The organism is Erythrobacter sp. S43 (assembly GCF_057364955.1).
The window spans coordinates 2404192-2856365 of record NZ_CP200285.1 but is presented as its reverse complement, the minus strand read 5'-3'; the positions used below and the strand labels follow the sequence as shown (position 1 = coordinate 2856365).

The following is a 452174-nucleotide window of genomic DNA, read 5'->3' as shown; positions in this document are numbered from 1 at the left end:
CAGACGGTTCATCCCGGTATCGACCATCAAATGGCACCGGCCGCCGCCGGATGACTGCCATATCTCGGCCTGATGCAGCGAATTAATGACCGGCACACTACCGCTTGAACGAGCGTAAGCCGCCTCGTCAGCGTTCAGCGGGCCGTGCAGAACCGAGACTTGCTCAGGGTTCACATGCCTCGCAACACCGGATACTTCGCTCCAATGCGCCACAAAGAACTCGCTGCACCCTGCATCGCGCAAGGCCGGCACGCATGTATCGACACCAAGCCCATAGCAATTCGCTTTGACCGCCGCGCCCGCAGCAGCTGGACCTGATAACGCATCAAGCGCGCGCCAATTCGCTGCAAGCGCAGCGCTATCGACCTTCAGGCGCAGAGTGGAATGTGGCGGATCAGCCGGTTGTGTCATCGACAAAGTCTTGCGGGGGTCCGCCCGGCAATCCCCACCAAGCGACGACAACGCCGAAGGCTACGACAACCCAAGTGTACCAAAGGCCGGAGTAGATATTGCCGGTGCTGGCGACGATCACGCCCGCGATCAACGGCAGGAATCCGCCAAGATAGCCAGCGCCGATATGATACGGGATCGACATGGAGGAGTAGCGAATCCTCGGCGGGAACATCTCCGAAAGAAGTGCCGCGACCGAACCGTATGTTAGTGCCGAGAGGAACCCGAGGCCCAGCAGGATCGCAATAATCCCAACGATGTTCGCAAGTGATGGGCTCTGCTGCGAGAAGTCGAACCCATACAGACTGAGCGCTTCGCGAATGCCAGCAGTGCGGATCGCGCCTTGCTTTTCAGACGGTGCAAACCACGCCTGATCGATTGCGACGCTTTCGCCGCCCACACTCATCGCCAGCTCGTCTCCGTCGACCAGAGTGTAGCTGACACCTGATGCAGTGAGCGTCTCCAGCACCTTACCGCAATCGGTCTGTTCGCGATCAAACAGCTGCGCGAACGGATCGGTGACGCATTCCGGTCCGCTGACTGTGATCGGGTTCTTCTCCGCCGCATCCTGCAGGCCCGGGTTGGCAAGGCTGCCCAGCCCCCAGAACGCAGGGAACAGGAGGAATAGTGTCGCAATCGCACCAATGATGATCGGCTTCTTGCGCCCCACCCTGTCGGACCAATGGCCAATCACGACGTAAAAACTCATCGAAATTGCGCCGGCGATTAGCAGTATCCAGTTCACCGTATCAGGCTCGACATGCATCGGCCCGCGCAGGAAGCTGAGACCGGAGAAGAACGCTGTGTACCAGATCGTGGTCAAGATACCGGTGATACCGAACAGCGCGACGAAGATGCGCTTCTTGTTACCTGGGTAGGTGAAGCTCTCGATAAACGGATTGCCAGAGGTTTCGCCCGCTTCCTTCATCGCCTGGAACACAGGGCTTTCGGAAAGCATCAGGCGCATCCAGAGCGAGATAACCAGAAGCAGAATCGAAAGCAGGAACGGAATACGCCAGCCCCATGCTTCAAAGCTCTCCTTGTCCATCAGCGCACTGCTGGCGAGCACAACAATGATGGATAGGACAAAGCCGCCTGCAACACTGGCCTGAATAAAGCTGGTGTAGAGACCGCGCTTTTCCGGGGGAGCGTGCTCGGCGACATAGATTGCCGCTCCGCCATATTCTCCGCCAAGCGCCAAGCCCTGTATCACCCTCAGCAGGATCACGATGATCGGCGCGGCGATGCCAATCTGGTCAACCGTCGGGATGAAGCCCACCCCGGCCGTCGCGATGCCCATCAATGTGACGGTGACAAGGAAGGTGTATTTGCGCCCCAGTTGGTCACCAAGAAAGCCAAACAGGATCGCGCCGATCGGGCGGAAAGCAAAGCCCACGGCGAAAGTCGACCAGACCAACAACAGGCCCAGCGTGTCATTATCGACGTCGTAAAAGGCGTCCTTCAGGATGTAGGCGAGAGTGCCGTAGATGAAGAAATCGTACCACTCGAAGATCGTGCCGGCGCTGCTGGCCCCGATGACGAGACGGATTTCCTTCTCGGTTGGTTCGCGCGCTGCCAATGCCTGTGCTTCAGCCATGTATCCCAAATACCCCTGCGTCATTCGCCCGCTAGTTACGGTGCATGCTGTAAGGGTCTAGCCCGTGCTTGCAGAGGATGAAAGCGCCTCGATTGCAGCAGTCCACGGCAGCAATAATGCACCATGGCGACCGGGATGGTCTTTGACAGGTAAGAGCGCATCAAATTCAGGCCAATCGGGTTCGCCCCCGTCATCCTCCAGCCACCGCTCAATCTGCGCTTTGGCAGCGATGATCGCCTCCTGACTAGTGCCCGAAGCCGCGTCGGCCAAGATGGCAGCTGAGCTTTGCCCAACCGCGCAAGCCGTGACCTGCATGCCGATCCCTTGGACATGCCCTGCCGGGTCCACATCCATTCCTATCGTGATGGTGCTGCCACAGGTTTTCGAGCGAGCCGAAGCATTATGTGAAAAACTGGCCGACAGAGGAAAGTCTGCGAGCCGAGCAGACAGCATCAGCATTCGAGGCGAGTAGAGCTTGGAGGAGCTCTGCGCGTCAACGCTCATTCCTCGACCGTTTCGTCGTCAGGTGCGTCCTGCTCTTCGCCCAAGACCTGTTCGCGCCGTTCGGCAATCATCCGCACCAACTGGCGCGAAAACGCGTCCGCAGCCGGATAAGTGCGCGCCGTGGTGATCCAACCCGGGCGCCCTTTGTATCCCCAAACACTGTCGAAACCGAGCACGATGACAGAAAAAGCGAACACGACGACGAGCGTCCCCTTAATGGTGCCGAACCCAAAGCCCAGCACTCTATCAATCGGGCCAAGGATGGAATTGCGAGAGGCCTCGCCTGCATTACTCGAGATAACGCGCATGGCGGCGTAGGGAATCAACAACAGCAGAGCAAAGGCGAGAATGGGGGTCGCTGGCTCCGCGTCATACCACCCGCGCAACGCGTCCGTCAGGGGGCCGTGGAGATAGTAGACCGAGAATGCTGCAAGGATCCAAGCGGCGAGCGACAAGACTTCCTGCACCAAACCGCGCATGAAGCCGCCTACAGCCGCGACCCCGACAACCAACAAAACAAGAATGTCGAACAACATAGTCCGATTGAATTATGCGCTGCCCATCACATGGTCAACGAGATTGGCGAGTTGTCCCAATCCCCGGTAATCAAGCTTCGACGAACCGGTCTTAGCACCGGATGGTCCGTAGCCCTTCTGGAAACCTAGCTTAGCCGCCTCACGAAGGCGCAGATCTGAATGCGCCACGGGACGGATTTCACCAGCCAGTGAAACCTCGCCAAACAGAACCGATTTGTCTGGCAGTGGTCGATCCGCAAGCGCGGAAACGAGCGCGCCTGCAACAGCCAAATCAGCCGCCGGGTCTGAAAGGCGGTATCCGCCAGCGATGTTGAGATACACTTCGGCTGAGCTAAAATTCAGGCCGCAGCGGGACTCCAGCACGGCCAAGAGCATGGCCAAACGTCCGTTGTCCCATCCGACCACAGCACGGCGCGGAGTAGCACCGGATTGCAGGCGAACGATCAAAGCTTGAATTTCTACAAGGACGGGCCGTGTTCCTTCGAGCGCAGGGAAGACCGCGCTGCCCGCCAATGGCTGATCACGTCCCGAAAGGAACAGAGAGGACGGGTTACCAACCTCCTCGAGACCCTCGGTCGCCATCGCAAACACGCCGATCTCATCGACCGCACCGAACCGGTTCTTAAGCGCGCGCAGAATGCGATATTGATGGCTGCGCTCGCCTTCGAAGCTCATCACGACATCCACCATATGCTCAAGCACACGTGGGCCGGCGATATTGCCGTCCTTGGTCACATGCCCGACCAGAACGAGCGATGTGCCGTGCTCCTTGGCGAAGCGGATAAGCTCCAGCGCGCAGCCTCGCACCTGACTGACTGTGCCAGGCGCGCCTTCGATTGTGTCGGAGTGCATCGTCTGGATCGAATCGATCACCAGCAAAGCCGGTGGTTCACCCTGCCCCAGCGTCGTCAGAATATCGCGCACCGAGGTTTCCGAGGCGAGCCGGATGGGCGCATCCGCAATGCCGAGACGCGAGGCCCGCAAACGAACCTGTCCCGCAGCCTCTTCTCCGCTGACATAGACCACGTCATTCCCACCACGCGCGATGGTCGCCGCTGTTTGCAGAAGGAGTGTCGATTTACCGATGCCCGGATCACCCCCCATCAGCACCGCAGAGCCGGGAACAAGGCCACCGCCCAACGCACGGTCAAACTCCGCCAAGCCCGTCGATTTGCGCACCGGCAACTCGGTCGGCTTGTTCAGTGGGACAAATTCGATCCCTCTCCCGCCCTTAGACAAATCATGTTTCTGCGAGAATACGGTTGCCGGTGCATCTTCGACGATGGTGTTCCACTCACCGCAATCGGCACACTGCCCCTGCCAACGGGTCGAAACCGCGCCACAGGACTGGCAAACATAGCGTTTTTTGGGCTTGGCCATGACCGCGCAATAACCAGAACATTTGAAGAACGCAATTGCCTTCGCGCGATATCCACGCCATCAGCCAGAATCATGAGGCAGAAGGAACTGCGCATTGCTTTGGTTTGCTACGGCGGGGTTAGCCTTGCCGTATATATGCATGGCGTCACTAAAGAGCTTTGGCACCTTGCCCGCGCGAGCCGTGCCTATCACGAAGCGGATAAATCCGGCGTCGATGGCGTCGCCAAAGTCTATTTCGATCTGATCGCTGAAATCGAGGAAACGCACAGTCTCCGCCTGAGGGTTCTGCCCGACATTCTGACCGGGGCCAGTGCAGGCGGGATCAATGCGATCTTCTTGGCTCAAGCTCTTCACTCCGGCCACTCGCTCGACACCCTAACCGATCTCTGGCTGCACAATGCGGACGTCAGCGAACTGACCGATCCCGATGCAGAGCCTGTGTGGCGCTACGCCAAAATCTGGGCACAGCCGCTTGCGGACTGGGTGTTGAAGCGGCCGGGAAGCGGGGTTGGTGAAAGCGTAGCGCCCGAAACGCGTGCCGAAGTCCGACGAAAGGTCTCGCGGCTTGTTCGTGGTAGATGGTTCAAGCCACCGTTTTCCGGTGATCGTTTCTCAGGAATGCTCTACGAAGCACTGGAGAATATGGCCGCCGAAGCAGAGGGTCAGCCGCTACTGCCCGATGGCCATCCGATAGACCTGTTCGTCAGCGCAACCGACTATCGCGGTCACGTTGAGGTCCTTCGTTTGCATTCGCCCTCTATCGTGCATGAGACAGAACACCGGCTGCCAATCAGCTTCTCCGATCACATCGGTGCGTCTGGCAAAGGGAAGCTCGGTGACCCGCTCGAACTGGTATTGGCGGCACGCGCCACGGCCAGCTTTCCGGGCGCTTTCCCGCCGCTTGCGATTGATGAGATTGACCGGCTCTCAGAAACCAAGAAACACCCATGGCGATCGCGCGGCAGTTTCCTTTCACGCATCATGCCTGGTCATGTGCGCGACGGCACGCTTGCCGATGTTGCTCTGATCGATGGAGCTGTTCTCGTGAATGCACCGTTTGGTGCCGCACTTAAAGCGTTGCGAGGACGCCCCGCCCAACGCGAAGTTGATCGCCGTTTCGTGTACATTGATCCGCGGCCAGACAGCCGAAACGCCCCTATCGCGAATCCAGATGAACCCATCGGCTTTTTTGGCACAATCCTGGGCTCGCTCTCGTCCATTCCTCGCCGCCAGCCAATCCGCGACAATCTGGAACGAATTGAAGAGCAATCGCGCAATTCACAAAAGCTGCGCAGCATCATTATGGGCATGCGCCCCGATATCGACCGCACGGTTGAGAAGCTGTTCGGGATGACGTTCTTCCTCAACCGTCCCACTCAAAAGCGGTTGACCAGTTGGCGTGCAAAGTCTCAGCAGGCAGCGATCGACCAATCGGGCTACGCCTTCAATGCCTACGCGCAGACCAAATTGAGCGCCATTATCGAGCGGCTCTCTGTCATCACGAAGGCTGCCGCACCTGAACGATCAAGTGCCGACGCGACGATGATAGCCCATGCGTTGCGGCAGGAGCTGGATCGCAGAGATCTCGGCGAACTTGTCGGTCCCGATGGGGTCACAAAACCGGAAACCATCGCGTTTTTCCGTGCCCACGATGTGGGCTACCGCATTCGCCGCCTGCAGTTGCTTGCGCAGCGCCTTTCGCGCGATTGGGAGGTCGATGCGGAGATACCGGATGATGCGCTCGATCTGGCACGAGAGCGGATCTATGACATTTTGGCGGTGTATTTCGGCGCAGATGATGCCGCCACGCTTGGCAGCGAATTCAAGTCCATTGCTGCCAATGCGATGAAGGACCCCGGGGCAGTGCTGGACTATCTTTCCATCCACCGATTGCTGCCAGAAACCGATGCGAGGGCAGAAGAAATGCTGACAGAAGCTCTTGAGGCAATGCCCAAGAATCTCAAGCGGCGTATGCTCCTGACTTATCTGGGCTTTCCATTTTTCGACGTGGCGACGCTGCCCTTGTTGCAGCGCGATGGGCTCGGCGAATACAACCCTGTCAAAGTGGACCGCATTTCACCCGAAGACGCCCGTTCAATCCGAGAGGGCGGCACAAGTGCGACGCTGAGAGGCACCGAGTTCTACAACTTCGGCGCATTCTTCAGCCGAGCCTATCGCGAAAATGACTACATTTGGGGCCGCTTGCACGGCGCCGAAAGGATGGTCGATTTTGTGACTTCGACAGTCGAAAGTGGCGTCGCGAAGGAGGATATCCGCAACGCAAAGCGCGCAGCATTCTTCGCGATCATCGAAGACGAGATGAAGGCTGGGCGATGCCAAAAAGAGCTTCTGGAACAATTGAAGTCAGAGATTCAGGACCGCTTCAACTGAGGCCAGAGATCACTTTTCCATACTGCCCCAGATCGCCTTCACAAAGGAATCCCCGCTGATAAACCCGCCTTCCCGGTTGAAGTCTGCAAGCGGTTTGGCGGCAACAGCTTCGTCCAGTGTCTTGCCTTCTTTGTGGAGCGCCTCAACCCGCCCAACCGCCTGACCAATCACTGCGCGAAAGGCGGCCAGCTCAGCCTTATCGGACATCGCGCCATGGCCCGGGATCACCTTCGTCTCGTCGTCGATCTGCGTCAGCACTAGATCAAGCGTCCGCATCAGGTTGTAGACGTCCCCCCCGAATCAAGATCGACGAAGGGGAAGCTTTTGATCGTGATGTAGAGATCGCCCATGTGGACGACATTGGCCTTCTCCCACATCACCACGCTGTCACCATCTGTGTGGCCACCGCCAACATACATCAAGTTGATTGTGTCGCCATTGACGTGAAAGCGCATGCCCTGATCGTAGGTGACAACTGGCAATGCCGCTTTCGATGCAGGCGGAATGGGGTTGCCAAGAATGGATCCGCCCTTCGCCATCCTCACACGCACATTGTGATGCGCGAATATGGTCGCGCCGGACTTGCCGAAATTCTCGTTCCCGCCGGTGTGATCGAAATGCCAGTGAGTGTTCACGACATACTTGATCGGGTTGGCATTTAGAGCATCGACTGCAGCCTCAATCTGCGGAGTCATGGGCGCAAACTGGTCATCGATGATGATCGTGGCGTCTTCGCCATAGCTGACACCGATATTGCCTCCGCGTCCGAACAGAACCGCGACCCCATCTGCGACCTTCTCTGTCCGGATTTCACCACCCTGCGCTTGAGCAGGTGTGATGGCCGTAGGTAGTACGCCGATGGCTCCCAAAGCGATACCAAGCGCGAGAAGTCTATTCATGGGGGTCTCTCCTGTTCCTGCGCGAAGGATTAGGAGAGGAAGGCATGTCTGTCGAGCCTATGCTCCGAACGCTTCTTTCAGTTTTGAAAAGAAGCTGCGGCTCTCCGGGCACTCTTCACCCGTTTCGGTCTCGCGGAACTGCTTGAGCAGCTCCTTCTGTTCCTTGGACAGCTTTGTCGGTGTTTCGACCGCGATTTCCACGACCAGATCGCCGCGCCCGCGCCCCTGTAGAACGGGCATACCCGCCCCGCGTACGCGCAGTTGCTTGCCTGACTGGATACCGACCGGAATATCGACAGTGTTGGTGCTGCCATCGAGATCGGGAATGTCGATGCTGCCGCCAAGGGCAGCAGTCGTGAAGCTGACTGGAACGCGGGTGGCCAATGTGGTGCCTTCACGCTCGAATACGTTGTGCGGTTTCACGTGAACAAAGATGTAGAGGTCGCCTGACGGAGCCCCACGCATCCCCGCTTCACCTTTACCGGACAGGCGGATGCGAGTGCCGGTATCGACGCCGGGAGGGACATCCACTTCAAGGACTTGTGCACGATCTTCGCGGCCCTCGCCGCGGCAATTGGTGCATGGATCTTCGATCACCACACCGCGGCCGCTGCAGGTCGGGCATGGACGTTCGACCACGAATAGGCCCTGCTTTGCACGAACAGCGCCCCGTCCATGACACAGGTTGCACTGACGCTCACCCGTACCCGGTGTTGCACCAGTTCCGTCACACGTTTCGCAGCTTTGCGAAACTTCGATCTCGATCTCGGTCGTTTTGCCGTGAAACGCTTCTTCCAGCGTGATCTGCATGTCGTAACGCAGGTCTGCGCCGCGACGGTTCTGTTGCTGGCCGCCACGACCGCCTCCACCAAAGGCGCTGCCGAAGATCGTCTCAAAGATGTCGCCAATGTCAGCGAAGTCGCCCTGACCACCGCCAAAGCCGCCGCCACCGCTGCCGCTCATGCCTTGAGTGAAGGCTTCGTGGCCATAGCGGTCATATGCCGCGCGCTTCTGCGGGTCCTTGAGGACCTCGTAGGCCTCATTGCAGGCCTTGAAGTTCGCTTCAGCTTCAGCGTCACCCGGATTGCGGTCCGGGTGATACTTCATCGCGAGCTTGCGATATGCGCTCTTGATCGCCGCGCCATCGGCATCGCGCGTTACGCTGAGCGTTTCGTAATAGGATTGGGTGGTGGCCATTATCGCTACCTCTCAATCATCGCCGTCACCCTCACAAAGCAGCAAGGGTGACGGGGTGATTGCACGGACCGATTACTCAGCCTTGTTGTCTTCGTCGACTTCGGAGAATTCGGCGTCGACAACGTCTTCCTCTGGTGCAGCTTCTTCAGCCGGACCATCGCTCGCGGCACCTTCGGCACCGGCAGCTTGCTCTTGTTCGTAGATCTGCTGACCCATTTTCATGGCCGCTTCGGTCAAAGCCTGAGCCTTTGCACCGATTTCCTCGGCGTCGTCACCTTCAAGCGCGGTCTTGGTCGCGGCAAGCGCTTCCTCAACGGCAGTCTTGGTGTCGGCGTCGATCTTATCACCATGCTCTTCAAGCTGCTTCTCGGTTGCGTGGACAAGGCTGTCGGCCTGGTTGCGCGCTTCGGCAGCGGCACGCCGCTTCTTGTCTTCTTCAGCGAACTTTTCGGCATCCTGAACCATCTGATCGATGTCGCCATCGGACAGACCGCCCGATGCCTGAATCTTGATCGTCTGCTCTTTGCCAGTGCCCTTATCCTTGGCGCTGACCGAGACGATGCCGTTGGCGTCGATGTCGAAAGTCACTTCAACTTGCGGCACACCGCGCGGTGCGGGTGGAATGCCGACAAGGTCGAAATTACCCAGCAGTTTGTTATCTGCTGCCATCTCGCGTTCGCCCTGGAAAACCTTGATCGTCACAGCGTTCTGGTTGTCTTCGGCGGTTGAGTAAGTCTGCGTCTTTTTGGTCGGGATCGTCGTGTTGCGATCGATCATGCGGGTGAAGACACCGCCAAGTGTCTCGATACCCAGCGACAGCGGGGTTACGTCCAGCAGCAGAACGTCTTTCACGTCGCCCTGAAGGACGCCGGCCTGAATGGCGGCGCCCATGGCAACCACTTCATCCGGGTTAACACCGGTGTGCGGCTTGGCCTCGAAGAACTTCTCAACCACTTCGCGAACCTTGGGCATGCGGGTCATACCGCCGACCAGGATCACCTCGTCGATGTCGTCCTTTGAAACACCCGCGTCAGCCAAGGCCTTCTTACAAGGATCAAGCGTGCGATCGACAAGCTTGCCCACGAGTTTTTCAAGGTCAGCACGCGTGATCGTCTCGACGAGGTGCAACGGCGTGGTCGAACCGTCTTCCATGCGAGCAGTGATAAACGGCAGGTTGATTTCGGTCGTGGCCGAGCTCGAAAGCTCGATCTTCGCCTTTTCAGCCGATTCTTTGAGACGCTGGAGCGCAAGTTTGTCCTTGCGCAGATCCATGTTCTCTTTCTTTTTGAACTGGTCAGCGAGCCATTCAACGATCGCGTTGTCGAAGTCTTCACCGCCAAGGAACGTGTCGCCGTTGGTCGACTTCACTTCAAAGACACCGTCACCGATCTCAAGGATCGAAACGTCAAACGTACCGCCGCCAAGGTCATAGACTGCGATGGTCTTACCGTCGTCTTTGTCCATGCCATAGGCAAGCGCAGCCGCTGTCGGCTCGTTGATGATGCGCAGCACCTCAAGACCAGCGATCTGGCCGGCGTCTTTCGTGGCCTGACGCTGAGCATCGTTGAAGTATGCGGGGACGGTAATCACGGCCTGCGTGACGGTTTCACCAAGATAGCTCTCGGCGGTTTCTTTCATCTTCTGCAGGATGAAAGCGGAAATCTGTGAGGGCGAATATTGCTCGCCACCTGCTTCGACCCACGCATCGCCGTTTTTGCCATTGACGATGTTGTAAGGGACGATGTCCATGTCTTTCTTGGTGGTCGGATCATCAAACCGGCGACCGATCAGACGTTTGATAGCAAACAGGGTGTTGTCCGGGTTGGTCACAGCCTGACGTTTGGCCGGCTGACCGATAAGACGTTCGCTCTCTTTCGTGAAAGCAACGATAGACGGCGTGGTGCGCGCGCCTTCTGAGTTTTCGATAACCTTGGGCTTGCCGCCATCCATGACAGCAACGCACGAGTTGGTCGTGCCGAGGTCGATACCGATTACTTTACCCATTGTATTCCCATCCATTGGCGTTTGTTGGACACCGCGCTGTGGCACTCCCCTTCCCCGGAACCATCCCGAGGTTCTGGCAGGCAAAGCACTTTGGCGGCTCTGTTACACGGCGGATATAGGTGCGGTTTTGCTTGGCACAAGAGATTGTCCTTACTAGTTTGCAAACCATCCAAACTCCGGGCAAATTTCCCGGATCGGGACGCATAAGGGGATATCAATTGCGTAAACTGACCATGATCGCGGCGCTGGCCGCAACCACCGCTCTGGCTGCTTGCGGTGAAGAACCCGTTGAAACGACTTACGGACAGCAAAATGAGGCAGGCGTTATTCCGGGCCTTGAAGTAACCAATGCCAAACTGGTTCTCGCCGCTGTCGAAGGAAATCCGGCGGCGATCTATCTCGACGTTGCCTATTCAGCCGACAAACCCATCGCATTGAGCGGCGCAGAGGTCGAAGGAGCGAAAGAAGCCGAGATCCATGCAACTATGGAATGGGCCGGCAAGATGGAAATGAACAAGGCCAACCCGATCGCGATGAAAAATGGCGACAAGCTCTCATTCGTTCCGGGTGAAAACCACATCATGGTGTTTGAGCCGTCTGCCGACTGGAAAGCCGGAGACACGGTTAAAGCGTCGCTCCGACTGGCAGGCGCGCGCACGCACGACTTCGAAGCAACGGTTCAAGAAGCCGGTGAAGAACGCTGAGTAACATCTCCGGCGCGTCAGATGCCGCAAAATCCGTCCCGGCCTGTCCCGTGGGCGGTGAGCGGCATTTAACGCCGGGAGAAATTGCCGTCGCGCGCGGCGTGTTCGGTGATGCGATTGATTACGAGAAGGTTCTGATCAAGCGACGGAAGTGGTTCCCGTTTCAACCGCGCAACATCACGATGGCACCGCGTGGCAATATCCACTTCCACCCGCATGGCGCATCCTATTGCGATGATTTCTCGCAAGAGAACGTGCTCAAGCAAGGGCATTTGATTCATGAGCTGGCCCATGTCTGGCAAACACAGACCCGCGGCAGCTGGTACCTTGTGCTCAACCGGCATCCATTCTGCCGCTATGATTATGCTCTGAAACCGGGCCAACCGTTCAGCGCCTATGGCATCGAACAGCAGGCAGAGATCATCAAACATGCCTTTTGGATGCGCCACGGATATCTGGTCGCTGGCGTGGCCGACAAGAGTGCCTACGACATGCTTGTGCGGTTTCCCGGAGCCACTCTCTAATCAAATGCACGAGTTGCCGCAGCGCGCCGTAGCGGCAGGCAAACTTTGTGATTGATGCGCTGCCAAATCCTCGGATAGACGCCTCGGTGAGAGCGGATTCGAGAGGACAATTTCATCATGATCACCCACACCCAGGAAGACGGCGTCCACATCATTGCGATGGATGATGGCAAGGTGAACGCGCTGAACAAGCCATTCCTCGATGCGATGATGGCCGCGCTGGCCGAGGCAAAAAAGGATCAAGCGCCGGTTATCATCAAAGGTAAGCCGGGCATCTTCTCCGCCGGTTTCGACTTCAAGGGTTTCTCAGCGGGAGCTGAATCCGCCACCGCGCAATTGCAGGCAGGCAAAGACAACCTCATCGCGATCCTTAGTCACCCGGCTCCAATCGTTACTGTGTGCGAAGGCCATGCCTATCCCGGCGGCGCATTTCTGATGCTCGCCGCAGATCATGCGATCGGCATTGAAGGTGACTTTGTTACCGGAATGAATGAAAGCGCCATTGGCATGGTGCTGCCGCTCTATGCCACCATTCTTGGTATGGCGAAGCTTGCTCCAGCAGGTCGCAAAGCCATCGCGACCGGCGAATTGTTCGACCCGGTCCGTGCCAAGGAAGTCGGTTACTTCGATCGAGTGGTTGCACCTGAAGCGCTGGATGAAACCGTAAAAGGCGTCATCACGCATATGAAATCGCTCAACATGGGCGCTTTCGCGGGCAACAAAGCGATCATCAATGCTCAATTGATCAAGGACTTGAAGGAAAGTCCACTCCCCGAATTTGGGTGATCTTGAGTAAACTGGTTTCACTTGATACCGTCTTGACTGTCCAAGCGGCCAAACCCGCGCTTGGCACAGAGTCATTACAATGGAGATCAAGGACTACGGCCTGACGCGTGAGCGCGGCTATCTATCGCAATACGAAATCGACGAAATCACGCTTCCAAGCCAGTTTGATGAAGTGGTTGAAGCCGCCCGGAACCTCTCGGGCCTGCTGACTTCAGGACAGGTAAGGCGTTGGCTGGACCAATTGCCCGATCCGCAGATCGAAGACTGGGTCAAAGACGCACCCGAAGAGCAAGTCCGCACCGCCATGGTGCATTACAGCTTTCTGGTTCAGGCCTATGTCTGGGGCGAAGACACCCCTCCCCCGCACCTTCCGAGGAACCTCGCCCGACCGATTGCAGCACTAGGCGAGCGACTCGATCAGGCGCCGCTGCTTCCCTATTCTGGTTATGTGCTCGATAACTGGGCGCGCATAGACAAGTCGCAGCCAGTGTCGCTCGACAACATCTACATGGTCCAAAACTTCGCAGGCGGCGATGACGAGAACTGGTTTGTGCTGGTCCACGTCGCAATCGAAGCGGAAGCGGGCGTGCTGCTCGATAACGCAGCAAAGCTGGTCACGATCTCGAACGAGAATGGCGATCCAGCGGATGCCGAGCATCTGCTTTTGGAAATGCACGCTGCGTGGGAACGGATCTACGCGCATTTCGACCGAATGCCGGAACGTTGCGATCCGTACGTCTATTTCCACCGGGTGCGTCCGTACATCCATGGCTGGGCGAACAACCCAGCCCTCGATGGTGGACTGATCTACCAAGGGGTCGAGAAGTTTGACGGCAAACCGCAGGCTTTCCGAGGTCAGACCGGTTCGCAATCAAGCATCGTTCCGGCGATGGATGCGCTGTTCCAGGTTCACCATTCAGACGACCCGCTCAAGAACTTCCTCGATGAGTTGCACGCATACCGTCCGGTGATGCATCGGAGATTCATCGAAGATGTTGCGGTTCAATCGCGCCTGCGCAGCTATGTGGCGGCGAGTGATAGCAAAGACCTGAAAGCTGCGTTCAACGCATGCCTCGAGCAGACCACTCGCTTTCGCACGCGTCATCTCGAATATGCGGCGAGCTATATCAACAAACAGGCAGGATCGATTGCGGGCAATGATCCCGATGTCGGCACTGGCGGCACACCTTTCATGCGGTACCTGAAGAAGCACCGCGACGAAAACCGCGATCAAGCAATCTCGTAAAAACAAGAAAGGCCGGGGCGCTCACAAGCACCCCGGCCTTTTCTTCGATTTGTAGTCCGATTAATCGGGCTTCTTCGCCACACCCACCATAGCAGGACGCAGCAAGCGATCTTTGATCATCCAGCCTGACTGCATTTCCTGCATGATTGTGCCGGGTTCTTCGTCAGCTGATGGAATTTCAATCATCGCCTGATGTTGGTTCGGGTCGAGCGGCATGCCTTTGGCTGCAACACGCTCGATGCCGTTCTGCTTGAAGACCTTTTCCAGCTCACGCTGGGTCGCTTCGATGCCGACCACGAGGCCTTTCATCTTCTCGTCTTCGCGCAAGCTATCGGGGATAGCCTCAACCGCGCGCGAGAGGTTGTCCCAAACGCTTAGGATATCGCGTGCGAAGCCCGTCGCGGCATAATTGCGCGCGTCCTGAATGTCCTTTTCCAAGCGGCGGCGGACGTTTTGCGTCTCGGCCTGTGCGTAGAGCACATCCTGTTTCGCGGTTTCCAGATCGTTCTTGAGAATTTCCAATGCCTCATTCACGTCATCCGCAGCCTCCGCGTCATCCCCTTTGTCCAGGAATTCCTCCGGCACGCCATCCAGTTCTTTTTCAACCGCTTCATCGCGCGGTTTGTCGTTCTCATTCATCTTTAAAGTTTCCAGCTTGGAATGTTGTTCAAGCGATCAATTTGCCCAGTGAACGGGCCGTTAGATCAACCATGGGAACAACGCGAGCATAATTCAACCGCGTGGGGCCGATTACGCCGAGCACGCCGATAACTCTGCCCTCGCGATCGCGATATGGCGAGGCAATGACGCTTGATCCCGAGAGACCGAACAGCCGGTTCTCGCTCCCGATAAAGATGCGTGTTGCATCCGCCTCCCGCGCACTTTCAAGCAATGAGGCAACGGATTGCTTGTCCTCAAGGTCTTCAAGCAGCGAACGCACCCGCTCGATATCGCCCACTGCAGTCTCGTCGAGGAGATTGGCCGCACCCCGGACAATCAAGACGGGGCGTGCATCCGCGTCCTCGCTCCAAACCGCAAGGCCCCGTTCGACAAGATCGCGGCTCGCGTCATCGAGCTGCGTCTTCCCGGTTTTAATCTCTTTCTCGACCGCAAGCACCGCCTCCGCCAGAGTGCGACCTGACAATCGGGCTGTGATGTAATTGCTCGCCTGATCGAAGGCGGTGGTCGCTGCGCTTGGTCCCAACTCGATCACGCGGTTTTCGACACCGCCATCCTCGCCAACCAGAACGGCCAGCGCCCTACCCTGACCCAGATCGACAAGATTGAACTGCGCCAGACGTTGCTCGCGCGTGGGCACCATTACCATGCCCGCCGCGCCTGAGAGATCTGACAGAATCGAACTCGCGCGTTGCAAAGCCTGCTCAACCGGCCCGCTCTCGCCAAGCCTCGCCTCGATCTGCGCGCGCTCGTCATCAGTCGGCTCGGCCACCTGCATCATCCCGTCGACAAAGATGCGGAGCCCCGCATCGGTGGGCAAACGGCCGGCGCTGGTGTGCGGTGCTGCGAGAAGGCCCAAGCCTTCGAGGTCTGCCAGCACCGAACGGATCGAAGCCGGCGAAAGGTTGAGCGCTCCGTCACCAGCCAGAGTCTTCGACCCTACCGGCTGCCCGCTGTCGATATATCCTTCAACCACCCGACGGAAAATCTCGCGGGCGCGGTCTGTCAACTCGGATATAGGTGGCGACGTCATGGGTGGTAATTTAGCCTTTGCTCTTGCCGCCTCAAGCCCGCAGTGCCAATTGCCCGCAATCAATTGGAGACAAATATGCGCCCTTCAGGACGCGCGCCCGATGAAATGCGCGCTATCACCATCGAAACCGGATACACAAAACACGCCGAAGGGTCGTGCCTGATCAGCTTTGGGGATACCAAAGTTCTTTGCACGGCCAGCGTTGAAGAGCGCATTCCACCATGGCTTCGCGGCAAAGGTGAAGGTTGGGTAACCGGCGAGTATTCCATGCTCCCCCGCGCAACGCACACACGCGGTTCACGAGAGGCAGCGCGTGGCAAGCAGTCGGGTCGCACTCAGGAAATTCAGCGCCTGATTGGCCGTTCACTGCGCGCCGTGGTCGATCTGGAAAAGCTCGGCGAACGTCAGATCACGCTCGATTGCGACGTAATTCAGGCCGATGGCGGCACACGCACCGCGTCGATTTCCGGCGCTTGGGTAGCGCTTCGTCTGGCTGTGAACAGTCTCATCGAAGCTGGCGAGATCAAACAGGATCCGATCACCGCCCAAGTCGCGGCTATTTCATGCGGCATCTACAAGGGCACGCCCGTTCTCGACCTCGACTATCCCGAGGATAGCGATGCGGATGCGGATGCCAATTTCGTGCTGATTTCCGGCGGGCAAATTGCCGAGGTTCAAGCCACGGCTGAAGGCGCGACCTATGACGAGGAAGGTCTGCTGCGCCTTCTGCGCCTTGCGAACATCGGCTGCGTGGGCATCTTCAAAGCGCAATTGGACGCGGTGAAGTGACACGCAAGCTCGGCGGAGGCTCACTCGTCATTGCGACGCACAATGCGGGAAAGCTGAAAGAGATTTCGGCCCTGCTTGAGCCCTTTGGCATGAAGTGTCTTTCCGCCGGTTCGCTTGGCTTGCCCGAACCCGCTGAAACGGGCACGACCTTTGTTGAGAACGCCCTGATCAAGGCGCGCGCTTCGGCTGAGGCCTCGGGTCTTGTCGCCTTAGCTGATGACAGCGGTCTGTCGGTAGAGGCGCTGGGCGGTCGCCCCGGCGTTTACACCGCGGATTGGGCCGAACGGCAATGGTTCGAAGGCGAGCCGGGGCGCGACTGGTACATGGCGATGGGCAAGGTCGAGGGGATGCTGCAGCAGCTTGGCCCTGACACGCCCCGTAATGCCGCGTTCCACTGCGTCTTGGCCATCGCGTGGCCCGACGGTGAGCACGCCGTCTATGAGGGAACTTGCCCGGGCGAACTGACATGGCCGCCGCGGGGCGAATTGGGCTTTGGCTATGACCCGGTGTTCGTCCCTTCATCGCGCGAAGGCGACGAGACCTTCGCCGAGATCGACCCAGAAGAGAAGCACGCCATCAGCCATCGCGCTGATGCTTTTGCCAAGCTGGTCGCGGATCAGTTCGGCGCAAGATAAGTCCCAATTACATTCCCTGCCGGATAGTATCGACACACGAGAAAATCGAACTGTCGCCCCTCTGCCTTGGCGCAACCAACCTCACCCGTCGTGCGCCAGACGATCTGCGTGTAATGGCCCACATCGGCCCACTTGCCGGTCTTTGAAACCTCAGGGAATTGGCCGGGCATGAAGAATTGCCTTTCATCGACAAGTGACTGAATCATCTCTGCAAAGGTGAAGCGCCGCTTGGTTCCCATCCAAAGGTTCTCACCTTGCCCGGGACGTTCGCTCCTCGGCGAATGTTTCATACGCGCCGTTCGTGCCAACTCCTTGGCATAGGCCTGTGCCTGTTGTTCCAGCTCGGAATTCCACACAAGGGGCGCACTGCCAAAGTCGGCGCGCGCATCGTTGTGCACCTTAAGCCAGATCTCTTGCCGTGATCCCGTTTCGGCGTGAGCAGGCATCGCCCCAAGGGTAATGTGGGCCAACGCCAAGCCGATGATACGACGAAAAAACATGCCCCAAGCTTGACTTGGCTGCCTTAAGGAAGCCTGAAAGAAGCTATGGCACGCGCGCTTTATATCCACTGGCCCTTTTGCGAGAAAAAGTGCCCTTACTGCGATTTCAATTCGCATGTGCGCGCTGATGTGGATCAGCAAGTGTGGGCCGAAGCACTGGTGGCCGACATGGAAGCCGAAGCGCAGGCAGCAGGCGGAGATCCTCTGACTTCGATCTTCTTCGGTGGGGGCACGCCCTCGCTGATGCCTCCCGTGACGGTCAGCGCACTCCTCGAAAAAGCTCAGGAATTATGGGGCTTTGCCAGCGATATCGAGATTACACTTGAAGCCAATCCTTCCTCCGTTGAAGCGGCGAACTTCGATGCGTTAGCTAGCGCCGGAGTCAACCGTGTATCGCTCGGGGTGCAGTCTCTGGATGACGAAACGCTGCAATGGCTCGGACGGCTCCATGGATCACAAGAGGCATTCAAGGCATTAGAAACGGCGCTCAAGGCGTTCAATCGGGTCAGTTTTGACCTGATCTATGCCCTCCCCAATCAGAAGCCCGAGCAATGGGCGGCACAGTTGGAAACAGCGCTCGGTTTCGGCACTTCACACCTCTCGTTATACCAGCTCACTATCGAGCCCGGCACACGCTTCGCCACCGATGTTCGGCGCGGGGTGTTCGAGCCGCTTGATGATGATGAAGCAGCCGAACTCTTCACGCTTACCCAAGAGATGACAGCAGCAGCGGGCCTGCCCGCCTACGAGATAAGCAACCACGCGCGGCCCGGCGAGGAGAGCCTGCACAACCTCACCTATTGGCGGTATCAGGACTATGCGGGGATCGGTCCCGGCGCGCATGGACGCCGTGGCGGCTTCGCAACCACGCGGCACAAAAAGCCGGAGAACTTTCTCAAAGCGATAAACGAACGTGGGCATGGCATTGCAGAGCAGCGAATGCTGTCGACCAGCGAACAGGCGACCGAAGCTCTTCTGATGGGATTACGACTGGCCGAAGGGCTTGATCTTGCTGATCTCACCCGCCGTTTTGGTTTTGAGCGCGGCGCTTTGATAGACCCAAAGCAACTGGCTCGTTATCGCGACCTGAGCATGGTGTGGTCCGAAGGAAACCGTATCGGTGTAACCTCCAAGGGCTTCCCCCTCCTCGATGGGCTGCTGGCCGAGCTCGTCTCCGATGACTTGGTGTCGGCATGAGTGCGGGCGACATCCTCGAAATTTGGCGCGCGCATCTAACTGACAACCGCCGCCGTTCTCCCCACACCGTCCGCGCCTATTGCTCGGCGGCGCAGCGGTTGCTGGCTGCAAATGGTCTGACATCCTTGGAAGGCGTTGCTGCGATCGAAGCGCATGACCTGCGCCGCCATCTCGCCGCTCGGCGCGCTGAAGGCTTGGCAAACACAAGCGCCGCGCGCGAACTTTCGGCCCTGAAAGCCTTTGTCGCCTTTGCTCGCGCAGAAACAGGCGATCCCGATCCCGCTGCCCCGAGGCTGCGTGGACCGCGCATTAAGAAGGGCCTGCCCCGCCCCGTCACACCAGATGAAGCGAGCAACATCGCCGAGCTCGTGGACGGTACTGCTGCCGATGACTGGGTCGGCGCGCGTGATCGGGCGGTCTTGTTGCTGATGTATGGCAGCGGCCTACGCATTGCCGAAGCTCTGTCGCTCAAAGGTTCGGACGCGCCGCTCGGCGACGTTCTGCAGGTCACCGGAAAAGGCGGCAAGCAACGCATCGTCCCTATCCTGCCCATCACCCGCGACGCGGTGGCCGAATATGCGAGTTCCTGTCCTTGGCCGTTGGAGGCAGACGAACCCTTGTTTCGCGGCGTCAAAGGCGGGCCGCTGTCACCCGGTATGGTGCAAAAGGCGATGGCAAATGCGCGCAAAGCGCTCGGCTTGCCCGACACCGCGACGCCGCACGCATTGCGGCATTCGTTCGCAACGCATTTGCTGGGAGCGGGAGCGGATTTGCGCAGTTTGCAGGAACTGCTTGGGCACGCCTCGCTGGGATCAACCCAGATTTATACCAAGGTCGATGCTGCGAGCCTGCTGGAGAGTTATCGCAATGCGCATCCGCGGGCGAGGAAGGGATAGCATCCTTTTGCACACCTGTCAGACGTTACATAGCGATGGTTCAGCTATCTAATTATCGGCAGTGGCGCAGGTGAGATGCTGACATTGCGCAATGGGGCCATCGACAATATTCCGTTTGACTCCGATAGGAGAAACACCTGAGCAGGGGTCACGTAGCGACACTCGCCATTCTCGAGAGTAAGTCGGACTTTTCTCACCTTATCTGCCCAAGGAGAATACATATCGATGACGACTTTACCATCCTCCGCGCAGAGCTTCATTGGCATGATATGTCCCTCAAAAACTACATTTATTCCCTTGCCAGACGGAATAAAAGTACCATCAGAACTCTTGGGCTGTTTGGCAGGATCGTATTCAAATCGAATTTGCTCTTCCGCGAGAACTGGCGACGCGGCGAAGGTAATTGCGCCAAGCGCCAACACAAACCAACTCAAAGCCTTCAACATTTTTCTCCCAATTTCTCGTAACCTCGGACTAGTGGTTTCCGTTTGATTTTCTAGTCCCCAACCGTCCCTCAATCGCATCCCAGATCATCCCGGTTAGGTCAGTCCCGTCGAACTCAGAAATCGCCACGATCCCAGTCGGCGAAGTCACATTGATCTCGGTCAGATACTTCCCGCCGATCACATCGATACCAACAAAAGTCAGGCCAAGCCGCTTCAACTCCGGTCCCATTGCTTCGCAAATCTCGACTTCGCGCTCAGTCAGGCCAGTCTTCTCCGCGCTGCCGCCCATGGCGAGGTTTGAGCGGAACTCACCCTCGCCCGGAATGCGGTTGATCGCGCCGGCCACTTCACCGTCGATCAAGACGATGCGCTTATCGCCCTCGGAGACCTCGGGGAGGAAGGGCTGAACCATATGCGGTTCGGGCCATGTCTGATTGAACACCTCGAACAGGGCCGTGAGGTTCTCACCATTCTCGGGAATACGGAAGATCGCCTTGCCGCCATTGCCGTGGATCGGCTTGACCACCACCGCGCCGTGCTCGGCCATAAAGCGCTTCACTTCGTCGGGTGAGCGGGTGACCAGCGTTGGCGGCATGAAACGGCGGTAATCCAGCACCATCACCTTTTCAGGCGCGTTGCGGACATTGGCGGGATCGTTGACCACCAGCGTCTCGTCTTTGATCCGCTCAAGAAGATGCGTCGCGGTGATATAGCCCATATGGAACGGCGGATCCTGCCGCATCAGGACGACATCGATATCCTTGCCCAGATCAAGCCGCTGCATCGCGCCTTTGGTGAAGTGGTCACCCTCCACCCGCTGCACCGTAACCGGATAGCATTCGGCATACAGGCGACCATCGGCGTCGAGCGTCAGGCTTTCGACATGATATTCGAAGACTTCATAGCCGCGCTCCTGCGCTGCAAGCATCAGGGCGAAAGAGCTGTCGCCCTTGATATTGATGCTTTCGATGGGGTCCATCTGGACTGCGACTTTAAGCGTCACGCAAATTCTCCGACTGGGTTTGACGCCTCAAGGCATCCAAGCGTTCTCGATGTGGCGTGGCCGTGCGCCGGGTGCAAGCAGCAATACGTCGATGCGGATATCGTCGGCGGGTCCGGCATATTCGTGCGCTACGACTTCGACCGCCGCCGCAACGCGCGCGAGCCGCCTTTCATCGATCGCCAGATCGAGATCTGCGGCTTTCTTACGCCACTTCACCTCAACAAAGACAACCAAACCCGGTTTGCGCGCAATCAGGTCGATTTCCCCGACCTTTGTCTTCACCCTTTCGGCGATAGGCTCAAAGCCTCGCTGCATCAGCCACTGCGCAGCCTCAGCCTCCGCCTCGCGGCCCTTTCGGTCAGCGATGACGCGTTTCTCGCTCATCCGTTTTTCAGCTCGACAGCGCGATCGTAAAGCGTTTGACGATCGAGGCCCGTTGCCTTCGCGACTTTGCCGGCAGCCTTACCAGTGCTCATTTCCTGCAAAGCTTCGCGCAGCATCGCGTCAGTGTCGAAGGATTGTTCCTGCGCCACGGGAGGGCCGACCATCAGGACTATTTCCCCTTTGGGAGTATGCGCTTCGAAATGGGAAATGAGGTCAGCGGCCTGCCCGGTGCGGCATTCTTCGTGTAGTTTGGTGATCTCACGAGCCACGGCGATTTCTCGCTCAGGCCAAAGCTCTGCCATGGTGGAAAGGCTCTTAAGCAGCCGCGGGCCGCTTTCATAGAAGATAAGGGTGGTTTCGATCCTGGCCAATTCTTCCAACACGTCGCGCCGCGCCTTGTCTTTGGGCGGCAGAAAACCGGCGAACATAAATCGGTCATTGGGCAGACCTGACAGCGTGAGCCCTGCAATCGCCGCGCTAGCACCGGGAATGGTTGTAACCGATACACCCGCCTCGCGCGCTGCCTGAACGAGACGATAGCCAGGATCCGAGATCAAAGGCGTCCCCGCATCGCTAACCAACGCGACCGCCTCGGTCTGCGCGCGCTCCGCCAATCGCTCGGCGGCCTCGAGCGAAGCATGGTCGTCATACCGCTGCATCCGCGTGTCGATATCGAAGTGTTTGAGCAGCTTGCCCGTCACCCTTGTGTCTTCACAAGCGATCACAGCACACCGCTTGAGAGTGTCGATTGCCCGCAGAGTCATATCACCCAGATTGCCAATCGGCGTTGCCACGATATAAATACCGGAGCTAAGGGATTGAGACAGGGCTGATTCAGGGGCTTGCGTGTTCACGTAACCTCTTTGAACCAGCGATCAGGGGTCGGCAAGAATGAAGCTTTTGGATGCAGCCATTCGTGGCACGTCGCTTTTTGGAAAAACTCGTGCGGCGTTGAACCGGCGCTCGTTGAGCATTGCGGGCGCTGCCGCGCTTTTGGGAGGCTGTGCGGTCATCCCGGATTCGGGTGTGCCAGAGGCCTCCGCGCCACCACCAGAACCCACTCCGACGGTTGCAGTGCCTGCGCCTACAGCTTTGCCGACAGATGAAACGCGGCATCGTGTGGCACTACTGGTCCCTACCACCGGCAACACCGCTGCGGTTGGTCAGTCATTGGCGAACTCGACCATGATGGCGTTGATTGACGCCAATGCCAGCAACCTGCGCATCACCACCTATGACACCTCCAAAGGCGCTGACGCGGCGGCGCGTCAGGCAATTGCCGACGGCAACCGTCTGATCCTTGGCCCGCTTCTGGCCGAGAACGTGCCCGCTGTTCGCTCGGTCGCGCAGCCTGCGGGTATCCCGGCGATTTCGTTCTCGAACGATACCAATGTCGCCAGCAGCAGCGTGCTGGTGATGGGACACATTCCCGAGCAGTCGATCAATCGCTCGGTCGAATATGCTCGCAGCAAAGGCCTCAGCAAATTTGCCGCGCTTCTGCCCGATGGCGATTATGGCCAGCGGTCGTACAGCGCATTGACCAGCGCGGTGCGAGCTCAGGGTGGCGAGTTGACCGCATTCGAGCGCTACACTCGCAGCAACACTTCGATCATCAGCGCGGCGCAGCGCCTGCGCACACGCGGCGGCTATGACACTGTTTTGATCGCAGACGGCGCGCGTCTCGCTGTCCGCGCGGCAGGTGAACTCAAACGCGGGAGCGACAACCCGCAATTGCTCGGCACCGAGCTGTGGAGCGGCGAGTCCGCCCTCACCCGTTCTGGCGTAGTCAACGGCGCGATCTTCTCCGCCGTGTCCGACGGCCGTTTCAAGCGCTTCTCAGACAGCTACGAAACACGTTTCGGCACCAAGCCCTATCGCATCGCGACCTTGGGGTATGACTCCGTGCTTCTGACCTTGCGTATCGCTCAAAACTGGCGCGTCGGCGACGCATTCCCATCGGCACGCCTGTTTGATGCAGGTGGCTTCTTGGGCGTGGACGGTCCATTCCGTTTCTCCAGCATTGGCGTGGTCGAACGCGCGCTGGAGGTGCGCAAGGTAGAGGGCAACCGGGTCGTGGCTGTGGATGCAGCACCAACCGGCTTCGGGAACTGAGCAAAAATCGATCTGCCTGACTTGTGAGGGCACACCTCTGCGCCCTATATCAAATACATGTCCGACGATCTGTTTGAGAACGCCCCCGCCTCCAGCGGAAACTACGATTCATCCTCGATTGAGGTGCTTGAGGGTCTGGAGCCGGTTCGTCGGCGTCCCGGCATGTATATCGGTGGCACCGATGATCGCGCGCTGCACCACCTCGCTGCCGAAGTTCTCGACAACTCGATGGACGAAGCGGTGGCTGGCCATGCCAACCGCATCGAAATGCGCCTTGACGAAGGCAACCGGCTGAGCATTTCGGACAATGGCCGCGGTATTCCGGTCGATGAGCACCCGAAGTTTCCGGGTAAGTCGACGCTGGAAGTGATCCTTTCCACCCTGCACTCAGGCGGCAAGTTCTCGGGCAAGGCCTATGCCACATCGGGAGGTCTGCACGGTGTGGGCGTTAGCGTGGTCAATGCGCTCTCCTCACACACACGCGTCGAAGTCGCGCGTGACAAGAAGCTGTTCGCGCAAGAGTTTGGCAAAGGACAAACGCTGGGCAAGCTTGAGACCGTGGGCGCAGCGCCCAATCGGCGCGGAACCACTGTAAGCTTCGTTCCCGACACCGAGATCTTTGGCGACCGCAAGTTCAAACCGCATCGTCTGTTCAAGCTTGCGCGCTCCAAGGCCTATCTCTTCGCAGGCGTCGAAATCCGCTGGAAATGCGCACCGTCTCTCGCGAGCGAGGATGTGCCGGAAGAAGCGACATTCAAATTCCCCGGCGGCCTTGCCGATCACCTTTCTGAACAAATCGGTCAGCGCGAATGCGTGACCGCGCAGCCCTTCACCGGCACTCAGGAGTTTCCCGAGAACGAGGCGGGCCAGTCGCAGGGTAAGGTGGAATGGGCGGTCGCTTGGCCGCTATACTCCGATGGGTCGACCAGCTGGTACTGTAACACCGTCCCCACCCCCGATGGTGGCACGCACGAGCAGGGTGTTCGTGCGGCGCTGACCAAAGGGCTGCGCGCGTTTGGCGAATTGACCGGAGCCAAGAAGGCAAAGGACATCACTGCCGATGATGTGATGACCGGCGCGGAGATCATGCTCAGCGTCTTCATTCGCGATCCGCAGTTCCAGTCGCAGACCAAAGACCGGCTGACTTCTCCCGAGGCTTCGCGCCTTGTCGAGAATGCAGTTCGCGACCACTTCGACCACTTCCTCACCGACAATATGGAGCGCGGCAAAGCGCTTCTGGGCGAGGTGATGGACCGCATGGAAGAGCGCATGCGCCGCAAGCAGGAACGCGAAATCAAGCGGAAGACTGCGACCAATGCGAAGAAGCTGCGCCTGCCCGGAAAACTCACCGATTGTTCTGGGGAAGGAGACCGCGAAACCGAGCTTTTCATCGTCGAAGGGGACTCGGCGGGTGGCAGTGCCAAACAGGCTCGAGACCGCAAGACACAAGCGATCCTTCCCATTCGAGGCAAGATCCTCAATGTGGCCAGCGCAACGGCTGACAAGATCCGCGCAAACTCCGAGATTGCCGACCTCTCGCTCGCGCTCGGCTGCGGAACGCGCAAAGACTGTGATGCGGAAAACCTGCGTTACGACCGGATAATCATTATGACTGACGCGGACGTTGACGGCGCGCACATCGCGACGCTCCTGATGACGTTCTTCTTCCAAGAAATGCCCGACGTGGTTCGCAAGGGTCACCTCTTCCTCGCCCAGCCTCCGCTCTATCGCCTAACCGCTGGGAAAGAGAGCCGCTACGCGCGAGACGATGCTCACCGAGCCGAGCTGGAAGCCACGGTCTTCAAAGGGAAAAAGGTCGAAGTCGGCCGCTTTAAGGGTCTGGGCGAAATGAACCCGCAGCAGCTGCGCGAAACGACCATGAACCCAGATACTCGTTCGCTGGTTCGCATCACCCTCCCCCAGGAATTCGAGGACCGCGCAGGCGTTGCGCGGCTGGTCGACGAACTGATGGGCCGCAACCCGGAACACCGATTCAATTTCATACAAAACCGCGCGGGCGAAATGGACCGCGATATGATTGATGCCTGATCCGGACGATCCAAAATACCCCGACCCGCGCGAAGAGGATATCATGGCGGGTGATCGGCGGATTTCTCGACCTGATAGCGCCCTGCCCGATTGGTACATCCCGGACACGCAATATCGCCCGATACCAATCGCGTGGTTTGCCGCTGCGATCATAATCCAGACTGTCGTCATCTCGACGATCTTCTTCGTTCTGATCAACAAGAGCGGCTGGTTCACAATCGGCCTTGCCGCACTTTCAAGCGGAATAATCTACGCCTGGTCATGGGACCGCGGGATCCGTTCGGCGGGTACGGGATGGCAGACCGCTACAGCTGTCGCGATGCTGATTCAGTTTGCGCTCATATGTATTGGGACAAGCGCTCGCTTGTAGCTCCTTACTCCAATTAGGATCCAGAGAGGCAAAGCAATGATTTCTCGTATTCTCCTTGCCGTAAGCCTGTCTGTGGCCCTTCCCCTGCATGCCCAAACACCCAATGAGACGGAACCGAACGCTTCCGACTCGCAGGCCGAACCTGCGCTTGAGGCACGCGCTTCTCAAGTGGTTGATCTCTTGAACCAAGAGCTTGAGGGAGAATACGATGAGGTATTTTCCGAACGCTTTCTTCAAGCGGTTTCGCCCACGCAACTGGACGCATTGTCAGCTCAAATCACAGACAATTTTGGTGCTGCTCTAGCGGTTGAAGAGCTGTCCAATCCTTCGGCGAACCAGTCATCGCTGATTATCCGCCTCGAACGCGGCATTGCGCGAGGGCAAATCGCGATTGACCCGGAACAGGAAAACAAAATCGTCGGGCTGAGATTTACTTCGCTCGAGCCAATCAATGACACGATTGAAAAGATCGAATCCGATCTGGCCGAACTCCCTGGTGAAGTGAGCGCTTACTTCACCCGTCTGGATGACAGCGATCCTGTTCTATCAATCAATGCCGACAAACAATTGGCCATCGGATCCACGTTCAAGCTCTATGTGCTCGCCGCCCTATCTCAAGACATCGAGCGGGGTCATCGCAAGTGGGATGATGTGGTTGCCCTTGATGTTAAGAGCTTTCCCAGCGGGCAGATGCAGGATTGGCCGGATGGTGCGCCAGTGACCCTTCATACGCTGGCGAGCATGATGATCTCGATCAGCGACAACACCGCTACCGATCAATTGATGAAGGTTGTCGGCCATGACCGATTGAAGGCTATGCTGCTGGCGAGCGGCCATTCCCAGATCAGTCTGAATTCACCATTCTTGACGACCCGTCAGTTGTTCCAATTGAAAGGTGGCCCAAAGGAACGTGTCGAGGCTTATCGCAATGGAGACAAGATCGAACGCTCGGACATTCTGGCCGAAATTGAAAACACCCGCGTTGACCAAGAAGCGATCAATGCAGCGTTTGCCGATGGCCCGTTCGCTCTCGATATTGAGTGGTTCGCAAGTGGGGCTGACCTCGCAAACCTCTTCAAGCACTTGGGCACATTCGCAGATGAAACGACGTGGGATATTCTCTCGATCAACAAGAGTATTACGCCAAGTGCCCGGAAAGGGTGGTCGTATGTCGGCTATAAAGGCGGATCCGAACCCGGTGTTCTAAATCTCACATGGATGCTCGAAGATGTGAGCGGCAAACACTACGTCCTCTCGCTCGGTTGGAACAACCCGGAAGCCACATTGGACAACAGCAAGCTGGAGCTGATTGCTCAGCGGATTCTGTCTTTGCCGCGCTAACCCGACAAACCCTGCACAACTTCATGCGTGTGGATGTGCAGGTGCCCTTCCAGCGTGCGGTGAACTGGGCATTTGTCCGCAATCTCGATGAGCCTTTTGCGCTGATCGTCTGAAAGCTCGCTGCCCAAAATCTCTATATCGCGATGCAATGCCTGAGCAGGCATGCCCTCCTCCTCGGCCGACAATGTGTGCCCGCAGTCCTCGGCGTGGTTGCGCTGATGAGTGAGATGAATCCGCGTACCCTCGAACGGCCATTTCTTCCGATCGGCATACATCTTCATCGTCATTGCGGTGCATGTGCCCAGCGCGGAAAGCAGCAGGTCATAAGGCGTCGGCCCCGTGTCATCGCCGCCGAAGCTCAAAGGTTCGTCCGCAACGAAGTTATGCGACGTGGTGTGTACCTCAGTTCCAAATTTGCCATTGCCGGTTTGGACTACGACACCTTCGTCCGGCATCGGCCAGCCCTCGCGCATAGGCAAATATCGCGTCGCCCAGTTGGCGATTACTCCAGCAGCGAATGATGCATCTTCGGATTGTGTCAGCAAATGATCAGCACCGGCTAAGCTCACAAAACTCTTTGGATGGAATGCCGCGTCAAAGAGAGCGCTGGCGTGTTCGATCCCCACAATCGTGTCGGTTGGCGAGTGCATGGCAAGGAATGGCACGCGCAGGCCCTTCACCAATTCCAGCAGGTCAACCGACCGGGTGTTTTCAAGAAACGTCTTTCCAAGAAGGAATGGCCGACCACCAATGGTAACTTCGCCCTGCCCGTCCCGTTCAATCTGCTCAATATCGCCCTCAATATTGTGCAGCACATGAGGAACATCAGACGGTGCACCAATCGTAGCCACCGACGCGACGGTCTCCGCGCCAAGTTCACTTGCCGCAGCGAGCACCGCCGCGCCGCCCAAACTGTGACCGACCAGCAGCAACTTTTGCCCAAACCGGTCTTGCATCGCGCGGCTGATCGCAACCAAGTCTCCGATATCAGCGGTAAAGCCAGCCTCTCCGAATTCTCCATCGCTACCGCCCAAACCCGTGAAGTCGAAACGCACAGTTGCGATGCCCTGGGCGGCCAGAGCGCGCGAAACACTGATCGCGGCCCTGCTCTGCTTGGTGCAGGTAAAGCAGTGCGCGAAGACGGCGGCACCACGAACCAACCCGGTTGGCAGCTCGAGTGAACCCGATAGCGCATGCGCGCCGTTATCTATGGTGATCGTTTCGCTTGGCATCGCTGTCCTCCTTCTGCCTGCCTAACACGGCTGGTTCGCAGCACCGAAGCAAAGGTTACGAGCAGCTCGGGGAATGTCCTCTTGCACGATGCGGTTCGCCGCCCTAACGCTGCGCACCGATAAATCAGTTTCTATTCCAGACCAATCAGGAGCCCCCATGGCGCAGCCCACCCGTTTTGAAGGCACCAGCAACTACATCGCAACCGAAGATCTGAAGGTTGCGGTCAACGCCGCGGCTACTCTTCGCCGCCCACTGCTGGTCAAAGGTGAGCCGGGAACGGGCAAGACCGTGCTCGCCCATGAAGTCGCCAAGGCGATGGGTGCGCCATTGATCGAATGGAACATCAAGTCTTCGACCAAGGCACAACAGGGCCTTTATGAATATGATGCTGTGGCTCGCCTTCGCGACGGTCAGCTGGGTGAAGAGCGGGTTCACGACATCCGCAACTACATCAAGAAGGGTAAGCTTTGGGAAGCTTTCACTTCGCCCGAGCTCCCAGTTCTTCTGATCGACGAGATCGACAAGGCGGACATCGAGTTCCCGAACGACCTTCTGCAAGAGCTCGATCGTATGAGCTTCGATGTGTACGAAACCCAGGAGCGCGTGGAAGCCAAAGAGCGCCCCATCGTTGTCATCACCTCGAACAACGAAAAGGAACTGCCTGATGCGTTCCTGCGCCGGTGCTTCTTCCACTACATCAAGTTCCCGGACCGCGACACGATGCAGGAAATCATCGATGTCCACTTCCCCGACATTCAGAAGACGCTGGTCAAAAAGGCGATGGATATCTTCTATGAGCTGCGTGAAGTGCCCGGCCTGAAGAAGAAGCCAAGCACCAGCGAGCTGCTCGATTGGCTCAAGCTGTTGATGAATGAAGACATGCCGCTCGAGACCCTGCAAGACAGCAACCCGAACAACGCCATCCCGCCATTGCACGGCGCGCTGCTCAAGAACGAGCAGGATGTGATGATGTTCGAACGCCTCGCCTTTATGGCTCGCCGCAACCCAACTTAAATCACACCATTGCTCCGCATTTCAGCCATTCTCGCTGTCCTGACAGGCGTTCTACTCGCCTTGGGAGAGGTTCAGGCAAACTGGGGCGATTGGCAGTGGTGGCCGTGGTGGCTCGTCGACTTCGTGGCTGCGGCGATGTTGGTGCTTGGCGGAGCGTGGTCGATTTCCGGAAGGCGCTTCGGTAACGTAACGCTTATTGCCGGTTGGGCATTCACCGCAGGCATGGTCTGGATGTCGCTTGCTGGTAACATCGCTGACGGCGTCGATGCCGGTCGCGATGCTAGAATGATGGGCGGCTACGTTATGTCGCTCGCAATGCTCCTGGCGACATCGGCGATCGGGCTATTGCTTGCGGCCTTCGGCACGGCAACCCGCATCACGTCAGCAGACTAGCGCCACTCAATACCGCCTCAGCACACTTGGATGAATGGGCACCGTAGTCTCATTGTTCCGTGCAAGCGCAAGTGCGCTGAACGCAGTGGGCAATGGCTGGTCAGAGATTATCACTGCCGTGTTGCCGTAAGAGGTGACCGCGAACAGGTCGCTCGCGAAGTCTTTCGGGATGCGGACACAGCCATTTGATGCGGGATAGCCCGGAAGAGCGCCAGCATGCAGCGCAATCCCATCCCACGTAAGCCGCTGCATGAATGGCATCGGGGCTCCATCATAAAGGTTTGAATAGTGCTCTTCGCGCTTTTGCAGGATCGCGTACAAACCCGACGGCGTTTCCTTCCCCCGTTTGCCCTTGGATACCGGTGAGGTTCGCCACAAATTGCCGCGACTGAAAACATGCATCGTCTGGGATGGTTTGCTGACAACGATCACGATGCCGTTGTGAAAGACCTCGGCCAGCGTTTTGGTCGGAGGTGGGGGAATGACCGTTTCTGGAGAAGTCAGAAAGAATGGCTTGTGGGTCGCGAGGCTGTTTCCCGCTTCGTTCTGAGCGCTGTCAGTGGCGGGCACGCACCCGGCCATGAGCAAGGCCGCTCCCGCTCCTACGATTACGAGTGTCCCATTAGCCCGCACAACGCCCCCCGTTTACCAGCTATGGCGGGCAGGATATGCAGAAAAGCAGCTTACAGCAAGTTGAGTGCCCAATAGGTGCTGAGAAGCAGGCCGAAACTAGATGCTGTATGCAAGTTCAAAGTCGCCCCAGCGCTTGCCATTGATGTACATCGGTACAAAAATGTTGCGAACGACCACATAGTTCTTGCCGTCGCCCTCCTGACGATAGACTGCCATCATGTAGGGTGCGGTGCTCGACTTGGCCTTTTTGTCCTGAGGATCGAACAAGATACGCCCATTACGGCAGTATTTCGTGTCATGCGCCAAATCACCGGTGGGCGCGCGCGACATCTCGCTGATGTGGGTTGGCAGGAAGCCATTGATATCGGTGCAGGCAGCAGCGCTAATGCCCTGCCCGTCGGCCTTGGCCTGATCCAGCAATGGCTGCCAATGCTTGTCAGCCCAATCCGACAGTCCTGTTGAAAAACGTTGCGGATTGCTGCCAGCAATTGGACGGTAATCGTGATCGAACAGCCAATCTTCGCGCAGATCGCCGGCTTCAACGGCCTTTTCAGCAAACTCGCAGATTTGCTTTGCGAACTTCTGAGCATGCTCGACCATCAGGCTGTCTTGCGGGCTCAGGCCTGCGTGGACGATGCGATCAAACATCTCGCTGGCGGTGAGTTCTAGCTCTTCCATTTTGACCTGCGCACCTTGGAGGTGACCTTCGTTGCGGATCGCAGCTTCGTCAAAACTGGAAAGAACTTCTTGGACAGCGCCCACATGGTCGCTGATCGTGCCTGTTGATCGTGCAATCACATCGTTCTGACGGTCCACTTCTTCAACCAGACCACCAACGCTGCTGATCGTATTTTCAATGCTGGCAACAGAAGCTTTTGCTTCGCCGCTGGCATGGGCGCCCTCTTCGATCCGCCCGATCATGACGCCAGCTTCTTCGCCGAGATTGTCGATGGTTTGCGCAATCTCAACGGTGGCCTTGCGCGTATCGTTCGCGAGCCCTTTCACTTCGCTTGCGACCACGGCAAACGTGCGGCCTGCTTCCCCAGCGCGCATCGCTTCAATCGTGGCGTTTAAGGCGAGGATATTTGTCGTCTCTGCGATGTCCTCAATGTCTTTGGCGCTGCGTCGCACTTGCTCCATGGCAGCCGAGAAGCTGGTGACATGCTGGCCAAGTGTATCCACCAATTCGAGCAAAGAGTTGATCTGCGCCAGTGACGACTGGATCATCGACGTGCCTTCACCCAATCGCTCGATCGCACGTTCAGAAAGCAGGCGCGCTTCGTCACTTGCTTCGGAAACTTTGGATTGATCCGCCTCAAGAGCGGTCACCGTGCCTTGAAGCGCTTCATGCTCTTCGCGCAGGCGCTCAGACGATTGGATAACGGCTTGAACCACACCGGCTACATCGCTGCAGCCGACAGTCACAGAGCCGCAGCTCTCCGGAATTTGGCTCAATGCGGTCGATGTTTCAGTGTTTATCTTTATAGATTCCATGCGAACCCCCGATGTGTGCAAGGCGTCTAAACAGCGATGGTTAGCGAAGGGTTAAGTGATACCCACTGGTCAGGATTTTTCCGAAGGAGGCTAGCGCGCTTGCGATCCGCGGGGTATTGGCCCGACATGTTCTTCAACTTCACCGATGAATTGCGCGCCGCGGGAATTGGCGCGAGCTTTAAGGAACACCTCACCCTGCTGGAGGCGCTCGACAAGGACGTGATCGAGCAGACGCCAGAGGCGTTCTATTATCTCTCCCGCGCCACTTTCGTGAAAGACGAAGGGTTGATCGACAAGTTCGATCAGGTTTTTCACAAAGTCTTCAAAGGCATTCTCACTGACTACGGCCAGAATCCGGTCGAAATCCCAGAGGACTGGCTGAAAGCCGTCGCTGAAAAGATGCTCAGCCCTGAGGAAATGGCCGAGATCGAGAAACTCGGCGATTGGGACGAGATCATGAAGACGCTCAAGGAGCACCTCGAAGAGCAGGAAAAGCGCCATGAGGGCGGCAATAAGTGGGTCGGCACAGGCGGCACCTCACCATTTGGCAATTCAGGCTACAATCCAGAAGGCGTGCGTATCGGCGGTGAGAGCCGGCACAAGAAAGCGATCAAGGTCTGGGAAAAGCGCGAGTTCAAAAATCTCGACAACACGAAAGAACTTGGCACGCGCAACATCAAGATGGCGCTGCGTCGCCTCCGCCGCTTTGCTCGTGAAGGTAATCCTGACCAGCTCGATCTGGATGCGACGATTGATGGCACCGCCAAACAAGGCTGGCTCGATATCCATATGCGCCCGGAGCGCCGCAATGCGGTGAAGCTGCTGCTGTTCCTCGACGTTGGCGGGTCAATGGATCCCTTCATCAAACTGGTCGAAGAATTGTTCAGCGCAGCAACGGCCGAGTTCAAGAACCTCGAGTTTTTCTACTTCCACAACTGCCTCTATGAAGGCGTGTGGAAGGACAACAAACGTCGTTGGCAAGAGCGGACCAAGACCTGGGACGTGCTCCACAAATACGGGCATGACTACAAGGTGATCTTCGTCGGTGATGCTGCGATGAGCCCTTACGAGATCTCGCACGCAGGCGGCAGCGTCGAACATATGAACGAAGAAGCGGGCGTCACGTGGATGCAGCGCGTGACCAACACCTATCCAGCGACCGTTTGGCTGAACCCCGTGCCGGAAAAGCAGTGGGGCTACTCTCAATCGACCAAGATGTTGAAGGAACTGGTCAACGACCGCATGTTTCCTCTAACACTCGATGGGTTGGATGATGCCATGCGAGAATTGAGCCGCAAACAAGGGCATTGAATGAGGCCCAGTCTCCGGCCTGCCGCAATCACTCACCCTTGTATGCAACCAAGCGCAGTTCTGCGTGACCGGCTATTGGCCCAATTCAAAACGCAGTTTTGACTGAAAGCGCACGCCGCGGGCGTCGGTCCCGTCTTTCAGCCGCGGCTCTGGCTTAGCGCGACGGAAAATTCGACGCTCTGCGTTGCGAAACGCCGAGGCGTTTTCGGCAGGCTCGAATGACAATTGCCGACAAATAACTGAGAGATCGATCTGAATTTGACACTCGATGGTCATTAGACCCTCAAGCTCTTTTCGCAGCGCGCGGGCAGGATAGTGACTTCCGGCATAGGTGTTGAGCGGCATATCGATGAGCGACGTCTCCACCAAGGGCCCCGAATTCAGATCAACCTTTGGTGCCGGAATTTCAGGAACGTCCAATACCATATCAACCCGTCGGCTAAGTGGTTGCTCATCGGCAAGGCGCGCGTTGTATCGTGGAAAATCAATCCCTTTGCTCCAAGCCCTCACAAGACGCATAGTCAAATACTGATCATCGCTTAGATCATCTTTGGCGATGCATGACGAGACGGGGATACGCCCGGATTGTCCAATATGGCAGGTTACCGGAAGGGATGTCGCAGGCAGGCTCTCGGTGCGGCCAGAAAATGCGTAGTAGTGATTGGAGATCGGCGCATCAACGGGCGTAACAGAGTGGATTCCAGCATTCGGGAACTTCTGGGAGTAAAACTTCCGATCAGTGTCGTAGCGACCGCTTGTCACCGTAACAGGCGGCTCACCTTCATAAGCGACCGGGACCGGCCGATCATCGACCCACAATAGCTTGGTTTGGGTGGCACGAGGGCTCACGCAGCCTGCCAACGCAAGCATGACCAAGATTGGAACGAATGCGCCTCGCATGAACAGTGCCTAATACAACAACAATTGCCGCACACTGGCGACCCACGCCGCCTCATCATGCGCGGCCAGCTGATCCAAATCATGCGGCGTGGCATTCGGATTATCAACCCATTCGCGCAACGACGGCCCGCCATTGATCACATCAATGGCGAGCACGTTGTCGGTGTATTCGTATTTGAAATCAGTCCCGCGCCAGATTTCGTAATCTGGGTAGAGATTGCGGATCGCTTTAAACGCAAGCGCCTGCATCCGCCATGGTTTGAAAGCATGGTGATCATAATGCGGACCCTCTGCGTGAATCATCAAGGCGTTGCAGAGCTTTCCTGTGTGCTTATGGAAGGTTGGCTCGAACCAGCAATCCCGCAAAGCAGCGCCTTGGCGCCACTCGGGTGCGAGCTTTTGCATCTCCGCGAGCACCGCCTTCGCGTCGATGTCTGGCGCGCCGAATAGCACCTCCAACGGACGCGTGGTGCCTCTGCCCTCGCTAACCGTGGCTCCCTCAATCATAACTGTTCCGGCGTAGGCACGGGCCATGTTCACGCTAGCGGCGTTGGGCGACGGATTGATCCAGATGCGATCGGTGGGCCAGCCATTGCCCTCTCCGTCGGGATCCCAGCCCTCCATGGGGATCACCCGGTAGTCCACGTCGAGCCCAAAATGCTCGATAAACCAGTCCCCCATTTCGCCCATCGTCAAGCCGTGGCGCATCGGCATCGGTGCCGCGCCAACAAAGCTCTCATGCCCCGGCACTAAGAGCGTTCCTTCCACCGGGCGCCCGGCAGGATTTGGACGGTCCAGGACCCACACTGTCTTGCCGTGCTTGGCAGCCTCTTCCAACAGGTAGAGCAACGTTGTGACAAAGGTGTAGATACGGCAGCCAAGATCTTGAAGATCGTAAAGAAAGACATCCGCACCCGACATCATTTGCCCTGTCGGACGGCGCACCTCACCGTACAAAGAGAAGACAGGAATATTGTACGTCGGATCGAGCTCGTCCTGCGTCTCGACCATGTTGTCTTGCTTGTCGCCCTTAAGCCCATGCTGCGGGCCAAACGCGCTGCTGACATTCACGCCCGCCGCAATGAGTGCATCGAGGCTATGCGTCAGATCCGCTGTTACGCTGGCAGGATGCGCAACGAGCGCCACGCGTTTGCCTTTGAGTTCACCCAGCAGATCAGGATCCGCGAGAAGTCGATCAATTCCAAATTGCATGCGCCGGAGTTGGAACAGGCTTCGCTCAAACGCAATGGTATTTGGGGCTTTCGCCCCTTATAAAGCGGTTATGGATTGGACGATTGCTGGAATTGCGGCCGCGTGGGCTATCATTCTTGGTGGTGCCGGAGGCGCACTGACTGAGATCGGCCAGTGGTATCGCGAGTTGAAGAAACCCAGTTGGCAACCGCCTGATTGGCTTTTTGGTCCCGCATGGACTGTCATTCTCGGGCTCTCTGCGTGGAGCTTCTATCGCGCTTGGATAGCTGCACCGACTGCCGCCGATCAATTGATCGTTGGCGGCCTGTTTTCAGTGAACTTCGTTCTGCACCTGCTGTGGTCCCCACTGTTCTTCAAAATCAAGCGCCCCGATTGGGCGTTGTTCGAGAACATCTTCCTGTGGCTCTCGGTGCTGTCGCTATGCCTCGTGCTGCCACGATACGACAGTCTCGCCGCTTGGCTGAACGTGCCCTATATTTGCTGGGTCAGTTTTGCGTTTCTGCTGAACCGGGAGATTGTGAAGCTCAATGGGCCGTTTGGTGACAAAGAGGTAGAGGCTTAGCGCTCAATTATGAGCTGGCGACATGCTTCCGAATGAAACTCGGGCTTGCCCGGCGGAAACGCGAGCGCCCAGAACTGAATTCCGCCATCGGCATGTTCGACAACGGCATTAAGCGCGACCTGCGCAGGGTCGGGTAACTCGGCGGCAATGCTCGCTTTCAGGATCAATTCCCGCTCGTTATGAGAGCACGACACTGAAATCGCGTCGACAGGCGCATCGCGCATCCCTTCACGAAATGAGTCGAAATCGTAAGCTGCCCAGCGCCCCGATGGCGACAAGTTGAATTCGCGATACCAACTCCCTCCGATAGGTTGCCAGAAGACCTCGAAGCAACTGGTCTGCCACAGATTGTCGGTCCGGGCCGAAGGTGCCGGTTGAGGAACCTTGATGCGGGTGATTTCGCCTTCAAAGCGAAATTCGGCCTCACACCCCAATTCAGTAGCGTTCAGAGCAGCGGTAACAGCGCGGATCGGTCCCAGATCACAGGTCCGGTGAAGCATAAGCGGTTGCATGCCATCCCTATTGCCAATGCAATCAGGCTCCGCAAGTCACTTCCCCTCACCCAAAGCGCTGTTAAGCGCAGCGCGTTATGAGTGAAGCATACGAATCCGATCTGCTGCGACTGCTTGAAGAACGCGGCTACATCCACCAGGTGACAGACCCCGGCGCGCTCGATCAGCTTGCCGCAAAATCGGTCGTGCCCGGGTATATTGGCTTCGATGCGACCGCGCCGAGCCTGCATGTCGGCAGCCTTGTGCAAATCATGATGCTGCGGCGGCTTCAACAGGCCGGGCATAAGCCCATCGTGGTCATGGGCGGCGGCACCACAAAGATCGGCGACCCTTCCGGAAAGGATGAAAGCCGTAAACTTCTGACGCCTGAACTGATCGACGAGAACATCGCGACTATTCGTACCGTGTTCGAGCGGCTGCTGACTTTCGGTGATGGTCCGACCGATGCGGTGATGGTCAACAACGATGAGTGGCTTTCGCAGCTGGGTTACATCGACATGCTGCGCGATGTTGGCCCGCACTTCACGATCAACCGGATGCTGACATTTGACTCGGTTCGATTGCGTCTTGATCGCGAACAGCCGCTCACATTCCTCGAATTCAATTACATGATCCTGCAGGCCTTCGACTTCCTCGAGCTTGCGCGCCGTTATGATTGCCGGCTTCAGATGGGCGGGTCCGATCAGTGGGGCAATATCGTCAATGGCATGGAGCTGGGCCGCCGAATGGAAGGCCGCGACCTGTTCGGCCTAACCACCCCGCTGCTTACCACAGCCGACGGTGCGAAAATGGGCAAAACCGCTGCAGGAGCCGTGTGGCTGAACGAAGATCAGCTGCCCGCGTATGATTTCTGGCAATATTGGCGCAACACGGATGACCGCGACGTTGGACGGTTCCTCAAACTGTTCACCGATCTTCCGCTTGATGAAATTGCCCGGCTTGAAGCGCTCGAAGGCGCGGACATTAACGCGGCAAAAGAGGTCCTTGCCAACGAGGTCACAATACTGGTGCGCGGTGAAGAAGCCGCTCATGCGGCAGCGGCCACAGCGCTCGAGACGTTCGCTGGCGGTGGTGCCGGTGATGATCTACCGACTCTTTCCGTCGGCGCCGAGGGCATGCGCATTGGTCAGGTGCTTACCGAGCTCGGTTTCACTGCATCCAATGGCGAAGCCAAACGCAAGCTTGCTGAAGGCGCCGTCAAGCTGGACGGTGAACCGGTCAAAGACCCCGGCCATGTCGTGACTGTTGGCGGTGAGAGCATCAAGCTTAGCCTCGGCAAAAAGAAGCATGCGCTCATCACAAGCTGACCCTTACAATAACCGTCTGGTCGACGGCCTTTACCAAATGTCAGCCTTTTCGTTCCATTAGGCATAGGTCCCGTCAAAGCCAAGGAGGGTTACGGACTGTGTCAGCTGGAGCAAACCTAAGCGTCACCGATCTGCGTCGTGCAGCGCGCCACCCGGTCGATTTTCCGGTGATCGTTGAGCACTTTCAGCATGGAGACTTGAACCTCCATGTTTGCAATCTCTCTGCCCATGGCTTCATGGTTGACGATGCTGAGAAGCTGAACCGCGGTGATCGAGTCATTATCCGACTGCCGGTGGTGGGCCGCATCGAAGCTTATGTGATCTGGACGCGTGACGAACGCGCTGGCTTCCAATTCGAGCGTATCATTCGTCTCGACGATTTCATGACCATGATCGATGCAATCCAGCCCAATCCGCGTCTTCGCCGCAACCGCTGAAGCGAAAGCCACAGCTTACAACTGAATAGAAGCACTGTCTTGGCATAGGCCATTGGGCCTGCCATGGCGCGCGGGTGAATACCGTTGTTGCCCCTACCCATCCCCTTCAGGTTCATAACTTCCGGGTCTATCTGACGTCGCGCTTCGCGATGACTTTGGGCCAATACGCCATGACCCTGATCATTGGCTGGCAGGCTTACAATCTCGCGCGGGATGGCGGGATGAGCATTGCCGAAGCCTCGGGACAATTGGCTCTTATCGGCCTCCTGCAATTCTTGCCGCTGTTCATCCTGACCCCATTCACCGGACTAGCAGCAGACCGATTTGATCGTCGCACAATCGGTCTGCTGACTATCCTGCTCCAACTTTTCTGTGCGGGCATACTCGGTTGGTTCACCTATGCGGGCACGATCTCGCTTCCAATCCTGTTCGCTGTCGCCGTGCTTATAGGGATCGCACGAGGCTTCGCCGGCCCTGCTCTATCGGCTTTGTCGCCGAATCTTGTGCCGAAGGTGCTGCTGCCGACCACCATCGCAATCTCTACAGTGGCGTGGCAGATGGGCTCAATCCTCGGTGCCGCGATGGGTGGATACCTTTATTCGCTAACGCCTGCACTGCCCTACATCACAGCGGGAGGCCTCTTTACCCTCGGCTTCATGTGTCTCGCCTTAGTTGGCAAAGTGCCGCAGCCTGCCATGCGCAAGGATCAGCGTCCCATTGGCGCCATTGTCGATGGGCTGCGCTACGTGGGACAGAACAAGATGGTTCTGGGGGCGATCACGCTCGACCTGTTCGCTGTCTTCCTTGCGGGTGCCAATGCACTCTTGCCAGTTTTCGCGCGGGATATCCTGGACGTCGGCGCTGATGGGTTGGCGCAGCTTGCCATGGCGCCGGGAATTGGTGCTGCCCTTACGGGCGCCTATTTTTCATTCCGACCAATCAGAACCAATGTTGGGCCGAAGATGCTGTGGGCTGTGGCCGTCTTTGGCGTCGCCACGATTGCCTTCGGTCTGTCGACCAACTTCTTGCTCAGCCTCGCCATGCTGTTTGTCATCGGATCGGCCGATATGTTCAGCGTCTATGTCCGTCAGTCGCTAATCCAGCTCCACACTCCAGATGACAAACGCGGGCGGGTATCCTCTGTCAGCATGATGACAATCAGTGCGTCAAATGAAGGCGGTGATGCCTTTTCTGGAGCCTTCGCGTTTCTGGTCGGTCCGGTTGCCGCGATTGTCGCTGGCGGTGCAGGCGCGATTGTAACCGTATTGCTCTGGAGCCGAATATTCCCCGTATTGCGGACAACGAAAACCTTCGATCCGCCCGAAAATTTGCTAGAAGATGAGCCAACAAGACAAGGCCAAGCGCCGCAGGAGGCATGACATGAAAGCTGCAAACATTCTCGAAACCATCGGTAACACGCCGCATATCCGGCTTTCCCGCCTGTTCCCCGATCATGAGGTTTGGCTGAAATCAGAGCGCTCCAATCCTGGCGGCTCGATCAAAGACCGCATCGCCCTTGCTATGGTCGAGGCTGCGGAAGAAGCTGGCAAGCTCGCTCCGGGTGGCACCATCGTTGAACCAACCAGCGGCAACACGGGAATCGGTCTTGCCATGGTCGCCGCGGTCAAGGGCTACAAGCTGGTGCTGGTCATGCCCGAAAGCATGTCCATCGAGCGCCGCCGTCTGATGCTCGCCTATGGCGCGACGTTTGATCTGACCCCGAAGGAAAAGGGCATGAAGGGTGCAATTGCACGCGCGACCGAGATTGTCGAAACCACCGACGGCGCGTGGATGCCAAGCCAGTTTGAGAACCCCTCAAACCCTGCGGTTCACGCAAGAACTACAGCGCAGGAAATTCTCTCCGACTTTGCCGACAATCCAGTCGACGTAATGATCACCGGCGTTGGCACGGGTGGTCACCTCACCGGCTGCGCGGAAGAGCTCAAAAAGCACTGGTCGGGCTTCAAGGCCTACGCGGTGGAGCCGGAGCTTTCGCCCGTCATCAATGGCGGTCAGCCCGGCCCACACCCCATCCAGGGCATCGGTGCCGGTTTTATTCCGGACAACCTCCACACCAACGCCATCGATGGCGCGGTACAGGTCAATGCGGATGACGCCAAGGAAATGGCGCGCCGTGCCGCCACTGAAGAAGGGATGCTGATCGGAATTTCGTCGGGCGCCACTCTCGCGGCAATCGCGAAAAAACTACCTGATCTGGACACCGGAAGCCGGGTTCTGGGCTTTAACTACGATACTGGCGAGCGCTACCTTTCGGTGCCAGAATTCCTGCCCGTCGAATAACCAAGTCCAGCCAAGCGGTTAGTCCGCCTCACAATACCACCTGTCGATGGTTGCTGGCGCTTAGCTGGACAGCCGGTCAGTCCGCATCCTATTAGGCCCCAAAACCAAAAGGGTCGTTCATTACTGTTTTTCTCGGCGGAGGCGAGAATGGGTTGGTCCAATGGTTTCGGTTTGCTGTCCAATGATCCCGGACGGCCTCTGCATTATCGCTTTCTCAAGCGACAGCGGCACCGCGTTAATAACTCCATCGCAAAATCATCGCTGATCTCGAATGCTCCCGTGCTCGACGCGGGTGACTTTCATTGGACGGCCGAATTGGCGAGCAATTGGGAGGCGATCCGGGACGAAGCGCTCGCCATTTACCAGCATCGTGACGCCATCCCTCCCCTGCGCGAAATCTCTCCTGACCATGCTGGCATCGTCAAAGACAATGCATGGCGCAGTTTCTTCTTGATCGGTTATGGTCACCGTCAGGAAGAGAACATCGCGCGTGCCCCGCGGACAGCGGAGCTGGTCAGTAAGATTCCCGGACTGAACTCGGCATTTTTCTCAATCCTCGCGCCCGGCTCGGCAATCACGCCGCACCGCGGAGTGACCAAGGCCTTCATCACCGCGCATCTTGGTCTTGTCGTGCCCAAAAATCGCAGCGGGCTTTGGATGCGGGTCGAGGATCAGAGGCTTCACTGGGAAGAAGGTAAGTGGCTCATGTTCGATGACACTTACGAGCATGAGGTGAAGAACGAGACGGATGAGACACGGATCGTTCTGCTGTGTCAGGTCGAGCGACCGCTGAAGCAGCCCGGCAAAACAATGGCGGCTGCACTGATGGGTTATGTCCGTCGCAGCCACTTTGTGCAGGAAGCCAAAGACAACCTCACCGATTGGGAAACCGCGTACGCAAAAGCCGAGAACGAGGTTCTGTAACAGAAAAGGGCCCGAACCATTGGTCCGAGCCCTTTCAATCTCTGTCTTCGCTTCGCTTAGGCGGCGGTAGCAAATGCTTCTTCCGGCAGAGCCATCATATTCTCGCTGCCAGCTTCCAGCTTGCGACGCAGTGCGCCTGCGTCTGGGAGGAAACGCTCGGCATAGTAAGCCGCCGAAGTCATTTTGGCTTCGTAGAAAGCCTTGTCTTCGGTGCCGGCGGCCAAAGCAGCGTCGGCAACCTTCGCCATCTTCAACCAAAACAGACCCAGCGTCACGATGCCCATGATGTGCATGTAGTGGTGAGCGCCCGCGCCGAGGTGGTTCGGGTTCGCCATCGCGTTCTGCATGAACCACATGGTCGCCTGCTTCTGCTCAGCCAGAGCCTTCTCAAGCTTGGTGGCGAAATCAGCGAGTGCCTCGTTTTCCTTTGCTGCTGCGATCTCTTCGTCAATCATTGCGAAAAATGCTTGAACGGCGCGGCCGCCCTTCGATGCGAGCTTACGACCACAAAGGTCCATTGCTTGCACACCGTTGGTGCCTTCGTAGATCATGGCGATACGGCTATCGCGCACGAACTGTTCCATGCCCCACTCGCTGACATAGCCGTGGCCGCCATAAACCTGCTGCATGTTGTTGGCGATGTCATAGCCCTTGTCGGTGCCGTAGCCTTTGATGACCGGGGTCATCAGGCCAATCAGATCGTCAGCCAGCTGACGTTCTTCTTCGGTCTGCGCCTTGTGAGTCAGGTCGACTTGCAAAGCACCCCACATGCACAGCGCGCGCATGCCCTCGTTGAAGACCTTGGCGTCCATCAGCATGCGGCGGACATCAGGGTGGACAAAGATCGGATCGGCCTTCGCTTCGGGCTCGGCCGGTCCAGAAAGTGCACGACCCTGACGACGATCCAGAGCATAGGTGACAGCGTTTTGATAGCTGACCTCAGCCTGTGCCAAACCCTGAAGACCTACACCCAGACGCGCTGCGTTCATCATCACGAACATTGCGGCGAGACCTTTGTTCTCTTCGCCGATCATGTAGCCGGTGGCTTCGTCATAGTTCAGCACGCAAGTGGCGTTGCCATGGATGCCCATCTTCTTCTCGATCGAACCGCATGACACGCCGTTGCGCTCACCTGGTTCACCATTTTCGTCGAGGATGAACTTGGGAACGATGAAGAGCGAGATGCCCTTTGAGCTGTCTGGAGCGCCCGGCGTCTTCGCCAGAACCAAGTGGATGATGTTACTGGTGAGGTCGTGCTCGCCAGCAGAGATGAAGATCTTGGTGCCGGTGATCTTGTACGAGCCATCAGCCTGCGGTTCAGCCTTGGTACGGATCATGCCCAGATCGGTGCCACAGTGCGGCTCGGTCAGGTTCATGGTGCCCGACCACTCGCCCGAAATCATCTTCGGCGCGTAGGTCTCTTTCTGCTCCTGCGTGCCTGCGTTCAGAATCGCGGCGATCGCACCGTTGGTGAGGCCAGGATACATACCGAAGGCCTGGTTCGCCGAAGCAGTGTACTCTTCAAGCACCATGCCCAGTGTGTGCGGGAGGCCCTGACCGCCAAACTCTTCCGGTTGAGAAAGGGTACCCCAACCCGCTTCGGTGTAAGCCTGATACGCTTCTTTGAAACCGTCCGGCGTGGTCACCGACGCATCATCGTGACGCGTGCAGCCCTGCTCATCACCGATCTGGTTGATCGGGGCCAGAACTTCCGATGTGAACTTGCCTGCCTCATTGACGATCGTATCGATCATGTCCTGCGTTGCATTCTCGAAGCCCGGCAGATTGCCGTAGCTGGCGAGATCCAGCATTTCGTTGAGAAGGAAGCGGGTGTCACGAGTAGGAGCGGTATAAGTTGGCATCACTTGATCCCTTTGGTGTGCGTTGATTGCGTAAGGTATTCTTACGGGCCTTAGCCCAGGTCGAGTTTCTCGATTTCAGCAACAAACTCGGTGAGTTCCTGAATGGATGAGTCGATGTCGTCGCGTTGGCGCTTAAGCTTCGCGATATGGGCACGACATCTCTCGATGGTAACGCGGCGCTGTTCCACGCGGCCATCATCGAGATCGTACAGGTCGATCATCTCACGGATTTCAGTCAGGCTAAACCCGACATTCTTGGCACGCATGATCCATGCGAGCCGTGCGCGATCGCGTTTCGAGTAGACGCGGGTCAGACCAACCCGCGACGGGCTGATTAGTCCCTCATCCTCGTAGAAGCGTAACGCGCGTGCGGTGCATTCAAATTCCGATGTGAGGTCAGAGATTGAAAACTGCTCGCGCTCCTGCTCGTCTGGCCGGTCAAGATGCGCGCCGTTGTGACGCTGATCCTGCGGCGGATTGGAAGAATCGGACGAAGCTGCTTGTGCGGTAGCCATGCTCTTTGACTACCTTACCTTTACGTGAGCGTCAACCCTTGACCTTAACGGGAGATGAGCGCGAGCGACGGCTTTCCGCCCTCGCCATTCTCGACCCGTCGGTAAAAACAACTTCTCGCACCAGTGTGACAGGTCGGGCCGTGGGGTTTGGCATAAACAACCAAGGCATCTTGGTCGCAATCGATCAGCACATCTTCGACCTCGAGAACATTGCCTGACGTTTCGCCTTTCATCCAAAGCGATTGCCGGGAGCGTGACCAGAAATGCACGCGCCCCGTGTTAAGGGTATTCGCCAAGGCTTCTTCATTCATGAAAGCAACGACCAGGACTTCCTTGCTCGCCGAATCAAGCACGACGGCCGAGATGAGCCCATTGGCATCATATTTCGGCGCAAGCTCCGTTCCGTGCTCGTGTTCGCGTTTGGACAGTGCGTCCATTGTCATTTCCTTCCAACTGGCGTTCCAGAATGGCGCATTTTCCGACGAACGGGTGCTGAGCAGCGACCATTTGTTGCACGATAACCACAGACGCTTTCTAAAATCCAATCTCGATCTTGATTCGACTTCCCGAGAGCGACTTCGTTTGGAAGAACGCTGTCACGCGTTGGTAACAACTCGTCAACCGAACTTCGGTGCGCAAGCGCCAGCGTTCAGGGGGTAACTGGTTTCAAGCTGACAGCGGGGTGTTGGCGAAGCCGGTTTAAGATGAGGGATTAGATCCTGATGGCGAAGTTAGGGGGTCGCTGTCTGAGCTCTTAAGAGCGGATCACAATCGTTTCGTCACGTGGCGCCCGGGGTCTTTATGACCTCGGGCGTTTCGTTTTGCAGTGTAAACTTCTCGCTTACCGCTGCTGTTTGTTTACCCGCCCCATTCACCACTGTTGCAAAGCAAGCGATGCGCACTGACGAGGCACCAGCACTAATCAATGCGGAAACGCAGGCATCGCTGGTCGCTCCGCTGGTCAGCACATCATCCACCAAGATCACCTCCTGCCCTTTGATCGACAAAATTCGGCTTCGCCGTGCTTCGATCGCACCACGCAAGACCTTCTTGCGTGCCTCGCGGCCCAAGCCGCCAAGGCTCGGCGTTTGCTTTGTGCGAACCAGGCCGTCGACCAATAATCGACCCTTTCCGTTCCGCTCCAGCTCTCGCGCGAGGAGAGCCGATTGATTGTAGCCCCTTCCCCACAAGCGCCACCGATGAAGGGGGACGGGGATGAGGAGAGGTTCATTGTCCTGCGGCTCAATCCGCGCGGCCAACAATCGCCCGAGCAGCTTCGATAGCGCAATCTTTCCACCATGCTTGAATGACAAGATAAGCTTGCGGGAGGCATCGTTGTAGATCGTCGCGGCAACCACGCCAGCGTGCTGTGGTGGATCAAGTTCGCATGCGATGCATTGTCCCTCCCCTCGCTCTTTTCCCGCCGCCATCGGCATGAAGCATGTGGAGCAAGAAGGCTCGCCCGGAGCTTCCAGTTCACCGAAACAGTCGACGCACAGACCGCTCTGCTCAGCCACGGCATCGCCGCAAAGGGGGCAACGTGGTGGGTAGACCAAGTCAACGACCGGTCTGAGCCCTTCGGCAAGATACGCTCCCCAATTCATGTCCAAACGTGTCTCATAGCTTGCACCGTGTAGGCAAGCGCGGCAGGGGACCTTGATGGACAGAAAGCCACCCACGATCTTCTCCAAACAACGCAAACGGCTGCGGCATCAGCGTGCCTCGCACCTTCTGAATTCGCAGAATGGCGCGATCTTTCTGCTCGAGGAGATGGCCAATGACATTCACGACCGCTTGGCTTTTGTCAGACAAAGCGGCGGTGATGTTCTAATCGAAGGGTTCGGAGATTTTCTAGTCGCCGAAGGACCTTGGGAGAATTCCGCTGAGTTCTCCTATGTTGAGGGTCGGGACTTTGATGATCCCGTGCCATTCACCGAAGCCAGTTTTGATCTCGTCATCAGCATCAACAGCCTCGACACTGTGAACGACCTGCCTGGCGCGCTGATCCAGATGCGCGCATTGCTCAAGCCGGGTGGCCTCGCAGTCGCAACCTTCATCGGCGGTCTGAGCCTCCTGAAACTGCGCCAAGCCATGATCGCCGCCGAACCCGATAGACCCGCTGCTCGCATGCACCCGCTGGTCGATCCACGATCCTGCCCGCAGCTCTTGCAACGTGCCGGTTGGAAAGACCCCGTGGTGGACAGCCACGCTTTAACTGTGCGCTACTCCGCGATGGACAGGCTGGTCGCTGATCTTCGCGAGCAAGCTATGGGCGGTGCACTTGCGAACGCCGCCCCGCCTCTCGGAAAAGCCGCACGTGAACGCGCTCGCACCGCTTTTCTCGAACAAGCCGACGAAGACGGCAAAGTCTCCGAGACGTTCGAGATCGTTACGCTTACCGGCAGGCGGTAGGAAACCGCTTACTTCAGCGCCGATTGCGCCGCTGCGAGCCGTGCGATCGGCACGCGGTATGGTGAGGCGCTAACGTAATCGAGGCCGACTTCCTGACAGAATGCGATACTGGCGGGATCACCACCGTGCTCTCCGCAGATGCCGAGCTTGATCTCGGGCCGCGTAGTGCGCCCGCCCTCGGCTGCCATTTCGACCAATTGTCCGACGCCATCGACATCGAGGCTGACGAATGGGTCGCGCGGGAAGATGCCCTTGTCGACATAAGGTGCAAGAAAGCGCGCGGAGTCGTCGCGGCTCACGCCCAGCGTTGTTTGCGTCAGGTCGTTGGTGCCGAAGCTGAAGAACTCGCCCTCTTCCGCAATTTCACCCGCCATCAGCGCGGCGCGCGGCAGCTCAATCATCGTACCGACGAGATAGGCGACTTCAGTGCCCTTCTCGGCGAAGACTTCCTTCGCCACCTTATCGACCAGCGCGCGAAGGATCTGCAATTCGCGCTTGGTTGCCACCAGCGGGATCATGATCTCGGGCAGCGGGGCCTCACCAGATTCGGTCTGCACATCACACGCCGCTTCAAAGATCGCGCGCGCTTGCATCTCATAAATCTCGGGGAATGTTATCCCCAATCGACAACCACGGTGACCAAGCATCGGGTTGAACTCGTGCAGCTCGCCCGCGCGGCGCTTGAGGTAGTCTACACCCAGCCCCGTTGCGTCTGCCAATTCTGCAAACTCGGCTTCACCGTGCGGCAAGAACTCGTGCAGCGGCGGATCAAGTAGGCGGATCGTGCACGGAAGACCTGCCATCACCTCGAAGATTGCAGCAAAGTCGCTGCGTTGCTCGGGCAGCAATTGATCGAGTGCGATGCGACGACCGCGCTCGTCCTCGGCCAGAATCATCTGGCGCACCGCGCTGATGCGGTTTGCGTCAAAAAACATATGTTCAGTGCGGCACAGGCCGATGCCTTCCGCGCCAAACTGGCGCGCCATCGCGCAGTCGGCGGGCGTTTCGGCATTGGTGCGCACTTTCATGCGGCGCAGGGCATCTGCCCACTCCATCAGCGTGGCGAAGTCACCGACCAGCTCCGGCTCAATAGTCGGTACAATGCCAAGCATCACCTGACCATTCGCGCCATCGAGTGTGATCTCGTCGCCTTCTTTGAGAGCCTGCGAGCCGATCATCAGCGTGCGGCCTTCTCGGTCAATGCTGACCGCACTCGCGCCCGAAACGCAGGGGCGGCCCATGCCACGAGCAACAACCGCGGCGTGCGACGTCATGCCGCCACGTGCGGTCAGGATGCCTTGCGCGGCATGCATGCCGTGGATGTCCTCCGGCGAGGTCTCAACGCGAACTAGAATGACCTTGTCACCACGGTTTGACCATTGCTCTGCGGTATCGGCATCAAGCACAATCTTGCCTGCTGCCGCACCCGGTGAAGCTGGCAGACCGGTGGTCAGCACATTGCGCTCCGCATCCGGGTCGAGCGTCGGGTGAAGCAGCTGGTCCAATGCCATCGGATCCACGCGGCGCACCGCTTCTTTTTTGTCGATCAGCCCCTCGCTAACCATCTCGACCGCCATCTTGAGCGCAGCCTTTGCCGTGCGCTTGCCTGAGCGGGTTTGCAGCATCCAGAGCTTCCCGCGTTCCACGGTGAACTCGATGTCCTGCATGTCCTTGTAGTGGCCTTCGAGCAGGTCGAACACGCGCGCCAGCTCGGTGTAAGCCTCGGGCATCGCTTCTTCCATGCTCAGCGGCTTGGCATTGGCTGCCTCCCGCGCGGCCTTGGTCAGGTATTGCGGCGTCCGAATACCGGCGACCACGTCCTCGCCCTGCGCGTTGATCAGGTACTCACCATAATAGGCGCGCTCGCCGGTCGCAGGATCGCGGGTGAAGGCGACGCCGGTGGCGCTGGTTTCGCCCATATTGCCAAAGACCATGGCCTGGACATTGACCGCGGTGCCCCAGTCGGCGGGAATGTCATTGAGGCGACGATAGACCTTCGCGCGGTCGCTATCCCAGCTGTCAAACACCGCGCGGATCGCGCCCCACAGCTGCTCGTTCACATCCTGCGGGAATGGCTTGCCCAACTCGCCTTCGGCAATGCTCTTGAACTCGCCGACCAGCGCCTGCCAGTCCTCGGCGCTCAGCTCGGTGTCGTTGAAGTAGCCGTAATCCTCTTTGCGGATCTCCAGCGCTTCTTCGAACAGGCCGTGGTCGAGCCCCAGCACCACATCGGAATACATCTGGATGAAGCGGCGGTAGCTGTCCCATGCAAAGCGTTCATCGCCGCTGGTCTTCGCCAACCCTTCAACCGTGGCATCGTTGAGGCCGAGGTTGAGCACCGTGTCCATCATGCCAGGCATTGAGACCCGAGCACCAGAGCGGACCGAGACGAGCAGCGGATCCGCCGCATCGCCAAAGCTCTTGCCGACGGCTTCCTCGATATGTGCCAGCGCCTTTGCCACATCGGCCCGAAGCGCATCACCAAAGTCGCCGCCTTCTTGCAGGTAGCGGACGCATTCCTCGGTGGTGATGGTGAAGCCCGGAGGCACCGGCAGTCCGATGCTCGCCATTTCCGCAAGGTTCGCACCCTTCCCCCCGGTGACGACCTTGTCCCCCTGACGCGGGTCGGAGTGGTCTGCGTTTCCGCCGAAGGGATAGACTGTTTTGGTCATAACGGGTTCCTTGGGGATGGAACGCCAACTGGCGTTTTGGAAACTGTGACTTTCCGCTCAAAACCGCAGAATTGAGCCAAAAACGAAGGTGTGCCGCATATCGAAGTGTGACTTTCCAAACTAACCCTCGATGCGGCTGAAATCGGCGACCTGATGCACCGAACGCACGAACCGCGAAAGCAGGTCCAAACGCGCCGTGCGCTTCTCCTCTTCCGGAGCGTTTACAATGACATCTTCAAAGAACCGGTCGATCGGCATACGCAATGTTGCGAGGGCGGACATGGCCGCTTCGAAATCCTCGGCTTCAATGGCCACAGACGCCTTGGGAGCCGCCGCATCGAGCGCGTCGATCAAGTCCTTCTCTGCGGGATCGGGTCTGTAGGAAAGCTCTTTGGTTTCCGAGCCGTCCCAATCCTCTTTCTTGAGGATGTTCGCCGCGCGCTTGTAACCGGCGAGGAGGTTGCTTCCATCTTCACTAGTCAAGAATCCGGTGAGCGCGCGAGCACGTGCTTCTACGCGATCGATGCGCATATCCGTTTGGTCTGACCAGTCACGAGACGCCTGAATGTAATCGTGCCGCACCCCATCATCACGTAACTGAACTGCGAGACGATCAAGAAGGAAGGACCCGAGCTTTTCAGCCAAGGCGGCGTTGGGCTGGCTATCCCAAGCGTGGACGACAGTGTCCAAAGCAAGCTTCAGCCCATTGGCCTGCACAAGTCGAATATAACCAAGCGCTGCGCGACGAAGAGCGAAGGGGTCCTTCGATCCGGTTGGCAAAATGTCGATTTTGAAAAAGCTCAGAAGATTGTCGAGCTTATCCGCCAAACTGACTGCGACAGTGGTAGGCGACGTGGGCACTTCGTCAGACTGACCCACGGGCTTGTAGTGATCGCGGATCGCGTCGGAGACTTCTCGCGGCAAACCCTCTTTCTCGGCATAGTACCCGCCCATCAGGCCCTGCAGTTCGGGGAATTCGCCGACCATTTCGGTCACCAGATCAGCTTTGCACAGCTCTGCGGCAGCTCGCGTCAGTTGATGATCGCCATTGGGTTCCTTGGCATCAAAGACAAGCCAAGAAGCCAGTTTGGCCACGCGCTCAACCTTGTCGGCGACGGTGCCGAGCTTTTCGTGGAACGTGATCCGCTCCAAACCTTTGGCGTGATCGGCAAGCGTCGTCTTTTGATCCAGCTCCCAGAAGAAGCGCGCATCGCTCAAACGCGCGGCGAGGACCTTGCGGTTGCCATCGACCACGACGGCCGGATCATCCGCAGCGATATTGGCGGTGCAGATAAAGGCGTTGGCGAGCTTAGCCGAGCCATCAGGCTGGCGCTCTTCACAAACAAAGTATTTCTGGTTCACTCGCGCCGTCAGCTGAATAACTTCAGGCGGAACGGTCAGGTATTCCTCGTCAAACCGACCCAGCAGCGGAACCGGCCATTCGGTCAGGCCAGCGTTCTCGATCACAAGACCTTCGTCTTCGATCACGCTCAATCCGACCGCGCGTGCTGCCTTGCGTGCGCCTTCGCGGATGATGCCAGCGCGAACCTCCTGATCCACGATCACATGCGCATCGTTGAGCTTCGTGGCGTAGTCCTCGACTCCTTCGATCTCGATCAATCCAGTCGAGTGGAAACGATGCCCGCGTGTGTAGCGGCCACTCACAACGCCATCGACTTCACACGACACGACTACGCCATCGAGCAGAGCGACCATGCTGGTAAGCGGACGCACCCAACGAAGGCTCTCTGACGAGATTGACGCTTCGCCCCAGCGCATCGACTTGGGCCAGCTGAAACTGCGGATGATTGCGGGGATCGCGGTCCCAAGCAGGTCGGATACGGCCTGCCCCGGCTTCTCGATCACCGCGAAATAAGTCTCGCGTCCTTTGATCTCGCGCACTTCAAGCTGATCGCGCGACACGCCGTTCTTGCGGCAGAAACCATCGACCGCCTGATCGGGCGCCCCCACCGGCGGGCCTTTAGCTTCGTCGCGAACGGCCTCGGTCTCGGTGGGCAAGCCCTTGGCGATCAGAGCGAGGCGGCGTGGAGTGGACCACACGGTCACTTCGCCCACGTCTACGCCCGCATCGCCCACCTGCGCACGGAACAGCTTTTCAAGCTCACTGCGCGCACCAGCCTGCATGCGAGCAGGGATTTCTTCAGTCAGAAGCTCGAGGAGGAAATCAGCCATCAGACAAGACTCCATCCGGGAAACTTCGCTTCCCATTCAGGGGTCATCTTCTCGGCGTATTTCTCGCAAGACGAGCGCGCCAGATCGCGCACGCGGCCCATGTAAGATGCGCGTTCCTGAACGCTGATCACGCCGCGCGCTTGCAGCAGGTTGAACAAGTGGCTTGCTTCGACCGCCTGTTCGTAAGCCGCAATTGGAACGTCAGCGGCGAGCGCGTTTTGGCACTCAGCCTCTGCCTTGTTGAACAGATCAAACAGTGCGTCGGTGTCCGCGACCTCGAAGTTCCATTTCGACATCTGCTTCTCGTTTTCGAGAAACACGTCACCATAAGAAACGCCCTGCGTGTTGAAAGCGAGATCGTAAACGCTGTCGACGCCCTGAATATACATGGCGAGGCGCTCAAGCCCGTAGGTCAGCTCGCCCGCGACCGGCTTACAGTCGAAACCGCCCATCTGCTGAAAATAAGTGAACTGGGTGACTTCCATACCGTCACACCACACTTCCCAGCCAAGGCCCCATGCACCCAGCGTGGGGCTTTCCCAGTCATCCTCAACAAAGCGGATATCGTGTTTGAGCGGATCGATCCCGATGGCCTTGAGGCTGTCGAGATAAAGATCCTGAATATCGCCAGGGCTTGGCTTCAGGATGACCTGATACTGGTAATAATGCTGTAGCCGGTTCGGGTTCTCGCCATAGCGCCCATCTGTCGGGCGGCGGCATGGCTGGACGAAAGCGGCGTTCCAAGGCTCCGGCCCAAGTGCGCGCAATGTCGTCGCGGTGTGGAACGTGCCCGCGCCCATACGCATGTCATACGGTTGCAGGATCACACAGCCATTCGCGCTCCAGAAATCGTGGAGCGTCAGGATCATGTCTTGGAACGACTTTGACGGGTCGCGCGTGGGGGCCATAGAATTCATAGCGCAGCAGCCTTTGACCGATGGGTATGGCAGCGTCAATGCCGCAGTGCAGCAAGCACACGGTTTGTGCGATCGATGTGCTTCAACCTTGACTTGGCTGCAGAGATCATCAGCATGAACAACTCTCTGATTTCCCGTGTTCTTGGAGCCAATTTATTGATGCGTATTCTTGCCTATCTCGCATGTATCGGTCTTGCTCTTGGACAGCCCGTATGGGCGCAGACGGCAGAGGTTGATGCGGCACAGGAAGAGCTGCCAGTCGTACCATTGCTGGGCGACGGGCAAAACGCCGAGCCCGTTGTCTGTCCAGTTGATGAGGAAACAGCACCCGCAACGCCGGAGCCGCCGGTTCAGGACTACGAGCCCTCGCCCGCCATGTGGAAGATCTCGGATGACGACACCACGATTTATCTATTCGGCACATATCACGTACTGCCTCAAGGCTTTCGTTGGCGAACCCCGCTGCTCGACAAAGTGATCGCCGAGACAGACGAGGTGGTGTTTGAATCGCGCGAGGATGAGGAGGAGGAAGAGACCGTCGAACTCAAGATCGACGGTGAAACACTCACCCTTCCCAAAATGAGCGAAGAGGAAAGACGATTCTCGGAGCTCGTGCTAGCCTACAGAGCGCAAACGCCTTTGACCCAACGGCTTGACCAAAAGAATGTGGCAAAGTTCGTACGCCTTCTCGAACAGGCGCGCATTCCGATCTGGAGGGCGGAGCGTGCACCGCCCATGATGACCATGCTTGCGATTTCGGTCAGGCTGAGCGAACTTAAGGGTTCGGAAAGAACACTCGGCGTTGAGTCCATTATCGAGGCCGAGTTCCAGGATACCAACCGCCCTATCTCTGCCATCGAAGACCCGATTGAGGTCCTCGAAAACTTGTTCAAGATCGATGAGGCAGCGCTAATCGAGGCAATCGACACTTCGCTGGAGGAATGGGATGGCTGTCGTTTCTTTGAAGCCGAAAAGGTCGATTGGGCCAGCGAACATAGCTGGGCGAAGGGCGAGCTTGAAGAGATCAACCTGAAGGAAATGTTCGACGGCCCCTTCGGCAAGGCCTTCTACAAGGTGCTGCTGCTCGATCGAAACCGTGCCTGGAACGAATGGGTGAAGGCGCGGATGGCTTCGCCCGGCAACTTACTTTTGGCGGTCGGTGCGGGCCACATGGAAGGCCCAGATTCGCTTGTTCTGATGCTTCAAGCGGACGGTATTGAGGTCGAGCGCATTCAATAGCGCGACGCCACTTTCAAATATTTTTCAAGGGACTAGCGCCTGACATTGCGCACCAATAGTCATGCGCGCCTTACTGAAAGTCAGGTTATCTTGACATAGTCAGCGAATCACGACATATAGTCAGGCATACCTGACATAACGTCAGGATGACCTGATGGAGAAGATTATGTCCCTGCTGTCCAAACCAGTCACCATGAAGCTTTGGCAAACATACGTTCTTCTGGCGCTAAGCGGCTTTGCTGCCGGCAATATCGCGGCAAAGACAATGGCTGCGCTGGGTCTTTAAGCACAACGAGGATTTAGATCATGTCCACCCAGTCCAAAGGCCTATACGCACCCCGTCTTGTAGATGGAGCATTTGCATTCATGGCTGCAGGCCCTGCGGTCATTATCGCCAACGCCCCCGCACTGCCTGTGCCTCAGGCCTCCTCCACCGCAGGAATGACGAGCGGCCTTATCCTTCTGGCAACAGTCGGATTGGTGGGTCTGGCGTCGTGTCTGGTCCATGCGATCGATCGCAAAGGCTGGGATGACTATATGAAGCAGATAGTCACCCAGTCAGCCCTGATCGGCATGATCACGGTGTTCCTCACCGGCGCCGCGTGGGACATCTTTATCAGCCCCAACCTCGGTTATGCGCGACCCGGAAACTTCATCCTTGGCATGATCCCGATCGCCGCACTTTCATGGTCGATCGGGTACTTCTGGCTCCGCATCCGTGGGACCAACACATGAAGAACCGACTGAAAGTCCTGCGCGCCGAACGCGATTGGTCTCAGGCTGAGTTAGCCGCCCAATTGGACGTCTCCCGCCAGGCTGTGAACGCCATAGAAACTGGCAAGCATGACCCTTCCCTGCCGCTGGCCTTCCGCATCGCTCGCCTGTTTGAAGCGAGTATCGAGGAAATTTTTGACGATGGAGAAACCGCGTGAACAACGATAACGAAACTGGCCTGAACGATGGCCTCAAGCGGGTTCTAATCATTGGCATTGGCGGATTGCTGATCCTGTTCCTTGCCGGAGTTCTTGCGGGTTACACAGTCAAAGCTCTCGAATATGATCAGCTGATACTGCGCGATTACGCATATATCGGCGGCTTTGCGGCGCTCATCATTCTGACGGGCCTGCTATGCCGCAAGCTATGGCCCGACGGTAAAGATGAAATCGTTGCGACAAGTACACGCAAGTCGAACCAGTTGATTCTTGTGGGCTTAGGTGTGGGTCTCGCACTCAGCGTCTTGTTCATCTTCCTTGATCCATCGGAACCTGTGGCGCTCTTTTCCAACGGGCCTGCAAACCCAGTAATTGCCGGGATCGGAATTCTTGTTTGGCTTGTCGTTATGCCGATTGGAACTTGGATGTGGTGGCGCACGGTCGATGAACATGAAGCCTCGGCTTACACTGATGGTGCACTCGTATCAGCTCACCTCTACATCATGATTGCACCGACATGGTGGCTTGCATCCAGGGCAGGCTGGGTTCCGGCACAAGATCCCATGATCGTATTGCTTATCATTTGCGTCATCTGGAGCGTTATCTGGCTCTATCGCCGCTACGCCTAAGCATGATTGCTCCAACTAAGATGATCTCGTTCACACAACCCTCATTCAATCACCTCTAATTCCCCATATCCCGAAAGGAACAATCCCGATGAAACTTGCCAAGATGTTCGCCGCTTCGACTGCTGCAGTCGCCTTTATGTTGTCGCAGCCGGCATTTGCTGATGATCATGCCGAGGCACCAGTTGCAGAGGCCGCGTCCGAAAGCGGTGCGCCGGCCATGTGGAAGATTACCGACGAAGACACGACCATCTACATGTTCGGGACCGTGCACATGCTTCCTGCGGACGTGAACTGGAAAACCGAATTGGTGACGACCGCTCTCGAAAGTGCCGATACGCTTGTTACCGAGCTTGATATGACGCCTGAGACCGAGGCAGCCATCGGTCTGGAATTTCAAAATCGCGGAACACTGCCGCAAGGCAAAACGCTTCGGAGCATGATGAACGAAGAACAGCTTGCTAGCTTTGAAGCAGGAATGGCCAAGCTTCAGATCCCACCCGAAGCCTTCGACCCGCTAAAGCCATGGCTAGCATCAATTGCTCTCTTGCAAGGCGTGTCTGCCGGAATTGGCATCACTGCCGAAAACGGTGTCGAAACCGTACTGGAAGGCATCGTAGGCCCCAAAGTAGAGCGGGAGGCATTGGAGACAGTTTCAGCGCAGATCGATGTTTTTGACGGACTCCCAGATGACCAGCAACTGACGTACTTCCTTGAATTCGCTGCCGATCCGGTTGAGGGTATTAAGGGCCTGAATGCGATGGTCGATCTCTGGGCGAAAGGTGATGCTGATGGATTGGGTGCGATGATGAACGAAGCACTCAGTGCTGATCCCGTGCTCGCCGACCGTCTTCTTTATAACCGCAACAAGAACTGGGCTGAGTGGATCGATGCCCGCATGGAAAAGCCGGGGACGGTCTTCATGGCTGTCGGTGCCGGACATTTGGCTGGCGAAAAGAGCGTTCAGGACTATCTGAAGGAAAAGGGTATTCAGACTGCACGTGTTCAATAAGCTTTCCACTTCAACTGAAACGAACGCTGCGCGGAGGGTCTCAAACACCCTCCGCGTAGCTTTTGGTGCCTTCCTAGCAGCGGCTCTGGTGTCCTGCTCATCTGAACCGGAAGCGCCAGCAAATACAACCAACCCACTTCTCTTTGAGATCGCCAATTCCTCCGGCGAGATCGAAGGCTGGATGCTTGGCACGATCCACCTTCTACCTGATGATACACCTTGGCGAACAGACGCGATAAACGATGCCGTGAGCAAGGCGGATATGGTCATCGTCGAGGTTGCCGATCTGGGAAACCAGCAAAGGGCAGGTCAGGTTTTCGCAGAGTTGGGCACGACCCATGGCCTCCCTTCCCTCGCCCAGCGTGTTCCCCCAAGCAAACGCGACACGTTGGATGATCTGATCGAACGCTCTGGTTTCTCGCCAGACGCCTTTACCGCAATCGAGACTTGGGCCGCCGCCCTGATGCTGGCGCAAAGTGATGCCTTGGGTGAGGCCGAGAACGGCGTTGACCGCGCCATCATCGCAGATTTCAAGGACCGTGAAGTGCGCGAATTTGAGGGCACATTTGCCCAGCTTAGCATCTTTGACGCGCTGGCTGAGGAAGATCAGCGGGTCCTGCTGACCAGCACGGTCGTTACTCCTGGTCGAGCCGAAGCCGAAGCGAAGGAGCTGTTGGCCGCGTGGCTCTCAGGCGATGAAAGCGCTTTAGAAGAAGCCACGCTAACCGGTGCCCTTAAGGACCAGCAGGTGCGCGATGCATTGTTGGTGGACCGAAACCGGGCGTGGATGAAGAAGTTGCTGCCGGTTTTGGACACGGAGGCCAAGCCCCTCGTTGCAGTGGGTGCCGCGCATCTTGTCGGCGATCAGGGCCTGCCCGCCCTGCTCGAAGCGGATGGATACACCGTTCGACGCGTGAATCGCTGATCCGGTCGCGGGCGAAAACAGTTGCCAATCGCCCCAGCGTGCTCTAACGGCGCGCCCTTCGGTGCCATGGTCATCCCTGGAGGCGTGGTTGAACCGAAGCGACAATTCAAACAACGCAATCGAAAGGTAGCATTATGAGCGACGCTCTTACTCTGCCGGCTGAGGCGCGCGAACGGGCAGGCAAGGGAGCCTCCCGTGCACTTCGCCGCGAAGGCCGTGTTCCCGCCGTGATTTACGGCGGTAAGGAAGAACCAACCACCATCCACGTGGAAGAGAAGGTACTGGTCAAGCAACTCGGGACCGGACACTTCATGAACTCCATCGTGAAGATCGAAATCGGCGGTGATACGGTTCGTACACTCCCTAAAGACGTTGCTCTGCACCCGGTTACAGACCGTCCGACGCACGTTGACTTCCTGCGCCTTGCGCGCGACGCGAAAGTCGACGTCTCGATCCCGGTTGTGTTCACCAACGAAGACGACTCGCCAGGCCTGAAAAAGGGCGGCGTTCTCAACGTTGTTCGCCACGAACTCGACCTCGTCTGCGCTGCAGACAAGATCCCGAGCGAGATCGAAATCGACGTCACCGGCAAAGAAGTTGGCGACTCGATCCACATCAGTGAAATCAACCTGCCTGAAGGCAGCGAGAGCGCGATCACCGATCGTGACTTCACCATCGCTACCCTCGTCGCACCATCCGCGCTCAAGCGCAGCGAAAGCGATGATGAAACCGAAGGCGAAGAAGTTGCAGCCGACGAAGTCGAAGCAACCGCTCAGAAGGGCGACGAAGAAGAAGGCGGCGAATAGGCCTCCCCTCTCCTTCGCGTTTCACGCAATCACCAATACACCGGGTCCCGCAAGGGGCTCGGTGTTTTGTTTTAGGCAAGAGGTGTTTAGAGAGCGCTCATGCAGATATGGGTTGGCCTTGGAAATCCTGGACCGAAATACGCTTTGCACCGACACAATGTCGGCTTCATGGCGTGTGACGTTATCGCGGACATGCACAATTTCGGCCCTGTCCAGAAGAAATTCCAAGGGTGGGTTCAGGAAGGCCGTGTCGGCTTCGAAAAGGTCCTGCTGCTGAAGCCCGCAACCTTCATGAACGAAAGCGGGCGAAGCGTGGGCGAAGCAATGCGCTTCTATAAGCTCGAGCTCGACGCGCTAACTGTGTTCCATGACGAACTCGACCTAGCTCCATTCAAGGTGAAGGTTAAGCAAGGTGGCGGCACGGCGGGCCACAATGGCTTGCGGTCCATCGACAAACATCTCGGTGCAGATTTTCGCCGGGTACGAGTGGGCATCGGGCATCCCGGACACAAAGACCGCGTGAGCGGGTATGTGCTTGGCAATTATGCGAAAAGTGAGCAAGACGACCTTGCCAACATGCTCGGTGCGATCGGCGCAGAGGCGGAGTGGCTGGCCAAGGGGGACAACCCCCGTTTCATGAGCGACGTAGCGCTAAGGATGCAATGAGCAGACACCCAAGCGAAGATATGGCCGATATGCCGGTTCCGACACTCGTCGGCATGACCTGTCTGCAAGCGGCCGTATTCACGGCAATTGGCGTTGGACTATGGTGGTTGTCTGGGAGACCGCTCTCCGAATTCGTAACCGTCGACGCCCAGCAAATTTTCTATGGTGTCGTCCTCGCCGGCACTCTCATCGCGGGCGGCTATCTGTTGTTCAAACTACTGCCAAAGCTCGGCGAACAATTGATCCGCGATCAGGCGCACAGCCTCGCTTTCCTCAGAAATAAGCTGGGCTGGGGCCCCATTATCATTCTCTCTTTGTGCGCGGGCATTTGGGAGGAGGCGCTGTTCCGTGGTGGCCTGTTGGTTATTGCCAGTGATTACATACCTTTTTGGGCCGCGCTGATTGTTACCTCCGCATTGTTCTCCTTGATGCATCTCGCCAAGCTGCGCGTGGCAACATTCATCTTCATCATCGGTATCGTGTTTGGCCTGCTCTACTTCGCACTCGAAAGCCTGCTAGCGGTTATAATCGGGCATGCGCTCTACGATATCTGGGCGATCTGGTATGTGCAGAACGAAATGCACCGGCTCGGAGTTTTCGATAAAGCACCGGAAGAGCCGACTAAGGTCATCGACGGCACCAGCTCTAACGCTTAGAATGCTCGCGACCCGACAAAAAGGATTACAGTCATGCTCAGTTTCGATCGCCGCACCCTCCTCGCCAGCGCCGCTGCCACTGGCGCACTAGCTGCCACTGCAGCTGTCGCGCAGAGCGATAAGCTGCAATCCGAGCCTGACCTGACGGGCAAGAGCATTCTGATCACCGGTTGCTCCACCGGCTTTGGCCGTCTGTCTGCAGAGATGTTCGCGAAAGCAGGCGCAACGGTGTTCGCAACAATGCGCAATGTACCGCGCAAGGAAGCCGAAGAGCTTCGCGCCTTCGCCAAAGACCAGAAGGTAAAGCTTCACGTTATCGAGATCGACGTGACATCCGACGAGCAGGTCGAGGCTGGCGTCAACGAAGCGCTGACCATCAATGGCGGCCCGATTGATGTGCTGATCAACAATGCCGGCATCTCCTATGGCGGTCCGATTGAAATTCAGGACTTGAAAGCGACCAAACACATCTTCGACACCAACGTCTTTGGCCCGCAGCGCATGATCCGCGCTGTGCTTCCATCCATGCGTGCAGCCAAGAGTGGGCTGATCATCAATGTCTCCTCGCAGCTAGGCCGTGTGATTGTGCCCGCGTTTGGGCAATATTCGCCGACCAAGTTCGCACTCGAAGCGCTCAGCGAAAGCCTCGCGTACGAGCTTGTCCCGCACGGTATCGACGTCAATGTCATCGAACCGGGCGGGTATCCGACCATGATCTGGAAGAACGCCAACGAAAACGCTCTCGCCTTGCTGTCGCGCGCCGACAAGAAGCACACCGATGGATATCAGGCGCTGATTGCCGGACTGGGTCAGCGCACCGGCGGCGGCTCAACCGATCCGATGGACGTACCGCGCGCGATGGCGGAGATCATCGCCATGCCTGCGGGCACCCGTCCCCTGCGCCGCCCGGTCCATCCAGGGCTGAAACCGCAGATCGCAGTCAACGAGGCAAGTGCAAAAGCGCAGATCGATTGGCTTGGCGCATCGCCTTATGGTCCGTGGATCAAGGCAGTGCACAACGCGTAACTCTGCGCGGCTGGGCTAGCCATTGCTGCTAAGCGGCGCTAAGGGCCGCGGCCTGACTTTTTTCCGGAGTTTCCCATGGGTTTCCGTTGCGGGATTGTCGGCTTGCCCAATGTCGGCAAGTCCACCCTTTTTAATGCATTGACCGAAACGCAGGCCGCGCAGGCTGCAAACTATCCGTTCTGCACGATCGAGCCGAATGTCGGCCAAGTTGCAGTTCCTGATGAGCGGCTCGAGAAAATCGCTGCTATCGCCAGCAGCGCGAAGGTTGTCGCAACGCAGCTGGCATTTGTCGACATTGCGGGCCTTGTGAAGGGCGCGAGCCAAGGCGAAGGCCTAGGCAACCAGTTCCTTGGCAATATCCGCGAAGTCGATGCGATTGTGCATGTTCTGCGGTGTTTCGAAGATGACGACATCCAGCACGTCGCCAACAAGGTTGATCCGTTGACCGACGCCGAAGTGGTCGAAACCGAGTTGATGCTCGCGGACCTCGAAAGCCTTGAAAAACGTGTACCCGCTGCAGCCAAACGCGCCACCGGCGGCGACAAAGAAGCCAAGATCCTCGCTAGCGTTCTTGGTCAGGCGCTTGAGTTGCTGAAAGACGGCAAACCGGCGCGCTTGACTGAGCCGAAGGATGATGAGGAAGCGCGGCTGTTCGAACAAGCGCAGCTGCTGACCGCTAAGCCGGTACTCTATGTCTGCAATGTTGCCGAGGACGAGGCATCAACCGGCAACGCACTTTCAGAACAGGTGTTTGCCAAGGCCGAAGCCGAAGGCGCGCAAGCGGTCGTCGTTTCAGCCGCCATCGAAGCCGAACTGATTTCCATGCCCATGGAAGACCGGGCCGAATATCTCGAAGCGCTAGGCCTCGAGGAAAGCGGCCTCGCCCGCGTGATCCGCGCCGGATACAAGCTGCTCGGCCTCAACACCTTCTTCACAGCAGGCCCCAAAGAAGCACGCGCATGGACCTTCCCCGAAGGCGCCAAAGCCCCACAAGCGGCGGGCGAAATCCACACTGACTTCGAGAAAGGCTTCATCCGCGCAGAGACGATTGCGTATGAAGACTACATCGCTCTGAACGGTGAAGCGGGTGCGAAAGAAGCAGGCAAGATGCGTCAGGAGGGCAAGGACTACGACGTACAGGACGGCGATGTGATGCTGTTCAAGTTCAACGTTTAATTGCACTTAGGCAAGAAAAAGGGCTTGAGCCGCATCGCGAAGGCAAACAGTTCACTGGCTATCGCTTTTGATGTATCCCGCGAACGATCTTCTTACCCTAGCGCTACACCGATTAGTTCGACAGTAAGCCAGCAAGACAAATTCTAAACCTATCGTGGCTATTGTGCTCACCAAAGATGATTTATCTTTGGGGAGCAGAAACATGAATCCGATCTATATTGGCGTAGGCGCACTTACGCTTTTCGCAGGTGCATACGCAACATTTTCCGGCGCACTGGGTGGTTCGCACACCAGCGATGGTTATGAGCGCAGCGACATCTATGACCAATGCGACCGCGATTATCTGCAAAGCGCCCGACACTTGTCATTCAGCGCTTCTTCCAGCGACTGCGAATGCTTTGATGACAAGTTGCAGCGGCTTACCCCGAGCCAGAGATCCGCCGCTTACAAGTCACTCGAAGACAGGCTAACGCTGGCGTTCATGGGGAAAGCCGGAGCGAAAGTGGACGGCGCAAAGGTGTCTTACAATGACAGCGATTTGGGCCGCGTCGATGCGACGGTTAAAATCGAAACGAGCGGAAGAGCCATCATGGAACAGTGCTCCATGTTTTAAGTGTAGTTGCGAGTTCTAACCGCCACTCAATGCCGTCCGAACAGTTTCTCGACATCTTCCATATCAAGCTTCACCCAAGTGGGCCTGCCGTGGTTGCACTGGCCTGAGCGCGGGGTGGCTTCCATTTCGCGCAGCAGGGCGTTCATTTCAGCCACGCTGAGCACGCGCCCTGCCCTCACTGATCCGTGGCACGCCATGGTGGCTAGGACATAGTCTAACCGCTCGGCGAGCAACAACGCGCCGCTGTCATCTTGTTTGCCGTGTTTGGCGATATCGTCGGCGAGGTCTTGCAGCAGCTTGGTCGTGTCGGCCTTGGCAATCGCAGCAGGCACTGCCCGGACAAGCATGGCCGAGGGGCCGAAGCGCTCCACTGTCAGCCCGAACCGCCCCAACCCTTCGGCCGCTTCTTCAAGCCGGTCGCAATCGGCCTCGTCCATCTCGACCACATCGGGCACCAGCAGCGCTTGCGACCGTTTGACTGCGTCTTCCGCCCCTGCGCGTTTGATGCGTTCGAGCACTAGCCGTTCATGCGCTGCGTGTTGATCGACCAGCACCAGCCCGTCAGCACTCTCTGCAACGATATAGGTGTTGGCGACCTGACCACGGGCTATGCCCAGCGGGTATTGCTCCGCATCTTCCGGCACCTGCGCGGCCTCTTCGGCGCGGCCTTGAGGGAGAGCGTGATCCTCGCGGGGCGGCGACCAATCGGGTCGCGCTTCCGAAACGCGTGATTGCGGCGCCGCCCAGTCACGGCCTTCGAAGATTGAGCGTAGAGCAGCTGGCTCTTCACGCACGGGCTCTGCCTGCCACCGCTCCATAGCCCCGCGATCCGGCCCTTGCGCGCTGCGCCGGTCACCGCTCGCTAGCGCCTGACGCAAGCCAGACACGATGAACCCACGCACACCATTGGCGTCGCGAAAGCGCACCTCGGTCTTGGCCGGATGGACGTTCACATCCACATCCTGCGGCGGGATTTCAAGGAACAGCGCCAGCACCGCATGACGATCGCGCGCGAGCATGTCGGAATAGGCCCCGCGGACCGCTCCGGTCAGCAGTTTGTCCTTCACCGGACGGCCATTGACGAACAGATACTGGTGATCGGCAACGCCGCGATTGTAGGTCGGTAGACCGGCGAGACCCGTCAGCCGCATCTCGCCATGCTCGGTATCACGGCCAAGATCGATGGCGACGGCATTGTCTTTCAACTCCCGCGCGACGATCTGCGCAACGCGGGTGGCGAGCTCTTCATCCGGCTGCGTTGCAAAGGCGCGCCGCGTCTTGCCTTCCGCTCCGTTCTCCAAAGTGAACGCGATATCAGGGCGCGCCATGGCCAGACGGCGGACGATATCGAGGCACGCGATATACTCGCTCCGCGGTGTGCGCAGGAATTTGCGTCGTGCGGGCACCTTGGCAAACAGCTGCTCCACCCGCACGCGCGTCCCGGGAGGCAACGCCGCGGGGCCCTCCTCGATCACCTCGCCGTGATCGACTACACGTCGCCAACCATCTTCGGCACCGCGCACGCGGCTCTCCAATGTCAGGCGAGCGACACTTGCAATAGAGGGGAGCGCCTCACCCCGAAATCCCAGCGTCTGAACCATTTCTATTGCATCATCAGGCAGCTTGGACGTGGCATGCCGCTCCAGCGCCAGCGCCATGTCTTCTGCGCTCATCCCGCAGCCATCATCGGTAACCTCAAGCCGGGTGAGCCCGCCATCGGTCAAAGCCACATCGATCTCGCCGTGCACCAGCGTCCACTGCGTTCTCAACCAGCTCTTTGAGCGCAGCCGCAGGCCGTTCAACCACTTCGCCAGCAGCAATACGGTTCACAAGGCCCGATGGAAGACGTCGAATTTGAGGCATTTGCCGCATGCTAGCGCCTGCGCGTCGCAAATTCGAGTGGAGCAGTGTAAAAACAGCGCTTCGGTCAACAAAAATTTGGCCTTTTTCCCAGCTTTTCGCTAGGCGCAGCAAATCACCCTAATTCTCGGGTTTTTCGCCTTGCAGGGGGTCTGCGAGAAGAAGCCCGAACCCTATGGAAATTTCACGTAATGAGCTTCTTTGCCAATCTGTTTAAATTCGGGTCGCAGAACATGGCCATCGACCTGGGTACCGCTAACACGCTGGTCTATGTTCAGGACCAAGGCATCATCCTTAATGAACCATCTGTGGTCGCCATTGAAACCATCAACGGTATCAAGCGCGTCAAGGCGGTGGGCGACGATGCAAAGATGATGATGGGCAAGACGCCGGACACGATTGAAGCCATTCGTCCACTGCGCGATGGCGTGATCGCCGACATCGAAATTGCCGAGGAAATGATCAAGCACTTCATCCGCAAGGTGCATGGCAAGCGAAACCTGTTCCGCTACCCCGAAATCGTGATCTGCGTTCCGTCAGGGTCGACCTCGGTTGAAAAGCGCGCGATCCGCGATGCCGCGTCGAACGCTGGCGCTTCTGAAGTTTACCTTATCCTTGAGCCGATGGCGGCTGCCATCGGTGCTGACATGCCGGTAACCGAGCCGGTTGGCTCCATGGTCGTCGACATTGGTGGCGGCACCACCGAGGTGGCTGTCCTGTCGCTTCGTGGCCTGGCTTACACCACTTCGGTTCGCACCGGTGGCGACAAGATGGACGAAGCGATCGTCTCCTATGTGCGACGACACCACAACCTCCTGATCGGTGATGCCACGGCTGAGCGTATCAAAAAGGATTATGGCGTTGCGATGGCGCCTGATGATGGCATTGGCGAGACCTTCACTTTGAAGGGGCGTGACCTTGTGAACGGCGTGCCGAAAGAGATCACGATCAACCAGTCGCATGTGGCAGAGGCTCTCTCCGAGCCAATTGGTGCCATCGTCGAAGGCGTTCGTATCGCGCTGGAAAACACCGCCCCGGAACTGGCGGCGGACATCGTGGATCAGGGTATTGTTCTGACTGGTGGCGGCGCATTGATCCGTCGTCTGGATGAGCATCTGCGCGAAGAGACCGGTCTGCCGGTGTCCATCGCCGAAGACCCCCTGACCTGCGTTGCGGTCGGCACTGGCCGCGCGATGGAGGATCCGATCTATCGCGGCGTCTTGATGACCGCGTAATCCCGCAAGGGGGAACCAAGAAGGGACACATAGCGCATGGCGCCGCCCAAATCGCGTCGTTCGAGCTTTTCGAAGAAAGCCCAGTATTCGGTCTTCGCCGGGTACCTCTTGGCTGTGCTCGGCGCGCTCTTGGGTGTGGTGCTGCTGATCCTGTCATTCTGGCAACCATCGGCATTTGCTCCGGTTCGTGGGGCCGCCAATGACGTTGTATCTCCGGCAGGCGAAGGCGCGGCAGCGGTCCGCGGCAGCAGCAACAGCATTTGGGATACGGTCCAAGGCTTCTGGTACGCGGGCAGCCAAAATGCTGAACTTCGCGAAGAGATGGAGATCGCCCGTATCCGCCTGGCCGAAGCGGAAGCCATCCAACAGGAGAACACCCGCCTGAAAGGCCTGCTCGGCCTTGCTGAAGCAGACGTGGAGCCCGTAGCGGTTGCCCGTCTGATCGGGTCCAGCTCCACCAGTAGCCGCCGTTTTGCGCACATTGGCGTTGGCCGAAGTGATGGCGTCCGGCCCGGTATGGCCGTGCGGTCGCCCAGAGGTATCGTCGGACGCACACTAGAGGTGGCTGGCAATTCCACGCGCATATTGCTTCTCACCGACAGCGAGAGCCGTCTGCCTGTTCGCCGTGCGACGGACTCCACCCCGGCATTTGCCGAAGGACGCGGTGATGGGCTTATCCGCATTCGCCTGATCAATCTCGGCATCAACCCGCTCGAAGAAGGCGATGTGTTCGTCACCAGCGGAGCAGGCGGATTCTATCGACCCGATGTCGCCGTCGCGATTGTAAGCGAAGTTACTGCAGATGGCGCTTTGGCTCGCCTGATTGCAGACCCATCCGCGACTGATTTTGTGGCTGTTGATCCGATATTTGCACCGGTTGCCGTCGAGGCTGCAAGCGCGCGCGAGGATCGCCCGCTTGAGGATCAGGAAGGCGCCGAAGGGGAATGAGCCGGCTATCTTCTTCAATGGCACAGCCTCGGCGGAAGGACCGGATCAACCGCGTCGCGTCGCCGTGGCGCGCAGGCATTGTCCCTTACGCTTCGATCATGCTCGGTTCGCTTCTCCCCGTGTTCTTGTTGGCAGATGCAATGCCCGCCCTGCCCTCGATGGGATATGTGATGCTGATCTGTTGGCGCGTAATGCGTCCCGGTCTGATGCCGATGTGGATTGGCGTTCCGCTCGGCATCTTCGATGACCTCTTCAGTGGTCAGCCTTTTGGCAGCGCTGTGCTTCTCTGGTCTCTCACGATGATCGCGCTGGAAGTGATAGAGGCGCGTTTCCCTTGGCGTGGTTTCTGGCAGGATTGGTTCACCGCCAGTCTAGGCATCGCGCTCTACACAATCGCCGCAATGATGATTTCCGGCGCTCCCATTACCGAGCATAAGGCCTTGGCAGCCGCGCCGCAGATCGCCGTCTCGATCCTTCTTTATCCGGTGTTCGCCCGCATCGTCGCATCCCTAGATGCCTTCCGCCTCGTGCGCACGCGGAGGATCAATTGAGCAAGTGGCTTGGCCGAATCATGGGCCGAAGAAAGGGCGGATTGTCAGGGGCGACGACGACCATGACCGCCTCCAAACTGCGGGACACATTCAAGCGCCGCAGTGTGCTGATCGGAACGATCCAGGGCGGTGTTGCCGTGCTACTCGCCGGGCGCATGGGTTACATCGCCATTGCCGAGAACGAAAAGTACCGGCTCGAATCCGAAAGCAACCGGGTCAATCTATCGCTCATTCCTCCTCGGCGCGGATGGCTGCTGGACCGTAATGGCGCCCCCTCGCCTCAAATCGCGCTGACTTCCGCGTCGACGTTATACCGGAGCGACTGGGCGAAGATGCAGACAAAACCATTGACCAGATTGGCGCGCTCTTAAGCCTTGAGCCGACGCGCATCGCCGACATCAAGGCCAAGGTCGAGGAAAGCAGCGGCTATCAGCCTGTCGAAGTCGCGAGCGGCTTGGAATACGGCCAATTCGCTGCGCTGAGTGTCCGCCTGCCAGACATGCAGGGTGTCATCCCACAGCGCGGTTTCTCACGCTACTATCCGACCGCGTCCAGCGTCGGTCACCTCATCGGCTATGTCGGCCCCGCTAATGCCGAGGAATATGACGAGGAAGAACGTAATCCGCTGCTGATCACACCGGGCTACAAAATCGGCAAAGACGGTCTCGAGAAGCAGTTTGAGCAGGACTTGCGCGGCACACCGGGCGCTCGGCGGGTCGAGGTCACGGCATCAGGTCGCATTGTACGCGATCTTGAAACGCGCGAAGATGTTCAGGGCAATGCGGTCAAGCTGACGATTGATGGTCCGCTCCAAGACTACGCGGCGCGTCGGATTGGCCTCGAAAGCGGCTCGGTTGTTGTCATGGATTGCGAGACGGGCGATCTGCTTTGCATGGCGTCGATGCCGAGCTTTGACCCCAACAGCTTTTCCGATGGCATAGGCAGCGTCGAATACGCGATGCTGCGCGAGGACGAACGGGTTCCCTTGCGCAACAAGGTGCTCAAAGGCCTCTATCCGCCGGGCTCCACTATTAAGCCGATGCACTGTCTTGCGTTCATGGAAGCCGGTGTAAGCCCAGACGAAACGATCACGTGCGGTGGTGGCCGTCGGATCGGAAACCGTTTCTTTAACTGTTGGGGCAATCACGGCACGGTTGATATGGCGAAGGCCATTTATCAGAGCTGTGATAGCTATTTCTATCACTTCGCGCAGAAGATCGGCTTCGACAAAGTCGCTGAAATGGCGCGTAATTTTGGCATGGGCCAGGATTACCCTCTGCCCGTCATCAGCCAGTTCTACGGCACGGTTCCGAACGCCGAGTGGAAGCAGCAGAAGTTTGATCGCGCATGGGAGCCGTTCGACACCGTCAACGCTTCAATCGGCCAAGGTTATTATCTCGCCAGCCCACTACAACTCGCGGTGCAGGCCGCGCGTCTTGCTACCGGCAAGGTAATCAAACCGCGGCTCGTGATCGATGACAAGAAGCCGTCGCATGACAGCTACAATTTCGAGAGCGACCAAATCACTTACATCCGCCAAGCGATGAGCGATGTGGTCAACGGTCCGGGCACTGCGGGTCGTGGGCGTCTGCCCTTCCCCGACATCCAAATGGCTGGCAAGACCGGCACCGCACAGGTCGTTTCGTTGAGCGTCTCTGACGGTCGCAGCGGTCCATGGGAGTACCGTGACCATGGCCTGTTCATTTTCTTCGCACCGACTGACAAGCCGCGATATGCCGGCGTTGTCGTCATTGAGCATGGCGGCGGGTCCGGATCTGCCTACCCCATTGCACGCGATGTCATGACCTTCATGTTCGACCCCGCGAAGGGCATGGACGCGCTGCGCGCCCTGGAAAGCCAGTGGGGAGGCACTGCGCAGCAAAGGCTTGAAAAGCGATATGCAGCCTATGCCGCCGAGCGCGGAGAAGACATTGTGGCCCAGCCCCGCCGCGACGAGGATATCTTCGCGCGCGTCGAGGCAGAGGCCCGCGTGGCCGCGCAAGCACCCGAAGAGATTGCAGACGATTTCGTCGCGCCTCGACCGATTGCGAACCCATCAGGCACACCGCCGCCAGATGCCTCCATTCCCGAAGCGGGAGCTGGCGAATGAACTCGATCATTCCCGAGCCGATAGCGCGGCAGCCATGGCAGATGCTGATCCCGCTATTCCTGCTAGTCGCGTTCGGAGCCGCAGTCCTGTTCTCGGCAGCTGGCGGGTCGATGCAACCTTTCGCATCGTCACACCTCATCCGCTTCAGTGTGTTTCTAGTGATGGCATCCATCATCACACTGTTCTCGCGCGATTTCGTGAGACTGATGATCTATCCGGTCTACCTAGTCGTTCTCGCCTTGCTGGTTGCGGTGGAGGCTATGGGCGCGCTGCGCGGGGGCAGCCAAAGATGGCTCGACCTCGGATTTATGGTGCTTCAGCCGTCTGAGATCATGAAGCCAGTCGTCGTGGTGACACTGGCGCAGTTTTACTCGACTTTGCCCGTGGGCCTTATCGGATCTTGGAGAGCAATTGTATTGCCAGGCGCGCTGGTGATGACACCCGTTGCTCTAGTCTTGCTGCAACCAGACCTTGGTACATCGCTGGCGATTGTATTTGGTGGGGGCGTAGTGATGCTACTGGCCGGCCTGCCGATGAAGTGGTTTGTAGGTGGTGGTATCGCGGCCGTCGCGGCGGCGCCTGTCCTCTTCTACGTCGGCCTTCAGGAATATCAGCAGCAGCGCATCCTGACGATGTTCAACCCCGAGTCCGATCCTCTGGGGGACGGATACCATATCACCCAATCAAAGATTGCCATCGGGTCAGGCGGCATCTTTGGCAAGGGGTTCAATGAAGGTTCGCAAAGCCACCTCCAATATCTGCCGGAACCTCACACTGACTTTGTCTTTGCCACAATGGCGGAGGAATGGGGTCTGATCGGAGGCATGTTTGTCATCGGCGTTTTCGCACTCATTTTGCGTTGGGGTTGGAATGTTGCACGTGCATCCCGGGACCGTTTTTCAAATCTGCTGGCGGGCGGAATGGTTGCTACGATCTTTTTCTACATCGCGGTCAATCTGCTGATGGTCATGGGGATGGCTCCAGTGGTGGGCATTCCACTGCCATTTATGAGCCACGGCGGATCATCCATGCTCACCAATATGATCTGTATCGGCGCGTTGATGATGGTGAACCGTTGGAACCGACACGCCCCGCGAGGTGGGCTCCGAAACTAGGCCGTTACCAGACCAAGCTTCAACGCTTTTACAACTGCGCCGATGCGGTCGGATGTTCCCAGCTTGTCATAAATCCGCTTGGCATAGGTCTTCACCGTATCGTGAGAAATCTCCAAGATATCGGCAATGACCGACAGAGATTTTCCCTGCACGATCCAGTGCAGGACTTCACTCTCGCGATCCGATAACTCGGGCAACGTCCTTGTGGAATCGAGCAGGATACAAACACGTTGATGCGCCGCTTGGGGAACGCTTCGTACGATGCCAATCCGGTCATCCGAGACCTGACTGACCGGACGCCCAAAATCGAAAGAGGCATACGCGTCGCGCCCACGCGGCCCAAAAAGCGGTAAGCCGAAACCGTGGATGAGCCCGTATTTCTCGAGCGCGGCAAAGAACTCCTCGTTCTCTGGCGTATTCTCTTCAATTGATCGCGCCTCGCTCCATGTCAGCATTTGTCCATGCCGCATGACACGATCCGGAATGGGATCTTTCGAACGAAAGTCAGCAGTATCGTAGAGCTCTAACCACTCAGGATCATAGCCGATCGCGTGCACAACAGTTCGGTGTGACGTGGGCGAGTCAAAGAGCGGCGTGAAATGATAGCTTTGGCGCAGAACCCCCTGCTCCTTGCACACTTCAACCGCGTACCAGAGCACTTCGCTGATGTCTGTCAGCGCTTCAATATGAGCAAAATGACGCTGCATGTTACATTTGTTTACCACAGGTCCCCCAACAAGGGGACTGTCTGGGAACGTTATCATCTGGCAAATGTAACCCACTCATTGAGAGTTTGAGTGTTCGGGTCGCATGCACCGGTTAAACGGCAGCTTGTTGAGCGCTCAAGTCCTGGCGGTAGCGGTGCACCCCCATAATGCGCTCGTCTGCCGCCAGGCATCAGTTTTCAAATGGTGGAGACACAGATGTTGGGCCTGGGCGCCTCGGCAAAAAAGTTGCGTGAACGCTTTGAGGCACGCCGTGACGATCGCGAAGCGCCTGACGCCATTGGCGGCGAGAGTGCAGCGCTGCTCGCCCACTCATTGTATCGCCGTGAAATGAACGGCGTCACCACCACTCTTCGCCAAGTCCATCATCTCGTCGATATCAAGCAGCCCGAAGCGCTGAGGATTATCAAGGACCTCGAATGCCGCGGGTTGGTCCTGATCGAGCAAAACATCAGTGATGAGCTCGAGTCCAAAGTCGCCCTATCGGAAGCCATGCGGCAGCGCCTCGCACAAATTCTGCAACACGACAAAGGCTAAAACCCCTTGTCATCAACGCGCGGATAGCTATTTGCAGCGCTCCCCTGAAGAGGGGCGATTCGAAACACCGTCGAAGTCGACGCGTAGGATCACATCCCGATCAAGATCGGCACGGACGCATAGCTCAGTTGGTAGAGCAGCTGACTCTTAATCAGCGGGTCCTAGGTTCGAACCCTAGTGCGTCCACCAATCTTCTTGATCCCTCACTTTTCGACGAACCGCACCGCGATGCCGCCTGAAGAGGCAAGTATGGCTTTGAGGCTGTCCGCGCTAGTCACAGTGACTTCCTCGATGACGATATCGTACGGATTGGTATCCCAATGCGCATTGGCACCATCACGGTAGATTTGCGCGGTGTAGGTTTTCCCTTCCTCGAGGAAATCCAGAGCAATGGCCATTTCCCGAGGCTCGCCATCGGTTACCGCGCCGAGGAACCATTCGCCCCCTGCCCGGCCTTTCCGTGCAATAGCGACATACTCGCCGACTTCGCCGTCAAGCGCGATGGTCTCTTCCCAATCGGCCTCGACATCCTTGATGAACTGGAAGGCGTCCATGCGCTCTTCATAGTGCTCGGGCAGGTCTGCTGCCATCTGCAAAGGTGAGTACAGCACAACATACAGCGCCAGTTGTTTGGCCAACGTCGTCTGCGGACGGTTGGACGCATCCCCACGTTGCATGTCTTCACGAACGGGGGGCTTTTCGTTCGGCTTCAGGTTGAAGATGCCAGGCGTGAAATCCATCGGACCAGACAGCATCCGCGTGTAAGCGAGGACTGAGATATGCTCGGTTGGATTAGGCGGCGTGCCCCAAGCGTTGAACTCCATCCCGCGCGCGCCCTCGCGGGTCATCCAGTTGGGATAGGTGCGACGCAGGCCAGTGTCTTTCACCGGTTCGTGCGCATTGATCGAGATCTTGCGTTTGGCCGCAGCCTCAACAGCACGCAGGTGGTGGTCAACCATGAACTGGCTGTCATGCCACTCATATTGCTTCACACCGTTTTCGTCATACCGCACAATGTCACCGGCATCGGCGACATAGCCGGTCTTGACCTCGCGAACGCCGTTTTTTTCGTAGAGGTCGAAGGCGGCTTCCATCTGTTTTTCGTAGTTGGCGACATTGCCACTGGTTTCGTGGTGACCGATGATCCGGACGCCTTTCTTGGCGCCGTATTCGGCCAACATCGGCAGGTCGAAATCGTCATAGCTTTTCGTGAAGTCGAACAGCTCGCCATTGTTGAACCAGTCGCCGTCCCAGCCAATGTTCCAGCCTTCAACCAACACACCTTTGAAGCCGTGCTCGGCGGCAAAATCGATGTAGCGTTTCACATCTTCATTGTTCGCGCCGTGGATGCCGTCATTGCCCCAAGTGCGCTCTCGGATATGCATCGCCCACCAGATGCCGACATACTTGCCAGGCTCAACCCAAGATACGTCGCCCAGCTTGTTGGGTTCGTTGAGGTTCAGAATTATGTCCGAATTGATCAGGCCGGTTGCCTTGGGCGCGATCTGGATTGTCCGCCATGGCGATTTGAATGGCGCCTTGGTGTGGACCTTCACTCCGTCTGAGCCAGCACGAAGCTGCGCCTCAAAACCGCCGGGACGCAGCGCGAGCAATGACATCCCAGAGTAGTCGACCAGTGCCGCTTCATGGATGCTGATGTGAAGCCCGTTGGGCTGACGGAAAGTGACCGGCGTGTGCGCGTCGTTGACCTTGCCGGCCTTGTCCTTGCGATAGATGTATTCGTAGCGATTGAACTGGCGGCTCGGCGTCCACCAAGCATCCGCCTCACTGCCGATTGAGAACTGTGTCAGTTCGTCGGTTATCTTAAGATCGCCCTGCAAGGCATCCTGTTGAGGCAAGTGATAGCGAAAACCCACGCCGGTATCGAACACGCGAAACTCCACCCGCATCCGACGTTCTGGGCCGGTGGTCGAGGTGAAGGTTGCTAGAAGCTGGTTGTGATTATCGCGTACAAGGCGACGCTCGCCCCACGGCTGTTCCCAAGTGGTGTCCTTCTTCGAGCCAAGCCCAACGCTTCCAAGCTTCAGATCGTCTTCAAATCCGTGATGCTCAGCAAACAGAAGACCAAGGCGGGATGAGGGGATCGCCTCTTCACCGTCATAGGTGACCGAATAGCTGGCGTGGCCACCCTCATCAGAAACAGTGACAACGATTTTCCCGTCAGGAGACTTTACTTGCAGCGTACCCGCATAGGCAGGCGCAACAGCCACCATCGCCAAAGCTAGAACAGACAGAAGTTTGGCCAGAAAACGCGGCATTGATCCCTCCTCAAGCAGAATGTGCGAGCGCCTCAAGCCGCGTTTGCAAATTTCTGCAAAAAATATCTCCCGATAATCGGCATAATATCGAATACCCCCTTTTCTCCAAGCGATTTTTCTGCAAGTTTTTGCATTGAGCGTGGATAACACGCTTGGGAGAGGGATCGAAATGACATCGAAACGCATGATGGCGCTTGCCACAAGTTTGGCCTTGGCCGCTACATTGGTTGCGTGTGGTTCGGATAGCCCCGCACCTCCCACAGGTGGTGGCCCCATCGGCGGCTCCCCTACCCCTTCACCCACGCCCTCCAGCGCAGCATTGCCTGCCGGAGCCAACACAAGTTTCGCGGACCGTACGGCAGCTGCAGGGTTCGGTCACAATTTCGGATTCTCGACCGGCCTCAACATCATGGTCGCGCAGTTCGCAGGCGGCGCGGCATCGGGTGACATCGACGATGATGGCGATATCGATGTCTTCATCGCGCGCGGTGATACCGGCCCGAACCTGCTTTACATCAACCAAGGTGGCACTTTCGTCGAAAGCGCAGCGGCAGCCGGCCTTGCCAACACGCTCGGCACTGCCAACGGGCGCCATAGCGGACCGACCTTTGGTGATCTGGATGGCGATGGCGATCTGGACTTGCTGCTCGGCGGGTTAGAGAGTGGTCCGACCATGCTCTACCTCAACGATGGGTCAGGCAACTTCACTGACGCGACCGTCGGCTCGGGCTTCGACAACGCTTCGACCAACCAGACGATTTCGATGGCACTGGGCGACTATGACGCCGACGGTGATCTTGATGTGCTGATGGCGCATTGGGGCACACCACGCGATCCGGCCAATCCGGGCGAGACCGAGACGCTCTGGCGCAATGACAGTGTTGCAGGCGCGCCCTCATTCACTCCAGTAAGCGCCGCAAGTGGCATATCTGGCCTACTTGCCTTCGATCTACCGCAAGGTGTTCTTGGCCCGAATTTCGATTACACCTTCGCTCCGGGATCTCGCCGATATTGATGGCGACCGCGATCTCGATATCTTGATGGTCTCGGACTTCCGTGGCTCCAAGATCTTGCTCAACAACGGCAACGGCACATTCAGCGCCGCCCCGTTCACGCCGGACGACGAAAACGGAATGGGCACCGCGATCGGTGATTTCGACAATGATGGCGATTTCGATTGGTTCGTTTCCTCCATCAACGGCAACCGTCTTTTCGAAAACACAGGCAGCGGCAACTTCTTGCGCAACGCCGCATCTGGCGTCGAACCCGGTGGCTGGGGCTGGGGATCATGCTTTGCCGATTTCAACGGTGATGGATGGCTCGACATTTATCAGACCAATGGCTGGGAGGCGGGCAAAGACCCGTCTGCATCCAACTACGTCAATGATGTCACGCGCCTCTGGATGAATGCCGGAGACAAGACCTTCGCCGACGCTGCGCAGGCGTCTTCGGTTGCGGACACCGATCAGGGGCGCGGTGTCATCTGCGATGATTTCGACAATGACGGCGATGTCGACGCGCTTTTGCTGACGGCTGAGCCAACGGGTGCGGTCTATTTTTGGGAAAACCTGCTGAGCGGCGCGAACACGCTCAAAGTGCGGCTGCGCGGCAAAGCACCGAACACCTACGCTGTTGGCGCGATTGTGGAATTGACCATTGGTGACACCACGCAAACCCGCATGGTTTCGGTGAACAGCAACTTCATCTCGCACAATTCCACCGATCAGATCTTCGGCATGGGTGCCAACACGGCCGGCGGACTGCGCATTACATGGCCGGACGGTTCCGAAACGATCCAGCCCAATGTCGGCGCTGGACAAACGCTTACGATTACTCAGCCGTAGTCGAGATCAGTCTTTCGCGCGGTAGATGCGATAACCCCAAGCTGGGAGCGCCAGCTCGTTCTCTGCGTTGAAGGTGACCTCTTCACCCGAGCCGAAGCTGACGTAGTCTCCATGATGACGGGCAAGCTCAAACGTCAGAGTTTGGGCACGCGGTGATAGGTTGAACACACCGAAAACTCGTGCTCCGCCCTCGCCCCTTATAAAGCTCAGAACGTCGTCACTGGCGCTGTTCGGCACGTCAACCATCGGCGCACCATAGGCACCGTTCCACAACGCGCGCTCTTCGGTCTTCAGGGCGATCAGGTTGCGGAACAGGTCATCATACTGCCCCTCCTTCCACTCGATCTCGTCTTTCTCGAAGAACTCAAGCTGTTTGGCCAGATCAGCCTCTTGCCCGTTATATATCAGCGGAATTCCAGATCCGGTGAAGCTTAGCGCAATCGCCGTTTCATAGGCTGGACCGTAGATCTCAGACGCGACACCATCCCATGAATTCTGATCGTGGTTGTCGGTGTAAACCATGCGATAGGCAGCATGCGGCCATGTGGTTGCCTGCCCTGCATAGTATCCGCGCATGGCCCCTGCGCCGCCTCCATCGGAAACAAGCTTCTGCATCGCCTCTTTCCAGCCCCAGGCGTACGTTGCGTTGAAGCTGCGCGCATGAAGATCGCGCGTTTCCCACTCGGCCAGCATAAAGACCGGCTTGATCGCCTCCAGCTCTGCCCGCGCCGTCTCCCAGAAATCGAGCGGGACATAGCCAGCAACATCAGCGCGGTATCCGTCGATGTCGAATTCGCGGACCCAATAGGTCAGGCTCCCCGTCATGTAGTCGCGCAAGCCAGCCTGCGAGTAATCGAAATCGGCGACATCAGACCAGTCGGTGCCCTCAGGCGCGATCATCTCGCCCTCTGGGTTCTTCGTGTACCAATCGGGGCTCTCTGTGATGAGGGCATTGTCCCACGCAGAGTGATTAGCCACCCAGTCGAGAATGACCTTCAAGCCAAGCTCATGCGCCTTGTCCACAAAAGCACGAAAGTCGTCTTCGGTGCCAAGGTCAGGATTGACCGCGCGATAGTCCTTCACGGCATAGGGGCTGCCCATGGTCCCCTTACGCTTCTCCTCACCAATCGGGTGGATCGGCATCAGCCAGACAATATCGACACCCATCTCAGCTAAGCGCGGCAATTGCTCTTGTGCGGCCCCAAAGGTGCCTGCTTTCGTGAATTGCCGCGTGTTCATCTGATAGATGACCGCATCGGCGGACCATTCAGGCGGATCGACCTTCACATAGTTTCGAGGCTCAAAGGTGCCCGTCGCCTCGTCCGATGAATTGCAGCCCGCAAGCGCGAGCAAAGCAAACAGCGGAAGCATTGCGATGCGCAAATTTGAGATAGTCAATTGCTCTCTCCGGGGACCGTCACCCGCAGCATCGCCAACGCAGCGATCGTCCAACTCGCTGCAGCAAACAGCATTGTCCAGATCGGGTCAGCAGGGAAAAACGCGACCATGATGCTGCCCATAAGAGTGGCGACCAAGAGTTGTGGCACCACGATAAAAACGTTGAAGAGGCCCATATAGATACCGAGCTTGCGTTGAGGCAGGCTGCTCGCGAGGATTGCATAAGGCATGGCTAGGATGGATGCCCAAGCGATGCCTTTGAGAACCTCGCAGATTATGAGGAGATTGGGATCGCGAAGCACGAAATAGCCAAAGAACCCAAGCGCACCGAGAAGTAGGCAGGTCATGTGTGTTCTGACCTTGCCGAGCCTTTTTGAAAGTGCCGGCAAGATAATCAGTGCGGCTATCGCGGCCACACCATTTTGAACGGTATAGATCAGGTTCCACCAGTTCGCGCCTTCGTTGTATGCCGCGGTCGTCGGATCTGCGCTGCCAAAGAAGTATTGCGAGACGATTGGTCCCGAATAAATCCACATGATGAAGAGCGCGGACCAGCTGAAAAACTGGACCAAAGCCAAGCGTTTCATGGTTTCGGGCATGCCGGAAAAGTCGCCAACGATGCTGGAGAGCATGTTCGCAGCGTTGCCTTTCTTGGCCATCGAAATTCCGATGGCGGAAAGCACGCCGTAAGTGGCAAGCAACCCACCAAGAAGGAATATCTCTTTTTCCAACCCGAGCGGATTGACAGAAAGTGCGACCACAGCCCCCGCAGCAATCCAAATAACGGGCCCAAAAAAGCTCTTCGCTGCCAACGCCTCGACGCCAGCGCTCTCTTCTACTTCCCGGTCTGCCTCGAATGCAGCCATCTCATCAGGCGAGTATTCTTGCGTAGTCACAACCGTCCATGCAATCGCGCTGAATAGCGCAACAGCACCTGCCCAGAAGCTCCACTTCACAGTCTCTGGTATCTGACCATCGGGCGCGACGTTGCTGACCCCCAACTGCTCAAGCAACCAAGGAAAGATCGCAGCGACAACTGCACCTGCTCCGATAAAGGCGGTTTGCACCGCATAGCCGGTGGCGTGCTGCGACTTATCGAGCATATCGCCGACAAAGGCGCGGAACGGCTCCATCGAAACGTTGAGGCTTGCGTCGAGAATCCAAAGAAGCGCCGCTGCAAAAACCAATGGCGCTGCAAATGTCGGCGCAAGCGGCATGAGGAATAGCGAAATCGCTGCAAGGATCGCTCCAGCAATAAAGTATGGGCGCCGCCGGCCGAGCCGATTCCAGGTTCTATCCGAAAGGTGCCCGATAATCGGTTGAACGATGAGTCCCGTCAGGGGCGCCGCAACCCAAAGGACGGGCAAGTCGTCCATACTTGCGCCAAGGGTTTGGAAGATGCGGCTCATATTGCCGTTCTGAAGAACAAAGCCGATCTGGATGCCAAAAAAGCCAAAGCTCATATTAGCGAGACTGGTCCAACCAAGCTGTGGCTTCTGCTGAATCGCATTCGCTGTGACCGTGTTCATGATGATGTCCCTCTCCCCGCCCCGAGCTGTCATCGAGGCGCCCTCAAATGCCCTTAGGACATCTAACGGCATATCCCATTAAGCGCCTTATACGGCATCACAGTCTGATAGTGTGCCCTGAATGCAAAGATTTGCAAGAAACTTTGTATTTTCACTGGGGAAATGAACTCAAAATTTCTACGATTGGAGCTCAGGCCTCTATATTTGCTGCTCTTTTATTCAAACTGGCGTACTGAAATGGGTTAGCACAAAGATTTGCAAATTTTGCGTATCGGTGCCAATCAGGACGTGGGAGGTCTTCATTATGAAACGAATCCGGCTTTTGCCGCTTGTCGCTCTTCTTGCTGCTGCGGGCACCGCTTGCACCGATACGCTTGCGTCTGAAACGGACATGCCACTGCGAGAGCGCCAGGCGGAAGACGAGGTTGTTTACTTCGTGCTGCCAGATCGATTCGAAAATGGAGACGTCTCCAACGATACGGGCGGTATCGACGGCGACCGCCTGACCCATGGCTTTGACCCCACTCATAAGGGTTTCTACCATGGCGGTGACCTGAAAGGCCTAACCGCAAAACTCGACTACATCGAAGGTCTGGGAGTCACCGCGATCTGGTTCGCTCCAATCTTCAAAAACAAGCCAGTTCAAGGCCCCTCTGGTGACGAAAGCTCGGGTTATCACGGATATTGGGTCACCGATTTCACAAGCATCGACCCGCACTTTGGCACCAATGAAGAGTTCAAGGCTTTCGTCGATGCCGCGCATGAGCGCGGTATGAAAGTCTACATGGACATCATCACCAACCACACGGCCGATGTGATCCAATATGCTGATGGTGACTATTCGTATCGCAGTCTGGCCGATTATCCCTATTCGAAGCGCGGTGGGCCTGATGGCGAACCCATCAATGATGGTTTCATGGGAGATGACGTCCAGACCGAAGAGAATTTTGCCAAACTAACCTCTTTCGACTTCGCCTATAAACCGGTTGTCCCCGACGCGGAAAAGAACGTGAAGGTCCCCGCATGGCTGAACAACCCCCTTTATTATCACAACCGTGGCAGCACGACCTTTAGCGGCGAGAGCAGTCGCTACGGCGACTTCGCGGGATTGGACGATCTTTACACCGAGCATCCACGTGTGCTCGATGGCATGATCGACATCTACAAAAGCTGGATCACCCGCTTCGGCATTGATGGTTTCCGGATCGACACCGCTAAGCACGTGAACCCGGAATTTTGGCAGACGTTTGTGCCCGCTATGCTCGACACCGCGAAAGAGGAGGGCATTCCGAATTTCCTGATCTTTGGCGAGGTCTACTCGGACAGTCCCAACAGCGGGTTCCTTGCCCAATTTACCCGTCGCGACGGTTTTCCCGCAACGCTCGACTTCGCATTCCAGTCTGCTGTGCGTGAGGCGCTGGGCCGCAACAAACCGCCATCTGTTATCATCGACATGTTCGATGGAGACGTGAACTACGAAGGCGGTGAGGAAGCGGCGCGCAAGATGCCGACTTTCCTTGGCAACCACGATATGGGCCGTTTTTCGACCCAGGTGCGGGAAGACAATCCAGGTATTTCATGGGAAGAGCTGCTTCAACGCGTCAAACTGGGCCATGCCATGATGATGACCCTGCGTGGCTCACCGGTGATTTATTACGGCGATGAGCAAGGTTTTGTCGGGGACGGCAATGATCAGGCAGCGCGCGAGGACATGTTTCCGAGCAAGACCGACAATTACAACGACAACAATCTGATCGGCACCGATGCGACGACAGCCGAAGACAACTTCAATGCAGCGCATCCGCTCTACAAGCTGATTGCCGACCTCGCGAAAATGCGCGCGGCCCACCCTGCCCTTCGCTCGGGCAAGCAGGTCAATCGCAGCTACAACGACGAGGCTCCTGGCCTTGTCAGCTTCTCGCGCTTCGATCCTGAAACCGGTCAGGAGTATCTGCTCGCGTTCAATACCTCGGCACAGCCCATCAAAGTGAATGCCACCATGGGCTACGACACGAGCGCACTGGAGAGCCTGAGCGGGAATTGCCAAGCGGCTGTTTCCGCGCCGGGTAGCGTTGCGTTGTCGTTGCCCGCCTTTGGCTGGTGCGTCGCTCGTGCTAGCGAGGGCAGCAAGTGAACCGCACAGTCGACATGGAAGTCCTGAAATCGGCCAAGGCAGCTGACGACTGGTGGCGCGGTGCGGTGATCTACCAGATTTATCCGCGCAGTTTCCGCGACACTAACGGCGATGGCATCGGCGACCTTAAGGGGATTGCCGAAGGGCTCGAATACATCGCCTCGCTGGGCGTGGATGGGATCTGGATCTCCCCCTTCTTCACCTCGCCAATGAAGGACTTCGGGTATGATGTCGCCGACTATTGCGACATCGATCCGATCTTCGGTGACTTCAAGGATTTCGACACAATCATCCGGCGCTCTCGCGAGCTTGGGCTGAAGGTGATCATTGACCAGGTGTATTCGCACACTTCAGACGAACACGCCTGGTTCAAGGAAAGCCGTACAGACCGGACAAACCCTAAAGCGGACTGGTATGTCTGGGCAGATGCCAAGCCTGATGGCTCGCCGCCATCGAACTGGCAATCGGTCTTCGGCGGCTCTGCATGGCAGTGGGATGGACCACGTCGTCAATATTACCTGCACAATTTCCTGACGAGCCAACCAGATCTCAATGTGCACAACCCGGAAGTTCAGGATGCGGTTCTGAATGCCGCACGGTTCTGGCTGGATCGCGGGGTCGATGGCTTCCGCCTCGATGCGCTTAACTTCTCGATGCATGATCCACAGCTGCGCGATAACCCGCCGTCGGGTGTACCAATCGAACGGGTCACACGGCCGTTCGATATGCAGATTAAGCAGTACAACCAGTCACACACTGACATTCCTGCATTCCTTGAGCGAATTCGCGGGGTGATGAATGAATACGACGCTCGGTTTACCGTGGCGGAGGTCGGTGGCCCTGATCCGCTTGCCGAAATGAAGGCATTCACGGCTAACGGCATACGGCTCGACAGCGCCTACAACTTTGATTTTCTCTATGCGCCAGAACTTACGGCGCAGTTAGTCAAGCAGTCGCTCAGAAATTGGGACGGCACGCCAGATGAAGGCTGGCCGTCTTGGGCATTCTCGAACCACGACGCGCCCCGTTCGACCACCCGTTGGTCCGAGCACACTGATTTCGAACAAACCGCGCGGCTCAATATGCTGCTGCTGCTGTCGTTGCGCGGTAATCCGATTATCTACCAAGGCGAGGAATTGGGCTTGCCCCAAGGGTTCGTGGCTTTCGAAGACCTCCAGGACCCTGAAGCCATCGCTAACTGGCCGCACACGCTGGGTCGCGATGGTGCTCGCACGCCGATGCCATGGGCCAAAGCTGCGCCGCAAGCCGGCTTTTCAAGCGCGAACCGAACATGGCTGAAAGTGGACGAGGCGCAAGCGGAACGCGCAGTGGAACAACAAAGCGGCGATGGCGCATCGACGATGCGTTACACACAGGATCTGCTCTCACTTCGCAGTACGCTGGATGCCATCGTCAAGGGCGACTGCAAATTGCTGGATGCGCCTGCGGATATTGTCGCTTTCGTGCGCACCTACGAAAGCCACTCAGTGCTGTGCGCTTTCAACCTTGGTTACGAAGCGATTGACTGGGCTGCGCCGGAAGAGTTTGAGTCTGGCGCGATTGTCGCTAACACCACGGCTGCCAATGTGAACGATCCCACTGTAACGCGGATTGAGCCACGTTCGGGATATTGGGCGATCCAAGGGACCAGTTAATCAATGCAAGCAGCCGATGTGAAATCGAAGAAGAACGCCCGGCTTGAGGATATTGCCCGCGAAGCCGGTGTTTCGATTTCAACCGTATCGCGCGCGCTCAATGACAGCCCCGCTGTAAAGCGCCGTACCAAGCAGGAAATCTGGAAGATTGCCCGCGCGCATGACTACGATTTCCGCAGCCATATGCCCAATGGGCCGATTGGGGCCGAGGCCACAATTGCTGTTATCGTCCCTGCCCCGCAAGCCCGCGAGACTCGGGTGGCCGACCCGTTCTTTCTCGAGCTCCTGGCAGGCATTGCAGAGGCAGCACGGGAACGCGGAGCTGATCTGATTATCAGCCACGTCTTTCCCCGCTCTGCCGAAGACCTCGAATTCGCAATGACGACAAGTCGCGCGACGGGAATGATATTCATCGGCCAAAGCTCACTGCACACCGCGTTCAACTCACTGGCCGATGGTGATGATCGGTTTGTTGTGTGGGGTGCGGATTTCGCTGACGCGCAGTACTGCACCGTCGGCTCTGACAATGTGGCGGGCGGACGCCGTGCGGCCTCGCACCTCCTTCGCCTTGGTCGAAAGAACGTGCTTTTCCTCGGCGACACGGAAGCACCAGAAGCGGAACAGCGCCATCGCGGCTATCGTCAGGCGCTGGACGCTGCCGGTGTGGCAATTGATGACCGCCTCACGGTCCCAGCTCACTTTGATGTCCATTCGGGTGAATCCGCCGCTCGCTCGGCGATTGAACGCGGGATCGAGTTCGACGCCATTTTCGCCGCAAGTGACCTTATCGCAATTGGCGCCATGCGCGCTTTGACCAAGAGCGGTCGCAAGGTGCCCGAAGATGTTTCAGTCGTGGGATATGACAACATTCCTGCCGCGCGGTTGGTGACCCCTCGCCTAACCACGATTGATCAGGACACCAACCTTGCAGGGCGTATGCTCGTATCGAAGTTGATCGACACACAGGGCGGGCAAGCGATTTCAGAGCGACTTGAGACAAGCCTGCTGATCCGGGACAGCTGCGGCGGCTGACCATGTCCCAGGAATACGCACCGCTTGAAAGCATAGTCATTGTCGGCGGAGGAAGCGCGGGATGGATGACCGCTGCTGCGTTGGCGGATGCCGTTGGTCAGACTTGCTCCATCACTCTAATCGAATCCGAAGCCATCGGAACAGTCGGCGTCGGTGAAGCCACTATCCCTCCGATCCGCACCTTCAATCAGCGGCTCGGGATCGACGAAGCAACCTTCGTGCGCGAGACTTCCGGATCGTACAAGCTGGGCATCGAGTTCGTGGACTGGTCACGTAAGGGCCACTCCTACTTCCACCCATTCGGACAATACGGCGCCGAGTTCGATAAGGTCCCGTTTTATCATTACTGGATGCGCGAAAGCCTGGCTGGTCGCCAAAGCGGGCCGATTGATGACTTTTCGATGTGCTGGGCGATGGCCAAAGCTGGCAAGTTTGCCCGCCCTGAATTGGATCGCCGCAAGATTCAGTCGACGTTCGATTATGCTTACCACTTCGACGCCGGGCTTTATGCCGCCTACCTACGCGAATTCGCCGAGGCGCGAGGCGTAACACGCATTGAAGGCCGTGTTGTCGACGTCGCACAGCGAGCTGACGACGGCTTCATCGAAAGCGTCACGCTTGACAGTGGTGAGGCAGTTGCCGGGCAGCTGTTCGTGGATTGCAGCGGCTTCCGCGGCCTCCTGATCGAAGGCGCACTCGAGGCTGGCTATGACAATTGGCAGCACTGGCTACCTTGCGACCGGGCAATCGCGGTGCCCTGCTCCAAGGGTGAAGAGATCACGCCATACACACGCTCCACCGCCAAGGATGCAGGGTGGCAATGGCGGATCCCGCTGCAGCACCGCACCGGCAATGGCTATGTCCATTGCAGCGACTTCATCAGCGAGGAGGACGCGACCGAGACCTTGATGTCCTCGCTGGATGGCGAACCCTTGGCTGACCCGCGCACGCTTCGCTTCGTTACGGGCAAGCGAAAGAAGTTCTGGGACAAGAACTGTGTTGCAATTGGTCTTTCTGCCGGTTTTATGGAGCCGCTGGAATCCACCAGTCTGCACCTTATCCAGTACGGCATCCTTCGCCTGATTGCTTTGCTGCCGGATCAGGAAATATCGCCCCTGCTCGCACGCGAATACAACGCGCAGACGACAACAGAATATGAGCGAATTCGCGACTTTTTGATCCTGCATTACAAGGCCACATCACGCGATGATGCAGAGCTGTGGCGATATACCTCCGCGATGGAGATACCTGAAAGTCTGCAATACAAGATCGACCACTTCCGCAATCACGGTATGATCGTGGCGGACGAGCGCGAGCTGTTCGCCAATCCTAGCTGGATCGCAGTCTACCTTGGGCAAGACATCATCCCGCGCCGCGCGCCTGCCATTGCCGATATGCGAGGATCAGTGCCGGTCGCCGATCGCATGCAAATGATCGCGCAAGCTATCGAAGCGGCGGTCGCAGAAATGCCGAGCCACGCCGCGTTTCTCAATCAGCACTGCCGCTCGCCGCTCGCAGCCTAAACAGCCGCGCGACTTTTTCAAAACCACAAGCCGTAAACAGAAAGGGCCCGCTGTTGCCAGCGAGCCCTTCCGTGGAGAGTTGCGACCCTCGAAACTAGAAGTTTTTGCGGATCGTGAAGTTGAACGTCCGGCCATAAACCTCGTGGCGGCTCGGGAAGGTCCCGATCACGTCACCGCTTGTACCAAGCAGATCGTTTTGCGTCACGAACGGCTCGTTGCCCAAGTTGAACACTTCAAACAGAAGCCCGAGGCCTTCAAGCGGACCGCTTTCGTTCTGGAAAGTGTAACCAATCTGCGCGTCGATGATGGTTTCGCTCTGTGCGTCTGCACCGCTGAGCGAACCGTCAAAGTTCTGCACTTCGGATAGGAAGCCATCGCGATAACGCGCAGCCAACTTCGCACGGAAGCCATTCTTCTCGTAGAAGATGTCACCCGACCAAGTGAATTCCGAATAGCCCGGGATAGGCAGTGGAACCTGGTTCTGATCTTCAACCTCAGCATCAGCGTAGGTGAAGCTGACAAAGCCACCGAAGCCTTCAAGGGCGTTCGACAGGTCGCCAAAGTCGACACGAACGGTGCCTTCAACGCCGGTGATCGAACCGTCGGCGAAGTTGACCGGACCGCTGAAATTACCCGTCGCGAGCTCCGGAGCGCTCGTAAGGATGGAACCGAAACCAGCGTTATTGATCGACTGAGTAAGGTCGATTGTTTCCGTGAAGTCGATGATCCAGTCCGACAGGTCCTTATGGAACGCCGCGATCACAATCGCAGAACCAGGTGAGAAATACTTCTCGAAGGAAACGTCGAACGAAGTCGATTCATAAGGCTGCAAGAACGGGTTGCCCCCGCCCAGATTGAAGCAGACCAGCGTCGGCGGATTGAAGCCGATGACTGTGTCTGGAATCTGGTCGTTGTCGGTGTCCGTACAAGCCAGCGGGTTGAAGTTGATGTTCTGGTTCGCCGCCATCTGATCGAGGCGTGAACGCGTCACAGTCTTCGCGGCAGCCAAACGAATGAATGTGTCATCCGCAACCTCAAAGCTGAGGTTCAAGCTTGGCAGCCAGTCATCGTAGCTCGTCTCGATGCTGTTGGTCAGGCCACCGCCGATTGTGCCGACCGAACCTTGCGTGGTGTCAGCATAACGGATGCCAACGTTGCCGCGCACAGGGATCGAACCCAACATGCCGTCGATGTTGGCTTGCAGGTAGAAGTTGTGAATCTCTTCATCCACGGTCCATTCGGTATCGAACGTCGCCTTCTCCACGGTGTAAGTACCGTTGGTCAGGAAGCTCGAAGGATCGTAGGCTAGAATGTTCTGGCCCAGATTCCCCGTATCGGTTGAACCGACAATTGCCGACGTCGGAACTGCAAGGCTGCCATTGGTAAAGTTGGCAGAGGCACGCAGGAACGCTTCATTCGAGTCAAATGACTTCGAACGGTCCGTGTAGAGATAGCCGAGACGAATATCCGCAAGGAAACCGCCGTCAAACTCGTAGCGCGTTTCCGCACGGAGCTGTTGCAGCTCATCTTCAATGATCGGCTGTTTGATGAAGCCAACCTGGCCCCAACCACCTGGATCGGTGAGCAGAACGTTAGCCGGATCAGTGTAATCGAGCTGACCATCGATCGAGTATTCGCCGTTCTGCGGGAACGTGAAGTTCAACACGTCCTGAGCGCCCGAACGACCCGGACCGGTACCCGCATAGGATTCATAGTCGATGTCGTTGCGGTCGAGTTCCGAGTAACCGTAATCGAGCACGAAGCCGATATTATCGTTCACTTTGAAATCGGCGTTCGCACCAATGGCGAAGATCTGCGCTTCGTTGCCTTCGGTGTCCGTACGAAGGATCGGAACAACAGCCGAATACTGCGCACTGTCAGCGAAAGGACCCGAGCCCTGTGCACCGTCAAACTGCGCACCACTCCATGATGCGATCGGCGTTTCCGTACCACGGAAAATGCCGTTGTCGGTCGTGTCGGTGAAGAAGGTGTCGATCAACAGAGTGAAATCGTCACTTGGTTCGAACTGAAGCGTACCCGCGATAGAGGTACGTTCAAACTCGCGGCTGACAGCACCCTGACGCGGGTTGTCCGACGGATAGAGCACGCCATTCGCATCGCGAGAAACCTGGAACTGGTTGGTTTTCAACTCGCGCGAGATGAAGTGGGTCGGGTTCGATTGAACCGTTGCACCAAGCGACCAACCGATCGTGCCATCTGCATTCTGATCGATATACGATGCGAAGAAGCGATAGCCATCATCCGGGAAGTCCGGGTTGCGAGAACCGCTGTCATTCAAGACATAGGTTGCTTGCGCGCTGACTTTCATTTCGTTGAAGTCGAGCGGGCGAACCGTGCGGAGGTCGACTGCGCCAGCAATACCGATTGCAGCAAGGCTGGCATCGCCAGTCTTATAGACAATACCCTGCCCGATCAGCTCGGACGGAAACTGGTCAAATTCGATGCCGCGGTTGTTACCGGCCGAAACGACCTCGCGACCGTTGAGCAGCGCAAGCGAAAAGTCCGGACCGAGACCACGGATCGAAATCTGCTGGGAACGGCCACGCACACGTTGTGCGGTCACACCGGGCAGACGTGCGAGCGAGTCAGCAATCGACAGATCAGGCAGCTGACCAAGGTCTTCCGCCGAGATAACTTCAATGATCGAATTCGCTTCACGCTTCGCATCAAGCGATGTTTCGATCGAACGACGAATGCCAGTTACGACGATGCCTTCGTCTTCCTGTGCGACCTCTTCTTGGCCGTTACCATTGTCTTGAGCTGCAGCCGGCATCGCGGTTGCGACCATAGCCAATCCCGTCGCTGCACCACACAGCAAGCGAGTGTTGGCAGAAAAACGCTTAAATCCCATTCTAAACCTCCCCAGAGCGGACACGGTCATTGCGTGTTTGCAGTTTTTTTCATAACGAATGAAATCCGATCCGTAAATCTCCAATTCACATTTTGAATTGCCTCTGCCCATTTGGCATTTTTCCATTTATTTTCCGTTTCTTATGAGAAGCGATACGCTGAGATTTCGAGATTTTTGCCGAACTATCAACAAGATGTTGCCCTAGCGTCACACTTACGCGCTCAGAATTCAGCCGGAGCCCCAAAAATAGCCTCGATGCTAAGCCCAATCAGCAACTGGCTGAGAGTTTTCTTTGTATATATTTTAGATAGTTATAGATATCTCGTTGGCACAGCGACGGAGACCCGTTAGCTTCATCGTCGAGTTTTTCTGGGACAAAGGCGTCGCAAAGAGCAATGACTGACTGGTCAGTTTCCCTGGCAAATAGAGTTGCCCGTCGGTTTTCGTCAGAAAATCATCAACTTGTCCAGATTGATGAGTTCTTACAATATCCAAAAAGTGTCATCGAGCATGCCTCTTTGCAAAAATTTGCAAAGATCACTCCGCAATATCCCGGCATCCGCTCACCTATCCCTCCTCACGCTGCTGGAAGCTGGCTTGAAGGCCTCTCGCCGATGCTTGACGAGAATTTCGGTGTTGCAGGGAATGGATGGGAGATTCAGGCGTGGTACTCTTTGGTCACAACACGGCCTGCGGACCTCATTCCCATGCAGCGCCTCCCTCATGTCGATGGCACTGATCCGGGCCAGTTGGCGATGATGCTTTATCTTCATGAAACAGATCACGGCGGCACTGCCTTCTTCCGCCACCGCTCGACCGGTCTAGAAGAACTGACTGATGAGAGTTTCCCCACATATCGCAAAGCACTGGAGGCCGATGTCGCTGCGGCCGGACTTCCCCCGGCGGCCTATGTCACCGATGGTGCGCCTCACTTTGAACGAACCTACGCGAGCGAAGGCGCGTACAATCAAGCTATCTTCTACCGCGGAAACTTGCTTCATTCCGGTATCATCAGCAACAACGCCGAACTATCCAGTGATCCGCGAAAGGGTCGCCTCACAATAAACGCATTCTTCCGCCCCGCTGGGGCAAACGGTTAAAGGCATGGAACAGCCAAAAGTACAAAAGCTGGTCATCGTCGGGGGTGGCACCGCCGGTTGGATTACTGCCGCCGCGTTCGCGAGGCTTCTGGGCAAATCGCTGACAATTGAGTTGGTGGAGTCCGAAGCGATCGGAACCGTCGGCGTTGGTGAGGCCACGATCCCGCAGATCATCCGCCTCAATACCATCCTTGGTCTCGACGAGTTTGATTTCGTCAAAAAGACCAACGGCACATTCAAGTTGGGCATCGAGTTTGTCGACTGGGGCAAAGTCGGCACCAGCTACCTGCACACTTTCGGCGATGCCGGGATGACCCTCGCCAGCGTGCCATTTCACCAATATTGGAAGCGTGCAGCTGCCTCCGGAAACAGCAAAGACCTTTGGCATTACTCCCTGCACAAAGTCGCTGCCGACCAGGCAAAGTTTGGAAAGCTCGACCGTGTTGGCAATACGTCCATGACGGGCCTTGCCTACGCCTACCACTTTGATGCGAGCCTTTACGCCGCCTATCTCCGTGCATTCTCCGAGCAGCTCGGGGTCACTCGCACCGAAGGGATCGTGAAGGCGGTCTCGCGCGATGCAGAAAGCGGCGACATTTCGTCGATTGCACTGGATGACGAGCGCGAAGTTTCAGGCGACTTCTTTATCGATTGCACCGGATTTCGCTCTTTGCTTCTCGGCCAGGAATTGGGGGTCGAATATCAAGACTGGAGCAAATGGCTTCCCTGCAACCGGGCGCAGGCAGTGCCCAGCGAACGTCTAGAGACTATCGTTCCTTATACGCGGGCGACGGCCAAGAAGGTGGGATGGCAATGGCGCATCCCGCTGCAACACCGCACGGGCAACGGTCACGTCTATTCGAGCGAGTTCTGCTCGGATGACGAAGCAGCAGAAACTCTGCTCGCTGGCCTCGATACCAAACCGTTGGCCGATCTGCGCCCAATCCGCTTCACCACGGGGCGCCGCGAAACGTTCTGGTCGCACAATTGCGCCGCCATTGGGCTGTCGAGTGGTTTCCTCGAACCGCTTGAATCCACCAGCATCCATCTGATCCAATCACATGTAAGCCGCCTGATTCAGCTGTTCCCGAGGACAGGTGACGCCTCTGTTGAAAGAGCGGAATACAATCGACGCTGCGTCGCGGAGTTCGAACAGATCCGTGACTTCCTTATCCTTCACTACCACCAGACGACCCGCGATGACTCCGAGTTCTGGCGATATTGCCGCAATATGAATGTGCCAGACACGCTTACGCATAAGCAGGAGCTGTTTGCCTCATCTGGCCGGATCGGGCGCGATGTCGATGACTTGTTCCGTGAAGCCAGCTGGGCGCAAGTCATGCTGGGTCAGGGTGTGACGCCTGAAAGCTATGATCCGATGGCCGACGGTCTATCAGACGCGCAACTGGGCGAGTTCATGGGCAATGTGCGGGTGCTTATCGAGCGCGCAGTGCAAGGCCTTCCGACGCATGAGCAGTTCCTCGCGCGTCATTGCTCGGCGCAGTGATCCTCGACTTCCAAATGGCAACCTAGGTTCGAAATGTGATCCGATAGCCTTGCAATCACATTGTAGTGTGATAAATGGTCCACATGAGCACATCTACTATCACACGAGTCCGCGATCTCGTCACATCCGGCGAAATGACCAAGGCTGGTCTCGCCCGCGCAGCGGGGCTTCATGCCAACACTTTGCGCGATGCGACCGAGGCTGATTGGAACCCCACCGCCGACACCCTCGCCAAGCTTGAGGCCTTCCTTGATTCCAACGATGACCGCCCCGTTCTGGTCGGCATCGAAGAGATCATCGACGAGGCGCGCAACGGGCGCATGTATATTCTTGTCGATGACGAGGACCGCGAGAATGAAGGCGATCTGATCATCCCTGCGCAGATGGCAACGCCTGCCGCGATCAACTTCATGGCAACCCACGGACGCGGATTGATCTGTCTTGCACTCGACAAGGCACGCGTGGACGAACTTGGCCTTGAGCCGATGAGCCGCAACAATAAAGAGTCGATGCAAACCGCCTTCACGATCTCGATCGAAGCGAAAGAAGGTGTCACCACCGGTATTTCCGCCGCAGACCGCGCGCGCACTGTGTCGGTCGCCATCGACAACACCAAGGGCCCCGACGACATCGTCACGCCGGGCCATGTCTTTCCCCTCACCGCCCGTGACGGTGGCACGCTCGTGCGCGCCGGCCATACCGAAGCAGCTGTCGACATCTCTCGGCTCGCAGGTCTCAATCCCAGCGGCGTGATCTGCGAGATTATGAATGAGGACGGCACAATGGCCCGCCTCGACGATCTGATCACATTTGCGCGCAAGCATGATCTGAAGATCGGCACGATCCGCGACCTCATCGCTTATCGTATGCGGAACGAGCATCTGGTCGAGCGCTTAGATGAACGCAGCTTTGAAAGCGATTACGGAGGTCAATGGCGCCAGATCACCTATCGCAACCGCGTCTCGGGCAATGAAGCCTACGTCCTGCAAAAGGGGCATGTGGTGCCCGGTGAACCCACCCTCGCCCGCGTTCATCCTATTTCCGTGTTTGACGATGTTCTGGGACAACCCGGTCCGCGCAAGCGCACTTTGCAACGCGCCATGCAGGCGGTCGGCGACCACGGTTCAGGTGTCATCGTGATCCTGACTAACCGTATCGGCGGCGATGCATGGAGTCAGGAAGAACAGATCCGCAATATCGGTATCGGATCCCAGATTCTCGCCGACCTAGACATTCACGACATGATCTTGCTGTCCAATTCGCGCCCCGATCTGGTCGCGCTTGAAGGCTATGGCATCACCATTGTCGGCCACAAACCCATTCCGGAGTAACCAGTCATGGCAAAAGTTCTTATCGTCGAAGCGCGGTTTTACGCCCATCTGAATGATATGCTGATCGCAGGGGCGAAGGCTGCGATTGAAGCCGCCGGACACGAAGCTCAAGTGCTGACAGTTCCGGGTGCGCTCGAAATCCCCGGCGCTATCGCACTGGCAGCGGAGAGCGGTGAATATGACGCCTTCGTCGCCATCGGCGTGGTAATCCGGGGTGAAACCTATCACTTCGAAATCGTTGCTGGTGAGAGCGCACGCGCGCTCATGGCGCTGACTATGGATGGCATCGCCATCGGCAATGGCATCCTGACCACCGAGGACGAAGCGCAATCCATCGTTCGGGCTGATCCGGCTCAAAAGGACAAGGGCGGCGAAGCAGCCAAAGCGGCGTTGTCATTGCTGGCGCTTTCGGAGCGTTTCGATCCGCGCTGATCGCCCCACAGTCGGTAGTTTGTAACACTCAACATACGTAGTTTCACGGTGTAGATTTCCATAAGGGATTAAGGTGAAACCGGCCCCGCTTTCGCTGATCAAATTGGGGTGGCGGTGGCAATCGGCGGGTCGCGCAAACTATAAGTTGAGGAACTTCTCTTGGTTGAAAGCACACCGCCCCTTTCGGGCGATGACGCGATTGCGTCTATCGTCTCGACTCTCGAATTGCAGCTCACGAGCCTTGATCAGTTGAATCTCAACATTGCGGCTGCACATCTTGATGCCGCAATCCAGCAATTGCGAACGGATCAGATCACCCGGAATAATTTCATGGTGCTTTAACCTGCGCTGGCTTGTGAGCCGACTGTTGAACATCCGTATTTGCCCGTAAAGCCATCGCTTTGCCTTGCCCCTATCTAACTAATTGCGGGGCGCCTCAAACCTTCGATCAAATCCCGGGGCGCTTGCGATCTATTCTGGTTGGAGGCCGCACCGAAGTGGGCAGCAGTCAAAGCAAACATGCGTGCGATAACATTACGGTAGGCCACGGCGGAGAGCGCGTGCTGTGACGGCTGACGATCCCAATCAGGCGCATTTCAAAACTGAGGACGCGCAAAAAGACGCCGTCGAAAAGAACAGTGACCCGCACGACTTAAGACCGTTTGCTGATCAACTGATGCTGATCGCTAAGCACCTGCGCGATGGTGAGCTGTCCGGGTCGGCAACGACGTCGGAGGACGAAGGCGGCACATTGGAAAAGCCGCCCTCCCCTTTAACTCGGCAAGATTTCGCCGCGATGGCCCGCAACGCCTACGCAATGCGGCGCAGGCGAACAGCGATTTTCGGGAACCCCGAGCTGTTCGGGGAGCCAGCGTGGGATATCTTGCTCGATCTCTACATCGCACTGATCGACAAAAAACCGGTCTCGGTCTCGAGCGCCTGCATCGGATCAGCCTCTCCCCCACCACAGGGCTGCGGTGGCTGGGGATCCTTGCCGATCACGGACTGGTTCAACGCGAGCAAGACCCTGACGATCAAAGGCGCGTGCTCGTCCGCCTAACGGACAAGGGTGCAAAAGCCATGGAGCGATACTTTGCGAGCATCGCCCAGCGCTAGCAAGTTTATCGCCGTCAGAGCTTTCCGAAGCAAGCGCGCCCGGCATAAGCGGCGCTCTCGCCCAGCTCTTCCTCGATGCGGATCAGCTGGTTGTACTTCGCCAGCCTGTCAGACCGCGCAAGCGAGCCGGTTTTGATCTGCCCACAATTCGTCGCAACCGCGAGGTCAGCGATAGTTGCGTCCTCGGTTTCGCCCGAACGGTGGCTCATCACGCTGGTGTAGCTGGCACGGTGCGCCATATCGACGGCAGAGAGCGTTTCGGTCAGAGTGCCGATCTGGTTGACCTTCACGAGCAGCGAATTGGCGAGGCCCTTCTCGATCCCGTCGGACAGGCGATCCGGATTGGTCACGAACAGGTCGTCACCGACCAGCTGTACTTTGTCGCCAATCATGTCGGTGACTGCCTTCCAGCCTTCAAAGTCATCCTCGTCCATGCCGTCTTCAATCGACTTGATCGGATAATCATCGCACAGCTTGGCGAGATAATCCGCCATGCCAGCGCCATCGAGGCTTAGGCCCTCGCCCGAAATCTCGTATTTGCCGTCTTTGTAGAACTCGGTCGCGGCGCAATCGAGCGCGAGGACAATGTCATCGCCCGGCTTGAAACCGGCCTGCTCAATCGAAGCCATAATGAAATCGAGCGCAGCGCGAGTGCTGGCAAGATCGGGGGCAAACCCGCCTTCATCGCCCACCGATGTGGCAAGGCCCTTATCGTGAAGCCCCTTCTTCAGCGTGTGGAAGACCTCAGAGCCCCAACGCACCGCTTCTGCGATGCTGTCCGCACCCACCGGCATGATCATGAATTCCTGAATATCGATCGGGTTGTCGGCATGCTCACCGCCATTGATGATGTTCATCATCGGCACAGGCAGCATGTGGGCCGAAACTCCACCGAGGTAAGAATAAAGTGGTAGGCCTCGCGCATTAGCAGCTGCCTTCGCCACGGCCAGACTGGTGCCAAGAATGGCGTTGGCGCCCAAGCGGCCTTTGTTCGGCGTGCCATCCAGAGCGATCATGCCCAGATCGATGTCACGCTGATCCTCGGCATCGAACGCTCCGATCAGGAAATCGCGGATTTCAGTGTTGACCGCCTCGACAGCCTTTAGAACGCCTTTGCCCTTGTAGCGGTCCTTATCCCCGTCACGCAGTTCTACCGCCTCATGCGCACCGGTTGATGCGCCGGAGGGTACCGCAGCGCGACCAAAACTGCCGTCGTCGAGCAGGACATCCACTTCAACGGTGGGGTTACCCCGGCTGTCGAGAATTTCGCGTCCATGCAGGTCGATGATCGCAGTCATGTTTGGCTCCGCTGGCAAAGTGTTGTATAGAAGTAAGACACCTAGATCGAACTTGATTCTGGGCGCTGGTCTTGGCGCAACCCCTATGCGCCCGAACATGGCTGTGCAAGCAAGCGTGTTCTGTATACGTAACCGGATAAGCGTCCTCTCGCGCTTACCCACTGGAAAACCTGTCAGATAGAGGGCAAAAGAACCATCATGGCTGAAGCAAAAGCAACGAAAACCACCAAGACTCCGGCAAAACGGAGCACGGCAAAGAAAACAACCGCTCGTAAGGCTGCGCCCAAGAAGACCGGCGCGACTGCGAAGAAGGCGGCAGAAAAGCCCACGGAAGAAGCGAAGAGCCGCTTCAACAGCGCTCTGGCAGAGGCGAAAGCTGGCGCGGCGAAGCTGCGCACAGAGGCAGGCAGCCGCAGCGAAGATCTGGTGGGTGAAGCCAAGGTTTACGGCGAGAAGGCAAAGGAAGGCGCAATGGGCCTCGCAACACAGGGTAAAACGGCAGCAAGCGACGCGATCTCTTCGCTCGGAAAAGTGGTGGGTGACACCGCTGGCGAAATCGACGATCGCTTTGGCGAACAGTATGGCGATTACGCCCGCAAGGCATCGCGCACGCTGGCGGAAACCTCGGCCAGCCTCGAAGCCAAGAGCGTGGAAGATCTGGGCGAAGACGCGCGTGAGTTCGTGCGGAAAAGCCCGGGCGTCGCCATTGGTATCGCGGCGGTTGCAGGCTTTGTCCTTGCCCGCATGATCGGCGGCTCTCGCGACTGATCCTGCGATTGCACTTTGGTTGCCCATCACGCTAGGGAACGTGCATGCTAGACAATGAACCAGCAGCGGCTTCGCGGGATGACCCTGTGAAGCCCGCTGTTGACACCGAACAGAGCGAAACAACGGAAGAGGCAGGCACCGATCAGGCGCCTGCCTTTGATGAATCGTTGGTGGGAGAGCTTGCTGCGCTGATCGATGATGGCAAAACCTATGCCGAGGCGGAGCTGGCCTTCCAAAAGACCCGCGCTGGTCTGGCTGGCAAGAATATTGGTCTCGCTGTAGGTTTTGTTCTGCTGGCGATCATTCTGCTGCATATTGCTTTTCTTGCGCTCGCAGTCGGCCTTGTCATGGCGCTCGAGCCCTTGGTCACGATCTGGGGCGCCATTGCGATTGTGGTGGGTGCGTTGCTGCTTGCAGTCAGCCTGCTGGGTTACGGCGCATTCAAACGCGGCAAGCTTGTCGGAGCGATGTTCGCAGGCGACGGCAAGAAGGGAGACGAAGCATGACGAAGCTCCCCGCCCAGTTCATCGAGGACAAAGCGCTGCGTGACGCGGCCAAAGACGTATTCACCGCCGATATCGCGCACGCCAAAGTCAATCTCTCGGGCAAAGGCATCGCGACGCGTATAGGTGGCCGGATAGGGGATGGGGCCAAGGACGTGGTCGAGGTTGCCAAAGTCCATGCCGATGACAATCGCGGCATCCTGGCGATCATCATTGGTGCATTGGCCCTTTGGCTAGCTCGCAGCCCGATCAAAGAGATACTTGGGCACGGCGAGGCCGAGGCTGAAGAGCTTGAAGACAATATTGACGCCTCTGAGACTATGGCCGATTCAGATGCAGAACTAGCTGGCGCGGTGCACCCTGCCGCTGCGAGCACTGGAGACAATGATGAGTGACCGTTCCGCCGTTAAGCGCGATGCGCTGCGTGCCAAGATCGAAGCCAGCGAACGTCGACTGGCCAACCGGACATTGGCCGATGATGCCAAGGAAGCTGCGGGTGCGGCAACCAAATACGTCAAAGACAACCCCATGACCGTGCTTGGCGGTGCGATTGTGATTGGGGTTGTCATTGGGCTGATGACGACACCAGGTCGCCGTGCCGCCGCATCGGCTGCCAAAGGCGGAGCGAACGCGGTCGGAGGAGCCGCAAGCGGTGCCGCACACAAAGTTGGCACTGCGGCGAAATCGCAAACCTCGAAGTTCGGCTCACTGCTTGCGGATGCTATGGTCGCATACGGCATCAAGCTGATCGACAACGCGCTGGATTCAGCGAAGATCGGCAAGGAAAAGGCTGAAAGTGGCGAGGACAGCAAGTCGTAATCTTGCTCCGCTCGCAAAGTGCGCTTAGGGGGCGCCGCGAGACCAACAACCTCCCCAGGGATCATAGAAATGTCAGAAACCACAACCACACAGCGTTTGCACCTTGTCATGGGCGGGCGTGTTACCGACCCGCGCGGCCACGAATTTGCAGACCCGGAAAGCGTTCACGTTGTCGGCGTTTACAGCTCATATGACGCAGCGGTCGACGCATGGCGCGCACAAGCACAGCGCACCGTTGACGATGCTGAGATGAAGTACGTGGTGGTGCACATCCACAAACTGTTGACGCCGGAAGAATAGACGGGTGATGGCCTATGCCATCCGCACATTTCGCGACGCCGACGCCCCCGCTATCGCCGATCTTACACTTGCGGCGATAAAAGCTGTTGGTGCGCGAGCCTATTCTCCTGATCAGGTCACGGCTTGGGCGGCCCGCCATCCAGGGCCGCAGCGTTTCCTCGATCGCGCGACTGCGGGCGAACACATCTTTGTTGCGGTGGACCCACAAGATGAGCCAATTGCTTACTCGCTGCTAGAAGATGCGGGCGAAGACGGCGGGCACCTCGATATGCTGTACTGCCATCCTGAACATACACGGAAAGGGCTGGCAGAGCGCTTGCTCGCAGCTGCTGAAAAGTGCGCGCGGGAAAGAGAATTACCCCGCCTGTTTACCGAGGCGAGCGAACTAGCCCGCCCCGCTTTCGAGCGGGCTGGTTACGTCGTGACGCACAGACGCGATTTCACCATCGAACACGACAGTAAAGATGTTCCAATTCACAACTACGCGATGGAAAAACACCTCACTTGAGGCACTTTACCGCGTAACTTCAGATGAATTCGATCTTTTCGACGAGGTAGAATTTGTCGCCCGATGGAACGGTGACTTCGATCTCTTCTTCCACCTGTTTGCCGATCATCGCACGGGCAAGCGGTGAGGAATAAGAGATGCGCCCCTTGGATGCATCCGCCTCGGTCTGACCGACGATCTGATACTTGACCGGCTTGTCATCCTCATCAAGCAGAGTGACCGTCGCGCCAAAGATCACTTTGTCGCCTGAAAGCGTCGCAGGATCAATGATCTGCGCGCGGCTGACCTTGTCCTCCAGATCAGAGATCTGAGCCTCAACCTGGCCCTGACGCTCCTTCGCAGCGTGATACTCGGCGTTCTCCGAAAGATCGCCATGCGCACGAGCTTCCTCGATCGCGTCGACAATCTTCGGGCGTTCCTCGCGCAGCACCTTAAGGTCGGCCATCAACAGCTCGTACCCTTCAGCCAGCATCGGAACTTTTTCCATCGTCGCCATCCTGTATCTTTCTCAAAAATGGTCGGTTTCCCGCCCTGCCGAAACTTGCGTCATCAAGACTGTGACCGCCCTCTTCAAGCGGCCTGATGAAACAAAATGTCGGGAGGACGTCGTATTCGTTTAGCTATAATAGTCTTGTAACGACCGGACTTCAAGCTGATCTGGCGCAATCGCCGCGATAGCCGCCGCCGCAGCCCCCGAAGCGGTGGCCGTGGTGTAATACGGAACCTTCTTTTCAAGCGCCGTTGCGCGGATGGATTTCGAGTCCCGCAGAGACTGCCAACCTTCGGTCGTGTTAAAGATAAGCGCGACCTCACCATCGATGATCTTATCGACGATATGCGGCTGTCCTTCGGCGACCTTATTGACGTGCTCTACAGCCAGCCCCTGCTCAGCCAGATAGGTCTGCGTGCCGCCAGTCGCGATAACTTTGAAGCCGCTCTCGATCAGCGTCTTAACCGCAGGGATGATTACCGCTTTATCGGTGTTCTTAACCGATACGAACACAGTGCCTTCGCGCGGCAGCGTCATCCCAGCCCCCAGCTGCGACTTCAGGAACGCAGCGTTGAAGGTGGTGTCTATGCCCATGACTTCACCGGTCGAGCGCATCTCAGGCGTCAGAACAGGGTCGGCGCCTGGGAAACGGCCCCACGGGAACACAGCCTCTTTGATCGCAATGTAAGGCAGATCGCGCTTGAACGACTCAAAATCAGCGAGCTTTTCACCTGCCATCACGCGCGAAGCGATCTTGGCTACGGGCTGTCCAATCGCCTTGGCGACGAAGGGCACGGTGCGCGAGGCACGCGGATTCACCTCGATTAGGTAGACCTCCCCGTCTTTCACGGCGAATTGCACATTCATCAAACCGCGCACGCCGAGCGCCATGGCGAGTGCTTCGGCCTGCCGTTCCATTTCCTGCACGATCTCTGCTGGAAGTGAGTATGGCGGCAAGGTGCATGCGCTGTCGCCCGAGTGGACGCCGGCTTCCTCGATGTGCTGCATCACGCCTGCGATGCGGACTTCGTCGCCATCGCACAGCGCATCGACATCGCATTCGGTCGCATCGCGCAGATACTGGTCGACCAGTACGGGGCTGTCCCCGGACACGTTCACTGCCGTTTTGATGTAATCATCCAGTTGCGCCTCTGAATCGACAATTTCCATTGCGCGTCCACCGAGCACATAGGACGGGCGCAGTAGGACAGGATAACCGATGCGTGCGGCGACGGCGGCGGCTTCATCACGGCTGTATGCTATGCCGTTGTCGGGCTGTTTCAGGTTCAGCTTGTTGACCAGTTTGGCAAAACGCTCACGGTCTTCGGCAAGGTCAATCGCGTCGGGACTCGTGCCAAGGATCGGGATCCCCTCATCCTCCAGCGCCTGTGCGAGTTTCAGCGGGGTTTGCCCGCCAAACTGCACAATAACCCCCATCAGATCGCCCTTCGCCTGCTCTGTGCGCAGAATTTCGAGCACGTCCTCGTCGGTCAACGGCTCGAAATAGAGACGGTCAGACGTGTCATAGTCAGTCGAAACGGTCTCCGGATTGCAGTTGACCATGATCGTTTCATAGCCCTGCTCCGCCAGCGCGAAGCAGGCATGGACGCAGCAATAATCGAACTCGATGCCCTGCCCGATCCGGTTCGGACCACCGCCGAGGATGACAACCTTTTTGCGATCCGAAACATCGGCCTCACATTCCGGCTCGCCAAAGCTCGGCGCTTCATAGGTCGAGTACATGTAAGGCGTAATCGCCTCGAACTCGGCGGCGCAGCTGTCGATGCGCTTGAATACCGGGTGCACACCCAGCTTGTCGCGGAGTTGGCGAACCTCTGCCGCGCTGGTCGCGCCGGCCATTGCCTGAAGCGCATCATGCAGAAGTCCCGAACGGCGCGCCTGTGTCTCGGCCAATCCGTCTTTCACACCAACGGAGCGCACGGCGAGGCGCGCGAGGCGACGGTCGGAGAAGCCCATAGCTTTGAGGCTGCGAAGATCGGCAGCATTGTTGGGCAAGCCATCGGCCTGAACCTGCTTCTCCGCTTCAACGATCGCTTCGATCTGGCGCAGGAACCACGGGTCGAAATGGGTGATCGTGTTGATCTCTTCGACCGTGAAGCCCTCGCGGAAGGCCTGTGCGATTTTAAGGATGCGATCCGGTGTGCGCTGCGACAAAGCGGCGGTGATTGTATCGCGCCCCACCCCTTCCAATTCTCGCACACGGTTGAAGCCATCGAGGTCGGTTTCGAGGCCGCGCAGGGCCTTTTGCATCGATTCCTGGAAGTTGCGGCCGATGGCCATGACCTCGCCGACTGACTTCATCGCCGTCGAGAGCTTGGCTTCGGTACCCTTGAACTTCTCGAACGCGAAGCGCGGGATCTTGGTAACGACATAGTCGATTGTTGGCTCGAACGAAGCCGGGGTCGCGCCAGTGATCTCGTTGGTGATCTCATCAAGGGTGTACCCGACGGCCAGCTTCGCCGCGACGCGGGCGATGGGGAAGCCGGTGGCCTTGGATGCGAGCGCCGACGAACGCGAGACACGCGGGTTCATCTCGATCACGATCAGGCGGCCGTCTTTCGGGTTCACCGCGAACTGCACGTTCGAGCCGCCCGTCTCCACGCCGATCTCCCGCAGCACCTCAATGCTGGCGGTGCGCATGATCTGATACTCTTTGTCGGTCAGAGTCAGCGCGGGGGCGACCGTGATCGAATCCCCCGTGTGCACGCCCATCGGATCGACGTTTTCGATCGAGCAGATAATGATCGCGTTGTCCGCTTTATCGCGCACGACCTCCATCTCGTATTCCTTCCAGCCGAGCAGCGACTCCTCGATCAGAACCTCGGTGGTGGGGGACGCATCAAGGCCTTCGCGCACGATGCGGTCGAATTCCTGCGTGTTGTAGGCGATACCGCCGCCCGTTCCGCCAAGCGTGAAGGACGGGCGAATGATCGAGGGCAGACCAGTGCGCTCGAGCACTTCACGCGCTTCTTCAATGGTGTTCGCCACCCCGCTGCGCGCGCTTTCAAGGCCGATCTTGTCCATCGCATCGCGGAACCGCTGGCGGTTCTCTGCTTTGTCGATGGCATCGGCTTTGGCCCCGATCATCTCGACGCCGTGCTCTTTCAGAACGCCCGCATCCTCCAACGCCAGCGCACAGTTTAGCGCGGTCTGCCCGCCCATCGTGGGCAGCAGTGCGTCGGGCTTTTCCTTGGCGATGATCTTGGCGACGATTTCCGGCGTAATCGGCTCCACGTAGGTCGCGTCGGCAAACTCCGGATCGGTCATAATCGTGGCCGGATTGGAGTTGACGAGGATGACGCGGTAGCCGTCTTCCTTGAGCGCCTTGATCGCCTGAGTGCCGGAATAATCGAACTCGCATGCTTGCCCGATAATGATCGGACCAGCGCCAATGACGAGGATGGAAGAGATATCACTTCTTTTTGGCATTATATGTTCTTTGCTGCTTCTTTGACGGCATCACTTATAAGGGAGAGCAGTTGGCCAGCGGCGGCACCGATTGCGTGATCTTTGTACTTTTCAATCAACAACTTGAGGCCAACTACAAGAGTCAGTTCAATGCTCTTTAGGGTTGCAACACCCGCTCTAATTAGTTCACGCCCAGCCCTAAGCTGTCCTATGACCAATTCTCTTAGACCGTCCTCGCCGTCGATTGAGTTTTCCTTCTCAACCTTCTCAACTAGCGCTTTAATTGGCTCGTCGATCTTGGATCGTTGATTGTCATCAAATGCAATTATCCGGTCTGATGCGGGAGCATCTGGCGCTCTTTCGAGGGGTAACCTTTCAGTTGGTTCTCTGTCACTCGACTCGGAGTTCTTTAAGGCCGCTTCCAAAAAATCTGGACCGATGTGACGATATTTGTTGACGAGACTGCCCGCTACCCTTTGCTCATCGGAGACGATTTGAGTCGCCTGTTTTGGCCTCACAGCGAAAAAGTCACCTGCAAGTTCGTCTTGAATTCGCTCGAAGACTCCATCCGAACATAATCTATCGAAAACTGCCTCCAGTACCTCACGAGGAATGTTCTCAATAAGCACGCTTTCAAGTTGTGCGACTGCCTCATCTCTCAAGAGAAATGTCTGATTGAGAGAGCTATGACCCCTTTGGATTTCTGATATTGCAGCAGCTCGAACATATGGCTCAATATTAGCCATCAACTCAGCCCTCCGACTAACTTCTCGAACAGATGGAAACTGTGCTGGCGCCCCGGCGAAACTGCCCGGCAGTACAGACCACCAACCACAAAAAGGCCCTCCCCGCGCCGGACGCGGGAAGGGCCCCGTTTCACTCTAATGGGGTAAGAGTGATCCGTGACTATTCGCCGGTCGGCTTCGCCTCCGATGTTGGCGCGGCCATTTCGTCCATCATGTTGGAGATTTGCTCGGAAATGCAGGTTGATCCTTCGGCCATCAGAATATCCTCGGCTTCGGAAATGCTCGCATCGTCCGGAATTTTCGCCGTGAGGCATTCGCAGAATTGCTCGCCATTTACGTTGGAAGGCAGAGCTTTCGCTTGCTCGGCGCATTGCTGTGCGGCCTGTTCTTTGGCTGGCGTGCAAGCAGCCAAGGCGAGAATAGTTGTCGCAAGAAGAATTGGAAGACGCATGGGTACCCCTGAACCGTTTGTTGATGTTCAGCGGTTCTCGCGTGGCACTCGCGCAAAAACTATCCCATGAATGTGGTGTTCTGGGGCTCACGAAAGCCCTCCGACAAACTTCTCGAACAAATAAAAGCTATCTTGCGGCCCCGGCGATGCCTCTGGGTGATACTGCACGCCGAACGCTTGCTTGCCCTTTACCGCGATCCCGCAATTGGAGCCATCGAACAGACTGACATGCGTCTGCTCGAGCGTCTCAGGCAGCGTGTCAGCATCCACTGCGAAGCCATGGTTCATGCTGGTGATCTCAACCAGACCGGTTGTCTCGCCCCAGCCGTCACCCACACGCTGAACCGGATGGTTTGCGCCTCGGTGGCCCTGATGCATTTTTACCGTCTTTGCGCCCGCTGCCAGCGCAAGCATCTGGTGGCCAAGACAGATGCCGAACAGCGGCATGTCTGCATCTAGCAGCGCCTTGATCACGGGCACGGCATATTCACCGGTTGCCGCTGGGTCGCCGGGGCCATTGGAGAGAAACACGCCGTCAGGTTGCAATGCCATGATGTCATCGAAGGACGTCTTGGCCGGAACCACCGTCACCTTCGCCCCGGCTTTCACCAGATTGCGGAAGATGTTGTCCTTCGCTCCATAATCAATCGCGACAACATGGGGCTTGTTCGACCAGTCCGCGCGGCCATAGCCGTGGCCCAGCCGCCAATATCCGCCAGCCCAATCTTCTCGCGCGTCGCGGGTGACCTTCACGGCAAGGTCCATGCCTTCCAGCCCCGCCCACCCTTGAGCGCGGGCAACCAAGGCAGGAATATCAAAGGAGCCATCGGGTGAATGCGCAATCACCGCATTGGGCGCGCCCGACAGCCTGATCTTGCGGGTCAGCGCGCGCGTGTCGACGCCCGAAAGCCCGACTTTGCCGTTCTTCGCCATCCATTCGGTGAAGCGTTCGAGGCTGCGGAAGTTGCTCGGCTCGGTCACGTCTTCGCGCACCACGCAGCCAACCGCGCCCTCCACCTTGCTTTCGACATCTTCGCCATTGGCGCCGACATTGCCGATATGCGGGAAAGTGAAGGTGACGATCTGCGCGGCATAAGAGGGATCGGTCATTACCTCCTGATAGCCGGTCATCGCGGTGTTGAAGCACACTTCACCAACCGCATCACCGGTCGCCCCGAAACCACGCCCCCAAATCACGCTCCCATCGGCCAGAACGAGGACTCCCGTCGCACCTTTTGGTTGCGCAGGATTGGAGGCAGCAGAAGCCATTTCGAGGCCCTTCCGAGTCAGGTGTTTCCAGCAATGTCGCTAAGTCTTAGCGGCTAGGGTTGCATGGGGTTCCCGTCAACCTATCTCAGGCGCAATATGTCCGCTAAGACGCTGACAAGCACAAACCATCCACAGAAAGAACGAAACGATGATCCGGGACGACATCAAAGCCGCCACCATCACCGCCATGAAGGCAAAGGAAAAAGAGCGCACCGCAACGCTCCGTCAGATCGGCGCGAAGATCAAGGATCGCGACATCGAAGAGCGCACCAGTGGCAAGGACATTCCTGACGATGAGCTGGTAACTTCTGTTTTGCAGAAAATGGCCAAGCAGCGCCGCGAGTCGATTGAGATGTACGAAAGCGGCGGCCGTCAGGAACTGGCTGATAATGAAAAGGCCGAGCTTGCCGTGATCGAAGAATTCCTCCCGCAAATGATGAGCGAGGAAGAGACCAAGGCCGCGATTGAAGCGATCAAGGCCGAAACCGGCGCATCGAGCATGAAGGACATGGGTCAGGTCATGGGCGCTCTGAAAGCCAAGCATGGCGCGGTGCTTGATGGAAAGCTCGCCAGCGGCCTTGTGAAAGCGGCGCTGAGCTAACCACAAATATACCCACAGAGTGCGCTTGAACCTTATCCGGTTCGGGCGCACTGTCCTACTATGACCATCACCCCGCAATGGAAAGACGAACTGCGGGCGCGGATCACCCTATCAACGGTGATCATGCGCACCGAAAAGCTCGTCAAGAAAGGGCGGGAATGGACGGCGTGTTGCCCTTTTCATGACGAGAAGACGCCAAGCTTCTATGTCAATGATCAGAAGCAGTTCTATCACTGCTTTGGGTGCGGGGCGCATGGCGATGTCATCAGCTGGATGACGGAGCAGCGCGGTCTGTCCTTCATGGATGCTATCAAGGAACTGGCTGCCGAAGCCGGGATGGAGGTTCCTGCCCCTGATCCGCGTGCGGCCAAAAAGGCGGAGAAACGCGCCGAGTTGGTTGACGTCACAACTGGCGCACAAGATTGGTTTGTCGAACGCCTTCGATCGAGCGATGGACGCGAAGCGCTAGACTATCTCAACCGGCGCGGATTGAAGCCGGAGACCTTGCGCGAATTCGGCTTTGGTTGGGCGCCTGAAGACAAACAAGCCCTGCCCAAGGCCCTACCCAATTTTGACCCGCGCATGCTGATCGAAAGCGGCATGCGCATCACCACCGACGATGGCTCCACCTATGACCGGTTCCGCGGCCGCGTCATGCTGCCCATTCAGGATGCACGCGGGCGTGTGATCGCGTTCGGCGGACGTATTCTGGGCAAGCGCGATGGAGTGGCGAAATATCTCAACTCGCCCGACACACCGCTCTTCGACAAAAGCCGTACGCTCTATAACCTTCATCGAGCCGCACCGGCCTCGCGGCAGTCAGGCCGGATAGTCGTTGTCGAAGGCTATATGGATGTCGTCGCGCTTGCGCAGGCGGGCATCACCGATGCGGTCGCGCCACTCGGAACCGCACTGACCGAACTGCAACTCGAAATGTTGTGGCGCATGGTAGAGGTGCCGGTGCTGTGCTTTGACGGGGATGCAGCCGGACAAAAGGCAGCGATGCGCGCGATTGCCCGCGCTCTGCCTCTGCTGGCTCCCATGCGTTCGCTTTCTATTGTGCGGTTGCCGACCGGCTTGGACCCAGACGATCTGATCGCGCAGCAAGGCGTGGGCGCAATGGAGCGATTGCTGGCAAACCCGAAAACGATCCTCGACATGCTGTGGGAGTATGAGCGCGATGCGCAGCCGCTGGCGACCCCCGAAGCGAAAGCCGGATTGAAAGCGCGGCTTATGGCGCATGTCGACACGATTGAAGACCGCGATATCCAGTCGCTTTATCGCCGCGAATTGCTCGACCGGTATTCCGCCTTCGCCTACCCGCCAAGGCAACCGCGCACCAATCAACCACGACAGCAATGGCAGCGCGGCAAGCCCCTGCGCACCGGACTTTCGAGCGAGGCAAAAGCTGTCCTTCAACGGACTATGGCGGGCGGTCAGCGCGGCAATCTGCTTAGCGCTGTTCTGCGCGGTCTTGTTCGCCATCCTGATCAAATCAGCGAGCATGCCGAAGCACTAATCAGGCTGTCCAAGGTCGACCAACAAGCCGCACCGGCAATTGAATCGTTGATCGAACTGTCAGAAACGCTTGATTCGCGCGCCGAACCCGCCATATCAGACTGGCAAGGCAGTCCTGCCCCACCGGATGAACATCGATACGCCTTCCTCAGAGAAGGCACAGACCCCGGTGAAGCGCGCGAGGAACTGGCCGAAGCTGTGTCGTTGCTGGCCCAAAAACCAGCGCTCGAAGCCGCTATGGCGGCAACGGTCGCCCGGTTTGATGAAGACCCGGAAGGGGCTTTCGCGGAACAAGCAAGGCTGCGGCAACAGCTCACGACAGTTGACGAGCGTTTGAAGAATTTCGGGCGCAAGAAGGCCGCTTCGGCGGCGGGATCAGAATTAACAGCGGCGTCTGCGGAGACTTCCCCGGACGACCCCGAAACGGATTGACGAGTTTACATGGCTTCGACCGCGAAATCGAAAGATAATGAAGACGCTCCCCTGATCGACCTCAATGAGGCCGCGATCAAGAAGCTGATGGCTAAGGGCAAGAAGAAGGGCTACCTCACATACGATGAGCTCAATGAAGCCCTGCCTTCGGGCGAGATGAGCCCCGACCAGATCGAAGACATTCAGACCGCGCTGTCCGAAATGGGCGTGCAGATCGTCGAGAATGACGAAGAGGCTGAGGCTGAGGCTGAGCAAGAAGCCGAAGTCGAGGAAATGTCTGTCGGTGACGACAAGAAAAAAGACGAGAAAGCTGTCGCCAAACCAGCGGCTAAAAAGACCGCCGCCGATGGTCGCACGGATGATCCTGTGCGCATGTACCTGCGCGAGATGGGCGCAGTCGAGTTGCTCAGCCGCGAAGGCGAAATCGCAATCGCGAAGCGCATCGAGTCCGGCCGCGACATGATGATCATCGGCCTGTGCCAAAGCCCGATCACCTTCCATGCCATTATCCAGTGGTCAGAAGCGCTCAATGCTGAGGACATGCAGCTGCGCGAAATCCTTGATCTTGATGCGATGCTTTCAAAAGAGCCCCCGCCAGACAAGATGGAAGAGGAGAACGAAGAGGACAGCGGCGAGATCTCGGAAGAGACCGCTGGCCCAACTATCGTTGATGACGATGACAGCGACAGCGACGACGAGTCCGAAGAGGGTGAAGACGGCGAAGAAGACGGCTCCAAGAAGGAAGAAGAAGAGGAAGAGGACAACACCCTTTCCCTCGCCCAGATGGAAGCCGCTCTGAAACCGGATGCCATCGATCGTTTCGCGCGGATCACCAAGCTGTTCAAGACCTTCGAAAAGCTTCAGGCTGAGCGGGTCGAAACGCTTGCCGCAGGTGGTGAATTCCCGAAGGCAAAAGAAAACAAGTACGAGAAGCTTGGCGACGAGCTGACCGCTGAAGTGGAATCGATGCAGTTCCACGCGACCAAGATCGAATTCCTGGTCGACAACCTCTACGCCTTTAACCGTCGTCTGACCGCTTTGGGTGGCCAGATGCTTCGCCTAGCCGAGCGTCACAAGATCAAGCGGATCGACTTCCTCAATGGCTATGTCGGCAATGAAATGGACGACGCCTGGATCAAGGAAAAGGCCAAGAAGGACAAGAAATGGACTGCCTTCCTTGAGAAGGAAGGAGCCGCGATTGAGCGCATCCGCACCGAAATCGCTGACATTGCCGCGCAAACCGGCATGGCTTTACCTGAATTCCGCCGCATCGTGAACATGGTGCAAAAAGGCGAGCGTGAAGCGCGTATCGCAAAGAAGGAAATGGTTGAGGCGAACCTGCGTCTCGTGATTTCCATCGCCAAGAAATACACCAACCGTGGCCTGCAATTCCTTGATCTCATTCAGGAAGGCAACATCGGCCTGATGAAAGCGGTCGACAAATTCGAGTACCGCCGCGGTTACAAATTCAGCACCTATGCGACCTGGTGGATCCGTCAGGCGATCACCCGCTCGATCGCAGACCAAGCTCGTACGATCCGTATTCCGGTCCACATGATCGAGACGATCAACAAGCTGGTCCGCACAAGTCGTCAGTTCCTTCACGAAGAAGGCCGTGAACCGACGCCGGAAGAAATGGCCGCGCGTCTTTCGATGCCGCTGGAGAAGGTTCGCAAGGTGATGAAAATCGCCAAGGAACCGATCAGCCTCGAAACGCCTATCGGCGACGAAGAAGATTCCCATCTGGGCGATTTCATCGAGGACAAGAACGCGATTATTCCGGTGGACGCCGCCATTCAGGCAAACCTGAAAGAGACGGTCACCCGCGTCCTCGCCTCGCTGACCCCGCGCGAAGAACGCGTGCTCCGCATGCGTTTTGGTATCGGCATGAATACTGACCACACTCTGGAAGAGGTCGGCCAACAGTTCAGCGTGACCCGCGAACGTATCCGTCAGATCGAAGCCAAGGCGCTGCGCAAGCTCAAGCACCCAAGCCGTTCGCGCAAAATGCGGTCGTTCCTAGATCAGTAGTCGCTGTTCTTCCCCTGTGGAAACTGGCATCTCGCAATAGGTCCTCAAATGCTGTAGCTATTGTGCAGTGCAGCATTTATGGGACGTCGCAGCATGCCAACAACCATCGCCATCGTCAGTCAAAAGGGTGGATCTGGTAAGACCACCCTCGCCGTTCACCTCGGCACGCGCGCCGCGCAGGCGGGGCTGGAAAGCTGTGTGATCGACACCGATCCTCAGGCAACCGCTGCCGCATGGTCCGATTGGCGCGGGGATTTTCTGCCCGTGGTCATTACCGCGCCCCCTGCCCGTCTTGGCCGCACCATCGAAAGCGCGAAGAAGAACGGCGTCGAGTTTGTCGTGATTGACACTCCGCCCCATGCCGATGCCGCCGCGCGCGAGGCGATCAAGGCTGCGGATATAGTCTTGATCCCGACTAAGCCGCGCGCGTTCGACCTCCACGCGCTTGAGCCCATCGCTGACCTTGTCGCGTTCGCGAAAAAGCCAGCCTACGTCGTGCTCAATGGCGTCCCAGCTGGCGCGACTGTACTGACGAAAGATGCCAAGAAGGCAGCAAAGAAGATGGGCCTGAAAATGTGCTCCGTCGAATTGGGTGACCGCGCGGCCTTTCACCGCTCAAGTGCCAAGGGCGAAACCGCATCCGAAGTCGATCCCAGCGGCAAGGCGGCCAAGGAAGTTGAGAAACTCTGGAAGTGGCTCAACAAAAAGTTGAGCTAAGAAACGGATGGTCGAAAAGCACCTTTGACGGGGTGGCACGACTGCTCTCACACGACTATATCGCCTGCATGCGTATTGCTATTGCCTCAGACCACGCCGCGACCGACCTGAAGGCCGATCTTGCCGAATGGTTGATCGATGTGGGTCACGAAGTTGCAGACCTTGGCCCCGATGCGGGTGAGAGCGTCGATTATCCGGATTACGGATACAAGCTGGCCGATGTGATCGCCGATGGCACCGTCGATTTCGGCGTTGCCCTCTGCGGCAGCGGCATTGGTATCTCGATGAGCGTTAATCGCCACCCACAGGTGCGCTGCGCTCTGGTTTCTGAGCCGCTCTCGGCTGCTCTGGCACGGGAACACAACAATGCAAACTGTATTGCCATGGGTGCACGCCTGACAGGCATCGAAATGGCGAAGTCTTGCGTAGCTACTTTTCTGGAGACTGAATTTGCGGATGCGGATGATCCCAACGGTCGCCATCAACGCCGGGTTGCAAAGCTTGGCACACCGCCCATTCAAACCGATCACATCGAGACCCATCAATGAGCACCCTTCCCTCTGACATCGCATCGCCTATGGACGGCTTCTGGAAAGACACTCTGGCTCAAGCCGATCCTGAAATTGCGGAAGCGGTTGGCAAGGAACTTGGCCGTCAGCGCGACAAGATCGAGCTGATCGCCAGCGAGAACATCGCCTCGCGCGCTGTGCTTGAAGCGACTGGCAGCGTATTCACCAACAAGTATGCAGAGGGCTATCCGGGCAAGCGTTACTATGGCGGCTGCGACTACGCAGATGTGGTCGAAACGCTCGCAATTGAGCGCGCCAAGCAGCTTTTTGGGTGCAATTTCGCCAATGTTCAGCCGAACAGCGGCTCGCAAATGAACCAGGCGGTGTTCCTCGCTCTGCTGGAGCCGGGCGACACCTTTATGGGGCTCGACCTGAATTCGGGTGGCCACCTCACGCACGGTTCCCCTGTCAACATGTCGGGCAAATGGTTCAACCCGGTCAGCTATGGCGTGACCGAGGGTGAAGAGCTGATCGATATGGAAGCGGTCGCGGCGACCGCGCGCGAGCACAAGCCGAAGCTGATCATCTGCGGCGGCACTGCATATTCACGCACATGGGACTTCGGCGCTTTCCGCAAGATCGCTGACGAAGTGGGCGCATACCTGCTGTGCGACATGAGCCACATTTCTGGCCTCGTGGCCGGCGGTGCGCACCCCTCGCCCTTCCCGCATTGCGATATCGTCACTTCGACGACGCACAAAAGCCTGCGCGGTCCGCGTTCGGGCATCATCCTGTGGAACGACGAGAAGCTGACAAAGCCGCTCAATATGGCGGTGTTCCCCGGCCTTCAGGGCGGTCCGCTTATGCATGTGGTCGCGGCCAAGGCCGTGGCCTTCCGTGAAGCGCTTCAGCCTGAATTCAAGACCTACGCCCACCGCATTGTTGAAAACGCGCGTGCGCTGGCGGCAAGCCTTGAGGAGAACGGCCTGCGGATTGTTTCTGGCGGTACGGACAACCACTCGATGCTGGTTGATCTCACTGCGAAGGACGTGACCGGCAAGGATGCTGAGAAGGGTCTCGATCGCGCTTGGTTGACCTGCAACAAGAACGGCATCCCGTTCGACACGCGGTCGCCCTTCGTCACCAGCGGCATTCGTCTCGGCACGCCTGCTGGTACCACGCGCGGCTTTGGCCCCGTTGAATTCCGCAAGGTGGGTGAATTGATCGCCCGCGTTATTGATGGCTTGGCGAAAAACGGCGCCGAAGGCGATGCGCAGGTCGAAGAACAGGTTCGTGGCGAAGTTGCGAAGCTTTGCGCGGACTTCCCTGTTTATCCGGACCCGGCAGCATGAGTCAGGATGATTACAACAATGGCTATGACCTAGGTGAGCGTGCGCGCAAGGAATTGAAGGGCATGGCCAAACAGGGCGTAAAGCATCCTTCGACCCCACCGGTGCTGACTGGCGCGGCGATTGGGGCGGTCGCAGGCGCTTTGCTGCCGATCGTCAGCGTGCCCGCTGGCCTGCTGGTGGGTGCAGGGATTGCTTTCTACACCCGCATAAAGAAGTAAGTCCTTTCAATGCGCTGCCCCTTTTGCGCCCATGATGACACGCAGGTGAAAGACAGCCGCCCGACCGAGGACAACACCTCGATCCGGCGTAGGCGTCAGTGTTCTTCCTGCGGAGCTCGGTTTACTACGTTTGAGCGCGTTCAATTGCGCGAGGTGACCATCGTCAAAGCAGGTCTTGATGGTGGCGAGCCTCGCCGGGAACCATTCGACCGAGAGAAGCTTGAAAAGTCCGTCGCGCTGGCATGCCGCAAACGCGATGTGTCGCAGGAGCGGATCGATCAGTTGGTTTCCGGCATCCAGCGTCAGGTTGAAACGGCGGGCGAGGCTGAAGTCCCCTCCTCTCGCATCGGCGAGCTGGTTATGGACGGTCTGAAACAGATCGATTCCGTCGCATATATCCGCTTCGCCAGCGTCTACCGCGACTTCTCAGAAGCGCGCGATTTCGAGGAATTCGCCAGCACGGTAGCCGACGCGGCTAAGGACTAGGTGAGATGAGCGACAATCAGCCCATCATCGTTCTCGTCCGGCCGCAGCTGGGAGAGAACATCGGCAAAGCCGCGCGCGCGATGCTCAATTTTGGGCTCACTGAGATGCGCATAGTCAATCCTCGCGATGGCTGGCCCAACCCTTCGTCAGGTCCTGCTGCTGCGGGCGCCGACATGGTTCTGGATCAGGCCAAGATCTACGACACTGCTGCCGAAGCCGTCGCCGATTGCGAGCATGTTTATGCCACAACCGTGCGCAAACGCGGCGTGACCAAGCCGGTTGTCGGGCCAGACGGAGCGGCGAAGCTGATGCACTCACAGTCTGGGCGCCACGCCATTCTGTTCGGGCGCGAGGCTTCGGGGCTGGCAACCGAAGATGTGGCTCTCGCCCGGCATATTCTGACGGTTCCGATCAATCCGGAGTTCGGTTCGCTCAATCTCGCTCAGGCGGTGATCCTGTGCGCCTATGAATGGTCCCGGATTGGCCGCGAACAGGGTACATCGGGAGACTTGGTGCAGCCTACGGCAGAGGATGAACTGCTTCCCCCTGCCCCACAGGAATATCTCGACGGTCTTATCGAGCACTTCGATAAGTTATTGGCCCCGCGTGGATACTTCTTGCCAGAACCGCGCGCAGATGCCACGCGCCGCACCCTGCGCAGTGTATTGACCAAGCCGGGCTGGAACCACCTTGAGGTGCGCACCTTGCGCGGCATTCTGAGCACGCTAGAGCGCGATCCGCGCTGAATGAGAAGGCAGAGATGAATCGCGTCGAAAAGGCCAGCGCTTTCCGGCCCCAATGGCCCGCACCCAATGCGGGAGCGATGGCGCGCGACTTCATGTTGTGGCGCCATCTGCGCGTGGTTCGTGCACGGGCAATGCGACACTTCCATAATGCGTTGAGCTCTGATGATCAGCCCGTGCAGAGCGTTTACGGCGTGAAGATGTGGTCGAACTGGTCGGACAAGACTTTCGCTTACTGTCACTATGGCACTTACGGCAATTACCTCGCCAATCTGATCGGGGCTGTCGATCAGCCTTTCGTGTTCCTCGATATCGGAGCGAACCAGGGTTTGTTCTCGCTGATTGCGGGCAAGAATCCAGCCTGTCAGAAGATCGTCGCGCTTGATCCGGTGCCGGATACCTATGCGCGCCTGGCCCGCAATCTAGAGCTGAATGGCCTATCGGACCGCAGCGTGGCTTTCAATTTCGGGTTGTCTGACAAAGCCGAGACCCATGCCATTACGCTCAGCAAAGCACACAGTGGCATGGCCACGTTGGGCGACCACGCGGAGCAGATGAGCGGCGAACACAGCCAAATCATGGTCAAGCTGGCAACAATGGACGAAGTTGCTAAGCATCTACCAGACGATCTTCCGATCTTCGTGAAGATCGATGTGGAGGGCCATGAGGAGGTCGTGATCCGCCAACTGCTTGGCTCCGACCACGCGGACAGGATCATCGCCTTGTTTTATGAACAGGACGACCGCTGGAGCGACGATTCCTCAATAACCGACGCGCTCCGTTCTCATGGGTTCGAGCAACGGCAGATCTACGGACGAGGTAAGCACTATGACGTGCTCGCTGTGCCTATGTCCGACATCTAAATCACTCGGAACCAATCTTTACTCGAATACGTAGTGCAGAGGATGGCCTCTTGACCGTAGACAGGTCATAAAGTCGCCGTTACGAATACCTCTCCCCTAATCAAACTCCTGAGGAAATTGATGAAAACTGGTTTTGCTCTTGCGGCAGCCTTGCTCGCTGCACCTCTGCTTTCTGTGTCTGCTATGGCTGATGAACCCGAAGCCAAAGCTGGCGCCAAGGACAATACCGAGCAGGTTGATCTGGAGCCCACAGAAACAACTGCCGACAAACCGGCCGAAGCCGCAGCGCCAGCAGTGGAGATCAAGGAACGCAAGGTCGAAGAAAAGCGCATTTGTCGCCGCGTGAGGCTTGATGCCGGCAGCCGCCGGGCAACCAAAGTTTGCAAGACCAAAGAGGAATGGCGTCAGTTCAATCAGCGTCGTTGAGCGACATTCATCCTGCGGCAATGTCACAAGCGTATGATTTTACTTCGATAAAAGGAGGTCGATCATGTTCTTGACACTTGCCGCCGCGATGTTGCCGCTTGTTCCTATTGCCGCAGACGATGCGAGGCTTTCCAAAAAGAAGACCTTTGTATCCGTCGCGGCGCAAGCCGAGCTTGAAGCGCCTTCGGATGAGCGTGTCCTCTGCCTCGATCGTCAACGGGCCAAGAGTATTTGCCTGACCGAAGCCGAGTGGACGGAAGCAATCAAACTGGCTGAGAATGCTCCAAAGAAAGGTCCGCGCCCTTTCATCCCCCAGGATCTCGGTAACTATCAGCAGAGAAGTTCGTTTGACGGCATACCCGCTGCACTGACTACTCGTCGCTTCTAGAGGCGATTCATCCGTCGAACGACTTGACGCGCAGTGGATTCCTGCTATCCGCGCGCCTTCGCAAATGGGCTCCGCACCCCGGTGAAGCGGAAGCCGCGCATGGATTAACACCATGCGGAGCGATGCCGGGTTCAATGTCCACCACTGGGGTGGGCCAGCAAATTTGAAGGATGACTTATGTCTAAGCGCAAGAGCGCCAAGTACAAACTCGACCGCCGGATGGGCGAAAACATCTGGGGTCGTCCCAATTCTCCGGTGAACAAGCGTTCCTACGGCCCGGGCCAGCACGGTCAGCGTCGTAAGAGCAAGATGAGCGACTTCGGTCTGCAGCTGCGCGCCAAGCAGAAGCTCAAAGGCTACTACGGTGACGTCACCGAGAAGCAGTTCCGCCGCACCTACAAAGACGCCGACAAGATGAAGGGCGATACCGGTCAGAACTTGATCGGCCTGCTCGAGCGTCGTCTGGACATGATCGTGTACCGCGCAAAGTTCGCTCCGACGATCTTTGCCGCGCGTCAGATCGTTTCGCACGGTCACATTTATGTGAACGGCGTGAAGTGCAACATTGCGAGCCGTCGCATCAATGTTGGCGACGAAATCAGCCTCGGTAAGAAAGCCAAGGAAATGGCTCTCGTGATCGAAGCACAGAGCCTGCCAGAGCGTGAAATTCCAGACTACGTCGTTCCAGAAGGCAACGACAAGGTCGCTTTCAGCCGCGTACCGAAGCTTGACGAAGTGCCCTATCCGGTCACCATGGAACCGAACCTCGTGGTCGAGTTTTACTCGCGTTAAGCCAGTCTGGCTTTTCGAAGCGAAGAATTTCGGGCGGTCCTTCGGGGCCGCCCTTTTCTTTTGGGATCAGGAGTGCAAACCTCGGCCGCTCTTAAGGGGGAACCATGGCGCTCAATATTCTGCTGATCGACGGTCATCCGGACGAGGGCCGCTTCGCCTCGCATCTTCTGGATCTCTATCAGGAGGCATTGCCTCCGGACTACACGGTCACTCGTGTAAATGTCCGCGATATGAAGTTCACCCCAATCTTGCGGCACGGATATCTCAAGCGGACGGATTGGGAGCCGGACATATCCTCTTTGGCCGAAGCCTTCGACGCGTGTGACCACGCTGTGTTCGCCTTTCCCATGTGGTGGGGCGCCGAACCGGCAGAGCTAAAAGGTCTGATCGACCGGTTGTTCCTGCCCGGCTTCATGTACCAGTTCCGTGAAGGCAGTGCCACCTGGGACAAGTATCTGGAAGGCCGCTCGGCCGATGTGATCGCCACTATGGATACGCCAGCGTTCTTTCTACGCCTGCTTTACGGCAATTCCATTATCCGGCGTTGGAAGGGCCAGGTTCTGGGTTTTGTCGGCTTCAACCCAGTCCGGTTTATGGTCGCAGCCCCTATCAAGGATGGTGGCGTCGAAAAGAACGCGGAAAAATGGAAGAAGAAGGTCGCCTCAATGGCCAATTCGATCAATCCAAAGAACCGCGAGCGGAAGAAAGCCCGGCTCCCGGCGTTTCTTGGAAAGAGTTAGGTCCGGGTCTTATCCCAGACATCGAATTCGTAGGCGATCGAGCCTTCGACGAGCGTTTCCCAAATCTGGCCGACGACGTCCCCAGGAATACCTCGCCCTTCAGCATCAGCGACCGCCTCTCAGAACGACGAGAACTCCCTTTCTGCGTTTCTCTAACAGCGTCAGCCGATCAAGAGCCGCAATTGTAGATTTTCCCGTTTCCGTTTTGGATCAGGCAAACCTTTTCGCCATTACCGATGAAATTGCGAAATGTGCCCTCCCCGCCAACGACATTGCCATTTTTCGTCATTTGGCCCGTCTCTGAGGAGATGATAGCAAGGCGTCCCGACGATTCTGAGAAGTCGCGAACATTGGTGGCGAGTTGCTTGGGTTCGCCGTCGCCCATTCTCCCTAGATCATAGAGCGTTCCATCAGGCGCCAGCCCGATGACCTTGAAATCACCATTCAGGCGCAGAGCTTTGACTTTGGCCAAGTCCACATTCGGTTTGTTCGAAGTTCTCACCCAACGCTGATTCTGAATATGGATCCGATCGATCACTCCATTGTGGTCAAGCAAGAAGAACTCTCCCTCGCTGACTTTGCTTAGGCTGGTGTAGCCATGGGAACTAATACTCAGATTCGCCACCTCAGCGAAAGTCGAATACGAAATTCTGGTTATCTTTCCGTTTTGCACATCAAATGCAGCCGAAAAAAGTTGGCCAGTTCTAGTCAGCATGAACAGAAAAGGCCTCGCACCATTGTTAAAGGCAAAAGAGGATTCGATTGCGGTGAAGTCTGGCGAAATATTGAGGGACGTTCCGTTTTGAGCGGCGTATATCATCACATCATTATTTGCAGGTGCGTATAGCAGCGTGCCACCATAGCGCAGGGCAAAATCAATACGCTGAGCGCGTTGCGCTTCAATACTGTTTGCGAGCGCGCGTCCCGCCGCCGCATTGGCCGGACGGATAGTGCTCATTGAAAGCCCGCTCACATCTGTCATCGCGAGGTCAATCAGCGGTGCATTCGAACGAAACACATATGAAGATGGCGTATCAAAGATGCCGCCACCGAGCTTAGGCGCTACAATAGGTTCGTAAGTGATGTCAGCGACGCCGCCGCCCTGCCCATTGGCAGCCAACTGAGTGGCTTTCGATTCCGCCTCCGCAGCTTTTACCCTTGCTTCGGCTGCCCTGGCCTCTGCCTCGGCAGCCAGACGCCTGCGCTCTACCGCGGCTTCCTCTTCCGCCTTCACTCTGGCGGCCTCACGCTCGGCATCTTCGCGCGCATACCGTTCGCGAGTGGATTCCTTGCGGGCCAACGGCGCTTCGCCATTGGCCAGGACAGCGTATGACTTAAACGGGATCACTTCACCGGTGAAATTTTGATCGATAATGACCGATTCGCCCGTAAAGTTTGAAGCCCGGAAAATCTGAATCCTTGCGCCCGCTCCCACTCTTGCGATGGTATAGGTAACCCGCTGGTCTGGGGACACGTCACCGCGCGCTCCGATCCGATGCCGTTGGCAACGCCCGGTTGTGTTAAAGCAGATATCAGCATCGTCCGCGGCAAGGGGCGCACGCTGGCGCACAGGGCGACCGTCGCAATCCAGCAAAGCACCGCGATCACTTCCCGGTGCTATCCGCGTCGGACAATCGCGTTTGACGACGCGAGTCATTTTGTACGACCGCCCGCTGAAATCCCTTAAGTTCGCGGCTTTGAAATCCGGTATTTGAGAACCCGGCTCGAATGTGTGACATTTGCCAGCGAACCGCTTTTTCTCGCAAATTTCCAATCGAACATTCGAGCCGACCTTTACCGATCGCACTCTTGGACTATTATTGCGACCGGATAGCACGGGCTTTGTGTCATCTTGCGCGGCGCGATCGTAATTGTCTCCGATCTTCCGCTTGTAGCAATCCACTTGGGAAACAGCGGGGTCGAAATTATAATTTTTCTCTGTGTAGAAAATGGCTTCATTGGGGCCCGGTTCTGCCCCAGGGGGCAAGCTGCACCAGTTGGTGACATTTATCTGAGCTTCCTCTGCGCTACCATTGCTCTGTGCGCGAAGCTCACTCGGAGCAGACCAGGACAGCGCCGCAGCACCGATCCCTATGAATGCGACCGCTCCCGCAGCCTTGAATTTTGAAAAAGAGCTTCCCCAAGCACCCATGATTTTCCCCCAACTTTCAGCACCTACCGCAAAGCGTCTGGGCAGTTACTAATGAACCCAGAATGACCATAAAGTTGTAAAAAGCAACCCGGTCGTTCTTTCAATACCGATGGTCTTTTTCAATGCACGGCCAGCTTCAGGCGCGGGTCCGGTCCCACTCGCCAAATTCGTAGGCGATCGAGCCTTCGACGAGCCGTTCCCAGATATCCGCGATCACATCGGCGGGAACTCCTCGCGCCTCTGCATCGGCCACCGCGGCCTCGATCACAGCAGCTTTGCGGGCTTCATCGCGCACGCTCTCGCGCGTTTCCTTGATCCGTGCGGCCGCACGCATGTAGCCGAACCTGCGCTCTAACAGCGCAACCAGCTCACGATCAGTCGCGTCGACGCCTTCGCGCACATCACGCATATCCAAGCAATCATCGGGCAGTTTGGGCATGGGGTTAATTGCTTCCAAGATAGTTGCGCCTGAAATCGGCGGCGAATTGATCGAATGTCCCTTGCGCAATGGCACCACGCATCGCGCGCATCAAGGCTTGGTAGAACGCCAAATTATGTTCGGTCACCAGCATGGCGCCCAAAATCTCGTTCGACTTGATCAAATGGTGCAAATAGGCGCGCGAATAGCTGTTCGACGCTGCACAATCCGAGTCCGCATCAAGTGGCTCCAGATCCTCGGCAAATCGCGCATTGCGCAGGTTGATCGGCCCATTCCATGTAAACGCTTGCCCGTTGCGGCCAGACCGTGTTGGCAGCACGCAATCGAACATATCAATCCCACGCTCGACCGCGCCGACCAGATCGTCTGGCTTGCCAACGCCCATCAGGTATCGCGGTTTATCTGACGGGAGCATCTCCGGCGCATAATCGAGCACACCGAACATGGCTTCTTGGCCCTCACCAACGGCAAGTCCGCCTACAGCATATCCGTCAAACCCGATATCGATCAGCTTGTCAGCGCTGACCTTTCGCAAATCTTCATGAAGCGCGCCTTGCTGGATACCGAACAAGGCCGAGCGGGCGGCGTGTTCCTCGCCCGCATCGAGATCCAGCGCGAGACCGCTTTGCCCAGCGCATGGAAAGCTCCATGCTCTCGGCAATTTCGTCCCGCGGACGATCCGCGCGCGGGCATTCATCGAAAGCCATTACAATGTCCGAGCCAAGGAGCCGCTGGATCTCCATCGATCGCTCGGGCGAGATCATGTGCTTTGAGCCGTCAATATGGCTGCGGAATTCGACGCCTTGTTCCGTCAGCTTGCGCAGCTCAGACAGGCTCATGACCTGATAACCGCCGCTATCGGTCAGGATCGGGCGCTGCCAATTCATAAAGGAATGCAGACCGCCTAGGCGCGCCATGCGTTCCGCACCGGGGCGCAGCATCAGGTGATAGGTGTTGCCAAGAATGATATCAGCGCCAACTGCTCGCACGCTTTCGGGCTTCATTGCCTTAACCGTCGCGGCGGTGCCGACCGGCATGAACGCCGGCGTAGCGATCGATCCGCGCAGCATATCGATCCGCCCGGTACGCGCGCGCCCATCGGTCGCTTCAAGGGTAAACTTAAATCGTTCGGTCATCGCCACAGCGCCTAGACAGGTTCTGTCAAGGATGCGAGTGTCAGTGTATCAAAACGCGTTACAGAACGCGGAAATCGAACTCACGATGGAAGGAAATGGGGGCCATCAATGATCATTCGTAATGCCATGCTACTCGCTGTCTCAGGATTGGCGCTCGCATCATGCGCCGCCAATCCCGGCCCGGTCATCGACACATCAACGAAGAAACTGATCAGTTACTTCGATGCCAAGAAAGAATTGGCCAGCACGCTTCAACGACAATTGGGCGGGCCGACCGGCCAAACCGCTGGCGAAAATGTCAGTTATCGCTTGGTGGCGTTGAATGGCCCTGCCTATCAACTCGGATCAGTGCTTTCGGCCAGCAATGCGCTGGACCTGATGACGCGTCGTTGCTCGCTCGATGACAACGAATTGCCGGTTGAGCCGTGGTCCACGATGCCACGATGGAGCTCAACCTCCAATCTCAACACCGATCTTGGTATCCCTGCACCATTTCAAGGTGTCTTCAATCAAACATCCGTTGATGCCGGGCTGAACTTCCAGTCTGCCAGCGTCTACGCAATTGAAGACATTTCGCAGCGCTTTCTTGCGCGCGATGAGTTGCAAATACTCACACGCAATGGCGAGTGCGGCGCTTTCTTCTCCGATCTCCAGGAGCCCGTGCTGTTCGTGCGCGGCATTGTTTACGGGCGTGAGACGCTCAAGTCGACCAAGGGATTTGCGGCCGGTCTGGATGTCAGGGTCGTTGAAGAAGAAAGCGGCCAGTTCACATTCAAGTATGACCGCAATGGCGCCTATGAGCTGACCGATGCCGATGTGTTGCCGAAGTTTGCAATCATTGCCAAATTCGTTCCGCGTCCACAGATTGCTGCTGTTACGCGGCAGCCTGAACCACCACGCACCACGGACCGAGTGCGCGTAGAGGGCAATCGGCAATCGGGTACTGTCCGGCCCACTGGGCCTGCAATGTCCCAGCCTGAACGCGACGTTGAAATGGCTGCGTCAGTTGAGGACTTCGACCCCAGTTCACTGCCGCCTACGGCGGCCGGCTCCGTTGCCGCTGCGCCACTGATCTCGCAGCCTCTTACCGATGAAGAAGTCGCCGAGATTGAAAAGATGTTGGCTGGCGGCGGGAACTAGTCCGGCTTCGCCTGCGCGGGAACCTACTCGCGCAGGCGCCATCCCGTTTTGAAGATGTAGGCAATGATCGCGGTGCAAACTGCCAGGAAGCCCAGCGTCAGGCCCAGTGACACCCATATCGACACGTCCGACGTGCCATAAAATGTCCAGCGCAGCCCGCTCACTAAAAACGCGATCGGGTTGGCCAGCGCAACGGCGCTCCAAGGCTCTGGCAGATCGCTGATTGCATAGAAAGTGCCACCAAGGAAGGTCAGCGGCGTCAGGATCAACAGAGGGATAATCCCAAGCTTCTCGAAACTGTCAGCCCAAATGCCAAGAATGAACCCGAACAAGGAGAAGCTGGCCGCGACCAGCATGATGTAGCCGACCGCCAACAACGGGTGTTTGATCGTGTAATCGACAAAGAATGTCGCGGTGCCAAGGATGATCGCCGCGAGGATCAGCCCCTTGGTCGCAGCCGCACCGACAAAGCCGATCAGCGTTTCCGCCACACCAACGGGGGCCGAGAGCAATTCGTAGATTGTGCCGGTAAAGCGCGGCATATAAATGCCAAAACTGGAATTGCTGGTCGTCTCACCAAGCAATGTCAGCATCAACAGGCCGGGAATGATAAACGCGCCATATTCAACCCCATTAATTGGCTCCATCCGCGCACCGATCACCGTGCCGAACACAATGAAATAGAGCGACGTCGTGAGCACTGGCGAAAGGATTGACTGGAACGCCGTACGCATCGCGCGCATCAACTCGCGTTGATAAATCGACCAGGCACCGCGGGCGTTAAAAGACATCAGGCGGCCTCCTCTTCGGACAGCAGTCCAACGAAGATGTCCTCAAGGGAGCTGTCGTGGATGTCGATGCCGCGATAATCGATGCCGGCCCGGGTAAGCGCCTTGGTCAGGTCCGCGATTTCCTCACGCCCCTTCCCTGATCCGTCACCGCCGCGATAGCAAAGCTCAGTGCCGCCCTCGCGCAACTCGACAGGAAAGGCCGAGATGGTTTCAGGCAGTTCAGCAAGCGGCTGCGAAAGCGCAATCACCGCTTCGGTGCGGCCCAACCGCTCCATCATCGCCGACTTCTCATCCACCATCAGGATTTTGCCCCCGCGAATGATGCCCACACGGTCGGCCATCTCTTCGGCCTCTTCGATATAGTGCGTGGTGAGGATAACTGTCGTGCCGCGCTCGCGAAGGGCACTGATCTGCTCCCACATGCCTTTGCGCAACTCCACGTCCACACCAGCGGTTGGTTCATCGAGAAACAGCAGTTCGGGTTCGTGCGCCAGCGCCTTGGCAATCAGCACGCGCCGCTTCATCCCGCCGGAAAGCTCGCGGATCTGACTGTCTTTCTTCTCCCAGAGACTGAGCGACCGCAGAATTTCCTCGATCCGTCCTTTATCGGGTGCGAATCCGAAGAGGCCTCTCGAGTAAGCTACCGTACGGAAAACAGTTTCGAACATGTCGGTGCTCAGTTCTTGAGGAACCAACCCAATCCGTGCCCGCGCCTTGCGCCAGTCACGGGAAAGGTCATGACCGAATGCAGTCATCGCGCCTGCTGTCGGCCTGACAATACCGCACACCGATCCGATCAGCGTCGTCTTCCCCGCACCATTGGGGCCAAGCAGTGCGAAAATCTCGCCCTTGCGAATATCGAGATCAACGCCATCGAGCGCTTTCACGCCGCCCGCGTAAACCTTTGTCAGTCCGGAAATGGAGAGAATGGGATCAGACATCCCTTGCCGCTTAGGGCAGCAGCAGGGATGAGTCACCATAGGAATAGAAGCGATACTCGCTGGCGATTGCGTGTTCATACGCCGCCATCATCCGCTCACGCCCCATTAGCGCGCTGACCAACATGACCAAAGTCGATTTCGGCAGATGGAAATTGGTCATCAATCCGTCGACGCCGTTGAAGGTGTAGCCCGGGGTGATGAAGATGGCGGTGTCGCCTTCAAACGGGGCGATGGTGCGGTCGGGCCGCGCGGCACTTTCAAGCAGGCGCAGTGCAGTTGTGCCGACCGCGATGATGCGTCCACCCGCAGCGCGCGCCGAGTTCAGTCGATCTGCAGTTTCTTCGCTTATCCGACCAAACTCGGAGTGCATCTGGTGGTCGTCTGTGTCGTCGGCTTTGACCGGCAGGAACGTACCCGCGCCGACATGCAGCGTCAGCATCTCGCGCTTGATCCCGCGCGCATCAAGAGCGGCGACCAGCTCATCGGTAAAGTGCAGCGACGCGGTTGGCGCAGCGACCGCGCCATCCTCTTTCGCGAACATCGTCTGATAGTCGGACAGGTCTTGCTCATCGACGCCGCGCTTGCCCGCGATGTATGGGGGCAATGGCATGGTTCCAGCGCGGTCCAGCAGCACTTCAACAGGCTCGTCGCCTTCGAATGACAAGGTCAGGCTGCCATCGGCGAAACGCGCTTCAGCTATCGCGGTGACACCGCCACCGAAGATCAGTTGGTCGCCTTCCTTCACCTTCTTCGCGTTCTTTACGAAGGCCTGCCAACGGCGCAGATCGAGCCGCTTGTGCAATGTCGCGCCAATGCGCGCCTCGCCGCCCGCACGTCGCCCCTGCAACTGCGCCGGGATTACCCTTGTATCGTTGAAGACCAGCACATCGCCCGGCTCCAATAGGTCTGGCAGGTCGCGAACACCCTTATCCTGAAAGGCCGCATCCTGCCCCTGGACAAACAGCATGCGCGCTGCATCACGGGGGCGCACCGGGCGCAAGGCTATGCGCTCCTGCGGCAGTTCAAAATCGAAGAGGTCGACCTTCATGGCCAGCGCGCCTAGCGCGAGTGCGCGCTATTGGAAACGGCTTACTCGTTTTCCAGCGGTGCATTGAGCAAATCGGCCGTGATTTCCGGCTCAATTTGCGGCGGTGCGCTCGTCGCCTGCGGCTTGTTGTCGCTGGCAAGCGAAGCCTGAAGGATGCGCGTCGGGTTCGCAGGTGGTTCCCCGCGATTGATCGCATCGACAGCGCCCATATTCTCGATCACGCGGCCAAAGTTGGTGTAGCGCTTATCGAGGCTGAAACGCGGATAGAATACGATGAAGAACTGGCTGTTTGCGCTGTCTTCTTCGTTCGAACGCGCCATAGACAGCGACCCGCGAACATGCGGCATCGCGTTGAATTCTGCTTTCAGATCGGGAAGCTGGGAACCGCCCGTCCCGGTGCCGGTCGGGTCGCCGCCCTGAGCCATGAACCCATCGATCACGCGGTGAAAGATGATGCCATCATAAAAGCCCTGACGGGTTAGTGTTTTGATGCGCTCAACATGGCTTGGCGCCCATTCAGGCATCAGACGGATGGTCACCCGTTCACCATTGGACAGATCGAGTAACCAGACGTTCTCCCGGTCCTCTGTCTTGTCATAGTTGATTTTTGAAAACGTTCTGTTGGCCAGAATGGTATCTTCACCGTCTTCGCTATCCTGCGCCAAAACAGCTGTAGGAGATGTGAGAATGGTGAGCGCAGCAATCGCGCAAAGCGTTGATTTGATCATGTGGTGCATCACAAAGTTGTCCAAGTTGATCGCGGTTTAACGGCGCGCGCCTGACACTGCAATGAATGATCAGACCTCAATCGACAGCACTGTCTTCAGGCCGACATCGCCTCAATAATCGCCCTTAGGCCCAACCGATTCTACGCGGGCCACTACCTCATCCCTGACATCAGGGCTGACAAACGGCGTGATATCGCCGCCATAAAGAGCGATTTCCTTCACCAGCTTCGATGCGATCGGTTGAAGCGACACGTCTGCCATCAGGAAGACCGTCTCAATCGCGTCGTCCAGCTGCTGGTTCATGCCAGCCATCTGGTACTCGTATTCGAAATCAGCGACGGCGCGCAGCCCCCGAATAATCACGCTCGCACCCTGTTTCTGGGCAAACTTGACCAGCAGCGCATTGAAGCCGACCACTTCGACATTGGTGAGACCAAGGTTCTTCACCTCGCGCTCCACCATTGCGAAACGCTCTTCTGTGGAGAACATCGGGTTTTTGGACGGGTTGGTAGTCACACCGATAATCAGGCGGTCAACCAGCTTGGCCCCGCGCCGGATAATGTCGGCATGGCCCAAAGTGATGGGGTCGAACGTGCCGGGATAGATGCCAATCCGCTCGCTCATTTTGTGATCGCTTGCCATTCGACGGTCGCGGCAGCGTCGTCACCTTCACCGATCATTTTGATTTTGATCTCCTCGGCTGCGCCATCGGCAGATGTTCCGGTGAATACACCGGCCTCGCCCTCTTCAAAACCAGTCTTCTTTATCGCAGCGATGGTTTCTTCGGCGCAGGCGACCGGCGCTTTGTACGCGCGCATCATCGTTTCGCCTTCTTCCGGACTGGTCCGGCGCAACGAGCCGACCAAATCGGCATCACCGCAAGCCTCAACACCGAAGCGCGCAACCAGCATTTCTGCGGCTTCTTTTTTGTCCTTCACCGCTTTGTCTGACAGCGGGCCGTTCATCATGTGCTCGCTGTGATCCATTGTTTCGGCTCCATGGCCCATCGCGCCGTGATCAACCTCGTCAGCTTCCGCCGAACAGGCCGCCAGGACCAAAGCGAGGCCCAGTGCACACAGTCCGCTGTTCTTCATCGATCGCGCTCCACAATAAACCGCGCAACGGCGCGCAGCATTTCGGCCTCTTCGCCGTGGTTGCTCAAATGCGCGACCGCCTGATCGACCAGAGCGCGCGCCTGTTCGCGGGCTTTGTCTATACCCATGAGAGTAACAAAGGTCTGCTTGCCTTGTTCCTCGTCTTTGCGCAGCGCTTTGCCTGCCTTTTCGGCATCACCTGTCACATCAAGAAGATCGTCTGCGATCTGAAACGCCAAACCAATATCGCGCGAGTAGGCACGCAGATGCGCCCTGCCCTCTGGAGGAACCTTGCCAAGGATCGCGCCCATCTCGACGCTTGCTGCCAACAAGGCACCGGTTTTGAGCTGCTGCAGTCGAGTGATGGTCGGCAGGTCGTAGTCGACGCCCTCTTCGTCGGCGACCATATCCATGATCTGGCCACCAGCCATGCCGTCCATGCCGCTGGCCTTGCCGAGCGTGGCGATCAGTTCGCTGCGTGTGAAGGGATCGCTGCTGGTGCCAGAATCTGCGAGAATCTCGAACGCCAGTGCGTGGAGAGAGTCGCCCGCAAGCACTGCGGTCGCCTCATCGAATTTGTGGTGCAAAGTCGGCTTGCCATGACGCAGATCATCATCGTCCATGCACGGCAGATCATCATGGATCAACGAATAGACGTGGATAGCCTCCACAGCCGCACCAGCGCGCAAGGCTGCCGTGCGATCAACGCCAAACATAGAAGCCGTGCTGACCAGCAAGAGCGGCCGCACACGCTTGCCGCCGCCGATCGCTGCATATCGCATGGCATCAACCAGCCGGGCGCGCGTATCTCCGGGCACTGGCAGAAACGCATCGAACACAGAGTCGATTTCATCCTGGACCTTTTTCAGGCCAGATTTGAGCAGGTCACCGCCTATCTCGACAACACTCATATCAGTTGTCCGGATCGAGTGGCGTTGTGCCGCTTGGCGTGCCGTCCGCGCCTGCCACGATCTTCTCGATCTTGGCTTGCGCCGCATCCAGCCGTTTCTGGCAGGCCGCGCGCAGTTTCTCGCCTCGCTCATAGAGAGCAATCGAATCGTCCAGTGGCACGTCGCCCCGTTCCAACTGCTGCACAATCGTCTCGAGCGCGCTCAGCGCCTGCTCAAAACTCATATTCGCGATGTCATCCGCTGCGCCAGCGGAACCTTTGCCCTCGTCCATGCGTCAGACCATTGGCCGCGCGGTGCAGCCCGGTCAAGGCACAGCAATCACTGGGACGACACAAAATGAGATGGATCACCGCATACTTGGCCGCCGCGATAGTCTTCGGGGTTTTGGATGCAATGTGGCTGAACTGGGCGGGGCCCAACCTTTATCGACCGATCATTGGTGAAATCATGGCCGATGAATTCAACATAGGCGCGGCTGCGGCTTTCTACTTCATCTATCTCGCCGGCATGGTCTGGTTTGCTGTCCGCCCAGGCCTTGAAAGCGGCAACGTGAAGGTGGCGCTGTTGAATGGCATTCTGCTCGGCGCGCTTTGCTACGCTACATTTGATCTGACCAGTCAGGCGGTTTTCAAAGTCTGGGCCACAAAAGTGAGCATCTTGGACATTATCTGGGGAGCATTCGCGACCGGAACGACAAGCGCCGTTGCGACGATGATAACCCTGCGACTAACGAAACAAACAAATCAGACTCGGGGGTAATCGATCGTATGTTCATTGGGCATCTCGCGCCAGCTTTCGTTGCCGCGGCAGTCACAACCAGAGGACCCAAACTTGCGACCTTCTTCGTTGCTGGCCAGCTGGTTGACTGGGCATTCTTCACCTTCTGCATTCTTGGTATCGAAAAGATGCGGATGGACCCGGGCGCGACGGTGATGATCCCCTATGATCTTTACTACATCCCTTACACGCACAGCTTGCTTGGCTCGAGCTTATGGGCGCTCGGGTTCGCGCTCCTTATCCTGATTTGGCAGCGTAGCTTGCTTGGCGCATTCTTGGCCGGATTGGTGGTTTTGGGCCACTGGTTCTTTGATTGGCTGGCCCATCGCCCTGACCTCACAATGATGGGTGGCGATGAGAAGTATGGTCTCGGTCTTTGGAACCACCCGATGATCGAGATACCGCTTGAAATCGGCCTGACGCTCGCAGCGTTTGCTTTTTATCTCAGCCGCACGCGTGGACCGGTAGGGCCACCGGTAATCCTGTTGGTCGCAATGTTAGTGCTTCAAGCGGTCAACTGGTTCGGACCGGAACCCAAGGAAGCGGGCCTGTTCTTCTATTCTCAGGCACTCGCAGCCTATGCACTTTTGACTGCAATTGCCTATTGGGTCGGGAATAACCGCCAATTCGTTATGCGTGGCGGGTTGGCTGCGCCGAGCGTCTGACTTATGGGGGCGCGCATGAGTGAAATCACCCCTGAAATCGTTGAACAACACGGTCTTTCGCCAGAGGAATATGAGCGCGTGCTCAGCGGCCTTGGTCGCGAACCCAATCTGGTCGAACTCGGCATCTTCTCGGTGATGTGGTCAGAGCACTGCTCTTACAAATCATCGCGCTTGCATCTGAAGAAACTGCCGACCGAGGCGCCATGGGTCATCTGTGGCCCCGGTGAGAATGCGGGCGTGATCGACATCGGTGATGGGCCAGATGGGCAGAAGCTCGCCGCCATATTCAAGATGGAGAGCCACAACCACCCGTCTTACATCGAACCCTATCAGGGCGCGGCGACGGGCGTTGGCGGCATCCTGCGCGATGTTTTCACCATGGGCGCGCGCCCGGTGGCGAATATGAACGCGCTGCGTTTTGGCCGCCCTGACCATCCGAAGATGAAGCATCTGGTGCAGGGCGTGGTTGCGGGCATCGGCGGATATGGCAATTGCGTGGGCGTGCCGACCATTGGCGGAGAGACAAACTTCCATCCGGCCTATGACGGCAACATCCTCGTCAACGCGATGAATGTCGGCGTCGCGGATCAGGACAAAATCTTCTATTCGGCAGCCACCGGCGTCGGGAATCCGATTGTCTATGTCGGCTCCAAGACCGGTCGTGACGGTATCCACGGCGCAACCATGGCGTCCGCGGACTTCGAGGAAGACGCAGAAGCCAAGCGTCCCACAGTGCAAGTGGGCGACCCGTTCACAGAGAAACTGCTGATCGAGGCATGCCTTGAATTGATGGCGACCGATGCGATCGTCGCAATTCAAGATATGGGCGCGGCGGGTCTGACTTCCTCCAGTGTCGAAATGGCGACCAATGGCAAAGCGGGCATCCGGCTCGACATGAACAAAGTGCCGTGCCGCGAAGAAGGCATGACGCCATACGAAATGATGCTGAGCGAGAGCCAGGAGCGCATGCTCATGGTCTTGAAACCCGGCAAAGAGGACATGGCCGCAGCGATCTTCGAGAAGTGGGAACTCGATTTTGCGGTTATTGGTGAAGTGACCGATACGCGCCACATGGTGCTCGAATTTGATGGCGAGGTCGTGTGTGACATTCCGCTCGGCCCGCTCGCTGCCGATGCCCCCGAATATGACCGCCCTTACCTCTCGAAAGAGGAATATGCGGATTGGGCAGGCATTGCGCCGATGAAGGATGTGCCTGACAGCGATGATCCGGGCGCAAACCTCGTCAAAATGCTCGCCAGCCCGAACCTTGCCTCGCGCCGCTGGATTGCCGAGCAATATGATAGCCAGGTGATGGCCGACACTCTGCAAACCGGTGGCGATGCATCGGTGGTGCGCATTCACGGCACCAACCGCGCTTTGGCGATGAGCACCGATTGCACCCCGCGCTATGTCTATGCCGACCCATATGAAGGCGGGAAACAAGCGATTGCCGAGGCGTACCGCAACCTGTGCGCCGTAGGTGCGAAGCCATTGGCCGTGACCAACTGCCTCAACTTCGCCAACCCGCAGCGGCCCGAGATCATGGCGCAATTCGTCCATGCGCTTGAAGGCATGGGTGATGCCTGCCGCGCGCTTGAGTTCCCGATCGTTTCGGGCAACGTCTCACTCTACAATGAAAGCAAGGCAACCGGCGGCGGCTCCGCGATCCTGCCCACCCCTGCGATTGGCGGCGTCGGTGTGATCGACGATGCCTCGAAGATGGTAACGCCCGCTTTCAAGGCACAAGGCGATGCGATCTACCTGCTCGCTCCGGAATTCTGGGCCAAGCCTGATCCAACCCGGTCGCACCTCGGCAAGTCAATGTGGCTCGATGTGGTCAAAGGCCGCGACGAAGGTCGCGCACCGCCGGTCAACCTCGCCGCAGAAATTGGCGCAGGACAGATTGTGCGCAAGCTGATCGGAGAAGGCCTTCTTTCGGCAGTCCATGACCTGTCCGATGGTGGTCTCGCTGTTGCGTTAGCCGAGATGGCGATGTCGGGTGGCATCGGCGCGGAGCTGGTCGATGGCTATGAAGGCTACACCGCCGCACAATGGTGGTTCGGTGAAGATCAGGCGCGCTATGTCATCACGGTCTCGCCCAATAACGCTGAAGCTTTCAACCGCATCGTTGCAGAAGGACCCGACATCGACGAAGCCGAAATGGTCGGCTTCCATCGTATCGGCACAGTCGGGGGAGACAGTCTTCTCGGCCAGCCACTCAGCGCGCTGAGCGCGGCGCATGAGAGCTTCTTCCGCGACTGGATGGAGCAGTGACGGCCGGCTTGATTGGCTGACCTGCTCCAACACGTTCTCCATTACGGCGGGCATTGGTTCGTCCCGTTTGTCATTGGTTGGCTTATTTGGCGGGGACGCTGGTGGCAGGCGGGTTTGGTGATCGCGGGCGCCAATCTCATCGACCTCGACCACCTGCTCGCCGATCCGATCTTTGACCCCAACCGGTGCAGCATCGGCTTTCACCTGCTGCACGACTGGGAAGCGGCTCTGATCTACCTAGCGATGCTCGCTATTCCGCGCTGGTGGGCGCGCGCATTTGCAGTTGGGGCTTTGTGGCATTTGGCAGTCGACTATGGCGATTGCGTGATGCAAACACTGTGAAATGACAGGAGAATCTGGCCAAGGGATCAACAAGTCCACGTTCGGATTTGTCGCCTTCATCGTGTTTGTCGACATGATGGGGATCGGCTTGATCGTGCCAGTAATGCCCGCGCTGCTCGAAAGCATGACAGGGCTTGCCGAAGACCAAACAGCGGGCATCGGCGGGTGGCTGCTCTTTGCATATGCGTTGATGCAATTCCTGTTTGCGCCGGTGATTGGAGGACTTTCTGATCAGTATGGGCGCAGACCGATCCTGCTAATCACTCTGTTCCTGCTAGGGATCGACTATATCATCATGGCGCTCGCGCCCGATCTCTGGTGGCTGTTTGTGGGCCGTATCATCTCGGGGATTATGGGCGCCAGCTGGGCCGCAGCCAATTCCTGCGTCGCAGACGTCGCCGGGCCGGAAGATCGTGGCAAATTATTCGGCATTCTGGGCGGAGCGGGCGCGTTCGGTTTCGTAGTAGGACCAGCAATAGGCGGAGTTCTGGGCGAATACTCGGTGCGCGCCCCGTTTTTCGCAGCAGCGGCACTGGCGATCGTCGGGACCGTGTTTGGCTTCTTTATGCTACGCGAAACCCTCCCCCAAGACCGCCGTCGGCCGTTCTCGATAGAACGGGCCAATCCACTCGGGACCATTATCCAGATGGCAAAGACCCCCATTGTGCTCGGCTTTCTCGGCGTGATCTTCCTGCTCCAGATGGCGGCGCAAGCGACAATGGCCGTGTGGTCGTACTACGTGCGTTTCCGGTTCGAGTGGAGCGAGCTCGATATCGGGCTTGGCGCGACGTTGTATGGCGTGTTGCTTGTCGTCAGTCAGGCCGGGCTGACCGGCGTGATGATCAAACGCATCGGCGCCAAACGCACAGCGACTTTCGGTCTTCTGCTTGGATTACCGTCTTATCTGATTTCGGCCTTTGCAGTCGGCAGCTGGATGATCGTGCTTGCCATTGTCGTGGGAACAGTCGCTGGCATTACCTTCCCCGCAATCCAGCAGATGATGAGCGAACGGATTTCAGAGGACGCACAGGGCGAGTTGCAAGGTGCAGTCGCCTCCACAATGAGCATCACCAGCATCATCGGGCCGGTCATTATGACCGCGACGTTCGGATATTTCGCTGACGCCGAAGGACTCTATTTCCCCGGCGCGCCGTTCCTGCTGGCTGCGATCCTGGGCTACGCTTCGCTTGCAATGTTGTGGCGGGTAACCGCACGGATTGGTGATCAGGCAGCCTGAACGTTGTCGAGACCGAGGTTTTCCTCGGCCCAGCCCTCGGCTTCGAGGATTTTGAGACACTCGCGATAGACCACCGGCACGCCGATGTTCATATTCGCGCGCACTTCACCGATGTCGCTGCGCATCACTTTTTCGACATCCATATGCGCGAGCTTTACGGCAGCCTTGCCCAGCTTGCGGCCCTCGCGGATCGCATCATAGAGCGGCGCCTTGGTTTCGGTTGTCTTCTTGATCTGGCGCGCCCCGGCATAGGCGATGAACTTCACACCGAGATTGTGGTTTTGTTCAAAGCTGAAGCCAAGCAGTGCCGCCTCACCCAAGGCATCACGGCCATAGGTAGTGAGAACGTGGAACAGATCATGCGTGTCGCGCAGGCGATTGAAGTACCACTCCAGCTGATCGGCCGGGCGGCTTTCACGCGGGCTCCAGTCGTAACTCTCATCAACCAGACCGTTCGCGGTCAGCCCTTCGCGCTTCATAAAGCGCATGTAATGCTGAGCCACACTGTTTGGCGCGCAATCGGCCCAACGCGTGTGATCGTCGAGCATGTCGGCGATGGGAAGCGCTTCCTCTTTCGCGATGAAATCCCGTGCAGTCTGACTGGTGATGAAGCTTTTGGCCTGATCGAAGATCTTGCGGCCTTTCAGCGCCTCGATAATGAAGAACACCTCTTTGGTGTCTTCTTTGTCAGCGACCAGATTGCGGAAGTGACGCAGCGCCTTGATCGGGCGAAAGCTCGACAGATCGCGATCATTTGCGACCAGCGGAAGATCAATAACTGCCATCGTGCCCTCCCAGAGCGACTCAAATTAGGTTCGTTATTTGCAACCTACATTTGTGTCAGTTCATTGTCTAGTCGATATTCCCTTACGTAACCCTTCCCTTATTCCGCCGTCCTCGCCAAAGGGTATTCATGCGAGATCACGAAACCGTACCCTATTCGTTTGAGGCCCTGCCCGATCACGAGGCCATCGCGCGCGCGACTGCCATGCGCGACAAGCTGCGCGAAAGACGCACGTGCCGTTACTTTTCGGACGAGCCCGTCCCGCGAGAGGTTATCGAAGCGGCGGTCGAAGCGGCTGGCACAGCCCCCAACGGCGCCAACCATCAACCATGGCATTTCGCCATCGTGGAATCGGCAGAGAAGAAGCGCGCGATCCGTGAAGCAGCCGAAGCGGAGGAACGCCGGTTCTACGGCGAAGATGGAGACAAGGCGAAGGCGAGCGAGGAATGGCTCGACGCTCTAAACGATCTGGGTACCGATGCCGACAAGCCATTTCTGGAAACCGCCCCGTACCTGATCGTCGTGTTTGCGCAGCGTAAGGGCGGGATCGAGGAAGATGGCAAGACGCAGAATTACTACGTCAATGAGAGCGTAGGCATTGCCTGCGGGATGCTGATTGCAACACTGCACGAAGCGGGTTTGGCCACGCTGACGCACACGCCCTCACCCATGGGTTTCCTGCGCGAGGCATGCGAACGGCCCGAGTGGGAAAAGCCGCTGATGATTGTAGTGGTCGGCCGCCCCACAAAAGACGCAACCGTCCCCGCCCATGCCCTAAAGAAAAAGCCGCTGAGCCAGATCACGAGCTGGCTCTAGCCTTTCGGATCAGGCCGCAGCCATGCCTTCATCGCTAGCCTTCTCACTGGCGAGCATATCATAGGGGTCGATCCCTTCTTCGCGCCAGATGCGGTGGCAGTCATTGTACTTGGACGGCTCAGGAATGCGCAGCTTGGCGCGCACTTCGTCAAAAGGTTGAGCGAGCAATTCACGGATTGGCTGTTCGATCAGACGCGGTGCGCCCTTACCCGTGCGACGCGCCTGATTGACCGCGCCCATGATCGGCGCCTTGCTCCCCCAAGCCATCTTCTTGATGTTCGCCGCACCGGCATAACCGATCAGCAAGTGCCCCTGACTGGGCGACTGACCATGAGTGAAGAGCAGCACGCACTGCTCACCCAGAGCATCGCGGCCGTAGCCGGTCAGCACGTGGAACAGATCATGTGTGTCGCGCGAACGGTCGGCGAACCACTGCACCAGGTCGTCATGTTTCGGGCGGCCAAGGCTTTCAGCCTCAGCGACCAGACCTGCTGCGGTCAGCCCTTCGCTTTCCATAAAGTCGCAATAGGCGTGCGCGAGGCTGCCCTTGGGCGTTCTGCGAAGCGACGCGTGATCATCGAGGATCTCAGGAAGGCTTGGTTCACTCGAGCGCAGGAATTCGCCTTGCTTGGAGAACATAAGACCCTCGACACGCGGCATGAAGCTCTTGTTAGGGAGCGATTCGAAGATCTTGAACACCAGGCTGGTGTCTTCTTTGTCCTTCATAAGCAGCTGAAAATTCTTGATCGCGCGCAGCGGGTTGTAGCGCGGCGTAGGGCGATCGGGATGGCGCAGGACGGTTCCGTCGGCGGCAAACATCTGCGAATAATCAGCGGCTTGGGTCATAATGCGAGCTTCTCTTCGAGGGATATGGCGCTGCTCTAGCGCCCGTTACTTACATTTGTGTAAATAACGTATTCCGGTAGCAAATCAAGACCTATTTTCTCTCAACCTGTAACCCAATCATGGCGTGGGATGCCTAGAAGCGAGAGAATGCCGGTCAGATCGCCGTGGTCGATGCGACCGTTCGCCGCGTCGCGTGCCTTCGGCTTGGCCCGGTATGCAAAGCCGTAAGTCGCCGCCTCAAGGATCGGGATGTCGTTCGCGCCGTCACCGCTTGAAAGGACATGCGCGCCCTCGCCTAACTTGGCAGCTTCCTCTTGCAGCACCGAAAGCTTGGTGCCTGCGTCTGAGATAGGCCCGTCTAGCCCACCGGTCAGTTTGCCGTCCGACACCGAAAGGCGATTACCGACCACCCGGTCGAACCCAAGCCACTCAGCCACTCGGTCTCCGAAATGATGGAAGCCCCCTGTTACCAAGACACACCGGGTGCCCTTTGCCTTGAGCGTGCGAACCAAGGCTTCTGCACCCGGCGTCGGCCTGATCCGCTCTGCCAAGCAACGATCAATCGCGTTCTCATCCAGCCCAGCGAGCAGCCCGACCCGCTCACGCAGCGCGCTTTCGAAGTCGAGCTCGCCCTGCATGGCGCGCTCAGTGATGTCTGCGATCTTGTCTTTAAGGCCCGCATAGTCGGCCAGTTCGTCGATGCATTCCTGTCCGATCATGGTGGAATCCATGTCGGATACGAACAGCTGCGGCACCGCAAAGCCATGGTTGCTCGCCACCGCGTCACAGGCTCCAAAGTGCGCTTCAATTGCGTTCAGAGCTATCCGCGGCTCGTCATCCGCGAAACCCAGCTCCAGCACGCCAGCATCCGCATCGATCAGCTCCGCCGAAACATCACTGCTCAAGACCTCTGAATGGCTAAGCTGGGAGCTCATGGCATCAAGCCGTGTTTCCCAATCGGGCTGGTCTGCTATCAAGCGCGCTATGAGCACCGATTTATCTCCATCGTCAAAACAGGTCGCGCTCATCGCAGGGCCAACCGCCAGCGGCAAGAGCAAGGTTGCGCTCGATCTCGCCGCAGCGCGCGCCGACCGTGGAAAAGCAACCTGGATCATCAACGCCGACAGCATGCAGGTCTATAGCGACATTCCGGTTTTGTCGGCGGCACCCAGCGTGGAAGAGACCGCCGCAGTGCCTCACGTTCTGTATGGTGAGTGGGATGGCGCCCATGCGTGTTCAGCGGCAGATTGGGCCAAGCGCGCGAAGTCCGAGATTGAAGTCGCGCAGGAATCCGGAGCCCTGCCCGTGCTAGTCGGCGGCACCGGCATGTATATGAAGGTGCTGCTCGAAGGCATTGCCCCCATCCCAGAAATCGACCCCGAGATCCGCGCGGTGGTGCGCGCCCTTCCCACCGAAGCGGCTTACGCGGCGTTAATGGTCGAAGACCCTGAGCGCGCCGCCGAGCTTGAACCGGGCGACACACAGCGCATCGCCCGCGCGTTGGAAGTCAAGCGCTCCACCGGGACCAAGCTCGCCGAATGGCAATTGGCCAAGACGGGCGGCATCGAAGAAGACATTGACCTTACTGCAGTGGTCATGCTGCCCGATCGTGAATGGCTTTATGAGCGTTGTGATCGCCGGTTCGAAATCATGCTGGACAGCGGAGCCATCGAGGAAGTCGAAGCATTGCTGGCGCGCGGCCTTGATCCTGCCCTTCCCGTCATGCGCGCCATCGGTGTACCTGAAGTCGCAACCTTCCTGCGCAAAGAGATCACCCGCGAGGAAATGATCGAGCGCGGCGCACAGGCCACGCGCAACTACGCCAAACGGCAATTCACTTGGTTCCGCCGGCAGACACCGCCCAGTTGGACGCGAGTTGAATCTCAAAATGTCGATATTGAGAGTAATTTTGCATCTTTATTACAAAATTAAGCGTTGACACGATAGATAGTGGCCTTAAACGGACGGTCAACGAAGTGACAAAAGGACACGGTTTCATGCCTATCGTACTAGTAGTAAGAGGTGCAGGTTGATCTAGGACGTTTCCTGATAAGTGTCCCGGTCGGCCTGATGCGAATGTCCCGCGTCAGGCTTTTTTATTAGCGGCCACCCCTTGGCCCGAATTGAGTTTTTGGAGAGTTCCCTTGGCCCAGAAATCTGGTGCTGCCATTCTGACCCAGTGCCTTGTCGATCAGGGTGTCGAATTCGTGTTCGGTTATCCGGGCGGCGCGGTTCTGCCGATCTATGACGAGCTGTTTGGCGATGAGCGTATTCGCCACATCCTCGTGCGGCACGAAGCAGGTGCGGCGCATGCGGCGGAAGGTTATGCCCGCGCAACAGGGAAGCCGGGCGTGGTTCTCGTCACCTCTGGCCCGGGTGCAACCAACGCAGTCACCGGCATCGCGGATGCGTGGATGGATTCGATCCCGATGGTCGTCATCACCGGTCAGGTTCCGACCGCGCTGATCGGCACCGATGCGTTTCAGGAAGCCGACACAATCGGCATCACCCGCCACTGCACCAAGCATAACTATCTAGTGAAAGATCCGGCGGACCTCGCCGCGACCATAGAAGAGGCGTTTCGCATTGCCACGACGGGTCGCCCCGGTCCGGTCGTGATCGACATCCCAAAGGATGTGCAGATTGCTGTCCCTTCCAAGCGCAACGCGGCCAAGCTAACGGCGGCGCACCGCTATGCCCCGCAAATGGCGGCACCGGCAGAGCAGATCATTGAAGCCATTGAGATGATCGAGGCCGCCGAGTGCCCGATCCTCTACACGGGTGGCGGGGTGATCAATGCGGGTCCAGAAGCGAGCGAGATGCTGCGTCAGTTGCAGGATATCACCGGCGCGCCCGTTACCTCGACGTTGATGGGCCTTGGCGCCTTCCCCAGCACGCATCCCGATTGGCTAGGTATGCTGGGCATGCACGGCACCTACGAAGCCAATATGGCGATGAACCGCTGCGACGTGATGGTCTGCATCGGCGCGCGATTTGATGACCGTGTGACCGGTCGCCTCGATGCGTTCTCGCCCGACAGCAAGAAGATCCACATCGATATCGACCGCAGCTCGATCAACAAGAACGTGCCCGTTGACCTTGGCATCATCGGCGATTGCCGTGTCGTGCTCGAACAGCTCGTTGCGGCATGGGGTGATCGCAAGGCACAGGATCTGGGCGAATGGAAGGCTCGCATCGCCGGTTGGCGCGCGCGCGAATGCCTCGCCTATCCCGAGAAATCGAAGAAGAACCCCGGCATGATCATGCCGCAAAAGGCGGTCGAGCGGCTCCACGCCCTCACCCATGAGCGCAAGCCGATCATCTCCACCGAAGTTGGCCAGCACCAGATGTGGGCGGCGCAATATTTCGGGTTCGATGATCCGAATAAGTGGCTTACCTCAGGCGGACTCGGCACTATGGGTTACGGTATGCCCGCAGCCATCGGCGCGCAGCTTGGTAATCCCGATGCGCTGGTGATCGATATTGCCGGTGAGGCAAGTATCCAGATGAACATTCAGGAGCTTGGCACTGCGAGCCAGTATCGCCTGCCGGTCAAGATCTTCATCCTCAACAACGAGTATATGGGCATGGTCCGCCAGTGGCAGGAACTGACCTATGAGAGCCGCTACTCGAACTCCTATTCGGACAGTCTGCCAGACTTTGTGAAGCTGGCCGAGGCCTATGGCTGGAAGGGTATTCGCATCCACGAGGAAAGCGAGCTCGACGATGGCATCATGCGCATGCTCGACCATGATGGTCCGGTGATCGTCGATTGTCTGGTAGCGCAGGACGCCAATTGCCTGCCGATGATCCCATCCGGCGCTGCACATACCGAAATGCTGCTGTATGGTGATCATCACGACGGTACGATGGACGACGAAGCGAAGGCGCTAGTTTAATGAAAATCAAAAGCGCCGCGACCGAGCGGCATGTTCTTACCATCACCGTTGATAACGAGCCGGGCATTCTCGCCAAGATCACCGGCCTGTTCACCGCGCGCGGCTATAACATCGACAGCCTGACCGTGGCCGATATTTCGGATGACCATGCCGTCAGCCGCATCACCATTGTCACCAACGGCCCGCCGCAGGTGATCGACCAAATCGAAGCGCAGCTGGACCGTCTGGTGCCGGTTCACAAAGTGATCGACCTCACGCAGGCTGGCCCACATGTCGAACGCGAGCTTGCTCTGATCAAGGTCGCTGGCACGGGCGACAAGCGGGTAGAAGCCTTGCGTATCGCCGAAGTCTTCCGCGCCAATGTGGTTGACACCACCACCGAGAGTTTTGTGTTCGAACTCACCGGAGCGCCGGACAAAATTGACAGTTTCATCGCACTCATGCGTGACCTCGGCCTCAAAAGCGTGGGCCGTTCGGGCGTGGTGGGCATGATGCGCGGCGCAGACGGCGCCTGAACCCAATCACACGATATTACAGAGCAATAGGGAAACCCCATGAAAGTCTATTACGACGCCGACGCTGACCTCGGCCTCATCAAATCGAAGAAGATCGCCGTGCTTGGCTATGGCTCGCAAGGCCATGCCCATGCGCAGAACCTGCGCGACAGCGGCGTTGGTGAAGTGGCCATTGCTCTGCGCGAAGGCTCATCCAGCGCCAAAAAAGCCGAAGATGCGGGCTTTAAGGTCATGTCGAATTCGGATGCGGCCGCTTGGGCCGACGTGCTGATGATCCTCGCCCCGGACGAGCATCAGGCGGCGATCTATGCGGACGATGTTCACGGCAAGATGAAGCCGGGCAGCGCGCTCGCTTTCGCCCACGGGCTCAACATCCACTTCGGCCTGATCGAAGCGCAAGCCGATATTGACGTCATCATGATCGCTCCCAAGGGCCCCGGCCACACGGTGCGCAGCGAGTATCAGCGTGGCGGCGGCGTTCCCTGCCTGATCGCGGTGCATCAGGATGCCAGCGGCAGCGCCAAAGAAACCGCCCTTGCCTATGCAAGCGGTGTCGGCGGCGGCCGCAGTGGCATCATCGAAACCAACTTCCGCGAAGAATGCGAGACCGATCTGTTCGGTGAGCAGGCGGTTCTGTGTGGCGGGATCACCCACTTGATCCAGGCAGGCTTTGAAACCCTGACCGAAGCCGGATACGCGCCTGAAATGGCATATTTCGAGTGTCTGCATGAGACCAAACTGATCGTCGATCTGCTGTATGAAGGCGGCATCGCGAACATGCGCTATTCGATCTCGAACACCGCCGAATATGGCGACATCACCACCGGCCCGCGTATCATCACCGATGAGACCAAGGCTGAAATGAAGCGCGTGCTGGACGACATCCAGTCGGGCCGTTTCGTGAAGAACTTCGTTCTCGATAACCGCGCCGGTCAGCCCGAGTTGAAAGCTGCCCGCAAACGTGCCGAAGCTCATCCGATCGAGAAGACCGGATCAGAGCTGCGTGCCATGATGCCATGGATCGGCGCCAACAAGTTGGTGGACAAGGAAAAGAACTAAGGCGATTGCTCGCGCAGCAATGGTTGAAAATCCCACCACACTACGAGTGATATACGGCCTTTGCGCTGTAGCGTTTGTGGTGATCGTTGCGCGGGCATTCCTCAATGTGAAGGGGCCGGAGGACTTTGTGTTCACCGTGCCCCAAGAGGAAGTGCAAGCTTACGCCAAGCAGCAGCTGGGCGCATTACAGCAGCGCTCCTTTGCCAGCGATAAAGAGCTGTGCGCGATTATCTTCGAAGACAGCGATGGCAATCTGGGCACCACGCCTATTCGGGAAGGCGATGTTGCGAGCTGTGACATCACATTTTTCGATGAGCCCGGCATGGGGCCAATAGCCAGCTTTCACACGCATGGGTCTTTCGACCGCAACTATGACAGCGAAGTCCCATCGGACATTGATATCGAGAGCGATATTGCGTCGGGCAGCGATGGCTATGTCTCGACTCCCGGCGGACGCTTCTGGCGCATTGACGCCGCCGCGCAGAAGGCGATCCAGATTTGCGGCGAAGGGTGTCTGGAACAAGACCCAGACTTTAAGCCGTGCCCGCCCGGTGCAATTGCCGAAGAATACAGCCGCGCTGAATTGAACGCGCGGGCGCGCCAGACAGTGAGTGCCTGCTGACGCATTTGGTTCAAGGAAGGTGTGACCGAAGCAGGTCGGAGGACAACCACTCCAGCCACACCCCCAAGAAGCGCGCCATCAGGCACTCGGCGCGCAAGCTCCAGCTTCACATGATACCGCTTCGCAGCCTTCCGCTGCACAACCCGCGGCATCGCAAGCGGTTCCTTCACAAGCAGGCTCGCAACCTGCAGCGGCACACGCGTTTGCTTCGCATGCGCTGGCATCACAGGCGGCTTCGCATGCCGACGCGTAGCAAGCCGCTGCACATGCTGATGCCGCACAAGCTGCGGCCGCGCATGCTGCTGCCGCACAGGCCGCTTCGCGTTTTTGTTTGCGTGCCTTGCGTTCAGCCCGGGCTTCTGCGCGCTTTTTAGCCCAGCTGCTCGAACTGCCGGAATAACCACTTGGCCCGCACGGTTCGTCCGCCATCGCCGGAACGCCAGCCGTGGCCACGGCAAGACCGCCTGCGACCATCATCATCTTGGCAAACGATGTTTTCTTTGGGGTGAGGTTCGACATCAAAGAGTTCCTCTCGAATTTCTATCTTGATTAGGATTGGTGCCCCGGCGGGTGTCAGGGGTCAGGTATGTTGCCGGGGCACCAAACAGTGACGCGAAGAGCGAATGTCAGCTCAGTCGCCGAATTTCTTGCCGTCCGGGATTTTCGCCCAGGCCGGATCAGATTTTGCGATGAAACCCGGAATGTCTTTCAGCCAGGTCTGCTGAACGCCTTCATTGAAGTTCAGGTACAGTTTGCCATCAACGATTTTGTAAAGCGTGGCATCACCCGGTGCGAGTGAACCACGGCTCATCGCCCATGCGCAGTGGCCGCCATATTGCGGGGCATAGGCATCCGGATCCGCTTTGAACAAATCGGCGTTGGCTTGGCTCGAAAAACGGAACTCTGCGCCGTCATGCATCACGGCGTATTTCGCACTGCCCAGGACGGGCACGCCATTGCCTTGGAAATAGCTAACGGTGTCGTATCCGCTGACAGCGATGTTCCCGCCTTGGACGCCAACAAACACACCGCCATCGGCGACGGCTGGCGAGGTCACCGCCAGCGGCGCGGCGAGCGCTGCTGCGGCAAGGATAAGAGTCTTGAATTGCATTAGGGGGTCTCCTGCTTTCATCCCTTCACGGGATTTGTGCGGCGGCCATTCGTCAGCAATCCGGGCGGGGTCGTCAGGGGTTTGCCAGCAGGGGACTGGCGGGGGAAGCCCGGAATACTGCGAATGGCCGCGCACATCAGGGGGTTCGCAAGGAAATCGTATTTGGTGACACCTGGTGCGAAAAAAGTTTCACATTTTTCGTGAGCGCCGTTCCAAACCGTGCGCACTCGACAGGTTTGGCGCAATCGGCCAGAGCCGTTCTCGCGATGAAACTCAGCGACTGTCACAACATCGACGACTTCCGAAAGCTGGCGAAAGCACGGCTCCCCTTCCCCGTGTTCGACTACATCGATGGCGCTGCGGATGACGAGCTGACCAAGGCGCGTAACACCGCAGCCTATGACATGGTTGATCTGGTGCCTGATGTCCTCGCCAGTGTGGAGACGATTGATACCAGTTTCACCATACTAGGGCGTGAGAGCGCGCTGCCTCTGATGCTCTCTCCCACCGCCGTTCAACGCGCGTTCCATTGGCAGGGCGAAACGGCGGTGGCAAAAGCGGCGGAGAAGTTCGGCCTGTGGTTCGGCATCTCCAGCCTCGCTACGCGCAGCATCGAAGAGATCGCCGCGCTCACCAGTGGGCCGAAACTGTTCCAGCTCTACGTCCACAAAGACAAAGCGCTGAACACAAACATGATCGAGCGGTGCCAGGCGGCGGGCTTCGATGCCTTGGCGCTTACCGTTGACACGATTGTTTCGGGAAAGCGCGAACGGTGCCTGAGATCCGGCTTCACCACCCCGCCCCGCTTCACCCCCTCCAGCGTATGGTCCTATGCCACCCGCCCGCGCTGGACGCTGGATTACCTGTTCCGCGAGAGATTCCGCCTCCCCAATCTCGATACGCATGTGACCGAGGGGTCAAGCAAGGCGGTTAGCATCGCCGAGTATTTCAACACGATGCTTGATACCTCGATGGACTGGTCCACCGCCGCCGCAATCCGTGAGCAATGGGGCGGCACCTTCGTGCTGAAAGGCGTGATGAGTGCCAACGACGCGCGGCGCGCGGTCGAGATTGGTGCGGATGCGATCATGATCTCGAGATCACGGTGGTCGGCAGCTCGATGGCTCACGCAGCCCGTTCGATCAATTGGCCGAAATCGTCGATGCGGTGGGCGGTGAGATCGAGATCATTTGCGATGGCGGCGTCCGGCGCGGAACCCATGTTCTCAAAGCCCTCGCCAGCGGTGCAACCGCTGCATCTGGCGGAAGGCTGTACCTCTATGCCCTCGCCGCCGCAGGTCAGGACGGTGTGGAACGCGCGCTGGGTATCCTCAAGGACGAAATCGAGCGCGGGATGCGCTTGATGGGGGTGACCGATGTCAAACAGCTCACGAAAGAGCGCATCCGCCCTCGCACATTGTCATGAAACGGAAACCCAAGTAGCGCTTTTGCGCGACTGATATTTGCGCGTTTCGAGGACCGCTATGAAGACCTATGCCATCGCGACTGTTGCCGCGCTCGTACTCTCCGCCTGCGGAACTCCCGCTTCGGAAGAAAGCGCTGATGACTTCGCGTCGCGAATAGGCTCCGGAACGAAGCAACCTGCGGCACAAGGAACAGTTTCGCCGACAGTCGCCACGCCGTTACCCGGCGCCGCGCCCGGCCCGATGACGCCTGGCACTCAAACCGATCCGAACACTGCTTGCAGCGCGCATCTGGTTGGCAACTTCATCGGAAAACTCGCCGATGCGGCGACCCAGACCGAAGTCGCCAATGCTGCCGAGAACGCAAGCGAAGTGCGTTTCGTGCCGTTTGGCGGGAACGAGTTCATCAACCCGGACCCCACCAATCCGCGCCTCAACATGATGCTCGACAGCCAGAACATCATCCGCGACGCGCGTTGCGGTTGAGATAATCCTAAAAGCCAAACCCCGCCGCCAGCAACAAGGCCAGCGACGGGGCTTCGGGGTTAGCTTCTCAGACGTTAGCTGCCGGTGTAGTGCTCGTCCGGCGAGTGGGTCGGGTAGTTGGTGTCACCCTTGGCGATGAAGCCCGGGATATCCTTTTCCCAACGCTCCTGAACGCTCTTGTTGAAGTTCAGGTACAGTTTGCCGTCGACGATTTCGTAGACTTCCGGATCGCCTTCAGCGAGCGCGTCATTGGCGCCGATCGCCCATGCGCAATATCCACCATAGGCAGGAGCATATTTGGCGGGGTCTTCGATAAACGCTTTGGCGTTGTCTTCGTTGGCGAAGCGGTAATCAAAACCTTCGTAGCGGACGGTGAATTCTTCGGTGCCTTCAACCGGAACACCTTCGCCGATCTGATAGCTGACCACGTCAAAGCCGCGCACCGCCAGCGTGTCACCGCGGGTCTTGGTGTAGATCGGGCCTGAGGCTTCGCCGCCAAGATCTTTGTAGAGCGCGACTTCGGTGGCTTCAGCCATTGCGTCGGTGCCGGCGGTTTCTTCAGCCGGAGCGCCACAAGCTGCGACAGTGGCCATTAGGGCGATTGCAAATAGAGACTTCTTCATAGGGGTATCCTCCAAATTGAACTGTTGAACCGGCTGCCTGATTGCCGGTCACATCAGCCATTTCGCGCTGGCTGATGCAAAGGTTACAGCAATTGGTGACACACCCGATATTTTTCGCCCATTGCGAGTAAACCGCCCCTTGCGTCCGGTTGGATAATCGGCGAAGACTTGCCCCACGATGCAACGGTACACCGGCCTTCTTCTACGACTTACGCGCCCTTGGGCGTGATTGGCTGCGTGCGGATAGACGCGGCCTGACGCTCAAGGGATCAGCCGCCAAGACTTTCCAAAGCCTTCCGTAAGAAAGCTTCCTTCGATGCCAATGCTCACCGACCCTTCCCGCAAATATCGCGCTTTTCCGCAGGTCCCCATCACGGACCGCCAATGGCCTTCGCGCACTATCACCGCCCCGCCCCGCTGGCTCTCCACAGATCTACGCGATGGCAACCAATCGATCATCGATCCGATGGACAGCGTGAAGAAGAAGCGCTTCTTCGACATGTTGGTCGAAGTGGGCGTGAAAGAGATTGAGGTCGGCTTCCCTAGCGCGGGCGCTACAGAGTTCGACTTCATTTCCGGCCTCGTTAAATCCGATGCCATCCCTGACGATGTGATCGTTCAGGTGCTGACGCAAAGCCGCGAAGACCTGATCCGGACAAGCTTCGACAGCCTCGAAGGCGCGCGGGCGGCGATTGTTCACCTCTACAACGCGGTCAGCCCGGCATGGCGCGACATCGTGTTCCGGATGACGAAGGATGAAGTGCGCGAAATCGCAGTCGCCGGTGCCAAGGTCTTGCGCGATGAGGCGGCGAAGCGTCCCGACACCGACTGGCATTTCCAGTACTCGCCCGAGACATTCTCAACCGCCGAATTGGATTTCAGCATAGAGGTTTGTGAAGCGGTGATGGAGGTGCTTGCTCCTACCCCTGAACGCCCGATCATCCTCAACCTGCCCGCTACTGTCGAGGCGGCGACGCCCAATATCTACGCCGACCAGATCGAATATTTCTGCCGCAACCTGCCCAACCGCGATGCGGCGGTGATCTCGCTCCACACCCACAACGATCGCGGCACGGGTGTCGCGGCGGCAGAGCTGGGCATGATGGCGGGCGCCGACCGGGTGGAAGGCTGTCTGTTCGGCAATGGCGAGCGCACCGGCAATTGCTGCCTCGTGACAGTCGCGCTCAACATGTACACGCAAGGCATCGACTCGGGCCTCGACTTCAGCGACATCGACCGCGTGATCGAGACCGTCGAATACTGCAACGATCTGCCGGTGCATGAACGCCATCCTTATGGCGGCGAGCTGGTTTTCACTGCATTCTCCGGAAGCCACCAAGACGCGATCAAGAAAGGCTTTGAATCGCGCGAGAGCCAGAATGACGAAGGCTGGCGCATCCCCTACTTGCCCATCGACCCGGCAGACCTTGGCCGCGACTATGAAGCCGTCATCCGAGTCAATTCGCAATCGGGCAAAGGCGGCTTCGCATGGGTTCTGGAGCAGGATCAGGGCCTCAAACTGCCCAAAAAGATGCAAGCCGATTTCTCTAAAGCCGTGCAACGCATGGCAGACGAGCTGGGCCGTGAGTTAAACGCTGCCGACATCTGGGATGCATTCAAAGCGACTTACCATGTGCAGACTGAGGACAAGCATTTCCAACTGGTCGATTACGAGGAAAGCCGCGCCGCCGATGGCACGCGCATCTTTGCTGGCAAAATCGCAGTCGAAGGCGGAGAACAGAGCGTTTCAGGGCGAGGCAACGGTCTGATTTCAAGCGTCGTCAGCACCCTAGAAGGGGCGTTCGACCTCGACATCAAAGTGCTCGATTATTCCGAACACGCGATGGGCACAGGCCGTGATGCGCGTGCCGCAGCATATCTGATGTGCCAATCGGGCGACCGGATCATCTGGGGATGCGGGATCGACGTAGATGTCGCCACCGCCAGCGTGCGAGCGGTGTTGAGTGCGGCGAATTCAGAGGTCATATCCAAAAAATAGGGGTTGAAAGACTGTTCTGAGTTTTGAATACCCCCTTAGTCAGAGCGAATAATTCGTTACGGGGGCAAACATGGGACGAGAAGAACTTCGAGCTTGGTGCGCTTTATATGCTCCTATTCTTTGGATCGGAGTGATCTGTGCTGCGACCCTTCTTGTGATCATTACACTTCATTCTGAACCGTTAATAGCGCAAGACAACTCTGCGTTGGAACAGCAAGACATCGTTGCAACAAAGGCGACAGCAGATCCGGCTACCCAAACGGCAGCGGTGCCGATTGATGAAAAGTCATTGCAGTTGCTTCTTTCATCTTTCCGTGAAGAGCAAAGCCAAGCCGCCAGTGAAATGGCGCTAACCCATTTAGGGATTGCGATGGGCTTCTTTGGAGCTCTGATGACAGTGATTGTTATCTTCTTTGCTCTAAGAACCAAAGAGGCCGCCGTTGCTGAAGCCTCAGCCGAATTGATGCGGATGCGCCGTGAATTGCAGCAGCTCAAAAGTGAACTGCGAGGAGATATCTCCAGAGAGTTATCCGGAGCTGTCTCAAGAATTACGGACGTTTCAAAGCCCGGTCCAAAAGACGAATTCTTAGATCGAATGATGGAACTGGTCGCAACGCAGCGAGCGCTCTCTCCAGATGAGCAGCTGAAGCTATCAATGCTTTCAGCGGATATCGGTGCGAAAGATGCTCGCGATTTATCCTATTCGGATTTCTTAACGCTCCAGACAAAGCGCCTAGCAGAAAAGAGATACGAAAGCGTCCGTGATCTCGCAAATGATATGGTCAGTCACAAAAGCGATGCACGCATTCAAGCTGCTGGATACTTCTACCAAGGCACCGCCCTCTATTATCTTGGTAAACACGAAGCTGCTACAAAGGTATTCGAAACGGGGCGAGACACATTCGAGAAATCTGATGATCGTAATGTGCGATATCAGCTCGCAAAGATTTTCAACAATCTTGTAATCACCTACAACCGGCTCAAGGAATACAACGATAGCCTGTCAGTGACAGAAGATGGCCTTAAACTGATAGAGTCCTTGCCGGAAGAGGATGCCAAACGCATTCGCGTAAAGTTGATGACTAACAAGGGTGATGCACTTTCACACCTTGGCAAACAACAGGAAGCAAGAACGGCTTATAATGCTCTTTTGAAGCTGTTCGATGATGGGTTGAATTTTGCTGGTGCCCCCGAAACCAGAGCTCGTATCGAGTATAACATCGCCTGCACGTACGGATTAGAAGGCAAAGTCACACTGGCTTTGAAACACCTGCGACTAAGTCATTCGATCGCGTTGATTCCACATACAGGCCCAGATGCAATTGATGCAGATACAGATTTTGACGATGTTCGAGGAAAAGCCAGCTTTAAGAAGTATTTAGATAGCCTTCGCAAAGCTGGAGACGAGCCTCCGTTGTGAGGCCCGTATTTGATTCAGCGCAAAGAGGCGCGCTGATCGGCGTGGTACAAGGCGTGTATCCTTGGGAGGGGAGACGCGCCGATGGCCACGGGCAAACAGCAGGACCTGAGAGCAAAACCGCCGCGCCCGATTGTGGCGGATGATCTGACGCTTCGTGATCTCGGTTCGGCGCTCGCTGACGGGTGGCGCGATTTTCTGGCCATGCCGCAATACGGCCTGTTCTTTGGCGGGGTCTATGTGCTCACTGGCATTGCACTGGGCTATTTCGCGCTGGTCGCCGGCTACACCAGCCTTCTCATTCCCGCGACCGCTGGCTTCCCACTGATCGCTCCGTTTGTTGCGGTTGGTCTGTACGAAGCGAGCCGACGGAGAGAGTCCGGTGAGCAACGCACTTGGGCCGCCATTCTCGGCGCGCTGCGCGGTCGCGGTGACGAGCAAATAATGAGCATGGGCGTGATCGTGTTTGTCGCATTCGGCTTCTGGATGATCGTCGCGCATGCCGTGGTTGCGATCTTTATGGCGGAAGGCGGATCGGGCTCCGAGACGTGGGAATTCCTCACCACGCAAACCGGCCTCACCATGCTGGGAGTGGGCTCCGCGATTGGCGCGGTGATGGCCTTTGCATTCTATGCGATGACGGTCATTAGCCTGCCGATGCTGGTTGACCGCGAAGTGAGCTTTCCACGCGCGATCATCTCGAGCCTTCTCACCGTGCGCGCCAACACCTTCGTGATGCTCGCATGGGCTTTTGTTATCGCTGCGGTTTTGTTCGTTGCGCTCATCCCGGCTTTCCTGGGACTGCTGGTGGCATTGCCGGTCCTGGGCCACGCGACATGGCATTTGTATCGCCGTGCGGTGAGCTGACGCGATACGTTTCCTACTCTATGCGCTGCCGCTAACGCAGCTATGTGACACCTAATTTCTCGCCCTCCCCAACCGATCCGACGGCCGCAATGCAAGCCTGCGCTTTTTTGCTCCTGAACAGTGTGTCAACTGTTTCAAGCGTGCTAGGCCAGCGATGAGTTGAGGAGAGAGCACCGCATGACCGAAGCGATTCTGGAACCCGATCTACCCATCATTGACCCGCATCATCACCTTTGGGACTTGCGGCCAATGCTGCCGATGTTCCCAGAGCCCCGGCACCGCTTCATCGAAACACTGGTTCCGGTTGCGCACTACACGTTCGACCAGTTTAACGCCGAGGTAAGCGAGAGCGGCCACAACGTCATCGGCACTGTCTTCATGGAATGCGGTGCGTTCTACAATGCGGGCTATGGCGAGGCGTTGAAGGTCGTGGGCGAGGTCGAGTTCGTAGATGGCGTTGCCGCACAGTCGGCCAGCGGCCTCTATGGCAATGCGCGGCTCTGCGCCGGGATCGTGGGACACGCAGACCTGCTCCAAGGTGCAGCTGCAGGTGAAGTGCTCGACGCTTTGCAAGCCGCCTCTGCACGGTTCCGTGGCATCCGCCATCAGGGTGCCTGGGACGCCGATCCTGAGGTTCTCGGCCCTCCGTTCCATGCTCCGCCAGAGCTCTACAAAGACGCGACCTTCCGCGAAGGTTTCGCCGAACTGGGCAAACGCGGGATGAGCTTCGATGCGTGGGTATTGGAACCGCAGATTGGCGATGTGATCGACCTCGCCCGCGCCTTCCCTGACACGCCCATCTGCGTTGACCACTGCGGCACTCCACTGGGCAATGCGAGCTATGCTGGCAGGTTGGAAGAACGCTTCGACACATGGCGCGCCAGCATCATCGAACTTGGCAAGTGCGAGAATGTGGTGGTGAAGCTGGGCGGTCTAGCCATGCACAATTGCGACATGCCTACCGAAGGGCCAGCTGCGGGCATCGGCTCGGAAGACCTCGCACGTATGTGGAAGCCATATATCGTGACATGCATCGAAGCCTTCGGCACCGATCGCGCGATGTTTGAGAGCAACTACCCCGTCGATCGGTGGGGCGCGACCTATCCGGTTCTGTGGAATGCGTTCAAGCGGATAACGGCGGATGCAAGCGCAGATGAGAAGGCTGCGCTCTATGCCGGGAACGCGGCACGGTTCTACCGCGTTGAGGACCTGCTTGCCTGACGCAAGTTAGGTCTTTAACAGCAACCGAAATCACAAATACTCACCGGAGAGATGCATGACCCTTCCCGCCCCGTTTGACCGTATGCGCCTGCCGCTGATCGGTTCGCCACTGTTCATCGTTTCCGGACCAGAGCTGGTAATTGCGCAGTGTAAAGCCGGGATTGTGGGAAGCTTCCCCGCACTGAATGCACGTCCGCAATCGTTGCTGGACGAGTGGCTGCACCAGATCACCGAGGAGCTGGCCAAGCACAACCGCGAGAACCCGGATCGTCCGGCGGCGCCGTTCGCGGTGAACCAGATCGTCCACAAATCAAACGATCGCGTGATGCAGGACATGGCGACTTGCGAGAAGTGGCAAGTGCCGCTGATCATCACCTCACTTGGTGCTCGCACCGAGATCTTCGATGCCGTACGCAATTGGGGCGGCGTGACGATGCATGATGTCATCAACAACCGCTTCGCCAACAAGGCGATCGAGAAAGGTGCCGACGGCCTGATCCCGGTTGCTGCCGGTGCTGGCGGTCATGCGGGAACACAGTCGCCTTTCGCGCTGATGCAGGAGATCCGCGAGTGGTTTGACGGTCTAGTGGCGCTTTCCGGCTCTATCGCCAACGGTGCCTCGATCCTGGCAGCGCAAGCGATGGGCGCGGACTTCGGTTATGCGGGCAGTGCCTTCATCGCGACCGAGGAAGCCAATGCTGATCAAGGCTATAAGCAAGGTATTGTCGAAGGCTCAGCGGAAGGCATCGTGTATTCGAACCTCTTCACTGGCGTGCACGGTAACTATCTACGGTCATCGATCGAAAACGCAGGACTTGACCCAGAGAACCTTCCGGAAAGTGATCCATCTAAGATGAATTTCGGCAGCGGCGGCAACACCAAAGCCAAAGCGTGGAAAGACATCTGGGGCTCGGGTCAAGGGATTGGCGCAGTCAAGAGTGTCGGCACGGTCGAGGACATGGTCGGGCGGTTTGAACGCGAATACCATTCGGCAAAGGCTGCGCTTCTGGCGAAGTCTAACTACGCCAGCTGGGTTGACTGACTAAGCGGAGCGCGCGCTTAGGTCGCGTTCCAAAGTTTCTCTGCCATTGCGTCAAGCTCGGTAAAATCGAAGCCTGTCCCAAACGGGTCTTTGCGGTTCAGCAATAGTCGACGGCGCGCGCTGAGGAGCCTCCGTCTAAGGGCTGACTGAAGCAACCGAAGCCTCAGCAATGCCTCGACAAAGGCACGCTCTGGATCGGTTAGACGAGTCTGAGACCAGTGATCTTCAACGCGCCCAACACGCTCGATTACAAGCTCGTTATACTGCCGGTGTGGCCCGCGATGCAGTGGCATCCCGGTGCGATAGGTTGCTTCCGTGGTCGCAGGCAGCAATAGGCCGTTGGCACGAAAGTCATCAAACCCGACCGAGCTTCGGCCGATCTGCTCGAACATGGAACCAAAGCATCTGCGCCCTAAGATCTGACGCGGCAGAATATGGTGCCGTTGCAAGCCTGGATCGTGGTCAGGAGAACCCCGCCGATTAACCTGACGAAATGGTATGGCGGCGCGCGACCGCTGCGTTACGGGCATGCGGGATGGGCCGATACTTTGCTGATCCCCCCGCGCCATTCTTACTCGTGCGAAACGCGAATGAACTTGCGATTGGCAGAGGGCCGCATGATCAACCGCGTCCCTTCTGGCGCTATCATACGCTCGCTTTCCTCAAGACCTCCGATCAGCACCAATTGATTGATAATCCGGCTAGCAAGGCGGGTAGCGACCACCTTGTCGGCAGAAAGAGGCGGCTCAATCCGCAATTCCTGTCCGATCCAGAAGTCGAGACCAATGCTTTCCAATGCGCCATCGACAGCCGAGTGAAATGCCATGAGGCCGATCGCCGGAAACGGCCCGCCTTCGAGCCACGCCGTGACAATCGACTCAAAGTACCGTCGCCCAATTGCACTTTTGGCCGGGGGCCAAGCCACGGCCTGAAGCTCATCGAAATGATGTATAAGATCGCGGGCCAAGGCCAAGAGCCCCTTAGTCACCGGAAATGTCGCCTCTCCACCGGTCAAATGCGAGCCCGGTGTCAAATACAGAGCTTCGCCGGTAGTCTCGCCGGGCGCATCCTCCAAATCGAACAGATCCTCCGCCTTCGGTGGATTACATGGAATTCCTTCAGCCAGCCCGATCAAGTCGAACGTAAGGCCGTCACGAAGGAGTTCGAACCACGATTGTTCCACCTGCCGTGCTTGCAGGGCAGGTTGATGACTAGCGCCGGGCTTTTGGTCTGCTGATACTGAGAGAGGGGCCGGATAAAGAGGATCGTGAACGATACTCACTCTGTCTTGCTCGCTGACAAACTTCTTTATCGCAGCACGATCAGGCCGTTTGCCACTTGCAAACAGCAGATACACCCCGCCGGTGCCAAGATGCGGCGCGTCTTCGATCCTCAAAGACCCCCTCTGAAAGCCTTTCTCAGCGCGACCCGAGCGGCATAGACTGTGACGCGATTGTAGGTCCCCGTCGAGTCCTCTTCCCAGGCTTCGGCTCAATAGACCCGAGAGTCACTAGAAGACTCCCATAGCAATGCCTTCGGCAAAGCCATTTCCTAAATCCCGGCAATCTTTCAGGACGTTATCCGGAATAACCTTGTCTGCCAATATGCGCTCTGGGCTTTGCGCATTAAAGTTGAAGATTACGGGGTCAGCGACTCTTCGCAAACGCCATCCGGTCGCGATACGGTCGAGCTGCCTCTGCGCGCCCTGCCCATCCGATCCTGCCGCGATGATTGACGCGTAAGGCCGCCCCTCAATTTGCCCCAGCAATGGGTAATAGAGACGATCAAACATCTCTTTCATCATACCGCTCATGCTGGCCAGGTTTTCCGGGCAAACGAAGAGATAGCCACCGGCAGAAAGAGCCTGCTTTTCGGTCAAATCCTCCGCCGGCAGCAGAACGGCGTTTGACGCTTCCGCAGCCGCTCGGGCCATGCCTTCACTGGCTCCGGTGCGGCTGTGCCAGATAACCAGAAGATTGTTCGATGAAATTGCGGGCGCCATGAATTGCGGACAAGCCCTGCGGCCTGTCGATTGTCAATGGCGCGGGCCTGTTCTGTGAAGCGGTGGCAGCGTATAGGCAGGGCATGGCCACCAAATCGATTTCCCACGTTCTCGGTGTCTCACAGTCTTTGTCGGGCAAGGCATGGACATGGCGTGGCGGCAATATGGAGCTGGAGGGCGGTCAGAATTCGCTCGACAATTCCGTACTAAAGCAGCTGCTGATGACGCGCGGTGTCGCCGAAGACGATATCGAACGGCACGAAAAGCCAACGATGCGCGGATTCCTGCCCGACCCTTCCGAGTTCCGCGACATGGATCAGGCGGCGCGGCGCATTGCATCGGCCATCCTGAGCGGCGAGAAGATCACCGTTTATGGCGATTATGACGTCGATGGCGCAACAAGCGCGGCGCTGATGATCGAACTGCTCCGCTCACTTGGCAGCGACGCCGAGTATTACATCCCCGATCGCCTTCTTGAGGGATATGGCCCGAGCGGAGAGGCCTTGGTCAAATTGGCCGAAACAGGATCAAAGCTGATTGTAACGGTGGATTGTGGTGCGATGGCATTTGATGCCTTGTCCATGGCACGCGAAGTGGGCGTGGATGTGATTGTGGTTGACCATCACAAATGCGCTGCAGAGCTTCCGCCGACGGCAGCGCTTGTGAACCCCAACCGACTTGATGAGAGCGATCTGGCTGCTTCATTCGGACATTTGGCCGCGGTTGGTGTCGCGTTTCTATTGGCCATCGCCTTGGTGCGTACGCTGCGCAACCAGGGCTATTTCGAGAGTCGCGACGAACCCGATTTGATGGCCCTACTTGATCTGGTGGCGCTCGGCACTGTGGCCGATGTCGCCGCTCTTCACGGACTTAACCGTGCTTTCGTGTCGCAAGGCCTCAAAATCCTCGCAAGGCGCGAGCGGATCGGCATGGCGGCCTTAATTGATGCCAGCAGATTGAAGCGCAGCCCGCAGGCAAGCGATCTCGGCTTTGCGCTAGGGCCGAGGATCAACGCAGGCGGTCGCGTGGGCGAATCGACACTAGGCGTGCGCCTGTTGACCACACGCGATCCCGAAGAGGCCCGGGAAATCGCGACGCAGCTATCTCAACTCAACGAAGAGCGCCGCGCTATCGAGGCAGAGGTGCAGGAAGCAGCCGAAGCGCAGATAGCAGGTCAGCACAATCACGCGGTGCACGTCCTCGCCGGATCAGGCTGGCACCCGGGCGTGATCGGAATCGTCGCCGGGCGCATCAAGGAAAAGACCGGCAAGCCCTCCATTGTCATTGCAAAAGATGAAAGCGACGGCACGGGCAAAGGCTCGGGTCGTTCGATCAGCGGTGTCGATCTGGGCGCGGCGATCATAGCAGCGCGCGAAGCCGGATTGCTGGTCGCTGGTGGAGGCCATGCGATGGCTGCTGGACTGACAATCGAAACGTCCAAACTGAACGAGTTTGCCGAATTCCTCGATCAACGCCTCGCCCGTGATATAGAGCGCGCCATGATCAGCGCGAGCATGAAGCTCGATCTGGCGGTCGCACCAGGTGGCCTTACGCCGCAGTTGGTCGAAACACTTGATGCGGCAGGGCCTTATGGCGTCGGCTGGCCCGCGCCGCGTGTGGCCGTGGGCCCAGTCCGGATTATCAAGGCGGATATCGTTGGCAAAGACCATTTGCGTGTCATTGCTAGTGGCCCCGATGGGCGCTCTTTCAAGAGCATCGCATTCCGAGCGGCAGAAACGGAGATGGCGCAGACGCTGCTGCACCGAAGCGCTGGTCGCACGTTCCATTTTGCAGGTCGCGTGAAGATCGATGATTGGGGTTCAAGACCGGCGGCGGAATTGCACTTGGAAGACGCCGCATTCGCTGATTGAGACGCACTAAACGGATAATTCGCAAAAGATGCGCAGATGGGGCTTGACCGCTTATGATCGCACCCCTAGATGCGCGCTCTCGCAAGCGAGCGTGGCCCGTTCGTCTAGCGGTTAGGACGCGGCCCTTTCACGGCTGAAACACGGGTTCGATTCCCGTACGGGTCACCACCACTTTCCACGCTTCGCTTCGAGTTTTCAAAAAAGAGAGTAACCCTCGGGGCCCCACCCCTTCCCTCCCGCCATGCTTGGCGATAGAGGCGGGCCATGGGTCAACCGCTTCCTCTGGCCAGCATCTTCCTCGCTGCCGTAACGTTTGTTGCGTTGCTGCTGCTCGATATTGATCCGATCATCGGACTTGCTGTTCTCGGAGTGTGGGTTGGTTCATTGTTCGTTGCTGCCGGCAAGCCGCCTGAACCCGAAAAGCACGTGGTCGAGCAGCCATTCAGCCGGGAATCGATGCGCAAGATGATCGAGAATTCGGCCACGCCGCTGCTGGTGACGGACCGAAACACTATCGACATCGCCAATCGCGCCGCACGGCGGATGCTAGGCCAGCATATTATCGGGCAAGATGCACGGGTCGCGTTTCGCCAACCTGAAGCGATCTCTCTGCTCAATGCGAACCGCGACGGGCAGGCGATCGTTCGTGGGCTTGTCCGGCGGCAGGATATCTGGCGCTTCAACCGCCATTCGATTGATCGAAACACAGCGGTTATCGAACTGATCAACCAAACCGCTGAAGCCGATATCAGCCGCGCACACACAGACTTCGTCGCGAACGCCTCGCACGAGCTACGCACGCCGTTGGCCTCGATCATCGGTTATGTCGAAACGCTCACCGAGACGCCCGAAACGGTGGACACACCGACCGCGAGGAAGTTTTTGGGCATTATCGAGCGCGAGGCACACCGATTGCAGAGCCTGATTAGCGATCTGATGAGCCTTTCGCGGGTGGAAGCGGAAAAGCACGACCTGCCGACCGACATTCTCGAATTCGGTCCTTTGATCGAGCGCGCAACGCAAGATGCAGCGGGCTCTAATCGCTCTGATCGCGTGCAGTTCGAGGAGAAAATTCCCGCTCTCGTGCAAGGTGATCAGCAACAGCTTGAGCAAGTTGTCCGAAACCTGGTCGACAATGCTCTCAAGTATGGTTCGGAAGATGCAGATGTGCGCATCGTGCTTGATCGCTCACGCGATGATCAGGCAAGGCTTTCAGTTATTGACCAAGGCGAAGGTATCGCACCCGAGCAGATCCCGCATCTCACCCGCCGCTTCTATCGCACCGATCCGGGGCGAAGTCGCGCTTCGGGCGGTACGGGCCTCGGCCTCGCCATTGTGAAACACATAGTTGAGCGACATCGTGGAAGGCTCGAAATCACAAGTGACCTTGGAAAAGGCACGACGGTTGTCATGCGCCTCCCGGCTGCCCAGGATCGCAGATCGACGCCTGAGACGTCGCAACAGCTCGCGGAAACCGAAAAAGAGACGCCCAGCTTGTCATAGCCATGTCTTATTTCGCGAACATCGGGCCTGTGTCGGGGACTTCTCGCCCACGCGAGTATCTTGAAGCTGCGCTTGCGGCTATCGCCCTCCCATAAATTTTGAGCCGAACACTTTAGAGCTTACTACGGAACCTGCTGGTAATGTCGCCCATCACCCTCATTCTGATTGCAATCGGCCTTGGTGTTGCTGGCTGGCTGGCTGGGCGTGCAAAAGCGTGGAGCTTCCAAAGCTCCGATCCAGCAAACCGTCCTGTGGCGCGCCCGATCTACCACGCATGGTATGTGGCGCTCGCGGTTATTCTGCCGGTCATAGGATTTGTAGCGATTTGGTCATTCCTGTCGCCACAGCTTGTGACTCAAAGCGTGCTGTCGTCGTCAGCCGCGGACATATTGCCAGAATTTGGATTTGAGCGGCAGGCTTGGCTTTCCGAAGCACGCGCCGTCGCCACTGGAAGCGCGCCGGGCGTCTTCAACGAAGAAGCCAATGCATTGGTCGAGCCCTTTCGAAACGCGATCAGCCGGTACAACCTGATCGGCATAGCTCTGACGGTTCTCATCGGCTTCGTTGGTGGCGCGTTCTCATTCCTGCGAGTTCGCCCCGATTTCCGCGCACGCACGAAGGTTGAGCGAACGGTTATGGGCATTCTGCTCGTCGCGTCACTCGTCGCGATCCTGACCACGCTCGGCATCTTTGCCAGCCTGGTGTTCGAAACGATCCGCTTCTTCGGCATTATCTCGCCGATAGACTTCCTGTTTGGTACCTTCTGGGCACCAGACCCGATGGTCGCCGCAGACAGTCCCGATGCGGACAAGTATGGCGCGATCCCGCTGTTCTGGGGCACGATCTTTATCGGTGCGATCATCGCTATGATCGTGGCGGTGCCTATCGGATTGATGAGCGCCATTTATCTGACGCAATACGCCAACCCGAATCTTCGCACATGGGTGAAGCCCGCGCTCGAAATTCTCGCCGGTGTGCCAACGGTTGTTTACGGCTACTTCGCCGCACTCACCATCGCGCCAGCTATCCGTGACGCAGCTGTGGCGATTGGCTTCAGCAATGCATCCACGGAAAGCGCTTTGGCCGCTGGTGTCGTCATGGGGATTATGATTATCCCCTTCGTCTCTTCCATGGCCGACGACTCCATTGCCGCCGTCCCCAACGCGATGCGCGATGGCAGCTATGCGATGGGCGCGACCAAGTCGGAGACCATTCGCAAGGTCCTGTTCCCCGCCGCCCTGCCCGGCATTGTTGCTGGCATCATGCTCGCCGTCAGCCGCGCCATTGGTGAAACTATGATCGTGGTGATGGCCGCCTCCACCGCCGCGAACATGACAGCCAACCCGCTCGAACGCATGACCACGGTGACGGTCCAGATCGTGAAGAACCTGACCGGCGAACCGAGCACCGATCACCCCGTCTATCTCAGCGCCTTCGCGCTTGGCCTGACGCTGTTCCTCGTCACGCTGGTCCTCAACATCATCGCGCTGCGCGTAGTCAAACGGTTCCGTGAAGCTTATGAGTGATATGACAAACTCTCAGGATCTGGGCCCGACCCGCTCACCGGAATTCGCTGCTCGGCTCAAGAAGCGTTACCGCGCGGAACGCAACTTCAAGCTGCTTGGCCTGAGCGCAGTAGTTTTCTCGGTTGCCGTGCTACTCTTGCTGCTGGGCAACATGTTCATGAACGGCATTGCCGGATTCCAGCGCGCTGAACTGGCCGTTCCGGTTGATTTCACTCAGCAAGAGCTGCGCATTGACGATGCCACCCTGAAATCGGTCGGCGCGATGCAAGAGTTTCAGGCGCAAGGTCTCGACCGCACGGTCGAGCAAATTGCCGCTGCAACTTTCGGCGAAGAAGGCGCGGAACAGCTCAACGAGCAAGCATGGCGCGAAGTTGCCCGCGGAGTGATGGAGGACCCATCGCTTCTGTCGGCCAGCCGCACATTCTATCTCCCCGCTTCCTCCGACCTTGCTCAGGGCCTTGCTGGTGAAGGCTCAGAGGAGATGCAGGCTCTTGCAGAAAAACTCTCAGATGAAGGACATCTTGCCAAGAACTGGGACCCGGGTTTCTTCAGCCGTTCTGACGCAACCAGCCCGCAACAGGTTGGCATCTGGGGCGCGCTTAAGGGCTCCATCCTGACCATGCTGGTCACCCTCGCCCTCGCCTTCCCGATTGGCGTGCTCGCAGCGCTTTATCTTGAGGAGTACGCTCCAAAAAACCGCTGGACCGACCTGATCGAGGTTTCAATCAACAACCTCGCCGCCGTCCCATCGATCATCTTCGGTTTGCTTGGTCTGGCGGTCTTCTTGACCCTGTTCCCGAACTTCCGCTCGGCTCCGGTTATTGGTGGTATGACACTCGCGTTGATGACAATGCCGGTTATCGTCATCTCAGGCCGCAACGCGATCAAGGCTGTGCCACCCTCGATCCGCGATGGCGCGTTGGCTGTGGGGGCCTCTCCGGTTCAAGTGGTCTTCCACCATGTTCTGCCGCTCGCCCTGCCCGGTATGTTGACGGGCACGATTATCGGCATGGCCCGCGCCCTGGGTGAGACCGCGCCACTGCTGCTTATCGGCATGCGCGCCTTCGTCGCGACGCCGCCTGACGGGTTCACTTCGCCCGCTACCGTGCTGCCGATGCAGATTTTCCTGTGGTCCGATGAAATCGACCGCGGATTCGTCGAGCGCACCAGCGCCGCGATTATTGTGCTATTGCTGTTCCTCCTGCTGATGAATGGTCTCGCCATTTATCTGCGCAACAAATTCGAGAAGACCTGGTGACTGTCATTCACGAAAGCATCAAATCCGACACGAACGCCAAGATGAAGGCGCGCGACGTTTCGGTGTATTATGGCGACAAGAAAGCCATTGATGAGGTATCGATTGATATCTCACCCGATTACGTCACGGCGTTTATCGGCCCGTCGGGTTGCGGCAAATCTACCTATCTGCGCTGCTTCAATCGCATGAACGACACGATCCCGGTGGCCAAAGTGACCGGGTCGATCGAGCTCGAGGGCGAGGACATTTACTCCAGCGGCATGGACGTCGTGCAACTGCGCGCACGCGTGGGCATGGTGTTCCAAAAGCCCAACCCGTTCCCGAAGTCGATTTACGACAACATTGCTTATGGTCCCAAAATCCACGGTCTTGCGGAGAAGAAAGCTGACCTCGATGTGATCGTTGAGCGGTCGCTGACCCGCGCAGGCCTTTGGGATGAAGTTAAGGATCGTCTCGAAGACTCGGGCACCGCGTTGTCGGGTGGTCAGCAACAACGCCTGTGTATCGCCCGTGCGATTGCCGTCGACCCCGAGGTTATCCTGATGGACGAGCCGGCTTCCGCGCTTGACCCGATTGCGACGGCGAAGATCGAGGAACTGATCGACGAGCTGTCCGGCCGCTACGCCATCGTCATCGTCACTCACTCGATGCAGCAGGCCGCACGCGTGAGCCAGCGGACCGCCTTCTTCCACCTTGGCAAGATGGTTGAGTACGGCCCGACCGACGCGATCTTCACCAATCCGATTGAAGAGCGCACGCAGGATTACATTACGGGACGCTACGGCTGATGACAGAACATACAGTCAAAGCCTTTGATGAGGACATCACCCGGCTACGCGGCCTGATCGCGGAGATGGGCGGCCTCGCCGAAGTCGCCATCCAAGAAGCGCTTGAGGCGATGGTGCGGGGCGATGTCGAGCTGGGCGACCGCGTGGTTGCCCGCGACAAACGCATCGATGAGCTGGAAACCGAAGTCGATAAGCTTGCCGTCCGCGTGATTGCTCTGCGCGCACCGATGGCAGATGACCTTCGCGAAGTCATTGCTGCGCTGAAGATTGCCGGTGTGGTCGAGCGTATCGGGGACTACTCCAAGAACATAGCGCGCCGCGTGGGTGAAATCGAAGGGCGCGACCGGTTCGAGCCACTCACCTTGCTTCCTACCATGGGCGAGCTTGCCAGCGAGATGGTGCACGATGTGCTCACTGCTTACGCATCGCGCGATCCTGATCTAGCCCTCGAAGTCATCGCCGCCGATGCCAAAGTGGACGCGTTCTACAACAGTATTTTCCGCAATCTCGTCAGTCATATGGTCGAGAATCCGAAGACCATTTCAAGCGCCGCACAGCTGCTATTTGTGGCGCGAAATCTTGAGCGGATCGGTGACCATGCGACCAACGTGGCGGAGATGGTCCATTTTGCAGCGACGGGCAGCTATCCTCCCGAAGGCGACTGAGGCGCGCATTGTGGAAAACTCCCCGAGGGCTTTTTCACAAAAGGGTCGCAAAGCTGAAACATATCGTACAAGCGTTGGCGACGCTCGGAGGGCTTAGGAAATGTCAGCAGCGAAACTTTTGCTCGTTGAAGATGACCCGGCACTGTCCGAGCTGCTCGAATATCGCTTCCAAAATGAAGGCTATGACGTTCGCTGCACCAGCGATGGTGACGAAGCCATGGTTCTTGCCAGCGAGGATGTGCCTGACCTCATTATCTTGGATTGGATGATCGAAGGCACCAGCGGCATCGAGGTTTGCCGCCGCCTTCGCCGCGACAAAGAAACCGCGCATGTTCCGATTATCATGCTCACAGCCCGTGAGGCTGAAGATGACCGTGTGCGCGGGCTCGAGACCGGCGCGGATGACTATCTGACCAAGCCGTTTTCGCCGCGCGAGCTGCTTGCCCGTGTTGCGGCAGTGATGCGCCGTATTCGCCCTGCTTTGGCTGGTGAGACCATCGAAGTGGGCGATATCAAGCTCGATCCGGTGGCGCACAAAGTCCAACGCCGCGGCCAATCGCTGCAGCTCGGTCCAACCGAATATCGACTACTTAAATTCTTTATGGAGAGCCCAGGCCGCGTGTTCAGTCGTGGCCAGCTTCTAGACGGCGTCTGGGGCACCGGTAGCGATATCGAACTTCGCACGGTGGATGTGCACATCCGGCGCCTGCGCAAAGCGATCGCGGTTGATGGATCGAAAGACCCGATCCGCACCGTTCGCTCCGCAGGTTACGCTCTCGAAGCAACCTGAGTTTCCGCCACTAGCTCAATGAAAATCGCGTGATTTCGGGATGATCCGATGGTTACGTGGGTGGCCTGTAACATTGGGCAGCTCATCAATGAGATCGCGCGGCCTCACCGCTTTCTTTACATCCTCTTCCCTCGCTTCGCCCGCAACAATGCTTGCGCGGCTGCCGGGCATCTTGTGGTTGATCAGCGGCGAATTCACATGATCAGCCCGCGCAATCGGCGCATTCAGTATATCGTCTGAAAGGCCATAGAGCCGGTCTGTCGCATCAGTCAGATGCTGTGCGATGACGTGGATCACCTCGTCATCATATTCCACGCGTCCGCGCACCTCGATCAGGCGCGCACCCATAATCACGCGGCGCTGTTTCGCCATCAGATCGGGCCAGATGACGAGGTTCACTACGCCGGTTTCATCCTCCAGCGTGATGAAGCACACCCCTTTGGCGCTTCCCGGTCGCTGACGGATCAGCACGACACCCGCGACCTGCACCATGCTACGGAATTTGCGGTCGCGCAGCTCGCTCGCTTTTACAAAACCGCGCTCGCCCAGTTCGGGTCGCAGGAACGACATCGGATGCGCCTTGAGGCTTAGACGCAGGGTCTGGTAATCATTCACCACCTCTTCGGAGAGTGGCATAACGGGCAGGCGGCTTTGCACACGCTCTGCTCCTTCATCGCGTTCGGCCGCGGCTCTGAACAACGGCAGATCCGGCCCCGCAATCAGGCTGCGCGCATCCCACAGGGCGGTGCGGCGCGACAGACCGATTGAACCGAAGCAGTCCGCGCTCGCAAGCCTCTCGATATGCGCCGGCGAGAGCCCCGCCCGGTCGCGCAATTCAGCGACATCCTTGAACGAGCCGTTGGCGGCGCGCTCGCCGATCAATTGCGCAGTAATGTGTTCAGGTAGGCCATCCAGCTGTCGAAAGCCGAGACGCAGGGCAATGTTGCGGTCAAATCGTCCGTTCTTTGCGTCACCCGCCGCACCAGTTTCCTCAAGCGTGCAATCCCACATCGAGTGGTTCACATCGACCGGAAGCACCTCGACCCCATGTTCGCGCGCATCGCGCACGATTTGGGCAGGAGCGTAGAATCCCATCGGCTGTGAGTTCAGCAGACCGCAGGCAAAGGCTGCGGGAAAATGACATTTGAGCCAGCTTGATACGTAGACCAGATGCGCAAAGGACGCCGCGTGGCTTTCGGGAAAGCCGTATTCACCAAAGCCTCTGATCTGGTTGAAGCATCTTTGTGCGAAGTCGCGCTCATATCCGCGCTCCACCATGCGCTCGACCATCATGTCTTGCAGCTCGTCCACCATTCCACGGCTGCGGAATGTCGCCATCGCCTTACGCAAGCGGTTGGCTTCGAGCGAAGTGAATTGCGCCGCGTCGAGCGCGATCTTCATCGCCTGTTCCTGAAAGATCGGCACGCCCAATGTTCGCTCAAGGATGCTGGAAAGCTCATCAGGCGGACCATGCGTGGGTGAAGGCTTGGGGATCACAACCGGCTCAGCCCCGCGTCGCCGTTTGAGATAGGGGTGGACCATATCCCCCTGAATCGGCCCCGGCCGCACAATCGCTACTTGAATGACGAGATCGTAAAACTCGCGCGGGCGCAGGCGCGGGAGCATGTTCATCTGTGCGCGGCTTTCAACCTGGAACACACCCAGCGAGTCTCCCTTGCGCAGCATTGCGTATGTCTCGGGGTCCTCGCGCGGCACCGTCGCCAGTGTCAGCGTGCGGTCATGATGATCTTCGAGCAGGTCGAGGCATTTCTTGATGCAGGTGAGCATGCCCAGCGCCAGCACATCGACCTTCAGGATGCCCAGCGCCTCGATATCGTCCTTGTCCCACTCGATAAAACTGCGGTCGGGCATGGCGCCATTGCCGATCGGCACTGTCTCCGTCAGCGCGCTTTCGGTCAGGATGAAGCCGCCAACATGCTGTGAGAGGTGGCGCGGCATGCCGATCATCTGCTCGGTCAATGTGAGCACTCGCCGCAGATGCGGGTCGGAAAGCTTGAGACCGATCTCCTCGACATGTGCCTCACCGATCTCACGCCCATATCCGCCCCATACGGTGCGCGCGAGGCTGCTGGTGACATCTTCGGAGAGGCCCATTGCCTTGCCCACTTCGCGGATCGCCATGCGCGGGCGGTAGTGGATCACCGTCGCAGTCAGACCAGCGCGGTGGCGGCCATATTTGCGATAGATATACTGAATCACCTCTTCGCGCCGCTCGTGCTCGAAATCGACGTCGATATCGGGCGGTTCTTTGCGCTCTTCGGAGATGAAGCGGTCAAACAACAGCTGGTGCTTGGCCGGATCGACGCTGGTGATTTCTAGGCAGTAACACACCGCCGAGTTGGCCGCCGAGCCACGCCCCTGACACAGGATCGGCGGTTCGACGCTGCGTGCAAAATCGACGATATCCTTGATAGTCAGAAAGTAACGCGCAAGATCGAGCTTCGCGATCAGCGCCAGCTCGCGCTCGAGCGTTTGCTGCACGCTGTCGGGCACACCGCTGGGGTATCGCCGTTCGGCCCCGCGCCATGTCTCGACCTCAAGATACTCCTGCGGCGCCATGCCATCGGGGTAGATTTCCTCGGGGTATTCGTAGCGCAACTCTTCGAGCGAGAATTCGCAGGCATCGGCCACCTCGCGCGCCGCGCTGATCGCATGAGGCCAGCGGGCAAACAGGCGCTGCATTTCCTGCGGGCTTTTCAGATGCCGCTCGCCATTGGGATTGAGCAGGTGCCCGGCCTCGGCGACGGTGGTCTTGTTCGCGATGGCTGTCATCACGTCCTGAAGCGGGCGACGCTCGGGCGCGTGATAATGCACGTCGTTGGTGGCGAGCAGTGACAGTCCATTATCCTGTACCAGCGCATCAAGCCGATCGATCCGCGCGATATCGTCTCCGCGATAGAGATAGGATGCAGCGAGGTGGCGCAGCGTGGGCAAGCCTTCCACAAGATGCGGCAACAGATCGGAGAGCGTGCCCGAGACATCCCTGCCAAGTTCACTGCCATCAAGCGCGATCACATTGTTCGCCCATGCGGGGATCGTAAACCGCGCCTCCAGATCATCGGGAGGGAGCAGAATTAGCTGCACATCCTCCGCATGCTTTGCCAGCATCGCGAGATCGATCTCGCATACGCCCTTCTCCTGCCACTCGCCCGAAAGCGTCTGCATCCGGCCTGCGCTGATAAGGCTGCACAAACGCCCATAGGCGGCGCGGTCGCGGGGATAGGCGAGGAAAGCCACCCCCTCAACCGTCTCGATCCGAGTTCCAATCACCGGGCGAAGCTTTAGTGTCGTGGCCTCGGTGTGCACCCTCACCACACCCGCCATGGAATTGGCATCGGCTATTCCAATCGCGTCGTAGCCATGGGCACGCGCGGTCATCACCAGATCAACCGCATCGGAAGCTCCGCGCAAGAAGCTGAAGCAGCTGACCAAGCCTAACTCGACAAAGGGTGCGTGCGACGGGGCCTCGATCAGATCGGGATCGATCTCCAGCGTGCGTTTGTCGGGTGTGAGCGGAGCATCGGGCATATCATCCCTCAAGCTCCAAAAGCCGCGCACGCACCGCCGCCAGATCAGCTTCAAACATGCCCGCCTGTGTTGCGCGCGCTTCGCCCTCGAGGCGCAGCAGATAAGACGGGTGCGCCGTCACCCACAGCTCCCCGCCATCTTCAAGCGGGATGGCCTGCCCGCGAACCTTGGAAATGCTCACCGTCTTACCCAGCAGACCGCGCGCAGCGCTCGCCCCCAGTGCAAGGATCACACGCGGTTTGACGATGTCACGCTCGGCTTCCAGCCACCAACGGCAGGTGTCGATCTCTTTTGCCTGTGGGCTCTGGTGAATGCGTCGTTTCCCACGCTGGACATATTTGAAGTGCTTCACCGCATTGGTGACGTAAGCTGCACTGCGATCAATGCCGGTGCGTTCGAGATACTCGTCGAGCAATTGCCCCGCCGGACCGACAAACGGACGCCCGCTCTGATCCTCCTGATCACCCGGCTGCTCACCCACGATCATCAGCGCGGCATTCTCCGCCCCCTCGCCCATCACAGCACGCGTGCCGCAATCGGCGATCGGGCAATCGCGGCAGGCGGAAATGCCCGATGCGACAGCGGTCAGATTGCCAGGCCGCACGCGCACCTCGCACTCTCCAGCGGCGATCATGCTCGCTTCCCTCGCCTGCGCCCCGGCGATGAGGCCCGGGATCAGTTCGGCCTCAGGCATGTTCTTCCAATACTTCTTCGGCATCTCGGAAAGCATCGCTCCGACCTTCAAACGCGCGGGATTGAAGATGGATGCGTAATAGGACTTCCATAGATCCTCGACTGGATCGCCCTGTGGTGCGTCGCTGCGCTGCGCCGGACCGCTTTCGCGCATGATCTCGCCATCCCAGTGCAAGCAGCCGCGCGGGGTCAGGATCGACCACTTCATATTGGCGAAGCGACGCATGAAAAAGCCCGCATTGGCGCGCACGATGTGATGATCAGGCTCAAACCACGCGACGAAGTGTTCGCCACCATCCTCAGTCTCGACTTCGCGGAAGCGGACGAAGGCATGCATCTTGTGGCTGTCACGCCGCACCGATTTATCCAGCTCCTCGATCCGGCGGACATCGGGATCGGCCTTGTCTTCCATGATGCGCGGGTTCGACTGGAGCCGCCACAGTGTGCGGTAAAGCAAACCAGAGCGCTGGGGATCGGAATGCAGCGCCGCGTTGCGCGCCAACCTCATAAATCGTTTGGAGGCCCGTACAGGTCGCGCGCCCTTTTCCGGCACCGGCAGACGCTTGTCCCGCCGAGACGGACCTTCAACTGCGAACAGATCACCCGTTCCACCCGCTTCGATCCAGCTGACCCGATCGGGCGGCACATCGCACTGGATCAGTCCCCGCGCGCGCTCCCGCCAGAAAGCAAAATCATCGGGTTCTGGCAGATGGACGACATAGTGCGACCCGAGCGAGACATTCTGCATAACGGTCATCAAAACAGCTCCAACTGCACTTGCTTGGGAGCCAGCAGCGCGCGCAGATCGGCGCGGTCGGTCAGGAATGTAGGGCGCCAATCGGTGGTGACGAGGAACGGGCGCACCTTCGCAATCGACTGCGTAAGGAGACTTACATCATCGAGCCGCAACGTGCGGTGCCGCCGCGCGGCGAGGATTTTACCCACCGCCGTCGTCCCCAACCCCGGCACGCGCAGCAACTGCTCTTTCGACGCGCGGTTCACATCGACCGGGAATTGCTCGCGGAATTTCAGCGCCCATGCGAGCTTCGGATCGATATCAAGCGGCAGGTTGCCATCGGCTTCCGTCGCCTGCGCGACCTCTTGCGGGGCATAGCCATAAAACCGCATCAGCCAGTCTGACTGATACAGCCGGTGTTCGCGCATCAGCGGCGGACGCTTCAAAGGCAGCACCGCGCTCGCATCGGGGATCGGTGAGAACGCACTGTAATAGACGCGGCGTAGGCCAAAACTGCCGTAAAGCTTGCTCGCCTTGGTCACGATGTCGGCATCGCTCGCATTGTCCGCGCCGACGATCATCTGCGTCGACTGTCCCGCAGGCGCAAAGCGTGGCGCGTGTTTGAAGCGCTTGCGCTCGTCCTTAGCTTGAATGATGCGCGATTTGGTCTTGGCCAGCGCACCCTCAATCTGCCCCTCATCCTTATCCGGTGCGAGCTTGGTCAGCCCGGCACGCGTCGGCAGCTCAACATTGATCGACACGCGGTCGGCATACAGACCGGCCTGATGGATCAGCTCGGGGTCAGCCTCGGGAATAGTCTTAAGGTGGATGTAGCCGCGAAAGTCATGCTCTTCGCGCAGGATACGCGCGCATTCGACCAGCTGCTCCATCGTGTGGTTCGAGCTTTTGATGATGCCCGAGGAAAGGAACAGTCCCTCGATATAATTGCGCTTGTAGAAACTGAGCGTGAGGTCGGCGACCTCCTGCGGGGTGAAACGCGCGCGGCGCACATTCGAGCTTTTGCGGTTGATGCAGTAGTGGCAATCGAAAATGCAGTGGTTGGTCAGCAGAATTTTGAGCAACGAGATGCAACGGCCATCGGGCGCATAGGCGTGGCAAATACCCATACCTTCGGTCGAGCCGATGCCCTTTCCGCCCAACGAGTTCTTCTTCGCAGTGCCGGAAGACGCGCAGGACGCATCGTATTTCGCCGCATCGGCGAGGATTTCGAGCTTATCTTTGATCGTGTGCTGCGGCATTGGAACATCCTGTGTGTTCCTTATATGTTCCGCGCTTCATGCTTTCAAATGCAAAGGTTGCAAGTCGAATAAGCAGGTTGTGGGAGAACGTCAGACTCTGCGGTTGGAAGATGTGCCGTGCTTTTCGCTAAACGATGTGCCGAGCTTGCTGCCATTCTGTTCGCACAGATAATCGACAACCGCAGGATGCATCTCGCCTTCGAATGAAACGCCAGCATATTCGCCACTGACCCAGGCGATTACTCCCAAAGGCGCATTCACGCAGCCCAGTTTCATAACCACGCGGTCACCGATTGTTCCGAAGCCAGCGCGTGCTTTGATTTTGCATCCGCCTTCGGAAATATCGAGCAGATCAACAAACACCACGCGCGACTGAACGCGGCTCTTAACCAACAGGCTAAGCGGCCGACGCTGAGACGAACGGTTGATGGTCTGCATGTTCATACGGCTGGCATAGCTCGAAGGGGTAAACGAATGATAAGCGCGAGGGCATTTTGTGAAACAAATTGGTTTCTTTCACGCCCAAAGGCCCTCCAGATACCAATCCGGATTGCCGCCGCGGCCATCGCCCGCAATCCCATGACGATAAATCCAGTATCGCCCGCCCTTTTGATCTTCGATCCGATAGTAATCGCGAAGGCGCACCGTTGATCGTGCGCGCCACCATTCCGGCGCAATGCGTTCAGGCCCCTCCACACGCACCACTTCGCGCACATCACCGCGCCACCGGAACCTTTGTGGCAATCCATCAGGCGTAGCGTAAAGCACCGCAATCTTCTCGGGATAATCCATAATTTTCAGAGGCCTGCCGGGCGTTTTCAAGTATCGCCGAGACGATGGCAGCGGCTCAAGCGGCGGCTGCCAACGCTGAGCCCGTTCGGGAAGGTGACTTCCCACAGGAACCGGGCGACGCACCGCGTACGGGCCCAGTCTCACAGTAAGCCGATCAATGCAGGCATTTAACGAAGTCCCATGCTGCTCGGCCGCTTCCTCAATATCGTTCTGGGAAACAGCCAGTGGCTCGGCCCAACTGGCGCGCAGGCGCACCGTTTCAATCCCGAACCCTGCATCAACATCGTCAAGTTTTTGGGTAAACAGACGGGTCATATGTTCCGCCTCGCGCGTCGCCGATGCCAGTTCGAGCCGCCGGACAACGACCTCACCATCCACCCGCCACAGACCCAGTTCAAGCCGCCTTGCGCCCTGCCCTTTGGCTTCAAGCGCGCGCACCATATCGTCCGCCAGATCGGCCAACACCTGATCGAGCAAATCGCGGTGGCGGATCGGTTCAAGCAGGCGCCGCTGCACCATCGGCATTTGCTGCGGGATCACCGGCAGCAACGGCTCCGGCACTTTGCCCAGCAACTGGTCAAGCCGGACAAGCGGATTGGCCGAAGGGGACTTACGGTTGCGGAACCGGCGGTGCAGCGCGTCACGAGCTGCCGCTTCGGTGTGGTCAACGGGACCAGTCGCAATGCCTGCCAGATCACCCAGACGCTTGAGACCAAGGCGGCGGAGGACGGTGAGCACATCCTGGTCCAAACGCAGCGCTGCAACAGGAAGATCAGCGAGCCGTTGCAAGGCGTCGTCCTGCGCCCCCAGAATGGTTCGTGGCGGACCGAAATGCGCCAATGCCCATGCCGCACCTGCGGTAGGAGCGATAGCGGCACGTACCGTCAGCTTACGTGACGCAAAAGCGGTCTCAACGTCCGCAAGCATCCGCTCTTCGCCTCCAAACAGATGCGCAACGGCGGTGACATCGACGAGAATGCCATCAGGCGGATCAAGCGCGCTCCACGGCCCCCAACGCTGTGCCCAAATGCTCAGTTTCTCCAGATAATCGAGATCACCCGCCGGATCGGACGGGGCGACGGCAATGTCAGGACAGATCGTGCGCGCATCGGTCAACATCGTGCCCGGCTGCGCGCCCGCTTCGCGCGCAGCATCGTTGACCGCATCAATGCGCGGCCCATGTGCCGTTTCTGTAATCAGCGCGGTGGGCTCGGCGTCAGCGTCCTCTCCTGCCGCACCCGTTTGATCAGGCCCTAGCGACAGCCGCCAGCGATCGACCGACAGTCGCGCGAGCCAGATGGACATAATCCGCCGTGTTGGCTGCGGCTGGGATTGGGGTCGATACGCCGGGCCGCTCGGCGTGCAAGCGTCCTTTGTCATCACTCAAAATCCATTTTCCAGGAGCATGGCTGCGCGCGCGGAACAGCTCGGCTTTCCATGCGGGCGCTCCGGGGGCATCAATGTTCCAGCGCGGATAGGCAGAAGGCGAAGGCTCCACCCGCCAGCGCATGCGCGCAGAGGACAGATCCGCCTCCGCCTCAAGCCGCACCAGCCACAGCGCTACACCATGCTTCTCCGCCGTCAGGCTTAACCGCCGCGAGGCGGTGAAATCTAGCGCGCGCGGATTGCCGACAATCTCTCCGATCACGCAGGCAAGGTCGCGGCACTTGAGCCCCTCTTCCAAGGCGAATAGCGCATCTTCAGGGGTCTTCGCCTCAACATGGATCAGACGGTCGCGCAGCTCCTGCGGCAGGCCATAGAGATAAGGACGTCCGCCCTGTCTGATCGCTCGCGCATCCTGCACCCACAGCACCTGACGGCGATCCTCCGCCTCGACGAGAGGGTCTTCGTTGAGCAAGTACATACGCAGGGCGTCCATCGCCAAATTCAAGGCAAGTCCTACACCCGCGGCATTGTTGGATTCGGCGAAGATCTCGCTGTGCAGCGGTTGATCCTCCAACCCCGGTCGCCAGCGCGCCTCACGCGCTTTGGACAGAGTCGTCATATCGCCCGCAGACAGGCACGAAGCGGAGATCGCGGATTGCAGCGCCGATGCGCAGGAAGAGGAAGCCGATTTCGTCATAGGAACAATTCCAGAGACTCATGCGAGTCTCGTTTGTTCCTATTATGTTCCACACCTGAAAAGCGATTGCAATCCCTACATGGACAGCAATCGCAATTTCAGGAAATCAGCCGAACAGGCCGAAATACAAAATGACGGTTAGAACCACCGGACAGACATAACGCACCAGAGCGCGCCAAGTCTGGTGCAACACACCATCAAGCCCGTTCTCATCATCAATCAACTTCGCATCCGCGATCCAGCCCACGAAAATGCAGGTCAGGATCGCACCAATGGGCATAAACAGCTTCGCAGTTACGCCATCAAGCGTGTCGAAGAAGTTCGTCTCGGCAAAGATCGGAATGAAGCTGAGCGGATAGAACTCTGCCATATCATTGAACGAGAGCGACGATAGAACGCCCAGAACCGCAGCACCAACACCGACGATGAGGGTCGCTACGGCGCGCTTCATCTTGAACTTCTCAAACATCCAAGCAGTCGGGGCTTCAAGCAACGAAACCGAGCTGGTGAGCGCGGCAAAGAAAACCATCGTGAAGAACGCGAGGCCAATCAGCGATCCAAACGGCATCTGCTGGAACGCCAAAGGAAGCGATTCAAACATCAGCCCAGGGCCTGCATTGGTGGCAAGGCCAGCCGCAAACACGATCGGGAAGATCGCTAGACCCGCAAGCAGCGCCACAGCCGTATCGGCACTGGCAATGATACCCGATGTCTCGCCCAGATTGGTGTTGCGGTTGGCATAGGCGCCGTAGGTCATCATCCCCGCAACGCCCAAAGAGAGCGAGAAGAAGGCCTGTCCGACAGCTGCCAACATCACCTCACCTGTAAGCTTCGAGAAATCGAAGGTGAAGAGATAGGCAACGGCATCGCCGAAGTTACCAGTGAAAGCGCCGTAAATCGTGATCCCGAGGAACAGCAAGAAGAACAAAGGCATCAGGTACACGGCAACCCATTCAATCCCACTCGACACACCGCGTGAGACGAAGAACATGGTGACTGCAAGGAAGCCAAGGTTAAGCCCGATCATCAACTGACCATTGCCAAACAGACCCGGCATGAGAGCCTTAATCTCCTCGGTATCGCGCCCTTCGAACGCGCCGCCCGCAAGGCCGGATTGGAACAAGTCGTTCAGGAAAACACCGATATAATAAACGACCCAGCCGCCTACGACGCAGTAGAAGCTGAGGATCAGGAACGCGGCAAAAACGCCCATAGAAGCGAGCACGCTCCAGCCTTCGGACGCCTTGGAGTCGCGCGCTACGCGGCGCACACTCTCGGGCGCGTTCGCTTGGCCATGGCGACCGATCAGGACTTCGGACAGAAGAACCGGAAGACCGATCAAGAGAACGCAGAAGATGTAGAACAGCACGAACGCGCCGCCGCCATTCTCACCCGCTTCCGCAGGAAAGCGCCACATATTCCCGAGCCCTACGGCTGAGCCTACGGCGGCCAAAATGAATGCAGTGCGTGAAGACCAATTCTCGTGGCCCGAACCAGAAGCTGCCATGAAGTGAAATTTCCCTTGTGTCGCGCAGTCCCCCCGCGCATCCCAATAACGCCTTACTGCAATGAATTTGCCCCCGCGCCAAGGGGCAATGCTTGGCCTTTACCCGGACTGGCGCTAAACGCGCTGGCATGTCGACTACATTCCAGCTTGATACGAGCACTAGCCGTGCGACCCCTACCCCAAAGCCGCGCAAGCGTCTGACCGTTCCGCGTATCCGTGCGCGCAAGAAAGGCGGCGTGACGGAAGAGCCGCTGGTGATGCTCACCGCTTACACCGCACGCCAAGCGCAACTGCTTGATGCGCATTGCGATATCCTGCTGGTCGGGGACTCGCTGGGCCAGGTGATCTACGGGCTGGATTCCACTATCCCTGTCAGCTTGGAGATGATGGCCAATCACGGCGCCGCTGTGGTGCGCGGCTCGTATCACTCGGTCGTGGTGGTCGATATGCCGTTTGGCTCTTACGAAAGTTCACCCGAACAGGCGTTCGAAAGCGCGGCCTATTTGCTCAAGCAAACCGGCGCGGCTGCGGTAAAGCTGGAAGGCGGCGAGGCGATGGCGCCGACCATCGACTTCCTCAATTCACGCGGCATTCCGGTGATGGGCCATATCGGCCTGACGCCGCAAGCGGTCAACGTGCTGGGCGGCTATATGGCGCGCGGCCGCTCGGATGCCGAAGCGGACAAGATCCTCAGCGATGCGGTTGCGCTCGACAAAGCAGGCGCGTTCTCCATCGTGATCGAAGGGGTGGTCGAACCCATCGCCATCGAAGCAACCAAAGCAGTCACCTGCCCAACAATCGGCATTGGTGCGTCAGCACATTGTGATGGTCAGGTACTGGTGACCGAAGACATGCTCGGCATGTTCGAGCGTGTGCCGCGCTTTGTGAAGCGATATGAAGACATCGCCAGCGTGATCGACAAGACGGTCGAGAAATACGCGCAGGAAGTGCGCGATCGCAGCTTCCCCGGCGAAGAACAGACGTATCAGCCCAAAGACTGACCCCGTGCCAAAACGTTGGCAATTGGCGCGGCGATCATGAGCTGGATCAGGTGATACAGCAGCAGCGGCGCAATCACGAAACCGGCGACGGCAGGCTCGAACAATAAGGCGGCCAACGGCGCGCCTATGGCAACGCTCTTCTGTGCTCCTGCAAAAAGGAACGCGATCCGGTCTTCGCGCGGCAGATCGAGCGCTCCGCCCGCTGCCCATGATCCGCCTGAACCAAAGATCAGGAAGACGATCACCAGTCCAATCAGTGCCGCCCACTCGCCAGCGCCGAACATCGTCAGCAAGCCCTGCTCCACGGCGCCTGAGAAAGCGACGTAGACGGCGATGCCGATGACAATCCGGTCGAGCCATGCGACCTGCGCCTTGCGGTCTTTCAGCCAGTCAATCGTCCAACCCTGAACCGCCTGACCAATCACAAAGGGCAGGATCAGGATCAGCCCGATCCGCACAATCGTGTCCGTTCCGATATCCGCGCCTCCCCCGCCGCCTAGCAGCGCGAAAAGCGGCGCGGTGATAAAGACACCGGCAATATTGATCAGAGCCGCGCCGACGACCGAAAGCGCGACATTGCCACCGGCCAACGTGGTGTAAGACGTTGCGGACTGAATCGTTGAAGGCAGCGTGCCGAGGTAAAGAAAGCCGAGCGCGACCATCGGCGTGAGGATGGTCAGGCCCACTTGGTAGAAACCAAAGCCAGCCAACGGCATGGCACCGAACACCCACAGAAACAGCGGCAGGAAGAAACGCCAATTGGTGAAGCCCCGCGCGATCTCCCCGCGCGCAATGCGCATTCCGTTCACCAGAAACAGCAAGAAGATTGCGCTATTCGAGACGAGTTGCGCGGTTTCGCGCGCTTCACCCGTCGCAGGCACAATCATCGCCAGCATCGTCGCGAGCAGAAGCACCGCAATCATGGGGTCGCTTAGGACAGCAGAACGAGACGCTTTGGACATGGCGCGTGCCCTGCCCTTGCCTTCCGCAATTGTCGAGTGCCGCGTTAGTTTGCGCGCACGAACCGGCCGGGACGCACCGCTTCAGCGGTCAGATCCCATTGCGCCGCTTGATCTTCTCGGCCCAGCGCCTCGGCTGCCTTGGCCTGAAGGTCCAGAACACGTGGATCGTTACCTGCGCCCAGCACAAATACGAGATTTGAGAGGGTGGCCACACGCTCCCAATCCTCTTCCTCAGCGCGGCGCTGCGCGAGCATCAACAGCGCTTCGGTGTTGCGCGGTTCGCCCAAAACGGCGCGGACGAGCAGTGTGTCGGCCGCTTTGTCATCTCCCGAAGCGCGGGTCGCCATGATGATCTTACGAGCCAGAGGCCACGGGCGGCGAACACTCGCGGACTGCGTATAACGCGCCAGCGCGGTTGCCGGTTGCAGCTGCGCCAAAGCCGTATCGCCGGCCAAGGCCAGCACGTCCGAAGACCCCGGGTACTGCCGCATCAGAGCCACGGCCGATTGCTCGGCTCCCGTCGTATCACGATTGCCAATCTGCGCCCGGATATTGGCCGTTGCTTCGGGCAGTCCGTCCACCGTTTGAAGCAGGGAAAGCCGCACCTCACGTGTCGTAAGTGCCTGTTCGATCAAGGGCGCCGCGATATCGCGCTCTCCGCGTCGTTCATGCGCTCGGCCCACCAGCATTGTGAGATATGGCGAGGTATCGACATCATTCGCTACACCGCCAAAGCGGTTGATCAACTCGTCGCCGCGTCCGCCTAGCCACAATGCGCGCGCAAGAAGCTCCTTTGCACGTGTATTGCCCGGTTGCCGCTGGAGAAGACGCGTTAGCGTGGTCTCCGCCGTGTCATAGGTTTGCTGCTGGATATCTATGACAGCATCCAGAAGCAGTGCAGAGGGAACCTCTCGCTGGAACAGGCCGCTCTTGGCGAGCAGACTGCGCGCCAAGACTGGCTTTCCACCGCGTGCTGCGAGCACGGCTTGAAGATAGAAGACCTGCGGGTACCCATTGGCGACGTCTTGAAGCTCGCGCACCACCTGCAGCATGTCTTTATGGCGCCCCAGATCTCCTAGTGTGGCCGCATAGTCGGCCAGAATTTCGGGGTTCTTCGGATCCGCCTGAACAGCAGATTCGTACCACGGCAGCGCCTCGGCAAGGCCATTGGAGTCGCGCACCAGCTGCGCGCGCATGAACAAAGCTGGCGCGTATTGCGGGCCGTATTCTAGTGCCAGATTAGCCGCCTCGACCGCCTGCAAGTGTTCACCACCACGGAACCGCAACCGCGCGATCTGCACCCACAGCTCCGGGTTTTCGGGTTCGAGAGCTCTTGCCTCGTCCAGCAATCGCGCTGCATCCGTGAGATTGCCATCACGCATTTCGCCGCGCGCATCCGCGACGATCTCGCTGAACTCGACGCTCTGCCCTTCGATCTGCCCGCCATTTGGCTGCTCACCAGCTGAACAGCTGGCAAGGGCAATTGCAGCAGCAGCACAAAGCGCCCGCTTCAAAATGAGACCCTTACGCATGGAGATCATACTGCTTCAACAGATCGTAAAGGGTCGGGCGGCTGATACCCAGCAGCTTGGCCGTGCTCGAGATATTGCCTTCAGAACGGGCCAACGCATGACGGATAACCTTGCGGTCCGATTGTTCGCGAGCGGCCTTGAGGTTCAAGACCTCCGCCTGCTCCTCTTCCACGGCTTCGAAATCGAGATCTTCGGCGGCGACCAGCTTACCATCAGCCATGATGACCGCGCGCTTCACACGGTTTTCCAGCTCGCGCACATTGCCCGGCCATTCATGCCCATCAAGTGCTGACAGTGCGTCGGGTGCAAAGCCTGTCACGGTCGGGTTCATCTCTTTGGCAAAGCGCTTCAGAAACGCCTTGGCCAACAGCACCGCATCGCCATGACGTTCCGCCAGAGCAGGAATGCGAACAACGATCTCCGCAAGGCGATAGAAAAGGTCTTCGCGGAAAGTTCCTTCACCAATCATCTCTTCAAGGTTCTGGTGGGTCGCACACACGATGCGCGTATCGACCGCGATTGGCTTGCGTCCACCGATCCGCTCAATCGTGCGTTCCTGCAGGAAGCGCAGCAGCTTGACCTGAAGAGGAAGCGGAATGTCGCCGACTTCATCAAGGAACAGCGTGCCGCCATTCGCGCTTTCAATCTTACCCTCAGTGGTTTTTACAGCGCCGGTGAAGGCCCCCTTCTCGTGCCCAAAAAGCTCGCTTTCGAGCAGGTTTTCAGGGATTGCAGCGCAGTTAATCGCGATAAACGGACCATCAGCCACATCGCTGGCATCGTGCAGGCCGCGTGCAAGCAGTTCCTTGCCCGTACCGCTCGCGCCCAAAAGCATCACCGAGACGCTGGTTTTGGCCACACGCTCAATCGTCCGGGCAACCTTCACCATTTCCGGTGCGCCAGTGATCAAGCGGCCGAGAACAACCTTGTCCTCGCTCGCATTCTCCACCAGCCGACGGTTCTCGTCTTCGATATTGTGCAGGTTGAATGCGCGGCGAACGATCAGGCCCAGCGTCTCGATATCAACTGGCTTCTGGTAAAAGTCGTAGGCTCCACGCTCGATGGCTTGAAGCGCACTTTCACGTGCACCATGCCCGCTCGCTACGATAACTTTGGTGTCAGGCTTCAGTTCCATTATCGCATCGAGCACGGCGAAGCCTTCGGTGGTGCCATCAGGATCAGGCGGCAAGCCAAGGTCGAGCGTCACCACAGACGGTTCTTCGCTGCGCAAGGCAGCAATCGCGCTCTCACGATCCCCCGCGATCACGACGTCAAAATCGTCATAGGCCCACTTGAGCTGGGCCTGAAGACCCTCGTCATCTTCGACAACGAGCAGGGTTGGTTTTTTGTCAGCCATGAGCGGCCTCTTTCCCTTGATTGAAAGATGTTTGATCACTTGCGAACAGGGCAGATGCCCCTGCACTTGGCAGCGTGATATTGAATCGCGATCCCACGCCTTCGCGCGATTCCACCTGGAGCCTTCCGCCCATTGCTTTGATCATCTCGCGCGCCTCGAATGCTCCGATGCCAAAGCCGTCCTGCTTTGAAGAAATGAACGGTTTGAACAGGCCGGTGCGAACAAATTCAGGCGACATGCCGGCACCGGCATCGATCACATCGATCCGGCCGGTCAGCTTGTCTTGCGAGACGTTGAGGAAAATCGCCGCATCTTCGTCGCTGGCATCGACCGCATTCTGAACGATATGGATCAGCGCCTGCTCAAGACCTTCGCGATCACCCATCACCATAACGGTTTGGGCCTCGGTTGCGTGGACTGGATGTGCCGCTTCAAAACGCTTGCAAACGCTCTGGGCCAGCTCACCCAAATCAAACGGCTCGATCTCCTGCACCTGGCCTGCGCCATAGCGGCCAAGGCGGGCGAGCAGACCGGTGAGCTTTTCAGAAGAATTGCGCAGCGTGACGAGCATGTCGGCACGGAACTCCGGCTTATCCGCGTGCTTCTGCGCATTTGCAGCAAGCAATGACATCTGGCTGGCCAGATTCTTGATGTCGTGCATCACAAAAGCCATGCGACGGTTGAACTCGTCAAACCGGCTTGCATCCATCAACGCTTGTTGGCCACTGTGTTCGGCAAGGTAGCTGGCCAGTTGTTGACCCACGACGCGCAGCAGGTCGAAATCTTCCCAGTCTAGCCGTCGTTCGACTCTTGGCCGTGCAAGAACAATGGCACCGACCAACCGATCAAAGTGGATCAGCGGAACGATAGCCCAAACATCCTCGGCTTCAATCAGCCATTCCGGAATGTGCGCAGCCTCACCTTGATGATCGATACCGCGACGCACCTCGTCCAGATCCACGATCAGATTGTGCTGTTCCAGAAGACCGGAAAGCGCATACTCACCAGCTACCGGAGGAACCTCGATAATCGGCCACTTCCAGCGTGCGGAGAGCTCAAGCTGCGCCTCTTCATTAGGCACCAGCAGCAATCCGGCGGGGCTATCCGTGATATCAGCGACAGCCTTGATCGCGCGCTCATGAATTGTTGGACCGCTGCCTGACCCACGCCCTATAGTCTGATTAAATCGCAGCCATTCCTCGCGATAGTCGTATCGGTGCTGGAACAGGTGCTTAACCAGCTTTACCTTCACCCATCCGCGCACTCTGGCGGATGGCAGCACGAACAGCGCAACAATGATTGCGAAAACAAGGAAGATGATCTGGCTAGCACGCGCGATATCCTCGCCAATGAGGGCGAGCGAGCGCGAGACCAGCGCCATGAAAAACAGGTAAGCCGCGATGACCAGAAGCGACAAGGTTTGGAAGGTCACGGCGCGCGACGGTCGGAACTGAAGTCCAGCTGCTTTCTGGTTCGCGCTAAGGATCATCAGGCCGATCATCACGCCGGTGAACGCTCCGCGGAATGTCGTTAGCAGTGCGGGCAATTCGCCACTGAGATATGTGATCGTTGCGAGGTTGAGATCGTATGCAAAAATCCCGGTCAGCGCCAAGCCGATCCAGCGCAGAAACTTTCGCGATGGGATTGTCGCTCCGACATAGAGATTGTGCAGCAGCACCAATGCGCCGATCGCAAAGAGCATCTGCAGAATGGCAGAGACCTCAAAAGCGAGCAGCGCGAGCTGCGGATAGGCGCCGTATCGCGCGTCGAACGCCAGCAATGCGGGCTGGCAGAGTTCAACCAGAACGAGTGCGGCGATAACCGGACGGGTGGGTTTCAAACTCTCGTCACGGCCATCGACCGAGAACAGGTGGAAGATAACCGCCACCAAAGCGAGATTGCGCCCGCTTTGGCTCAAGATTGTAAGCGGCTCGAACGGACCGAATGCCGCCATCAGGGAACACCAGACCGTTGTCAGACCGCAAGCGAACAGCACTGCGACCCGTTCGGGACGTTTGCGGTCACCATTGCTGGCAATCCATATCCCAGCGCCCGCGCTGATCACCGCGCCGATCACATAGGCAAAGAACCCGGTCAGCCCGCCCATGAAGATTAGCGCTTCCATCAGCGCGCGCCTTCCGGCCAAAGGATGACACGTACCGTTTGCAGCAGGATCACAAAGTCCAGAAACGGCGTGTAGTTCTTTGCGTAGTAGAGATCGTATTCGAGCTTCTTGCGGCTATCTTCAGTCGATGCGCCGTAAGGGTAATTGATCTGCGCCCAGCCAGTGATGCCCGGTTTGACCATATGGCGCTCCTGATAGAATTGAATCTCCTCCTGCAGATCATCAACGAATTGCGGCACCTCGGGACGCGGGCCGACAAAACTCATTTGGCCTTTGAGCACGCTCCACGTTTGCGGCAACTCATCGATACGGATCTTGCGAATGAACTTGCCCACGCGGGTTACACGCGGATCATTCTCCTGCGCCCATTTCGATCCGTCCTTTTCTGCATCGGTACGCATTGAGCGAAGTTTGATGAGATGGAAGGTCTCTCCGTAAAGCCCAACACGCTCCTGTTTGAAGAATGCAGGGCCTTTGCTGTCGAGCTTCACGATCAACGCGAAAAGCGCGATGATCGGGAAAGTCAGCAGCAGCAGGATCAGACTGGCGACGATATCGAAGACGCGCTTCAACGCGCTTGAGAACATACGCCCGCTAGAGAAACCATCGGAGAAAATCATCCAGCTGGGATTGACCGTATCCAGGTCCACTCGGCCGGTTTCACGCTCAAGAAAGCTAGAGAAATCGTTGACGTGAACGCCCTTGGTTTTCATCCGAAGGAGATCATTGAGCGGCAGCGAGTTGCGGCGTTCTTGCAGGGCCAGCACCACTTCGCTGACGCCGAGATTCTCGACAAACCGACCCAGATCATGGATCGCCTCACGCGGGATCGCTTCTTCCACCACCCGTTCCGGCTCGCTCATTGCGATGTACGAAACGATAGCAAAGCCGCTTTCTGGTTTTTCACCGAGCTCGCGCAGGCGCTGCGCACGGTCACCCGCTCCCAGAACCATGACGCGGCGCCGGAATGCAGAAGAGCCAATGAAGCTGTTGAGCAACAGGCGGTCGGCTACCAGTACGAGAATAGCGAAACCCATCGCGTAAAGCAGGGTCGATCGCCAGAAGGTGTCAGCCTGAAGCAGGAAATCGATGAAAGCGAGCGCAATGATGCCAAGGCTGATCGCAACCAGCAATCGAGCACCGGCAAAGCGCAGAGATCGCAGAGCATAGGGTCCGTAAACCCCGACCGCGATCATAGCGAGCCAGACCACCCCGGCAGAACCTGCTAAAGCCAGCCACCGCTCGGACAATTTGCCCGGGTCCATACCAATCTGCGACGCGCGAACCTGCCACGCCATTTCGCCCGCCAGAAACAGCAGCGCAAAATCCAGCAATCCGAGCAACAGCACGGCATGCGGAATGTAGTGTTTAAAAAGACGGATCATTGCTCTGGCGTTTGGCTCACATGAGTTTTCACTCAGGCTGCCATAGGGCCGAGAGTTTAAGTGTCGGTAAACTTTACATCGTGGTGTCGGTGCCGCGGCTTCAGCGGGATTGCGCGGTTAATGACCCGTGAAACTCTTAGCCCGTATCGGCAGCCAAGCGTGGCGGTGCTGGGGTCAGGCAATCGGCGCGGCCACAACGCGGACAACCCACACCAAGCGGCACCGCATCGGCGGGATCAAGCGAAATGCCGCGGGCCTGCGCCAAATCGGCGGCGTAGCGCGCTTCAACGCCCAGGACGATCGAACGGCGAGCCGAGCAGGCTGCCCCGTCGACCTCAATGGTGCGTGCTATGGTGAGCCAATGCTTAGGCGTACCCTCGCCCTCCCCGAATGTGACCGCCTGCGTCAGCATAGTGCCCCGGCTTTCAAACGCAGCATAGGGCGCCCATGCTGGCCAACGCGCGCCGTCCAACGGATAAGCTGCTCCGCTAGCACCTGCGCTGAATTGGACCATCCGACCTGTTCGACCAAAGCGTGCACTAAAAAATGGCAGACCCCGCTCGCCCACACGTTGCAGCGTGGTGAGTCGTTGAGCGACCTGGTCGAAACTGGAGGCAAATCGGCGTTGCAGGACAGCCAGATCATACCCCGTCTGCTCGCAGGCGCGGAGGAAGCGGCGATATGGCATCAAGAGAGCGCCTGCGACATAATCGGTCACATGCTCGCGAAACAGAGTGCGGGCTTCGTTGGAGGGCAAGTTTGCGCCTTCAACCAACGCGCTAATCTCATCGCGCATTTCCAATGCCCCGACCTGCCGTGCAATCTGAAAACGCCGCGCGGCTCCGGGAAGCATTTCGGACAGCTGCAACTGGCGCGCGTGTAGGTCGAGCCTTTGGACCAAACCCGGGATCACATCTGCGGGAAGGACACGCACGGAAATCTGATGCTTGGCCCGCAGCCGATTTGCAAAAGCAGCGCCAATGTCCCCGCTGGACAGTCTTAGCTCGTCTGCCAGATCCTCCGCCGCATGGTCGAGATCGGCGAAGTGGTTCTGCCAGCGCTCGACCGCTTGCCGTGCTTCTGCAGCCGGATCTTCGCTCCGTGCGACACTGTCGCCAGCATTGTCATAGAGGCGAGCAAAGGCTGCAGCTGCTTGCGGGGCGGAGGCGATAAATTCTTCTACTTCTTCGCGATCGATACCGAGATCCGCGAACCGCTTGTCTGTCATGCGGCGCATCAGGCCATCGACTCCGCCAATCGCCTCATCCTGACGCAGCGCGCTGGGATCGAAGTCGAAGCGCTCGATCACTTGCACCAGAACCCGCGCAGAAAGCGGGCGCTGATTGCGCTCAATCAAGTTGAGGTAGCTGGGTGAGATGCCCAAAGCCGCCGCCATGGCCGCTTGGGTGAGCCCTTCCCGCTTACGCAAACGGCGAAGGGAAGGACCGGCAAGGAGAGAACTATCTGACATTCCATATCTGTAAATTAATTTACAGCTTTACACAAGAGAGGCCGCAATACCAGCGATAGTGACAAGATATTTTGTAATTTTCTCTATCGTGCAGTGCAACATAAACGCATTGTCATTTCACACCTCCCCTAACCCCTCGGAGATCGAAATGACCTATCAAAACGAAATCGCAAAAATGCGCGAACTCATCGACGGCAACGGCCCAAGCTGGGCAGCTGTTGATCCCGAAGCAACCGCTCGCATGGCAATCCAGAACCGTTTCAAGACGGGCCTCGACATTGCCAAGTACACGGCTGGCATCATGCGTGCCGACATGGACGCCTACGACGCTGACCCTGCGAAGTACACGCAGTCGCTCGGCTGCTGGCACGGCTTCATCGCGCAGCAGAAGATGATTTCGATCAAGAAGCACTTCGGCACAACCAAGCAGCGTTACCTCTACCTCTCAGGCTGGATGGTTGCCGCTCTCCGCAGCGAGTTTGGTCCGCTTCCTGACCAGTCGATGCATGAAAAGACGAGCGTTCCGGCGCTGATCGAAGAGCTCTACACGTTCCTCAAGCAGGCAGACGCCCGTGAGCTTGGTGGCATGTTCCGCGCTCTCGACGCGGCTCGCGACGCTGGCGACGAAGTTGAAGCGAAGCGCATCGAAACCGCGATCGACAACTACGAAACGCATGTCGTTCCGATTATCGCCGACATCGACGCCGGTTTCGGTAACGCCGAAGCGACCTACCTGCTTGCCAAGAAGATGATCGAAGCGGGCGCCTGCGCTTTACAGATCGAAAACCAGGTTTCCGACGAGAAGCAGTGCGGTCACCAGGACGGGAAAGTTACGGTTCCGCACGAGGACTTCCTGCAGAAGATCCGCGCATGTCGCCACGCCTTCATCGAAATGGGCGTCGACGATGGCGTCATTGTTGCCCGCACCGACTCGCTCGGTGCTGGCCTGACCAAGCAGATCGCATTCTCGAAAGAGCCCGGCGATCTGGGTGACCAGTACAACGCATTCCTCGATTGCGACGAAGTTGATCCGGCCAATATCTCGAATGGTCAGGTTTTCATCAGCCGCGATGGCAAACTGATGGCTCCGAAGCGCCTGCCGTCCAACTTGTTCCAGTTCCGTGCTGGCACCGGTGAAGATCGTTGCGTTCTCGACTGCATCACTTCGCTCCAGAACGGCGCGGACCTGCTGTGGATCGAAACCGAGAAGCCCCATGTTGAGCAGATCGCAGGAATGGTTGACCGCGTTCGCGAAGTCATCCCGAACGCAAAGCTGGTCTACAACAACTCGCCATCGTTCAACTGGACGCTCAATTTCCGTCAGCAGGTCTATGATGCATGGGCCGAAGCCGGAAAGGACGTGTCCGCGTTTGACCGCGATAAGCTGATGAGCGTTGATTACGACAGCACAGAGCTGGCTGCTGAGGCTGACGAGAAGATCCGCACCTTCCAGGCTGATGCTGCGAAGCGCGCTGGTATCTTCCACCACCTCATCACGCTGCCGACCTACCACACCGCAGCGCTCAGCACGGATAACCTTGCGAAGCGCTACTTCGGTGAAGAGGGCATGCTTGGCTACGTTCTCAACGTTCAGCGCGAAGAGATCCGTCAGGGTATCGCCTGCGTGAAGCACCAGAACATGGCCGGTTCGGACATTGGTGATGACCATAAGGAATACTTCGCCGGTGAAGCCGCATTGAAAGCTGGTGGTAAAGACAACACCATGAACCAGTTCGAGGCTGCGTAAACGCTGCTTTGACCAGTTGGAGAGGGGTTCCTGTGAGGACGCGTTAAACGCGCCCTTGCGGGAACCGACCAATCCCTTCATTAGCACTCGCACCATCCCCGAACGGAGAGAGTGAAACAATGAGCGATACCGATACCCCGAGCAAAGAACCGTCGCGCGCTCGCGCCCTGTTCTCGACTGCCGATTTCAAACTGCTGCGCCGTGCGCTGGAAAGCCACGCACGCAACACCGAAGATCGCGACGAACTCGCCAAAATCAACTCGCTGCACCACCGCCTTGGCACCTATGTGCCATCGTCTGAGTAATCAGCGAACCGGTAAGGGCTTCACGTCCTTCACCTGAACCAGTTCTCCTGGGGAGGAGAATACGACCGTCGATACGCTGAAAACCAGCGTCTCGGCGGTCGTAATTTATTGGGCGTCAGTTGAGTGTGGGATCGAGCGGATTGACCGGCTCAGGAAGAGCCAACCCATCGCCGAATGGCGGCAGACCATACCAGAATGCCAGCAGGAACGAGAGCGACATCACCATAATCACCACCAGTGGAACACCGGTACGGATGTAGTCCTTAAACTCGTAACTGCCCTCCGCCATGATCAGCATATTCGTCTGATACGCGATGGGTGTCGCGTAACAGAGGTTACAACCGAACAGTACAGCCAGGATCAGCGGCTCTGGCGGAAGGCCGAGCTGGGTCGCGATATTGAATGCGATAGGGGTGCCAACGGTGGCTGCAGTCGCATTCGAAGCAAAGTTGGTGAGCAGCGTCACAAACGCCATAATCGCGGCCAGAACCAACGCTGGTGGTAGGAAGTCCAGCCCGATCGACATGGCCAGCCCCAACCACTCGGCCGCCCCACTTTCCAGAATTATGCGGCCAATGGCGATACTAGCGGCGACCAATACAATCACCTTTGCCGAAAGTGCACGGCCCACCCGGTCAAACTTCACACAGCCCGTTACGAACATCAGGATCGCACCGATCAAGGCCGAGATCGCGATGGGAAGCAGTCCGATAGATGCCGAAAACACCGACCCGAACATGATGACACCGGCGAGCAGTGCTTTTGAACGGCGCGGCAATTCGCGCGCCCCTTCGAGCATCAACAGGCTGTCACTGCGGGCAAAAGCTTGCAGGTCCTCATCCAGACCCATGACCAGCAGCACATCACCTTCCGAAATGCGCAGGTCACCGCCGTCGGAGTAACGATCACGCTCGCCAATAAAGCGGTCCGGACGGTGGATGCCCAGCACCGCGACGCCGTAAAGGTCGGCGATTCCCGAAGTGGGCAAGGTGCGTGTCAGAAGGCGAGAATCGGCTGTCACTGTCATCTCGACCGCGACAATGTCCTTACCTTCAGCCTTGGACGTGCGGCGGATACGGTCGAGGACCCAGCTGGGCGCAAGCTCGCCTTTGAGAACGCGCGTTGCGTCCTCAAGAGCCTCGTGACTGCCGGAAATATGTAGACGCTGTTGCGGCTGAAGCTGGCCGGGCGGTGGATTGTGGATCGTAATGTTCTTGGGCAGCTTATCGCGGATCATGTCCAGCTCGTTGCCTGCCAGGATACTATCCGGTCCGACCCGCAGACGGGTATGGAACATGCGCGCGCCGCCCAGATCATCGACAGTGTTGTCGCCGAGAAGCCGCGGCATGACGAGCCACAGATAGGGAAGAGCAATGGCCGCCGCGATTATTACGATTGGCGTGTAGTGGAACACGCTCATTTCAGGCTGGCCCAGATCAACCGCGATGGATGTCACCAGAATATTGGTCGATGTGCCGATGGTCGTCGCCATGCCGCCGATCAGGACCGCTGCGTTCAGCGGAATGAGCGTCTTGGACGCCGGCATTGCACCTTTGGCCGCAAGCGCCACAAAGATGGGCAGGAGCAACACGAGAACGGGCGTGTCGTTCACCGCCATCGAGAGGAAAAACGCAATCAGCAGCGAGACAAGCAGACCGAGCTGCAAGTTGACCTTGAACACGCCTTCCAGAAAGCGCGCCGCCGGTTCAAGAGCCCCGGTGACCACCAGTCCTCGGCCCATGATCATAAGCGCGCAGATGGTAATGAGCGCGTAGTGCCCAAAGCCGCCAAAGGCGATCACGAGCCCATCAGTGCGTTTCTGCCCATCTAGGGGGAAGAAATAGAGACCCACGGCAATCACCGCGATGGTGAGCAACGAAACGATCTCTACCGAGAGCTTCCCGCGTGCAAAGGCCACGAACATTGCGACGGTAACGGCCATCGCAGCCATGGCGTGATAGGAAGGTATTTCGAGCATAATCCCCGCTGGGTTTGCGAATTAGCAGACCTTCCAAAGGTCGGCATGAAATACAAGGATTTTCGCTCTTAAAGGAAGGTGGTGCCCCTGGCCCGACTCGAACGGGCACTCCCGAAGGAATTCGATTTTGAGTCGAACGCGTCTACCAATTCCACCACAGGGGCGCACTGCCTAAGCAGGAAGCGCGCTGTTAGCGAGCCTGCTCCCTTACTTCAAGCTGTTCGCTAGCAATTTGTGCAGCTTTGAATGCAAAGCATCGTTTGCCGCCAGCACTTGCGCCGAATGGATCGGGTTCGAACGACCACGGAAATCGCTGACGAAGCCACCCGCTTCGCGGATTAGAAGGCAGCCGGCAGCCGTGTCCCAATCGTTGAGACCGCTTTCCCAGAAACCGTCAAAGCGCCCTTGGGCGACATAGGCCATATCGAGCGACGCCGCGCCGAAACGTCGAATACCGGCCACTTCAGGACCGATTGCACCGAAAATGCGGCTCCATTCGGAAAAGTCGCCGTGACCCTGAAACGGGATGCCCGTCGCGATCAAAGCTTCATCAAGATGACGACGACCGGAAACACGCAGCCGCGCGTCCTGCAACCACGCACCGCGCGACTTCTCCGCCCAATATGTTTCATCATTGATAGGGTTGTAAATCACCGCAGCGGTGACATCACCCCAGCCTTTTCCGTCTAGACGCGGTTCCTGCACCGCGATGCTGATCGCGAAATGCGGAATGCCATGGAGGAAGTTGCTGGTGCCATCGAGCGGATCGATGATCCAACGCGGCATATCGGGAGAACCCTCGATTATGCCCGCTTCTTCGAGCACAAAGCCCCAATCGGGACGCGCATTGAGCAGCTCGTCATAAAGCGTGCGCTCGGCACGCATATCAGCCTTGGATACGAAATCCGCAGGGCCCTTGCGGCTGACCTGAAGGTGTTCAACCTCGCCAAAGTCACGGCGCAGACGCCCGCCCGCTTTGCGCGCGGCGCGTTCCATCACGCGAATGAGGCCTGAAAACATGCTCATGGGAAGTTAGCTCGCCTTCCCGACATAGGTCTGTTCATACACATCAACCACGATGCGCGTGCCGCTTTCGATATGCGGCGGAACCATGATGCGAACGCCATTGTCGAGCACAGCGGGCTTGTAGCTGGAAGAAGCTGTCTGCCCCTTCACCACCGCATCGGCCTCGACGATTTCGGCTTCAACCTGCTGCGGGAGCTCAACACTGATGGGCTTCTCTTCCCATAGCTCAAGCTTCACCTGCATACCGTCCTGCAAGAACGGGCGCGCATCACCCAACAGGTCACCGGGTAGGTTGATTTGTTCGTAGGTGTTGTTGTCCATGAAAACGAGCATCTCGCCATCTTCATAGAGGAATTGATATTCCTGCGTATCGAGACGCACCTTCTCGACCGTGTCGGCGCTGCGGAAGCGGACGTTGGTCTTGCGGCCATCTTGCAGGTTCTTCATCTCAACCTGCATGTAGGCGCCGCCCTTACCTGGCTGCGTGTGCTGGATCTTAGCGACTTTCCAGATTCCACCTTCGTATTCGATGATGTTGCCGGGACGAATGTCGACACCGCTGATTTTCATGGGGCTACGCGCCTTCTGTCTGGGATAGATACGTTGGCGCCCGTTGGTTCAGGCGCTGGTCAAGTGATGCGCGCTACTAGCGGAGGCATCGCCCATGGGCAAGCGCACCGAGTGCGCGATGTTTCGAATTGTAAGACCCGGGCCGCTTTCTTGGTTAACAGCATGGATGTCAAAGAGGGATAATGATAAGTCGCGTGGGAATGGGATTATTTCGATGAAGACCTCGCACATCTTTCTTTTGACAGCTTTTGCTGCAGCAATCGCGGCCGCATCCCCCATGCTGGCCGAAACGCGTTCGGCTGAGAAATCGCGCGCGCCCTTGCCAACTGGCGGCGCGCTGGCTTCCTTGCCGCATGGTACCTATCAGTGCGCGCTGCCCGGCGATGCCGCCGGCAAAGCTTTTGTCGTGGTTAAGGCGGAGGAATTCCGGATCGGCGCGGCATCGAAGTATCGCGATGCAGAAGGCACCGGAAGCTACATCCTGCGCGGCAAGGATCTGACTTTCACGCGGGGTCCAAAAAAGGGCGAGCGTTACAAGCGCGTCGGCACAAATCAGCTGCGCAAAATAGATGGCCAGACCGAGACAAAACTGCTCTGCACCAGATTGGGATCAGGCAAGTAGGGTCAAACGCTTGCAATCGCATCCTTGAAAGCGGTCACATTTGCGACCTCGTCGCCATTCCAGATCCCGCCTGACACAGCTAGAAAATCCGCACCCGCATTGACGAGCGGCGCGCAATTGTCCGGCGTAATACCACCGATGGCGACCACCGGAATTTCAAACAGCTTCACCCACCATTCGATGGTTTCCGTCGTTGGGCGTTCAGCATCGCCCTTGTCCTTTGTGGTCGAAGGAAAGAACGCGCCAAACGCCACGTAGTCTGCTCCTGCTTCACCCGCTTCCATCGCAAGATGTTTGCTTGCATGGCAGGTCACCCCGATCTGAGAATCGCGGCCCATTTCCTCGCGTGCCTCACGCGGATCGCCATCGTCCTGCCCCAGATGTACGCCATCAGCCCTCAACCGCTTTGCCAGTGGAACGGAGTCATTGACGATAAATCCCACTTCATACTTCGCGCAGATCGCCTGAAGCGGCTCCGCCAAGGCTGCAGCAGCATGCTGGTCCACATCCTTCACACGAAATTGGAAAGCCGTCACAAGCCCCTCGCCCGCTTCAAGCGCACGTTCAAGCCGAGCCGGAAAATCGCCGCCGACTTCGAGCGGCGAGATGAGATAGAGTTGGGTGTCGGTCACGATTGGCGCATTAGCGACGGATTACTGAGTAGCCAAGGTAACATGCTTGCTGGGCGGACGTGACATCGCCCGCCCAGAGCTCTTGATCAAGCTACCAAGTGTAGCCCAGATCGCGAAGTTTCTGAAGCAATCCACGACCGCCGTTCGGATTGTTCAGCATCGCATTTACCGCAGTTGGCGAAAGTCGCATGCCTTCCGCAATCGGGGCACAGAACATTGGATCGTTGACCCGGTCTTGCCTGTAGCATTGGGATTTCGCGGAGTTGTTGGCGTCTGCCTGAGTGGCATGGCCGACACTCACGTGGCAGCGATCTTCTTTGTAGGAGTACTCCCCCGAGTACATCGCCTTTTTGCCTTCAGCTTCCGCATATCCGACAAACTGCGAAAGGCACGCCGCGACCTTCCAGTTGGCATTGGAATTCATGGTCTCGCAAGCCGGTAAGGCCGCGATCGATGCAGTGATGATTGAAAACTTGGCGACGAACGCCACCCCATTTTTTGCTTTCATTTTCAGTTCCCTTGTTGAACCGCACAGACGAGTAGGTTCAGAAAAGAGGAACAAGCGTGATCGCCGTCACGCCGAGAACCGATTTTACAACGATGGGTATGCCCGGGGACCGAGCAAGCGCCTAACCCGCGACGCTGGCCTCGGCAATCTTGTTGATTGCGGCACCCAGCGCGCCGTCGAACTCATCATCCGACTGGCCTTTGCGCAGGTCTTGCAGCAGGCCGCGGCTGAAGCTCGCGATCATGCCCGGGTTGTGTGCCAGGTGATCGCACGCCTGATCGGTTGAATATCCGCCCGATAGCGCCACCACGCGCAGCACACCCGGATGGTTGACCAACGGCGTGTAAAGACCCGGCGTCACCGGGATCGAGAGCTTGAGCATGATCTGGCGGCCTTCGGGCAGCGCATCGAGATGCTTGGTAATCTCCGCGAGCAGAATGTCCTCGCCATCCTTACGGTCAAGAGCCTGAATGTCATATTCCGGTTCAAGGATCGGCATCAAGCCAGCATCGGCAATCTGCATTCCCACTTCGAATTGCTGCGCGACGATCGCGGCAATCCCTTCAGGGTTGGCGGACTTGATGACCGAGCGCATCTTTGTGCCAAACATGCCAGCCGCTACCGACTTTTCGAGCAAAGCGGGAAGCTTATCGAGGGGCTTCATCAGCTGAACGCCATTGGCTTCGTCTTCGAGGCCCTGATCCACCTTGATAAACGGCACGACACCACGCACTTTCAGAGCGTCGCCGGTGGTTTTGCCATCCACTTCGCCGTCCATCGTTTTCTCAAACAGGATCGCGCCGATGACCTTGCCGCTGGAGAAGCAAGGCGAGGTGATAACGCGGCTGCGCATTTGGTGAATTTGGGCGAACATTTCATCGTCGCCATCCCACTCGTTATCCTCAACACCGTAACCGCGCAGCGCTTTTGGCGTGGAGCCACCGGACTGGTCCAATGCGGCGATGAAGCCCTGCCCGTCGCGGATTTTTGCGGTCATCTGTTCGGTGTTCATTGGTCCGTCCCTCGTCTTTGCATAGCTATGCGTAAATGTCCTGCGCGCGCCTTAGCCAGCGCTTAGTTCAGCCGCAACCGCGATCACGTCCATATCGGTCTAGGGAACTCTCACCGCTTCGAAATTTTGCGGATAATCCCTGTAAAGCTGAGCGCGGGATTGCCATCGGCGGTGATCAGACCGCGTACGAAAATCGTCTTGCCCCCGCCTCGTGTGACCTCCCCGCGTGCCTCGACAAGAGCGCCGACTGGAACTCCGCCAAGGAAGTCGCTCGACAGGTTCATAGTCACCGCATTGTCTCCGCCCAGTTCATCGGTCGCAATTCCAAACAGGGCAAAGTCAGCGAACGTCATAAGGCAACCGCCGTGCATGGAGCCAGCGCCATTCATATGACTATCGTCAGCGCGAAAAGCGCACAGATAGCTGCCATCGTCCTGTCGCTTCATAAAGAAAGGGCCAGCGCGCGTTTCAAACGGATCGTGGTTCCAGTGATACCAATCCGCGAATTCGCCTTCGGTGCATTCGACCGCGTTGCCGTATCCGTATTCGGTCTTGGACTCGCTCATGCGCCAGAGCCTTTCTCGGGCTTGCGTGCAGGCACCAGATTGATCGCGATCGATATCCGCGTCCCATTGCCATGGAACGGTCGAACCGCGTGCTGAAGCCAGCTTGGGAACATCACGATCATGCCGGTCGATGGACGGATCATGGGCTCATTGTTCTGTGGTTGCCCATTCGCCTCGGTCAGGCGAAGATCGGGCGCGGTCATGCGAACCATGGGCATGCGCGGATCCATCAGCTGAAGCTCTCCGCCCAAACCGGTATCCGCAGATCCTTCATATCCATCGTCGATGTAGGCAACGATCGACCAGAAGCTGCCCGGGTGCATGTGGTGGAAGTTTGCGTTGCCCTGCCCGCTGACATTGGCCCACATTTCCGGCATCCAGCCATATCGGCTTGCCTGCGGACTTCCGGCGTCAATCGTTGCTGCATCGGCCATAGTCATCGCCTTGAAGGCCAACGCACGCGCGGCTTCGCCCCCCCATTCGAGCATGCTGGTGTTGGAATGCCACCCGCCTATGTTCGAGATGTTGACGCCCGCCGCATCTCTGGCTTTTTCGGCCAGAATGGCATCACGCAATACTTTGATGCCTTCGGGACTTTGCAGCCGGTCAATAACGAACGGCGTCGCAAACAAATGCCTCGTATCGGCCATCAGAGCGTCCTTTCTCTCATCGCCACAGCTGCAATTGACGCAACTGGCTCGCCAACAAGCGATCTTCGTCCACCGCAGTTGGCGCAAGGCTGCGCTCGGTCAGCTTCCAGCCACCAAAAGTGTATTTGCGCCAAAGGTCGGTCATCAGAAAGGAGCCCTTCCATTCGGCACGGCCCACTTTCAGCTCAAGTTCCACAACCGCGGACCACCACACAACCTGACCGTGCCGATGGATCAGCGGTTCATTGAGCTTGAAGCCACGACACTGCAAGCCGCCATCCAGCGCCGCGATGAAGCTGTTGCGGTCCAGGACCTCAGGCGGACTGGTGCCGAAGATCAGCGTGCAATCACGGTGGATCAGCTTCTTGAGCGTACTCAGAATCGCGATGCAGCCAAGCCAGCATCAAACGTTCTGCTTCAGTGTAAATCTTGACGGCGATGTCCGCCATAATCAGCTCTCTAGTGCAGCAACACCGGGCAGGACTTTGCCTTCCATCCATTCGAGGAAAGCGCCGCCAGCCGTTGAAATATAAGTCACTTCTTCGGTCACGCCCGCCTGAGCGAGTGCGGCAACCGTGTCTCCGCCACCCGCAACGCTGGTGAGCGAGCCTTCCAGCGTCAGAGCCGCAGCATGACGCGCCAGAGCCACTGTTGCCGTATCGAACGGCTCGGTTTCAAAAGCGCCGAGCGGACCGTTCCACACCAGCGTGCGGCAAGTCTTGAGCACATCCGCCAAAGCTTCGGTCGCGTTCGGACCGATGTCGAGGATCATTTCGTCCTCGGCCACTTCATGGACGTTGCAAGTGCGCAGGCTTTCGGGATTGGCGGCGAACTCCTTGGCCACCACCACGTCATAAGGCAGATGCACAGTGCAACCGGCGTGGTCAGCTTCGTCCATGATCTTCGACGCGGTGTCGGTCAGGTCATGCTCGCACAGGCTTTTGCCAACATTCACCCCGCGCGCGGCGAGGAACGTGTTGGCCATGCCGCCACCGATGATCAGGTGCTGGACCTTGCCAACCAGATTCTCGAGCACGGCGAGTTTGGTTGAGACTTTGGCCCCGCCCACTACGGCAGCGACAGGCTGCTCTGGATTGCCGAGCGCAGCATCCAGAGCCTTGAGTTCACGCTCCATCGCACGACCCGCATAGGACGGCAGGTGGTGCGCGATCCCTTCGGTCGTTGCATGCGCCCGGTGTGCAGCGCTGAATGCGTCGTTGACGAAGAAGTCGCCATGCGTCGCAATCGCTTGCGCAAAGCTGGGATCGTTATCTGTCTCGCCCGTCCAAAACCGTGTGTTGTCGAGAAGACCAATATCCCCATTCCGCAAGATACCGATGCTCTGTTCGACCACCGGACCAGCGACCTCGGGGATGAACATCAGCTCTTTGCCCAAAACGCCTTCAACATCGCCAACGACCATGCTGGTCGAGAGCACACTTGAGCGCTTGCCACCGGGGCGCCCGAAGTGAGCGAGCAAGAGCACCTTCGCGCCCTTCTCGCTCAATTCAAGGATAGTCGGCTTGACCGCTTCCACGCGGGTGACGTCGGTGGCCGAACCGTCCCTCATCGGCAGGTTCAGGTCCACGCGAACGAGCGCGACCTTTCCGGACACGTCGCCGAGGTCATCGAGCGTTTTGAAAGCGGCCATGCCAGTCGTCCTTAGAGGAACTTCGCCATGACACCGGCGGTGTCGATCATGCGGTTGGAGAAGCCCCACTCATTGTCATACCAAGACACAACGCGCGCGAGCTTGCCTTCCATGACAGAAGTTTCGAGGCTGTCGATGGTCGAGCTAGCCGGATAGTGGTTGAAATCGCTCGAAACGAGCGGCTCATCGGTGTAATCGAGCACGCCCTTCATCGGACCTTCGGCTGCTGCCTTGAGTGCAGCATTGAGCTCTTCCGCAGAAGTGTCGCGGCCCGGCGTGAACACCAGATCAACCAGCGACACGTTCGGAGTCGGCACGCGAACGGATGAACCGTCGAGCTTGCCGGCGAGTTCCGGCAGAACCAAACCAACCGCGCGCGCGGCGCCAGTGGTGGTCGGGATCATGTTCTGCGCACCGCCACGAGCTCGGCGCATGTCACCGTGCATCTGATCGAGCATGCGCTGATCGTTGGTGTAGCTATGGATCGTGGTCATAAAGCCGCGCTCGATTCCCACCGTCTCGTTCAGCACCTTCGCCATCGGCGATAGGCAGTTGGTGGTGCAGCTAGCGTTGGAGACAATCACGTCTTCGGCGGTCAGCGTTTCGTGGTTCACGCCATATACGATTGTCGCCGAAACTTCTTTGGCCGGAGCCGAGATCAGCACCCGCTTTGCGCCTGCGGTGAGGTGCGGACGGCAAGCGGAATCGCTCTGGAAGAAACCGGTGCATTCCAGCACGATGTCCACGCCTTGCTCACCGTGCGGCAGATTGCCGGGATCACGTTCACTGGTCACCGCAATCGACTTACCGTTCACGATAATCGTGTTGTCGCCAACCTCGACCGTGCCAGGGAAGCGACCATGCGTGCTGTCGTACTGGAACAGCAGAGCGTTCGACTTGGTGTCAGCCAGATCATTGATCGAAACGAGCTCGAGATCGTGGTCGCTGCGTTCAAGGATTGCGCGGGCGACGAGGCGGCCGATGCGACCGAAACCGTTGATGGCAACTTTGGTGGCCATGGGGAAATGCTCCTGCTTAGTTGTTCAATTTGTTTGTGATTTGGGGGATGATTGCGTCAGGCGTAAGACCAAAATGCTTGAACAGGTCGCCAGCCGGGGCCGAACCGCCAAAGCTATCGATGCCGATGTTCAGGCCGCTCCGTCCAGTATAGCGTTCCCAGCCCAGCGTGCTGCCTGCTTCGATCGAAACGAGCAACGCGTCGTCCGGCAGAGTGTCGGCCTTGTAGGCGTCGTCCTGTTCATCGAAGAGTTCGGTACAAGGCATTGAAACAACTTCAGTTCCGATGCCCGCGTCTTCCAACTGCGCCGCGCAATCCATCGCCAGCGAAACTTCACTGCCCGATGCGATCAGCACGACTTTGCGGTCGGCATCTGCTGCCTTGAGGCGATAACCACCCTTGGCGCAGCGGTTGCTTTCTGCAGTCCAGCTTTCATCGCCTTCACCGCGCAGTTGAGGCAGGCCCTGACGCGACAGAGCGAGCACCGAAGGCGTTTCAGGCGTAGCCAAAGCCAGCGCCCAGCACTCCGCCGTCTCGATGGTGTCGCACGGACGATAGGTGTTGAGGTTGGGAACCAGACGCAGGCTCATCACCTGCTCGATCGGCTGGTGCGTTGGCCCGTCTTCGCCCAAGCCGATGCTGTCATGCGTCATCACATAAATGGCTTGCGTCTTCTGCAGCGCCGAAAGGCGGATCGCGTTGCGGCAATAGTCGCTGAAGATCAGGAAGGTCCCGCCATACGGCACTACACCGCCATGCAGCGCCATGCCGTTCATAGCCGCGGCCATGCCGAACTCGCGGATACCGTAATAGACATAGCGGCCTGAATAATCGTCCGGCGTCATGGGCAGGGTCGATGGCGTTTTGGTGTTGTTTGAGCCGGTCAGGTCAGCCGATCCGCCGATCATCTGGGGGATGGCTTCGGTCAGAGGCTTCAATGCCATTTCCGAAGCTTTGCGGGTCGCGACCTTTTGCGGTTCGGCTGCGAGCGCTCGGATATGGCCCTCCGTCGCTTTCGCCGCAGTTCCAGCGACACCCGACATCTGGCTTTCGAATTGAGCGCGCATTGGCGACGCCGCCAAGCGCCCTTCCCACTCAGTGTGCGCTGCCCGTCCAGCTTCTCCGGTGGTACGCCAATTGGTCAGAATATCGCCGGGCACCTCAAACGGATCGTGCGGCCAGCCAATCGCCTCGCGCGTTCCGGCAATCTCTTCCGGCCCAAGCGGCGCACCATGCGTGGCTGAAGTGCCCTGCTTAGTCGGCGCGCCCTTTCCGATCACGGTCTTACAAGCAACCAGAGATGGACGTTCGTCCGCCTCTGCTTCTTCCAGCGCACGTTCGATATCAGCGAAGTCGTGCCCATCACAGCTGACGACATGCCAGCCTGTCGCTTCGTAGCGCGCCTTCACGTCTTCACTGGTTGAAAGGTCCGCCGTGCCATCAATGGTGATGTTGTTGTCATCCCACAGCACGATCATCCGGCCCAGCTTCAGATGACCAGCCAAACCAATAGCCTCGTGGTTGATGCCTTCCATCAAACACCCGTCACCTGCGACCACCCACGTGCGATGGTCGACCAAATCATCACCAAATGTCGCATTCAAATGCCGCTCCGCCATCGCCATACCGACGGCCATGGCAAGTCCCTGACCGAGAGGTCCAGTGGTGCACTCAACACCATCGAGCAGGAAGTTTTCCGGGTGACCGGCGCACGGGCTGCCCAGCTGACGGAAGTTGCGGATGTCATCCATCGTCGGCGCGGCATAGCCTGACAGATGCAGCAGGCTGTAAATCAGCATCGAGCCATGCCCAGCCGACAGTACGAATCGGTCACGGTCCGCCCAATCGGGGCTTGATGGATCAAACTTCAGGTGGTTCGAAAACAGCACCGTCGCCACATCGGCCATGCCCATCGGCATCCCCGGGTGACCTGAATTGGCGGCCTGCACCGCATCCATTGAAAGAGCACGGATGGCGTTGGCCATCGGTTGGAGGCGGGCGGCGTCAATCGTCATGGGCGAATGCTGGCTCCTGCTGGCACTTTGTGCGCTGATTTGCCCGTTGCAGATCCCCGGTGCGGGCGGGCGATTCGATCCTTCACAAGGCCATTGCCGAGCGCCGCATAGAGGTCAAGCGGCGGCAGGGAATGGTGCCCAACAGCGTTTGCCGAAGACCACTTATCAACAGACGCGGCCAAGACTTTGCGAAACCCCGCGAACTTGGTAATTTACACGGACTATGACTGACACACGGGCTGATCGCGCAATGGCGCGCCTTGATGCCGCACTGGCGCGGATCGCGGCTGCCCGACCCGCCGCATCCGGAAAATCCGGCGACGGAGCCGGTTCCGCCCGCATCATGAAACTGGTCAACAATCACGAGAAACTGCGCGAAGAAGTCGCTGAAGTTCTTGGCGAACTGGACGCCGTGATTGATGAGTTGGAAAGCGGCGGTGCGGCATGAGCACCGTATCATTCAAAGTCGGGCCCAAGACTTACACGGTCAACACCGCCGAGGGTGAAGAGGATAAGATCACGGCACTCGGCGAGCTGATCGACTCCAAATACGCGTTGCTCGGCACTGCCCGTGCGGTGCAGGAAACCGACAATCTTGTTTTCGCATCGCTTTTTCTAGCCGATGAGTTGGAAGAAACGCGAAAGTCTATTGCCGATGCTAAATCAAGAGCAGAAGCCGCCGAGACCGAGGCCCAGAAAGCCCGAGCCGATGCGGATAAGCTCCGCGAGGAGATGGACTCCAAGATCGAAAAGGCCGTTGCCAAGGCGAACAGCAATATCGAGCATGAGAAGGCCAAATCCGGCGGCAAGAAAGCCGAGCTGAAGGCCGAGATCGAAACCCTGCGCAAAGCAGAAAAACGCGCACGTGAAGAGGGTGAAGCCCTGAAAGCCGAATTGGCCGAACTGCGCGAAGCTTCCCGCCAGCAGCATGAGCTGTTTGGCGGCGACGCGCCAAGCGATGATATGGTCGAAAAACTCGAAGCTTTGGCCGAACGCGCAGAAAAGGCTGCCGATCTGCTTGAAGGTGCGGACACCTCCGACTAAATCAGGCAACGGCGGGGCTGCCCGGCACGAGCTGTTTGAATATCCCTGAGGCTATAAGCAATCCTAGGGAGCTGTCCCTGCTCTGGTTCACCAGTTTGGCTGTGGAACCGGAGTATACGGCGCCCACCTGACGTTTAGGCGTCAGAGGATTTCTAGAGCAACGACCCATGGTGGTCCCGTCATTCTTTTTTCCGCAGCGCATCCGCGCCGCAATTTCCTCGCTCATGCGATCATAGATCGCGTCGCTGCGGGCGGGCGGTCGCCCTTGCGACCCTTCGGGCCGAACAGCGCTAGGTAGGCCACGAAACAATGCCTTTTTCGAAAGCTGACATCCGCAAATCGCTCCGCAAGGCTCGCCGCGAGCATGTTCTTGGGCAGCCTGAAGCGATCAAGGCGCTGCTGTTCAATCGTCCCCCTGCTCCGCTCCTCTCACGAATTGGAGGCGATGCGGTGATCGGGCTTTACCGAGCGACTGAATTCGAAGCGCCGGCCGCGGGATATGCGCGGTTCTTCCAAGAGGCTGGTCACACCATCGCCCTGCCCCGTTTCGATTCCGCCGACAGTCCGATGGCATTCCACGAACACACCGATCCGTTCGCCGAAACTGATCTGGAAGTCGGACCATTTGATCTTCACCAACCTGGAAGCGATGCAGAAGCGATCACACCCGACGTGCTATTCGTCCCGCTAATCGGGTTCACCGCTTCTGGAGACCGTCTCGGCCAGGGCGGCGGACATTATGATCGCTGGCTTGCGGAACATCCGGGCCGCATGACCATTGGCCTCGCATGGGATGTGCAATTGTGTGAAGCCCTGCCCGTCGAGCCGCACGATGTGTCGCTCGATGCCATAGTCACCCCGACACGGATTTACGGAATAGATTGATGCGCGAAACACCGACCTGGCGAATTCCCTTCGGGATTATCTCACTGTTCGTGTTGCTGATGATCTATGGCGTTGTCATCGCTCGCTACGCGCCGGATGTCATCGGCCATTGGTCCGGCGGCGCGCAAACCGTGGTTTATGTAATCCTTGGCCTCATCTGGCTGCTGCCGCTTAAGCGGTTTCTCATCTGGATGGAAACCGGCCGTTGGGGCCCGCCTTCAGAGCCCGTAGACTAGAAACGGCGATGCAATTCAGTCATTGCGGATCAGAGAGCTGATCAACCGCGATGTGCTTCGCATTGATAGGACGTTCACCAGTTATCGGCTCGGGTTTATCCCACCGTTCTTTGATCACTGATGAGACAACGCCGTAAAACCGTCCCTCCACATCTTTGACCATCTCTTTTCCGCTCCGACGATGCGCCCTGCCTTTCGCTTTGTAAGGCGCGTCAAAGGTATCGCGCGAGGATTCCAGGACGCCATGCATCTGTGAATGCGCAGGCACATCTGCGGTAACCGTGGCTGTGATATCCTCTGAAACGACCGTTTCCTGACCGTCAGAAATTGTTTGCGTGGCATCGAAGCTCAGCGAAAACTCCCACTTCACAAGTTTGCCGCCGCTGATCTTCGCTCCAATTCCTTCCTTGAAGCCCGTCGAAAAAGAGTGGCTGACTTTGTGAGACACCCCCGACTTGATCGATACCGCCGCTTTTTGTGAAGTGTCGCTCGCGTTCGTGGCGAACAAATTCACCATCGCTTCAGGCTTGGCCGCGTTCTTGTTAAATGTGCCCTTCAAGAACTCAATGTCTTCTAGCACCACATATTCGATAGGATCTTCATCGAAATAGAAGCCTAATGCATCGAGGTAATCGCCACTCGCACCAAAGAAACCCGTCAGGAAGCTGTTGTCCGGGAACTCCACTCGCTCAATCTTACTGACGCCCTCAATATCTCCGCCAATTCCGTAGACATCGCTCGCCCGCTCGTTCTTATTGGTGAAGAATTGGAGGCGATTAACTGCTACCAGATATCCAGTGCTTAGATCTCCAGAGGGAAATCTGCCGTAACCAATTTCGACCGCAGTGATGTACTCATCACTATCTAGGCGGAAGCGTTCATCTTCGCCGCCTCCACCGCCGTGTTGAATGACCTCCGACGAATTTCCGCGATAGTAAACTTTAATCGCGTTGATCCAATCCCCAGCCCGAACCCGGATCTCGTCGATTTTTCCAAGGTCACCCAGCGATTTGCGATCGTCAAACTTTTTACCTCCAGCACCCCCAAACAGTTCAGTTGTTGGCATAAAATCCCCCCTCATTAGAAAGCCAATACAAATCGGTCTCTGCACCTGACCAATTTCGCAATCATACAGATTTCTAAGCGAGAGTCGCGGACTTCTACAAATACGGTTCTTCTGATTGCTTTGGAGGGAAGAGCTTTTTCACAATGGGCTTATGTATCTGCCACTTAAGACGCGAGACGGTTACCTCGCCATAGCGTAGCACCCCGCTCTTTACGGGCGAACATGCAAACAAAACAATATGAAATCCCCAAGTGGCGCGAGTGACGGGACTCGAACCCGCGACCTTCGGCGTGACAGGCCGACACTCTAACCAACTGAGCTACACCCGCGCAGCCACTTGGGAGACGCGCAGATAGGGCCGTGCGTATATGCTGTCAACGGCCCTATTTGCGAAAATCAAACTTTATTCGCGCGCTTAATCCGCCATCAGCAAAACAGGCGTTTCGATCAGCTTCTTCATCTCCTGAATGAAGCTCGCCGCGTCATAGCCGTCCACAACACGGTGATCGCAACTGATCGAGATATTCATCAGCTTCCGTTTCTCGATTCGCTCACTGCCATCGGATCCGGTCACAAACATCGGACGCTCGATGATGCGGTTCGGGCCGATGATCGCGACCTCAGGTCGATTGATGACCGGCGTCGTTGCAACACCGCCCAGAGGGCCGAGAGACGTCACTGTCAGCGTAGAGCCGGAAAGCTCGTCCGACTTGGCCGAGCCATCGCGTGCCGCACTCGCCAGACGACCGATCTCCGTCGCCAGCTGCCACAGATTGCACGCCTGCGCGTCTTTGATCACCGGCACAATCAGGCCAGTATCGGTCTGCGTCGCCATACCCAGATGCACCGCGCCGTGGCGTGTCACCACACCCGCTTCATCGTCGTAGCGAGCATTGATCATCGGGAAATCAGGGATCAGCTTGCAAACAGCGGTGATCAGCAGCGGAAGCATGGTCAGCTTGGGCTTGCTGCCCCGCGCCGTGTTCAGATCTGCGCGCATCGCTTCGAGAGCGGTTACGTCGCATTCCTCGACATAGGTAAAGTGAGGGATGTGACGCTTCGATGCGGCCATATTCTGCGCGATGCGTTTGCGCAGACCAATCACCTTGATCGCTTCGTCTGCGCGCGTGCCGCCAGCGGGCTTGAAACCGCCGCCTGCATTGTAGGCGAGGAACTGGTCAAGATCAGCGTGACGCACACGGCCATCGGCGGCAGGCTTCACTTCGGCAAGGTCAATGCCGAGGTCTTTGGCCCGCTGGCGCACAGCGGGGCTAGCTAGCACCTTTGCCGTCGGAGCGCTTGCTTCAGGAGCCGGTGCAGGCGTCGGCGCCGGTGCGGGCTCAGATTCAGGAGCAGGTTCCGGTGACGGCTCGGGAGCGGGTGCGGGAGTTGGAGCATACGCCGCCGCCTCCTCGGCCTCTTCCGAGACCTCGCCTTCAACTTCGATCACCAACAGCATCGCGCCGACCGAGATCACGTCACCCAGATCGCCTGCTACTTCGAGCACCTTACCCTCAACCGGGCTTTCAATGTCGATGGTCGCCTTGTCGGTCATCACGTCGACGAGGTGCTGGTCTTCCTCGACCGTGTCACCAACCTTCACGTGCCATTCGACGATCTCCGCCTCGGCCACGCCTTCGCCCACATCGGGCATATTGAAAGTGAACTTCGCCATTGCGTCAGTCCTTCAAAATTTTGTCGATGGCCTCGCCAATGCGGACGGGGCCGGGGAAATATGCCCATTCGAGGCTGTGCGGATAGGGCGTGTCGAAGCCAGTCACACGCTCGACTGGCGCTTCAAGGTGGTAGAAACAGCGCTCAGTGACCAAAGCCGACAGCTCTGAGCCAAAACCGCTTGTTCGGGTAGCCTCGTGAACGATCAGGCATTTGCCTGTCTTCTTGACCGACTCTTCGATCGCTTCGATGTCGAGCGGGACAAGCGTGCGCAAATCGAGAATGTCGGCTTCGACGCCTTTCGCCTCACACACCGCCTCAGCCACGTGCACCATCGTGCCATAAGCCAGCACAGTCAGTTGCTCGCCTTCGGTCACATGCCGCGCCTTGCCCAGCGGGATTTTGTAGTATCCCTCGGGCACCACGCTGTCCTTGTGCTTTTTCCACGGCTCGACCGGCTTGTCGTAATAGCCGGAGAACGGGCCGTTATAGATGCGCTTCGGCTCGAAGAAGATCACCGGATCGTTGTCTTCGATGCAGCTGATGAGCAGGCCTTTGGCGTCGTAAGGCGTCGAAGGGATTACCGTCTTGAGGCCCGCGACGTGGGTGAAGATGCTCTCAGGCGACTGCGAGTGCGTCTGCCCGCCGAAAATACCGCCACCGAAGGGAGAGCGCACCGTCATCGGCGCAATGTATTCGGTCGCCGAGCGGTAACGCAGGCGTGCCGCTTCGGAGATCAGCTGGTCGAGCCCCGGATAAATGTAATCGGCAAACTGGATCTCCGGCACCGGGCGCAGGCCATATGCGCCCATGCCCACTGCGACACCGATAATGCCGCACTCGGAGATCGGCGTGTCGAACACACGAGTTTTGCCGTGCTTTTCCTGAAGGCCGGCGGTGCAGCGGAAAACGCCGCCGAAATAGCCAACGTCTTCGCCCATCACGATCACATCGTCATCACGCTCAAGCATGACATCGAGCGCTTCGTTGATCGCCTCGATCATGTTGATCCGGCGTTCTGCCTCCGCTTCGGCGGTGGTTACGGTTTGGGTATCCACACTCATTTTCCTGCGAAGTCCTTGGGGTGTTGGTCAGGCCACTTTACCTTGCGCTCACGCGTCGCCTGCTCGGCCTGTTCTTCCAGGTGCCAAGGCAGTTCCTCGAACACGTCTTCGAACATAGTGTGGAACGGGTGGTGCAGGCCATGGCCAAGGATACCGTTCTTTTCGGCTTCCTTGGTGGTCGCTTTGACCAGCTCGGCGCATTCCTTGTCCATCTCTGCCTGACGATCTTCGTCCCACTCACCCAGCGCGATGAGGTGATCTTTCAGGCGCATAACCGGATCACCCAGAGGCCATTCCTCGCGTTCCTGCGCAGAACGGTAGCCTGACGGATCGTCCGAGGTGGAGTGTCCCTCGGCGCGGTAGGTGAAGTACTCGATCAGAGTCGGACCCTGATTGGCTCGGGCGCGGTTGGCGGCCCATTGCTGCGCGGCGTAGCAGGCCAGCGCATCATTACCGTCAACGCGAAGCCCAGCAAGGCCATAACCCAGTGCGCGGGCGGCGAAGGTGGTTCGCTCTGCTCCTGCGAAACCGGAGAAGCTAGAAATCGCCCACTGGTTGTTGATCACGTTGAGGATCACCGGCGCGTTATAGACGGTCGCGAAAGTACAGGCGCTGTGGAAGTCACCCTCGGCCGTTGAGCCCTCGCCTACCCAAGTCGCGGCGATGCGGCTGTCGCCCTTGATCGCACTTGCCATCGCCCAGCCCACCGCTTGCGGAGTCTGTGTGGCAAGGTTGCCGGAGATGCTGAAGAAGCTGTGCTCGCGGCTCGAATACATGATCGGCAGCTGACGACCTTTCAGCTTGTCGCCCTTGTTCGAGTAGATCTGATTGATCATCTCGATCAGAGGATAGCCGCGCGCGATCAGGATGCCTTGCTGGCGATAGCTGGGGAAGATCATGTCGTCGCTGGCAAGCGCCATCGATGATGCGATGCTCGTCGCTTCTTCACCAGTGCACTTCATGTAGAAGCTGGTTTTGCCCTGACGCTGCCCACGGAACATGCGTTCATCAAACGCGCGGGTCAGCGCCATGTTGCGCAGCATCATGCGCAGGGTCTCTGCGTCGAGCTTCGGATCCCAAGGGCCATGTGCCTTGTTGTCATCGCCCAGAACGCGGACGAGGCCATAGGCGAAGTCCTTCATGTCCTCGGGCTTTGTGCCCTCATCAGGGCGCGGCTGCGCGCCGGCTTCACCAATGTCGATATGCGAGAAATCGGCCTCGTCACCCGGGCGATATTTCGGCTCGGGCACGTGCAGTGCGAGCGCGGGACGATTGTCCCCAGAAGCCGGATCTTTGTCGGCCGGATCGGCCATAGCTTTGCTCTCCCAGCATCAAAGTCTGGAAGCCGCGTATGTCAGCGAAATGTGGCGGTCAAGCGGCGCAGATCACACCGCAACAGGAGCCTTGATCGGGGGCATTGGCGCGTAATCATGCACCACAAAATCCTCAATTTGGTAATCGAAAATTGTTTCGGGCTTTCGGGTGATTTCCAAGGTCGGATGGCCTTGCGGTGCGCGAGTCAGTTGTTCTTCGATCAAATGGGCGTGGTTGAGATAAAGGTGAACGTCCCCGCCCATCCAGACCAGCTCGCCCGGCTCCAAGCCCACTTGCTGCGCGATCATCCGATTGAGCAGCGCCGCCGACCAAAGGTTGAACGGAAGGCCCAATGCGACATCACAGCTGCGTTGATAGAGCATGCAGTTGAGGCGAGCGCTCGCCCCCGAACCATCAACGTGGAACTGATAAGTCTTGTGGCACGGCGGAAGAGCCATGCGGTCCAGCTCCGCAACATTCCATCCCTCAATGATATGCCGACGGCTGCCAGGGCTGTTCTTCAGGCTTTCGATCACCTCAGCGACCTGATTGATTCCCTCACCCTTCTCGTAGAGGCCATCGGGACGATACCGGTAGGTCGGCCAATCGACCCATTGCTTGCCATAGACCGGGCCTAGGTCGCCCCACTTAGCCGCGAATGTTTCGTCATCGGCGATGCGCTGCACGAAATCTTCAAGCGCGATTTCGTCGCCCGTCTCTTTAACATAGCGCGCATGGGGCCATTCGTTCCAGATCTTCACCCCCTGCAGCACCAGCGGGCGAATATTGGTCTCACCAGTCAGGAACCACAGCATCTCGCGCGTCGCGGTCTTCCAATAGACGCGCTTCGTGGTTAGCAGCGGCATTGCGCCATCCGCCAGATCGAAGCGCAGCATAGCCCCGGCGATCGAGCGCGTGCCCACACCTGTGCGGTCCACCCGTTCGCTGCCGCCTTCCCAGATGCCGCGCATGAGATCGAGATATTGCTGTTCGGGATGCGTAGTCATGCAACTCGACTAGCGCGAAATTGCCCGCTTGCCACTATCGCTATCCACACCTATACGCGCCCGCCTACCGCACGGACCCAAGGGAACTGTGCTTGTTGAGTCGGGAAGTAGCTCAGCCTGGTAGAGCACCGTCTTCGGGAGGCGGGGGCCGGAGGTTCGAATCCTCTCTTCCCGACCATTTCACATCATCCGATACGCCGCGAAGCCAAGTGCGATCGTGAGCAGTCCCAGCCCTGCTGACAATTGAACCCGCAGGAGCAGGAAATCGCGTGATGCGAGATCCCAGTTTTCGGTCCACCATCGGTGACAGCATAATAAACCCGCCAAGGTAGATTAGCGCTGGCCCAGGCCATTCCAATCCAAACGTCCATGGCAGGAACAACGCAACCGCGATCAGGCTGGGCATCACTGCGATCAGATACGAGCCTGCCCCGCCCTTGCCGCTGGCAATAGCCTGCCCCCACCACACGCCGCCGAGGAAGCTGAATATCGCGGCGGCATAAGCGAACCCGCCCGCCAGCGCGCTATAGCCATATTCGTGACCGCTAAAGGCCAAAGCCACGCAGATGACCTGCGGCAACAGACCGGAATAGCCCAGCCAGCGCGATGCAGGTGTCAGGGAAGTTGTCTCGTCCATGTGGTTGCAAGCGTTTGACGCATTCGCCGGTTCCCGCACTCCTGCATTTGTCATCGGGCGCGGAACACCCCACATGCTTGCTCGTTCAAGAAGCAGAGTTTCAAAAGGGATCCCCACCCAAGTGGCCGACGACGACATTCCTGATTTCACGCCGAGCAAATCCGACCGTTCGCGCGAGCGGAAAGTGCCTTCTGGCCGCATTGCTCGTGTGGGCACATTTAGCCGGCTGGTGGGTGGCGTTGTCGGCGGTATGGCGGCCGAAGGAGCGCGGCGGCTGACGAGCGGAGAGAGTATCTCGACGCGCGATCTGATTCTGACGCCGGGCAATGTGAAGCGGCTCACCGATCGCCTTTCCCACCTTCGTGGCGCAGCGATGAAGATGGGGCAGATGATCAGCATGGATTCGGGTGATTTCCTGCCCAAGGAGCTCGCCGACATCCTCGCCACCCTGCGCGATCAGGCGAATTTCATGCCCGCCAAGCAGTTGGACGGCGTACTGAAAGAGCAATGGGGCAATGACTGGCGCAAGAATTTCCGCTGGTTCAACCCGCGCCCGATTGCCGCGGCCTCTATCGGTCAGGTGCACAAGGCGCTGACCCGCGATGGGCAGATGCTGGCGATCAAGGTGCAATATCCCGGCGTCGCCAAAAGCATCGACAGCGATGTCGACAATATGGTCACGCTGCTGAAAGTCGCAGGTTTCGCCCCGCCCGAGCTTGAGATCGAAAAGCTGATGGCGGCGGCTAAGGAACAGCTCCACGAGGAAGCCGATTATCAACGCGAAGGCGCGCAGATGCAGGTTTATCGCGAGCAATTGGCGGGTGAGCCGGGTTTTGTGGTGCCCGAACTGCACGAAGGCCTAACCCGCGATCACATTCTCGCGATGAGCTTTGAAGAAGGCGGCAGCATCGAGGAACTCGCCAACGAGCCGGACGAGAAACGCGATGCGGTGATGACGCGGCTGATGGCTTTGGTCGCACGCGAGCTGTTCGATTTCGGCGTAATGCAGACCGACCCGAACTTTGCCAATTTCCTTTATCGAAAGGAGACGGGCGAGATCGTGCTGCTTGATTTCGGTGCGTGTCGTCCGGTCGATCCCGATGTGTCGAACGGCTATCGCAAAATGCTCCATGCCGGTTTGAACGGCAATCGTGAGCAGGTGGTCGAGGCGACCATCGAAGCCGGATTTATGATGCCAGTCGTCTACGAAAGGCACCCTGAGCGGGTGGACCGCATGGTCGATATCGTCATCAACGAAATGCGCGAGGACAAGCCCTTCGACTTCGGCGACCGCGCCTTTGTCCCGCTCCTGCGCGATGAAGGATGGGAGATCGCGCAGGACAAGGAAACCTGGGCCTTCCCGCCGATCGAGACGCTGTTCGTGCAACGCAAGGTCAGCGGGACGGCGCTGCTCGGAGCGCGATTGCAGGCGCAGGTCAATGTGCGGCGGATCACCGAAGATGTGCTTGCGAACACATCCCCGATGGAGAGCAAGGCGGCTTAGTCGCTGGCCGCAACAGCACCTCTCTCTGCAGCATCGGCAATTGACTCAGCCTTTCTGCCCACAATCCAGCGGTCCACATGCTCCTCTAGCACTGACAGCGGGATCGACCCGTTCTCCAGTACCGTGTCGTGGAATGCGCGCAGGTCGAAGTCCGCGCCAAGCGCTTCTTCCGCGCGTGTCCGTAACTCACGGATTTTCAGTTCACCGATCTTATAAGCCAGCGCCTGACCGGGCCATGTCATGTAGCGGTTGACCTCGGCATCAACATTGGCCGCGGTCAACGCGGTGTTGTCGAGCATATAGTCGACCGCCTGCTTCTTGCTCCACCCCTTCGAGTGCAAGCCCGTGTCGACCACCAAGCGCGTCGCGCGCCACATCTCGTATGACAGGCGACCCATCTGCTTGGCAGGCGTATCATACAGCCCCATCTCGATACCAAGACGCTCGGAATACAGCCCCCAACCTTCGACAAACGCCGTGAAGAAGGTGCCGTTTGCACGCAGCGGGTGGATGTCTAGTTCCTGTTGCAGCGAAATTTGCAGGTGGTGGCCAGGCACCGCCTCATGCACGCCCAGCGCGGGCAGCTCCCACAGCGGGCGCTGGTCAAGCTCGGTGGTGTTCAGGCGATATACGCCTGCCCTGCCCACTTCGAGCGAGCCCGGCTCATAATAGGCGGTGGTGTTGCCAATCGCATTGGCGAGCGGGATCGGCGAGACGGTGTAAGGGTTGCGCGGCAACGTGCCGAACAGCTTGGGCATGAAGCCATCAATGTGCTTGGCCAGCGCCTGCGTGTATTCGAGATACTCGTCCGCATCGGTCATGTAATATTTCGGATCGGTGCGCAGATGCTCGATGAATGCCTCGCGCGTGTCGAAGCCTGCTTGCTTCGCGACATCGACCATTTCCGCACGGATGCGCGCGACTTCGGACAGGCCAAGATTGTGCACTTCATCCGGCGTCATATCGGTCGTGGTGAAGCTCTTCACGCGGTAAGCATAATATTCCTGACCACCCGGCGTCGCCATCACGCCCGGCGTGCCCGTGCGGCATTTGGGTTCATATTCCTCTTTGTAGAAGGTCACGAAATCGGTGAGCGAGGGGAACACCGCCTCTTCAATGGCAACGCTCGCCTGATCTTTCAGGTTCTGCCAGTCCTCCTCGGTGATTGAGGCCGGACGCTCCCCGGAAAAGGGACGCCAGAACGGCGAATCTTTGTAATCCGCGGTGATCTGGCGCTCGGTGCGACGTTCGTAGCCCTTCATTGGCTCGCATGGCTGGGTCAGCCCGCGCTTCACCGCCTCGCGGCTGCGCTCAATCCCGTCGGCGGCGACCTGCGCAAAGGCACCCAAGCGGTCTACGTAGCTTTGGTAATCAGCCAGCGTGAAGAAGGGGAGCGGTTCGCCAACCCGCCAACCCCGTCTGCGAAACCGCCGCGATTGGTGAAGAGGATGTATTTGGTATGGTCATGCGCCGAAGCTTCAATCGCGTCTTCAAAGCTGCGCTTTAGAACCGCATGGTCGATTTGGAGATCGGTAGGCAGCGCCTCCGTATCGATAGCCTCAAGCCGCGCGAGATATTTGCGTGCTTCAGCAATCTGGTTCTCGTAAGCTTCGAGCGACAAGTCCCCCAGTTTTCCATCACCACGCCTGTCACCCACATTGGTCGCCAGTGTTGGCGCAGCGTCTAGCGTTGCCTCCCACACTTCCTCGCGCAGTTCCTTGTAGTCTTCCACCGGGCCGGCGTGAACGATCGAGAGCGGCGCGGCGGCGAGCAGAAGGCCGGAGATACAATGGCGCATGAATACAATCCTTGGCGTGCGGATAAGATTAGAACGAGGCAACAAAAGAGCATAAGCGGGAAGCAATGTCATCACATCATCCGACACCAGCGGTGCTGTTCGTCTGCCTCGGGAACATTTGTCGTTCACCCATGGCAGAAGGAGCAATGCGCGCAGCTTTGACAGAAGCCGGTCTCGACTGGGAAGTGGATTCGGCCGGTACATCCAACTACCACCCCGGTGAAGCACCCGATCGAAGAGCAATCGCCACCGCGCGCGCCAATGGCGTGGATATCGGTAGTCTGCGAGGACGGCAGATCACGCGGGACGACTTTCGCCGGTTCACACACATACTGGCCCTCGACACGGCAAACCTTGCCGGAATCGAAACAACGGCACCGCGTGAAGGGACAGCCCAGATTCAAATGCTGATGGATTTTGTGGAAGGCCGCGAAGGTCAGTCGGTAAAGGACCCTTATTACGGTGACCAAAGCGACTTCGAGGCCGTGTGGGAAGAAGTGAGCATCGCTGCGAGGGCCTTGGTCGTGAGGCTGAGCGGTCAGCCACCCCTTAGAAGTTGAACACCCCAGTCACGCTCAAACAAGTATAGCAAAATGCGCGCTGCTTCGCCGCGTTCACTTGTCAGGCCACCATCGCGATCAATCAGCAGCCGCGCATCGGCATGGGCGGCTGGAAGCAGTTTCTGCACTTGCTCAAGATTGGCAATACGGAACGCAGCCTCACCAGATTGACGCGTACCCAGCAATTCACCGCCGCCACGCAATTCCAGATCTTCCTCGGCAATGCGGAAGCCGTCCTGCGTCTCTCGCATCAGCGCCAACCGTTTCTTACCCGTCTCGGACAGCTCATTGCCGCGCAGCAGAAGGCAGCGACTCTTCTCACTCCCCCGCCCCACACGCCCGCGCAGCTGGTGAAGTTGAGCAAGGCCAAAGCGCTCGGCCTGTTCGATCACCATCAGCGTGGATGAAGGCACATCGACACCGACTTCAATCACAGTCGTCGCGATCAACAGCTTCGCCTCACCGCTAGCAAAGCGCTCCATATTGGCGTCCTTGATCTCGGGATGGAGCTGTCCGTGGACCATCACGACATCATCACCGAACCGCTCCTTCAGCGACGCATAACGTGCCTCGGCAGCGGCGATATCGGCGACTTCGTTTTCGCGGACCATGGGGCAAACCCAATAGGCCTGCTGACCAGTCGCAAGATGCCGCTCGACCCCTGCCGCCACGTCATCGAGGCGGTCCTGCGCGACCACCAGTGTTTCAATGGCCTGTCTACCGGGCGGAAGCTCATCGAGGCGGCTCACATCCATCTCGCCATATTGAGCGAGAGTCAGCGAACGCGGGATGGGAGTCGCGGTCATCGCCAGCGTATGCGGCGCACGTTTGCCTTTACCCGCCAAAGCGAGGCGTTGTTGGACACCGAAACGGTGCTGCTCGTCGATCACCACCAGGCCGAGATCCTTGTAGCTCACTGTGTCCTGAAAAATCGCGTGAGTGCCAACCAGAATGTCGATCGAGCCATCGAGCAGACCCATCAGCAGGCCTTCGCGTTCTTTGCCCTTCGCGCGGCCGGTCAGCAGCGCGACCTCGACACCGGTTGGCGCAGCCATCTTGCGCAGAGTCTCGTAATGCTGACGCGCCAAAATCTCGGTTGGGGCAAGCATTGCCGCCTGTTTGCCAGCCTCCACAGCGATCAGCATCGCAGCAAGAGCCACCACGGTTTTGCCCGCGCCGACATCGCCCTGAAGCAGCCGCAGCATCGGCGCTTCCTGTTGCAAGTCGCCTTCAATCTCGGAAATCGAGCGTTTCTGCGCGCCGGTCATCTCAAACGGCAATTCGAGCCGTTCGCGCAGCCGGCCATCGCCACTTAAAGGTTGCCCTTTGCGGCGTCGCCCATCGGCGCGCACCAGCAGCAACGCGAGGCTGTTCGCCAGCAATTCGTCGTAAGCCAGCCTATCGCGCGCGGTCTCGTGCGGCCCTTTATGGGCAAGGTGCAGAGAATCTCGCCAACTCAGCCAACCTGCTTGCTCGAACTGTCCCGGCTCGATCCATTCAGGCAGTTCAGGAAGCCGCTCCAAGGCTTGAGACACCAGCGACCCGACGCGCGGCTGGGTCAGCCCTTCGGACAGGGCAAACACCGGTTCCACCAGTCGCCCCATATGCGCCGAGCTTTCTTTCTCGACATGGTCAGGGTGGACGATCTGAAGCATATCGCCATAACGATCGAGCCGCCCCGCAACCCACCGTTTCTCTCCCACGGGCAATTGCTTCTTCGCGGTGTAACTGGCTCGCCCAAAATAGGTCAGCGCGCAGATATTGCCGATCTCGTCCTGAGCTAGAACGCGATACGGCCCACGCCCCGGATTGCGTGCGGCGCGATGCTCGGTTGGCGTAAGCGCCACAATCACCTGTTCGCCCTCGCCCGCTTCATCCAGATTTGCAATGGCACGCCGCGTCACAAACCGTTCGGGCAGGTGATAGGCCACATCCCGCACCCGCGTCAGCCCCAGCTTCTCCAGCGGCTTCATCAGCTTCGGCCCGACGCCGTCGAGCGCGTCGGTTTCGATGAAGAGAGGATTGAGGATCTCTGGGCGCATTCTGATGGCCACTATACCCGCTTGAACGCGAATGCCGAGTGCCCTAACCCGCGTGCATGTCCGATATGCCCACTTTCGATGAACGTCTCGCCCGCGCTAAGTTTCGCGCTTGGCATCGCGGCACACGCGAAGCCGATTATATGATTGGCGGTTTCTTTGATCGCTACCATGCTGACTGGGGCGAAGCCGAGATGAACTGGTTCGAGGACCTGCTTGCCGAAGACGACGTGGATGTGATGGCTTGGGCCCTGAAAACGGCACCAGTGCCGGAGCAGTTTCAGGGCGATCTCATCACTAAAATGCAAGCGCTCGACTACGTCGATATCCCGCGCTAGGGCACTCCAAAATCTGATCATTTGAAACCCCGTGCGGGAACGCGCGGGGCTTTCGCCGTTTGAGTAACCACCCATGCCCGATCTCTCCCGCATTCTTGGCGCAAGCCAGCCACTGACCCTCTCCTCGCTGCCACGCGGAGCGCAGCCATTGGTGCTTAGTGATCTGGCCCGTGCGGCAAAGAAACGCGCGGTCCTGGTCACGCCCGATGATGCTGGGATGCGCAGCGTTGCCGAGGCCGCGCGCTACTTTGCACCCGAGGTTGAAGTGCTGGAATTTCCGGCGTGGGACTGCCTACCTTACGACCGCGCTTCGCCAGCTTTGTCAGTCAGCGCGGCGCGCCTCTCCGCTCTGTTCAAACTGCAGCACCCGGGAAGCAGCTCGCAATTGCTGGTCACAACCGTCAACGCTGCCCTGCAACGCGTGCTCACGCCGTTTCGCATTCGCGAAAGCGTGCGCGAATTCAAGCCGGGCACTACGATCGGTCATAACAGCCTCGCCGCCCTGCTCACGCGCCAGGGCTATTCGCGCACCGACACCGTGGTGGATCATGGTGAGTTCGCGGTGCGCGGATCGATTGTCGACATCTTTCCCTCATCGCTCGATCAGGGTTTGCGGCTCGATTTCTTCGGCGACGAACTGGAGAGCCTGCGCCTGTTTGATCCCTCGACACAGCGCTCGACAGGTCGGCTGGATTCGCACCTGCTCCTGCCTGCATCCGAAGCGCTGCTGGACGAGGCCAGCATCAAACGCTTCCGCTCACGCTATCGCGAGCAATTCGGTGCAGCAGCAACGCAGGACCCGCTTTATGAAGCGGTGAGCGACGGACGACGATTGGCAGGCATGGAGCATTGGCTACCCTTGTTCGAGGAACGACTTTCCACCCTGTTCGATCACTTGGATGCCGATGATGTGATGGTCATCGACAGTGCTGCGATTGGAGCGGCGGAGGAACGCCTCAACGACATCGAAGACTACCACCGCCAGCGCGAAAAGATCGCGGGCGACAAGAGCGGTTCCTATCGCCCCCTAGCCAAAGACGCGCTCTATCTATCGCAGGACGAATTCAGCACTGGTCTGGCGGACGCCCCTGCCCACAAGGCCAGCGTTTTTGCCTCGCCTGCCAGCGACACCAATCTCGATTTCGGTTTCAAGGCCGCGCGCGACTTCTCACCGGAGCGCGCTCGTGGGGACAATGTCTACGAGGCCGCGGCCAAGCATGCCGTCGAGATCGAGAAGTCAGGCCGCAAGCCACTGCTCGCCGCCTACTCCAGCGGGAGCCGAGCGCGCATCGCCTCAATCCTTGAGGAAGCCGGTGTAAAGACAGCGCTTGCGGACAGTTGGCAGGAGGCGCTTGGCCTTTCCGCGAAGGGAACTCTGGCGGCAATGGTTCTCCCGCTTGAGGCGGGTTTTGCCAACGACGATATCGAGGTCCTTACCGAGCAGGATGTGCTTGGTGACAGGCTTGTGCGTCGCAAAAAGAAGCGCAAGGATTCCGACGCGTTCCTCGCAGAATTGCAAGCGCTTACGCGGGGCGATCTGGTGGTCCATGTCGAACACGGAATTGGCAAATATCTCGGCCTTGAACCTGTCCCCGTCGGCAAGAGCATGCATGACTGCGTGCAGCTTGAATACAAGGGCGGCGACAAGCTGTTTATTCCGGTCGAGAATATAGACGTGCTGTCACGCTACGGGAGCAGCGAAGACGCGGTCATGCTAGACCGGCTCGGCGGTGAGGCGTGGCAGAAACGCCGCGCCAAGCTGAAAGAGCGCATCACCGCCATCGCGGGTGAGTTGATGAAAGTGGCGGCCGAGCGTGCGCTTAAGAAAGCACCGGTCTTCGAGGCCGAGGAAGCCAGCTACAACCAGTTCGTCGACCGCTTCCCATGGGAAGAAACCGACGATCAGGACGCGGCCATCGCCGATGTGCTGCGCGACCTTGAGAGCGGCAAACCGATGGATCGGCTGGTCTGCGGCGATGTCGGCTTCGGCAAGACCGAGGTGGCTTTACGCGCGGCTTTCGTGGCGGCGATGAACGGACAACAGGTGGCAATTGTCGCCCCCACCACCTTGCTCGCGCGCCAGCATTATCAGAACTTCGCCGAACGCTTTGCCGGCTTTCCGCTCAAGGTCGGGCGCCTTTCTCGCCTCGTCTCGTCCAAAGAGATGACCGAAACGCGCGAGGGGCTGGCCAGCGGCGATATTGATCTTGTGGTCGGCACACACGCGATCCTCTCCAAATCGACCGAGTTCAAAAATCTAGGCCTTGTGATCGTCGACGAGGAACAGCGCTTTGGTGTGACGCATAAAGAGAAGCTCAAACAGCTGCGCTCCGATGTACATATGCTCACGCTCACAGCGACGCCGATCCCGCGGACATTGCAAATGGCAATGACCGGGCTGCGCGAGCTTTCAACCATCCAGACACCTCCGGTCGACCGCCTCGCGGTGCGGACCTATGTGATGGAATGGGACGACATGGTGATGCGCGAAGCTTTGCTGCGCGAACACCATCGCGGCGGGCAGAGCTTTATCGTTGTCCCGCGCATTTCGGACATGGCCGGAGTCGAGGAATGGCTGCGCGAGAATGTGCCAGAGGTGAAATCGATCAGCGCGCACGGCCAGTTGGGCGCGGGTGAAATCGAAGAGCGTATGAGCGCGTTCTATGAGGGCAAATACGAGGTGCTGCTTTCGACCACCATCGTCGAAAGCGGGCTCGACCTGCCATCCGCTAACACAATCATCATCCACCGCGCCGACCGTTTCGGCCTCGCACAACTCTATCAGTTGCGCGGGCGCGTGGGCCGTTCGAAGCTGCGCGCCTATGCCTATCTCAGTTACGAGAAAGACGTACAGCTTTCGGAGATCGCGGAGAAACGTTTGAAGGTTCTCGGCGATCTCGATTCGCTGGGTGCAGGCTTCCAGCTTGCGAGCCACGACCTCGACATTCGCGGCGCGGGCAACCTCTTGGGTGACGAGCAATCGGGCCACATCCGCGAGGTCGGGTTTGAGCTCTACCAGTCGATGCTCGAAGACGCGATTTTGGCAGCCAAAGCGGGCGAAATGGGACTCGAACCCGCTAAAGACAAAGTCTCGCCCCAGATCACCGTCGATGCCCCGATTATGATCCCCGAGGATTACGTTCCAGATCTCGCGGTACGCATGGCGCTCTATCGCCGTCTGAACCAAGCGCAGGACAAGGCCGAGATCGAAAGCCTTGCCGCCGAGATGATCGACCGTTTTGGCGATCTGCCCGATCCAACCAAAAACCTCGTCCGCCTGATCGAGATCAAGCATCAAGCGATCGAGGCGAACATCGCCAAGATTGACGTCGGCGCACGCGGGACGCTGGTGACATTCCACAATGACGACTTTCCTGACGGCCCGGGCCTGATCGCCTATGTCGACCGTCTGCAAGGCACCGCCAAACTGCGCCCTGACATGAAGCTGGTCATCAACCGCGCATGGGGCGACCCGCAGTCACGGCTCAATGGCCTCTTCCAGTTGACCAAAGGCCTGAGCGGGATTGTGCGCAAGGCGAGGAAGGCAACGAAATGAGTGGAGACGCCGCAACGAAGGCGGTCCTTTTCGACATCGACGGAACGCTGGCGAATATCGAACACCGGCGCAGCTTTCCGGAGCAAGATGAGCCGGACTGGAAAGCGTTCAACAACGCCATGGGCGATGACACGCCAAATGCGCCGGTCGTCTCACTCTACAAGACGCTGTGGGAAGCGGGTGCGTACACCTTGATACTGGTCACAGGCCGCAATGAATGGTCCCGAAAACTGACCGAGCAATGGCTGGCGTGGAACGAGATTCCATCCGACCGCATGTTGATGCGCGCGGACAAGGATTACCGGGCGGATCACATCATCAAGGAAGAGATTTTGGACCAGCTTCTGGCCGAGGGTCTCGAGATCGAGTTTACCGTCGATGATCGCCAGCAGGTTGTCGATATGTGGCGCCGCCGCGGAATAACTTGCCTGCAATGCGACGTCGGAAATTTCTAAGTCTTACCCGTGCCCGCGCCCGCGCGCTGTGCGGGACAAGGCCACCACCTTGTCACCCTTCATAGGTTGCGCGCGCAGGAAGCCTTGCCAATAATCACAGCCTTCGCTGATGATCGTCGCACGCTGGATCTCGCTTTCGATCCCTTCCGCGTAAATCTCCAGATCGAGCGCTTTGCTCAGCGCAATGATTGCACGGAAGACAGCAAGTGATTTGGCATCTTCCGGCACATCATCAACCATGAGCTTATCGAGCTTGATTGCATCGAGAGGAAGTTCACGCAGGTAACGGAAGTTGCAAAAGCCAGCGCCAAAATCATCAAGCGCGGTTCGGAAACCCAGCTTACGCAGCGCTGACAACGCAGAGGATGCTTGCTTCAGATTGCGCAGCAGCAGGTCCTCGGTGATCTCAAGCATCAGCCGTTCGGGCGCTATTTCGCTTTTTCCGATCAACTCGGCAAAATCAGATGCGAAGCGCGGATCGCCCAGTTCTTCGGGCGTGATATTCAAGGAAAGCGACAATTCCTCGGGCCAACTCGCCGCCTCTTGCAGGGCGCGGGCAACGACGTGGCGCGAGAGCGGCGCAACCAGAGCCGCGCGTTCGGCAATCGCAAACAAATCGCGCGCACCGATTTCACCCAGTGTCGGATGCTGCCAGCGCGCCAAAGCCTCGGCGCCAACCACCGAACCGGTCTTGCAGTCAAACTGCGGTTGAAACAGGACCTCGATCTCCGACCGATCAAGCGCGCGCAGCAAATCCGCGTCGAGCGCAGTCGGCTTCACGCCGGGAAACATTCCCCGGTCTGTCTCTCTCAAAGATGACTGCCCCGATTCCATAACTCTCCTCTAGTTACATAATGAAGGAAATGTGACATCAATTGCAATCCGACCGAAATTGGAACATCAGGATAACTCACTAGCGCACACAATCGCTTGGGCGGGGTTCTTCGAAGTCATATGAGCACAGACAACCAGTTTGAGCGTTTTGCGCTTCTGGCATCGGACTCCCACCGGGCGCGCGAGGCCTATGAGCTGTTCAAGGATCGGGAAGATTGGGTCCCGCTTGAAGAGGCCGATGCCGCCATCGTTTTGGGCGGCGACGGTTTTATGCTGCAAACGCTGCACTCGATGCTCGATAGCGGGCGCGTGATCCCCGCCTATGGGCTCAATCGCGGCACGGTCGGCTTCATGATGAACCGCTATCGCAGCAAGGGGAACTTGCCGCGCATGGCGAACCGCGCACGCCCGTTCAAGATAGCGCCCCTGCGTATGGAGGCGGTGACGCAGGATGGGGAAACGCACACCTTCCTCGCCATCAACGAGGTGTCCTTACTGCGTGAAATGCGGCAGACCGCGAAGATCGAAGTGAGCGTGAATGGACGTGTGCGGATCGAGCAATTGATCTGCGACGGCGTCTTGCTCTCCACGCCAGCCGGTTCGACCGCCTATAACCTCTCCGCCAATGGCCCGATCTTGCCGCTGGGATCAGAACTGCTGGCGCTCACCCCCATTAGCCCGTTCCGCCCACGCCGGTGGAGTGGCGCAATCTTACCCGATCATCTGCCAGTGAAGTTTCGCATTCTGGAGCCGAAAAAACGCCCCGTTTCAGCCGTGGCCGATCAGCGCGAACTGCGGAACATTGCAGAAGTCACGCTAAGCGTCGCGCGCCAGACAGAACTGACGCTGCTGTTCGACAAAGGGCATTCGCTTGATGAACGGATCGTCGCCGAGCAATTCGCCTGGGATTAGAGGTCAAAGCGCACCTGAAAGCTCCGGACGCAAAAATCCCAAAACGCCTCTTGCCAATTTCGCGCGCGACTCATATACGCGCGCTTCGCTTCCCTCCATACCGCTTGGGAAGCTGCTCCCCGATAGCTCAGCGGTAGAGTAGGTGACTGTTAATCACTTGGTCGTTGGTTCGAATCCAACTCGGGGAGCCATTTTCACCCACACTGCCGGTTTTATGCATTCCACGGTCCTGTGATCGCGAGCGTTCGCGTGGGAGCGTATGCGTTCACGAAGAACGTCTTGCCATCGGGCGAGAAGCACCCGCCCGCCAGCTCGGTCTGCATGCGCAGGCGCGCGAAGTCATAGGGACGACCATCCGGCGTGATTCCGCGCAGGTGGTTGTCGACCACATCGGTGTATTGATCCTCGCACACAATCAGATGCCCGTTGGGGGCTACGCACAGGTTGTCGCCAAAATTGAACTGTTCCGCGCTCTCGCTTTCGAAGAACAATTCGAGGCGGTCTGCCTCTTTGCCGCGTCCGGGTACCAGACGGAAAATCTGGCCAAGCTTCTTAGCGCCGCCACTGGTCGAGCAGATGTACAGATCACCATCGCCCATATGCATGCCCTCACCGCGCGCGATCAGTGTCGCACCTTGGGACGCTGCGCGTAAGCGAAGGTCGTTCTTGGGCGCTTCGACATCATCCAGATCGATCCAGCGAACCGGATAGGACTGCCCCACCGGCATAGTGACCGCGTCCCAATTGCGCGTATCTGGCAGCCCATCGACCACCATGGCCTGCAACTTGCCACCTTCGGCGAGCTTGCCAGGGACCTTAGGCAGGAAGCGGTAGAACACGCTGTTATTCATATCCTCGGTTTGATAGACATAGCCTGTCGCCGGATCGACCACCGCAGCCTCGTGATTGAAGCGGCCCAATGCTCGCAATGGCAAGGGGTCGACCAATCCGGTTGCATTGCCGGGCACTTCGAAGGTCCAGCCGTGATTGACCGCTAGCCCATCGCCATAACGCTGGCCCGGACCCGTTGGTGCTTCTTCACAAGTCAGCCAGCTGCCCCACGGGGTCACCCCGCCCGAGCAGTTGCGGATTGTCCCACCGAGCGTGCGGAACTGGCGCTTAACTTCCAACGTCTTTGCATCGAGTACGATATTCGTCGTTCCGCCTGGGACAATCTCCCCTTTCCATGTGCCGTATCCTTTGGCGATTGCTCCACCTGCGCCATCGGTCGGGATCAGCTCATGGTTGCGCACCAAGGCAATCTCGCCATTACCGATGTCAAGACAGCCCATACCGTCGGCCTTGTCCGGCACGGTGCCGCCATCGCTCATCGCATCGCCAAGGCTGGAGAGAACGCGGTACGAGAAGCCGGCGGGCAGATCGAGAACACCCTTGGGATCGGGCACCAGTGGCCCGTAATTGCTGAATGCGCTTCGGCCATCTGTGCCCGGCAATCCCGCTGCCCCGCGAGTCATGCAACCGCTCGCAAGCAATGCAGCAAAGGCGCTTCCCGTGGCACCGAGGAATTGACGGCGGTTCTGGATGGGCAAAGTCATAAGGCGGTGGTCCTATCGTTTGACGATTGTCTGTGCGTTCTTGGCAAAGGCATCGGCTTTCTTGTCATCCTTTAGCAGGCTTTCGACCGATACAGGAACGGTAATCCCTTTGCGCAAGCCCGGCTTCTCTTTCATCACGCCGAGCCAGCGATCGAGATTGTCCAGTCCGTCGCGAGAAACGCCGGACCAACGATAGGTCCGCACCCAGCACCAATTGGCGATGTCGGCGATGGAATAGTCATCGCCCAACCACTCGCTTTCACCCAGCCGCGTGTCGAGCACTTCGAACAAGCGGCGGGACTCATTCTGGTAACGGTCAATTACCGCCGGTATCTTCTCGGGAAAGTAGCGGAAGAACACATTGGCCTGCCCCATCATCGGGCCGATCCCGCCCATCTGGAACATAAGCCATTGCATCACCTTGGCGCGCGCCTTGCTCTCGGTAGGAAGCAGCCGCCCCGCCTTCTCCGCAAGGTAGATCATAATCGCGCCGGATTCGAAGACGGGAAGGTTGTCATTCTCCCGGTCGACAATCACCGGGATGCGGCCATTGGGATTCATGGCGAGGAATTCGGGCGCCTTCTGATCGCCCTCGGTCAGGTTCACCGCATGCGCCTCATACGGGATACCCAGCTCTTCCAGAGTGCACGAGGCCTTGTGACCGTTGGGTGTGGGGGATGTGTAGAGATCGATCATCGCGGTCCTGCTCGAATTGGCTTGCTCTCGCCACTCTACGCCCTACGCTCGCCCATGCAATTATTTGGGCAATTTCAAATCGGGAGAGAGACTGCGTGAGCCTTACATTCTATGATTGCCTGACCGCGCCCAGCCCACGCCGCGCGCGCATTCTGCTAGCGCTGAAACAGGTGCCGCATGAGGTTGTGGAGGTTGACCTGCGCAGCGGCGAGCACATGGGTGAGGCATACAAGGCGGTCAATCCGCAGATGACGGTGCCCGCGCTCAAGCTCGACGATGGCTCCGTGCTCACCGACAATGCCAGCATCGCGGCTTGGCTGGAGGCGACCTACCCCGAGCCCGCGCTGATGGGCGAAACCGCCTTGGAGAAAGCGGATATCGCCAGTTGGAACACGCGGGTGGAGATGGAGTTCGGCATGGGGGTCGCCAGCGCCTTGCGCAACTCAACCCCGATGATGAAAGGCCGCGCCCTTCCCGGCCCGCACAATTACGAGCAAATCCCCGCACTGGCCGAACGAGGTATGCAGCAGATCGGGCACTTCTTCGACATGCTTGAGACGCATATGGAAGGGCGCAACTACATCGCTGGCGGGCGGCTATCCGTGGCGGATGTGACGTGCTTCGTCTTTATGGACTTCGCCAAGATCGTGAAGCGGCAACCGGGTGATGAGCACGCGAACATCGCGAGGTGGCGCGATAGGTTGCGGGGGATGGAGGGCTTCGTAACGCAATGAGGTGAATATGAGTGCATTCAGTTCAAGCGGTAAGTGATTGTCGTCGAAAACTCAGCCTTCGCTGGCTCTCCGGAACTGTTCAGTGCAGGAACGAACCGAGAATAGCGAAGCATACCTTGGCATGCTGCATCGTCGAGCACTTGATGCCCACTGCTCTTAGCTACAGTACAGTTTTCAGCCCGACCGAACACACCAACGCTTACGGTGACCCCAACCTTTCCTTGTAATTTCTCCCGCAAAGCAGTGCTTGGATAGTTATTTGAAATTTGCGAAGCCCATCGTGAGATATTTAAGGGCCTCACCGGTCGCGGCAGCACCGGTTCAGGCTTTTCAGAAGCAAAAGGGTCCTTTGGAATATGCGCAAAGCGCGCTTTTTCTCTTTCCGCAGCAGCAATCTCGGCTCGAACCTTCACCAGACATCGTTCTACTATTTTCATGGCATTGGCAGTGCCGTCTAAGGACATTTGATCGACGCGCGTATCACCCATGAAAATGTGGAGCGTGTCACCCTTGGCAAAGTCTTTTGCAAAATTTGCTGGGAAAATGCCCATAAATCCACGCCGGATACCGTTTTTCGTTCCGACTGAATTCCCCGAATACGCATTGCCGTTAAGAACGTATGTCAGGTTATAAGCCTCACCTTCTTTTGCCGACCAATTGTAGTTATCGACCGCCATACCGATCCTGCTATCAGGGTATTTGAGCAGAGTAAGTGCGGTCGCGCCCGGCCCATCGAACTCCATACTAATACCGCAGCTGTCTTCGGTCTTCACGACTGTCCAACCGGCGTATTCGCCATAGTATTCGGCAGCAGTCGACGGGCTTCCGAGTGCGGACATAATTAGCAAAGCAGCAAGACTTGAGTATCGCAGCATTCCAAGTCCTTCTAAATATTGGACGCTAGTTTCAGTAGACCAACTTGATTATCCCCACAACAATCGCACGCCAACCAACATAACTAGCGCCGCAGTCAGCCATCGTATCCACTTCAGCGGCAAGACCTTCAACGCCATCAGGCTGCCGATCTGACCGCCAACCGCCACTGCCACCAGCAGCGGCAGCGATGCGCCGACGGCTCCGCCGAAGGCTGCAGGGCCTTGTTTGAGCATTTGTCCGGCAAGGCCGAACAGCGAGTTGATCAGGATAAACACGCTTGCTGTTGCTGCTATTTCGCGGGCGCTGGCCCAGCGGGTGAGGTGGAGCAGCGGGGCAAGGAAGATGCCGCCGCCTATGCCGACCAAGCCCGCAAGAAAGCCCATCGGTGCGGCGATCACGGGCATGGCCTTGGCAAAGCGAGTCGGCTCACCCGCCACATCCTCGCGCACTGGGATCAGCATGGTGATGCCGGTCAGGATAAGGCTCGCACCTAGCAGCGTGAGGAACAAGTCGCGTTCTATCGGAATCAGGCCGCCCACCAACGCCGCCGGTGCCGCCAGTGCAGTGAGCAGCAATGCCCCTTTCCACGGAGTAACTTTGGCTCGCGCGAACCGGACAGTTGCTCCGGCCACCACCACGATATTGCACGCCAGCGCAACGAGCGGCAGCAAGCGGTAATCCAGCCCAGACAACGCCAACAGCGCCGCATAAGTCGAGCCGCCGCCAAAACCGACGCTGGCATAGAGCAGCGCGGTGACCAGAAAGGCGAGCGCCAGCATGATCGGCACGGCGCCAATCATTGTGGTCTCGCCTTCATGCCAGCCTCAAAACCTTACGCAGTAGCCTTGGCTGCGCCGTGGCAATGCTTGTACTTGTTGCCGCTACCGCATGGGCATGGACTGTTCCGGCTTACCTCAAGGTGGGCATAGGGATCATCGGTGTTTGCCCCGCCCGGCCCCGATGCCGCACGCGGACTTCCGGCGAGCGAGCCGAAAAGTTCAGGGCGATCTGCCGAGCCATCACCATCATCCGAATTGTCCAAGCCAGTGAGCGGATCGATGTGACCTGTCAGGAAGTCGGGCAGGTCAGGCAGAGCCTGTTCTTGCGGCTGTTGAACCTGAAGCTCGGCGCGGAACAAGATTTTTGTCACTTCCTGACGCAGCGTGTCGAGCATGGTTTCGAACAGGCCGAAAGCTTCCTGCTTGTACTCGTTGATCGGCTGTTTCTGGGCAATGCCGCGCATCCAGATCACCTGACGAAGCGCATCGAGCGTGGCGAGGTGTTCTTTCCAGTGGAAATCGAGCTGGCGGAGCAGCACGTCTTTCTCGACCATGCGCCAAACGCTGGGATCGTTCTTGGCGATCTTATCGTCCATCATCGCATCGGTCTGCTCGCGGATACGCTCTTCGAACAGCTCCGGCTCGACCTGCTCTTCTTCGATCCACTCTTCAAACGGCAGTTGCAGGTTGAAGACGTCCTCAACCTTCTCACTCAGCATCGCGATGTCCCATTGCTCCGGGTACGAGCCCGGAGGACAAGCGTTGGAAACGAGGGCGTTGATCGTGTCGTGGCGCATATCGACAACGACATCGTCGACGACTTCACTGTCCATGATCTCACCGCGCTGCTCGTAGATCACCTTACGCTGGTCATTCATCACGTCGTCGTATTGGACAACCTGCTTACGCGCTTCGTAGTTGCGTCCTTCGACCTTCTTCTGCGCGGTTTCGATGGCTTTGGAGAGCCACTTCGAACCAATGGCCTCACCATCCTCAAGGTTCGAGTTCATCATCTTGGCGAACAAAGTGTCCGGACCAAAGATGCGCAGCAGATCGTCTTCGAGGCACAGATAGAAACGTGAAAGACCCGGGTCACCCTGACGGCCCGAACGGCCACGCAACTGGTTGTCAATCCGGCGGCTTTCGTGGCGCTCCGTGGCGAGGACGAACAAGCCGCCCGCTTCGATCACCTTGTCGCGCTCGGCCTTCACCTCTTCTTTGATCTTGGCAATCGCGGCGTCTTTTTCGGCGCCGTCCTCCATGCCCATCAGCTCATCGCCGATGCGGAAATCAGCGTTACCGCCCAACTGAATATCGGTTCCGCGGCCGGCCATGTTGGTGGCGATGGTCACCGCACCCAAGCGGCCTGCCTGAGCAACGATGTGCGCCTCACGCTCGTGCTGGCGCGCGTTCAAAGTCTCATGCTTCACACCTTCTTTGTCGAGGAATTCGCTGAGCAGCTCCGATTTCTCAATCGAAACGGTGCCGACCAGGATCGGCTGCCCGCGTTCGTTGTGCTCTTTGATCGTCTTCGCGATGGCTTTGAACTTGTCCATCGTGTTCTTGTAAAACTCGTCTTCCTCATCGATTCGAGCGACAGGAAGGTTGGTCGGAATTTCGACCACGTTGACCTTGTAAACGTCCCAAAACTCGGCCGCTTCGGTTGCTGCAGTACCGGTCATTCCGGCAAGCTTGGGATACATGCGGAAGTAGTTCTGGAACGTAATCGAGGCCATGGTCTGGTTCTCAGGCTCGATGTTCACGTCTTCCTTCGCCTCGACAGCCTGGTGCAGACCGTTCGACCAACGGCGGCCATCCATCATACGACCGGTAAATTCGTCGATAATCACAACCTTGTCGTCTTTGACAATGTAGTGATCGTCGCGGCGGAACATGTGCACCGCACGCAGCGCTTGATCGAGGTGGTGGACCACCTGCGTGTTTTCGACATCGTATAGGTTGTCTGTTTCCAGCAGGCCCTTCTCGATCAGGATCGCCTCAACCTTGTCCAGCCCGTCTTCGTTCAGCTGGATGTTCTTGGTCTTCTCGTCCTTCTCGTACCAATCCTCTGGGATCTCTTTCGCGACTTCATCGAGCGCGTGGTAGAGATCGGATTTGTCCTCCGTCGGGCCAGAGATGATGAGTGGGGTACGGGCTTCGTCGATCAGGATCGAGTCCACCTCATCAACGATCGAGAAGTTAAACGGGCGCTGCATCATCTGCGAACGTTCGTGCTTCATATTATCGCGCAGATAATCGAAACCGAATTCGTTGTTCGTGCCGTAGGTGATGTCGGCGTTGTATGCGTCTTTCTTGGTGAACTCGTCCATGTTGGGGATGATCACACCCACGCTCAGCCCCATCCAGTTGTAGAGCTTGCCCATGTCTTCGGCGTCACGGCGGGCGAGGTAATCGTTCACGGTCACAACGTGGACGCCCTTGCCTTCGATCGCGTTGAGATAAACCGCGAGCGTCGCCATCAGGGTTTTACCCTCACCTGTGCGCATTTCCGCGATTTCACCGCGGTGGAGCACGATGCCGCCGATGAGCTGCACATCGAAGTGACGCATCCCGAACACGCGCACCGAAGCTTCGCGAATGGTGGCAAAGGCTTCAGGCAGGATGTCTTCAAGGCTGGCGCCATCATCCAGTTTCTTGCGGAACTTGTCGGTCTGCGCCTGCAAGGCTTCGTCAGAAAGCTGCTGCATCGCAGGCTCAAGAGCGTTGATCTGGGCAACGACTTTTCCGAGCGATTTGACGTAACGGTCATTGGATGAGCCGAAGATCGACTTAACGATGGCGTTGAACATGGATGTAATCCTGAAGTGCGGTTGACCCGAAAGCGGGACAGAATGCCGAAATATGTTTGAGATGCAGGCGCTTGTGCCCGCTGAAACGAAATCAATTTTAGCGCCGCGCCGCGACAGGGCGCGAGCGTCAGGAGACCCTATTCGTAAGCGCGCTCGATACCCATCAGCACGGGCAAGCGCAGAGTGAGCGGGCAGGTTGCCTCGCTAAGGGGCGCTTCGGTCGCGGTGCTGGTTTTGGCGGAGCTTGGCGGTGCATCGACTGGGATTTGCTCTGCCGACACATCGTCATTGGCACTGGCGCTAAAGCTGGTGTCGCAAGCCATCGCGTCGACAATCGACGCGTGCGCAGGCGCATTGAGCGCTGCGAGGCCTGACAACAGGGCCAAAAAGGCGAACAAATGACGTGTCATTGCGTGTGCAGATAGGGACTAAGTCTCACCACGTCCACACACATAGTGTGAATTGATGTGCGTGACCTTAATCGCCCGATGTCGGCTGTTCTGCGTCTTCAACCACTGCACTCAGCTTTACCGTCACCTGCCGAGAAATCGGAACGCCAGCCTCATTGCGGTAGGGTGCGTTCAATCTGGGGTTGTTACGGCCGCAAGGATTGTCCTCAAAAGACTTTTCCAGGTCGGATGGAATAGCGCCTTCTTTCTCAAGAACGCGGCAATCAGATCTCGCGCCATCCTCGCCTTTCAGAAAGGTGACGCTCAATGCGAAATCATCGACAATCTCTGGTTCCAGCTTCGACCAGATCACCCGGGCCGAGTATTTACTCGCGACCACGTCGCCATCGGCGTTCTCTGCAGGCTTAAACCGCGCGCGCTTAAGCAGCAGCGAGCAAGTCGTCGTTTGCAGTAGCTCCGATGCGTTACCGCCATCTACTGTGCAATCGGTGGGTTTGCCGCTGGCATCCACTTCAAGCGTATATCCGACGCTTCCAGACTCGCCATTGCGCCATGCCTCCGGCGGATAGTCAGAGCTGGTGACCCATTCCTCTCGCCAATCCAATGGTGTTGGAGATGGAAGTGGCATTTGGTTGACGACAGGTCTTGCAATCGAAGGTGCTGCGACCGCTTTTTGCCCTCCGCCTTCCCTGTATTCGGCAACTCCCAGCGAACTGCTCGCCTCATTGTTCGGGCAGGCGAAGTGCCATCGGCGCTTGGGCTCGCATATGAGCCCTTCATCTTCTTGATGTTGTCGCACGTCTCTTTGTCCAGCACCCAAGATCCAGAGCTGACCGTGATCATGCACTTAGAGACGGTCCCGTCCGGCTCGATTTTGAACTCGGCACCTACGCGTCCTTGCTGCCCAGCTTCTCTCGCCGCCGTCGGATAACGCCAACCCAAGTTTGATGCTTTGTATTCCTCGTCTGTGGAATGCCTCCAGACTACGCGATTTGAGAATGTGCCGATGGTCGGATTTCCGGCATCATCGCGCGCGGGATTGAAACGCGCATAGCGTCGCGCGGAGAGGCAAGCGGTTTTGTCGAGGTTTGAGAACCCGCTCGAGCCGGTTACCGCGCAATCGGTCACCCGGCCATTGGCTCCTACCGTCAACCTGAAACGAGTAGTCCCTTCTTCACCGAGAAAGTCCGCATCCTTTGGGTACTGAACCTGCCGGTTCCATCGCGCCTGATTACGCGGTGTCGCCCCGCTCGCCAGACTTGGTGGAGGAGGTGGTGGCGGAGCTGGATTGACGACCGGCACATCGTCAATGTTCAACGACGAATTCACTTCCTGCGCATGGACGCTTGGCGCGAAAGTCAGGGCTAAACCGGCTGCGGTGCAACCAGCGACAATCCTCAAGGGCGCAGATGCGCTATCAGCGGTCATTCTCCGGGCTCTTCAACCTTCACATCGAATGACACGGTGACCCGTTTTGCAACCGGCATGCCGTCCTGATCGCGATAGGGAACGCCGCGTCTCGCAATACCTCTTGGACAACCGCTTCCATCGACCATGTCACGCTCGATGTCTTTGCGAATACGCTCGGGAACGTCGCCCTCAAGCTTGAGCAGTTCACACTCTTTGCTCGAGCCATCGGCATCGTGCAGGTACCGGAATGTAACTGACATCGTGGGCATCTCCGGCTCGCGCTTGCGCCAGATATAGCTGCGGGCAAGCGACCCAGCGACGGGAGTACCGGCATCCTCCATCGCAGGAGAAAACTCTGCTCTTTCCAAGATGATTTCACACGTTTTCGCATCCAATGCCGCATCACCGGAACTCGATACGATGGTGCATTCCGTAGGTTCTCCATCAGCATCAACATCGACGCTGTAACGTACGGTCCCTTCGCTGTCGTTCTGCCAAGATGAGATCGGGTAATCCGCCTGGGTGGGAAGCGCTTCCCTGTAATTGGTCAAACGCGGATCACGCGGATAGCGGGGCCTCGACGGCGCCACGCTGATTGGCGGTTGAGCAACTTCGGTAGTCCTTTCGTACGGCACAGGCGGCGGCGGTGAAGGAAGCGGTGCCGCCGGAGGAGCGGGCGGTGGTATGTAAACCGGCGGAGGTGGCGGCGACGATAACGTCGTTTGAGTCATCGTGCCTTTGACGGCCTCGTTGACCGTGCGATCCTGCGCGGAAGCAGGCGCAACCGCGTACAAACCAATGGCGGGAATAAGCAAATATCTGTTTTTCATGGTGATCAACCTACTGACCGTGACCACCTATACAAGAGCTTAATCGGCCAATTGCGGTGACACGCTTTGCCGTTTACGGGATGCCCCATGGACCTCGAACGCTCTCCGCTTGCCCTGCCCTTCCCCGCAATGCCGCCGATTGAAGGCGTCACGCTGCGCACCGTGCGTGCGGGATACAAGGACTGGGACCGCGCCGACCTGACTCTGATCGAAGTGACCGAGGGGACTTCCCTCGCAGGCGTCTTCACGCAAAGCGCTTGCGCGTCGAGCGAGGTAGAATTGGGCCGCGAGCAGGTAAAGTCAGGGACGGCGCGCGCGATAGTGGTCAATGCCGGCAACTCTAATGCTTTCACCGGATATCGCGGGCGTCAGGCGGTGGAATTGATCCAATCGCAGATCGCCGCCGGTCTCGGATGTGAAGCCAGCGACGTGCTCGTCTCCTCAACCGGTGTGATCGGCGTTCCCTTGCCCCAAGACATTGCCAAAGCAGGCGTGGAAGCTGCCCTGACCGCAGAACCATGCGGATGGGAGGACGCCGCGCTTGCCATCACCACCACGGACACTTTCGCCAAAGGCGCGCACGCTTCCGCCATGATCGGCGACACATGGGTCGAGCTGTGCGGAATTATCAAGGGTAGTGGGATGATAGCACCCGATATGGCGACCATGCTCGGTTATGTCTTTACCGATGCCAACGTCGCTCCCGCTTTCCTGCAAGAGCTGCTTGGCTGCGTGAATGCTGAAACTTACAGCTGCATCACCGTGGATGGCGACACTTCGACCAGCGATACAGTGCTGGCCTTCGCCACAGGCAAGGCAAACAACGCACGGATCGAAGGGTGGGACAGCCCCGGCGCAGACGCCTTTGCGGCGGCATTAACCGATGTGAACCGGCAGCTGGCCCAACTGGTCGTGCGCGATGGCGAAGGCGCTTCCAAGTTCATCACCATCGGCATTTCCGGCGCTGCTGACGATGCCAGCGCACACCGTGTGGGATTGGCTGTTGCCAATTCTCCACTCGTCAAAACCGCGATTGCAGGAGAGGACGCCAATTGGGGCCGAGTGGTTATGGCGGTGGGCAAAGCGGGCGAACCCGCAGACCGGGACAAACTCTCCATCGCATTTGGCGGGGTGTGGGCTGCGCGCGATGGATTGCCGGTAGAAGGCTATGATGAAGCCCCGGTGGCTGAGCATTTGAAAGGGAGCCAGATCGACGTCGCCATCGATCTTGGAATTGGATCAGGCCGAGCGACCGTTTGGACCTGTGATCTCACCCATGGATATATCTCGATCAATGCGGATTATCGGTCGTGAGCGAGCTTGGCCCACTCGACGCGGAAATCCGCGACCTCTTCCGTTTTGCCGCACAGCGATCGATGCTGCCTCGCTTCCGCGCGCTGGCGGAGGAAGAGATTGAGATGAAGGGTGAGGATGACCCCGTCACCATCGTTGATCGCGAGGTCGAGCAGTTCCTTTCAGAAGCACTCACAAAGCTGGCACCGGGTGTCGAAATCGTTGGCGAAGAAGCGGTCGCAGCGGATGAAAGCGTGCTCGAAAAACTCTCCGGCCCATGCTGGATTATCGACCCGCTAGATGGCACCGCCAACTTCACCGAAGGAAAAGAACCGTTTGGGATCATCGTCTCGCTCGCAGATGCTGGGAAGGCAGTCGGAGGCTGGCTCTACGATCCGGTGAAAGATCGACTGTGCCACGCCAAGGCGGGCGAAGGCGCCTTTATCAACGGCGAGAAGGTGAAGGCGCGCGCCACGGGCGAAGGACCACCTATTGCAGCGATCAGCCGTTTGTTCCTCAACGAAGAAGAGCGCGCGGAGGTCGATGCCAAGATTGCCCCGCATTACACGCTGGCCGACATTCCGCGCTGCGCTGCCGAGCAATATCCGCGATTGGCACTCGGCGAGAATGATATCTCGACCTTCCAACGCACATTGGCATGGGACCATGCCGCGGGCGTGCTGTGGCTCAACGAGGCTGGCGGTAAAGCTGCACGCCCCGATGGCAACGAGTACCGCGTCGATGAAAACAGCAGACCGGGCCTGATTGGCGCATCAAGCCCGGCCCTGTGGGACGACTTTGTCGCCCATTTGTCAGTTTAGAATTAGGCGGAGAGCTCGCCTTCAAGCCATTCTTTCAGCTGGCTTTTCGGCGCCGCCCCAACCTTGCGCGCAATCGCTTCGCCGTTTTTGAACAGCACCATCAACGGAATCGATTGAACGCCCATATCAGCCGGAACGCCAGTGTTTTCCATGATATCCATCTTGGCGATGGTGACCTGCTCGCCCAGCTCCTCGCTGATTTCCTCGAGAGCGGGTGCGATCATTTTGCACGGGCCGCACCAATCGGCCCAGAAATCGACCAGAACGGGCTTGTCGCTGTCAACAACATCGGCCTGCCAGCTGTCATCGGTTACATTTACGGTGGCCATCACGGCTTCTCCTGATTTCTTTTCGTTGATGCCAATTTAGGGTGATTTGCGCGCCACTCAATACGCATCGAGGTTTAGCGGGGCATAGCTTTCCTGCTCATCGCCCAAATGCTTCTTTTGCGCCGCCAATTGCTCCGAGGTCAGCTCGAACAATTGCGGGGTCTGGGTGTAGAGCACAGCCGCGCGGACAGCTCTGCCCGGATAGATCGCTTCGAGCGCCGCCGCATAGGCCGCCATCTGGCGTTGGATTGCGACAGGGATGGCATCGCCGCTTTGCGGCGGGCGACGGCTGGTTTTGAAGTCCACCACAGTGATGGCGTCATCGGTCACCAGCAGACGATCGACTGTACCCGACACCACTACCCCGCCCACCGTCGCAGCCAATGGCACTTCGGGCAGCGCTGCGGGAGAGAAAATGGCGGCGAAACTGGGATGATCCAGCACCGCGATAGCGCTGGCGAGAATTTCTCCGCGCGCCGACTCGCTTAGCTCAGCGCCATGGCGCTGAAGCCATGCCTCTCCCTTCGGCGCACGGTCCTCAAGCGGAACATCTGGCATCCGTTCGAGCAACGAGTGGATCAGCACCCCTCGCCGCGCAGCGTTTGCTGCATTCTCCGGAGCAGAAGGGGCATCCGCGCCGGTATCCTCACCAGCAGCGCTCGGCGCAAGCGGGCGCGGCGGGCGTGGTTCTGGGCCAATCGGCGTGCGCACCCATGAAGGTAGGGTTGGCTTGGCCTCGGACGGTGCCACATTGCCACCCGGCACAATTGGATCAGCCCGCGCACCCCATTCGCGCCGTCCGCCCCAGACCGGATCGTCGATAGGCTCCCCCGCAAACAGGGGCTCAAGCCGCGAATACCAGCTGTCTGGATGTGGTCCGTTCTTTTCCTTCACGCCAAGCGAGCCGCCAATAAACAGCGCCTCTTCTGTCCGGGTCATCGCGACATAGAGCAAACGCCAATGCTCTTGCATCTCCGCAACAGTGTTGTGTTCCTTGGCCTCTTCAACGCGGCCCTTTTGCTCAGCAGAGGCAAGTTTGGGCAAAGGTACTTTGAGTGCTGGGTCATCTTCGCTCGCTTGCCCTAGTGGATCGTCATCAAGCTCCAGATCACCGCCATCACTTGGCTTTCCGGCGGCATCGGCAAGGATCACAATCGGGGCCTGCAAACCCTTTGACCCGTGCACTGTCATCACCCGCACAAGGCCTGAAGCCTCATCAGCGTCTCGCTTCAGATCGCTGGTGCCAGCATCAAACCATTCGATGAATCCGGCAAGGCTGGGCACATGCGCGCTTTCATAAGCAAAGGCGGCGTTGACCAACTCGTCAATCGGATCGTTGGCCTCGCGCCCCAGTCGCGCGATCAGCCTGGCTCGCCCCTGCCATTCGCCGGTGAGGAGCCATGCGAGCAGTGCCTGCGGGGTCTCGTAATCCGCCAGCGCCAGCAGCCGTTTCAGTTTATCGCAGGTCTCTTGCACTATTGGCGCTTCACAGTCGCGCAGATGGTGCCAAAGCCTCACATCCTTATCGCGAGGAGCAAACTTTAGCAGGTCGTCCTGCGTCCACCCGATCAGCGGCGAGACTAGCAAATTGGCGAGCGAAAGATCATCGAGCGGTTGCGAGGCGAAGCGAAGCGCGGCGAGAAGGTCCTGCACCGCCAAAGGATCGCCAAGCCGCAAGCGGTCCACACCCGCTACCGGAACACCGCGTGCGTGCAATTGTGCGACGATCTGGGCCGCAAGCTCACGGCGTTTGCGCACCAGCACCATGATATCGCCCGCCCCCGCGCGGCGCAGCTTGTCACCCTTGGCGAGAATGAAAGGCTCATCGCCCTTCACCCATTGATGCACCTGCTGCGCGATCTTGGTCGCGAGCACTGTGTCATGCTTGGCAAGCCAGCCTTTCTCGCCTTCGGGCCTCTCTTCTTCAGCCGCCCCACCACGCACGACTTCCCAAAGGGCGACTAGACCAGGCCGCTCCTCGCCCACATGCGCTTCAGGCCTTTTCGGGAGGCCAAATTCTTCGTATCCCAACGCATCGATGGCGGAGTTCACAAAGCCCAACACCGGACTGGAAGTGCGGAAGGATCGGTCTAGATCAAGCTCGCTCCAGTTAGGGATCAGGCGGTTGTCGCGCATTTCCAGCGCATTTGCCTTCGCGTCATTGATACGTTTGGCGATTTTGATCTTGGCGCGCTCGTAATTCTCTGGGCTGGTCCCCTGAAAGCCAAAGATCGCCTGCTTGTAATCTCCCACGGTAAAGATGGTACGCAGCTTGTCTCCCGCCGCGCCTTCACCGCTGAAGAAATCGTCGATCAGCGCCTCGACAATGTCCCATTGCGACTGGTTGGTGTCCTGCGCTTCGTCGATCAGGATATGATCGAACTCGCGATCCAGTTTGTATCGAATCCAATCCGAGGCGATGTTGCCCTTGAGTAGATGCGCAGCTTTGCGGATCAGGTCACTGAAATCGAGCAAACCTTCGTCGCGTTTGGCTTCCTTCCAACCGCGGGCAAATGCATGGCCGGCCTCGAAAGCTGCGGTGAGGAGTTGCGCGAGATCGAGCAGCGCAAGGCGGTCTTTGTGAAGTGCGACGGCCTCAGCCACTTCCTTCTGCCATTCGGGCAGCCTCGGCTCTTCCCGAGATGGCTTATCCATCTTCCGCAGGTCGCCGTCGGCTTTGAGAACAGTCTTGAAGAAACCCTCGACGTGATGCGGACGATCCTCAGCGGCGAAAGCTAACCAGACTGGAATGAAGTCTGCGGTCGCCGCCCCCGTTTTCGTTTTCCATTCCTGCATAAGCGGCAGCATTTGTTTGAGCTGTCCATCGGGGAACAGATCAGGGTGCAGCGCCTCGGTGGCCCACCCCTCATCCGCATCGGTCGGGATTCCCAAGACCTGACGTACACGCGCGTCCATCGGCGTCTGCCAGCCGGTTTTACCCTCCCACATCTCGGGATGGTCGGCGCAGCGCAGTAGCCATTGGCGCAAGGCGTCTGGATCCTTGCGCTGCGTGAACAGGCTAACGGCGTCCTGAATGCGGGTGTCCTGTGTTGCTTCCGCTTCGCTCAGCATGTCGGACAGCACTTCGCGCGCCAGCAATTCGCGTTCGCGATCTTCCATTGCGCGCGCACCTGGTGGCATGTCGGCTTCTTCGGGGAAGTTGCTCAGCAGCCATTGCGAGAAGGCATGGATCGTATCGATGCGCAGACCGCCGCCAGGGCAATCGAGCACGCTGGCGAACAACGTTCGCGCCCTTGCCCGCGTGGCATCATCGACCTCGGCACCGAGATAGCCAAGCTCTTTACCCAGCGTTCCGTCATCCAGCCGAACCCAACGCGCCAGTACGGCGTTGATGCGATTTGCCATCTCCGCTGCGCCAGCCTTGGTAAAGGTCAAACAGAGGATTTGCGAAGGATGCACGCCCTTACGCAGCAGCAGGCGCAGCACTCGCGCTGAGAGTACCTGAGTCTTGCCCGTACCCGCCGATGCCGACAGCCACACATTGTCGCGCGGATTGGCCGCGTCGCGCTGTTGCCCCGCCAGCGGAAAGACCTTGCCCGAACCGGCGCTGCTCATGCCTCGCCCTCCCCGTCGGTCTCGATCTCGCCCACGAACCATTCGGACAACCGCATCAGCTGGTCATAGTCCGTGTAGCCGGGGTAATCCGGGTTCTCCTTTGCGGTGAACGGGGCAGTACCGTTGATGTATTTGGTGATGGCTTCTGAAAGCCGGTCGGCGTGGCGGGGCAGGAACTCTTCGGGCAGGAGGCCAGAGCGTTTCTTGCCTATTTTCATCGGAACGTCAGTGTAGCCGAATTCTCCATTATCCTTGCCGGTTGACCAGTACTCGAAACCTTTGACGTTGCCATTGACGCTTTCGAACCCACCTGCATTGGCGATCATCCCAAGCACACCGAGTTGAAGCGCATAACCTTTCGCAACCTGCTCCGCGCTTGGCGGGCTGCCGGTCTTGTAGTCCACAATCGCAAGGCTTCCGTCTGTCAGCCGATCAATCCGGTCAGGCCTGCCGAACACCTCGACCCCGTCCACCGTCATGTCGCCCCAGATCTCTGTGGCCAGCACCTCGCGACCCTCCTGAGCGGCTTCGTCGATCCATTGCTCGAACCGGTCCAGCGCAGCGACAATACGCGGGCGCCATAGGCCCCAGAACAGCGGGTGGACCTGCTCTTCGCGTAGGTGCTTTTCAGCGAAGGGCACAATTGCGAGGTGCGGCGTGTCCACCCGCGCCTTGTGCCATTTGTCTAGGATGTCGTGGACCAAAGTTCCGCGCAGCGCCGGATCGGAAAATGGGTCAGCGGCCAGTGGATCGAGCTTCTTCAGCTTAAGAATTTCGCGCGCGTAGAACTGGTACGGATCCCCCAGCAGCCGGTCGAGAGCGGTGGCGCTGATCCGGACCTTGCGCAGCTTTGGCGCGGGCTTCGGCTTGGGTTGTTCATAAGGCTCGGCTGCCGGCACATCACGGTCGAGATGGGGCAGGATCGCGGGGGTGGCCTCTTCCTGGTGGTCTTTGACCTGCTCGCCCAAAAGCGCCTCGGCACGCAACAGGAATCGCGAAGGGATTGTCGGCCCGTCCTTGTCCCGTTGCGCACGGCTCAAGACCACTTCAGGTGCGCCCAGTGCACCGGCCAAGTCATGCGCGGAAAGGCCAATACGGAGTTCTGCGCCGGGCACGCCCATGGCGCGCAACACAGGCGGCGCGAGGAGCGCGTCAGGGCTCGGTGGTTGTGGCCACGTGCCCTCATTCAGCCCACCACAAATGACCAGATCGGCCCGCGCCATCCGGCTCTCAAGCAGACCGTAAATCGCCACGCGCGGATGGCCGCCATAGGGTGGCCGCACCGCTACTTCGTCCATAGCGTCTCGTAGAACCGCAGCGAGATCAGCGGGGTCCAGCGCCGTGCCAACCGCGCGTGCATGAAGCCGCATATCCTCGACCAGGGAAGAAAGTGCGCGGCCATCCTCGCGCGCCCAAACGGTCTCGCCAGCCAACGCCTCTGCCGTGGTGGCCAGCGCGTCGAGCGCATCAGCTAATGTGACGAATTCCGGAAGCGAAGTAATAGGAGCAAGCGTTTCCTCAACCTGTGTCCACCACTCGGCAACGCCCGCCTCTTGCGCGATTGCACGCAGCGGCTCGGGCCCCGGAGCTGGTGTCGGTCCGCGCAGTTCGCGATCAAACCGGCGCAATTGAGAGAGCCATTCGCGGCGGTCTTCAGAATTGGCCGAATGGACAAGCGGATGACCCAGCGCCCCCATCAGGCATGGCAAATCAAAGCCGGTGGACGTAATCTCTGCGAGCAAACCGAAGAACCGTCCTGCTGGTGTCAGTGTTAGCGGACGCCCTGCGGAATCGTCCGCCGTGATGTTCCAGCGCGACAAATGCTGCACCACGCGCCGTGCGAGTGACCGGTCGGCGGCGACAACAGCGACACGTTTTTCGGGCACTTCGAGCGCCTCGCGAACCATCAGTGCGATCGCCTGCGCTTCCTCGTCACTCGTGGCGCTTGTCATCAAGCGCACGCCGGTGAGCCTGCGCTTCTCGGCGGGCAGATCGACCCATGACTTGCTCGCTTCGGGCGGCAAGAACAGCGAGCTGATTGCATGGGTCCGTTCAGGCGGCGCGGCGCTGGCACCCTTGCGGTGCCAATGCCGCACTTCCTCACGGTTGATGCCCATGCGGTTGAGCAGCAGTTTGAGGTGATATTGCGGATGGGTCAGCGCGTCGGCTTTGCCGAAGGTTTCGCCATCAGGCGTATCGCTCGCTCCGGCCTGCCCCAACTCACTCCACGCCTCATTAGGCATCGACAGGTCTAGGTCAGGCAGAATAACCGCGCCCTTTGGAAGCTCCGAAATCACCCGCAGCATGCGCGCCAAGGCTGGCGCGGCACTGGTTACACCAGCGGCGACAATAGGCGTCGCCGGCGGTTCTTCACGCCAATGCTTGCTCGCTCTATCGAACAGCAAGTTGCGGCGCGTCGCCGCGTCAACGCGCTCATTTTCTTCGAGCCAGAACCGCCATTTCACCTGCACGCGTGCAAACAGAAGGATCGCATCGTCCCAGTGCTTCGCGAGATTTGGTTTGAGGTCAAGAATCTTGCCGTCGATCAAGTCTTCCGGTGTCTTCTCCTCGACAAGCAAGCGGTCCATCGTCTGCGCCAAATCGCGCGCCATCCGCAGCCGCGCCGCCGCGCGTAATGGCGGTTTACCCAGGTCTGCCATCTCGCCTTCGAGGATGTTCGCCAGCTCGAGCCAACGCCGCGTTGGTTCAATCGCTGGAGGAATATCGCTGGCACCCAAGGGATCAAGCAAACTGCCTAAAGCCTCATCCAGATCAAGATCGCCAATCGCCACCATGCGCGGCATCAGCAAACCTTGCCCGGAATGACGGATGAAAGCTTCGGAAATGGTCCGCGCGGCACGGGAACTGGGGACCAACAATGTGAGCCGCGCGAGGCCCAACTCGCCATCAGAATAGCGCGGCACCAATCCGGCCACCAGCGCATCGGCAAACCCGCGATGGGCGGCTATCGAGTAAACGTCAGGTGCGTTCTTCTCACCCACGCTGCAACGCGTATTCGGTGGGGGCGATGGCGTCCGGCGTGCCGACCTCGAACCATTGCCCGGTGAAGGATACGCCGTACAAACGGCCCTCCTCTATCGCGCGGTTCCAAAGGATGTTGGTCGAAAACTTGCCCTCAGGCGCGTCGCGCAGCAGCCGGTGAGAGACCAGCTGGATACCGGTATAGATAAACGGCGCGATCAGACCCGGTTTGCGGCGCGAGAGCAGGCCTTTGCCGTCCATGTAGAAATCGCCTGTGCCGTTGAAATTGGTCGCGCGCATATGCGGCACTACCAAAAGCAGCGCATCCATTTCATCGGGGTTCCAGCGACGCGACAGGTCGTGGAATGCGTCGCGCGGGCCATCAAGCCAGATGTTGTCCGCGTTGAGGCAGAAGAACGGGTCGGGCAAATGCTCCTGCGCCTTCACCATACCGCCGCCGGTTTCAAGCAGTTCCTCGCGCTCATCAGAGATGATGATTTTTGGCGCATTGCGCTCGGAAACATGCGCTTCCAGCGCGTCGGCAAGGTAGTGGACATTCACCACCGCTTGCGCGACGCCCGCTTCGCCCAGCCGGTCCAACGCATGGTCGATCAATGGCTTACCAGCAACGCGGACCATTGGTTTGGGCATGGACGCCGTGAGCGGACGCATGCGTTTGCCCATGCCCGCTGCCATCACCATAGCGGTGTTACTGGCGAGCGTTGTCATGCGATGGCTCCCCCGCCGCTTTTGCGCAGTTCGTCAGGGATATTCGCCGTGAACCACTCAGCCACCGGAGCAAGCGCCGGATGCTTCAAATCGCGCTCCATCGCATTCCAGACGCGCGGGATCATATCGAGATAGCGCGGCTTGCTATCGCGCTTGAACAGGCGCGTGAAGATGCCGACAATCTTGGCGTTTCGCTGCGCGCCCAGCAGAGCGTAGCTGGCCGCGAAGTTGTCGCCCGGTTTGGCGCGCTCGACATACCGTGCCAGCATGGCTGCCTCGAGCTCCTCAGAGACATCGCGCCGCGCATCCTGCAGCAAGGACACTATGTCGTAAGCCGGATGCCCAACCAGCGCGTCCTGAAAGTCGATCAGCCCTTGCGGCGCATCGGGCGAGCCATTGAGGAGCATGATATTCTCTGCGTGATAGTCGCGCAGGACCGTTACCGTGCGGCCATCCTCTCCCGCCAACGGCGCAAGCGCTTGTTCCCAAGCGGCGTCGAAGCCCGCAACGTCCACCTCCAGACCGGCGGCAGGCGTGTACCATTCGGTAAACAGCGCCAGCTCGCGGTTGTATGTTGCCATGTCATAGGGCGCGAATGGCCCACCGGGCTTTGTGTGCAATTCCACCAAAGCATCAATCGCTGCTGAGTAAGCCGCTTCTTCACCGTCAGGATTCAGATCCAGCCAATCGCGCATGCGATCATGGCCAAAATCTTCAGTCAGCACCCAGCCCTTTTCCGCATCGCTGGCAAAGATTGCTGGCGCGCGCATGCCGTTCTTTGACAGCCACTCCGCGACCTCAAGAAACGGCACAGGGTCTTCATGCGGTGGCGGAGCATGCATGAGCATGGCGCCGATATCGCCCGGACAATGCAGACGGAAATAACGCCGGAAGGAAGCATCTCCGGGAATGGGCTGGATTTCGGCATCGTCCCAACCAGATTTGGCAAGGAATTGCTGCATACCAGAAGGCAAATCGCTCATGGCATTCGCCCTAGCCAATCCGCACCGCCCTTCGCAATCGCCAAGCGGCCATTGCCGTGGCTTTCCAACAGGATCGAGAGGCAAGCGGTTTCATGCTCGAACCCGCCGGCGTGGTCGGGCCATTCAGCAATCAGGGCAGCGCCATCGCGATAATCATCCAGGCCGATTTCTTCGATCTCGCTTGGGTCTTCCAAGCGGTAGAAATCGGCATGGACAACCGGCACGCGAAGCGGCGGAGCATCATAGGTTTCGATGATCGTGAATGTGGGGGATGGCACTTCTTCGGTGTAGCCAAGTGCGGCGATAATCGCGCGCGCCAACGTGGTTTTGCCCGCGCCCAGACCGCCCGACAATGCGACGGCGTCACCCGGGCGCAATAGATCCGCGATGCGCGCCCCGAATTCTCCCATTGCATTCAAATCGGGCAGCTCGGTATCGCTCATGGCAAGTGAATAATCGCGGCGGTGCCCACGCCTTCCTCACTGGTCAGCTCCAGCTTCCCGCCATGCGCCTCGATGAGCTGCTTGGCGAGCGGAATACCAAGCCCTTGCCGGCGCTCACCCGAACCGTCTTCACCACTGCCAGAGCCATCCAGTGCAAGCGCCAACTCATCCGCAGGCATGCCGCTGCCATTGTCCGAAACGACAAACGCTGCACTCCAGATACCGCCCGCCTCCGGTGTGAGTATCTCCATATGGATTTTGCCGCCCTCGGGCGTACCGGCGATCGCGTTGTCGAGTAGGTTGCCGACGGCGCGAGACAGCTGGCGGGGATCGGCATTGGCCATGCGCCCACGCCGTCCTTTAAGGTCGAGCCCGAGTCCTGCCGAGATGATGGCCTGTTCTCGCTCTCGTACAAGGCCGGTCAGGAATTTGAGAAGGTCGATCTCTTCCTTGGTAATCGGCAGCAGTCCCGCTTCGCTTTGCGACATATCAAGCACGTTCTCCACCTGATCGGTCAGGCGCTCGACTGCGCTCAGAATGGCATCGACATATTCGCCGGCCTGATCTGACATATCGCCTGCGGCGCCACTCTTGAGCAGCTCGGCAAAACCACTGATCGATGTGAGCGGGGTGCGGAATTCGTAGGACATGTTGGCAAGGAAACGCGCTTTAACGCCATCTGCCTCTTCCAGTGCCACAGCGCGGTCACGAAGCGCCTTCTCCGCCTTTTGCGAGTCGGTGATGTCGAGCACGGTCAGCAATCCATTGCCATCAGGCAGAGGCACGCCCGCAAACTCAAGCGTGCGACCGTCATTCAGCTCAATCCGGCCCCCCATTTCGCGTCGATCGAGTGTGGCTGCGCGCACAACCTTGCCGATTGTCTCGGCTTCTTTTGGTCTTGCGAGGTTCTCACCGATGGCATCGAGCAACCCTTGCGCGCTTGGGTGAGTGTCGAGGAACTCCGGCTTCAGGCCCCATGTCCCTGCAAAGGTGCGGTTCCAAAGTTGGACGGACCCGTCAGGCGCAAAGATGGCGAGCGCTTCAAACAGGCTGTCGAGTGTTGCCGTGCGCGTGCGCAGCAACGTGTCTCGCGTGGCCGAAAGCGCGAGGCTTTCGGTGCGATCCTCGGCGATCATCACCAGACCGCCATCGGGCATCGGCTGTGCGACGATCCGTAGGTGCGTGCCACCGGGAAGCGGCCACGGCTCCTCTTGCGTTTCGGAAGCCTCAAACCACGCCAAATGCTCGCCGCGCCACTCAGGGAAATCGCGAACCTCAGGCGTCTTGCCTCGTTCACGGGCATCGGAAAGGAAACGACCGAACTCGACGCGCTCTTCAATGCTGCCGGTGTTGAGGTCAAACAACCTGCGGAACGGGCGATTGACGAAGGTCAGCCGTTCTTCGTCGTCGAATTGAGCCACCCCGACCGAGAGTTGATCGAGCATCGAGCGCTGGGCCTCACGATAGGCCTTGAACTCCCGTGCTTGCGCCTGTTGCTCCTCGATATCGATGGCATATCCCGCAACCGAATCATTGCTGAGCGGCAGGTCGCTCACCCGGAGGCTGCGGCGTTCACCGTGTACGGTTGCCGACACCACGCGCTCCGATTTGCTCTGCTTTTCCAGAGCCGCTTTTGCCATTTCGCGCGCGCTTTGGCCTTTCTCGGGCTCGAGCAGCTCAATCTGTCCCTCAATGACCGAGGCGGCATCAGCAGCGCTCACCGCATCGACATAGGCCTGATTGACCAATTGCAGCTTCGCGTCCGCCCCCCGGAACCACATTGGGACGGGCACCGCCTCAATCAGGCTGCTTAGCGCGGCAAAGTCTCGCTCTGCCCGCGTGGTCGCGCTGCGCAAATCCGACAGCTCGCTTTCGCTTTCTGAGAAATCGAACACCCAAACCAATGCAGCGCCGCCGGGCGAAACCTGTGGGTCTGCAAGCGCGCCCTGCAGGACAAGCGAACGGTTCGATTCTTGTGATGTGATCACTTGCTTGAACGGTGCAGCGCTCTTCTGCGTCAGGTTGATATTGCTGGAAAGCGCAGAAACCTGCTCCGAAGTCAGCCCTTCGCCATTTGCGCCTTCAAGCTCGCTCAGAAATGTTGGCATTTCCGAGAGTCCAAGCCAGCGGGCCAGGCGCTCTGGCGCTTCAATTTTTCCGTCGACCCGCACCAACATCGGGATCGCTGGCGCGACATCGAGCATGCGCTGCATCCGCTTGGATGCAGACTGCGCCGATTTCAGACGCCTTTCCTTGGCATTGGCGCGCAACATCACGACCGCAGCGCCCACCGTCCATGCGGCGAGCAACAGCCCAATGACAGCCAGAGCAGTGGGAGCGATTTGCATATCTTTCAGCTATGCTCTGCGCCTGCGCGATGCAACGGGGCACAAACGAAAAGCCCCCGCAAATGCGAGGGCTTTCCATATTGTATCGATGAAGCGCCTGAAAGGCGCGCCAGGCTTAATAACGATAGTGATCCGGCTTGAACGGGCCAGCCGCCGGCACACCGATGTAATCGGCCTGCTTCTGGCTCAATTGGGTCAGTTGAACGCCAAGCTTTTCGAGGTGCAGCGCGGCAACCTTCTCGTCGAGGTGCTTCGGCAAAACATACACGTCGTTCTGGTACTCGTCCGACTTCGTGTAGAGCTCGATCTGAGCAAGCGTCTGGTTGGTGAAGCTGGCGCTCATCACAAAGCTCGGGTGACCGGTGGCGCAGCCAAGGTTCACAAGGCGCCCCTTGGCGAGGACGAGGATCGATTTGCCATCAGGGAAAGTCACCATGTCGGTGCCGTCCTTGATTTCTTTCCAATCATAGTTGTCGAGCGCGCCGATCTGGATCTCGCTGTCGAAATGGCCGATGTTCGAGACAATCGCCATGTTTTTCATGGCTTTCATGTGCTCGCCGGTGATCACGTCTTCGTTGCCAGTCGCGGTGACGAAGATGTCGGCACGCTTCACGGCTTCGTCCATGGACACAACTTCGTAGCCATCCATCGCGGCCTGCAGAGCGCAGATTGGGTCGATTTCAGTGACCATCACACGGGCACCACCGTCGCGCAGTGAAGCGGCCGAGCCTTTGCCCACGTCGCCATAGCCAGCAACGCAAGCGACCTTGCCAGCCAGCATCACGTCGGTTGCGCGGCGGATTGCGTCGACCAGCGATTCCTTACAGCCATACAGGTTGTCGAACTTCGACTTGGTGACAGAATCGTTCACGTTGATCGCCGGGAAAGGCAGCTTGCCAGCCTTCGAGATTTGATAGAGCCGCATCACACCAGTGGTGGTTTCTTCCGAAACGCCTTTGATGTTCTTGACTGAGCGGGTGAGATATCCCGGCTTCGCCTTCACATAGGCTTTCAGCGCCCGCTGCATCTCGATCTCTTCAGCGTTCTGCGGCGCAGGCATTTCTTCGCCCGCTTCAAGACGCGCACCCCAAAGAGCGAACATCGTGGCATCGCCCCCATCATCAAGAATCATGTTGGCGGTCAGATCCGGATCGGCCTCGTTCGACCAATCGAAGATGCGGCCGACATAGTCCCAGTAATCCGCCAGCGTTTCGCCTTTGATCGCGAATACGGGAATCCCCTGAGCGGCGATTGCAGCGGCGGCATGGTCCTGAGTCGAGAAGATGTTGCAGGTGGCCCAGCGCACCTCTGCACCCAGCGCGACCAACGTCTCAATCAGAACTGCGGTCTGGATCGTCATGTGAAGCGAACCGGTGATGCGCGCGCCTTTGAGAGGCTGGCTGTCAGCATACTCTTCGCGCAGAGCCATAAGGCCCGGCATTTCGGTTTCAGCGATAGCGATTTCGTCGCGGCCAAACTGGGCGAGCGAAATGTCTTTGACGATATGTTCTTGGGTCAGGGCAGCGGTTGCCATGGGGGAGTCTCCTAGAGTGAAATCTCGGCGTGCGAATGAATTCTGGGTGCGCCCTAGCGAGGGACCCGTCCACAAGCAAATATAAAGTTATCTTTATATCCTCATATGAGGAGAGAAGATCGAGATTTCCAGCTTGGTAAGAGACAGCACCGCTGCCCTTTATCCGTCACGGTAGATCAAAAGCGACCTTGGGTTGGGTCAATAGCCGGATTGCCATGTCGGCAAGGAAAGCGCGGCTATGCACTTTGGCCAATTCGCCTGCGACTTCCTTTAGCTCGCCGCAGTCCATCCAAGGATGGCCATTGCCAAAGCGGTTTGCCATTTTGACGCTCCGACGATCAAGCTCACGCGTCGCTCCGCGCACGCCATATCGCGAGTTCAAGCTGCGCCGCATCGTTGTGTTTGCGTGCGTCAAATGCAGCTTATTGAGCCGGCTGAACGTGTCGTATTCAGCGCGGAAGTCATCCACTCCTTTGCGACACCGCAAAGAAGTCGCCATCAGCATCATGTCCAGCGTGCGGATTGATTCTGCTTCCTGCATGGCCGGATTGGCTGCGGCTGTCGTTGGCATGGTCATTGCGCCGCAAAGCGTCGCTGCCAAAGCGATAGATCGCTTGTTATTCATGGTCCCTGTTCTCCTTAACCCAAATCGGTTCGCCCCCACCGGCGTTGGGAAGGATTGCCCAGAGGGATTTACCCAATCTTGAATGTGGAGAGTAAAGCCATCTTAAGCATGAACTTCGGGCTTGATGTGTGACCGGCAGGCACTTAGTCCGATCCCATATTCCCCGATGCAAAGGAGCATGAGCGATGACAATTTCTGTAGGTGACAAACTTCCCGACGTGACTCTGGTGAAGGCAACCGCCGAAGGACCGCAACAGGTTCAGTCAAGCGATTACTTTGCAGGAAAGACAGTCGCGCTATTCTCCGTCCCGGGCGCATTCACGCCGACTTGCTCAGCGGCTCACCTGCCCGGCTTTGTCCAAAAAGCAGGCGAACTAAAAGAGAAGGGCGTCGACGAAATCGTCGGCACTGCCGTCAACGATGCATTCGTTATGGGTGCATGGAACTCGGCTGCCGGATCGGACGACATCACGATGCTCGCCGATGGCAATGGTGACTTTGCCGAAGCGGTAGGCCTCACCATGGACGGCTCCGGCTTTGGCATGGGCACGCGTGGTCAGCGTTATTCCATGGTTGTCGAAGACGGCACCGTTACGCAGCTGAATGTCGAAGAACCCGGCGACTTCCGCGTTTCCAGCGCTGAGCACATGCTTGGTCAGCTGTAGGATCAGCTAGAACACCTCAAAAACGGGCGCCCGATTGCGGCGCCCTATTTATGTCAGCAAGAGGCTTCCAGACTCTTCATCGCCTCCGCGAATGCTTCGCCCAACGCGACGTAGTCCTCGGAGCGGTAGTGCCAGCCATCGATGAACTCGAAGTCATCGCTAGCAGTCACCATCGCTGCGCAAGTGTCCTTCTCGGTATAGCGGGCCTGCGCTTCACGGACTTGAGGTGAAAACTCCATCACACTTGTGCTGGCTGTATCGCCAGAGTCTCTAATGCGGCCGATGACAACAGGTAGTTCTTCATCTCCGAGCGCGTCTCTGTACAGATTCATCAGCCGGGCGAGATTTGTGTCATAGTTAGCGCTGGCGTCTTCATTATCGAACGCATCTGCCTCGCCCTGCATCCACACGATGCCCGCAGGGACTAGGCGGTCTTTCTTTCCATCACCGTCGATATCGCCAGCGTCCATGGCGCTTGTGATCGCGGTTAGTGCCTGATCGTAGAGATTGCGCTTGTTCTTCTCATCGTAGTCAGGATCCCACGATCCGTATCCCGAAACACCGTGGATCAGGCCCGTCCCTCCACGTGAGAACTTGATGATGGCAATGCGCTTGCCGTCTGACGACTTGGCCATGGCGCGGCCAAATGTCAGCTCAGGGCCAAACCTGTCAGAGAGCGAATTGGTTTCACCGTCAGTCGTGAAGAAAGTGCCATGACCGGGTGAAAGTGCAGCCCAGATGCCTTCGCCACCGCCTTCGGTACCGTCTTCGACATCTTCGCCTGTGAAGATGCGCACATCCTCTGCAACCCCGCTCAACTCATCCGGCAGGTCTTTGTTGAAGCCATAGCCGTCCATATTGGACTGCCCGCCAAGGAAGTAGACTTGGTAGGTGGTGCCCTCTTCATTGGTGTCGGCCTCAGACGCAGCAGGGGCGCAGGCACCAATAAGTGCCAGCGCCCCCAGTGATACAATTAGATGTCGCATACCTTCTCCCTACAGAAGAGAGCTAACGCGCCATCAGAAGCCCATCAAGCTCATCACTTCTTTGCGACTGCGATGATCGTCGAGGAAACAGCCCATCATGCGGCTGGTGAGCATTTCCACCTCATGCACCTTCACACCGCGACCGGTCATGCAGCCATGCTCTGCCTCAATCACGACAGCGACACCGCGCGGTTCGAGATTATTCCAGATGCACTCGGCAACTTCAGCAGTCAGGCGTTCTTGCACTTGAAGACGGTGGGCAAACCCGTGCAGCACGCGGGCAAGCTTTGATATTCCGACGACCTTCTTGTCGGGCAGATAGGCGATATGCGCCTTTCCTGTGATCGGAGCCATGTGATGCTCGCAATGGGACTGGAACGGAATATCCTTCAAAAGGACAATCTCGTCATAGCCACCGACTTCTTCGAAAATTCGGCTCAGGTGGATCGCAGGATCTTCCTGATTGCCAGCGCAGTACTCGAGCCAAGCGCGGCCAACACGCTTTGGCGTGTCGAGCAATCCTTCTCGCTCCGGATCATCACCGGTCCAGCGAATCAAAGTGCGGATCGCTTCTTGCACGTCCTCGGGTACGTCAGGTTTGTTCAATGGGTTGTCCGGATCGAAGTCATCATTGTGCTGCATATAATTCATAGCATTACCTTTCTGTAGCCGAAACCGGCCTATTCCAGGCAAGCAAATGGACCCGGCATCTGGCCCTTCACTTACTTAACGTGATCCCAAGGATAAAAATCGCCAGCTCTTCAATCGGTTCCATGCAAAATTTGCACACTTCAACAGGTGAAGTCCGGGCCAGCAAAGGTTGTCCCTACATTCATATAGGAACGATTGACGGGATTGCACGGCTCGGATCGAACAGGAGCAAGAACCAAAAAAGCCCACACCTTGCGGTGTGGGCTTTTTTGGCGCGCCAGGAAGGATTCGAACCTCCGGCCGCCTGATTCGTAGTCAGGTACTCTATCCAGCTGAGCTACTGGCGCGCGAGAGAGGCGGCACATAAGGGGGCACGCATGACTTGGCAACCTCTGTTTTGGGTTTTGGCTCTCACAAAATCACAGTTGCCTAAGCAAAAGTTCTGTCAGGTCTTCATCCAGAGGCGGCTTGTGCAGTCCGACGATCGATTCTGGCACAAACCAGTCGACTTCTCCTCCTTCCAAGGCTCTGGGCTCACCTGACCAATCGACCACTTTGTAAAGGAGAATGACAATCGGCCTCTCGCTTGCGCCGTTCCGCTCTTCTGCAAACGCAACAGGCTCACATCCATCTGCGCGTATTTGAACGTCCAATTCCTCGTTCAACTCACGAATCAGTGCATTTACAGGGACTTCGGCCTTTTCAACCTTGCCCCCTGGGAACTCCCACAATCCAGCATGATGCTTTCCTTGCGGCCGTTGGTGCATGAGGATTCGTCCATCCGGACGCCGCAATGCCCCCGCCACAACCCAGAGTATGCTCCCGCTCATGTCGGTTTTTTTTCCATTCTTATCGATCAGATCAACCTTTTCTTAAGAAGATGGGCCGATTTCAGCTTTCATCAGGAACGTAGGTGACAGGTGTCCCCATGAATTTGGTGAAATTTCTAAAGACCATTGGAAACGAAAATTCCGGTGCCACCGCTGTTGAATATGGCCTGATCGCTTCTCTCGTCGTGCTTGCGGCTGTCGGGGGTTTCCAAGCTCTTGGAAACTCGAACTCCGGTGGTTGGGGCGGTGTCGAGCAGAAAGTGACTGCTGCGATGGGCAATTAAGGGTTTTGAAAGCGTCCGAATTAGGAATTTTTCAATAGCTCTCAATTATTCATCCAGCGTCCGGTCCTTCCTTTTGGACAGACACGGGTATCGAAGACCAAAGATTGAACCAGGAGACTACACATGAAATTCTTCAACAAGCTCGCTCGCGACGAACAGGGTGCAACTGCTATTGAGTACGGCCTGATCGCTGCTCTTATCGCTGTTGCTGCTATCACTGCAATGCAGAGCCTCGGCAACCAGCTCGGCGACACTTTCTCGAAAGTTTCGAGCGAAATGGCTGGCTAAGTCGTAAGACAAAGCTAACTAAACGGAAAGCGGCGGGGTTTCCCCGCCGCTTTTTGTTTGTGCAATCCAAATTTGGATTGTGACGGTCCGGATGGAATGCGTCTTAGCGACCGCGAACCACTATCTTAACCCGTTGCCCAGCGCGTACCGTATCGCTTGAGCTCAACCCATTGAGCACGCGAAAGCGTTGTTCTTGCGCCGTGTTGAAAGCCATGCGCCGCGCCATACTGGCAACCGAGCCTCCACTTGGCACTGTCACAACGTCAATCTTACGCGGAATCACTGCGCCTGCTTCTGATTGAGAGATCCGCCGCATCGACTGGAACATGGAATTGAACGTCGCAGCCTTACCTGCGGGCGCAATGGCCAAGAAGTGATAAGCGCGGTCGCTTGCGAACTCATACGCAAACACCACCACATCGACTTGGCTGCCATTGTTGTTCACGCGCGCAGTGCCATAGGCCGCTTTCAATCCATTCACGCTGGTGCGCTGAATGCTCGCCGGAGCAAGCTGGCTGTTCTGACCGCCAAGCGCCGTAAACTGCTGGCGGATGTACGTGTCGAGATTGCCCGAATATGGCGCCAACGTCAGCTGTGCCTTTCCGCTTTGGCCGTTGATGCTGACCGCGCGGGTGCCATTGACCATGTAAAAACCTTGGGGCGCAGTGAATGACAGGCGCAGATCCGGGTGGATAAACCGACTGCCTTCGATCACGCCTTGCGCGGGATCATCACCATAAAGCATCCCGTCAATACGACTGAGGAATGTATCACGATTGGTCACGCCGCCAGAGAGACCTTCAGCCTTTGCCCGCGCTGTTTGTACACGGCTGGCAGGATCGGGGTGCGTTGATGCCCATTCCGGCACGGTCGCATTGCGTCCCTGCAATTGCGCATCCAACGAGTTTTGCGCTGCGAGGCTGGCGAGCACTGTGCTCATTGCGCGCGGATCGTAGCCTGCACGCGTGAGATAGGTGATGCCCAGATCATCTGCTTCCAATTCCTGCTTACGCGAAAACCTAAGCGTAAGCATTTGAGAACCCTGCATAAGGCCGCGAGAAAGCGTGTTGCCAAGCCCCGAATTGCCGAGCAGCACACTCGACAGAATTGCACCGCCAATGCCCAAAAGCTGATTGTTTTGCGCCGCACGCTGGCGACGCTGCGAGTGGCGAGCGGCCACGTGGCCAACTTCGTGGCCGAGCACACCGGCCAATTCAGCCTCATTGTTCATCAGGCTCACAAGCTGACGGGTTGAGTAGATATAGCCGCCAGGCACGGCAAAAGCGTTATTCACCGAACTGTTGAGCAGGGACACGGTGAAGGTCTGCCGCGCATCGCCCAAACCGGAATGGACGGCGATATTCTTACCGACTTGTTCGACATAAGCAGCCTGGGGACCGCTCATTGCGCCGCCAAATTCGGCAAGAAGCTGCGGGTGATATTCAGCGCCCTGCTTCGCCTCTGACTGAGTGATCGGAGTGGAAGCGGACGGGATCGGGCCGCCGCCGCCAAGACATCCTGACAAGGCCAATGCCATGGGCGCAGCGCCCATAATCCAAAGTTTGCGCGTTTGAATTGCCATCGTCACGTCTCCCCGCTGATCGGCGCGCGCGATACAATGTCGCGCGAATGTCCTACCGCGACGACTATCGTGAAATTACCGATTGCGAGCAACCCCTTGAATGTAACGGGATGCAAGACGTTCGGTTTATGCGCCGAGTTGCAGGAAGCGCTCCTCGCGCATGCGGATCAGCACTTCACTCGAGTGATCCGTGAGCGCATCAAGCTCTTCGCCAATGGCTTTGCCGAGATTACGCGCTGCCGCTTCGGGATCACGATGCGCACCGCCAGCGGGCTCTTTCACAATGCGATCAATGACCTTGAGGCGTTTGAGATGCTGTGCAGTCACCTTCATCGCCTGCGCGGCCTCAGGCGCCTTTTCTGAGGTTCTCCAGAGGATTGAGGCACAACCTTCAGGCGAAATCACGGAATAGACTGCGTGTTCGAGCATCAGCACCCGCTCCGCACTTGCCAAGGCAACTGCGCCGCCGGAACCGCCCTCGCCCACGATAACCGACACCATCGGAACGGGCAGCGCAAGGCAGGCTTCGGTCGAACGAGCGATGGCTTCGGCCTGGCCCCGTTCCTCAGCTTCAATCCCCGGAAACGCGCCCGACGTGTCGACCAAGGTGACTACCGGCAGACCAAAGCGTCCGGCCATGTCCATCAGGCGGATGGCTTTGCGATACCCCTCCGGCTTACCCATGCCGAAATTGTGCTCAATCCGGCTTTGCGTGTCGTGGCCCTTTTCATGGCCAATTAGCATCACACGACGTCCACCCAGACGGGCAAAGCCGCCCATAATCGCCATATCATCGCCGTAGTACCGGTCTCCGCCCAGCGGCATGAAGTCTTCAAAAGCATGGGCGACATAGTCGCGAAAGTGGGGCCGCATGGGATGCCGCGCGACCTGCGTCTTTTGCCAAGGAGTCAGCGACGCATAAGTGCTCGACAACAATTCAGCGCTTTTCGCCTCAAGCCGTTCAATCTCACTGGCGACATCGACATCCTGATTGGCGTCAACATTGCGCAGTTCGGTCAGGCGCTCTTCCAATTGAGCGATCGGTTTCTCGAATTCGAGGTAGGAAATCATAGGGTGTCGCTAGTCTGATGCGCGCATCTGGGCAAGTGGGTGCTTAGCATTGACCAATTCTACCAGACGCGCGGCATCCACATGAGTGTAGATCTGCGTGGTGGCGATATCGGCATGGCCGAGCAGGGTCTGAAGCACGCGCAAATCTGCCCCTCCCTCAAGCAGATGCGTGGCGAAGGCGTGGCGCAAAACGTGCGGACTGATACCCTTGGGATCAAGATCGGCGCGGGCCGCCAGCTCTTTGAGCAATTGATACAACCTTATCCGGGTGAGATGTTTTCCTCCGCGCGAGGGAAACAGAAACCGCGAAGGTGGATCGGTAGGCCGTACATCCAGCCATTGCTGAAGGGCTTCACGCGCCCGCTCACTCACTGGAACCATGCGTGCCTGACCGCCCTTCCCCATGACGGTCAGCATCGGAACATCGCGGGGCACCGCGCTGACCGGCAGAGAAACCAGCTCGCTCGCCCGCAACCCCGAGCCATAGAGCAATTCTAACAGAGCGAGCTGACGGATCGCGGTGGGCTTCCCACTCGAGGCCTCCAATTCGGCGCGCTCGAATAGCGCTTCGACCTGTTGGTGACTCATGACCTTCGGCAACGGCCGTCGAGTGCGCGGTTTGGGCAAAGCCGCAGATGGATCATCCTCACGCCACCCCTCATCAACTGCGAACCCGAAAAATTGGCGCAAAGCAGATGCCTTACGAGCGGTGGTAGTCGGAGCAAGCGAAGCCCAAACGCCAGTCAGCTGCGCGACCTTGGCACGCGGAGCTTTTGCGAGATCGCCGATCGCCTGTTCAGCTCCATCCAGATCACGGCGATAGGCTGCAAGCGTGTTGACCGAAGCGCCTCTTTCCGCCGCGAGCATGTCCAGAAAGGCCTGCGTTGAGGCCGACATCAGGATCAGCCCCTTGCGACTGCTTCAGCCGCAATCATCCGGGCTTCGGCGCCCAGACCAACGTCATTCAGCGCTTTCACAATATGATAGAGGTGAAGCGGCGTCATTTTGTCCCAATCATCGCCTTGCATGCCAAGACCCGCCAGAATTGCGACCATGGCCGCATTCTCGACCTCGGCGGCGCGCACAATCATTCGGGTCCAACGGCTCTGCTGCGAAGGGTCGAATTCAACATCGGAAGCAAGATCGGAAAGCTGAGAGGCGTTAATCCGGCCCAATCCCCCCAAGCCCGCGATCAGAAACGCCGATTTGCGATATTCCTCGCTCTCATCATCTCCAATGAAAGTCGAAACTGAGTCCGCACTGGCGCTACCCGCCTCCGGATCGGAAAGAGCAATCAAGGCCCAGCCAAGGCTGCCCGGCTCGACAATACTCGCCCAAGCCTTTGCGTCACGATCAAGACCCGCAGTCAGGATCGAGGCAATCAGCTCATCGGCGTAGGTCTGATACTGCTCATTAGGAGCAATCCGCGCTGCTGCGTAAGCGGTCATAATGCTGGCGGCGTAATCGGGTTGCTCGGTTTCGTCGTCCAGCGTCCCCCAAAGCCTGCGCATGGCCGAAATCCGAGCAGCTGGATCGCTGGCGACATAGGCGGTTCTTAAGCGAGAGGCACGATCAGCGGCTTCGCCATCGATCGAGCTATCGGCGTAAATCTGACTGTAGAGCTCCACCATCGCCTTGGACGAGAGAATGCCCTCGCGTGCAGCGAGGACAGAAAACTCGGCACGCTTGCTGAGCGATACCGCAGGAGATGTTGCCCCTGCCCAATGATAATAACGCGGCAGGTCATCCATCAATCCATCCGGTACGTTTTCGCCAACTGCATAAGAAAGCGAGAAACGCCATGGAGTCATTTTCTCGACCCCGTCCCATTCCACATTCGCTCCGCGGCGGGCGCGGCCAGCTGCGCCTGCAAATCGTTGCGCGAGTTGAATATCCACTTTGGGAGCAATCTCGTCAGACAGCGCCTTGTTCAAGCGCGATCCGGCAAAGGCAGATTCGCCAGCATAGGCAGCGCAGATTGCCTGCCACATCACCCATTGTGCATCTTCGCGGTCAGACCCACGAAACTGAACGGCCGGGCAAGCACCAGTCAGATCACCAGCGCCCAGATAAGCCCGCATGGCCTGATTCATCAGCGGCTTGTTCCAGTTGCCGGTGTCTACATCCTGCGCAATCCGGCGGGCGGCGCTAAATTCGCCGATCCGGTTGAGCACACCAATGCGCAGAGCCGCGAATGTCGCCGGGCGCATTCCATCCGGTGATTTCAAGCGGCTCGACAAAGCGCGGCGGAGCATAATGTGGCCCCAACGCGAAACGAGAGGTCCCTTGGTGCCGGAAAGCGCTGCGCGGACCAATTCCGGCGGTTGTTCACCCAGCGAGCCGATGGGCAATCCGCCCTCTTCAGGGCTCAGAATACCCACTTGCGAAAGCGAACGGCGCGCCGCTGGCGGAATATCAAACCGAGGTTTCAGACCAAGAAAATCATCAAGCTCGTCAATCGACATCGCCTCGAGCTCTTCGGCAGTGGGGATGCGTGAAAGGTCGCTTTCGGATGCACGAGGTTCGTCACCATCGGCACCTTGCGACGATCCACCGCCGTCCGATGGCGTCGAGCCGCCCGGTGACGGCACAATGGGTCGCGACGAAGGCGGCGGAGCCGGCGCAGGAGCGGGAGCTGGTGCGGGAGCAGGCGCCGGATCTTCGAACCCTGGCGGCAAAATGGATTCAGGCGATTGCTGCGCCGTCAGGCTGCCAGCAACCAAAAATGCACTGGCCGCTCCGATCAGACCAAGGCCAGCGGCGCTGGCCAGCAACGATGCACGACGCATTCTTACGCTCCCTCAGCCTTGTTCGTCAGATCAACTGATTGTGTGATCGGATGCAAAGGTTCCTCCCCGCCATCAATCCAGGCAAGCGTGCAAATAACGACGATCGCCGCTGCAGCATAGTAGGGCAGTCGCTTCCGAAAACCCTCGGAACGGGCGACATCACCTGCGGGCCGCGCGGCGGCCTTAATCTCTGAAACGGACTGTGAAAGGTCGGTGCGGGGCTGATCTGACATGTTGCGCGCGCTTTAGCCCATCTATAGGCCATGCGGCAATGACCCAGCAGGCCACTTTTGATGAAAGCGCTTTGGCGAGCATTTCCCGGCGGATTGACCGGCCGATTGTGCTCGTGGGGCTGATGGGTGTTGGCAAGTCGACTGTCGGGCGCCGCCTTGCCGCTATGCTCGATCGCTCCTTTATCGACGCCGATGACGCAATTCAGGACGCGGCGCAGCGTACGATTGCCGAGATATTCGAAGAGCATGGGGAAGCGTATTTCCGTGACGGAGAGCGACGCGTGATCGCCCGCTTGATGGAGGAGGAACACGGCGTCATCGCGACAGGAGGCGGCGCATTTGTCGATCCGGAGACGCGGGCGCTCATTCTGGAAAAGGCTATCGCCGTGTGGATCGATTGCGACATCGAAACACTGGTTGAACGCACATCACGGCGCGATACTCGCCCGCTGTTGAAAAGCGGCGATCCGAAGGAAATTCTCACCCGTCTCGCCAATGAACGCAAAGAGCATTACGCGCAGGCGCATGTCAGAGTGGTCAGTGTGGATTCGCCGCATTCGGACACCGCCAAATCCATTCTGGAAGCGATTGAAAGTCACCTGTCTTGAGCACGAAAATCAACGTCGCCCTCGGTGGCCGAAGCTATGACGTTCTGGTCGGCAGCGGCCTTATCGAACGCGCAGGCGAACTTGCCGGTGACTTCCTGCGCAAATCGGTGGTTCCGGTTGTAGCCGACGCCAACGCTTGGGCCTTGCAGGGGGATCGTTTGGTCAAGGGCTTGGCCGCGATTGGCAAGACTGTCTCGCTTTATGAGGTTGCGCCGGGGGAAGATCTCGAAGAGCTGGCAAAGCCTTGAGAAGCTGACCGACTGGATGCTCGAGCACGGTGTTGAACGCGGCGACAAGGTAATCGCGCTGGGCGGCGGTGTCGTCGGCGACCTAACTGGATTCGCCTGCTCCATCCTGAAACGTGGATGCGGCTTCATCCAGATCCCGACCACCTTGCTGGCGCAGGTCGACAGCTCGGTCGGTGGCAAAACGGCGATCAACACGCGCGCTGGCAAGAATTTGATCGGGGCATTTCACCAACCCTCGCTGGTGCTCGCTGATACGCAGGCGCTGGACACCTTGCCCGATCGCGAAATGCGCGCTGGCTATGCCGAAGTGCTCAAATACGGATTGCTGGGCGATGCGGGTTTCTTTGAATGGCTTGAGGCCAACGGAGAGAAAGTGCTCGCCCGCAAACCGGAGGCGCTTACGCACGCTATTGCGACCAGCATCGCCGCAAAGGCCCGCATCGTTGCTGACGATGAGCGCGAGACGAGCGGCGTGCGCGCCTTGCTCAATCTCGGGCATACTTTCGGTCATGCATTGGAGGCGGAGACGGGATTCTCGGATCGGCTTCTTCATGGTGAAGCCGTAGCGCTCGGCATGGTGCTGGCAGCACGATATTCGGTGCGGCGGGGTGAGATGACGGGGCAAGACGCTGGCCGCGCCGCTCAAGCAATTGCCGCGTCAGGCTTGCCACCAGAGATCAAAGACCTCGGTATGAACTGCGACGGTGCCAAGCTGGTCGATCACATGCGCCACGACAAGAAAATGGAAGGCGGCACCCTGCCCTTCCTGCTGCTCAAGGGAATTGGCGAGGCCTATCTAGCGCGCGACGTTGCGCTCGATGATGTGGCCGCATTTCTGGATGGTGAGCTTGCATGACCCGCTTCATCGACCTCTCGATCCCGATCACCAATGATGTGATTTCCGATCCCGAGGTGATGCGGCCCAAAGTCACGTACATGACCCATCAGGACACGTGGGAACAGATCGCGATGTTCTTCCCGGGTCTGGAGAAAACCGACCTGCCCGATGGCGAAGGTTGGGCGGTCGAAATGCTAGAGCTCTCGACCCACAACGGCACGCACATGGACGCGCCGTGGCACTACCATTCGACCATTGATGCAGGCGCGGCCCCAGCCCCCAGTATCGACGAGGCGCCGCTTGATCGTTTCTTCCGCCCCGGAGTGAAGCTCGATTTCTCGCACATGCCGCATGGCCATGTGGTCAGCGCCGCAGAGGTCGAGGACGCGTTCGCAAAGATCGACTACGAGTTGCAACCGCTCGACATCGTTCTGGTGCAATCAGGTGCGGTTTACGGCACCGACAACTTCACCGATCAGGGCGTCGGTCTTGGCGCAGAGGCAACCTTATGGCTGACCGAGCGTGGCGTCGAAGTGGTTGGCACCGACGCTTGGAGTTGGGACGCACCGTTCAGTCACACTGCGCGCCGATGGGCCGAAAACCGCGACCCGTCGATTATCTGGGAAGGCCACAAGGCGGGCCGCATTCGCCCCTATTACCAGATCGAGAAGCTGACGAACTTGGAAAGCCTGCCCACTCACGGCTTCACCTTCAGCTGCTTTCCGGTGAAGATCGAGCGGGCGAGCGCTGGCTGGATCAGAGCGGTGGCGATGGTGGGGGAAGAGCAATGAGTTCGAACGGTCAGGTCATCATTCTCAATGGTGTGAGCAGTTCGGGTAAGACCACTCTCGCCAAGGCCATCCAGAAATACAGTGACGACATCTGGTTGCATATGGCGATGGACAATTTCGTCGCCATGCTGCCCGAGGGCAGCGAGTTTGATCGCGAGTGGTTTCCTGTGACCGAAATAGAGCGCGAGGGCGAAAGCCTGCCGCAGATCAGCAACGGTCCTGCAGGCGAAAACTTGCTGAGCCAGATGCGCGGCCTTGTGAGACACTTGGCTGACGCCGGATTCAATGTGGTCGTTGATGAAGTGGCGCAAAACGACGAAATCGAAGACTATCGCCAGCGGCTTGGCGGTGCATGCCTTGTTGTTAAAGTCGATGCACCATTACCGGAGTTGGAGCGCCGCGAACGTGAGCGGGGCGACCGGATCATCGGTCTGGCTCGAGAACAGAGCCCGCGACTGCACCAAGGAATTGGATATGATCTAGAGGTGGACACACACACCGACACGCCCGATGCGCTGGCGCGGCAGGTGCTGGCAGCTGTTACGACCTGACTATTCCAGCTCCAAAATCACCGCATCGACCGCAAGGCTCTCGCCTTCTGCCGCGTTGATTTTGGCGATTGTCGCTTCTTTCTCGGCGCGCAGGATGTTTTCCATCTTCATCGCCTCGACTGTGGCGAGCGGCTGACCGGGCTGAACTTCTTCACCTTCGGCCACGTGCAGCTTAACCAGCATGCCGGGCATCGGGCAGATCAGCATCTTGGAAAGGTCCGGCGGCTCTTTCTCGATCATGTGGCCTGCATGCGAAGCCACGTTGGCAGGGAGCACGAGAGCCTCGTGCGAGGCTCCGCGCGTGGTCATACGCCAACGCACACCGACGCGCTCGATCTGCACCGCCATTTCATTATCGCCGGTGACATGGGCAACCGGCATGCCGACTTCCCAATCCCATGTGCCGCGCAATTTATGCCCGTCCACGGTCGCGCCGCCCTCTTCAAGCATCACGTCCAGTTGCGTGCTGTTGATGTTGACCACCCAGTGCGATGGCGGGTTGTCAGCGCCATTCAACTGACCGGATATCTTGCGTGCCCGCACTTGCTCGGTGAATTCGGCGCCAGCGAACAGGGCGGCGAGTTGGCGCAGCCATGCTTCATCTGCTGGTGCCCCCTCAAAACCATCGGGATATTCCTCTGCGATGAAGCCAGTGGTCAGCTCGCCCGACCGGAAGCGTTCGTGCTGCATGATGGCGCTGAGGAAATCGACATTGTGACCGAGCCCTTTGATGCGGAAACGGTCGAGCGCTTCGATCTGAAGGTCGGCGGCCTCATCGCGAGTAGGTGCCCATGTGACCAGCTTGGCGATCATCGGGTCGTAGAACATCGACACTTCGCCGCCTTCGAAGACCCCGTCATCAACGCGGATACCGTCCACGCCGCGCCGTCCATTGGCGCTGCCGTCACTGGTCCAGCCTTCAAGCGGCGGTTCGTATTCGACCAATCGCCCAGTCGACGGCAGGAAACCGCGATAGGGGTCTTCGGCATAGACACGGTTCTCGATCGACCATCCGTCAATGCCGATATCGTTCTGCGTCATTTCCAGCTTTTCGCCAGCAGCCACGCGGATCATTTGCTCGACCAAATCGACGCCTGTGATCGCTTCGGTCACCGGGTGTTCCACCTGCAGACGCGTGTTCATTTCGAGGAAGTAGAAGCTCTCACCGGTCGGGTCCGCGCCGCTGACGATCAATTCAACCGTGCCGGCCGAATGGTAATCAACTGCGCGCGCCAGAGCGACGCATTGCTCGCCCATCGCCTTGCGCATCTTCTCGGTAACGAACGGCGACGGGGCTTCCTCGACGACCTTCTGGTGACGCCGCTGGATCGAGCATTCGCGCTCGTTCAGATAGAGGATATTGCCGTGCTTATCGCCGAGAATCTGTATCTCGATGTGGCGTGGGTTCTCGATGAATTTCTCAATGAAAACACGATCATCACCAAACGAGTTCAGACCTTCGCGCTTGGTTGCTTCAAACCCTTCGCGCACGTCCTTCTCGCTATACGCTAGGCGCATGCCCTTGCCCCCGCCACCGGCAGAAGCCTTCATCATCACCGGATAGGTGATGTCGTTGGCAATTTCGACGGCGTGTTCGGTATCGCGAATTTCTCCGACGAAACCGGGGACGACATTGACGCCCGCTTCCTTCGCCAGTTTCTTGGACTCGATCTTATCGCCCATCGCGGCAATGGCACCCGGAGGCGGGCCGATAAAGGCGATGTTTTCAGCTTCCAGAGCCTCAACAAAAGACGCGCGCTCCGAAAGGAAACCGTAGCCAGGATGCACTGCCTCAGCACCGGTCTCCTTACATGCGGCAATGATCTTTTCAGGGATGAGGTAGCTTTCCGCCGCGGGAGACGGGCCAATATGCACCGATTCATCCGCCATGCGCACAAACGGCGCGTTCTTGTCGGCATCGGAATACACCGCGACCGTAGCAATGCCCATCTTCTTCGCAGTCGTAATCACGCGGCAGGCAATCTCACCGCGATTGGCAATCAGGATTTTGGAAAACATTACTGGGCGTCGCTCTCTCTTGCGTTCGCGGGATCACTAGCAGGAAGATACTCGCCTTCCCACAGCAAGATCTCGATAGCGCCCGTCAACCTTCTTGCGAGAAATCCAGAAGGTGCCTTTGGCATCGGCCTCGGGCTTGAAATAGTAGATGCATGTGAGTTCCTGCAGTCGCGGTTCGTGAAAGGTGTCCCAGCCGGTGCCGCGCAGCGTATTCAGGCGGCCATGATAGGACGCATCGCGCACCCATTCCTCGCCATCATCATCCGTGAAACGCTCTCCAGCGACCTCAAACAAGCGATAGGTACCCTTGACCTTGCGCACATCGCTCCGTTCTTTGATCTCGTCGGGAGACCACCCTTTCTTCCACGTGAAGCTGCAGGCGCACGCCGGTGTCGAAACCAACGCGAGGATCGCTGCAGCCGCATTCAGAAGCTTGAATTTCATAGCATCATTATGCCCCGCAAGCCTGTGTGCCGCAACTTAACCCGCAGCATAGGCCAGAAGACTCGAAGCGTAGGCGGGCGCTCCGCGCCGGTCCCCTTCTCCATCAACCAATGAGCCTACTGCTTTGGCCAACATCGCGGTGTTGTCGTTTGAGAGCGCGCCCAGAGGTTCGACATAAATGCCGATGGTGAAGAGGATCGCACCCGTTTCCGGTAAGCGGCGCAACGTTTGGCGTTCAGAGCGGACAAACAGCGTCTCGCCCGAATTGTCCGGTGTGACATGGGCGAACTGATCTGCAGGTGCACCTTCAGCGAGCCACCGGCGCTCCCCAGTCGCGGCAATAAACCAGTTGCATCGGCCATAGATCGCACCCGCTTTCAGCGTGTCCATAAAGCGATCAACGCCGGTAGCTAGTTGTTCTTCATAGCCCGCAATCGGCGCATGGAGCGCCCGCAAAGGCAGACCGATCTTGTCCTTGGGATGCCAATCGGAAGGCCAAGCGACCGCTGCTCCGATCAGGCGGTATTGGTCATCATTCTCGCCCTTGGTGAGAAGGCACATGTCTTCATGCGCATGCAGCGCGGCCTCGGGCAGACCGCCTTCAACTTGTAGCATCGCAGCCAGTTCGCGTCCGGGCGCTTCGACATCCGGCGTCAGTTGAAGACCATCGGGCCACTCGGCAAAGCCCGCCTTACGTACGGCCAGATCAGGATCTGGTTGAAGCCATTGCTCTTCGCTTAGCCGCACCAGCCCCATGCGCAGCTGCCCTCCTCCGCGAGCCTTGGGGAGCAGATCGTTGACGGAAAAGCCTAGGCTCAATCGCGGCGATCTTCTTTGGCCACGTAGCGGCGGATAACAAGCTCTTGCTTCTCGCGGTCAAGGTTGGCGTAGAAGCGCCCGTTGATGCGCTCTTCTTCGGGTTTGAAGTTTGGCACACCGCACGCGAGGACAATCGATTCCGGATTGTTCTTCATGTACTCCTCGAACCAGCTGTAATAATCGACATCGAACGGGCGACGCTCGACCTCCAGATGCAGCGGGTTCTTGATGATCCGATTGACCTTGAACCGGCAGGTTTCTTCTTCAGGCTTGCACTTCGCGGTCGCGTCAAAAATGATGTCGCTCACATCGCGGTACCATTGCTCCGACGGATTGCCGCACGCAGATGCGATGGTTGGCAAGCTCAAGGCGGCTGCCGCCGCTGCCATTGCCGGGATCGTAAGAACGCGCTTCATAACCTGCCTCCTCGATTTTTCTTAAATCTATCAGAGATTTCCCTAATGAGCAAAGTGAAGGCCGAGCATGAAGCACGCTCGATAATCAGGCGTGCTTCAGTTTAATCCGCCAGCGCCTGCGCCAAGTCCGCCTTGATATCCTCAATATGCTCAATGCCGACCGACACGCGCACAACGTCGGGTCCCGCCCCAGCAGCAACCAGATCATCGCCTTCCAACTGGCTGTGCGTGGTCGATGCGGGGTGGATGATCAGCGACCGTGTGTCACCGATATTGGCAAGGTGACTGAACAGCTTGACGCTCGAAACCAGTTCCTTTCCGGCTTCAAAGCCTCCCTTCAATCCGAATGTGAAGACCGCCCCGCCCTTGCCGCCGAGATACTTGCCGGCCAGCGCATTGTAAGGATCATCGGGTAAGCCAGCATAGCTGACCCAAGCCACTTGAGGTTGCTCCTTAAGCCACTCGGCCAGCGCCAGTGCATTGGCGCAATGCCGTTCCATGCGCAGATGAAGTGTTTCCATTCCCGTGAGCGCCAAAAATGCATTCATCGGAGCCATCGCCGGGCCAAGATCGCGCAGGCCGAGCACGCGGCATGCAATGATAAAGGCAATCGGGCCAATCGGCTCCAAAGCATCTGTCAGCACTGCACCATGATAGGAACCATTGGGCTGTGTCAGTGAGGGGAATTTGTCGCCTTGCGCCTTCCAGTCAAACTTGCCGCTGTCCACGATCATCCCGCCAACCGAGTTGCCATGGCCATTCAAAAACTTGGTCATAGAATGGACGACAATGTCAGCACCGAAATCGAACGGGCGACACAAAGCAGGCGTAGCCATCGTGTTGTCGACCACCAGCGGCACTCCGCCTGCATGGGCGACATCGGCAATTGCGGTAATATCGCTCACCACACCGCCCGGATTAGCGAGGCTTTCAATAAAGACCGCGCGGGTCTTGTCGTCCATCGCCGCGCGGACATTTTCGGGATCATCGGCATCGACAAAGCGCGTTTCCCAGCCGAACTTCTTGAACGCCTCACCCATCTGGTTGAGCGATCCGCCGTAAAGCTTCTTTGCCGCGACGATGTTGCAACCCGGCTCCATCAGCGTGTGAAACACCAGCAACTGCGCCGCATGTCCGGAAGCAACACCAAGCGCCCCAACACCGCCCTCTAGCGCTGCGACCTTCTTTTCCAGCGCATCGTTGGTGGGGTTCATGATGCGGGTGTAAATGTTGCCGAATTCGGCAAGGCTGAAGAGGTTCGCGGCATGCTCGGGGCTGTCGAAGACGTATGATGACGTCTGATAGATCGGCGTGATACGCGCATTCGTGGCCGGATCAGGCTGAGTGCCTGCGTGCACGCTCATGGTTTCAGGCCGGGTGCCTTCGGGTAGGTCAGTCATGATGTTTTCCTTGCCAAGTACACGCCGCCAGCCATCAAGATGATGCCCACAATGCGCCGTGGTGTGATTTCGCTTTTGAGGGCGCCCCATAGACCGAAATGGTCAATTGCAGCCGCTGCGACCAGCTGGCCTAGCAGCACGAAGAAGACTGCATTGCCTATCCCCATCTTCGGCCCCGCCCATGTGATCGAGAGGATGTAGAACAGGACAAAGAAGCCACCGAGATAGAGGTAGGGCCGGTCGAATGTGAAAGAGCCCGCCGAGGGTGTTGGCCCGAATGCGATCAGGATTGCGCCCGCCAGAACTCCGCCCACGCCGAAGAGTAAAAGCGAAGCGGCCACAGGACTACCGAGTTGGACGCCAAGCCCGCCGTTGAACGTAGCCATGATCGGGATGCCGACGCCGGTAAGAAACATAAGAAGCGCAAGAGCGGCAAAGGATTCGGAGGAGAGGTTCATTCGCGCCCCTCAACAAAGGTGATGTAAGGTCCAAACGACTGCCCCAGAAAATCAATGCGACTTTTGGTCAACACTGTCAGACACTGCTTGAACGATACGGAATGCTCGTAATCCTCGTCTAGCGAGACGTTTAAAGTCGCGCACTCCGCCTTGCGATAAACCAACCATTGCTGATGCGCCATGTCGAGACCATCGCGGACAACCACCCTAGGGTCCTTTTCAACCTTTGCAGGGCCGCCGTCTACTCTGTCGAGAGAGAAATGGTCTGCAACCTCGGTGATCTTTTTGAGCAAGTGTTTGAGCTCCAAGTCAGCGTTGTTCAGCGCAATGTCTGCACACGCGGCATTTTCAGCCCCGTTGGCGGGTCGCTCGCAATCCATTACTCGCAAGGGAGCAGGCGATATCTGGACCAACGAAGCGAGGATCAAACTCACTCCGCAGCTTCCTCCAAAACACTGTGCAGCGGTGGCATGTTGTGGCCCAGCAGCGTGAGAATATCCGCCGCGCATTCAACCACGTTGCTGCCAGGGCCGTAGATACCCTGCACTCCTGCCTCGCGCAGGAAGTCGTAATCCTGCGGTGGGATCACGCCGCCTGCAGTGACTTTGATATCCGCGCGGCCAGCTTCCTTCAGCAAACGGATCAATTCGGGGATCAACGTCTTGTGCCCTGCCGCGAGGCTCGAAGCGCCGACTACGTCGACATCAGCCTCAAGCGCCATTTTGCAGGCCTCTTCGGGCGTCTGGAACAGCGGGCCGGAGATGACCTCGAAGCCCATATCGCTGAACGCACTGGCGATCACATTCGCACCGCGATCGTGGCCGTCCTGGCCCATCTTGGCGACCATGATCCGCGGCTTGCGGCCCAGACGTCGCTCGACAGCGTCCACACCATCGGTGACCTGCGCCCAGCGTTGATCGAACTCGTAGGCTGTCTTGTAAACGCCGCTAACCGGCCTGGGCGTGGCATCGTGACGGCCGAAGACTGCCTCCATCGCCGCCGAAATCTCACCCAGCGTGGCATCGTGCCGCGCGGCCTTGACTGCAAGTTCGAGTACATTGCCGCCGCTTGTGCAGCCGTCGGTCAGGGCCTTCAGCGCTGCCTGGCACGCAGCCTCAACGCGATTGCTGCGCACCTCAGCAAGCCGGGCGATCTGGCCTTTGCGCACCGCCGCGTTATCGACTTCGAGCGTTTCGATCTGCTGCTCTTCGGCGAGCTTGTATTTGTTGACGCCGACAATCACGGTCTCGCCCTTGTCAATGCCGGTCTGCTTCTCAGCCGCCGCACGCTCAATTGCCGCCTTCGGCGCGCCGGTGTCGACATAAGCGGTCATTCCGCCCGCCGCGTCGACTTCCGCGATCAGCTTCTCGGCCTCTTCGACTAGCGTCGCCGTCAGCGCTTCGATGTAGTGCGAGCCGCCGAGCGGATCGACGACGTTGGTGATCCCGCTCTCCTCTTGCAGCACCAACTGCGTGTTGCGCGCAATGCGGGCGGAGAAGTCGGTCGGAAGCGCAATCGCTTCGTCGAGCGCGTTGGTGTGCAGGCTCTGCGTGCCTCCAAGCGTTGCCGCGAGCGCTTCAACCGTGGTGCGGATGACGTTGTTGTACGGGTCCTGCTCTTGCAGCGAGACACCACTGGTCTGGCAGTGGGTCCGCAGCATCTTGGAGCGGTCTTTCTGCGCACCAAGTCCGTCCATCACGCGATACCAGAGCGTGCGCGCCGCGCGCAGTTTGGCGATCTCCATGAAGAAGTTCATGCCGATACCGAAGAAGAAGGAAAGCCGCCCGGCGAAAGCGTCGATATCGAGCCCCGCTTCCATCGCGCGCACGACATATTCCTTGCCGTCTGCAATAGTGAAAGCGAGTTCCTGCACCGCTGTGGCACCGGCTTCGTGCATGTGATAGCCGCTGATCGAAATAGAGTTGAATTTCGGCATGTTGGCCGAGGTGTATGCGATGATGTCTGAGACAATCCGCATCGATGGATCGGGCGGATAGATGTAGGTGTTGCGGACCATGAACTCCTTCAGAATGTCGTTCTGAATGGTTCCGGCCAACTTGTCCTGCGACACGCCGGAGCGCTCGGCAGCGACGATGTAGAACGCCATGACCGGGATCACCGCGCCATTCATCGTCATGCTGACAGACATGGTGTCGAGCGGAATCTGGTCGAACAGCACCTGCATGTCCGCGACGGTATCAATCGCGACACCAGCCTTGCCCACATCGCCGAGCACGCGCGGGTGATCGCTGTCATATCCGCGGTGGGTGGCGAGGTCGAAGGCGACGCTAAGGCCCTTTTGCCCCGCAGCGAGATTGCGGCGATAGAACGCGTTCGACTCCTCGGCGGTGGAGAAGCCCGCATATTGCCGGATGGTCCAAGGGCGGCCCGCATACATGCTCGCCTTCACACCGCGCGTGAACGGCGCAAAACCCGGAATTCCCGGGTTCCACTCGGTATGGTCCGCCTCAGTGTAGAGCGGCTTGATATCGAAGCCCTCAGGCGTCGACCATGTGAGGTCGCGACCCTTGGATTCCTTGTCGGCGAGGGATTTCCAGTCTTCGGGGGTAGGCTTGTCAGTCATGGGGAGCCTCTAATCACACAATTGCGTGGCGGCAAAGAGGCATCGACTTACGCCCCTTTGAACTCCGCCTTGCGCTTTTCGAGAAACGCCTTGCCGCCCTCGGCTGCGTCCTCGGTGGCGCCTGCGACGCGTTGCCCTTCTGCCTCGGCGAGGAACACCTCTGGCAGTGTACCATCCAGCGCGGTGGCGATGTTGCGCTTCATGGTGGCGTAGGAGACGGTGGGGCCATTGGCGAGCTTGGCCGCGAGAGCCTTTGCCTCGTCCATCAGCAATTCGTCATCGACGCATTTGTAAATCAGGCCCCAATCCTCGGCCTGTTCCGCGCCGATCTTCTCACCCAGCATCATCATGCGGGTGGCGCGTGCACGGCCGATCGCGCGGGCAAGTAGCCATGTTGAACCGCCATCGGGCACAAGGCCGATATTGACGAAGGCTTGCAGGAAGTAAGCGCTGCGCCCGGCGATGGTGAAATCCGCCGCCAGTGCAAGAGAGCAGCCCACGCCCGCCGCAGGGCCATTGACGGCGCAAATCACTGGAATGTCCGCGCGGATCAGCTGGCTGATGGCAGGGTTGTAATGCTGGCCTAGCGCTTGGTGACTTCCGCCTTTGCTGCCCAGCGCATCGCCATCGCCGCGTGCCGCAAGGTCTGCGCCCGAGCAAAAGCCTTTACCCTCGCCCGTGATCAGAACCGCGCGCGCATCACCCAGATCATAAAAAACCTGCCCGATCTCGTCCGCCATCTGCGGAGGCATGGCGTTGAGGCGATCCGGGCGGTTCAGCGTGATGGTGGTGAGCGGACCGTCGCGCTCGACTTTGATGGTTTCGTAGGACACGTGGCTCTCTCCCCAGGTGCATTTCAACGCACGTATGTGCGTTTCTTTTCGCAACCGTCTTTGGCGCGGATGCGAGCGCGGTGCAAGAGTGTGCGGACGCGCTAATGTGCCTCTTTGGGCGTTTCCATGATCTCGGTCAGCATCCCCTGCATATCCTTTGGATGGATGAAGAAGATCGGCGTGCCATGCGCGCCAATGCGCGTGGGGCCAAGGATGCGCTTGCCCATCGCCTCAAATTCAGCGCGGGCGGCGTCGATATCGGGCACTTCGAAACAGACATGATGCTGCCCGCCCGCCGGGTTCTTGGCGAGGAAGCCGTTGATCGGCGAAGCCTCGTCAAAAGGCTCGATCAGCTCGATCTGGGTGCCGTTCATCCCGCTGTCGGTGGGAGTGTCGACAAAGCACACCTTCACGCCTTGCTCTGGCAGGTCGAACGGCTCGTGAATATGCGTCGCTCCCATCGTGTCGCGATAATGCGCGATAGAGTCTGCGATCGAGGGCGTTGCGACGCCGATATGGTTGAGACGGCCTAGTTTCATCTACTTTCCAAACACTAGCTGAGTGAGAGGACCAGATTGTGCTTCAAAGTCTTTAGTCCCCATATCCTTGCGCATGGCCAAAATAACAGCGACAAATTCGGATTGCCCGTGATCTTCGTTTTCCAAGCTTTTTGACATAAATGTCATCATTTCATCGACAACTTCTTTCGAGCCGTGGATCACAATCTTGTAAATCGCATCACGAAGATCAGCATCGGTTTCAGGTGTCCTGCCAAAATCGGTTCGTCGCGAAACCGCGCCGATAAGGTGCAGGTAAGCTTCCTGCTTAAATGCTATCCTCTCTTTCGATTTGGCGAATAAATGAGCCACCCAAGGGGAGAGTGTCGCGCCAAGCGCAACGCCAATCAAAGGAAGAAATGCATCAACAATCATAGCGGAATATTATCATGCTTCTTCCAAGGGTTTTCCAACTGCTTCGTGCGCAGCTTGCGTAGCCCCATGGCGATCCGCCGCCGGGTGGAGTGCGGGTGGATGACCTCGTCGATATAGCCGCGCTGGGCGGCCACAAACGGGTTCGCGAAGCGGTCTTCGTATTCCTTGGTTTTCTCAGCAATCTTCTCGGCGTCGCCACGGTCTTGGCGGAAGATAATTTCCACCGCGCCCTTTGCTCCCATCACGGCGATTTCAGCCGTCGGCCACGCGTAGTTCAAATCACCGCGCAAGTGCTTACTCGCCATCACGTCATACGCTCCGCCATAGGCCTTTCGAGTGATGACGGTGATCTTGGGCACGGTCGCCTCGGCATAGGCGAACAGCAGCTTCGCGCCGTGCTTGATAATCCCGCCCAGTTCCTGCGCGGTGCCGGGCAGGAAGCCGGGAACATCCACGAAGGTCACGATCGGAATTTCGAACGCATCGCAGAAGCGGACAAATCGCGCGGCCTTCTTTGACGAGTTGATATCGAGCACGCCTGCCAGCACCATTGGCTGGTTCGCGACCACGCCCACGGTGCGCCCTTCGACCCGGCCAAAGCCGCAGATGATGTTCGCCGCATGACCCGGCTGGATTTCGAAAAAGGTGCCCTCGTCAACCGTCTTCGCGATCACCTCATGCATGTCATAGGGATGGTTGGGATTGTCGGGGATCAGCGTGTCGAGGCTCGGCTCCTCACGGTCCCATGGATCATTGGTGGGAAGCTCGGGCACTTCCTCGCGGTTGGACAACGGCAGGTAGTTGAAGAAATCGCGCGTCGCGAGCAGCGTCTCGATGTCATTCTCGAATGCGCAATCGGCAACGCTGGTTTTGGTCGAGTGGGTGATCGCCCCGCCCAGCTCTTCCTGAGTCACTTCCTCGTTGGTGACCGTCTTCACCACGTCAGGGCCGGTGACGAACATGTAAGAGCTGTCCTTCACCATGAAGATGAAGTCGGTCATGGCGGGCGAGTAAACCGCGCCGCCCGCGCACGGGCCCATGATCAGGCTGATCTGCGGCACGACGCCTGATGCGAGCACGTTCTTCTGGAAGACTTCGGCATAACCACCGAGCGACGCCACGCCTTCCTGAATGCGCGCACCGCCGGAATCGTTGAGGCCGATCACCGGAGCGCCGACCTTCATTGCGGTTTCCATCACCTTGCAGATTTTCTCAGCATGACGTTTCGACAGAGACCCGCCAAACACAGTGAAGTCTTGGCTGAACACATAGACCAAGCGGCCATTAATCGTACCGCTGCCGGTCACCACACCGTCGCCCGGAATACGCTGCTCCGCCATGCCGAACTCGACGCAATCGTGTTCGACATAGGTGTCGATCTCTTCGAAGCTGCCTTCGTCGAGAAGCACGTCGAGCCGTTCGCGCGCGGTCAGCTTGCCCTTGGCGTGCTGCGCGTCGATCCGCTTTTGACCTCCACCCATTCGGGCGGCTTCGCGGCGGCGTTCCATTTCAGCGATATTGGCGGACATGTGCTCTCCCAGGGGTCAATGTGATCAATCGCCTAGCGAGGGGACCCAGTGACCGTCAATCACTGTGACGCGCGATCAAGCGTCTTCCTCGCCCTCGCCCGCGCGATATTCGAGGATATCGCCGGGCTGGCAGTCCAGTTCCCGGCAGATCGCCTCGAGCGTCTTGTAGCGCACGCCCTGCACCTTGCCGGTCTTCAACAAGGAAAGGTTGGTGTTGGATATGCCAATGCGCTCGGAAAGCTCTTTCAAGCTAACCTTGCGCTTGGCCATCATGACATCAAGGTTGGTAATGATCGGCATCAAACCACGCTTTCGCTGTCTTCGCGGTAGGCTGCGCCTGCGCGGAATGCTTCCGAGAAGAGAATGGCGACACCACCAAAGACCAGGGTGAAAATCGGCACGTCGTAGTGCAACCACAGATTGGTCATGCCCTTCACATCCCATGAGATTGACGGGTGCAAAACAGTGCCGGCTTCGGTCTGAACGTTCGAGATGATCGCTGACTGAAGTAGGATGGCGTGAAGAACAGACAGACCGAACACTGCGAACAACAGAAGCCCCATCTTGCGCAGCGCAGCCGCGTTTTCGGCGTTCAACACTTCGCCTTCGGCAAAGCTGAAGAGAACCGACCTCAGAGCCATCAAGACGGCGACGAAGATTGCGATAACGGCGAGAGAGAAGAACAGGTCGACTCCGTGCCAGAATGGCTGGCCTGAGAGCGCCAGAACACCGTCGACAAAGGTGGCCGAAGCCACCTCACTGACCGGAACACTTAAGTCGAGCGCTCCAGCTTGAAGGGGCCAATGCAGGGTTCCGAATTCTCCATTTAACATGGCGGCCACTGCACGGCCGATTTGGAGAAACGCACCTAAGAACAGGATGGCGATAAACACCTCGACAATGCGGCGAATGAACTTTGCAGACATATTGAACTCCCGAATTTCGTTACGAGAGCCGTAATACAGCAATATTTGCGATTCGCAATGTATAATTTATGTTTTACGTAAATTTTATGTCGTTTAATGTTATGACATCCTGAGCAAGACCCAGCGTGCGAGAGCCGGTGACAGGCCATAGATACGGCGCAGAAGATTAGATTGGCCGATCATGATTTCGGCACGCTCTTTCTCCATGCCATCAAGTATGGTTGCGACGCATTTCTCGACGGTCATCTTCTTCTGGTCGTATGCCGCGGTCATCTGTGTTTCGACCATGGGCGGCAGCGCCTCGACCACGCGCACCGATGTTTCCTTTAGCTGGGCGCGCAACGAGAAACTGAAGCTGCGCAGCCCTGCTTTCGTGGCCGAATAAATCGCCCCATGAGCGCTCGGCGCAATGGCGAGACCAGATGTGACATTGACCACCATCGCCTGTGGGCGCGCCTTGAGCAGATGGAGCAAACCTGACGTCAGCCGGATGGGCGCCGAGAGATTAGTGTAGATGCAGCGGTCGCCATCGTCGGGATCGGGTGAACCATCCCGAAAATCCTGCTCCGCCCCCTGCCCTGCATTGTTGATCAGAATGTCGAGCGGTCGATCACCCCAGGCCGCAATCAAAGCATCGACGCCCGACGCATTATCAAGACTGGCGTTTATCACCTCGAAGCCCTCAGCTTCCATTTCCGCCAACCGCTCGGGATTGCGCCCGGTGAGGATGACGCTCGCACCCTTTGCTTTGAGCTGCTGTGCGAGCCCACGCCCGATGCCGCCACTGCCTCCGGTAAGGAGGACTGTCTTCCCGCCAACATCCATCAGACTTTCACCACGCCGTGTTCGATCAGGCTTTTGGCGCAGTCGACAACGCTTTCTTCCGCGGGCCGTGTCTCCCAGCCCAGACGCTCTTTGGCGTGGCTGACATCGCAATGACGGCTCTTACCCAGCTCGCTCTTGATTGAGCGAATGCCCGCGTTGAACAGGCTGAGCACGTGGACAAGGAAGTTTGGCATCACCTTCGTCGGCACCTTCTTGGAATGCTCTGGCGGCAGCCCATCCTTGAGCATCTTTGCCACTTCAATGAACTTGTAGAACTTGCCTGCAGCGATGAAGCGCTCTCCGGCCAGCCCCGGCTCTTCCAGACATTTGACGTGCAGAGCTGCGGTGTCTCGGGTGTCAACAATCGCAAAACCCAGATCGGGGGCCATAGGCACTTCGCCAGCCAGCAATTGCCGCACCGCTTGAACTGAAGGCGAGAAATCGGGATCGTCGACCGGGCCAAGAACCATCGACGGGTTGACCGAGACAAACTCCATTTCGCCACCGTGTTCTGCCACCCAGTCGCGCGCGGCGCGCTCGGCGATGGTCTTGGATTTGACGTAGGGGTAGATGTCCGGGTGGGTGATGTCGGTCCAGTCCGCCTCGCTAACTGTGTATTCCTTTTCGCTCCGGCCATAGGCCACCGCCGCGACGGAACTGGTCTGAACGAAACGGCTGACGCCTGCCTCCTTGGCAAAGCGCAGGGCGCGCAAAGTGCCTTCGCGCGCTGGGACGATCATCTCGTTCTCGTCTTTGGGGGTGGAGGCCGCAATGGGTGAAGCGACGTGCGCTACATGAGAGCATCCCGCGACCGCCTTGGCCCAGCCGTCATCCGACATGAGCTCCGCTTCAAAGACTTTGACCCTGTCTTCTGAAGGATTGCCCAGCCGCTCGCGCAGCTTGGCCTCGCTCTTCGCCTTGTTGCGCACTGTGGTGTGCACCGTCCAATCGCGCGCCAGCAATTGCCGGATCAATTCGCCTGCAATGTATCCGGTGCCGCCGGTGACGAGTACGGTTTTGGCCATACGCTCTCTCCCTCTTTGGGAAAAGAGGTAACTGAGCGAGTTGCAGGCCGCAACTTACTTCAACAGCACAAGCTCCTCTGCCATGGTCGGGTGAATAGCAGTGGTCGCGTCGAAATCGGCCTTGGTCAGGCCCGCTTTCACAGCGACGGCGGCCATCTGCATGATCTCGGGCGCTTCGGGTGCGATCATGTGAATGCCGACGACTTTGTCGCTCGCCGCGTCGACAATCATCTTGTAGAGCCCGCGCTCGTTCCGGCCCGCGACCACGTGTTTCATCGGGCGGAAATCGGACTGGTAGACTTTGATGGATCCCAGCTTGTTGCGCGCCTCGCCCTCGGTCATGCCGACCGAAGCAATCGGCGGGTGGCTAAACACCGCGCTGGGGATGCAACCGTAATCGACGGTTTTAGGGTCATTACCGAACACCGTATCGGCGAAAGCCTGGCCTTCACGGATCGCAACCGGCGTCAGTTGCACACGGTCAGTCACATCACCCACGGCGTAAATGTAGTCGACATTGGTCTGGCTATTGTCGTCGACCTTGATCTGGCCGCGCTCACCGGTTTCGACTCCAACTGTTTCAAGGCCCAGCCCCTCGATATTCGGCATGCGGCCTGTGGCGAACATCACCAGATCGACATCAATGTCGTCCGATCCCTCCAACTCGACATGAAGCGACCCATCATCGTTCTTTGTGATCGCCTTGAAAGTGGTGTTGAAGTGAAACTGGATGCCTTTCATCAGGCTGATCTGAAGCAATCGGTCCCGCAGGCTTTCATCATAGCCACGCAGCAACTGGTCACCGCGATTGACGAGGCAGACCTTCGCGCCGAACTGGTGAAAGATGCCTGCAAACTCGTTCGCGATATAGCCGCCGCCAGCAATCAGGACCCGCTTGGGAATGGCATCGAGATGAAACGCCTCATTCGATGTGATTGCATGCTCAGCTCCTGGGAAATCGAGAGTGTGCGGGCGTGCTCCCGTAGCGACCAGAATGTACTTCGCGGTGACAACCTTGCCGCTCGCGAGAGTGATCTCGTGATCGCCGGTAATCTCGGCGCGCTCGCGGAAAACCTTGACATTGTGGTTGCCCAGCGTCTCACCATAGAGACCCTCGAGCCGATCGATATCGCTTTGCACATGATCGCGCAGCCTCACCCAGTCGAAGCTCTTGCCTTCCACGCTCCAGCCAAATTGCTGCGCGTCCTCAAGATCCTCGGCAAAGTGCGCGCCGTAGACGAGCATTTTTTTGGGGACGCAGCCGCGAATGACGCAAGTTCCGCCAACGCGGTACTCCTCGGCCACGGCCACGCGCGCGCCATGCGCGGCGGCAACGCGACTAGCGCGGACCCCGCCGGAGCCAGCACCAATGGTGAAAAGGTCATAATCGTATTCAGCGGCCATATCGCGCTCCCAATCTGTGCGCGCGATATGGCTTGCCTTTCCCTGCTTGCCAACCGCGCCCGATCACTCGAAGTGCTATTCGGCAACAAAGGCGAACTTGTTACCCGCGATTGTTGCGCGGTCGCGATGGCCGCTTTCCACGATTTCCACCAGGGCGACCGCCACCAGGATTGCCACCGGGGCGACCGCCGGGCTTGCCGCCCGGTTTGCCCTTACGCGCCTGATGCTTCGGTTTTGGTTTACGCTTTTGCTCACCGCCCTGAGCGCTTTGGCCACCTGTGGGCTTCGGCCTAATTTTCTTCTTCGAAACACTCGTCGCACCGCGCGGTGCACGCTTGGTCGGGCCAACACCTTCAACCACGGCGCGGAAATTTTCCGGCAAAGCCAATCGCTCCAATTCAGCGTCGGTCGTGCGCTGAATGTCCTTCAGGTAATCACGCTCATCCTCGGCACAGAAGGCGATCGCGATGCCATCACGTCCCGCACGAGCCGTTCTGCCGATACGGTGGACATATTGGTCAGGCACGTTGGGCAGTTCGTAATTGATGACATGGCTGACACCCGGAATGTCGATCCCGCGCGCGGCAACATCGGTGGCGATCAGGATCGGGTTTTTGCCCGAGCGGAACTCATCCAGCGCGCGCTGGCGCTGACCTTGCGTCTTGTTGCCGTGGATCGCATTGGACTCGATGCCTTTTTGACGCAGCTTCTTCACCACCCGATCGGCGCCGTGCTTGGTGCGTGTGAAGATCAGAACCTGATCAAAGTCGCCGGGAACCTTGTGCCGGCCCGAAAGGATCATTTCGAGCAGCGCCTGCTTCTCACCCTGCTGCACCATGAAGAGGTACTGGTCGATACGCTCTGCAGTCGTCGCAGCGGGCGTCACACTCACCTGCACCGGATTGCGGCAATAGCCATTGACCAGCTCTTTGATCGCCTTGGGCATCGTTGCGCTGAAGAACAGCGTCTGACGCTCTTTGGGCACCAGCTGATTGATGCGGCGCAGAGCGTGGATGAAGCCGAGGTCGAGCATCTGGTCCGCCTCGTCGAGCACCAGCACTTCAACGCCCGAAAGGTTGAACGCCTTCTGGTCGATCAGGTCAAGCAATCGACCCGGAGTAGCGATCAGGATGTCAGTGCCACGGTGTAGCTTGTTGCGGTCTTTGTTGACCGAAGTGCCACCAACAATTGATTGCACTTTCAGTCCAGCGAGCGCGCCGTAGTCCTTGGCGCTAGCGGCAATCTGCATTGCCAGCTCTCGCGTGGGAGCCAGCACCAGCATACGACAGGATTTGAACGGAATGCGGTTGTCCGCCTCACGCAGCCGGTCAATGCTCGGCAGCATGAATGCTGCGGTCTTACCTGTGCCCGTCTGTGCAATACCCAGTAGGTCGCGCCCTTCGAGTACGGGTGGGATCGCCTGCTCCTGAATGGGTGTAGGAGTGTCATAGCCCTTGAGATCAAGCGCTTGAAGAACGGGCTGCGACAGCCCGAGGTCAGAGAATTGTGTCATTATAGCTCGCAATAATTGCGATGCGCGCAAGCACCATGGCTGCGCGTTCGCGGGTTTAAAAAACCGCCCGCGTGAATAGGGAAGTTGTGGGGTATCAGAGGAAACGCGCGCCGGGGCGGATTGGTTACAAGAGCCGCCGCTTCACGCAGGCTGGCGCGTCTCAGTTGACGCGCAAATGGGGATGCGCGGTGCGAAAGTCAATCTTTGTTAGAGTTACCTACTGGCGCGTCGCTCAGCGTTTCGCGCGCAGATCCATGTAAGAGATGCGGTTCGTGAACGAACCTTCCACCGGCTTGCCACTGGCGTCATGCGCGGGCTCAAACGTGTGGTTGGCCGAAAGCAGCTTGCACAGCTGAGCCGAAACATAGCGACGGCGGAACTTCTCGGTCAGTTCACAATCCGTGACGTTACCCTCGGCATCCACCTTCAACTCATACGCGATGTGTGAACGCCAAATGCGCAGGCGGCTCGATTTCTGCAGGAGCTCAAGTTCACCATCAAAGCTAACCAGCTTGACCGGTGTGACCGCTTCTTCGGCTGCGACAGCATTCGCCATCTCTTCCGCAGACGTTGGCGTTGGATCATCGTTTGCCTTGGCCGGTGAAGCCAGAACGAGCGATACCATTGCTGCGGAAAGCGAAGCGGTGCGAAGCATGAAAAAATCCCTGTTTCGGTTGTTTTAAGGGTGCACTAACTGTGAGAGGCAACCTTTCGTTAGAATACGAAAAATGACCGAATGCGCAAATTTATCCCGCACAATACGCTGCAACGCAACATGAGAGTCACTTAGCGAACTTGCTCGTAACAATGTTGCTTTCGCCCGCAAATAGAGTCTGCGACGGCGTAATGTCGGAACAGCCTGTGGAAGAATCACCGGCCGTGCGAGGGAGCCTCGCGGATTGCGTTGCAGCTTGGCAACACGCGGTTCAGCGCATCGCAGCTGCGGCCATCAAAGCTTCTGTAGACGGGTCAAACTGACCCTCACCTGAATCAATCGATTTGGCCATCGCTTTGCCGAGCTCAACGCCGAACTGATCGAACGGATTGATCTGCATGAGCGCTGCGTTGGCGAAGGTCCGATGCTCGTGGAACGCGATCAGCGCACCCAAAGTTGCCGCATCAAGATCGTCGACCAAGATCATCGCAGACGGTCGGTCTCCGGCATAGGCTCGCGCCGGATCGTCATGCGTTTTGCCCGCCATCAATGCGGCGCCCTGTGCGAAGCAGTTCATCAACAATTGGCGATGATGCGAGATGTCGAGCTCATCCCCCGGCGCGATGCTGGCGATGAAATCGACCGGAATTAGATGTGTGCCCTGATGCAGCAGCTGGAACACAGCATGTTGCGCATCAGTGCCCACCCCGCCCCATGTCACCGCAGCTGTCGGCGCACTCACGGGCTCACCATCGGCGGTGACGCTCTTGCCATTCGATTCCATCTCAAGCTGTTGCAGGTAATCCGGCAGCAGGCCCAACCGCTCGTCATAGGCGAACACCGCACGGGTCTGACAGCCGCGGATCCGCGCATAATACTGGTCGGCAAAGGCCGCGAGCAAAGGCCCATTGGCGCGGCCAGAGGTTTCGCGGAAATGATCGTCCATCGCTTTTGCTCCCGCGAGCATGGCGGTGAATTCTTCCATGCCCACAGCAAGCGCGACGGGAAATCCGATGCTCGACCACAGCGAGTACCGCCCGCCCACGCTTTCGGGGAATGGCAGAATGCGGGTTTCGTCCACGCCCCAGTCGACCGCGCCCTCTGGATTAGCGGTGAGTGCAACCACGCGCCCGGTCGGATCGGCCACGCCATTGTCGCGCAGCCATTTGAGCGCGCTGGTGGCGTTGGTCATGGTCTCAATGGTCGTGAACGTCTTGGACGCCACGGCGATCAAAGTCGTCTGTGGGTCACAAGCAGCGAAAGCTTGTTCGAGCGCCAAGCCGTCAATGTTCGAGACGACATGCACATCGACCAGCTCAAGGTCGCGGGTCAGCGCATCTACTGCGAGGTCCGGCCCGAGGGCAGAGCCACCAATGCCGATATGAATGAGGTGCTTAACCTCACCCAAAGCGCCCTGATGGATCGCCTCTACCAGCATGCCCATACGCGCAAGCAACGCCTCGGCCTCCTCGACATCGGCTTCGGTCCCGCTGCCGCGCATCGCGCCGTGGGTCGCCGCTCGGCCTTCGGTAGGGTTGACGATCCCGCCATTGAACAAGGCCTCACGCGCCGCATCAAAATCGACCGCCTTGGTCAAATCCTCGAAAGCATCAAGCGCTGCATCATCCAGATGCGTCTTCGACCAATCGAGCAGCATCCCGACCGAATCCATCTCGCCCAGATTGAATTCCAGCCGCTGTGAAAGCTTCGTGACGCGGTCCCCGTCTTGCTCAAACAGGTCCAGCAAAGCCGTCTCAGGCAAGTCATGCAAACGCTGCCATGCGGCGGAAATCGGATCGGTCATTCAGTAATCCCCTTTGCTTGCGTCACAATGCGCGCCTAAGGACGGTTGCAATGGATGTTAACACCCAAATTGACCCCTTAAAGACATCATCCCCCGATGATCTGCCCGAGCATACGAATTCCGGCGACAATGATGGCAAGAAGAAAGACGAAAGCTGGCTTGGCTTCGGCGTCTTCCTTCTGAAGCTAGTCGTGGCGGTGATGCTGTTCCGCATCCTCGTGTTTTCGCCATTTTCCATTCCATCGGAAAGCATGCTTCCCCGTTTTTGGACGGGGGACTACATCCTCGCGTCCAAGTGGTCCTATGGCTTTTCGAAACATTCCCTGCCCGTCGACACACCGCTTGCCGAAGGCCGTATCCTTGCCAGCACGCCGGAGCGCGGTGATCTGGTGATCTTCAAGCACCCGGTCGATCAAAAGGACTATATCAAGCGGGTGATCGGCCTGCCGGGCGATCGCATCGCAGTGATGAATGGTCAGGTTGTGCTCAATGGCAAACCGATCGAGCGCGAGGCATTGCCCGATTTCAATCTGCCGGTCTCTGCCAATACGCCCTGCCCTTTCAGCATCGAAAAAACACTCGACAGCGGTTCCAAGGCTTGCGGTTACACCCGATATCGCGAAACCTTGCCCAGTGGCCGCAGCTTCGAAGTGCTCGATATCGGGTTCTTTGAAGGCGACAAATTCGATGAAGTCACCGTGCCTGAAGGCCGGATGTTCGTGATGGGTGACAACCGCGACAATTCGCAAGACAGCCGCTTTCCTGCACAGTCGGGTGGCGCGGTCGGAATGGTCCCGCTCGACAATCTGGTGGGTGAGGCGACGATAATCATGTGGTCCACCGATGGCAGCGCCGAATGGTACAAGCCATGGACCTGGTTCACCGCCGCGCGCGGGGACCGTATCGGAGAGATCATGTGAGCGAGCTATCCTCCGAAACGCTCCAATGGCTGGATGACACCGGATTTCGCGTCAGCGACCCCACACCATGGCTTGAGGCGCTGACACACGGCAGCTTCAACAACACATCGACGGACAAGAACCCGAAGGACTATCAGCGTCTGGAGTTTCTGGGAGACCGTGTCCTGGGCTTGTCGGTGGCCAGTTGGCTCTACAGCGCGGGAGACGCGCCAGAGGGCCGTTTGTCACAGCGCCTCAATGCTCTTGTCAGCGGTGCGACCTGCGCGCGCATCGCCCGCTCCATCAGCCTGCCCGACCATATTCGTTTGGGCAAGCAAGCCCGTGAAGATGGCGGCGCGGACAGCGACAACATTCTTGGTGATGTGATGGAAGCGCTGATCGGCGCGAGCTTCATCGAGAACGGATACGAGATCGACGCGTGACGTGGTATACAGCCTATGGGCGGCGCAACTGGACGGGGATGCAGGCAAGGCCAAACATCCCAAGAGCGCGTTGCAAGAATGGGCCGCGGGCAATCGCCGCGCTATGCCGCAATATGACGTAACCGACCGCAGCGGCCCAGACCACGCGGCCAAATTCACTGTGCGCGTTTCGATCCACAATGTCGGTGAGGCACACGCCACCGCAAACAGCAAAGGCGAAGCAGAAAAGCTTGCCGCCAAAGCATTTCTGGAGGAATACGGTTGATGAGCGAAAACGCTCAAACACATTGCGGCATGGTTGCCGTGATCGGTGCACCCAACGCGGGCAAATCGACATTGGTGAACCAGTTGGTCGGCCAGAAGGTTGCGATCACCAGCGCCAAGGCCCAAACCACCCGCGCTCGAATGCTGGGCATTGCGCTGCATGGTCCGGTCCAGATGATCCTGGTCGATACGCCGGGCATCTTCGCGCCCAAGCGGCGGCTCGACCGCGCGATGGTCAGCGCGGCGTGGGAGGGTGCAGAAAGTGCCGATGCGATCCTGTTGATCGTCGACCCGATCAAACAGCGGCGGCATGAATTGGAGCCACTGCTTGAAGCGCTGGCCAACCGCCCAGAGAAGAAGATTCTCGTCCTCAACAAGGTCGATCGCGCGAAGAAAGAACCGCTGCTTGCGTTGGCTCAGGACCTCTCCGCCAAGATCGACTTCGCTGAAATCTACTTCGTCTCCGCGCTGACGGGTGACGGAGTGCCGGAGATGAAGCAGGCGCTGGCTGACATGATGCCCAAAGGCGTGTGGATGTATCCCGAAGATCAGGTCTCGGACGCATCCGAGCGGTTGCTGGCGGCGGAGATCACGCGGGAGCAGCTTTACCAACAGCTCCACGAAGAACTGCCCTATGACAGCGCGGTGCGCCCCGAACAATACAAAATGCGTCCAGACGGCAGCCTCGAAATCCACCAGCAGATCGTGGTCGCCCGCGAAAGCCAGCGCCCGATCGTGCTCGGCAAAGGCGGCAGCCGGATCAAGGCAATCGGCGAAGCTGCTCGCAAGGAGCTGTCAGAGGTTCTGGGCGTGAAAGTGCACTTGTTTCTGCACGTCAAACACTCCGAAGGCTGGAGCGATGACAAGGAAGTGTTTGAGGAAATGGGGCTCGATTGGGTGCGGTGATACACCCTTACTTTTGACCCAATTTCTCCAGCTTTGCCCGCAGCGCGCTCTCGTCAAACGGCTTCACGATGTAATCGTCCGCGCCCGCTTGCACCCCTGCCTGAATTTCGGCGATCTGGCCTTTAGAGGTGCAGAAGACCACCGTCGGCGGCTTTGATGTCGGGATGGTGCGCAGGTTTTTGACGAACTCGAGCCCATCCATTTCCGGCATGTCCCAATCGGTCAGCACCAGCTCGGGCATCGCCTTTTTGCAGCGGGCCAACGCTTCAAGGCCGTCTTGGGCTTCGATCACATCGTAACCGAGGCTGCGGGCGATCTTGCTCGAAACCTTGCGGATCACGCGGCTGTCATCGACCACCAGACAGGTTTGAGCCACAACCTGCGCGACCTCTTCCTGCTTGCCGTCGCGCATGACTTTGGCCGCCTGAACGATGGCGTCGGTGGCGCTGGTATCTCCGCGCGGCCTTTCTGCCGCAGGCGCGGGCTGGTCTTCCAATGCCCGTTTGACGTCTTTTGGTGGTTCAATCGGCTCCGCATTCTCGTCAACGCGCGGCTGTTGCGGTGCATTGGCGAGTTTTTCGACAATGTTATCGCCGTCGAGACCTTGAGCCCGCTTATGCGCGCCGGTTGTGCGTTTGATCAGGTGTTGAATGGTTCGAACTCCCCTGACTGGTCCGCGAAGGGGTTTTCGACGCCATAGCTGCCAACATCGGCCGCATCGAACTGCTGCTCGGCCGGTTCGGTCGGTGTCATGCAGACATGCATGTAAGGCATCCAAATGTCGCCATATTCGGCCTTCTGATACCAAACATCGATCACGTCATAGCTCGCCCACAAACCATCCGGCTCACGAAGGCGCAGCCCTTCACCAATGCGCGGGACAGCCGCGAAGCGGATGCGCTCCTGCGTCTGGTGGGTCTCGTTTTGGACTTCGATTTCAATCACGGTGCGTAAGGTCCCCGGTCTATGGGGAGAACCTTACGCGGCAATGATAAAGGAATTCCAAATGCGGGATGCGGGACATGCGCCCCGGCCCGCTATTTTGCAGCTGCCTTCTTGGCCGGAGCCTTCTTCTTCGCGGCGGTTTTCTTCTTCGGCGCGGCTTTCTTGCGCTTTTTCTTGGCCGGACCTTTGGCTGCACGGGCGTCGATCAGTTCGATGGCCTGCGCCGCTTCGATATCCTCGGGCTTCACATCCTTGGGTATCGTCGCATTGGTGTTGCCATCGGTGACATAGGGGCCATAGCGGCCCTCCATCACCTTGATCTCACCGCCGCTGGTTGGGTGTTCCCCCAGCGTCTTGATCGGTTCACGCGCAGCACCGCGACCGCCGCCTTTGCGGTTGGCAGCTTCGGCAAGCAGAGTGACAGCCGCGTTCATGCCAGTGTCAAAGACGTCGCGTGTGCCCTGCAATTTGGCGTATTTGCCATCGTGACGCAGGTACGGGCCATAGCGCCCGATGGCTGCCTCGATCTCCTTGCCTGTCTCCGGATGAGCACCAATGATACGCGGCAGGTCGAGCAGCTTGATCGCCCATTCCAGATCGAAATCATCGAGGTCTTTGGGGATCGAAGCGCGCTTCTTCTTCTCCTCAACCTCCATCTCGACATAGGGACCAAAGCGCCCCGACTTGCGGTGAATTTCCGCTCCGGTTTCAGGGTGCGTGCCCATCAGTCCGTCTTGTCCCGCATCCTCCCCATCGGCGCCCGGCTGAGCAAAGCGGCGCGTGTATTTGCACTCGGGATAGTTCTGGCACGCGACAAACGCGCCGAAGCGACCACCGCGCAGAGCCAGCCTGCCACCTTCGCGGCCCTCTTGCTCGCACAGCGGACAGAAACGTGCATCCTTTCCATCTTCACGCTCAGGGAAGAGGTAGTCGGAAAGATACTCGTCGAGCACTTCCGTCACTTCGCTCGGAAGCTTCTCCATCACCTCTTCGGTTTTGGGTTTGAAGTCCTTCCAGAATTTGGCGAGCAGCGTCTTGTAATCCTCGCGCCCGTCGGAGACGACATCGAGCTCGTCTTCCATTCCGGCGGTGAATTTATAGGCTACATAATTCGGGAAGAACCGTTCAAGGAACGCCGTCAGCAGCCGCCCGCTTTCCTCTGCGAAGAAGCGGTTTTTCTCCATCCGAACGTAGTCGCGGTCGCGCAAAGTCTGAATGGTCGAGGCGTAGGTTGAGGGACGACCGATGCCGAGCTCTTCGAGTCGCTTGACCAGTGAAGCTTCGGAAAAACGCGGCGGTGGCTGGGTGAAGTGCTGGTTGGCTTCAACCGTTTTCTTGGCCGGGACATCGCCGTCCTTCATCGCCGGAAGAAGGCCTTCGTCATCATCGTCCGACTTGTCGTCCAAACCTTCCTGATAGATCGCGAAGAAGCCGGGGAATTTGACCACCTGACCTGTCGCGCGCAGCTCGTGCTGGCCAGTTGCATCGCGCAAAGTGACCGTGGTGCGCTCCAGCTGAGCCGCCGCCATTTGTGATGCCATCGCGCGCTTGAATATGAGCGAATAGAGCTTCGCCTCATCGCCCACGCCTGCCTTGTCGCGGCCAAAATTGGTCGGGCGAATGGCTTCGTGCGCTTCCTGAGCATTCTTGGCCTTGGTGCTGTAAAAGCGCGGTTTTTCGGGAAGATATGCGCTGTCATAACGCTGGCCGATCTCGCCGCGAACGGCGGCAATCGCGCTGCCATCCATCTGCACGCCGTCGGTCCGCATATATGTGATCGCGCCCGCTTCATAAAGCGATTGTGCGAGCCGCATTGTGTGACTGGCGGAGAAGCCAAGCTTGCGCGCAGCCTCTTGCTGCATGGTCGAGGTGGTGAATGGCGGTGACGGGTTGCGTTTGAGCGGCTTGGTCTCGATCGCCTCGACCGTGAAGCGTCCGCCTTCAACGGCGGCCTTGGCCTCCTCGGCAATACCCTTTTCGCCCAGCGAGAGCTTCTCAAGCTTCACGCCTTTATACTTCACCAGACGCGCGTCGAACTCGGTGCCGTCCTGCTCCAGCTTCGCGAGGACCGACCAGTATTCGTCAGGAATGAAGGCTTCGATCTCGCGCTCGCGCTCGACGATCAAACGCAGCGCCACCGACTGCACGCGGCCCGCCGATTTCGCACCGGGCAGTTTGCGCCAAAGAACCGGCGAAAGCGTGAAGCCGAACAGATAATCGAGCCCGCGCCGCGCGAGGTATGCGTCAATCAGCGGCTGATCCAGCTCGCGTGGCTTGCCCATGGCCTCGGTCACGGCGGATTTCGTGATCGCGTTGAACGTGACGCGGTCGACTTCCTTCGGCAGCGTCTTACGCTTCTTCAGCAGCTCCTGAACATGCCAACTGATCGCTTCGCCTTCGCGGTCAGGGTCAGTCGCCAGAACCAGCCGATCCGCGCCCTTGGCCGCATCGCTGATTTCTTTGAAACGCTTCTGCTTATCGCGGTACAACTCCCAATCCATCGCAAAGTCTTCGTCTGGCCGAACGCTGCCATCCTTGGGCGGCAGATCGCGGACGTGACCGTACGAGGCGAGAACCTTGAAGTCCTTGCCCAGATATTTCTCGATGGTTTTCGCCTTGGCGGGCGACTCAACAATAACGAGCTGCATGATGGTGTGATTGAAATCCCTACACGTGTACGTACGCGCGAGGGTGGTGTCGGTTCGCGCGAAACGTCAAGTGGGTTTTGCAAACAATCGTTTCAATCGACTTTTGGCTGGCATGGACAAGATGCGCCTGACATAGCCTGCCGCGATGCATCCCGATCTTAACCGCGCCGTCGAACTGGCCGCCACTGGCGAAGGCGATGCGGCGCGCACCATTGTCCAGCGGCTCGCTGATGATGGCGATCCCGATGCGCTCTACACCTTGGGCGACATGCATTGGCGCGGCGCTCTGGTCGAATTGGATTGGACCAAGGGCCTGGATTGCTTCCGCAAGGCCGAGCAGGCGGGCAATGCCGGAGCGGGCCACGCGGTGACCAATCTTATGTCGAGCGGCGTCGGCTGTGAGCGGGATTGGTCCGGAGCATTGGCGCGGCTGAAAATGGAGGCGGAAACAGACGCACGTCGCGCGGCGGCTTTGGCTCTGATCGAGGCGATGGCGCTGGACGATCGGGGTAATCCAGCTCAGCTACTGAACACCGCCCAATTGCTCTCCACACCCGATGTGGTCGAATGTTCGGGGCTGTTCACGCCCGCCGAGTGCAACCACCTGCGCGGCTTGGCCGAACCGTTCTTTGCCCCTTCACTCGTGACTGGTCCCAATCTTGAGCAGATCCCCGATCCCGTCCGCACATCGGATTGCGCGACAATTTTTGACCTGATCGAGGACCCAGCTGTCCATGCGCTCAACCGCCGCCTAGCGGTCGCCAGCGGCAGTGAATATGCGTGCGGCGAACCGCTTCTGATTCTGCGCTACCGCCCGGGTCAGCATTACCTCAACCACCTCGATGCCCTACCCGGCCTGGCAAACCAAAGAGTGAAGACCGCGCTCGTCTATCTCAATGACGCGTTCGAGGGCGGCCAAACCGCTTTCCCCGCCGCCAGCCAATCCTATCGCGGGCAGCCGGGTGACGCGATTGTGTTCCGCAATGTCGGTGACGACGGGCGACCCGATCAGGCATCGATGCATGCGGGGCTACCAGTAATCCAAGGCGAGAAATTCCTCGCCAGCCGCTGGATCAGGGAGCGACCAACATTTGATACGAAGGGGCCGGTGGGGGACTGAGAGGCCTATTCGAACACTTCGACCAATTCATCACTCGTGTTGGCCAAAAGCGAAAAGACAGCCAATCCAACTACGGTGACATACGCGCCGGCAGACGCAATGCAAAAGTTGGCCGCGAGTGATGCTGGTAAACCAATCTCACCAAGATCATTGCTGGCAAAACCGAAAATAGCCGCAGCAATCAGGTAGAAAGATAGGATGGGCAGCACGACAATCGCGATTGGCCAAAAGTGCCCTTCGGTCAGATCCCACGATGAGCCGAAGGCCGCGAACACTCCGTTCGAGCCGGTAAGTGCAGTTCCATAAACTGGCAACCATCGAACAGTTGCGATGAGCCCGGGAATGACAAGCAGAAGTAGTCCGAGAGCTAATCCAATCGTAAGAAGAAAGCTGACGGCGAAGTAAGTCCCGAATCCGGCGATTTGGGCGCCAATTGCCAACCCTCCCTCACGCAAAATTGTCGTGGTGAGGACAAATCCCAACCCGAGCGCAACTATGCTGTAAGCGAGGTCCAAGAGGGTTGTATCTACGAACTGGTCAGCGGTTGCGCCCAATCCAGCTAGGGTGAGAACATAGATCGCCAATGGAGCTGCGCCGACGCTGGCCAACCTCTTACTTTCAACGACCAACTTATCCGTACGGAACGAGACTGCGTCAGTGCTCAACAAGTGCAATGCCCCTTCATTTTCGGCTCACCATCCCGCCAGCATGGCGCTCCAACTCGCCGGTCAATTCCAACTCCAGCAGCGTCATGTGCACCGCCGCTGCGTCCGCGCCTGATTGGCGGATCAATTCGTCAACGGCGATGGGAGCTTTGGTCAGCAGCTTGGCGACGTCCTCGCTCTGGTCGACCTTCGCCTCGCCCCATTGCATCTGGCGGAGTTCCTCATAGTCGAAATCCGTGCCCGCCTCGGCCACGTGAAAGCGTGATCGTGGCGCGCCGGTAAAGCTTTCGAGCAATTCAGCCACGTCTTCGGGTGTCTGCACGAGCACCGCTCCGTCACGGATCAGCTGGTTGCAGCCGAGCGAGCGTGTGTCGAGCGGGGAGCCGGGGATTGCCATAACCTCCCTGCCCGCCTCACCCGCCAGCCGCGCTGTGATGAGCGAGCCGGACTTGGGTGCGGCCTCGACCACCAGTGTACCGCTAGCCAGCCCTGCGATGATGCGGTTGCGCGAAGGGAAGTGCCGGCCGCGAGGTTCGGTGCCGGGAGGCTGCTCGGCGATCAGCAGACCTTCGTTTGCGATCTTCTCCTGCAAATCGGTGTGCTGCGGCGGATAGGCGATGTCGATCCCGCTGGCGATCACGCCAATGGTTCGCGGGAACGCGCCTTCGTGGCACGCACCGTCTATGCCCCGCGCTAGCCCTGACACCACGGTGAAGCCTGCCTGAGCCAGTTCGGTTGCGAAATCACGCGCCAGTTTGACCGCCGCCGCCGATGCGTTGCGTGCGCCGACCATGGCCACGCAAGGTTCACTCGCGAGCGCGAGATTGCCACGGCAGGTTATGATCGGCGGGGCGCTGTCGAGTTCTGCCAGAAGTGCGGGATAGTCCGGCTGGTCATGGAACAGATAACGCGCGCCAGCCTTGCGCACGCCTAGGATTTCCTGCTCGATCCGGTCGGTTGGCGCGGGGCGGTATGGCGTCTTTCCGCGCGAACCGAGGTCGGGCAGCGCCTCTATCGCGGCCTCCGCTGTGCCAAATCGCGCGAGCAATTGGCGATAGGAAACTGGCCCGATATTGGGCGAGCGCAGCAGGCGTATGCGTGCGAAGGCTTCTTCCTGAGAGAGCACCGGCAGCGACCCCTTGCCCTCCATCAGACTGTGGCTCTCGTCATTTCTTGGAGCCCACCTTTGGTTCCTCACCGCGCATCAATCGCCCGATATTCGCGCGGTGCTGGATCAGGACGATCACCGCGATGGCGATCAGCGGATAGATCAGGCTGGGATAGCCGGTCAGATAGGCAATTATTGGTGCGGCGATCACGGTGGTCATCGAAGAAACCGAGCTGATCCGGCTGACCGCAAGCGTGACCGCCCAGATCGCAGCGCACACCAGCATCACCGGCCATGCAAGCGCCCCGAGCACACCCGCGGCAGTCGCAAAGCCTTTGCCGCCCTTGAACTTCAGCCACGGAGTGAAGCAGTGGCCTGCCACTGCCCCTATCGCTGCATAGCCGGGAAGAAGCGCATGGGCCTCAACATCGCCGCAGTCGGGAAGCTGGAAAAGAACTGGTACCAGCAATACCGGCACGACGCCTTTCAAGGCATCGAGCAGCACAGTCGCCGCAGCCAGCCCCTTGTTGCCGGTGCGCAGAACATTGGTCGCACCAATGCTACCAGACCCGATGTTGCGGACATCACCCAGTCCCGCTGCGCGTGTCAGAATCAAACCGAACGGAATCGACCCGGAAACAAACCCCAGCAATGCTGCCCAAATCGGTTCCATTGTGCGTTCAATCCCACCTGTCTGCTTTTCTTTTGACGATGCCTAAGTAATAGACCCGGAAACGACAAGTTCTTGGCGGGCAGAAACAACCATTACCGACGCATCCTCCCCGATCCTGATGTTTGACACCGGCGTAGGCGGGCTGACCGTATACGACGCCGTGCGGAGCGCGCTGCCCGATGCGCCGATCATCTACGCTGCAGATTATGCGGGCATGCCATACGGAATGAAGACCGAGGCAGAGGTCGCCGCGCGCGTCGCCGGATTGCTGGGGCGGATGAGCGAACGGTTCAAACCGCGTCTTGCCTGCATCGCATGCAACACCGCCAGCACCATCGCGCTTGGCATGGTGCGCGAGGTTCTGGAGATCCCGATCGTCGGCACCGTTCCCGCGATCAAGCCCGCCGCCGAGCGCACGCAGACCGGCACGATCGGGTTGATCGGGACCAAAGGCACCATCCGCCAGTCCTACGTCGATGATCTCGAACGCGACTTTGCCGAGGGCAAGACCCTGCTGCGCATTGCTGCGCCCGATTTCGTCGGCGAGGCCGAGGCGAAGCTGCGCGGTATGCGGGTTGATCAGAAGGTTATCAAAGCTGTCTCAGACGATCTCAAAGCCATGAACGGCGGCGACACCATCGACTCGCTGGTGCTCGCATGCACCCACTTCCCGCTGCTCCGCGAGGAATTGGCTCTGGAGTTCGGGGAGGACGTGGCGATGATCGACGGTGCGGAAGGCATCGCGCGTCGCATCGCGCACCTGCTCGATGGGCAGGAATTTGCCGGACAAGATCCCAACCGTTTCGTCGTCGTTGGCGATGCAGCCGTTGCCCAGGGACTTGAGCTAGCCCTCACCCAGCGTGGCCTCGGAACGCCTGAGGCGTTCTGAGTTGCCAAAAACTGCAAACCGCTCGCAAAGATCGCGGTGGCCAAACCGATTACTGAAAACTAGATAACCGCGAAACAATTGGGTCTTTGATGGGTTAGAGACCTTGGGATACAGCAAGAGCGCGCATTTCAGTGAATTACGAGCACATCTTCGATCAGGCGATTGACCGCCTTCATGAAGAAGGACGTTACCGCGTCTTTATCGACATTATGCGCAACAAAGGCGCGTATCCGAACGCGCGCTGTTTCCATGGACATAACGGCCCAAAGCCGATCACTGTGTGGTGCTCCAACGATTACCTTTGCATGGGCCAGCACGAGAAAGTCATCGGCGCGATGGAAGATGCGCTGCACGACGTTGGCGCAGGCTCCGGCGGCACACGCAATATCGGCGGCAACACGCATCTGCATGTCGAATTGGAAAGCGAACTCGCCAACCTTCACGGCAAAGAAGCCGCGCTGACCTTCACCAGCGGCTACGTATCGAACGATGCGACACTTTCGACGCTCGGCAAGCTGCTGCCCGGCTGCGTGATTTTCTCCGATGAGTTGAACCACGCGAGCATGATCGCCGGCATCCGCAATTCAGGCTGCGAAAAGCGCATTTTCCGCCACAACGACATGGCACATCTCGAAGAGCTGCTGGCCGCCGAAGACGCCGAAACGCCCAAGGTCATCGCCTTCGAGAGCGTTTACTCAATGGACGGCGACGTCGCGCCGATCCACGCGATCTGCGACTTGGCCGAGAAATACAACGCGCTCACCTATATCGACGAAGTCCACGCGGTCGGCATGTATGGCGACCATGGCGGCGGTATTTCGGAACGCGACAAAGCCGCGCACCGCATCGACATCATCGAAGGCACTTTGGGCAAGGCATTCGGCGTTATGGGCGGCTATATCGCTGCCGACACGCGGATCATCGACTGCATCCGTTCCTATGCGCCCGGTTTCATCTTCACCACGTCGCTCAGCCCCGTGCTGGTTGCGGGTGTGCTGGCTTCGGTGAAGCATCTCAAAGAATCGAGTGTCGAGCGCAACGCGCAGCAGCAGGCCGCCGCGATGCTCAAGCTGAAGTTCGCCGAAGCGGGACTGCCTGTGATGGACAGCGTCACGCACATCGTACCCCTAATGGTCGGCGATCCGGTGCGCGCGAAGAAGATCAGCGACATCCTGCTTGCCGAGTATGGCGTCTATGTGCAGCCGATCAACTTCCCGACGGTGCCGCGCGGAACCGAGCGGCTGCGCTTCACCCCCGGCCCTCACCACTCCGAAGCGATGATGGACGAGTTGACCGAAGCGCTGGTGGAAATTTGGGACCGGCTTGAGATGAAATTGGCGCAAGCAGCGTAATTCCCCGCTTCATCCCTTGCCCATGTTACATTTGTCGGCTTAGTTCCGCCACGAGTCGAGACAGGGGAGACAGATCTTGCACTTCAATCGTTTGGTGCGCCGCACGGCGACGGCCTTACTTGCTACGAGCGCACTAGGCTTGAGCGCCAATGCCGCGGCTCAGGAACGCCCCATCGCCTTCACCGGCGCGACGATCCTGACGATGGAAGGCGAGACAATCGAGAACGGCACGGTCGTCATAAAAGACGGCAAGATCACAGCGATTGGCGCCAATGTCGCATTGTCAGAAGGGACAACCGTGCGCGATGCGACGGGCAAGGTCATCATGCCCGGTATCGTCGACACCCACTCGCATATCGGCCAGGTGCAAGGCGCCGATCGCAGTGCTCCGATCCAGCCTGATGTACGGGCGATGGATTCGATCAATCCGCGCGACAAAAGCCTCGACAAGGCACGTGCTGGCGGAGTCACTTTTGCCAATGTCATGCCCGGCTCCGGCCACCTGATGAGTGGCCAGACTTTCTACATGAAGCTGCGCAAAGGCGACACGATCGAAGACGTCTCGGTGCGTGGCGCTAACGGCAAGATGCTCGGCGGCATGAAGATGGCCAACGGCACCAATCCGATCCGCAGCACGCCCGGCTTCCCGGGCACGCGGGCGAAATCTGCTGCGCTAGTGCGGCAGACTTTCATCGGCGCACAGCCTTACTGCAAAGGCGACAAGAAGAAGCGCGATCTGGGCAAAGAAGCACTGTGCGAAGTGCTGGCCGGCGAAAGGCTGGTCCACTTCCACACCCACCGCGCCGATGATATTATGACCGTCCTGCGCCTGCAGAAGGAATTCGGCTTCAAGCTGCTTATCCAGCACGGAATGGAGGCAGGCGACATGGCGGCACAGATCGCCGCGGCAGGTGTGCCAGTCTCCCATATTCTGGTCGACAGCCCCGGCGGCAAGCTCGAGGCGCAAAACTCGCGCATCACCTCGGCGGCTGACCTTGAAAAGGCGGGCGTGTTGATGTCGCTGCACTCTGACGATCCGATTGTGGATTCGCGCATGATGCTGCGCCAGGCGGCGTTGGCGGTGCGCGGTGGCATGACCCGCGACGGAGCTTTGCGTGCTCTCACCATCAATGGCGCCAAGCAGGTCGGCCTTGATGGCCGCATGGGCTCGCTGAAGGTTGGCAAGGACGCGGACATGATCGTGCTCGATGGTGATCCACTGTCGATCTACTCCAAGGTGCTCGAGACGTGGGTCGAAGGCAATCTGGTGTTCGACCGCAGCGATCCCGAACAGGCCAAGTTCGCGACGGGAGGCTATGGCACCGCCAGCGATGGCCGTGCAGTCCACCACCACCTTTCATCCGAAGCACACGCGCTGGAGGGCGACCAATGAGCATTCTTTCCAAGTCGCGCCTTGCGCTTGCCGCCCTCGCCTTTTCGGTTGCTCCTGCTGCCCTCGCACAAGACATCGCCGTGCGCGGAGAGACCGTGCACACGATGGCTGGCGACCCGATTTCGGACGGCGTTGTTATCATCGAAGATGGCACAATCACCGCTGTCGGCCCCGCCGCCTCGACTCCGATCCCAGAGGGCATACAGGTGCTCACAGCTCCTGTCGTCACACCCGGTCTGATCGATGGCCACAGCACGGTTGGCCTCGCCGGTTATCTCAATCAGGATGACGATCAGGATCAACTTGAGACCTCTGCTCCCATCCAGCCGCAGCTGCGCGCTATTGATGCTTACAACCCGCGCGAACGGCTCGTCGAATGGGTCCGCGAGTTGGGCGTCACAACGCTTCACACTGGGCATGGACCGGGCGCGCTCGTTTCCGGCCAAACCATTGTCGTGAAAACCACGGGCGACACGGTCGAAGAAGCCGTTATGGTCGAACGCGCGATGATTGCCGCCAATTTCGGCAGCAGCGCCTATGGTCGAAGCGGGGCGGCACCCGGCACCCGCTCGAAACAGATCGCCATGCTGCGCGCAGCACTGGTGAAAGCGCAAAGCGGCGATGCGTCGGACGAAGACGACGAGAATCCCAAGACCCGCAATCTCATTGATGAAGTGATGAAGGACGTGTTGGCCAAGAAGGTGCCGCTGATGGTCACCGCTTGGCGCGAACGCGATATTCTCAACGCCCTGCGGCTGAAGAAAGAGTTCGACATTGATGTCGTCATCGACGGCGCAGCTGAGGCTTATCTGGTTACGGACGAGCTGAAGGCGGCCGGCGTCTCTGTGATCCTCCACCCACCTCGCGCCCGCCAGTTCGGCGATCTGCAAAACGCAAGCTTCGACACAGCGGCCAAGCTGCGCGACGCTGGCGTGCCCTTCACGTTCCAATCGGGCTACGAGGGCTATGTGCCTAAAACCCGTGTCGTGCTGTGGGAGGCTGCAGTTGCAGCGGCCAATGGCCTGGGCATGGAAGCGGCGCTGAAAGCCATCACCATCGATGCGGCTACGGTTATCGGTGTCGCGGATAAAGTCGGTTCGCTCGAAGTGGGCAAGCATGGCGATGTCGCGATGTTTGAAGGCGATCCGTTCGAGACCACCAATCGCACAACGGGCGTGGTGATCGAAGGCGTGGTGGTGAGCAACGCCCCGCGCTGAGTGCTTGATTGTCCCTCATTCTCGCGGCACACTCCCAGGCGGAGAGAGAGGGACTGATGGCCGCCACATTTGATCGCGAGACGCTCGATACGGGCGCGCTCGATATTTACCCGATGACGCCCGCGATTGGCGCGGAGATCTTAAATATCGATCTTGGCGCGGATGACATATCGGCGCGTGTGCCCCAAATCCGAGCGGCGCTGCTCAGATATGGCGTGATCTTCTTCCGCGATCAGGACCTGACGCAGGAACAACACATAGCCTTCGCCCGCCATTTCGGTGAGCTGGAAATCCACCCCGCCACGCCCAAGGATCAGCCCAACCCCGAGGTCCTACGCATTTCTCACGGGCCCAAGAGCCGTGGACAGGAGAACAATTGGCATTCGGACGTCACATGGCGCGAGGAGCCTTCACTCGGCAGCATCCTGCTCGCGCGCGAAGTGCCTGATGTGGGCGGTGACACTCTCTTCGCCAACATGCACCTCGCCTATGAGCGTCTGTCCGAACAGATGAAGCGTTTCTGCGAAGGACTCACGGCAGTGCACGACATCAGCCGCGTGTTCGCCAAGCGGCTCGGTAAGACGCCGGAAGAGCTGCACGAGAAATATCCGCCGATGCGCCATCCGGTGATCCGCACCCACCCCGAAACGGGCGAGCGCGCGATCTACGTCAACACCGGCTTCACCAGCCATATCGAGGGGCTGTCGAAAGACGAGAGCCGCTGGCTGCTCGATCACCTTTACAAGACCGCATGGGATGTTGAGGTGCAGTGCCGCTTCCGCTGGAAGGCTGGCTCGATCGCTTTCTGGGACAACCGCGTGTGTCAGCATTTCGCCGTGTCCGACTATTTCCCCGCCCGCCGAAAGATGGAGCGCGTCACCATCGCGGGCGACCGTCCCTATTTCTAGGCCATTCTTCACTCCCTGAGCAAGGCGTGCCGTAGCGTCCTTTGCGCGCGCGCATTCCTGCGCTAGCACTCGCGCAACACTTCAGGAGAGAGATACGTGTACGGCAATTCAGACCAGAAATATGACGAGGTTGTGCTCGGACGGCGTTCGATCCGGGGCTATCTCGACAAGCCGGTTCCGCAGGAATTGCTGGAAGAAGTGCTCGGCATGGCGATGCGTTCGCCTTCTTCCATGAACACGCAGCCCTATCACTTTCACGTGATCACTGGCGAACCGCTCGATCGTATTCGCGAGGGCAACACCGAGCGTATTCTCGCGGGCGAACCCGACAGTCGCGAATTCCGCAAAGGCCATCCGTTCCAAGGCGTCCACCGCGATCGGCAGGTCGGCTGCGCGATCCAGCTGTTCGAAGCCATGGGGATCGAGCGGGACGACAAGGAGAAACGTCAGGACTGGGTCCTGCGCGGCTTCCGCCAATTCGATGCACCGGTTTGCGTGATCGTGACCTATGACAAGGAGCTTTCAGACGCTGACGACACCGTGTTCGATTGCGGCGCGGTCACGACAGCGCTGGTCAACGCCGCATGGTCTCGCGGGCTCGGCTGCGTCATCAACTCGCAAGGGATCATGCAAAGCCCAGTGGTGCGCGAGCATGCGAACATTCCGGATGATCAGGTCATCATGAAAGCAGTCGCTCTAGGCTGGCCCAATCCGGACTTTCCAGCCAACCCTGTGAAGATCACCCGGCGAAGCGTGGATGAAGCGGCGACGTTTGTGGGATTTGAGTGACTAACGCCACACGATCATTGCAAGCGCGGTCGCAAATCCAAGAAGGCCGGCGACCTCCAACAAGATAATCACACGGGTTTGCCCAATTTCGCGCTCGTCTTTATCCCTGCCAGCTAGTCGCCAGACGAGGTAACTGGCCGATGTGGCAATTGCCGCAATGAATGAGGCAAGGAGCGCAAGCAGATAGATGCCGGTCAAAATCGTCATACCGACACCTTCGACACCGCGCAGATCGGGCAGGTATCTCATCGCCTCAATCAGCGCGGCGAAAACGGCGAGCGAAAATATCGCCAACAGCAACCTAATTCGGGTGTGAGTCACAAGTGAACCGTTTCCTGTCTTTGCCGTTTTGGAGTCTGTCGGTGATCGCCGCGCTCTTGTCCATCATCGGCGCATGTCTGATCACGCCTTTTGTCGTTGAGAGCCAGAACATACCCGGCAATCTGATCCAAACCAAAGCTGAAATCATCGACACATACAGCAGGACAATCTGGGGCTCTGATGATGCTCCCGCAGGGAGCGCAAACTACGCCCAATTGCGCTACTCCACAAAAGAAGGCGCGGCGCAGACAGTTGAATTCAGCGTCACCGATGCGTTCTTCAATGATGCTAAAGTGGGTGACACCGTGGCTGTGTCTTATTCAACTAACAGCCCAGACATTGCTGTATTCGAGGGCAAGGCCGAAGCAATGAGTGCGAACCGATGGCGGTTTTTGCTCACTATCCTTCTATTGCCGCTGGTCCTCTTCGGCCTTTTCGCAGCGCAATCTGCGATCGGCCGGAAACGCGTCTAGCGCAAGCTCACCACATTATCGCTGACAGGCTGCTCGCGTGAGCCGTCGAACAGGCTCATCATCGGCTCATCGTCCACGATCACGCATTCCGCTTCGCCGTAGCCATTAAAGCCGGTTTTCATGGCAGCGCCGTATGCGCCGAGCATGCCAACTTCGATATAGTCGCCGGCCTGAATGTCTCCGGGCAGCGGAAATGGGCCAGCCATGTAGTCCGCATCGTCACAGGTAGGTCCGTAAAAGGCGAAATCGATGTCCGGATCGCGCAGGTTGTCCGCGAGAGCCTGCACTGGGAAGCGCCATTCGACATGGGCGGCATCATACAGTGCACCGTAGGCACCATCGTTGATGTAGAGCTCCTCGCCGCGACGCTTTGTCACTTGCACAATCATACTCGAGTATTCGGCGCACAGCGCACGGCCCGGCTCGCACCACAGCTCTGCGTTGTACGCGACGGGCAGTTCCTCGAAATGGCGCGCGATGATCGCGAAATAGTCTTCGAGCGGTGGCGGCTCCATCCCGGGATAGATGCTGGGGAAGCCTCCGCCCACGTCAATCATGTCGATCACAACCGATGCCTCGGCAATCGCAGCGCGGGTCCGGTCGAGAGCCTGCACGAAGGCAAACGGCGTCATCGCCTGACTGCCGACATGGAAGCACACACCCAGCCAATCACAATGTTGGCGTGCATCCTGAAGCAGTGCAGGCGCATCGGTCAGGTCGCAGCCAAACTTCGCGGCAAGGCTCAGCTGTGCATGCTCGCTGGAAACGCGCAGGCGCACGCATAGGCGAAGATCCTGCGCAGGCTCACCCGTCTCCGGGTCGCTGCAAGCCTCAACAATCTTGGCGAGCTCTTCATGCGTATCGAGGCTGAAAGTCTTCACCCCATGCTCGAAATACGCTTCCTTGATGGTTTTCCGCGTCTTGATCGGGTGCATAAAGCACAGATCGGCTTCGGGCAGCGCGGCGCGCGTCAACCGCACTTCCGCGATCGAAGCGACATCGTAATGCGTCACGCCGCCTTCCCACAGAACCTGAATCAGGTCCGGCGAAGGATTGGCCTTCACAGCATAGAGCACCTTGCCCGGAAACTTCTCTGTGAAGAAGCGGGCGGCGCGCCGTGCGGCATGCGGGCGATTGAGGATTACGGGTTCGTCCGGCTCGAGAGCGCGGACTACAGCCTTGGCATCTGGATAGGTGTGCAACTCAAGGGACCCCCTAAAACGGTTCGTAAACCGGAGCGTTTCAACAGGGCTGCCTTGCGGTAAATGTCCCTTGGGGCAGCAATGGCGCGCATATAAAACCTATGCGCGCCGTCGCAAGAAAAATCGTATTTCGGGCGTTTGGTTCCCGCCCATTATCCTCAGAGTTTAAAACGAAACGTTCGGAACCTGATCGACGGTGCCCTTTTCGCTGTCGTCGAGGCGATTGAAGTCAGCCTCTTTGAAGCCGAGGAAGCCAGCGAACATCACGGCAGGAAACGCTTCGCGCGCGGTGTTGAAGCGGGCAACGGCCGCGTTCAGCGCGCGGCGCGCGGCGGCAAGTTTGTCTTCGGTGTCAGACAGCTCGCTCTGCAGCTCACGGAAATTCGCATCAGCTTTTAACTCGGGATAATCCTCACCCAGAGCCAGAAGATTATCGAGCGCGATTTTCAAACCCTGCTCGTCACCCGATGATGGGTTGCCACTGGCCGCAACACTGCGCGCTTTGACCACCGCTTCCAGCGTCTCACTCTCGTGCGAAGCATAGCCTTTGACTGTGTTCACAAGGTTCGGGATGAGATCATGGCGGAAGCGCAGCTGCGCATCGATATCGGCCACACCCTGACGCACATTCTGGCGCAGACCGACCAGATTGTTGTAGATTCCGATAACCAGAAAGATCGTACCAACCGTGATAACCACGATCGCCGACGTCCAAAACCAACCGAAAATCTCAATCATTGTGTCCACCCCTCCTTTACGGGTCGGCAGTATAGTAGCATCAAGAGGTTAAGGGAAAGCAGCACTGAAGCGGGAATGGGGATAGTATGCGCGCCGATGTTCAGGGATTGATGGGCGGAGAGCTGGGCAATTGGCTGTCAGAACAGACGGCCATGCGCGAAGAAGCCTTGGAAACCGCGAAAAAGCGTTGGACCTGGGGTTCGGCCATCCTGCTGCCAATCCTCGCCTTGTTATGGTTTGGTCCGGATTGGGGCTTTGTCATGAAAGCCGTCATTTCGGTGATCGGCGGTGTTGTGGTCTATTCAATCGGCCAGCATCCGATCTCTGAGGCCAAGAAGCAGATTAAAGTCGGTATCAACACGGCGATCGCGAACAATCTCGGCATTTCTTACAGCCATGATGCAGAACCGGGCGCAGAGTTTGAAGCGGCCGATATCTATGGCCTTGTCCCCGACTATGACCGCGCTGAATTTGAGGACCGTTGGTACGGTGAGCTGCAAGGCCACCGCTTCAACCTGTACGAAGCGCATCTGGAGGAAAAGCAGCGCAGCGGCGATAATGAGCGTTGGGAAACCGTGTTTCGCGGCGCGATCATCGACATGAGCTTCGGCCGCAATTTCCACTCAACCACCCTGTTGCAGCGCAAAGGCACGCACAAAAAGTGGTTCGGCCTCGGCGGTCGCAAGGACAAGGTGAAGTTCAAAGGACACCGGCTCGATTACGTCGATCAGGTGCACCCGGAATTTGATGCGGTGTTCGAGATGTACACCGACGATCAGGTCGAGGCGCGCGTCCTCGCCCACCCCTCTTATGTCGAGCACCTTTTGAACGTTGAACGGGTCTTTGACGGAAAGGCCGTGCGCGCACTGTTCCACAAGGGTGAGGTCATTCTGGCCGTCGAAAGCGGCAATCTGTTTGAAAGCGGCTCCATCGATGCCGGAGACGACGCGCGGTTGGTGGAGAAGACATCAGAACAATTCGGTGCGCTCGCAAACCTGGCCATTGCGATCAACCAGAATGAGCGCGGGCGTGCAGGCGGACTTGCCGGGCCCAGCGATGCCCGCAATCTAAGCGGCACGCCGACGCCGAGCACCGCGATGCATTCTGGACGCGGCGGCGGGTTCGGTCGCAAAGGTCTGTAACCCGCTATGGTTGCAATTCCGGACACGCAAAGCCTGCTCAACGGGCCTCTGGGCGAGTTTTTGGAGGGACAGCACGCGCAGAGGGCACAGGCTAAGGCGGCGGCATCAAAGCGATTGTGGCTTTCGGCGCTGATTGCTGGTCCACTGATGCTGGCGGCTGTTATCTTCGTGCCTGTCGATTTCATGCTGAAAGTCTGGGGCTGCGGTTTCCTGTGCGTTGGTATCTGGGCGTGGTCGCGCGGGCCGATCAACAAGGCCAAGAAGACGGTCAAAGTCGGCATCAACGAAGGCATCGCCGAGGCGCTGGGCCTGCAATACAGTCATGATGGCGAGAGCGGACGCGAGTTCGAGCTGGCCAAGCGGTTCGATCTGGTGCCGCATCACCAACGCTCGCATCTGGAAGACTTCTGGAGCGGCGATCTGGAAGGCCACGACTTCCTGCTGCACGAGGCCAAGCTGCGCAAACGCAAAGGTTCGGGCAAGAACCGCCGCTGGGTCACCGTTTTCCAAGGCGCGATCATTCGCATCGCTTCCGGTCGCAAGTTCCACGGCACAACGCTCGTGAAGCGTGCGGGAAAGCATGACAGTTGGCTGGGCTTTGGCGCACGCAAGAACAGCGTCAACTTTGATGGCCACCGGCTCGATGCGGTGGATATGGTGCACCCAGATTTCGACGATCGCTTCGAGGTATGGAGCGATGATCAGGTCGAGGCGCGCTACCTCGTCGATCCGCTCTATGTCGAACGGCTGCTGGCGATGGAGAATGCCTTTCGCGGCAACGGGATTTGCTCGCTGTTTGTCGAAGGCGATATCATCGTAGCGGTGCGCGGGGGCAATATGTTCGAAAGCGGCAACATCAACCCCGAACGCGACCGCGCGATGATCGAACGCACGGCAGACCAACTCGCATCCATGGGTGCACTGGCCAAGCAAGTGCAGAAAGATCTGGGCTTCGAGGAATAGTCCTCAGCTCAACCGGTCGCGGAAATCCTCATACTCGAACCGTTTGACGCATTCGAGCGCGTCTGTGTCGCTGTTCCACAGCCAGATGCTGGGCAATTGCACACCGTTGAAGGTGTTGGTCTTCACCATCGAATAATGCGCTTGGTCGAGGAACGCGAAGCGCGCGCCGGCCTCTGCGGGGACCGGCAAGCGATAATCGCCGATCACATCGCCCGCGAGGCAGGACGGCCCGCCAAGCCGGATGGGAATGCTGTCATCCTGCAATTCGCCGAGCATGGCGGGGCGGTAAGGCGCTTCAAGCACGTCGGGCATATGGCAGGTCGCGCTGATATCGGTGACGCCGATGGGCACCTCATTGAACAGCGTATCGAGCAGCGTGCCGACCAGAATGCCTGCATCCAGAGCGACCGCTTCACCCGGTTCTAGGATGATTTCCGCACCGGTATCCTCGGCTGCGTCTTTGAGGAATTCGACCAGTTCACCGCGCTCATAATCCGCACGGGTGATGTGGTGCCCGCCGCCCATATTGATCCATTTGAGCTGCCCGAAATACGGCTCAATCGCATCAAACACGCGGTCCCATGTCTGGCGCAGCGGCTCGAAAGTCTGCTCGCACAGATTGTGGAAGTGAATGCCCTCGACGCCTTCCATATGCTCGTCAGTCAGCTGATCGAGCGGGAAGCCGAGGCGCGAACCGGGCGCGGAAGGATCGTACTTCGCCACCTCACCCGTCGCGACCATCGGGTTGATCCGTAGGCCAACGCTGACATCGCCACCGGTGGTCGCCGCATGGTCTAGGATCAACGCCGCCCGCTTCATCTGCGTAGGCGTGTTGAAGATCACATGGTCGGAAAGGCGGCAAACCTCCTCCAGATCGTCAGGCTTATAGGCCGAAGAATAGGTTGCGATTTCGCCGTCATAGAACTCGGACGCCAGCCGCGCTTCCCACAGCCCGCTTGTCGAAACGCCATCAAGATATTCGCCAATGATGGGCGCGGTCGACCACATCGAGAACGCTTTGAGCGCAGCAAAGACTTTGCACCCTGCCTCATTGCGTATGTCGGCCAAGACCTGACAATTCGAACGAATCTTCGCGGCATCAACCACGAATGCAGGGCTCTCGACACGAGAGAGGTCAAAATGGGCAAAAGCGCCCGGATCGCCGGCTTTGGTTTCCATCGTTTCGGACTTAAGCGCTACTGCGAAAGGCGCAAGATCAGGTTTTTACGCTCATTCGCAAACTCGCACTCTTTTCATACGAGTTCTAGTGACTGGGACGGTCACCCAGTTTTCGTAAACATCGAAAGCGTGTGCACAGCGCGGCCCGTAATATGTCATCTGGCAATGCTGGCATCGTCCGCGATAGGGCCGATTGACGCGCTGATTCACCGTGTAGGTTTCAGGCACATCACGATAGCGGCATCTTGGAACGCGTCGCTCATTGCGTGAAGCAAGACCAGCGCAGCGCATCACGTTCTCGGCCCGCTCTACACCCGATGGGTAACCACCGTCGGTATAGTGTCCTTTTCGGGCGTGATCCAAGACAGCACGCCTAAGATCGAGACCTTGGCCGAGCGACGCCAATTTTTTAGCCGCCCAGCAGTCAGCTTCAAGCTCCTGTTGCCGAGTGCCCCAGGCGGAAAACCTTTCACCAGAACGGACGGTCACATGCCCCAGCCGGTGATGCGCACATTCATGAGCCACGACGAACATGCGCGATGCCGTCCAGTTTCGGGCGACACCCGGATCGACAGCAATAACCGGGCCGTAACGGTCGCGTGTAGCAATCGCACCTCTGCCCGTATTTGCAACGTACGTACGAATTCCACAAAAACTATCAAATCCGACAAACATAGCCTGCGGGGTTGCTTGCTGAGGATAAGCAAACAGGCCTGCAAAGAAAACTATCGGTATAATCAAAGACTGAATAATGCGCATCTGACACCCCTATCCTGACTTCCGGATTGCTTTTATCAGAATTCAGGACATCTTGGAATGATCAAAACTCTACAGGCCCAGCCAGCTCCTTCACCTGCCATGGCAGGCCGTGTTCATTGAGCATGTCCATAAAAGGATCGGGGTCCATCTCTTCCATGTTGAAAACGCCGTCTCCCGACCAATTGCCGGTCACCATCATTGCAGAGCCGATCATCGCGGGTACACCAGTGGTGTACGAGACCGCCTGATTGCCGGTTTCCTCATACGCGGCCTCATGCGAGCAGATGTTGTTGATGTAGAACGTCTTCTCGCCTGACCCGTCCAGCGCCTCGCCGGTCGCGATCACACCGATATTGGTGTTGCCCTTGGTCGTCTCACCCAGCGTTTCCGGCTTGGGCAACACAGCGGCCAGGAATTGCAGCGGGATGATTTCCTTGCCCTGATATTTGATCGGTTCAATTCCGGTCATGCCGACATTCTGCAGCACGGTGAGGTGTTTGATGTATTCATCACCAAAGGTCATCCAGAAGCGCGCGCGCTCGATTTCGGGGTTGAACTTGGCGAGGCTTTCCAGCTCCTCGTGATACATCATGTACATGTTCTTCGGCCCGACCGCTTCGAAGTCGAATTCGGTCGAAACCTGCATTGCCGGTGTCTCCACCCACTCGCCATTTTCCCAATGGCGAGCAGGCGCGGTCACTTCGCGGATGTTAATCTCGGGGTTGAAGTTGGTCGCAAACGCCTGACCATGATCGCCGCCATTGCAGTCCAGAATGTCGAGCTGGCGGATGGTTTTGAGCTTATGCTTCTTCAGCCACATGGTGAAAACGCTGGTGACCCCCGGATCAAAGCCAGAGCCGAGCAGCGCCATCAGGCCCGCTTCCTTGAACCGGTCATGATAAGCCCACTGCCACGAATATTCGAACCTGGCTTCGTCCTTCGGCTCGTAATTGGCGGTGTCGAGGTAGTGCACGCCTGCTTCCAGACACGCATCCATGATCGGCAGGTCTTGGTAAGGCAGTGCAAGATTGACGACTAGGCTGGGCTGAACCGTGCGGATCAACTTGACCATCGCGGGCACTTCTTCGGCGTCGATTTCGTATGTGGGCACGTCCACCCCGGCGCGCTCTTTCACGCTCGCGGCGATGGCATCGCATTTTGATTTGGTCCGGCTCGCCAGATGGATGCTGGTGAAGATATCCGCATTGAACGCCATTTTGTGGACGCAGACGCTGCTGACGCCCCCTGCCCCGATCACAAGAACTGTCGACATATGAGTAAGCCTTTCGAATTCGATTCTTGTGCGCGCATTAGGGCAATGTTCGAGCGCGCTCAAACGATCCTGCATTTCCTACTGCACGCACGCTGGCTAAGTCCGCGCCATGTCTGCTCTGCACCCTTCTCTCCCCGCTTTTCGACTCCCTGTGCCCAAGGGCAGGTTTTCTTTCCCAAGACACTGTGTCACCTGTTTCAGGCGTTCTCCAAGCGCGACGAATTGAGTGGGTAACAAGCGATATGACTGACACCAGACTGCCGACTCAAGACGGGATAGCCGACGCTCTCCAAAGCTTGAAAGCGATCCCCCTGGCCCACACTCCGCTCCTTCCGGTCGAAATCAGCGGTGTTCGCGTCCATGTCAAGGCGGAGAACCTGCAACCGATCGGCGCCTTCAAGATCAGAGGTGCGTGGTGGCGGCTCAACAACCTCGACGGTGATCATGCGGTGGCGGTCTCGAGCGGCAACCATGCGCAAGGCGTAGCGTTCGCGGCCAAGCGGCTGGGTCTGAAAGCGACCATTGTGATGCCGCATGATGCGCCCACCGTGAAGCTGGAGAATACCAAGGCGCTGGGCGCGGATGTGGTGCTCTATCAACGCCCGCAGGAAGACCGCGACGAAGTGGCGGCAGGCATCATCGCAGAACGTGGCGGCGTGCTGGTTCATGCGTTCGGCGATCCTTGGGTGATAGAGGGGCAAGGGACTTCGGGCCTCGAGATCACCGAGCAACTTGGCCGAGAGCCCTCGCGCATCATCGTGTGCTGTGGCGGTGGTGGCTTGGCTGCGGGACTTGGCATTGCGTGTCCGAATGCGGCGATCAATGTGGTCGAACCAGAAGGTTGGGACATGGTGGGCAAGGCGATAGCAGCGGGCGAGCTGGTCAGTGCGGTTTCCGATGCCCCCAAAACGATCTGCGACGCGCTACAGCCAACCGCCACCAAGCAGCTCAACCTCGATCTGCTCGCGGGCCGTGCCGAACCGGGGGTGACAGTCAGTGATGACGAAATCCGCGATGCGCAACGCTTTGCCTTCAATCGGTTGCGGCTTGTGGTTGAACCGGGCGGCGCAGCAGCCTTGGCGGCGACGCTCGCAGGCAAGGTGCCTCTGGACGAAGGCACTGTCATCATGCTGACCGGTGGCAACGCCGATCCTGCGGCCTTCGCCCGGACGATTGCTGGTGGGTAGGTTGCAATTGACAATGGTGTTACCCTTTCGCAGGGTCCGCCGACAACTGAGAGGGGATCACTGACATGCAAGCGCAAATGCTCGCACCCGCCGCCGTTCTGGTGGTTTGGACCATCATCGTGCTGTTCTGGATCGTGCCGGTGCGCTTTGGCGCTATCGCCAAGGTAGAAGACAAGTCGGTATTTACCGGCAAGAATGGCGGACGCGGACAGGACCTTGAAGGCAAAATCCCCGACAAGGCCAACTGGCCCGCGCACAACCACACCCACCTGCATGAACAGCCGACACTCTTCTATGCCATCGTCGTGATCATCGCGATTGCTGGACCGGGCAGCTGGGATGTGATGCTGGCTTGGACCTATGTCGGACTGCGGATCGTCCACTCGCTGTGGCAAATTCTGGTCAACAAGCTGCCGGTTCGCTTCGCGCTGTTCCTGCTGTCAACCATTGCACTGACCGCGCTCGCCATTCGCGCCGTGATCGTGACGGTCTTCGCCGATCCCAGCGCACTCCCGCAATAATCAAACCTTAGGGTCGCAAAAGAGAGCACATCACTCATGGGTATGGATATTCTACAACCGGCTATCGCGCTGATGATCTGGACGATGATCATGTGGGCGTGGATGTATGCAACGCGTATTCCGGCGATGCAGAAGGCAAAGATCGACGGCTTGGGCCTTGTCGGTTCGACCCCTTCGAGCCTGCGTGAACAGCTGCCCGAGAAGGTCAGTTGGAAAGCCGACAACTACAACCACCTTCATGAAGCGCCGACGCTGTTTTACGCGGTCGCTATCATCCTCGCTTTCCTTGGCGCGGGCGACGGAATGAATGCGTTTCTGGCGTGGATCTATACCGGCCTGCGCGTGGCACACAGTCTGGTGCAAGCGACCGCAAACCGTGTGATCGTGCGCTTTGTCTTGTTTGCCCTCTCGAGCGTCGTGCTGATCGCACTGATCGTGAAAGCTGCGATGCTCGTGTTCGGCGCTGGCGGTTACGAAGCGCCTGCAGAGATCGTCTGATTGCCCGAAGCAGGAAAACAGCGGCGGGGTGATTACTCCGCCGCTTCGACCTCTGCCGGAGCATCTTCGAGCGCTGCGAGATAGCGTTCGGCGTCCAGAGCTGCCATGCAGCCCATGCCCGCAGCGGTGACTGCTTGGCGATAGACATGATCGGTCACATCGCCTGCAGCAAACACACCGGGGATCGCCGTCTTGGGCGTGCCGGGCTCGACATCAAGATAGCCGCTGTCATCCATCGACAGCTGCCCCTTGAACAACTCGGTCGCCGGCGCATGGCCGATGGCGACGAAGGCACCGTCGACTTCAAGCGTCGATGTCTCGCCTGTCTGGGTGTCCTTGAGAACAAGGTGATTCAATGCGCCGTTCTCACCTGCCTCGAAGCTTTCAACGGTCTTATTCCAGAGCGTTGATATCTTGGGGTTCTTGAACAGCCGCTCAGCCAAGATCTTCTCACTGCGAAGCTCGTCACGGCGGTGGATCAGGGTCACATCATCGGAATGGTTGGTGAGGTACAGTGCTTCCTCGACGGCCGTGTTACCGCCGCCGATAACCGCGACCTTCTTGCCGCGATAGAAGAACCCGTCGCAAGTCGCGCAAGCAGACACGCCCTTGCCGCCCAGTTCCTGCTCTCCCGGAGCGCCAAGCCACTTGGCCTGAGCACCGGTGGCGATCACAATGGTGTCGGCGATATACTCGTCACCGCTGTCACCCACCGCGCGGAACGGGCTGCCATTCTGCAGATCGACCGAGGTGATGATGTCGTACATCATCTTGGTGCCGACATGCTCAGCCTGGGCCTTCATCTCTTCCATCAACCAAGGGCCCTGCACCACCTCGCGATAGCCGGGATAGTTCTCGACATCGGTGGTTATGGTCAGCTGACCGCCCGGCTGAAGCCCCTGCACTACAATCGGCTCAAGCATCGCACGCGCAGCATAGATAGCGGCGCTGTAACCGGCAGGACCGGAGCCGATGATAAGCATTTTTGTGCGGTGAGTAGCCATGGCGTTGTCTCTCGGAAAATCGATTCAATAGTCAAAGCGTGAATATGGGGACCATGCGCGTCAATGTCACGCCAGGAACCGGCTTCTGAGGAGAGCTTTCCTTGCCTCATCCACACCTAATGTTTCTGCCAAGTAAGCGTCGATCGAACCGTGGTCGCGGGTGACCTCGGTAAAATAGGTCTCGATGTATTCGGGATGCACGCCCATCAGATTGCGGATAGCTTCGGGTTCGATGAAGCCATAATGCGCTTCCATCCGGGGCAGCGATTGGCGTTCCAGAATATGCTGCGTCGGCGCGTCATTGGTGCGCAGGAACTCGGCAATCACGTCATCGCGGTGCGCGCCGAGTACGTGGAGAAGCAGGCTGGCGGCGATGCCCGTACGGTCCTTGCCCGCAAAGCAGTGGACCAGACTGCCACCTTCGCGCGTGGCAAGTGCTTCGAAATAGCGGCTGAACATATCAATCATCGCCGGGTTCACAGGCATACGAGTGTAGACCGAGATCATGCGCCCCCGCGCCTTTTCGGCGGTCATATCTTCTTTGTCCCAGCCGCCTTCATGCGGGGGTGAACTGGTTGTTTCGCCATCAAACGCGATCACATGCGCGTCAAAATCATCATGCCGGCGGCAAGGAAAGCTGGCGCGTTCACTTTCACCACGCAGATCGATGATGGTTCGAATGTCCAGCGCTTGCAAACGCTCCAGATCGTCCTCGCTCGCCTCCATATGCTGACCCGAACGGAACAGAAGACCGGTCTTCACACGCGCACCATCGGCAGCAGCATAGCCGCCGTAATCGCGAAGATTGTGAATGCCGTCGGTGAGAAGAAAGGGGGATTGGGCCACTGGGTTTCCTATCAGACATCGGGAGCAAAAGGTTAAGTACTTTGCCCTGCCCCATAGGCATTATTGTCCAGTGAGCGAAACAGCAAAGCTAGAATGGCATTGTCTATCAACATCCATCGACACATTCCGATGGAGGAAAATTTGGCGCGCATCATTTTTGCGAACTCAAACAACGAATTGGCATCGCGTGTTGCCGCGCTGCTCTGGCGGTTTGGCCACGTTTGCGAGTTTGCCAACCCGGACTTGCCGATCAGCCGTCGCCTGCCTTCTCTGGGGTTCGATCTGCTTGCCGAAGTTGCCGATTCAGATGGAACCCGATCGCATGAGCGCGTTCCTTTTCTGGACCGTGAGCAGATCGCCAGCCTGCGGACTGGGCTGCCCGCGATCATCATGGATGAAGCTGAATGCAAAGAGCTGATTGCAGCCAGCCAGCCACTTGGGGTTCAAAAATGCGACAGGGTGCCGTTGATCACGGAGCATTTCCTGCGGTGGCGCGTGAACGCTAGGATAAATGCAGCCATCGCCAAACACAGCGCGGCGCCTTCGGAAGGGGCTCCGACGGAGCTCTCACCTCTGGTCCGGGCGTCTCGTCTTGTCGATGTCAGTGAACCCGAAACAAGGCTCAAAAGGGCGTAATCAAGAAGCCAAATCTGCGCAGAAAGTCTTCGTCCACCAATGCACGTTGTCATCGCGCACTGTGGCGATCATCGCCTCGTAGCGCGCTTTGCGTTCTTCCAAGGGCATGTCGAGCGCGGTATTGATCGCACGCGCCAATGCGTCCGGACTGTGCGGGTTTACGATCACTGCACCTTCGCGCAATTGCTGCGCGGCGCCTGCAAAGTCAGACAGGATCAGAACACCGGGATCTTCCGGATCCTGAGCCGCCACATATTCCTTTGCGACAAGGTTCATCCCGTCTCGCAGCGGCGTGACCAAACCGATCTTCGCCGCGCGGAAGAAACCGAACAATTCGGCATGACTGTATCCACGGTTCACGTAGCGGATGGGGACAATATCCACCTCGCTGCGCGCTCCGTTGATCTGACCAGTCTTCTGCTCAAGCACCCCGCGGATATGCTGGTAGCTGTCGACATCTTCGCGGCTGGGCGGCGCGATTTGGATGAAGACAAGGTCGCGCGTGCGCTCTTCGTGTTGATCAAAGAAGCGCCCGATGCCGTCAATGCGTTCAGGCAGTCCCTTGGAATAATCGAGGCGGTCTACACCAATCATGCCCACACGGTTGCGGGTTGAGGCAAGGAAGCGTTCCTCGGCAGCCTTCGCTTCTTCTGTCGCGCCGAGCTCTTGGAAATGGTCCCAGTCGATCCCGATGGGATAGGCCCGGGCGATGACCGTGCGCCCCTCATGCTCAATGGTGCCGCTTTCATGGTCGACCTTTGCGCCCAGCTCGTTCTCGCAATAATGCACAAAGCTGGAAAGCCATTCCTCGGTCTGAAAACCGACCAGATCGTAGCTCAGCATGGTCTCGACCAAACGCTGGTGGAAAGGCAACGATGTGAGAAGCCGTGTCGGCGGCCATGGGATGTGCAGGAAGAAACCAATGCGGTTTTTCGCTCCGCGCGAACGCAACCGCTCACCCAGCGGGATCAGGTGATAATCATGGACCCAGATCACGTCGTCTTCGTCGATCAACGGCATAACGCTGTCGGCAAATCGGTCATTGACCCGCTCGTACCCCTTGCCAGTCTCGTTCTCGTATTCGGTCAGGTCGATGCGATAATGGAACAGCGGCCACAGCGTCGAATTGGCATAACCGTTGTAATATTCGTCAACGTCGCGTTTGCTCAGATCAATGGTCGCGGTTGTGACGCCATCGGTCTTTTGCAGGTTCATATTGCCGGTGCGGTCATCGCTTTCCTGTCCGGACCAGCCAAACCACAAACCACCAGCCTCTTTTAGTGCTGAATTGAGCGCGCCTGCGAGACCGCCTTGCGCTCCGACAACGCCGCGCGCCTTGGGCACAGCGACCCGGTTGGAAACGACAACAAGTCTGCTCATCGCACTTCGCTCCACGGTTTCGACAACAGGCCGGCGCAATTGATCACACCCACCAACGAATAAGTCTGGGGGAAGTTGCCCCACAGTTCGCCGGTCTCATAATCGAGGTCTTCGCTAAGCAGACCCGATTGCGTGGTATGACTGAGCATGGTGGTGAAGAGCGTGCGCGCCTCGTCATCACGGCCTGCGAGATGCAGTGCTTCGATCAGCCAGAAGGTGCAGACGTTAAAAGCGGTCTCTGGCGCGCCGAAATCATCCTCTGCGGCATAGCGCAGCATGTGATCACCGCGTCGCAGATGCTCTTCAACGGCAGCAAATGTCTGCTGGAACCGTTCGTTTTCGGGCGAGAGGAAACGCAGCTCGACCATCTGGAGCAAACTTGCATCGAGATAGTCGCTCTCGAAGCTGGCTCCGTAATGCCCGCCATCCCCGTTCTCTTTCCATGCCTCAGACTCGATTTTCGCCCGGATCGTGTCGGCGCGCTCTTTCCAAACCTTGGCGCGGTCTTCTTTGCCGATATGCGCAGCGACATTGGCCAAACGGTCACACGCAGCCCAGCACATCACTGCGGAATAGGTGTGGACCTCTTGCCGCGTGCGGAACTCCCATAGACCAGCATCCGGCTGGTCGTGCATCGCCCAGGCCATCTTGCCGACTTGTTCGAGATTTTCGAAATCGTGTTCAGTCGCCGGGCGCAGAAGGCGCTGGTCGAAGAAGCCCTGCACGCTGGGCAGAACGATCTGACCGTAGCAGTCATATTGCACCTGTTTGTACGCCGCATTGCCGCGCCGCACCGGCCCCATCCCGCGATACCCGGCGAGATAGCTGGCGGTGGTCTCATCCAGCTCGCTTTCGCCCATGACCGAGTAGAGAGGCTGGATCTGACCGCCTTTTGCGCTGTCGACGATGTTGCGCAGATAGGCGAGATACTTCTCCATCACATCCAGCGCGCCCAAGCGGTTCAGCGCCTGAATGGTGTAGTAGGAATCGCGGATCCAGCAGTATCGGTAATCCCAATTGCGCTCCGAATGCGCGGCCTCAGGGATGGAGGTGGTGAGAGCGGCAACAATCGCACCGGTCTCTTCATGCTGACACAGCTTCAACGTAATGGCGCAGCGGATTACCTCGTCCTGCCACTCGAGCGGAATGTGAAGCCCACGCACCCAGTTCTGCCAGTATTTGCGTGTTGCCTGTTCAGCAGAACGGATCGTCTCACGCAGATTGCCGACGTAAGGCTCGTCCGGGCCGAGGAAGAAGTGCGTGTCATTTTCAATGCGGAAGGTGCGCCCTTCCATGATGTATCCCACTGGCGCATCGGTGGAGAGACGCAGCGTGTGATTGCCCGCAATGTAGCGGATGTGATTGGTGCCGCTCGTCGTTTCGGCTAGGCCCGCGCCGTAATTCTTGGTGGGTGCCAGCACGACTTTGATACGCGGATTTCCGGAAATCGGCCTGACAATCCGGGCAAAGGCGACGGGACGGTACATCCGGCCCGAACGCTGAGCGCGAGGACAGAAATCGAGAATTTCAACCGCGCTGCCGTCTGCCGCTTCCAATGTCGTGACAAGGTTTGGCGTGTTGCGGATGTATTCCTGACGTGAGGAGACCTGTCCCTCCAGCTCAAAGCGCCAGATACCAGCGTCGCGTTGATCGCCATTGAGCAAAGCTGAGAACACCGGATCGCCATCAACGCGCGGCACACAGCCCCAAACCAAAGCGCCCGAATGGTCGATCAGGCCAGACACCTGACAATTCCCGATGGGCCAAAGTTCCAGATTGGGCGTGTGGGATTTCTCGGTCATATCGTCTTTCATAAGCCCAGCCAGCGATGCACGGAAGCGACATCGGGAAGTTGATATTGTGCGCATGTGGGCGTGCGCTCACCCACCAGAATGCTTGATCCGCCCATTTCGTTGCAGACTGCAAAGCCCTTCTCGTCGGTCAGATCATCGCCAAGGAAGATCGGACGAGCCCCATCGAACGTGCCGGTCTCCATCAGCGCGGTGACGGCAGTGCCTTTATCGGCCTGACCTGCAACCAGTTCGACCACGCATTTCCCGCTCTGCGCGGTCCACCCATGCTTGGCTGCCAAGGCCTTGCCGAACGCGTCCGTTGCTTCCCCCTTGTCCGGTGCCGAGCGATAATGCAGCGCGCCTCCATGGGGTTTTTCTTCGTAGTCGATACCGTGCTCGTCAGCATAGGCGCGCAGTTCGGTTTCAATGACCTCCGGCAGACCGACCGGCTCGTCTCCCAGTACAGTGCCATCAGCCGCACGAATGTCCGATCCATGCGACCCCGCCGCCGCCAGTTCGAGCGGGCCAATATGCTCCTCGATATCGCCAATTCCGCGCCCGCTCACCACGGCACACCGTCCGCCAAGGCGCGCCTCGAGCTGTTTCAGCATATTGGCCAGTCCGGCAATCGGCTCAATTGCATCGGGTCCGGGAGCAAGCTCTACCAGCGTTCCATCAAAATCGAGGAAGAGTGCAACCGCCTCGGCCTCGAGCCAATGCTCAAGCGGCGGCGGTGCAGAAAGGTCCCCAGATCCCATGCTGCAATGCAATAAGGGATTACCTTGCCGCGTCAATCAAGCGCATTCCTATACGCGGCGCTAAGCCGCTTGCCGCATCAGCAATCCGCGCCCGATCACTTGCGATTGAATCTCCGCTGCGCCTTCGAAGATGTTGAGAATCCGTGCATCGCACAGCACCCGGCTGATAGGGTATTCCAGCGCGTAGCCATTGCCGCCGTGGATTTGCACTGCGTTGTCCGCCGCGCTCCAAGCGGCACGGGCAGCGAGCAGTTTTGCCATGCCTGCCTCGATATCGCAGCGATCCCCGCGATCCTTCTGTCGCGCGGCGAAATAGGTGAGCTCTCTCGTCATCGCAATCTCGGCGACCATCAGTGCCAGCTTGTCTGACACGCGCGGGAATTGCGTGAGCGAGCCGCCGAATTGTTTGCGCCCCTGCGCGTAATCGAGTGCTAGGTCGAAGGCGTTCCAAGCTACACCGATGGCGCGGGCTGCGGTCTGGATACGGGCACCCTCAAACGTGCGCATGAGCTGCTTGAACCCCTGCCCCTCAGCGCCGCCCAACAGCGCATCACCGGCGACATGGAAGCCATCGAACCCGAGCGCGTATTCCTTCATCCCGCGATAACCGAGCACTTCAATCTCGCTGCCATCAATGCCGGTATCCGGGAACGGGTCGGCATCGCTGCCACGCGTCTTTTCGGCGAGCAGCATGGACAGCCCGCGATAGCCAGGCGCATCGGGATCGGTGCGCACCAACATCGTCATCAAGTCCGCGCGCGCAGCGTGGGTGATCCATGTCTTTGCACCATTGACCTGCCAATCATCGTTTGGGGTGCGGCGCGCACGCGTACGAACACTGGCGAGGTCCGATCCGGTGTCGGGTTCGGTAAATACTGCAGTCGGCAGGATCGTACCATCAGCAATCTTTGGCAGGAATTTGGCCTTCTGCTCCTCGGTGCCATTCTCCCCGATCAGTTCACCGGCGATCTCCGACCGCGTTCCGAGCGAGCCTGCACAGATCCACCCGCGCGAGAGTTCTTCGGAAACGACAGACATGGCGAGCTTGCCTTGCCCCAACCCACCAAATCGTTCCTCGATGCAGATACCGAAAACGCCAAGCTCTGCCATTTCAGCAATCACGGCGTCGGGAATGAGCGCATCATCGAGATGCCATTGATGCGCGTGCGGCGTGATGCGGTCCGCGGTGAAGGCACGGAATTGCTCGCGGATGAGATCGAGGGTTTCATCGCCCAAGCTCTCGCAAGGCCGCGCGCCTTCATCCAATGCCTCGGTAAGTTGGGCCCGTGTTTCGACCGTGCTGCCATTACTCATGAATGCCGACACCGCTTCATGTGAAGCTAAGGCGCTTGCCGCATCACTGGCACCAAAAGCATCGGGCCTAACAGTCTCATGCGCGCTCATCGGCACACCATGGATCAGCTGAGCGAGATATTCGCCCAAACCCACGCGAAGGACTAGCTCGTCAGTGGACGCGAAGGCCCCAGCACTGTCGGTGCGCTTCGCCCAGTCTGCAGTTGCCTCAATCGCGGCAACAGTGGATGCGATCCATGCAAAACCATGAACCGCATGCTGTTCTTTAGTCAGCGTATCGGCGTCCAGCTCACCCAAACGATCATCAAGCTTGGCCCGAACAGTGTCGACATAATCACGTGCAGCGCCAGCGGCTTGCTCGGCCTTTGCAATCCAATTGCTCATGGCTGCGTTGCTAGCAGAGCGTGCCGCGCCGTGAACCCCTTACATTTCGGGCGACGCGGCAAACACTCTCCGCAGTCGGATCAGACCGACTTGCTGCACATATAGCTGCTGCGGTCCTCGCCTTCGCCATCGGTGACCTTGGCGTTTCCATCGGCAAGAAAATCGACGACCATGAACCCTTGCTCATCGGTCATCTGCGCCGGACTGCCCTTTGCCTTCAAGGCTATTATCTCCGGCGGCTGGCCCATCGCCATCTCGCTTTGATTGTCAATCTCGACCGAAGCCGAACCATCAGCTTGACGCGTGATGGTCACCTCAACATCGCCCTGATCCTCGCACGTCCATTTGCCGCTCAGGTTCTGGGCAGCTGCTTGAGCCGGTGCCCCTTCGGGTTTCTCTTCCTCAACAGGCGCTTCATCGGCACTCTGCGCCTCACCATCACCTGAGGACTCTTCGGTTGCTTCCGGAGCTTCCGTTTCTTCGCTCTCGGCTTCGGCGGTGGTTTCATTGCATGCTGCGAGCATCAGCGCTGGTGCAACGGCCACGAAGAGTGCGGATTTCAATTTCATATTTGGGTCCCCCTTAACCGTACCGGTCGAGGTACGGTTCTGTGCGTGTGGTCACGATCATATTGCGGAATGTCAACCGAGTGCGCTGGTCAGTAGCGTTTGATCTCTTCAAACGAACGGTCCGGGCGATAGGGCGTAAGAATCTCCGCCTTGCCGCCATCGACAACTTCGGAAGCCGCGAGCTGGCCCAAGATCGGCGCTAACGAGACGCCGCTATGCGCGATTGCAATGTATGCGTTAGGCCGCTCGGGAGAAAAACCCATCACCGGATGACCATCCAGCGGCAAAGGCCGCCAGCCAATGTAGACATCCTCAACTTCGGCGCGTGAAATACCGGGCACGAACAGCTCCGCCGTGGCCATGATCCGTCCTGCATGTTGCCATGCCAGCTCATTGCTCGGGAACGCATTGGGACGGTCTTTCAGGCGCTGCGCATGCGCCTCAGTATCCGGCGCGCCATCCTGTTCACCCAGGACGATGCGACCATCTTTACGCTGGTGGATATGCACACCGGGCGCGACAAGGATGCGCTCAAGCACCGGCTCGAACGGCTTGGTGATCACAATCACACCGGGAGTTGATCGCTGCGGGATATCGATACCCGCGAGAGCCTTCGTCGCCTCTGGCTCAGCGCCGGTTGCCAAAACAAAGGAGTCAACCGTGAGAGGGCCTTTTTCGGTATCTAGCTCCTCTTTGTCCCCGCGCGTAGTCACGCCTTTGACGGCGCAATCGGTCTTGATTTCTGCTCCCATCCTCTTCGCTTTTTCAAGCAAGGTGCGGGCCGCGAGAACAGGATCAAGTGCGCCGTCATTGGGAGAGAATGCCACCGTGGGCGTGGTCCCGAAATCAACCTTCGGCTCAAGTTTGTTGAGCTCGGCGCCCGCGACCATGCGAGCCGGCTCTCCCCATTCGATCTGTTCTGCAATCTGTTCGACCAACTTTGCCTGGCGGTCGGCGTCGGCGAACCATTCTACCGAACCACCCCATTTGATCGGGATGGAAAGCTCTTCCTCAAGCTCCTTCCATCTGGCGAGACCAAGCTGATTGAGGCGGTGATACGCCTGCGGTTGCTTTGCCCAAGTCGCATTGAGCCACGCGAAGGTACCCCGGCTCGCGCGGGTCGCGATATCGTGCCGGTCCAGCACGGTAACCTTCGCGCCCAGCTTGGCCAGGTGATAGGCAATGGAAGCGCCAACAATTCCCGCGCCGATCACTGCGACGTGCTTTTGCGGAAGCGCGGACGGATCGCCGCACGATACCGCCAGCGGAGCAACCGCACCCAGCGTCAAAGCCCCTCTGCGTGATACTGACGGCATAATCCCCCTCATGGCTTGGATCGCCAATTGCTTATCGCCCCTTCCCGTCCACGCGCAACATGCTACAAACAAGTCTCAAGGCGAAACCCAAATACCGCCACATAGGGATGAGAGACAAGCATATGACCGACGTGATGGAGAAAAAAGCCGCCTTTCGCACCATGACCGAAGGGACGCAGGAGGATTGGGACATCATCGTCTCGCACGCCCGCAGCTTCGCCCCTAATGGTGGCGCGCGGGTGCTTGAGCATCTGAAACTGCTCGACGGCGACTTTGGCGGATTTCCGGTCGATCGGCTGACGCACTGCCTGCAAACCGCGACCCGCGCGCACCGCGATGGGAAGCCGGAAGATTACGTTGTAATGGCGCTGCTGCACGACATTGGCGACACGCTGGGCGCGTTCAACCATGCCGATATTGCCGCCGCGATCATGGAGCCGTTCCTTTCGGAAGAGCTATATTGGATCGTGAAGCACCACGCGATTTTCCAGGGCAACAACTTCTTCCACTTCATCGGGCTGGACCCCGACATGCGCGACAAGTTCAAGGACTCGCCGCACTATGACGCAACAGTCGAGTTCGTTGAGAAGTATGACTGCCCCGCGTTCGACCCGGATTACGACTCCCTGCCGCTCGAGTTCTTCGAGCCGATGGTGATGCGCTTCTTCGAAAAACCGCGCGCGAGCATGTACAAAAAGGCGATGGATTAAACTCCACCTTACCCCCATTCGAGAATTGGAGACGACACAATGGCAACTGTGATGGAACACAAGGGCGCAGCCGACGACAGCCACATCCGTGGATCGGTAAGCGAGGAAGAATGGGCAGTCCGCGTTGATCTCGCCGCAGCCTATCGCCTTGTTGCACACTATGGCTGGGATGACCTGATCTTCACCCACCTCTCTGCCCGTGTACCGGGGCCAGAGCATCACTTCCTCATCAACCCGTATGACATGATGTTTGAAGAGATCACCGCGTCGTCACTAGTGAAGATCGACGTTGAAGGTCAGCCAGTTCTGCCGACGTCGCATCCGGTGAACCCTGCCGGTTTTACCATCCACTCGGCGCTGCACATGAATTGTGACGATGCGCATTCGGTGATGCACCTTCATACGCCGGACGGTCAGGCCGTCAGCGCGATGGCCGATGGCTTGATGGAGCACACGCAGACCGGAATGATCGCGCGGCACGATATCGCCTATCACGAGTATGAAGGCATCGCGACCGACCTTGAGGAGCGCGAACGTCTGGTAGAGGATATGGGCGACAAACACGCCATGATCCTGCGCAACCACGGCACGCTGACGATCGGCAAATCCGTTGGTGAATGCTTCCTGCGGCTGTACTTCCTTGAGCGTGCGTGCACCGCACAGGTCCGCATGCTGAGTGCGGGTCGCGAAAACCTCCACAACCCGCCTCAAGGCACGCCGCAGAAGGTGGAGAGCCAAACTCCCGCTGCTGGCGTAGGTATGATCGCTGGTGCGCTGGCTTGGCCAGCCCTGCTTCGAAAGCTTGACCGGATCGACCCAAGCTTCCGCGACTAATCAAACAATTTGCCCGGGTTTCGCGCGGAAGGGAGAGGCCGCGCGGCCTGGGCATTTTTGTGTCTGCAATCCGCGTACTGCTGAGGGTCTGCTCGATCACCACTTGATATTTGCCTGTAATTGCATATTTCATGAATTATGCAATTACAGGCCATGGAACAAACCGCGTCACGCGTCAGTGCACTGCTTAAGCTGCTGTCCAATCCGGATCGGCTGATGACCCTGTGCCATCTGGCGCAGGGTGAAATGTCGGCTGGCGATCTGGGCGAAGCGCTGGGCAAGAAGGCCCCCGCCATGTCGCAGCAGCTCTCAGTCTTGCGGCGCGAGAAGATCATCGAGGCGCGCCGTGACGGGCAGTCGATTTTTTACCGCATTGCCGATGAGGATGCCGAGGCCATTATGACATTTCTCTATGAACGCTTCTGCAGCGAGGAGGCGCAGGCATGACCACCCCCAACGTCACCACCTTCTTTGACGAAGACACCAACAATGCGAGCCACATCGCCGCCGACCCGGCAACGGGGGTTTGCGCGATTTACGACCCGCTGCTCGACTACGATCAGGCGACGGGCCGCACATCGACCCGTTCAGCTGACACAATCGTCGAGCATGTCGAGAAACACGGCCTAACCGTCGCGTGGATCATCGACACGCATATCCACGCCGATCACATCTCCGCCGCGCAATATCTCAAGGGAATACTTGGCGGGAAAATCGGCGTCGGCGCGCATATCCGCGAAGTGCAGGCGATCTTTGGCAAGCTGTTCAATGTCGAGGATGACTTCCGTTTTGACGGCAGCCAATTCGATCATCTGTTTGAAGATGGCGAAACCTACCGCTTCGGCAATCTCGAAGCGACCGCCCTTCATACGCCTGGCCACACGCCCGCTTGCATGACCCATCTGGTCGGCGACGCGGCGTTTGTGGGCGACACGCTCTTCATGCCGGATTACGGCACCGCTCGATGCGATTTTCCGGGTGGTGATGCGCGGGCGCTGTACCAATCGATCCAGCGCATATTTGCCCTGCCCGACGAAACGCGCATCTTCCTCAATCACGATTATCTGCCAGCGGATCGAAGCGAATATTCGTGGCAAACCACTGTCGGTGAGCAGCGCGCGCAGAACATCCATATCCGCGAGGGCATCGGCGAAGAGGAATTCGTCTCCATGCGTAGCGCGCGCGACAAAACGCTCACCGCGCCCAAACTTATTATCCCCTCCGTGCAGGTGAACATGCGCGCTGGGGAGTTTCCACCCGCCGAAGACAACGGCGTCCGTTATCTCAAAATCCCGGTAGACACTCTATGACCTTGCCCGGTTTTCCAAATGCCATGCCCGTTGAAGGCTTTATCGGCGGCATACTGATTGGCTTCGTCGCCGCACTCATGCTGTTGGGCTCCGGCCGGATCGCAGGTGTAAGCGGCATCGCCGCGCGCGCGCTCAAGATCGCCGATTCCAGTCTGCCCATCCCTGCTGCATGGCTCTTTGTCGGAGGGCTCGTTTTGGGTGCTTTCGCCATCAACAATTTCGGTGCTCCGGTGGAAACGACCTTCCCGCCTTCGACAGTGCTGCTTGTCGCCGGAGGCTTGCTGGTCGGCTTCGGCACACGATTGGGCAGCGGCTGCACCAGTGGTCACGGCGTGTGCGGCATGTCTCGCCTTTCGCCGCGCTCCCTAATCGCGACCGGGACCTTCATTGTCAGCGGCATGGTGACTGTTGCTCTTGCTAATGCAATCGGAGGAGGCTGGTGATGCGCGATGGATTGGTAGCGCTCGTTTCCGGAATCCTGTTTGGTACGGGTTTGGCAATTTCCGGCATGATGGACCCCACGCGTGTGCGCGGGTTCCTCGACATCCTCGGCAATTGGGATCCGACGCTTGCCTTCGTTATGGGCGGTGCGCTTTTGGTTATGGCTCTCACTTGGATCATTCAGGGTAAGCTAGCGCGGCCCGTCTTCGCGGACACATTCAAGCTACCCGGCACGTCCATAATCGATGGCAAACTTATCAGCGGATCGGTGCTGTTTGGCGCTGGCTGGGGCATCGCAGGGCTTTGTCCGGGCCCCGCAATTGGAGCGCTGGTAGTCGAACCACTCTCTGCAGCGATTTTCGTGGGCAGCATGGTCGGCGGCATGGCGCTTCACCGTGTAATCAGTCAGTAATCTACCAGTATGGAGCGGGATCAATCCGAACAGGCGAAGCAAGCCTATGGCCTTGCGCGCTATTTCCCGATTCTTGATTGGGGGCGCGAATACAATCGCGGGATATTGACCGATGATCTAATGGCGGCCGTGATCGTCACGATCATGCTGATCCCGCAAAGCCTAGCCTATGCGCTGCTGGCCGGATTGCCTCCGGTGGTGGGGCTGTACGCCTCGATCCTACCCCTCGTGCTCTACGCCATTTTCGGAACCAGCCGCACATTGGCCGTTGGACCAGTCGCGGTCATCTCCTTGATGACAGCCAGCGCAGCCGGAGCGGTCGCGGCACAAGGAACCACCGAATATCTCGAGGCAGCCATCACGCTGGCTATGCTGTCGGGGATCATGCTCGCAATCCTCGGCTTCTTGCGCGCGGGCTTCCTCGCGAACCTACTATCTCACCCTGTCATTAGCGGGTTTATCACCGCGAGCGGCGTCCTGATCGCGACAAGCCAGCTCAAACATATGCTCGGCATCGAGGCGGGCGGCGACACATGGCCTGCCATGCTCTCCTCGCTGGCAAGCAGTATCACCAACACCAATGTCTGGACCATCGCGGTAAGCGTGCCTGTTCTCATATTCCTGTTCTGGGCACGGCGCGGCGCGAAGGGGCTTTGCGAACCATCGGCCTGCCCGAACGAGCCGCCGATATGTCCGCAAAGGCCGCGCCGGTCGTCGCGGTGATGCTCACCATCCTTGCCGTCGTCGCGTTCGATTTGGGTGCCAAGGACGTGAATCTGGTCGGCGCCATCCCGCAGGGTTTGCCCCCGTTTGCCATGCCCAGCACCGATCTTTCGTTGATCGAGAAGCTGTGGGTTCCCGCCCTGCTGATCTCAATCATCGGCTTTGTCGAAAGCGTTTCGGTCGCACAAACCCTTGCAGCCAAACGTCGCCAACGGATTTCGCCTGATCAGGAACTGATTGGTCTGGGCACCGCCAACATCGCCAGTGCTTTTTCGGGCGCCTATCCGGTAACAGGTGGTTTTGCGCGTTCTGCGGTCAATTTCGATGCAGGCGCTCAAACACCTGCGGCAGGCGCCTACACCGCCGTGGGCATCGGCTTGGCGACACTGTTTTTGACGCCGCTGCTTTCAAACCTTCCGATCGCCACCCTCGCCGCGACCATTATTGTCGCCGTTCTGAGCCTCGTGGACCTGAAAACACCGGGCAATCTGTGGCGCTATTCCAAAGCTGATTTCAGCGCGCACTTCGCGACCATCGCCATCACCCTGCTGGTCGGCGTGGAAATGGGGGTGGTGGCGGGAGTTGCGGTGGGTCTGCTCCTATATCTCTGGCGCGCCAGCCGTCCGCATGCCGCCATTGTCGGCCGCGTTCCCGAGACCGAACATTTCCGCAATGTCGAGCGGCACAATGTCTTCACCGTGCCCCACGTCCTCTCGATCCGGATCGACGAGGCGCTGACCTATCTCAACGCGCGCTGGCTGGAGGAATACATCCTCGAACAGGTCGCCGACCGGCCAGCTGTGCGCCACGTGGTTCTAATGTTCAGTGCCGTCAATGAAGTGGACGCATCCGCGCTCGAAAGCCTTGAGGCCATCAACCACCGGCTTGGCGATGGCGGGATCGGCCTGCACTTATCCGAGGTCAAAGGACCTGTGATGGACCGCCTGAAGAAGAGCTACCTGATCGATGACCTCAATGGCAAAGTGTATCTCACCCAAGCAAAAGCCTTTGCAGAGGTATCGCTGGATACTGGCGAGCCACCACCACCCGTGGACCATTACATGGCGCGCGGGCTGATCTGATTGTTCTGGTCGGTTGAATTGTGTGTTGGTAGCGGAGGAGGGACTCGAACCCCCGACACATGGATTATGATTCCACTGCTCTAACCACCTGAGCTACTCCGCCTCACCAAGCCCGACTTGGAGGGCATCCCGAAATGGTCAATCAATCGGGATTCGCGAGGCAGATTTGCCTCAAACGAGCGGCGCATCTAGGCGCGCTTTGCGTCGTGGTCAACCACCCTTGCGCGCCTTTATGGCCTCTCCTTGCCACGAAACGCACTCGACTTGATTTGCTCCCACGGGCCACCTTGATAGAGATGCAGTTCCAGTGCGGGGAAGACGAAGCGTTTGAGCGGGATTTCGGGCGCCAGTTCTGCCTGCAAAGCGCGCGCTTCCCGCTTCGTCACCTTGTTCTGAATGGTGATGTGCGGGCGCGGTTCGTAGAGGTCCTGCGCGGTCAGGCTGCCGTGGAAATGCTCCGCAATCATTTCCCGCAAGGTCAACAATTGCGGGCTGGAAAGCGCAATAGCGGTGCCCGTGCCAAGGTCCATCAAACCGGTGATATTCGCCTCGGGAGCGGCAAACTCAGCCGTCACACGCGGCAGAAAATCGCGCAATTCATCCAGCAGCGATGGCGCGAAAGAGTGGAACATGGTCACATGCGCGTGCAGGTGGTTGCGCTCTTCCGGGTAATGCGCGCGTCGCAGGCCTTCGGCCCAGCCTTGAATGTCAGGAGGTAGCTTCGCCGTTACAATGAACGGTTTGCTTACGTTATCCATTGGTCGCACGGCCGAACCGAAAAACCGGTACCCACTTTTTCTGGCCACGCTCCCAGCATTTACATCTCGCCGCGCTCACGGCGGATCGCATACCAGCGGCCAACAGCCTCTTCATGCTCGGCATTGGTCTTGTTGAACTCATGCCCGCCGGTGCCATCCGCGACCATAAACAGGTACTCGTGCTTTTCGGGGTTAAGCACAGCGGCAATGCTTTCGCGCCCGGGATTGGTGATCGGACCAACCGGCAGCTCGCTGCGGGTATATGTGTTGTAGCCGTTCACTGCGGCGATTTCCGATTGACGAATACGGCGTCCAAGCGGCTTGCCCTTGGTGATCGGGTAGATAATCGTCGGGTCAGCCTGAAGCGGAATGCCCTGCTTCACGCGGTTGGAATAGAGGCCAGCGACCGTACGGCGCTCAGACGGTTTCCCGGTTTCTTTCTCGACGATGGAGGCAAGCGTCAGCGCTTCTTTGATCGTTGACACCGCAATGTCTTCTTTGCGCTCTGACCATGCCGTGGCGACATAGTCATCCATAGCCTTCTGCATTTGATCAATCAGCGACTGGCGCGATTGGCCGCGCTGGAATGCGTAGGTGTCAGGCAGAATTGAACCCTCCGCAGGGATGTCGATATCGCCCGTCAGCAGCTCTTCAGCCATCAACCGTTCTTTGACCAGAATGGAAGGCATGCCCTCTGGAATGGTCACAAAGCGGCGGACGACATCGCCAGTCTGAAACGCGACGAGGATCTCGCCCTGATTCATATCGGGCGTCAGATTAAATTCACCGGTTTGGATCGGGTCCGAAGAGCCAAGCAGCTTGGCGCGCAGCACAAAGCCGTCCGCAGACGAGATCAACCCCGCCTCTTCTAGCTTGCCTGCAACCTTGCTGACAGAGTCGCCCGGTTCGATGATGAAGGTAGTTTCTTCCTCAATCGTCGCGCCGCCCAACATCGTGCCCGCAAACAGCGCGCCGCCGCCGATGGCGACAACAAGCAAAAGCCCGACAACAACCGCCAGCTTCTTCACCGGATCAGTCGACCTTCTGCATGATCAGCGAGGCGTTGGTGCCGCCAAAACCAAAGCTGTTGTTGAGCACCGCGTTCACTTCGCGCTTCTTCGCCTTCAGGGGCACAAGATCGATGCCATCGGTGCCTTCATCCGGATTGTGCAGATTGAGCGTCGGTGGAACCACACCGTCACGCATAGCAAGCACGCAGAAGACCGCCTCAACCGCGCCTGCACCGCCCAGAAGGTGGCCGATGGCAGATTTGGTCGAACTCATCGAAGCACCGCCCAGATCATCGCCAAGCACGCGCTTAACAGCGGCCAATTCGATTGTGTCTGCCATGGTGCTGGTGCCGTGCGCATTTACATAGTCGATCTCACCGGGCTCCAGGCCTGCCTTGCGCATTGCCATGCGCATAGCGAGCTCCGCACCCTTACCTTCGGGATGAGGTGCGGTGACGTGATAGGCGTCACCCGACAGGCCATAACCAGTCACTTCGGCGTAAATCTTCGCGCCGCGTGCCTTGGCATGTTCGTATTCTTCGAGCACGAGAACGCCTGCGCCCTCGCCCATCACAAAGCCTTCGCGATCCTTGTCATAGGGTCGGCTCGCCTCGGTCGGGCGGTCGTTGAAACTGGTGTTGAGCGCGCGGGCCTGTGCGAAGCCAGCGATGCCCAGCGGATTGACAGTGCTTTCCGCGCCGCCTGCCAGCATAATGTCGGCATCGTCCATCGCGATCATGCGCGCGGCATCGCCAATCGAGTGCGCACCTGTCGAACAAGCAGTCACGACGGCATGGTTGGGGCCCATAAAGCCGTATTTGATCTGAACCTGTCCGGTGACGAGGTTGATAAGACGGCCATGGACAAAGTGCGGACTAACGCGGCCCGGCCCCCGCTCGTGCAGGTTGACCGATTCTTTCTCGATCCCCGGCAGACCGCCAATACCGGCGCCGATGGAGCAACCAACGCGCTCCTTCTCTTCATCAGAAAGATCGGTCAGGCCAGCGTCTTCCAACGCCTGTCCTGCCGCATCGATGCCGTAGACGATGAAGGGATCGACCTGGCGCTGGATCTTGCCGTCAACGCGCTTGTCCGCATCAAAGCCCCACGGGTGATCCTTTCCCTTCACCTCGCAAGCGATGGTGCACTTTTGACCTTCTGGATCAAAGCTGGTGATCGGACCTGCACCGCTTTCGCCGGCGATCAGGTTCTTCCACGAGGTTTCGACATCTCCGCCAAGCGGCGTGACAAGGCCAAGTCCGGTTACGACAACACGGCGCATCAATCTCTCCAAATACAAGGCGCGGCGCGAATGGCCGGTTCCTTAAACACCACAGGCCCGCGACCCTTTCGGGACTCGGGCCTGTCGATATCAGTCACCCGCCGCGCGGCGGGCAGCATAGGCTGGCTTAGCCTTTGTGCTCTTCGATGAATTTCGTCGCATCGCCAACGGTGCTGATCTTCTCAGCCGCATCGTCGGGGATTTCCACGCCGAATTCTTCTTCGAAAGCCATAACGAGTTCTACGATGTCGAGGCTGTCTGCGCCCAGATCATCGATGAAGCTGGCTTCCTGAGTTACCTTGTCGCCTTCGACGCCAAGATGCTCGACAACAATTTTCTGCACGCGGTCGGCAGTATCGCTCATGTGTATCCCTCTTAAATTTGGGCTGTTGAATTGCCTTTCGCCCTAATGAACGGCGAAGTGCCTTGCAAGGGTTAGCTACGCATCGCCGCGCGGATTGCAACAAATGATCGCGGCCAAAACAGAGAATTTCCAAATAATTCGTCGGAATATCAGCAGTTTATGAAAAACGTGCATAGCTATGCCAATATCATGGGGCGTGCCTACTCGAAGAGGGATTTTGCGTCTTGCAGCACAATATCCGTTCTCTCCAACATGGACCGATCGATCATATATTTGTGCCAGGCGCCAAACATTATCAGCACATTGAGCCGCTGACCCGAGACTTTGTCGAGCGCCTCATTGATCAAACCGGTGTGCGCGGCGTTGATACGGGTCCAACCGCCTGGGCCGAGATCGGGGTCAAAGTAGATTTGATAGGGGGTCTGCGCGCGTTGAACGAGAACATCATACTCTGGAGTGTGAATGAACTGGGGATCGTCGGCGCGCCCGTCGATATCGCGCGAATACTGGCGCCGCGCGGCGCGATGCTCGGCCCATTGCGAGGCCCGCGCGGGATCGTTTTCGATCGCTTCAAGTTTTGCGCTGCGTTCAGCCGCCAGCTCACGCGTCCAACCCGCTGTACCAACCATTCGGAAGTCCATTTCGTTCGACAGCGGAAATACGACATCGGTGTATTCGGGAAACACACGGGTTCGCGGCTCGTCGACTTCTCCCGTTTCGGCAAAACTGGTTCGTGCCCGATCAATCCGGTCAGGCGGGATTTCAGTCAGGATCACATCTGGTTTCGCCGCCCGCACTGCTTCGCGCAGCACATCGAGGCTATAGCTCGTGCTCTCCCGATGCCGCCCGTGGATCACGCCAAGCACAGTGACGCGGGTCTCGCGCCCCGCCTCAACCTCGGGCGATGGAGCGCAGCCTGTCAGCCCCTGCCCCGCCACGCTGGCGCCAGCTGCGGCGGTAAGACCACCAAACAATGCGGATCGACGCGTAGTCTTCATATCTCACCATTCGGCGCGAACACTCCGGCGGTTACGTTTCAGATCAGTCGTTCAGCCGCATTTCCAATTGGTCATCGGCAAGGCGTCGCTGGCCAATCCGCCTCAACCCATCCTTGGCATAGCTGGAACCGCTATCGAGCGCCAAAGTGCGGTCATAATAGCGCACCGCCGTTTCGAAATCGCCAGCCGCCTCAGCGCACAGGCCAATGTTGTAGAGCAACGAGCGGTGGTCCCCGATCACCGGTTCAAGTGAAGCAAAAGTCTCGCATGCCCCTCGCTCGTCTTTCTTGGTCTGACGAATGGCATCGCGGAAGGCACGGCCCGCGTCCTTCTCCATCCCCTTGCGCGTTTCCATCACGCGAATACCCTCACGGCGAATTTGTGGAGCCAGTGCGAAACGGACCCGGTCCGCGATCTGGTTGAGCGCCTGATCGACCAGAGGATCCACGCTTGGTTCACGCTCATCGGCACAGGCACGAAAACTCCGTGTGACGTCAGAATCGTCAGAGTGGATCAAGCGTCCATCCCGATCTACAAGCCGCAAAGAGGGTGAGACACGCACCTCGACGCTGACGCACGGCACCTTCTCCTTCCGCTTTTCAACGCATTTGCGCTTTGCATCGCGGGCAACGCAGGTTTCGACTTCCTTGTCGTAACTCTGTGTTTCGCGGACATTGGTGGATACAAACCCGGACAAGGCGGCATCAGCCTCTGAGCCAATGCTGCCCGACACCACGCGCACCCATGGCGCGCCTTCAATTCTTACGTTGCGCAAACGGTCGCTAATTCGGGTTGAAAGAGCACTGCCATCCGCCCCGCCGAAACGCTCGATCGCTATGACCTCGTATAGTGCGGCGTCGGTGTTACCCGCTGGATAGATGCCTTCAACGGTGATGGTTTCCGCCGCAGCCGCGCTGGGCAATGCGGCCGCAGCCAGTCCCAGAGCCAAGCCAAAATGTGCTTTCATGAATTCCCCCGATCCGATTAGTCTCACACCTTCTCGGATCGGGGGTAAACAGTCAAATCGCTCGATATCAAAGCTATGGCGCGCCGGTGGCCATACCGAGATAGGAGCTGCTCGCTCTTTCACGTGCAGCGAGCTGCGCGTTGGCCCGGTATCTCGCCGCAATCCTGTTCGTGCCCTTGCGGTGATAGCTGTGCCGCGCCTTGATCGAGCGTGCATCGGCATAGAACCGTTCGGCCACGCCCAGTTCGCCAAAGGCCTCCGCGCACAGACCCATGTTGTAGACAACCGAAAGGTGGTCCGGATTGGTCTGATAGAGGCTGCCGAAAGCATCGCATGCGTCGCTTGCGCTGCGCTTTGTCAGCCGGATTGCCTGCTTGAACGCCGCGCGATCCGCTTTGCCGAGGCCCTTGCGCTTCTCCATGATGCGGTAACCGCGCGAGAACTGGACCGGAGCCAAATCAGCACGAACCTGACGGGCGATGCGATCAATCAGTCGATTGCCCATGTCGATATCCGAAGGGATATGCGCGTCATTGCGGCAATAGCGTGCGCTTTCGTATACCGGAGCGCGCTGTGAATAGAGCTGCGTGCCATCCACTGCGATCAAGACGATCCGCGGATCCATGCGCACGGTCAGCTCGCGACAGGGTATCCGGCGCTTCTTGCGCTCGATACACTTACCCTTGTCATTGCGTTCAATGCAGCGGGTCACGATGCGCGGCTGAACACGCTCTTCATAGACTTCGCTGTAGACCGTGCCGCGCAAAACCGCATCGGACGAGCCAGAGCCGTATCCTGCACCAGATGTTAGCCGGAAGTACCGCTCACCATTGATGGTGACACCGCCCAGCAAGTCGGTGATCGCCAGCTCGGCATCGCGGCCTGCGTCGCCTCCGAATGGAACGACCGAGAGCGCTTCAACATAACCAGGCAGATCGACATTGGCCGGATACACACCGCTTACTCGCAGCGTTTCCGCCCCCGCCTGAAACGGAGCCATCGCGCTCGCGCCGAGCAGCATCGTTGCCATGAGTTTGCGCATCACAGTGTCCTTCCCTGTTTGTATCACCATGTTTCATGTTCAGGTTTACCGCCCTGAACATGAACGCCTGATTGCGGAAAAGGCATTGTTCTTGAAATTTTTATGCACGCGCAGGAAGGCAGGCTTGCAACAGCAAGCCTGCTTTTGAAACTTTCAGTCCGAACTGGTGATTAGCCTTCGGGTTTGGCCTGCGGCTGGGGCTCAACCGTACGCAGGTGCAGTTCGCGCAGCTGCTTCAGCTCCGGCTTGCTCGGCGCACCCATCATCAGGTCTTCGCCCTTCTGGTTCATCGGGAAAGCGATAACCTCGCGGATCGCTTCCTCGCCAGCGAGCAGCATGACGATGCGGTCAATCCCCGGAGCCGAGCCACCATGCGGCGGCGCGCCCAGCTTGAACGCTTCGATCATGCCGGAGAATTCGCGGTCGACCGTTTCCTTGTCGTAACCTGCGATTTCGAATGCCTTGTACATAATGTCCGGACGATGGTTCCGGATCGCGCCCGATGACAGCTCGTAACCGTTGCAGACGATATCGTACTGCCACGCCTTGATCTCCAGCGGGTCCATCGTTTCCAGCGCCTCCATCTCGCCTTGCGGCATAGAAAACGGGTTGTGGCTGAAGTCGACCTTCTTGGCTTCCTCATCATACTCGAACATCGGGAAATCGACGATCCAGCAGAATTTGAAGCAACCCTCTTCGATCAGGCCGAGCTGTTCGCCCACCTGCGTCCGCGCGGCACCGGCGAGTTTGGCAGCGTCCTTCTCTTTGCCAGCAGCAAAGAACAACCCGTCATCGGGACCAAGGCCAAGCTCGTTATAGAGCTCTTCCATGCGCTCTGGCCCATGGTTCTTGGCGATCGGACCACCGAATTCGCCGCCCTTCCGGGTCACATAACCAAGGCCCGCAAAGCCTTCGCCGCGCGCCCAGTTGTTCATGTCGTCGAAGAACTTGCGGCTCTTCTCGTTGGTCTTGGGCGCAGGCACCACGCGAACAACGCCGCCGCCGCCCACGATCTTTTCAAACAGACCAAAGCCAGATTTCTCGAAGTGGCTGGTGACATCGCTGATGATTAGCGGGTTGCGAAGGTCCGGCTTGTCGGTGCCGTATTTCAGCATCGTTTCGGCATAAGGAATACGCGGGAACTGGCCCGATGCAGTGACGGTCTTGCCGTCTGCAAATTCAGCGAATGTACCAGCAAGTACTGGCTCCAGTGCCTGAAATACGTCTTCCTGCGTGACGAAGCTCATCTCGAAGTCGAGTTGGTAGAATTCGAGGCTGCGGTCGGCGCGCAGGTCTTCATCGCGGAAGCAAGGTGCGATCTGGAAGTATTTATCGAAGCCCGACACCATCAGCATCTGCTTGAACATCTGCGGCGCCTGCGGAAGCGCATAGAAGGTGCCCGGATGCATGCGGCTCGGCACGAGGAAATCGCGCGCGCCTTCTGGTGAGGATGCCGTCAGGATCGGTGTCTGGAATTCGGTGAAGCCCTGATCGATCATGCGCTGACGCAGCGAGGTGATGACCTTGCTACGCAGCATGATGTTGCGGTGCATCGTCTCACGACGCAGATCGAGAAAGCGATACTTGAGACGAATGCTCTCGGGATACTCCTCACCGCTGGCAACAGGCATGGGCAGCTCTTCGGCTGCGCTCTGGATCGTGATTTCGCGGGCGAAGACTTCGATTTCGCCAGTTGGCAGGTCCTTGTTTACCGTCTCCGGCGTTCTAGCTTTCACATTGCCATCAATCGTCACAACCGATTCGATGCGCAGCTTCTCGAGCACTGGGAGCGCTGGCGAGATCCTCATCGGCGACGATCTGAGTCAGACCATAATGGTCACGCAAATCGACAAACAGGACACCGCCATGGTCGCGTTTGCGCGAAACCCAGCCCGACAAACGGACGGTTTCACCGACATTTTCAGCGGAAAGCTGTGCGCAAGTGTGGGAACGATAGGCGTGCATCTAATTTCTTGTCCTGTTTGGGTGTATGACGCTAAAGGCGCGCCGTTGCGTCGCTGTGGATCAAACCGCGCGATAAAACGCTGCGCTAACAGGGCAAGACCTGCACTTTGTCAAGTCGCGCACCTCTCATAATAACGGGGTCGGCAACGGCCCGAGAGCGGCACTCCGCTCAAACCGCAAGAAGATAAAATGAAAATACACGATCTGATTACCACCACCGATGCGCTCGCGGACCTGTGTGAGCGGCTGGCGAAATCCGAATTCGTCGCGGTCGATACCGAATTTATGCGCGAGAACACCTACTGGCCTGAATTGTGCCTGGTGCAGATCGCCAACACCGAAGAAGCCGCTGCGGTCGATCCGCTGGCCGACGGGATTGACCTCACCCCGCTGCTCGACCTGCTGACCGAGAATGACGAAGTTCTCAAAGTCTTCCACGCGGGCGGCCAAGATGTCGAAATCATCGTCAACCTGACCGGCAAGACCCCCAGCCCAGTCTTTGACACGCAAATCGCGATGATGGCGATCAGCCAGTCGGAACAAATCGGCTATGCAAACCTTGTCGACACATGGCTCAACATCCAGATCGACAAGGGCGCGCGCTTCACCGATTGGAGCCGGCGCCCGCTGACCGACCGTCAGATTGAATACGCCATTGGCGATGTGACGCACCTGTCAGAGATTTTCCCGAAGATCCTGCAAAAGCTGATCAAGACCGAGCGTGGCGCTTGGCTTGATGCAGAGATGGAAAAGCTGGCCGATGCGAGCAAGTACATCATCGATCCTGACACATCGTGGAAGCGTATCCGCTCGCCGGGCCGCAATCCGCAAGTTCTGGGCCGTCTGAAATCGCTCGCCGCATGGCGAGAGGGCGAGGCACAGCATAAGAACATCCCCCGTGGCCGGATCATGCGCGACGAGACACTGGCCGATATTGCTAGCCACCCGCCCAAGAAACAGGCGGACCTGTCCAAGGTTCGCGGCCTGTCGGCGGCGTGGAAAGACAACGATATTGGCAAACGCATGATGAAAGTCATTGCCGATGCTGAACCGCTGCCCAAAGAGGAAATGCCCGCCAAGATGAAACGCGGCGCACCGCTGGGCAAGGAAGGCGCGCTGGTTGCTGACCTGCTCAAACTGCTGCTCAAAATCCGTGCCCGCGAGATCGACGTCGCCGCCCGCCTGCTCACTCGTGCAGACGAGATGGAAGCGCTTGCCGCCGGGGTGCGCGATCTCAAGGTGCTCGAAGGCTGGCGTTACGAAGTATTCGGCAAGGACGCGCTTGAGCTGGTCGAAGGCAAAACCGCCTTCGCCGTAAAGAACGGCAAGCTGGCCATGACCCATATCGACGAAATGCAGGCGAGCATGGAAGAAGCGCTGGCGGCGGAATAACATGTCCACTTACCTCCCCACCATCAAGCAGCTGCAATATCTCGTCGCGTTGCACGAGCATGGCCATTTTGGCCGTGCCGCCGATGCCAGCTTTGTGTCGCAATCGACGCTGTCGGCGGGCATTCGCGAGCTAGAGTCGCTGCTTGGCGTGACATTGGTCGAGCGCAGCCGCCGTGTGGTGCGTTTCACTGCGCTCGGCGAGCAAGTGGTGGCCAAGGCAAACAAACTGCTGCGCGAGGCAGAGGAATTGTCTGATCTGGTTCAGGCGGCAGGCAAACCTCTATCGGGACAACTTCGCATGAGCGTCATCCCGACCATCGCGCCGTTTATGCTCCCCCGTATCCTGCCGCGCCTGAAGAAGGAGCGGCCAGATCTCAAACTGATGCTGCGCGAGGAAACCTCGCAGGACGCGATGGATTCGCTACAGCATGGCCGCGTCGATTGCGTTCTGCTCGCCCTCCCCTTTGACACGGGCGAAGCCGATTGGGTGCATATCAGCGACGACCGCCTGTTTGTGGCATTCCCCAAGGACGATCCACGCGATCCCCCTGCAGCCATCGCCCCCGATATGATCGATCAGGGGCGGCTATTGCTGCTCGAAGATGGCCACTGTCTGCGTGATCACGCTCTAGCTGCGTGCAACCGCAGTGAGCTGCGCGCCAGCGCCAGCATGATCGGCACATCGCTGCACACGCTGGTGCAGATGGTCGACAATGATCTGGGCCTTACCATGCTGCCCGAAATGGCGATCGACGCAGGTATCCTCGCCAACACCGAAGTGGTCGCACGACCGGTGGAAAGCGAAACCGCGAAGCGCGAAATCGTGCTGGTATGGCGCAAGAACTCCCCGCGCGAAGCGGACTTCAGATTGCTCGCCGACGAATTGCGTGCGGGTTAGCTGAGAACGCTAAGGGGCGGAAACCCTGCCAGCCCATCAATCCATGTGCTTCAAGCCGACCCGCAAGTAATCCCAGCCTGTGATGCAAGTCAGGATCGCCGCGATCCAAAGTGTCGTCAGACCAATTACGTGGATCCAGCTTTCGGCGAAGGTCTTGCACCCATCGCCAAGCTCCTGACACGGTTGACCATGGACTGCGCCGCCAAAGATCAGCGCGGCAAGCGCGATCAGCTGGAACGTGGTCTTCCATTTGGCCAGCTTTGTCACCGGCACCGAGACCTGAATGCCACCAAGAAATTCGCGTAGGCCGCTGACCGTTATTTCACGGATTAGGATGATTGCACCGGCAATCACATGCATGTCGCCAACATATGGGCCGCGTAGAAAACCTTGAGCGGTCAAAATCAGGATCACCGAAGCGACCATGATCTTGTCTGCAATCGGATCAAGAAAGATGCCAAGCTTCGAAACGGTCCCCTGCGCGCGCGCAAGATAGCCGTCAAAAAAGTCGGTGATCGCGATCAACGCGTAAAGGAAAAAGCCGATCAGATAACCAAGCTGCCAATCCGGCCACCACAGAAAAAAGCCCAGCAGCGGCACCGCAAGAATGCGCGAAAGCGTAAGAATATTCGGCAAAGTCAACATTTCATGACCGCCTTAGCGCGTCGGAATGAAAGGCAAAAGACGTATAGCAGCACTTGTTAACGCCAGAGCGTTCGCTATGTCATGACGTAAGGGCAAGGTAGGTTTCACCTAAAACACACATATGACCACTTCGACGCACCTCATGCGCCAGAAGCGCTTCTTGCCGCTGATGGTCACACAGTTTTTCAACGCATTCAACGACAACCTGTATCGCTATGCTGCGTTGTTCTTCGTGGTCTATGCGGTGTTCAATGATGAAAGCACCGAAGGCGCATTTTCGGGCTTCGCCAGCTTTATCTTCATCCTGCCATTTGTAATATTCTCCGCGCTCGCCGGGCAACTGGCTGACACGCGAGACAAGGCGGCGATCATCCGCGTGGTCAAGCTGTGCGAAATCGGATGGGTGATATTGGGCGCGATTGGCCTGTTTATGGCGTGGCAGGGCATCGCGGTGTACACCTTCGCCATTCCGCTTCTTCTGCTGGTCACCTTCCTTGCCGCGACACAATCGGCATTTCTTGGGCCGATCAAGTACGCAATTTTGCCGCAGCACCTGAAAAAAGAAGAGGTGCTCGCCGGCACGGGCCTAGTCGAAGCGGGCACCTATATCGCTATTCTCGCGGGCACGATCCTGGCTGGGATTATCCCGGTTGAATGGGCGATCGTCGGCATCTTCATCACCGCAATTGTGGGCTATATTTCGGCACGCTACGTGCCTGACGCTCCACCACAGAGCGATTACGAGATGCACTTCCCGGTGCTCGAACCATTCCGCGAAAAGACTAAAAACAAGCTCAAGCGCTGGCTCTGCTATCCCTTCGTCGCGATTGCCGACCAAGCCGTGATGAGCACGCGGCTGATCAAAGAGACGACCCAGAACCGTGTCGTCTGGCTATCAATCATCGCGATCAGCTTTTTCTGGACCATTGGTGCGGTTCTGTTCGTGCTGTTCCTGCCGCTCGCGAAAAACCAGCTGTTCGCCGATCAGGATGTGGCCAGCCTGTTCCTGGTGATCTTCTCGTTGGGCATCGCGATTGGATCGGTATGTATCAACGCACTGTTAAAAGGGCAGGTGTCGGCCAAATATTCGTCCATCTCGGTGATTGTGATGGGCGGCTTCGTCATCGGCTTCTACATAATCGCCAAAGCATGGCCGACCAGCGAAACGGGCGAGTTGCTCAAATGGACCAGCTGGATCTTTGAACCCAGCGCGGTGCCGCTTTCGCTGATGTTGCTGGGCATCACTACAGCGGGCGGAATGTTCGTGGTGCCGCTCTACGCGTTCCTCACCACGCGGTGCGCTGATGACGCTGCCAGTCGCACGATCGCAGCAAACAACATCCTCAACTCGCTCGGCATGGTGACCGGCTCCGCCGTCGCGATGGGGATGAGCTTCGTTGGTATCCCGGTGGTGGATCAGGTGCTGCTGGTCGCCGCAATGACGGGCGTATCCGCCTATCTCGGCTGGCTGTTGTTCAAGGCCGAGAAGGAAGACAACGCTGCGCGTGGCCTGCTCGATCTAGAGGCAGACCCTAAAGGATAAAGACCAGCACCGCTGCGGTTGTCGCAACGTAAGTGCTCACCACTCCGCGCACATCATCTTTGGTCAGCGCCCATAGCGTCTCTGCTGGAATATCAATGAGATCGCGCTTCACGCGTGGCGGCAGGCTTGCCCGAAACGGATGGCGGGCGGATTCGTCAGTTAGGACGAGGCTGCGACGCATTGCTTTTACCCTCTTCGTATTTTTATTGGGTACGGCGTCTTTTCGCGCCGCCCGATGCGAGCGCGTTAACACTTTCTTAACTTTTCGGAAGCGCGGCGAAACACCCTGTTACACAGCGGGACAGTTAGCCGCCGTGTTAACCCCGTTGGTCGGCCCGGCACCATTTGCTTACAATTGAAACCATCGCTAAGCGCGGCGCAGGACTCGGGAGGATTTTTCTTGGCGGACTCAACGCGCACAGCGGCCCAGTTGCTGGTCGATTGCATGGTTCAGCAGGGCACTGACCGCATCTTTACAGTGCCGGGCGAAAGCTTCCTCGCGGTGCTCGATGCGCTGCACGATGATACCGATATCGATGTCGTGACCTGCCGTCAGGAAGGCGGCGCTGCGTTCATGGCTTGCGCTGACGGGGCAATGAGTGCGGCAGAGACTCTGCGTCCCGGTATCGCCTTCGTCACTCGCGGACCCGGTGCGACCAACGCCAGCATTGGCGTGCACGTCGCGCATCAGGATCTGCAGCCGATGATCCTGTTCGTCGGTGATGTCGCGCGCCCGATGCGAGACCGCGAGGGGTTTCAGGAGGTCAATTTCGAGGCGTTCTTTGGCCCGATCTGCAAATGGGCCGCGCGCATCGATGATCCCGCGCGCATTCCTGAATATGTCGCGCGGGCCTATTCGGTCGCGATCAGCGGCAGGCCCGGCCCCGTGGTTCTAGCGTTGCCTGAAGACATGCTGTGCGATGCGGTCGATCCCGCGATCAAACCACGCCCGACTGTCACCCGCCCTGCGCAAGCCGTTTGCCCCGATGCGATGCAAGCTTTGTTTGGCCTGATCGCAGACGCCGCCAGCCCCATTGCCGTCATCGGTGGAGCTGGCTGGAACGCTAAAGCACGCGAGCATTTTCAGGCTTTTGCCGAGAAGATTGGCCTCCCCGTCGCGACTGCTTTCCGCCGGCAAGATGCGATTGATCCCGCCTCCACCGTGTATGCAGGCAACATGGGATACGGCCCCAATCCTAAGCTTATCGAGCGGGTGAAACAGGCCGATTTGGTGCTCGCGGTCGGCGCGCGATTGGGAGAGGCGACCACTGATGGCTACACCGTCCCCCACCCTGAACATGCCGAGCAGTTGCTGGTCCATGTCCATCCTGATTCTGATGAACTGGGCCGAGTCTATCTGACCGAACTGGGCCTGTGCTGCTCGGTCGATGAATTCGCCGAAGCTGCCGCGCTTTGGGAGGACCACTCGATCATTCCGTTTGATGCGGGCGCCGAAGCCAATGCTGAATGGAAGGCATGGGCAACGCATACTCCATCGAACAATGCGCCCGCGCTCGATATGGGCGCCTGCGTCACACAAATGCTAGCGACCTTCCCCGCTGATACGATTATCTGCAACGGCGCGGGTAATTTTTCAGGCTGGTGGCACCGATACTGGCGCTACGCCGATTACCCCTCGCAACTCGCCCCCACAGCGGGCGCTATGGGATATGGCGTGCCAGCCGCCGTCGCCGCTGCCCTGCGACACCCTGATCGTACCGTTGTTGCGGTTGCCGGAGATGGCGACTTCCTAATGAATGGGCAGGAGCTTGCCACCGCTGTGCAGCACGGTGCGAATATGATCGTGCTGATCGTTGATAATAGCGCATACGGCACGATCCGCATGCATCAGGAGCGCGAGTATCCAGGCCGTATCTCGGCCACTCGCCTTGCAAACCCCGATTTCGCAGCCTTGGGCACGGCCTTTGGCGGTTGGAGCGCCTATGCGCGGACAACAGAGGAATTCACTTCAGCATTGGCCGAGGCACAAAGCCGCGACGGTCTGCGCCTGATCCACATGCATATTGATATCGAGCAACTGGCCGCAAGCGGTGCGACCATCAGCGGGCTGCGCGCTAAAGGTTGACGGTCAACCTTCTGCCATCTGGCAGATCAGTTCCCATTCGTCTGGCTTGATCTTGGCCACGGAAAGCCGGGAAAGGCGCACAAGCTCGCAATCAGCAAGCTTGGGCTCCGCTTTGATCTGCTTGAGCGAGACGGGGTGCTCGAACTTGCGCTTCGGCTTTACCTTCACTGCGGCCCATTTGCCCGTCTCATCTGTGGGATCCAGGATACCCGCCACACTCACCGTACAGATACCGACAATCTCCAGTCCCTCACGCGAGTGATAGAAAAAGCACTCATCGCCGACGTCCATCGCACGCAAGTTCAGCTTTGCGGTGTGATTGCGGACACCATCCCAAACGCCTTCTTTCTCAGCCACAAGGTCATCCCAACCATATTTGAACGGTTCGGACTTAATCAGCCAGTAACTGGGCATACCAGAAGCCTTTCTCGAGTATTGGGTTCGACGCTGAGTACCGCTCTGATCGCGTCGCTGTCACCCCACTTTAGGTGATAGACCGTAGCATTAACCTGATTTTTATTTGCCAATGCGAGGACTTGCATTCCAAAACTTCAGGGGATGTGCCGCAACGGCATTTTGGGACAATTGCGGGCGAGCAAAAAGAACAAGCGCCTTGGAAGCGCAGAACGCGATCTGATCGCGCTCGGCATCGCGGCAGGAGCCATTCTTCTGTTCGTCGCGACCGGCGGCACCGTCCTACCTGATGTTTTCAAAGCGATGTTCGGCAATGGCGATGTCAAAAAGCCGGACCAGCTTCTCCTCACCGCCTTCCTCTTGAACATCGCGCTCGTCATTTTTGGATGGCGACGCTATCGACAGCTCACTGTTGAAATTTCCGAACGTCGTCGCGCGGAAGAAAAGGCGCGCGAACTCGCCGAATACGATCCACTAACCGGATGCCTCAACCGTAGAAGTATGGCAAACGCCGTAAGCATCTCGCGTGGAAAGGCACACGAGGCTGATCAAGCGATCGCCTTCGCGATGATCGATCTCGATAATTTCAAGCAGATCAATGATATGCACGGCCACAGCATCGGCGACCAAGTGCTGATTGAGCTGGTTGATCGCGTTTCCAGAGAGCTTCCGAAGAGCAGTGAATTGGCACGGCTTGGCGGAGACGAATTCGCATTTGTCGTTCAGCATGATCCTAAGTCGCCGGAACGGATCGATGACCTTGTGATCCGTCTTTTCGAACGAGTGATACCGACATTTCGACTGGAAGACATTTCGCTTGATGTCACAATGTCCATCGGCATCGCCAGCGACGTACAAGGATCAGACAACGACCAGACCGAGGTTACCTCTGATGAGTTGATGCACCGCGCAGACATCGCGATGTATCACGCCAAGAACGAGGGCAAAAACCGGTTCTTTTGGTTTGAACCCTCAATGGAAGCCGAGCTTCGATATCGCAACGAGTTGGAGACGGGTATCCGTCGAGGGCTCTCAAAGGGCGAGTTCGTCCCATATTACGAACAGCAGATCGATCTTCAAACAGGTGAGATCGTCGGGTTCGAAATGCTGGCGCGCTGGCATTCACCAGAGCTGGGCATCATTAGCCCGGAAGTTTTCATCCCTGTTGCCGAGGAAATCGGTGCGATCTCCGAGCTATCGGATCAATTGATGGCACGCGCCTTTGTGGATGCGAGCGAGTGGGACGAGGAGCTTACGCTTTCCATCAACGTTTCCCCCGTGCAATTGCGCGATCCATGGTTCGCGCAAAAGCTGCTCAAAACGATGGTCAAGTACGGCATGTCGCCGAAGCGACTTGAGGTGGAAATCACCGAAAGCTCACTGCACGACAACATCGGGATGGTCAGATCGATGATCACATCGCTGCGCAATCAAGGCGTGAAGGTAAGCCTTGATGACTTCGGCACTGGCTATTCATCACTCGAGCAGCTTCGCAGCCTGCCGTTTGATCGGCTCAAGATCGATCGAACCTTCGTCCGTGAGTTGCACGAACCGAACGCAAAATCGACGATTGTGGACGCAATCATCTCGCTGGGCCGTGGTCTGGAAATGCCCATTACGGCTGAAGGCATTGAGAACGAGGCAATTCTGAAACGTCTTCGCACCATGGGTCAACTCAAAGGCCAAGGGTTCCTCTATGGGCGGCCAGAACCGATTGATGACGTCCGAAAGCGCCTAGCCGAACAAGGAAAGCTGGCGAAGAAGGCCCCACAAAACGAAGTGAAAGAACGACCAGCACAACGCCGACTGCGCGGGCGCGCCGCTATGTAACGTGCGCGAAGGGTGGACGCAGGTCTCCCTCGTGAATACATGCGCGTGACTATGCGCGTTCCCTTCATCAAGATGCACGGATTAGGAAATGATTTCGTGGTGCTCGACGCCCGCGAAACTAGCCTGCCTGCGATGACGGAAAAGACCGCGCGCGCTATTGCTGACCGGCGCGAAGGGATTGGCTGCGATCAAGTAATCGTGCTGGAGCTTAGCGAGGCTCAAGCCTTCAAAATGCGCATCTTCAATTCTGATGGCGGCGAGGTCGAAGCCTGCGGCAATGCCAGCCGCGCGGTGGCGCTACTTCATGGTGAAGCAGCGACCATCGAAACCGCCGGCGGGGCAATCACCCTTCAACCCACACAAGGCGGCGCGATAGTCGACATGGGTGTGCCGCACTTTGGCTGGGATACGATACCCCTCGCCTATGCGATGGACACCGCGAACATGCCAGTGGGGTGGGCAGAGTTGGAAGACCCGATGTCAGTCAATGTCGGCAATCCACATGTGATCTTCTTTGTCGAGGACACTGAACGTGTTGATCTCGCCGCGCTTGGTCCTGTGATCGAGCACGACCCGCTGTTTCCCGAGGGCGTAAACGTCAATGTCGCGAGCGTGGTCAGCGACAATCACCTGCGCCTTCGTGTGTGGGAACGCGGCGCGGGGCTCACGCGGGCTTGCGGCACCGGGGCCTGTGCAACGGCCATAGCAGCGATGAAACGCGGGCTTGTCGGGCGCACAACGACAGTCACCCTGCCCGGCGGCGACCTAACGATCGCATGGGACGCCGAGGACCGTATCCAGATGACCGGTCCTGCGACCGAGGCATTCCGAGGGACATTCGACTGGGATGACTTTGCGTGAGCAAACCTGAAGTCATTACCTTGGGCTGTCGCCTAAACATTGCTGAGAGCGAACGTATGCGCGCCATGCTGGCCGATGCAGGCGATGTGGTGGTGGTCAATTCCTGCGCTGTGACCAGCGAGGCGGTGCGCCAGACGCGCCAAGCCATCCGCAAGGCGCGGCGCGAACGGCCCGATGCACGTTTGCTCGTGACTGGATGCGCAGCGGATATCGAACGCGGCCAATTGGCCGATATGCCTGAGGTCGACGGCCTGATCGCCAATGAACGCAAGCTCGATCCGCGCGCGTGGAATATCCCGCAGGCTGAGGCTCCGCTCGCCCCGACCAAGACCCGCGCATTCATTGCGGTGCAGAACGGCTGTGACCATGCCTGCACCTTCTGCGTGATCCCGCAAGGGCGCGGTGTCAGCCGGTCCATGACTGTGGCCGATGTACTGCGCGAAGTGGGACAGCATCTGGAGCTTGGCGCGAAAGAGGCGATCCTGACCGGTGTGGACCTGACATCATGGGGCCACGATCTGTCGAATAGCCCGGCATTGGGCGCGCTGGTGCAGGCGATTCTGGACGAATTCCCCAGCCTCAATCGCCTTCGCCTGTCCTCAATGGACGGCATCGAAATTGACGAAGCGCTGTTTGATCTGATCGCGCACGAAGAACGCGTGATGCCGCATCTGCACCTCTCGCTTCAGCACGGCGCGGACATGATCCTAAAACGTATGAAACGCCGCCATTTGCGCGGTGATGCCGTGAGCCTCGTCGCAGGCCTCAAAACCGCACGGCCCGAGATCGCCGTCGGCGCGGACCTGATGGCGGGCTTTCCAACCGAGAGCGATGAACACCACGCCGACAACCTCTCGATCATTCGCGAGCTCGATATCGTTCACGGCCATATCTTCCCCTTCTCGCCACGCCCTGACACGCCCGCCGCCCGCATGCCTCAGCTTGACCGTGCCGTAGTCAAGGCTCGCGCCGCCGAACTTCGCGCCGCGGTCAGCGATGTCCGCAGCACATGGCTCGACAGCCTTGTGGGTGAAACACACAGCGTCCTCGCAGAGCGCGATGGCACAGGCTACACCCCGCACTATGCCCGCGTGCAACTTCCCGAAGGCACACAAGCAGGCGATCTGGTCGATGTGACCATCAAAGGACTTGAGGAAGGCTTGCTGCGATGAGCGAGGAAAAGAAGGCGAGCTGGAAAGAGCGGCTGTTTGGTGGCTTCCGCAAGACCTCTGACCGTCTGTCCGAGAACCTCTCGGGCCTTACCGAGGCTAAGGCCAAGCTTGATGATGCGACGCTCGACGATGTCGAGGATGCGCTGATCATCTCCGACCTTGGCCCTGCCGCCGCCGCGCGTATCAGGGCGCGTCTTTCGGAAAAGAAATTCGGCCTCGAGATCTCCGAACGCGAGTTGAAAGAGGCTGTCGCCGAGGAAATCGCAGAAATCCTGCGCCCCGTTGCCAAGCCGCTTGAAATCACCGCCTTTCCTCGCCCACAGGTTATCCTTGTCATCGGGGTCAACGGTTCCGGCAAGACCACCACCATCGCCAAGCTCGCGCATCTCTTCACCGAAGATGATTACGGCGTACTGCTCGCAGCAGGCGACACCTTCCGTGCCGCCGCCATCGGACAGCTCGCCACATGGGCAGAGCGCGCGGGCGTGGACATTGTGCGCGGCCCAGAAGGCGGTGATCCGGCGAGCATCGTATTCGACGCGGTAAAGCAAGCAACCGACACCGGGATCGACGCGCTGGTTGTCGACACCGCCGGACGCCTGCAAAACAAGCGCGAGCTTATGGATGAGCTGGAGAAAATCCGCCGTGTCCTTGGTCGCCTCAATGAAGAAGCCCCGCACGATGTGGTGCTGGTTCTCGATGCCACCAACGGCCAGAATGCGCTCTCACAGATCGACGTGTTCAAAGAAGTCGCGGGCGTCACCGGCCTGATTATGACCAAGCTGGACGGCACCGCACGCGGCGGCGTTTTGGTCGCGGCTGCCGAGCAATACGGCCTGCCGATCCACGCGATTGGTGTGGGTGAGAAGATGGAAGATTTGCGCCCGTTCGATCCCGATCTGGTGGCGCGTGTGATTGCGGGAGTGGCCTGATGGCCCCAGAAGAAAACACAACCGACCAACCCAAAAAATCCGGTGGTTCAGGCTGGCTCAGCGTCGCGATTGATTACGGGCCCTTGCTCGTATTCCTGATCGTCTATCGCACCATGGCGCCGGATGAGCCCAACGCTGCGGGAGAGTTGCTGGCGATAATCTATGGCACCGCGGCCTTCATGGTAGCCGCGGTCGTCGCGCTGATCGCCTCCCGCACTTTACTTGGCAAAGTTTCGCCAATGCTGTGGTTCTCGACCGCGCTGATCGTCGGCTTTGGCGCGCTCACCATTTTCCTCGGTGATCCGGTGTTTGTGCAGATCAAACCCACCATCATTTATGGGATGTTTGGCGTTGCTTTGCTGGTGGGCTGGCAGATGGGCAAACCGCTGCTCAAGATCCTGCTCGAGGCCGCGTTTGAAGGGCTGACGGAAGAAGGCTGGCTCAAACTCTCGCGCAATTGGGGCTTCTTCTTCCTGGTGCTCGCTGCCCTCAATGAGGGACTTCGCGCCTATCTCAGCTTCGAAGGTTGGCTCTGGGCCAAATTCTGGGTTTTCCTGCCGCTCACTTTCCTGTTCACCTTCGCCAATGTCCCGATGCTGCTTAAGCATGGCCTCGCGGTGGAGGATGTCGACGATGTGGTGAAAGAGGAGCCACCAGCCCAGTGAAGACGATCCTCGCTCTCGCAGCTGCGCTGGCATCCGCACCCACTCTTGCGGCGACGCCGCCAATTCTGTCGATGAGCGAGAGTGAGCAGACCGCTCCCGAATTGCCTCCCATTCTTTCGCACCGCGATAGGGTGCCGGTGATCGACGGGATCATCAAAGAACGGCTCGACACCATCATCCCGCAGATTATGCGCGAGGAAGGGATCGACTTCTGGCTGCTGATGGCGCGCGAATATTTCGAGGAGCCCGTGGTTGCCTCGATGCTTGATGCGAAGAGTATGGCAGCGCGGCGGCGCACGATCCTGGTCTTTCACGATCTTGGCCCTGACCAAGGAATCGAGCAGATGACCGTCAGCCGATATGGCCTTGCTGAGCTGTTTGAGCCTGCCTGGAATCCTGAGAAGCAGCCCAATCAGTGGAAAGCGGTGGCCGACATTATCGCCAAACGCGATCCCGATAAAATCGCAATCAACTTCTCGGATTTCACCGCATTCGGCGACGGCATGACGCTTAGCCAGTATCGTTCGATGATGGCCGCCCTGCCCGAAACCTATCACGACCGCGTTGTATCAGGCGAAAAGCTTGCGATTCGCTGGTTAGAAACGCGCACGCCGGAAGAGATGGAACTCTATCCAGGCATCGTGCGCATTGCGCATGCAATTATCGGAGAAGCCTTCTCACGCAAAGTTATCACGCCCGGCGTCACCACCGCCGCCGATGTACAATGGTGGTATCGCGAGCGGCTTTCGCAGCTGGGCCTGGCTCCTTGGTTTCACCCCTCTGTCGGTGTCCAGCGGCAGGGCACCAAAGGCATGCTGAATGGCAACACAGTAATCGAGCCTGGTGATCTGCTCTGGACCGATTTCGGTATAACTTACCTGCGCCTGTCCACCGACACACAGCACCTCGCCTACGTGCTCAAACCCGGCGAGACCGCTGTGCCTGCTGGCCTTGCAAAAGGTCTCGCCAACTCTAACCGTGTTCAGGACATTCTGACCTCGCAGATGAAAGTTGGCCTAACCGGCAATCAAGTCCTCGCTGCCGCCCGCAAACAGGCGCTGGCTGAGGGGTTGGACCCGTCGATCTACACCCACCCGATTGGAACGCATGGCCACGGTGCGGGCAGCGCCATCGGCTTTTGGGACAACCAGAACGCCGATCCACGTGGCGAATATCAGCTTCGCCCCAACACCGCATGGTCGATCGAGCTGACCAGCTATGCCGAAGTGCCCGAATGGGACGGCCAACGCGTTGATTTCCGCACCGAAGAAGATGCGTTTTTCGATGGCGAAACCGTGCGCTATCTTGACGGGCGGCAGACCGAGATTACGATAATCCCAAGCGGGTAGGCCGTGGTCGACATTCCACTTGCGCTGATCAATCAGCATAGCTAGTTTTGATGTGATAATATATCATTCAACTCAAAGCCAGCAATGACCGCCCTTCTCGATACTTCCGCCAAGCAGTCGCTAACCCCTGACGTCCTCGCCAGGGCTCTTGAACATGGCTGCAACCTTGCGATCTGGAAGCGCGCACCCATCGATGGCTTGGCCAGTTTGATCGAGGGTGATGTGCATGACATCCGCTTTGACGCCGAGCTCGACGACGTAAGCAGCCGGTTGACGGAGCAACTGAACACGAAAGGATACCCCGAAAGCGCTTTGCGCGACGCCTTCACCACCGACGTCGCTCACCTTGCAAAGCTCTATGCTGGCGCGCTTGAACTGGATCGGATCAATGTGCGCGTGGAGATCGTCACCACCGATTCCTGCCGTAAGTGGCACGCCGACTATGTCACCGCGCGTTTGATCACGACCTATGTCGGATCCGGAACCGACTGGATCGATGATCGCGATGCGGCCCGTGTACGCAATGGCTTGCCCCCAAAAAACACCCATTCCCTGAAGGCGGGCGATGTCGGCATGTTTCAGGGTAAGCTTGGCACCGACGATCCGGCCATCCATCGCTCCCCGCCGATCGCTGGCACAGGTGAACGCCGACTCTTGCTCGTTCTAAACCCACCCGAGGATATCTGACATGCAAACCACTGCGCCTTTGGATCGCACCGCCGCAGCGCTGAGCTTGGCCTGTGTGGCGCATTGCGTCGCATTGCCTGTGATCGCTGTATCGCTGCCATTTGTGGCGGCCGTCGCAGAGGCAGAGTGGATTCACTGGTCGCTCACGGCGATGTCTCTTGCCGCATCATTTATGGTCATCGGCACAGCCCACAATGCGCGCAGAGCGGCTTTTCTCGTTCCTGCAATCGCAGGGATGGCATTGCTGGTTTTTGCGGTGTTTGCGGAAAGCTTTGGGGTCGAAGAAACACCGCCAACCGTCATAGGCGGCTTATTGCTGGCTGCCGCACATCTATGGCGACTGTTCAGGGCTCACCGCTGAACGTAAGCACTCCAAAGAAGCCGGGTAACATGTTGGGAAAAGTGTCACCCTGTTTGGCAACAGAATAGAGGCCTAGATCTCGACCTGACTGCCCAATTCGACCACGCGGTTGGTCGGCAATTTGAAGAAATCCATCGCGCTTGCGCTGTTTCTAAGCATCCATGCAAAGATCTTCTCTCGCCAGATCGGCATGCCAGGCTTGTCACTCGCCAGCAGTGTCTGTCGGGACAGGAAGAAGCTGGTGTGCATCATGTCGAAATCGCCGCCGCAGAAGTTGTTCATCGCCTTCAGCCCTTCGGGCACATCGGTCGCTTCCATAAAGCCATAATGCAGGATCGCGCGATAAAAGCCGTCGCCCATATCCTTGTATTCACAGCGCTTCTCTGGATCGACATAGGGCACGTCCTGAATATCGACAGTCAGGATCACCACGCGCTCATGCAGCACCTTATTGTGCTTGATATTGTGGAGCAGAGCGGACGGCACACCAGCTGTGCTGGATGCCATAAAGATCGCAGTGCCGGGCACGCGAAGGGCCGAGTTCTTGGCTGACTTGGCGAAGATCTCCATAGGCAGCGCATGCTCGCTCATCCGCTCGCGCATCAGCTTACGGCCGCGCGCCCAGGTGGTGAGCAAGAGGAATGCGATGAAGCCAACCATCAGTGGGAACCAGCCGCCATCGGGCACCTTGGTGAGGTTCGCTGCGAAGTAGGCACCATCGACAATCAGGAACAACAGAACCACCGGCGCAGCGTACCACCACTTCCACTTCCATACGCCAACCAGCAGCACGGCCATCAACAGCGTGTCGATGGTAACCGCACCCGTCACAGCAATGCCGTAAGCGCTGGCGAGGTTGGAGGAGTTCTGGAACGTCAATACCAGGATGATGACGGCAATCATCAGCGCCCAATTGACCACCGGAATGTAAATCTGGCCACCCTCGGTTTCTGATGTGTGAACAGTGGAGAGGCGCGGGATGTAGCCCATCTGGATCGCCTGATGCGTAATCGAGAATGCGCCGGAGATGACCGCTTGGCTAGCGATGAAAGTCGCCACGGTGGCGAGGAGAACGAGTGGCAGACGCCATTCCTCGCTCGAAAGGAAGAAGAAAGGGCTCTGGATCGCTTCGGCCGCTTGCTCTGGCGGCAAGCCGATAATCATCGCGCCCTGACCGAAATAGTTGAGCAACAGGCACGGCATGACAAAGCCGAACCACGAAAGTCGCATCGGGCCGCGCCCGAAGTGGCCCATGTCCGAATACAGCGCCTCCGAACCCGTCACAGCCAGCACGACCGAGCCCAGCGCGAGAAAGGCCAGCGTGCCGTCAATCACGAAGAAGTTGACCGCGTAATACGGGTTAAGCGCCCACAGGATCGCCGGAGTCTGGATAATCTGCCAGCTGCCAAGCGCCGCGATAACCGTGAAATAGACGATCATCACAGGCGCAAACAATGCCCCCACCTTTGCCGTACCGCGTTTCTGCAGGACAAACAGGAAGACCAGCAAAGCCAGCGCAATCGGAATCACATATTGCTGCAATCCCTGATCGACTACGGTCAGCCCTTCCACGGCGGAAAGGACCGAAATAGCGGGCGTAATCATCGAGTCGCCGTAAAACAGCGACGTAGCGAACACCCCGAGCAACAACGCAACCCAGCCATATTTGGACTTACTCAGCTGACTGGAAATTAGCGCGACGAGAGCAAGGCTACCGCCCTGCCCTTTGTTATCCGCTCGCATCAGGATGGTGACGTACTGGATCGCAACGACCAGCGTCATCGACCAGAAAATCAGGCTGATCACACCCAAAACATGCGCTTCATCCAGCGCCAACGGGTGCGGGCCGACAAAGGTCTCGCGAAACGCGTAGAGTGGACTGGTGCCGATATCGCCGAAAACGATACCAATTGCCCCCACCGCAAGCGCCGCTTTCGAGGCGCTGTGCGATTTGCCGCCTTCGGGCGGTTGGTGAGCTGGTGCTGCTGTCTCGCTCATGGTTTGAGCCTACCCGCGGTGGTTACTGTTGCGGCTAACCGCAAGGCGGCGGCACCTAGCACCACTTATTCGCACCTGCAACATGGGCGGCCGACCGAGCGTCATTGCCCTTGCAGGAACGGCGCATTGGCAATCATCTCATCCAAAGCAGCAATTCGGTTCTCAAGGTCTTCGCGGAAGGGAGCATCCTCCGGCGTATCTTCGAGCAGATCCGCCCATACCGATCTTGCCTCACGAAATTCGCGGCTTTGCAGATAAGCTGCACCAAGGAAGAAACGCGGGGCCGGATTGTTCGATTTGATCGCAATCGACCTGTCATAGGCAGCGCGGGCCGCAGGGGTCACATTGTTATCGGCATGCGCGACAAGCGCCATGCCCAGCGCGAGCCAGCCTTCGAGATGCTCCGGGTTTTCATTGAGGCCACGGCGAAGCAGATTAGCCGCATCGCCAAACTTACCACGCCGTGCAAATCCGTCCGAGGTGATGAGATAGGACGGCTTCATCAGCGTCTCATCGAATAGGCTGTGGCGCGCATCGACCATCGCTTCGCCCGATCTCGGGGCCTGCAACTGCTCCGCCTTCGGGCTGGAAGGCTGATCGGGAGAGCCTTGCCACGCATAGCCTGCAAGCCCGAACAACAGCGCCGCAGCGAAAAGCGTCCAGCCTTGGCGCGGCAAGCGTACTGCGAATATCGCAAACGCGAAGCAGGCTATCGCGAGCAGACCGACCCCAATCCAACCCATCATGCGTCCGCCTCTGCTTCCGCTGCATCTTCATCCCTCCGGCGTAAACGCCGGGCGAGGACAAACATCGCGAGCAGTATAAACACCGCAGGCACAGCAAACAGCGGCCAGGTAGTGGAGCTGACCTCCGGAGAATAGGTGACGTAGTCGCCATAGCGCTCAACCAGCCAAGCTCGGATTTCATCAGGACTTTCACCCGCTTCGATCCGCGCACGGACCTGATGCCGCATGTCGCCAGCCATCGGCGCGTCACTGTCTGCGATGCTCTGCGACTGGCAGGTCAGGCAGCGCAGGGTTTCCATCAGCTCGAGCGCGGCGGCTTCTTTGGCCGGGTCCTCAAGCTGGACGTAGGCAAGTGGTGCAGGCTCGCGGTCCTGCTGGGCCATAAGCGGCTGCGCGAAAATCGCCAGAAGCAGAGCGAACAACCGGATCATTTCGCTGCCTCAAGTTGTTTGAGCAGAATCGGCACATGCTCTGCGCGGATATCGCCGATATGCTGATACCGGATATTACCCTGACCATCGATGACATAGGTTTCGGGAACGCCAGACGCGCCAAGCTCAATCATCAAGGATGAAATCTCGTCCGAGCCTATCCGCGAATAAGGGTTTCCGTACTTCTCGAGAAAATCCGCGACATTCTCGGTCTCATCACGGATTGCGATACCGATGATCTCGGCACCCTTCGCTTTCAGTTCCTCAAGCTGTTCCGCCTCGGCGATACAAGGCAAACACCAGCTCGCCCAAATGTTGAGCAGTTTCGGTTTGCCATCGGCAAAATCTGCACGCGAGGCGCCGAGGACACCCTCTGTCGCTGGTTCAAGATCAAAATCCGGAAGCGGCTTGTTGACCATCTGCGACGGGATTGCCTCGTCCTTGGGCTGCGTGAGCATATAACCGCCAAGACCCATGATGAAGAGGAATATGGCCAGTGGGATGATATAGACAAGCCGCATCACACTGCCTCCGCTTCAACAAGATCGGCCAGCTGCTCGCGGCGTTGATCAGCCAGTTGCACCGCCTTGCGACGGCGCAAATCGCTGCGCACGCGGCCAAAGATCGCGAGCAACCCGCCGAGCGATATCAGCAGCCCGCCATACCAGATGAAGGTCACAAACGGCTTCCACCAGACGCGCAATTGCCAGCGACCATCACCCGTCGCCTCGCCGATCACAGCGTAAAGCTGACCGTCCCAGCGGGTCGCCAAAGCGGCCTCGCTGGTGGCCTGAACGGGTGACCAAAAAGTGCGCGATTGCGGCGTCAGGAGGATCGGCTCCGCGGCACTACGAGATGCCTCAATGCGTGCTTCCATGGCGGTCCAGTTGGGTCCAGCGATAGGATCGACGCTGGCCAGCTTTACTGTCCAACCGCCGACGGTCGTGGTTTGACCCGGTGTCATGGCTGCCAGCCGCTCCTGCGTAAACGCGCTTTCACTGGCCATGCCTAACAATGACACGGCCACGCCGAAATGCGCGAGAACCATGCCCCACGTCGCCATTGGTGTGCGTGTAATCTTGCGACCACGCAGCGGCAGGAATGCTGCAACCGCCAGCGCCGCTGCCAAAGCCAAGCCGAGAGTCGGGAGGATCGAGTAACCACCTAGGACCGCGACCAGGGCGGTAACGGCGATAAGGATCGCGCCGATAATCGCCAGCTCTTGCTTGATCCGGTCTGGCTTGTCCGATTTCCAGCGAAGGATTGGACCAACGGCCATCACAAGGAACATCGGCACCGCGAACAACGCGCTCACCGGATTGAAGTATGGTGGGCCAACCGACACACGTACGTTGAATGCTTCGGTCAGCAGCGGATAGAGCGTGCCCAACAGCACCACCGCGAGGATCGCCGTGAGCATCACATTGTTGAATACCAGCGCACCCTCACGGCTCGCCACGGTGAATCGCTTACCCTCCGCCACGCTACTTGCGCGCATCGCGAAAATGGTAAGAGCACCGCCAATATAGAGGCCAAGCAGGATCAGGATAAATGTGCCCCGCTCCGGATCGACAGCGAAGGCATGAACACTGGTCAATACGCCAGAGCGCACAAGGAATGTGCCCAGCATACTCATCGAGAATGCCAGAACGCCCAGCATGATAGTCCATGTGCGCAAGGCATCGCGCGCGGCCAACACGCTGACCGAATGCAACAAGGCTGTCGCCGCGAGCCATGGCATCAGCGATGAGTTTTCAACCGGGTCCCAGAACCACCAGCCGCCCCAGCCCAGCTCGTAATAGGCCCAGTAGCTGCCAGCCGTGATGCCAAAGGTCAGGAACACCCATGCGCCCAGCACCCAAGGACGCATGACACGGGCGAATTCGGGCGTCACCTGCTTCGTGATCAGCGCTCCCATCGCGAGGCTGAACGCAACCGAAAGGCCCACATAGCCGACATAAAGCGTAGGCGGATGCACCGCGAGGCCGATGTCTTGCAGCAGCGGGTTGAGACCAATGCCTTCAGCCGCAGGCGTCGGCAGGCGCTCAAACGGATTCGAGCTGAGGATCAGGAATGCATAGAAACCGAGCGCAACGAAGCCTTGCACAGCGAGGGTTGCCTGCATGGTTTTATGCGGCAGACGCTTCTCTGCTCCGGCCAGCAGACCGCCTGAAAGCGCCAAAACCGCCACCCAAAGGAGCATCGAACCTTCATGGTTCCCCCATGTCCCTGTAAGCTTGTACAAAAACGGCTTCAGTGAATGTGAATTGGTCGCCACCAGCTTGATCGAGAGATCGGTGATCGCAAACGCCCACAGCAGCATGGCGAAGGCCAGCGTCGCCAGAACAGCCTGCAAAATCGCCGCAGGGCGCGCATAGACTGCGAAGGGAGACACCTCGCCTTCCGGTGTGCGCAAAACGGCTGCACCGGCCACCATCTGCAACACAGCCAACGCGGTGGCGAGCCACAATGCCGCAAGGCCAATCTCTGCGATCATGCGCGGCTAGCCTCTAATCCAGTCCGACGGTCGTGTCGGCAACACTGTCAGCGGCATTGTGCGCTTCAAGCCCTTCGAGCTCTTTGGGCACGTAATTCTCGTCATGTTTGGCGAGCAGATTGGTCGCGAGGAAGGTGCCGTCGCTTTGCAGGCTCCCCTCGGCCACCACGCCTGAGCCTTCGACGAACAGGTCGGGCAGGATGCCGGTATAGCGCACCGCCATCACATCCTCTTCGTTGCCGGTCACAACGAAATTGACGGTCACGCCATCTTCCAAGGTCTTAAGCGAGCCGGGCTGGACCATACCGCCCAATCGCACTGCGCGGCCCGTTTCGGGCGGATTGGCAGCCATTTGCTCAGGCAGGTAGAACAGGTTTGCCTGATTGCGGACGGCCCACGTGGCGATCAATCCAGCACCGATAATCGCCGCCAGTGCAAGCACGACCAGTACGAGCCGCTGGTGTTTGGCTTCTATCGCACTCATCGGCGCCTCACCTCATCACGGCGTTTTTCCGCGCGGCGCATCGTGTGCCAACTCCATGCAAGCACCAGCAACAACCCGCCCAGCCCGATGACATAGGAAGCGATGACGAAATCCCAGTGATCGAGAGCCTCACGCATCACACACTCTCCATCGCAGCGGGAACAGGCGCATCATCATCCAGTGCGCGGCGACGTAGGCGTGCCTCGACTTGAGCCTCGGCAATCAGCGCCCGCATGCGCATCAGAACGATGGCTCCGAACAGCAGCGAGAAGCCCAGTACCGCGATCAACAACGGCCAAAGATAAGCCGGATCAATCGCGCTTTTGCCCACGGTGATGCTGGGAGGCTGGTGAAGCGAGTTCCACCACACCACGCTGCGGTTGATGATCGGGATGTTGATTGCGCCGACCAGCCCAAAGATTGCGGCGATCTTGGGCGATCCACCTTCGCGCGCCGTGGCCTGTGTCAGAGCAATATAGCCGCCGTAAAGAAACAGCAGCACCAACATACTGGTCAGCCTGCCGTCCCATTCCCACCATGTGCCCCATGTCGGGCGACCCCAGATCGAACCGGTGGCGAGGCAAATAGCGGTGAAGACCATTCCCGGCACCGCCATTGCGCGGGCCGCGAGGCCAGCGAGCGGGTGCTTCCAGATCAACAGCGCGGCGCTCGCAATCGCGATGCCAGCCCATCCACCCATGCCCAACCACGCAGCCGGCACATGGATGAACAAGATGCGCACGCTCTCACCCATCAACCGGTCAGGCGGCACCATGGTCAGGCCCCATGCAACCGCGCCAAAGGTCAGCACGAGACCGCTCCACAAGCAAAGCGGCATCATCCACTTGGCGAGCGAGAGAAAACGGGTCGGGTTGGCGTAAATATGCATGATGGCAACTTGTGCGCCTGTATTAGTGTCCCCACCGCGGCCCGCAAGGCGCAAACGGTGCAAGACGTGCCGTGCCCTGCGCAAATGAGGCGCCAATAAGCGCGAAATGCGCTTTATCAGCGTCCGATCAGCTTCTGCGCCATACGATCCGCCACAACGTCGGGTGAAATCTTCGTTGCATCGCTTTCCTGCCAGATCTGCTCGAGCCGTTCGGGGATCATGGCGATGCGTTTGCGCACTTCATTGATATCTCCGGGCGTGCCATCGCGCCGCGCAAGGTATTCAGTGGCAACCGAGATGATCCCGCCCGCATTGATTACATAGTCCGGCGCGAACAGGATATCCCGCGCGAACAAGGGCTGGCCGTGCTCAGGCCGTCCTAACTGGTTGTTGGCCCCGCCCGCCACAATCGCGGTGTCGAGGCGCGCGATGCCATCATCATCAAGGATCGCGCCCAGCGCATTGGGGCTAAATACATCGCAAGCCACACCCATGATCGAGTCCGCGCCCACAGTCTTGGCACCGATCTCATTGGCGAGCGCCTTAGCACCGGCTTCGTTGATGTCCGCAAGCGTCAACTGGGCGCCATCCTTGGCCAAAAGGCGCGCAACGCCGCCACCGACGCTGCCTGTGCCTTGCACCGCGACGTGAACACCCTGCATCGAATCCTTGCCAAGCTTGTGGCGCACGGCTGCTTTGATGCCGAGATAGATGCCCATCGCGGTAAACGGACCGGGGTCGCCACCGGCGGCCTGGTCTCCCGTCACCGGAAGGCCCGAAACGTGGCTGGTGCGCTGCGACACAGCGACCATATCGGCTTCGCTGATGCCAACGTCTTCAGCCGTCACATACCGGCCATTCAGCGCCTCAACCGCATCTCCAAAGGCGGCAAGCAATTCTGGTGTCTTTGTCTTGGCTTCATCGGCAAGGATAACTGCCTTACCACCGCCCAGTGGCAGACCAGCCATCGCATTCTTATAACTCATCCCGCGCGACAGACGCAGCGCATCGCGCAGCCCGTCTTTCGGGTTGGGATAGTGCCAGAAACGGGTACCACCCCCGCCCGGGCCGAGATGCGTGGAATGGAGCGCAATAATGGCCGTCAGCCCGCTGTTCCGGTCGCGCACGACCTGCACAAGCTCGTGATCGTCAAAATCGGGTTCGGTCCAGAATGCGGTCATAGAAAACGCCACCTTGCATTGCAGCGCGGCAACCAAGGCATTGACCACAGATCAATGATTGCAAGGGAGAAAATGGGGCGATCGAGGGGTCTCGAACCCCCGACCTCCGGTACCACAAACCGGCGCTCTAACCAACTGAGCTACGATCGCCACATGCCCCGCCCCAACGCAACCGAAAGTCGCTGCCAAGTCCGCGCAAGATCGGCGTGATACGCCGGAATTAAGCACGGTCAAGGCTGCTCGAGGCAGGCGCGCGCCAATTGCACAATCATCGCCATATGGGAAGCGAAAACTGCGCTTCGCACGATATGACGCAAGATTATTTCACGGGCAATTGATGGCTTGTGCACGCGGCTGTGTCACTTATCACTGCAGACATGGCGGGACCGGGCGAATCTTCGGCAGAAACACTCATCGCGTATGGCGGCATTCAGCGCGTCCCCACACCCAAAGCGGAACTGTTCCAGCGGCGCGATTTTCTAAGCTCCGAGCTATGCGATGCGCTGATCGCCTTGATCGACAAAGACCGCCGCCCTTCCACCATCGCCGATGACAATGGTGATGCTTACTTCCGGACTAGCGAAACCTGTGATCTCAGCGCCGATGAAGACGCCGTGAAGCAGCTGGAAGCGCTGTTGTTCAAGCTCAACGGCATCGATCCCGCCCACGGCGAACCTGTTCAGGGGCAACGCTATGCTGTCGGTCAGGAGTTCAAAGCGCACACCGACTACTTTACGCCCGGCGGTGCGGATTATGAAAAGTATTGCAGCGTCGCAGGCAATCGCACCTGGACCTTTATGATCTACCTCAACGAGGTCGAGGCCGGCGGCGCGACGCGCTTCAAGGCGGTGGGCAAGTCTTTCCACCCCGAGGCTGGCAAGCTGCTGTGCTGGAACAACAAACGCCCCGATGGCAGCGTGAACCCCTCAACCCTTCATCACGGGATGAAAGTGCGCAAAGGGATGAAGTATGTGATCACCAAATGGTACCGCGAGTTGCCTTGGGGGTGGGAATAGATTCTCCTTTCGAATTTTGATCCAGATTAACGCGCTAGACCACCGACTGCGTCATTATCTTTATGCAATCAAAGGAGATTGATGTGTCAGAGTATCAAGACATCGCAGTGCAACTGCGCAACCGACTGGACGATCTGCTCGAGCGCTCGGAGGTGATCGAGGACGATCTTCGCCACCCGTTGGACGCTGACTGGAGCGAGCAGGCGGTTGATTTGGCGGATGATGAGGCACTCGAAGGGGTCGACGATGTGCTAAAGGCAGAAATCCAGCAGATCAGGCTCGCTCTTGTGAGGATCGAGAACGGCACCTACGGCACGTGCTCGAAATGCGGGAACGAAATCCGCCGTGCAAGGCTGGAGGCCCGCCCGATTGCCACCCGCTGCATTGATTGCGCTTCGGAAAGCTGAAACGAAAAAGGCGGCCCCGTCGGACCGCCTTCCCCTTGTGGCCGAAGCCACGAAGCTTGTTCATTCGCTTACTTTTTAAGCGAGAGACCGCCAAAGCGCTTGTTGAACGCTGCGACACGGCCGCCTTCCTGAACCTGGCGGTTGCCGCCGGTCCAAGCCGGGTGGCTGGTCGGGTCAATATCGAGAGCGAGCGTGTCGCCCTCCGCGCCCCAAGTGGAGCGGGTTTGAAACTCGGTGCCATCGGTCATTTTGACCGTGATGGTGTGATATTCGGGATGCCCTTCGGCTTTCATCGTCTTGTTCCTTTGAGCTTTCACCGGTTCCGACCGGCGGTGCTATGAAATCGGAGAAGCGGCGCATTTAACCGCGCCACAGAAAATTGCAAGCAGAGTCGCGATTAAGCTGACGGCGGATCCGCGATCATCGCGGTGAATTCGGTTTCACACGTCGTTTTACCCTCGACGCTCGCCCGGCCTTTGAACTTATAGATCGTGCGGCGTTGCTGAAGGAATTCCACCTCCAGATCGAGCAGACAACCCGGCGTGACAGGTGCACGGAATTTTGCCCCGTCAATGCCCATGAAGATCACCAGCTTGCCTGTGCCAGCCAGTTCCAGCGTTTCGATGCCAAGAATCGCTGCAGCTTGCGCGAGTGCTTCGATCTGAAGCACGCCGGGCATGATGGGAGCGCCAGGGAAATGCCCCTGAAAGAACTCCTCATTCATGCTCACCGCTTTGACCGCATGAATGCGCTCGTTGAGGTGAATCTCCTTCACCCGATCTACCAGCAGCAGCGGATAGCGGTGCGGCAGGGCCTTAAGGATTTTGTGGATGTCATAATCCACAATCGGACCAGCGGTGCCGGTTTCTTCACTCATGCCCTGCCCCCTTACTTGCGTGCGCGGCCTTAGCGGCCCTGCGGTGCCTGCGTCGCCGGCTGTTGCGGCTGCTGCTGTTGTGCAGCGGCTGCGCGCTGGCGCAGAACCTGAGCGGTTACCAGAGTCTGCTGGATTTCCTGAAACAGAGCAACGCCGCGGCGCGTCGGTTGCCAGCCTGCAGGTGGAACGATGCCAACTTGCGGAACTTTTGTGTTCAGCGAAGTGATCACTTTCGAAGTCATGTCTGCTTCAGGCGGCGCATAAAGAAGCGCTTCCGGTGTAACGACGATCTGAACCTGATTGGCCGTGATCACCTCTTGCAGGGCAGCCCCATATTGAGCGTAAATCTGCTCAATCGCAAAGATGCGACCAGCGTCGATCTGATTGGTGACCTGAGCGATCTGGCGATCGAGGTTTTCGAGCGTGGTGAAACTCGCCGTGCCCTCTGCCGCTTTCAATTCGGCGTCATTGACTTCGTTATCGCCGTTGGTGTCGATGCCTTTCAACGCTTCCTGACGCTGGGTGCTCAATGTACGAAGCTGTGTAATTTGCGCGGAATAGGTTGTTTCGACCTGCTTATAGGCGTTTTCCAGAGCAGTCGTTCCGAGGATGGCGCGAGGCGCGCTCACGGTTCCGATATTGCCCTGCACCTGCGCCGAAGCGGGCACCGCTGCAACAGAAAGAGCGCTTGCCGAAAGAGCGGCAGCTGCGAATGTCTTGATGAAAGTCTTCATTAGAAGCGAGTTCCTACGTTAAACGTGAATGTCTTGTCGTCGTCGCCCTCGACCTTGCGGATCGTCTGAGCGAAATCGATACGAAATGGGCCGAACGGGGAGTTCCAGTTGACCCCGATTCCGGCGGTGATGCGAGGCGTAGGCGAATCGCCAAGGAAAACCTCGCGGATTGCGCTGTTCGCGCGAATGCTGGGCACGTTGGCGGTTACGCCATCTGCAGCGATCGGATTGATCGTTGCGAATGTGATGGTCTGGCCATCATCGTTTGTGCCCGTCTCGATAAAGATTGGATTACCGTCGCTGTCCGTTTGCTGAATGCCATTCGGGTTATCCTGCAAGACCGGCGCGTCGATGCCCCAAAGAGCGCCGACATCAACCCAGACCGAAGGACGAAGGCCAAGCTCACGGGCACCAGTCCCCAGCGGGATCTCAATCTCTGCGCGGGCGAGATAGTAATTGCGCCCACCCAATGCGTCATCGCGGTTGGATTCACGATCGACAATCGGGGTTGGAACGCCGTTTTCGTCCGGAACATAAGGCTGCGTGAGAATACGCGGGCCTACACCGCGAATGTCGAAACCACGGAACTGAGGCTCGCCCAGGAAGAACCGGTCGGTGAGGAGAATGTCTTCAGTGTTGCCGCCACCTTGGTCCTGAAGCGGAATGATGGTGCCGCCTTCAGCCAAGAGCGAGAAAATGAAGCCGGAATTGCCGACATTCCAGAAACGCTGCGCACGGCCACGCATGCGGAGGTAACGAACATCACCACCCAGGCCCGCAAATTCGGTGCTGAACGTCGTGCGCATACCGCGCGTTGGACGAACAACCGAGTTCAATGAGTTGAAGTTGAGGCTGACGCCGAGGATCGAGCTGAGACGATCACCCAGCGCGTCACAAAGGAAGCGACCTGCGAGCAAGGGGTCGCATTCAGCGACCCCATCGCCATTCAGATCCGAGAAGAACAGGTTCTCGTCGAGGCTAACCTCGTCATAGTTCAGCGTGTAACTGCCGACGAGCGAGAGGTACTCGGTCAGCGGCACACCAACACGCACACCAAAACCGGTTGTTGCCTGCTCGAAAGTGGTGTTCCGGTCAGCGTTCTGGAAGTTGAAGCTGTTGAAATCACGACGGTAAATATCGATGCCGGTCGAGATGTTGCGGTCGAACAGATACGGCTCGGTAAAGCTGATCTGCGCCTGACGCGAGAACTGCGAATAGTTGAGGCTGAGACCGATGGTCTGACCGCGCCCGCGGAAGTTCCGCTGACGGATAGAGCCCGCAAGGATGAACTGCTCGATCGAAGAGAAGCCAGCCGAGAACTGAAGCTCACCAGTCGGTTGCTCTTCAACGTTCGCTTCAAGGATGATGCGATCAGGCGCGCTACCCTCGATCTGGTTTACTTCGAAGTTTTCCTGGAAGTAACCGAGCGAGTTGATACGCGCCGTCGTACGCTGGACGCCCAGCGAGTTGAACGCATCGCCTTCCGAAACGCGGAACTCGCGGCGGATGACCTTGTCCTGCGTCAGAGTGTTGCCGTTGACATCAACGCGCTCAACATAAACGCGCGGTGCCTCCCTGATCAGGAAGGTGATGTCCATCGTCTTTTCGTCCGGATTGCGGTTAAACCGCGGGCGAACATCAGCGAATGCATAACCGAAGCGTCCGGCAAGGTCCGTCAGCTGCTCAACCGTGTCTTCCACGGTCTTGGCGTTGTACGGATCACCAGGCTTCATGACCAAACGGGCGGTCATCGCATCGCTGTCAAAAACGCGCAGCTGACTGTCGACCTTCACGTCGCCGAAGTTATAGCGCTCGCCCTCTTCGACCACATAAGTGATGATGAAGTCGCGCTGATCCGGCGTTAGCTCGGCAACCGCCGAAACCACGCGGAAATCTGCATAACCTTCCGTCAGATAGAACTGGCGAAGCTTCTGCTGGTCAAACGCGAGACGATCAGGGTCGTAGCTCGTGTTCGAGCTGAAGAAGCGATAAAAGCGCGATTGCTTGGTGACCATTTCACCGCGCAACGTCCCATCAGAGAAGACCTCGTTGCCGATGATGTTGATCTGGCGGACTTTGGACTTCGGACCTTCGTTGATCTCGAACACCACGTCCACGCGGTTCTGGGGCAGCTGAACCATCTTCGGCTCAACAGTCGCCGCGAAACGACCCTGTCGCTTATAAAGTTCGATGATACGAGCAACGTCAGCGCGGACCTTCGAGCGAGTGAAAATCTGGCGCGGTGCGAGCTTGATCTCAGGGACGATTTTCTCGTTGTCGAGCCGCTTGTTGCCCTCGAGAACGATGCGGTTGATGACCGGGTTCTCTTCGACCGTGATGACGACATTGCCGTTGTTGTTACGAATGTCGAAATCGGCGAACAGCTCGGTCGCGCCGAGATCCTTCAGCGCCTGGTCAGCCGCCGCTGCGGTGTATTCCTGCCCTACACGCAGACGAATATAAGAAAGGATCGTTGTCGGCTCGAGACGTTCTGAGCCAGCCACACTGATCGTGCGGATGATGTTAGCTGAAGGCGCTGGTGCAGGTGCCGGTGTGGGGGCCGGCGTAGGCTGCGTACCCGTTGTTGCAGGGTCCTGCGCGTCCTGCGCAAATGCGCCGGTCGGCACGCCGGCCAGCATAGAGGCGCATGTCAGGGCAATTGCCAAACGACCAGCGGCATTCACCGCAGTGGGATTTGCAGACTGGTCGCCTGTCTGTGTGCGTCGATTCATGAAGTATAAAGTCCCGTCTAACCCGTCTTCACCACGCCTGATTATCTCAGGTGCGCCTCCCCAAGGGCGCGTAGATATGCTGCGAACAGCTTTAGTTGCCTCTGCCTTATGCGATAGGCGCAATCAAGCACGCATCCCGCGGTAAGGCCGCCCGCCTTTACGCTTTCCCCCGCTAACTGCCAAATATCGGCAGAGAGACGAAGTCATTTACGGTCACGACCACCATCAGCAAGAGCACAACCGCTATTCCCGTGCGGTAAGCCCATTCGGTCGCTTCCGGTCCGACGGGTTTCCGCCGAACAGCTTCAACGGCGTAGAATGCCAGATGGCCACCGTCGAGAGCCGGGATTGGCAACAGGTTGATGAATGCCAAATTAAGCGAGATCAAAGCGACGAAGAAAACGAAGGCCGATAGACCGAGGCTGAGCTGCTCGCCGGAGAACTTCGCAATCTTCACCGGCCCGCCCATTTCGCTAAGCGATCGGTCGCCACGAATGATCTGCGCAATGCCCGTCACCATCATATTGGCTGCGTCGACACTTTGTTTGACCGAAAGTGACGCAGCCTCACCGATGCCAACAGGCTCAAAACGTTCTTCGATCGGCTTTGTCTCCACGCCAATCAGGCCGATGGTTGAGACGTTGCCAAAGTTATCTTTGGTCGTCTCCGCTTTAGCGGTGACCGGAATATCGATCTCGCTTCCATCACGCACCAGAGTCACTACGAACTCGCGATTTGGGTAAAGCAAAATGCTCTGCTGAATTTCGCGCCAGCTCCCCATTTCCTCGCCATCGATCGCGGTGATCCGGTCGCCAACTTCAAAACCAGCCGCCTCAGCGCGCGAATCCTCGGTGAATTTTGCGATCACGCCGACTTGTTCGGGCTCAACCGGCAGCGGCTTTCCGTAAGCAAAGTTGAACGCAAAGAAGATACCGAGAGCAACGATGATATTCGTCACCGGGCCAGCGGCTACAATCAGCGCGCGCTTCCATAAAGCGGCACTCTGAAAGGCGCCTTCTTCCGCCGGAGCATCCGGGTCAGGAATTGAGGCGGGGTTCATATCCCCTTTGAACTGGACGTATCCGCCCAGAGGAAGAACCGAGAGTTTCCAGCGTGTGCCGTGACGATCAGTGCGTCCGACAATCTCTTTGCCGAATCCGACCGAGAACGCATCGGCCTTCACGCCGAACCAGCGTCCAACAAGATAGTGGCCGAGCTCATGCACGGTGACAAGCGGACCAAGCAGCAGCAAGAAGCCGACCGCGTACATCCAGAAAGGGGGCGATTCAAACAATCGAGAAACTCTCCAAGATTTCCGCAGCGTGTCTGCGGACATCAGCATCCACGGTTAAAACGTCTTCCAACGTGTTTGGTGCCGCGGGCGAATAGCGGTTTAACATGTCTTCCGCCACTGCCGTAATGCTGGTGAATGCAATCTGACCGTCGAGGAACGCCGCAACAGCCACTTCGTTGGCCGCATTAAGCACGGCCGGGGCAGCCCCGCCCATGTGGATGGCGTTGCGCGCCATCAGCGTCGCGGGGAAACGGCTGACATCGGGTTCGAAGAAGGTCAATTCTCCGATCTGGGCCAAGTTCAGCGGCTCGAGCGGCGTATCCATTCGCTTGGGCCACGATAGGCAGCAAGCAATCGGCACTCGCATGTCGGACGGGCCAAGCTGCGCCAAAGTCGAGCGGTCGCGATATTCGACCATGGAGTGGATGACGCTCTGCGGGTGGACCACAATATCGAGCTTTTCCAAACCGACCGGGAAAAGGTGATAGGCCTCAATGAGTTCGAGGCCTTTGTTCATCATGGTTGCGCTGTCGACGCTGATCTTTGCGCCCATCGACCAGTTCGGATGCGCTACGGCTTGTTCGGGAGTGGCGGCGGCAATCTGCTCCGGCGTCCAAGTCCAGAACGGACCACCACTCGCAGTCAGCGTGATCTTCGAGATGTCTTCCATGTTGTTGCCGACAAGGCATTGGAAGATTGCGTTATGTTCGCTGTCCGTCGGGATCAGTGATGCCCCGTGTTTGACCACCGAAGCTGTCATCACTTCACCAGCAGAAACCAGCGCTTCTTTGTTGGCCAGCGCGATCAGGCCGCCGCGCTCGATCGCAGACATAACAGGCGGCAGGCCAGCACAACCAACGATGGCAGCAACCGTGATATCCGCCGGGCGAGCGGCCGCATCGCACAGAGCCTGAACCCCACCTGCTGCCTCGACATCGCTACCTGACAAGGCTTCTTTTAGCTCAGCAAGGCAGCTTTCGTCGCCGACAACCGCAATCTTTGCGTCGAATTCGCGCGCCAGAGCCGCCAGCTCTGTCGCGCTGCAATTTGCGGTGAGCGCCTCAACAGACCAGCTTTCAGGATTGGCCTCACGCTCACGCCGGATCAGATCAAGCGTCGATGCACCAATCGAACCCGTTGCGCCCAGAATTGTAATTGAACGAGGCATGCGACCCTTATCCTATTATCCGCGGCGCGATGGCTACCACAAAGACCACGAAGAACACCGCAATAAAGCCGTCCAAACGATCAAAGAAACCGCCATGGCCCGGGATGAGGCTGCTCGAATCCTTGACCCCGGCCCTGCGCTTAAGCCAGCTTTCAAAGAAATCGCCGCCTTGCGCGATGGCTGCGATCAGGAAGCCAGCAGCAACTGCGCCGAGTATGCTGAAAAGGCTGTAGCCCGGCAAAGCCGCCGCAGGCCCGAGATCGAAGATTTCATTGGCCACACATATCAAGCTCGCCGCCACGGCTCCGCCGAAATATCCGGCCCACGTCTTGGACGGACTGATCGAAGGCGCGATCTTGGGCCCGCCGATTGCTCGTCCCGCAAAGTAAGCGCCGACATCGACCGCGACGATGGGCAGAATGAAGCCAACCAGCGTTTCCAGCTCGGTGTATCCAGTCCCCGAGCCATCGGGCGGCCCGTTGCGCACGAACACCATCGCGGCGCAGGCACCGGAAACGTAGATCGCTCCGAAGAACTGCCATAGCACCTGCGCAAATGGGCTCGCGTTGAACAGCTGAACGAGGTTGTTCCACTCCCACAGAACAAGCCCACCGAGCAGAACCACGAAGCCGACCCAAACCCATCCGCCAAGCCACAGCGCGATCCAAGCGATGGATGCCATGACGAGAGCAGATATGAGCCGGGTCCCGAGATCGCTCTTCTTGGGCTTGGCTGCCGCGTTGGCGGGAATGTCACCGTCCGCCATAACGCCGCTCCCGCTGGGCAAAGTCATCGAGGGCTTGCTGCAAATGCTCCGGCTTGAAATCGGGCCAGAGCGTGTCGACGAACAACATTTCGGAATAGGCTGCCTGCCACAGCAGGAAGTTCGAAAGGCGTATCTCTCCGCTCGTGCGGATCAGGAGATCGAGCGGTGGGAGGTCAGCGGTATCGAGCTCTGCCTCTATGCTCGCAGCCGTTATCTCGCCTTTTGAAGCCGCTGCAGAAGCTGCGCGTGCAATCTCGTGCTGCGCGCCGTAATTTAGCGCAACCGCCAGTGTCTGCGTGCCGCCAGAGGTCTGCTCCAGTGCATCTTCAAGCATCGCGACAATATCTGGTGCCAACGCCCGCCAGTCTCCGATGATCTTCAGCTTCACGCCGTTATCAACGAACTCGGGCAGGTCCGATTTGATGAACTTGCGCATCAAGTTCATCAGGTCATCGACCTCGTCTTCTGATCGCTTCCAGTTCTCGGACGAGAAGGCATAGAGCGTCAGGCAATCAAGGTTCATGGGTTCGATCGCGCGCACCAGACGACGCACCGCCTCGACCCCGCGTTGATGGCCAATCGCCCGCGGCAGGCCACGTTTCTTGGCCCAGCGCCCGTTGCCATCCATGATGATGGCCACGTGCCTCGCACCTTGTGCCTGGCTATCGGGCCCCTCGCCCATTCGCTCTCCCCTCAGGACCCTACGCTCACTGCGTCAGGATTTCCTGAACCTTCTTCTCGACCGCGCCGTCGATATCGGCAACGTGCGTGTCGGTCAGCTTCTGGACCTCATCCTCAAGCCGCTTACGGTCGTCTTCAGAGATGTCCTTGGCTTTTTCGTCGGCCTTAAGCGATTCCATCCCGTCGCGACGCACATTGCGCACGGCGATCTTGGCCTTTTCGCCATACTCACCGGCGAGCTTGCCGAGATCTTTGCGACGCTCTTCAGTCAGGTCCGGCATCGGCAGACGGATAGTCTGGCCGTCGGTCATCGGGTTGAGGCCGAGATTGGCTTTGGTGATCCCCTTTTCGACCGCGCTGACGTTTGACTTGTCCCACACCTGCACGCTGAGCATGCGCGGTTCGGGGGCAGACACTGTGGCCACCTGCGCAAGCGGCATCATCGCGCCATAGACTTCGCACACCACCGGATCGAGCAAGCTGGTGTTCGCGCGGCCCGTGCGCAGACCCGAAAGGTCACTCTTGAGCGATTCAACGGCACCATCCATCCGGCGCTCGATATCGGCCTTGTCGTATTGCGGCATTGCGTATCAGTCCTTTTGTACGATTGTCTGGGTGCCTTCTCCGGCAAGAACGCGGGCCACATTGCCCCTCTCGCGGATTGAGAACACCACTATCGGAATGTCGTTCTCCCGGCAAAGCGCAACAGCTGTGGCGTCCATAACCTTCAGGTTGTCGCTCAGCACGCGGCCGTATGAGATCGTGTCGAAACGGGTCGCATCGGGGTTCGATTTGGGGTCACTGTCATAAACCCCATCAACACTCGTGCCTTTGAGCAGAGCGTCGCAGTTCATCTCTGCTGCGCGCAGGGCAGCACCGGTATCGGTGGTGAAGAACGGGTTGCCTGTGCCTGCCGCGAAGATGACGATGCGACCTTTCTCAAGGTGACGCTCTGCACGGCGACGGATATACGGTTCGCACACGGAGGACATCGGGATCGCGCTCTGCACCCGTGTCGGCACACCTTGCTGTTCCAGCGCGTTCTGCATTGCCAGTGCGTTCATCACCGTGGCGAGCATGCCCATATAGTCGCCCGTGGTCCGGTCCAGCCCGCGTGCCGCGCCTGCGACACCGCGGAAGATGTTGCCCCCGCCGATCACCAGACACACTTGAAGCCCGCTCTCCTGCGCCGCTTTCACCTCTTCGGCCAGCCGCGCAACGTATGCCGGATCAATCCCGTATTCCTGCTCTCCCATCAGCACTTCGCCTGACAGCTTCAGGAGAACGCGCTTTATCTCGGGCATGGCAGTGGATTGGGACATAGACGGTTCACTCGCTGGGATAGTGGGAAGCTGTGTTGCCCTTATCCGGCACGCATCGCCCTGCCAAGGGGGATAGCACCTAGCCTGCCGCAAGGCACCGGGTTTGCCACAGTTGATGTGAGACACAGACGTGAGTTTTGGAAAGTGTGACTTTCCAACAGTTTCTCATTCTTTTCAGAGTAGTAGCGGAGTATCTCATGATCAGCTTGTGACCTTTCGGTTTGGCGATGTCACCGCATCAAGAGGGACAGGGAGCCGCGCGATGAATGCGACGTCATCCTATGCACGGATCAAGGGGTAGGAAAATCGGGACAGCCATGGCCGCACCGCTTGCCTTCCTGTCCGGAAGTGCGCCACTCCAGCGCCATGAAAGCTCTTTTACGCACATTGCTGGCCAACCGAAGGGTTCAAGTTGCTTTGGTTTTGGCTATGGCGATTGCTGCTCTGCTGGCAGCCAAAGCCTATCTCGACACAATGCGCGATCCGGTGGTGCAGCGCCTGACAATCGAAAGCGAAGGGCTGCCAGCCGGTGCCGCGCCGGTCACCATCGCGTTCTTAACCGATATCCATGTGGCTGGCCCTGATATGCCGCCATCGCGACTTGATCGCATTGTCGAACAGGTCAACGCGCTGGAACCCGATCTGGTGGCGATCACCGGCGATCTGGTGAGCGAGAAACGCACCGCGACGCATATCTACGAGCCCGAAGAAATCGTCACCCCACTTGGCAATCTGAGCGCGACGCACGGTGTTGCGGTGGTGCCGGGCAATCACGATCACTGGTATGATTGGCCAGCCCTTTCCGCTCAATTGGCAAAACATGACCAGATCACCGTGCTTGAAAACAGCGCGGCGCAGATGGGACCCTTTGCCGTCGCCGGATTGGACGACGCCTTTGTCGGGCGTGACAATGTGGAGGCAACGCGCAAGGCGGTGATGGAGTTGGAAGGCATTCAATTGTGGCTCTCGCACAGCCCCGATGCCTTTCCCTCCATTCCCGTATCGGCGGAACTTGTCCTATCGGGCCACACCCATTGCGGGCAGATCGCTTATCCTTGGGGCGGATCGCCGGCAACAATGTCGGAATTTGGCGACCTGTATGCCTGCGGCGTGGTTGAGCAGCATGGGAAAACACTGCTGACCGGTGCGGGATTGGGGACAAGCCTGCTGCCCATCCGACTGTTCACTCAGCCTGAGATTTGGGTGATCGAAGTGCGGCCTGCGGAATAGCCGGGTCAGGGGACCACTTCGTACTGCAGGACCGGCCAACCGATTTTGTTCACGCGCTCCATAGGCGCAGCGACGCAGCGCCACGGGGTGTCTGCTTTGGCCTGAATGCGGGCGACGAGGGTGCTGATTACCTCTGGATTATCCGCGACCGCTTCAGTCCCGCCGAAATGGTCGACATATCTGTCCAAGAACTTTCTTGCCACCTGATCAAGCTCACTGATGTCCAGAGGTCGCCCCTTCAGGATCGAGGCACCGCCTCCACCCAGCAACAGGACGCACTTGTCTTCTTCCGGAAGGTAGCCAGCGATCAACGGCAAGTGATAATTGCCGATCCGACCGACAAACAGACGCTTCAGCAGGGGGTCTGTGAGCTTGACCTGCGCGCGCGAGAAGTTCCCACCGGTTGTCTGCGCAACATAAATGTCCGTTTCATCAGCACCCGGTGAAACCAGCGCGATCACATCACCAACCTTCGCATCCTCGTCGATCTGGACGGAAAGATAGGCCGCGTCCTTCTTCTGCAGGTCGGCAAGAAAGGCTACGAACTCTTCCGCCGAGAGAACCGTGCCATTGAGTGCGAATTCACCCGACGCGTTGACCGCCAGCGGGGGCTTATTGTCGAACTCGATATCTGTTTCGCCGAACGGCAGCTCAACGCGCAGGGAGTCGATGACCTTGGGGCGATCTTGGTCAGCGGCAGGGTCAGAACATCCCGAAACCGGCAAAGTCAGAACAGCTAGAGCGAGCGTGGCACACAGATTTTTATGAAGCATTCGAGAGGCATAGGTCAAAGCCACGCAAAAGAAAACGGCCAGCGAGCACAATGCCCGCTGGCCGCTTTGCTTAAGCGTATGAGAACGCGGAATTAGCCGCCGACAGCAGCCGCGACTTCTGCGGCGAAGTCGCTTTCTTCCTTCTCGATGCCTTCGCCGAGCTGGAAGCGGACGTAGTCGGTCAGCGTCACGCTGCCGCCATTGTCCTTGCCGAACTTGGCAACGGTGTCTTCGACGCTGGTCTTGTTGTCCATGACGAACATCTGCGACAGAAGCGCGTTTTCCTTCGCGTATTTCTTGATCGCGCCTTCGACCATTTTCTCCTGCACGTTCTCAGGCTTGCCGCTTTCGGCTGCCTTTTCCTGTGCGATCTTGCGCTCACGCTCGATCACTTCTGCGTCGAGACCGTCGGCGTTGAGAGCCTGCGGGAACATCGAAGCGATGTGCATCGCGATCTGCTTGCCGAACGGCTCGAGAACGTCTGCGCCAAGGTCGCTTTCCAGAGCAACCAGAACGCCGATCTTGCCGAGGCCTTCAGCCGCCGCGTTGTGGACGTAAGAAACAACCGCGCCCGAGCCGACCGAAACGGTCTGCATGCGGCGAACCTGCTGGTTCTCACCGATCGTGGCGACGTTGTTGGTCAGCTTGTCCGAAACGGTGCCGCCATCGGGATAGTCGGCAGCCTTCAGCGCTTCGACATCGTCGCTGCCGAGCGTCAGTGCGGTGGTGGTGGTTTTGCTCACGAAGTCCTGGAACTGGTCATTCTTCGCAACGAAGTCAGTTTCCGAGTTCACTTCAACGGCAACGCCCTTGGTGCCTTCAACAGCAACACCAACGAGACCTTCAGCGGCGGTGCGCGAAGACTTCTTCTGAACAGCAGCCAGACCTTTGGCGCGCAGCGCGTCCTGCGCCGCTTCGATATCGCCGTTTGCTTCGTCGAGAGCCTTCTTGGCGTCCATCATGCCTGCGCCGGTCATTTCGCGCAGTTTCTTCACATCAGCAGCGGTAAAAGCAGCCATGGTGATTTCCTTTTTCATCAATTGGGGGCGCCGGGTGGCCTCGATTAAGAGGATGCCCGGCGCGCTAGTTTTTTGACTTGTGACGCGTGCGCGACGATTATTCGGCAGCGGCTTCCGCGGGCGGTTCAGCCATTGCACCGACGTCTGCGCCGCTGTCTGCAACCGCGCCGCCCTTACCAGCGGTCGCGGCGTCGCCGATGGCCTGACAGTACAGGCGTACCGCGCGGGCTGCGTCGTCATTGCCCGGTACAGGGAATGCGATGCCGGTCGGGTCAACATTGGTGTCGAGGACCCCGATTACCGGAATGCCGAGCACAGCAGCTTCTTTAATCGCCAGGTCTTCTTTGTTGGCGTCGATCACGAACATCACGTCCGGAATGCCGCCCATGTCGCGGATGCCGCCGAGTGAAAGCTCAAGCTTGTCTTTCTTACGGGTAAGGTTGAGCACCTCTTTCTTGGTCAGACCGCTCGTGTCACCCGAAAGCGTTTCTTCGAGCGATTTGAGTTCGCGGATCGAACCGGAAATGGTCTTCCAGTTGGTGAGCATGCCGCCCAGCCAACGGTGGTTGACGAAGTGCTGGCCCGATGCGCGGGCAGCTTCAGCGATAGGCTCTTGCGCCTGACGCTTGGTGCCGACGAAAAGAACCTTGCCGCCTGCGCGAACGGTTTGCTCGACGAAATCGAGAGCGCGCGCGAACAGCGGCACAGTCTGCGACAGGTCGATGATGTGAACACCGTTGCGGTTGCCGAAGATGTACGGCTTCATCCGCGGGTTCCAGCGGTGGGTCTGGTGGCCGAAGTGTGCGCCGGCCTCAATCAATTGCTGCATGGTGACGGTAGTGCCCGCCATAGGTAATTCCTTTCCGGTTGTTCCTCTGGAAGGCGTGGAACTGCCGGCGGAGATCCCGCTGGCAGCACCGGTATGCAGTGCCTTCCATGTGAATTTCGCTGATTCGGGTCTCCGAACCGGCGATGGCGGAGCCACTAGCCGCCCTTACCCACAAAATCTAGTGCAATTACGCATTGCGGAACACAAATGGAACAAAAGTGCTTGACGTTCCGGAACACTTAGGGAACAGAAGGCGCGGAACAAACGTAGTACAGTCAATCTGTAACCACCGCAGTAGCTGCAACGAACAAGGCTCCGAAGGAATTCAATTATGATCGCAATGACAATCGCAGCGCTATTTGCAGTGGTCGCGTTCTCCGGTGGTTTGTCGCTGCTGGACAGCTGGATCCGTGGCCGTTTGGCTTATCGCACGATCAGCCGCGAGCGCGCGCTGATGAATGCTGGCTTTGTCCCTGTCGTAGAGTCGAGTGAATTGCGGCTGCGCAACCGGACGCGCATTGCTCCGTCCGCGCCCCGTCACCTTGGTCAGAATGCCGTTATGGATGGCCGGGCGCGGCTTCTCGCTCACGCGCGCGCCGCCGCTTGATCTTTCCATATTTAAAGAGCGCGTAAGGCATCAGAGCCAAATAGCCCGCACTTATCACAGTCAGTGACCACCATGGCTCGAGCAGCAGTGCTGCGAACATCAGCGTGGTGAACAGGATGAAGCCGAGCCGCATTCCTTTGCGCGGGCGGATAGAACCCCAACTTAGCGTCGCCATGTTGGAGATCATCAAAACCGCGATAAGGCTCATCCAGATGGCAAGGATAAGTGGATCGCGGAACTGATCCATGCCGGTCGCAAGCCAGAGATAAACAGGCGTTGCAGCGATCCCTGCGCCGACAGGTGCCGGAACACCGGTCAGGAAACCGGCGGATTTGTGCGGTTGCTCATCAACGTCGATCTGTGCGTTGAAACGCGCGAGGCGCAGCGCGCAGCACACGGCAAATGCCAAGGCAGCAAACCAGCCGAACCGTTCCAGATCCTTCAAAGACCACATGAACATGATGATTGCGGGGGCGACGCCGAAAGATATCGAGTCCGCAAGGCTATCGAGCTCGGCCCCGAAGCGTGACTGGGCGTTCAGAAGTCGCGCGATCCGCCCGTCAATGCCGTCGAGAATTCCCGCCAGCACAATCGCAAGCACCGCGTAAGACCAGTTTTCGTCAATGGCGAAGCGGATGCCGGTCAGACCCGCACACAGTGCCGCAGCGGTGATGGCATTTGGCAACATGGCCCGCAGCGAAAGCCCGCGCGCATCCGCGACACTCTCGACATCCTCGTCTTCAGCCGCCTTTGGACCGAGCCGCGCAGCAAACAGCCTTTGGCCGACGTTTCTGCCTCGCTTGCTCAAAGCCCCCTCATCAGTGGGCAACGCCCTCTAGAAGTTTCTGAGTACCCAGTTCGGCAATCACAGTCTCGCCCGCGATACAGCGCTGACCGCGCAGAACCGCCGGACTTGTGCCTTCGGGAAGATAAACGTCCACACGGCTGCCAAAACGGATCAGGCTAATGCGCTGCCCCTTCGCCACCGTATCGCCCGGTTTCACAAACGGAATGATGCGCCGCGCGACCAATCCGGCAATCTGGGTGAAGCCAATGGAGAGGCCATCGGCGCGCTGGATCAGCAGATGCTGGCGCTCGTTTTCCTCACTCGCTTTGTCGAGGTCGGCATTCATGAACTTGCCGGGCATGTAAACGACACGCCGCACCGTACCGCCAATCGGCGCGCGGTTAATGTGCACGTCGAACACTGACATGAAAATCGACACGCGCGTTACTTTACCGGCCGGAAGCCCCGGACTGCCGAGACCGTCATCAATCTGCAGCTCAAGCGGCGGCTCAACTTCGGTGATCAGCGACACGACACCGTCAGCCGGTGACACCAGCGCCTCCTCCGCAGAAGGCACCACGCGTTCAGGATCACGGAAAAACGCAAAAACGAAGGCCGAAACGCCAAGCAGCGGCCACCCGACAATCTCCCAGTCCATAAACAACAGGAAGAACAGGCTGATCACCACAGCGATCACACCAAACTTGCGTCCTTCAGGGTGGATTGCGGGCCAGTTCCAACCAGCCTCGCCGCGCCCCTGATTATCTAGAATCTCACCAGCCATGCCGCGGCATTTAGGTGCTCGGATGCTGCCAAGCAACCTAGCGCGTCAGATTGCGCACCGCCTTTTGGCGTTAACGACCATGCAGCTCGAGCCCAACACCTGCCGAAGCATCTGAATTCTCAGCCTGTGATGCGCAGTGGAATGCTTCACCTTTAAGTAAGATATTTACCATATTTCGAGCCCCCATGACGAGTAACGCTGCAGCCGCACCGGAATTGCCGGGCAAGAATGACGATTTGCCAAGCCGCTGGCTGGGCGAAGTCCCGATTTATGTGATTGCCGCTGTTTTGCTGTCGGTCTGCGTCGGCTTGCTTGTGTCGCAGGGGGTGACCCTAGGCGTTGGCGCCATCATTGAAAATACGCGCCTGTTCCTGCTGTTTGCGCTGGTGCTGGCGATCTACGATGCGGTTCGGCAGCTCTATCAACATCGCCCCTCAAGCCCGATCGGGTTCCTAAGAGAGCGCTACAGCTCACCCGCATTGCGCAACAAGATCCTCAGTGGCTTGCCCTTGCTGGCGGTTGCCATTCTGGCTCTTCCCTTCTTTTCGAAGATGAAATCAGCCATCCCGCTGTTCAACGATTACACGTGGGATGCCGCATTCATCGAATGGGATCGTGCACTGTTCTTTGGCTATGATGCCTGGGAAGTGATGCAGCCCGTCATCGGGTTCCCCATCGTAACCGCGTTTCTCGCGCTGCTTTACCACCTGTGGTTCCTGCTCCTTTACCCCGGCGTGATGTTCTTCGTCTTTGCCAAAATGGATAGCTCGGTCAGGCGGCAGTTCTTCCTCACCTATGCTCTCAGCTGGGCTTTGGTTGGCGGATTGATGGCGACCATGCTTGCATCGGTTGGCCCCTGCTTCCTCGGCCCGATCTTGGGCGATTGGCACTATGGCGGGCAGATGGAATATCTATACGCCGCGAACAACGAAGTGCCGATCATGGTGCTGAACGTGCAGGAAATGCTGCTCGAATGGTACGCCGATGCAGAGAATGGTTTGGGTAGCGGGATCACCGCCATGCCCAGCATGCACTGTGCGATTGCGTTCCTTTATTGGATCGCGGTGCGCCGCGTGCACAAAGGATGGGGCATGTTCTTCGGCGCGTTCTTCTTCATCACCTGGATCAGCAGCGTGCACCTCGCCTACCACTACGCAGTAGACGGCCTCGTCTCGCTAGTCGCGGTGGCAATAATCTGGAAAATGTCGCAGGCGATTATCGGCGCGTGGGACACGTTCTTGGCGCGTCAGGCAACCTTGCGCACAAACACCGTACCGGCCGAATAACCCGCGCCAAAGCTGCAGATCAGGCCGGTGTCACCTGTGCCCAGATCATCGCTGTGCTGATGGAATGCGATGATCGAACCTGCGCTTGAAGTGTTACCATAGGTGTCGAGCACCGTCGGGCTTTCGTCTTCATTCGCCTCATGGCCCAGCACTTTGTGTGCGATCAGACGGTTCATGCCTGTATTCGCCTGGTGCAGCCACATGCGGCGAAGCGTTGTCGGGTCAATCTGGAGCTTGCCCGCCTCATCGATGATCATCTGTGCGACCATCGGCACGACTTCCTTGAACACCTTACGCCCTTCTTGGACGAAAAGCTTGTCGGCCGTGCCCTCGCCTTCGGGGGCTGCACGGTTGAGGAAGCCGAAATTGTTGCGGATGTTGTTTGAGAAAACGGTCTTCAGCTTGGTGCCGAGGATTGCCCAGTGGTTCTCGGGAGCGATTGCCTCGTCTTCCACCAAAACGGCAGTCGCCACATCACCGAAGATAAAGTGGCTGTCCCGGTCGCGCCAATTGAGGTGACCCGAAGTGATTTCCGGGCTGACGACCAAGACGCTCTTGGCATTGCCAGCGCGGACATAATCCGCCGCGGTCTGGATGCCGAAGGTCGCCGATGAGCATGCGACGTTCATGTCAAAGCCAAAGCCTTCGATGCCCAGCGCCTGCTGAATCTCGATCGCCATCGCGGGATAAGCGCGCTGCATATTCGAGGCCGCGCACAAAACCGCGTCGACATCTTCCGGTTTGCGCCCTGCCCGCTCCAGCGCTTGCTTGGCCGCTTTCACGCCAATCTCGGCCATGATCGAGATTTCGTCGTTAGATCGCTCTTCAATATCCGGACGCATTTTTTCCACGTCGAGGATCGCATCTTTGGTCATCACGTGCCGCGCTTTGATGCCGCTCGCCTTCTCGATGAACTCGACCGAGGAATGCGACAGCGCCTCAACCTCGCCCGCCGCAATCGCATCGGCGTTCTCGGCATTGTGCTTGTCGACATAGGCATTGAAGCTTTCGACGAGCTCTTCGTTGGTGATCGATTCGCTGGGGGTGAAGAGGCCCGTCGCGGAGATAACGGGGCGGTGTGTGAGATGCATATCGTCCATGGCCGCGCGCAATACTGCCAGCGTCACGCGCGGGCAAGTGTCCAAGCTTGTGGGTTTCCGGACTGTCCAGAATTCTGTACATCGTGCGGGATGACAGTTTTCGGCACCCTGATTGTCTTACACATCATCACCGGCACGGTGGGTTTGATCGCGTTCTGGGTGCCCATCGCTACGGGAAAAGGCAGCCAGCCGCATCGCCGCTGGGGCCGGATCGGTTGTTATGGCTTTATCGGTGCTGGCGTGCTGGCCATCGCAATGGCGATCCTTTCGCTGACCGCCTATCCAGACCGTGTTCCATCGATTGAGGACCGCGCCGCGTTTCGCGGGCTGCTGGGCTGGATGATGCTCTATCTTGGCCTGCTGACCCTTGGCTTTGCCGATTACGGACTCGCGGTCGTGAAGCACGCGCGCAATCACAAGGCGCTGCGCTCATTCCGATACCAAGCCGTGATCGCAGCGGTGATGCTTAGCGCATTGTGGAGCGCATTCTATGGCTGGCAGGTGAGTCAGCCGACCATGATCATGGTCGCTATCTTCGGTCTGGCCGCAATGGCGATTCAGCAGCTCTATATTTGGCGCAGCGAAGTTCCGCGCGCGATGTATGTTGGTGAGCACTTTCGAGCCCTGATCGGAATGGGTATCTCGGCCTACACCGCGTTTCTATCTGTAGGCCTGGTGCGCTATTTGCCAGAGCTGGTCTTCAACCCGATCATCTGGGCAGGCCCCAGCGTCGTCGGCGTGGGCCTGATCATCTTTTTCACGCATCAGGGAAACAAGCAGAAGAAGCGCAAAGCCACACCCCCAGCGGCCGTCGGCAGCAAGGCCTGAATCATCGCGCGCCTTTGGCGATCTCGACTGCCTGCTTTGCCAGATCGGTCACCGCCTCAAAGTTACCAGCCTCGATATCAGCTTTCGGCGTGAGCCAGCTTCCCCCACATGCAATCACGTGTGGCAGCGCGAGGAAATCGGGCAGATTGTCAGCGGAAACACCGCCAGTCGGCATGAATTTCATTTCGCGAAACACCGAGCCCAACGCTTTCAACATAGGCACCCCGCCGGCGAGGCTCGCCGGGAAAAACTTCACATTGCGTAGACCCAGAGCATAGGCGCGCTGCACTTCACCTGCCGTCATGGTGCCGGGAAAGAACGGGATATCTTCCGCCAGACAATATTCGGCGATCTCATCGACCAGACCGGGTGAAACGATGAACTCCGCGCCGCTGTCCACGACCGACTTGGCTTGATCGAGCGTCAAGACCGTTCCTGCCCCGACGATCAATCCCTCAGTCCGCTGCAGGATTGCTTCCATGCCCTTTTGCGCGCCATCGCTGCGCATCACGACCTCGATGATCGTAAGCCCGCCAGCCGCCAACGCCTCGGACGTCGCGACCGCGCGACCTGCATCATCGTCATCGACAAGCGGCACAACCGGTGCGGTAGCGAGGCGTTGGGAAAGATCGTCGTAGGTCATGGGTCTTGCTCTGCTTGCTGGAGTGCAGAGCGGTCATGGCACATGGAAGAGCAACGGTTAAGACCGTATACTTATGCAGCGATGCGATCTTGTTTGGGGCCGGTGGTGGACAGGGCTGGATTCGAACCAGCGTACGCTTGCGCGGGCAGATTTACAGTCTGCTGCCTTTAACCACTCGGCCACCTGTCCACACATGGGCCTTTTCGAAGAAGCAAAGCGCTTCTGAAAGAACGCACAACCCGTGGGCTGTGCTGCCGAGAGGCGCCCCTTTGGCGAAGCGGCGCTTGCCTGTCAATGGGGCGACTGGCAGGGGAGCGGATGAAGTGCAAAATTCAGACAAGAAAATGGAAATAGGCGATGGCCAAAGGTGACAAGAAACGCGCGCTGCGCGGACGCGCGGGACGGATGAAAGGTGGGCGCGGATCCGGCAAGGCGACTTCAGGCAACGTTCGACTGTGGGGCCGTCATCCTGTTGAAGCTGCGCTAAAGAACCCAGAACGCCAGCACCGAAAGCTGTGGGCGACGCGCGATGGAATTGACACATTGGACGGAGAGCTGCCGCCCGATTTTCCAGTCGAGTATGCCGATGTAACGGACCTCGCCCGATTGGTCGCGAAAGACGCCCCGCATCAGGGACTTGTTCTGGAATGCGAGCCGCTCCCCACCCGTTTCCTCGATGAGGTTGCAACCGGCGATCCCAAACGGTCAGTGGTCCTGCTCGATCAGGTTACCGATCCGCACAATGTCGGCGCCATCTTGCGTTCGGCGGCTGCCTTTGGCGCAGCATGTATCGTCACCCAAGATCGCCACGCCCCGCCCGAAGGCGGCGTTCTCGCCAAGTCCGCCAGCGGTGCTCTGGAAACCGTGCCGTGGGTGCGCGTCGTCAATCTGGCGCGCGCAATGGATGAGCTGGCAGAGGCCGGATACTGGCGCATCGGCCTTGCCGGAGAAGCCGAGGCCACGCTTGAAGAAGCCCTGCCCGCTGGCCCCGTCGCGCTGGTTCTAGGGGCCGAAGGCGAAGGCATGCGGCATAATATCACGCAGCATTGCGATGCCCTTGCGCGATTGCCAATTTCTTCGGATATTGAAAGCCTTAATGTATCCAATGCGGCGGCGATTGCGCTATATGCCACGGCAACACGCAGCTAGGTGCATCAACAGGGGAGCACTTGAATGAACAGGAACGGCCTTCGCGGCTTCATCGCGCTCATCAGCGCAGCTTTTTTGATGACCGGTTGCATGCTGGTGCCGGGCAAGTTCACGTCCGAGCTTGAGCTGCTAAGCGATGGCAAGTTCACCTATCGCTATGATGGCGAAATCTACCTTCTCGCGATGAGCCAGCTGGCAGAGGCCGGCGCAATGTTTGGCGAAAGCGGAGAGACCGACTTCGTCGAACAGCCGTGTTATGTCGACAGTGCCGATGAAGAAGGCGCGACCGAAGAGACTGAAGCGCCCGTAAGCTCGCTCTTCCCCGATGATACCGGTGAAGCCGTTGTCGAAGAAGAAGGTGAGGACGAGGATGATTACTCCCTTCTCAAAGAGCGCGATTGCACCGAAGAAGAGCTCGCAGAACAGCGCGAAGTTTATGACGAAGCTCAAGAACGCAAGCGCAAACAGGCCGAGCAGCAAGCGCAGATCATCAACCTGCTATTCGGAGGCCTCGACCCATCCGATCCGGAATCGGCAGACGAACTGGTCAAGCGCCTGAAGCGCCAGCGCGGTTGGAAAGAGGTCGAGCATCTCGGCGATGGCAAATTTAACGTCTCGTTCGAAATCACTGCCACGATGAGTCACGACTTTGTGTTCCCGACATTCGAGAAATTCCCGATGAACAACTTCATGCTCACCGCCGCGGTGCGTGAGCCGAACACAATTCGCATCGATGCTCCCGGCTTCGCGGTTCAAGGCGGCGAAGGACCATTGGGCGGCATGATGTCGGGCATGGTGGGTGTGATGCAGGCCTTTGGCGATGATGAAGATCGCGAGCTTGCGCAGGATATCCCGGAGCTCGACGGGACGTTCGCCATCATCACCAATGGCCGCATTCTGGCCAACAACACCGATGAAGGTCCGATTGAAGTTGAAGGCACCGACATGCAGCGGATTGAATGGACGATCACGTCACGCACGCGCTCAGCGCCGATGGCGTTGATCGGATTGGATTGAGTGAGTTCAGGGAGAGAAGAAAGATGACTGCAATGACACCCATCCGCTTGCGCGCCGCTGCGATGCTAGCGGGCCTCTCGCTGATGCTGACCGGTTGTTTCATAACGCCGGGAAAGTTCACGTCCGAGTTGACGATCCTTGAGGATGACCAATTCACCTTCACCTATGATGGGGAAGTCTATCTTCTGGGTCTATCCAGCTGGATCAAGGCGCAGCAAGAACGCGATCGATCACAAAGGGAGTTCCGCGCCTATTGCTATGGCTCGGCTGAAGATGCTGCAGCAGAGGCGGTTGTGGAAGCCGCTGAAGCGGCCGCAGAAGATGCAGTTGAGGAAGCTGCTGAGGCGGCCGGGGACTCTTCGTTCCAAGAAACTTCAACCGATGAACCGACAGCGGTCGCGGTGCCTGCTCCGCCCCCTCCGGTGTTAATCGAGACAGTGGACGAGGGGTATTCAGGGTCACGCGAATGCACGCCGGAGGAAGAAGCCCAGCAGCGCAAAGAGTGGGAAGAGCGTCAAGAGCGTCGTCGCAAACGTGACGAAGAACAGATGGAACAGTTCTCCAAACTCATTGGCGGCGTCGATCCTAGCGACCCTGAGGCTGAGCAGAAGCTTGCCGATGTCCTTCTCCGTCAAAAGGGTTTTGAGAAGGTCGAAGTCAAAGGCGACGGCCTGTTCGAGATCAGCTACAAAATCAGCGGTACGCTTAGCCACGATTACATGTTCCCGATGATGGAGGATTTTCCGACCACCAACCCCTTCGTGCAGATGTTCCTGCGTGATGGCGACAAGGTGCGGATCAATGCGCTTGGCTTTGCCCCGCAATCGGTCAGCAATCCGCTGATCCCACTGATGATGGCAGCGCCCGGTTTCGGCGGAAGCCGCAACCGCGAAATGGAAGCCTTGAGCGACATCCCCGATGTCGAAGGGACATTTACGATAATCACAACAGGCACGGTCCTCGCCAACAACACGGATGAGGGCACTCAGATCGAAGGCGATCGCCAAAAGCTGACCTGGGTCATCGACTCCAAATCCAAAGGCTCGCCCACGGCGCTGATCGGGATGCCCCGCTAAGCCAACTCCAACCGGCAAACAAAAGCCCCGCCAATCACAAGGATCGGCGGGGCTTTTTGGTGCGCGCGCATTCGCGCTGCCTGATCGCGGGTCAGTTGACCGCGTCTTTCAGACCTTTGCCTGCTTTGAACTTGGGCTGCTTGGATGCTTTGATCGTCATCGGCTCACCGGTGCGCGGGTTGCGACCTGTCGATTCCTTGCGCTGCGCCACTGAGAAAGTGCCGAAGCCAACCAATCGCACTTCGTCCCCTTTCGACAGTGCTTTTGTGATGGCGTCAAAAACGCCTTCTACCGCGCTAGAGGCGTCGTTTTTCGAAAGGCCAGTCGAAGCCGCCACTTCGCCGATCAGATCATTCTTGTTCATCCGTGAACCCCCTTTGTCCGTCTGCCGTAACCGTTGATGTGAATCAGATGTCACAAAGTGCGTGAATTGAGACGTTTTTCTGCGGGCTGTCAAAGGTAAAAGCCGCCGAAAATCGCCGTTTTTGGTCAAACACCTTGGAACCGCGACGAACCGAGTAGCTCGAAGCAATCAGCCAACCATGTGATGGGCATCACGCTGATGCCACTCCTCAGTGAGCTGTGGGCGCACCCGTGCCAGAACCGCCCGGGGTTCCACCCGGTTGGCTCGCGAGATCGTCAGCTTCGGTCCATTCAATCGGAGCCAGCACTTCGGTCAATGCCTGTTCGAGCACTTGGTCGACATGCGCCACCGGCACGATTTCCAAGCCTTCCTTCACATTGTCGGGCAGCTCGGCGAGGTCTTTGACGTTCTCTTCCGGGATCAACACTTTCTTGATCCCGCCACGCAGGGCAGCGAGCAGTTTCTCTTTCAATCCGCCAATCGCCAACACGCGGCCGCGCAGAGTGACTTCGCCTGTCATCGCCACATCTGGCCGCACCGCCACGCCCGAAAGGGTCGATACGATCGACGTCACCATCCCGATACCAGCGCTCGGTCCATCCTTTGGCACCGCGCCTTCGGGCAGGTGGATGTGGATGTTCTTGCGATGGAACAGCGATGGCTTGATCCCGTACGCCGGCGCACGTGACTTCACGAAGCTGAACGCCGCCGCGACGCTTTCCTGCATCACATCGCCCAGCTTACCGGTGGTCTTGATCTCGCCCTTGCCCGGCGTGGTGACGCTTTCGATGGTGAGCAGTTCACCGCCGACCGACGTCCATGCCAAACCCGTCACCGCACCGATTTGCGGCTCGTCTTCAGACATGCCGTGCTTGAATTTGCGCACACCGGCAAACTCGCCAAGGTTTTCTGGCGTGATCGTGACCGAGGTCGCTTCCTTTTCAAGGATCTTGCGCAGGCTCTTACGCGCCAGCCGCGCGATTTCACGCTCCAACGTTCGCACACCGGCTTCACGGGTGTAAAACCGGATCAGGTCGCGCAGACCCTCTTCGGTCAGCTCGAACTCACCATCTTTCAGACCGTGATCGTCGACCTGCTTGCGGATCAAGTGACGTGTCGCAATCTCGACCTTCTCGTCCTCGGTGTAACCTTCCAGACGGATGATCTCCATCCGGTCCAGCAGCGGCTGAGGGAGATCGAGGCTGTTCGCGGTGGTCACAAACATGATGTCTGACAGGTCGAGGTCGAGCTCGAGATAGTGGTCCTGGAACTTGTTGTTCTGTTCCGGGTCCAGCACTTCGAGCAGCGCCGATGCCGGATCGCCGCGGAAGTCCTGACCGAGCTTGTCGATCTCGTCGAGCAGGAACAGCGGGTTGCTGGTCCCGGCCTTCTTCAGGTTGTTGACGATCTTGCCCGGCATCGAACCGATATAGGTCCGGCGGTGACCACGGATTTCCGCTTCGTCACGCACGCCGCCCAGTGATTGGCGCACAAATTCGCGGCCTGTTGCCTTGGCAATCGATTTGCCGAGCGAGGTCTTACCGACGCCCGGAGGGCCTACGAGACACAGGATCGGACCTTTCAGCTTATTGGTCCGTGCCTGCACCGCGAGATATTCGATGATGCGGTCTTTGACCTTCTCAAGCCCGTAGTGATCGGCGTCGAGAATTTCCTGAGCCTTGGCGATGTCCTTTTTGACGCGGCTCTTTTTGCCCCACGGCAGGCCCAGCAGCACGTCGAGATAATTGCGCACCACGGTCGCCTCGGCAGACATGGGCTGCATGCCTTTGAGCTTTTTCAGCTCGGCATTGGCCTTTTCCTTGGCGTCTTTGGAAAGCTTGGTTTCTTCAATCTTCTTGGTCAGCTCGGCCAGCTCATCGCCGTCCTCGCCATCACCGCCACCCAGCTCGCTCTGGATCGCTTTGAGCTGTTCGTTGAGGTAATATTCGCGCTGCGTTTTTTCCATCTGGCGCTTTACGCGGCCACGGATCTTGCGCTCGACCTGAAGCACCGAAAGCTCGCCTTCCATAAAGGCCATGACGAGTTCGAGCCGCTTGAGCGGCGACGCTTCGGTCAGCAGCGATTGCTTGTCCGATACCTTGGCGTTCAGCGCAGCAGCGATTGTGTCGGCCAGATCGCCCGCATCATCCACGTCCGAAACATCGACCTTTGCGTCATCGCCCATCTTCTTATTGAGCTTCGCATATTCGCCGAACTGCTCGGTCACCTGGCGCATCAGCGCGGTGACTTCGCTGCCCGAAACCGTCTCCGGCTCGATCATGGCGACTTCCGCGAGGACATAGTCATCCTCGGCGCGCATCGAAGCGAGCGTGGCGCGGTGGGTGCCTTCGACCAGCACGCGCACCGTGCCATCGGGCAGTTTGAGCATTTGCAGAACCTGCGCGACGACGCCCACGTCATATAGGTCATCGCCTTCCGGATCGTCGGTGCCCGGATCAAGCTGCGCGAGCAGGAAGATATCCTTGCTGGCTTCCATCGCTGCTTCGAGCGCGGCCACGGATTTGTCGCGGCCCACAAACAGCGGCACGACCATGCCCGGGAAAACGACGATGTCACGGAGAGGGAGAAGAGGGAAATGCTGTGTCATGATGGAGAATATGGGTAGCGGGCGCGGTGGCCGCAATGGCGAAGGTCAGGAAGCTGTGGACGCGGTGGGCATGGCGTGATGCGTGCGTTTGAGAGTCAAAGGCAGGTGCCCCATTCGGGTGGTCCGGGTTTTTCAACCATCACTTTGGTCGTTTTCTGGATTTCTTCGGGTGTGGCTTGGGCCATTGCGTACAAGAATACCTTGGAATCTTCGTCGCTTCCAAGTTCGCACAACTTCTCGGTTGGCGTGCCCGCCTGGCCCATCTGAGAACGAAACTGGTCTATCCGATCCCTACTCCAACCGTGGGCCTCGAACTTTTCCGCCAGTTCATTTCGCGCGCGTTCGTAGGCTTCAAGCGTCGCAGCGCTGGCCGCTTGGTCGCCCAAATCACACCGGGAAGCGACTTGAAATGATGCCTCGATGATCGCAGCCCAGCAGACTGGCCCCATGTTCGTAGAGAACATCTCCTCAACAACTGCCTCGCCTGATTCTGGATCGGCTTGCTGATTTCCAGCGGATACAATGGCAGCCAATCCCGAAAGGCCGACTGCCATGATCGGCAACGCTAAGGGCAGCCGCACTTACCTCACCCCATCCCGGGCAGGTTGAATCCCGGTGGCAGGCCCATGCCGCTTTGCATGTTTTTCATTTCCTCGGCGGAGACACGGTCGGCCTTGTCGCGCGCGTCGTTAAACGCGGCGGTGACGAGGTCTTCGACTATGTTTTTCTCTTCCGGCTTCATCAAGCTATCATCGATGTTGACGCCCAGAATGCGGCCCTTTGCGGTCGCCTTCACGGTGACCAATCCGCCGCCCGCAGCGCCTTCGACTTCGATCGAGTCGAGCTTAACCTGCATGTCGTTCATCTGGTTCTGGATCGTTTCAGCAGCCTGCTGAGCGGCCTGCATCATTTCTTCCATCGACTTCATCGGGGGTCTCCGTTGTTCGGGTCAGCCGCGCGCGACGCGGGCCACTTTGTTGTTCGGTTCGATCAGCTCGGCATCGGGAAACGCCTCCAGCGTCGCCTTCACCAGCGGATCCGAGCGGATACGGTCACTTTCAGCCTTCGCCGCGGCTTCCGCCTGCTCTCTAAGTGATAGGTGCGCCTCGCCCGCTCCCTTTTCAACCAGCCAGCGCTTGCCCGTGAGCTTGAACAGCGCGTCGCGGATATCGGGCGCGGGGTCATCAGGGTAATTGTCGGCCTGCTCGTAGGTCAGCTTTTCAGGCGCCAGTTCAATCACGCGGATACGATCGCGCATCATCTGGGCCACGCGAAGGTGCCCGGCATTGTCGACCTGTTCGACCAGATGCGCCCAATCAAGCCCGCCTGTTTCTGCCGAAGCCGTGGCGCCTTCCGCTGGCACTCCACTGCCCGCTGCCGGAGCAAAACCCTCTTTCGCCATCTGCTCGATACGCTTGGCGAGCTTGCCCGGATCGGGAAGTTCCGATGCATGCAGTGCGCGAAGCAGAGCCATTTGCAGTGAAACCAGTGGATCGGGCGCTTGGCGCACTTCCTCATGGCCCTTCAGCAGCAATTGCCACAAGCGGTGCAGCTGGGCCGCGCTCAGTTTTTGCGCGAACTCCGCGAGCGCCGCGCGCTCATCTTCGCTCGGCGCATTGGGCTCGGCCCCGCCAACCTGCGACACCGTGATCCGGTGGACGATATCCATCAGCGCCCGCATCAGCGCCAGCGGCTCGACACCCAATGCATATTGTTCGTCAATCGCATCGATCAATGCGGGCGCATCCGCTTCAAGCAGGTGGGTGAGCAATGCTCGCTGCGCGCCTTTGTCGGCGAGCCCGATCATGTCGCGCACGCGGGCGGCTGTTACCTTGCCGTCGGAATCGAGGTCGGCATGGGCAATCGCTTGGTCGAGAATAGAGAGACCATCGCGCACTGACCCTTCGGCCGCAGAAGCGATGATATTGAGCGCCTCTTCCTCGGCCTCAACGCCTTCCTTTGCACAGACATTGCCGAAATGTTCGGCGAGCATGGAGGCCGGAATGCGGCGCAGATCGAAGCGCTGCGTGCGGCTGAGCACCGTGACCGGCAGCTTGTCGACTTCGGTTGTCGCGAACAGGAACTTCACATGCGCGGGCGGCTCTTCCAGCGTCTTCAGCAGCGCGTTGAAGGCGTTGCGCGACAGCATGTGAACTTCGTCGATGATGTATATCTTGTAGCGCGCCGAGACCGCAGCATAGCGCACCGCCTCGATAATCTCGCGCACGTCATCCACGCCGGTGTGCGAGGCGGCGTCCATCTCGATCACGTCCATGTGCTGCCCTTCGGCAATCGCACGGCACGGTTCACACTGGCCGCATGGATCGATGGTTGGACCGCCCTCGCCATCTGGCCCGACGCAGTTCAATGCCTTGGCGATCAGACGCGCGGTCGAAGTTTTACCAACCCCGCGCACACCCGTCATCAAAAACGCATGCGCCAGCCGGTCCCGCTCAATCGCATTGGCAAGCGTGCGCACCATTGGCTTCTGACCGATCAGCTCGGAGAAAGTTTGCGGCCGGTATTTGCGAGCGAGAACGCGATAGGGCTGATTATCTGAGGTGGGCGCGGGAGTTGGCGTCGGAGCAGGTGAAGGCTCAGCAACCGCTGGCTCAAGTCCACCAAACATCAGAATCCTGCCCCGCCGCCTCCAGCTCAGCTGCGGTCGGCTTATCGTCCTCTTCAGGCGCGTTCAGATCAGGATCGGAATCAGTCACGCCGACACGCTACGCGGTTGCCAGCGCTTTGTCATGGCGCAGATCATCAAAGATTTGAGGAAAAGGAGCCGAGCGACCCGCCGCAATTCACCTGGGCTGCTTCCTTCCGGACCTGACCCGGTGAGCGAACGCAAACGTCCACCCGACTCCCGAGCGGCCATATGGCGATCCCGCATGAACTTGGCAAGATCATCTTGTCGCCCTAGGCTCCGGTTCGGGGAGAGAAAATATGGCAAAAGCTTTGGCAAAGCCGCTTTGGGGAGCAGCGGCGTTGGCGCTGATCGTTGGGCATGTCCAGGTAGCGGCGCAACCAACGACCATCGATTTCGGTCAGGATGTCGGCGAATTCACAAATGACGGGGAATGCGACGATCCCCGCTTCACCGGCGAAGGCATGTCGGCGGTGGTGCTGACCGACACCATCGGACGCGACGCCAGCGATTGCAGCGCGGCGATGGAGGCAGGCAAACTATCGGTCAATCCGCTCTATGCCAATCCGAATGCCAACGACACCATTCTGTTCGGCGACGATGCTTCACAATTCGCCAATGATGGTGAGTGCGATGATATCCGCTTCTTTCGCGCTGGTTCAGCCGAAGCGATATACATTGCCGAAGATGTCGGCCACGATGCCACCGACTGCAAGGCGGCATTCGAGGCGGGCAAAGCGACCTGGCAAGGCCATCTCGCCAACCCGGTCCGTGGGGTCACGGCAGATGATCTGGAAGAAAAGCACACCGCCATGCTCAAGGTGGTGCACTGAGCACCGGAGTTACCGGAAATTGTCGGCGTAGGCTTGCAGCTTGAGTGACGTTTTCGGCGTCGCGTGAACGCGCGCCGTGATGCCGTGTTTCGCCGCATAGGCTTTCGCTGCCTCTTTATCGGGAAAAGTCAGCTTCACCTGCTGTTGCGTATCGCCGCTGCCTGACCAGCCCATCAGCGGATCTGGCTTCATCGCCTGCGAACGCTCGAATTCGAGCACCCAGTTCTCTGTCTTCGCCTTGCCCGATTGCATGGCGGATTTCGGCGTTTGGTAGATAATTGCAGTCATCATCGATCCCTTCGATGGCCGCCCAATAATCCAATCCTATCCGCGATTGAAGGCGTTTTTTGTCTTTAGGCTCGGCTTTTCCACCCAAGGCTGCTCGGGCCAGCGGTGCTTGGGATACCGCCCCTTCATGTCTTTGGCGACATCAGCCCAACTGCCGCGCCAAAAACCGGGCAGATCGCGCGTCGACTGGATCGGGCGACCAGCCGGACTGGTGAGCTTCAGCAAAAGCGGTGTGTGGCCAATCATCGGGTGCTGATCGAGGCCAAACAGGGCCTGCACGCGCACCTCCACGCTTGGCGCGTCGTCTCCCGCGTAGTCGATGGTATGGCTCGTTCCGGCAGGTGAAGTGAACTTGGTGGGCGCCTCACTATCCAGCCGCTGACGCTCATTCCAATCAAGCGCGTTCATGGCCGCCTCGGCATATCGATGCGCCGGCGGATCGAGATCGCGGCGCCCCTCAAGCAAAGGCGCCAACCAAAGCGCGGCGTTCTCCGCCAGAGCAGATTTGGACAGCCCTTCTACGCCTGCAAATTCGGCACGTGCGAGAAAGCCAGAAGGCAGCAATTTCCCCAGCTTCTCCAGAGCTTTCTCCACAAGGATATCCACAAGCTGCTGTGTGTCAGGATCGGGGTCTGGTGCGCTGGACAAAGTGATCGCACCCAGTCGCTTATGCAACCGCGCTTCGACCCGCTTTTCTGTTGAATTCCAGATTACTCGGGATGATTTCTCTATTCGGCTCTCAAGTGCCTCCTCGACTTCGCGCGGGGTCAATTCTGCACCCGAAGTGATCCTGGCCCCCTTCGCCTGACCCTGCGCATCGGCGATCACGATCCATTCGGCGCGGGCCAGTGGCGATGCGTGATCGAGGACGAAGCCGCGTCCACCGACACTAATCCAATTCTCTCCCGAGGCATCGCGCCTGCGGGCGACAAAGTCCGGCCTTGCAAGAGCGAGAAACAGCGCCGGATTACCGAGCGGCTCCAGCGCCTGTTCAACCAGCTTTTGAGCCTGCGCGGCCCATCCTGCGGCAAGCTTTCGTGCGGCATCGGCCTTTCGACCACGCTCTCCATGCCAACGAACGAGACGTTGCGACAAATCTTCCCCGCGCCCGCCCAAAGCGCGTTCCTGCGTCAACATCACAAGCTTCGCCGCCTCGCCCGCTTGCCCATGCTGCGCCCCTCGCAAGACCGCTGAGGCGGATGCCGGGTCAAGCGGCAGGCGGGCAATCTTCTGACCCCATTCCGTGATGCGATTGCCGTCATCCAGCGCACCCATTGTCTGTAGTGTCGATTGCGCGGTCTCGACCGACGCAGTGGACGGCGCATCAAGCCAATTCAGTTCAGCCGGATCGCCGGTGCCCCACTTGGCCAGCCTTAGAAGGAGCGGCGCCAAGTCTGCGATCTCTATCTCCGGCGGGGCAAACTCTGGCCGGCCAAGATGCCCGCCTTCTTCCCAGAGGCGATAGGCAACACCTGGCTCTTGCCGCGCAGCGCGCCCTGCCCGTTGCGTTGCCGCCGCTTGGCTGGCGCGGTGAGTGACCAGCCGCGTGGTGCCAGCCGCGCGGTCGAACTCGGCATGGCGGGACAGGCCGCTATCGACCACCACCGACACGCCATCCAGCGTAAGCGAGGTCTCGGCGATGGCGGTCGCCAGCACCACCCGCCGCCTACCGTCAGGATCGCGCTGGATCGCCTGACGCTGCGCCGCGGGCTCAACCTGCCCGTGGAGCGGAAGGATCGGCGTATCCTTGAGCTTGGCCTCCAATTGCTCGCGCACCCGCTCAATCTCGCGCACGCCAGGCAGGAAGGCGAGGATGTCGCCATCTTGTTCGCGCCATGCAGTCATCACGCCAGCGACCACCTGCTCCTCGATCCGCTGTGAGGGGTTGCTGCCAAGCCATTTGATTTCCAAAGGAAAGCTACGCCCTTCACTCTCGATCACCGGCGCGTCATCGCCCAGCAAACGGCTGAACCGCGCACCGTCGATCGTTGCCGACATCACCAGCACGCGCAAGTCTTCGCGCAGCACGCCACGGCTTTCGAGCGCCAATGCGAGGCCCAGATCGCTGTCGAGGTGCCGCTCATGCGCCTCGTCGAACAGCACCGCCGAAACACCCGACAATTCAGGGTCATCAACCAGTTTGTTCACAAAGATCGCCTCGGTCATCACCACCACACGGGTCTTGGCCGAAGTCTTGCTGTCGAGGCGGGTCATATAGCCGATGGTCTCGCCCGGCTTCTCGCCCAGTTGCTGCGCGATACGCTCAGCAGCCGCCCTCGCAGCGACACGGCGCGGTGATGTGAGCAGGATCTGGCCGCTGCACCATTCCTCATCCAGCAGAGCTGGCGCGACCGCCGTGGTCTTACCCGCCCCGGGCGGCGCAATCAGCACAGCAGCGCCCCGGCCCGCCAAAGCGGACTTCAGGTCAGGCAATGCATCATGGATGGGTAGGTTCAGGCTCACGCCCAACCGGTAGCGGGCTTAGTATCCGCGCGCGACCGCAAATTGCGCGGCTTCGGCCATCGCCTGACGCGCTTTGCTGTCGGGGAAGATCGAGATCGCATCAATCGCGCGCTGTGCGAAATGGCGTGCGCGTTCGCGGGTGTCTTCAACCGCGTCGTATTTCTCAATAATGCGGATCGCTTCGGCGAGGTCATCATCCGAAGAACGGTGCCCCAAGATCGCGTCTTTCCAGAATTTGCGCTCGCTCTCGTCACCGCGCGCATAGGCGAGGATCACCGGCAGTGTCATTTTGCCTTCGCGAAAGTCGTCGCCTTGGTCCTTGCCCATTTCAGCAGCGTCAGAATCGTAATCGATCGCGTCATCGACGAGCTGGAACGCAACGCCGAGATTTCGCCCATAATCTTCCAGAGCGCGCTCTTGCTCTTCGCCGCATTCGGCAACGACGGCGCTGATCTGGCTAGCCGCAGCAAACAGGGCAGCAGTCTTTGCGCCGATAATGTGGAGGTAGCGTTCCTCGCTGGTTTCGATCTGGCGCTGCGCGGTCAACTGGCTGACTTCGCCTTCCGCGATCACGGCGCTGGCGTGGCTGAGGATTTTGAGCACGCGCAAAGAACCGTCTTCAGTCATCAGCTCGAACGCCCGGCTGAACAGGAAATCACCGACCAGCACAGTCGCGGGATTGCCGAAGATGATATTGGCCGCCGCCTTACCCCGACGCAGTTCGCTGCCGTCAACCACATCGTCGTGCAGCAAAGTCGCCGTGTGAATAAATTCCACCGCCGCTGCGAGCTTGTGATGGCGTTCCCCCTGATATCCGACAAGCTCGGCCCCGGCGAGCGTCAGCATCGGGCGCAAACGCTTGCCCCCGCCAGAGATCAAATGCCCGGCTAGACGCGGGATCAGCGGGATCTCGCTCTGCATGCGCTCAAGGATAACAGTGTTGACCGAATTCATCCCGTTCGCGGTCAAAGACAGCATCGGCTCAAGCGACGGCTGTTTGCGCGGCAGTGGAACGACTTCGGCGGTCATGAAAAAAGCCCTTAGGTGGACGCACACTTGCTTGGCAAGCGCTCAATTGTTGCTAGCTTTGCAGTCTATGACGGACTCTACGCAACCAACCACCGACAGTTCCAGCCAGCCCGACCAGGTGCTGGCGATGTATCGCAAGAGCATCGACAATATCGACGCTGCGATCATTCACATGCTGGCCGAACGGTTTCGCATCACGCAGGCGGTGGGCGAGTATAAGGCCAAGGTTACCCTGCCCCCTGCCGATCCCGCGCGCGAACAGCGACAGATCGAGCGGCTGCGTAAGCTGTCCGAAGAGGCGGACCTTGATCCCGAATTCAGCGAGAAGTTCCTGCGCTTCATCATCGACGAAGTGATCCGTCACCACGAAAAGGCGCGCGAGAGCTAGGCGCAGATTACGCGCTAACCGGACGCGGCGCCGATCGGTTTACGCCCGAGGCAGGACCAGCTCGACCAGCAGGCCGCCCAGATCTTCGCTCTCGCTCAGAAGTACATCGCCGCCGTAAATCTCTGCCACATCGCGAACGATGGCGAGGCCAAGGCCTGTGCCCGGTTTCCCCGTATCCAGCCGCGCGCCCCGATCAAAGATACGCTCACGCTCTTCTTCGGGAATGCCGGTGCCATCGTCTTCTACCCAGATGCGGCAGAATTTTTTGTCTTCGGGTTCTGCGTCGACGGTGACGAACACACTGCCCCCGCCATATTTGGCTGCGTTCTCGATCAGGTTGCCGAGAATCTCGTCGATATCCTGTCGCTCCGCGGCGACCATCGCGTCCTTGTTGCCCGCGATATCCAAGCGGCCGCTGGGATAGAGCCGCTCGACTGCGCGCCGCACCGCCTCTGCGCTTTGGTGGACATTGGCGCGGGCATGGCCGACCGCGCGACGTCCGACTGCACGAGCGCGAGCAAGGTGGTGCTCGACATGGCGCTGCATCACGCGTGTTTCGCGGAAGACGGCATCGCTGAGCTTGGGATCCTGGGCGGTCGCGGCGTTGGTCAGCACGGTCAGCGGCGTTTTCAGCGCGTGAGCGAGATTGCCCGCATGCGTGCGCGCTTCCTCTGCCTGTTTGACCGAGTGGGCGAGCAGCGCGTTGAGCTCATCGACCATCGGTTGAACCTCGGTCGGCAGCGGTTCGGTGATGCGGTTTTCGCCGGTGTTGCGCAGCCGCAATATCGCATCACGCACGCGGCGCAGTGGCGAAAGACCGTAGCGGATCTGCAGCAGCGACATGACGATCAGACCGACCGCGAGAACAAGGAAACTCCAGATCAGGATCGAACGGATGCGATTGATCTGCTCTTCCAGATCAGATCGCGCCGAGGCAACCGCGAAGGTCCAGCGCTTCTCGCTACCCGGCAGGATCAGCGTGCGCTCGGCAATGCGCAGCGGCTCACCATCAAACTGGTAACTGTCATAGAACTGCGGATTGGGATTGGCTTCTTCGCCCTCCGCTGGTCCGCGCAATTCCAGCCGTTCATCCCACAAGCTTTGCGATGCGTCCGCGACCAATGAGAGTGAGGTGAAGTCCTCTTTCCCGTTGGCGCTGATCTGCCAATACAGACCGCTATTCGGCGAAAGGAAACGTTGATCCCCTAAGCGCCGGTAAAAGTAGATTTCACCATCGGAATCGATTTCCGAGTTGGCGACCATCGCTTTCAGCGTGGTTTCAAGCTGCCGGTCAAAGCTGCCCTGCACTTCTGCCGTGATCGCCCGGTCGAGCGCGATACCGCCGACAAGCAGCAGCACCGTGATCCAGCCCGCTGCGATGAGCCCCATGCGCCGCGCAAGGCTGCGTTTGGTTCCACTGGACTGCTCAGCGGTTTCACCCGTCTCCGGCTCCGAAGCAGCGGAACTGCTGCTATCGGAGCCTGAGCCGGTCGGCTGCCCCTCGCTCTTAAGCTCGGGGTGCGTCTGCGGGGTCGTCGAGGCTGTAACCGAGGCCACGGATCGTAGTAATTACCTCTGCGCCAAGTTTCTTACGGATGCGGGTGACGAACACTTCGATCGTGTTCAGATCGCGGTCGAAGTCCTGATCGTAAATGTGCTCGATTAACTCAGTCCAGACTCACGACCTTGCCCTTGTGGTGCATCAGGTAGCTGAGCAGCTTATATTCCTGCGCCGTCAGCTTGACCGGTTCACCATTCAGGGTGACACGGCCCGAACGGGTATCCAGACGGACATCGCCGGCGGTGAGTTCGGAAGAGGTGTTGCCCGACGCACGGCGAATAAGCGCGCGCAGGCGAGCGATCAGCTCTTCGGTCTGGAACGGTTTTGCAAGATAGTCATCCGCACCCGCGTCCAAACCGGCGACCTTGTCAGACCAGCTGTCACGCGCGGTCAGAACCAGAACTGGAAAATCACGGTTCTCTTTGCGCCATTTGCCCAGAACGGTGAGGCCATCGATCTTGGGCAGACCCAGATCGAGGACAACCGCGTCATATTCTTCGGTGCTTCCAAGGAAGTGGCCGTCTTCGCCATCGGGCGAAAGGTCAACCGCATAGCCGTTCTGCTCCAGCGTTGTTTTCAACTGCTGGCCTAGCGTCGGCTCATCCTCGACAATCAATATCCGCATGTTCCACCATTATATTCTTGCGTGAAAACCATCATTCGGGTGCGCTTTTGTGGTTCTTCCCATTGGAGTGGGCCACGTAGACTGGGGCGTCAAGGAAGCTGCATTGCACCTGATGGTCGATTTCCCCCGTTCAATTTCCGTCTTCAGATCAACCTTCTGTCATCGAGACCGGCGCAGGATGCGTCCGGTGCGGGCATCCACGTCAATCTCCACCACACGGCCTTTCTCGACAAATTTGAGCCGATAGACCCGCTTGGTCTTGTCATAGGCGGAGCCGAGATATTCGGCGCCTCTCATCTTTGGGAGGATGCGCCGCTCAATCTCGCGAAGGCGCAATTGATTGCCCGCCTTCATCTGCTGGCGCGCTTCGCCCTGCTCACTGCGCTCCTGATACGTCCCGCGGTCCGCCGCAGCGGCAGGCGCAGCCGTAAAGGCGCCCAGCGCAATCGCTGTGGCCAAGGCAGTGAGTGTGGTGCGGTGCTGTTTCATAATGATTGTCTGTCTAGTTTTTGCGCTTTGAACAACCTCTGAATGTTGGCGTTGCTCGTTGTTCAGAAAAGTAACGACTTATATTAATCACCCTCAATCGCGGCAGCGGCCTCTTCGGCGACCATCTCATACTTGATTGTGATCGAAACACCGGCGCTAACCTGGCCCGGTTGAACGGGGGCAACCGCATCAGCGGCCTCTTCAGCCACGGCGCGCATCATGATCGGCGGTGCGGGAGAGCGGTTCTGGATGCTTTCATTGATTTCGAGCACCCTCACTTGGTCATACCCAAGCATCGCCGCGTACGCTTCGGCCCGCGCCTGTCCGCTGGCAATAGCACGCTTGCGAGCCTCATCCTTCGCGGCGTTATCGTTCTCGATGGAAAATCTCGGACCATCCAGATTGTTCGCACCAGCCGATACCAGTGCATCCAGCACAACGCCCACCCGCTCGATCTCCCGCAGCTTCACGCTCACGCGGTTCGATACGGCATAACCGCGAAACTCGTTTTCGCGCGTAGTGCGGTTGTATTCGTACCGGGGACGAAGCGAGATGCCGGATGTTTGAATGTCCTTTTCATCCACTCTTTGCGCTTTGATCTGGTCAATCACCTTGCGCATCTCCACCGCGTTCTGGCGCATGGCCTCAACCGCAGTGGGCGCTTCGGTGGTCACACCTGCACCAATTGTCGCCATGTCCGGATCGACTGTGATCGCTTCATAGATCGACAGCTCGACAACCGGGCCTTCAGCCTCGATCTCGATCTCTGCGGCATAGAGCGCCGGGGTCATGGCAAGAGCGCTGACAGCGAGCGCGCCGGTTATCGATTTCGTGAACAAACGGATCATTGCACTTCTCCTTTTGCCGTGGTCTTGGCGGACCTCTTATGGCCTGACTGTGAATGCAAGTGTTTGCAAGCTGTAACCTCATCGCTAGACCCTTGGGCCAAGGGAGAAATCGATGCTCAAAACCCTCGCCTATGCCGTTGCGATTGCCACTGCTGCATTGTCGCTGCCAAGCGTTGCTCTGGCCCAGATGGAGCGGGTGCCTGATCGGCCAGCAGGCGAAGGCGAAGGGCCTTACGAAACGCTCCTGATACGCGGCGCGACCATGATCGACGGCACGGGGGCCCCACCTGAAGGTCCGGTCGATATTGTGGTCGAAAACAACCGGATCGCCGCTATCGTGCGCGGCGGAGGAGCGCCGGTTCAAGCCGACCGCGTGATCGAGGCAGGCGGCATGTATGTCATGCCTGGCCTGATCGACACGCACGGCCACAACGGTGATCCCGACAAAGCGCCGCAGCCATCCTATGGCTTCAAGCTCTGGCTCGCCCACGGCGTCACCAGCGTTCGCGGGGTCGGCTTTGGCTGGGGTCCCAACGATCCCTCGATCGACCAGAAACGCCGCAGCGAGGCCAACACCATCACGGCGCCGCGCCTCTTCGCATACACCGTGCCGGGCGCTGTCGGCCCGCAGGGCGCCGTCGACAGCCCGCAAAAGGGCCGCGAATGGGTGCGCTGGATCAAAGGTGCCGGTTATGACGGGATAAAGTTCTTCAACAACGAAAGCCCCGAAGTGCTCGCCGCAATCCTTGATGAAAGCGACAAGCATGGCCTCGGCACCGTGGCCCACCTCGGTCAGCGTGGCGTGGCTAATGTCAACGCCAAGATCGCAACAGAGCTTGGCCTCGATGGTGTCACCCACTTCTACGGCCATTTTGAAAGCCTGCTCGATAAAAGCACAATTCCGCAGTATCCGTCGGACTACAATTACCTCGATGAGCAGTCGCGCTTTGCTTGGGTTGCCCGCCTAGCCGAACAGATAGGCGAGCCGGGGTCCGATCAGTGGGACGCCTATATCGGCCACCTTATCGAGAACGACGTCACGCTCAGCCCCACTTTCAACATTTACTCGGCCAGCCGCGATGTGATGAAGGCGCGCAATCTGGAGTGGCACGATAAGTACACCCTGCCCTCGCTGATGCAGTTCTATGCGCCCAGCCTCACAAACCATGGCAGCTATTATCACGATTGGACCAGCGAGGATGAGGCCGCATGGAAACGGTTCTACGCCAAGTGGTTCGCGCTCACCCGCGACTTCCACCGCAAAGGTGGGCGCGTCACCGCTGGTTCTGATCCGGGCTATATCTACCAGACATGGGGCTTCGCCTTCGTTAGCGAGCTCGAGATGCTGCGCGAAGCAGGCCTGACGCCGCTGGAAGTCATTCAGGCCGCAACGGTCAACGGCGCGCGCGAGATTTATGAACCCAAGGGCATCGAACCTCCCATCGGTTCGATCAAGGTTGGCAAGCTCGCCGATCTGGTTATCGTGCCGGAGAACCCACTGGCGAACCTGAAAGTCCTTTACGGCACCGGCCACACCCGCCTGAACCGTGAGACCAACCAGTTGGAGACAGTTGGCGGGGTTCGCTGGACGATCAAGGACGGGATCGTGTTCGATGCCCCCAAGCTGCTTGAAGACGTGGCGGCAATGGTCGAGGCGCAGAAATAGCAACCTTGCGGGGGACCCGCAGAGCGCCTAACGCGCGCCTCCTATGGCACAGCCCCCGATCCTCAGCCTCGAAGGCATTGGCTTGCAACAAGGCGGCCGTTGGCTGTTCGGTGGACCGGACGTCGCGCCGATGGATCTGCATGTGTTGCCGGGCGACAGGCTAGCGCTGATCGGGCGCAATGGCGCGGGCAAGACCACCCTTTTCCGCCTGATTGACGACCGCATCGAAATGGATCGCGGCACGCGGCGCGTGAAGCCCAATATGCGCATTGTATTCCTCGAGCAGGAGCCCGATTTCAGCGGTTACGAAACGCTGATGGATTACGCCCTGCACGGCGATGACGCCCCTGCCGAGCACGAGGTGGAAAGCATCGCGGGACAGCTCAACATCGACATGAGCACCGACGCGGCAACTGCCAGCGGTGGTGAGCGTCGTCGCGCTGCCATCGCCCGCGCATTGGCGCAGGACCCTGACCTTCTCCTGCTTGACGAGCCAACCAACCACCTCGACCTGTCTGCCATTGACTGGCTGGAAGACTGGCTGACGCGTTACAAAGGCGCGTTCATCACCATCTCGCACGACCGGACGTTCCTGAAGCGCCTGACCCGCGCGACCTTGTGGCTTGATCGGGGCACTATGCGGCGCAAGGAAGTCGGCTTTGGCGGTTACGAGGCTTGGGAAGAGCAAGTCTATGCCGAGGAAGCGCGTGCGGCTGAGAAGCTTGACGCCAAGCTCAAGATCGAAGCCCACTGGCTCGAACGCGGCGTAACGGCACGGCGCAAGCGCAACCAGGGGCGGCTCGAAAAACTCTACCAGATGCGCGCACAACGGGCGGCGATGATCTCGGACAGCAGCGCAGCCAAGCTGAAGCTGGCGAATGACGAGGAATTCAAGTCCAAGTCGGTGATCGTCGCAGAGGGCATCTCCAAGACCTACGACGGACGCGCTGTCATCAAGCCATTCACCCTGCGCATCCAGAACGGTGACCGCATCGGTATTGTCGGTGCGAATGGCGCGGGCAAGACCACTTTGCTCAAACTGCTCACCAAAGAGATCGAACCAGACAGCGGCTCTGTGCAACATGCCCGCACGCTCAGTGGCGTGATGATCGACCAGCAGCGCAAACTGCTCGAGCCCGATGCAAGTGTGCGCGATATCCTGGCTGAAGGCGGCGACTGGATCGACGTTCGCGGCGCGCGCAAGCACGTGCAAGCTTATCTAAAAGACTTCCTGTTTGATCCCAAGCTGGTCGACACCAAGGTCGGCATCCTATCGGGCGGCGAGCGGTCACGCCTCCTCCTTGCGCGCGAGTTTGCGCGGACCGCGAACCTGCTGGTGCTGGATGAACCGACCAACGATCTCGATCTTGAAACGCTCGATCTCCTGCAAGAAGTGATCGCGGACTTTGATGGCACCGTATTGATCGTTAGCCACGACCGCGACTTTCTCGATAAGACCGTGACGGTCACGCTTGGCCTCGATGGCACTGGCCGCGTCGACATCGTCGCAGGTGGATATGAGGATTGGGAGGCAAAGCGCCGCCAACCGATTGCGCGCAAGGCCAAATCAAGCGCTCCCACACCCTCGCCCACCCCTGCCCCCACAGCACCGAAATCTGACAAACTATCGTACAAGGACCAGCGCGATTACGAGCTGCTTCCCGCGCGCATCGAAGAGCTGGAGGCGGCCATCACCAAGGGTGAGGCAATCCTTGCCGATCCGGACCTTTTCACTAAAGATCCGAAGCGATTCGCGACCATCTCCAAAGGGCTGGAGAACGCGCGTGCCGAAAAGGACGCCGCTGAAGAACGCTGGCTCGACCTCGCCGAAAAGGTCGAAGGGTGAGCGCGGCGCGGGCCGCAGACCTCCACACGGAGATCAAGACCTGCACGCTCTGTGCCGAGCATCTGCCGCTTGGCCCGCGGCCCGTCGTGCAGTTCTCGCCCAAGTCACGCATCCTCATCATCGGTCAGGCTCCCGGCACCAAAGTCCATGCCAGCGGTGTCCCGTGGGATGATGACAGCGGCGACCGGCTGCGCGAATGGCTGGGCTTCGACAAGTCAGAATTCTACGATCCTGACAAAATCGCTCTGATGCCCATGGGCTTTTGCTATCCGGGCAAAGCGAAAGGCGGAGACCAACCGCCCCGCCGCGAATGCGCTCCGCAATGGCACCACCGCGTGCTCGACCTTCTGCCCCAAGACAGGCTCACCCTTCTGGTCGGAGCCTATGCCCAAGCAGCCTATCTGCCCGACACGCGGAAGCTCTCCCTGACCGAGCGCGTGCAGCGTGGGGCCGACTTTGCGCCCTTCATACCGTTGCCGCATCCGGCCTGGCGCGTGCGGATGTGGATGGCAAAAAACCTGTGGTTCGAGGACAAGACCCTGCCCAGCCTTCGCCGACATGTTGCTGACATAATGAAAGAATAGTCTCTCGGCCTAACGAGTGAGGAGGGATCAAATGTCGATTGAACAAACTGCCCAAGCATTCTTCGACGCGGTCAAAGAGGATCGCGAGGCGGACTACCAATCCATGTGGTCTGACGACATCATCAGCATGGAGCCGGGTGATGGTCCAATGTCGACTGTTCAAGGCCGCGACCAGCTGCTCGAGAAGCACAAATGGTGGAACGAAAACGCCGAGATGCACGGCTTCACCATGGAAGGCCCCTTTGTGGTCGGCGAACAGTTCGCCGTGAACTACTCGATGGATGTGACCATGATGGGTGAGCGCAGCCAATCATCAGAAACCGCGATCTATACGGTCAAAGACGGCAAAATCGCAGAGGAACGCTTCTTCTACGATAACCCGGGCGAATAGGCCGGCATACGAGACGCCCCGCCGTGGCTGATGTCACGGCGGGACATTTTCGCAGGTTTATCGACTAGTCAGCCGTCACGCGCGCCGGCAGCACTTTCGGGTTTTTCAGGACAAATGCGGAGATCAGCGCCACGATCAGCCCCACGGGGAAAATCTCGCTGAAAGTGATCGGGATGCGGAACAGCGGGTTGGCGTACATTTCCATATTCGCGTCGATCTCGGCCAGCTTCGCCGCGCGCTCACCCGCGCTCAGCCCTTCGGCCTCAACTGCTGCACGCAAGCTGTCACCATAGGTTTGCATAAAGGCAAAGTCGGTCATCTGCAGCACGACTTCCCACGTCACGGTGTAGAACACGCCTGCAACCGCTGCGATGCCAGCGCCAACCGCCGCGCCCTGCGTGAACTTGATCACCCCGCCATGCTCCACATCGCGGAACCGCTTGATCCCGATGAACACCAGCGAAAGCACCGCGAGCATCACGACGTAGCCGAGGATTTCCGAGGTGCCGAGATCGTCGGTCCCGACGCCCATCATCACCACAAGCATGAATGCAATCACTACGATACCGATGATCGAACCGAAGATCAGAGAATAACGCCACATGAAATGTCTCCTTCTGTTTGGACGCCTCTGACGTTCCGGTTTTCATGGGCAAATCCTATCACCCAGATGGGTGATTTGGGGCCTTTCATGCGTTTGGACGAAGTCACGGGATGACGGCCAGTGCCCGCGCCGCCTCCACCGCTTTGCCGCGCCCAGTCACTTCCAACTTCATGTAAAGATTGGCGATATGAGTCTTGATCGTGTTGGGCGACACACCCAACGATCGGGCGATTTCCTTGTTGCTGTCGCCTTTCGCGAGCAATCCAAGGATCTCCAACTCACGCGGAGTCAGGCCAAGCGAGGCAATTGCCTTCTCATTGGGTTCGAACGTGGCGGTGGCACTTTGCGGGGTGAGTCGCATCCCCACCCAAATGCCGATCGCGATGAAGACCGCGGCGATGATCGCAGCATAGGCCTCACCCGGCATCTGCATCATCAAGTATCTGCTTTGCGCCCATTGCAGCAGCACCGCGACCAGCGCGAGCGCGCCGCCATAGAGCAAACCGTATCGGCCCCATCCCCTGTCCATGGCGTCATGATGCCAGAGCCGTGCGGTCTCGACCAGTGCGAAGAACTTCTCTCACCGTATCCGATAGAAATCTGCCACACGATCGAGCGCGAGCTTGAGCACCAGTTTCCCACTGCGCGCGGGCCAGCCAAGTGACTTCTCGGCTTCCGGCAAGCTCTCTCCTGCGCACACAACACGCCACAGAATGTCTTCCAAGCCGCGTCCTGCCTCTTTGATTGCTGCATCAAAGCGCTGCTTGGCTGCAATCTGCTTCTCGCTAGCCGACAAGCCCTGCTCGCCGGTCGTCTTCACCCGAACCGGGTCCCAACGCATGGTGACATTCGCCGATAGCTGCGCGCGCTCGTAATCGTTCCTCAAGGCCTCGCCGGCATCAAACAGCCGGTCATCCAGATGCCCCCGCGAATGGAGCCATGCGAAGGGCGATTCCGATATGTTGACGGTTACCGTCCGCCGCTTTCCCACAGCCGACGAGCCCCGACGGGGGCCTTCATTCGTCAATTCGCGCTCCACCAGTTCCCGCTTCACTGCACTTCTCCAATAACCAATTTGGTGAAATGCATGCTTGCATTGTGTCATTTATTGTAGGAAAGTCAGAAAGGGCCAAATAGGCACACAATTCCCGATGGGAGCACCATTGATGATCAATCGTATCCGCGAAGTCCGCAAAGCCAAAGGTATCACCCTCGCGCAGCTGGCCGAGGTGTGTGATCCGCCGACCACCCCGCAAACCATTGGACGGCTGGAAACGGGTATGCGCAATCTTTCCACCAAGTGGATGGACCGGATTGGCAAAGCGCTGGATATCGATCCCGAGACACTCGTTCGATCGGAGGCTCAGCCTCGCCCGCAGATCGTTGCACAATTGGGCGCGGGTGAGGTTGAGGCCCTGTCCGCCCCGCGCGAAGCGATATTGCCGCACGAATTGGCCTCTCAAGGCGATGATAGCCCGCTCATGGTTCTCGAAGTGAACACGGCCATCGGTGAATACCGCCCCGGCGACCTGATCTGGCTGCGCCAGCTCAAACCCGACAGCGCAGCGAGCGCCATCAACCGCGATTGCCTGGTCCCCCGCCCAGGCGGGCGCTTCACCTTCGGTCGCTTGATTGATGTTCAGGGCACATTTGTTGGCATCCTGCCCAGTCAGGCTGGCCAAAAACAGCAAGTGGTCGATAATCCCGCATGGATCGCCGTGGCTGTCATGCTGGTGCGCTCGCTCTGATGCACGTTCTTGCACTCAGCACTCTGTTTCCCAACCCGGCCAATCCGCGGTTCGGAACCTTTGTTGCGCGTTCTCTGGAGGCGCTGAGCAAGCACAGCGATTGGCAAGTTACGGTGGTCAATCCGATTGGCATCCCGCCCATCGCATTCGGCAAATATCGCGAGTTGGCTGAGTTGCCGCCGGTTGCACAAGAAGGCCCTCTCACGGTCCATCGTCCGCGTTTTACGCTCATCCCGAGAATTGGCGCGCGTCGCAATGCTGCGGCCATTGCCAAGGCGGCATTGCCACTGATCCGAACAATCCACCGCGCAGAGCCGATCCATGCTGTCCATGCGGAGTTCTTCTTCCCCGATGGACCGGCTGCCGCGATCATCGCCGAGGAACTTGGCTTACCGCTTTCGATCAAAGCGCGGGGTTCGGACATCACGCACTGGGGTAGCCAAGATTTCGGTCGCGAGCAGATGCTGGAGGCCGCCAGCCGTGCCAGTGGCTTGCTTGCAGTAAGCGGAGCTTTGGCTGACGATATGGCTGCGCTGGGCATGGAACGCGAGAAGATCACGATCCATTATACTGGGTTGGATCGTGACCGGTTCCGCCCGCTGGGGCACACGCAATTGCGCGCTCAATTGGCCAAGCGATTGAGCTTTGCCCTGCCCGACAACGCGCCGCTTCTGGCCTGTGTCGGCAATCTGATTGCAACCAAAGGACAAGATATCGCCATGCGCGCCTTGGCCCAGATCCCGGACGCTCGGTTGGTCCTTGTCGGCAAGGGAGAGCTTGCCGATGATCTGCGCGAATTGGCTGCGGAGCTGGGCGTGGGCGAACGCGTGCATTTCGCCGGTTCGGTCGATCACGATGTGATGCCACTGATCCTGTCTGCGGCTGACGCGATGGTACTTCCGACCGAGCGTGAGGGGCTCGCCAATGCATGGGTGGAGAGCATCGCTTGCGGAACTCCAGTGGTCACCACCGATGTAGGTGGAGTGCGCGAGATTGTGACGAGCGATGCCGCCGGACGGATAGTGGAACGCACACCCGAAGCCTTTGCCGATGCGGTGCTAGCAATCCTTGATAACCCGCCCAAGCCCGAAAACGTGGCCAAAGCAGCGCACGCCTTTAGCTGGGAAGAAAACGGACGGGCGCTGGCAGCTTATCTTACAGAAGTCAGCCGCACTTAGGTCTGGCCTAGAACCTTCTTTTCCTGACGATCCGCATCGGTTTCCACGGGCACAAAACTGTTCGAGGTAACACCCAGCCAGATCAAGATCGGCGAAGCGAGATAGACACTCGAATAGGTACCCACGAACAAGCCGAACGTGATTGCCGCGACCAGACCGAACAGACTGGTCGGGCCGTAGAACAGCAGCGGCAGCAGCGCGACGAGCAGCGTCAGCGATGTCATCACCGTACGCGCCAGCGTCTCGTTGATCGACAGATCAAGCAGCTCGGGAAGCGGCATTTTGCGGAACTTCTTCAGGTTCTCACGGATACGGTCAAACACAACGATCGTATCGTTCAGTGAGTAACCGATGATCGCCAGAATAGCGGCGATGATCTGAAGGCTGAATTCCATCTGTGTTATGGCAAACAGCCCCAGTGTCAGCGACACGTCGTGGAACAATGCAAACAGCGCGCCCACGCCAAACTGCCACTCAAACCGGACCCAGATATAGATCGCGACCGCTATCATGGCGGCGATCAATGCAAGCGCTGCGTCATTGCGGAACTCGCCTGAAACCTTGCCGGAAACCGAGTCAACGCCGTCAATGCGGATATCGGAGTACTCACCCTCCAACATTGTCACGATCGCCGTGGTCATCTCGTTGGCGTATTCGGGATTTCCCTCTGCCTCTGGCGGAAGTTTGACGCGGATCGAAACCTGATTGTCTTCACCGAAACGCTGGACGACCGGATCATCGCTGACCAGCTCGACTGCCGCGATCCCGGTGCGCAAATCGGCAATCGGTGCCTCCTTGCTCTCGGTAAAGGTCGCGCGGATTTCCTGGCCTCCGGCGAAATCAACGCCGTAGTTCAATCCCATCGTGGCCACGGCTGCCCAGCTGCCGATGATCATCAGGATACTGACGATAAAGAACGGCAGGCGCAGGCGCAGAAATCTGATATTCGTGTCGGCGGGGACGAGTTTGAGCAGTTTCATGGGGCCGTCCTCCTCAAATGTTGATGTCAGCCGGGCGCTTGTCGCGCAGCCAGCCAGCGGCCCACATGCGAGTCAGCGCGAGGGCGGTGAAAACAGTGGTCGCAAGGCCGATGACCAGAACGACGGCAAAGCCGCGGATCGGACCAGAGCCAAACCAAAACAGCAGAACACCGGCAATGAAGTTGGTGATGTTCGCATCGTAAATCGCGCGGCTGGCTTCTTTGTAGCCATTTTCGACCGCGGCCACGACGCGTCGCCCACGCTTTCGCTCTTCGCGTATGCGCTCGTTGATCAGCACGTTGGCGTCGACCGCCGCGCCCACAGTAAGCACGAAGCCGGCGATACCGGGCAAGGTCAGAGTGAAGTTACCAATCGCCATGAGACCGAGCAGGATCAACACGTTGAACACTAGCGCGGCCGTGGCAAAGATCCCGAAGCGGCCATAGGTAGCGATCATCAGCGCGATCACAGCGATGCTGCCGATCAGCATTGCGATCATTCCGCGGCGGATCGAGTCTGCGCCCAGGTCTGGCCCGACAGAGCGCTGCTCCACCACCGCCAATGGGACCGGGAGTGCGCCGGATTCGAGTGAGATGGCCAACTGGTTCGCAGTATCGGCAGTGAAGCTACCCGAAATCTGTGCGTTACCGCCGAGAATGGGCTCATTGAATGACGGCGCAGAGATGATCTCACCATCGAGGATGATGGCAAAGCGTTTGCCCACATTCTGCGTGCTCAATTGAGCGAATTTCTGACCGCCTTGCGTGTCGAACTGAATGTTCACGACATCCTGATTGGTATCAGGGTTCACACCCGCCTGCGCACCGGTCAGGTTGTCTCCGGAAAGACCACCAAGCCGGTTCACCATCATCACCAATGGTGTCTGACCTTCGCTCGCTTCGAGAGGAACAATTTCCGTCCCCGGCACAAGATTCTGCTGCGCTGTTTCAAGGGTCATTTCGTTCTGTTGGTTTGGAGCCACCAGTTTGAATTCAAGCTGCGCGGTCTGACCAAGCTGATCTTTGAGGGCTTCTGGATCGTCGAGGCCGGGAACCTGCACCACGATACGTGTGTCGCCCTGACGAATAATCGTCGGCTCGCGCGTACCCAGTGCGTCGATACGTTTGCGGACAACCGTGGTCGCGGCTTCCATCGCCGCATCGACGGCTTCATCTGTGCCGCTGGAGGTCGGGGTGAGAACGATGCGCTGCGTGTCGATAACCTCGAAGTCGTAAAGCCGGGTCAGACCATTGCCCTGCATTTCCGATTCAAGGGCGGCACGGGCGCGATCGATATCGGCTGGTGTGTCGAGCAGGAAGGACAGCCGCCCATCAGCGCGCGACATGTCGTCATACTCAATTTCCGGCGTAGCGTTGCCAAGCTCGCGTTCCACAGCCTCTTCGAGATTTTCAAACTTGCGCTTAGAAACATCCGCCGGATCGGCTTCAAGAAGCAAGTGCGAACCACCGGCAAGGTCCAGACCCAAATTCACTTTTGGGGCGGAATCAGGAAGTTCGATATCAGTAGAGCCCAACAGCGAAGGCACTGCCGCCGCTGAAAAAGCGAGCGCGAGGCCCCACAACCATATCTTCTTCCAGAGAGGAAATTCGAGCATGGAAACTTTTCTCTAAATGCGTGTTTCTGGCTGCTGAACTGTCAGCGCATGGCCCAGTAGAAGAGCCACACTGCCTTAGTCGTTCGCTGCGTTGCCGCCCGGTGGAATGACATCGCCAATAGTGTGCTTGACCGCTTTAACACGGACATCCTTGGCAAGGTCGATATGGACAAAGTCGTCTTCAACTTTGGCAATCTTGCCAACAAGACCGCCTTGCGTGACGACCTGATCGCCTTTTTTAAGGCTAGCGACTTTCTCCTGATGCTCTTTCTGGCGTTTCATCTGCGGACGGATGATCAGGAACCAGAAGATCAGGATCATGCCGATGATCGGCAGCCAGTTAAGCCATCCTGGAGGTGCTTCTGCAGCGGCGCCCCCGGCGGCGGCAAGAATGTCAAACATGATAGGTTTTGCCCTAAGCGAATGCGTTAAAAGATCGGTCAAACCGATAGGATTAGCGATGTTTGGAGTAACGCCGATCCCACCCGTCTTCACTCAAGTGGGCGCGCGTAGCAGCAATGCAAGTGTCTAGCAATCGGTGCAGAGCAATCGTGACAGGAGCATGCAAAGCGCTGCGATGTGTCTTGCAAGCCACCAACCACGCGCTTATAGGCGCGCCTCCACTGGTCTCGGGAAGTAGCGCAGCCTGGTAGCGCATCACACTGGGGGTGTGGGGGTCGCAGGTTCGAATCCTGTCTTCCCGACCAGTGGAATTCACCCTCAAGTTGCAGAATATTCAATCCCGCGGCGTTTGCGCCGCGATCGCTTCGCCGTGCGAGAGTTTCGGACTGCCTTACATATATTTCATTCGTCGAATGTAGCAGTGCGCTCATCCTGAATGGCTTTCTATTTATTTCGAGGGCGCGCAAGGAACGTTCCCCAGCCCCTTGCGTATAGAGAGCCACATGAAAAGCCTGTTCCTCTTGTCTGGCGTTGCCGCCATTGCATTGAGCGCAACCAGCGCAAATGCGAGCAACTCCAGCGCGAGCAGTTCGGCAAATGAAGAGGCACTGGATGAAACAGGCGTCGCCTCAACCGAAGCAAACACGCGCCGTGTCTTCACACCCGAGGATTTCGAACGCTTCGCTCCACGCAGCGCGCTCGACATGGCAGAGCAGATCCCCGGCTTTTCCATTCGCAGCGATGACGGAGATCGCGGCCTGGGTCAGGCCAACACGAACGTCATCATCAACGGACAGCGGATTTCCGGCAAATCGAATGGCCCGGTTTCAGCGCTGCAACGTATACCTGCCGAAGAGGTCGTCCGGCTGGAGATCGTCGATGGGGCAAGCCTTGATATTGGAGGCCTCACTGGACAGGTCCTCAACGTAATTACCAGTTCCACAGGCGGTGTAACGGGCCAGTTCCGCTACTCTGCCGAGTGGCGGGATCGCGGGGTCCCCTTCCGCTGGAGCGACGGACAAATCTCTCTCGCTGGTGGTGGTGAGAAGACCGAATGGACGCTGAGCCTTGAAAACGACGCCGGCCGCCGCGGTGATGAAGGCATTGAGCTCGTGTTCGATGCCTCAGGTCAGCTCATCGACACACGGTTAGAGCAGTCCTTTTTCAACTCGGACCGCCCCACACTCTCCGGCTCCTTCGCGCGCACCGCCAACAACGGCAACGTTCTGAACCTGACCGGACAGTTTCAGACTTTCATCTTTCGGCAGGGTGAGGATTCGGAACGCAGCGGAATCATCAACGCCGTGGATCGCCAGCGCACATTCCGCTCTAACGAAGACGAATACAATTTCGAGTTCGGCGCGGATTACAGTTTCAAATTGGGTGGCGGCACGCTGAAACTTATCGGCTATCACAGATACGAAGACAGCCCTGTCACCTCCATCGTCACCACCGAATTTGCGGACGGCAGCCCGGTAGAAGGATCGGTCTTTACTCGCGATACGGACGAAGGGGAAACTATTGCCCGTGCGGAATATAGCTTCGGCGGACTTGGCGGTGACCTGCAGTTCGCGGTCGAGGGGGTGAAGAACTTTCTCGATCAAGATTCGACACTTGAGCAACGCGATGCGCAGGGCGTGCTGCAACCGGTCGTCTTTGATGGCGCCACCGCACGCGTGGAAGAAGACCGCGCGGAAGGAAGCGTTACTTATGGCCGCTCGCTGGCGAACAATTTCCTGATCCAGCTTTCGGTGGGTGCGGAATACTCGCAGATCAGTCAGACCGGCGCTGCGGGACAAACGCGCAGCTTCTGGCGTCCCAAAGGTTTCGCCGCGTTCGATTGGAAGGTGAACCCCGACCTCAATGTAGCGGGCCGTATTGAACGCATCGTGGGTCAGCTTGACTTCGGGGACTTCCTTGCCACCGCCAACCTCGATCAGGACCGAGTCAACGTCACCAACTCGAACTTGGTCCCACCGCAAAGCTGGCGGTACGAGCTTGAGGCTGTGCAGAGCCTTGGCAAACTTGGCTCGGTAAATCTGCGCGGTTTTTACGAAAATATCAGCGACATCGTGGACCAGATCCCGATCGTCGGTGGTGGTCAGGCACCCGGCAACATCGATTCCGCTACAATCTACGGATTGGAAGGCGAGCTGACGCTGCTGTTCGACCCGATTGGCATCAAGGGCCTTCGTCTGGATGCCAGCGCCGGCTGGACCGAGAGCGAAGTGCTCGATCCGCTGCTCGGCACCCCGCGCGAAATCTCTGGCAACGAGTTTCTCGATCTGAATGCCGAAGTCCGTCAGGATTTCTTCGGCACGCCATGGGCAGCTGGCATTGTTTGGCGGTTCAATGAGAACCAGCCCAATGTGCGGTTGGACGAAGTGTTCCAACGTCTCGAACGCCCAGGATTCTTACGCGTATTTGTGGAACACAAGGACGTCTTCGGCATGACCGCACGTTTTCGCGTCGGCAATGTGCTCAACCGCAAAAACACCTTTGATCGCACCATCTTCCTCGATCGTGCCGCGGGTCTGGTGGATTTTGTCGAAGACCGTGACCGGACGTTCGGCACGATCTTTTCCTTCGATGTTGAGGGTTCGTTCTAAGCCCCCGCTTGCACGCCCGTGCCCCCGCGACTAACCGCTTCGGATAAGGAGACGGGAATGACCCTGAAAATGCGCAGCTGGCTGTTTGCTCCGGGCGACAGCACCAAGAAGATGGGCAAGGCGATTGCGAGCGAGGCGGATATCGCGCTTCTTGATCTCGAAGATTCGGTCGTTCCCGCCAACAAAGCCACGGCGCGCGAATTGGTTGTTCAAGCGCTTGCAGAAGCACCGGAACGCTCGCGCGTTTGGGTTCGCGTGAATCCGCTCTCGGGCGAATGGACAGCTGCCGATCTTGATGCGATTGTTCCGGCTGCGCCCGGCGGCATCTTCCTACCCAAGGCTGAGGGTGGGCACGACGTCGAAGCAGTGGATGCGATGCTGAGCGAGCGCGAAAAGGCCGCCGGCCTTGAAGTCGGTTCAATCAAGGTCGCGGCGCTCGTTACCGAAACCGCCGCCGCAATGTTCACCACCGGCACCTATGACGGCGCACCACGCCTTGTCGCGATGAGTTGGGGCGCGGAAGATCTCTCCAGCGAGCTCGGCGCCAGCGAACAGCGCGGACCGGACGGCGAATACACCCATGTATATGAAATGGCGCGGAGCCTTTGTCTTCTGGGTGCGGTCAAGGCAAGCGTCGCCCCAATCGAAACCGTCCAACCCGAATTCCGCGATCTCGAAGCGCTTGAAACCCGCGCTCGCCGCGTCCGCGCTCAAGGTTTCCGGGGTATGCTCGCCATCCACCCTGCACAGATCGCTCCGATCAACGCCGCTTTCACACCCAGTGCCGAAGAGATCGCGCATGCGAAAACGGTGGTGCAGGCTTTTGCCGATAATCCAGGTGCAGGCACAGTTGCGATGGACGGCAATATGCTCGACCGCCCGCACCTTGCGCTGGCGCAACGGCTGCTTGCTGAGGTTGGCGAAGCGACCTGATTACCCCCAAGGCACTACTGTTTTCCTACTTGAACCAATTTGGTTAGTCCACACGCGACTCGCAAATAGGAGCCGCGAACCATGGGCATTCTCGAAACACTGATCGGGCCGATCACTTCCATCATCGACAAGATCATTCCGGATAAGGAAGCGCGCGCCAAGGCCAAGCTTGAGCTGATCAAGCTTGAGGGCACGCAAGAAATGGAACTGATCGAGGCACGTTTGAAAGCCATCGTCGCCGAGGCGGAGAGCAACGATCCATGGACCAGCCGTGCACGCCCTAGCTTCCTCTACGTCATGTACGTGATGATCCTGTGGGCGCTGCCGATGGGCGTGCTCGCCGCCTTCAATCCCGCCGCCGCGCGCGAGATTGCTGCAGGTATGAACGCCTACCTCAATGGCTTGCCCGAACCGCTCTATGCGTTGTTTGGCACCGGCTATCTCGGCTACACCGCCGCGCGCCAGTGGGGTAAGGTCAAGGGCGTCGAGAAGTAGGCTTCCGGCAAAGATTGCAGGGATAGCTTCCCCCATATCGCTATCTTCGCTACCGCACTGCCATGACTAACACCGTCTATGTCCTCAACGGTCCAAACCTGAACCTGCTCGGCCTGCGCGAGCCTGAGATTTACGGGTCGGCGACGCTCGATGATATTGCCGGAATGCTTGAAGATCGCGCACTCGAGCTGGGCCTAGCGATTGATATGCGCCAGACCAATCACGAGGGGATGCTGGTCGATTGGCTGCACGAGGCGCAGGCCGAAGGTGCCAAGGCTGTGCTGCTCAATGCAGCGGCCTACACCCACACTTCCATCGCGCTGCTGGACGCGATCAAGGCGATCAAGACGCCGGTGATCGAAGTGCATCTCTCTGATCCCAAAACGCGTGAGGAATTTCGCCATCTCAGCTATGTGGGCATGGCCGCAGCCAAGACGGTCGAAGGCCATGGCGCCGACAGCTATCGCATCGCATTGGAAGCCGTAGCGTCAGGCGAAGTCTGACACTTCGTCGATTTCAAACGTGACATTTTGCCGATTGCCACTTGCCAGCCGCAATTTGCGTGAATAGTCGCATTCCAGCAGCCGGGTCATGGATGGGATCCACCCGGCCAGACAGAAACAACCAAGGGGCACGCATGGCTAATGCTAAGCCGAGTGCAGGACGCAAGTCCGGCATGAATGTCGACACGAAACTTGTCCGCGAACTCGCGGAACTTCTCAACGAAACCGGTCTCACCGAAATCGAAGTCGAAGACGACGACCGCAAAATCCGCGTTGCGCGCGGCGCTGTTGCCGTTGCCGCACCTGTTGCTGCTGCGCCCGCAGCGGCTCCTGCACCAGCCGCAGCCGCGCCAGCAGCCGATGCGCCTGCCGCAGAAGAGGCGCCTGCCGATGACTCCGCCGGCGCGCTCAAATCGCCAATGGTAGGCACCGCTTATCTCGCTCCAGAGCCAGGCGCGCCTGATTTCATCAAAGTTGGCGACAAGGTGAGCGAAGGCGACACACTGCTGATCGTCGAAGCGATGAAGGTGATGAACCCGATCACCGCCGATAAGTCCGGCACGATCAAATCCATCCTTGTCGAGAATGCCCAGCCGATCGAATTCGATCAGCCGCTGGTCGTCATCGGCTGAGCCAGCGCATGAGTATTACCCGCATCCTGATCGCCAACCGCGGCGAAATTGCGCTGCGTATCCACCGTGCGGCTCACGAAATGGGCATTGAAACGGTTGCAGTTCACTCAACCGCAGATGCCGATGCCATGCACGTTCGACTTGCCGACCACGCGGTCTGCATCGGTCCGCCTTCGGCAACCGACAGCTACCTCAACCAAGCGGCAATCATCTCCGCTGCCGAGGTTTCTGGCTGTGACGCCATTCACCCGGGCTATGGCTTCCTCTCTGAGAACGCGAAGTTCGCGGAGATCGTTGAGGCCCATGACATCAAGTGGATCGGGCCCAAGCCCGAACACATCGTCACCATGGGTGACAAGGTCATGGCCAAGAAAACCGCAGGCGAGCTTGGCCTGCCGCTGGTTCCGGGCTCCGATGGTGCAATCGAAGACCCTGAAGAAGGCAAGCGGGTCGCCGCTGAAGTCGGCTATCCGGTAATCATCAAGGCCGCATCCGGCGGTGGCGGTCGCGGGATGAAGGTCTGCGAAAGCGAAGACCAGTTCGAAACGCTAATGCAGCAAGCAGGCAGCGAGGCGAAAGCAGCGTTTGGAGATGCCACGGTCTACATCGAGAAGTATCTCGGCAATCCGCGCCACATCGAATTTCAGGTGTTTGGCGATGGCAACGGCAATGCGATCCATCTGGGTGAGCGCGATTGCTCGCTACAACGCCGCCATCAGAAGGTCCTCGAAGAAGCGCCCTCCCCTGTCATCTCTGACGAGGAACGCACCCGCATGGGCGAGGTTTGCTCCAAAGCGATGCGCGACATGGGCTATCGCGGCGCGGGCACGATCGAATTTCTGTGGGAGAACGGCGAGTTCTACTTCATTGAAATGAACACCCGTCTCCAAGTTGAGCACCCCGTGACTGAAGCCATCACCGGCGTCGATCTGGTGCGAGAGCAAATCCGCATCGCGGCGGGCAAACCGCTTTCGGTTCAGCAGGAAGAGCTGGAATTTCGTGGCCACGCCATTGAATGCCGGATCAACGCCGAAGACCCGTTCACTTTCGCCCCGTCACCGGGCAAAGTGAGCTACTACCACCCGGCGGGCGGCATGCATGTGCGCGTCGATTCAGGGCTCTATGCCGGCTATTCGATCCCGCCATACTACGACAGCATGATCGCCAAGCTGATTGTCTATGGCCGCGACCGCGAAGGGTGCATCATGCGCCTGCGCCGTGCGCTCGAGGAAATGGTCGTCGAAGGGGTGAAAACCAACATCCCGCTGCACCAGGAGTTGCTGAAGCAGACAGACGTTCTGCACGGCGACTACTCGATCAAATGGCTGGAGGAATGGCTGGCTGAGCGTGAAAGCTGAGCGAGGACTCACTCCATGAAACGCCCACTGTTGATTCCCGCCGTGATGATTGTGCTGGTGGGAGTTGCAGTCTTCGCCCTGCCCTACATCCTTCCTGCCCAAGGCGACAATGCGGAGTTGATCCAAAGGACCAGCACTGTCGGCGGCGGAATCACCGGCGTGGGACTGGCCTTTTGCTTGGCGGCTTTACTCATCAAGCCCAAGAAGAAATAAGAGATAGACCAAGCACTTCGTGTCTTCAGACATAATGTGTTCAGGCACGCGGAGGCAAAACGACGTGTGAGGGGGAAAGCACATGGCATTCTTAAAACAGACTATCGCATTCGCCGCTCTGGGCTTGGCAACGTTGGTACAAGCCAAAGAGCCGCCAATGGTTGATTATCGCGATGGCACCTCATCGTCAGATGCTCCGTTCACGGACGCAAAGCCCCTCATCCCACTGAACTTCGTCAATGAAGAAGACCACTTCAAGGTCATCAGCAAAAACGGCGTTTCTCCAACCCCGCGCGCTTACAAGGCGGCGCAATTCATGCTGGACGGCGAGAGGTTTGAAATTCTCTCCATGCCAAACAGTGTTTTTGTATCGAGCAAGCCGTGGCATCCGGAGCGCGACAAAGCTGGAAAAGAAGGCAAGTTCGTCGCGCGTTTGATGGACTGCTACGGTCCAGGTCTGGGTGGCCACGGTTGCAGGGTCTATACCGGCCGCGAACAAGTCGTGACGCTTAAAGCCGTCAGCTTTGGCACCCGAGACGCCTGGTCCGTCTTAATTGATCCTTCAGTTTGGGTTGCAGCCAAAGGTATCGACCTTGCCAACAATGCGCGCCTGACGATCAAAGGCGAAGGCGTGGACCTGTCGAAAGACTACAGCCTGAAGCCGGGAATAATGCTCGTTCATCGCCCGAAGATCGAATTGAAAGGACAAGAGAGCGACCGCATGCTTGGCGCGCTTAGCCAAAGCAAGGCGATTACCCTGCAACTGCAGGACGAAGGGGGCAAGACGCACAGCTATGTGATCTCATCACGCGATGCACGGATGGGGTTCTTCATCTTTCAGCGGGTCTGGCCCGAGTTGCAGGCCGCAGCCAAATGCAAGAGGGAACTAACCGCCAAATGTTGATCGACAAAACGCGCGATTCTCGACTTAGGTCGGCGCGTTAAAACCCGATCTTCAAGCGCACTTCGCCGCCATTGGCGTTTATGCCACCTACACCTTTGTTGATGCCATTGGCTTCAAGCGAGCTTTTCTCTGAGAGCTTGATCTTGGCTCGCGGTACGGCGCTGGCGAAGAGCAGATCGTCCACTCTAACATCCTGCGAAGGACCAAGCCGCTGATCGGTGGTGACTGTGCGGCACACAAAGATGCCATTGTCGAGCGGGTCGGGATCTTCTTCTAAGCACTGCTCGACCTTAGTTTCGGGCGCGAGTGGGCTTAGGTCGATCACCAATGAGCCGTTCGCACGCTCCTCGACCGGCAAACCCTGCACTTCACTCGGGGCCTCCGCTTCGGCAATCTCGATCGGGATGGCAGGCGGCGCGTCCAGCATGGTTCAATCGAAGGTCATCCCAGCGGCTTCGGCTTCCGCAATGATTTCTGCGCCGGTCTTCATCGGGCTCTCTTGAGCCAAATCGTACCAGTCCTGTTTTTCATCAACAAAAATCTGATGCTTAATCGGCAAGCCCTTGGGCAAATTGTCGAAAAGCCCGGTTAGGAACGTGCGCGCATCGATTGGTTTTAGTCTGTACCAAAGATTGCTGCCGCACTTGGAGCAAAAGGCGCGCTCGGCCCAGTCGCTGGAATTGTAGGTTGAGATGCTGTCTTCGCCGGTGACCGTGAAGCTGTCTGCTTCGATCCCCGCATACATCGATCCGCCCCACTTGGCGCACTTCGAGCAGTGGCATACATCCACTTCGCTGTGAGCCGAGGTTAGTGTGATGGAGACGGCACCGCATAGGCACCCGCCGGTGAGTGGATGATTGAGGCGCTTAGCCTCGCTCATAGTGGGACGCCAGGCTCGTGCTTGCTGGTCCGGATGGTCAGCGAGGTTTTGACGCTTTCCACATTGGGCGCAGGCGTCAATTTGCCAGTCAGGAACTCCTGAAAGCTCTGAAGATCCTGGCTCACGATCTTGAGAATAAAGTCTATTTCGCCGTTCAGCATATGAACTTCGCGCACTTCAGGCAGGTTGTTCATATGGTCTTCGAATTCTTTGAGTGCGCTCTCGGCCTGACTTTTCAGGCTCACCATGGCGAAAACGGTGATGGCAAAGCCCAGTTTCGAGGGGTCGAGGTCTGCGTGATAGCCGCGGATTACCCCGTCATCTTCCAAGCCACGAACACGGCGCAAACATGGCGGCGCGGTAAGGCCAACCCGTTGAGCTAGTTCGACATTGGTCACCCGGCCCTCTGCCTGCAATTCAGCCAGAAGCCGCTTGTCGATTTCGTCGAGATTGGCCATTTTCGTTTTGCTCTCCGGAGCCCAATGCGGCGCGACCGGGACAGGTGCGCTCACGCAGTCTAGTGAAACAAGATGCGCAAAAAAGCGCGCGTAACAACAAGATTATTAGCATTGCCAGCAATTGTCCCGCTTTGCAACGCACTCCAAGTGGCAGGCTGTGACATTTCTCGTGCGCTGATAGGAGATCGTGTGCGAGGATGCTTTCCCCGCCGCGAATGCAGCCCCGCGATTCCCGCGATTCTTAGACGGAGCAGTAATGTTTTTTGATGATCGCCTTGCGACAGTGCTCCGCCACCGCGGTGACGGCGAGGTGGGCGCACGCACGCAATATCGTCAGCTTCTGGACATTCTGGGCAACCGCAAATTTGCGCCTCAGGACAAGCGCAGCCAGTCAATGATTGCAGCAGCATGGTTGCGGATGGACGCATTGGCAGAGCGCATCCCCTCCCATGAGCGGGCAGCGATGATTCGCGAACGCGGCTGGCGGCTACGCAGCGCCGATCTGACAGCGCATCTGGCAGATTTCGAACCCGATGTGGCTTCCGCAGCGTTGGAACGCGCCGATTTGTCAGAGGATGACTGGACTACGCTTATTCCAAGGCTCCCCGTGCGTGCACGTGGATTCCTGCGGTTGCGGCGGGACCTATCGGACGACACCGATCAATTGCTGGAGCGGCTGGGCGTACACGATCGTGGCCTCCCTTCACCGGAAGAAGGGCTACCCCGCGCCTCTGACCCAACCACACTGCAAACGGCGCTGCCAGACCCGGATGATACTGTACCGGGTTATGAGAACGATCCGATTGCCGCGCGGGTGCAGCAACCTGATTCCGTTCCTGGGCCTGAGACCCAGCAAGCGCCAGAGTCCGAACCAGAGCCGGAAATTGAAGCGGAGCCCGACCCTGTCGAGGCGGAGAGAAGCGAAATCTCCGCGCTGGTTGAACGGATTGCCCAATTCAAGCGAACGCGCGAGCTGGAAACCGGCGATGCTGAATTGTCGCCTCGCCTGCCGCTCAATGATGAAGACCTTTCCAATGAGAGACAGACTTCGGGCTTTGGTTTTGCCGCTGATGCCGGGGGGCGCATCGAATGGGCCGACCCTGCAGTCGGTCCGAGCGTTATCGGCACCCGCCTGATTGCGCCGCGTGTGATCGGCACCGAAGAACCGGAGAGTATTCTTGAACGCGCCTACAACCGACGCCAACCGATCAACCGCGCCGAAGTTGAACTGGCCGGGGCACACGCGATTGCTGGCGTGTGGATTGTCGATGCACGTCCGCGCTTCACGATTGATGGCAACTTTGCAGGCTATGTCGGTCGATTCCGGCGTCCTGTAGACGGCGCCGACGGACCAACCGGTCCGGCAGCGCGGGAAGCGGACCGGATCCGCCAATTGTTGCACGAACTGCGCACGCCGGTCACAGCGATCCAGGGTTACGCCGAAGTCATTCAACAGCAGTTGTTTGGTCCTGCCCCGCATGAATACCGCGCCATGGCGGCCTCGATCGCAGCTGATTCTGCGCTGATCCTCTCCGGATTTGGTGAATTGGATCGTCTGGCACGGCTGGAAGCCGGTCTGACCGAAATGGAAGAAGGCGAAGCGGATCTTGGCGAATTGGCCAAGCGTATCGTGTCGCAGCTTGCTTCGGTCCTTGCGCCCCGTCTCGCCGGTATCCAACTGGATATCGCCGAAGACGACCAGCTCATCACCCAGTTGGACGCTGAGGATGCCGAGGCGCTGATCTGGCGCATTCTGGCGACGTGCGGCGGCGGTTGCGCTTCTGGCGAGGTGCTCGATTGCACCATCAACCGTGAACGCGGCATGGTCCGCTTGAACTGCGAAGTGCCCGCTCAATTGCTAAGCGAAGACGATATCTTTGCGGCCGAGGCGAAACCGATTGCAGGCAACATCAATGCCGGCGTCTTCGGTGCAGGCTTTGCCTTGCGGCTGGCGCGCGCAGAGGCCCGTTCAGCGGGGGGCAGCCTAACCCATGATGGTGAGCGGGTGACGCTGCTCCTGCCGCTCTTGACCAGCGCGACGTCGCTGCCTAGCCAATATGTAACAGGCAGCCTTGGCGGGGAAGTCTGAGATCGCACGGTTAAACAGACTGTCTGACTGGAAGCGGATTTAGGGGTCAGAATTGGGGGAAAAGGATATCTCGACTGGATCGATGCTTGTCCCGCCTCCGCGCGCGGACCGTGCTATCTTTCCGGACGATTATGGCCAGCGTTTCCTGCTGACCGTTGATACCGAAGAAGAGTTCGAATGGGGCGCCCCGTTTCAGCGTGAAGGGCATACGCTTCACCACATTTCCCAGATCGAGCGTTTCCAGTCTTTCTGCGAGAAACATGGCGTCAGCCCGGTCTATCTGGTCGATTGGCCCATCGCGAGCGATCAGGGCGCCGTTGAGATCATCGGCGATGCCGTGAGTCGCGGCACTGCAGAGGTTGGCGTGCAGCTTCACCCATGGGTTAATCCGCCTTTCGACGAAGAAGTGTCGACCGTAAACTCCTTTCCCGGCAACCTGCCGCCGGAAACCGAGGCCGCGAAGTTTTCCAATCTGTTTGAGCTGATCGAGGCGTCTTTTGGGATCAAGCCTATAACTTATCGCGCGGGCCGCTACGGTTTGGGTCCGGCAAGCGCGGGAATGCTCTCCAATGCTGGGATCAAAGTGGACACCTCTGTCCGGTCGCGTTTCGATTATTCCAGCGAATCTGGTCCCGATTTTTCGCACCACCCGCTTGTACCCTATTGGGCAGATAACGGGCGAAGCTTGCTCGAACTGCCGGTAACCACGGTTTACTGGGGAATCCTTCGTCAGCTGGGAATTTCTCTGCAAAGGCTCCAGCGGCATGTTCCGACGCTTTATTCGGCATTCTCGAGACTTAAGCTGCTCGAACGGATTGCGCTGACACCGGAAGGTGTGACGGCCGAAGAGGCAATTCGCGGTGTCGACGTGGCGATTGACGATGGACTGCCTGTCTTGGTCCTGTCGTTCCATAGCCCTTCGCTAGCACCCGGGTTCACGCCCTATGCAAAGACCGACGTGGACGTCGAAACGCTCTATGACTGGTTCGATCAGGTGTTCGCATATCTGGGCCAACGCGGCGTTGCAGCCACCACAGTCAGCGAGATTGTTGACGCTGCAAGCTAAAGAAACGGGAAATCGGCACGTTTCCCGCTTGTCTCCTATGAAACACCGCTGTAGGGGCCTTCATCGGTCTCGCCCCTGGATGTCCGTCCAGGTACCCGGGGGCCTGTAGCTCAGCGGTTAGAGCTGGCCGCTCATAACGGCTAGGTCGCGGGTTCGAATCCTGCCGGGCCCACCACTTTCAAGTGGCGGGGTGAGAACGAAAGATCGAAGGGTCGGGGAGTGGCGCAGCCTGGTAGCGCACCTGTTTTGGGTACAGGGGGTCGCTGGTTCGAATCCAGTCTCCCCGACCATTTCGATCAGTCTTCCTGAAATGTGATGACTATTCCGCCGGAGCGGGCACCGCAGGGTGTTCGCCCGCCGCTTCTCCGCGGCGACGGATCGCGCGGCTGCGACGGTGCAGCGTGAAGAATATCAGCGCAGCGCCCATCAGCGGCAAATAGAAAAACATCAGCCGCCACGTGCTCATCGCCGGGAACAGGACCTCTGCGGCCACGAACGGCTGGTATAGGAGCAGGAAGCCCGCTTCCGCGCCCCCTGCCCCGCCCGGTGTCGGGACGATCGAACTGATCGACTGCACCAGCCATTGGAGCAACCAAAACAGCGCAGGCTGCCATTCAACGCCAAATGCCGACAGAACAAGGCCAGCGATCGAGAACCGTATGCCCCATTGCAGCAACGCAAGACAAAGATTGACGAGCGCGATAACCTTGCCGCGCTTGAACGCAGTCGACCAATCACCAGCGATCTGGGCGAAAAAACTGCGTATTTTGCGAGCTGCTCGGCCAAACCAGTTGCGAACACGCGAACCAAACAGGCCTCCGCCGATCAAACCGGCGAGCAGCGCTATGCCAATCAGCACCCATAGGGCGATCATACTGGCCGAACGAACCGTCAGATCGAGTTTGGCAATGATAGCCGGATCGCTGCCGATAAAGCCGAACATGGCGAAGCCTGTGATCGCAAGGCAAAGTCCCGCAATGGCAAAAGTGGCAATCGTATCTTCGGCGGCTTGGAATGTGATCAGAGTCAGCGCACGGCGAGATTCCACGCCCTCACCCACGAGAAACAGCATCTTGATCGGCAATCCACCTGTGGCGGACGGCGTCACCGAATTGGTCACCATTGTGCCGCTTATGACCTTCAGCGAACCCCAGAAACCAAGGTTGAGCCCAAGAAACCGCGCCCAAAAATACATGCGCAGTGAATTGCCAAGCATCGGCACGAACACGAGCAGAGCGACGAGGCCCAGAATTCCAGGCGCCACCAGCTTTTCGGTCAGATTGACGCCATCAAGCGCGTAGACCAGCACCGCGACATTGGCGAGCGCAACAATCGGCAGGATCGACAGTGCAATCGCCAGCGTGCGGCGAGGCATATTGCGCCACTGATCGAGCGGCGACGTCCCCGATTGGGGGACAGACGCATCCGGTTCGGTCAAAGGGTTTGTCGTATCGCTCAAGAGAAGTTCAGTGCTTTCTTCAGCGAACCGCGCATCGATTTTTGCAGACGCGCATCACGCGCCTTCAGCGCTTCGGCATACTCCACGTCAATCAGCTGATTAAACGTGTCATTCCAGCGGTTGTGGCGGTTGGCGAGCTTGATCGATCGCTCGCGCGTGCCGGCATAGTCTTCGTTCCAAACCCGTTCAACATTGCGCGCCATGGCAATGACGTCATCAACCGGGCCAAGCAGACCGGTGCCCTCAGGCACGCGTTCCGGCATGGCACCGCTTGCAACGCCGACCACCGGCAAACCGGAAGCCTGCGCTTCAAGCACAGAAATGCCGAACGTCTCATCGGCCATGCCGCTAACATAGATGTCGCTGCTCGCCAGAGCGCGAGCGAGTTGATGGCGATCCGTTTCATAGCCGGGAAAGGCTACTGGAAGCCCTTTTGCCTCTTCCATCAAGGTTTCGCGCAGCTTGCCATCGCCCATCAGAACCATCGATGCGCCCATGTCGCGCGACAGCTGCTTGAACATCTCAATGAGCACATAAGCGCGTTTTTCATTGTCCAGCCGCCCGGCATAGATCAGCAGCGGCCCGTCTTCGGGCAAGCCCAGCTCTTTGCGGAAATTCGGATCGCGGTATTCAGGCGAGAACTTGTCGATATCGACGCCAAGACCCAGCACGCCGGTGCGGTCATAATTGAGACCCGCGAGCATGCCCTTCGCTTCCTGATTGAGCGTGTAAACACGGTCAAACCGGTGATACGTCATCCAAGCGTAGAAATAGCCGACCTTGCGGAAGAACGCAGCGGGGTAATGCCCCGTCAGATCATTCATCACGCGGTAAATCTGCGCATTCGGGAAGTCGGTCCGATAACCGGCCACCAATGCGGTTTGCGGATGTTTCCAGCGATGCCGGATCGCCAGCCATGGGAGCACCCACGGGCACTGGCTTTCAATGACATTCGGCATGTATTCACGCAGCAGCTCAAACACCGCATCGTTGCGGTTGATCCAGCGATAGTTCGGGCTGCCCCACACGAGCGGCGCGCCAACCTCGGCAAAGATCGTGCGACCTTCAACCGTGATCTTGTCTTCAGGACCCGGCACAATCTGAAGAAGACGATGCTCAGTGTTCTCCTGAAAGAACTTCTTTTTCTCTTTCAAATATGTCGAAATGCCGCCGCCGCCGGTGGGAGACCAGCTTTGGGTAAGATCGCATATCAGGAGAGGATCGGTCATTTCGGACGCTCCCGCGGGGATAGTAAGCGCCAGGCCGTACCCGATGATCCCGATCGGGGGGCAAGCCAAGCGCGGGCTATATTGTAACGGTTCAGCCCATGCGCAATGTCACAGCTAAACTAAGTTCAAAGGTATTTTGCGTCAAATCGCCGCCGTCGCACGACGGGAACCCGGCACTTCAGCCTTCAATTCGCGCGGCAGTTAGGTTCGGTTACCTTAATCTTCGCTGTCCATAACGGGCGGTGCGCTCGGCTCAATCCCGCCGGTTTGGATATTGCGCGGCTCATTGGCAAGGATGCCTGCAACTTGAGTCCAAACGGCGACATTTTGGCGCAGCTGATGGATGTCGATCTTGTCCAGCGTATCATCTGGCGTGTGGTGTAAATCGAAGTAGCGCGTGCCATCTTGTTGCAGATCGATGATCGCCGTTTTCTGGTCGCGCGCGATATTGATATCGGCCCCGCCGGTGGCGACAATGCGGGAGTCCGCAACACCGAACCGGGCAACCGCACGCGCAAGCTTGGCGTGAAGATCAGGGTTCGTACCGCGAAAATTACTTTCAAAGCGCCAAACGCGGTCCGCGCCAAAATCGCTTTCAAACGCGACGGCAATCGGCTCATCAATATGCGCCTCACTGTATGCCTTGGATCCCCAAAGGCCGGTTTCCTCTGCTCCGGCAAACAGCACGCGAATGGTCCGCAGCGGCTGGCCAGTGCGTTGCACATTCAGAGCCGCTGCCGCGGCAATCCCGCATCCGGCCCCATCGTCAAATGCACCAGGAGCATTCCACCAACTATCGAGGTGGCAGGCGAGCAGCACAGGCGGCAGAGAGGGATTGCGTCCAACAATCTCGCCCACGACATTGCCGCTCATGGTCGTGCCGATGCGACGCGGGTTGAGCTCAAGCTTGAGCGTGATCGTCCTGCTGCCGGCGCGTTCAAACATCCGTTCAAGATTTTCGCCGTCCGGCACCGAAAGAGCACCCGCCGGGATGGGGTTCACGCCTTCAGGAAAGTTGGTGCCGCCGGTATGCGGGTTGCGGTGATGATCGGTGCCAACCGATTTGATCACGACCCCGATCGCACCTTTGCTGGCGGCGATGCCAGGACCAACCCAGCGTGCGGGTCCGGCAGAATCCATAATGCGACCCATCCTGTGCGCGGCGCATCTGGTGACTGATGAACGCGATCTTGCCTTCAAGGCTGCCCACTGGTGCCTCGCGCAATTCGACGACGGTGGGGAAGTAGACCACTTCGGCTTCAATTCCGCCTTCGGGAGTCGCTGCGCTGTTACCGAGCGGCTGGACGATCAGTTCCTGAGGGAAAGGCGCGGTCACATGGGCTTTCCAGACATCGCCCGGCACCCACGTGTCCATTTCGAACGGCTCGTCAGCAACATTGGCGAAGCCGCGCGAAACAAGCCACTTCATCGCCCATTCGCGGCCACGCGCCTCGGCCTCGGTCCCAGCCTGACGCGGTCCGACTTCTGTCGTGACCCCTTCGACAAAGTCCCAAGCAATGGAGTCGTTCTCCAGCGCCATATCTGCGCTAGTCTCAACGGAGAGCTTTTCAGTCTCCAGCGAGGCAGTGCGCGCCAGAAGTACTTGGCCTGATGCGGAAAGCGAAAGCGCGGCGAGCGCAAGGAGTGGTTTTCTCATGGTCGAGAGCGCTACGCGCGCCGACGCGACAAGTCCAGCGAGTGGGAGCCTAACTACGCAGGTCAGCTATTAGCCCGCCAAGGATACTGGTTCGGCAGGCTCAGACGCTTGCGGTTGCTTATCATCAGGCACGCCCTGATCAGGTAAGCAAACCCGATTTCGGCCAGTTCCTTTGGCTGAATACAAGGCCGCATCAGCTCGTGCGAACAGCTTGCCATAGCCCTCACCCGCTTGCCACTGAGCAACACCAAAGCTCGCTGTCAGACGAATGTCTGGGCCGAGGTCTTTGTGCTCCATGGCTTCAAAGCGGCGGCGAAGGCGTTCAGCTAGACGCGCAGCAGGCTCAAGGTCGCAATCGTAGACTAGGATGCAGAATTCCTCACCACCGATGCGTCCACAAAGATCTGTACCGCGCACAGTGCCACCAATCAGCTCGCCGAACGCAGCAATTGCATTGTCGCCAGCCTGATGCCCCCAGATATCATTGACCCGCTTGAAGTGATCGATATCTGCAACAATCATCGATACAGACAGCCTGCGATCAACGTTCTCGTCCAGCATCTGCATGGCCGAGCCTTCGAAGCTGCGGCGCATCTTCAGGCCCGACAGAGGATCGACTTCTGTCTCTTCTTTCACAGAGCGCCATTGGTCGTAAACGGTCGCCGCCATGAGGGCGAGTGACAAAAGAAGATTGAAGATGCCCATGACCAAAATAAGGACAGAGTAGAAGTCGGACGAGCGATAATCCGCCGCGCTCATCGGGCCGGAAACGACCACTGCAATCTGGGGGCGGATGAAGAACTGGGCCGCTGCGACCACAAACAGCCAGAAGATTGCCCGGTCAATTGCGGTGCGCTCGGCCGCTCTTCCAAGGACCTGTGCCGTCAGGGCAAAGATCAATCCGTAGCCCACATTGGTCGCCACGAGCCGCGTGTTCATGTCGTAACCATAGGTGGTGTAGACAATCATCACGCCAGTGATCGCACCAATGCCCAACAATGATGGGAGGTGGACCCGCTGCCCCACTCGATCAGTGGCCGCCCAACAGTATGCGCACGCAGCGATCACATAGACCGTATGCATGAATAGCGTCCAACTCACCGCTTCAGGGTCGGGCGCGAAGTGGAAAATCAGAAAACCGCATGCCATCAAGGCGTGGCCGACGGAGAGGCCAAGAACGCTTTTCTTCTTCTTGTCACGCGACCACAGGGCACCAAAGATCAAGGCGAAAATCGCCGCGATCGTTGGTATCAACAACCCCATTATCGTCTCTGACACGTATGTGCTCCGTTACAACCCGAAACATCTATGGCGAATGCTGGTTAACAACGCACTAAGTGTAAGTGGAATTGGAGAGTTTTTGTCAGGACCGAAGCAAGTGCGCATTGAAACCTGCCGATTGAATTCAAACACAGACAGACGGGTTGCTCCCTTTGCCGCCCGCGCCTATCTGCGGCGCAAGATATTTCAACAATCACAACCAGACCCCAAGGATTCGCCCCATGGCCGCGCAATACGCCTATGTAATGAAAGGCATGACCAAGAGTTTCCCCGGTGCCCAAAAGCCGGTGCTCTCAAACATTAATCTTCAGTTCTATCAGGGCGCGAAGATCGGCATTGTTGGCCCCAATGGCGCGGGCAAATCGACGCTGATGAAGATCATGGCAGGCATCGACACCGATTTCACCGGCGAAGCTTGGCCGGGTGAAAACATCACGGTCGGCTATCTGCCTCAGGAACCGCAGCTTGATGAAAGCAAAACGGTCCTTGAAAACGTGCGCGAAGGCGCTGGCGAAACCGCCCTCATGGTCGAACGCTTCAACGCGATCTCCGCCGAAATGGGCGATCCGCAGGACGACACCGATTTTGACGCTCTGATGGAAGAGATGGGCGTGCTTCAGGAAAAGATCGACGCGGTTGATGGCTGGACGCTAGACAACCAGCTCGAAATCGCAATGGAGGCGTTGCGCTGCCCTCCTTCCGATGCGCCCGTGACCAACCTTTCAGGCGGTGAGAAGCGCCGCGTGGCTCTTACCCGCCTGCTGATCCAGAAGCCGTCAATCCTGCTGCTCGACGAGCCGACCAACCACCTCGACGCGGAATCCGTCGAATGGTTGGAAAACCACCTCAAGGAATATGCAGGCGCCGTCCTGATGATCACCCACGATCGCTACTTCCTCGACAATGTGGTGGAATGGATCCTCGAACTGGACCGTGGCTCTTACTACCCATACGAAGGCAACTACTCGACCTATCTCGAGAAGAAGGCCAAGCGCATGGAGCAGGAAAGCCGCGAGGAATCCGGCCGTCAAAAATCGCTCAGCCGCGAACTCGAATGGATCAGGCAGACGCCATCCGCGCGCCAGACGAAATCAAAAGCCCGTATCCGCAAGTTCGAACAGCTTCAGGAAGCGCAAGGCGACCGCAAGCCGGGCAAGGCTCAGATCGTCATTCAGGTTCCAGAGCGTCTGGGCGGCAAGGTGATCGAAGCCAAGAACATCTCCAAAGCCTATGGCGACAAACTGCTGTTCGAAAACCTCTCCTTCATGCTGCCACCGGGCGGAATTGTCGGCGTGATCGGTCCAAACGGCGCGGGTAAATCGACCCTGTTCCGCATGATCACGGGCCAAGAAACTCCCGACAGCGGCACCATCGAAATCGGTGACACCGTACACCTTGGCTATGTCGACCAGTCGCGCGATGACCTCACTGCATCGAACAATGTCTGGGAAGAAATCTCAGACGGCCTCGATTACATGCAGGTCAACGGCCACGACACTTCTACCCGTGCCTATGTCGGCGCGTTCAACTTCAAAGGCGCAGACCAACAGAAGAATGTCGGCAAACTGTCTGGCGGTGAACGCAACCGTGTGCACATGGCCAAGATGCTGAAACAAGGCGGCAACGTGCTACTGCTGGACGAGCCGACCAACGATCTCGACGTCGAGACGCTCGGCGCGCTCGAAGAAGCCATCGAAAACTTCGCCGGCTGCGCCGTGGTCATCTCGCACGACCGCTTTTTCCTCGACCGTCTGGCAACGCACATTTTGGCGTTCGAAGGCAACTCACACGTCGAATGGTTCGAAGGGAACTTCGAGGCGTATGAGGAAGATAAACGCCGCCGTCTAGGTGATGCAGCGGATCGGCCTACGCGGTTGGCTTACAAGAAGCTGACGCGATAAAGGTTAGATTTACGAAGTAAGGGGCGATGGACGTCGAGTCCAATCGTTGTCGGACAAGGCGTCCCTGCATGAACGCTATTCTGGTGATCAAGCCTAAATAGGGCCTATCACTCCGCAACGCCTAGGGCGAAACCCAGCGCTCTTCCCACTCACCGTTCTCACCCCGCGAAAACTGAGCGCGGACGTGCCCCGTATGTGCGAGGTAGAGCCAGTCGCACTCAGTCAATGTGACGCGCAAGACGGCGAAGTTACCGCGTGCGGGGACCAATTGCTCGTCGGTTGGTTCAACGCCCTCCAATTCTGGTGGCAGGCCCGATGTGGGCTCATCGCTCGGCGCGCCGGGGCCATCGCCCATGTAGCAACGCCGCGCGAAGTTGGTCCCATTGTCCCATGCCGCCTGCGTTACGGGTTCATCGCGCAAGATCTCTCCCGCGCCACGCACCCGGATCTGGATCTTCGCGCCCTTGTCGTAAAACAGCACCGCCATACGCGGATCGGCTTCAATCGCAGCAACTTTCGGCGCGCGGGTATCGGTGTGAAAGCGCAAGGTCCAAGCCGCGGTATCAAAATCGCGCAGCACCATGCCTCGCGCGTCGACATCGCTCGTGACAACGGCGGGAACATGCATCGGCGATTTGCGATCCTTGGCCGCGCGGATCAGGCGGTTGGACAGGTCTGTACGGATTTCATCGAGGCTTTCGAACATCGGCGCGATGTGCTCCAATCGGCGCGTTCGATCAAGCGGTTGAAGAGGTTGAGCGGCTCGTTAATATAAGTGGCACTGAACATTAACATAAACCTTACAGAGTGGTTAAGTTTGGCGACAGCGAATCCCTTGTAGAGACCTTGTATCAGAACGTATCAATCGACCGCAGGTGGTGGGGCGGCAAACCTGGAGGCACTCATGAATATTACCCTTTTGCTCAAGGGTAGTGCACTTTCGGCTCTCGCTATGGCGTTAGCTCTTGTCGCACCGCCCACGACATCTGAGGCGCGCGCTGCGTCCGCATCTGCGGATTCCAGCGAAGCGCAAGATCGTCAAGACCGCCGCGCACGACGCGGAGAGCGAAGACAGGCCCGTGGAGAGCGCCGCGGCAACCGTCAGCAAGCTCGTCAGCAGAATCGCGGCCAACGTCAGCAGGCACGCCAGCAGAACCGTGGTCAGCGCCAACAGGCGCGTCAGCAAAACCGTGGTCAGCGTCAGCAGGCGCGCCAGCAAAATCGTGGTCAACGCCAGCAGGCCCGCCAACAGACCCGTACCAATCGGGAAGCGTATCGGCCGCGGAGCACCAATGTCCGCAGCAATGAGCGGTTCGTAAACCGTTCACGGCCAACACGTGAGCGGGTTGGCGTCCGTGATGGTCGCCGTGGCGACCGGTTTGAAAACCGCGCAGAGCGTCGCAGCAACCGTGCTGAAAACCGTGCGAACCGTCGTGACAATCGCGCTGAAAATCGCACCAATCGCCGAAACAATCGCGCCGACAATCGTGCTAATCGCCGGGATAACCGGGCAGCGAACCGCAACCAGCGCCGCGTAAACAATGCCCGCACGCAAGGCTTCCGTGACGGTCGCCGCACAGAGCGTCGTCAAAACCGTTCGGCCAACCGCGCAATTCGTGATCGGGCTTTCCGCAATGGAGTGCGTTCGGAACGTCGCCGGGATGCTCGCCGCGATAACCGCAGGTACCGTGACCAGCGTCGTGGCTATCGTGACGGACAGCGTCGCGGTTACCGTCAGGGCTATCGCCAGGGCCGTCGGGACTTCCGTAGGTGGAACCGCAGCTGGCGTCAGAACCGCCGCTATGGCTGGAGAAACTACCGGTACAACCACCGGAACATCTTCCGCTTAGGCCGCTACTATGCTCCGTATCGTGGATACCGTTACAGCCGCCTCCGGATCGGGTTCTACCTCGATAGTCTGTTCTTCTCGAACCGCTATTGGATCAACGACCCATGGGCTTACCGTCTGCCGGAAGTATACGGTCCGTATCGCTGGGTCCGCTATTACAACGATGTCGTATTGGTCGACATTTACAGCGGCGAGGTGGTCGACATCATCCACGACTTCTTCTGGTAAGAAACAGTCGCTAAACAACGAAACCCCCGCTGGAGAAATCCGGCGGGGGTTTTCGATTCTGTATCACGCATCGCAGCAGCGCCAGCTTGCAAGCACGCCCGCTTTTGATAGAGCTTCATGCCATGGCAAAAACAGCAGTTATTCCCGATCAGGCCGGCCTAAAACGGGTTGGCGAGTCCGTTCGCAGCAGGCTTCTGAATGATCCGGGCGCGTATAAAGTGGAAACGGACAAGGCAGAACTGTTCGCGATTGGTGACTTCCTGACCAAGGGCGAGTGCGAGCGGCTATGCATGATGATCGATCTGATCGCCCGCCCATCGTCTTTGCACGAAGAGTCCTATCAAAGCGGCTTTCGCACATCCTATTCGGGTGACCTCAGCCCGGATGACAGTTTCGTAAAGGCAATTTCGCGCCGGATCGATGATCTGCTGGGTGTTGATCCGTCCATTGGCGAAGCGGTCCAAGGACAGCGTTATCTGCCGGGACAACAGTTTAAGCCACATCACGACTGGTTTCACACGGGCGAAAGCTACTGGCCGTCTGAGCGCAAACGCGGCGGGCAGCGCAGTTGGACTGCTATGGCGTACCTTAACGAGGTCACCGAAGGCGGCGGCACACACTTCGTAAATCTTGGCGTGAATGTAGAGCCGAAGCAGGGTGTGCTGATGGTCTGGAACAACGCCAAACCTGATGGCAGCCCCAATGAAGACACGCTCCACGCGGGCACACCCGTTCTTCAGGGCACCAAATACGTGATCACCAAGTGGTATCGCACACGCCGTTGGAAGTAAGCGGCGATGGGCGCGTCGGTTATTCGGCGCGCGCCAATGCCTCTTCAATCAGCTTACGCGTCGGCTCGATGCCATAGAGCGCGATGAAGCTTCCCATACGCGGCCCCTGCTCACTGCCCAGTAAGGTCTGGTACAGCGCCTTGAACCAGTCACGCAGGCTCTCAAAGCCGAGCGTTTCTTGTTTGCCGATCTCGTAAACAATGGTCTGCAAATCTTCTGCGCTGGTTTCTGCGCTTGCATCGGCAAGTCTGCGATCCAGCTCCTGCAGCCCCTGGACTTCACCGCCAACCGGCGCGCGTTTCACCAGATGCGGTGCCACGAAGACTCGGTTGTAGTTGATCGCTTTTTCAATAAGCAGGTCGAGCTCCGGATGAGCAGCAGGTTCAGCATTCTCGATGTAATTGTCGAGATATGACCACACCGCATCCTTGCTCGCTTCCGCGCCGAGCACACCGATCAGGTTCAGCAGCAGACTGAACGGGACGGGAAGGCTGTCGCCAGCACCCGGCGCTTCGGGGCCTTCATGCCGCTCATTCAAGCGCAGCAAGTTCCAAGCTGGGTTGCCAAGTTGCTTGTCGAGCGGCTGCTCGACAATACGCTCACGGAACTGCCAGTAATCGTCGACCGCGCGCGGGATCACGCCCGCATGCAACTGCTTTGCGCTCTTCGGGTTGGGGAAGATGTAGAATGCCAAGCTCTCTTCGGAGCCGTATTCGAGCCATTCTTCAATCGTCAGGCCGTTGCCTTTCGACTTCGAGATCTTCTCGCCTTTTTCGTCAAGGAACAGCTCGTAGATCAGGCCTTCCGGTTTGTTGCCACCGAGCACGCGCGCAATCTTGCCCGATTGCACTCCGCTATCGGTCAGGTCCTTGCCGTACATCTCGTAATCAACGCCCAGCGCAACCCAGCGCATTGCCCAATCGACCTTCCACTGACACTTGGACTGGCCGCCGAGTGCAGATTGCTCGACTACGGTTCCGTCTTCATCGGTGAAGCGGATAGTGCCCGCCTCTGCATCAACGACTTCGATCGGCACCTGAAGGACTGCTCCGGTCGTGGGCGAGACCGGCATGACCGGCGAATAGGTCTTCCGCCGCTCTTCACGCAGGGTCGGCAGCATAATGTCGAGAATGGCGTTGAAGTTGCGCAGCACACCGCGCAGCGCATCATCGAAGGCGCCCGAATTGTACCGGTCGGACGAGCTTACAAACTCGTAGTCGAAGCCGAAACGATCGAGAAACTCGCGCAACATCGCGTTGTTATGCGCGGCGAAGCTGTCGTGCGGTGTGTTGAATGGGTTGGGAATGCGAGAGAGCGGCTTACCGAGATGTTCGGCGAGCATTTCCTGCTGCGGCACATTGTCAGGCACTTTGCGGAGGCCGTCCATGTCGTCAGAGAAGGCGACCAAACGCGTGGGCGCGCCGCCACTCAGCGCTTCATAGGCGCGGCGGACGAGTGTCGTCCGCATCACTTCCTGGAACGTGCCGATATGCGGAAGGCCTGAAGGACCATATCCGGTTTCGAACAGCACCGGTTCACCATTCGGCTTACCGTCGCGCAGGCGCTTGGCGAGACGCTGCGCCTCCTGAAAAGGCCATGCCTTGGATGTCCGAGCGGCGTCGATGAGTGCTTGATCAGTCATATTGTGGGGTCTTTATGGAAGGCGCCCGATGTTGCAAGCGCGAAGGGAACGGAGACAGGGCTTCGGTGACAGAGTTCTCACTCTGTCAGCTGCGTTTTCGTGCCTGTTTGGTCCGTGTGTCCATGTGACGGAGCCTTAATGAGCGGATAGGTCGCTTGTCCAACAGAATCTCGCTCGGTTGGTTCCGCTTTGCAGCACGTCAGGTCTGTTTGAAGACCGAGTGCTCAGGTTCCGAAGAGAGTTCCAACAATCCCTGCGCCAAATCCTGCTGCGAGGTCATGGGCGCTTTCCGTGTCCTCAATGCCCAGTGCGTCACGGTAGTTGGCGTTGCTGCCTTGAACGTTCAGAGCCGTGTCAACAATTGCCGTCGCGACAACCACATCCGCCACGTCCCCAACAACTTCGCCGATATCAACGCGCTTGGCATGGCGCGACTGGTGAGAATAGGCGCCGTCACGACCATCGCGAGAGGCGACTAGCTGCTCCCACGTATCGCTGCGACCATCAGAGCGCGCACTATCGTAAGACCCGCTAACCGCCGAAACGGCCGCATTTCCGCCCAGTCCCATTTTCCCAAATACCTTCAACGTTTCCCTCGCTCTATCCCTGAGCCGATCCATACACCGCAGTGATCTTGCCGCCCTTCACCTCATATTCCGCGTAGGTCGTACCAAGCACTTCACCTTTGGGTCCGAACTCCTCTTGCACGACATAGATGCGTTTGCCGGTCCAACCACTGTCGAGGATCTTGGGGGTTTTGAGATTGGCGTCGAAGACAGCTTTATAAACGCCGCGCAGTTCAGCTTTGCCCACCAACGTCATGTTCTCTGCGGCCACGACGACATTGGGTGAATACATCGCAAGCCAGCCTTCAAAGTCGCGCGCCCGCCACTTGTCGAGCGAGCCTTGTACGACCTTCGCTGCCGCTTGCATTTGCGCATCATTGGCCGACTGCTTTTCTTCGGCGAGCAGTTGTGCGCCGGAAACCGGCACCAATACAGTCGAGGACGCGCATATAGCCGCTAGGATTAGAGTACGCATAGTTGCTCCAGATTCTGCAAAATCGGGTGGAGAATGGCGGGCTTACGTTTACATTTCGTTCCCGCTTGCGCATTTCTTGTCGCGTGACCGCCCCCGTTCCTCTTCCTGCTTTGCACGCCAGCCATGGCGGCAATTGGCTGCGCGCACCGAATGGCGAGACCGGAGCGGTTTCAAAGGGTGACGCGATCATGGCGGCGTCTGACACGCCAGTCCTGATCATCAATGCGCCACTGGTGGCGAACCGGCTGGGCTATCCTGATCTCTCGGGTCTCGATCTGCTGGAACTGTTCGCGTTTGTACACCCTGCCCGCTTTTGCGTTCCGACACCGCGCGGATTGGCACAGGCGCTGGAGATTGACGAGCCAAAGGGCGACGAGGATGTGCCAGAGTTCCTGCAGCGCGCGGCAGGTGCCATGGTTGCTGCATGCGAAGATCCGGAATGGTTCGAACGTGAGGGCGCGTGGAGCACGCTGGAGACCATGCAGCGCCTTCGCTGGCCATGGGCAAATGTGCTCAAGCCGTATGTGAGCAAGCCCGAACGTGCCGAGAAATGGCTGTTCTCTCGTTTGCCCGAGTGGGAAGAGGCCGTGGAGCGCGGAAGCCCAAGGCAAGTCGATCTCTCGCACGCTGATGTCCTTGCACAGCTCGACCATCTGACTGGAGAAGATGCCGAGAAACGCGAAGGACAGCGCACCTATTCAGGCGACGTTGCGCGTATCTTCTCACCCCGGGACAAGCGCGCGATGCCGCATATCGCATTGGCGCAGGCCGGCACCGGTATTGGCAAGACTCTCGGCTACCTCGCTCCGTCTTCATTGTGGGCTAGTGCCAGCGGCGGCACCGTGTGGGTCTCGACCTTCACCAAGAACCTGCAACGCCAATTGCGCAGCGAAAGCCGCCGTGCATGGCCGATCAAGCGGCCTGACGGCACGCCGCCCGTGGTGGTGCGCAAGGGGCGCGAAAACTATCTCTGTCTGCTTAATCTCGAGGACGCCTTGCAAGGTGGGTTTCAAGGGCGACCAGCAATCCTCGCGCAGTTGGTCGCGCGCTGGGCCGCGTTCACGCGCGATGGCGATATGATTGGCGGCGATCTGCCGGGCTGGCTTGGCACGTTGTTTCGCAAACGCGGGATCGCAGCCCTGACCGATCAGCGCGGCGAATGCATCTATGCCGGATGCCCGCACTACCGGAAGTGCTTTATTGAGCGTGCTGCGCGGGACAGCGCGCAGGCCGATCTAGTGATCGCCAACCATGCACTCGTGATGATCAACGCTGCCCGCGGCCGCGACCACGCACAGCGCCCCACCCGCTTGATCTTTGATGAGGGTCATCACGTCTTTGAAGCCGCCGATAGCACCTTTGCGGCGACGCTCTCGGGCCAGGAAACGATCGAATTGCGCCGTTGGATCATTGGTCCCGAACGCAAGAATCGAGGCCGGCGGCGCGGGCTGTCTGCGCGGCTAGCCGATGTCGCCAGCTACGATGATGAAGGCGGCGAAGCAATCGAAGCGGCGTGCGAGGCCGGAGAAGCGCTGCCAAGCGAAGGCTGGCTTCAGCGGCTGGTAGAGAACGAACCATCCGGCCCCATAGAGAAACTGCTCTTCGCGGTGCGCGGGGCGACATATGCGCGCGACGAAAGCGGAGGACAGGAAGCAGGTTACGGCATCGAAATCGAAGCTGCGGGTCTTCCGGGCGAGGTAATCGAGGCAGCGGGCGCCGCCGTCGAGGCCTTGGCCGCCATCCGCACCCCGCTGATCCGGCTGGGCGGAAGACTGGAAGCGATCTTGGCCGACCCGCCCGACTGGCTCGACGGGCAAGGCCGCAACCGCATCGAAGGTGCACGCTTTTCGCTGCAATGGCGAGTTGATCTGCTGGCCGCATGGGAGTCACTGCTCGCAAGGCTCGGCGGACCAGCGGACCCTGAATTCGTCGATTGGCTTGCGGTTGATCGCTCTGACGCGCGCGAATTTGACGTTGCAATCCATCGCCGCTGGCTCGACCCGATGAAGCCGTTTGCCAAAGTCGTTCTCGAACCCGCGCATGGCGTGATGCTGACCAGCGCCACCCTGACTGACCGCATTGGCACAGCTGCGGGCGACCCATGGGAATCGGCCATCGCCCGCTCCGGCGCAGCGCATGTCGAAACGCAACCACTTCTGTCCGCCGCTGACAGCCCGTTCGACTATGCCAGCCGCGCCGAAGTACTGATTGTCACCGATGTGAAGAAAGGCGACCTTCCCGGCCTTGCAGGCGCCTATGCACGGATCATCGAGGCTTCGGATGGCGGCGTGCTGGGACTGTTCACCGCGATCCGCCGCATGCGCGCGGTTCATGGCCGTATTGCTGACCGACTGGCACGCGAGGGCCTGCCGATCTACGCGCAGCACGTCGACCCGATCGACACCGGAACGCTGGTCGATATCTTCCGCGACGATCCACGCGCCAGCTTACTCGGCACCGACGCCTTGCGAGACGGAGTGGATGTGCCCGGACGCTCCTTGCGCTGCGTGGCTCTCGAAGCCGTGCCGTGGCCGCGCCCTGACATCCTGCACAAAGCTCGCCGTGCGGCCTCAGACAGTGGTAGCCTATACGATGATCGCATCATCCGCGCGCGGCTTGCGCAGGCTTTTGGCCGCCTAATCCGCAACAAGGATGATCACGGCCATTTCGTGGTCCTCTCCGCCGCATTCCCCAGCCGATTGCTCAGCGCTTTTCCCGATGGAACTCAGGTTCGCCGCGTGACGCTCGACGAAGCCCTTACCCGCATCAAGGAGGGAATGATCGGCGAAGAACCGCCTTCGCTCGTCGAAACAGGTGGAAACCTCGGCCAAGACATTCCAGATAGCTCCGCATGATCGAAGACTGGCTTTTCCTGATCCGGATTATCAGTGTTGGCAGCGGCCTCACGCTGATCGCAATGGTCGCCGCGAGCGAAGTGCGCTTGTCTGTGCGATTGCCGTTGCTTGGCATGATTGTCGGCGTGATCGGCTATCTGCTCAATTCGGCTCCGCTCATTTACGCTTTCGGACCGCTGAAGCCATGGACCGACTTCATCTCGCTTTCGACACCGTTCTGGATCTGGCTATTCGGGCGCAGATTGTTTGAACGCGAACCAGAACAACGCATGATCCTTGGCGCGGCGGCGTTGATGGTGCTGGGCTGGTTCCTGTCCAACTTTGTGCCTGTTACCGGGCTTACCGGCTTTCTTCTACTGCACTTCGTGGCCCTAGTCTTGATCGTTGACCTCGTTCGCGTCGGCGTGTTCGAGCGCGATGATGATCTCGTGGAGCAGCGACGCATCGTGCGACTTTGGTTGCCGTTGCTGGTCGCCGCTCAAGCAGGTCAAATCCTGACGGTTGAAGTGCTCGAACTGGTATCAGCGCTGGACAGCCGCCACCCCGTTTCCGCGCTCATCAATTCGATCATCATCATGGTGATTATGCTCTTCGCGGCTCTCGCCCTGTTCCGCGCAGACCGCGAATTGCTGCCTGTGATCGGGGAAGAAAAACCCGTATCTCCAGAGGACGAGACCGAAACACTGGACCTCTCACCATCCGAAACTGTGCTGCATGAAAAGTTGACGGCCGCGATGGCGGAGGGTGCCTATCGCGAAACTGGCCTGAGCATTGCGGGCTTGGCCGCGCAGCTTGATACGCCAGAACATCGCCTGCGCGCACTGATCAACCGCCGTTTGGGCCATCGCAATTTCTCGGCGTTCCTCAATCGCCACCGCATTGCCGAAGCGAAACATCAACTTGCGGACCGCGCGCAGGTCGACATTCCCGTGCTGACCATCGCAATGGACCTTGGCTATAACTCCCTTCCCACCTTCAATCGCGCTTTCCGCAGCGAGACCGGCACGACGCCCAGCGATTATCGCCGCAATGCGATTGGCGACGCTGCTACCGAGGGCGAAACCGGAAATTGACACTGGTCAAAAATGAAAAAGGCCGTGCGATTTCAGAATTGCTCGGTATTTTCCGGCACTGAGGAGCCATCAGCGCAACCGTCTGACACAAACAGCCTCACACAGCACAGGAGACAGCCGTGATGAGTGCCCCGGAAGCAGGAATGACCGCAGCGCAAGCCTTTGAACGGGTGGGCGCGCATTTTATGAACGTCATCTATTTCGATGGCGGACGGTATGTGATCGCGGCAGGCGTGCTGACGCTGTTCTTACTGGTGTTCAGCACTTGGGCGGAAAACCGCCGTATCCAGCGAAAGCGCCGTGCGAATGCAAAAGACTATCAGCGCGAAGTGCTGTCATCCGGACGCACCATTCTGGTCTTCGCGGTTACAACGTTGGCCACTCTGATCGGCCGCGAGATGGGCTTTATCAAGCTGCGGCTGGAAGATCCTGCGACACTCACAATCCTGTGGCAGTTCGCGTTGATGGTACTGGTGCATGATGCCTATTTCTACTGGCTCCACCGCGCCATGCATACCAAGCGTCTGTTCAATCTGACGCATATGCATCACCATAAATCGCGCACGCCGACGCCATGGACCGCTTATAGCTTTGCCAGCACCGAGGCATTCCTTGAGGCAGCATACGTCCCGCTGTTCCTGTTGATTACCAGTCAGCTAGGGATCTCCTACGCTGGATATGCGGTGCTGTTCTTCCTGTGGCACCAAATCATCCGCAACGTGATGGCGCATGCCGGCAGCGAGCTTTTTCCTGCCGGATGGGTCGATAATCCGCTTACCAGCTGGATCAGTACGACCACTCACCACGATCTGCACCACAGCTCAGGCCACAATTATGGCTTCTACTTCACCTTCTGGGACAAGTGGATGGGCACCGAGCACCCGCGCTACAAAGAAGAGTTCCGCAAGAATGCGAAGCCGTTGGTGATCCTGCCAGAGCGTTGGGCTGAACGGATTTCGGTGATCACCATGATGCTCTTCGCAGGATCGGTGACCCTCTTCAGCATCATGCCAGCCGGCGTCTGAAGCTCACACTTCGGAAAGTTTTGACCAATCCCCAAGGCCTGTCACGTTCCTCCGACAGGCCAAGCGGCAGCCGATTGGCACTTTGCCCCGAACAAAGTGCGCGCGGCTGCCGCAATTGCTTTACACGCATGCTCACGCGTGCTGATAGAGAGCCCAGCGTGGACGTCCGCGCGGTGGGATCAATCTTGGGAGAAAGCACGGGTCATGAAGATCCTCGGACTATTGCGGCATGCCAAGTCCGAATGGGATGATTCCGTCGCGCGCGATTTTGACCGCCCCATCAACAAGCGCGGCAAACTTGGCTCTGTCTTGATGGGTGAGCACATCCGTGAGCATGGCATCGAATGGGGCGCAGTGATCGCCAGCCCCGCGGTCCGTGTAAAAGAGACTCTCGATATGGGTCTGCCCGAAATCGAGCCAATCTATGACCAGCGGCTTTATCTGGCGAGTGTCGAGACCATCATCGAAGCTGTGCAAGAGCATGGCAGCGATCACGACGCGGTGATGATCTCCGGCCACAATCCGGGCCTACAAGAGGTTCTGCTGGAACTGATCTCGCCATCGAAGGAGAACGAGCTCTTCCGCGAGGCGGTGGTGAAATTTCCGACCGCGACCTACGCCGTGATCGAGTGCGCGGTTGATGATTGGGCGGACCTGAAGAAGTTTACCGGCGAGCTGGTCCACATGGCTCGTCCGCGTGATCTTGACCCTGATCTGGGTCCGAAAGACTAATCAGCCAAAATCTGCCGCGGTCCTGATCCCGCCTTACCCAGGCGATCTTCTGGATTGTATATCGCGCAGTGCTCGAGGCTGAGGCACCCGCATCCGATACACCCATCCAAACGGTCTCTTGTGCGATCCAGCTGAGCGATTTTCCCGTCGATTGTGTCACGGATTGAACGGCTTATCGCCTGCCAGTCGCGCGCCGTTGGCGTGCGGCCATGCGGCAGTTTCGCCATTTCAGTCTCGATCTCGCCAAGGCTTAGGCCCAACTGCTGCGCGATCAGGATGAAGCTAACCCGCCGGATATCCGAGCGCAGGAAACGGCGCTGATTGCCGCTAGTGCGAACGGGTTCGACCAGACCTTTCTCCTCGTAAAAGCGGATTGCGGAGACAGATAGTCCCGTGCGACGGGCCATCTCTCCGATGGGTATGAGGTCGGTGCTTCGGATTGGTTTGGCCATGTTGTGAGGCTAGCGCAGAAAACTCTTGATCTCAAGTTAGGTTGAGGTTGCATGATGATCGCACACGGTGATTCGAACACTTCAAATCACCACCCAGAAACAAATGGAGTGTAGCCAATGCCCAAAGGACATATCGAACACACAAACCTATCCGTCACAGACCCTCAGCGCAGCGCGGACCTTTTCCAGAAAATGCTTGGGTGGGAGGAACGCTGGCGCGGGGAATCGCAGTTAGGCGGTCGGACGATCCATGTCGGCGATCCGGCCAATGGCGACACCTATCTGGCGCTCTACACCGGCGATCATGTGAAGGGCGAGTATTCCAAGGGCCAGCCGCTAAACCATGTAGGCTTCGTCGTTGACGATCTCGCAGCGGCAGAAAAGGTGGTCGCAAACGCAGGCCTAAAGCCCTTCGGCCACGATGATTACGAACCGGGAAGACGATTCTACTTCTTTGATTGGGACGGGATCGAGTTTGAGGTGGTTAGCTATGAATAAGCGTGCAGTTGCGCGGCTTACTCGTAGATAACTGTCAGATCGAATGTTCCGGTGTATGTTCCAGGGGTCTGGTTGGCCGGAACATTCAGTCTGCCGCCAAGTCCGATTTCCATCGAACCCGAATTGGGAATGCGGTAGCGGCGGGGCAGCGAGCGCTGACCTCTGTTATTGCGGCTAACACGCAGGCGATCGACCGTCATCGGCGTGCCTGGGCCCGTTAGGGTGATCGAGTTGCTGGAGGTTGATAGAATCACAAATCGCCGCGATTCCCCGGTTACATCGAACAAAGCACGGCTAAAGCCGGTCGTGCCCAACACAGAAGTGTTGGCATTGTGCGTACGATTGCCATTGCGTGCGTTGATGCGGACCCGGCCGATACCAGTTGAATGTGCCACGATCTGGCCAAAATCCAGATCAGTCGTCTTGGTAACGGTGACAGGCTCAACAACCTCTGCCTGAGAGGATCCTTGCTGTGTATCGGTATCGGCATGCGCAGGGGCAGCGATGGCAAAGATTGCCATCATATTCAGCGCCAGCGCGGCCTTACGAAAGGTCGTGTAAGTATCCATGACACGACTAACTAACTGGCAAGCGCTCTGATTTGCCTAACAGGTATGGTTAGCCAGAGTTTACGATTTCGGCGCCAATCAAGCATCCAAGCTGCGGTCGCCACTCGGCCATTGCAGATACGGGCCTAGCCGCTGGTTCTGCTTCTTAGAATGGGACAGGGTTGGATTGAACTCGCTTGCGGTGCCTAAAGCAAGCTTTTCTGGCTCGCTGTGCCTCGTGTCCAGCTTTCATCGGTCTGGTTAATGTCGATCTCGCCGCTCCACGGTTTGCACAATTGCTTGGCTATTTCAGGGGATTCCGAGACCCAGCACCGATAGTCCTGAGGTCTCAGCAAAACCGGCATCCGGCTATGCACATTCTCGGCGGCGCTGCCGACGCTGTCCGTCATCACCATGGAATAGCACAGCCCAAACTCGTCACTTTCACGCCAAACACCTGCGCAAGCGAACAACTCGTTTTCGGGCAGAGAGAGCCAAGTGCGGGTTTTGCTACCCTTCGGTCCCTGCGCTTCGGCCCAAGCACTAACTGGGATAAGGCAGCGGCGCTCCTCGAATGAATAGCGCCAAAAGAAGCTATCCAGTTTATCCGTGCGCGCATTGTTGACAGGCTTGGGCTTAAGCGGCTGACCGCTCTTGCCCTTCATCACCAAAGGGAATCCCCAAGTCATTTGCTTGAGTTCGCCGTCTGCAATGACAAGCCCCGGATAGCCGGGATAGACTTCAGCACCAAAATTCGCCCCGCCGAGCGCATCCACAGTCTCAAACCACTTCGCAACTTCGTCCTTGTTCTTGGTCATGCGGTAGAGGTTGCACATCAGGCGTTCCCGACCGTGAAGCACGCAAGCGCCATCAGCACACCAGCGGTGCGGTTGGAACGGAAGCGTTCGAGCGGATTGTCAGGGTCATCGGCATCAAGTGTCGCGACCTGCCACAAGAGGTGCAGCGCCACCGGCACCAAAGCCACCAGTGCAAGCGCGTCATCGCGATATAGCCAGAATGCGAGGCCCCAGAGACCGATTGTAGCTGTGTAGAATGCGGTCACGCCGCTCTTCACTTTGCCGCCCAAACGCAGCGCAGAGGATTTCACTCCCACCAACACGTCATCTTCGCGGTCTTGCAGTGCATAGATCGTGTCGTAGCCAATGGTCCAAGCGATGCACCCAGTATAAAGGCACGCCAGAGCTAGCAGGTTGTCGTCGCGCAGCTGCACCCATCCAACCAGCGCACCCCAATTGAACACCACGCCTAGCCACGCCTGAGGCCACCATGTGATCCGCTTCATAAAGGGATAGGCCGCAACCAGCGCAAGACTGCCGAGCGCTACAAGCTGCGCCTGCCAGCGCAATTGCAGCAGAACGATCAGCCCGATCAGGCACAGGAATGTAAGCCAGCCCCATGCGAGCTTTTTGGAAATTCGCCCGCTCGCCACGGGACGCGTAGCAGTGCGCGCGACTTGCGCGTCTAAGTCCGCATCGACGATGTCGTTGTAGACACAACCAGCTCCGCGCATCGCTATGCTGCCCAACAGCAACCAACCGAGCAGTGCCCACTGAAATCCAGCCCCCGTCAGCCAAACGCCGAACACACAAGGCCAGAACAGCAGCCACCAGCCGATGGGCCGGTCAAACCGCGCGAGTTGCGCCAAATCACGGGGCAGCTGTGGCAACCGCGCGACCAAGCCACGGTGCTGCGTATCAGGGACGATATCGCCCTTGGTATTTTGGGTCATAGGCTGCGAATCCCGCTGCGGTCCTGCTCGTCCAGGCTTGCTACCCTCCAACCGACGACGCACGCGATAAGCATGATCAGGTTGCCTGCAAAATCGAGCATTCCAATCGAGGTGAGTACCGGCACTTCATAATGAAAATACCAGTTGAAAATGAAGAACGGGATCAGGACTATGCCGAAGACGGAAAACGCCTTTGCGTGCCATTTCACAACCAGGGCCATAGTCCCGAACATGACTGCCTGCGCACCGAAACACGCCATTGTAAATCGCATTATGAAACTGGTGTCGCGATAGGCTTCCGTCAGTGCCACCTCTATCACATGGGAAGGTGCAAAAAGCGCCCAACCGCCGAGCGCCAGGAACACGAGGGCAATAATCGATTGGCAGATACGAGCGGTCATGACTTGCACCCTAGCGATGACCGGGCTTAGGGAGCAAGCCATGCCCGCAACACCCGCCTGGCCACCGAAATCCGCACCGCGCTTGTTCGTTCGCGACACGCTGGAGAGCGACGCCACCATTTCTGTGGGCGCGGGCCAAGCCCATTACTTGGGCAAAGTGATGCGGGTGGGCGAAGGTGACACAATCATTGTTTGTGACAATGCGACTGGGGAATGGGCCGCGACGGTCAAGCATGTCGAGAAGCGGCGAATTGGCCTCAAGATCGTTGAGCAGCTGCGTCCGCGCGAAGAGGTGCCTGACCTTTGGCTCTGCCCCGCGCTACTCAAAAAAGATCGCTTTGATCAGGTACTCGAGAAAGCAACCGAGCTGGGCGCAGCGCGTATTCAGCCGGTAATCACGCGCCGATGTGTCGCGGACAAACTAAACCTAGACCGCGCACTCTCCATTACCACTGAGGCGGCCGAGCAATGTGCCCGCACTGCGCTGCCCGAGATACGCGAACCGGTTAAACTTCACGCACTGCTGAAAGATTGGCCCAGCGACCGCAAAATCTTTTTCGCTGACGAGGAAGGTGGCGAACCGGCGGCGACTGTGTTCGCAAATCACGGCGCACCAGCCGCAATCCTGATCGGTCCGGAAGGCGGCTTTGACGATGCTGAAAGGGCTGCGATCCGTGCGCATCCCAGAGCCCGCCCAATCACTCTCGGCCCTCGCATTCTACGCGGTGAGACTGCCGCGATCGCCGCGCTGTCTGTCTGGATGGCACAGGCAGGCGATTGGTCGGGCCAACAATAACTTCGTCGATCAAAACGCAATTTGCCCTTCCCACACCCAAATCCGTTTTCTAGGGCAACTGGCATGAGAGGACGGGTGGATCCATGAGCACACGCGAAGCATCAAATGGTGATGAACCCGTAATCGAGGGGATTGCCGATCTCATCGCACCAATGAAAGGTGGCGAGAAACCCAAGGATGAATGGCGCATCGGCACCGAGCACGAGAAGTTCGTCTACAAGCGCGATGACCGGCGTGCGCCCTCCTATGACGAGCCCTGCGGCATCCGCGACATCCTGTCCGAACTTCAGGAGTATGGTTGGAAGCCTGTCGAGGAAAACGGGAACGTTATCGCGCTGAAAGGCGAAGATGGCGCGGTTAGTCTTGAACCGGCGGGTCAGCTTGAATTGTCAGGCGCGCCGCTCGAAAACCTGCACGAAACGTGCAACGAAACCGGTCGTCACCTCGCGCAGGTCAAAGAGATCGGCGAGCGTTGCGGAGTGAGCTATCTCGGCCTTGGGATGTGGCCGGATAAGACCCGCGAAGAGCTGCCCGTTATGCCGAAGGGCCGCTATGAAATTATGATGCGGCACATGCCCAAGGTCGGCAATCTCGGCCTCGATATGATGCTGCGCACCTGCACCATTCAGGTCAATCTCGACTATTCGAGCGAAGCGGACATGGTGCAGAAATTTCGCGTCGGCCTCGCGCTGCAACCGCTGGCGACCGCACTCTTCGCGAACTCGCCTTTCAAAGAGGGTAAGCCCAACGGCTACCTCTCCTATCGCAGCCACATCTGGTCGGACACCGATCCGCACCGCACCGGCATGCTGCCCTTCGTGTTCGAAGACGGCTTCGGCTACGAACGCTGGGCAGACTACATGCTCGACGTGCCGATGTATTTCGTCTTCCGCGACGGCAAATATATCGACGCGGCGGGGCTCTCCTTCCGCGATTTTATGGACGGCAAGCTGTCGGTCCTTCCCGGCGAACGTCCGACGGCGAGCGATTGGTGGGATCACCTCTCGACCGCCTTCCCCGAAGTACGCCTCAAAAGCTTCCTTGAGATGCGCGGTGCGGATGGCGGGGCGTGGAGCCGCATCTGCGCTCTACCCGCCCTTTGGGTGGGCCTACTCTACGATCAAGGCGCACTCGATGCGGCATGGGATTTGGTCAAGGGCTGGTCGATGGAAGAGCGCGAGCAGCTGCGCAACGATGCGCCCAAGCTCGGGCTGCAAGCGCCGATCCCCGGCGGCAGGACCATGCAGGATCTTGGTCGCGAGGTGCTGGCCATCGCCCATCGCGGACTCGCCGCGCGCGGGAAGTTGAACGCCAGCGGCGACAATGAGACTGGCTATTTGGAAACGCTCGACGAAATTGTCACGAGTGGGAAAGTCCCGGCTCAACGCCTGTTAGACGCCTATTACGGCGAGTGGGGCGAAGACGTTTCGAAGGTGTACAAATACTCATTCTGAGGGAGATGATGCGATGTTGATGGTGCTGGGCGAAGCCAAATTGGGTGATGGAGCACTGGAGGCAGGGCACGCTGCACTCTCTGCTATGATACAAGCCTCCCGCGCAGAGGAGGGCTGCATCGACTATACCTATTCAGTTGATATCCTTGATCCGTCCCGGCTCATGATAACCGAGAAGTGGGTCGATAATGATGCGCTGGCCTATCACTTCAGCACATCGCATATGGCAGCTTTTCAGAAAGCTATCAGCGAACTTGATGTCACCATCACCCAAGTGCTGAAGTATCAGGCGGATGATGGCGCTCCACTGATGTGAGCCTCTGTCGGCAGAAGAGTATCGTGACAGTCGCCGTTTGTATCGGTTTGTCGCAGATGACCATTTCTGACGCTACGTTCATCTAACGGTAAAGCCATTGCTGCCTCTGTCCTCTTGTTCGCAACGACGGAGGACCTGCGACATGAAATCAATGATGCGCGCGAGTACAGGATCGCGCTGCCTCGCAATGGCTATGCTCTTCTCGCTGGCCGCTTGTGGCGAGGGCGACACTGCCACCAACAACACCGTATCAGTCACTCCCACACCTACCCCCACGCCTACACCGGCCGATCCAGCAACAGCGGCAAATGCGGTGGTTCAACAGTTTCTCAATCTCGATATGGCTGCGCTGGAGAACTACGCTAACCCCACCCTTCCCGACTATTTCGACGACACCGTCAACGATATCGACAACACCCCAGCGGGCGATCCGGTCAATGATGCGATCGCAACGCTGGGCCGAGTCTTGTTTTACGATGTATCGCTGAGCGTAAACGACACGACATCTTGCGCGACATGCCATCAACAATCGCTCGGCTTTGACGATGATGAACAGCTTTCCACCGGGTTCGCCGGTGGGCAGACAAGCGCGCACGCGATGAGACTGGCCAATATCCGCTTCTACGAACCCGGAGAAATGTTCTGGGATCGACGGGCACAGACGGTAGAGGAACAGTCCATTCAGCCAATCTTGGATGCAAATGAAATGGGCTGGAACGACAATGGCGGCCTCGCCGCTTTGATCGCGAAAATGGAGCAGCTCGAATACTATCCCGCCCTATTTGAGTTTGTTTTTGGTGATTCCGCGATAACGGAAAACCGAATGCAGCGCGCTTTCTCGCACTTTCAACGCGCTATGATCTCATCTGACAGCCGCTGGGATCAGGCATACGCAATGGTATTCGCGCCCGGCGCACCCGGCCGTGCACTCAACCAGGCGCTGCCCGGTTTTAGTGCGAGCGAGCAACGAGGACGTGAGTTGTTCATGACAGGGCCAAACAATGGCGGCGCTGGCTGCGCTGCTTGCCATGTGCCGCCAACCTATGCGCTTGCAGCCAACAGCCGTTCCAACGGCCTCGACGCTGGTGAAACGACTTTGTTTAAGTCGCCTTCTCTCAAGAGTGTCGATCGTTCCGGGTTCTTTATGCATGACGGCCGCTTCACGACGCTGCGGCAGGTCGTCGACCACTACAGCGACGGGGTCCAGAACGGTCCCGCGCTGGACAACCGCCTACGGCAAGGCAATCAGCCCCGCCGCCTCAATCTAAGCGAGAATGACCGCGAGGCGCTTGTCGATTTCATGCGAACTCTAACGGATGAAACGCTCAACAATGACGCGCGTTTCACCGATCCCTTTATCCGCTGAGCCTGTTACTCGGCGGGCTCCTGAGTCGGGTGCGGACCTGCCCCCACCGCACCCGACCCTTTTTGCGTCGAGCCTCGGCTGAAGATCTTCCGATTGAGTCTTGCCAAAGGTGCGGTGATCAGCCCGTTTTCTTCCATCCAGTCGTAATACTCGCGGTATTTCGGATCTTCGGCCAGCAGATGCGCCTCTTCCGTGCGTGCGCGCCAGTAATAGATGCCGTTGACCAGCAGCAGGAAGAACGTGTTGCGGATTGCGTCCATCGGTGTTCCGCTGGTGACGAGGAACGGCATGACCGAGCACCACCAGAACAAGTTCTTGGACAGGTACGCCGGGTGGCGGGTGTAGCGATATGGACCATTGGTCAGTACCCCGCGATAAGTCAGGTTTGAAAAGCGGATGCCAAACACCACAGTCGCCCAGGCGTAAATCGCGGTAAGGAAGACGAGCCAGCCGGCCCAAACCCACAGCAGCGTTTCGTTTCCGGCGAGCCAGTGCCCCCAGCCAGCGACATTGCTTTCGTAGCTGAGAACCTGAGAATTGTTGCCGATGATGCCCCAAACGAAAGGCGGGTAACAAACTAGCGCAGCGAGCCAGCCACCCAAGAACGGATTGCCGGACCGGATATGCGCATCCAGCGGCCGCAGCGTGAACAGGTAGCCTACGGTCCCGATCTGCACGTCAACGACGAACAGAAAGGTGATCACGATCATCCCGAACGCGACCGGGTTGTCGAGCAGCGCCACAGGATCGGCTTCTACAATTTCGGCAAATCCTGGGGGCAGGATCGAAATCATGAAGGCGCCGAAGAAGCCTTTGATGATCCATGCACGCCAGTGCTTCTTGATAGGTTCGGCGTCCCAATCACTGCGGCCCGTTACCATGGCGCCAAAGTGCCATGTCGCATCCTTCGGTTCGATCATCACCCGATCGAGCCAGACAACGTAAGGAACCGAAAGCGTCATCAGGGGCACCAAAGCTGTTGCAAGCACCTGCATGGCGAAGAGATACTGGCCATCCCAATACCACCGACACATCGCATAGAGAGCGGCTAGCGCCGCCCAAGTCGCCCAAAGACCGGCGATCTTGATCGAGGAAATGGACAGCACATCGCCAATAGGGCGCTTCAGTTGCCAATCGATTCCTGTCGAAGGTCGCAGATGCACCTTGTCGACCAGCACGGACCAGATTGCCATCGGAGTGGCGGTGAACAGCATGGCAGCCAAAGCAGCGTAAGGGCCAGAAAGCACGCCGCGCTCCGCGCCAAGCTCTCCTGAAAACCCAAAAAAGTCAGCGAATTGCGGGTAGTTCCGGCAGAACAGAACCCAGGCGATCAGGCCAAGCAGGCCCGCAAATCCAACGCCAGACGACACATCGCTTTTAGGCGGTGCGCTTTTGGCTGCTGCCTTGATTGATTTGGTCGCGTCCATAACCCAGTTCGCCTAGCGGAAAAGGGTTAAGGACGCGCATACGCCCTGCGCGTGGTCCCATCTGGGCACGCCCGCGCGCCAAAGGTTAATTGCAGAAAATCAACGCCAAGCGTGGATCGTGCCGCTGTCGTCCAGGATGTAGAGTGTGCCACCCGCAACAACCGGAGGCAGACTCACCGGCTCTTTCAACTCGGTGAACATCTGCGCGGAGCCTTCGCCCGTGCTCAGTTTCCAGACCTGCCCACGAGAGCTGGCTACCCAAAGGTGATTGCCGGCCAGAACGGGACCGGTCCAGAAGATCGGGCCTTCTTTGTCCTTTTCGTCTTTCCAGCGTTGCAGCTGCGTGATCCAGCGAACACGGCCGCTTGAACGAGCGATTGCCAGCATCCGCGCATCGTCGGTCAGAGTGAAAATCCACTCACCCGCGATGGCCGGTGTGGAGATACCAGCAAGGTTGAGTTCCCAGACACGCTGTCCAGTGAGCAGCTCATATGCGGCCATTCGGCCACCCTGCCCCAACGCATAAACGCGGCCGGAATCGATGATCGGATCGGCATCGATATCAGTGAGCGAGCTAACCTGTGTCGAGATATTGGTGCGCGCCAAGGCATCAGCCCAAAGCGAGCGACCATTTTCGTAGCGATAAGCAGTCAGCTCACCACTCGAATAGCCTGCAATCACGGTGCCCTGACCAGCTGCAGGGGCCGCAACGCCAAAGACGCCAGACTGCGTGGCCGAACCCGACTCATCCCACACCGGCTCACCATTTGCGGCGCTAAGCGCAAGGATTTGGTTATCCTGCGTCATCACATAAACTTGGCCAAAGGCGATGGTTGGCGAACCGCGCAGCGGGCCTGCGGGTTTCGTCTTCCAGATGATTTCGCCTGTTTCGGCGTTGATGGCTTTTGCCTCGCCCACGCCGTTGGTCGCGTAAAGACGACCATTGTCGTAGCTGACGCCGCCGCCAAAAGCGGATGGGCGCATATCGTCGCTCATTTCCGCATCAGATGACCACATGCGTGCGCCGGACGTCTTATCGAAGGCGTGGATCGTCCCGTCAGAGCCGACCGCGAACAACTTGTTGCCACCAATCACGGGTGCTGCGCCAAGACGGACGCGATCAGTCGATCCAGCGATGCTCGCTGTCCAAGCCTTGGTCGGGTTTTCGGGAAGCGACAAATGGCCGTATGACTTGCTCGCCGATCCACCAACTTGAGCCCACTCCGGGTTCGCTACCGCTGGAGGCAGGACCACGGAGACACCAGCCAGAGCCGGGTCAACCGTCGTTCCGCTTTCGATACGTGACAGGATAGGCATCCGCTCGCCAACTGTGGGCGTTGTCCGCTTGTTATCGTCGCCCGAACAACCGGTAACCAATGCTGCAAGAGCACCGGCAATCAGTGCGGAATGTTTCGCAGAAATTCGCATTCGTAAGTATCCGTCCAAATTATCTCGGAAGTCTAGCCAACCAAAAGTTGCCAGGACATTTACTGATCCTGTGCACCATCCGTGCCGGCTTCCTCACCATTCCCCTCCGGTGAGGTCACTCCCTCGTCTTCGAGCAATTGATCGACATCTTCAATCGCATCGACCCCCAATAGGCCCGCCATCTGCCGCGATCGGGTGCGCAGTGTGTCTGGCAGGTCTTCATCTTTCGCCATGGACGAAAACAGCGCCCCGGCCTTATCTTTATCACCCGCTTCAAGGTGCGCGATGGCAACCAATTCCCCCGCGCTTCCGAAGAACGCGTTTCCTGGAACAGCCAAATCCTTCAGGCGAGCGATGATGTCCTCTGGCTTGCGATCATCATAGTTGGTGGTGACTTCACGGATACGGGCCATATCACGCATCGCTGCGGGCGCCTCCTCGTCATCAGCAATCTGTTTGTAGAGAGCAACCGCATCATCAAAGCGCTCTTGCTCCAAAGCGGCACCTGCCAAGATAAACCGCGCCGAAGTGCGAGCACCCGGCGTGTCGGACTCAGTCATATTGCCAAGTTCTTCGATCGCCGCGTCGAAATCGCGTTGCTGGGTGGCATCGAGTGATTTGACGATGGCTTCAGACTCGCTCTCCAAAGCCCCTTCCTGAGAAGGTACCCAATAGAGCAGATAGAAGCCTAAAGCGGCGAGAAAAACAGCGAGAGCTCCGCCAATGGGGAGGCCATATTTCTTCGCGAACTCCTCAGCGTCATCCTTGCGGACCGCTTCGTCGATTTCGCGCATTGCGATTTCATCTTCTGCGGACAGTTTAGGAGCGTCTTCGTTTTCGCCGTTCTTGTTCGGATCAGTCGGGGTAAGAGCCACGGAGCTCGGTTCCTCATCAAATGGGTCTGTTGGCGGTGCTTTAGGCAGGTGAGCGCGCTTCCGCAATGCCATGCAAGCAAGGTGGCAATGCTGTCCCTTAAAAATCGCGCCCTAACGCGCCAGAATACAGCTTGCGATAGTGCTCAACCATAGTGCCTTCATCAAACAGCTCGCGTGCACGGGCCTTGTTCGCAGCTCCCAGTTCGGCCCGCAATTCCGGATCTGACACCAGTTTGCTGAGGACCTCTCCAAGAGCGGAAGTGTCTCCGGCTGGAGCGATCAGTCCCTGATTGGGTTCTGAGACCATATCGCGAATGTCTCCGACGTCGGGTGCGGCCACGGGCAGTCCAGCTGCCATCGCTTCCACGACGGAGAGCGGGAATTGCTCCGATGCCGAAGACAGAGCGAAAATGTCGAACAGACCGACGACCTGTGACGGGTCTGTGACCGCACCTGGCATATGCACACGGTGCGAAAGGTGAAGCGAGTCAGCGACGTTTGCGATGGTTTCACGTTCCGGGCCATCACCCACCAGAACAAGCTGACAGTTTTCGGGCAGTTTCGAGACTGCGATGACCAGCTCATCAAGCTGCTTCACTGCTCGAAATCCGGCCAGCGTGCCAATCCAAAGCTCGCCTTTCCGTTTGATCACACGCAGCGTGCTCGGGTTCGGTTTCTTGGCAAATGCATTGGTGTCGATCCCGTTCGGTATGCGCATGATCTTATCATGTGGCTGACCCCAAACACTGTGAGCAATCGTCTCCAATCGCATGCTGGGAACGACCAACGCTGACGCACGCCTGAGAGCCGCACGGCGGAACACATTGCGGCGCAGTTTTAGTTCGCTGGCTTCGTCCTCGTTAAAGCCATCCTCGTGATGGATCAGCGGCGGAAGATCCATGTTTTTGGCGAACATCGTATGCGCCATCACGACATCCATCGCGCCCCAGTTATACGTCAGGATCAAGTCGTAAGGCTTTAAAGCCTTGGCAATTTCCGCAAGCCTTCCTGGTGTTGGGAGCCCCTGAAGTGAGGGGAACTTGCGCGGATAGGTCACTTTGACCGCTTTGTTCAGATGCTGATGCGCTCCGTATTGACCGGGCACAGCAGAGACCACGCTGTGCCGCAACGTACGGCCAAACGCGTTCATCAACTGCACGGCACGCAGCTCTTTTCCGCCGGCGGCAAAAGTCGAATGGCAATGGAGGATGCGCGGCGCGTTTTCGGGCAAGTCTTCGTTATTTGACGCCGCCTTTTTGGAGGCACGCTTCTTCACGCCCATCTTGGGTGCGCTTCGGGTGCTCATTTCACGGACCCCAGCAAAGCATCAATTGCGTCGCGTGCTTCCGGCTCATCCAGCGTGGGCGCATGCCCCACCCGTGTTATCGTGACCGCGCGCATTGCGGGGTTGCGCGCCGCCATCTGCACAACGGTCGCTTCGCTCAAAAGATCGGACAATTCCCCGCGAAGAAGCACCATCGGCACATCACGCAACGCTTCGAAAGCCAGCCAGAGGTTGTCGGGGGCAGCATTGCCCGGCTTTGAGAAAGGTTCGGCAATCGCCATGTCGTAGTCGTAGCTGACACGGCCATTCTTGTTCACCACCAGCGTCCGCTTGGCCATTTCCAGCCATTGATCGAGATCGTAGTCGGGAAAAGCAGCGCTGTGCACATTCTTTAGTGATCGCGCGGCATGCAGCCACGTTGGATAGTTTTTACCTTGCCCGACATAGCCGGAAATCCGCGCAACACCCGAAGTCTCAACTTCGGGGCCGATATCGTTCAACACACATGCAATGATCCGACCCGGTTTAGCTGCGGCAAGCATCATGGTCATCAGTCCGCCCATCGAAGTTCCGATGGAGATAAACTGCTCGATCCCCTCCTCGGCCAGAAGCTTCTCGACATCCGCGACATAGACCAGTGGGTTATAGGTGTCGGAATCGGGCGCGTAATCGCTCATCCCGCGTCCACGCATTTCGGGCACGATTACGCGGTGCGTCTTGCATAAGTGGTCGGCGAGATCGGCGAAATCGCGTGAATTGCGCGTTAGGCCGTGCATGCACAACACCGGCGGGCCGTCATAGCCCTCCGGCCCCGCATAATCGCGAAAGTGGAGGTTTAGCCCGTCGCTGCTGGTCCAGCTTCGGTCTGTGTAATTCGTACCCATGCGAGGCAGTGTTCCCCTGATCTAACTGGCCACCGGTTGAACCGCGCGCCGCTTACCCCCAATATCGCTGCATGAGCGCTGAACCGCAACCTGCTGATTATCAGCCAGACCCCGCTATCGAAACTTTGGCTGATTGGCTGGGTTCGCCCGTCCAATCCGCCGACTTTCCTGAGACCAAAATCCGCTTTCGCAATGATCGCGCGGCGGCAAGTGTCGGACTTTCGGGGTTGAATGACGAAGAATGGGCCAGACATTTCGGCCGGTTTGAACCGTTGGAGGGCAACCTGCCCCAACCCCTCGCGCTCAAATATCACGGCCATCAGTTCCGCGTGTATAATCCGGAAATCGGCGACGGTCGTGGATTCCTGTTTGCGCAAATGCGCGATCGCGACGGTCGCCTCATGGATCTTGGCACCAAGGGTTCGGGTAAAACGCCGTTCAGTCGCAGCGGCGATGGACGTCTCACCTTGAAAGGCGCGGTGCGGGAAATTCTCGCTACCGAATTTCTCGAGGCGCTCGGCGTCAACACCTCCAAGACCTTTTCCGTCATCGAAACCGGCGAAGCGCTGGAACGCAATGACGAGCCTTCGCCCGCACGCTCTGCAGTTATGGTGCGGCTGAGCCATTCGCATATCCGCATAGGCACCTTCCAGCGCCTGCTCGCGCATGAAGAAAGCGAGCAAATGGAAGCGCTGATTGCCTATTGCCTCGAACAGTTCCCGGGTCCGATGCCGCCGAAGGATGCACCCGCACGCGATGAGCCCGCGGTGATCCTGATGCACCAGGTCGTCGAGCGAATGGCCGATCTGGCGGCGAGTTACATGGCCGCTGGCTTCGTCCACGGCGTGCTTAACACCGACAATATGAATATTACGGGCGAGAGCTTTGATTACGGCCCTTGGCGCTGGCTGCCCGCCTGGGAGCCGGGCTTCACCGCCGCGTATTTCGATCATCAAGGGCTTTACGCGTTCGGCCGCCAGCCCGAAGCGATACACTGGAATTGCGGGCAATTGGCTGTCGCGCTGAGACTGTTGGCAGACAGCGAGCCTCTGATTGCCGCGCTGAATCGATTCGGTCCGCTATACATGGAAGCCATCGCGCGCCGCTGGTGCTGGAGGCTTGGCGTGGAACAACGCGGTATCGAAGCCGATACCGCGCTGGTTGCAGCCTGTGAAAAAGAAATGCGCGAGACCAAGACCCAACCCGATGCATTCTTTTTCAATCATCGCGGCGGCAAGGAGACAGAGGGCGAATTGTGCGCGGCCTTTGAGGAATACTCAGCCGTCGAAAGCACCCACGACTACTGGACCGACGACGCACCGCAAAGCATGGTAATTGAAGAGGTTGAAGCTATTTGGGATCGCATCGATCGCGATGATGATTGGTCCGCTCTGGAACAGAAAGTTTCTGATTTGCGCCGAATGGCAGAGGCTCTCGGTCCGCCGCCCATTTCGCGGGGCCACGCTCAATCCCCGATGAATGGTTAAGATCGAATATGTAAAATCGTCCTAACCGCTTTGCTTTTTTGCAAGACCATGCTTACCGGCTCATGCAGTTCAGCTATTGGCCTCGATTGTGACAACGACCACTAAAGAAACGACCCTGATTTCTTACGCACCGGCAACGGGCGAAGAATTGTGGCGTGGTGAGCCAGGGAATGTCAGCGAAGCAGTAAGCAGGGCCCGCCGGGCTTGGACTGATTGGGCCGCTCGCCCGCTTGCCAATCGTATCGAACTCATGCGTCGTTTTGCCAACGAGGTGCGCAAATGCGCAGATGAAATGGCGGAACTGATCGCGAAAGAGGTAGGCAAGCCTCTTTGGGAGGCGCGCACCGAAGTCGATGCGGTCGTCAACAAAGTCGATATTTCGGTCAACGCCTATGCCGAACGCACCGGTAAGAAGCGCCTCGACAGCGCGTTACAAGGCACGGCTTCAGTACGCCACAAACCGCATGGCGTGATGGCTGTGCTTGGCCCGTACAACTTTCCCGCACACTTGCCGAACGGCCACATGGTTCCCGCGCTGATCGCCGGCAATGCAGTGCTTTTCAAACCATCGGAAAAAGCCCCTGCGGTCGGCGAGATGCTTGTTCGCTGCATGCACAAGGCGGGTATTGACGAAAATGTGGTTCAGCTGGTGCTGGGCGGTCCCGAAGAAGGCAAAGAGCTGGTCGCGCACCCCGGTGTCGACGGAGTGCTTTTCACCGGTTCAGCGCAAGCGGGTATTGCGATCAACCGCAAGCTGGCCGCTAATCCGGGCAAGATCGTCGCGCTGGAGATGGGTGGCAACAACCCGATTGTTGTGATCGACACACCGAAGCTCGCCGATGCTGCAACTCTGATCGTGCAAAGTGCCTTCACCACAGCGGGCCAACGTTGCACCGCCGCTCGGCGCCTGATCGTTCTGGAACACCTCTATCAGCCGCTCATGGATGAGCTGATCCCACTGACCCGTAAGCTGTTGATCGGCGATCCCATGGATGAGCCACAGCCGTTTATGGGTCCTGTGATCGACAACGACACGGCAGAACGTCTGGGCGAAAGCTTTCTCGCATTGGTTACTGCTGGCGGTAAGGCTTTGAGCCATCTGCGGCGCACCCAACCCGACAAGCCTTTCTTAACGCCGGGCATAATTGACACGACAAGTATAGCGGATCGGCCCGACATCGAGCTTTTCGGACCGGTTCTTCAAGTGATCCGTGTTCCTGACCTTGATGCTGCCATTACAGAAGCGAACAACACCCGATTCGGTCTGTCGGCGTCGTTGATTGGCGGTTCACCAGAAGATTATGGGCGCTTCTGGGCCAATATCCGTGCAGGCATTATCAACTGGAACCGCCCGACCAATGGTGCATCGTCCAGCGCACCATTCGGCGGGATCGGACTGTCCGGCAATCATCGCCCGGCGGCATATTATGCAGCGGATTATTGCGCCTATCCAGTGGCCAGCACCGAGATGGAGCAACCGCGCGCCAATATCGGCGTAGGCCTCAAAGACTAAACGTCAGCGACGCCAGTAAACCAGATCAACCGCGCTAGTGCCGCCCTGACCGGGCCGCGCGTAGACCTTGAAATGTTGGCTGCCACGGTTCGCGATCAGGATTTCTTCTGGCTTGCTAAACCGGTTGATGGTCATTCCGGCACGTGCGGCACGGGTAAAGTGGTACCGCAGAACGTCTTCGGTCGCGGCGGGAGTTACATAGCGCACGATCCGGATGTTGCATCCGTCCGTCTCTGCACCCGCCGCCTGCATCGCCATGCCGTGCGGCATGATTCGCGCAGGGTCGGGCATGCGCGACGCCCAGACCAAGCCTTCATTGATGGTGCTTGCGCAGCGTGCAGGTGCGCCAGTGACAGCGATAATATCTTGTGCTGTCATGCCCAGCGCGAGCGGCTCACCCTGCGATGCCTGTGACGCCACCGGCAATTCGTTGATCGATCCTCCCACCAGCAATTCTCGGCGTGCTGCCTCAAGTGCGGCTTCTGCGCTCTCGGTGGTAGACATATGCGGTGGCAGGGCATGGTCGTAACGGATGGTCAGCGCTGCATTGGCCTGATTGCGATATGCGAGATCAGGATCCACCATGATAGGATCGTTGAGCGCGCGCGCCAGAAGCGGATCCGAAGTGTCGGCGATTGTGCCATACTCACCATCCACCACAACATCGTCGCACGACCCAAGCGCCAAAGCACCGATCACAGCCAAGAATGCAGCACGAATTCGCATAGCGGGGGCCATAGGCTGCGCTTGGTTAATATTACGCTTTCGCAGTGAAACAATTCTTATGGGCGGAGAAAGCGAAAACGCCCCCATACCGTTTCCGGCATGAGAGCGCTCTCCGCGGCTGGTGGATGCCGCGCCTAGGCCATTGGTGGGAATGACCCAAGGTCGTGCGGGAGAACAGCAGCGTGGTGGTGGTGGATGCCACGGCCCTCCCGAATCTGTTGTTCATCTATAGGAGGGACTGGCTGAACGCGGTCGCATCGGAGGTGAAAGCGGGCATTCATCAAGGTTGCGAGTTGTATCCGGCCACGTGCTTGCACCGCGATGGCGGGCACATTACGTGGCAAAGCCTATGATAGATCCCGCCGCCTCATCTCCCGCCGCGGCGGAGAGCCAGCCATCCGGCCTGCCCGCCGCGCTTGGCGCCTATCTGATCTGGGGCATTCTTCCGCTTTATCTGTTGCTGGTGACAAGCGTCCCGCCGTTCGAATTTGTCGGCTGGCGGATTATTTGGACCTTGCCGTTCTGCCTTTTGATTATCGCGCTTCGAAAGCAGTTCCCGGAGCTGAAGCGCGCTTTGGCGAACAAGCGGACTATGCTGGCGCTATTCGCCAGCGCGACACTGATCGCGATCAACTGGTTCGTGTACATTTGGGCGATCATGCAGAACCAAGTCTATGCGGCGAGCCTTGGCTATTATCTGAACCCGCTGTTGAACGTGCTTCTAGGAACAGTCCTGCTGGGTGAGCGGCTGTCCAGATGGCAGTGGTTGGCGGTCGCGATTGCTTTCTCGGCGGTCGCATTGCTAGCGGCCGGCGCGCTGACGACGCTCTGGATTAGCCTCAGCCTCGCTTTCAGCTTTGGCCTTTATGGTATTGTTCGAAAACAAGTTGATGTTGGATCACTCCCCGGCCTTACCATCGAAAGCGCGATCTTACTTCTTCCCGCGAGCGCAATTGTGGCGTGGTATGCGATGAGCCCAGCGGGTCCTGCATTCGGCGATGACCTGTTCCTGAGTGCGGTGATTGCCTTCTCTGGCGTGGTCACTGCTGTTCCGCTCCTGCTCTTTGCAATTGCCGCGCGGAGGATGAATTACTCGACACTCGGCTTCATTCAGTACCTCGCGCCTACGATCGTCTTTCTGCTAGGCCTGACCGTGTTTGGCGAAGATTTGAAACCTGCCCAGCTGGGCAGTTTTATTCTGATTTGGACAGCAGTCGCAATTTTCATAGCCGACCTATGGACCCGCACCCGCCGCGCGAAAGCCGCTGCCTAACCGACGAATTTCCAGCCGATAGTACCACCGCCGTGCCAAGGTACGATGGTGGCGCCCGCCAATACTAATTCGTCAGGCACCAGCACCTCGGCGCGCTCTAGCGTAACGCTCTCTTTATTGACCGGCAGACCGTAAAAGGTCGGGCCATTGAGCGAGGCAAAGGCTTCGAAATGCTCGAGCGCACCTTCTTCATCGAACACGGTGAGGTAGCTCTCGAGCGCATAAGGGGCGCCAAAGATCCCTGCACATCCGCACGCACTTTCTTTGTCTCCGCGCAGATGTGGTGCGCTATCAGTGCCGAGGAAAAACTTAGGCGAACCCGAAGTCGCCGCCCTACGTAGCGCCAGTCGGTGCGTCTCGCGCTTGGCGACGGGGAGGCAGTAATTGTGCGGCTGAATCCCGCCGACTAGCATGGCGTTTCGGTTGATATGTAGGTGCTGCGGCGTGATCGTCGCGGCAACATTCTCTCCCGCCTGTTCAACAAACGCGACCGCATCAGCTGTCGTAATATGTTCAAACACGACTTTAAGCTTCGGGAAATTCACGACAATCCCGCGCATGTGGCGCTCGATGAATTCTGCTTCGCGGTCAAACACATCGACATCGTGATCGGTCACCTCGCCATGGATACAAAGGACGATTCCTTCGACCTCCATCCGCTCCAGCACGGGAAAGATCTTCTCAACATCGCTGACGCCCGACGCCGAATTGGTGGTGGCGTTAGCCGGATAGAGCTTTGCGGCAGTGAACACGCCCTCGCTTGCACCCCGCGCCAGATCATCCGGGTCGGTGGTGTCGGTAAGGTAGCATGTCATCAGCGGGGTGAAGTCCACTCCCGCCGGCACTGCCGCCAGAATTCGCTCGCGATAGGCGGCGGCCAGCGCAGTCGTGGTCACCGGCGGTGTAAGGTTAGGCATCACAATCGCACGGGCGAACTGCCGCGCTGTGTACGGCACCACGCCGCGCATGATGTCTCCATCGCGGAAATGCAGGTGCCAGTCATCGGGTCGGCGGATTGTGATCGTATCGCTCATGGCTTGTCCCCTAGTCCGGCCTGACCACTCTTTCCAGTGGGCTTCGACACAGCTACGGCGAATGCCATGCCAACTATCGGATTTCTCGCCTGCGAAACCACTTTACCCGGGGCAGGACAGCGGCGTAGCGATGCTTTTGAGCATGACAATATGGTCAACGCGCTAGAGCCAGCCTTTGCCAATCACAGCTTCGACATGAAAGTGATCGACTGGGAGACGCCGCTCGAAGCTTTTGATGGGATTGATCTCGTTCTACTGGGCACGGCGTGGAACTATCAGGACAAGGACACCGAATTCCTCGCCAAGCTGGAAGTGCTTCGGGAAAGCGGGATAACGGTCTGCAACGATCCTGATCTGGTGTTGTGGAACTCCTCGAAGACCTATCTTCGCGAGCTGGAAGAGGCGGGCGCGCGGATCATTCCCACCTTGTGGCACGCCGATGTAGGCCGATCGGAGTTGGACGAGGCGTTCTACTATTTCGGATGCGAGAAACTGGTGGTGAAACGCCAGATCGGTGCGGGCGCCCTGGGTCAGGAATTGATCGAGAAAGACGATTTGCCCGACGAAGATTGGCGCTTCGGCCATGCTGCAATGCTGCAACCGTTTCTGCCGGCAATTGCCACGGAAGGCGAATTGAGTTTCATCTTCATCGATGGCGAGTTGAGCCACACACTGCGCAAGAGTGCTGCGGATGGCGAATACCGAATCCAATCCATGTATGGCGGCACCGAAAAGGCCCACGAGCCAAGTGCAGACGAGGTCGATGAGGCCACGGCGATCCTCGACAACCTACCCTTCGACACTCCGCTCTATGCCCGCATCGATATGCTGCGCAGCGAACGCGGCGCATTGCTGCTTATGGAAGCGGAGATGATCGAACCCTATCTCTATCCCGAACAGGGTCCGCAGCTAGGTCAGCGGCTCGCTGAGAGTATAGCGAAGAGATTGAAGCAACAATGACCGCCAAGCATCTCGAACACAGGGCAATTGTCCGTCTAAAACCACTTGATCCAGCCGAGGATGTCCGCGCGTTTTTGCAAGGTTTGGTCACCAATGATGTGTCGGGTGACCTACCAGTCTACGCCGCGCTTCTCTCTGCCCAGGGCAAGTGCATGTTCGATTTTCTCGTTTGGGATGGCGGGAACGGAAGCGTGCTGATCGATTGCGAGGCGGAGGTCGCAGATGATCTAGCAAAGCGCCTCTCGCTTTATCGCCTGCGTCGCAAGATCGAAATTGGCCGCGACGAGACGCTAGCCACCGCTTGGTCGTTGGAGGCTTTCGAAGACGCGGTCGCAGACCCGCGATTTGCCAAGCTTGGGTACAGAGCCGTCGTGTCAGTCGATGCTCAAGAAGACGCGAGCCCCGCCTATCACGCCCACCGTCTTGCCTTAGGGGTGCCCGAGGGCAGCGCAGAAATGGGCGATATCCTTTGGCTGGAAACCAACGCGGTCGAGTTGAACGGCGTGAGCTTCGAGAAAGGCTGCTACGTCGGACAGGAAAACACCGCGCGGATGAACTGGCGCCAGAAGGTCAATCGCCGCTTGGTGGTGGTGCCGCTAAGCCAATCGAACGCAAAACGGCGAAAGGCCGCTTATCCCGAGTTCGATCTGGCCGTCGATCATCTGCGTGTTGCTGACCTCGATCAGTCGACGCTACCTGAATGGCAGCGCGCGGCCATCTCCGAGTAATCAGCCGTAGTGCTTGGCCATTGATGCTTCGAGGTTCTGCTGCGCGCGTTCGCGAGCAGTGTCGCGCGGCAACCCAAGTGATTTCGCCAGTGCCGCGCCCATCAGGGCGTCTCCCAAGGCGAGAAGGACAAGGCTCAGCGTGTCTTTATGCACGTGCATTTCATCACCGCCATGTCCGGCTTCTTCGGGTGCGATTTCATCGACCAGCTCGTGAATGGTGGTGATGATCGGATTGAGAGCGTCCTCGTTGCCCGTCAGCAGCATCCAGCTTGTCAGCGCACCAGCACCTTCACGATCGAAAGCGTCAAAGGCCATATCCACTACCTCACGCGCTGACCCGAGACCTGCACGGCTCGCATGGACAGCGTCGATGATCGAATCGCACACCGTCGTTGCCAAGTGCCCGGCCAGAGCCTTTTGTAGGCCCGAAGCCGAACCGAAATGGTGCAGCAGGTTGGCGTGGGTACGCCCTATCCGTGAGGCCACGGCTTTAAGCGTTACCGATTGTGGTCCGGCCTCAATCAGAAGGCCACGCGCAGCTTCCAAAGCGGCCAAACGCGATTCTTCTGGACTTAGTCTTTTGCGGTCTTTCATTACGTCAAAGGACTAAGCCTTTGCAGCGTGTTGGACAAGCGCCAGCTCAGGCTGCGCGTTGCGCAAACACACCTTCGGCATCGATCAAGCGGCTGAATTCCACTGTGTCGGCATCTTCACCGCGAGCGCAGCTGTGACGAGCCAGGACGCGACCGGTGGGCTCAAAGCCCAGCTTCTCAAGCACTCGGCCCGATGCGGGATTGTCCACAAAGTGGGAAGCGACGACTTCGCGATAGCCAAGCGTGCGGGCTATGCGCAGAACCGCCTCGCCTGCCTCGGTTGCAAAGCCCTGCCCCCAAAACGAGCGCGCGATCCAATAACCCATTTCCACCGCAAAGGTATTGGGGCGTTCATCATCGCTCAACGGGTCTATACCGATACAGCCGACGACCTGCGCATCTTCGGCGCGGGTGACAAGGAAACGCGGGAAGGCAGGCTCAACCGGCAGCTTTGTGAAGGCACGTGCGTCATCTTCACCATAGGGCCACGGAGCGCGTGCAAGATTGCGCACGATCGCAGGATCGGCGATCCCGGCAAGGACGCCCCGCCAGTCTTCCGGCCAGATCGGTCTTAACAGCAAGCGTTCGCTGCGATGAAACACGGGTTTTCTCCCTCTCGACGCGCCGCCTAGTGACCGCGCATGACAAATTCGTTGCCGCGAAATGTTATTCCACGGCATTTCGAGGGAGAAACGAGAAGAGGGAGACGGCTCCCCCGGCATTCGGGGTGGCCCTTCTCCCTCTACGCTGCCGGTTGGTGTCTCCGGCTAGGACCGCCCCGTTGGACGATCCTTTTCTTGAACCGTCCGGTTATTCGGCTGCTTCCGCAATCATGTCTACCGACACGAATTTGCGGCCGAGTTTGCCTTTGTGGAATCGCACCACGCCGTCTCCGAGTGCGAAGAGGGTGTGATCCTTGCCCATGCCGACATTGGTGCCCGGATAGAATTTGGTGCCGCGCTGACGCACGATGATGTTGCCGCCGACCACGTCTTGGCCACCGAACTTTTTCACTCCAAGGCGACGACCGACTGAGTCGCGACCGTTGCGTGATGAACCGCCTGCTTTTTTATGTGCCATGGTTCGCTATCCCTTATTTCTTGTCAGCGGCTTTTTTGGCCGGAGCCTTTTTCGCCGGTGCTTTCTTTGCGGCTGGCTTCTTTGCAGCGGCAGCTTTCGGAGCTGCTTTCTTGGCAGGAGCCTTCTTGGCTTCGGTTTCAGCCTTGGGAGCCGCTTCCTTCTTAGGAGCAGCTTTCTTGGCCGGAGCCTTCTTGCCAGCACCCACGTCAGTGATGCGCAGCAGCGTCATCTGCTGACGGTGGCCAGCTTTACGGCGATAGTTGTGGCGACGACGCTTCTTGAAAACGACGACCTTCTCACTCTTCGCCTGAGCGATGATTTCTGCCGAAACGGTCACTTTCGAAGCGTCGGCAATCGAATCGCCTTCGCCTGCGAGAAGGACGTCACCCAACGTGACAGTGTCGCCCGCTTCACCAGCGAGTTTCTCAACGGCAATCTTGTCTCCGGCGGCAACTCGGTACTGCTTGCCGCCCGTGCGCACTACTGCGAACATGGCTTTATACTCTCAATCTTGGCTTTGTCCGGGCGCCTGATTCTACCCATGCAGACCGGACAGCTGTGCGGCGCCGCAACGATGCAGCGCCGGAAAGAAGCGTGCCGTTAAGGGAAACAGCGCGGCAAGTCAACGCAAAGGTCCGCAGAAAATACGACAATTGCGGCTCTTGAGATCGCTTTGCCATAGGCTGGCAACGTGCTAATTCAGAAGCAGATCATGAAACCTCCCTATTCCAAGATTTGCGCCGCTTCGGTATGCGCCTTGCTCATCGCCGCATGTGCCGGCAACAGCGGGAAGTACCCATCACTCGCCGTCCGCGATGTCGAGCGAGTGAGTGGCGAGTATTCTGCCGGTCCAGCCGTGGAGCCGGTCGCCCTTACGATTCGGGACAACAGCCCGGACAAAAGCGTCACAACACTTGTCGCGGAGGCTAAGGCATCAAATGGCGCATTCCTTTCTCGCACGCCCAGCGTGCGTCGTCTTGTGTCGGGAGCGCGTGGCAGCGGACTCGGCAGCGATGCCCGTGGCAATGCGCTTATTGCGCTTGCTGACCTGACCTCTCTGCGTAGCCAGACAGAACTGGTGCTCGCTGACCTCGATATCCTTATTGCCGAGCGGACTAACCGGCTTGAACCGGCCGATGATGCGCAAGCGGCTCATGCCGAAGTTTTGCAGCTCGTCACCGAGCAAGATCAGACGCTTTCGAGCTTGTGGGGCATCCTTGGACGATGAACCTTCAATGCGCCTCTTGCCCGGTCAAAGACAGCGCCGCGTGCTCGGTCCTCGATGAGGAGGAGCGTGAAGCCCTTGCCGCGGCGGGTCGGACAAGGAGCCTTAAACGCGGAGAAATGTTGTTCGCGGCGGGGGACGAAAAAGCGGCTTGCGCAACACTGATATCAGGGGCCCTCAAGGTCTCCGCAATCGATGCCGATGGCAATGAGCAGATCCTATCGCTGGTTCATCCGGCTGGCTTTGTAGGCGAGCTGTTCGCGCCTTTTGCCCATCACGATGTTGTCGCCCTGACCGAAAGCAAGCTTTGCACCTTTGCCAAAGGTAATATCGAGCGTGCGCTGGATGATTATCCAGCCCTCGCCCGCGCGTTATTGCGCCGTAGCCAAGAAGATTTGCTTGCCACGCGTAGTCTTTTGGAATTGACCGGCCACTTCAGCGCGGAGGCACGCCTGGCCGCGCTGTTACATGATTTCGGATCTGCAGCCAGCCATTCGCCTTGTCATCTTGTAAGCGAATTTGATCTGCCGCTGACGCGCGGTGAGATCGCCAATATGCTCGGCCTGACGATTGAGACAGTCAGCCGCAAAATGGGCGAGCTAGAAGATATCGGAGCGATCAAGCGCAAAGGAAAACGCGGGATCGAGATTATCGACCCCGCGCTCCTACAGGATATTTCCGGAAGACCTGGGACTGGCCCTCTCGAAAACCCCTAAAGCTCTTCAGACCAGCACTGCAATGATGGCAGCGGCCAATCCCCAAAAGAGAATCAAGACTGGCAGGATCAGCACCTGAACCGCTGCATCGCGCGGAGCGCATCGTCCGGTGTTGGTCATAATGCCGTCA

The 452174-nt window shown here is 58.4% G+C and carries 444 protein-coding genes, 13 tRNA genes, 2 other RNA genes and 10 pseudogenes (2 of these 469 only partly in view); 216 read left to right on the top strand and 253 right to left on the bottom strand.

Features of this window, described 5'->3' with window-relative positions:
- From alr to radA, 5 genes are all read right to left on the bottom strand, one after another.
- Window positions 1-411: the start of an alanine racemase gene (alr, locus tag AC0V6K_RS14115; RefSeq protein ID WP_472623311.1), read on the bottom strand. Its footprint begins 636 nt before the window's first position; only the first 411 of its 1047 coding nucleotides appear in the window; the start codon lies at window positions 409-411; its stop codon lies off the left edge, out of view.
- A complete protein-coding gene (locus AC0V6K_RS14110) occupies window positions 395-2047 on the bottom strand; it encodes an MFS transporter (RefSeq protein WP_472623309.1) in 1653 nt (550 codons plus the stop codon). The genes alr and AC0V6K_RS14110 overlap by 17 nt, the downstream gene beginning before the upstream one ends.
- A 57-nt stretch (window positions 2048-2104) precedes the next feature.
- The gene (locus AC0V6K_RS14105; RefSeq protein WP_486172674.1) at window positions 2105-2401 is read right to left on the bottom strand and encodes a hypothetical protein; all 297 of its coding nucleotides are present in this window, start codon (window positions 2399-2401) and stop codon (window positions 2105-2107) included.
- 146 nt (window positions 2402-2547) lie between these two features.
- Window positions 2548-3087, bottom strand: a complete 540-nt coding sequence (locus AC0V6K_RS14100; protein ID WP_472623305.1) for a CvpA family protein — start codon at window positions 3085-3087, stop codon at window positions 2548-2550.
- A gap of 12 nt (window positions 3088-3099) precedes the next feature.
- A complete protein-coding gene (gene radA / locus AC0V6K_RS14095) occupies window positions 3100-4467 on the bottom strand; it encodes a DNA repair protein RadA (protein WP_472623303.1) in 1368 nt (455 codons plus the stop codon).
- A 72-nt stretch (window positions 4468-4539) separates the two neighbouring features.
- Here radA and AC0V6K_RS14090 point away from each other — a divergent pair, with 72 nt between their 5' ends.
- Entirely contained in the window at window positions 4540-6858 is a 2319-nt protein-coding gene (locus AC0V6K_RS14090; RefSeq protein ID WP_472623301.1) for a patatin-like protein, read from the top strand.
- A 9-nt stretch (window positions 6859-6867) separates the two neighbouring features.
- Here AC0V6K_RS14090 and AC0V6K_RS14085 read toward each other — a convergent pair whose 3' ends face one another.
- The 4 genes from AC0V6K_RS14085 to dnaK form a co-directional block, all read right to left on the bottom strand.
- The gene (locus tag AC0V6K_RS14085) at window positions 6868-7134 is read right to left on the bottom strand and encodes a hypothetical protein (RefSeq protein ID WP_472623299.1); all 267 of its coding nucleotides are present in this window, start codon (window positions 7132-7134) and stop codon (window positions 6868-6870) included.
- A complete protein-coding gene (locus AC0V6K_RS14080) occupies window positions 7134-7757 on the bottom strand; it encodes an MBL fold metallo-hydrolase (RefSeq protein WP_472623297.1) in 624 nt (207 codons plus the stop codon). The genes AC0V6K_RS14085 and AC0V6K_RS14080 overlap by 1 nt, the downstream gene beginning before the upstream one ends.
- Before the next feature lie 57 nt (window positions 7758-7814).
- A complete protein-coding gene (gene dnaJ, locus AC0V6K_RS14075) occupies window positions 7815-8954 on the bottom strand; it encodes a molecular chaperone DnaJ (protein WP_472623295.1) in 1140 nt (379 codons plus the stop codon).
- A gap of 72 nt (window positions 8955-9026) precedes the next feature.
- Window positions 9027-10958, bottom strand: a complete 1932-nt coding sequence (gene dnaK, locus AC0V6K_RS14070; protein ID WP_472623293.1) for a molecular chaperone DnaK — start codon at window positions 10956-10958, stop codon at window positions 9027-9029.
- Between the two features lie 218 nt (window positions 10959-11176).
- Between dnaK and AC0V6K_RS14065 the strand changes: the two genes are divergently transcribed.
- The 4 genes from AC0V6K_RS14065 (at window position 11177) to AC0V6K_RS14050 (ending at window position 14218) form a co-directional block, all read left to right on the top strand.
- Window positions 11177-11662, top strand: coding sequence for a copper chaperone PCu(A)C (locus tag AC0V6K_RS14065; protein WP_472623291.1), 486 nt, complete (start codon window positions 11177-11179; stop codon window positions 11660-11662).
- Window positions 11663-11712: 50 nt separating this feature from the next.
- Window positions 11713-12186 (top strand): vgr related protein, encoded by a 474-nt coding sequence (locus tag AC0V6K_RS14060; protein ID WP_472623289.1) that lies wholly within the window; start codon window positions 11713-11715, stop codon window positions 12184-12186.
- Window positions 12187-12303: 117 nt separating this feature from the next.
- On the top strand, window positions 12304-12972 hold the full coding sequence (locus AC0V6K_RS14055) for a crotonase/enoyl-CoA hydratase family protein (protein ID WP_472623287.1): 669 nt from the start codon (window positions 12304-12306) through the stop codon (window positions 12970-12972).
- A 79-nt stretch (window positions 12973-13051) separates the two neighbouring features.
- Entirely contained in the window at window positions 13052-14218 is a 1167-nt protein-coding gene (locus AC0V6K_RS14050; RefSeq protein ID WP_472623285.1) for a PrnB family protein, read from the top strand.
- Between the two features lie 60 nt (window positions 14219-14278).
- Here AC0V6K_RS14050 and AC0V6K_RS14045 read toward each other — a convergent pair whose 3' ends face one another.
- Window positions 14279-14857, bottom strand: a complete 579-nt coding sequence (locus AC0V6K_RS14045; RefSeq protein WP_472623283.1) for a nucleotide exchange factor GrpE — start codon at window positions 14855-14857, stop codon at window positions 14279-14281.
- 28 nt (window positions 14858-14885) lie between these two features.
- Window positions 14886-15929 (bottom strand): heat-inducible transcriptional repressor HrcA, encoded by a 1044-nt coding sequence (gene hrcA, locus AC0V6K_RS14040; RefSeq protein ID WP_472623281.1) that lies wholly within the window; start codon window positions 15927-15929, stop codon window positions 14886-14888.
- Between the two features lie 75 nt (window positions 15930-16004).
- On the opposite strand from hrcA, the gene rph reads away from it, so the two are divergent.
- On the top strand, window positions 16005-16718 hold the full coding sequence (gene rph, locus AC0V6K_RS14035) for a ribonuclease PH (RefSeq protein ID WP_472623279.1): 714 nt from the start codon (window positions 16005-16007) through the stop codon (window positions 16716-16718).
- Window positions 16715-17353 (top strand): RdgB/HAM1 family non-canonical purine NTP pyrophosphatase, encoded by a 639-nt coding sequence (rdgB, locus tag AC0V6K_RS14030; RefSeq protein WP_472623277.1) that lies wholly within the window; start codon window positions 16715-16717, stop codon window positions 17351-17353. Before rph ends, rdgB begins: the two co-directional genes overlap by 4 nt.
- Here rdgB and AC0V6K_RS14025 read toward each other — a convergent pair.
- On the bottom strand, window positions 17335-17994 hold the full coding sequence (locus AC0V6K_RS14025; protein WP_486172673.1) for a CAP domain-containing protein: 660 nt from the start codon (window positions 17992-17994) through the stop codon (window positions 17335-17337). The two genes, rdgB and AC0V6K_RS14025, sit on opposite strands and share 19 nt — an antisense overlap.
- Between AC0V6K_RS14025 and hemW the strand changes: the two genes are divergently transcribed.
- Both hemW and AC0V6K_RS14015 read left to right on the top strand, forming a co-directional pair.
- Window positions 17899-19050, top strand: coding sequence for a radical SAM family heme chaperone HemW (gene hemW, locus AC0V6K_RS14020; protein WP_472623273.1), 1152 nt, complete (start codon window positions 17899-17901; stop codon window positions 19048-19050). The genes AC0V6K_RS14025 and hemW overlap by 96 nt on opposite strands.
- Window positions 19047-19946, top strand: coding sequence for a tyrosine recombinase XerC (locus AC0V6K_RS14015; protein WP_472623271.1), 900 nt, complete (start codon window positions 19047-19049; stop codon window positions 19944-19946). The genes hemW and AC0V6K_RS14015 overlap by 4 nt, the downstream gene beginning before the upstream one ends.
- Before the next feature lie 44 nt (window positions 19947-19990).
- Here the strand turns inward: AC0V6K_RS14015 and AC0V6K_RS14010 are convergent, their stop codons facing one another.
- Genes AC0V6K_RS14010 through rsmI form a run of 4 tightly spaced genes read right to left on the bottom strand, consistent with a single transcriptional unit; the run spans window position 19991 to window position 22633 of the window.
- On the bottom strand, window positions 19991-20392 hold the full coding sequence (locus AC0V6K_RS14010; protein WP_472623269.1) for a hypothetical protein: 402 nt from the start codon (window positions 20390-20392) through the stop codon (window positions 19991-19993).
- Between the two features lie 28 nt (window positions 20393-20420).
- On the bottom strand, window positions 20421-21395 hold the full coding sequence (gshB, locus tag AC0V6K_RS14005) for a glutathione synthase (RefSeq protein WP_472623267.1): 975 nt from the start codon (window positions 21393-21395) through the stop codon (window positions 20421-20423).
- 27 nt (window positions 21396-21422) lie between these two features.
- Window positions 21423-21779, bottom strand: coding sequence for a YraN family protein (locus AC0V6K_RS14000; protein ID WP_472623265.1), 357 nt, complete (start codon window positions 21777-21779; stop codon window positions 21423-21425).
- Window positions 21776-22633 (bottom strand): 16S rRNA (cytidine(1402)-2'-O)-methyltransferase, encoded by an 858-nt coding sequence (rsmI, locus tag AC0V6K_RS13995; RefSeq protein ID WP_486172672.1) that lies wholly within the window; start codon window positions 22631-22633, stop codon window positions 21776-21778. The genes AC0V6K_RS14000 and rsmI overlap by 4 nt, the downstream gene beginning before the upstream one ends.
- Window positions 22634-22670: 37 nt before the next feature.
- Between rsmI and AC0V6K_RS13990 the strand changes: the two genes are divergently transcribed.
- From AC0V6K_RS13990 to AC0V6K_RS13975, 4 genes are read left to right on the top strand one after another with little or no spacing between them, the layout of a single operon-like run.
- Window positions 22671-23891, top strand: coding sequence for a penicillin-binding protein activator (locus AC0V6K_RS13990; RefSeq protein ID WP_472623261.1), 1221 nt, complete (start codon window positions 22671-22673; stop codon window positions 23889-23891).
- Window positions 23892-23948: 57 nt separating this feature from the next.
- A complete protein-coding gene (gene parE, locus AC0V6K_RS13985; protein ID WP_472623259.1) occupies window positions 23949-25940 on the top strand; it encodes a DNA topoisomerase IV subunit B in 1992 nt (663 codons plus the stop codon).
- Window positions 25933-26310: a hypothetical protein gene (locus AC0V6K_RS13980; protein WP_472623257.1), complete on the top strand. Its 378-nt coding sequence runs from the start codon at window positions 25933-25935 to the stop codon at window positions 26308-26310. The genes parE and AC0V6K_RS13980 overlap by 8 nt, the downstream gene beginning before the upstream one ends.
- 36 nt (window positions 26311-26346) lie before the next feature.
- Entirely contained in the window at window positions 26347-27651 is a 1305-nt protein-coding gene (locus AC0V6K_RS13975; protein ID WP_472623255.1) for a serine hydrolase, read from the top strand.
- On the opposite strand, the gene AC0V6K_RS13970 is transcribed toward AC0V6K_RS13975, so the two are convergent.
- A complete protein-coding gene (locus AC0V6K_RS13970) occupies window positions 27648-28883 on the bottom strand; it encodes a bifunctional alpha/beta hydrolase/OsmC family protein (protein WP_472623253.1) in 1236 nt (411 codons plus the stop codon). The two genes, AC0V6K_RS13975 and AC0V6K_RS13970, sit on opposite strands and share 4 nt — an antisense overlap.
- A gap of 157 nt (window positions 28884-29040) precedes the next feature.
- On the opposite strand from AC0V6K_RS13970, the gene AC0V6K_RS13965 reads away from it, so the two are divergent.
- Entirely contained in the window at window positions 29041-29898 is an 858-nt protein-coding gene (locus AC0V6K_RS13965; protein WP_472623251.1) for an AAA family ATPase, read from the top strand.
- A gap of 9 nt (window positions 29899-29907) precedes the next feature.
- Window positions 29908-30291 (top strand): hypothetical protein, encoded by a 384-nt coding sequence (locus AC0V6K_RS13960; protein ID WP_472623249.1) that lies wholly within the window; start codon window positions 29908-29910, stop codon window positions 30289-30291.
- 6 nt (window positions 30292-30297) lie between these two features.
- Here the strand turns inward: AC0V6K_RS13960 and AC0V6K_RS13955 are convergent, their stop codons facing one another.
- Window positions 30298-30861 carry a L,D-transpeptidase family protein gene (locus AC0V6K_RS13955; RefSeq protein WP_472623247.1) on the bottom strand — a complete coding sequence of 188 codons (564 nt, stop codon included), beginning with the start codon at window positions 30859-30861 and terminating at the stop codon, window positions 30298-30300.
- A 159-nt stretch (window positions 30862-31020) separates the two neighbouring features.
- Window positions 31021-32418 carry a methyl-accepting chemotaxis protein gene (locus tag AC0V6K_RS13950; RefSeq protein ID WP_472623245.1) on the bottom strand — a complete coding sequence of 466 codons (1398 nt, stop codon included), beginning with the start codon at window positions 32416-32418 and terminating at the stop codon, window positions 31021-31023.
- Between the two features lie 126 nt (window positions 32419-32544).
- On the opposite strand from AC0V6K_RS13950, the gene AC0V6K_RS13945 reads away from it, so the two are divergent.
- Complete coding sequence (locus AC0V6K_RS13945; RefSeq protein ID WP_472626161.1) at window positions 32545-33729, top strand: vWA domain-containing protein; 1185 nt, start codon at window positions 32545-32547, stop codon at window positions 33727-33729.
- A gap of 72 nt (window positions 33730-33801) precedes the next feature.
- Here the strand turns inward: AC0V6K_RS13945 and AC0V6K_RS13940 are convergent, their stop codons facing one another.
- Both AC0V6K_RS13940 and AC0V6K_RS13935 read right to left on the bottom strand, forming a co-directional pair.
- Window positions 33802-34578, bottom strand: coding sequence for an energy transducer TonB (locus AC0V6K_RS13940; protein ID WP_472623243.1), 777 nt, complete (start codon window positions 34576-34578; stop codon window positions 33802-33804).
- 60 nt (window positions 34579-34638) lie between these two features.
- A complete protein-coding gene (locus AC0V6K_RS13935; RefSeq protein WP_472623241.1) occupies window positions 34639-35841 on the bottom strand; it encodes an exo-beta-N-acetylmuramidase NamZ family protein in 1203 nt (400 codons plus the stop codon).
- 70 nt (window positions 35842-35911) lie between these two features.
- On the opposite strand from AC0V6K_RS13935, the gene AC0V6K_RS13930 reads away from it, so the two are divergent.
- A complete protein-coding gene (locus AC0V6K_RS13930; protein ID WP_472623239.1) occupies window positions 35912-36403 on the top strand; it encodes a TspO/MBR family protein in 492 nt (163 codons plus the stop codon).
- Here the strand turns inward: AC0V6K_RS13930 and AC0V6K_RS13925 are convergent.
- Complete coding sequence (locus AC0V6K_RS13925) at window positions 36400-36915, bottom strand: DOMON domain-containing protein (RefSeq protein ID WP_472623237.1); 516 nt, start codon at window positions 36913-36915, stop codon at window positions 36400-36402. The genes AC0V6K_RS13930 and AC0V6K_RS13925 overlap by 4 nt on opposite strands.
- Before the next feature lie 77 nt (window positions 36916-36992).
- On the opposite strand from AC0V6K_RS13925, the gene tyrS reads away from it, so the two are divergent.
- The 5 genes from tyrS to AC0V6K_RS13900 all read left to right on the top strand — a co-directional run bounded on the left by tyrS (window position 36993) and on the right by AC0V6K_RS13900 (window position 41884).
- Window positions 36993-38222 (top strand): tyrosine--tRNA ligase, encoded by a 1230-nt coding sequence (tyrS, locus tag AC0V6K_RS13920; protein WP_472623235.1) that lies wholly within the window; start codon window positions 36993-36995, stop codon window positions 38220-38222.
- Window positions 38223-38320: 98 nt separating this feature from the next.
- On the top strand, window positions 38321-38659 hold the full coding sequence (locus AC0V6K_RS13915) for a PilZ domain-containing protein (protein ID WP_472623233.1): 339 nt from the start codon (window positions 38321-38323) through the stop codon (window positions 38657-38659).
- 74 nt (window positions 38660-38733) lie between these two features.
- Window positions 38734-40038, top strand: coding sequence for an MFS transporter (locus tag AC0V6K_RS13910; protein ID WP_472623231.1), 1305 nt, complete (start codon window positions 38734-38736; stop codon window positions 40036-40038).
- A 1-nt stretch (window position 40039) separates the two neighbouring features.
- Window positions 40040-40960 (top strand): cysteine synthase A, encoded by a 921-nt coding sequence (gene cysK, locus AC0V6K_RS13905; RefSeq protein WP_472623229.1) that lies wholly within the window; start codon window positions 40040-40042, stop codon window positions 40958-40960.
- 147 nt (window positions 40961-41107) lie between these two features.
- Complete coding sequence (locus AC0V6K_RS13900) at window positions 41108-41884, top strand: aspartyl/asparaginyl beta-hydroxylase domain-containing protein (protein WP_472623227.1); 777 nt, start codon at window positions 41108-41110, stop codon at window positions 41882-41884.
- A gap of 56 nt (window positions 41885-41940) precedes the next feature.
- Here AC0V6K_RS13900 and AC0V6K_RS13895 read toward each other — a convergent pair whose 3' ends face one another.
- The 4 genes from AC0V6K_RS13895 to AC0V6K_RS13880 all read right to left on the bottom strand — a co-directional run bounded on the left by AC0V6K_RS13895 (window position 41941) and on the right by AC0V6K_RS13880 (window position 45865).
- A complete protein-coding gene (locus tag AC0V6K_RS13895) occupies window positions 41941-43746 on the bottom strand; it encodes an acyl-CoA dehydrogenase C-terminal domain-containing protein (protein ID WP_472623225.1) in 1806 nt (601 codons plus the stop codon).
- 50 nt (window positions 43747-43796) lie between these two features.
- Window positions 43797-44261 (bottom strand): MerR family transcriptional regulator, encoded by a 465-nt coding sequence (locus tag AC0V6K_RS13890; RefSeq protein ID WP_472623223.1) that lies wholly within the window; start codon window positions 44259-44261, stop codon window positions 43797-43799.
- Between the two features lie 44 nt (window positions 44262-44305).
- Window positions 44306-44698 carry a phosphoribosyl-AMP cyclohydrolase gene (gene hisI, locus AC0V6K_RS13885; protein WP_472623221.1) on the bottom strand — a complete coding sequence of 131 codons (393 nt, stop codon included), beginning with the start codon at window positions 44696-44698 and terminating at the stop codon, window positions 44306-44308.
- Window positions 44699-45040: 342 nt separating this feature from the next.
- The gene (locus AC0V6K_RS13880; RefSeq protein WP_486172671.1) at window positions 45041-45865 is read right to left on the bottom strand and encodes a ComF family protein; all 825 of its coding nucleotides are present in this window, start codon (window positions 45863-45865) and stop codon (window positions 45041-45043) included.
- A gap of 55 nt (window positions 45866-45920) precedes the next feature.
- On the opposite strand from AC0V6K_RS13880, the gene AC0V6K_RS13875 reads away from it, so the two are divergent.
- A complete protein-coding gene (locus AC0V6K_RS13875) occupies window positions 45921-46673 on the top strand; it encodes a class I SAM-dependent methyltransferase (protein ID WP_472623217.1) in 753 nt (250 codons plus the stop codon).
- Between the two features lie 8 nt (window positions 46674-46681).
- On the opposite strand, the gene ppdK is transcribed toward AC0V6K_RS13875, so the two are convergent.
- The 3 genes from ppdK to AC0V6K_RS13860 all read right to left on the bottom strand — a co-directional run bounded on the left by ppdK (window position 46682) and on the right by AC0V6K_RS13860 (window position 52446).
- The gene (gene ppdK / locus AC0V6K_RS13870; protein ID WP_472623215.1) at window positions 46682-49345 is read right to left on the bottom strand and encodes a pyruvate, phosphate dikinase; all 2664 of its coding nucleotides are present in this window, start codon (window positions 49343-49345) and stop codon (window positions 46682-46684) included.
- A gap of 120 nt (window positions 49346-49465) precedes the next feature.
- A complete protein-coding gene (gene glyS / locus AC0V6K_RS13865; protein ID WP_472623213.1) occupies window positions 49466-51538 on the bottom strand; it encodes a glycine--tRNA ligase subunit beta in 2073 nt (690 codons plus the stop codon).
- Window positions 51538-52446: a glycine--tRNA ligase subunit alpha gene (locus AC0V6K_RS13860; RefSeq protein ID WP_472626159.1), complete on the bottom strand. Its 909-nt coding sequence runs from the start codon at window positions 52444-52446 to the stop codon at window positions 51538-51540. Before AC0V6K_RS13860 ends, glyS begins: the two co-directional genes overlap by 1 nt.
- Before the next feature lie 168 nt (window positions 52447-52614).
- Here AC0V6K_RS13860 and AC0V6K_RS13855 point away from each other — a divergent pair, with 168 nt between their 5' ends.
- The 13 genes from AC0V6K_RS13855 (at window position 52615) to AC0V6K_RS13795 (ending at window position 62132) form a co-directional block, all read left to right on the top strand.
- On the top strand, window positions 52615-53694 hold the full coding sequence (locus AC0V6K_RS13855) for a TraB/GumN family protein (protein ID WP_472623211.1): 1080 nt from the start codon (window positions 52615-52617) through the stop codon (window positions 53692-53694).
- Window positions 53695-53848: 154 nt separating this feature from the next.
- Window positions 53849-53980, top strand: a complete 132-nt coding sequence (locus tag AC0V6K_RS13850) for a hypothetical protein (protein ID WP_486172670.1) — start codon at window positions 53849-53851, stop codon at window positions 53978-53980.
- Window positions 53981-54000: 20 nt separating this feature from the next.
- The gene (locus AC0V6K_RS13845; RefSeq protein WP_486172669.1) at window positions 54001-54429 is read left to right on the top strand and encodes a hypothetical protein; all 429 of its coding nucleotides are present in this window, start codon (window positions 54001-54003) and stop codon (window positions 54427-54429) included.
- Window positions 54426-54626: a helix-turn-helix transcriptional regulator gene (locus AC0V6K_RS13840; protein WP_472623207.1), complete on the top strand. Its 201-nt coding sequence runs from the start codon at window positions 54426-54428 to the stop codon at window positions 54624-54626. The genes AC0V6K_RS13845 and AC0V6K_RS13840 overlap by 4 nt, the downstream gene beginning before the upstream one ends.
- The gene (locus AC0V6K_RS13835; protein ID WP_472623205.1) at window positions 54623-55255 is read left to right on the top strand and encodes a hypothetical protein; all 633 of its coding nucleotides are present in this window, start codon (window positions 54623-54625) and stop codon (window positions 55253-55255) included. The genes AC0V6K_RS13840 and AC0V6K_RS13835 overlap by 4 nt, the downstream gene beginning before the upstream one ends.
- Window positions 55256-55343: 88 nt before the next feature.
- Complete coding sequence (locus AC0V6K_RS13830) at window positions 55344-56264, top strand: TraB/GumN family protein (RefSeq protein WP_472623203.1); 921 nt, start codon at window positions 55344-55346, stop codon at window positions 56262-56264.
- Between the two features lie 88 nt (window positions 56265-56352).
- Window positions 56353-57189: a TraB/GumN family protein gene (locus AC0V6K_RS13825; RefSeq protein ID WP_472623201.1), complete on the top strand. Its 837-nt coding sequence runs from the start codon at window positions 56353-56355 to the stop codon at window positions 57187-57189.
- A 134-nt stretch (window positions 57190-57323) separates the two neighbouring features.
- Window positions 57324-57995, top strand: a complete 672-nt coding sequence (locus AC0V6K_RS13820; RefSeq protein ID WP_472623199.1) for a 50S ribosomal protein L25/general stress protein Ctc — start codon at window positions 57324-57326, stop codon at window positions 57993-57995.
- Between the two features lie 99 nt (window positions 57996-58094).
- Window positions 58095-58661 (top strand): aminoacyl-tRNA hydrolase, encoded by a 567-nt coding sequence (gene pth, locus AC0V6K_RS13815; protein ID WP_472623197.1) that lies wholly within the window; start codon window positions 58095-58097, stop codon window positions 58659-58661.
- 20 nt (window positions 58662-58681) lie between these two features.
- Entirely contained in the window at window positions 58682-59317 is a 636-nt protein-coding gene (locus tag AC0V6K_RS13810; RefSeq protein WP_472623195.1) for a CPBP family intramembrane glutamic endopeptidase, read from the top strand.
- Window positions 59318-59350: 33 nt separating this feature from the next.
- Window positions 59351-60343, top strand: coding sequence for an SDR family oxidoreductase (locus AC0V6K_RS13805; protein ID WP_472623193.1), 993 nt, complete (start codon window positions 59351-59353; stop codon window positions 60341-60343).
- Window positions 60344-60418: 75 nt separating this feature from the next.
- Window positions 60419-61519 (top strand): redox-regulated ATPase YchF, encoded by a 1101-nt coding sequence (gene ychF, locus AC0V6K_RS13800; RefSeq protein ID WP_472623191.1) that lies wholly within the window; start codon window positions 60419-60421, stop codon window positions 61517-61519.
- A 202-nt stretch (window positions 61520-61721) separates the two neighbouring features.
- The gene (locus tag AC0V6K_RS13795) at window positions 61722-62132 is read left to right on the top strand and encodes a hypothetical protein (RefSeq protein WP_472623189.1); all 411 of its coding nucleotides are present in this window, start codon (window positions 61722-61724) and stop codon (window positions 62130-62132) included.
- 26 nt (window positions 62133-62158) lie between these two features.
- Here the strand turns inward: AC0V6K_RS13795 and mutL are convergent.
- Window positions 62159-63995: pseudogene (gene mutL, locus AC0V6K_RS13790) on the bottom strand (DNA mismatch repair endonuclease MutL).
- Window positions 63996-64183: 188 nt separating this feature from the next.
- On the opposite strand from mutL, the gene AC0V6K_RS13785 reads away from it, so the two are divergent.
- The 5 genes and pseudogenes from AC0V6K_RS13785 (at window position 64184) to rodA (ending at window position 69951) form a co-directional block, all read left to right on the top strand.
- Complete coding sequence (locus AC0V6K_RS13785; protein WP_472623187.1) at window positions 64184-65227, top strand: rod shape-determining protein; 1044 nt, start codon at window positions 64184-64186, stop codon at window positions 65225-65227.
- A 36-nt stretch (window positions 65228-65263) separates the two neighbouring features.
- Window positions 65264-66175, top strand: coding sequence for a rod shape-determining protein MreC (gene mreC, locus AC0V6K_RS13780; RefSeq protein ID WP_472623185.1), 912 nt, complete (start codon window positions 65264-65266; stop codon window positions 66173-66175).
- On the top strand, window positions 66172-66726 hold the full coding sequence (locus tag AC0V6K_RS13775) for a rod shape-determining protein MreD (RefSeq protein ID WP_486172668.1): 555 nt from the start codon (window positions 66172-66174) through the stop codon (window positions 66724-66726). The genes mreC and AC0V6K_RS13775 overlap by 4 nt, the downstream gene beginning before the upstream one ends.
- A gap of 20 nt (window positions 66727-66746) precedes the next feature.
- Window positions 66747-68836 (top strand): annotated as a pseudogene (mrdA, locus tag AC0V6K_RS13770) (penicillin-binding protein 2).
- Window positions 68833-69951 carry a rod shape-determining protein RodA gene (gene rodA, locus AC0V6K_RS13765; protein ID WP_472623181.1) on the top strand — a complete coding sequence of 373 codons (1119 nt, stop codon included), beginning with the start codon at window positions 68833-68835 and terminating at the stop codon, window positions 69949-69951. The pseudogene mrdA and the gene rodA overlap by 4 nt, the downstream one beginning before the upstream one ends.
- Here the strand turns inward: rodA and AC0V6K_RS13760 are convergent.
- A complete protein-coding gene (locus AC0V6K_RS13760; protein ID WP_486172667.1) occupies window positions 69948-70658 on the bottom strand; it encodes a helix-turn-helix transcriptional regulator in 711 nt (236 codons plus the stop codon). The genes rodA and AC0V6K_RS13760 overlap by 4 nt on opposite strands.
- A 216-nt stretch (window positions 70659-70874) precedes the next feature.
- Here AC0V6K_RS13760 and AC0V6K_RS13755 point away from each other — a divergent pair, with 216 nt between their 5' ends.
- Both AC0V6K_RS13755 and AC0V6K_RS13750 read left to right on the top strand, forming a co-directional pair.
- Window positions 70875-71213, top strand: coding sequence for a hypothetical protein (locus tag AC0V6K_RS13755; RefSeq protein WP_472623177.1), 339 nt, complete (start codon window positions 70875-70877; stop codon window positions 71211-71213).
- 113 nt (window positions 71214-71326) lie between these two features.
- Window positions 71327-71402, top strand: a tRNA-Lys gene (locus AC0V6K_RS13750).
- Between the two features lie 14 nt (window positions 71403-71416).
- Here AC0V6K_RS13750 and AC0V6K_RS13745 read toward each other — a convergent pair.
- The gene (locus tag AC0V6K_RS13745; protein ID WP_472623175.1) at window positions 71417-73492 is read right to left on the bottom strand and encodes a glycoside hydrolase family 97 protein; all 2076 of its coding nucleotides are present in this window, start codon (window positions 73490-73492) and stop codon (window positions 71417-71419) included.
- Window positions 73493-73661: 169 nt separating this feature from the next.
- Here AC0V6K_RS13745 and AC0V6K_RS13740 point away from each other — a divergent pair, with 169 nt between their 5' ends.
- On the top strand, window positions 73662-74507 hold the full coding sequence (locus AC0V6K_RS13740) for an FG-GAP-like repeat-containing protein (RefSeq protein WP_472623173.1): 846 nt from the start codon (window positions 73662-73664) through the stop codon (window positions 74505-74507).
- Window positions 74413-75336, top strand: coding sequence for a CRTAC1 family protein (locus tag AC0V6K_RS13735; protein WP_472623171.1), 924 nt, complete (start codon window positions 74413-74415; stop codon window positions 75334-75336). Before AC0V6K_RS13740 ends, AC0V6K_RS13735 begins: the two co-directional genes overlap by 95 nt.
- Before the next feature lie 6 nt (window positions 75337-75342).
- Here AC0V6K_RS13735 and AC0V6K_RS13730 read toward each other — a convergent pair whose 3' ends face one another.
- Both AC0V6K_RS13730 and AC0V6K_RS13725 read right to left on the bottom strand, forming a co-directional pair.
- Window positions 75343-76734, bottom strand: a complete 1392-nt coding sequence (locus tag AC0V6K_RS13730) for an alpha-amylase family glycosyl hydrolase (RefSeq protein WP_472623169.1) — start codon at window positions 76732-76734, stop codon at window positions 75343-75345.
- Window positions 76731-78263, bottom strand: coding sequence for an MFS transporter (locus AC0V6K_RS13725; RefSeq protein WP_472623167.1), 1533 nt, complete (start codon window positions 78261-78263; stop codon window positions 76731-76733). Before AC0V6K_RS13725 ends, AC0V6K_RS13730 begins: the two co-directional genes overlap by 4 nt.
- A 304-nt stretch (window positions 78264-78567) precedes the next feature.
- On the opposite strand from AC0V6K_RS13725, the gene AC0V6K_RS13720 reads away from it, so the two are divergent.
- Genes AC0V6K_RS13720 through AC0V6K_RS13705 form a run of 4 tightly spaced genes read left to right on the top strand, consistent with a single transcriptional unit; the run spans window position 78568 to window position 84607 of the window.
- Complete coding sequence (locus tag AC0V6K_RS13720; RefSeq protein ID WP_472623165.1) at window positions 78568-80397, top strand: alpha-amylase family glycosyl hydrolase; 1830 nt, start codon at window positions 78568-78570, stop codon at window positions 80395-80397.
- Between the two features lie 14 nt (window positions 80398-80411).
- Window positions 80412-82052 (top strand): alpha-amylase family glycosyl hydrolase, encoded by a 1641-nt coding sequence (locus AC0V6K_RS13715; protein ID WP_472626157.1) that lies wholly within the window; start codon window positions 80412-80414, stop codon window positions 82050-82052.
- A gap of 3 nt (window positions 82053-82055) precedes the next feature.
- Window positions 82056-83084: a LacI family DNA-binding transcriptional regulator gene (locus tag AC0V6K_RS13710; RefSeq protein ID WP_472623163.1), complete on the top strand. Its 1029-nt coding sequence runs from the start codon at window positions 82056-82058 to the stop codon at window positions 83082-83084.
- A gap of 2 nt (window positions 83085-83086) precedes the next feature.
- A complete protein-coding gene (locus AC0V6K_RS13705; protein ID WP_472623161.1) occupies window positions 83087-84607 on the top strand; it encodes a tryptophan halogenase family protein in 1521 nt (506 codons plus the stop codon).
- Between the two features lie 94 nt (window positions 84608-84701).
- Here AC0V6K_RS13705 and AC0V6K_RS13700 read toward each other — a convergent pair whose 3' ends face one another.
- Window positions 84702-87479 (bottom strand): TonB-dependent receptor, encoded by a 2778-nt coding sequence (locus tag AC0V6K_RS13700; protein ID WP_472623159.1) that lies wholly within the window; start codon window positions 87477-87479, stop codon window positions 84702-84704.
- Between the two features lie 395 nt (window positions 87480-87874).
- Here AC0V6K_RS13700 and AC0V6K_RS13695 point away from each other — a divergent pair, with 395 nt between their 5' ends.
- The 5 genes from AC0V6K_RS13695 to AC0V6K_RS13675 all read left to right on the top strand — a co-directional run bounded on the left by AC0V6K_RS13695 (window position 87875) and on the right by AC0V6K_RS13675 (window position 92965).
- The gene (locus AC0V6K_RS13695) at window positions 87875-88579 is read left to right on the top strand and encodes a DUF6445 family protein (protein ID WP_472623157.1); all 705 of its coding nucleotides are present in this window, start codon (window positions 87875-87877) and stop codon (window positions 88577-88579) included.
- 4 nt (window positions 88580-88583) lie between these two features.
- Complete coding sequence (locus tag AC0V6K_RS13690) at window positions 88584-90086, top strand: tryptophan halogenase family protein (RefSeq protein WP_472623155.1); 1503 nt, start codon at window positions 88584-88586, stop codon at window positions 90084-90086.
- An 83-nt stretch (window positions 90087-90169) separates the two neighbouring features.
- Window positions 90170-91417 (top strand): 3,4-dihydroxy-2-butanone-4-phosphate synthase, encoded by a 1248-nt coding sequence (gene ribB, locus AC0V6K_RS13685; RefSeq protein ID WP_472623153.1) that lies wholly within the window; start codon window positions 90170-90172, stop codon window positions 91415-91417.
- A 6-nt stretch (window positions 91418-91423) separates the two neighbouring features.
- Window positions 91424-91849, top strand: a complete 426-nt coding sequence (gene ribH / locus AC0V6K_RS13680; protein WP_472623151.1) for a 6,7-dimethyl-8-ribityllumazine synthase — start codon at window positions 91424-91426, stop codon at window positions 91847-91849.
- Window positions 91850-92722: 873 nt separating this feature from the next.
- Window positions 92723-92965 (top strand): winged helix DNA-binding protein, encoded by a 243-nt coding sequence (locus AC0V6K_RS13675; protein WP_472623149.1) that lies wholly within the window; start codon window positions 92723-92725, stop codon window positions 92963-92965.
- 14 nt (window positions 92966-92979) lie between these two features.
- Here AC0V6K_RS13675 and eno read toward each other — a convergent pair whose 3' ends face one another.
- The gene (gene eno, locus AC0V6K_RS13670; RefSeq protein ID WP_472623147.1) at window positions 92980-94263 is read right to left on the bottom strand and encodes a phosphopyruvate hydratase; all 1284 of its coding nucleotides are present in this window, start codon (window positions 94261-94263) and stop codon (window positions 92980-92982) included.
- 198 nt (window positions 94264-94461) lie between these two features.
- On the opposite strand from eno, the gene AC0V6K_RS13665 reads away from it, so the two are divergent.
- The 6 genes from AC0V6K_RS13665 to AC0V6K_RS13640 all read left to right on the top strand — a co-directional run bounded on the left by AC0V6K_RS13665 (window position 94462) and on the right by AC0V6K_RS13640 (window position 97161).
- On the top strand, window positions 94462-95031 hold the full coding sequence (locus AC0V6K_RS13665; RefSeq protein ID WP_472623145.1) for a hypothetical protein: 570 nt from the start codon (window positions 94462-94464) through the stop codon (window positions 95029-95031).
- A 44-nt stretch (window positions 95032-95075) separates the two neighbouring features.
- Complete coding sequence (locus AC0V6K_RS13660) at window positions 95076-95537, top strand: phage holin family protein (RefSeq protein ID WP_472623143.1); 462 nt, start codon at window positions 95076-95078, stop codon at window positions 95535-95537.
- Window positions 95534-95929, top strand: a complete 396-nt coding sequence (locus AC0V6K_RS13655) for a hypothetical protein (RefSeq protein WP_472623141.1) — start codon at window positions 95534-95536, stop codon at window positions 95927-95929. The genes AC0V6K_RS13660 and AC0V6K_RS13655 overlap by 4 nt, the downstream gene beginning before the upstream one ends.
- Window positions 95922-96353, top strand: coding sequence for a hypothetical protein (locus AC0V6K_RS13650; protein WP_472623139.1), 432 nt, complete (start codon window positions 95922-95924; stop codon window positions 96351-96353). Before AC0V6K_RS13655 ends, AC0V6K_RS13650 begins: the two co-directional genes overlap by 8 nt.
- Window positions 96354-96422: 69 nt before the next feature.
- Window positions 96423-96653, top strand: a complete 231-nt coding sequence (locus tag AC0V6K_RS13645; protein ID WP_472623137.1) for a DUF4170 domain-containing protein — start codon at window positions 96423-96425, stop codon at window positions 96651-96653.
- 7 nt (window positions 96654-96660) lie between these two features.
- On the top strand, window positions 96661-97161 hold the full coding sequence (locus AC0V6K_RS13640; RefSeq protein WP_472623135.1) for a GNAT family N-acetyltransferase: 501 nt from the start codon (window positions 96661-96663) through the stop codon (window positions 97159-97161).
- Window positions 97162-97180: 19 nt separating this feature from the next.
- On the opposite strand, the gene greA is transcribed toward AC0V6K_RS13640, so the two are convergent.
- The 5 genes from greA to carA form a co-directional block, all read right to left on the bottom strand.
- Entirely contained in the window at window positions 97181-97657 is a 477-nt protein-coding gene (gene greA, locus AC0V6K_RS13635) for a transcription elongation factor GreA (RefSeq protein ID WP_472623133.1), read from the bottom strand.
- Window positions 97658-97777: 120 nt separating this feature from the next.
- The gene (carB, locus tag AC0V6K_RS13630) at window positions 97778-101101 is read right to left on the bottom strand and encodes a carbamoyl-phosphate synthase large subunit (protein ID WP_472623131.1); all 3324 of its coding nucleotides are present in this window, start codon (window positions 101099-101101) and stop codon (window positions 97778-97780) included.
- Entirely contained in the window at window positions 101101-101826 is a 726-nt protein-coding gene (locus tag AC0V6K_RS13625; protein WP_472623129.1) for a hypothetical protein, read from the bottom strand. The genes carB and AC0V6K_RS13625 overlap by 1 nt, the downstream gene beginning before the upstream one ends.
- Before the next feature lie 160 nt (window positions 101827-101986).
- The gene (locus AC0V6K_RS13620; protein ID WP_472623127.1) at window positions 101987-102277 is read right to left on the bottom strand and encodes a hypothetical protein; all 291 of its coding nucleotides are present in this window, start codon (window positions 102275-102277) and stop codon (window positions 101987-101989) included.
- Window positions 102278-102364: 87 nt separating this feature from the next.
- Window positions 102365-103546 (bottom strand): glutamine-hydrolyzing carbamoyl-phosphate synthase small subunit, encoded by a 1182-nt coding sequence (gene carA, locus AC0V6K_RS13615; RefSeq protein WP_472623125.1) that lies wholly within the window; start codon window positions 103544-103546, stop codon window positions 102365-102367.
- Between the two features lie 148 nt (window positions 103547-103694).
- On the opposite strand from carA, the gene AC0V6K_RS13610 reads away from it, so the two are divergent.
- From AC0V6K_RS13610 to AC0V6K_RS13545, 14 genes are all read left to right on the top strand, one after another.
- On the top strand, window positions 103695-104147 hold the full coding sequence (locus AC0V6K_RS13610) for a GatB/YqeY domain-containing protein (RefSeq protein ID WP_472623123.1): 453 nt from the start codon (window positions 103695-103697) through the stop codon (window positions 104145-104147).
- A 60-nt stretch (window positions 104148-104207) separates the two neighbouring features.
- On the top strand, window positions 104208-106097 hold the full coding sequence (dnaG, locus tag AC0V6K_RS13605) for a DNA primase (RefSeq protein WP_472623121.1): 1890 nt from the start codon (window positions 104208-104210) through the stop codon (window positions 106095-106097).
- A gap of 9 nt (window positions 106098-106106) precedes the next feature.
- Window positions 106107-108128: an RNA polymerase sigma factor RpoD gene (gene rpoD / locus AC0V6K_RS13600; protein ID WP_472623119.1), complete on the top strand. Its 2022-nt coding sequence runs from the start codon at window positions 106107-106109 to the stop codon at window positions 108126-108128.
- Between the two features lie 93 nt (window positions 108129-108221).
- On the top strand, window positions 108222-108845 hold the full coding sequence (parA, locus tag AC0V6K_RS13595; protein ID WP_472623117.1) for a ParA family partition ATPase: 624 nt from the start codon (window positions 108222-108224) through the stop codon (window positions 108843-108845).
- Between the two features lie 68 nt (window positions 108846-108913).
- Window positions 108914-109393 carry an RpiB/LacA/LacB family sugar-phosphate isomerase gene (locus tag AC0V6K_RS13590; protein ID WP_472623115.1) on the top strand — a complete coding sequence of 160 codons (480 nt, stop codon included), beginning with the start codon at window positions 108914-108916 and terminating at the stop codon, window positions 109391-109393.
- Complete coding sequence (gene glyA, locus AC0V6K_RS13585; RefSeq protein ID WP_472623113.1) at window positions 109390-110706, top strand: serine hydroxymethyltransferase; 1317 nt, start codon at window positions 109390-109392, stop codon at window positions 110704-110706. Before AC0V6K_RS13590 ends, glyA begins: the two co-directional genes overlap by 4 nt.
- Window positions 110703-110924, top strand: a complete 222-nt coding sequence (locus tag AC0V6K_RS13580) for a hypothetical protein (protein WP_472623111.1) — start codon at window positions 110703-110705, stop codon at window positions 110922-110924. Before glyA ends, AC0V6K_RS13580 begins: the two co-directional genes overlap by 4 nt.
- A 9-nt stretch (window positions 110925-110933) precedes the next feature.
- On the top strand, window positions 110934-111410 hold the full coding sequence (gene nrdR, locus AC0V6K_RS13575) for a transcriptional regulator NrdR (RefSeq protein WP_472623109.1): 477 nt from the start codon (window positions 110934-110936) through the stop codon (window positions 111408-111410).
- A 5-nt stretch (window positions 111411-111415) separates the two neighbouring features.
- Window positions 111416-112156, top strand: a complete 741-nt coding sequence (locus AC0V6K_RS13570) for an RNA methyltransferase (RefSeq protein WP_472623107.1) — start codon at window positions 111416-111418, stop codon at window positions 112154-112156.
- Between the two features lie 14 nt (window positions 112157-112170).
- Entirely contained in the window at window positions 112171-113016 is an 846-nt protein-coding gene (locus AC0V6K_RS13565) for an FkbM family methyltransferase (protein ID WP_472623105.1), read from the top strand.
- Window positions 113017-113136: 120 nt separating this feature from the next.
- Window positions 113137-113442 (top strand): hypothetical protein, encoded by a 306-nt coding sequence (locus AC0V6K_RS13560; protein WP_472623103.1) that lies wholly within the window; start codon window positions 113137-113139, stop codon window positions 113440-113442.
- Between the two features lie 64 nt (window positions 113443-113506).
- Window positions 113507-113830 carry a hypothetical protein gene (locus tag AC0V6K_RS13555; RefSeq protein WP_472623101.1) on the top strand — a complete coding sequence of 108 codons (324 nt, stop codon included), beginning with the start codon at window positions 113507-113509 and terminating at the stop codon, window positions 113828-113830.
- Window positions 113831-114007: 177 nt separating this feature from the next.
- Window positions 114008-114622 (top strand): 30S ribosomal protein S4, encoded by a 615-nt coding sequence (gene rpsD, locus AC0V6K_RS13550; protein ID WP_472623099.1) that lies wholly within the window; start codon window positions 114008-114010, stop codon window positions 114620-114622.
- A 104-nt stretch (window positions 114623-114726) separates the two neighbouring features.
- A complete protein-coding gene (locus AC0V6K_RS13545) occupies window positions 114727-115362 on the top strand; it encodes an NAD(P)H-dependent oxidoreductase (RefSeq protein WP_472623097.1) in 636 nt (211 codons plus the stop codon).
- A gap of 169 nt (window positions 115363-115531) precedes the next feature.
- On the opposite strand, the gene AC0V6K_RS13540 is transcribed toward AC0V6K_RS13545, so the two are convergent.
- From AC0V6K_RS13540 to tgt, 3 genes and pseudogenes are all read right to left on the bottom strand, one after another.
- Entirely contained in the window at window positions 115532-117514 is a 1983-nt protein-coding gene (locus AC0V6K_RS13540) for a beta/gamma crystallin domain-containing protein (RefSeq protein ID WP_472623095.1), read from the bottom strand.
- 136 nt (window positions 117515-117650) lie between these two features.
- Window positions 117651-117953, bottom strand: a complete 303-nt coding sequence (locus AC0V6K_RS13535) for a chorismate mutase (RefSeq protein WP_472623093.1) — start codon at window positions 117951-117953, stop codon at window positions 117651-117653.
- A 4-nt stretch (window positions 117954-117957) separates the two neighbouring features.
- Window positions 117958-119089: pseudogene (gene tgt / locus AC0V6K_RS13530) on the bottom strand (tRNA guanosine(34) transglycosylase Tgt).
- 108 nt (window positions 119090-119197) lie between these two features.
- Between tgt and AC0V6K_RS13525 the strand changes: the two are divergent.
- Entirely contained in the window at window positions 119198-120229 is a 1032-nt protein-coding gene (locus AC0V6K_RS13525; protein ID WP_472623091.1) for a hypothetical protein, read from the top strand.
- A gap of 23 nt (window positions 120230-120252) precedes the next feature.
- Here AC0V6K_RS13525 and AC0V6K_RS13520 read toward each other — a convergent pair whose 3' ends face one another.
- The 8 genes from AC0V6K_RS13520 to AC0V6K_RS13485 form a co-directional block, all read right to left on the bottom strand.
- A complete protein-coding gene (locus AC0V6K_RS13520; protein ID WP_472623089.1) occupies window positions 120253-121020 on the bottom strand; it encodes an ABC transporter permease in 768 nt (255 codons plus the stop codon).
- Window positions 121020-121961, bottom strand: coding sequence for an ABC transporter ATP-binding protein (locus AC0V6K_RS13515; RefSeq protein ID WP_472623087.1), 942 nt, complete (start codon window positions 121959-121961; stop codon window positions 121020-121022). Before AC0V6K_RS13515 ends, AC0V6K_RS13520 begins: the two co-directional genes overlap by 1 nt.
- A 10-nt stretch (window positions 121962-121971) precedes the next feature.
- Window positions 121972-123009, bottom strand: a complete 1038-nt coding sequence (gene queA / locus AC0V6K_RS13510; protein WP_472623085.1) for a tRNA preQ1(34) S-adenosylmethionine ribosyltransferase-isomerase QueA — start codon at window positions 123007-123009, stop codon at window positions 121972-121974.
- 41 nt (window positions 123010-123050) lie between these two features.
- Complete coding sequence (locus AC0V6K_RS13505) at window positions 123051-123737, bottom strand: peptidylprolyl isomerase (RefSeq protein WP_472623083.1); 687 nt, start codon at window positions 123735-123737, stop codon at window positions 123051-123053.
- Between the two features lie 111 nt (window positions 123738-123848).
- A complete protein-coding gene (gene coaD / locus AC0V6K_RS13500; RefSeq protein ID WP_472623081.1) occupies window positions 123849-124361 on the bottom strand; it encodes a pantetheine-phosphate adenylyltransferase in 513 nt (170 codons plus the stop codon).
- Entirely contained in the window at window positions 124358-124831 is a 474-nt protein-coding gene (locus AC0V6K_RS13495) for a hypothetical protein (protein ID WP_472623079.1), read from the bottom strand. Before AC0V6K_RS13495 ends, coaD begins: the two co-directional genes overlap by 4 nt.
- Window positions 124828-125742: a polyprenyl synthetase family protein gene (locus AC0V6K_RS13490; protein ID WP_472623077.1), complete on the bottom strand. Its 915-nt coding sequence runs from the start codon at window positions 125740-125742 to the stop codon at window positions 124828-124830. Before AC0V6K_RS13490 ends, AC0V6K_RS13495 begins: the two co-directional genes overlap by 4 nt.
- A 1-nt stretch (window position 125743) precedes the next feature.
- Window positions 125744-126013: an exodeoxyribonuclease VII small subunit gene (locus AC0V6K_RS13485; protein ID WP_472623075.1), complete on the bottom strand. Its 270-nt coding sequence runs from the start codon at window positions 126011-126013 to the stop codon at window positions 125744-125746.
- Window positions 126014-126078: 65 nt separating this feature from the next.
- Here AC0V6K_RS13485 and AC0V6K_RS13480 point away from each other — a divergent pair, with 65 nt between their 5' ends.
- From AC0V6K_RS13480 to AC0V6K_RS13460, 5 genes are read left to right on the top strand one after another with little or no spacing between them, the layout of a single operon-like run.
- A complete protein-coding gene (locus AC0V6K_RS13480; protein WP_472623073.1) occupies window positions 126079-126501 on the top strand; it encodes a DUF2177 family protein in 423 nt (140 codons plus the stop codon).
- An 8-nt stretch (window positions 126502-126509) separates the two neighbouring features.
- Entirely contained in the window at window positions 126510-127184 is a 675-nt protein-coding gene (locus AC0V6K_RS13475) for a hypothetical protein (protein WP_472623071.1), read from the top strand.
- A gap of 15 nt (window positions 127185-127199) precedes the next feature.
- On the top strand, window positions 127200-129458 hold the full coding sequence (gene purL, locus AC0V6K_RS13470) for a phosphoribosylformylglycinamidine synthase subunit PurL (protein WP_472623069.1): 2259 nt from the start codon (window positions 127200-127202) through the stop codon (window positions 129456-129458).
- Window positions 129459-129470: 12 nt separating this feature from the next.
- Window positions 129471-129800 carry a DUF6122 family protein gene (locus AC0V6K_RS13465; RefSeq protein ID WP_472623067.1) on the top strand — a complete coding sequence of 110 codons (330 nt, stop codon included), beginning with the start codon at window positions 129471-129473 and terminating at the stop codon, window positions 129798-129800.
- Window position 129801: 1 nt separating this feature from the next.
- Window positions 129802-131037, top strand: a complete 1236-nt coding sequence (locus tag AC0V6K_RS13460; RefSeq protein WP_472623065.1) for a TCR/Tet family MFS transporter — start codon at window positions 129802-129804, stop codon at window positions 131035-131037.
- Here AC0V6K_RS13460 and AC0V6K_RS13455 read toward each other — a convergent pair.
- The gene (locus AC0V6K_RS13455; protein WP_472623063.1) at window positions 131025-131822 is read right to left on the bottom strand and encodes a Coq4 family protein; all 798 of its coding nucleotides are present in this window, start codon (window positions 131820-131822) and stop codon (window positions 131025-131027) included. The two genes, AC0V6K_RS13460 and AC0V6K_RS13455, sit on opposite strands and share 13 nt — an antisense overlap.
- A gap of 128 nt (window positions 131823-131950) precedes the next feature.
- Between AC0V6K_RS13455 and AC0V6K_RS13450 the strand changes: the two genes are divergently transcribed.
- Window positions 131951-132637, top strand: coding sequence for a nitroreductase family protein (locus tag AC0V6K_RS13450; protein WP_472623061.1), 687 nt, complete (start codon window positions 131951-131953; stop codon window positions 132635-132637).
- A 9-nt stretch (window positions 132638-132646) separates the two neighbouring features.
- Here AC0V6K_RS13450 and AC0V6K_RS13445 read toward each other — a convergent pair whose 3' ends face one another.
- A complete protein-coding gene (locus tag AC0V6K_RS13445; RefSeq protein WP_472623059.1) occupies window positions 132647-133483 on the bottom strand; it encodes a Coq4 family protein in 837 nt (278 codons plus the stop codon).
- A gap of 101 nt (window positions 133484-133584) precedes the next feature.
- A complete protein-coding gene (serB, locus tag AC0V6K_RS13440; protein WP_486172666.1) occupies window positions 133585-134475 on the bottom strand; it encodes a phosphoserine phosphatase SerB in 891 nt (296 codons plus the stop codon).
- Here serB and miaA point away from each other — a divergent pair.
- From miaA to AC0V6K_RS13415, 5 genes are all read left to right on the top strand, one after another.
- Window positions 134468-135415 (top strand): tRNA (adenosine(37)-N6)-dimethylallyltransferase MiaA, encoded by a 948-nt coding sequence (gene miaA / locus AC0V6K_RS13435; protein ID WP_472623055.1) that lies wholly within the window; start codon window positions 134468-134470, stop codon window positions 135413-135415. The two genes, serB and miaA, sit on opposite strands and share 8 nt — an antisense overlap.
- A gap of 212 nt (window positions 135416-135627) precedes the next feature.
- A complete protein-coding gene (ilvB, locus tag AC0V6K_RS13430) occupies window positions 135628-137382 on the top strand; it encodes a biosynthetic-type acetolactate synthase large subunit (protein ID WP_472623053.1) in 1755 nt (584 codons plus the stop codon).
- Window positions 137382-137897 carry an acetolactate synthase small subunit gene (ilvN, locus tag AC0V6K_RS13425; RefSeq protein WP_472623051.1) on the top strand — a complete coding sequence of 172 codons (516 nt, stop codon included), beginning with the start codon at window positions 137382-137384 and terminating at the stop codon, window positions 137895-137897. Before ilvB ends, ilvN begins: the two co-directional genes overlap by 1 nt.
- A gap of 39 nt (window positions 137898-137936) precedes the next feature.
- Complete coding sequence (gene ilvC, locus AC0V6K_RS13420) at window positions 137937-138956, top strand: ketol-acid reductoisomerase (RefSeq protein WP_472623049.1); 1020 nt, start codon at window positions 137937-137939, stop codon at window positions 138954-138956.
- A gap of 19 nt (window positions 138957-138975) precedes the next feature.
- Window positions 138976-139578 (top strand): DUF4329 domain-containing protein, encoded by a 603-nt coding sequence (locus tag AC0V6K_RS13415; RefSeq protein WP_472623047.1) that lies wholly within the window; start codon window positions 138976-138978, stop codon window positions 139576-139578.
- A gap of 631 nt (window positions 139579-140209) precedes the next feature.
- Here AC0V6K_RS13415 and AC0V6K_RS13410 read toward each other — a convergent pair.
- Window positions 140210-140689, bottom strand: coding sequence for a YHS domain-containing (seleno)protein (locus AC0V6K_RS13410; protein ID WP_472623045.1), 480 nt, complete (start codon window positions 140687-140689; stop codon window positions 140210-140212).
- 266 nt (window positions 140690-140955) lie between these two features.
- On the opposite strand from AC0V6K_RS13410, the gene AC0V6K_RS13405 reads away from it, so the two are divergent.
- Genes AC0V6K_RS13405 through AC0V6K_RS13395 form a run of 3 tightly spaced genes read left to right on the top strand, consistent with a single transcriptional unit; the run spans window position 140956 to window position 142598 of the window.
- Window positions 140956-141867 carry an alpha-hydroxy acid oxidase gene (locus AC0V6K_RS13405; RefSeq protein WP_486172665.1) on the top strand — a complete coding sequence of 304 codons (912 nt, stop codon included), beginning with the start codon at window positions 140956-140958 and terminating at the stop codon, window positions 141865-141867.
- Window positions 141836-142114: an alpha-hydroxy-acid oxidizing protein gene (locus AC0V6K_RS13400; protein WP_472623041.1), complete on the top strand. Its 279-nt coding sequence runs from the start codon at window positions 141836-141838 to the stop codon at window positions 142112-142114. The genes AC0V6K_RS13405 and AC0V6K_RS13400 overlap by 32 nt, the downstream gene beginning before the upstream one ends.
- 58 nt (window positions 142115-142172) lie before the next feature.
- Window positions 142173-142598 (top strand): hypothetical protein, encoded by a 426-nt coding sequence (locus tag AC0V6K_RS13395; protein ID WP_472623039.1) that lies wholly within the window; start codon window positions 142173-142175, stop codon window positions 142596-142598.
- Between the two features lie 74 nt (window positions 142599-142672).
- On the opposite strand, the gene AC0V6K_RS13390 is transcribed toward AC0V6K_RS13395, so the two are convergent.
- On the bottom strand, window positions 142673-143221 hold the full coding sequence (locus AC0V6K_RS13390) for a YHS domain-containing (seleno)protein (protein ID WP_486172664.1): 549 nt from the start codon (window positions 143219-143221) through the stop codon (window positions 142673-142675).
- Window positions 143222-143537: 316 nt separating this feature from the next.
- Between AC0V6K_RS13390 and leuA the strand changes: the two genes are divergently transcribed.
- The 5 genes from leuA to AC0V6K_RS13365 all read left to right on the top strand — a co-directional run bounded on the left by leuA (window position 143538) and on the right by AC0V6K_RS13365 (window position 149767).
- Window positions 143538-145220: a 2-isopropylmalate synthase gene (leuA, locus tag AC0V6K_RS13385; protein ID WP_472623035.1), complete on the top strand. Its 1683-nt coding sequence runs from the start codon at window positions 143538-143540 to the stop codon at window positions 145218-145220.
- 154 nt (window positions 145221-145374) lie between these two features.
- Window positions 145375-146640 (top strand): TPR end-of-group domain-containing protein, encoded by a 1266-nt coding sequence (locus AC0V6K_RS13380; RefSeq protein ID WP_472623033.1) that lies wholly within the window; start codon window positions 145375-145377, stop codon window positions 146638-146640.
- 81 nt (window positions 146641-146721) lie between these two features.
- Complete coding sequence (locus AC0V6K_RS13375; protein ID WP_472623031.1) at window positions 146722-147504, top strand: DUF2189 domain-containing protein; 783 nt, start codon at window positions 146722-146724, stop codon at window positions 147502-147504.
- 177 nt (window positions 147505-147681) lie between these two features.
- Window positions 147682-148725 (top strand): amidohydrolase family protein, encoded by a 1044-nt coding sequence (locus tag AC0V6K_RS13370; protein ID WP_472623029.1) that lies wholly within the window; start codon window positions 147682-147684, stop codon window positions 148723-148725.
- A 55-nt stretch (window positions 148726-148780) separates the two neighbouring features.
- On the top strand, window positions 148781-149767 hold the full coding sequence (locus AC0V6K_RS13365; RefSeq protein WP_472623027.1) for an NAD(P)H-dependent flavin oxidoreductase: 987 nt from the start codon (window positions 148781-148783) through the stop codon (window positions 149765-149767).
- Between the two features lie 17 nt (window positions 149768-149784).
- Here AC0V6K_RS13365 and AC0V6K_RS13360 read toward each other — a convergent pair whose 3' ends face one another.
- The 3 genes from AC0V6K_RS13360 to AC0V6K_RS13350 form a co-directional block, all read right to left on the bottom strand.
- Window positions 149785-150297 (bottom strand): AHH domain-containing protein, encoded by a 513-nt coding sequence (locus tag AC0V6K_RS13360; RefSeq protein ID WP_486172663.1) that lies wholly within the window; start codon window positions 150295-150297, stop codon window positions 149785-149787.
- A 41-nt stretch (window positions 150298-150338) separates the two neighbouring features.
- Window positions 150339-151163 carry a hypothetical protein gene (locus AC0V6K_RS13355; protein ID WP_472623023.1) on the bottom strand — a complete coding sequence of 275 codons (825 nt, stop codon included), beginning with the start codon at window positions 151161-151163 and terminating at the stop codon, window positions 150339-150341.
- Window positions 151164-151277: 114 nt separating this feature from the next.
- A complete protein-coding gene (locus tag AC0V6K_RS13350) occupies window positions 151278-151769 on the bottom strand; it encodes an NAD(P)H-dependent oxidoreductase (RefSeq protein WP_472623021.1) in 492 nt (163 codons plus the stop codon).
- An 83-nt stretch (window positions 151770-151852) separates the two neighbouring features.
- Between AC0V6K_RS13350 and recJ the strand changes: the two genes are divergently transcribed.
- The 8 genes from recJ (at window position 151853) to phoB (ending at window position 160170) form a co-directional block, all read left to right on the top strand.
- Window positions 151853-153640 carry a single-stranded-DNA-specific exonuclease RecJ gene (gene recJ / locus AC0V6K_RS13345; protein WP_472623019.1) on the top strand — a complete coding sequence of 596 codons (1788 nt, stop codon included), beginning with the start codon at window positions 151853-151855 and terminating at the stop codon, window positions 153638-153640.
- 93 nt (window positions 153641-153733) lie between these two features.
- Window positions 153734-153808 (top strand) — tRNA-Glu (locus AC0V6K_RS13340).
- A gap of 96 nt (window positions 153809-153904) precedes the next feature.
- Window positions 153905-155143, top strand: a complete 1239-nt coding sequence (locus AC0V6K_RS13335; protein ID WP_472623017.1) for a sensor histidine kinase — start codon at window positions 153905-153907, stop codon at window positions 155141-155143.
- Between the two features lie 140 nt (window positions 155144-155283).
- Window positions 155284-156669, top strand: a complete 1386-nt coding sequence (gene pstC / locus AC0V6K_RS13330) for a phosphate ABC transporter permease subunit PstC (protein ID WP_472623015.1) — start codon at window positions 155284-155286, stop codon at window positions 156667-156669.
- Window positions 156662-157927 carry a phosphate ABC transporter permease PstA gene (gene pstA / locus AC0V6K_RS13325; RefSeq protein ID WP_472623013.1) on the top strand — a complete coding sequence of 422 codons (1266 nt, stop codon included), beginning with the start codon at window positions 156662-156664 and terminating at the stop codon, window positions 157925-157927. The genes pstC and pstA overlap by 8 nt, the downstream gene beginning before the upstream one ends.
- Before the next feature lie 41 nt (window positions 157928-157968).
- Window positions 157969-158715, top strand: coding sequence for a phosphate ABC transporter ATP-binding protein PstB (pstB, locus tag AC0V6K_RS13320; protein WP_472626155.1), 747 nt, complete (start codon window positions 157969-157971; stop codon window positions 158713-158715).
- On the top strand, window positions 158715-159380 hold the full coding sequence (gene phoU, locus AC0V6K_RS13315) for a phosphate signaling complex protein PhoU (RefSeq protein ID WP_472623011.1): 666 nt from the start codon (window positions 158715-158717) through the stop codon (window positions 159378-159380). The genes pstB and phoU overlap by 1 nt, the downstream gene beginning before the upstream one ends.
- Before the next feature lie 100 nt (window positions 159381-159480).
- Entirely contained in the window at window positions 159481-160170 is a 690-nt protein-coding gene (phoB, locus tag AC0V6K_RS13310; RefSeq protein ID WP_472623009.1) for a phosphate regulon transcriptional regulator PhoB, read from the top strand.
- A gap of 15 nt (window positions 160171-160185) precedes the next feature.
- On the opposite strand, the gene AC0V6K_RS13305 is transcribed toward phoB, so the two are convergent.
- The 7 genes from AC0V6K_RS13305 to AC0V6K_RS13275 all read right to left on the bottom strand — a co-directional run bounded on the left by AC0V6K_RS13305 (window position 160186) and on the right by AC0V6K_RS13275 (window position 170789).
- Window positions 160186-163719 carry an error-prone DNA polymerase gene (locus AC0V6K_RS13305; RefSeq protein WP_472623007.1) on the bottom strand — a complete coding sequence of 1178 codons (3534 nt, stop codon included), beginning with the start codon at window positions 163717-163719 and terminating at the stop codon, window positions 160186-160188.
- Window position 163720: 1 nt separating this feature from the next.
- Entirely contained in the window at window positions 163721-165169 is a 1449-nt protein-coding gene (locus tag AC0V6K_RS13300; RefSeq protein WP_472623005.1) for a UdgX family uracil-DNA binding protein, read from the bottom strand.
- Window positions 165169-166407 (bottom strand): putative DNA modification/repair radical SAM protein, encoded by a 1239-nt coding sequence (locus AC0V6K_RS13295; protein WP_472623003.1) that lies wholly within the window; start codon window positions 166405-166407, stop codon window positions 165169-165171. The genes AC0V6K_RS13300 and AC0V6K_RS13295 overlap by 1 nt, the downstream gene beginning before the upstream one ends.
- 90 nt (window positions 166408-166497) lie before the next feature.
- On the bottom strand, window positions 166498-166851 hold the full coding sequence (locus AC0V6K_RS13290; protein WP_472623001.1) for a PilZ domain-containing protein: 354 nt from the start codon (window positions 166849-166851) through the stop codon (window positions 166498-166500).
- A 72-nt stretch (window positions 166852-166923) separates the two neighbouring features.
- Window positions 166924-168504 carry a DUF6504 family protein gene (locus AC0V6K_RS13285; protein WP_472622999.1) on the bottom strand — a complete coding sequence of 527 codons (1581 nt, stop codon included), beginning with the start codon at window positions 168502-168504 and terminating at the stop codon, window positions 166924-166926.
- Window positions 168446-169282 (bottom strand): ImuA family protein, encoded by an 837-nt coding sequence (locus tag AC0V6K_RS13280; protein WP_486172662.1) that lies wholly within the window; start codon window positions 169280-169282, stop codon window positions 168446-168448. Before AC0V6K_RS13280 ends, AC0V6K_RS13285 begins: the two co-directional genes overlap by 59 nt.
- Window positions 169283-169388: 106 nt before the next feature.
- Window positions 169389-170789: a sodium-dependent transporter gene (locus tag AC0V6K_RS13275; protein ID WP_472622993.1), complete on the bottom strand. Its 1401-nt coding sequence runs from the start codon at window positions 170787-170789 to the stop codon at window positions 169389-169391.
- Window positions 170790-170917: 128 nt separating this feature from the next.
- On the opposite strand from AC0V6K_RS13275, the gene panB reads away from it, so the two are divergent.
- Window positions 170918-171790: a 3-methyl-2-oxobutanoate hydroxymethyltransferase gene (gene panB / locus AC0V6K_RS13270; protein WP_472622991.1), complete on the top strand. Its 873-nt coding sequence runs from the start codon at window positions 170918-170920 to the stop codon at window positions 171788-171790.
- Here panB and AC0V6K_RS13265 read toward each other — a convergent pair.
- The 6 genes from AC0V6K_RS13265 to AC0V6K_RS13240 all read right to left on the bottom strand — a co-directional run bounded on the left by AC0V6K_RS13265 (window position 171775) and on the right by AC0V6K_RS13240 (window position 180622).
- Window positions 171775-172752 (bottom strand): bile acid:sodium symporter family protein, encoded by a 978-nt coding sequence (locus AC0V6K_RS13265; protein WP_472622989.1) that lies wholly within the window; start codon window positions 172750-172752, stop codon window positions 171775-171777. The genes panB and AC0V6K_RS13265 overlap by 16 nt on opposite strands.
- Window positions 172753-172796: 44 nt before the next feature.
- Window positions 172797-174284: a tetratricopeptide repeat protein gene (locus AC0V6K_RS13260; RefSeq protein ID WP_486172661.1), complete on the bottom strand. Its 1488-nt coding sequence runs from the start codon at window positions 174282-174284 to the stop codon at window positions 172797-172799.
- Window positions 174277-175641, bottom strand: coding sequence for a PEP-CTERM-box response regulator transcription factor (gene prsR / locus AC0V6K_RS13255; RefSeq protein ID WP_472622985.1), 1365 nt, complete (start codon window positions 175639-175641; stop codon window positions 174277-174279). The genes AC0V6K_RS13260 and prsR overlap by 8 nt, the downstream gene beginning before the upstream one ends.
- Window positions 175634-177766 carry an XrtA/PEP-CTERM system histidine kinase PrsK gene (prsK, locus tag AC0V6K_RS13250; RefSeq protein WP_472622983.1) on the bottom strand — a complete coding sequence of 711 codons (2133 nt, stop codon included), beginning with the start codon at window positions 177764-177766 and terminating at the stop codon, window positions 175634-175636. Before prsK ends, prsR begins: the two co-directional genes overlap by 8 nt.
- Window positions 177766-179151 (bottom strand): TIGR03013 family XrtA/PEP-CTERM system glycosyltransferase, encoded by a 1386-nt coding sequence (locus tag AC0V6K_RS13245; protein WP_472622981.1) that lies wholly within the window; start codon window positions 179149-179151, stop codon window positions 177766-177768. The genes prsK and AC0V6K_RS13245 overlap by 1 nt, the downstream gene beginning before the upstream one ends.
- A gap of 136 nt (window positions 179152-179287) precedes the next feature.
- On the bottom strand, window positions 179288-180622 hold the full coding sequence (locus tag AC0V6K_RS13240; RefSeq protein WP_472622979.1) for a helix-turn-helix domain-containing protein: 1335 nt from the start codon (window positions 180620-180622) through the stop codon (window positions 179288-179290).
- Between the two features lie 148 nt (window positions 180623-180770).
- On the opposite strand from AC0V6K_RS13240, the gene AC0V6K_RS13235 reads away from it, so the two are divergent.
- The gene (locus AC0V6K_RS13235; RefSeq protein ID WP_472622977.1) at window positions 180771-182369 is read left to right on the top strand and encodes an isocitrate lyase; all 1599 of its coding nucleotides are present in this window, start codon (window positions 180771-180773) and stop codon (window positions 182367-182369) included.
- 119 nt (window positions 182370-182488) lie between these two features.
- On the top strand, window positions 182489-182674 hold the full coding sequence (locus AC0V6K_RS13230; RefSeq protein ID WP_472622975.1) for a hypothetical protein: 186 nt from the start codon (window positions 182489-182491) through the stop codon (window positions 182672-182674).
- Window positions 182675-182789: 115 nt separating this feature from the next.
- Here AC0V6K_RS13230 and AC0V6K_RS13225 read toward each other — a convergent pair whose 3' ends face one another.
- The 4 genes from AC0V6K_RS13225 to efp form a co-directional block, all read right to left on the bottom strand.
- Complete coding sequence (locus tag AC0V6K_RS13225; protein ID WP_472622973.1) at window positions 182790-184652, bottom strand: SLC13 family permease; 1863 nt, start codon at window positions 184650-184652, stop codon at window positions 182790-182792.
- A gap of 79 nt (window positions 184653-184731) precedes the next feature.
- Window positions 184732-184816, bottom strand: a tRNA-Leu gene (locus AC0V6K_RS13220).
- A 43-nt stretch (window positions 184817-184859) separates the two neighbouring features.
- Window positions 184860-185678, bottom strand: coding sequence for an inositol monophosphatase family protein (locus AC0V6K_RS13215; protein ID WP_472622971.1), 819 nt, complete (start codon window positions 185676-185678; stop codon window positions 184860-184862).
- Between the two features lie 6 nt (window positions 185679-185684).
- Window positions 185685-186248: an elongation factor P gene (gene efp / locus AC0V6K_RS13210; RefSeq protein ID WP_472622969.1), complete on the bottom strand. Its 564-nt coding sequence runs from the start codon at window positions 186246-186248 to the stop codon at window positions 185685-185687.
- Window positions 186249-186342: 94 nt separating this feature from the next.
- Between efp and AC0V6K_RS13205 the strand changes: the two genes are divergently transcribed.
- A complete protein-coding gene (locus AC0V6K_RS13205) occupies window positions 186343-186870 on the top strand; it encodes an elongation factor P (RefSeq protein WP_472622967.1) in 528 nt (175 codons plus the stop codon).
- A 2-nt stretch (window positions 186871-186872) separates the two neighbouring features.
- Here AC0V6K_RS13205 and thiE read toward each other — a convergent pair whose 3' ends face one another.
- The 6 genes from thiE to AC0V6K_RS13175 form a co-directional block, all read right to left on the bottom strand.
- Window positions 186873-187502 carry a thiamine phosphate synthase gene (thiE, locus tag AC0V6K_RS13200; RefSeq protein ID WP_472622965.1) on the bottom strand — a complete coding sequence of 210 codons (630 nt, stop codon included), beginning with the start codon at window positions 187500-187502 and terminating at the stop codon, window positions 186873-186875.
- Between the two features lie 91 nt (window positions 187503-187593).
- Window positions 187594-188010: a hypothetical protein gene (locus AC0V6K_RS13195; RefSeq protein WP_472622963.1), complete on the bottom strand. Its 417-nt coding sequence runs from the start codon at window positions 188008-188010 to the stop codon at window positions 187594-187596.
- Window positions 188011-188131: 121 nt separating this feature from the next.
- A complete protein-coding gene (locus AC0V6K_RS13190; RefSeq protein ID WP_472622961.1) occupies window positions 188132-189022 on the bottom strand; it encodes a fructose bisphosphate aldolase in 891 nt (296 codons plus the stop codon).
- Window positions 189023-189132: 110 nt separating this feature from the next.
- Window positions 189133-189588, bottom strand: coding sequence for a PaaI family thioesterase (locus AC0V6K_RS13185; protein ID WP_472622959.1), 456 nt, complete (start codon window positions 189586-189588; stop codon window positions 189133-189135).
- Window positions 189585-190238: a TIGR02466 family protein gene (locus AC0V6K_RS13180; protein ID WP_472622957.1), complete on the bottom strand. Its 654-nt coding sequence runs from the start codon at window positions 190236-190238 to the stop codon at window positions 189585-189587. Before AC0V6K_RS13180 ends, AC0V6K_RS13185 begins: the two co-directional genes overlap by 4 nt.
- Window positions 190239-190254: 16 nt before the next feature.
- The gene (locus AC0V6K_RS13175; RefSeq protein WP_472622955.1) at window positions 190255-190383 is read right to left on the bottom strand and encodes a hypothetical protein; all 129 of its coding nucleotides are present in this window, start codon (window positions 190381-190383) and stop codon (window positions 190255-190257) included.
- A gap of 84 nt (window positions 190384-190467) precedes the next feature.
- Here AC0V6K_RS13175 and AC0V6K_RS13170 point away from each other — a divergent pair, with 84 nt between their 5' ends.
- Window positions 190468-190671, top strand: coding sequence for a hypothetical protein (locus tag AC0V6K_RS13170; protein WP_472622953.1), 204 nt, complete (start codon window positions 190468-190470; stop codon window positions 190669-190671).
- An 18-nt stretch (window positions 190672-190689) separates the two neighbouring features.
- On the opposite strand, the gene AC0V6K_RS13165 is transcribed toward AC0V6K_RS13170, so the two are convergent.
- The 3 genes from AC0V6K_RS13165 to tkt are packed head-to-tail and all read right to left on the bottom strand — an operon-like array spanning window position 190690 to window position 194922.
- Window positions 190690-191889, bottom strand: a complete 1200-nt coding sequence (locus tag AC0V6K_RS13165) for a phosphoglycerate kinase (protein ID WP_472622951.1) — start codon at window positions 191887-191889, stop codon at window positions 190690-190692.
- A gap of 11 nt (window positions 191890-191900) precedes the next feature.
- Window positions 191901-192908 carry a type I glyceraldehyde-3-phosphate dehydrogenase gene (gene gap, locus AC0V6K_RS13160; protein WP_472622949.1) on the bottom strand — a complete coding sequence of 336 codons (1008 nt, stop codon included), beginning with the start codon at window positions 192906-192908 and terminating at the stop codon, window positions 191901-191903.
- 16 nt (window positions 192909-192924) lie between these two features.
- Window positions 192925-194922 carry a transketolase gene (gene tkt / locus AC0V6K_RS13155; RefSeq protein ID WP_472622947.1) on the bottom strand — a complete coding sequence of 666 codons (1998 nt, stop codon included), beginning with the start codon at window positions 194920-194922 and terminating at the stop codon, window positions 192925-192927.
- Window positions 194923-195145: 223 nt separating this feature from the next.
- Here tkt and AC0V6K_RS13150 point away from each other — a divergent pair, with 223 nt between their 5' ends.
- The 5 genes from AC0V6K_RS13150 to AC0V6K_RS13130 all read left to right on the top strand — a co-directional run bounded on the left by AC0V6K_RS13150 (window position 195146) and on the right by AC0V6K_RS13130 (window position 197087).
- On the top strand, window positions 195146-195370 hold the full coding sequence (locus tag AC0V6K_RS13150) for a hypothetical protein (RefSeq protein ID WP_472622945.1): 225 nt from the start codon (window positions 195146-195148) through the stop codon (window positions 195368-195370).
- A complete protein-coding gene (locus AC0V6K_RS13145) occupies window positions 195367-195966 on the top strand; it encodes a cell division protein ZapA (protein ID WP_472622943.1) in 600 nt (199 codons plus the stop codon). The genes AC0V6K_RS13150 and AC0V6K_RS13145 overlap by 4 nt, the downstream gene beginning before the upstream one ends.
- Before the next feature lie 11 nt (window positions 195967-195977).
- Window positions 195978-196147, top strand: a non-coding RNA gene (gene ssrS / locus AC0V6K_RS13140) — 6S RNA.
- Between the two features lie 128 nt (window positions 196148-196275).
- Window positions 196276-196851, top strand: a complete 576-nt coding sequence (locus AC0V6K_RS13135; protein WP_472622941.1) for a 5-formyltetrahydrofolate cyclo-ligase — start codon at window positions 196276-196278, stop codon at window positions 196849-196851.
- On the top strand, window positions 196851-197087 hold the full coding sequence (locus AC0V6K_RS13130) for a DUF2842 domain-containing protein (RefSeq protein ID WP_472622939.1): 237 nt from the start codon (window positions 196851-196853) through the stop codon (window positions 197085-197087). Before AC0V6K_RS13135 ends, AC0V6K_RS13130 begins: the two co-directional genes overlap by 1 nt.
- Before the next feature lie 19 nt (window positions 197088-197106).
- Here the strand turns inward: AC0V6K_RS13130 and AC0V6K_RS13125 are convergent, their stop codons facing one another.
- The 6 genes from AC0V6K_RS13125 to thyA form a co-directional block, all read right to left on the bottom strand.
- Window positions 197107-198153 (bottom strand): jacalin-like lectin, encoded by a 1047-nt coding sequence (locus AC0V6K_RS13125; protein WP_472622937.1) that lies wholly within the window; start codon window positions 198151-198153, stop codon window positions 197107-197109.
- 252 nt (window positions 198154-198405) lie between these two features.
- Window positions 198406-198482 (bottom strand) — tRNA-Asp (locus tag AC0V6K_RS13120).
- 86 nt (window positions 198483-198568) lie between these two features.
- Window positions 198569-199828: a dihydrolipoamide acetyltransferase family protein gene (locus tag AC0V6K_RS13115; RefSeq protein ID WP_472622935.1), complete on the bottom strand. Its 1260-nt coding sequence runs from the start codon at window positions 199826-199828 to the stop codon at window positions 198569-198571.
- A 4-nt stretch (window positions 199829-199832) separates the two neighbouring features.
- Window positions 199833-200891 carry an alpha-ketoacid dehydrogenase subunit beta gene (locus AC0V6K_RS13110; RefSeq protein ID WP_472622933.1) on the bottom strand — a complete coding sequence of 353 codons (1059 nt, stop codon included), beginning with the start codon at window positions 200889-200891 and terminating at the stop codon, window positions 199833-199835.
- Window positions 200888-202204, bottom strand: a complete 1317-nt coding sequence (locus tag AC0V6K_RS13105) for a 3-methyl-2-oxobutanoate dehydrogenase (2-methylpropanoyl-transferring) subunit alpha (protein ID WP_472622931.1) — start codon at window positions 202202-202204, stop codon at window positions 200888-200890. Before AC0V6K_RS13105 ends, AC0V6K_RS13110 begins: the two co-directional genes overlap by 4 nt.
- Before the next feature lie 72 nt (window positions 202205-202276).
- Window positions 202277-203212: a thymidylate synthase gene (gene thyA / locus AC0V6K_RS13100; protein ID WP_472622929.1), complete on the bottom strand. Its 936-nt coding sequence runs from the start codon at window positions 203210-203212 to the stop codon at window positions 202277-202279.
- Between the two features lie 101 nt (window positions 203213-203313).
- Here thyA and AC0V6K_RS13095 point away from each other — a divergent pair.
- A tRNA-Pro gene (locus tag AC0V6K_RS13095) sits at window positions 203314-203390 on the top strand.
- A gap of 165 nt (window positions 203391-203555) precedes the next feature.
- Here AC0V6K_RS13095 and AC0V6K_RS13090 read toward each other — a convergent pair.
- Window positions 203556-203849: pseudogene (locus AC0V6K_RS13090) on the bottom strand (DUF3429 domain-containing protein); the annotation flags it as partial.
- A gap of 121 nt (window positions 203850-203970) precedes the next feature.
- On the opposite strand from AC0V6K_RS13090, the gene AC0V6K_RS13085 reads away from it, so the two are divergent.
- Window positions 203971-205353: an ABC1 kinase family protein gene (locus AC0V6K_RS13085; protein WP_472622927.1), complete on the top strand. Its 1383-nt coding sequence runs from the start codon at window positions 203971-203973 to the stop codon at window positions 205351-205353.
- Here the strand turns inward: AC0V6K_RS13085 and AC0V6K_RS13080 are convergent.
- Both AC0V6K_RS13080 and AC0V6K_RS13075 read right to left on the bottom strand, forming a co-directional pair.
- A complete protein-coding gene (locus AC0V6K_RS13080; protein WP_472622925.1) occupies window positions 205350-206702 on the bottom strand; it encodes a DUF885 domain-containing protein in 1353 nt (450 codons plus the stop codon). The genes AC0V6K_RS13085 and AC0V6K_RS13080 overlap by 4 nt on opposite strands.
- A 5-nt stretch (window positions 206703-206707) precedes the next feature.
- Entirely contained in the window at window positions 206708-207151 is a 444-nt protein-coding gene (locus tag AC0V6K_RS13075; protein ID WP_472622923.1) for a DUF885 family protein, read from the bottom strand.
- Window positions 207152-207216: 65 nt separating this feature from the next.
- Between AC0V6K_RS13075 and AC0V6K_RS13070 the strand changes: the two genes are divergently transcribed.
- The gene (locus AC0V6K_RS13070) at window positions 207217-207711 is read left to right on the top strand and encodes a low molecular weight protein-tyrosine-phosphatase (protein WP_486172660.1); all 495 of its coding nucleotides are present in this window, start codon (window positions 207217-207219) and stop codon (window positions 207709-207711) included.
- Here the strand turns inward: AC0V6K_RS13070 and recG are convergent.
- The gene (gene recG / locus AC0V6K_RS13065; RefSeq protein WP_472626153.1) at window positions 207690-209753 is read right to left on the bottom strand and encodes an ATP-dependent DNA helicase RecG; all 2064 of its coding nucleotides are present in this window, start codon (window positions 209751-209753) and stop codon (window positions 207690-207692) included. The two genes, AC0V6K_RS13070 and recG, sit on opposite strands and share 22 nt — an antisense overlap.
- Window positions 209754-209809: 56 nt before the next feature.
- On the opposite strand from recG, the gene AC0V6K_RS13060 reads away from it, so the two are divergent.
- The 3 genes from AC0V6K_RS13060 (at window position 209810) to AC0V6K_RS13050 (ending at window position 214099) form a co-directional block, all read left to right on the top strand.
- Entirely contained in the window at window positions 209810-210088 is a 279-nt protein-coding gene (locus AC0V6K_RS13060; protein ID WP_472622919.1) for an FAD assembly factor SdhE, read from the top strand.
- Between the two features lie 73 nt (window positions 210089-210161).
- The gene (gene mfd / locus AC0V6K_RS13055; RefSeq protein WP_472622917.1) at window positions 210162-213644 is read left to right on the top strand and encodes a transcription-repair coupling factor; all 3483 of its coding nucleotides are present in this window, start codon (window positions 210162-210164) and stop codon (window positions 213642-213644) included.
- Complete coding sequence (locus AC0V6K_RS13050) at window positions 213641-214099, top strand: phosphatase domain-containing protein (protein WP_472622915.1); 459 nt, start codon at window positions 213641-213643, stop codon at window positions 214097-214099. The genes mfd and AC0V6K_RS13050 overlap by 4 nt, the downstream gene beginning before the upstream one ends.
- A 3-nt stretch (window positions 214100-214102) precedes the next feature.
- Here AC0V6K_RS13050 and AC0V6K_RS13045 read toward each other — a convergent pair whose 3' ends face one another.
- Entirely contained in the window at window positions 214103-214879 is a 777-nt protein-coding gene (locus tag AC0V6K_RS13045; RefSeq protein ID WP_486172659.1) for an EAL domain-containing protein, read from the bottom strand.
- 174 nt (window positions 214880-215053) lie between these two features.
- On the opposite strand from AC0V6K_RS13045, the gene AC0V6K_RS13040 reads away from it, so the two are divergent.
- Entirely contained in the window at window positions 215054-215845 is a 792-nt protein-coding gene (locus tag AC0V6K_RS13040) for an NAD kinase (protein WP_472622911.1), read from the top strand.
- A 116-nt stretch (window positions 215846-215961) separates the two neighbouring features.
- Window positions 215962-216036: transfer RNA gene (locus AC0V6K_RS13035), tRNA-Asn, on the top strand.
- 21 nt (window positions 216037-216057) lie between these two features.
- On the opposite strand, the gene AC0V6K_RS13030 is transcribed toward AC0V6K_RS13035, so the two are convergent.
- Window positions 216058-217401, bottom strand: a complete 1344-nt coding sequence (locus AC0V6K_RS13030) for an alkaline phosphatase PhoX (protein WP_472622909.1) — start codon at window positions 217399-217401, stop codon at window positions 216058-216060.
- 12 nt (window positions 217402-217413) lie between these two features.
- Window positions 217414-218097, bottom strand: a complete 684-nt coding sequence (locus AC0V6K_RS13025) for a glutathione S-transferase family protein (RefSeq protein WP_472622907.1) — start codon at window positions 218095-218097, stop codon at window positions 217414-217416.
- 95 nt (window positions 218098-218192) lie between these two features.
- Between AC0V6K_RS13025 and AC0V6K_RS13020 the strand changes: the two genes are divergently transcribed.
- Window positions 218193-218831 carry a glutathione S-transferase family protein gene (locus AC0V6K_RS13020; protein WP_472622905.1) on the top strand — a complete coding sequence of 213 codons (639 nt, stop codon included), beginning with the start codon at window positions 218193-218195 and terminating at the stop codon, window positions 218829-218831.
- A gap of 17 nt (window positions 218832-218848) precedes the next feature.
- On the opposite strand, the gene AC0V6K_RS13015 is transcribed toward AC0V6K_RS13020, so the two are convergent.
- The 7 genes and pseudogenes from AC0V6K_RS13015 to AC0V6K_RS12985 form a co-directional block, all read right to left on the bottom strand.
- Window positions 218849-219706 carry an energy transducer TonB gene (locus tag AC0V6K_RS13015; RefSeq protein WP_486172658.1) on the bottom strand — a complete coding sequence of 286 codons (858 nt, stop codon included), beginning with the start codon at window positions 219704-219706 and terminating at the stop codon, window positions 218849-218851.
- Window positions 219707-219754: 48 nt separating this feature from the next.
- Window positions 219755-220507 (bottom strand): sulfite exporter TauE/SafE family protein, encoded by a 753-nt coding sequence (locus AC0V6K_RS13010; protein ID WP_472622901.1) that lies wholly within the window; start codon window positions 220505-220507, stop codon window positions 219755-219757.
- Window positions 220508-220539: 32 nt separating this feature from the next.
- A complete protein-coding gene (secA, locus tag AC0V6K_RS13005) occupies window positions 220540-223296 on the bottom strand; it encodes a preprotein translocase subunit SecA (RefSeq protein ID WP_472622899.1) in 2757 nt (918 codons plus the stop codon).
- A gap of 137 nt (window positions 223297-223433) precedes the next feature.
- Window positions 223434-223706: a hypothetical protein gene (locus AC0V6K_RS13000; protein ID WP_472622897.1), complete on the bottom strand. Its 273-nt coding sequence runs from the start codon at window positions 223704-223706 to the stop codon at window positions 223434-223436.
- A gap of 67 nt (window positions 223707-223773) precedes the next feature.
- Window positions 223774-224334 carry a TonB family protein gene (locus AC0V6K_RS12995; RefSeq protein WP_472622895.1) on the bottom strand — a complete coding sequence of 187 codons (561 nt, stop codon included), beginning with the start codon at window positions 224332-224334 and terminating at the stop codon, window positions 223774-223776.
- A gap of 86 nt (window positions 224335-224420) precedes the next feature.
- Window positions 224421-225134: pseudogene (locus tag AC0V6K_RS12990) on the bottom strand (energy transducer TonB); the annotation flags it as partial.
- Window positions 225131-225946, bottom strand: coding sequence for an energy transducer TonB (locus tag AC0V6K_RS12985; RefSeq protein WP_472622893.1), 816 nt, complete (start codon window positions 225944-225946; stop codon window positions 225131-225133). The pseudogene AC0V6K_RS12990 and the gene AC0V6K_RS12985, both read right to left, overlap by 4 nt.
- A gap of 87 nt (window positions 225947-226033) precedes the next feature.
- Between AC0V6K_RS12985 and argJ the strand changes: the two genes are divergently transcribed.
- Window positions 226034-227260, top strand: a complete 1227-nt coding sequence (gene argJ, locus AC0V6K_RS12980) for a bifunctional glutamate N-acetyltransferase/amino-acid acetyltransferase ArgJ (RefSeq protein ID WP_472622891.1) — start codon at window positions 226034-226036, stop codon at window positions 227258-227260.
- 62 nt (window positions 227261-227322) lie between these two features.
- Entirely contained in the window at window positions 227323-228060 is a 738-nt protein-coding gene (locus tag AC0V6K_RS12975) for an inositol monophosphatase family protein (protein WP_472626151.1), read from the top strand.
- 2 nt (window positions 228061-228062) lie between these two features.
- Here AC0V6K_RS12975 and trxA read toward each other — a convergent pair whose 3' ends face one another.
- The 9 genes from trxA to AC0V6K_RS12930 all read right to left on the bottom strand — a co-directional run bounded on the left by trxA (window position 228063) and on the right by AC0V6K_RS12930 (window position 241609).
- Window positions 228063-228389, bottom strand: a complete 327-nt coding sequence (gene trxA / locus AC0V6K_RS12970; RefSeq protein ID WP_472622889.1) for a thioredoxin — start codon at window positions 228387-228389, stop codon at window positions 228063-228065.
- A gap of 57 nt (window positions 228390-228446) precedes the next feature.
- Entirely contained in the window at window positions 228447-231965 is a 3519-nt protein-coding gene (addA, locus tag AC0V6K_RS12965) for a double-strand break repair helicase AddA (protein ID WP_472622887.1), read from the bottom strand.
- Window positions 231962-234967, bottom strand: coding sequence for a double-strand break repair protein AddB (gene addB, locus AC0V6K_RS12960; protein ID WP_472622885.1), 3006 nt, complete (start codon window positions 234965-234967; stop codon window positions 231962-231964). The genes addA and addB overlap by 4 nt, the downstream gene beginning before the upstream one ends.
- Window positions 234960-235676 (bottom strand): nucleotidyltransferase family protein, encoded by a 717-nt coding sequence (locus tag AC0V6K_RS12955; protein ID WP_472622883.1) that lies wholly within the window; start codon window positions 235674-235676, stop codon window positions 234960-234962. Before AC0V6K_RS12955 ends, addB begins: the two co-directional genes overlap by 8 nt.
- Window positions 235673-236659 carry an aminoglycoside phosphotransferase family protein gene (locus AC0V6K_RS12950; RefSeq protein ID WP_472622881.1) on the bottom strand — a complete coding sequence of 329 codons (987 nt, stop codon included), beginning with the start codon at window positions 236657-236659 and terminating at the stop codon, window positions 235673-235675. Before AC0V6K_RS12950 ends, AC0V6K_RS12955 begins: the two co-directional genes overlap by 4 nt.
- Window positions 236656-237102: a tRNA (adenosine(37)-N6)-threonylcarbamoyltransferase complex ATPase subunit type 1 TsaE gene (tsaE, locus tag AC0V6K_RS12945; RefSeq protein ID WP_472622879.1), complete on the bottom strand. Its 447-nt coding sequence runs from the start codon at window positions 237100-237102 to the stop codon at window positions 236656-236658. Before tsaE ends, AC0V6K_RS12950 begins: the two co-directional genes overlap by 4 nt.
- Window positions 237099-239450: a PAS domain-containing sensor histidine kinase gene (locus tag AC0V6K_RS12940; protein ID WP_472622877.1), complete on the bottom strand. Its 2352-nt coding sequence runs from the start codon at window positions 239448-239450 to the stop codon at window positions 237099-237101. Before AC0V6K_RS12940 ends, tsaE begins: the two co-directional genes overlap by 4 nt.
- A gap of 115 nt (window positions 239451-239565) precedes the next feature.
- Window positions 239566-240984, bottom strand: a complete 1419-nt coding sequence (ahcY, locus tag AC0V6K_RS12935) for an adenosylhomocysteinase (protein WP_472622875.1) — start codon at window positions 240982-240984, stop codon at window positions 239566-239568.
- 166 nt (window positions 240985-241150) lie between these two features.
- On the bottom strand, window positions 241151-241609 hold the full coding sequence (locus AC0V6K_RS12930; protein WP_472622873.1) for an S-adenosyl-L-homocysteine hydrolase: 459 nt from the start codon (window positions 241607-241609) through the stop codon (window positions 241151-241153).
- 185 nt (window positions 241610-241794) lie between these two features.
- Between AC0V6K_RS12930 and AC0V6K_RS12925 the strand changes: the two genes are divergently transcribed.
- Window positions 241795-242274 (top strand): peroxiredoxin, encoded by a 480-nt coding sequence (locus tag AC0V6K_RS12925; protein WP_472622871.1) that lies wholly within the window; start codon window positions 241795-241797, stop codon window positions 242272-242274.
- A 53-nt stretch (window positions 242275-242327) separates the two neighbouring features.
- Here the strand turns inward: AC0V6K_RS12925 and AC0V6K_RS12920 are convergent, their stop codons facing one another.
- The 4 genes from AC0V6K_RS12920 to AC0V6K_RS12905 all read right to left on the bottom strand — a co-directional run bounded on the left by AC0V6K_RS12920 (window position 242328) and on the right by AC0V6K_RS12905 (window position 244717).
- Complete coding sequence (locus tag AC0V6K_RS12920; protein WP_472622869.1) at window positions 242328-243260, bottom strand: sialate O-acetylesterase; 933 nt, start codon at window positions 243258-243260, stop codon at window positions 242328-242330.
- A 33-nt stretch (window positions 243261-243293) separates the two neighbouring features.
- Complete coding sequence (folE, locus tag AC0V6K_RS12915) at window positions 243294-243902, bottom strand: GTP cyclohydrolase I FolE (RefSeq protein ID WP_472626149.1); 609 nt, start codon at window positions 243900-243902, stop codon at window positions 243294-243296.
- 279 nt (window positions 243903-244181) lie between these two features.
- Window positions 244182-244258: transfer RNA gene (locus AC0V6K_RS12910), tRNA-Arg, on the bottom strand.
- Window positions 244259-244330: 72 nt separating this feature from the next.
- Complete coding sequence (locus AC0V6K_RS12905) at window positions 244331-244717, bottom strand: NUDIX domain-containing protein (RefSeq protein ID WP_472622867.1); 387 nt, start codon at window positions 244715-244717, stop codon at window positions 244331-244333.
- A gap of 122 nt (window positions 244718-244839) precedes the next feature.
- Between AC0V6K_RS12905 and AC0V6K_RS12900 the strand changes: the two genes are divergently transcribed.
- Entirely contained in the window at window positions 244840-245025 is a 186-nt protein-coding gene (locus AC0V6K_RS12900) for a Flp family type IVb pilin (protein ID WP_472622865.1), read from the top strand.
- Window positions 245026-245148: 123 nt separating this feature from the next.
- On the top strand, window positions 245149-245313 hold the full coding sequence (locus tag AC0V6K_RS12895; RefSeq protein WP_472622863.1) for a Flp family type IVb pilin: 165 nt from the start codon (window positions 245149-245151) through the stop codon (window positions 245311-245313).
- A gap of 103 nt (window positions 245314-245416) precedes the next feature.
- Here the strand turns inward: AC0V6K_RS12895 and AC0V6K_RS12890 are convergent, their stop codons facing one another.
- The 5 genes from AC0V6K_RS12890 to AC0V6K_RS12870 all read right to left on the bottom strand — a co-directional run bounded on the left by AC0V6K_RS12890 (window position 245417) and on the right by AC0V6K_RS12870 (window position 250988).
- Window positions 245417-246895, bottom strand: a complete 1479-nt coding sequence (locus AC0V6K_RS12890; protein ID WP_472622861.1) for a M48 family metalloprotease — start codon at window positions 246893-246895, stop codon at window positions 245417-245419.
- Between the two features lie 126 nt (window positions 246896-247021).
- Window positions 247022-247966 carry an acetyl-CoA carboxylase carboxyltransferase subunit alpha gene (locus tag AC0V6K_RS12885; RefSeq protein ID WP_472622859.1) on the bottom strand — a complete coding sequence of 315 codons (945 nt, stop codon included), beginning with the start codon at window positions 247964-247966 and terminating at the stop codon, window positions 247022-247024.
- Window positions 247967-247975: 9 nt separating this feature from the next.
- On the bottom strand, window positions 247976-248863 hold the full coding sequence (locus AC0V6K_RS12880; protein ID WP_472622857.1) for a tyrosine recombinase: 888 nt from the start codon (window positions 248861-248863) through the stop codon (window positions 247976-247978).
- A gap of 5 nt (window positions 248864-248868) precedes the next feature.
- Complete coding sequence (locus tag AC0V6K_RS12875; protein WP_472622855.1) at window positions 248869-250755, bottom strand: hypothetical protein; 1887 nt, start codon at window positions 250753-250755, stop codon at window positions 248869-248871.
- Window positions 250756-250757: 2 nt separating this feature from the next.
- Window positions 250758-250988, bottom strand: coding sequence for a hypothetical protein (locus AC0V6K_RS12870; protein ID WP_472622853.1), 231 nt, complete (start codon window positions 250986-250988; stop codon window positions 250758-250760).
- 38 nt (window positions 250989-251026) lie between these two features.
- Between AC0V6K_RS12870 and AC0V6K_RS12865 the strand changes: the two genes are divergently transcribed.
- From AC0V6K_RS12865 to AC0V6K_RS12850, 4 genes and pseudogenes are all read left to right on the top strand, one after another.
- Window positions 251027-251596: a shikimate kinase gene (locus tag AC0V6K_RS12865; protein WP_472622851.1), complete on the top strand. Its 570-nt coding sequence runs from the start codon at window positions 251027-251029 to the stop codon at window positions 251594-251596.
- Window positions 251593-252700, top strand: a pseudogene (aroB, locus tag AC0V6K_RS12860) (3-dehydroquinate synthase). Before AC0V6K_RS12865 ends, aroB begins: the two are co-directional and overlap by 4 nt.
- The gene (locus tag AC0V6K_RS12855; RefSeq protein ID WP_472622849.1) at window positions 252697-253473 is read left to right on the top strand and encodes a cyclase family protein; all 777 of its coding nucleotides are present in this window, start codon (window positions 252697-252699) and stop codon (window positions 253471-253473) included. The pseudogene aroB and the gene AC0V6K_RS12855 overlap by 4 nt, the downstream one beginning before the upstream one ends.
- On the top strand, window positions 253470-254024 hold the full coding sequence (locus AC0V6K_RS12850) for a phosphotransferase-like protein (protein ID WP_472622847.1): 555 nt from the start codon (window positions 253470-253472) through the stop codon (window positions 254022-254024). Before AC0V6K_RS12855 ends, AC0V6K_RS12850 begins: the two co-directional genes overlap by 4 nt.
- On the opposite strand, the gene AC0V6K_RS12845 is transcribed toward AC0V6K_RS12850, so the two are convergent.
- The 20 genes from AC0V6K_RS12845 to pgi form a co-directional block, all read right to left on the bottom strand.
- Complete coding sequence (locus AC0V6K_RS12845; protein WP_472622845.1) at window positions 254025-256043, bottom strand: ATP-binding protein; 2019 nt, start codon at window positions 256041-256043, stop codon at window positions 254025-254027.
- A gap of 36 nt (window positions 256044-256079) precedes the next feature.
- The gene (locus tag AC0V6K_RS12840) at window positions 256080-256487 is read right to left on the bottom strand and encodes a hypothetical protein (protein ID WP_472622843.1); all 408 of its coding nucleotides are present in this window, start codon (window positions 256485-256487) and stop codon (window positions 256080-256082) included.
- Between the two features lie 36 nt (window positions 256488-256523).
- Window positions 256524-257306, bottom strand: coding sequence for a heme-dependent oxidative N-demethylase family protein (locus AC0V6K_RS12835; protein ID WP_472622841.1), 783 nt, complete (start codon window positions 257304-257306; stop codon window positions 256524-256526).
- Window positions 257303-257722 carry a hypothetical protein gene (locus tag AC0V6K_RS12830; RefSeq protein ID WP_472622839.1) on the bottom strand — a complete coding sequence of 140 codons (420 nt, stop codon included), beginning with the start codon at window positions 257720-257722 and terminating at the stop codon, window positions 257303-257305. Before AC0V6K_RS12830 ends, AC0V6K_RS12835 begins: the two co-directional genes overlap by 4 nt.
- A 101-nt stretch (window positions 257723-257823) precedes the next feature.
- A complete protein-coding gene (locus AC0V6K_RS12825; protein ID WP_472622837.1) occupies window positions 257824-259122 on the bottom strand; it encodes an O-acetylhomoserine aminocarboxypropyltransferase in 1299 nt (432 codons plus the stop codon).
- A complete protein-coding gene (locus AC0V6K_RS12820; protein WP_472622835.1) occupies window positions 259119-259580 on the bottom strand; it encodes a DMT family transporter in 462 nt (153 codons plus the stop codon). Before AC0V6K_RS12820 ends, AC0V6K_RS12825 begins: the two co-directional genes overlap by 4 nt.
- A complete protein-coding gene (locus tag AC0V6K_RS12815; RefSeq protein WP_472622833.1) occupies window positions 259577-260014 on the bottom strand; it encodes a lysozyme inhibitor LprI family protein in 438 nt (145 codons plus the stop codon). Before AC0V6K_RS12815 ends, AC0V6K_RS12820 begins: the two co-directional genes overlap by 4 nt.
- Window positions 260011-262164, bottom strand: a complete 2154-nt coding sequence (gene scpA / locus AC0V6K_RS12810; protein ID WP_472622831.1) for a methylmalonyl-CoA mutase — start codon at window positions 262162-262164, stop codon at window positions 260011-260013. The genes AC0V6K_RS12815 and scpA overlap by 4 nt, the downstream gene beginning before the upstream one ends.
- Before the next feature lie 47 nt (window positions 262165-262211).
- Window positions 262212-262997: an enoyl-CoA hydratase-related protein gene (locus tag AC0V6K_RS12805; protein ID WP_472622829.1), complete on the bottom strand. Its 786-nt coding sequence runs from the start codon at window positions 262995-262997 to the stop codon at window positions 262212-262214.
- Window positions 262998-263098: 101 nt separating this feature from the next.
- Window positions 263099-263536 carry a methylmalonyl-CoA epimerase gene (gene mce / locus AC0V6K_RS12800; RefSeq protein WP_472622827.1) on the bottom strand — a complete coding sequence of 146 codons (438 nt, stop codon included), beginning with the start codon at window positions 263534-263536 and terminating at the stop codon, window positions 263099-263101.
- Window positions 263537-263929 (bottom strand): hypothetical protein, encoded by a 393-nt coding sequence (locus AC0V6K_RS12795; RefSeq protein ID WP_472622825.1) that lies wholly within the window; start codon window positions 263927-263929, stop codon window positions 263537-263539.
- On the bottom strand, window positions 263926-265458 hold the full coding sequence (locus AC0V6K_RS12790; RefSeq protein ID WP_472622823.1) for an acyl-CoA carboxylase subunit beta: 1533 nt from the start codon (window positions 265456-265458) through the stop codon (window positions 263926-263928). Before AC0V6K_RS12790 ends, AC0V6K_RS12795 begins: the two co-directional genes overlap by 4 nt.
- Before the next feature lie 75 nt (window positions 265459-265533).
- Window positions 265534-265758: a helix-turn-helix domain-containing protein gene (locus AC0V6K_RS12785; RefSeq protein WP_472622821.1), complete on the bottom strand. Its 225-nt coding sequence runs from the start codon at window positions 265756-265758 to the stop codon at window positions 265534-265536.
- On the bottom strand, window positions 265758-266384 hold the full coding sequence (locus AC0V6K_RS12780) for a hypothetical protein (protein WP_472622819.1): 627 nt from the start codon (window positions 266382-266384) through the stop codon (window positions 265758-265760). The genes AC0V6K_RS12785 and AC0V6K_RS12780 overlap by 1 nt, the downstream gene beginning before the upstream one ends.
- Before the next feature lie 99 nt (window positions 266385-266483).
- Window positions 266484-267209 carry an SDR family NAD(P)-dependent oxidoreductase gene (locus AC0V6K_RS12775; RefSeq protein WP_472622817.1) on the bottom strand — a complete coding sequence of 242 codons (726 nt, stop codon included), beginning with the start codon at window positions 267207-267209 and terminating at the stop codon, window positions 266484-266486.
- Window positions 267209-268234 carry an NAD-dependent epimerase/dehydratase family protein gene (locus tag AC0V6K_RS12770; RefSeq protein WP_472622815.1) on the bottom strand — a complete coding sequence of 342 codons (1026 nt, stop codon included), beginning with the start codon at window positions 268232-268234 and terminating at the stop codon, window positions 267209-267211. Before AC0V6K_RS12770 ends, AC0V6K_RS12775 begins: the two co-directional genes overlap by 1 nt.
- A 54-nt stretch (window positions 268235-268288) precedes the next feature.
- The gene (gor, locus tag AC0V6K_RS12765) at window positions 268289-269638 is read right to left on the bottom strand and encodes a glutathione-disulfide reductase (RefSeq protein ID WP_472622813.1); all 1350 of its coding nucleotides are present in this window, start codon (window positions 269636-269638) and stop codon (window positions 268289-268291) included.
- Window positions 269639-269738: 100 nt separating this feature from the next.
- Window positions 269739-271151, bottom strand: coding sequence for a DEAD/DEAH box helicase (locus tag AC0V6K_RS12760; protein WP_472622811.1), 1413 nt, complete (start codon window positions 271149-271151; stop codon window positions 269739-269741).
- Between the two features lie 232 nt (window positions 271152-271383).
- Entirely contained in the window at window positions 271384-271806 is a 423-nt protein-coding gene (locus AC0V6K_RS12755; RefSeq protein ID WP_472622809.1) for a hypothetical protein, read from the bottom strand.
- 271 nt (window positions 271807-272077) lie between these two features.
- Window positions 272078-273610 (bottom strand): glucose-6-phosphate isomerase, encoded by a 1533-nt coding sequence (gene pgi / locus AC0V6K_RS12750; protein ID WP_472622807.1) that lies wholly within the window; start codon window positions 273608-273610, stop codon window positions 272078-272080.
- Between the two features lie 50 nt (window positions 273611-273660).
- Here pgi and lepB point away from each other — a divergent pair, with 50 nt between their 5' ends.
- The 3 genes and pseudogenes from lepB (at window position 273661) to era (ending at window position 276122) form a co-directional block, all read left to right on the top strand.
- Complete coding sequence (gene lepB, locus AC0V6K_RS12745; RefSeq protein ID WP_472622805.1) at window positions 273661-274530, top strand: signal peptidase I; 870 nt, start codon at window positions 273661-273663, stop codon at window positions 274528-274530.
- Window positions 274527-275217: pseudogene (gene rnc / locus AC0V6K_RS12740) on the top strand (ribonuclease III). Before lepB ends, rnc begins: the two are co-directional and overlap by 4 nt.
- Window positions 275217-276122: a GTPase Era gene (era, locus tag AC0V6K_RS12735; protein WP_472622803.1), complete on the top strand. Its 906-nt coding sequence runs from the start codon at window positions 275217-275219 to the stop codon at window positions 276120-276122. Before rnc ends, era begins: the two are co-directional and overlap by 1 nt.
- 7 nt (window positions 276123-276129) lie before the next feature.
- Here era and AC0V6K_RS12730 read toward each other — a convergent pair whose 3' ends face one another.
- The 3 genes from AC0V6K_RS12730 to topA all read right to left on the bottom strand — a co-directional run bounded on the left by AC0V6K_RS12730 (window position 276130) and on the right by topA (window position 279715).
- Window positions 276130-276618, bottom strand: a complete 489-nt coding sequence (locus tag AC0V6K_RS12730; protein WP_472622801.1) for a response regulator — start codon at window positions 276616-276618, stop codon at window positions 276130-276132.
- Between the two features lie 143 nt (window positions 276619-276761).
- A complete protein-coding gene (locus tag AC0V6K_RS12725) occupies window positions 276762-277067 on the bottom strand; it encodes a hypothetical protein (RefSeq protein ID WP_472622799.1) in 306 nt (101 codons plus the stop codon).
- 92 nt (window positions 277068-277159) lie between these two features.
- On the bottom strand, window positions 277160-279715 hold the full coding sequence (topA, locus tag AC0V6K_RS12720; RefSeq protein WP_472622797.1) for a type I DNA topoisomerase: 2556 nt from the start codon (window positions 279713-279715) through the stop codon (window positions 277160-277162).
- 145 nt (window positions 279716-279860) lie between these two features.
- Here topA and AC0V6K_RS12715 point away from each other — a divergent pair, with 145 nt between their 5' ends.
- The gene (locus tag AC0V6K_RS12715; RefSeq protein WP_472622795.1) at window positions 279861-280835 is read left to right on the top strand and encodes a 2OG-Fe(II) oxygenase; all 975 of its coding nucleotides are present in this window, start codon (window positions 279861-279863) and stop codon (window positions 280833-280835) included.
- A gap of 5 nt (window positions 280836-280840) precedes the next feature.
- Here AC0V6K_RS12715 and AC0V6K_RS12710 read toward each other — a convergent pair whose 3' ends face one another.
- The 3 genes from AC0V6K_RS12710 to plsY are packed head-to-tail and all read right to left on the bottom strand — an operon-like array spanning window position 280841 to window position 283281.
- A complete protein-coding gene (locus AC0V6K_RS12710) occupies window positions 280841-281500 on the bottom strand; it encodes a hypothetical protein (protein ID WP_472622793.1) in 660 nt (219 codons plus the stop codon).
- A 16-nt stretch (window positions 281501-281516) separates the two neighbouring features.
- Window positions 281517-282650 carry a DNA-processing protein DprA gene (gene dprA / locus AC0V6K_RS12705; protein ID WP_472622791.1) on the bottom strand — a complete coding sequence of 378 codons (1134 nt, stop codon included), beginning with the start codon at window positions 282648-282650 and terminating at the stop codon, window positions 281517-281519.
- A gap of 16 nt (window positions 282651-282666) precedes the next feature.
- Window positions 282667-283281 carry a glycerol-3-phosphate 1-O-acyltransferase PlsY gene (gene plsY / locus AC0V6K_RS12700; RefSeq protein ID WP_472622789.1) on the bottom strand — a complete coding sequence of 205 codons (615 nt, stop codon included), beginning with the start codon at window positions 283279-283281 and terminating at the stop codon, window positions 282667-282669.
- A 118-nt stretch (window positions 283282-283399) separates the two neighbouring features.
- On the opposite strand from plsY, the gene murI reads away from it, so the two are divergent.
- The 6 genes from murI (at window position 283400) to AC0V6K_RS12670 (ending at window position 289829) form a co-directional block, all read left to right on the top strand.
- Window positions 283400-284170 carry a glutamate racemase gene (gene murI / locus AC0V6K_RS12695; RefSeq protein WP_472622787.1) on the top strand — a complete coding sequence of 257 codons (771 nt, stop codon included), beginning with the start codon at window positions 283400-283402 and terminating at the stop codon, window positions 284168-284170.
- Window positions 284171-284301: 131 nt separating this feature from the next.
- On the top strand, window positions 284302-285522 hold the full coding sequence (hemA, locus tag AC0V6K_RS12690) for a 5-aminolevulinate synthase (RefSeq protein ID WP_472622785.1): 1221 nt from the start codon (window positions 284302-284304) through the stop codon (window positions 285520-285522).
- Between the two features lie 139 nt (window positions 285523-285661).
- Complete coding sequence (locus AC0V6K_RS12685) at window positions 285662-286915, top strand: amidohydrolase family protein (RefSeq protein WP_472622783.1); 1254 nt, start codon at window positions 285662-285664, stop codon at window positions 286913-286915.
- The gene (locus tag AC0V6K_RS12680; RefSeq protein ID WP_472622781.1) at window positions 286912-288132 is read left to right on the top strand and encodes an amidohydrolase family protein; all 1221 of its coding nucleotides are present in this window, start codon (window positions 286912-286914) and stop codon (window positions 288130-288132) included. The genes AC0V6K_RS12685 and AC0V6K_RS12680 overlap by 4 nt, the downstream gene beginning before the upstream one ends.
- Window positions 288133-288188: 56 nt before the next feature.
- Window positions 288189-289040, top strand: a complete 852-nt coding sequence (locus AC0V6K_RS12675; RefSeq protein WP_472622779.1) for a TauD/TfdA dioxygenase family protein — start codon at window positions 288189-288191, stop codon at window positions 289038-289040.
- Window positions 289041-289136: 96 nt separating this feature from the next.
- A complete protein-coding gene (locus AC0V6K_RS12670) occupies window positions 289137-289829 on the top strand; it encodes a nitroreductase (protein ID WP_472622777.1) in 693 nt (230 codons plus the stop codon).
- Here AC0V6K_RS12670 and AC0V6K_RS12665 read toward each other — a convergent pair whose 3' ends face one another.
- Window positions 289830-290123 (bottom strand): hypothetical protein, encoded by a 294-nt coding sequence (locus AC0V6K_RS12665; RefSeq protein WP_472622775.1) that lies wholly within the window; start codon window positions 290121-290123, stop codon window positions 289830-289832.
- Between the two features lie 29 nt (window positions 290124-290152).
- On the opposite strand from AC0V6K_RS12665, the gene AC0V6K_RS12660 reads away from it, so the two are divergent.
- Window positions 290153-290623 carry a DUF3592 domain-containing protein gene (locus tag AC0V6K_RS12660; RefSeq protein ID WP_486172657.1) on the top strand — a complete coding sequence of 157 codons (471 nt, stop codon included), beginning with the start codon at window positions 290153-290155 and terminating at the stop codon, window positions 290621-290623.
- Here AC0V6K_RS12660 and AC0V6K_RS12655 read toward each other — a convergent pair.
- Both AC0V6K_RS12655 and AC0V6K_RS12650 read right to left on the bottom strand, forming a co-directional pair.
- Window positions 290620-291825: a type III PLP-dependent enzyme gene (locus AC0V6K_RS12655; RefSeq protein WP_472622771.1), complete on the bottom strand. Its 1206-nt coding sequence runs from the start codon at window positions 291823-291825 to the stop codon at window positions 290620-290622. The two genes, AC0V6K_RS12660 and AC0V6K_RS12655, sit on opposite strands and share 4 nt — an antisense overlap.
- Before the next feature lie 165 nt (window positions 291826-291990).
- On the bottom strand, window positions 291991-292563 hold the full coding sequence (locus tag AC0V6K_RS12650; protein WP_472622769.1) for a LemA family protein: 573 nt from the start codon (window positions 292561-292563) through the stop codon (window positions 291991-291993).
- An 86-nt stretch (window positions 292564-292649) separates the two neighbouring features.
- Here AC0V6K_RS12650 and AC0V6K_RS12645 point away from each other — a divergent pair, with 86 nt between their 5' ends.
- Window positions 292650-293705 carry a DUF3137 domain-containing protein gene (locus AC0V6K_RS12645; RefSeq protein WP_472622767.1) on the top strand — a complete coding sequence of 352 codons (1056 nt, stop codon included), beginning with the start codon at window positions 292650-292652 and terminating at the stop codon, window positions 293703-293705.
- Between the two features lie 6 nt (window positions 293706-293711).
- Window positions 293712-294668 (top strand): DUF3137 domain-containing protein, encoded by a 957-nt coding sequence (locus AC0V6K_RS12640; protein WP_472622765.1) that lies wholly within the window; start codon window positions 293712-293714, stop codon window positions 294666-294668.
- A 3-nt stretch (window positions 294669-294671) separates the two neighbouring features.
- On the opposite strand, the gene AC0V6K_RS12635 is transcribed toward AC0V6K_RS12640, so the two are convergent.
- The 3 genes from AC0V6K_RS12635 to AC0V6K_RS12625 all read right to left on the bottom strand — a co-directional run bounded on the left by AC0V6K_RS12635 (window position 294672) and on the right by AC0V6K_RS12625 (window position 297879).
- Window positions 294672-295847, bottom strand: coding sequence for a carboxynorspermidine decarboxylase (locus AC0V6K_RS12635; RefSeq protein ID WP_472622763.1), 1176 nt, complete (start codon window positions 295845-295847; stop codon window positions 294672-294674).
- A 51-nt stretch (window positions 295848-295898) separates the two neighbouring features.
- The gene (locus tag AC0V6K_RS12630; protein ID WP_472622761.1) at window positions 295899-296606 is read right to left on the bottom strand and encodes a M48 family metalloprotease; all 708 of its coding nucleotides are present in this window, start codon (window positions 296604-296606) and stop codon (window positions 295899-295901) included.
- A gap of 61 nt (window positions 296607-296667) precedes the next feature.
- Window positions 296668-297879, bottom strand: coding sequence for a saccharopine dehydrogenase family protein (locus AC0V6K_RS12625; RefSeq protein WP_472622759.1), 1212 nt, complete (start codon window positions 297877-297879; stop codon window positions 296668-296670).
- Window positions 297880-298121: 242 nt separating this feature from the next.
- On the opposite strand from AC0V6K_RS12625, the gene AC0V6K_RS12620 reads away from it, so the two are divergent.
- The 3 genes from AC0V6K_RS12620 to AC0V6K_RS12610 all read left to right on the top strand — a co-directional run bounded on the left by AC0V6K_RS12620 (window position 298122) and on the right by AC0V6K_RS12610 (window position 300085).
- Entirely contained in the window at window positions 298122-299066 is a 945-nt protein-coding gene (locus AC0V6K_RS12620; RefSeq protein ID WP_472622757.1) for a threonine ammonia-lyase, read from the top strand.
- Between the two features lie 65 nt (window positions 299067-299131).
- Window positions 299132-299587, top strand: a complete 456-nt coding sequence (locus tag AC0V6K_RS12615; RefSeq protein WP_472622755.1) for an MAPEG family protein — start codon at window positions 299132-299134, stop codon at window positions 299585-299587.
- Between the two features lie 42 nt (window positions 299588-299629).
- A complete protein-coding gene (locus tag AC0V6K_RS12610; protein ID WP_472626147.1) occupies window positions 299630-300085 on the top strand; it encodes an MAPEG family protein in 456 nt (151 codons plus the stop codon).
- A 32-nt stretch (window positions 300086-300117) separates the two neighbouring features.
- Here the strand turns inward: AC0V6K_RS12610 and trxB are convergent, their stop codons facing one another.
- Window positions 300118-301089 (bottom strand): thioredoxin-disulfide reductase, encoded by a 972-nt coding sequence (trxB, locus tag AC0V6K_RS12605; RefSeq protein ID WP_472622753.1) that lies wholly within the window; start codon window positions 301087-301089, stop codon window positions 300118-300120.
- A 66-nt stretch (window positions 301090-301155) separates the two neighbouring features.
- Window positions 301156-301935 carry a tyrosine-protein phosphatase gene (locus tag AC0V6K_RS12600; RefSeq protein ID WP_472622751.1) on the bottom strand — a complete coding sequence of 260 codons (780 nt, stop codon included), beginning with the start codon at window positions 301933-301935 and terminating at the stop codon, window positions 301156-301158.
- 141 nt (window positions 301936-302076) lie between these two features.
- Here AC0V6K_RS12600 and AC0V6K_RS12595 point away from each other — a divergent pair, with 141 nt between their 5' ends.
- Window positions 302077-302571 carry a hypothetical protein gene (locus tag AC0V6K_RS12595; RefSeq protein WP_486172656.1) on the top strand — a complete coding sequence of 165 codons (495 nt, stop codon included), beginning with the start codon at window positions 302077-302079 and terminating at the stop codon, window positions 302569-302571.
- Here the strand turns inward: AC0V6K_RS12595 and AC0V6K_RS12590 are convergent, their stop codons facing one another.
- The 6 genes from AC0V6K_RS12590 to AC0V6K_RS12565 all read right to left on the bottom strand — a co-directional run bounded on the left by AC0V6K_RS12590 (window position 302572) and on the right by AC0V6K_RS12565 (window position 310085).
- Complete coding sequence (locus AC0V6K_RS12590; RefSeq protein ID WP_472622747.1) at window positions 302572-303951, bottom strand: alpha,alpha-trehalose-phosphate synthase (UDP-forming); 1380 nt, start codon at window positions 303949-303951, stop codon at window positions 302572-302574.
- A complete protein-coding gene (locus tag AC0V6K_RS12585) occupies window positions 303948-305753 on the bottom strand; it encodes a glycoside hydrolase family 15 protein (RefSeq protein WP_472622745.1) in 1806 nt (601 codons plus the stop codon). The genes AC0V6K_RS12590 and AC0V6K_RS12585 overlap by 4 nt, the downstream gene beginning before the upstream one ends.
- An 8-nt stretch (window positions 305754-305761) precedes the next feature.
- A complete protein-coding gene (gene otsB / locus AC0V6K_RS12580) occupies window positions 305762-306502 on the bottom strand; it encodes a trehalose-phosphatase (RefSeq protein ID WP_472622743.1) in 741 nt (246 codons plus the stop codon).
- A gap of 60 nt (window positions 306503-306562) precedes the next feature.
- The gene (locus AC0V6K_RS12575) at window positions 306563-308200 is read right to left on the bottom strand and encodes an acyl-CoA dehydrogenase family protein (RefSeq protein ID WP_472622741.1); all 1638 of its coding nucleotides are present in this window, start codon (window positions 308198-308200) and stop codon (window positions 306563-306565) included.
- Between the two features lie 80 nt (window positions 308201-308280).
- A complete protein-coding gene (locus AC0V6K_RS12570) occupies window positions 308281-308769 on the bottom strand; it encodes a hypothetical protein (RefSeq protein ID WP_472622739.1) in 489 nt (162 codons plus the stop codon).
- Between the two features lie 89 nt (window positions 308770-308858).
- Window positions 308859-310085 carry an NAD(P)/FAD-dependent oxidoreductase gene (locus tag AC0V6K_RS12565; RefSeq protein WP_472622737.1) on the bottom strand — a complete coding sequence of 409 codons (1227 nt, stop codon included), beginning with the start codon at window positions 310083-310085 and terminating at the stop codon, window positions 308859-308861.
- Between the two features lie 122 nt (window positions 310086-310207).
- Between AC0V6K_RS12565 and AC0V6K_RS12560 the strand changes: the two genes are divergently transcribed.
- The 8 genes from AC0V6K_RS12560 (at window position 310208) to AC0V6K_RS12525 (ending at window position 315597) form a co-directional block, all read left to right on the top strand.
- Window positions 310208-310795, top strand: coding sequence for an HD domain-containing protein (locus tag AC0V6K_RS12560; protein ID WP_472622735.1), 588 nt, complete (start codon window positions 310208-310210; stop codon window positions 310793-310795).
- 39 nt (window positions 310796-310834) lie between these two features.
- Window positions 310835-311629 (top strand): class II aldolase/adducin family protein, encoded by a 795-nt coding sequence (locus AC0V6K_RS12555; protein WP_472622733.1) that lies wholly within the window; start codon window positions 310835-310837, stop codon window positions 311627-311629.
- A 153-nt stretch (window positions 311630-311782) separates the two neighbouring features.
- On the top strand, window positions 311783-312076 hold the full coding sequence (locus AC0V6K_RS12550; protein WP_472622731.1) for an ArsR/SmtB family transcription factor: 294 nt from the start codon (window positions 311783-311785) through the stop codon (window positions 312074-312076).
- A complete protein-coding gene (locus AC0V6K_RS12545; protein ID WP_472622729.1) occupies window positions 312073-312939 on the top strand; it encodes an MBL fold metallo-hydrolase in 867 nt (288 codons plus the stop codon). The genes AC0V6K_RS12550 and AC0V6K_RS12545 overlap by 4 nt, the downstream gene beginning before the upstream one ends.
- Window positions 312936-313382: a YeeE/YedE family protein gene (locus AC0V6K_RS12540; RefSeq protein WP_472622727.1), complete on the top strand. Its 447-nt coding sequence runs from the start codon at window positions 312936-312938 to the stop codon at window positions 313380-313382. The genes AC0V6K_RS12545 and AC0V6K_RS12540 overlap by 4 nt, the downstream gene beginning before the upstream one ends.
- The gene (locus AC0V6K_RS12535; RefSeq protein ID WP_472622725.1) at window positions 313382-313792 is read left to right on the top strand and encodes a DUF6691 family protein; all 411 of its coding nucleotides are present in this window, start codon (window positions 313382-313384) and stop codon (window positions 313790-313792) included. Before AC0V6K_RS12540 ends, AC0V6K_RS12535 begins: the two co-directional genes overlap by 1 nt.
- 9 nt (window positions 313793-313801) lie before the next feature.
- The gene (locus AC0V6K_RS12530) at window positions 313802-314515 is read left to right on the top strand and encodes a SulP family inorganic anion transporter (RefSeq protein ID WP_472622723.1); all 714 of its coding nucleotides are present in this window, start codon (window positions 313802-313804) and stop codon (window positions 314513-314515) included.
- The gene (locus AC0V6K_RS12525) at window positions 314482-315597 is read left to right on the top strand and encodes a SulP family inorganic anion transporter (RefSeq protein ID WP_472622721.1); all 1116 of its coding nucleotides are present in this window, start codon (window positions 314482-314484) and stop codon (window positions 315595-315597) included. Before AC0V6K_RS12530 ends, AC0V6K_RS12525 begins: the two co-directional genes overlap by 34 nt.
- Window positions 315598-315623: 26 nt before the next feature.
- On the opposite strand, the gene AC0V6K_RS12520 is transcribed toward AC0V6K_RS12525, so the two are convergent.
- From AC0V6K_RS12520 to aspS, 9 genes and pseudogenes are all read right to left on the bottom strand, one after another.
- Window positions 315624-315700, bottom strand: a tRNA-Met gene (locus AC0V6K_RS12520).
- A 127-nt stretch (window positions 315701-315827) separates the two neighbouring features.
- On the bottom strand, window positions 315828-316355 hold the full coding sequence (locus AC0V6K_RS12515; protein WP_472622719.1) for a 2'-5' RNA ligase family protein: 528 nt from the start codon (window positions 316353-316355) through the stop codon (window positions 315828-315830).
- Window positions 316356-316414: 59 nt separating this feature from the next.
- Window positions 316415-317383, bottom strand: coding sequence for an endolytic transglycosylase MltG (gene mltG, locus AC0V6K_RS12510; protein WP_472622717.1), 969 nt, complete (start codon window positions 317381-317383; stop codon window positions 316415-316417).
- Window positions 317384-317387: 4 nt separating this feature from the next.
- The gene (fabF, locus tag AC0V6K_RS12505) at window positions 317388-318647 is read right to left on the bottom strand and encodes a beta-ketoacyl-ACP synthase II (RefSeq protein WP_472622715.1); all 1260 of its coding nucleotides are present in this window, start codon (window positions 318645-318647) and stop codon (window positions 317388-317390) included.
- Between the two features lie 127 nt (window positions 318648-318774).
- On the bottom strand, window positions 318775-319011 hold the full coding sequence (locus AC0V6K_RS12500) for an acyl carrier protein (RefSeq protein WP_067596821.1): 237 nt from the start codon (window positions 319009-319011) through the stop codon (window positions 318775-318777).
- 200 nt (window positions 319012-319211) lie between these two features.
- A complete protein-coding gene (locus AC0V6K_RS12495; protein WP_472622713.1) occupies window positions 319212-320009 on the bottom strand; it encodes a hypothetical protein in 798 nt (265 codons plus the stop codon).
- A gap of 43 nt (window positions 320010-320052) precedes the next feature.
- Complete coding sequence (locus tag AC0V6K_RS12490; RefSeq protein WP_472622711.1) at window positions 320053-320976, bottom strand: hypothetical protein; 924 nt, start codon at window positions 320974-320976, stop codon at window positions 320053-320055.
- 73 nt (window positions 320977-321049) lie between these two features.
- Window positions 321050-322018, bottom strand: a complete 969-nt coding sequence (locus AC0V6K_RS12485; RefSeq protein ID WP_472622709.1) for a hypothetical protein — start codon at window positions 322016-322018, stop codon at window positions 321050-321052.
- A gap of 170 nt (window positions 322019-322188) precedes the next feature.
- Window positions 322189-323983 (bottom strand): annotated as a pseudogene (aspS, locus tag AC0V6K_RS12480) (aspartate--tRNA ligase).
- Window positions 323984-324172: 189 nt separating this feature from the next.
- Here aspS and rnd point away from each other — a divergent pair.
- Together rnd and AC0V6K_RS12470 are read left to right on the top strand one after the other, a co-directional pair.
- Complete coding sequence (gene rnd, locus AC0V6K_RS12475; RefSeq protein ID WP_472622707.1) at window positions 324173-325375, top strand: ribonuclease D; 1203 nt, start codon at window positions 324173-324175, stop codon at window positions 325373-325375.
- 1 nt (window position 325376) lies between these two features.
- Entirely contained in the window at window positions 325377-326273 is an 897-nt protein-coding gene (locus AC0V6K_RS12470; protein ID WP_472622705.1) for a hydrogen peroxide-inducible genes activator, read from the top strand.
- A gap of 36 nt (window positions 326274-326309) precedes the next feature.
- Here the strand turns inward: AC0V6K_RS12470 and pgsA are convergent, their stop codons facing one another.
- On the bottom strand, window positions 326310-326918 hold the full coding sequence (pgsA, locus tag AC0V6K_RS12465) for a CDP-diacylglycerol--glycerol-3-phosphate 3-phosphatidyltransferase (RefSeq protein ID WP_472622703.1): 609 nt from the start codon (window positions 326916-326918) through the stop codon (window positions 326310-326312).
- Window positions 326919-327039: 121 nt separating this feature from the next.
- Between pgsA and AC0V6K_RS12460 the strand changes: the two genes are divergently transcribed.
- Window positions 327040-328461, top strand: coding sequence for an MFS transporter (locus AC0V6K_RS12460; RefSeq protein ID WP_472622701.1), 1422 nt, complete (start codon window positions 327040-327042; stop codon window positions 328459-328461).
- Here AC0V6K_RS12460 and AC0V6K_RS12455 read toward each other — a convergent pair.
- Entirely contained in the window at window positions 328451-328642 is a 192-nt protein-coding gene (locus AC0V6K_RS12455; RefSeq protein WP_472622699.1) for a hypothetical protein, read from the bottom strand. The genes AC0V6K_RS12460 and AC0V6K_RS12455 overlap by 11 nt on opposite strands.
- A 219-nt stretch (window positions 328643-328861) precedes the next feature.
- Between AC0V6K_RS12455 and AC0V6K_RS12450 the strand changes: the two genes are divergently transcribed.
- Window positions 328862-330547: a thiamine pyrophosphate-binding protein gene (locus AC0V6K_RS12450; protein ID WP_486172655.1), complete on the top strand. Its 1686-nt coding sequence runs from the start codon at window positions 328862-328864 to the stop codon at window positions 330545-330547.
- 3 nt (window positions 330548-330550) lie between these two features.
- Here AC0V6K_RS12450 and AC0V6K_RS12445 read toward each other — a convergent pair whose 3' ends face one another.
- Window positions 330551-330961, bottom strand: coding sequence for an EVE domain-containing protein (locus AC0V6K_RS12445; RefSeq protein ID WP_472622697.1), 411 nt, complete (start codon window positions 330959-330961; stop codon window positions 330551-330553).
- A gap of 144 nt (window positions 330962-331105) precedes the next feature.
- On the opposite strand from AC0V6K_RS12445, the gene AC0V6K_RS12440 reads away from it, so the two are divergent.
- The 8 genes from AC0V6K_RS12440 to AC0V6K_RS12405 all read left to right on the top strand — a co-directional run bounded on the left by AC0V6K_RS12440 (window position 331106) and on the right by AC0V6K_RS12405 (window position 338818).
- A complete protein-coding gene (locus tag AC0V6K_RS12440; RefSeq protein WP_472622695.1) occupies window positions 331106-332791 on the top strand; it encodes a putative bifunctional diguanylate cyclase/phosphodiesterase in 1686 nt (561 codons plus the stop codon).
- A gap of 51 nt (window positions 332792-332842) precedes the next feature.
- On the top strand, window positions 332843-333652 hold the full coding sequence (gene dapF / locus AC0V6K_RS12435; RefSeq protein WP_472622693.1) for a diaminopimelate epimerase: 810 nt from the start codon (window positions 332843-332845) through the stop codon (window positions 333650-333652).
- Window positions 333649-334824, top strand: coding sequence for a MiaB/RimO family radical SAM methylthiotransferase (locus AC0V6K_RS12430; protein ID WP_472622691.1), 1176 nt, complete (start codon window positions 333649-333651; stop codon window positions 334822-334824). The genes dapF and AC0V6K_RS12430 overlap by 4 nt, the downstream gene beginning before the upstream one ends.
- Window positions 334821-335756, top strand: a complete 936-nt coding sequence (ftsY, locus tag AC0V6K_RS12425) for a signal recognition particle-docking protein FtsY (protein WP_472622689.1) — start codon at window positions 334821-334823, stop codon at window positions 335754-335756. The genes AC0V6K_RS12430 and ftsY overlap by 4 nt, the downstream gene beginning before the upstream one ends.
- Entirely contained in the window at window positions 335756-336421 is a 666-nt protein-coding gene (locus tag AC0V6K_RS12420) for an inner membrane-spanning protein YciB (protein ID WP_472622687.1), read from the top strand. The genes ftsY and AC0V6K_RS12420 overlap by 1 nt, the downstream gene beginning before the upstream one ends.
- On the top strand, window positions 336418-337770 hold the full coding sequence (locus tag AC0V6K_RS12415; RefSeq protein WP_472622685.1) for a M24 family metallopeptidase: 1353 nt from the start codon (window positions 336418-336420) through the stop codon (window positions 337768-337770). The genes AC0V6K_RS12420 and AC0V6K_RS12415 overlap by 4 nt, the downstream gene beginning before the upstream one ends.
- Before the next feature lie 84 nt (window positions 337771-337854).
- Entirely contained in the window at window positions 337855-338457 is a 603-nt protein-coding gene (locus tag AC0V6K_RS12410; RefSeq protein ID WP_472622683.1) for a DUF1826 domain-containing protein, read from the top strand.
- Between the two features lies 1 nt (window position 338458).
- Window positions 338459-338818: a MerC domain-containing protein gene (locus tag AC0V6K_RS12405; RefSeq protein ID WP_472622681.1), complete on the top strand. Its 360-nt coding sequence runs from the start codon at window positions 338459-338461 to the stop codon at window positions 338816-338818.
- Window positions 338819-338890: 72 nt separating this feature from the next.
- Here the strand turns inward: AC0V6K_RS12405 and AC0V6K_RS12400 are convergent, their stop codons facing one another.
- From AC0V6K_RS12400 to AC0V6K_RS12355, 10 genes are all read right to left on the bottom strand, one after another.
- Window positions 338891-340816: a potassium transporter Kup gene (locus AC0V6K_RS12400; protein ID WP_472622679.1), complete on the bottom strand. Its 1926-nt coding sequence runs from the start codon at window positions 340814-340816 to the stop codon at window positions 338891-338893.
- A 101-nt stretch (window positions 340817-340917) separates the two neighbouring features.
- The gene (locus AC0V6K_RS12395) at window positions 340918-341562 is read right to left on the bottom strand and encodes a tetratricopeptide repeat protein (RefSeq protein ID WP_472622677.1); all 645 of its coding nucleotides are present in this window, start codon (window positions 341560-341562) and stop codon (window positions 340918-340920) included.
- Entirely contained in the window at window positions 341559-341993 is a 435-nt protein-coding gene (locus tag AC0V6K_RS12390; RefSeq protein WP_472622675.1) for a cytochrome c-type biogenesis protein, read from the bottom strand. Before AC0V6K_RS12390 ends, AC0V6K_RS12395 begins: the two co-directional genes overlap by 4 nt.
- Window positions 341990-342514, bottom strand: coding sequence for a DsbE family thiol:disulfide interchange protein (locus tag AC0V6K_RS12385; RefSeq protein WP_472622673.1), 525 nt, complete (start codon window positions 342512-342514; stop codon window positions 341990-341992). The genes AC0V6K_RS12390 and AC0V6K_RS12385 overlap by 4 nt, the downstream gene beginning before the upstream one ends.
- On the bottom strand, window positions 342514-344490 hold the full coding sequence (locus tag AC0V6K_RS12380) for a heme lyase CcmF/NrfE family subunit (protein ID WP_472622671.1): 1977 nt from the start codon (window positions 344488-344490) through the stop codon (window positions 342514-342516). The genes AC0V6K_RS12385 and AC0V6K_RS12380 overlap by 1 nt, the downstream gene beginning before the upstream one ends.
- A gap of 13 nt (window positions 344491-344503) precedes the next feature.
- Complete coding sequence (gene ccmE, locus AC0V6K_RS12375) at window positions 344504-344974, bottom strand: cytochrome c maturation protein CcmE (RefSeq protein ID WP_472622669.1); 471 nt, start codon at window positions 344972-344974, stop codon at window positions 344504-344506.
- Window positions 344971-345111: a hypothetical protein gene (locus AC0V6K_RS12370; RefSeq protein ID WP_472622667.1), complete on the bottom strand. Its 141-nt coding sequence runs from the start codon at window positions 345109-345111 to the stop codon at window positions 344971-344973. Before AC0V6K_RS12370 ends, ccmE begins: the two co-directional genes overlap by 4 nt.
- The gene (gene ccmC, locus AC0V6K_RS12365) at window positions 345111-345863 is read right to left on the bottom strand and encodes a heme ABC transporter permease CcmC (protein WP_472622665.1); all 753 of its coding nucleotides are present in this window, start codon (window positions 345861-345863) and stop codon (window positions 345111-345113) included. The genes AC0V6K_RS12370 and ccmC overlap by 1 nt, the downstream gene beginning before the upstream one ends.
- A 116-nt stretch (window positions 345864-345979) precedes the next feature.
- Window positions 345980-347044 carry a Leu/Phe/Val dehydrogenase gene (locus tag AC0V6K_RS12360; RefSeq protein ID WP_472622663.1) on the bottom strand — a complete coding sequence of 355 codons (1065 nt, stop codon included), beginning with the start codon at window positions 347042-347044 and terminating at the stop codon, window positions 345980-345982.
- Window positions 347045-347117: 73 nt separating this feature from the next.
- Window positions 347118-347194: transfer RNA gene (locus tag AC0V6K_RS12355), tRNA-His, on the bottom strand.
- Window positions 347195-347421: 227 nt separating this feature from the next.
- Here AC0V6K_RS12355 and AC0V6K_RS12350 point away from each other — a divergent pair.
- Together AC0V6K_RS12350 and AC0V6K_RS12345 are read left to right on the top strand one after the other, a co-directional pair.
- Window positions 347422-348060 (top strand): prolyl hydroxylase family protein, encoded by a 639-nt coding sequence (locus tag AC0V6K_RS12350; RefSeq protein ID WP_472626143.1) that lies wholly within the window; start codon window positions 347422-347424, stop codon window positions 348058-348060.
- An 83-nt stretch (window positions 348061-348143) separates the two neighbouring features.
- On the top strand, window positions 348144-348467 hold the full coding sequence (locus tag AC0V6K_RS12345) for a TraR/DksA family transcriptional regulator (RefSeq protein ID WP_472622661.1): 324 nt from the start codon (window positions 348144-348146) through the stop codon (window positions 348465-348467).
- A 68-nt stretch (window positions 348468-348535) separates the two neighbouring features.
- On the opposite strand, the gene rpmE is transcribed toward AC0V6K_RS12345, so the two are convergent.
- The 10 genes from rpmE to pyrH form a co-directional block, all read right to left on the bottom strand.
- Window positions 348536-348760: a 50S ribosomal protein L31 gene (gene rpmE / locus AC0V6K_RS12340; protein WP_472622659.1), complete on the bottom strand. Its 225-nt coding sequence runs from the start codon at window positions 348758-348760 to the stop codon at window positions 348536-348538.
- Window positions 348761-348864: 104 nt separating this feature from the next.
- Complete coding sequence (gene fabZ / locus AC0V6K_RS12335) at window positions 348865-349344, bottom strand: 3-hydroxyacyl-ACP dehydratase FabZ (RefSeq protein WP_472622657.1); 480 nt, start codon at window positions 349342-349344, stop codon at window positions 348865-348867.
- Window positions 349345-349373: 29 nt separating this feature from the next.
- Window positions 349374-350078: an OmpH family outer membrane protein gene (locus AC0V6K_RS12330; RefSeq protein WP_472622655.1), complete on the bottom strand. Its 705-nt coding sequence runs from the start codon at window positions 350076-350078 to the stop codon at window positions 349374-349376.
- Window positions 350078-352810, bottom strand: a complete 2733-nt coding sequence (gene bamA, locus AC0V6K_RS12325; protein ID WP_472622653.1) for an outer membrane protein assembly factor BamA — start codon at window positions 352808-352810, stop codon at window positions 350078-350080. Before bamA ends, AC0V6K_RS12330 begins: the two co-directional genes overlap by 1 nt.
- A gap of 172 nt (window positions 352811-352982) precedes the next feature.
- Complete coding sequence (rseP, locus tag AC0V6K_RS12320; RefSeq protein ID WP_472622651.1) at window positions 352983-354104, bottom strand: RIP metalloprotease RseP; 1122 nt, start codon at window positions 354102-354104, stop codon at window positions 352983-352985.
- Window positions 354097-355272 carry a 1-deoxy-D-xylulose-5-phosphate reductoisomerase gene (gene dxr, locus AC0V6K_RS12315; RefSeq protein ID WP_472622649.1) on the bottom strand — a complete coding sequence of 392 codons (1176 nt, stop codon included), beginning with the start codon at window positions 355270-355272 and terminating at the stop codon, window positions 354097-354099. The genes rseP and dxr overlap by 8 nt, the downstream gene beginning before the upstream one ends.
- A 7-nt stretch (window positions 355273-355279) precedes the next feature.
- Entirely contained in the window at window positions 355280-356065 is a 786-nt protein-coding gene (locus tag AC0V6K_RS12310; protein ID WP_472622647.1) for a phosphatidate cytidylyltransferase, read from the bottom strand.
- Window positions 356025-356720 carry a polyprenyl diphosphate synthase gene (uppS, locus tag AC0V6K_RS12305; RefSeq protein ID WP_472622645.1) on the bottom strand — a complete coding sequence of 232 codons (696 nt, stop codon included), beginning with the start codon at window positions 356718-356720 and terminating at the stop codon, window positions 356025-356027. The genes AC0V6K_RS12310 and uppS overlap by 41 nt, the downstream gene beginning before the upstream one ends.
- 25 nt (window positions 356721-356745) lie before the next feature.
- Window positions 356746-357303, bottom strand: coding sequence for a ribosome recycling factor (gene frr / locus AC0V6K_RS12300; protein WP_472622643.1), 558 nt, complete (start codon window positions 357301-357303; stop codon window positions 356746-356748).
- 6 nt (window positions 357304-357309) lie between these two features.
- Window positions 357310-358041: a UMP kinase gene (gene pyrH, locus AC0V6K_RS12295; protein ID WP_472622641.1), complete on the bottom strand. Its 732-nt coding sequence runs from the start codon at window positions 358039-358041 to the stop codon at window positions 357310-357312.
- A gap of 366 nt (window positions 358042-358407) precedes the next feature.
- On the opposite strand from pyrH, the gene AC0V6K_RS12290 reads away from it, so the two are divergent.
- Window positions 358408-359271 carry a metallophosphoesterase gene (locus AC0V6K_RS12290; protein WP_472622639.1) on the top strand — a complete coding sequence of 288 codons (864 nt, stop codon included), beginning with the start codon at window positions 358408-358410 and terminating at the stop codon, window positions 359269-359271.
- A 5-nt stretch (window positions 359272-359276) separates the two neighbouring features.
- Here the strand turns inward: AC0V6K_RS12290 and AC0V6K_RS12285 are convergent, their stop codons facing one another.
- The 3 genes from AC0V6K_RS12285 to rpsB form a co-directional block, all read right to left on the bottom strand.
- Complete coding sequence (locus AC0V6K_RS12285) at window positions 359277-360044, bottom strand: ExbD/TolR family protein (RefSeq protein ID WP_472622637.1); 768 nt, start codon at window positions 360042-360044, stop codon at window positions 359277-359279.
- A gap of 92 nt (window positions 360045-360136) precedes the next feature.
- Entirely contained in the window at window positions 360137-361063 is a 927-nt protein-coding gene (tsf, locus tag AC0V6K_RS12280; RefSeq protein ID WP_472622635.1) for a translation elongation factor Ts, read from the bottom strand.
- A 97-nt stretch (window positions 361064-361160) separates the two neighbouring features.
- Window positions 361161-361913, bottom strand: coding sequence for a 30S ribosomal protein S2 (gene rpsB, locus AC0V6K_RS12275; RefSeq protein ID WP_472622633.1), 753 nt, complete (start codon window positions 361911-361913; stop codon window positions 361161-361163).
- A 310-nt stretch (window positions 361914-362223) separates the two neighbouring features.
- Between rpsB and AC0V6K_RS12270 the strand changes: the two genes are divergently transcribed.
- Window positions 362224-362499, top strand: coding sequence for a hypothetical protein (locus AC0V6K_RS12270; RefSeq protein ID WP_472622631.1), 276 nt, complete (start codon window positions 362224-362226; stop codon window positions 362497-362499).
- Here AC0V6K_RS12270 and pssA read toward each other — a convergent pair.
- Together pssA and AC0V6K_RS12260 are read right to left on the bottom strand one after the other, a co-directional pair.
- Window positions 362450-363187 (bottom strand): CDP-diacylglycerol--serine O-phosphatidyltransferase, encoded by a 738-nt coding sequence (pssA, locus tag AC0V6K_RS12265; protein WP_472626141.1) that lies wholly within the window; start codon window positions 363185-363187, stop codon window positions 362450-362452. The two genes, AC0V6K_RS12270 and pssA, sit on opposite strands and share 50 nt — an antisense overlap.
- Before the next feature lie 130 nt (window positions 363188-363317).
- A complete protein-coding gene (locus AC0V6K_RS12260; protein WP_472622629.1) occupies window positions 363318-364070 on the bottom strand; it encodes a phosphatidylserine decarboxylase in 753 nt (250 codons plus the stop codon).
- A 185-nt stretch (window positions 364071-364255) separates the two neighbouring features.
- Here AC0V6K_RS12260 and AC0V6K_RS12255 point away from each other — a divergent pair, with 185 nt between their 5' ends.
- Window positions 364256-365356 (top strand): phosphatase PAP2 family protein, encoded by a 1101-nt coding sequence (locus tag AC0V6K_RS12255; RefSeq protein ID WP_472622627.1) that lies wholly within the window; start codon window positions 364256-364258, stop codon window positions 365354-365356.
- On the opposite strand, the gene AC0V6K_RS12250 is transcribed toward AC0V6K_RS12255, so the two are convergent.
- The gene (locus AC0V6K_RS12250; RefSeq protein ID WP_472622625.1) at window positions 365317-366456 is read right to left on the bottom strand and encodes a beta-ketoacyl-ACP synthase III; all 1140 of its coding nucleotides are present in this window, start codon (window positions 366454-366456) and stop codon (window positions 365317-365319) included. The genes AC0V6K_RS12255 and AC0V6K_RS12250 overlap by 40 nt on opposite strands.
- 90 nt (window positions 366457-366546) lie before the next feature.
- On the opposite strand from AC0V6K_RS12250, the gene AC0V6K_RS12245 reads away from it, so the two are divergent.
- Window positions 366547-367284 carry a hypothetical protein gene (locus AC0V6K_RS12245; protein ID WP_472622623.1) on the top strand — a complete coding sequence of 246 codons (738 nt, stop codon included), beginning with the start codon at window positions 366547-366549 and terminating at the stop codon, window positions 367282-367284.
- A 1-nt stretch (window position 367285) separates the two neighbouring features.
- Here the strand turns inward: AC0V6K_RS12245 and AC0V6K_RS12240 are convergent, their stop codons facing one another.
- Window positions 367286-367927, bottom strand: coding sequence for a bifunctional 4-hydroxy-2-oxoglutarate aldolase/2-dehydro-3-deoxy-phosphogluconate aldolase (locus AC0V6K_RS12240; protein ID WP_472622621.1), 642 nt, complete (start codon window positions 367925-367927; stop codon window positions 367286-367288).
- Window positions 367928-368030: 103 nt separating this feature from the next.
- A tRNA-Tyr gene (locus tag AC0V6K_RS12235) sits at window positions 368031-368116 on the bottom strand.
- Window positions 368117-368284: 168 nt separating this feature from the next.
- Here AC0V6K_RS12235 and rlmB point away from each other — a divergent pair.
- Genes rlmB through AC0V6K_RS12220 form a run of 3 tightly spaced genes read left to right on the top strand, consistent with a single transcriptional unit; the run spans window position 368285 to window position 371169 of the window.
- Entirely contained in the window at window positions 368285-369076 is a 792-nt protein-coding gene (gene rlmB / locus AC0V6K_RS12230; RefSeq protein ID WP_472622619.1) for a 23S rRNA (guanosine(2251)-2'-O)-methyltransferase RlmB, read from the top strand.
- Window positions 369077-369100: 24 nt separating this feature from the next.
- A complete protein-coding gene (locus tag AC0V6K_RS12225) occupies window positions 369101-370093 on the top strand; it encodes an ATP synthase subunit B family protein (protein WP_472622617.1) in 993 nt (330 codons plus the stop codon).
- A 32-nt stretch (window positions 370094-370125) separates the two neighbouring features.
- Window positions 370126-371169 (top strand): hypothetical protein, encoded by a 1044-nt coding sequence (locus AC0V6K_RS12220; protein ID WP_486172654.1) that lies wholly within the window; start codon window positions 370126-370128, stop codon window positions 371167-371169.
- A gap of 91 nt (window positions 371170-371260) precedes the next feature.
- Here AC0V6K_RS12220 and AC0V6K_RS12215 read toward each other — a convergent pair whose 3' ends face one another.
- The 6 genes from AC0V6K_RS12215 to ffs form a co-directional block, all read right to left on the bottom strand.
- Complete coding sequence (locus AC0V6K_RS12215; RefSeq protein ID WP_472622613.1) at window positions 371261-371533, bottom strand: HU family DNA-binding protein; 273 nt, start codon at window positions 371531-371533, stop codon at window positions 371261-371263.
- A 208-nt stretch (window positions 371534-371741) separates the two neighbouring features.
- Window positions 371742-374141, bottom strand: a complete 2400-nt coding sequence (lon, locus tag AC0V6K_RS12210) for an endopeptidase La (RefSeq protein ID WP_472622611.1) — start codon at window positions 374139-374141, stop codon at window positions 371742-371744.
- Window positions 374142-374236: 95 nt separating this feature from the next.
- Complete coding sequence (locus tag AC0V6K_RS12205) at window positions 374237-374722, bottom strand: hypothetical protein (protein ID WP_486172653.1); 486 nt, start codon at window positions 374720-374722, stop codon at window positions 374237-374239.
- A 5-nt stretch (window positions 374723-374727) separates the two neighbouring features.
- Window positions 374728-375069 carry a YbaB/EbfC family nucleoid-associated protein gene (locus tag AC0V6K_RS12200; RefSeq protein WP_472622607.1) on the bottom strand — a complete coding sequence of 114 codons (342 nt, stop codon included), beginning with the start codon at window positions 375067-375069 and terminating at the stop codon, window positions 374728-374730.
- 21 nt (window positions 375070-375090) lie between these two features.
- Complete coding sequence (locus AC0V6K_RS12195; protein WP_472622605.1) at window positions 375091-376770, bottom strand: DNA polymerase III subunit gamma/tau; 1680 nt, start codon at window positions 376768-376770, stop codon at window positions 375091-375093.
- A 146-nt stretch (window positions 376771-376916) separates the two neighbouring features.
- Window positions 376917-377011, bottom strand: an RNA gene (gene ffs, locus AC0V6K_RS12190) — signal recognition particle sRNA small type.
- Between the two features lie 76 nt (window positions 377012-377087).
- Between ffs and AC0V6K_RS12185 the strand changes: the two genes are divergently transcribed.
- Window positions 377088-377621 carry a hypothetical protein gene (locus tag AC0V6K_RS12185; protein WP_472622603.1) on the top strand — a complete coding sequence of 178 codons (534 nt, stop codon included), beginning with the start codon at window positions 377088-377090 and terminating at the stop codon, window positions 377619-377621.
- Window positions 377622-377630: 9 nt separating this feature from the next.
- Here AC0V6K_RS12185 and AC0V6K_RS12180 read toward each other — a convergent pair whose 3' ends face one another.
- From AC0V6K_RS12180 to AC0V6K_RS12170, 3 genes are read right to left on the bottom strand one after another with little or no spacing between them, the layout of a single operon-like run.
- The gene (locus tag AC0V6K_RS12180) at window positions 377631-377909 is read right to left on the bottom strand and encodes an NADH dehydrogenase ubiquinone Fe-S protein 4 (RefSeq protein ID WP_472622601.1); all 279 of its coding nucleotides are present in this window, start codon (window positions 377907-377909) and stop codon (window positions 377631-377633) included.
- Window positions 377910-377945: 36 nt separating this feature from the next.
- On the bottom strand, window positions 377946-380372 hold the full coding sequence (hrpB, locus tag AC0V6K_RS12175) for an ATP-dependent helicase HrpB (RefSeq protein ID WP_486172652.1): 2427 nt from the start codon (window positions 380370-380372) through the stop codon (window positions 377946-377948).
- A gap of 18 nt (window positions 380373-380390) precedes the next feature.
- A complete protein-coding gene (locus AC0V6K_RS12170; RefSeq protein ID WP_472622597.1) occupies window positions 380391-381401 on the bottom strand; it encodes a polyprenyl synthetase family protein in 1011 nt (336 codons plus the stop codon).
- A 67-nt stretch (window positions 381402-381468) separates the two neighbouring features.
- Here AC0V6K_RS12170 and AC0V6K_RS12165 point away from each other — a divergent pair, with 67 nt between their 5' ends.
- Window positions 381469-381789, top strand: coding sequence for a chorismate mutase (locus AC0V6K_RS12165; protein WP_472622595.1), 321 nt, complete (start codon window positions 381469-381471; stop codon window positions 381787-381789).
- Between the two features lie 39 nt (window positions 381790-381828).
- Here AC0V6K_RS12165 and AC0V6K_RS12160 read toward each other — a convergent pair whose 3' ends face one another.
- The 4 genes and pseudogenes from AC0V6K_RS12160 to AC0V6K_RS12145 form a co-directional block, all read right to left on the bottom strand.
- Window positions 381829-383178: a sensor histidine kinase gene (locus AC0V6K_RS12160; RefSeq protein ID WP_472626139.1), complete on the bottom strand. Its 1350-nt coding sequence runs from the start codon at window positions 383176-383178 to the stop codon at window positions 381829-381831.
- 118 nt (window positions 383179-383296) lie between these two features.
- Window positions 383297-383975 (bottom strand): annotated as a pseudogene (locus AC0V6K_RS12155) (response regulator transcription factor).
- Between the two features lie 159 nt (window positions 383976-384134).
- Window positions 384135-384464, bottom strand: coding sequence for a PepSY domain-containing protein (locus AC0V6K_RS12150; protein ID WP_472622593.1), 330 nt, complete (start codon window positions 384462-384464; stop codon window positions 384135-384137).
- 83 nt (window positions 384465-384547) lie between these two features.
- Window positions 384548-385312 (bottom strand): SIMPL domain-containing protein, encoded by a 765-nt coding sequence (locus tag AC0V6K_RS12145; RefSeq protein ID WP_472622591.1) that lies wholly within the window; start codon window positions 385310-385312, stop codon window positions 384548-384550.
- Between the two features lie 112 nt (window positions 385313-385424).
- Here AC0V6K_RS12145 and AC0V6K_RS12140 point away from each other — a divergent pair, with 112 nt between their 5' ends.
- Genes AC0V6K_RS12140 through AC0V6K_RS12125 form a run of 4 tightly spaced genes read left to right on the top strand, consistent with a single transcriptional unit; the run spans window position 385425 to window position 389799 of the window.
- On the top strand, window positions 385425-386978 hold the full coding sequence (locus AC0V6K_RS12140; protein ID WP_472622589.1) for an amidohydrolase family protein: 1554 nt from the start codon (window positions 385425-385427) through the stop codon (window positions 386976-386978).
- A 43-nt stretch (window positions 386979-387021) separates the two neighbouring features.
- Entirely contained in the window at window positions 387022-388824 is a 1803-nt protein-coding gene (locus AC0V6K_RS12135; protein ID WP_472622587.1) for an ABC-F family ATP-binding cassette domain-containing protein, read from the top strand.
- The gene (locus AC0V6K_RS12130; protein ID WP_472622585.1) at window positions 388821-389408 is read left to right on the top strand and encodes a uracil-DNA glycosylase family protein; all 588 of its coding nucleotides are present in this window, start codon (window positions 388821-388823) and stop codon (window positions 389406-389408) included. Before AC0V6K_RS12135 ends, AC0V6K_RS12130 begins: the two co-directional genes overlap by 4 nt.
- Window positions 389409-389439: 31 nt before the next feature.
- Window positions 389440-389799: a SnoaL-like domain-containing protein gene (locus tag AC0V6K_RS12125; protein ID WP_472622583.1), complete on the top strand. Its 360-nt coding sequence runs from the start codon at window positions 389440-389442 to the stop codon at window positions 389797-389799.
- 64 nt (window positions 389800-389863) lie between these two features.
- Here AC0V6K_RS12125 and AC0V6K_RS12120 read toward each other — a convergent pair whose 3' ends face one another.
- The 3 genes from AC0V6K_RS12120 to AC0V6K_RS12110 form a co-directional block, all read right to left on the bottom strand.
- Window positions 389864-390403: a DUF4199 domain-containing protein gene (locus AC0V6K_RS12120; protein ID WP_472622581.1), complete on the bottom strand. Its 540-nt coding sequence runs from the start codon at window positions 390401-390403 to the stop codon at window positions 389864-389866.
- A gap of 103 nt (window positions 390404-390506) precedes the next feature.
- Complete coding sequence (locus tag AC0V6K_RS12115) at window positions 390507-390932, bottom strand: response regulator transcription factor (protein WP_472622579.1); 426 nt, start codon at window positions 390930-390932, stop codon at window positions 390507-390509.
- 51 nt (window positions 390933-390983) lie between these two features.
- Window positions 390984-391457 carry a DUF6456 domain-containing protein gene (locus AC0V6K_RS12110; RefSeq protein ID WP_472622577.1) on the bottom strand — a complete coding sequence of 158 codons (474 nt, stop codon included), beginning with the start codon at window positions 391455-391457 and terminating at the stop codon, window positions 390984-390986.
- A gap of 112 nt (window positions 391458-391569) precedes the next feature.
- Here AC0V6K_RS12110 and AC0V6K_RS12105 point away from each other — a divergent pair, with 112 nt between their 5' ends.
- Both AC0V6K_RS12105 and AC0V6K_RS12100 read left to right on the top strand, forming a co-directional pair.
- Window positions 391570-392151, top strand: coding sequence for a helix-turn-helix domain-containing protein (locus AC0V6K_RS12105; RefSeq protein WP_472622575.1), 582 nt, complete (start codon window positions 391570-391572; stop codon window positions 392149-392151).
- Window positions 392112-393329: a glycosyltransferase gene (locus AC0V6K_RS12100; protein ID WP_472622573.1), complete on the top strand. Its 1218-nt coding sequence runs from the start codon at window positions 392112-392114 to the stop codon at window positions 393327-393329. The genes AC0V6K_RS12105 and AC0V6K_RS12100 overlap by 40 nt, the downstream gene beginning before the upstream one ends.
- On the opposite strand, the gene secF is transcribed toward AC0V6K_RS12100, so the two are convergent.
- From secF to yajC, 3 genes are all read right to left on the bottom strand, one after another.
- Window positions 393326-394309, bottom strand: a complete 984-nt coding sequence (gene secF / locus AC0V6K_RS12095; protein WP_472622571.1) for a protein translocase subunit SecF — start codon at window positions 394307-394309, stop codon at window positions 393326-393328. The two genes, AC0V6K_RS12100 and secF, sit on opposite strands and share 4 nt — an antisense overlap.
- A gap of 13 nt (window positions 394310-394322) precedes the next feature.
- Window positions 394323-395924, bottom strand: a complete 1602-nt coding sequence (gene secD / locus AC0V6K_RS12090; protein ID WP_472622569.1) for a protein translocase subunit SecD — start codon at window positions 395922-395924, stop codon at window positions 394323-394325.
- 75 nt (window positions 395925-395999) lie between these two features.
- Window positions 396000-396326 (bottom strand): preprotein translocase subunit YajC, encoded by a 327-nt coding sequence (gene yajC, locus AC0V6K_RS12085; RefSeq protein ID WP_472622567.1) that lies wholly within the window; start codon window positions 396324-396326, stop codon window positions 396000-396002.
- A gap of 228 nt (window positions 396327-396554) precedes the next feature.
- Here yajC and AC0V6K_RS12080 point away from each other — a divergent pair.
- The 9 genes from AC0V6K_RS12080 to AC0V6K_RS12040 all read left to right on the top strand — a co-directional run bounded on the left by AC0V6K_RS12080 (window position 396555) and on the right by AC0V6K_RS12040 (window position 403973).
- Window positions 396555-396631 (top strand) — tRNA-Pro (locus tag AC0V6K_RS12080).
- Between the two features lie 198 nt (window positions 396632-396829).
- The gene (locus AC0V6K_RS12075; protein WP_472622565.1) at window positions 396830-398935 is read left to right on the top strand and encodes a TonB-dependent receptor plug domain-containing protein; all 2106 of its coding nucleotides are present in this window, start codon (window positions 396830-396832) and stop codon (window positions 398933-398935) included.
- A 57-nt stretch (window positions 398936-398992) separates the two neighbouring features.
- Entirely contained in the window at window positions 398993-399868 is an 876-nt protein-coding gene (locus AC0V6K_RS12070) for an HpcH/HpaI aldolase/citrate lyase family protein (protein ID WP_472622563.1), read from the top strand.
- An 81-nt stretch (window positions 399869-399949) separates the two neighbouring features.
- Window positions 399950-400363, top strand: a complete 414-nt coding sequence (locus tag AC0V6K_RS12065) for a holin family protein (RefSeq protein ID WP_472622561.1) — start codon at window positions 399950-399952, stop codon at window positions 400361-400363.
- A gap of 62 nt (window positions 400364-400425) precedes the next feature.
- Window positions 400426-400866 (top strand): type II 3-dehydroquinate dehydratase, encoded by a 441-nt coding sequence (locus tag AC0V6K_RS12060; RefSeq protein WP_472622559.1) that lies wholly within the window; start codon window positions 400426-400428, stop codon window positions 400864-400866.
- Between the two features lie 134 nt (window positions 400867-401000).
- Window positions 401001-401498 (top strand): acetyl-CoA carboxylase biotin carboxyl carrier protein, encoded by a 498-nt coding sequence (accB, locus tag AC0V6K_RS12055; RefSeq protein ID WP_472622557.1) that lies wholly within the window; start codon window positions 401001-401003, stop codon window positions 401496-401498.
- Between the two features lie 8 nt (window positions 401499-401506).
- Window positions 401507-402856, top strand: a complete 1350-nt coding sequence (gene accC, locus AC0V6K_RS12050) for an acetyl-CoA carboxylase biotin carboxylase subunit (protein ID WP_472622555.1) — start codon at window positions 401507-401509, stop codon at window positions 402854-402856.
- 15 nt (window positions 402857-402871) lie between these two features.
- On the top strand, window positions 402872-403069 hold the full coding sequence (locus AC0V6K_RS12045) for a hypothetical protein (protein ID WP_472622553.1): 198 nt from the start codon (window positions 402872-402874) through the stop codon (window positions 403067-403069).
- A gap of 82 nt (window positions 403070-403151) precedes the next feature.
- Window positions 403152-403973 (top strand): hypothetical protein, encoded by an 822-nt coding sequence (locus tag AC0V6K_RS12040; protein ID WP_472622551.1) that lies wholly within the window; start codon window positions 403152-403154, stop codon window positions 403971-403973.
- Between the two features lie 37 nt (window positions 403974-404010).
- Here AC0V6K_RS12040 and AC0V6K_RS12035 read toward each other — a convergent pair whose 3' ends face one another.
- From AC0V6K_RS12035 to AC0V6K_RS12025, 3 genes are read right to left on the bottom strand one after another with little or no spacing between them, the layout of a single operon-like run.
- Window positions 404011-404400 carry a hypothetical protein gene (locus tag AC0V6K_RS12035; RefSeq protein ID WP_472622549.1) on the bottom strand — a complete coding sequence of 130 codons (390 nt, stop codon included), beginning with the start codon at window positions 404398-404400 and terminating at the stop codon, window positions 404011-404013.
- Window positions 404401-404403: 3 nt separating this feature from the next.
- Window positions 404404-404853, bottom strand: a complete 450-nt coding sequence (locus tag AC0V6K_RS12030; protein ID WP_472622547.1) for a GFA family protein — start codon at window positions 404851-404853, stop codon at window positions 404404-404406.
- Window positions 404850-405311, bottom strand: coding sequence for an Lrp/AsnC family transcriptional regulator (locus AC0V6K_RS12025; RefSeq protein WP_472626138.1), 462 nt, complete (start codon window positions 405309-405311; stop codon window positions 404850-404852). The genes AC0V6K_RS12030 and AC0V6K_RS12025 overlap by 4 nt, the downstream gene beginning before the upstream one ends.
- A 256-nt stretch (window positions 405312-405567) precedes the next feature.
- Here AC0V6K_RS12025 and AC0V6K_RS12020 point away from each other — a divergent pair, with 256 nt between their 5' ends.
- From AC0V6K_RS12020 to AC0V6K_RS12005, 4 genes are all read left to right on the top strand, one after another.
- Window positions 405568-407400 (top strand): histidine kinase dimerization/phospho-acceptor domain-containing protein, encoded by a 1833-nt coding sequence (locus tag AC0V6K_RS12020; RefSeq protein WP_472622545.1) that lies wholly within the window; start codon window positions 405568-405570, stop codon window positions 407398-407400.
- An 82-nt stretch (window positions 407401-407482) separates the two neighbouring features.
- On the top strand, window positions 407483-408466 hold the full coding sequence (locus AC0V6K_RS12015; protein ID WP_472622543.1) for a polysaccharide deacetylase family protein: 984 nt from the start codon (window positions 407483-407485) through the stop codon (window positions 408464-408466).
- A 99-nt stretch (window positions 408467-408565) separates the two neighbouring features.
- Window positions 408566-408641 (top strand) — tRNA-Ile (locus tag AC0V6K_RS12010).
- A 38-nt stretch (window positions 408642-408679) separates the two neighbouring features.
- Window positions 408680-408756: transfer RNA gene (locus AC0V6K_RS12005), tRNA-Pro, on the top strand.
- 29 nt (window positions 408757-408785) lie between these two features.
- Here the strand turns inward: AC0V6K_RS12005 and AC0V6K_RS12000 are convergent.
- The 4 genes and pseudogenes from AC0V6K_RS12000 to AC0V6K_RS11985 form a co-directional block, all read right to left on the bottom strand.
- On the bottom strand, window positions 408786-409925 hold the full coding sequence (locus tag AC0V6K_RS12000) for a lysylphosphatidylglycerol synthase transmembrane domain-containing protein (protein ID WP_472622541.1): 1140 nt from the start codon (window positions 409923-409925) through the stop codon (window positions 408786-408788).
- Window positions 409922-411154: a glycosyltransferase gene (locus AC0V6K_RS11995; protein ID WP_472622539.1), complete on the bottom strand. Its 1233-nt coding sequence runs from the start codon at window positions 411152-411154 to the stop codon at window positions 409922-409924. Before AC0V6K_RS11995 ends, AC0V6K_RS12000 begins: the two co-directional genes overlap by 4 nt.
- A 216-nt stretch (window positions 411155-411370) precedes the next feature.
- Window positions 411371-412811, bottom strand: a pseudogene (locus AC0V6K_RS11990) (M20/M25/M40 family metallo-hydrolase).
- A gap of 69 nt (window positions 412812-412880) precedes the next feature.
- Window positions 412881-414089 (bottom strand): GGDEF domain-containing protein, encoded by a 1209-nt coding sequence (locus tag AC0V6K_RS11985; RefSeq protein ID WP_486172651.1) that lies wholly within the window; start codon window positions 414087-414089, stop codon window positions 412881-412883.
- Between the two features lie 224 nt (window positions 414090-414313).
- On the opposite strand from AC0V6K_RS11985, the gene ettA reads away from it, so the two are divergent.
- Entirely contained in the window at window positions 414314-415993 is a 1680-nt protein-coding gene (gene ettA, locus AC0V6K_RS11980) for an energy-dependent translational throttle protein EttA (protein ID WP_472622535.1), read from the top strand.
- A gap of 121 nt (window positions 415994-416114) precedes the next feature.
- On the opposite strand, the gene AC0V6K_RS11975 is transcribed toward ettA, so the two are convergent.
- The 3 genes from AC0V6K_RS11975 to AC0V6K_RS11965 form a co-directional block, all read right to left on the bottom strand.
- Window positions 416115-416699, bottom strand: a complete 585-nt coding sequence (locus tag AC0V6K_RS11975) for a pyridoxamine 5'-phosphate oxidase family protein (protein WP_486172650.1) — start codon at window positions 416697-416699, stop codon at window positions 416115-416117.
- Between the two features lie 252 nt (window positions 416700-416951).
- Window positions 416952-417242 (bottom strand): hypothetical protein, encoded by a 291-nt coding sequence (locus tag AC0V6K_RS11970; RefSeq protein ID WP_486172649.1) that lies wholly within the window; start codon window positions 417240-417242, stop codon window positions 416952-416954.
- Window positions 417243-417317: 75 nt separating this feature from the next.
- Window positions 417318-417584 carry a hypothetical protein gene (locus AC0V6K_RS11965; protein WP_486172648.1) on the bottom strand — a complete coding sequence of 89 codons (267 nt, stop codon included), beginning with the start codon at window positions 417582-417584 and terminating at the stop codon, window positions 417318-417320.
- 48 nt (window positions 417585-417632) lie between these two features.
- Between AC0V6K_RS11965 and AC0V6K_RS11960 the strand changes: the two genes are divergently transcribed.
- Entirely contained in the window at window positions 417633-418070 is a 438-nt protein-coding gene (locus tag AC0V6K_RS11960; RefSeq protein ID WP_486172647.1) for an RcnB family protein, read from the top strand.
- Between the two features lie 122 nt (window positions 418071-418192).
- Window positions 418193-418861 carry a prolyl hydroxylase family protein gene (locus tag AC0V6K_RS11955; RefSeq protein ID WP_472622529.1) on the top strand — a complete coding sequence of 223 codons (669 nt, stop codon included), beginning with the start codon at window positions 418193-418195 and terminating at the stop codon, window positions 418859-418861.
- A 19-nt stretch (window positions 418862-418880) separates the two neighbouring features.
- Here AC0V6K_RS11955 and AC0V6K_RS11950 read toward each other — a convergent pair whose 3' ends face one another.
- The 3 genes from AC0V6K_RS11950 to AC0V6K_RS11940 all read right to left on the bottom strand — a co-directional run bounded on the left by AC0V6K_RS11950 (window position 418881) and on the right by AC0V6K_RS11940 (window position 421544).
- Window positions 418881-420503: a lysine--tRNA ligase gene (locus tag AC0V6K_RS11950; RefSeq protein ID WP_472622527.1), complete on the bottom strand. Its 1623-nt coding sequence runs from the start codon at window positions 420501-420503 to the stop codon at window positions 418881-418883.
- 224 nt (window positions 420504-420727) lie between these two features.
- Window positions 420728-421072 (bottom strand): hypothetical protein, encoded by a 345-nt coding sequence (locus AC0V6K_RS11945; protein ID WP_486172646.1) that lies wholly within the window; start codon window positions 421070-421072, stop codon window positions 420728-420730.
- Between the two features lie 31 nt (window positions 421073-421103).
- Entirely contained in the window at window positions 421104-421544 is a 441-nt protein-coding gene (locus tag AC0V6K_RS11940; protein WP_472622523.1) for a nuclear transport factor 2 family protein, read from the bottom strand.
- 83 nt (window positions 421545-421627) lie between these two features.
- Between AC0V6K_RS11940 and AC0V6K_RS11935 the strand changes: the two genes are divergently transcribed.
- From AC0V6K_RS11935 to AC0V6K_RS11920, 4 genes are all read left to right on the top strand, one after another.
- Complete coding sequence (locus AC0V6K_RS11935; protein WP_472622521.1) at window positions 421628-424399, top strand: ATP-dependent DNA helicase; 2772 nt, start codon at window positions 421628-421630, stop codon at window positions 424397-424399.
- Entirely contained in the window at window positions 424396-425472 is a 1077-nt protein-coding gene (locus tag AC0V6K_RS11930) for an AraC family transcriptional regulator (RefSeq protein WP_472622519.1), read from the top strand. Before AC0V6K_RS11935 ends, AC0V6K_RS11930 begins: the two co-directional genes overlap by 4 nt.
- A gap of 122 nt (window positions 425473-425594) precedes the next feature.
- Window positions 425595-426497 carry a sterol desaturase family protein gene (locus AC0V6K_RS11925; RefSeq protein WP_472622517.1) on the top strand — a complete coding sequence of 301 codons (903 nt, stop codon included), beginning with the start codon at window positions 425595-425597 and terminating at the stop codon, window positions 426495-426497.
- 204 nt (window positions 426498-426701) lie between these two features.
- Window positions 426702-427229, top strand: coding sequence for a SixA phosphatase family protein (locus tag AC0V6K_RS11920; RefSeq protein ID WP_472622515.1), 528 nt, complete (start codon window positions 426702-426704; stop codon window positions 427227-427229).
- Here AC0V6K_RS11920 and soxR read toward each other — a convergent pair.
- The gene (gene soxR / locus AC0V6K_RS11915) at window positions 427226-427681 is read right to left on the bottom strand and encodes a redox-sensitive transcriptional activator SoxR (protein WP_472622513.1); all 456 of its coding nucleotides are present in this window, start codon (window positions 427679-427681) and stop codon (window positions 427226-427228) included. The genes AC0V6K_RS11920 and soxR overlap by 4 nt on opposite strands.
- Window positions 427682-427798: 117 nt before the next feature.
- Here soxR and AC0V6K_RS11910 point away from each other — a divergent pair, with 117 nt between their 5' ends.
- Entirely contained in the window at window positions 427799-428179 is a 381-nt protein-coding gene (locus AC0V6K_RS11910; protein WP_472622511.1) for a VOC family protein, read from the top strand.
- Window positions 428180-428196: 17 nt separating this feature from the next.
- Here the strand turns inward: AC0V6K_RS11910 and AC0V6K_RS11905 are convergent, their stop codons facing one another.
- From AC0V6K_RS11905 to AC0V6K_RS11890, 4 genes are all read right to left on the bottom strand, one after another.
- Window positions 428197-428748 carry a DUF4402 domain-containing protein gene (locus AC0V6K_RS11905; protein ID WP_472622509.1) on the bottom strand — a complete coding sequence of 184 codons (552 nt, stop codon included), beginning with the start codon at window positions 428746-428748 and terminating at the stop codon, window positions 428197-428199.
- A 185-nt stretch (window positions 428749-428933) separates the two neighbouring features.
- Window positions 428934-429563, bottom strand: coding sequence for an SOS response-associated peptidase (locus tag AC0V6K_RS11900; protein ID WP_472622507.1), 630 nt, complete (start codon window positions 429561-429563; stop codon window positions 428934-428936).
- Entirely contained in the window at window positions 429563-430477 is a 915-nt protein-coding gene (gene ubiA, locus AC0V6K_RS11895; RefSeq protein WP_472622505.1) for a 4-hydroxybenzoate octaprenyltransferase, read from the bottom strand. Before ubiA ends, AC0V6K_RS11900 begins: the two co-directional genes overlap by 1 nt.
- Complete coding sequence (locus tag AC0V6K_RS11890) at window positions 430474-430878, bottom strand: hypothetical protein (protein ID WP_472622503.1); 405 nt, start codon at window positions 430876-430878, stop codon at window positions 430474-430476. The genes ubiA and AC0V6K_RS11890 overlap by 4 nt, the downstream gene beginning before the upstream one ends.
- Before the next feature lie 40 nt (window positions 430879-430918).
- Between AC0V6K_RS11890 and AC0V6K_RS11885 the strand changes: the two genes are divergently transcribed.
- The 4 genes from AC0V6K_RS11885 (at window position 430919) to AC0V6K_RS11870 (ending at window position 434810) form a co-directional block, all read left to right on the top strand.
- Window positions 430919-431674 carry a 16S rRNA (uracil(1498)-N(3))-methyltransferase gene (locus AC0V6K_RS11885; RefSeq protein WP_472622501.1) on the top strand — a complete coding sequence of 252 codons (756 nt, stop codon included), beginning with the start codon at window positions 430919-430921 and terminating at the stop codon, window positions 431672-431674.
- Between the two features lie 83 nt (window positions 431675-431757).
- The gene (locus AC0V6K_RS11880; RefSeq protein ID WP_472622499.1) at window positions 431758-433128 is read left to right on the top strand and encodes a glutamate--cysteine ligase; all 1371 of its coding nucleotides are present in this window, start codon (window positions 431758-431760) and stop codon (window positions 433126-433128) included.
- A 13-nt stretch (window positions 433129-433141) separates the two neighbouring features.
- Window positions 433142-433444 (top strand): putative quinol monooxygenase, encoded by a 303-nt coding sequence (locus AC0V6K_RS11875; RefSeq protein WP_472622497.1) that lies wholly within the window; start codon window positions 433142-433144, stop codon window positions 433442-433444.
- 187 nt (window positions 433445-433631) lie between these two features.
- A complete protein-coding gene (locus AC0V6K_RS11870) occupies window positions 433632-434810 on the top strand; it encodes a cytochrome-c peroxidase (RefSeq protein WP_472622495.1) in 1179 nt (392 codons plus the stop codon).
- 5 nt (window positions 434811-434815) lie between these two features.
- On the opposite strand, the gene AC0V6K_RS11865 is transcribed toward AC0V6K_RS11870, so the two are convergent.
- The 5 genes from AC0V6K_RS11865 to AC0V6K_RS11845 form a co-directional block, all read right to left on the bottom strand.
- Window positions 434816-436237: a methyltransferase family protein gene (locus AC0V6K_RS11865; protein ID WP_472622493.1), complete on the bottom strand. Its 1422-nt coding sequence runs from the start codon at window positions 436235-436237 to the stop codon at window positions 434816-434818.
- A 99-nt stretch (window positions 436238-436336) separates the two neighbouring features.
- Window positions 436337-437665, bottom strand: a complete 1329-nt coding sequence (locus tag AC0V6K_RS11860; protein WP_472622491.1) for a PQQ-binding-like beta-propeller repeat protein — start codon at window positions 437663-437665, stop codon at window positions 436337-436339.
- Between the two features lie 59 nt (window positions 437666-437724).
- A complete protein-coding gene (locus AC0V6K_RS11855) occupies window positions 437725-438540 on the bottom strand; it encodes a tetratricopeptide repeat protein (RefSeq protein ID WP_472622489.1) in 816 nt (271 codons plus the stop codon).
- A gap of 97 nt (window positions 438541-438637) precedes the next feature.
- Window positions 438638-439846, bottom strand: a complete 1209-nt coding sequence (locus AC0V6K_RS11850) for a glycosyltransferase family 4 protein (RefSeq protein WP_472622487.1) — start codon at window positions 439844-439846, stop codon at window positions 438638-438640.
- On the bottom strand, window positions 439843-440709 hold the full coding sequence (locus AC0V6K_RS11845) for an alpha/beta fold hydrolase (protein WP_472622485.1): 867 nt from the start codon (window positions 440707-440709) through the stop codon (window positions 439843-439845). The genes AC0V6K_RS11850 and AC0V6K_RS11845 overlap by 4 nt, the downstream gene beginning before the upstream one ends.
- Before the next feature lie 71 nt (window positions 440710-440780).
- On the opposite strand from AC0V6K_RS11845, the gene AC0V6K_RS11840 reads away from it, so the two are divergent.
- Both AC0V6K_RS11840 and astD read left to right on the top strand, forming a co-directional pair.
- Window positions 440781-442196 carry a protein adenylyltransferase SelO family protein gene (locus tag AC0V6K_RS11840; protein WP_472622483.1) on the top strand — a complete coding sequence of 472 codons (1416 nt, stop codon included), beginning with the start codon at window positions 440781-440783 and terminating at the stop codon, window positions 442194-442196.
- 88 nt (window positions 442197-442284) lie between these two features.
- Window positions 442285-443709, top strand: coding sequence for a succinylglutamate-semialdehyde dehydrogenase (gene astD, locus AC0V6K_RS11835; protein WP_472622481.1), 1425 nt, complete (start codon window positions 442285-442287; stop codon window positions 443707-443709).
- Between the two features lie 3 nt (window positions 443710-443712).
- Here the strand turns inward: astD and AC0V6K_RS11830 are convergent, their stop codons facing one another.
- Window positions 443713-444435 carry a hypothetical protein gene (locus AC0V6K_RS11830; protein ID WP_472622479.1) on the bottom strand — a complete coding sequence of 241 codons (723 nt, stop codon included), beginning with the start codon at window positions 444433-444435 and terminating at the stop codon, window positions 443713-443715.
- 349 nt (window positions 444436-444784) lie between these two features.
- On the opposite strand from AC0V6K_RS11830, the gene rarD reads away from it, so the two are divergent.
- Window positions 444785-445708 (top strand): EamA family transporter RarD, encoded by a 924-nt coding sequence (gene rarD / locus AC0V6K_RS11825; RefSeq protein ID WP_472622477.1) that lies wholly within the window; start codon window positions 444785-444787, stop codon window positions 445706-445708.
- Here rarD and pyrC read toward each other — a convergent pair.
- Complete coding sequence (gene pyrC / locus AC0V6K_RS11820) at window positions 445705-446742, bottom strand: dihydroorotase (protein WP_472622475.1); 1038 nt, start codon at window positions 446740-446742, stop codon at window positions 445705-445707. The genes rarD and pyrC overlap by 4 nt on opposite strands.
- Window positions 446743-446808: 66 nt before the next feature.
- Here pyrC and AC0V6K_RS11815 point away from each other — a divergent pair, with 66 nt between their 5' ends.
- Window positions 446809-447702 (top strand): ATP-grasp domain-containing protein, encoded by an 894-nt coding sequence (locus tag AC0V6K_RS11815; RefSeq protein ID WP_472622473.1) that lies wholly within the window; start codon window positions 446809-446811, stop codon window positions 447700-447702.
- Window positions 447699-448430, top strand: coding sequence for a CAF17-like 4Fe-4S cluster assembly/insertion protein YgfZ (gene ygfZ / locus AC0V6K_RS11810; RefSeq protein ID WP_472622471.1), 732 nt, complete (start codon window positions 447699-447701; stop codon window positions 448428-448430). Before AC0V6K_RS11815 ends, ygfZ begins: the two co-directional genes overlap by 4 nt.
- Here ygfZ and AC0V6K_RS11805 read toward each other — a convergent pair whose 3' ends face one another.
- The 4 genes from AC0V6K_RS11805 to rplU all read right to left on the bottom strand — a co-directional run bounded on the left by AC0V6K_RS11805 (window position 448431) and on the right by rplU (window position 450596).
- Window positions 448431-449024 (bottom strand): TetR/AcrR family transcriptional regulator, encoded by a 594-nt coding sequence (locus AC0V6K_RS11805; RefSeq protein ID WP_472622469.1) that lies wholly within the window; start codon window positions 449022-449024, stop codon window positions 448431-448433.
- Window positions 449025-449070: 46 nt separating this feature from the next.
- A complete protein-coding gene (locus AC0V6K_RS11800; RefSeq protein WP_472622467.1) occupies window positions 449071-449625 on the bottom strand; it encodes a GNAT family N-acetyltransferase in 555 nt (184 codons plus the stop codon).
- 208 nt (window positions 449626-449833) lie between these two features.
- Window positions 449834-450103: a 50S ribosomal protein L27 gene (gene rpmA / locus AC0V6K_RS11795; protein WP_472622465.1), complete on the bottom strand. Its 270-nt coding sequence runs from the start codon at window positions 450101-450103 to the stop codon at window positions 449834-449836.
- Between the two features lie 13 nt (window positions 450104-450116).
- Window positions 450117-450596 (bottom strand): 50S ribosomal protein L21, encoded by a 480-nt coding sequence (rplU, locus tag AC0V6K_RS11790; RefSeq protein WP_472622463.1) that lies wholly within the window; start codon window positions 450594-450596, stop codon window positions 450117-450119.
- Between the two features lie 219 nt (window positions 450597-450815).
- Between rplU and AC0V6K_RS11785 the strand changes: the two genes are divergently transcribed.
- On the top strand, window positions 450816-451331 hold the full coding sequence (locus AC0V6K_RS11785; protein ID WP_472622461.1) for a hypothetical protein: 516 nt from the start codon (window positions 450816-450818) through the stop codon (window positions 451329-451331).
- Entirely contained in the window at window positions 451328-452044 is a 717-nt protein-coding gene (locus AC0V6K_RS11780; protein WP_472622459.1) for a Crp/Fnr family transcriptional regulator, read from the top strand. The genes AC0V6K_RS11785 and AC0V6K_RS11780 overlap by 4 nt, the downstream gene beginning before the upstream one ends.
- A gap of 6 nt (window positions 452045-452050) precedes the next feature.
- On the opposite strand, the gene AC0V6K_RS11775 is transcribed toward AC0V6K_RS11780, so the two are convergent.
- Window positions 452051-452174, bottom strand: partial view of a hypothetical protein gene (locus tag AC0V6K_RS11775; protein ID WP_472622457.1) — the 3' portion only. Its footprint extends 320 nt past the window's final position; 124 of the gene's 444 nt are visible here — the last part of the coding sequence; its start codon lies off the right edge, out of view; the stop codon is at window positions 452051-452053.

Bases quoted from the DNA above. Each gene is read 5' to 3' on its own strand.
- ygfZ (WP_472622471.1), top strand. From the start codon at position 447,699: ATGACCGCCAAGCATCTCGAACACAGGGCAATTGTCCGTCTAAAACCA.
- pstB (WP_472626155.1), top strand. From the start codon at position 157,969: ATGAAGGCGCGCGACGTTTCGGTGTATTATGGCGACAAGAAAGCCATT.
- AC0V6K_RS12865 (WP_472622851.1), top strand. From the start codon at position 251,027: ATGACCCAGCAGGCCACTTTTGATGAAAGCGCTTTGGCGAGCATTTCC.
- AC0V6K_RS13830 (WP_472623203.1), top strand. From the start codon at position 55,344: ATGAAACTTGCCAAGATGTTCGCCGCTTCGACTGCTGCAGTCGCCTTT.
- recG (WP_472626153.1), bottom strand. From the start codon at position 209,753: ATGCGCCCAGAGATCCTCAATCCTCTCTTCATCGAAACCGACGCGCTC.
- tsaE (WP_472622879.1), bottom strand. From the start codon at position 237,102: ATGAGCGATACCGAGCTGCCCGATTTGAATGCAATGGGAGAATTCGGG.
- AC0V6K_RS12830 (WP_472622839.1), bottom strand. From the start codon at position 257,722: ATGAAGCGCGTTCTTACGATCCCGGCAATGGCAGCGGCGGCAGCCGCC.
- AC0V6K_RS12560 (WP_472622735.1), top strand. From the start codon at position 310,208: ATGACCGACGTGATGGAGAAAAAAGCCGCCTTTCGCACCATGACCGAA.
- AC0V6K_RS13335 (WP_472623017.1), top strand. From the start codon at position 153,905: ATGGGTCAACCGCTTCCTCTGGCCAGCATCTTCCTCGCTGCCGTAACG.
- AC0V6K_RS14050 (WP_472623285.1), top strand. From the start codon at position 13,052: ATGGAGATCAAGGACTACGGCCTGACGCGTGAGCGCGGCTATCTATCG.
- AC0V6K_RS13580 (WP_472623111.1), top strand. From the start codon at position 110,703: ATGAGTCAGGATGATTACAACAATGGCTATGACCTAGGTGAGCGTGCG.
- AC0V6K_RS13190 (WP_472622961.1), bottom strand. From the start codon at position 189,022: ATGAACACCGAACAGATGACCGCAAAAATCCGCGACGGGCAGGGCTTC.
- AC0V6K_RS13265 (WP_472622989.1), bottom strand. From the start codon at position 172,752: ATGTCCAAAGCGTCTCGTTCTGCTGTCCTAAGCGACCCCATGATTGCG.
- prsR (WP_472622985.1), bottom strand. From the start codon at position 175,641: ATGGCTGACAAAAAACCAACCCTGCTCGTTGTCGAAGATGACGAGGGT.
- AC0V6K_RS13935 (WP_472623241.1), bottom strand. From the start codon at position 35,841: ATGCAATTTGGAATTGATCGACTTCTCGCGGATCCTGATCTGCTGGGT.
- AC0V6K_RS12260 (WP_472622629.1), bottom strand. From the start codon at position 364,070: ATGGCTGGTGAGATTCTAGATAATCAGGGGCGCGGCGAGGCTGGTTGG.
- AC0V6K_RS12770 (WP_472622815.1), bottom strand. From the start codon at position 268,234: ATGGCCAAAACCGTACTCGTCACCGGCGGCACCGGATACATTGCAGGC.
- secA (WP_472622899.1), bottom strand. From the start codon at position 223,296: ATGTTCAACGCCATCGTTAAGTCGATCTTCGGCTCATCCAATGACCGT.
- AC0V6K_RS13845 (WP_486172669.1), top strand. From the start codon at position 54,001: ATGTCCACCCAGTCCAAAGGCCTATACGCACCCCGTCTTGTAGATGGA.
- AC0V6K_RS12460 (WP_472622701.1), top strand. From the start codon at position 327,040: ATGACCACTTCGACGCACCTCATGCGCCAGAAGCGCTTCTTGCCGCTG.
- AC0V6K_RS13365 (WP_472623027.1), top strand. From the start codon at position 148,781: ATGACCCTTCCCGCCCCGTTTGACCGTATGCGCCTGCCGCTGATCGGT.
- AC0V6K_RS12985 (WP_472622893.1), bottom strand. From the start codon at position 225,946: ATGAAAAACAGATATTTGCTTATTCCCGCCATTGGTTTGTACGCGGTT.
- AC0V6K_RS12545 (WP_472622729.1), top strand. From the start codon at position 312,073: ATGACCACCCCCAACGTCACCACCTTCTTTGACGAAGACACCAACAAT.
- AC0V6K_RS12790 (WP_472622823.1), bottom strand. From the start codon at position 265,458: ATGTCCGCCAATATCGCTGAAATGGAACGCCGCCGCGAAGCCGCCCGA.
- AC0V6K_RS13650 (WP_472623139.1), top strand. From the start codon at position 95,922: ATGAGTGACCGTTCCGCCGTTAAGCGCGATGCGCTGCGTGCCAAGATC.
- AC0V6K_RS12715 (WP_472622795.1), top strand. From the start codon at position 279,861: ATGCATCCCGATCTTAACCGCGCCGTCGAACTGGCCGCCACTGGCGAA.
- fabF (WP_472622715.1), bottom strand. From the start codon at position 318,647: ATGCGCCGTGTTGTCGTAACCGGACTTGGCCTTGTCACGCCGCTTGGC.
- AC0V6K_RS12245 (WP_472622623.1), top strand. From the start codon at position 366,547: ATGACAGTTTTCGGCACCCTGATTGTCTTACACATCATCACCGGCACG.
- parE (WP_472623259.1), top strand. From the start codon at position 23,949: ATGTCCGACGATCTGTTTGAGAACGCCCCCGCCTCCAGCGGAAACTAC.
- AC0V6K_RS13945 (WP_472626161.1), top strand. From the start codon at position 32,545: ATGTTCTTCAACTTCACCGATGAATTGCGCGCCGCGGGAATTGGCGCG.
- AC0V6K_RS13060 (WP_472622919.1), top strand. From the start codon at position 209,810: ATGTCCGATATGCCCACTTTCGATGAACGTCTCGCCCGCGCTAAGTTT.
- miaA (WP_472623055.1), top strand. From the start codon at position 134,468: ATGAGCACCGATTTATCTCCATCGTCAAAACAGGTCGCGCTCATCGCA.
- AC0V6K_RS13760 (WP_486172667.1), bottom strand. From the start codon at position 70,658: ATGCAGCGTCATTTTGCTCATATTGAAGCGCTGACAGACATCAGCGAA.
- soxR (WP_472622513.1), bottom strand. From the start codon at position 427,681: ATGGCCAAACCAATCCGAAGCACCGACCTCATACCCATCGGAGAGATG.
- AC0V6K_RS12565 (WP_472622737.1), bottom strand. From the start codon at position 310,085: ATGCCGTCAGTATCACGCAGAGGGGCTTTGACGCTGGGTGCGGTTGCT.
- pssA (WP_472626141.1), bottom strand. From the start codon at position 363,187: ATGTTGCCAAATGCCATCACCGCTGCGGCACTGTGTGCGGGTCTGACC.
- AC0V6K_RS14010 (WP_472623269.1), bottom strand. From the start codon at position 20,392: ATGTTGAAGGCTTTGAGTTGGTTTGTGTTGGCGCTTGGCGCAATTACC.
- panB (WP_472622991.1), top strand. From the start codon at position 170,918: ATGTCGACTACATTCCAGCTTGATACGAGCACTAGCCGTGCGACCCCT.
- uppS (WP_472622645.1), bottom strand. From the start codon at position 356,720: ATGGGCGAGGGGCCCGATAGCCAGGCACAAGGTGCGAGGCACGTGGCC.
- AC0V6K_RS13505 (WP_472623083.1), bottom strand. From the start codon at position 123,737: ATGATCAAATCAACGCTTTGCGCGATTGCTGCGCTCACCATTCTCACA.
- AC0V6K_RS12140 (WP_472622589.1), top strand. From the start codon at position 385,425: ATGCTCAAAACCCTCGCCTATGCCGTTGCGATTGCCACTGCTGCATTG.
- fabZ (WP_472622657.1), bottom strand. From the start codon at position 349,344: ATGAGTGAAGAAACCGGCACCGCTGGTCCGATTGTGGATTATGACATC.
- dnaJ (WP_472623295.1), bottom strand. From the start codon at position 8,954: ATGGCCACCACCCAATCCTATTACGAAACGCTCAGCGTAACGCGCGAT.
- AC0V6K_RS12165 (WP_472622595.1), top strand. From the start codon at position 381,469: ATGACGGACTCTACGCAACCAACCACCGACAGTTCCAGCCAGCCCGAC.
- AC0V6K_RS13895 (WP_472623225.1), bottom strand. From the start codon at position 43,746: ATGCCAACTTATACCGCTCCTACTCGTGACACCCGCTTCCTTCTCAAC.
- AC0V6K_RS12570 (WP_472622739.1), bottom strand. From the start codon at position 308,769: ATGAAATTGAAATCCGCACTCTTCGTGGCCGTTGCACCAGCGCTGATG.
- AC0V6K_RS13050 (WP_472622915.1), top strand. From the start codon at position 213,641: ATGAGTGGAGACGCCGCAACGAAGGCGGTCCTTTTCGACATCGACGGA.
- AC0V6K_RS12755 (WP_472622809.1), bottom strand. From the start codon at position 271,806: ATGCTTCGCACCGCTTCGCTTTCCGCAGCAATGGTATCGCTCGTTCTG.
- AC0V6K_RS12680 (WP_472622781.1), top strand. From the start codon at position 286,912: ATGAGCATTCTTTCCAAGTCGCGCCTTGCGCTTGCCGCCCTCGCCTTT.
- ribH (WP_472623151.1), top strand. From the start codon at position 91,424: ATGGCAAAAGTTCTTATCGTCGAAGCGCGGTTTTACGCCCATCTGAAT.
- AC0V6K_RS12785 (WP_472622821.1), bottom strand. From the start codon at position 265,758: ATGCCGATCATTACCAACCTTGATGTCATGATGGCCAAGCGCAAGGTT.
- AC0V6K_RS11805 (WP_472622469.1), bottom strand. From the start codon at position 449,024: ATGAAAGACCGCAAAAGACTAAGTCCAGAAGAATCGCGTTTGGCCGCT.
- AC0V6K_RS13990 (WP_472623261.1), top strand. From the start codon at position 22,671: ATGAAGCTTTTGGATGCAGCCATTCGTGGCACGTCGCTTTTTGGAAAA.
- AC0V6K_RS13965 (WP_472623251.1), top strand. From the start codon at position 29,041: ATGGCGCAGCCCACCCGTTTTGAAGGCACCAGCAACTACATCGCAACC.
- AC0V6K_RS12795 (WP_472622825.1), bottom strand. From the start codon at position 263,929: ATGATTGTTGATGCATTTCTTCCTTTGATTGGCGTTGCGCTTGGCGCG.
- AC0V6K_RS14080 (WP_472623297.1), bottom strand. From the start codon at position 7,757: ATGAATAGACTTCTCGCGCTTGGTATCGCTTTGGGAGCCATCGGCGTA.
- AC0V6K_RS13475 (WP_472623071.1), top strand. From the start codon at position 126,510: ATGTTCATTGGGCATCTCGCGCCAGCTTTCGTTGCCGCGGCAGTCACA.
- AC0V6K_RS13280 (WP_486172662.1), bottom strand. From the start codon at position 169,282: ATGACGAAATCGGCTTCCTCTTCCTGCGCATCGGCGCTGCAATCCGCG.
- AC0V6K_RS13785 (WP_472623187.1), top strand. From the start codon at position 64,184: ATGAGCTTCTTTGCCAATCTGTTTAAATTCGGGTCGCAGAACATGGCC.
- AC0V6K_RS14015 (WP_472623271.1), top strand. From the start codon at position 19,047: ATGAGTGCGGGCGACATCCTCGAAATTTGGCGCGCGCATCTAACTGAC.
- AC0V6K_RS13700 (WP_472623159.1), bottom strand. From the start codon at position 87,479: ATGGGATTTAAGCGTTTTTCTGCCAACACTCGCTTGCTGTGTGGTGCA.
- carB (WP_472623131.1), bottom strand. From the start codon at position 101,101: ATGCCAAAAAGAAGTGATATCTCTTCCATCCTCGTCATTGGCGCTGGT.
- AC0V6K_RS12775 (WP_472622817.1), bottom strand. From the start codon at position 267,209: ATGGATGTTGGCGGGAAGACAGTCCTCCTTACCGGAGGCAGTGGCGGC.
- AC0V6K_RS14110 (WP_472623309.1), bottom strand. From the start codon at position 2,047: ATGGCTGAAGCACAGGCATTGGCAGCGCGCGAACCAACCGAGAAGGAA.
- AC0V6K_RS11930 (WP_472622519.1), top strand. From the start codon at position 424,396: ATGATCGAAGACTGGCTTTTCCTGATCCGGATTATCAGTGTTGGCAGC.
- queA (WP_472623085.1), bottom strand. From the start codon at position 123,009: ATGAAGGTCGACCTCTTCGATTTTGAACTGCCGCAGGAGCGCATAGCC.
- pstA (WP_472623013.1), top strand. From the start codon at position 156,662: ATGAGTGATATGACAAACTCTCAGGATCTGGGCCCGACCCGCTCACCG.
- AC0V6K_RS12015 (WP_472622543.1), top strand. From the start codon at position 407,483: ATGCTTGTCCCGCCTCCGCGCGCGGACCGTGCTATCTTTCCGGACGAT.
- AC0V6K_RS12875 (WP_472622855.1), bottom strand. From the start codon at position 250,755: ATGCGTCGTGCATCGTTGCTGGCCAGCGCCGCTGGCCTTGGTCTGATC.
- rpmE (WP_472622659.1), bottom strand. From the start codon at position 348,760: ATGAAAGCCGAAGGGCATCCCGAATATCACACCATCACGGTCAAAATG.
- dprA (WP_472622791.1), bottom strand. From the start codon at position 282,650: ATGGAGGGCAAGGGGTCGCTGCCGGTGCTCTCTCAGGAAGAAGCCTTC.
- AC0V6K_RS12870 (WP_472622853.1), bottom strand. From the start codon at position 250,988: ATGTCAGATCAGCCCCGCACCGACCTTTCACAGTCCGTTTCAGAGATT.
- AC0V6K_RS13540 (WP_472623095.1), bottom strand. From the start codon at position 117,514: ATGGGTGCTTGGGGAAGCTCTTTTTCAAAATTCAAGGCTGCGGGAGCG.
- AC0V6K_RS14045 (WP_472623283.1), bottom strand. From the start codon at position 14,857: ATGAATGAGAACGACAAACCGCGCGATGAAGCGGTTGAAAAAGAACTG.
- AC0V6K_RS12470 (WP_472622705.1), top strand. From the start codon at position 325,377: ATGTCCACTTACCTCCCCACCATCAAGCAGCTGCAATATCTCGTCGCG.
- AC0V6K_RS12385 (WP_472622673.1), bottom strand. From the start codon at position 342,514: ATGCGGCTTGTCTATATCATCCCACTGGCCATATTCCTCTTCATCATG.
- AC0V6K_RS12840 (WP_472622843.1), bottom strand. From the start codon at position 256,487: ATGAAATTCAAGCTTCTGAATGCGGCTGCAGCGATCCTCGCGTTGGTT.
- AC0V6K_RS13880 (WP_486172671.1), bottom strand. From the start codon at position 45,865: ATGAATTGGGGAGCGTATCTTGCCGAAGGGCTCAGACCGGTCGTTGAC.
- AC0V6K_RS12890 (WP_472622861.1), bottom strand. From the start codon at position 246,895: ATGGCAATTCAAACGCGCAAACTTTGGATTATGGGCGCTGCGCCCATG.
- AC0V6K_RS11955 (WP_472622529.1), top strand. From the start codon at position 418,193: ATGGCAAAAACAGCAGTTATTCCCGATCAGGCCGGCCTAAAACGGGTT.
- lepB (WP_472622805.1), top strand. From the start codon at position 273,661: ATGGATGTTAACACCCAAATTGACCCCTTAAAGACATCATCCCCCGAT.
- mreC (WP_472623185.1), top strand. From the start codon at position 65,264: ATGGCGCCGCCCAAATCGCGTCGTTCGAGCTTTTCGAAGAAAGCCCAG.
- AC0V6K_RS13260 (WP_486172661.1), bottom strand. From the start codon at position 174,284: ATGCGTAAGGGTCTCATTTTGAAGCGGGCGCTTTGTGCTGCTGCTGCA.
- AC0V6K_RS11830 (WP_472622479.1), bottom strand. From the start codon at position 444,435: ATGCGAATTCGTGCTGCATTCTTGGCTGTGATCGGTGCTTTGGCGCTT.
- AC0V6K_RS13290 (WP_472623001.1), bottom strand. From the start codon at position 166,851: ATGAACATGCAGACCATCAACCGTTCGTCTCAGCGTCGGCCGCTTAGC.
- AC0V6K_RS13275 (WP_472622993.1), bottom strand. From the start codon at position 170,789: ATGGCAGCTTCTGGTTCGGGCCACGAGAATTGGTCTTCACGCACTGCA.
- AC0V6K_RS12040 (WP_472622551.1), top strand. From the start codon at position 403,152: ATGGCATTCTTAAAACAGACTATCGCATTCGCCGCTCTGGGCTTGGCA.
- AC0V6K_RS13610 (WP_472623123.1), top strand. From the start codon at position 103,695: ATGATCCGGGACGACATCAAAGCCGCCACCATCACCGCCATGAAGGCA.
- AC0V6K_RS13070 (WP_486172660.1), top strand. From the start codon at position 207,217: ATGTCATCACATCATCCGACACCAGCGGTGCTGTTCGTCTGCCTCGGG.
- AC0V6K_RS12925 (WP_472622871.1), top strand. From the start codon at position 241,795: ATGACAATTTCTGTAGGTGACAAACTTCCCGACGTGACTCTGGTGAAG.
- rarD (WP_472622477.1), top strand. From the start codon at position 444,785: ATGATAGATCCCGCCGCCTCATCTCCCGCCGCGGCGGAGAGCCAGCCA.
- AC0V6K_RS13640 (WP_472623135.1), top strand. From the start codon at position 96,661: ATGGCCTATGCCATCCGCACATTTCGCGACGCCGACGCCCCCGCTATC.
- AC0V6K_RS12445 (WP_472622697.1), bottom strand. From the start codon at position 330,961: ATGCCCAGTTACTGGCTGATTAAGTCCGAACCGTTCAAATATGGTTGG.
- AC0V6K_RS12350 (WP_472626143.1), top strand. From the start codon at position 347,422: ATGGCGGGACCGGGCGAATCTTCGGCAGAAACACTCATCGCGTATGGC.
- AC0V6K_RS13590 (WP_472623115.1), top strand. From the start codon at position 108,914: ATGCGTATTGCTATTGCCTCAGACCACGCCGCGACCGACCTGAAGGCC.
- AC0V6K_RS13520 (WP_472623089.1), bottom strand. From the start codon at position 121,020: ATGTCTTTTAACGCCCGCGGTGCCTGGTCGATTTATCAACGCGAGTTG.
- ccmC (WP_472622665.1), bottom strand. From the start codon at position 345,863: ATGCATATTTACGCCAACCCGACCCGTTTTCTCTCGCTCGCCAAGTGG.
- AC0V6K_RS12485 (WP_472622709.1), bottom strand. From the start codon at position 322,018: ATGCGCAAACTCATGGCAACGATGCTGCTCGGCGCGAGCGCGATGGCT.
- rpmA (WP_472622465.1), bottom strand. From the start codon at position 450,103: ATGGCACATAAAAAAGCAGGCGGTTCATCACGCAACGGTCGCGACTCA.
- AC0V6K_RS12420 (WP_472622687.1), top strand. From the start codon at position 335,756: ATGGCCCCAGAAGAAAACACAACCGACCAACCCAAAAAATCCGGTGGT.
- AC0V6K_RS11940 (WP_472622523.1), bottom strand. From the start codon at position 421,544: ATGCGTACTCTAATCCTAGCGGCTATATGCGCGTCCTCGACTGTATTG.
- AC0V6K_RS11860 (WP_472622491.1), bottom strand. From the start codon at position 437,665: ATGCGAATTTCTGCGAAACATTCCGCACTGATTGCCGGTGCTCTTGCA.
- AC0V6K_RS12180 (WP_472622601.1), bottom strand. From the start codon at position 377,909: ATGACTGCAATTATCTACCAAACGCCGAAATCCGCCATGCAATCGGGC.
- mfd (WP_472622917.1), top strand. From the start codon at position 210,162: ATGCCCGATCTCTCCCGCATTCTTGGCGCAAGCCAGCCACTGACCCTC.
- AC0V6K_RS13240 (WP_472622979.1), bottom strand. From the start codon at position 180,622: ATGTCAGATAGTTCTCTCCTTGCCGGTCCTTCCCTTCGCCGTTTGCGT.
- AC0V6K_RS13145 (WP_472622943.1), top strand. From the start codon at position 195,367: ATGAGCACCGTATCATTCAAAGTCGGGCCCAAGACTTACACGGTCAAC.
- AC0V6K_RS12455 (WP_472622699.1), bottom strand. From the start codon at position 328,642: ATGCGTCGCAGCCTCGTCCTAACTGACGAATCCGCCCGCCATCCGTTT.
- AC0V6K_RS13970 (WP_472623253.1), bottom strand. From the start codon at position 28,883: ATGCCAAGCGAAACGATCACCATAGATAACGGCGCGCATGCGCTATCG.
- AC0V6K_RS13130 (WP_472622939.1), top strand. From the start codon at position 196,851: ATGCGCGAAACACCGACCTGGCGAATTCCCTTCGGGATTATCTCACTG.
- AC0V6K_RS13930 (WP_472623239.1), top strand. From the start codon at position 35,912: ATGGATTGGACGATTGCTGGAATTGCGGCCGCGTGGGCTATCATTCTT.
- AC0V6K_RS12025 (WP_472626138.1), bottom strand. From the start codon at position 405,311: ATGGCCAATCTCGACGAAATCGACAAGCGGCTTCTGGCTGAATTGCAG.
- AC0V6K_RS13245 (WP_472622981.1), bottom strand. From the start codon at position 179,151: ATGATCCGTCTTTTTAAACACTACATTCCGCATGCCGTGCTGTTGCTC.
- AC0V6K_RS11840 (WP_472622483.1), top strand. From the start codon at position 440,781: ATGAGCGCTGAACCGCAACCTGCTGATTATCAGCCAGACCCCGCTATC.
- ychF (WP_472623191.1), top strand. From the start codon at position 60,419: ATGGGTTTCCGTTGCGGGATTGTCGGCTTGCCCAATGTCGGCAAGTCC.
- rpoD (WP_472623119.1), top strand. From the start codon at position 106,107: ATGGCTTCGACCGCGAAATCGAAAGATAATGAAGACGCTCCCCTGATC.
- AC0V6K_RS13515 (WP_472623087.1), bottom strand. From the start codon at position 121,961: ATGTCTGATCCCATTCTCTCCATTTCCGGACTGACAAAGGTTTACGCG.
- AC0V6K_RS12410 (WP_472622683.1), top strand. From the start codon at position 337,855: ATGACCGCCCTTCTCGATACTTCCGCCAAGCAGTCGCTAACCCCTGAC.
- AC0V6K_RS13015 (WP_486172658.1), bottom strand. From the start codon at position 219,706: ATGCTGCGATACTCAAGTCTTGCTGCTTTGCTAATTATGTCCGCACTC.
- rnd (WP_472622707.1), top strand. From the start codon at position 324,173: ATGAAAATACACGATCTGATTACCACCACCGATGCGCTCGCGGACCTG.
- AC0V6K_RS13075 (WP_472622923.1), bottom strand. From the start codon at position 207,151: ATGCGCCATTGTATCTCCGGCCTTCTGCTCGCCGCCGCGCCGCTCTCG.
- AC0V6K_RS12220 (WP_486172654.1), top strand. From the start codon at position 370,126: ATGACACCCATCCGCTTGCGCGCCGCTGCGATGCTAGCGGGCCTCTCG.
- AC0V6K_RS12115 (WP_472622579.1), bottom strand. From the start codon at position 390,932: ATGGACAGGGGATGGGGCCGATACGGTTTGCTCTATGGCGGCGCGCTC.
- AC0V6K_RS13975 (WP_472623255.1), top strand. From the start codon at position 26,347: ATGATTTCTCGTATTCTCCTTGCCGTAAGCCTGTCTGTGGCCCTTCCC.
- AC0V6K_RS13235 (WP_472622977.1), top strand. From the start codon at position 180,771: ATGACCTATCAAAACGAAATCGCAAAAATGCGCGAACTCATCGACGGC.
- AC0V6K_RS12370 (WP_472622667.1), bottom strand. From the start codon at position 345,111: ATGCGTGAGGCTCTCGATCACTGGGATTTCGTCATCGCTTCCTATGTC.
- AC0V6K_RS12270 (WP_472622631.1), top strand. From the start codon at position 362,224: ATGATCGCAATGACAATCGCAGCGCTATTTGCAGTGGTCGCGTTCTCC.
- AC0V6K_RS11945 (WP_486172646.1), bottom strand. From the start codon at position 421,072: ATGGGACTGGGCGGAAATGCGGCCGTTTCGGCGGTTAGCGGGTCTTAC.
- AC0V6K_RS12650 (WP_472622769.1), bottom strand. From the start codon at position 292,563: ATGATTGAGATTTTCGGTTGGTTTTGGACGTCGGCGATCGTGGTTATC.
- AC0V6K_RS13690 (WP_472623155.1), top strand. From the start codon at position 88,584: ATGGAACAGCCAAAAGTACAAAAGCTGGTCATCGTCGGGGGTGGCACC.
- pth (WP_472623197.1), top strand. From the start codon at position 58,095: ATGCAGATATGGGTTGGCCTTGGAAATCCTGGACCGAAATACGCTTTG.
- otsB (WP_472622743.1), bottom strand. From the start codon at position 306,502: ATGGGATCTGGGGACCTTTCTGCACCGCCGCCGCTTGAGCATTGGCTC.
- AC0V6K_RS14100 (WP_472623305.1), bottom strand. From the start codon at position 3,087: ATGTTGTTCGACATTCTTGTTTTGTTGGTTGTCGGGGTCGCGGCTGTA.
- phoU (WP_472623011.1), top strand. From the start codon at position 158,715: ATGACAGAACATACAGTCAAAGCCTTTGATGAGGACATCACCCGGCTA.
- AC0V6K_RS12035 (WP_472622549.1), bottom strand. From the start codon at position 404,400: ATGCTGGACGCGCCGCCTGCCATCCCGATCGAGATTGCCGAAGCGGAG.
- recJ (WP_472623019.1), top strand. From the start codon at position 151,853: ATGGCCACCAAATCGATTTCCCACGTTCTCGGTGTCTCACAGTCTTTG.
- AC0V6K_RS11900 (WP_472622507.1), bottom strand. From the start codon at position 429,563: ATGTGCAACCTCTACCGCATGACCAAGAACAAGGACGAAGTTGCGAAG.
- AC0V6K_RS13980 (WP_472623257.1), top strand. From the start codon at position 25,933: ATGCCTGATCCGGACGATCCAAAATACCCCGACCCGCGCGAAGAGGAT.
- AC0V6K_RS13105 (WP_472622931.1), bottom strand. From the start codon at position 202,204: ATGGCCGATCCGGCCGACAAAGATCCGGCTTCTGGGGACAATCGTCCC.
- pyrC (WP_472622475.1), bottom strand. From the start codon at position 446,742: ATGAGCGATACGATCACAATCCGCCGACCCGATGACTGGCACCTGCAT.
- AC0V6K_RS12105 (WP_472622575.1), top strand. From the start codon at position 391,570: ATGATCAATCGTATCCGCGAAGTCCGCAAAGCCAAAGGTATCACCCTC.
- AC0V6K_RS12880 (WP_472622857.1), bottom strand. From the start codon at position 248,863: ATGTCGGCCTCAACGCAGGCCTTTCTGGACATGCTCGCGGCGGAAAGA.
- AC0V6K_RS12635 (WP_472622763.1), bottom strand. From the start codon at position 295,847: ATGGAAACCAAAGCCGGCGATCCGGGCGCTTTTGCCCATTTTGACCTC.
- AC0V6K_RS12045 (WP_472622553.1), top strand. From the start codon at position 402,872: ATGAAACGCCCACTGTTGATTCCCGCCGTGATGATTGTGCTGGTGGGA.
- AC0V6K_RS12250 (WP_472622625.1), bottom strand. From the start codon at position 366,456: ATGGACGATATGCATCTCACACACCGCCCCGTTATCTCCGCGACGGGC.
- AC0V6K_RS12645 (WP_472622767.1), top strand. From the start codon at position 292,650: ATGCGCGCCGATGTTCAGGGATTGATGGGCGGAGAGCTGGGCAATTGG.
- AC0V6K_RS11925 (WP_472622517.1), top strand. From the start codon at position 425,595: ATGAGTGCCCCGGAAGCAGGAATGACCGCAGCGCAAGCCTTTGAACGG.
- AC0V6K_RS13740 (WP_472623173.1), top strand. From the start codon at position 73,662: ATGACATCGAAACGCATGATGGCGCTTGCCACAAGTTTGGCCTTGGCC.
- AC0V6K_RS12440 (WP_472622695.1), top strand. From the start codon at position 331,106: ATGTGCCGCAACGGCATTTTGGGACAATTGCGGGCGAGCAAAAAGAAC.
- ettA (WP_472622535.1), top strand. From the start codon at position 414,314: ATGGCCGCGCAATACGCCTATGTAATGAAAGGCATGACCAAGAGTTTC.
- AC0V6K_RS13460 (WP_472623065.1), top strand. From the start codon at position 129,802: ATGACAGGAGAATCTGGCCAAGGGATCAACAAGTCCACGTTCGGATTT.
- AC0V6K_RS12255 (WP_472622627.1), top strand. From the start codon at position 364,256: ATGACGAGTAACGCTGCAGCCGCACCGGAATTGCCGGGCAAGAATGAC.
- AC0V6K_RS11875 (WP_472622497.1), top strand. From the start codon at position 433,142: ATGTTGATGGTGCTGGGCGAAGCCAAATTGGGTGATGGAGCACTGGAG.
- trxB (WP_472622753.1), bottom strand. From the start codon at position 301,089: ATGGCTACTCACCGCACAAAAATGCTTATCATCGGCTCCGGTCCTGCC.
- scpA (WP_472622831.1), bottom strand. From the start codon at position 262,164: ATGACTGACAAGCCTACCCCCGAAGACTGGAAATCCCTCGCCGACAAG.
- AC0V6K_RS12895 (WP_472622863.1), top strand. From the start codon at position 245,149: ATGAAATTCTTCAACAAGCTCGCTCGCGACGAACAGGGTGCAACTGCT.
- AC0V6K_RS12630 (WP_472622761.1), bottom strand. From the start codon at position 296,606: ATGCGCATTATTCAGTCTTTGATTATACCGATAGTTTTCTTTGCAGGC.
- AC0V6K_RS12100 (WP_472622573.1), top strand. From the start codon at position 392,112: ATGGATCGCCGTGGCTGTCATGCTGGTGCGCTCGCTCTGATGCACGTT.
- AC0V6K_RS12975 (WP_472626151.1), top strand. From the start codon at position 227,323: ATGCTGCCTCGCTTCCGCGCGCTGGCGGAGGAAGAGATTGAGATGAAG.
- AC0V6K_RS13860 (WP_472626159.1), bottom strand. From the start codon at position 52,446: ATGGCCCCCACGCGCGACCCGTCAAAGTCGTTCCAAGACATGATCCTG.
- AC0V6K_RS14055 (WP_472623287.1), top strand. From the start codon at position 12,304: ATGATCACCCACACCCAGGAAGACGGCGTCCACATCATTGCGATGGAT.
- AC0V6K_RS13395 (WP_472623039.1), top strand. From the start codon at position 142,173: ATGAAGACCTATGCCATCGCGACTGTTGCCGCGCTCGTACTCTCCGCC.
- ribB (WP_472623153.1), top strand. From the start codon at position 90,170: ATGAGCACATCTACTATCACACGAGTCCGCGATCTCGTCACATCCGGC.
- AC0V6K_RS13370 (WP_472623029.1), top strand. From the start codon at position 147,682: ATGACCGAAGCGATTCTGGAACCCGATCTACCCATCATTGACCCGCAT.
- secD (WP_472622569.1), bottom strand. From the start codon at position 395,924: ATGCTCGAATTTCCTCTCTGGAAGAAGATATGGTTGTGGGGCCTCGCG.
- AC0V6K_RS12360 (WP_472622663.1), bottom strand. From the start codon at position 347,044: ATGACCGCATTCTGGACCGAACCCGATTTTGACGATCACGAGCTTGTG.
- tsf (WP_472622635.1), bottom strand. From the start codon at position 361,063: ATGGCTGCTTTTACCGCTGCTGATGTGAAGAAACTGCGCGAAATGACC.
- AC0V6K_RS13110 (WP_472622933.1), bottom strand. From the start codon at position 200,891: ATGAGTGTGGATACCCAAACCGTAACCACCGCCGAAGCGGAGGCAGAA.
- AC0V6K_RS13175 (WP_472622955.1), bottom strand. From the start codon at position 190,383: ATGACCGACCTTTGGCGCAAATACACTTTTGGTGGCTGGAAGCTGACC.
- AC0V6K_RS13305 (WP_472623007.1), bottom strand. From the start codon at position 163,719: ATGCCCGATGCTCCGCTCACACCCGACAAACGCACGCTGGAGATCGAT.
- AC0V6K_RS12615 (WP_472622755.1), top strand. From the start codon at position 299,132: ATGCAAGCGCAAATGCTCGCACCCGCCGCCGTTCTGGTGGTTTGGACC.
- AC0V6K_RS13415 (WP_472623047.1), top strand. From the start codon at position 138,976: ATGGTTGAAAATCCCACCACACTACGAGTGATATACGGCCTTTGCGCT.
- AC0V6K_RS13545 (WP_472623097.1), top strand. From the start codon at position 114,727: ATGGCGCTCAATATTCTGCTGATCGACGGTCATCCGGACGAGGGCCGC.
- plsY (WP_472622789.1), bottom strand. From the start codon at position 283,281: ATGGAACCGATTTGGGCAGCATTGCTGGGGTTTGTTTCCGGGTCGATT.
- AC0V6K_RS12540 (WP_472622727.1), top strand. From the start codon at position 312,936: ATGACCTTGCCCGGTTTTCCAAATGCCATGCCCGTTGAAGGCTTTATC.
- thyA (WP_472622929.1), bottom strand. From the start codon at position 203,212: ATGACTACGCATCCCGAACAGCAATATCTCGATCTCATGCGCGGCATC.
- AC0V6K_RS12330 (WP_472622655.1), bottom strand. From the start codon at position 350,078: ATGAAGACTTTCATCAAGACATTCGCAGCTGCCGCTCTTTCGGCAAGC.
- rpsB (WP_472622633.1), bottom strand. From the start codon at position 361,913: ATGGCGGGCACTACCGTCACCATGCAGCAATTGATTGAGGCCGGCGCA.
- AC0V6K_RS13655 (WP_472623141.1), top strand. From the start codon at position 95,534: ATGACGAAGCTCCCCGCCCAGTTCATCGAGGACAAAGCGCTGCGTGAC.
- AC0V6K_RS13855 (WP_472623211.1), top strand. From the start codon at position 52,615: ATGCGTATTCTTGCCTATCTCGCATGTATCGGTCTTGCTCTTGGACAG.
- gor (WP_472622813.1), bottom strand. From the start codon at position 269,638: ATGGCCGCTGAATACGATTATGACCTTTTCACCATTGGTGCTGGCTCC.
- AC0V6K_RS12885 (WP_472622859.1), bottom strand. From the start codon at position 247,966: ATGATTTCCTACCTCGAATTCGAGAAACCGATCGCTCAATTGGAAGAG.
- AC0V6K_RS12285 (WP_472622637.1), bottom strand. From the start codon at position 360,044: ATGCTTCATAAAAATCTGTGTGCCACGCTCGCTCTAGCTGTTCTGACT.
- AC0V6K_RS13715 (WP_472626157.1), top strand. From the start codon at position 80,412: ATGGAAGTCCTGAAATCGGCCAAGGCAGCTGACGACTGGTGGCGCGGT.
- AC0V6K_RS11975 (WP_486172650.1), bottom strand. From the start codon at position 416,699: ATGTTCGAAAGCCTCGATGAAATCCGTACAGACCTGTCCAACCGCCTG.
- AC0V6K_RS13485 (WP_472623075.1), bottom strand. From the start codon at position 126,013: ATGGACGAGGGCAAAGGTTCCGCTGGCGCAGCGGATGACATCGCGAAT.
- ubiA (WP_472622505.1), bottom strand. From the start codon at position 430,477: ATGACCCAAAATACCAAGGGCGATATCGTCCCTGATACGCAGCACCGT.
- AC0V6K_RS13625 (WP_472623129.1), bottom strand. From the start codon at position 101,826: ATGGCTAATATTGAGCCATATGTTCGAGCTGCTGCAATATCAGAAATC.
- AC0V6K_RS11785 (WP_472622461.1), top strand. From the start codon at position 450,816: ATGAAACCTCCCTATTCCAAGATTTGCGCCGCTTCGGTATGCGCCTTG.
- AC0V6K_RS12930 (WP_472622873.1), bottom strand. From the start codon at position 241,609: ATGAATAACAAGCGATCTATCGCTTTGGCAGCGACGCTTTGCGGCGCA.
- AC0V6K_RS12060 (WP_472622559.1), top strand. From the start codon at position 400,426: ATGACTAACACCGTCTATGTCCTCAACGGTCCAAACCTGAACCTGCTC.
- pgsA (WP_472622703.1), bottom strand. From the start codon at position 326,918: ATGTTGACTTTGCCGAATATTCTTACGCTTTCGCGCATTCTTGCGGTG.
- AC0V6K_RS12640 (WP_472622765.1), top strand. From the start codon at position 293,712: ATGGTTGCAATTCCGGACACGCAAAGCCTGCTCAACGGGCCTCTGGGC.
- AC0V6K_RS13040 (WP_472622911.1), top strand. From the start codon at position 215,054: ATGAGCACAGACAACCAGTTTGAGCGTTTTGCGCTTCTGGCATCGGAC.
- coaD (WP_472623081.1), bottom strand. From the start codon at position 124,361: ATGAGCGAGCGGATTGGCATCTATCCCGGCACGTTCGACCCCATCACT.
- carA (WP_472623125.1), bottom strand. From the start codon at position 103,546: ATGGCTTCTGCTGCCTCCAATCCTGCGCAACCAAAAGGTGCGACGGGA.
- nrdR (WP_472623109.1), top strand. From the start codon at position 110,934: ATGCGCTGCCCCTTTTGCGCCCATGATGACACGCAGGTGAAAGACAGC.
- AC0V6K_RS13010 (WP_472622901.1), bottom strand. From the start codon at position 220,507: ATGATTGGCGCCGTGCCGATCATGCTGGCGCTCGCCTTTCTGGTCACC.
- parA (WP_472623117.1), top strand. From the start codon at position 108,222: ATGCCAACAACCATCGCCATCGTCAGTCAAAAGGGTGGATCTGGTAAG.
- AC0V6K_RS12075 (WP_472622565.1), top strand. From the start codon at position 396,830: ATGAAAAGCCTGTTCCTCTTGTCTGGCGTTGCCGCCATTGCATTGAGC.
- AC0V6K_RS12030 (WP_472622547.1), bottom strand. From the start codon at position 404,853: ATGAGCGAGGCTAAGCGCCTCAATCATCCACTCACCGGCGGGTGCCTA.
- AC0V6K_RS13405 (WP_486172665.1), top strand. From the start codon at position 140,956: ATGAAACTCAGCGACTGTCACAACATCGACGACTTCCGAAAGCTGGCG.
- topA (WP_472622797.1), bottom strand. From the start codon at position 279,715: ATGCAGCTCGTTATTGTTGAGTCGCCCGCCAAGGCGAAAACCATCGAG.
- AC0V6K_RS12065 (WP_472622561.1), top strand. From the start codon at position 399,950: ATGGGCATTCTCGAAACACTGATCGGGCCGATCACTTCCATCATCGAC.
- AC0V6K_RS12590 (WP_472622747.1), bottom strand. From the start codon at position 303,951: ATGAGCAGACTTGTTGTCGTTTCCAACCGGGTCGCTGTGCCCAAGGCG.
- AC0V6K_RS12290 (WP_472622639.1), top strand. From the start codon at position 358,408: ATGAAAGCTCTTTTACGCACATTGCTGGCCAACCGAAGGGTTCAAGTT.
- ilvN (WP_472623051.1), top strand. From the start codon at position 137,382: ATGAAAATCAAAAGCGCCGCGACCGAGCGGCATGTTCTTACCATCACC.
- AC0V6K_RS12760 (WP_472622811.1), bottom strand. From the start codon at position 271,151: ATGACACAATTCTCTGACCTCGGGCTGTCGCAGCCCGTTCTTCAAGCG.
- pgi (WP_472622807.1), bottom strand. From the start codon at position 273,610: ATGACCGATCCGATTTCCGCCGCATGGCAGCGTTTGCATGACTTGCCT.
- AC0V6K_RS13300 (WP_472623005.1), bottom strand. From the start codon at position 165,169: ATGACCGTTATGCAGAATGTCTCGCTCGGGTCGCACTATGTCGTCCAT.
- AC0V6K_RS11880 (WP_472622499.1), top strand. From the start codon at position 431,758: ATGAGCACACGCGAAGCATCAAATGGTGATGAACCCGTAATCGAGGGG.
- AC0V6K_RS13890 (WP_472623223.1), bottom strand. From the start codon at position 44,261: ATGGCTACCGCACAAGCAGCTTCGTCCGATTCTTCCAATCCGCCGCAG.
- AC0V6K_RS12495 (WP_472622713.1), bottom strand. From the start codon at position 320,009: ATGAAGACTACGCGTCGATCCGCATTGTTTGGTGGTCTTACCGCCGCA.
- rpsD (WP_472623099.1), top strand. From the start codon at position 114,008: ATGTCTAAGCGCAAGAGCGCCAAGTACAAACTCGACCGCCGGATGGGC.
- rlmB (WP_472622619.1), top strand. From the start codon at position 368,285: ATGGCCAAAGGTGACAAGAAACGCGCGCTGCGCGGACGCGCGGGACGG.
- AC0V6K_RS12780 (WP_472622819.1), bottom strand. From the start codon at position 266,384: ATGTCTGCAAAGTTCATTCGCCGCATTGTCGAGGTGTTTATCGCCATC.
- mce (WP_472622827.1), bottom strand. From the start codon at position 263,536: ATGAAACTAGGCCGTCTCAACCATATCGGCGTCGCAACGCCCTCGATC.
- AC0V6K_RS13170 (WP_472622953.1), top strand. From the start codon at position 190,468: ATGGATCAGCGGTTCATTGAGCTTGAAGCCACGACACTGCAAGCCGCC.
- AC0V6K_RS12200 (WP_472622607.1), bottom strand. From the start codon at position 375,069: ATGAAGTCGATGGAAGAAATGATGCAGGCCGCTCAGCAGGCTGCTGAA.
- AC0V6K_RS12390 (WP_472622675.1), bottom strand. From the start codon at position 341,993: ATGATCCGGTTGTTCGCTCTGCTTCTGGCGATTTTCGCGCAGCCGCTT.
- AC0V6K_RS13555 (WP_472623101.1), top strand. From the start codon at position 113,507: ATGTTCTTGACACTTGCCGCCGCGATGTTGCCGCTTGTTCCTATTGCC.
- AC0V6K_RS13285 (WP_472622999.1), bottom strand. From the start codon at position 168,504: ATGTCCATCTGGCTCGCGCGACTGTCGGTCGATCGCTGGCGGCTGTCG.
- AC0V6K_RS13850 (WP_486172670.1), top strand. From the start codon at position 53,849: ATGGAGAAGATTATGTCCCTGCTGTCCAAACCAGTCACCATGAAGCTT.
- efp (WP_472622969.1), bottom strand. From the start codon at position 186,248: ATGAAAATCAGCGGTGTCGACATTCGTCCCGGCAACATCATCGAATAC.
- AC0V6K_RS13875 (WP_472623217.1), top strand. From the start codon at position 45,921: ATGGACAGAAAGCCACCCACGATCTTCTCCAAACAACGCAAACGGCTG.
- AC0V6K_RS13705 (WP_472623161.1), top strand. From the start codon at position 83,087: ATGTCCCAGGAATACGCACCGCTTGAAAGCATAGTCATTGTCGGCGGA.
- AC0V6K_RS14085 (WP_472623299.1), bottom strand. From the start codon at position 7,134: ATGCGGACGCTTGATCTAGTGCTGACGCAGATCGACGACGAGACGAAG.
- leuA (WP_472623035.1), top strand. From the start codon at position 143,538: ATGCCAATGCTCACCGACCCTTCCCGCAAATATCGCGCTTTTCCGCAG.
- AC0V6K_RS12535 (WP_472622725.1), top strand. From the start codon at position 313,382: ATGCGCGATGGATTGGTAGCGCTCGTTTCCGGAATCCTGTTTGGTACG.
- hemW (WP_472623273.1), top strand. From the start codon at position 17,899: ATGGCACGCGCGCTTTATATCCACTGGCCCTTTTGCGAGAAAAAGTGC.
- AC0V6K_RS11950 (WP_472622527.1), bottom strand. From the start codon at position 420,503: ATGACTGATCAAGCACTCATCGACGCCGCTCGGACATCCAAGGCATGG.
- rph (WP_472623279.1), top strand. From the start codon at position 16,005: ATGCGCCCTTCAGGACGCGCGCCCGATGAAATGCGCGCTATCACCATC.
- AC0V6K_RS13165 (WP_472622951.1), bottom strand. From the start codon at position 191,889: ATGGCCGCTTTCAAAACGCTCGATGACCTCGGCGACGTGTCCGGAAAG.
- AC0V6K_RS13795 (WP_472623189.1), top strand. From the start codon at position 61,722: ATGAATCCGATCTATATTGGCGTAGGCGCACTTACGCTTTTCGCAGGT.
- bamA (WP_472622653.1), bottom strand. From the start codon at position 352,810: ATGAATCGACGCACACAGACAGGCGACCAGTCTGCAAATCCCACTGCG.
- yajC (WP_472622567.1), bottom strand. From the start codon at position 396,326: ATGTTTGACATTCTTGCCGCCGCCGGGGGCGCCGCTGCAGAAGCACCT.
- pyrH (WP_472622641.1), bottom strand. From the start codon at position 358,041: ATGTCCCAATCCACTGCCATGCCCGAGATAAAGCGCGTTCTCCTGAAG.
- AC0V6K_RS13560 (WP_472623103.1), top strand. From the start codon at position 113,137: ATGAAAACTGGTTTTGCTCTTGCGGCAGCCTTGCTCGCTGCACCTCTG.
- ilvC (WP_472623049.1), top strand. From the start codon at position 137,937: ATGAAAGTCTATTACGACGCCGACGCTGACCTCGGCCTCATCAAATCG.
- AC0V6K_RS12395 (WP_472622677.1), bottom strand. From the start codon at position 341,562: ATGATGGGTTGGATTGGGGTCGGTCTGCTCGCGATAGCCTGCTTCGCG.
- AC0V6K_RS12950 (WP_472622881.1), bottom strand. From the start codon at position 236,659: ATGAGCGATTTGCCTTCTGGTATGCAGCAATTCCTTGCCAAATCTGGT.
- ppdK (WP_472623215.1), bottom strand. From the start codon at position 49,345: ATGACCAAAACAGTCTATCCCTTCGGCGGAAACGCAGACCACTCCGAC.
- AC0V6K_RS12405 (WP_472622681.1), top strand. From the start codon at position 338,459: ATGCAAACCACTGCGCCTTTGGATCGCACCGCCGCAGCGCTGAGCTTG.
- AC0V6K_RS11780 (WP_472622459.1), top strand. From the start codon at position 451,328: ATGAACCTTCAATGCGCCTCTTGCCCGGTCAAAGACAGCGCCGCGTGC.
- AC0V6K_RS12920 (WP_472622869.1), bottom strand. From the start codon at position 243,260: ATGCGACATCTAATTGTATCACTGGGGGCGCTGGCACTTATTGGTGCC.
- AC0V6K_RS12855 (WP_472622849.1), top strand. From the start codon at position 252,697: ATGACCCGCTTCATCGACCTCTCGATCCCGATCACCAATGATGTGATT.
- ahcY (WP_472622875.1), bottom strand. From the start codon at position 240,984: ATGGCAACCGCTGCCCTGACCCAAGAACATATCGTCAAAGACATTTCG.
- frr (WP_472622643.1), bottom strand. From the start codon at position 357,303: ATGCCGCAATACGACAAGGCCGATATCGAGCGCCGGATGGATGGTGCC.
- AC0V6K_RS13295 (WP_472623003.1), bottom strand. From the start codon at position 166,407: ATGCCGCAGCACACGATCAAAGATAAGCTCGAAATCCTCGCCGATGCG.
- AC0V6K_RS13375 (WP_472623031.1), top strand. From the start codon at position 146,722: ATGGCCACGGGCAAACAGCAGGACCTGAGAGCAAAACCGCCGCGCCCG.
- AC0V6K_RS13645 (WP_472623137.1), top strand. From the start codon at position 96,423: ATGTCAGAAACCACAACCACACAGCGTTTGCACCTTGTCATGGGCGGG.
- AC0V6K_RS13115 (WP_472622935.1), bottom strand. From the start codon at position 199,828: ATGGCGAAGTTCACTTTCAATATGCCCGATGTGGGCGAAGGCGTGGCC.
- AC0V6K_RS13525 (WP_472623091.1), top strand. From the start codon at position 119,198: ATGATCATTCGTAATGCCATGCTACTCGCTGTCTCAGGATTGGCGCTC.
- AC0V6K_RS12160 (WP_472626139.1), bottom strand. From the start codon at position 383,178: ATGGGGCTCATCGCAGCGGGCTGGATCACGGTGCTGCTGCTTGTCGGC.
- AC0V6K_RS13225 (WP_472622973.1), bottom strand. From the start codon at position 184,652: ATGCTCGAAATACCTTCCTATCACGCCATGGCTGCGATGGCCGTTACC.
- AC0V6K_RS14105 (WP_486172674.1), bottom strand. From the start codon at position 2,401: ATGGATGTGGACCCGGCAGGGCATGTCCAAGGGATCGGCATGCAGGTC.
- AC0V6K_RS12380 (WP_472622671.1), bottom strand. From the start codon at position 344,490: ATGATCGCAGAGATTGGCCTTGCGGCATTGTGGCTCGCCACCGCGTTG.
- folE (WP_472626149.1), bottom strand. From the start codon at position 243,902: ATGCAGCACAATGATGACTTCGATCCGGACAACCCATTGAACAAACCT.
- AC0V6K_RS12610 (WP_472626147.1), top strand. From the start codon at position 299,630: ATGGATATTCTACAACCGGCTATCGCGCTGATGATCTGGACGATGATC.
- AC0V6K_RS13180 (WP_472622957.1), bottom strand. From the start codon at position 190,238: ATGGCCGATACGAGGCATTTGTTTGCGACGCCGTTCGTTATTGACCGG.
- era (WP_472622803.1), top strand. From the start codon at position 275,217: ATGAGCGAAAACGCTCAAACACATTGCGGCATGGTTGCCGTGATCGGT.
- AC0V6K_RS12170 (WP_472622597.1), bottom strand. From the start codon at position 381,401: ATGACCGCCGAAGTCGTTCCACTGCCGCGCAAACAGCCGTCGCTTGAG.
- AC0V6K_RS12940 (WP_472622877.1), bottom strand. From the start codon at position 239,450: ATGCAAATCGCTCCCACTGCTCTGGCTGTCATTGGGCTGTTGCTCGCC.
- AC0V6K_RS13840 (WP_472623207.1), top strand. From the start codon at position 54,426: ATGAAGAACCGACTGAAAGTCCTGCGCGCCGAACGCGATTGGTCTCAG.
- AC0V6K_RS12525 (WP_472622721.1), top strand. From the start codon at position 314,482: ATGTCCGCAAAGGCCGCGCCGGTCGTCGCGGTGATGCTCACCATCCTT.
- trxA (WP_472622889.1), bottom strand. From the start codon at position 228,389: ATGGCCACCGTAAATGTAACCGATGACAGCTGGCAGGCCGATGTTGTT.
- AC0V6K_RS13660 (WP_472623143.1), top strand. From the start codon at position 95,076: ATGCTAGACAATGAACCAGCAGCGGCTTCGCGGGATGACCCTGTGAAG.
- AC0V6K_RS11850 (WP_472622487.1), bottom strand. From the start codon at position 439,846: ATGAGCACCCGAAGCGCACCCAAGATGGGCGTGAAGAAGCGTGCCTCC.
- AC0V6K_RS12500 (WP_067596821.1), bottom strand. From the start codon at position 319,011: ATGAGCGATACTGCCGACCGCGTGCAGAAAATTGTTGTCGAGCATCTT.
- dapF (WP_472622693.1), top strand. From the start codon at position 332,843: ATGCGCGTTCCCTTCATCAAGATGCACGGATTAGGAAATGATTTCGTG.
- hisI (WP_472623221.1), bottom strand. From the start codon at position 44,698: ATGGACGCACTGTCCAAACGCGAACACGAGCACGGAACGGAGCTTGCG.
- AC0V6K_RS12825 (WP_472622837.1), bottom strand. From the start codon at position 259,122: ATGACTGACCTACCCGAAGGCACCCGGCCTGAAACCATGAGCGTGCAC.
- prsK (WP_472622983.1), bottom strand. From the start codon at position 177,766: ATGGAAGCGCTAATCTTCATGGGCGGGCTGACCGGGTTCTTTGCCTAT.
- AC0V6K_RS11815 (WP_472622473.1), top strand. From the start codon at position 446,809: ATGCCAACTATCGGATTTCTCGCCTGCGAAACCACTTTACCCGGGGCA.
- lon (WP_472622611.1), bottom strand. From the start codon at position 374,141: ATGACACAGCATTTCCCTCTTCTCCCTCTCCGTGACATCGTCGTTTTC.
- ftsY (WP_472622689.1), top strand. From the start codon at position 334,821: ATGAGCGAGGAAAAGAAGGCGAGCTGGAAAGAGCGGCTGTTTGGTGGC.
- AC0V6K_RS13820 (WP_472623199.1), top strand. From the start codon at position 57,324: ATGAGCGACGCTCTTACTCTGCCGGCTGAGGCGCGCGAACGGGCAGGC.
- purL (WP_472623069.1), top strand. From the start codon at position 127,200: ATGAGTGAAATCACCCCTGAAATCGTTGAACAACACGGTCTTTCGCCA.
- AC0V6K_RS13755 (WP_472623177.1), top strand. From the start codon at position 70,875: ATGTTGGGCCTGGGCGCCTCGGCAAAAAAGTTGCGTGAACGCTTTGAG.
- AC0V6K_RS12150 (WP_472622593.1), bottom strand. From the start codon at position 384,464: ATGAAACAGCACCGCACCACACTCACTGCCTTGGCCACAGCGATTGCG.
- gap (WP_472622949.1), bottom strand. From the start codon at position 192,908: ATGGCCACCAAAGTTGCCATCAACGGTTTCGGTCGCATCGGCCGCCTC.
- argJ (WP_472622891.1), top strand. From the start codon at position 226,034: ATGGACCTCGAACGCTCTCCGCTTGCCCTGCCCTTCCCCGCAATGCCG.
- AC0V6K_RS12620 (WP_472622757.1), top strand. From the start codon at position 298,122: ATGACTGACACCAGACTGCCGACTCAAGACGGGATAGCCGACGCTCTC.
- AC0V6K_RS13445 (WP_472623059.1), bottom strand. From the start codon at position 133,483: ATGACCCAAGCCGCTGATTATTCGCAGATGTTTGCCGCCGACGGAACC.
- AC0V6K_RS13000 (WP_472622897.1), bottom strand. From the start codon at position 223,706: ATGACACGTCATTTGTTCGCCTTTTTGGCCCTGTTGTCAGGCCTCGCA.
- murI (WP_472622787.1), top strand. From the start codon at position 283,400: ATGTTTGACACCGGCGTAGGCGGGCTGACCGTATACGACGCCGTGCGG.
- cysK (WP_472623229.1), top strand. From the start codon at position 40,040: ATGAAAGCTGCAAACATTCTCGAAACCATCGGTAACACGCCGCATATC.
- AC0V6K_RS13810 (WP_472623195.1), top strand. From the start codon at position 58,682: ATGGCCGATATGCCGGTTCCGACACTCGTCGGCATGACCTGTCTGCAA.
- AC0V6K_RS12490 (WP_472622711.1), bottom strand. From the start codon at position 320,976: ATGAAAGCACATTTTGGCTTGGCTCTGGGACTGGCTGCGGCCGCATTG.
- dnaG (WP_472623121.1), top strand. From the start codon at position 104,208: ATGACCATCACCCCGCAATGGAAAGACGAACTGCGGGCGCGGATCACC.
- AC0V6K_RS13775 (WP_486172668.1), top strand. From the start codon at position 66,172: ATGAGCCGGCTATCTTCTTCAATGGCACAGCCTCGGCGGAAGGACCGG.
- AC0V6K_RS13710 (WP_472623163.1), top strand. From the start codon at position 82,056: ATGCAAGCAGCCGATGTGAAATCGAAGAAGAACGCCCGGCTTGAGGAT.
- AC0V6K_RS13350 (WP_472623021.1), bottom strand. From the start codon at position 151,769: ATGGCGCCCGCAATTTCATCGAACAATCTTCTGGTTATCTGGCACAGC.
- AC0V6K_RS13025 (WP_472622907.1), bottom strand. From the start codon at position 218,097: ATGATCGATCTCTACACATCCCCCACACCCAACGGTCACAAGGCCTCG.
- AC0V6K_RS12575 (WP_472622741.1), bottom strand. From the start codon at position 308,200: ATGAGCAATTGGATTGCAAAGGCCGAGCAAGCCGCTGGCGCTGCACGT.
- AC0V6K_RS13565 (WP_472623105.1), top strand. From the start codon at position 112,171: ATGAATCGCGTCGAAAAGGCCAGCGCTTTCCGGCCCCAATGGCCCGCA.
- AC0V6K_RS13725 (WP_472623167.1), bottom strand. From the start codon at position 78,263: ATGAACACGGTCACAGCGAATGCGATTCAGCAGAAGCCACAGCTTGGT.
- AC0V6K_RS11845 (WP_472622485.1), bottom strand. From the start codon at position 440,709: ATGGGTACGAATTACACAGACCGAAGCTGGACCAGCAGCGACGGGCTA.
- AC0V6K_RS13150 (WP_472622945.1), top strand. From the start codon at position 195,146: ATGACTGACACACGGGCTGATCGCGCAATGGCGCGCCTTGATGCCGCA.
- AC0V6K_RS13455 (WP_472623063.1), bottom strand. From the start codon at position 131,822: ATGGCAGTTATTGATCTTCCGCTGGTCGCAAATGATCGCGATCTGTCG.
- AC0V6K_RS12215 (WP_472622613.1), bottom strand. From the start codon at position 371,533: ATGAACAAGAATGATCTGATCGGCGAAGTGGCGGCTTCGACTGGCCTT.
- AC0V6K_RS13925 (WP_472623237.1), bottom strand. From the start codon at position 36,915: ATGCAACCGCTTATGCTTCACCGGACCTGTGATCTGGGACCGATCCGC.
- AC0V6K_RS11885 (WP_472622501.1), top strand. From the start codon at position 430,919: ATGCCCGCAACACCCGCCTGGCCACCGAAATCCGCACCGCGCTTGTTC.
- AC0V6K_RS12070 (WP_472622563.1), top strand. From the start codon at position 398,993: ATGACCCTGAAAATGCGCAGCTGGCTGTTTGCTCCGGGCGACAGCACC.
- AC0V6K_RS11905 (WP_472622509.1), bottom strand. From the start codon at position 428,748: ATGGATACTTACACGACCTTTCGTAAGGCCGCGCTGGCGCTGAATATG.
- glyA (WP_472623113.1), top strand. From the start codon at position 109,390: ATGAGCACCCTTCCCTCTGACATCGCATCGCCTATGGACGGCTTCTGG.
- AC0V6K_RS12515 (WP_472622719.1), bottom strand. From the start codon at position 316,355: ATGGATAACGTAAGCAAACCGTTCATTGTAACGGCGAAGCTACCTCCT.
- AC0V6K_RS12240 (WP_472622621.1), bottom strand. From the start codon at position 367,927: ATGACCTACGACGATCTTTCCCAACGCCTCGCTACCGCACCGGTTGTG.
- AC0V6K_RS13900 (WP_472623227.1), top strand. From the start codon at position 41,108: ATGGGTTGGTCCAATGGTTTCGGTTTGCTGTCCAATGATCCCGGACGG.
- AC0V6K_RS12020 (WP_472622545.1), top strand. From the start codon at position 405,568: ATGTTTTTTGATGATCGCCTTGCGACAGTGCTCCGCCACCGCGGTGAC.
- AC0V6K_RS13390 (WP_486172664.1), bottom strand. From the start codon at position 143,221: ATGAAGAAGTCTCTATTTGCAATCGCCCTAATGGCCACTGTCGCAGCT.
- AC0V6K_RS13535 (WP_472623093.1), bottom strand. From the start codon at position 117,953: ATGCCCAAACTGCCCGATGATTGCTTGGATATGCGTGATGTGCGCGAA.
- glyS (WP_472623213.1), bottom strand. From the start codon at position 51,538: ATGGCTGATTTCCTCCTCGAGCTTCTGACTGAAGAAATCCCTGCTCGC.
- AC0V6K_RS12185 (WP_472622603.1), top strand. From the start codon at position 377,088: ATGGCAAAAGCTTTGGCAAAGCCGCTTTGGGGAGCAGCGGCGTTGGCG.
- AC0V6K_RS14090 (WP_472623301.1), top strand. From the start codon at position 4,540: ATGAGGCAGAAGGAACTGCGCATTGCTTTGGTTTGCTACGGCGGGGTT.
- ccmE (WP_472622669.1), bottom strand. From the start codon at position 344,974: ATGAGTGCGATAGAAGCCAAACACCAGCGGCTCGTACTGGTCGTGCTT.
- AC0V6K_RS11865 (WP_472622493.1), bottom strand. From the start codon at position 436,237: ATGGACGCGACCAAATCAATCAAGGCAGCAGCCAAAAGCGCACCGCCT.
- AC0V6K_RS12555 (WP_472622733.1), top strand. From the start codon at position 310,835: ATGGCAACTGTGATGGAACACAAGGGCGCAGCCGACGACAGCCACATC.
- AC0V6K_RS13410 (WP_472623045.1), bottom strand. From the start codon at position 140,689: ATGCAATTCAAGACTCTTATCCTTGCCGCAGCAGCGCTCGCCGCGCCG.
- eno (WP_472623147.1), bottom strand. From the start codon at position 94,263: ATGACTGCGATCATCGACCTGCATGGACGCGAAATTCTCGACAGCCGG.
- AC0V6K_RS12675 (WP_472622779.1), top strand. From the start codon at position 288,189: ATGGCCGCCACATTTGATCGCGAGACGCTCGATACGGGCGCGCTCGAT.
- AC0V6K_RS12850 (WP_472622847.1), top strand. From the start codon at position 253,470: ATGAGTTCGAACGGTCAGGTCATCATTCTCAATGGTGTGAGCAGTTCG.
- AC0V6K_RS13570 (WP_472623107.1), top strand. From the start codon at position 111,416: ATGAGCGACAATCAGCCCATCATCGTTCTCGTCCGGCCGCAGCTGGGA.
- AC0V6K_RS13745 (WP_472623175.1), bottom strand. From the start codon at position 73,492: ATGCCGCGTTTTCTGGCCAAACTTCTGTCTGTTCTAGCTTTGGCGATG.
- AC0V6K_RS13195 (WP_472622963.1), bottom strand. From the start codon at position 188,010: ATGAAAGCAAAAAATGGGGTGGCGTTCGTCGCCAAGTTTTCAATCATC.
- dnaK (WP_472623293.1), bottom strand. From the start codon at position 10,958: ATGGGTAAAGTAATCGGTATCGACCTCGGCACGACCAACTCGTGCGTT.
- AC0V6K_RS12225 (WP_472622617.1), top strand. From the start codon at position 369,101: ATGAACAGGAACGGCCTTCGCGGCTTCATCGCGCTCATCAGCGCAGCT.
- AC0V6K_RS11995 (WP_472622539.1), bottom strand. From the start codon at position 411,154: ATGACCGATCCTCTCCTGATATGCGATCTTACCCAAAGCTGGTCTCCC.
- AC0V6K_RS11910 (WP_472622511.1), top strand. From the start codon at position 427,799: ATGCCCAAAGGACATATCGAACACACAAACCTATCCGTCACAGACCCT.
- AC0V6K_RS12625 (WP_472622759.1), bottom strand. From the start codon at position 297,879: ATGTCGACAGTTCTTGTGATCGGGGCAGGGGGCGTCAGCAGCGTCTGC.
- AC0V6K_RS12550 (WP_472622731.1), top strand. From the start codon at position 311,783: ATGGAACAAACCGCGTCACGCGTCAGTGCACTGCTTAAGCTGCTGTCC.
- AC0V6K_RS12400 (WP_472622679.1), bottom strand. From the start codon at position 340,816: ATGAGCGAGACAGCAGCACCAGCTCACCAACCGCCCGAAGGCGGCAAA.
- hrcA (WP_472623281.1), bottom strand. From the start codon at position 15,929: ATGACGTCGCCACCTATATCCGAGTTGACAGACCGCGCCCGCGAGATT.
- AC0V6K_RS12195 (WP_472622605.1), bottom strand. From the start codon at position 376,770: ATGTTTGGTGGACTTGAGCCAGCGGTTGCTGAGCCTTCACCTGCTCCG.
- AC0V6K_RS12530 (WP_472622723.1), top strand. From the start codon at position 313,802: ATGGAGCGGGATCAATCCGAACAGGCGAAGCAAGCCTATGGCCTTGCG.
- AC0V6K_RS13950 (WP_472623245.1), bottom strand. From the start codon at position 32,418: ATGGAATCTATAAAGATAAACACTGAAACATCGACCGCATTGAGCCAA.
- AC0V6K_RS12120 (WP_472622581.1), bottom strand. From the start codon at position 390,403: ATGTGGCGTTATTCTCTGATCTTCGGTTCGATCATCGGTATCGTAGTG.
- accC (WP_472622555.1), top strand. From the start codon at position 401,507: ATGAGTATTACCCGCATCCTGATCGCCAACCGCGGCGAAATTGCGCTG.
- AC0V6K_RS13215 (WP_472622971.1), bottom strand. From the start codon at position 185,678: ATGAGCATGTTTTCAGGCCTCATTCGCGTGATGGAACGCGCCGCGCGC.
- secF (WP_472622571.1), bottom strand. From the start codon at position 394,309: ATGAAACTGCTCAAACTCGTCCCCGCCGACACGAATATCAGATTTCTG.
- AC0V6K_RS13185 (WP_472622959.1), bottom strand. From the start codon at position 189,588: ATGAGCGAGTCCAAGACCGAATACGGATACGGCAACGCGGTCGAATGC.
- AC0V6K_RS12955 (WP_472622883.1), bottom strand. From the start codon at position 235,676: ATGACAACGCTCGCCAGTAACACCGCTATGGTGATGGCAGCGGGCATG.
- pstC (WP_472623015.1), top strand. From the start codon at position 155,284: ATGTCGCCCATCACCCTCATTCTGATTGCAATCGGCCTTGGTGTTGCT.
- AC0V6K_RS11890 (WP_472622503.1), bottom strand. From the start codon at position 430,878: ATGACCGCTCGTATCTGCCAATCGATTATTGCCCTCGTGTTCCTGGCG.
- AC0V6K_RS13665 (WP_472623145.1), top strand. From the start codon at position 94,462: ATGGCTGAAGCAAAAGCAACGAAAACCACCAAGACTCCGGCAAAACGG.
- accB (WP_472622557.1), top strand. From the start codon at position 401,001: ATGGCTAATGCTAAGCCGAGTGCAGGACGCAAGTCCGGCATGAATGTC.
- rplU (WP_472622463.1), bottom strand. From the start codon at position 450,596: ATGTTCGCAGTAGTGCGCACGGGCGGCAAGCAGTACCGAGTTGCCGCC.
- AC0V6K_RS13480 (WP_472623073.1), top strand. From the start codon at position 126,079: ATGAGATGGATCACCGCATACTTGGCCGCCGCGATAGTCTTCGGGGTT.
- AC0V6K_RS13495 (WP_472623079.1), bottom strand. From the start codon at position 124,831: ATGAAGAACAGCGGACTGTGTGCACTGGGCCTCGCTTTGGTCCTGGCG.
- AC0V6K_RS12900 (WP_472622865.1), top strand. From the start codon at position 244,840: ATGAATTTGGTGAAATTTCTAAAGACCATTGGAAACGAAAATTCCGGT.
- AC0V6K_RS12310 (WP_472622647.1), bottom strand. From the start codon at position 356,065: ATGACTTTGCCCAGCGGGAGCGGCGTTATGGCGGACGGTGACATTCCC.
- AC0V6K_RS13450 (WP_472623061.1), top strand. From the start codon at position 131,951: ATGCGAGATCACGAAACCGTACCCTATTCGTTTGAGGCCCTGCCCGAT.
- AC0V6K_RS13030 (WP_472622909.1), bottom strand. From the start codon at position 217,401: ATGACTTTGCCCATCCAGAACCGCCGTCAATTCCTCGGTGCCACGGGA.
- AC0V6K_RS12145 (WP_472622591.1), bottom strand. From the start codon at position 385,312: ATGATCCGTTTGTTCACGAAATCGATAACCGGCGCGCTCGCTGTCAGC.
- AC0V6K_RS13720 (WP_472623165.1), top strand. From the start codon at position 78,568: ATGAAACGAATCCGGCTTTTGCCGCTTGTCGCTCTTCTTGCTGCTGCG.
- tkt (WP_472622947.1), bottom strand. From the start codon at position 194,922: ATGACGATTGACGCCGCCCGCCTCCAACCGATGGCCAACGCCATCCGT.
- AC0V6K_RS13135 (WP_472622941.1), top strand. From the start codon at position 196,276: ATGCCTTTTTCGAAAGCTGACATCCGCAAATCGCTCCGCAAGGCTCGC.
- AC0V6K_RS13230 (WP_472622975.1), top strand. From the start codon at position 182,489: ATGAGCGATACCGATACCCCGAGCAAAGAACCGTCGCGCGCTCGCGCC.
- AC0V6K_RS11920 (WP_472622515.1), top strand. From the start codon at position 426,702: ATGAAGATCCTCGGACTATTGCGGCATGCCAAGTCCGAATGGGATGAT.
- AC0V6K_RS12820 (WP_472622835.1), bottom strand. From the start codon at position 259,580: ATGAACCTCTCCTCCGAATCCTTTGCCGCTCTTGCGCTTCTTATGTTT.
- AC0V6K_RS13490 (WP_472623077.1), bottom strand. From the start codon at position 125,742: ATGAGTGTTGTCGAGATAGGCGGTGACCTGCTCAAATCTGGCCTGAAA.
- dxr (WP_472622649.1), bottom strand. From the start codon at position 355,272: ATGCCTCGTTCAATTACAATTCTGGGCGCAACGGGTTCGATTGGTGCA.
- AC0V6K_RS12995 (WP_472622895.1), bottom strand. From the start codon at position 224,334: ATGCCACTTCCATCTCCAACACCATTGGATTGGCGAGAGGAATGGGTC.
- addA (WP_472622887.1), bottom strand. From the start codon at position 231,965: ATGAGCAGCGCCGGTTCGGGCAAGGTCTTTCCGCTGGCGGGGCAACAG.
- AC0V6K_RS13360 (WP_486172663.1), bottom strand. From the start codon at position 150,297: ATGCCCGTAACGCAGCGGTCGCGCGCCGCCATACCATTTCGTCAGGTT.
- AC0V6K_RS12125 (WP_472622583.1), top strand. From the start codon at position 389,440: ATGTCGATTGAACAAACTGCCCAAGCATTCTTCGACGCGGTCAAAGAG.
- rodA (WP_472623181.1), top strand. From the start codon at position 68,833: ATGAACTCGATCATTCCCGAGCCGATAGCGCGGCAGCCATGGCAGATG.
- AC0V6K_RS11870 (WP_472622495.1), top strand. From the start codon at position 433,632: ATGGCTATGCTCTTCTCGCTGGCCGCTTGTGGCGAGGGCGACACTGCC.
- greA (WP_472623133.1), bottom strand. From the start codon at position 97,657: ATGGCGACGATGGAAAAAGTTCCGATGCTGGCTGAAGGGTACGAGCTG.
- AC0V6K_RS13205 (WP_472622967.1), top strand. From the start codon at position 186,343: ATGGGCAAGCGCACCGAGTGCGCGATGTTTCGAATTGTAAGACCCGGG.
- AC0V6K_RS12135 (WP_472622587.1), top strand. From the start codon at position 387,022: ATGGCACAGCCCCCGATCCTCAGCCTCGAAGGCATTGGCTTGCAACAA.
- AC0V6K_RS12585 (WP_472622745.1), bottom strand. From the start codon at position 305,753: ATGACCGAGAAATCCCACACGCCCAATCTGGAACTTTGGCCCATCGGG.
- tyrS (WP_472623235.1), top strand. From the start codon at position 36,993: ATGAGTGAAGCATACGAATCCGATCTGCTGCGACTGCTTGAAGAACGC.
- AC0V6K_RS13125 (WP_472622937.1), bottom strand. From the start codon at position 198,153: ATGCCAACAACTGAACTGTTTGGGGGTGCTGGAGGTAAAAAGTTTGAC.
- AC0V6K_RS13620 (WP_472623127.1), bottom strand. From the start codon at position 102,277: ATGCGTCTTCCAATTCTTCTTGCGACAACTATTCTCGCCTTGGCTGCT.
- AC0V6K_RS12845 (WP_472622845.1), bottom strand. From the start codon at position 256,043: ATGTTTTCCAAAATCCTGATTGCCAATCGCGGTGAGATTGCCTGCCGC.
- AC0V6K_RS13805 (WP_472623193.1), top strand. From the start codon at position 59,351: ATGCTCAGTTTCGATCGCCGCACCCTCCTCGCCAGCGCCGCTGCCACT.
- phoB (WP_472623009.1), top strand. From the start codon at position 159,481: ATGTCAGCAGCGAAACTTTTGCTCGTTGAAGATGACCCGGCACTGTCC.
- AC0V6K_RS14000 (WP_472623265.1), bottom strand. From the start codon at position 21,779: ATGAGCGAGAAACGCGTCATCGCTGACCGAAAGGGCCGCGAGGCGGAG.
- radA (WP_472623303.1), bottom strand. From the start codon at position 4,467: ATGGCCAAGCCCAAAAAACGCTATGTTTGCCAGTCCTGTGGCGCGGTT.
- AC0V6K_RS13695 (WP_472623157.1), top strand. From the start codon at position 87,875: ATGACTGACTGGTCAGTTTCCCTGGCAAATAGAGTTGCCCGTCGGTTT.